The following is a 461,373-nucleotide window of genomic DNA, read 5'->3' as shown; positions in this document are numbered from 1 at the left end:
TGTCTGCAAAATCTTCCATATATTCTGTTGTGATTGACTGGCTGTAAACCGTGTGGTGCGCTCCTCCAGCTAAAATCCAAGCTGTTGCTGCAACTTCTAAATTTGGTTTACAATCCCATAAAACTCTAGCAACTGGAAGTTTTGGTAATTCTGCCATTGGTTTTATAGCTTCAACTTCGTTCACGATTAAACGGAAACGAGTTCCCATATCAACCAAAGAAACATTGATTGCATCTCCTGCAGGCGAATTAAAAACCAAACGAGCAGGATCTTCTTTTCCTCCAATTCCTAATGGATGAACTTCACATGAAGGTTTTCCGTCAGCAATAGATGGACAAATCTCTAACATATGAGATCCTAAAACATATGATTTTTGTGGTGTGAAATGGTATGTATAATCTTCCATGAAAGAAGTTCCGCCTTCTAAACCAATACACATTACTTTTAAAGCTCTAACCATTGCAGCTGTTTTCCAGTCTCCTTCTCCACCAAAACCATAACCATCGGCCATTAATCTTTGTGTGGCAATTCCTGGAAGTTGTTTCCAAGCTCCAAGGTTTTCGAATGTATCTGTAAAAGCACCGAATCCTCCTTCTTCAAGGAAAGCTCTTAATCCTAATTCGATTTTTGCTGCTTCAACCAAAGAACTTCTTTGTGCACCGCCTTCTTTTAATGAATCTGTTAAGTTGTATGATTGCTCGTAAACGGCTAATAAATCATTTAATTCTTTGTCAGTTACTTTTTCGATATGTTTGGTAACATCTGAAGAATCGTAACCGTTTACAGACATTCCGAAACGAATTTGAGCCTCCACTTTATCACCTTCTGTTACGGCAACTTCACGCATATTGTCTCCAATACGAGCAACTTTTAAGTTTTGAAGTTCGTCCCATCCTAAGACAACTCTTGACCAGATTCCTAATTGTTTCTGCACTCTTTGATCTTCCCAATGTCCAACAACAACTTTACGTTTTTTACGTAATCTAGACATGATAAAACCGAATTCACGATCTCCGTGAGCCGATTGGTTCAAGTTCATGAAATCCATGTCGATGCTTCCCCACGGAATTTCAGCATTATATTGTGTGTGTAAATGGCATAATGGTTTTTTAAGGATATTTAAACCGCCAATCCACATTTTTGCTGGAGAGAAAGTATGCATCCAAGCGATAATTCCGATACAGTTTTTAGTAGAATTCGCCGCCAAACATACATCTAAAATCTGCGATGGAGATTTCACCACATCTTTGTAAACCACTTTTACTGGAATTGAAGACGAAGCGTCTAATCCTTTTGCAATTATCTGAGAGTGTTCCGCTACTTTTCTAAGTGTTTCTTCACCGTATAATTCCTGGCTTCCTACTACAAACCATACTTCTTTTTGAGATATATCTATCATTTTGTTTAATCGTTTATTTGTTTAATCGTCAAATCGTTTTTCTTTATCTAAAATTCACGATTAACGAAAATCTTTACTCTTTGTTCTTTATTCTATTTTCTTTAATCTAAAATCTGCACTCTAAAATCTAAAATCACTACTGTCCGTAATACGAATCTTTTCCGTGTTTACGGTTGTAATGTTTCTTTATTAATGAATCTTTTAATCTTGGTGCGTTTGGATTTATTTGTAAAGTCAAGTAAGCCATTTCTGCCACAACTTCTAAGACTTTACTATTATAAACCGCTTTTGCTGCATTTTTTCCCCATGCAAACGGACCGTGATTTCCAATCAGAATCATTTCTACTTCTTCATAAGAAAGATTCTTTTCTTTGAAGCAATCTAGAATCTGAATTCCGGTATTGTGTTCGTAGTTTCCTTCAATTAAATGATCTGCCATCGGCGGCGCGCACGGAATATCTGCTGTTAAATGATCGGCATGCGTTGTTCCGAAAATTGGAATATCTTGTTGCGATTGTGCCCAAGCCACAGAATAAGTAGCGTGCGTATGAGCCACTCCGCCAATATTTGGCCAATGTTTGTATAAATAAGCATGCGTTTTAGTGTCAGATGACGGACGCATTGTACCTTCAATAATATTATTATCAAAATCGACAATTACGATATCTTCAGGTTTTAAATCTTCGTAAGGAACACCGCTTGGCTTAATGGCAAAAACACCATTTTTTCTATCCACGGCACTTACATTTCCAAAAGTATACACCACCAAATTCAATGCATTTAACTGCATATTGGCTTCGTAACATTCTTGTTTTAAATCTTTATATTGAGAGCTCATGTTGCGATATTTTAAGGTTTGGATCTGCAAAAGCACTTAATTTTTCGTATCCCAAAAGCAGTTTATGATACGCTTCAACTTGGTCTGTCTGAGGGAAATATTCACCATCAAAATCACTTCCGATTTTCTGGCTTGCTTCGATTACATTTGGATAAATTCCAGCTGCAACGGCTGCATAAATTGCCGCTCCTAAAGCTGGTGTTTGATCTGAAGCTGCAATTTTAATTGGCTTATTTAAAACATTAGCCAAAGTCTGCATGATGAAAGGAGATTTTCTAGCAACACCGCCAATTCCAATTACGCTGTCGATTTTTACACCTTCTTCTTCAAAACGATCTACAATTTTCTTTGCTCCAAAACAGATTGCGTTTACTAAAGCTTTAAAAATATGAGGTGCTTTTGTTCCTAAAGAAAGATTCGAAATCGCACTTTTTAATTCCTGATTAGCATCTGGAGTTCTGCGTCCGTTAATCCAATCTAAAGCAATTGGAAGACTTTCTGAAACGGGGATTTTCTCTGCTTCTTTCGTTAATTCTACAATTAATTTATCGCTGAATTCCTCTCTTAACTGCTCTTTTTGAGCCTCATTTAAAACAGAAGATGTTCCTAATAAATGTTCAGTTGGCCACATTAATAATTCTTTGTACCAAGCCAATAAATCTCCAAAAGCAGATTGTCCTGCTTCTAAACCAATAAAGCCCGGAATAACAGAACCGTCAACTTGTCCGCAGATTCCGCGAACCGTTTTTGTTCCCACCTCATCATAAGAACCAACAAGGATATCACAAGTTGAAGTTCCCATAACACGAACTAAAGTATTCTCTTCGATTTTAGCTCCAACCGCTCCAGAATGTGCATCAAAAGTTCCAACAGCCACAACAGTTTCTGTCGAAAGCCCTAAACGATCTGCCCATTCTTTGCTTAAATTTCCGGCAACTAAATCAGAGGTATAAGTTTCATCGTATAAATTACCGCGAAGCTGCGCTAAATACGGATGTAATTTTTCTAAGAATTCAACTGGCGGTAATCCGTTCCAGTCTGCGTGCCACATTGCTTTGTGACCTGCGGCGCAACGGCTTCTTTTGAAGGTTTTTAAATCTTTATCTTCAATTAACAAATACGTCATTAAATCGCAATGCTCCATCCAGGTGTGCGCTGCATTTCTAACCGCTTCGTCTTGTCTTGCAATATGAAGGATTTTTGCCCAAAACCATTCAGAAGAATAAATTCCGCCCACATATTTTGTAACATCTTCTCCACCCCAGCTTACTGCCAATTCGTTGATTTCGTTTGCTTCATTTATAGAAGTATGGTCTTTCCATAAAACCATCATCGCATTTGGGTTTTCTTCAAAACCTTTTGTCAAGGCCAAGGGCGTTCCGTCTTTTGTAACCGGCACCGGAGACGATCCAGTTGTATCAATACAAATTCCTTTTACTAACGAAGGATCTACTTTACTTTCTTTTACAACGTTTTGAATCGTCGTTTCCAATCCTTCAATATGATCCAAAGGATGCTGGCGAAATTGGTTTATAGAAGCGTCACAATATTGTTTGTTTTTCCATCTTTTGTAATGAGAAACATTCGATGCTAGCTCCTGCCCATTTTCTGTATCAATTAGCACCGCGCGAACAGAATCTGTTCCGTAGTCCAATCCTATTACATAATTTTTCATTCGTATTTTATTTTTAAAATATTGACAAATATAATTATAAATAATTTATAAGTGTATAAAAAACACTTAACAAAATTCTGTTCTTTAATTTTTACAAAAAATGCATCAAAACAAGGATTTATGATCAAAACAAAAAATAAATGTCAATGTTACATTTATAATGTTGCGATTATTTCATCTTAATTTTCAAAACAGCCACAGAATAAGCTGAAAAATCATACTGAACTTTACATCCGCTTACCAAAAACTGACTTTTTTTGAACTAATTTTGATTGGTACTGCAAATGATTTTTCGCCATTACCATTTGGCCTTTTTAGTTAAATTCGAATATTGGTCTACCGTTTTCATCAAACTTTAATTTCATCATTCTCGCATGACGATTAGGATCATATAATGGATCTGCAATAATTTCTTTCAACGGTCTTTTATCTGTTGCAGGCACCACTTTTGGATCACCAACAGCTTTTTCGTAATCCCTTGCATGATAAATTACTAATGGTTCTCCGTTTTCATCCACAGTGAATGAGTTATGTCCTGGCCCATAAATCTTTTTGGCTTCATTGGTTTTTAATACTGGATATCTAGATTTTTTCCAAGAATTTCTATCTAGTAAATCAGCATTTTCATCTGCTTCCATCATTCCCATACTGTAACAAGAACCAGTAGCACTTGCCGAAAAAGTAATGTAAATTTTCCCTTTGTTTTTAATAACCGCAGGACCTTCATTTACCCAAAAACCTACGCGTTCCCAATCATAATCGGGAGTCGTTAGCATGAATTGAACTGTTTTTAGTTTTACTGGCGATTCCATTTCGGCTAAATACAAATTGGAAGCAGCGAACTGTCCGCCTGTTTTTTCTGCCCAACAGAAATAGCGTTTATTTTTATGCTCAAATACAGTTCCGTCCAGAGAAAAATCGGTAAAGCTTTTCGGATCTGCATCAGCTGCCTGCATTTGCCCAAGTTCAATCCACTTGTCACGTAAAGGATCCTGACCTGTACATTGCAAAACATACGGTCTTAATTTCCAAATATCCTCTTCTTCACTTGCTGCAAAATACACGTACCATTTTCCATCTAAATAATGAATTTCAGGAGCCCACACATGACGACTCATTGGTCCGCTTTTATGTTTTTCCCATACTCTAAAGGTTTCAGCATTTTGAAGCTCAGCAATAGATTTTGCACGTCTTAACTCTATAGCGTCGTAGGTTGGTACCGATCCTGTAAAATAGTAGTACCCATCTGTATGCTTGTAAATAAAAGGATCTGCTCTTTGCAAGACTATAGGTTTATTAGTTAAAGTTGTTTTTGTAGTAGTCACTTCTTTAGACAGTTCTTTTTCTGCTTTTTTATCTGTACAGGAAGAAACACTTACAAAAACAATTGCTGAAAGTGCCCAATTTTTTAATAGGTTTGTTTGCATGTTATACTGGTTTGTTTGCATTTAATTTATTTGTGAGGAATTCAGTCTTTAAAATCAATCCACACTTTCATTTTCCCAACTCCACGATTTGACCAAGAATAATATGGAATGGCTTTGAATTTTGAATTTTCGATGACATTTACACCTTGCAATAAATTGGCTTCTTTTCTCACTTTGAAAGTATCTGAAGAAGAAATGTCGATTTTATCAAAGTTGTTTTTATTGTCGATTTCTTCAACAGCATATACTATCGGACCATATTCTAAAGACACTTTGTTTTTGTTTGTTTCAACTTTAGAATTAGTCTCTACTTCTTGAACTTCCATCGGGAAATTAAGCGCTATTTTGTCTCCTTTTTTCCAGCTTCTAGTCACATTGAAATAGCCATTTTCAGGCTGAATTGCTACTATTTCTCCGTTTACAGTAATGGTTGGTTTTTGAGTTGAAGCCTTCTTATACGTATACAAATCTCCTGGCAAAACTTCATTTCTTGCCCAGCCTGGAACTCTAAGTTTAATCGTGAATTGGCTTTCTTTTTTAGGATTAACCGAGATTCTAACTTTTCCGTTCCAAGGATAAGAAGTCTGTTGCGAAATCTGTAAATCGGTTTTTCCTAAGGTGAAAGAAGCATCGTTTGAAGCATATAAATTCACATACAAATCGTTCTTTGTTTTCGAATAAATCAATCCTGGAATTGACGGAATAAAACGAATTAAATTAGTTGGACAGCAAGAGCAGTCAAACCAAGCCTGACGCGTGCAAGAGCCTCTGTTTGATTTGTAAACACCATCGGCTTCTAAGGCATTTGGATAGAAAAATTGTTTTCCGTCAAGCGAAATACCCGAAATTAATCCATTATACATCGTTCTTTCTATGACATCAAAATATTGTGATTTCCCGTATAAATTATGCAGTCTATGATTCCAATATACATCGCCAATTGCCGCACAGGTTTCGTTGTAAGCCGTTAGATTTGGTAATTCATAATTGGCTCCAAAAGCTTCACCGTCGTGTCTTGAACCGATTCCGCCTGTGATGTACATTTTTTTATTGACCATATTATCCCATAAATTATTTACGGCATTTTCATAGGCTTTATCTTTGGTCATGGCAACAATATCGGTCATTCCTGCGTACATATAAACGGCACGAACCGCATGCCCCACAACTTCATTTTGCTGAATTACAGGAATATGATCCTGTGCATATTCTCCGTATAATTTATGATTGTTCGGATTTCCGCGATTGTCCAAATAGTATTTTGCCAATTTCAGATAATCTTCTTTTCCTGTAATCTGGTATAATTTTATCAAGCCCGTTTCTACAATCTGATGCCCCGGAACTCCTTTTACCTGTCCTGGATTATCTCCAAAAGTTCGCACCAGCATATCGGCAGCTTTTATCGCAATGTCAAGAAAATTGGTTTTTCCTGTGGCTTCATAATGCACGATTGCCGCTTCAATTAAATGTCCTGGATTATACAATTCGTGGCTAATCTGCAAAGATTCCCAACGTTTTCCTTCAATTACAGGAACCCAAGGTGCTGGTGGTTTTGCGGGATTTATCGTTCTCCAAGTGGTAATATATCCGTCTGGTTCCTGACCAATTTTTACAATGGCAATCATCGAATCTAAAACTCTTTCCAATTTCGGATTCGGAGCACTGATTAAAGTGTTGGATGCTCCTTCTATGATTTTGTAAACATCGGTATCATCAAAAGGCATATCGCCTCGCACTTTTCCAGTTTTCTGTTTTCCAGCGATTAAAAAGTTCTCAAAACGACCTTCTTCATCACATTTCTTAATCGCATATTCGATTGTTACTTCCTGCACTCTTTTGATAATTGGAAGCCAAAAAGAATCTGTCAGTTTTACATTTTGAATGTTAACCGGCTCTATTTCGTAACCTGCTTTTAAAACAGATGTTTTATGCTGCACCACATCATTCTTGGTCTCTTTGCAGGAAACCAAAATCAGAAGTGACATGAAAATCGTTAAAATGGGTAAGTTGTATTTCTTCATTATTGTTGTATTCTATTTTAAAACAGGCCACAAATCAGTATCCCATTGTATTTCTCTAATCACTAATCTTGATGTTCCGTTGCTTTTCTTTTCGTAACCGTGATAAAACATATAATCTTTTCCATCAAAAGTATAAGCACTGTTATGGCCTACGCCAAAGTAATTTTCATCCCCTTGAACTACTAAACTTCCTCCACCTTGATCGAGTTGTTTCCCTTCTTTATCCAAATAAGGTCCTGCTACATTTTTTGATCTTCCAACAACCACTTTGTAAGTGCTTTTTTCTCCGCGACAGCATAAATCCCAAGAAAGAAATTGATAATAGTATCCGTTTTTCTTAAAAATGAAAGGAGCTTCTAGCGCGCCATCTCCTGGATCTGAATCTGTTAATTCAAAAGATCTTTTACGTTTTGAAATCGTATGCCATTCCTGAGGTTGTGCAATTGATTTTAAATCGGGATTTAATTTTACCAATTTCAATCCTTCCCAAAAAGAACCGAAAGAAAGCCAAGGCGTGTTGTTTTCATCAAAAATTAGATTCGGATCAATAGCGTTCCACATATCTCTGTTTGGTTGTGATTGAATGACAATTCCGTGATCGACCCATTTGTAATTTTTATCTTTTGGATCTAAAGTTGTATTAGTCGCAACGCCAATCGCCGATGTGTTTTTGGCGAAAGCCGAAACTGAATAATACAGATAATAGGTATTGTTGTGAAATGAAATATCTGGCGCCCAAATATGATTTTTAAAATCGGCCGCAACGCCATCTGCCCAAACTGGTTTTTCTTTGAAAACTTGTGATTCTTTGTTCCATTTTTTTAAATCTTTCGAGCTAAAAACACTGATTCCGTTCCCTGTACAATACAAATAATAAGTGTCTTTTTGCTTAATAACAACAGGATCGTGCACGACAATTTCCTGCGCCATAATTACCGAAGTTGTCAGCATCAAAAAAATTGAAATTGTATATTTTATATTTTTGTAAACCATATAAGTGATTTAAGTAAGTTTAAGTTTTGGCTAAATGAGAACTGCTTTAGATAATATAAGTCAAACTGTAACTGAACACTGAACATTTATTACTGTATTCCTTCAGACGTCATTACGACACGTTTCATTGTTCCGTCTTTGTTATAAAATAATTTATCTACACAAACAGATCTTCTAAAACTTCCTCCATGTGGTTTTGATGCTCCGTTATGATAAATGAAATACGATTGTCCTTTAAAATCAATTATAGATTGATGATTGGTGTTACTGTTTCCTGCTAATTCATTCAGAATTCCTTTAAACTCCCAAGGTCCTGTAATGGATTTGCTCATGGCATAGGCAATTTTTTCAGGAAACTCATATGCGTATGACAAATAGTACCAGCCGTTATGCTTATGAATCCATGGTGCTTCAGTGAAATTTGGTAATTTTATGTGATAAATTTCTCCGTCTATTTCAGTCATATTTTCTTTTAATTTGGCGTAATGACAGGCTGTGTTTCCCCAAAACAGATAGGCTTGTCCGTCAGTATCAATAAAAACCGTCGGATCGATATCGTCCCAGCTTATATCGCTAAATTTGGTCATATCGTTGGTGATTAGTGCTTTTCCCAATGCATCTTTAAAAGGCCCAAGCGGATTATCTGCCACAGCAACTCCGATTGATTTCCCTGGAACAGTACCATGTTCAACTGTTACATACCAATAAAATTTTCCGTTTTTTTCTATTACCTGTGAAGCCCATGCATCACTTTTTGCCCATTTAAAATCGGTTACTTTCAATGGCACAGGATGTGATTCCCATTTTTTCATATCAGAAGAAGAATACACTAGCCATTCATTCATTTTATAAAAATTAAAATCGTTTGGCGCTTCATCATGACCTGCATACAAATACACTTTGTCTTGGTAAACCAATGCTGCGGGATCTCCTGTATATTTATCTGTAATAATGGGGTTGTTGAATTTTACCGATTGTGCTGTTCCCACAATCGATAAAAGCAAAACAGAAAGGTTTATAAATAGGTTTTTCATTTGTTACTTTTTTTTGCCACAGATTTCACAGATTAAATGGATTTATCTTTTAGTCTATAGTTTCTTTTTTTAACACATAGAATCATAGTATTACTTTGTCTGAAAAAGGCATTTCATTTATTTAAAATTCACATAGCAATCTATGTGTTCAAATCTAGATTTGTTTTGTACTCTTTTTACAGATCAAAAAAACCTATGTTTCTATGTGTTTAAATTTTTATTCTCTCGCAGATTTGGCAGATTTTTTTGAATCTTTTTAATCCTTTAATTTGTGGCTATTGTTTAATACTTGGAATTTGGCATTTAAAAAATTGGAATTTTCTAATTTACTTTTTTACCCCAAACTGCTAATCCCGCACTATTGATTCCGGTGTAACTTAAAGTCACTTTTCTGGTTGCCGATTCCCAATCCCAGGCATCAATTACGTTGCATTTCACTCCGTTTATGGTAGCAATTTTTTTTGCAGGATCGTAAGACCAAGTGCCTGTTATATCCCCACTTACTTTTTTGTCGGCAGTTAAATAAATCGTAACCGCTTTCTGCATGGTTTTGTACTGATAATTCATGGTAATTTGTTCCCATGTTCCAACCAGATTTCCTTCTGCAAAAGTCGTTGTGGGTACTCCAGCATAACGTTCTGGTTCTATTACAGGCCAGCCGTCTTCTGTCCATTGAATTCCATGCACATGTCCCATCATGACTGCATTTGAAACCGCAATTCCAGAAACTCCTTCTGGCAAACGTGCCTGCGAAGCATAAAACCATTGTTTTGTTTCTGGATTTTGAAAAACAGCGCAGTGCGCAAATCCAACCCAACCTGTATGATTTTTAAACTGATACGGATGCGTTACCAATGGAAAACATTCGGCACCGTTTGTAATACTCATTCCAGTGTTGGTTACGTAAGGACCAAGAATGTTTTTAGAACGCGCAACTCGTGTGTTATAAGCAACCGATAATTCGTCATAAGCCAGAAACAAATAATAATATTGCGTGTCTGGATTGTAGATAATTTCTGGTCCTTCAAGTGCTTGCCATCGATTTGAATTTACATTTCCACGACCCGCGATTCGAACTCCGTAATCGTCGATTGTTTTTAATTTATCTGGTTTTCCTGTTGTCGGATTTAGTTTTAAAGCTGCAATTCCAGAATGCCAAGAACCGTAAATTAAATATTGTTCACCTTCTGGGGTTTCAATAAAACTCGGATCAATGGCATTGAATTTAAAATAAGCATCCCAATCGTTTCCTCCATTTCTAACATAACTTTTTACGCCGTCAGGTTCTGAGCAGACTACCATTCCTTTATCAACCCAATTATTAGAAGCCAAATCTGTTGTTTCAGCCAAACCAATAAAAGCACGTTCTGTCCAAGAAGTATTGGTGTCTGTTCCAGTAATGGGATTGGTTACGACGATGCTGTAATACATTCTGAAAACATTACCTACTTTTCGAACGCACGGTGCCCAAAATCCGTAATTTGGATTTTCTATCGGAGGAAGAGCTGGACTCATTCTGGCTCTTTTATTATTTAAAGAATCTTTTACCCAAGCTGGAGCCTGAGCCATTGAAGATCCCATAAATTCCCAATTGATTAAATCTTTTGATCTTCTGTAAAAAAAATGTCCGTTACCCTCATGTGCGTTTCCGTACGAAGCATCGGTTTGGTACATATAATAGTATTCTCCCGATTTTTCGACTGACGGATCATGTACATTTGCCAGATTCCATTGTGATCTAGTGTTCCAACTTGCAAATGCAGTATAATTATCTGCATAAGTTGGCCCTGCAAATGTTGGCGTTACCACTGGAGGTGTCACCACAGGATCTGGATCTGGGGTTTCTACCGCTGGATCATCTTTGGAACAGCTTGCCATTAGAATTGCGGCTACAAAAAATCCGATGGGAGAAATGGTTTTCAAAATGAAGTTTTTCTTTTTCATCTGCTTCTATTTTATTTTCCTTCTAAAACCACAACTGAAAAAGGAGGAATAGTAATTTCCAATTTTCCTTTTTTGTTTTCGAAACCTTTAAAAGCTGCTGGAACAATTTTACTTGGGTTTTCAAATGAATTGTAATCTTGTAATTTAGCCGATGTTATAACCGTTCCTGTGAAGTTTTTCACACCTAAATCTTTTATATCAATTTCGATTTTGTTTTTGTTTTTTGCATCCACATTCACTAATGAAATATGAACTGCGCCATTTTTATCTTTTGATGCTGAAACCGAAACCGCAGGAAGTTTTTCTCCATTAAAAGTGTATGATGGTGATTCGAAATTTACTGGCAATAGCTTCGCATCTTGATGCACGCTGTACATTTTCATTACATGATACGTTGGCGTTACAATCATTTTAGCTTTGTCTGTAAGGATTACAGCTTGTAAAACGTTAACACATTGTGCTAGGTTTGCCATACGAACACGATCTGCATGGTTATTGAAAATGTTAAGAGTTGCTCCAGCTAAAACCGCATCACGCATGGTATTTTGCTGATACAAAAATCCTGGATTTGTTCCTTTTTCTACTTCGTACCAGCCTCCCCATTCGTCAACAATCATGGCTACTTTTTTCTCAGGATCGTACTTATCCATAATAGCAGAATGTTTCGTAACTAATTCTTCCATTTTTAGAGCCGACTGCATCGTTTTAAAATAGCCTTCTTCTGTAAAATTTCTATCATCTCCTTTTTTACCCCAGTCAATTACAGCATAATGATGAACTCCAACTCCGCCTAACATATTTAGCGGAATTCCTTTCATTAAAACTTCTGTCCAATTGTAATCTGCACTGTTTGATCCAGAAGCAATTCTTGTGATTCCTCCCGTATTTTCCCAGTCAGACATGAAAGTCGCATATTTACGGTATTCTCCTGCATAATATTCTGCCGTCATATTTCCTCCACATCCCCAAGCTTCATTTCCAATTCCCCAATACTTTACTTTCCAAGGTTCTTTTCTTCCATTTTTAGCACGTAAATCACTCATCGGACTTTTACCGCTGAAGTTCGTATACTGAACCCAGTCTGCTAATTCTTGAACCGTTCCGCTTCCTACATTTCCAGATAAATAAGGTTCTGCTCCAAGAAGTTCACACATGTTCAAGAAATCGTGTGTTCCAAAACTGTTATCTTCAGTAACTCCGCCCCACCATTTGTTTACAATATTTGGTCTTTGTTCTTGTGGCCCGATTCCATCTTTCCAATGGTAAGTATCAGCGAAACAGCCTCCTGGCCATCTTAAATTTGGGATTTTTAAATCTTTTAAAGCCGCAATAATATCATTTCTTACTCCTTTTGTATTTGGAATTTTCGAAGTATCTCCCACAAAAAATCCTCCGTAAATACAACGCCCTAAATGCTCTGCAAAATGACCGTAAATATTTTTGTCAATTGTTGGCGCATCGGCCGTATTTTTAATGGTGATTGTGGTTTGCGCAAAATTCAGCTGACTGCAAAACGAAATAAGAAATGTGATTAAAAGTGCTTTTTTCATAGTGGTTTTTATTGTAGAGGAAAGCCCGAAAACTTTCCTCTGAATTTTAATTTTTTAATAAGAAAGTGTCGGCCATCCTGATGACCAAGTAAAGTATACAATTTCGAGTTTTGGATTTCCGCTGTCGGCTCCGTCATAATAATGAACCGCTCCCTTTTGCGTTCCTGTAATTCTTGACAAATGCCCTGGACCGATATAATTTCCTTGTGAAGCCAGAACGGTTGTTCCGCCGCCGCTTTTTAGAGATACTCCGTTTTTATCCACAAAAGGCCCAAACGGACTTGTAGAACGCCCAACTACAATATAATAGGTGCTGTTAACTCCATTACAGCAAGTTCCTCGGTTTACAAATAAGTAATAATAGCTTCCTTCTTTAATTAAACAAGGAGCCTCCCAAGATGCACTGTTTCCGCCAGCAACAATGGTTCTGCTTCCTGTTGTTTTTCCTGTCGAAGGATTAATTTGAATTACACCAATACCAGCATGCCATGAACCGTAAGCCATATAGACATTGCTTCCATCTACTAAAATTGACGGATCGATTGCATTAACATCTGATGCTGATGAAGAAGAAACAACAACTCCTCTGTCTGTCCATGTTGTTCCCGCGCTTTGCGAAATGGCTGGTGTTGTAACCAGTCCGATTGCAGAAGTGGCTGAACCAAATGTAGAACAGGAATAGTACATATTCCATCTGTTATTAAACCAAGCAACATCTGGCGCCCAAAAGGTCTTAACGAACCCTGGAACATATCCTGTAATCCAACTTGGCGTTGATGAAAACACCGATGTTCCCCAAGCCCAGCTTGTTAGATTTGTTGAATAGGTAACTGGAATATTATCTCCTGTAGTAAAAACATAATAATTAACACCACTTTTTACAATCGTACTTGGATCATGTGATGGCACATTTCCGCTGACTGTTTTTGCTGTTAAATTGGTAACCTTTGAATCCTCTGCATTTACAACTGCTGTTGTTCCTTCTTGTGTTGGGACAATATCTTCATTTTGACAACTCCCAAATAATATCGCTAATAAAATCAAACTTGTAATTGTTTTCATTATTCTAATTTTAGTTACTGTTAAAAATTACTTCTCTTGTATTCCAAATTCTAAGGCATAATATTATAGTCTCAGTTTTCAGTTACAGTATACAGTGAGACTGTGACTGAAAACCGAGAGTGAAAACTTAATAACTGTCGTTTTGAACAGTTCCCGGGTTGTTATCCATTTCTAATTGTGGAATTGGGAAATATTCTCTTCCTGCTGTATAAGAATTAAACTCAGCATCTCTTGCTTTTAACCAAGCTAATTTAGCAGGGTCTTGAAGCCATCCCCAACGGCGGATATCGTCAAAACGGTGTCCTTCTAGAGGAAATTCTAAAAATCTTTCGTGACCAATCTGCTCTCTCATTTGCGCTTGAGACAATCCTGGTTTTGCAGTGGCTAAATCAGGAAGATTTACTCTGTCTCTCACCATTTGAATGTAAGTATAAGCTCCTTGAGTATCGCCTGTTTCATTTAAACATTCAGCATACATTAAAAGAACATCGGCATATCTTAATAAACGCTCATTGATTCCGGAACGCCAATCGTATTCGTCTGCAAATTGTCCGTCAGAGTTTTGGTATTTTCTGCAGAATAAATCATTTAAATCGGCTGGACTTGAAGCATAGAATGTGGCAAAATCTTTTCCGTACAATTGCATTCCGCCTGGTTTATTGTAGAAAATAGTAGCATCTAGACGAGGATCATCTTGTCCTGTTTTTGTTTTTTCTTCTTTAAATTCATTAAACAATGCCCAAGTTGGCTGAACGTCTGTCCATCCAAAAGCACGGGGTGCATAGGTAATGGCTCTTGCAGATGTTTTTCCCCATCCAGAAGCAGGAGCACCTCCCCAACCTAAATCGACACCTCCGGCATCACGGCTAAATTGCACTTCAAAAAGAGATTCTGAATTGTTTTCGTTTGCTGTGGTGAAGTTGTCACGGTAATTTGCTACCAAAGAGTAAACTCCTAAATCTATAACTTGCTTAAAAGTTGTTTTAGCATTTGTAAAATCTTTTGTAAACAAATAGGCTTTTCCTAAATATCCTAAGGCCGCACCTTTAGTTGCACGTCCTTTTTGTCCCCCATCTAATCCTGAAAGTCCAACATAAGAATTTGGAAGTAATTCTGCTGCTGCTTTAAAGTCTGCAATAACTTGCGCCCAGCCTTCATCTTGTGTTTTTTGAGGATAATAAACCGCTAATTCTGTTGGAAGAGGTACATTCTTAAACATGTTTACTGCATGAAAAAAGTACAATCCTCTTAAGAAATAAGCTTGTCCTATAATTCTGTTTTTTAAAGCTTCGTCTTCAAATTCAATTCCGGGTACATTTGTCAATACTTGATTGGCACGGTAAATACCTTGATAATAGGTTTCGTAAGCCCATCCATAAATCGCTGCATCTGCAACATTTGAATTGAAGTGCCCCACATTATACATTGATGCCCAAGGGCTGTTGGTACGAGAATCATCTGCTTTTGCATCTAATAATAATGGTGTGCTTCTCATGTAAGTTCCGTCTGTTAGTAAACTTCCGTAAGCAGCATTTACACCTTGCAATGCATCTTCATCTGTTTTCCAAAAGTTATCGACTGAATCATTATTTGGATCTAGTTGAGTCAAATCTTCGTTATCCACACAGCTTGTGGTTACCAAGGCTAGTGAAAGGAAAACGGTTATATAGCTAAAAAATTTAGATTTCATTTTAATACGTTTTAATGGTTAGACCTGGTTAGAAGCTCACTTCTACTCCTAAAGAAATTGTTCTTGGATTTGGAAAAGATCCTGCATCATATCCTCTTGAAAGTAATCCGTCACTGTTAAAGTCAGGATCATATCCTTTATATTTAGAGATAATCAACAGATTTTGACCATTTAGGTAAACCTTAGCTTTTTCAATAAATTTATCTTTTATCGGAATGTTATACCCGATTTCCATTGTTTGCAGTTTCACATAATCACCGCTTTCAATAAATCTGTTTGAATCTCTGCTGTTTCCATTTGGATCTCCAATAACTGGAGCTGGAATATTGGTATTGGTATTCGTTGGTGTCCAATAATTTAACTCATCTGTATGATGGTTTGTATATTGTCCGATCATCAAATTGCGGTACATTGCATTAAATACTTTGTTACCTCCCGCTCCTTGCCAAAACATAGAGAAATCAAAGTTTGAATAAGAAGCACTGAAATTGAATCCGAAGCCATATTTAGGAATTGTTACTCCCTGGAAAGTTCTATCTGCATCTGTAATTATTCCGTCGCCATTTACATCTCTAAATTTCACGTCTCCAGGAGCTGCACCCGTTTGAGTTGGAGAAGCCGCAACTTCAGCTGCATTTTGGAAAATTCCAACTGCTTCCCAAGCAAACATTTCTCCAACAGATCTTCCTACTTCAGTTTTAGAAACTGCTCCGTAGATTGGATTTCCGTTTACACCGATTTTAGTAACTTCATTTTTCAGTGTTCCAAAGTTTGCAGAAATATCATATTTAAATTTATTATGATGATTGCTGTAAGCTGCTGTAAACTCAACCCCTGAGTTTTTCATTGATCCTGCATTTGTGGTAACACTTGCTGGAAATGCCCCTGTAGAAAACGGAAGCGGAACGCCTAACAATAAATCATCTGATTTTTTTACAAAGTATTCTGCTGTAAACTGTAAATCATTGTTTAAAAAACCTAATTCGATACCTACGTTTGAGTTTGTAGATTTTTCCCATTTTACATTAGGGTCTAATGCCGCAACTACAGTTGTTCCTGGAGCAAGCTCATTATTAAAATCATAACCTGCAAAACTGTTTACAGTTGAAGCAAAGAAATATTGCGAAATAGTATTGTTTCCTAATGTCCCGTAACCTCCTCTAAGTTTAATATTGCTTATCCATTCTGGCAATGTCCAGAATTTTTCGTTGCTGATCTTCCATCCTCCTGAAAAAGAGTAAAAGTTTGCCGAATTATTTTTTTCACTAAAAAGAGACGTTTTATCTTGTCTAAAGTTAGCCTGCACTAAATATCTATCATCATAAGAATAATTTAATCTACTGATGTATGATATTCCAGTAATCGTAAATTTATATTCAGATGCATTTCTAGCATCAGCATATTGAAGCATCGGAATGTCGTTTGGAGTAAAACCTACACCTCTCATATTATATCTATGATAATCTCTTTTTTCCTGAATCCAACCTGCAAGAGCGTCAATTTTATGCTTCCCAAGAGTTACTTCATAAGTTAGCAAATTATTCAAAAACGTTCTTAATTCGTTTCCTGTTTCAACATCCAAAGATGATTCGTCATTTGTAGTAATGTAATACCATCCTAAATCACTTGGTGGAATAAATTTTCTATTTTCCCAATCTGTTCTATCATAACTTACATCCAGTTTGTATTTAAGACCTTTAACGATTTCTACTTCTCCCCAAACATCTCCAATAAAACGGTTTCTTTTTCCATTATTATCAATCAGATTATTGTATCCAATAGGGTTCATAGAAATTGCTCTCTGAGTCAGGTTGTCTGTACCTCCATAACCACCAAGTCTGTTTGCATCATAAACGGGCATAGTCGGAATAGCTCCTAAAATATCACTTACAACCGTTTGACCTGCATTGTATTCATTAAAAATTTCCTTATCAGATTGTGTATAAGCAATTTTTGCACCGTATTTAAATTTTCCTTTTTTACCATTTAAATTTAAATTGGTAGACAATCTCTCATAGTCCTGAGGTGTTTTAATGTAACTTGTATTTTTAAAATAGTCAACATTAAAGCTGTAAGCAATACTTTCTGCACCTCCTGTAAAGGTCAAGGCTTGATTTTGTACAACACCAGTCTGAAAAGATTCTTTCTGCCAATCTGTATCTACATTTGATATGTACGATGCACTATTTCGGTCATTTCCTGGAGCAATGCTTACTGGAACACCTGCTCTAATATCTCTGTTTCTTTCGGCCTCGCTAGTAATTTTTTGATAACCAACGCGATCTGTAACATCCCATTTTTTAGCAACATTTTGAAGACCTACAATAGACTTGAATTTAATGTCCATTTTGCCTTGTTTTCCTTTTTTAGTCGTAATAATTACAACACCATTTGCACCGCGAACACCATAAATAGCAGCCGATGATGCGTCTTTTAAAACCTGCATAGACTCTATTTCTCCTGGAGCAAAATCATAAGGTGAATCGACCATAATTCCGTCGATTACAAAAAGTGGATTATTGTTGCTAAATGAAGTTATACCTCTAATCTTTACGTTAACAAAACCTCCCGGTTCTCCTGAAGATTGTACAGTAACACCTGGTACTTGTCCTTGAAGCATTTTTGCGGCATCATACGTAACTACTTTTTTAGCCGATTCTAAATTTACAACACTTACAGAACCTGTTAAATCTGATTTCTTTTGAGTTCCGTAACCAATAACAACTACCTCATTAAGTTTATTAGTGTCTTCGCCCAACGCCACATCAATTTTAGACTGGCTTCCTACGACTATCTCTTTGTTCTGAAATCCTATAAATGAAAAAACTAAAACATCATTTGTGGATGCTTTAATCGAATACTCTCCATCAAATCCAGTTGTGGCAACTGTTTTGGTTCCTTTTATTATAATGTTTACACCCGGCAAAGGAAGATTGTCTTGCGCCGATGTAACAACCCCTGTAATCGTTTTGCCTTGAGCAGACATCTGATTAACAGAAAATAATAGCATTAAAACTGCTAAAATCCAATTTGTTTTTGGCAATAGAAAATTGCAATACAAAAGTAATTTTTGTTTTGTAATCATAATGGTTTAGTTAAGATTGGTTAGTGGTTTAGTTAATAAGTGTTAATCTTACATTTGTAAATTTAACTAAAAAAAAATCATGTAAACAAATTAATATCACAAAAAAAGAGCTCAAAAAAAACACATATCGCAAATTAAGTGTCAAATTAACATTTAAAAATTCAAGGTTTTTTCAAAAAAACTGCTGTTTTAATGATTTTAATTGTGTAAAAAATACACTTTTACTGAAAAAGTCGTTTTTTAATCAAAAAAAGAAGGGAATAAAAAAAAGTATAAATAATCTGTTTTTTAATGTTTTGAATTCAAAAAAAAGATGATTTTGTAGGTAAAAGATTGCTTATTTTTGAATGTTTTTGACTAAACAGAACCTATTTTTATAAAAAACTATCCTTGACTGTCCTGTTTTTTTCTTAAAAAAATCTTAAAAAGACAATTTGTATGTTATTTTTATGTAAAAAGTAGCTTTTTTAACTATACATTTGAGTAGTTAATTATGTAAGTGTGAAATCTACATTAATAAATTATGATACGTTTTAAGAAGTTCATATATTTACCCATCCAAATTAATAATATATGCTAAATAGTTATAGCTCTGCTGATAAAGTTTTACTGGCAGTAGACTGCATCATTTTCGGATTCGACAATGATGGTCTAAAAATCCTTTTAATACAAAGAGATTTTGAGCCAGAAAAAGGAAAATGGTCCTTAATTGGAGGTTTTCTAAAACGCGATGAAGTCTTAGATGCTGCCGCAACCAGAATCTTAAATACCTATACAGGTCTTAACGATATTTATATGGAGCAACTTCATGCTTACAGTGAAATTGATCGTGACCCTGTAGAAAGAACCATCTCGGTTTCGTATTTCGCTTTAATTAATATCGAAAACCACAATGCAGAATTGATCCAGAATTACCACGCTGAATGGTTCCCGATTAACGACGCTCCAAACTTAATTTTTGACCATAACGAAATGGTTCAAAATGCTATTAAGAGGCTTCGATATAAAACTTCGGTAAAACCAATTGGTTTTGAATTGCTTCCGGAGAAATTCACCATGCGTCAACTTTTAGAACTTTATGAAGCTATTTTGAGCAAAGAATTGGACAAAAGAAATTTCATCAGTAAAATAAACTCTCTAGAAATTCTAAATAAACTAGAAGAAAAAGACATGCAGTCTTCTCGAAAAGGTTCTTACTTATATACTTTCAACAAAGAGAAATATGAAGAAAAACTACTCAATAATTTTGTATTGAATTTATAAACTTTATTTATTCTCTCGCAGATTTAGGAGATTTGGCTGATTTAATAAAAAAAAATCCCCTGCATCTGCTAAATCTGCGGGAGAAATTTATAGCGAATTACGCAATATCAGAGCAGATCTATTTTCGATCTGCTCTTTTGTTCCTTTTAAAACCATATCGGCCAGAATTTTTCCCATCAATTCAAAATTGGTTGAAATGGTGGTAATTCCGTTTGCGGCAATTTTCTTCAATGGAGTTTCATTGTAGGATATAATTCCGAAATCTTCTCCCAATTTTAAATTTCTGCTCATTGCATTTTCTATAACCAAAAGCAAGTCACGATCATGCGGTATAATGTACAGATCTCCCAAAGCAATAGATTGATTGCCGAAATCTGAAATAATTTCATAATCAAAACCATAAGTCTGGCAAAACGACTCAAACCCTAATTTCATTCCTGGAGGTTCTCTAAAACCAGGGAAAATTAAAATCAGTTTCTTGTATTTTGATAATCGCGATTTGCCTTTCATCAAACCTTCAAAGATATCTTTTTGGTGATTTTGATAAATTGCGGGAAACATTTTTAAGTCCGGATTGGTCTGATCCAAAATAATTACGTCGCTTACTGGTAGGGTTTTTATAGAATCCACGATATCGTTTAAGTTCGTCGGCATAATAATGTATTTTGTATAATTTCCGTTGCTGTCATTTAACAGCTTTTTGAAAACTTGAACATTAAAATGGTGAAAAAAAATATCGACTTGAACATTTTTTCCAATGTTTTTTAAAAACGAATTATAAATATCTTCTTTAAAAATATTCAACTCATCAAAAAGCAAAAAAACCTTCTGAGTTATAGTGATTTCAACGCTTTTAACGTAATATCCCTTTCCTGGAATAGCATAAATGATTCCTCTTTTCTTCAATTCGTCATACGCCAATAAGACCGTATCGCGAGATAAAGAAAAAGCCAGACAGATTTTATTTACCGACGGAAGCCTATCGCCTTTAATCAAATTTCCTTCTTCAATCGCTTTTTCGATTGAAAGAATAATCTGCTTATATTTTGGCAGACCGATGTTATTGTGAATTGAAATAATGTTCATAATAAAAGTCATTTTGACTATAAATAGCAAAAACTGGTAGGTACTGGTATGCAAAAATAATAAATGTTTCTATTTTTGGATTTCATTTTTGGTAAAATTTTTATGGAAATAAAACACATATCGCATTTAAAAGAGACTCACAATTGCAAATTATTTGGTTTAATGCCCAATAAGGAAGAAATTTATTCTTTTGATTTGGTTAATAAAAATGGAATGAAAGTTCAGATCATCAATTATGGTGCAACTGTAACTTCAATCCAAATTCCGGTAAACGGAAAATTAACAGATGTTGTATTAGGGTTTGATAATTTAGAATCGTATTTAGAATCATACAATTTACCAAGTGCTCCATATTTCGGAACTACTGTGGGTCGTTATGCAGGTCGTATTCATAATGCAACTTTTAGCCTTGACGATAAAAAGTTTCAGCTAGACGGAAACAACAACGGCAACACGCTTCACGGAGGAGTAATGGGATTTGGAAGAAAAGCATGGAGTGTTGTTAATGCAACTTCTGGCGAAAATCCTTCTATTACTTTTGCCCTTTTGAGCGAGCATTTAGACGAAAATTTTCCTGGAGAAATGACGGTTTATTTGACTTATACTTTGACCGAAGAAAATGAATTGAAGTTAGAATACAAAGCAACCTCAACAGAAGATACTATTATCAATTTGACGCATCATAGTTATTTTAATCTGGATGGACATGACGGAAATGTTTTAGAACAGCAAATGTTTATCAAATCGGCTAAAATGCTGGAAACCAATTCTGATAATATTCCAACAGGAAATTTTACTGATTTAACCAATCATGAATTTGATTTTAGAAATCCAAAAAGCTGTCCGTTTCCAATTGACAATTCTTTTGTGGTGAATTCTAAAACTGAAATCGTAGCGCAGTTAATCAGCTTAAAAAATAACCTAAGAATGAATGTTTATACCGATCAGCCAAGTGTACATATATATGTAGGCGGAAATTGTTTCGAAAAACTGAAAGGAAAAGAAAACGTTGATTATAATGCGCAAAGCGGAATTTGTTTTGAAACTCAAAATTTCCCAGATGCGCCAAATCATGCTCATTTTCCAAATGCAGTTTTGAAAAAAGGCGAGGAATACACGCAAAAAACACTTTACAAATTTGAAAGTTTAAATTAATACAATTCCAAAAACCACAATACACTAACTATATAATGAATGATATTTTAATACAGAATACCGTTGCTTTTTTTGAGAAATCTTTCGGATCTTCTCCTCAAAAAACGGTACTTTCTCCAGGCAGAATCAACATCATTGGAGAACATATTGACTACAATGACGGTTATGTTTTGCCTGCTGCAATTGACAAAGTGATTTGCTTTGCTTTTGAAAAAAACAACACCAAAACTTCTAAAATAATTGCCATCGATTTGAATGAAGAATTCGAAATCGATTTGACTCAGGAAGTAAAACTGAGCGATGTGGTTTGGACCAATTACATTCGTGGCGTAATCAAACAATTGCAGGATAACGGATTTTCTTTTGAAGGTTTCAATTGTGTTTTCAGCAGTAATATTCCGGTTGGTTCTGGATTGTCTTCTTCTGCAGCTTTGGAATGCGGAATGATTTTCGGAATCAAATCGCTGTTTGATTTAAAAATTGAGAAAAAAGACATTTCATTATTAGGGCAAAAAGCAGAACATTGGGTTGGTATCAACTGCGGAATTATGGACCAATTTTCAAGCGTTCACGGTCTTGAAAATAAAGTGATCAAACTAGATTGCAACACTTTAGATTTTGAATATCACAATGCCGACTTCAAAGATTATTCTCTGATTTTATTTGATTCTAATGTAAAACATTCGCTTTTTACATCAGAATATAATACCAGAAGAATTGAATGTGAGGAAGGTTTATCTATCATAAAAAATCATTTCCCAGAAGTAAAAAGTTTCAGAGATTCTTCTGTAGAACAAGTTTTGAGCTTAAAGGATAAAATGACTGAAAAAGTTTTTGACCGAGTTCATTTTGTTGTAAAAGAAATCAACCGCGTTATCAAAGCTTGTGAAGCTTTAGACCAAGGAAACATTGAACTTTTAGGAGAACTGCTTTTTGAAACACATTATGGTTTATCTAAAGAATACGAGGTAAGCTGCGAAGAATTAGACATGCTTGTTGATACCGCAAAAGAAGATGATTCCATTATTGGTTCCCGACTTATGGGAGGTGGTTTTGGAGGATGCACTATAAATTTAGTTAAAAAAGGAAATGAAAATGAGGTAAAGCGTAAGTTCTCTAAACTTTATTTAGATACATTTGGAATTGAATTAAAATTCTATGATGTAAAAATCTCTAACGGAACAACGCTACTTTAAAACCACAACTGTACAATGAAAAATTTTGACATTAACGAAGATCCGCACAGACGCTTCAACCCATTAATTAACGAATGGGTCTTGGTTTCACCTCACCGTGCAAAACGCCCTTGGCAAGGACAAAATGAAACTATTTCAACTGAAGAACTTCCTAAATACGACCCAACTTGTTACTTGTGTCCAGGAAATGTTCGTGCCAACGGAATGAATAATCCGCAATACGAAAGCAGTTTTGTTTTTGAAAATGATTTTGCTGCTATGAAACAGGACGAAATCATTTTTGAAGATGATATTAAACATACTTTTTTTAAGGCAAAACCAGAACAAGGAATTTCGAGAGTGGTTTGCTTTTCGCCAAGACACGATCTGACTCTTCCAGAAATGGAAATTGCCGATATTGAAAACATCATTAGAACTTGGCAGAAAGAATATACCGATTTAGGAAACATTAAATTTATCAACCACGTTCAAATTTTTGAAAACAAAGGAAGTGTTATGGGCTGTAGTAACCCACACCCACACGGCCAAATTTGGGCACAATCTTCTCTACCAACTCAGGTTGAAAAAACACAAAACAGCTTAAAATCGTACTACGATAAAAATCAGACAACATTGTTAGAAGATTACGTAAAAGCCGAATTGAAAGCTGGCGATCGCATTGTAATCGAAAATGATCATTTTGTGGCATTGGTTCCGTTTTGGGCAATCTGGCCATACGAAACCATGATTATCAGCAAAAGAGCTGTAAACAAAATCACCAATTTTACTGCTGATGAAAGTACCGCTTTCGCGAAAATCCTAAAGCAACTTACAACGAAGTATGACAATTTATTTAATACTTCATTTCCATATTCGTCAGGAATTCACCAATCGCCAACAGATGGTTTAATACATCCTGAATGGCATTTTCACATGCATTTTTATCCGCCTTTGTTGAGATCTGCAACGGTAAAGAAATTCATGGTCGGATATGAAATGTTGGGCGAATCGCAACGTGATATTACACCTGAAAAAAGTGCTGAAATTTTGAGACAGCTTTCAGATGTACATTACAAAAGCCTAGTAAAAGCGTAACGGTTTGGTGTTGTACTTCATCCAAATCTAAAAATTTAACACAATTCTTGCTGGATAAATGTAAAAAACACATTTACTAATAGTTGATTTCTAAATTTTTATTTTACATTTGGCTTCTGCTTTATTTTCGCAAAAAAATAACAGAAATAAAACACATCTTGCATTTTTAACAAGATTTGACAACACAAAAACAGATTTAAAACCACATAAACAAACAACCCTATAATAATTATTTAAAATACTACTAACAATGAACCAAAACCTCGCTTTCGCAGACTATGCGGTTTTTATTATTTATTTCATCGTAGTCTCGGTCTACGGTTACACCGTTTACCGCAAACGTAAACAAGACGAACAAGACGCTAAAGCTTACTTTTTGGCTGAAGGAAATTTAACTTGGTGGGCAATTGGAGCTTCTCTTATTGCTTCTAATATCTCTGCAGAACAGTTCATCGGAATGAGCGGTGAAGGATTCTTTTTAGGAATCGCTGTTGCTGCGTACGAATGGCTTGCCGCTATTGCACTTATTATTGTTGCTGTGTGGTTTATTCCTGTTTATCTTAAAAACAAGATTTACACCATGCCACAATTCTTAAAAACACGTTACAACGAATCTACTGCTTTGATTATGGCGGTTTTCTGGTTGTTCTTGTACGTTTTTGTAAACTTAACTTCTATTCTTTATTTGGGAGCTGTTGCCATTAACGGTCTTGCTGGAGGTCAATATCTTCACGCGATCATGATCGGATTAGCTGTTTTTGCTCTATTTATTTCTCTTGGAGGAATGAAAGTGGTAGCTTATACAGACGTTATTCAGGTTGCCGTGTTAATTATTGGAGGTTTGGTAACTTCTTATATTGCATTGGTAACTGTTGGAGAAAAGTTAGGAATAAGCAGTAGTGCAATTGAAGGATTCAAAGTATTAATGACTGAGGCGCCGGAGCATTTTAAAATGATTATTCCAAAACCAACTGCAACATCTTCTCAGCTTGAAATCGATAAATATTTAACTTTCCCTGGATTGTTATCTTACGCTGCAGGCATCTGGATCATCAACTTAAATTACTGGGGATGTAACCAATACATTACACAAAGAGCACTTGGAGCAGATTTACAAACCGCTCGTACAGGAATTTTATTCGCTGGTATGTTAAAATTATTAATGCCGCTTATCGTAATGTTACCTGGTATTGCTGCTTACGTTTTATACACAAACGGACATTTACCACAATTAGTTGGAGGAAAAGATGGTGCTTATTCTGCCGTTTTAACATTCTTGCCAACTGGATTAAAAGGACTTTCTGTTGCCGCTTTAACTGCTGCAATCGTAGCTTCTTTAGCTGGAAAAGTAAACAGTATCTCTACAATTTATACATTAGATATTCATAAAAAATACATCCAGAAAGATGCTGGTGAAAAACAACAAGTAAACATTGGTAGACTTGCCGTTTTTGCTGCAATGCTTTTAGCTGTTTTATTTACTTGGAATGACGTTTTAGGAATTGGCGGTGTTGGAGGATTTACCTACATCCAAAAATACACTGGATTCATTAGCCCTGGGGTTTTCGCTATGTTCTTCTTAGGTATGTTTTGGAAAAGAACTACTGGAACAGCTGCAATCGTGGGTGTAATTTTAGGATTCTTATTATCTGTTTTATTCAACGAATATGCTCCAGCTATATTTGGAAACGACACACTTTTATATACCGCTTACAATAACGGAAAAGGAGCTTTTGAAATTCCTTTCCACATCTGTATGGGATTATCATTCTTATTCACAATGATTGCAATGATTTTGATAAGTTTCGCTGGTCCAAAAGTAAACCCAAAAGCATTCGAGACAGAACCTGGAATGTTCAAAGTACAGCCACAAACAACAGTTTTAATCGTAATTACATTACTGATTATCGTGGCTCTTTATGTTAAGTTCTGGTAATAAATTATCAGTTCTATTCTCTCTATCTTTACAGCTGTTGTTTGTCATGAACAACAGCTGTAAATTTTTAAGGTATATTCATTGAATAAAAAATATATCTGATTTTGTCAGGCTGAGCGGAGTCGAAGCCCACGTCCAATTGGAGCGCCCTTCGTCTCCACTCAGGGTGACAATCTAATTCATAAAACAAGAATTTTAAATTATAATATATAAATACCATGCAGTTATCATTAACCCAAAAAATCATTATCGTTACGGGAGGTGCAAAAGGAATCGGTTTAGGAATCGTTAAAGTTCTAGCCGAAGAAAATGCCATTCCGTTTATCGTTGGACGTAACGAAAATGATAACATCAAAGCCGTAGAAGAATTAAAAGCCATTGGAAAAGAAGCGCATCAAGTTGCCGCCGATTTGACAAAACCTGAAGACTGCAAAAAAGCCGTTGAAGCCGTAATCGCAAAATTCGGAAGAATTGACGGATTGGTAAACAATGCCGGCGTTAATGACGGTGTTGGATTAGAAAACGGAAATTATGAAGATTTCGCTGCTTCTCTTCACAAAAATTTAGTGCATTATTATTTGATGGCGCAGCACGCACTTCCGTATTTGAAAGAATCAAAAGGAGCAATTGTAAACATTGGTTCTAAAACGGCTGAAACAGGTCAAGGCGGAACCTCAGCGTATGCCGCTTCAAACGGCGGAAGAAATGCTTTAACCAGAGAATGGGCTGTTGAATTATTAAAATACAGCATCCGTGTAAACGCTGTAATCGTAGCAGAATGTTACACGCCGCTTTACGAAACGTGGATCAACACTTTTGAAAATAAAGAAGAAAAACTGGCTGCAATTACCAAAAATATTCCGCTAGAAAACAGAATGACAACAGCGGAGGAAATCGCGAATATGGTGGTTTTCTTATTGTCTGAAAAATCAAGTCATACCACTGGACAGATTATTTATGTTGATGGTGGTTATACGCATTTAGATCGTTCTATTTAATTTTTTTTTAGCCACGAATTCACGAATTATTTTTTGATAATCTTTGGGAATAAATTTATGAATTCGTGGTTTTCTTTTTTATCTCACTTAGATTTCACAAATTTTTAAATCAACTTAATTTGTGAAATTGTTAGCTAGTTTTTGATTCAGATTTTCACAGCTCTTTTGAATTGTTTTAATTCGTGAATTCGTGGCTATTTCTTTTCAAACAGATTTGTATCCTCTTTAATCTTTATAATCTGTGGCAAAACTAACCTTCGCATTATTTTTAAAATCAGATGGCGTAATTCCCTTAACTTTTTTGAAGAGTTTATTGAAGTTTGAAGCCGTTTTATAACCGCATTCATACGCAATTTCAGACATGCTTTTATCCGTTTCCAACAACAATTTACAAGCATTCGAAATTCGGATTTCATGCAGATAATCTACAAAATTCTTCTTCGTTTTTACCCTGAACATTCTACAAAAAGACGTTCTTGTCATATTTGCGACAGCCGCAATTTCTTCCAAGGAAATATTCTTTTTATAATTTTTGTTGACATATTGAAAAACCTCCGAAAGACGATCTACTTTCGAATCCTTCTGCATCAACGAATAAATTTCATCGTTGATGTAAATCGTATCCTGACTTTCGGAAAGAATAGATAAAATTTCAAAAAGTCCGACAATAACTTCGAAGTCTTTTTTAGCAACTAACTTCTCTAGTTTCTTTGCGATCTGTTTATTGGTTTTTCCGATAATCGAAATTCCTTTTCCTGCCTGAAAAAAAAGTTCGTTAATTTTTTGGGTTTCTTTTAATTCATAAAAAGTTGGACCAAAAATATCTTTATGAAAATATACAACAATTGAATTGGCTCTTAAATCTTCAATTCCATGATAGTATTTTTCATCATTTAACCAAACATGCGGAATATCAGAACCTAAAAAAACCATATCTCCCGGTTCAAACGGCATAACCGAATTTCCAATAATCCGCTTGCCGAAACTCTCTTTTACATACACCAATTCCAATTCCGGATGCGAATGAAAAGGCGCTTGAAAAAAAGGTTCAATACGATTCAGCACCGAAACCTTCGTGTTAAGATAAGATGCTATTTTGGTTTGTTCCAATTTCATACTGCAAAGATAATTAAAGATTAGATACGGATAATATTAGACCACTAAGCAATGTGTAAAAAAGCTAATTTTATTTTTCGTTAACTGCCAGAATTCTATACAAAATCAAGGGATTAAATTGTTATAAAACAAAAGCAGTGACATCAAAAAAAAGAAAAAAACAAACAACACAATGTCTGAGAATAACACAAAAAAACTGGTTGTAAAACTGCATCCAGACGATAATGTATTGGTTGCCTTAACCGATCTTCAAAAAGGCGAAACGATTCATTTTGAAAATGAAACTTACGTTTTACAAGACCTCATCAAAGCCAAACATAAATTCTACATGCAGGATATGAAGCAGGGAGAAGAAGTAAATATGTACGGTGTTTTGGTTGGAAAAGTGCAAAACGATTTGGCAAAAGGAAGTCTAATGACAACCGAGAATCTTAAACATGCCGCAGATCCTTATGCTTACAGAAATGCTTCTTACGAATGGAATGCACCAGATGTTTCTAAATTTGAAAACAGAACTTTTAAAGGTTATAAAAGAAAAGACGGACGCGTTGGAACGGCAAATTACTGGCTTTTTATCCCGACTGTTTTTTGTGAAAACAGAAATCTTGACGTAATCAAAGAAGCATTACACAAACAATTGGGCTATGCTGTAACGGACAAATACAACCAATTTACACACGAATTATTGGAAGGTTATTTGAGTGGAAATGACATTAACGATATCAATATTGAATTAAATCCGACTCCAAAAAACAAACGTGTTTTTGAAAATGTAGACGGAATTAAATTCTTAAATCACCAAGGCGGTTGCGGCGGAACACGTCAGGACGCTTCTACTTTGAGCGCTTTATTGGCTTCTTACGCGAATCACCCAAACGTGGGCGGAATCACGCTTTTGAGTTTAGGATGCCAGCATTTACAAGTTCAGGATTTTGTAAATGATGTAAAAAGACAAAATCCAGAGTTTGACAAACCGTTGTTTATTTTTGAACAGCAACAGACCGAAAGCGAAGAAGTTCTGATTACCAATGCCATCAAAAAAACTTTTGAAAGTTTAATCGAAATCAATAAATATGAAAGAACTGATGCGCCGTTAAGCGATTTATGTATTGGTGTAAAATGTGGCGGAAGCGATGGTTTCAGCGGTGTTTCTGCAAATCCTGCTGTGGGTTATACTTCAGATTTAGTCGTAGCTTTAGGCGGAAAAATTCTTTTGGCTGAATTCCCAGAATTATGCGGTGCAGAACAGAATTTAATCGACAGATGTATTACAGAAGATAAGGCGAAAAAATTCATAGATTTAATGGAGTCTTATGATGAACTGGCTCATAAAGTGGGTTCAGGTTTCCACATGAATCCGTCTCCAGGAAATATCAAAGATGGTTTAATTACCGATGCTATCAAAAGTGCTGGAGCAGCAAAAAAAGGCGGAACTTCTCCTGTTGTTGATGTTTTAGATTATACAGAACTAGTTACAAAACCTGGTTTAAGTTTGGTTTGTACACCCGGAAATGACGTTGAAGCGACAACTGGAAAAGCAGCTTCTGGAGCAACCTTAATTTTGTTTACAACTGGATTGGGAACTCCAACAGGAAATCCTGTTTGTCCTGTAATTAAAGTGGCAACAAATTCTGTTCTAGCAACCAGAATGAAAGATATTATTGATATTGACTGCGGACCAATTATCAGTGGTGAAAAATCTATTGAAGAAATGGGCGAAGAAATTTTGGAATACTGCATCAAAGCGGCAAGCGGTGAAATTATTCCGAAAGCTGTTCAATTAAACCAAGACGATTTTATTCCGTGGAAACGCGGCGTATCTTTGTAAAAGACTATTAAAAACAACTCATAAAAATTTATATCAAATGTTTTCATTACAAAATAAAAAAGCAATTATCACCGGCGGTGGAAGCGGAATTGGAAGAGCGATTTCGGTTTTATTTGCAAAACAAGGAGCTGAAGTTCACATTTTAGAATTGACTGAAGAAAGCGCAAAAGAAACAGTAGAAGAAATTAAATCCGCTGGCGGAAATGTTTTTGCTCATGCCTGCGACGTTTCAAACCACGAACAAGTAAATTCAACTTTCCAAAAAATCGGAAATATCAATATTCTAGTAAACAATGCTGGAATTGCTCACGTTGGAAAAGTAGACACCACTTCAGAATCTGATTTTGACAGAATTATGAATGTAAACGTAAAAGGAGTTTACAACTGTCTTCATGCTTCAATTCCGGCGCTGAGAAATTCTGGCGGAGGTGTAATTTTGAACTTAGCTTCAATCGCTTGCTGGGTTGGAATTCCAGATCGTTTTGCTTATTCTACAGCAAAAGGAGCGGTTATGGCCATGACTTTATCGGTTGCAAAAGATTATTTGAATGATAAAATCAGATGTAATTCTATATCTCCTGCGAGAGTTCACACGCCTTTTGTAGACGGATTTATTGCTAAAAATTATCCTGGAAAAGAAGAAGAAATTTTCGAAAAACTTTCACAATCACAGCCAATCGGCCGAATGGGAAAACCAGAAGAAATTGCAACTTTAGCGTTATTCTTATGCAGTGACGAGTCATCTTTTATCACAGGTTCAGATTACCCAATTGATGGTGGATTTATTAAATTAAATAACTAAAAATTTATTTAGCCACAGATTAAAAAGATTAAAAGGATTAAAAAAAATCTGCTCGATCTGCAAAATCTGCGTGCAAAAAAATAAGCCACGAATTTCACGAATTTCCACAAATTTTAATTCGAGAAAATTTGTGCAATTCGTGGCAAAAAAAATTAAGCACAGTTTTAAAAATCATTTTAATCCTTTTAATCTGTGGCAAAAAAAATACACATTACTAAAAAAATAAAAATATGAAACTTATTAGATTCGGAGAAGAAGGAAAGGAAAAACCAGGAGTTTTACTGAATGATAAAAGATATGACGTTTCGTCTATCGTAACAGATTACAACGAAACTTTTTTTGAAAATGACGGTTTAGCGAAATTAGAAGAAGCTTTAAAAAATAATCCTGCACTACCAGAAGTAAGCGATTCAGTACGTTTAGGTTCGCCAGTTGCGCGTCCTTCAAAAATTATCTGCATCGGATTAAATTATGTAGATCACTGTGAAGAAACTGGCGCTGCAATTCCAGAAGAACCAATTATTTTCTTTAAATCTACGACTTCTTTATGCGGACCAAATGACAATTTGATCATTCCAAAAAACAGTGAAAAAACAGACTGGGAAGTTGAATTGGCTTTTGTTGTAGGTAAAAAAGCAAGTTACGTTTCTGAAGAAGATGCGCCAAACTACATTGCTGGATATTGCCTTTTGAATGATTACAGCGAAAGAGCATTCCAAATCGAGCGTGGCGGACAATGGGCAAAAGGAAAAGGTTCTGATACCTTCGCTCCTCTTGGACCAATTATGGCAACTCCAGACGAAGTGGGAGATGTAAATAACCTAAAAATGTGGCTTACGGTAAACGGAAAAACATTCCAAAACAGTAATACTTCAAACTTGATTTTTAAAATTCCGTTCTTAGTTCATTATTTAAGCCAGTTTATGACCTTGCTTCCAGGCGATGTTATTAGTACAGGAACGCCTCCAGGAGTTGGATTAGGAATTAAACCAGATCCAATTTACATTAAAGCAGGCGACGTAATCGAATTAGGAATTGAAGGTTTAGGCACAAGCAAGCAAACTGCTGTAGCGTATCAACAAAAATAAAATTATGGCAACTCAAAAATTCTATCTGGCTTTAGACTTAAAAGACGACGCCAATTTAATTGCAGAATACAAAGAACTGCACGAAGATGTCTGGCCAGAAATTAAAAAAAGCATTCAAGATTCTGGAATTGAAGTTCTGGATATTTATTGCACAGGGAACCGATTGTTCATGATCATCGAAGCTGATGCCGATTTTTCTTTTGAGAAAAAAGACAAAGCTGATGCTGCAAACGAAAAAGTTCAGGAATGGGAAACTTTAATGTGGAAATTCCAACAAGCTTTGCCTTGGGCAAAACCGGGACAAAAATGGATTTTAATGGATAAAATATTTGGATTATAATTCAAAAAAAAGCCCTGATTATTCAGGGCTTTGTTCTTTTTGCATATTCAATAAATACGCCATATTAGCAATTACGTGATCATGCTTTTTGACAAACGAATTTTCTTCGTTCCAGACATAACCTGCTAAAACAGCACATATTTTTTCTTTTACTTCTGGATTTTCAGGCTGGTGGAAAAATAAAGTCTGAAGATTTCCTGTGTACCATTCTTGAACGTAAGTGGTGAAAACAGCAATTCCGCGTTTCATGTATTGAGTGAATTCCACTTCCCAATCAACAGGAATTCCTTGCGATTCTTTCAAATATAATTTTGCTGCCAGCATTCCAGACTCGGTTGCAAAAGCAACTCCCGAAGAAAAAACTGGATCTAAGAATTCAGAACTATTTCCCGTTAAGGCAAAACCGTCACCATACATTCTTTTTACGGCTCTTGAGTAGTTTTCTAATTTAACTGGCTCAAATAAAAATTCTGTTCCAGCAAATCTTTTAATATAATAATCCGATTTCTGAATGGCATTTCGCAAAGCCTCAGCATTATCTTTATTTTCAGAAAGCGAATTGATAAAATCTGTCGGACCCACAACGCCTAAACTTGTATTTCCGTTAGAAAACGGAATTACCCAAAGCCAAACTTGAGTTTCCAGAATGTCAAATGAAATCTGGGTTCCCTCTACTCCTTCTTCTCTATTAATATCTTTGACATGGGTAAAAATCGAAGAATGCGGATCTAGTTTTGATGGCGTATCCAAATTTAAAAGTCTTGGTAAAACGCGTCCGTAACCACTAGAGTCGATGATAAATTTAGCGTGAATTTCTTTTAAGTTTCCGTCCTTATCTTTTAAAATAGTTTTTGAATTTTTCCCTTCAAAAGAAACTTCCAAAACTTCGGTTTCAAATTCTAAGTCGATTCCTTTTCGTATGATTTCTTGAGCCATTGTATTGTCAAAATCAGCTCTCGGAACTTGCCAAGTCCAATCCCAACCTTCACCAAATTTTACACTAAAATCAAAATTGCAGATTTCTTCTCCTCTGATAAAACGAGCTCCCAATTTCTTTTCGAAGTTCATCGCGTCAAGGGCGTCAAACAATTCTGCCTCAGCAAAATGGTCCATCACTCGCGGAATAAGGCTTTCGCCTACTACAAGTCTCGGGAACTTCATTTTTTCTACAACTTTTACCTTTACGTTGTTTTTAAAAAGATACGATGCCGAAACACATCCAGACGGTCCTGCACCAATCACTAAAACATCAACAAACTCCTTTGTCATATTAGAATTATTATCATTAATTAACCTACATTTGCCATCATCAAAATAACTACATTTATTTTGATAAATAAAATTAAATTAGCGCAACCAAAAACGATTTGATGAATACAATAAATGAATATCTAAGTTTAGCAGAATTTGAAGCCATAATCTTTGGAAAAAACAAAGTTGCCATAAGCGATGTGGTTCAAAATCGAGTAAACGAAAGTTTTAATTTCTTAAAAGAATTCTCAGGAAACAAAGTAATCTACGGAGTAAATACTGGTTTTGGTCCGATGGCTCAATATAGAATTAAGGAGTCAGATCAAATTCAGTTACAATATAATTTAATCAGAAGCCATTCTTCTGGAACTGGAAAACCTTTAAATGCTGAGTGCGCAAAAGCAGCAATTTTAGCAAGATTAAATACCCTTTCTTTAGGAAATTCAGGAGTTCATTCTTCTGTTATTCATTTAATGGCAGAATTAATCAATAGAGATATTACGCCTTTAATTTTTGAGCACGGCGGTGTTGGTGCCAGCGGTGACTTAGTACAATTATCACACTTAGCTTTGGTTTTAATTGGCGAAGGAGAAGTTTTTTATAAAGGAGATAGACGCCCAACGGCAGAAGTTTTCGAAATTGAAGGTTTAAAACCAATTCAAGTAGAAATTAGAGAAGGTCTGGCATTAATCAACGGAACTTCTGTAATGACAGGAATTGGAGTGGTAAATGTTCATTATTCAAAAAAATTATTAGACTGGTCGTTAAAAGCTTCATGCGCAATTAACGAATTAGTTCAAGCTTACGATGATCACTTCTCTGAAGAATTAAATCAAACCAAACGCCATAAAGGACAGCAGGAAGTTGCTGAAAGAATGAGACAAAATCTTTCTGACAGTACTTTAATCCGTAAAAGAGAAGACCATTTATATTCTGGTGAAAACACCGAAGAAATCTTCAAAGAAAAAGTTCAGGAATATTATTCACTAAGATGTGTTCCTCAAATTTTAGGGCCTGTTTTAGAAACTATAAATAATGTCGCTTCTATTCTAGAAGACGAATTTAACTCGGCAAACGACAACCCAATTATAGACGTAAAAAACAAACATGTTTACCATGGCGGAAATTTCCACGGAGATTATATTTCGCTTGAAATGGATAAACTGAAAATCGTTATTACGAAATTAACGATGCTGGCAGAACGTCAATTGAATTATTTATTGAATTCAAAAATCAACGAAATACTTCCTCCATTCGTAAACTTAGGAACATTAGGATTTAATTTCGGAATGCAGGGCGTTCAGTTCGTAGCGACTTCAACAACTGCCGAAAGCCAAATGCTGTCTAACCCAATGTATGTGCACAGTATTCCAAACAACAATGACAATCAAGACATTGTAAGTATGGGAACCAATGCAGCGGTTATTACATCAAAAGTAATTGAGAATTCTTTTGAAGTGTTGGCTATCGAATTAATCACCATTGTGCAGGCAATTGATTATTTGAAACAAAAAGATCAAATTTCGTCTACAACTAAAAAATGGTACGACGATATCAGAAATATAATTCCAGAGTTTAAGGAAGATCAAGTAATGTATCCTTTTGTTCAAAAAGTAAAAGATTATTTGATCAACAGTTAAAAATCTTTATTTTACAGTATTAATATTGAATCTTAAAATCATGAAAAAGTCACTTGTTTTTTTATTGCTAAGCTGCATTCAATTTGTTAATAGTCAAGAATTAGCATTAGTTAAGAAAAATTCTAAAATTGGTTATATCACTAAAGATGGATCTTTTAAAATCGAACCTCAGTATAAATCTGCCAGAAGCTTTTCTGATGGATTAGCTGCCGTAGAAAACGGAGGAAAATGGGGTTTTATTGATTCAAAAGGAAGCTGGGTAATTCCAGCCGATTTTAAAGATGCTAAAGATTTTAACAGCGGAATCGCAGTTGTACAAAAAGACAAAGACTGGGTTTATATTAATACAAAAGGAGAAATTCAAAAAGGACCAACTACGGACAAAGTATTTGATTTTAACGACGGAGTTGCTTTCTTCAGACAAAACAATAAAGTGGGGTTAATCAACAACAAAATGAATGTTGTTTTAGAACCAAAATACGATCAAATTAAACCTTTTGAAAATGGTTACGCGAGAGTTGAACTGAACAAAAACTGGGGAATTATTGATACCAACGGAAAAGAATTGGTTGAACCTGTTTATGCCGAAGTTGGAAATTATTTTAAAGGAACAACTTGGGCTAAAAAAGATAAAACTTTCGGATTGGTAAACGGCGGAAAATTTATTCCGGTTGACGGAGCCGAAAAAATCTGGGATTTTGAAACTTATGATTTGACGTTTGCTAAAAAGAATGGAAAAATTGGTTATATCGATTTAAAAGGAAATTGGGCCATTCTTCCTATTTATGATAAAGGAAAAGCGTTCTCAAAAAATCTAGCTCCCGTTTTAGTAGGAAAAAAATGGGGATTCATTAATCCAGAAGGGAAATTTGTTATTGAACCAACTTACAGCGATGCAGAAGTTTTTAGTACAAACGGTCTGGCTCCTGTAAAAGAAAGCAATTGGGGATTTATCAATGAATCTGGAAAATTGGTTATCCCAACTCAATACGGTATCACTGCAAATGCGATAATTGCAATGTTTGTACAACAGGACAAAGGATTTATTGATGGCGTTGCCCGAGTAAAAAACGAAGGAAAATGGGGATTTCTTAAACCAGACGGAACCGTTTTAGCTAACCAATGGTTTGAAAACGCTGAATTGTTTTCTAAAAGCGCTGAAAAACCTCAGCCAGCTGCAGCTCCTATTTCTGCCGAAAAACCAAAACAAGAGACTAAGCCAGCAGCGAAACCAGCTGCAAAATCAGCACCTAAAAAAAAGAAATAATATTTATCTCCAAATAAATTAGACATTTGCATAAATGAAATCGCATTTTATAAAGCGGTTTCATTTTATGACGAATAAAAATAAACCCTACATAAATGAAGTGTGTATTAGTAACAGGCGGTTCAAGAGGAATTGGAAGTGCGATTTGTAAAAAACTGGCCGTAGAATCCGATTATCATATTCTGATTAATTATCATTCGAATAAAACAGCTGCCGAAGAGACATTACAAGAAGTACAAAAATTAGGCGCGACAGGAGAAATCTTAGGTTTTGATGTTTCTAATTTTGAAAACGTACAAAATGTTTTAACTGCTTGGCAGGAAGCAAATCCTGAAAAATTGGTTGAAGCAATTGTAAACAATGCCGGAATCACAAAAGATGGTCTTTTTATGTGGATGACACCAGAAGACTGGAACGGCGTTATGAATACAAGCGTAAATGGTTTCTTTAATGTTACACAATTTTTTATTCAAAAAATGTTACGCAATAAATATGGCCGAATCGTAAATATGGTTTCGGTTTCTGGAGTAAAAGGTACTGCAGGACAAACCAATTATTCGGCTGCAAAAGGTGCAATTGTAGCGGCAACCAAAGCTCTGGCTCAGGAAGTTGCAAAACGAAATATTACTGTAAATGCTGTCGCTCCAGGTTTTATTAGAACTGACATGACAAGCGATTTAGACGAAAAAGAATTATTAAAACTAATTCCGGTAAATCGTTTTGGCGAAGCCGAAGAAGTTGCAGATTTGGTAAGCTTTTTGATTTCTAAAAAAGCAAGCTATATTACAGGAGAAATTATCAATATTAACGGCGGAATATATTCTTAAAGAATACTATGTTTGCGAAGTTTATTTTTAAGTTTTTTACTTAACAAAAAAAATGCTCGCAAAGTCGCAGAGTCGCAAAGTTTTATTAAAAAAAGACTTTAAAAAATAACCTTTGCGACTCTGCGCCTTTGCGAGATTAAAAAATAAAAACTTTGTGCCTTTGTTTTAAAAATTACACTTTAAGGATAAAAAATTACTTTTGAAAGACGATGAATAGACGAGTTGTAATTACTGGAATGGGAATTTATTCTTGTATCGGAACTTCTTTAGACGAAGTAAAAGATTCGTTATACGAAGGAAAATCTGGTATTCAGTTTGATTCTGAACGTAAAGAATTTGGTTTCCAGTCGGCCTTAACAGGGATGGTTCCGAAAGCCGATCTTAAAAATTTATTGACGCGCAGACAACGTATGAGCATCGGTGAAGAAACCGAATATGCTTATATGGCAACTATAGAAGCATTAAAAAATGCAAACATTGATGATGCTTTTTTTGATGAACACGAAGTAGGTATTATGTACGGAAACGACAGCGTTTCTAAAGCAATCATTGACGCAACAGATATTGTTCGCGAGAAAAAAGACACCGCTCTTATTGGTTCTGGTGCTATTTTCAAATCGATGAATTCTACTGTAACGATGAATCTTTCTACGATTTTTAAACTGCGCGGCATCAATCTTACCGTTAGTGCGGCTTGTGCCAGCGGATCTCACTCTATTGGTTTGGCTTATTTTTTAATCAAAAGCGGTTTCCAAGATATTGTTATAACTGGCGGAGCACAGGAAATCAACAAATACGCCATGAGCAGTTTTGACGGTTTAGGTGTTTTTTCTAACCGAGAAGGGGATCCTACAAAAGCTTCAAGACCTTTTGATACTGGCCGCGACGGATTAATCCCAAGTGGTGGTGGTGCAACTTTAATTTTAGAAAGTTACGAATCTGCCATTGCACGTGGTGCCAATATTATTGCAGAAATTGGCGGTTACGGATTTTCATCAAACGGCGGGCATATTTCTACTCCAAACGTTGAAGGACCAGCCACAGCAATGAAACGTGCACTTGACGATGCAAAATTAGAAGCTTCAGATATTGAATATATAAATGCTCACGCAACCTCAACACCTGTTGGAGATGCTAATGAAGCCAAAGCCATTTTTGAAGTTTTTGGAGAAAAAAATCCTCCTGTAAGTTCTACAAAATCTATGACTGGCCACGAATGCTGGATGGCAGGAGCCAGCGAAATCATTTATTCTATCCTAATGATGCAGCACGATTTTATCGCGCCAAACATCAATTTGGAAACTCCAGATGAAGATGCGTCAAAATTAAATTTAGTTAAAACTACGTTAAACAAAAAATTTGACATATTTTTGTCCAATTCTTTCGGTTTCGGAGGAACCAACTCTGCGTTGGTGGTTAAAAAGTTTAAATTGAACAATGAATAAAGAAGAGATTATAGCAAAAATTAATGGTTTTTTAGTTGATGAATTTGAAGTAGACAATGACGACATTGAACCAAATGCTAATTTGAAAGATACACTTGGGTTAGACAGTCTGGATTATGTTGATTTAGTCGTTTCAATAGAGGCAAACTTTGGTGTAAAACTAGTAGAAGCAGATTTTGTTGGAATTTCTGATTTTCAAAGTTTTTATGACTTAATCGAAACTAAAATAAAAGCCAAATCAGCTTAAATGAGTCAATGGGATGGTAAATCCAAAGGAACTGTATTAGGTTATAAAATATTCGTTTTTTTAATTCAAAAAGCGGGTGTCAAAGCGGCTTATGTCTTACTTTATTTTGTTGCGTCTTATTATTTTTTATTTCTAAGAAAAAGCAACAAAGCCATTTTCTATTATTTTAAAGAAAGACTGCAATACTCCTATTTCAAATCCAAAAAAATGGTTTTCAAAAGCTATTATACTTTTGGACAGACTATTATTGATAAAGTTTCCATTTCGGCAGGAATGCGAAACAAATTTACTTATGAATTTGATGGAATAGAAACACTAAAAAAATTACTTGCCGAGAAAAAAGGCGGTGTTTTAATTAGTGCCCATGTCGGAAATTTTGAAATTGCCGAACATTTTTTGGGAGATATTGATCTTAATTTCCAAATCAATTTGGTTACAACAGATTTAGAGCATTCTGCCATTAAAAATTATCTCGAAAGCGTTTCTCAAAAACCAACTGTAAAATTTATTATCATCAAAGAAGATTTATCTCATATATTTGAGATCAATGCCGCTTTGGCCAATAATGAACTAATCTGCTTTACAGGCGATCGTTATTTTGAAGGAACAAAATCGCTTTCTGAAAACCTTTTGGGCAAAGAAGCCAATTTCCCTGCTGGCCCGTTTTTAATTGCTTCACGATTAAAAGTTCCTGTGGTTTTTGTTTATGTAATGAAAGAACCCAATCTTCATTATCATTTGTACGCAAGAGAGGCCGAAGTCAAACACCGAGACGAAAAAGCACTTTTGAAGGAATATGTAAAAAGTGTTGAAAGCATTCTGCACACATATCCTTTGCAATGGTTCAATTATTTTGATTTTTGGAACGATATAAAATCCTAGGTTTTACTGCGATATTTTTCCGCCACAAATTCACGAATTTTCACTAATCATTTGGAACGAAATTTTAGTTGTGAATTTCACCAATTTAATTAATCTGTTTTTCGTAAAATCATAACTTTTGCACGAATGATAATTCGTGAAATAAATGTCATTCATAATTTAAACAAAATCAATCATCACTGCAGTATTTTAAATAATTCGTGAATTCGGGGCTAATAAAAAACCATTGGTCGAAATAAGAAAATTCGTTTAAATAAATTTACTTATTTTTGCTGACCACCAAAGCCGAAAAACCTAAAATGAAAAATGTTCTCGTAATTTATTATACGCAATCTGGACAGCTGGAATCTATTGCAAAAAATATTGCAAAACCATTTCTAAATTCAGAAGAAATAAATCTCACATTTCATGAAATACAATTAGAGAAACCGTTTCCTTTTCCTTGGAACAAAGAATCGTTTTTTGATGCCTTTCCAGAATCGTTTTTACAGATTCCGACCGCATTAAAACCTGTTCCTGAGGAAATTTTAAACACAAAATTTGATTTAGTATTATTTCATTATCAGGTTTGGTATCTATCTCCTTCTATTCCAATCAATTCATTTTTGAAAAGTGAAGATGCCAAGAAAATTTTAAACAATACTCCTGTTATTACGATCAGCGGTTCAAGAAACATGTGGATTATGGCTCAGGAAAAAATCAAAGTTTTGCTAAGAAAGGCCAATGCCAATTTGGTTGGAAACGTAGCTTTGGTAGACCGTGTTGGAAATTTAATAAGTGTAATCACCATTGTAGAATGGATGTTCTCTGGAGTTAAGAAAAAATATTTAGGTATTTTTCCGCTTCCTGGAGTTTCAGAAAAAGACATACAAGAATCGAGTCAGTTTGGAGAAATCATGCTGGATTCTTTACAGCAAAATAATTTAGCGCAATTACAGCCCAAATTAGTCCATGCTGGTGCTGTAAAAATAAGTTCGTATTTGGTAACGGTTGATAAAACGGCTAACAAAATTTTTAATAAATGGTCAAATATCATTTATAAAAATCAAAAAAACCGAAAACAGCTGCTTAAAGTATTTAATGTTTATTTATTCCTTGCGATATGGTTAATCTCACCAATAGTGTATATATTGCACCTTATTACCTATCCGCTTAAGTTAAAATCTATAAAAAAGGAAACTCAATATTATCAGGGAGTTTAGAAGACGAAATTTAAATTATGTTTGAAGTATATATTACAAAAGCTGCAAAATATTTGCCAAACGAAGCCGTTTCAAATGACGAAATGGAAGCCTACTTGGGCCTTATCAATGATACTGCTTCTAAAGCAAGACGCATTATTTTGCGCAACAATAAAATTACAAGCCGATATTACGCTGTTGACAAAGAAGGAAAAAGCACACACAGCAATGCCGAATTAACCAAAAATGCCATTTTACCGTTATTCGACGAAAATTTTACGCCTCAAGATTTAGAAGTACTTTCATGTGGAACCTCGACTCCAGACATATTTCTGCCTTCGCACGCTGCGATGGTTCATGGTCTGCTAAAAAATAAATCGGTAGAATTAAACTCTTCAACAGGAGTTTGCTGTGCCGGAATGAACTCTCTTAAATTTGGTTTTCTTTCTATTAAATCTGGAAATTCAAAAAACGCAATCTGCACAGGATCAGAAAAAGTTTCTACCTGGCTAAATGCTCAAAAATACAATCACGAGGCCGATAATTTAAAAAGCCTTGAAGAACAGCCAATTATTGCATTCAAAAAAGATTTTCTTCGTTGGATGCTGTCAGATGGTGCTGGAGCTTTTCTTTTGGAAAATAAACCAAGAGGACCAATTTCGCTAAAAATCGAATGGATGGAAGCTTTTTCGTATGCGTACGAATTAGAAACCTGCATGTATGCCGGAGGTGATAAATTGGAAAATGGTGAAATTAAAGGCTGGAGCGATTATTCGCCAGAACAATGGCTGAACGAATCTGTTTTTTCAATAAAACAAGACGTTAAATTATTAGACGAATTTATCTTGGCAAAAGGTGCTCAAAGCATGAAAGACGCCATGGATAAAAACAATATTAAATCGGAAGATATTACTTATTTTATTCCTCATGTTTCTTCAAACTTTTTTGTTGAAGGGTTGAAAAAAGGATTAAACGAAAAAGGTATCGGAATGAGCGATGATAAATGGTTCATGAATCTTTCTCGAGTTGGAAATGTTGGCTCTGCCTCTATTTACTTGGCTCTTGAAGAATTGATGAGTTCAGGGAATTTGAAAAAAGGAGATAAAATTTTATTATCTGTTCCAGAAAGCGGAAGATTCTCTTTTGCGTATGCCTATTTAACGGTTTGTTAATGGAAACAATGCTTTTAGAAAAAGAAATGGTCGAAAATTTACTGCCTCAAAAGTTTCCTTTTGTGATGGTAGACGCTATGCATTCTTATTCTGAAACTTCGTTGGTTTCGGGTTTAGAAATTCAGCGCGAAAATATTTTTGTATCAAACGATATTTTTCTTGAAGCTGGATTAATAGAACATATGGCACAGTCTGTAGCATTGCATACGGGATATCAATATTTCTTGAAAAGCGAAATTGCTCCAACGGGCTATATTGGTTCTATTAAAGAAATTGAAATTAAGAAACTTCCAAAGCTGAGCGATACTATTCAATCTGAAGTTACGATTCTGCAGGAATTTGCCGGAATTACTTTAGTGGATATTGTTACGACTTTAAATAATGAAGAGATTGCCAGAGGACAAATGAAAACCGTTTTGGCAAAATAAAAGCAATCGATGAAAACTACTTCTGCTGTTGACATACAAAATTATTTACCACACCGAGCACCGATGCTTATGGTGGATTTGATTTTGGATATAGATTCCAACTTTGTAGAAACCATATTTTTGATAAAAGAAGACAATATTTTTATTCAGAATAATGTTTTTATCGAAGCGGGATTAATCGAAAATACGGCACAGACTTGTTCTGCAATCGTTGGAAAAAAATACTTTTTTGACGACAACGGAATCGAGAATGAAAACGTAAATGTAATTGGATTTATCAGCGCTTTAAAAAGTGTCAAAATTCATGCTCTGCCAAAAGTTGGCGACACCATTATAACTAAAGCCGATTTGGTTTCTAAATTTACTGGTGAGGATTATACTTTATGCACAATGAAATGCAAAAGCTTAGTAGAAGACCAGATTCTCTTAGAATGCGAAATTAATTTGTTCATTCAAAAAACAATCTCGGTTGGATAATCCAAAAAAAATCATTTTACATTTAGTTATCAGGATTGTCATTTTAATCTTATTAACAGTATTAGTTTTTTTATTTTGGTATCTAACAACCGATCGTCATAAACACTGTCATGGAGATGATCACAAACATTTTGATACTGGTTTGGGCTTTTTTATTATGCTCTTTATGGTAATACAAATCTTTTATCTCGGATTAGTTGTAGAAATGATTTATTTATTTGTAAAGAGAAAAAGCAATCTGGCTTTCGTAAATTTTGGATTTTTAATAATTAGTATATGTATAGTTTTCTATTATATGTTTCTAATAAATTAAATTAGTAATATGGAAAAAGATCAAGTACCTCAGGATCAAAGCAACTTAACTAAGAACAACGTAAAAGAGCTTTTGTACGCAACTGATGAAAACGGCAATTATACCACAACATTAAGTACGGGCTGGGAACCGAAAACAATTGCCCTTTCAAATTCTATTGATGAAATAAACGAGCGTATTGCCGATGCCAAACAACAGGTTTTAAACGGCGAAGCAAGTCCGATTGTGTATTTTATGGAAGTCAATAAAATGGATCTTAACATATTATCAAGTTATGTGGGATTTTGGAAATGGCGCGTAAAAAGACATTTTAAACCAAGTGTTTTTGCCAAACTAAACGATAAAATCCTGAAAAAATATGCTGATACTTTTGGAGTATCAATCGAAGAATTAAAAAACAGCATTACCAAATAAATGGAATTAACTTTCACACATCATCAGTCTGCTCATTGCGAGAATGGAGTAGCGTCAAATCTGCTAAAAAATAGCGGACTAAACATTAGTGAACCGATGGTTTTTGGTATTGGCTCTGGATTATTCTTTGTTTATCTGCCTTTTATAAAAGTGAATCATGCACCAGCAATTAGTTATAGAACTTTGCCAGGACAGATTTTCAATAAAGTTGCCACTCGTTTAAATTTAAAAATAAAAAGACAAAAATTTTCCTCTATTTCAAGTGCCAATAAAGCTTTAGACGAAAATTTAAAAAATAATATTCCAACAGGATTACAAGTTGGCGTTTACAATTTAAGTTATTTCCCAGACGAATATCGTTTTCATTTCAACGCGCACAATTTAGTTGTTTACGGAAAAACCGAAACCGAATATTTAGTGAGCGATCCAGTAATGGAAACCGTTACGACTTTAACTTACGAAGACATGAATAAAGTCCGTTTTGCCAAAGGAGCTTTTGCACCTCGCGGACAAATGTACTATCCGATTCAGATTCCAAAAGAAGTCGATTTAAAAAGCGCCATTATTAAAGGAATCAAAAATACGTGTCGAGATATGCTAGCGCCAATGCCAATTGTTGGTGTTCGCGGCATCAAAATGGTTTCTCGCCAGATTCGTAAATGGCCTAAAAAACATGGCGTTAGAAAAGCCAATCATTACCTGGCGCAAATGGTTCGTATGCAAGAAGAAATTGGAACCGGCGGCGGTGGTTTCCGTTTTATTTATGCCGCATTTTTGCAGGAAGCTTCAGTTATTTTAGCTAACGAAGAACTGAAAGAACTTTCTAAAGAAATGACACAAATTGGAGATTCATGGCGTGATTTTGCTGTTGAAGCTTCAAGAATTTACAAAAACAGAAGTGCTAAAGAAGACGCCTACAACACTATTGCCGATGAACTTTTGGACATTGCCAATAGAGAAGAAATCTTTTTCAAAAAACTAAAAAAAGCGATCAGCTAAAATCATATTTTGCAATCTATCATTCAAATAGAATCCCTTTCGAAAAAGTACAAAAATGCAGAAATGTATTCTTTGAACAACGTTTCGCTAAATATAAATGAAGGTCAGATTTTTGGTTTACTTGGCCCAAACGGTGCCGGAAAAACAACCTTAATCTCGATGCTCTGCGGATTGGTAAAACCAACTTCTGGACATTTTACAATTGATGGTTTAGACTATCAGCACCACGCTTCAAAAATTAAAAAAATCATAGGCGTTGTTCCACAAGAATATGCTTTGTATCCGACTTTGACCGCCAGAGAAAATCTGCTCTATTTTGGAAGTATGTACGGTTTAAAAGGTTCTGATTTAAAAGATAAAGTAATCGAAACTCTGGATCTTTTAGGTTTATTGAAATTTGCCGATAAACAAGTTCAGACTTTCTCAGGCGGAATGAAACGTCGTGTCAATCTGATTGCAGGAATTCTTCATAATCCGAAAGTTTTGTTTTTGGATGAACCAACAGTTGGTGTCGACGTGCATTCTAAAACTGCCATTATTGATTATTTGAAAGTGTTGAACCAAAACGGAACAACTATTATTTATACCTCGCATCATTTGGCTGAAGCCGAAGATTTCTGTTCGCAAATCGCGATTTTAGATCAAGGACAGATTTACGCACAAGCAACTCCCTCGGCATTAATTGAATCTACAAAAGACGCTCGAAATCTCGAAGATGTTTTTATTTCATTAACTGGTAAAGCGTTGAGAGATGATATATAAAATTTGGATGTCGGTAGTAAAAGAATTCCTTTTGCTAAAAAGAGATTTGGGCGGATTGATTATTTTATTTATCATGCCTTTGGTTTTGGTAATTGCCGTAACCTTAATTCAAGACAGCACTTTTAAAGCCGTAACCGATTCTAAACTTCAGATTCTTTTGGTCGATCAAGACAAAGGATCTGTATCAAAAACCGTTTTTGAAAATTTAGAAAAAAGCAAATATTTTACCGTTGTAACCCAACTTGACAATAAACCGATTACCGAAGAAATTGCCAAAGAAAATGTGTACAAAGGAAAATTTCAACTGGCAATTGTAATTCCAGAAAACCTAAGTTCTGATTTGCAGGAAAAAGTAAATCAGAATGTAGAGAAAATTGTGAGCAATTTAGGTTTGACTGATAGTACGACAGCTGCCGAACCTCAGCGCGTTATTAAAGAAAAAGAAGTAAAACTGTATTTTGATCCAGCGGTACAAATGAGTTTCAAAAATGCCGTAATGAGTTCGATAGACAAAATGATTTCGCAGATTGAAACCAAATCGATTTACAGCACTTTTCAAAAACAGTTAGGAGAAGAAACAATCGATTTTGAGCAAAAAAACTTTATTACTTTCAAAGAAATAATTCCGAGAATCAACAACAAAGAAGTTCGTCCGAATTCCGTTCAACACAACGTTCCAGCTTGGACTCTTTTTGCGATCTTTTTTATCGTGATTCCGTTATCTATCAATATTGTAAAAGAAAAATCGCAAGGAACTTTTGTACGATTAAGAACAAATCCGGTTTCTAATCTGGTTGTGATTATTGGAAAAACCATCACCTACTCGATCATTTGTATGATTCAGTTTTACATGATGGTTGCCGTTGCCGTATTCTTATTCCCGTCCATCGGATTGCCTTCTCTTAATATCGAAGGTCATTTCTTGCTGACAAGTGTTGTCGCATTATTTTCAGGTTTTGCAGCAATCGGGTTCGGAATTTTATTAGGAACTGTGGCAAGTACACAAGAACAATCTGCTCCTTTTGGCGCTACAAGTGTGATCATTTTAGCAGCAATTGGCGGTGTTTGGGTTCCTGTTTTTGCTATGCCAAAAATCATGCAATATATCGCAAAATCATCTCCAATGAACTGGGGATTAGAGGCTTTTTACGATGTATTGCTTAGAAACGTTTCTTTCGTTGAAATCATACCAAGAATAAGTTTATTATTTTTGTTTTTCATTATTACCACTTCCATCGCATTATTTTATGATAAAAAGAAAAGAGCAGTTTAAAGAAGCTACAGATCTAACCGTTTCGCACGAAATTAGGATTCGTTTTAACGAAACAGATCCGCTTGGAATTGTTTGGCACGGCAATTATATCACGTATTTTGAAGATGGACGCGAAGCATTTGGACGCCAACACGGACTTACTTATCTGGATATTGCCAAAACGGGTTATACCACGCCAATTGTAAAATCGACTTGCGAACACAAATTGTCTTTGCGTTATGGAGATGTGGTAACGATAGAAACAACAGTTGTTGACACTCCAGCCGCGAAAATGATTTACCGCTTTAAAATAATTGATGACAAAGGAGAAGTGGCGTGCACAGGCGAAACCACTCAGGTTTTTTTAGATGCAGCAGGAAATTTGATGTTGACCAATCCTCCTTTTTATGAGGATTGGAAACGAAAAGTTGGATTATTGAAATAAAATATTTTAACCAAAACATTATGAAACTAGCCTTCAAATTTATTTCCTTAATCTTACTTCTGTGTTTGATTAGCTGTAACAAAAACAACGTTGAAGATTCAACATTATATTATGGCAACAACAATTATTACATTCCTGCTTTAATAATAAACACAGACAAAGTTTTAGATAATGCAGAAATAGAAAAACTGATAAAAGGATATTACAAAGATGATCGCAGAATAGAAGGCAAAATTAAGGCCATATTAAAATACGACGAGAAGCCTTATAAAATTGTATATAGTGATAAAAAAATACTAGAAGGAAATATCGAAATTAATATTTTAAACTTTGATCAAGTCAAAAAAGAATTTGATGAGAAAATTGCAAAATTTAAATCTAAAAAAAGTTCGACTTCTTTAAAGGATCATAATGTTTATGGATATTATTTTAATCTTGGCAGCTGCGCACATTTGTCATATATAGATGATTTATACATTATTTCAAAAGATAAAAAGGAAACTTATTTTTTAACTTCTATATACAAAAATGAAGTATCAAGAAGTGATACCATTATTAGAAAGGGAAATAACTTTGAAAAAAATTATTTAGTTTGGCATGGGTTTGATGAACCCCAAACAAAATCAAAAGAAATTTTATACGAAACTAAAGATAAAGATATTATAGCGAAAGACCTTAATTATATGAGTGAAAGCGAGGAAAAATATGTTTATTTTTATTTTAAACTTGATAAATGATAAGAGAAATATACATTACAGAAACGAATTGTATCACGCCTTTAGGTTTTGATGTTGAATCTAATATCAGCGCCATTCTTCGTGGTGATTCTGGAATTCAGCTTCATAGTGATGTTTCTCTTATGCCGAATCCGTTTTATGCTTCGATTATTTCTGAGGAAAAAATAAACAGTGCTTTTTCAAAAATCAGCACTGAGACAAAATATTCCCGTTTAGAGAAAATGATGATTTTGGCTTTGGAGCCCATTATCAAAAATTCAAACATCGAATTAAATTCAAAAACTGCTTTTATACTTTCTACCACAAAAGGAAATATAACTGCTTTAGCAAATGATTCTGAAGAAAGCTTCAACAACGCACATTTAGATGTTTTAGCAAAAAACGTTGCCGATTTCTTCGGATTTCAAACACAACCCATTGTAGTTTCGAATGCCTGCGTTTCTGGAATTTTAGCCGTTTCTGTTGCTAAAAGAATGATTCAATCTGAACTTTACGACAATGTTTTTGTGGTAGCTGGAGACGAAGTTTCAGAATTTGTTTTGTCTGGTTTTAATGCTTTCCAAGCAATGAGCGAACTGCCTTGCAAACCATATTCTAAAAACAGAACTGGTGTAAGTTTAGGCGAAGCAACAGCAGCAATTTTAGTTTCGACAGAAGCCAGAAACGCCAAAATAAAAGTAATTGGCGACAGTTCGATAAACGATGCGAATCATATTTCGGGTCCGTCACGAACAGGTGAAGGTTTGTTTAGAAGCATTCAGAATGCCTTGAAAGAAGCACAAATTGAGGCGAACAAATTAGATTATATCTCAGCACACGGAACCGCAACGCCTTACAACGACGAAATGGAAGCGATTGCTTTAACTCGTTTAGATTTACAAAATGTTCCTGTTAATAGTTTAAAAGGATTTTACGGTCATACATTAGGCGCTTCGGGATTATTGGAAACCGTAATTGCCATAGAATCTGCCAATCAAAATAAACTTTTTGAATCGAAAGGTTTTGATGAAATTGGAGTTAGTGAAGCTATTAATGTTATTGAGAAAAATGAAGAAAAGAAAATTGATTATTTCCTGAAAACGGCTTCTGGATTTGGTGGTTGTAATACGGCTGTGGTTTTTGAAAAGATAAAATGAAAAGTTTAAGAAACTTAGATATTGAAAAAAGTATAGAAAAAAGTAAATTAGTTTATACTGAAAGCTGGGGTGAAAAATTTAATACAATAATGCTCTACTTATTTTTTGGTTTTGGAATTGTTTGTCCTTTTTTAGTTTATTACGATCCATATCGAGATCATTCTAAAACTGGAACCGAATATTATCTGCTATTTTTTGGAAGCCTCTTTTTTGCTTATGCAATTTATCGAAAGGTGACTGAAAAACATCTTACGAAAATTATAAGCAAATATGACGCTGAAAAAAATAGAACTATCATTAATGACTATTGCAAAAAACTAGAATTTCAAAAGGCTGTAAATTCAAAAGACTTAATCATTTATAACAAATCCGATACTTTTGCTATTAATAATTTATACCAATCAAGCAGGATATTTATTTTAGAGAAGAATGAAATTTATGTAACAATGATCAAGAATGGTCCTAAAACAAATTTTCCTGTTCTGTTTTCGCAATTATTTTTAAAGTCGGACATTAAAAAATTATGTTCTTAAAAAACAAAATGACTCAAAACAAAACCTACATACAATCCTACATCACTATCCAAAACAACGAAATTGTTTTGAACGGAACTTCTGTATTCAAAATTGAACCAACAGATTTTGCTGATTTCTCCAAACAAGCTTATCGCAATTTTGAAATGCAATATCCAAAGTTTTTCAAAATGGATGCTTTGAGCAAACTGGCTTTTTTAGGTTCAGAATTGCTTTTGAGTCCGATAACCTCAACGGAGCAGGAAAATAATATCGCTTTGGTTTTGGCCAATAAATCGTCAAGTTTAGATAACGATGTAAAATATCAGGAATCGATTTCAGACAAAGAAAACTATTTTCCAAGTCCGGCGGTTTTTGTTTACACGCTGCCAAATATTTGTCTGGGCGAAATAAGTATCCGCCATCAGCTTAAAAGTGAGAATTCTTTCTTTATATTTGATGCTTTCAATTCAGAGTTTTTGTGGAACTATTCGGAGATTTTGTTAAACACAAATAAAGCTGATTCTGTTTTGTGTGGCTGGGTAGAATTTTTTAATGACAATTATAAAGCTTTTCTTTGCCTTATCAACAAGGAAGAAAACGAGAAATATACAAACGAAACTATCAATACATTATATAATAAATAATCATGGAAGCATTAAAAGAAGAATTAAAAAATAAAATCATTACTACTTTAAACCTTGAAGATATCACAATCGCAGACATTGCTGATAACGATCCTTTGTTTGGAGACGGTTTAGGTTTAGACTCGATTGATGCACTTGAATTGATCGTGATTTTAGATAAAGATTACGGAATTAAATTAGTAGATCCGAAAGAAGGGAAATCTATTTTCCAGTCTATCGAAACTATGGCGGCGTATATCAGCGCAAATAGAACTAAATAGATTTCAGATTTTAGACTTTAGATTTTAGATTCCATCCTGAATCTAAAATTTTAAATGTTTAAAAATCCGTCAACTTTGTCAAAGTTTAAAACTTTGACAAAGTTCTAAGAATCTAAAATCATAAATCTAAAATCTAAAATGGCAAGAGGTGTTGCAATAACGGGAATGGGAATTATCTCTGCGATTGGTAATTCGGTTGAGGAAAATTATATTTCGCTGACCGAAAACAAAATCGGTATTTCTCGTATTCAAAATATTTCGACTGTTCACGCAGATGTTATCAAAGTTGGTGAGATCAAAAAAACCAACGAAGATCTTGTTGATGAACTGAAATTAAATGAGAATAATAATTTCTCCAGAACCGCTATGATTGGCACTTTGGCAGCGAAACAAGCTGTTGAAAATGCCGGCATTACCGATATAAATGAATTTAGAACGGGACTTATTTCGGCGACAAGTGTGGGCGGAATGGACATGACGGAAAGACATTATTACGATTATTTCGAAAAACCAGAATTGATCAAGTACATTACTTGCCACGATGGCGGCGATGTTGCCGAAAAAATTGCTGAAGAATTAGGTTTAAAAGGAATGGTAACGACCATTAGTACGGCTTGTTCTTCTGCAGCCAATTCGATTATGTTGGGCGCAAGATTAATCAAAACGGGAAAACTAGATCGAGTAATTGTGGGCGGAGCCGATGCTTTGGCAAAATTCACCATCAACGGATTTAAGACTCTTATGATTTTATCTGACGATTATAACAAACCTTTTGACAACACTAGAAAAGGATTAAATCTTGGAGAAGCGGCGGCATTTTTAGTTTTAGAATCGGATGAAATTGTTGAAAAGCAAAACAAAAAAGTCCTGGCAAGAGTTTCTGGTTATGGAAATGCCAACGACGCTTTTCACCAAACCGCTTCTTCAGAAAATGGAGAAGGCGCTTATTTGGCCATGAAAAAAGCGTTTGAAGTTTCGGGTTTAAAACCTTCTGAAATTGATTACATCAATGTTCATGGGACAGCAACACCAAACAACGATTTATCTGAAGGAAGAGCTTTGCTCCGAATTTATGAAAACGAAAAAGTTCCAGATTTCAGTTCTACAAAACCTTTTACCGGACATACTTTAGCAGCGGCGGCAGCAATTGAAGCTGTTTACAGTGTTTTGGCAATTCAGAATAATGTGGTTTACCCAAATTTGAATTTTGAAGTTCCGATGGAAGAATTTGACTTGAAACCACAGACTTCATTAAAAAATAAAAACATCGAACATGTTTTATCTAACTCTTTTGGTTTTGGAGGAAACTGTTCAACTCTTATATTTTCAAAAAGCTAATGACAAAAAAAACATATATAAATGGAGTAGGCTGTATTTCGACTCAAAAAACATTTGATACTGTTTTTTTGGAAGAAGCTGTTGTGAATCATGACGAAAATGTACTGGCAATTGTTCCGCCAGCATACAAAGAATATATTTCGCCTGCTGCCAGCCGACGTATGGCAAAAGGTGTAAAAAACGGAATCGTAGCTTCGGCATTAGCCATGAAAGATGCTAATATTGAAAATGTCGATGCGATTATTACCGGAACTGGTTTAGGCTGTATCGAAGATTCTGAAAAATTCCTGAAAAGTATTTTAGATAATAACGAAGAGTTTTTAACTCCGACTTCTTTCATTCAGTCTACTCACAATACAGTTGGAGCGCAGATTGCACTTTTACAGCAATGTAAAGGTTATAATTTTACTTACGTGAATGGCGCGGTCTCTTTTGAGTCGGCTCTTATTGATGCCAAAATGCAGATTGAAGAAGCAGAAGTCAATTCAATTTTAGTGGGCGGTGTTGACGAAAATGGCGATTACACTACTTCTCTTTTTAAACTAAACGGTCGCATTAAAGCAGATGATACTGCTCCCTATGACGTTTTAAATTCTACAACGAGCGGTGCTGTGTATGGTGAAGGTGCCAATTTTTTTGTTTTAGAAAACGAAAGAAAAGAAAACACTTATGCCGAACTTCTAGATGTTTCTATTGTAAATACGCTGGAAGAAAATGAAGTTGAAGCAGCAGTTATTTCGTTCTTAAAATCCAATCATTTACAAATTTCAGATGTAGATGCTCTTGTTTTAGGTTTTGACGGAAATGCTGATTTTGAGAATTATTATAGAAATCTTGCCGAAAATTCGTTTGCTCAAACTCCTATTTTATATTACAAACATTTGAGCGGAGAATACGATACGGCTTCGGCTTTTGCTTTTTGGATGGCTTCTAAAATTTTGAAAACTCAGGAAATTCCTGAAATTACAAAAGTAAATAATGTTGAAAAATCAGAGTACAAAACGATTTTATTATACAATCAATTAAACGGAAAAAACCATAGTTTTACGCTGCTGTCAAAATGATAACGCACAAAAACATATCGCTGTTTTTTATCTTTTTATTGCTTTTATTGTTTCTCCTGAATCTGTATAACGCAATTCATTTTCTGTGGTTTATTGTTATAATTCTCGTTTGGATCGGAATAAATGCTTTTGGATCTGCACGAATTTCTTCCAATTATCATGTAAAAGCTTTTTGCAGTAATCCGTTAGAAACCGAAAAAAAAATTGCGCTTACTTTTGACGACGGTCCAAGTATTTACACTTTGGAAGTTTTGGAACTTTTGAAAAAATACAATGCTAAAGCGACTTTTTTCTGCATTGGAAAAAACATCGAAATGCATCCTGAAATTCTCCAAAAAGTAATTGATGAAGGGCACTTGGTTGGAAATCATTCTTATTCACATTCTAAGTTTTTTGATTTTTATAATGCTAAAAAAATAACCGAAGAACTTCAGAAAACAGACGCGCTTCTGGAAAAATTCACTTCCAAAAAAATAAACTTCTTTCGTCCGCCCTATGGAGTTACGACACCTTCGATTAGAAGAGCTTTAGAAGTAACCGGACATAAAACAATAGGCTGGAATATTCGTTCGCTTGACGGAGGAACCCAAAATCAGGAATTAATTTTCAATCGGTTAATTCAACATATTTCTCCCGGTGGAATTGTACTTTTGCATGATACAGGCAAACATTCGGTTTTGGTACTGGAACAGTTTTTGCAATTTTTACAGCAAAATAATTATCAAGTCATTTCGATCGAAGAACTTTTGAATCTTAAAGCTTATGCAAACTAAAATATATCTTTTCTTATTTTTAATTATCAGCGGTTTCCATTTATCGGCGCAGGAACAAAAAATGACCGATGCCGAAATTGCTTCTTTTAAACAAGACGTAAATGTGGTGGCCAAAAAAATCAAGACTTTGACTACTGATTTTGTTCAGTATAAACATTTAGATTTTTTATCAAAAGACATTGAAACTTCAGGAAAAATGATTTTTAAAGAACCTGCTTTACTTCAATGGCAATATAAAAAACCGTACAATTATAGCATTACTTTCAAAAACGGAAAAATCCTGATTAACGATGAAGGAAAGAAAAGCGCGGTTGATATTGGAAACAGTAAAATCTTTGCCCGAATCAATAAATTGATTGTGGGAAGCGTAAGTGGCAATATGTTTGACGATAAGGAATTTACAATTTCGTATTTTAAATTGAAAGGTCAGAATCTAGCGAAATTTATTCCGAAAGATGCGACGCTTAAAAAATACATCAAACAAATTGAACTGACTTTTGACAAAGAAGAAGCGACTGTTGTTCAGGTAAAATTGTTAGAATCATCTGAAGATTATACCCGAATTGTACTTAAAAATAAAGTGATCAATGCAAAAATCGACGATTCAGTTTTTACTAATTAATTGCTTTCTGGCAATTGTATTAATTTCTTGTGGCTCGGTCACAAAAAATTATACGTCCAAAAAATTAGACAAAACGTCTTATACGGTTCCGTATTTTTCAGACTCAAAAACCGATTATGTTTATAAAACCAACATTAGTGTTTACGGAAATGAATTGTCTGGAATTTTTATTGCCAAGAAAATAAATGACACCACACACCGAATTGTTTTTACAACCGAATTCGGAAACAAATTAATGGATTTCGAAATTTCAGAAACCGATTTTAAAGTCAATTCTATCGTTTCAGAATTGGATCGAAAAATATTGATCAATACTTTAAAAGAAGATTTCCGATTGCTTTTAAAGAAAGAATATTCGATTCAGGAACAATTCGAAAACGAATCGGATGACATTTACAAATCGGCAGATGGCAAACGCGACAATTACATTTTTATCTCCAAAAAAGATCAGAAATTAGAAAAGATCGTCCATGCTTCTCAAACAAAAGAAAAATTTACACTGCTTTTCAGTTCAGAAAACAATATTTTTGCCGAAAGGATTCAGATAATCCATCAGAATATAAAATTGAAAATCGAACTGAATTATTTCAAATCAGAATAAAAACTTAAACTAATCCTAAACTTAAACCAAGCCCAAAATGAGAAAATTTGTTTTAATTGCATTTGTTTTATTAATCGGAATCCAAGCAGAAGCTCAAGTAAAAGTTAGTCCAGGACTAAGAGGTGGTTTGAATGTATCAACATTAACGAATATTGATGATAATAGCTCTAAAACTGATTTCTATGTTGGTGGATTGGTAAATATTAAATTCAATAAATTTTTCTCGGTTCAGCCAGAGATAAATTATTCCAGACAAGGTGATGAAGGAAGATATTTTGAAAACGGCCGTTATTATTCTGAAAAGTATGAGTTGAATTATATAACACTGGGAGCGGTTGCAAAATTTAACTTTGGAGGTGGAGGTTTTCATTTATTAGCAGGCCCTTCTTTAGATTTAAAAGTTAGTGATAATTATATAAATACTAACCCTGAAGATTTTGATCTTGCATTTGTTGGAGGTCTTGGTTATACTTTGCCAAATGGTTTAACTTTTGAAGCTCGACTTAAACAAGGATTAATTGATATTTATGGTTATAACGGATATGATTATGACAATAATGGATATTACTATAATGATGTAATCTTAAATCAAGTTTTCCAAATCGGAATTAGTTATACGTTTAAAACAAAATAAAAATGAATAAAAGAATATTCTTCTTTATTGCTGTTTTTTTCTCGCTTTTAAATATACAAGCGCAAGTATCAGTTAAACCAGGTTTAAGAGCTGGATTTAGTTTTTCTACTATTTCTGAAATGCACGCCGATTATAAAACTGATTTTTATGCTGGTGGTTTTACAGAAATTAAGATAACAAGAATTTATTCCCTTCAGCCTGAAATTAATTACAGCAGACAAGGTTCTAATAATGTTGCGCGAAATTATTTTGATGAAAATACACAGACCAATAAAATAGAACATTTAGATCTGGACATCAACTATTTGTCTCTTTCTATGATAAATAAGTTTACGCTGCCACAAGGAATTCAGTTTCAAGCAGGGCCAACATTAGATATTTTATTGAATGATAATCTTGCGGTTAGAAAAGCACAAAATGATCTTGGTTTGGTTTTAGGAGTTGCTTATGCCCTGCCTTCAGGTTTGACATTTGAAGCTCGATTTAAAAAAGGACTGCTGGATGTTTTAAGCAGCGATTATTATCAAAACGACTCCAATAACCATTATTTATTTGGAGATTATAACACAAACATTAATTTTCAGTTAGGAGTTTCCTATTCATTTGGAAAATAAAAAATATGATTTTACAAGATTTTTATAAAATACTATCAGAAGAAAAAGTATCTGATTCAAAATATACTGTTACAATTTTAGTCAACGAAAAACATGAGGTTTTTAAAGGGCATTTTCCTGGAAATCCAATTATGCCTGGTGTTTGTATGATTCAGATTATCAAAGAACTTACAGAATCTATTACCAAAAGTTCGCTGATGATCCAGTCTTTGGCAAATGTAAAATTCATGGCGCTGATTAATCCAGAGGTTACTCCAGAATTGCGATTGGAATTGGATGTTACAACAACTGAAGACGGTTTGGTAAAAGTGAAAAACACGACTTACTTTAACGACACAACTGCTCTTAAATTGAGCAATGTGTACAAAAAAATATAAATTATGAAACTATTACTGACCTTATTTTTATGGGTAGGTTTTGCTGGAACGCCAGATTTGGCTTCGATCCGCAAAATGTATTCTGATGTGGCAAAATCAGAAACCAACGCCAAAGAGTTTGTAGCCAAACTTGCAGGTGTTTCAAGCAATGATGATAAAATTTTAGTGGCTTATAAAGCGGCTTCTATTTTATTGGAATCTAAATTTGAAAAGAAATTAAGCCAGAAAATGGAACGTTTTAAAGAAGGCGCAAAATTGCTTGAAGCCACCATAAAAAGCGACCCAAGCAATATCGAAATGCGAATGATTAGACTTAGTGTTCAGGAAGATGTTCCTGGAATTACAGGCTACAAGAAAAACATTAAAGAAGATAAAAAATTCATAACCACGTATTATGCATCACAAGGTGCGGCTTTGAAAGATTATCTTAAAGACTTTGTTTTACAATCTAAAAGTTTCTCCGAAAAAGAGAAGCAATTTGTAAAGTAAGCTCAATAACACCTCATGAAATCACAGCAAGAATTACTTAGTTCGACCAACTTTTGCGTTATTGTGCCTACGTACAATAATCAGAAAACGCTGAAAAAAGTATTGGATTCTATTTTAGATTTCACCACAAATGTCATTATTGTCAATGACGGCTCAACTGATTCTACGAGCGAAATTCTAAAATCATATTCACAGCTTACTCAAATTCACCATCCTCAAAATTTAGGAAAGGGACGAGCGCTAAGAAACGGATTTAGAAAAGCGCTTGAATTGAATTTTGAATATGCCATAACAATCGATTCTGACGGACAGCATTTTGCAGCAGATATTCCTGTTTTCTTGGAAGCAATTCCAGATGAGCCAAACGCTCTCTTGATTGGAAGCCGAAATATGACACAGGAAAATGTTCCGAAGAAAAGCAGTTTTGGTAACAAGTTTTCTAATTTTTGGTTCAAGTTTGAAACAGGAATTAAACTAGACGACACACAATCTGGCTTTAGATTGTACCCACTTCGATTACTTCCAAAACGTTTTTATACCAATAAATTCGAATTTGAAATCGAAGTTATCGTGCGTGCTGCCTGGAAAGGAATTACAGTAAAAAATATTCCGATTCAGGTTTTGTATGATCCTGCAGAAAGAGTTTCACATTTTCGTCCGTTTCAAGATTTTACCCGAATCAGTATTTTGAATACGGTTTTGGTTACCAATGCTTTGCTGTACATAAAACCGAGAGATTTTTTTAGAAGAGCTAAAAAAAAAGGTTTTAAAAAATTCTTTCTAGAAGATATTTTAGAAAGCAACGATTCAAATTTTAAAAAATCGGCCGCCATTGCTTTAGGTATTTTTATCGGACTTTCGCCTTTTTGGGGATTTCAGACTATATTGCTTTTCACTTTTGCGGCCTTGTTCCGACTCAACAAAGTCATTGCTTATCTTACTTCAAATGTAAGTTTTCCGCCTTTTATTCCGTTTATTATTTTTGCTTCGCTACAAGTGGGGAGTGTTTTTGTGTCCAGCGATGCGCCACTGGTTTTGGATAGCTCGATTACGCTCGATGATATTCAAAAAAATGCTACGCAATATATCGTAGGAAGTCTTATTTTAGCAACCGTTTCAGCACTATCAGTTGGTCTCATAAGTTATTTGCTTTTAACGGCTTTTAGTTCTAAAAACAAACCGAATATTTAAGTTAAGTTTGCCACAGATTAAAAGGATTAAAATGATTTTTACATCTAGTTTGTCAGGCTGAGCGAAGTCGAAGCCCACGTCCAATTGGAACGCCCTTCGACTTCGCTCAGGGTGACAAACTAAAGTTAATCTTTTTATTCGTGGCGGAAAAAAAATAAAATTACCATGCATCAATACTTCTATGCCATTCATTTATTTGTAAACCGAAGAAAATCTCTTTCGGTTTTATTGGCTGTTCTGATGCTTTTGATTTTTGGATTTTTTGCTTCAAGACTAAAGTTTGAAGAAGATATAACCAAACTTATCCCAACCAACGACAAAACCGATGTTACTGCCAAAGTCTTAAAACAATTAAATTTTGCGGATAAAACAACCGTAATTTTTAGCTTGGATAAAAATGGTTCTGCCGAGGATTTAAAAGAAATGGCAACTGTATTTTCAGACAGCGTTTCTAAATCCTGCAAACCATACATAACCGGAATTCAAGGAAAAATTGACGAAGAAAACATTCAGGAAACTGTAGATTTTGTTTACAATAATTTGCCTCTTTTTCTAGATGATAATGATTATGCATCTATTGAAAAGAAACTCCAAAAAGATAGTATTGCGGCAACCGTTCAAGGAAATTACAAATCAATTATTTCTCCATCTGGATTTATAACTAAAGATTTTATTCTTCAAGATCCGTTTGGGATTTCTTTTATCGCTTTAAAAAAATTACAGCAATTAAATATTGGCGACGATTTTACACTCGAAAATGGTTTTGTAATGACGAAGGATAAAAAGAAATTATTGCTTTTTATCACCTCCAATATTCCGTCAAGCGAAACAGAAAAGAATACCATTTTTGCTGAAAAATTGAAATCGATTCAGGAAAATCTGAATACACAATTCAAAGGAAAAACATCTATCAGTTATTTTGGTTCTGCTTTAATTGCCGTTGCCAATGCCAATCAGATTAAAGGAGATATTATTTTGACAACATCAATCGCGATGTTTACTTTAATGCTCATTCTGATTTTATTTTATAGAAAAGTATTAATTCCACTGATTATATTTTTGCCAACCGTTTTTGGCGGTTTATTTGCTGTGGCATTTTTATATTTTGTGAGAGAACAGATTTCGGCAATTTCTTTAGGAATTGGTTCTATTTTATTGGGAATCACGATTGATTATTCTATTCATATTCTTACGCATTACAAACATAATAGCGATGTAAAAACGTTGTACAAAGACATTACAATGCCAGTCATCATGAGTAGTTCTACAACTGCGGTTGCGTTTTTATGTCTGCTTTTTGTAAAATCGGATGCCTTAAACGATCTCGGAATTTTCGCTGCTGTTATCGTTATGGCTTCAGCTATTTTCTCTCTTTTGATTATTCCTCATTTATATAAACCAAAAGAAAATCCGGCAGATCATAAAAAGAATGTGATTGATAAAATGGCTCATTTTTCTTTTCACAACAATAAAATCTTAATCGGGCTTTGCGTTATCATTACCATTATTTGCTTTTTTACTTATAATGATGTGGGTTTCAACAACGATTTATCGCAGCTGAATTTTATTCCGAAAGAAATTAAAGCCGCCGAAAAACAGTTGGAAGAAAGCACGAGTTTAACTTCCAAAACGATTTATGTTGCTTCGTATGGAAAAACGATGGAAGAAGCTTTACAGCATAATAGTAAACTTTTTGATGATTTATCTGCAGCAAAAAATCAGAATAAAATTTTAAATTTCAGCTCTGTTGGTGGAATTGTACTTTCGCAACAAGCTCAAATCGAAAAAATTAAGAAATGGAATTCGTTTTGGACTTCGCAGAAAAAACAATTTATAAAATCTGAATTAATTGCTGAAGGCGCTAAACTTGGTTTTAAACCTTCAACTTATAATTTATTTTTTGATCATTTAGATTCTGACTTCAAACCAGTTTCTGCAGCTGAATTTTTAAAAATAAAAGCACTTCAACTACAAGAATTCATAACCGAGAAAAATGGTTTTTACACGGTTTCAACTTTAGTAAAAGTAACGCCAGAACAGCGTGATGTTTTTGTAAAATCGGCTTCAGCAAAGGCAAACGTCATTGCAATCGATCGTCAGCAGATGAACGAAACGTTTTTCAGCACTTTAAAAACCGATTTCAATTCGCTTGTAAATTATTCTTTTGTAGCGGTAATTTTGATTCTGTTTTTCTTTTTCCGAAGAATCGAATTGGTCATTATCAGCTGTATTCCAATTGCTTTAACTGGAATTGTAACGGCAGGAATTATGGGGCTTTTTGGCATTCAAATGAACATTTTCAGTATGATTGTCTGCACTTTGATTTTTGGTCACGGAGTCGATTTTAGTATTTTCATGACCAGTGCCTTGCAAAAAGAATATACTAATGGAGTTAACGAAATTGCCATTTACAGAACCTCAATTATTCTGGCCGTTATCACGACAATCTTAGGAATTGGTGCCATGATTTTTGCCAAACATCCTGCGCTTACTTCCATTTCACTAGTTTCATTAATCGGGGTTTTTGCAGCACTGATTATAACGTTTATCTTCTATCCGATTTTATTCAAACTGTTTTTATCAAATCGTCCTAAAAAAGGAAATCCACCTTTTCAATTGCGAACTTTTGTTCATGGTGTAATTTCTTTTGCGTATTATGGTTTGGGCGGAATTGTAATGTCGGTTTTCAGTTTTACTATAATGCCAATTTTGCCTTTTAGTAAAAAATCAAAAATGAAAGCTTTCCGATATGTGATTTCAAAATTCATGAAATCGGTATTGTATTCGAATCCGTTTATTCGCAAAAAAGTCGTTAATAATTTCAATGAAACTTTTGAGAAACCAGCCGTAATTATTGCCAATCATTCTTCATTTCTAGATATTCTAGCAATCGGAATGCTAAGCCCGAAAATCATTTTCTTAGTGAGCGATTGGGTTTACAACTCTCCTATTTTTGGTGGTGTTGTGAGAAAAGCAGGTTTTTATCCCGTTTCTGAAGGTTTGGAAGGCGGTGTTGAACATTTACGCAAAAAAGTAGAACAAGGTTATTCTTTAATGGTTTTTCCAGAAGGAACTCGATCAGAAAATAATGTCGTGAAACGATTCCACAAAGGTGCTTTTTTCCTTGCCGAAGAATTTAAAATTGACATTATTCCGGTTGTTATTCATGGTGCTTCAGAGTTGATTCCGAAAGGCGATTTTGTCATTCACCACGGAAAATTGACGGTTACTATTTTAGAAAGAATTGCTCCAGATGATCTTTCTTTTGGAACTAATTATACCGAAAGAACTAAACAAATAAGTACTTTCTTTAAAGCAGAATATCGCAAAATAAGACAAGAACTTGAAGGTCCGGATTATTTCAAAACAATGCTAATCAACAGTTACGACTATAAAGAAATCGAGGTTGGAAATAGCGTGAAAAAAGATTTGAAACAGAATCTGGAAGTTTATTATAATTTAAACAAACACATTGCGCCAAAAGCAAAAATCCTGCATTTAGAAAATGATTACGGGCAATTGGATGTTTTGCTCGCTTTGCAAGAACCACAGCGAAAAATAGTTTCTTTTATAAATGATGAAGAAAAATTGCTGGTGGCCAAAACGAATTATATCGTTACAAAGAGAAAAATAGTTTATCTCGACAAACTTGAATCGGCACTTGAAAATCATTTGGATGTACTTTTAATTTCTGATGAAAGTTATAACGTTGAAATCGAAAAAGTAATTTCGAATGTTGCATTTATAATTTTAATCAATTGTTCTCGTTTGAAAAATCAATTTGAGAATTTTGAAATTGTTTCTGAAGAAAATGCTTTGCTAGTTTTAAAGAAAAAAGAATGAAAAAACAGTACGATGTAGTCATAATTGGCAGCGGTTTAGGCGGATTGGTTTCTGCGGTAATTCTGGCGAAAGAAGGCTACAGCGTTTGTGTACTTGAAAAAAACAATCAATATGGTGGAAATCTTCAGACTTTTGTAAGAGATAAAACCATTTTTGATACGGGAATTCATTACATCGGAGGTTTGGGCGAAGGCCAGAATCTTCATCAATATTTCAAATATATTGGAATAATGGATCATTTGAATCTAAAAAAACTAGACGAAAATTGTTTTGATATTATTTCTTTTGATGACGATCAAACCGAATATCCGCATGCGCAAGGTTTCGAAAATTTCATTCAGCAACTGACGAATTACTTTCCTGAAGAAAAAGAAAATCTCGAACAATATTGCCAGAAAATAAAAACGGTCTGCAAAGCATTTCCGCTTTACAATATAGAATCGGAAGGAAAATACGATGATGAAATCTTAGCGCTTAACGCGAAAGAAACCATTGATTCGTTTACTCAAAATGAAAAGCTGAAAGCGGTTTTGGCTGGATCTAATTTTCTTTATGCCGGAATTCCTGACAAATCGCCTTTTTACGTTCATGCGCTTGTAGTCAACTCGTATATCGAAAGTTCGTGGCGATGTGTAAATGGCGGAAGTCAGATCACCAAACAATTGCTGAAACAATTAAAAAAATATGGCGGTGAGTTTTTCAAACATAAAGAAGTCACCAAAATTGAAGTCGAAAACCAAAAGGTAAATTCGGCACAAATGAAAGACGGAACCGAGGTTTCGGGAACGTATTTTATTTCGAACATCGAACCAAAAACGACTTTGAAAATGGCGGGTCAAGAAAACTTTAGAAAACCGTTTTTCAATAGAATTCAAAATCTTGAAAGTGTACTTTCTGCTTTTAGTTTGTATATCGTTTTTAAACCTAAAACTTTCAAATACATCAATCATAATTATTACCATTTTAAAAGTGCTAATGATGTTTGGACCTCTTATGAATATGACGAAAATTCTTGGCCCAAAACCTTTATGGCTTCTATGAATCCGTCGAAAAAAGACGAAGAATGGGCAGACGGAATGACGTTTTTAACGTACATGAAATATGATGATCTCAAAGCTTGGGAAAACACTTTCAATACCACTTTTGAAGAAAATGATCGAGGAGAAAGTTATGAGGATTTCAAAGCTAAAAAAGCAGTCAAATTTTTAGAAGAAATCGAGAAAAAATTCCCCGGAATAAAAGATTGCATTCAATCGGTTCATACTTCTACTCCGCTTTCGTATCGTGATTATATTGGCGGAGATGGCGGAAATATGTACGGATATGTTAAAGATTCAAATAATCCGATGAAAACTATGATTCCGACTAAAACTAAGGTAGAAAATCTTTATCTTACAGGCCAAAGTATTAACATGCACGGTGTCTTGGGAGTTACGGTTGGAGCGGTCATAACCTGTTCTGAAATTGTAGGAAAAGAATATCTGCTGGGAAAAATTAAAAAAGCATCTGAATAATTGAATCATGAAAAGCCGAATTTTTTATTTCTTCCTTATCGGTTTTTTAAGCTTGATGACTTCCTGCGGTACTTCAAAATCAAAAAAACATATACCAGATATCACTGCTTTTAATTCGACAAAACCTGTTGTTGAAAAAATATCAGACAGTATTTTTCTCTCTGGAAAAAATTCACTTTTAAAAAACAAACAAGGTCTTTGGGAATTATACGTAGAAGGAGATCCGCTAGAAATTGGGCTTTCGACTGGCGCGCTGACTGATTCTCTTTTGCACAAACAGCAGCGTATTTTTTTCTCGAAAATAACCGATTTAATTCCGTCAAAATTCCAGCAGAAAATGCTTCGTCAGTTTTTAAAATGGTATAATCGAAAATTATACTTAAATGTTCCTGACGAATATCAAACCGAAATTTATGGCGTTTCGCAATATACTTCGAATGACTTTGATAATATCGCACCGCAATATCAGCGCAGTTTGTACTTACATGCCGCTCATGATATTGGACACGCGTTACAAGATTTAGCTTTAGTGGGCTGTTCTTCTTTTGCGGCTTGGAACGAAAAATCGGAAGATGGAAATTTAATTCTGGCGCGAAATTTTGATTTTTATGTCAATGACGCTTTCGCGGAAAATAAAATTGCGGCCTTTATCAAACCAAAAGAAGGATATCCGTTTATGATGGTAACCTGGCCAGGAATGATCGGAGCGGTTTCTGGAATGAATTATGAAGGATTGACTGTAACCATAAATGCTTCCAAATCTAAAATTCCGCTTAGTGCGAAAACTCCGATTTCGATCTTGACCCGCGAAATTTTGCAACATGCGAAAAATCTGGACGAAGCCATTGCTATTGCAAAAAAAAGAAAAGTCTTTGTTTCTGAATCGATTATGGTTGGAAGTGCCAATGATAACAAAGCCATTTTAATTGAAGTTTCGCCAAATAAAATGGATGTTTATGATGTTCCAAACAGCGATCAATTAATTTGTTCAAATCATTTTCAGGGTGACGCTTTTGCAAACGATAAACGAAATCTAGAACAAATTGCCAACAGCCATTCTGAATACCGTTATGAAAGAATGCAGGAATTGCTGTCTGAAAATCCGAAAGTAAATCCTGAGATTGCTTCTGAAATTCTTCGAGACAAAGAAGGCTTAAAAAATATTTCTTTAGGTTATGGAAATGAAAAAGCCTTGAACCAACTGTTGGCACATCACGGAATTATCTTTAAACCAAAAGAAAAATTAGTTTGGGTTTCGGCAAATCCGTTTCAATTGGGTGAATTTGTCTGTTATGATTTAAATCTGATTTTTGGTGAAAACCATAATGCAGCAAAATCTTTTCAAAAAGAAAATCTCAATATTGCCAAAGATCCTTTCTTGGAAACCACCGCTTTTCAGAGTTTTAAAAAATTTAAAATTGAAGATCATAAAATAGATTCTATTTTAGAAAAGAAAAAAAACGTTTCTCCCGAGTTTCTTCAGAATTATCAAGCGTTAAACCCTAATTATTGGGTTGTATATTATAAGGCAGGATTGTACTTTTACCAAAAAAAGGAATTTCTTCAGGCAAAGCTTAATTTTGAAAAAGCTTTAAGTCATGAAATCACTACAGTTCCTCAAAAAGAAGAGATTGAAAAATATTTAAAAAAAGTCAAAAGAAAATTACAATGATTCCAGCAATAGAAAAAGATTCTTTAGAAGAGATTAAAATTTTTCAAGAAAAAAAATTAGCCGAACTTTTATCTTATATCAGTGAGAATTCTCCTTTTTATAAAAGACTTTTTGCAGGACAGAATATTGATATTTCGAAAGTAAAAACGCTGGAAGATTTACAACATTTACCTGTTACAACCAAAGAAGATTTACAGCAATACAATGATGATTTTTTGTGTGTTCCGCAGCATAAAATTATTGATTATGCTTCAACATCAGGAACTTTAGGCGATCCCGTTACTTTCGGTCTAACCGATTCTGACTTAGATCGATTGGCTTATAATGAAGCGATTTCATTTGCCTGCGCTGGAATTGCAGAAGGCGATGTGGTACAGTTAATGACCACCATTGATAGAAAATTTATGGCTGGTTTGGCTTATTTTCTAGGACTTCGAAAACTGAAAGTGGGCGTAATTCGTGTTGGCGCTGGAATTCCAGAAATGCAGTGGGATTCTATTTTAAAATACAATCCGTCTTATTTGATTACGGTTCCTTCTTTCCTTTTAAAATTAATCGAATATGCTGAAATGCACGGAATCGATTATAACAATTCGAGCATAAAAGGTGCCATCTGCATTGGAGAATCTTTGAGAGAACAGGATTTTTCAATGAATATTCTATCGAAAAAAATCACCGATAAATGGAATATCAAGTTGTTTTCGACTTATGCTTCTACGGAAATGAGTACCGCTTTTACAGAATGTGAACACGGAAGAGGCGGACATCATCATCCAGAATTGATCATTGTTGAAGTTTTAGACGAAAACAATCAGCCAGTAAAAAATGGGGAAACCGGCGAATTGACTTTTACTACTTTAGGAATTGAAGCGATGCCTTTACTGCGTTTTAAAACGGGAGACATGGTTCAGTTTCACGACGAGCCTTGCGCTTGCGGAAGAAATACTTTACGTGTTGGTCCCGTTGTTGGCCGTAAAAAACAAATGATTAAATATAAAGGCACAACGCTTTATCCGCCAGCGATGAACGATGTTTTGAGCAGTTTTGACAATATCGAAAATCATTTGATTGAAATTTCAACTAATGATTTAGGTACTGATGAAATCTTGATTAAAATTGCGGTAAAAAATCAAAGCCCAGAATTTTTACAAGAAATAAAAGATCACTTTAGAGCCAAATTGAGAGTGACTCCAAAAATAGAATTTGCTTCAAAAGAAGTTTTAAATCCGTTGGTTTTTAATCCAATGAGCCGAAAACCAATTCGATTTTTTGATTACAGAAAAACTTCTGTTTAAGAAATATAAAAAAAGCCTAGTTTATTCAAACTAGGCTTTTTCTTTTTATTTAATAAGCTTCTTCTAACACACCAGTCGATTGAACTACTTGTGGTGCAGTTGAAAATGACTGGCCGTTGGCATCAACCACTCTTACGTATAAATTATAATAAGTAGATTTAATTGATGTTTTTGTCAATAAATATAACTCTGAACCTGTTCCAATTTGCAAGTAAAATGAATCCGGATCTTGTTGACGTTTAATCCACCAATAATAAGAATAAGGAGCGGTTCCTCCTGAAGCTGTTGCAGACCAAGATCCCATTGATGTTTTTGTTACATAAGTTGAACCTGTAAAACTTGCAGTGGGAATAGGTTCCGGAGTTCCTGTTAAATTAATTGTAACTTTTTTTGTTGCCTCTTTTTCAAATGAAACGCCATTAATTTTACCTCTTTGATGTTTTGCTTTTAATGTAAATGTATATGCCTTACTTGGAGCTTCACCTTTAAATTCAAAACTGCAACTAGATCCATTTCCAATCATTCGCAAATATTTATAATCAGCTGGGTCTGCATCCCAAGCATATTGAACATCTAAAATGCTTGTTGCATTATGTATTGCAGAAATTGTAAATGGCACTTTTCTAGTTGGGTTGGTTTCGTAAGGATTTAAAGCTAGATTTAAAGCATAGGTTCTATAATAGTGTGTACCTGCTAAATAAACATCATTGATACAGTTTTGAAATACTTCATTAGCTCCTTGTTTAGAATATACAATGTTATCGCCTTCTACAATAATTGCAGAATGGTCGACTCCAATAAAATTACGATTTTTATAATCCGTTAAATTATTCCAATAAATAACTTTTGTGGCGTTGCTGCTGCTATCTTCTACAAATATTCCATTTTGAATAAACCTAGTATAAACATCTCCTGGCAAATCTATTTTTTCTTTTGTTTCTAGATATTTTTCACTTAAAACAAATGAAAGTCCATGACAGTTATATAAATTATCTTCTGGTCCAACTTTCACTTTAGCAAAAGAACAGTTTTCTTGTGTTGATGTTTTTCTTGTACTTGCGATATTTGATACTGTGGCTGTTTCTGCAAGATTTTCATTTTTTAAAATATTTTCCTCAGAACAAGAAACAAATGTCAAAACAATGAATGATATTATCAGAAATTTTAATTTTTTCATGGGATTAATGTGGTATTTTGGGTTAATAACATAATCATCAAATATATATAAATTTAAGATAAATCCTATTTTATTAAATTATTTTTTGTGAACCAATACTTACAATATAAACTTTGAACCTTTGTCTCTCTGAACCTTTGAACCTCAATTTGGCACAAATTGAACTAAAAGTTGTAATTTTGCAAAAAATTACGAAGATGGTCAAGATTGGCAACATAGAATTACCTGAATTTCCTTTATTACTAGCTCCGATGGAAGATGTTAGTGATCCGCCGTTTCGCAGGTTATGCAAAACGCATGGAGCGGACATGATGTACTCTGAATTTATTTCGTCGGAAGGATTAATTCGTGACGCTATAAAAAGCCGCATGAAGCTGGATATTTTTGATTACGAACGTCCTGTTGGAATACAGATTTTTGGTGGTGATGAAGAAGCGATGGAAATGTCGTCTAAAATTGTTTCTACTGTAAAACCAGATTTAGTGGATATCAATTTTGGTTGTCCAGTAAAAAAAGTAGTTTGTCGTGGTGCTGGAGCAGGAGTTTTAAAAGATGTTGATTTGATGGTGCGTTTAACGAAAGCGGTTATCAAAGGAACTGATTTACCTGTTACAGTAAAAACGCGTTTAGGCTGGGATGAAAGCTCAATTAATATTGATGAAGTTGCAGAAAGGCTTCAGGATATTGGTGTTCAAGCTTTAACAATCCACGCAAGAACTCGTGCTCAAATGTACAAAGGTCATTCTGACTGGTCGCATATTGCACGAGTAAAAAACAACCCAAGAATTACAATGCCAATTTTCGGAAACGGTGATATCGACAGTCCGGAAAAAGCATTAAAATATAAAAACGAATACGGAATTGACGGAATCATGATTGGCCGTGCAGCAATTGGTTATCCGTGGATTTTTAACGAAATCAAACACTATTTCAAAACTGGCGAGCACTTACCTGCTCCAACGGTTATTGATCGTGTTGAAGCTGCAAGAAACCACTTAAAATGGTCTATGGATTGGAAAGGCGAGCGTTTAGGAATTGTAGAAATGCGTCGTCATTATACAAACTATTTCAAAGGAATTCATTCCTTCAAAGAATTCAAACAAAAATTAGTTACAACTGATGCTCCCGAAGATTTATTCGCGATTATGAAAGAAATTGAAGAGGTTTACGCGGGATATGAGTTTGTTTAAAAATCTCCATTCTCAATCTTTGTCGAGCTTCTCGTGGAGATTTCTCCTTCGTCGAAATGACAAAAATGTGTGAACTAGTTTCGAAAAGATACTGACACAAAAAAGCCCTTCAAGTTTTGAAGGGCTTTTGTTATTATTATACTTGAACTCGTTTCCATTTTCCTCTTTTATAGAAAAATATCCCAGCCAAAGTTATCGCAGTTTCAGCAACAGGAATAGCAATAAAAACTCCCGTTGGTCCCATATTGAAATGTTTTGCTAATACATAAGCCAGCGGAATTTGAAACAGCCAAAAACCAAAAAAGTTAATTCCGGTTGGTGTCCAGGTATCCCCTGCTCCATTGAAAGTATTGATTAAAACCATTCCGATTCCGTAGAAAATAAAACCGATGCTCATGATTTGCAATGCTTCAATTGCAATGGATTTTACTTGCTCGTCATTCGTGAAAAAAGAAATTATATATTGTCCAAAAACCAAAGTAATAATCATAATCGAAGCCATGAAAATTACATTATATCTGGCTGTTGTATAAACCGATTTTTCTGCGCGTTCAATTTGTTTGGCTCCTAAGTTCTGTCCAACCAAAGTCGCAGCGGCATTACTCAATCCCCAAGCTGGAAGTATGAAAAACATCATAATTCTTAAAGCTGTCTGATAACCTGCAGAACCATGATCACCGCCCGTTGTCGCGACTAATTGTGCTAAGAAAATCCAGCTACAAGAAGCAATCACGAACTGTAGAATTCCAGGTGCTGCAATTTTTACTAAAGCGCGTATCTGTTTAAAATCGGGAGCAAAATAAGGAATCTTAATTTTTAAAATGCCGTTTCCAAAAAACAAATGATAAACCTGATATAAAACCCCAATACTTCTTCCGATAGTGGTTGCCAAAGCTGCACCAACTAGTCCGAAAGCGGGTATTGGTCCGAAACCATTAATTAGAACTGGACATAAAATAATGTTACAAATGTTCGCAATCCAAAGACTTTTCATGGCAATAGCTGCATTTCCTGCTCCACGAAAGATTCCATTTATTAAGAACAAAAGCATAATGCACAAACTAGAGCCAATCATAATCTGAGTAAATCGGAAACCATGTTCGGCAGATTCTACAGAAGATCCCATCAAAATTAAAATCTCTTTGGCATAAATAACTCCAAAGATGCTCATCAAACTGTTAACTGCAAATGCAATTATGATGGCTTGCATTCCAGCTTTTGCCGCAGCGACAGGATCTTTTTCTCCAATTCTTCGTGCCACAACTGCTGTTGCTGCCATACTCATTCCGATTGCGAGAGAATAAATTACTGTCAATACAGATTCAGTCAAACCGACGGTCTGAATGGCAAAACTGCTATGTTCTAAATGCCCAACGAAATATAAATCGACTAAAGCAAAAACCGATTCCATCATCATTTCTAAAACCATCGGAATGGCTAGTAGAATTACTGCTTTTTTGATACTCCCAGAAGTATAATCAAAAGATTCGTCGCCTTTTAAGGCTTGTTTTAGTGTGGTAAAAATTTTAGAAAAGAAGCTTTTCTTTATAGATGTTTCTGTCATGATATTTTAGGATAAATAATAAAATTGGTCCAGATGTATCTTAATCTGAACTAAAAAAGTAAACGTAAGTATCCTAATTATCTAAAAAAATAAAATAGGATTAGGCAGAAACAATCATATGCTGTAGATTTTCAAGGCAGTAAATATAAGTAATATTTCTAAAGAAGAAATTAATCCAGTAATTTTTTACTTACTCGGCTGCTTGCAATTAATGAAGCAACAAACCCTAATGAAATAATGGTCGTCATTACTATTAGAACATTTTCTATTGTAAAAACAACAGGGTAAGCCAAAGTTGGCGTGATCATGATAAGTTCAAACTTCTGCTGTAATAGGACAAGGATTATACCTAAAGCAAGTCCGATTAAACCACCAAAAACACTCAATAAAGTGCCTTGAAGCAAAAATATTTTTCGAAGTCCAGTGATGTCTGTTCCTAAGTTGAACAGCGTTTTAAGATTTCCTTTCTTTTCTAAAATCATCATAATCAATGCGCCAATCAAATTAAAAAGAGCCACAATAATTACTAATGTAAAAATCAGATAAACTGCAATGTTTTCAGTATTTAGCATTCTATACAAAGACTCGTTCAGTTGTGCTCTATTTTTTAAAGTGATTTTTTCTTTAAAAATAGATTTGAGCTGTGTCTTTACTGCTCCCTCATCTGCATTTTCTTTTAATTTAAATTCAATTCCCGAGATTTGATTTGGTTTGTACATTAGTAATTCTTGTGTCAATCCTAAATCTGCAAATACATATTTTGAATCTAAATCTTCACTAATCGAATAAATTCCAACAGGCAAAACATCGGTTTTAGTGAACGCTTCTTCTGGATTTTCGATTGCGCCTTTTCCTGGTTTAGGAGCAAAAACCTGAAGTGGGTTTTCAAAATCAAGAATTCCCATTGAGAAATTTTGAGCCAATCCGTAACCAATTACAACCTGATAACTGTCTGGTTTGAGCCACTGTCCATTAAAAAGTTTTTTCTTAATATCGTTAACAACTGGATAAACACTATCAACTCCTTTTAGATAAGTAACTTGCTGTTTGTCTTTAAATAAAAACAAAACACGTTCTTCTATAATTTTGGTATAAGAAGCAACACCATTGATTTTCTTAATTTCGTTTTCCTGATCGGGAGTAAGTAAAAAAGACTTTCCATAGGTATTTGTCAATTTTAAGTCTGGATCAATTTCGTTTGTAAACGAAAGACTAAAAACCTTTAATCCGCTAAAAACAGATAAAACCACAAACAAAGCCATTGTTCCAACAATGATTCCCATGCTGGCAATACGATTGATGATATTGATAGCATTGTTTTTACTGCTACTAAAAATATAACGTTTGGCTATGTATAAGGGGAAATTCAAATTATGATTTTCTTCTTTTTTCTAAAAGATCTCTGTTTTCTATTGGGTTTTCTTTTCCTGCAAGTGCATTGTCGATTTTCTCGATGTAATCTAATGAATCGTCTATGAAGAATACTAAATTAGGAACACGGCGCAATTGCAAACGTACACGTTGTGATAAATCATGTTTGATTAAAGTGGTATTGGTTTTAATTGCCTCTAAAGTTTCTTTGGCTTTTTCTTGTGGAAAAATACTTAAATATACTGTCGCCACAGATAAATCTGTAGTTACACTCACTTTGGATACAGAAATTACCAAATTTGTAATTCCGTTTTTTCTCACTTCACCTTGCAAAATGTCAACCAGATCTTTCTGAATAACACCGCCTATTTTTTTCTGTCTATTTGTTTCCATACTGCAAAAATACTAAAATTTAGTCGTATTACATGCTCTTTTAATTGTTTTAAAAGCTGATAAAGGTCATGGCTTTTGAGGGAATTATTCTACATATTTGATATAAATATAAAACTAATCTATCATGAAAAAAAGAGAACCAATTAGTCATATTATGACTAAAACCGTAGTGACTGCAAACGAAAAAGATGATCTTAAAAAAGTAGTCGAAAAATTAAAAGCACATACAATACGTCACATTCCGATTGTAAAAGGTAAAGAAGTTGTTGGAATTATTAGCCGAACTGATATAAACCGATTAACTTTTGGAGCTTTATTTGAAGGTCAGGAAAATGCCGATGAAGCGATATTAGAAATGCTAACTATTTCTCAGGTTATGACTTCGAAACCGAAAACAGTATCATCTGATACCATAATAAGAGATTTAGCCGAAATTTTTGTGAAAGAAGAATTTCATGCTCTTCCAGTTGTTGACAATGGAGAATTGAAAGGAATTGTTACTACAACTGATGTCATGAAATATCTCTTAGAACAGTACGATTAACAAATATTCATCATACATACATTTATTCTTAAAAGTGGCAGAGCATTCTTTCTGCCACTTTTGTTTTTTACATAACACATATTTCAATAAATTATATAATTTTTTAAACATCACAACAAAAAATCAACACATATTTCATTATTAAATAATTTTATTATTGTTAAAATTTTACATTTTTTTTGATAAAAATAAAATTAGTACTACTAAACTTAAAAAGCAGTAAATCAGCGTTTCAAAGAAAAAAAGACTCAAGGATTCTTGTAAAAAGAACTTATTCAATTCAAAACTAACAGGATAGAACAGGATACTAAGGGTTTCTGTTATAAATAAGTTTAAACAACTTTAACTAACCGAAATCTATTCTTATGAAAAACAAAATTAGCCATTTGTTAATTTTGATCTTTTCCATTTTTGTGCATCTAACCACACTAGCACAAAACAAAATGGTAAGTGGATCAATCACGGATTCCAACGGAATTCCAATTCCCGGAGCGAATATTGTCGTAAAGGGTTCACAAATCAACACCATTTCCGACTTTGATGGAAAATATTCCATAAACGCCAATACGGGAAGCGTTTTAGTTTTTAGTTCTACTGGTTCTAAAACAATCGAAAAAACGGTTGAACAATCTTCCATTATAGATATCACATTAAGCGATGAAGTTGCCGAGCTCAAAGAAGTAGTTGTTGTGGGTTATGGAACTATGAAAAAAAGTGATTTAACGGGATCGATCGCACAAATTAAAGGAGATGTTCTTAATACCGTTACCAGTTCTAATCCATTAGAAGCTGTTCAAGGACGAGCTGCTGGTGTAGCTGTTTTAAACAACGATTCTTCTCCAGGTTCTTCTCCGAAAATAAGAATTCGCGGAAACGGATCTGTTAGTGCAGGCAATGATCCTTTAATTGTAGTTGATGGTTTTCCGCTGGTAAATAGTAACTTAAATGACATAAGTTCTAACGACATTGAATCTATGGAGATTCTTAAAGATGCATCTTCGGCTGCTATTTACGGATCGAGAGGGGCAAATGGTGTTATTTTGATTACAACAAAAAGAGGGAAAAAAGGACAAAACAATTTAGAAATCGTAGGCACTCAGGGAATCTCAACTCCTACCCGACTTCCTAAAACATTAAGTCGAGATAGTTTTATCAATTTTATAAATGACGCTTACACGTATTCTACAGGAAAACCTGTTTACTCTGCTACCAATCCTGCCCCAAATATTAATACAGACTGGCAGGATGAAATTATTCAGAATATGGCGCTTATGCAAAACTATTCTTTGTCTTTTAGCGGTGGAAAAGAAAACACAACTTATCTACTTTCCGGAAATATTTTTTCACAAGACGGAATTGTAGAAGCGTCTGGTTTTAAAAAACTGACTCTTAGAACCAATTTAAATCACGAGTACAAACCTTGGCTTACAGTTGGAACACATTTACAAGTGGGTCGTTCGCAAAGAGATATTCGAAACAATCCGACTGGAGACATTTTCAGATACGGCTGGCCAACAATACCTGTAAAAAATCCAGATGGAAGCTGGTATTATGCTACAGAAGATCCTGCGGTAAGTTCTTATTTTGAAGGAACTTGGAATCCTGTTTCGGAGGCATTTGAAATGACAAACGAAATTTCTACAGATCGTATTCTTGGCGATGTGTATGCGCATTTTAAACTTGCCAAAAATTTGACTTTTAAAACGAATTATGGCGTAGATATTTCTAATGAAAAACAATATGAATATTATACTTCAAAATCTACTGCTGGAATTGGATCTGGAAACACAGGAACTGGAGGACAATATTACAGAAGACAAAGCTCTCAGCTAACCGACAATATTTTAAGTTATGCTAATACTTGGAAAGATAAACATAGTCTTACTGCAACAGCGGTTTATTCATGGCAAGAATATGTTTATGAAGATTTGGGCGTAAAAGGCTCTGGTTTTCAAAATGATGCTACAGGAGCAAATGATATCACTTATGCAGATCGAGCAAGTATTACCAATTCTTCTAACAAATATTCGAGCAAATTAATTTCATGGACAGCTAGAACTTCTTATGCTTACAACGAAAAATATCTTATAACCTTAACTGGTCGTTATGATGGATCGTCTCGTTTTGGAAGCAACAACAAATGGGGATTTTTCCCTTCTGTGGGACTCGGCTGGAATGTTGACAAAGAAAATTTTCTTAAAGACAGTAATGTAATTTCTGCTTTAAAACTTAGAGCAAGTTATGGTGTCACAGGTAATCAGGAAATTGGTAATTATCAATCTTTGTCTAAACTTGTTAAAGCAAATTATGTGTACGATAACAATCCGATTTTTGGATTTGTGGAGACAATTGGAAATCCTGATTTGAAATGGGAACGCAACATTCAGTACAATGCTGGAGTCGATTTAAGCTTATGGAAAAGATTTGATTTGAACTTAGATTTTTATCAGAGACAAACTTCAGATCTTTTATACAACGTTCCTATTCCTACCACTTCTGGTTATTCTAGTATGCTTCAGAATATTGGCGAAGTCAAAAATATTGGTTTTGAAGTTACGGCAAGAGTAAAAGTAATAGACTCTAATTTTAAGTGGGATATAAGCGGTAATTTCTCTAAAAACAAAAACGAAATTGTGAGCCTTTATGGAGATGTTAGCCGCATAAATGTTGGAAGTTCTTCTGCTGGAATTGCTAAATATCTAATTGTTGGTCAGCCTGTAAATAGTGTTTGGGCTAGAGAATCTGCTGGTATTATTAAAACGCAGGAACAGCTGACTGCCTATCAGCAAATACGTCCAACAGCACAGCTTGGAGAAGAAATGTATGTGGACAAAAACAACGATAAAATCATTAATAATGACGATTACGTAAATATCGGAACAACTTCTCCTGATTTCTTTTACGGAATATCAACTAATCTAAGTTATAAGAATTTGACCTTAGACATTTACGGACAAGGCGCAACTGGTCTAGCTTCTGATGAAGATAGCAATTATATGATTTTTGGTGAAAACCAGATTCAGAACAGAAATTATATTCCGACTCAATATGCTTATGATAGAATGTGGAGTCCGACAAATCCGTCTGGAAATTTCCCAAGAGCAGGTGCTAAAGATGTGTATCTGTCTGATCGTACAAACGGAGATTGGAATTATTTTGTAGTTAAAAACATTAAACTAGCTTACAATTTATCTAACGTAATCAAAAGTGTTGATTGGGTAAAACAATTAAGCGTGTACGTGAATGCGCAGAACTTTATCAATATTGCCAACCACAGAGGATATAATCCAGAAAGTGGAAATGTAACTTCTCCTTATGTAAAAACAATGCTGATTGGTTTTACTGCGAAATTTTAATTTAAAAAACTATACAAATGAAAATTCAAAAATATATCTTTTCGGGTTGTGCATTACTGCTTTTTTCACAGTGCACCGATTTGGCTGAAGAACCATTTACTTTCCTATCGCCTGGTAATTACTATAAAAATGCAGATGAATTAAATACTGCTTTGGTAAGCGTTTACGATGGTTATCAAAACGGATTTAATGGCAATTACAAATATATTATGTATTTGGAAGTGTTAACCGAATTTGGTTCGCCTGCTTACGCAAAAGACGATGCCCAACTTTGGAACGTTTGGTCAGACATGAATAATGCTGATAAAATGGTGATTACCAATTGGGATGATGCCTACAACATTATCAACCGAGCAAATTTAGTTATTGGCAGAGGGGAAGATGTTGAAATGGACGAAACGCTTAAAAAAAGATATTTTGCCGAAGCAAGATTTCTGAGGGCGGCAACGTATTACAATTTAGTTCGTATGTATGGAGGTGTCCCAATTCCGGAAACTTTTACAGAAGGTTTAAAAAACTTGGCAATACCAAGAAAAACAACCGAAGAGACCTACGCTTACATTATTGCAGATCTTGAATATGCCGAAGAAAATTTACCTCAAAAATCGGGTTATCAAAGCGACAATATTTGGAGAGCTTCAAAAGGAGCTGCGCAAGCCCTGCTTGGAGATTTGTACCTTACAAGAGGAAGCATGACGGGAGACAAAACCTTTTTTCAAAAGTCTAAAGATTACACCGCAAAAGTTATTCAGTCTGGTCAATACGATTTACAATCCAACTTTAAAGATTTATGGTTTTGGTGGAACATCAACAATAAAAACGGAATAGAATCTGTTTTTGAATTGCAATATGGCAGTGTTGAAAATGAATATAATAATAACCATGTTATGTTTGGTGTAAATATAACTGAGACAACGCTGGGCTGTTATATGTATCACAGATTCGGTCCTTCAATTCAGCATTATCTTTCTTATAGCAATGATGATACAAGAAAAGAAGGTAGTTTTTTAACAAAAGTAAATGTCACTGAAAAAGGAAATTCAAGTCATATTTTGCAAACCATCGAATTTGTTCCAGCCGACAAAGGTTTCTTTCCCGGCTCTAAAGGATGGAAAACAGCCTCGCCAGGAAATCTGAAATTTTATGACAGAACCGAAAGTTCTGCTTCGCTAAAAAAACCTCAGGCAAATTCTTATGTCATTCGTTATGCCGATGTGTTGCTAGATTATGCCGAAGCAGAAAATGAAATCAACGGTCCTGCTGCCGCTTACGCGTATGTAAACAAAGTACGAAACAGAGCAAAACTGCCAGATTTAACTCCAGGCTTAAGCAAAGAGCAATTTGCAGATGCCATTTATAAAGAAAGAGGATGGGAATTTGTTGGAGAGGGATTATTGTTTTTTGATGAATTAAGAACCAATCGTATTGGAAAAAATGTTTCTGAACATGTCAAATACGGAAATGACAACGGAATCAACATGTACGTAAACAACCCTTTACAATTTATTCCTTCTAAAAATTTCTTATTTAAAATTCCGAGATACGATTTAGATTCTAATCCTGCATTAATTCAAAATCCTGATAATGTAAGTAATTAAAACAGAAAATCCTTTCCATCAGTTCGATGGAAAGGATTTTTTATAGGATAATCTTTTGGAAGAATTTTATCTACTTTGCAGCCATCCTTCTGGATTATTATTTGATGTATTTTGAAGAATCAAGAATTTAATAATTGTTTTTCCCGTATCTCCACTTGTTCTTACTTTTCCAATATTTTGCTTGATAGTCACTTTATCTCCTTGGCTAACCGAAACAGAGCTTAAATTTTGATATACCGTGAAAAAGTCTCCATGCTGAATCACGACTGCTTTATTCACAGGTGATAAAACGATTACTTTAGAAACTTCTCCAGCAAATACTGCTCTAGCGCTTGCCCCGTCTTCTGTTGTAATCTCAACTCCAGAATTGTGAACTGTAATTGAAGGATGCAATGGGTGTGGCTGATCTCCATATCCAAGAGAAATAAATCCTTTTTCAACTGGCCATGGTAATCTTCCTCTGTTGGCTTTAAAATCTGCAGCTAAAATTTTGTCTTCTGGTGTCAATGCAATTTTAGAAGAAGACACTGGTGCTTTTGCTTCGCTAGATCCTGGATTCGCTTTTGCTCTTTCTGCAGCTGCTTTTCTATTGGCTTCAGCAATGGCTTCACGAATTAAACGATCAATTTGTTTGTCAATTCTTTTCGCTTCACTTTGTTTTGATCTGATATCTGCAGCAATTTTATTCTTATCCTTTTTAAGGGCATTAACTAATTTCTGTTGTTCTTTTTTCTCTGCTTCCAACGTAACTTTCTCTTTCTGGTTTTCAGCAATTACCTTCTTTTTTATTTGTCTTTGACCATCCAATTTAGCATTAAAATCTACTAATTGAGCCGTTTTGGACTGAATTTCAAGACCTTGATTTTTTCTGAAAGCAGTATATTGTTTTAGGTATTGCGCTCTTTTATAAGCTTGTAAGAAACTTTCAGAAGATAAAATGAACATAGCACGACTCTGTTCAGAACGGCTTTTGTATGATTTTAAAATCATCTCGGCATAGTCTTCCTTTAGAACTTTCAATTCTTTTTTAAGTTTATTAACCTGAACCTGATTAATGTACATATCATTACTAATCAGTTTTTCTTGTTTTGCTGTAGTATTGATTAATTTCTCTTTTAGCTTGATTTTGTTTGCCTGAATTAAATATTCATTTACAGCAGATTTCTCTTTTTTTCGAACAGACTGTAGCATCTTTTCGTTATCTCTGATTTCCTGCTGAATTTGAGCTTTACGCTGCTCCAGTTTTTCTTGCTGAGAATCTTGCGCCCATACAAATGTAGTGGCACAAACTAAAACTAGACTTAGGAGAAATTTTGGCATCTTTCTATTTTTATTTTTGCAAATTTACTTAATTGTAACTTTTTTATAACCGCTTGGAACACTATACGGAAAAGAAAGTTCTTCATTAAATGAAATATTATTGTAATTCAAGTTAATACTTGTTTTGTCTTTTGGCTGCACTGCATTAATTTCGATGCTTGTTGGTAAGGCTCCTTGATCAAAATTTTTAGTGTCAGAATACGCAATTTGTAAAGTTCTGTTTTCTGATGGCTGCGAAATTTCTTCTTTCTGAATTAAATATTTCTCTCCGTCTAAGAAAAAGGTTTTTTTCAAATTGGCATCTTTTTCTTCGTCTAGCCTAAAAAGATTATCTACAATAGTTTGAGTATATTTTCCTTTTCTTAAATCATCAAATGCTTCTCCAATCAACAGATTCTGAACTTTAGAATAATCTAAATCTGTTCCTAACCATTTGCTTAAACTAGTAAAATCACCTTCGTAATATGTACTGTTTATTTTCTCATAATAACTTACTGCATCAGGTGTTATTAAAGCTTTTGCCATTGTTATTCCTAAGAAACGAATGCTTATTAAAATCTGTTTATCTTTTTCGATTCTAATCTCAGCAGTAACATTTTGGCTTTGTTTTTCATCAACATATTTTGCACTTGCTTTGATGTATAAAGTCGAAAAATCTAACTTATTATCATAATGTTTTTCGATTACTTTTTTGTCTTCTTTTGGTGCAATTGTCTGGCTTGTATTTCCCTGTACTGCTACTGCTTTCGATTTACATGAAATTACAGCAATAGACAATACTAGTATTGATATATATTTTTTCATCTGAATTCTCTTTTTTATTTTTTCTTCTTTAATAATTCATTTGCCTTCAAAAAGTATTCCTCTTTTTTCTTTGCATCTCCCAATCCATTGTATGCCTCTCCTAACTGAATATTAAAATTTGATTCTAATTTTACGTCATCCACCACATAATCAAGACCCATTTCTAAAACGGTTTTTGCATTTTTAAACTGTTTAAGCTGATTGCTTCCTAAACCTGCATAGTAATAAAATTGAGCCTGACTCGGATAAACTTCGATCAGCATCATGGCTCTTTTGGTCATTGGCTCGTATTGTTTTGCCTGGGCATATGCGTCCAGCAATAACATATTGGTTTCAAGATCAGTATCTGAATTTGCTTTTAAATCTTTTTCATAATATTTAATGGCATTTTCAAATTGTCCTTTGCTGTGATAAAACTTTCCAATTTCTTTGGCTACGTCAACATCTTTATCATTGTCAAAATAAGAAATGGCTTTTTCTAAATCGGCAGAATACTGTGGATTTTTATTTACATAAATCAAAAACTCATTCAAAGTTCTATGTTTGATTTTTGAATCAATTTTTGAGCTTGCTAAAATCACATTCATTGATTTTATAGCTTTATCGGCCTGATTGGCATCTAAATAAGTTTTAAATAAACTTACCTGCGCCCATTCAGAATTTGGTATCTCTTTTGCCAGCTGTTTTGCTACTTCAAGCGATTTCTCATTTTCATTATTTTTTGAATATAAAAGAATGAGATTCAAATAATTCGATTCTTCTTTTGGATCTTTTTTAATCTGTTGAATCAAATTATCAATTTCGGCATTCTGATATTTTCCTTGCGATAAAATCTGCGCTTTATAAATTTCGCGATCAGACGATTTTCCGAACTTATCGTTCATTTCGTTAATCGCTGTCAATGCCTTGTCATACTGATTGGTAATCATGTATAACGAAATCAAATCGTCTTTATATTCTTCGTCAAAAGCAATTATTTTTTGAATAATTTCAATTGCCAGCGGATAGTTTTTTGTCTCATAACTTACATCGTAAATTCCAAGCCAAAACCATTTGTTTTTAGGATCAAGCTGTGTTGCTTTTTCAAAAGCATCTTGCGCGTTTGGATATTGTTTAAGCGCCAGATAGTTTTTTCCTAATTCAAAATAAGCAACTGCATCATTGGGTTTCAGTTTGATACATTTCTCCAATGATACAATGGCTTTATCATAATTTTCAATTCCTTTTTGTTTTAAAGATTCATAAAACGAGTCTTGGTATTCGTCTGGTGCCATGGCAATATCTTCGGGTTCTGTCTGTGCAAAAACCGAAAATGATGCGCTGAAGAAAGCAAAAAACAAAACTGTAAAAACTCTTTTTTTTATCATTTGTAAAAATTACATTTTAAACAAAACGAAATTTTGCTAATTTTTATTTTATTCTAAAACAGCGTAATCTCCAATGCTGATGCTTGTAAATTTACCATCGTAACTTACATGGTTTCCAATCATTGCATTATCAAGATTAGCATTTTTAATTTTAGAATACGTTTGTACCAAACTGTTTTTGATAATACTGTCTGTTACGTGGCATCCATTTCCAAGAGAAACATTTGGTCCGATTGTCGTATTTTTCAAGACCACATTTTCTCCAATATAACAAGGCGGAATAATAGTTGAATTCTCTAACGTCACACCATAATCTACTAAATGCTCGCCATCATTGTGAAGAAAACCTAACATTCTAGTATTCGTTTCAACGGTAACATCTTTGTTTCCGCAATCCATCCACTCATCAACGCTTCCAGTTTTAAAAACTTTTCCGTTTGCCATCATCGCTTTGATACCATCATTTATCTGGTATTCTCCACCATTCTGAATGTTATTATCCAAAACATTTTGAAGTTCGTTTCTTAAAACTCCAACTTCTTTAAAATAATAAATTCCGATAACGGCTAAATCGCTTACAAACTCTTTTGGTTTTTCAACCAATTCTACAATTTCATTATTTTGGTTTAGTTTTACAACACCAAAAGCCTCTGGCTGATCTACTTGTTTTACCCAGATTACAGCATCTGCTTCTGGATCTAATTCAAAATCAGCTCTAATTAAAGTATCTGCGTAAGCAATTACAGCTGGTCCAGAAAGAGAATCCTTCGCACACATAATCGCATGTCCAGTTCCTAAAGGCTGATCCTGACGATAGATAGAAGCTTTAGCCCCTAATCCTTTTGCTAGATCTTCTAGACTTGCTACAACATCATCTCCAAAAAAAGCCTCGTCTCCTAAAATAAAAGCAACTTCTTCAATTGGTTCCTTTAAAATTTTTGCAATATCTTCTACTAAACGGTGAACGATAGATTTTCCTGCAACTGGAATTAATGGTTTTGGAACGGTTAATGTATGAGGCCTCAATCTTGATCCACGGCCCGCCATTGGCACAATTATCTTCATTTTCTTATTTGATTTTATGTGAAGATTTTATAAAAATCTTCATTGGGTTTGGTCTTTCTTTTTTATTATTTCACTCCAGTGCTTCCAAAGCCTCCTTCACCTCTTGATGTTTCAGTAAGTGTTTCAACTTCGATCCATTCTGCTCTTTCATGTTTAGCAATAATCAGCTGTGCAATTCGTTCTCCATTTTCGATTACAAAATCGTCATTAGATAAATTTACTAAAATTACTCCTATTTCTCCTCTGTAATCTGCATCAATAGTTCCTGGCGAATTTAAAACCGTTACGCCTTTTTTTGCAGCCAGACCGCTTCTTGGTCTTACTTGTGCTTCGTAACCAATTGGCAATTCGATAAAAAGTCCTGTTTTTACAATAGTTCTTTCTAAAGGCTTTAACGTAATTGGTTCTATAATATTGGCACGCAAGTCCATACCTGCAGAAGCAATCGTTTCGTAATTTGGTAAATCGTGCTGTGATTTATTGATAATTTGAATTTTCATTTTTAAATATAAAATTTTTAAAAGCGTCTTATTTTCTCTTCATTATTCCTTTAATAGTATCTTTTTCAAAATGGTAAACCATATACATAAAGACTAAAAGAAGCGGAATTCCAACATAATATTTTTCTCTAAATCCGTAAAAAGAGATAATTGAAAACAATATTGAAACGCCTAGATAAGCGCCAATTTTGTTCATGTCATAAGGAATCGGGTAATATTTATTTCCTAAAACATAAGAAATAAGCATCATACTACCATAAGCTGAAATGGTCGCAATTGCAGAACCATAATAGCTGTATTTCGGAATTAATAGATAATTTAAAATCAAGGTAACAATTGCTCCTACAATAGAAATGTAAGCTCCAATTTTTGTTTTATCCGTCAGTTTATACCAAACTGATAAATTGTTGTAAATCCCTAAAAAGAAATTTGCCAAAATAATTAATGGCACCACTTTCATGGCTTCCCAATACGATTTATTATCTAATAACAAATATTTCAAAACGTCGGCAAAAACAATTACACCTAATAAAATTAATGATCCCAGAATCACAAAATATTTAGTAATTACCGCATAAGTTTGCGGTGCATTTTCATTTTTAGCATGACTAAAAAAGAATGGCTCAATTCCTAATCTGAAAGCAGTTGCAAAAAGAACCATAAATAGTCCTAGTTTGTAACAAGCAGAATAAGCTCCAACTTCAGACTTTGCTAAATTTTCTGGAAGTAAATATCCTAATAGAATTTTATCGAAGTGTTCATTTACTGCAAACGCTAGTCCAGCCACTAAAATAGGCAATCCATACTTCATCATTTTCTTCCAAAGCACAGGATCGAATTTTCGTCCAAGCGAAAGATAATTTGGAGAGAGCACAATAAAAGTTGCCAAACTTGCCAAAAGGTTTGCAATGAAAATATAAGCAATTTGGAAATTTTGTACATATAAATTATCCCAAACAGAATTCGGATTTTCTGCCGCCAATTTTGGCAGATAAATCAAGAAAAATATATTCAGCAGTAAGTTTATAACAACATTTCCAATCTTGATCGCCGCATAAACCATCGGTCTCTGATTGGCTCTAAGTTTAGAAAACGGAATTAAAACCAGTGCATCTAAAACTAAAATCCATACGGTATAAGTAATGTATTGAACATCAACTTCGGCTAGATTTGCCAGTGTGTTTCTAAAAATTAACCCAACAAAAAGAAAGATTATTGAGGTCCAAAATATAGAAATAGTCGAAGTGGCTATTACATTTTTCTTATCTTCTTCGGCACTGTAAAATCTAAAAAACGCAGTTTCCATTCCGTAAGAAAGAACCACGTTAAAGAAAACCATCCAAGACAATACGATCGAAACTTCACCATACTCAGCCGTAGGCAAAATTCCTGTATATAATCTCACTAATAAAAAACTTAGCATTCTCGGTAAAACTGTCGCCAGTCCGTAAATTGCCGTTTGCTTGAATAGATTTTTATATAATCCCAAAATATAATTCTAATAATGTTTGTGAGACAAAAATAACCATTTCTTTTGTTTAATGGAGTTTTTGTTGATGCAATAAAGAAAACTTCTGGTCGTTTCTTAGACTGTCATTTTCTTTTCATCCAAAATTTTGACAAAATGAAAACCTTTTGGAGCATATCCTTGGTTATAATAGAATCTATGTGCTCCAAAATTTCCTGTAAAAGCATCCAAAACTATACTGCTGCAATTTAACTCAATTGCTTTTTTCTCTATATAATCGGTAAGCAATTTTCCAATTCCTTTAGATCGATGATCCGGATTAACAACAAAATTGTCAATTTCTAGATATTTTCCCGTCCAAAGTTTTGTAGCCGACCAGCAACCTGTTAGACCGAGACAAATATCATCTTCAAATATTGCAATCTGAATATAGTTATGCGGAACCATTTCAGAAAGAAATGATTGATATTTTTCTAGAGATATATTAGGATACAAAAATCGAATTGTACTTATTTGAGCAGCCATATCCTCAATGGTAGTTAGCTCTTTTATTTGTAAAGCCATCGTTTAAAAATGAAATAGAAGTCAAAAATACTCAAAATATAATCATCAAAGAATCTGTTTTCATCCATCTATCTCTTCTTCTTATAAATCTTTAACTAATTTATTGGACATTAATTTTATCTCAGAAAAATAAATTCGATTTTTTTACGTTTTTACATAAAAGCAATGCTTTGAAAACTTCTTGATAGCAGACTAACTGAGGAATGTCTGAGCAAAACTACAGAAACATTCGTAATGTTTCATCAATCTCCTTACTTACAGATAATTATACTGTTTTTTAACACAACATGTGAAATATATAAAATACACATGAAAATTATGTAACATTTTTTTTACACTGTTTTTTTAAATTTGTCTCAAAGGGAATGAGAAAGCTAGCAACAACCCTTCAAAAAAAAGAAAGCACTGGGACTAATAAAGCTTGTTTGTTCCCATAAAAGACAAAGCATAAGGGATTGATTCAGCTGTATTGTAACCCTAATAAAAACAGAGCACTGGGACTGATAAAGCTTGTTTGTTCCCACAAAAGACAAAGCATAAGGGATTGATTCTGCTGTATTGTAACCCTTAAAAAAACAGAGCATTGGGATTAATAAAGCTAGTTTGTTCCCATGAAAGACAAAGCACGCAGAGTTATCTGTCTATTTTTATAAAATGGTAGTGATTCTCAACTTAACTGTAATTTGAGAATCACCATTTTATAAAATTATTTTTAAAAAAGAATAAAACTTCCAATAAAAGAAAAGCCAGCATTAGCTGGCTTTTCTTTTTATATATAATAGGATAAATTATCCATTCAAAGCTTCTGCTCCACCAACGATTTCCAAAATCTCACTTGTAATCGCAGCCTGACGAGCTTTGTTGTAAGTTAATTTTAATTGGTTTCTTAATTCAGTTGCGTTATCTGTTGCTTTGTGCATTGCAGTCATACGTGCTCCATGCTCAGAAGCAAAAGAATCACGAATACCTTTGTATAATTGTGTTTTTAAAGACTTAGGAATTAAAGCTAATACAATTTCTTCTTTTCCTGGTTCAAAAATATAATCTCCAGAAACAGCAGCACCATCAGTATTAATAGGTGCCAACGGTAAAAACTGCTCTACTTGAACAATCTGAGTAGCAGCATTTTTAAACTGATTGTATACTAACTCAATTCTATCGTATTCTCCAGATAAGAATTTCTCAGTCAAATTATCTGCAATTCCAGCAACATTTTCAAATGTCAAATGATCAAAAATTGCATTATGATGACCGTGAATTTTATGTGTTTTAACTAAAGCATCACCACCTTTTTTACCAATGGCAAAAACGTCAACTTGCTTTCCAGCATAAAACTCAGTACGATTTTTAATCTCTTTAATAATATTTGAATTGAAAGCACCGCATAAACCTCTATTTGAAGTTACAGCAACTAACAATACTTTTTTTACTTCACGTTGTGTAGTGTAATCTCCTCCTATTTCACCTTCTAGTGTAGCAGAAAGATCTTGCAATAACTCCGTTAATTTCTCGGCATAAGGACGCATTGCAGTGATTGCATCTTGTGCTTTCTTCAGCTTTGCAGCAGAAACCATTTTCATAGCCGATGTAATCTGCATCGTCGATGAAACGGAAGTAATTCTATTACGGATTTCCTTTAAATTTGCCATCTATTAATTAGAAAATGCGACAATTTTAAAATTAGATAATTAGAATAATGATAGAACATTATCTAATTATCTAATTTACCAATTATCTAATTAGTTATATTTTGCTGAAACTTCTTTTGCCGCTTTTTCGATAACATCTGTAATAGCGTCATCTAATTTTCCAGCTTTCAAAGCGTTAAGTGTATCTTTATGTTTGCTGTTTAAGTAAGCTAAGAAATCTGCTTCGAATTCTTTTACTTTATTAACAGGAACATTTTTTAATAAGTTTTTAGAACCAGCGTAGATAATAGCTACTTGGTTTTCAACTGTATAAGGATCATTTAAACCTTGTTTCAAGATCTCAACGTTTCTTTTTCCTTTTTCGATTACGTTTAAAGTAACAGAATCTAAGTCAGAACCAAATTTAGCGAAAGCTTCTAATTCACGGAATTGAGCTTGATCTAATTTTAAAGTTCCAGAAACTTTTTTCATTGATTTAATTTGAGCATTACCTCCAACACGAGATACAGAGATACCTACGTTAATTGCAGGACGAACCCCAGAGTTGAACAAATCTCCATCAAGGAAAATCTGACCATCTGTAATAGAAATTACGTTTGTTGGGATATATGCAGAAACGTCACCAGCTTGAGTTTCGATAATTGGCAATGCAGTTAATGAACCACCACCTTTTACGATAGACTTAATAGAATCTGGTAAATCGTTCATGTTTTTAGCGATACCATCATCAGCGATTACTTTACAAGCACGCTCTAATAAACGAGAGTGTAAGTAGAAAACGTCTCCAGGGTAAGCCTCACGTCCCGGTGGTCTTCTTAATAAAAGAGAAACCTCACGGTAAGCAACAGCTTGTTTAGATAAATCATCATAAACAATAAGAGCTGGACGACCAGAATCTCTGAAGTATTCTCCAATTGCAGCACCAGCGAATGGAGCGTAAACTTGCATAGGAGCTGGGTCAGAAGCATTAGCAGCAACGATAACTGTATAAGCCATTGCTCCTTTTTCTTCTAACATTTTAGCGATTCCCGCTACAGTTGAAGCTTTTTGTCCAATTGCAACATATATACAGAATACAGGTTTTCCTGCATCGTAAAATTCTTTTTGATTTAAGATTGTATCGATACAAACAGTAGATTTACCTGTTTGACGGTCACCGATTACAAGCTCACGCTGTCCACGACCAACTGGAATCATAGCATCAACTGCTTTTACTCCTGTTTGTAATGGCTCAGTTACTGGCTGACGGAAGATAACTCCAGGTGCTTTTCTTTCTAAAGGCATTTCGTATAAGTCACCACCGATTGGTCCTTTTCCATCAATTGGAAAACCAAGAGTGTTAACTACACGTCCTACCATTTGCTCACCAACTTTAAGAGAAGCAATACGTTGAGTTCTTTTTGCTGTAGATCCTTCTTTAATTCCAGTTGATGGTCCTAATAATACAACCCCAACATTATCCTCCTCAAGATTCAATACGATACCTTCCATACCGTTATCAAATTCCACTAACTCACCATATTGAACATTAGATAGCCCGTAAACACGAGCAATACCGTCTCCAACTTGAAGTACTGATCCTACTTCCTCTAGCGTAGCACCAGATTCAAAACCTTCTACTTGCTTTCTTAATATTGCTGAAATTTCAGCAGGTTTGATTTCCGCCATCTTAATTTATAATTTAGACACTTTTTGTGTTATAAAACTAATTACTTAACTCTCTTTTTAATACTTGTAATCTGTTAGCAACTGAAGCGTTGTACTGATTATCTCCTATTCTCAAAATAAATCCACCAATAATTGAAGGATCTACTACATTTTCTATTGTAATTTTTTTATCTGATAAAGTTGCAACTTTTGCCAAAACTTTAGCTTCTAAAGCTGCATCCATTGGAATAGCTGTTGTAACTTTTGCTACTTCAACACCATTACTTTCATCAAATAATTTATTGTATTCTAATGCAATTGCATTTAGAATTTCGAATCTTTTGTTTTCAAATAATAAATGGAACAAACCTTTTGTTACTCCATTTACATCTGCAAAAACTTCCAAAAGAGCACCTTCTTTAACTTCAACAGTAGTTGTTGGGTTTTGGATAAATGTACTCAATTCTTGATTCGTCTCAATTGCATTTGCAATTGATTTCATATCGTTATTGACAGCTTCGGCAACACCTTTAGAGTTTGCTAAGTCTAGAATTGCTTTTGCATAACGAATTGCTGCTCTTGTACTTGCCATAATCTTAGTTTAACTTTACGTCACCTAATAATTTCTCTACCAGTTTAGTTTGAGATTCTTTATTAGATAGTTCTTCTTTCAATAATTTTTCAGCAATACTCAAAGATAGAGTTGAAACTTGAGATTTCAATTCTGCCATTGCAGCATTTTTTTCGCTTTCGATAGCCGCTTTAGCTTGATCAATCATTTTTTGACCAGCTTCTTGAGCTTCGTTTTTAGAATCAGCAATCATTTTCTCTTTCATTTCGCGAGCCTCTTTCAACATCGCGTCACGTTCTGCACGAGCTTCATTCAAAATTCTTTGATTGTCAGCTTGTAAATTTTCCATTTCTCTCTTTGCGTTTTCAGCAGAAAGCAATGCATTTTTAATACCTTCTTCTCTTGCAGTAATAGATTCCATAATTGGTTTCCAAGCAAATTTTACTAAAAGCAAAATTAATATTACCAAGATTAAAGCCTGCCAGAAGAATAATCCGAATGAAAAATCGTTAATTAACTTATCCATTTTATATAACTATATTAAATATTTAATTTCTTTTTTAAAAGTAACAACATCTTTAACCAACCGTTAAAGATGCTGTTATTTCTCTCTTTATTATTTTCCTAAGATCAAAGCAGCGAATGCTAAACCTTCTAATAAAGCCGCGATAATAATCATCGCAGTTTGAATTTTACCAGCAGCTTCTGGCTGACGAGCAATAGCGTCCATAGCAGATCCACCGATTTTACCTAAACCTAAACCTGCACCGATTACTACTAAACCAGCACCTACTAAAGTTGGAATTGTTCCCATAACTATTTATATATATAAAATTAAACTTCTAAATTAAATAATTGCTGTTTCGTCTTCATGGTGGTGAGCATGATCATGATCTTGAACTGCCATACCAATAAACAATGATGATAACATTGTAAAGATGAATGCCTGTAAAAATGCAACTAAAATTTCAATAACAGAGATAAATAATGTCAATCCTAATGAGATTGGCAAATCTGCTGCTAAATTTTTTCCAACAAAAATCATTGCGATCAAACTCATAATTACTACGTGACCTGCAGTAATGTTTGCGTACAAACGAATTAATAATGCGAATGGTTTTGTTAATGTTCCTAAAACCTCAATTGGAGCTAAGATAATTTTCATTGGAACTGGTACTCCTGGCATCCAGAAGATGTGTCCCCAATAATCTTTGTTTGCACTAAATTGAGTAATGATAAATGTAAAGGCTGCTAAACAAACTGTAATAGCAATATTTCCTGTAACGTTGATTCCTAGCGGAGTCATTCCTAATAAGTTCAAGATCCAAACAAAGAAAAATACAGTTAATAAGTAACCCATGTATTTACGGTATTTTTTCTCTCCAATATTTGGAACAGCAATTTCATCTCTGATGAAAATTACTAATGGTTCTAAAACTCTACCAAATCCTGTTGGGATTGGTCCTTTTTTATATGATCTTGCTAAACCAGTAAACATTACTAATAATAGTACTGATACGAAAAGCATTGAAACAACATTTTTAGTAATTGAAAAATCTAATGGTTTTTCATTTGATGGATGACCGTGCTCATCAAAGTTGATTGTTCCGGCAGCATCTGTTTTGTAGATTTTACCGTGAACTAATTTGTAGTAGCTACCGTCAACTTCTGCAACTTCTTCTCCGTGGTGTAATTTTGAAGAAGAGAAAACTTTTAAACCACCATCAATTAAAATAACTGGTAATGGAAAACCGTAGTGTTTATTTTCTTTTTCATCTGAAAAGAAAACAAAGTCATGAGAATCTTGTAAGTGGTGATCAATAAAAGCATCTACTTTAGCTTTTGGATCAAGAGCAACATGCTCCCCTTCTTCGTGAGCAGTATGTGAAACTACTTTCTCTTCGTGAGCTGTTTCAGTTTGAACATGCGTCGAATCATTCTCTTGATTTGCAAAACCCATAATAGGTAGAGAAGCTACAAAAGCTGCAAGAATAAAGCTGAGTGGTTTGTTTGAAATCACCATATCGTGGAAAATCTTATTTTTTTACGTTTCTAAAATTTGGTGCAAAGGTACATTTTTTATTAATATTCAAAAGGATATGAAAAATTATTTTTAAACCTTGTTTTAAAGAATTGTTATTTTAACGCTTTTCATTTAATAATCGGACAGTTAAAAGCGTCTGAAATAACAAAAACAGCACAAATGTTATAAAAAAACTGACTTTTTCAACATTGCTTTCTCCAGTTTTATTTTTTAAGATCGGCTGAAGAAATAAATAGGCTAATAACATTTGTGTAAAAGTTCCAAATAAAAACGCCATTCCGACAATTTCAAAATTCTTCTTTTTTACTATTAATAATATAAGGTATAATAAAGACGAAATTGCGAAGAAAGAAAAATACAGTAATTCTAAACTGTAATGAAACTTCTCCGTACTAATTTCACTAAATAAAAAAACGGCTTTATGAATACTGTAAGTTCCTAAAGCAAGACATAACAAATAAAAAACTGGTTTGTAATTTTTTGAAAGCATTTAAAATAATTTTTGTGCAAAGATGCAACTTTTATCTCAAGCCATTTTTATTTACAAACTACTTTGTTTTATTGATATCGTTTACTTGTCGGATTACATTGTACAATGCAACTCCAACACCGGCTAATACAAAAATGGTGTTATAATATACTTTTGGGCTTGGATGTTTCTCGTCGAGCCAGGTTCCGAAATAAGAGAATACGAAAATGATTACTCCCATTTGAAAGGGAATATTAATAAATGCCAACCATTTATTTCTCCTATTATTATTCGGCTCCTTTTCCATCTTCTAGCATTATTACTGTATTTGAATGCGCAAGCATAGTGCAGGTTGCTGTAAAGTCAGCTCCTGGTTCTATTGAAAGTTTTCCTACTGCTACTTCTCCATGAATTTGAGCAGTCGATTTAATATTAAGGGTTTCAAGAACTTTTATCTTTCCATGAAATTCTCCTTCGATGTCTGCATTGTTACAGATAATTTCTCCTTTTACAACTCCTTTTGCTCCTATCACAATTTTGCCCTGCGAAGTAAAATTTCCTATCAATTCACCGTCTAATCTAAAGTCGGCTTGAGAGACTATATCTCCTATTATTGATGTTCCTTCAACAATTCTATTAGTTTTTCCTAATTGTTCAGTTCCGTTTTTTTTTACTTTTTCAAACATGGCGGTTAAGATTTAAGGGGTTTTCGGGGTAAGGTATGCGTCTAGATTTTTTTTAATCTGAACAATTTTGTAATTATCATTTGATATAATTATTGCTTGATCTGGGATTTTATATTTCTTATCTTCTCTGAAAACTCCAGCAATATCATTTGCATAAGCTTCAGATTTTAAACCATGAATAACTACAAAACTTTCTGTTTTATTGTATTTATCTAGAGATGTTGTCAATCTTTCGTAGTTTTCAACTAATAAAAACACTCTAATTGCTTCTTCTATTCTTTTAACCGCTTTTGTATCGTTGTTTGCAACACGATATACTATTTTCCAATTTTTAGTATCTGTTGTTGTAAAGTTAAGTTTCTCCAAAACAGGAACTTGTTTTTCTAAGATCTCTCTTGCATTTTTACCTTCTTCACTATTTGGGTAATTATCTGCAACGTTCTCAAGTCCTTTTTTATAGGCTTCTAAACCATATACTTTTCCTGAAGTATTGGCTTTTAGCAATTCGTATTTTGAAACAATATCATCTCCAGAATATTGATTAATTAGATTATCAATATTCGCCAAGACTTCATCAAAATGTTCTTCTTCAAAAAGTTTATACCATTTTTGATATTCTTTGTCTGGACTAGAATTTGGATCGTCTTCTTTATTGTTTAAAATGTGAGCATATCTCGAATCTGGATATTTAGATGAAATCTCGGCTTTTATAGCTTCGGCTTTTGCCGGATTTGTAATTTGATAAATTTTGTACAAATTATACATTGATGGCAATACCAGTTTTTCTTCAGGATTGTTCTGAAGCAGCTGTTCTAGTTTGTCGCTAGCCAAATTATATTCTTTAAACTTCTCCTTATATATAAGTCCTAATTGATAGTATGAAAAATTACGCTCTTTGCCAATACTATCCATTGCAGTTTGAGAACTTGGAAGCTGTTTTACATAATAGGCTACAGTATATTTTTCTGGTACAATTGTGTCATTGAGCACATTGGCAACTTCTTTAGTAGAAATCGTATCATTCATAGCATCGCTATTTGCGCCTTTTATACCTGACAATCGCCAGTTTCCGCCCATAGTTCTACTACCCCACATTTTTTTAAACTGTAGTTTTCCGTAAGCAACTGTTGTTGGATTATAAAAATAGAATGAACTGGCATTATCATTTCCTCCAGGAGGCATTCCAACTCCTTCTGGTTCTACTGGTTTACCTAAAGAATTAGGATTAACAGCTCCATTTCCTGAAAAATCTGCTTGAGAATTTCGATCAATATTAGCTAATCGTTCTTTTTCCTTTTCTTCTAAAAGTTTTTTTGCTTCGTCCTTCTTTTTAAGTTCTGCAATATAATTTTCGAAATAAGCTTTCTTATCGTTTGGTGGCAGATTATATACTTTAATAATACTGTCATTGCGTTTTGCAATAGCTTCGTACTTAATTACGTCATCCAGATTTTTTCTGTTTTTTTCTATAAATGCAAATTCTCTTGTTTTAGGATCCAGTTTAACCAAAGTACTATCATAATACTTTGCCGCCATCGAATAATCTGTATTTTTAAAATACATGTTTCCAATGTTTCTATAAGCAGAAGCCATTAAATACGGATCTTTAGATTTTCTTCCTAAAGACTTATTGTAAAATGTTAATGCGTTTTCTTGATCTTTCTTTTTATCATAATAAACTCCCATTTCATAAAAAAGAACATCATAATAAGGACGATTTTCACGATCAGTCACCAATTTATTAAATGTTTTTAAGAAAATCGTATCATTATCTTTTCCATAATCAAACATCTGTGCTTTTTTCGCGTATGCGTGCATCATATATTTACGATCTGCTTTTCTGTTTAAATCAATAACCGCATCATAAAAATAAATGGCGCTGTCACGTTTTCCTTCCGCCTGATACATTTGGCCAAGTATAAAACGATATCTTGCGCGTTCTTCATTATTTCGAGTAAATTGTTCTGCAACTCTAAGTCTAGAAACAGCACTGTCTTTTTGTTCCAGATTTAGAAAGGCTTCTGCCAAAAGTGCGTTGGCATCTGCATAAGTTTGCTTATCTAAATCTGTTTTTTTAAGTAAAATTTTAATATTCTTAAGAGCAATCGCGTCATTACCTAAACGCATATTGGTTTTTTCACGCCAGATTTTTGCCGTATAAATATTATTGCTTTCTGGATACTTGTATAAAATATAGTTGAAGGCCTCAATTGCTGGAATAAAACGCTGATCGTAATATCTTGCTTTTCCAAGCATCAAATACGCTTCGTCAATCTGCCAGTTTCTTTCTCTTCCTCCAATATTCATGGAGTGTTTTTGAATGGCTTTTGTAGCTTTGGTTTCTGCTTTTTCAAAATCAGGGTTTTTAGCTTTTTCTCCTTCAGAAAAATTTTCATCAAACTGCATTTTTTCAATTGGCAGTTGTTTCCAGAAATTATCTTCGTTATTGGCCTGAATGGACTTTAAACCTTTGTCTAAACCAATTCCTCCATTGTAAAGAATGTTGTATTTTGTCCCGATCGAGTGAGAACTTCGAGCCAAAAAGGTATTTTTTTTGGTAGAACAAGCTATCAAAAAGAATAAAAAAACGAAAGTAAAACTATATTTAAGAGTATTCTTTTTCAATAGAAAAGAGTTTAAAACAGATAACTACTAAAAATTGGTTTTAGTATATTCATTTGTAAAAATACGCTTCTTTTTGAAATATAGAAATTCTTACACCGCAAAAAATAATTCTAGTTCTTGTAAGGTTTCTTCTGAGGTCTGAATATCTTTAACAATTTCGCCCTTATTAAGCGCCACAATACGATTGCAAACTTCTACAGTATGCTGTAAATCATGGCTTGAAACCAAAACAGTTACATTTGGATCGTCGGCTAATTCTTTGATAATTTTTTTTAATCGGCTCACTGTTGTAGGATCTAAATTTGCAAAAGGCTCATCTAAAATTACAACTTCAGGATTACCAATAAGTGTGGCAATAATACCCGCTTTTTTCTGGTTTCCTTTAGATAAATCGCGAAGGTATTTTTTGTTGTTCAAAATTTCTCCATTAAAAAACTCTTCGTGTTTTGCTAGCAATGCATCAATATCTGCCTTATTCTGATTGCGTAAATCACCAATAAAATAAAAGTATTCTTCCGGAGTTAAATATCCGATAAGGAAATTCTCATCTAAAAAAGATCCGGTAAAAGATTTCCAATTTTCGCTTGTATTTACCTGAATATCATTACTTTTTATATATCCTGTTGAAGGCTGGATTAGATCAAGAAGCAAACTGAAAAAAGTTGTTTTTCCTGCTCCGTTATTTCCCACCAAGCCAAAACTTTGTCCTTTTGGAATTTCTAGATTATTAATATTTAAAACTGTTGTTCCGTTATATGTTTTTGAAAGCTGATTTACTTGTATCATAATAATTTTAGATTGTTGATTTCAGATTTTAGATATAAAATGGAGATAATTATCTCATTTTCAAATTGACAATTTATCTAATTAACCCTTTTGTTTATAAGCACTTATTGTACTATACTTTTCTTTTTTGTACCTCTTTTCTATTGATGAAAATACTTTTTCTTTAAAGATAAAACCCAAAATTCCTGCTCCTGCAACCAAGCTTAATGCTACAGTTTTATCTGCAAAACGAAGTCCAAGCCAATACAATAATAAAGGAAGGAATATTTTTGGCAAAGACAGAAGCATCGAATTTATATTAAACGCTTTTTTATCTCCAAAGGCACCACCAGCACTGCTTAAATCAATTGGTGTTTTAGTAAAAGCACCTCCCAAAAGTACCAAATGAGAATTTACTCCAATATTGTAAATTGCACCAACTACAATAGTTAGATAAACTTCCCATCCGTAAAAAAGATAAAAAGATGCTAGAATTGTAGAAATAAAAGTAGCAATTACAATTAGCCACCATTTTGCGGTAATATAACCTCTATACGGAATATTCTGTGTCATCATTAATTGATAATATGAACTATCCCAGCTCGGTACAAACTGTCCGAAGACAAATAGAAATCCTCCTGAAACGAATATTCCAGCAAAAATTTGCATAGCAGGCGGTTGATGTGTATTTCCGAAAAAAATCAATCCGTAGAATAAAAAGATCACACTCATTACTATAGTAGTTTTTGATCTTTTATTTCTTTTGATGAGTCTAATGTCATTTTTAAGGAAAGTCCCCAAAGTACCAAACTGATTTAGCCAAGAAAGATTTTCTGTAGAGGCAACATCATGTTTTAAAGAAAGTCCTGCATCGAGATATAAATTCTTTTCGAAGTATTTAAATGTAAAATAATGCAACGCAATTAATACTAGAATCGGAATCAAGAACAATCCATCTATTTCATAAAAGTTTTGAAAAAATGGAGTTGTAAACTCCGTAATATCAAACAATTGATAATACTGCGAACCTCCTAGAACTACAATTAGCAGTAGAAAAAGAGCAAATAATCTATCAATATTGCTTAAAATAATATTCAGAAAATTGTTAATATAAATAATAGATATTACTCCCAAATGCCAAAAAATAATTTGGACAACATCATATCCGTTTAAAATTAGGACAACTGTAAATGGAATAAAAAATAAAGCGTGTATCCAGTTAAAAAAAGATAAAATGGTTTTGCCTAAAGAAAAATGAACAATGGTTGTTTTCTTTAAAGGAAGAGCTAGCAAAGGTTTGATGTTCAATACAGGAATTGACTGTAATAACAATCGAATTACTAAATCGCCTAGAAAATAATAAATTAGAAATTTGTTTAAAGTTGCCAGAGGTTCCAAATTCATTTCCTTAAGCATATAAAATGCCCCCACTCCCATAGCAATAAAAATTAATGAAAAATAGATCATCAAAAAACCTATTATTATTTTCATTGTTAGATTTTTACCGAAAGATGCAGACCGAATAAAGGCCTTCCATTCGAGATAAATAAACTTCTTAATCATGGTTTATGGTTTTAATATTTTTGTAGTAAGAGACCAAATGTAGGAAAACGTTACAAAAAAAGTTAAAAAAAATAATTTCGTGCTAAAATTTTAATAGTGGTTTGCTACTTTTGCATAAAAATTCTATCATGCCTTCATTCTTAAAACTTATAATTAAAGAGGTTAAACGCGAAACTGCAGATGCTGTTTCGATTCTTTTTAATGTTCCTGAAGAACTAAAATCTGACTATAAATTTACAGCAGGTCAATATATAAATTTAAAATTAACTCTTGATAACCAAGAAATTAGACGTGCGTATTCTATTTGCTCTGCACCAGACAGCGGCGAATTAAGAATTGCTGTAAAAGCAGTAAAAAATGGTCTTTTTTCTCAGTTTGCCAATACAACCTTAAAAGCAGGAGATGTTCTTGAAGTAGGCCAGCCAGAAGGTAAATTTACTTTTGAACCAGATGCTGAAAGGCAAAAAAACTATGCGGCTTTTGTTGCAGGAAGCGGAATTACTCCAGTTCTTTCTATCATAAAATCGGTTTTAAAAAATGAACCAAAAAGCTCATTTGTATTGGTTTACGGAAATAAAACTCCTGAAAGCACTATCTTTCATCAAGAGCTTCACGATTTGCAATTACAATATGTAGGCAGATTTTTTGTGCATTATGTGTACAGCCAAGCAAAAGCTGAAAATGCTTTATTTGGAAGAATTGAAAAATCGGCTGTGAATTTTGTTTTAAACAACAAACACAAGGAACTTCAATTTGATAAGTTTTTCCTTTGCGGACCAGAAGAAATGATTAACACCGTTTCTAATGTTTTGAAAGAGAAAAATGTAAAAGAATCTGCTATTAAATTTGAGTTGTTCACGTCTTCTTCTGAAGAACATGAAATTCAGGGTTCTCAAGAAGGGCATACAAAAATTACTGTTTTAGTAGACGATGAAGAAACTACTTTTGAAATGTCTAAAAAACAAACTATTCTTGATGCAGCTCTAAAACAAGGTGTTGACGCTCCTTATTCTTGTCAAGGCGGAATTTGCAGCAGCTGTTTAGGCCGTGTTACAAAAGGAAGCGCAGAAATGACTAAAAATTCTATTTTAACAGACGGTGAAATTGCCGAAGGTTTAATTTTAACTTGTCAGGCACATCCAACATCAGAGACCATTTATGTTGATTACGACGACGTTTAGTCTGTAAAATTCCAATATCAAAAATTCCAAATTCCAACTTTACCATTGGGGTTTGGAATTTTTTTTGTTTAATTGCGTTATTTCTAATCTTTGCCAAACTTTAAAACTTTGCCAAAGATCTGGCTTGGAATTTGGCATTTAAAAATTGAAATTTAATTGAATATGAAATCTGTACGAGAAATTTTTAGGAATAAAGAATATCTTTTGGAAGAGCCAGAAGTTATGAAGCTGGTTGATTACTGTGAAGAACTTCAGGATGAAATTGTTGAATTTAAATTTCAAAAAACCGACAATAAAGAACTTGCTTTACTTGACGTGATAAAAGAAGTTATAAAAGGATGTGATGCCATAGAAAGAGAACAAATGGAACATGAACGCTACGGTTATGACGCACCAAATTATCAGGAAACCATTGCAAATCTAAAAAGCTATATTATCGTTGGTGCCATGACGAGAAGATTTGGCTCTAAATTGAAATAAAAGCAAAATTTCATTAAAATATTGCCAAATTTTCATTAAATTAGAGGTGTAATTATGGTAATCTCAATCTCATTGTTTGAGAATTTGTAGAGCTAAATCTAATTTGTCAAACATTTAAACATTAAATATCATGACAGCTCACGTTCAACACTTTCATTTATACCTATTTATTATGCTGGTTGTAACTGCTTCACTATGCGTTCTGGCAGTTATTATAAAAATGAAAAACAAAAAAGGTCCGAAGTTGCTCGAAAGAGAAAAATACAATTCAACTTTGACCGAAAAAATGCTAGAAGTAAAAAAGACAGATTCGAATATTTTTAATATCTGGCCTTATGTAAGTAGACTTAAATCGGCTAAAATTTTATCTAAGAAAATTAAAGATCACGACTTAATTTATAAAATTTACAGAGATTCATCTAATAAATTCGAACATATCCTATTGTCAACTGAAGACAAAAATAACTTTGTCACCATTATAGTAAACAAAAAAAGAAAAAAAACCATCGGATATTCTTTTATCGATTCTGATGAGAGATACGATTTAAACAAAAATATTGCTTAAATATTATTTTTACCAGCAATACTCCAACCGGGAAAAACATTTATAGAAACAAATGAAAAAAGCTCCAAAGAAGCGACTATATTATAAAAAATATGTCGCTCCTCTGGAGCTTTAATATTGTAGACGTTATGCTTTGCTATAAATATTTCGCTTCTCCGAAGCTTAAAAAATAGCTATCCTTTTAGCTTAGTTTAAATCTCTTATGAGAGCTGTTCTATAACTTTGTCAACAACCTGTTGCGGTAAAATTGTCCTCATAGCATCCTCATATCCTTCAACAATTTTATTGCCATAAACTGAAGTTGGCAATTTTGGATATTGATTTCGGTCTGAAGTCAGTGCATTTTCTAAACTTTGATTGAAAGGCAAAAATCCTGCGTACGGATGTGTCGCTCCCCAAAGCGTAATGACCTTTACGCCCAACATTGCTGCAATATGAGCATTTCCAGAATCCATAGAAAGCATTACATCGAGATTACTGATCAATTGTAATTCTTGCTGAAATTTAATTTTTCCAGCCATATTAATTACATTTTCAAATGGTTGAGCAAGAGAATCTAAAATTTCGATTTCTTTTTTTCCTCCACCAAAAAGCAAAATCGTCTGATTTTTATTTTCAGCCAATTTTTCAATTACCTCTTTCATTAAGTCCAAAGGATAAACTTTAGAATCATATTGTGCAAAAGGCGCAATTCCAATAAGCTTTTGATTTTCATTTCCGATAATATCTAAAACATCAGAACTTAAAACTGCTTTTTCAGGAAATTGTGGTTTCGATAAATCTAAAGGAAAACCTAACTCTTCAAACACTTTTGCATGTCTTTCAAACATGGTTGGTAATTGTCTGAAAATCTTATTTTCATCACGCGTTAGTTCTTTTTTTCCTTCTCTTCCTTTATCAACGGTTGCTCTTTTTTTTCCGCTTAAAGCGAAAAGCAAACTCACAATCTTAGATCTCAAAACGTTATGAAGATCTGCAAAAGCATCAATTTTCAGTTTTTTTACATCTTTAAATAAACGTAAAAGTCCAGGAAATCCTTTGTGTCTTTCTTTTTCATCAAAAGCAAAAAACTCAAGATTAGGAATTCCGTCAAAAAAAGGTTTAAAAAATGGGCGAGAAATAACGGTTAGTTTTACCGTTGGATATTGTTTTACAAAAGCTCGTAAAACAGGAACCGTCATGGCGACATCTCCCATTGCGGATAGTCTCATGACGGCTATATGCTTAATTTTGCTAGACAAGTCTGCCAAATTATTATTTTTTATTTTGATATAAAACTGGGTTCAAATCATCGTCGTTGTACATTTTCATTTGTTTGTACACTTTCATGAATTTATCTCCGTTTTCGATATCTGTCAATAATTCTTCAATTGCTGTAGATAAATCTGTTCTTTGTTCTAAAAGAATATTTAATTTTTCCTGACATTTATCTCTGTGTTCCTGAGAAGCTTCAGCACGATTAGCTTCTTCGTTCATGTGATAAATTTTTAAAGCTAGAATAGACAATCTGTCAAAAGCCCAAGCTGGACTTTCAGAATTGATTTTCGCTCCGTCTTTTACTTTTACATCGCTATACTTTTGTAAAAAGTAGCTATCTATATATTCCACCATATCAGTACGTTCCTGATTTGATGCATCAATTCTTCTTTTTAAAGTTAATGCCGCAACTGGATCAATTTGCGGATCACGAATAATATCTTCAAAATGCCATTGAACGGTATCAATCCAGTTTTTTAGATATAACAAATGCTCGAACTTATCTTTTGGATAAGGATTATTGATCGGCTGATCTACATTATCAAACTGGTGATAATCTTTGATGCTTTGCTCGAAAACAGAATATGCTAATTTTGAAAACATGTTTTTATTTTTTTATAAAACAAAGATACTTTTTATACTTTTATACTTTGAAAAAAAACATTAATTTTTCAATTATTCTTAATAATCAATTGATCTTCTAAAAAAATAATATGAAAATCCATTATATCTCTGATAACAACAGCGTATTAAATCATTTTTTAGGTCAGATTCGAAATGTAAATGTTCAAAACGACAGTATGCGTTTTCGTAGAAATATTGAACGCATTGGAGAAATTATGGCTTATGAATTAAGCAAAATTTTGCCTTATAAAAAAGTTGAAATTCAGACGCCTCTAGGAATTAAGAACACTACAGAAATTGATGCCGATTTGGTATTATGTCCAATTTTAAGAGCTGGATTGCCTCTTCACAATGGGTTCTTAAATTATTTTGATCATGCCGAAAATAGTTTTGTTTCTGCCTGTAGATATCATCCAAATAATGATGACGAATTTGAAATTCGAGTTGAATATCAAGCCATTTCAGATTTAAATAATAAGACCGTTCTGCTTCTTGACCCAATGCTGGCAACTGGACAATCAATTGTCGCTGTTCATAAAAAATTAGTAGAAAATGCAACTCCAACAGAAATACATATTGTTGTTGTTATTGCTGCTCCAGAAGGAATTGCTTACCTCGAAAAAAATCTTCCAGAAAACTGCCACTTATGGGTTGCTTCTCTAGACGAAAAACTAAACGAAAAAAACTATATTGTTCCAGGACTTGGCGACGCTGGCGATCTTGCTTACGGAAGCAAATTATAACTGAGAGAAAAAAGTAAATAAACTACATACAATCAAGGTATAATATACAATTTCGTTGTTAAGTTTCTGCTGCACATATTCGACATGACTTGCTGCCATTATTGTTAATGGCGCAATACTGAACAATAATAAATCGTTACTTTTATTTGGCGAAATAATGTAAACAAAGACTGCTATAAAAAAACAAGCGACAACTTTCTTGTATGAAGAATGTACAATTTGTGGTCTGTTTGATAGTGTCATTAACATGGAAGTAACAAAAAATAGCGCTACAGCTGTGTATATAGAAAGTGCCGCGTTTTCATAATTATTCTTAAAATAATCTATTCTAAAATCGACTACAGCTCTTTCTTGAACGAACGTTACAGCATCGATATTTAAAATTAATGATGTCATGTAGAATAAAATTATTACGGCCAAAAGTGCTATAAAAGGTAAAACCCAGTTTCTATAATCTCTTGAAACGTGAAAAATAATAGAGATATAAACCAATATTATAAAGAGAATACTCCAAAATTGAAATAAAGAAGCTACAAAAATCCAAAATGCAGCATCAAATATTTTTTCTTTTGATGCTTTTAGAGATTGCAACGAAACTAATCTTCGAAGCGCCAATAAAATGAAAAAATTGGCATAGACAACATTTGAATCATTAAAGATCGTTGGAAAAAATAAAATAAACAACAAGTAGAAAAGTATCGCGTAACCGTTGTCTTTACTAAGCCCGTTCTTTTTTACGATAAAATTAATCATAAAAAAAGAAGCCAAAATAAAGCATAACAAACTCACTTTTTGAAAAGCCAAAAAATAAGAAGTAACCCAAGATGGGTCTTTAATTTGGAACATAAAAAAGAAAACCAGTATTAAAATTACAACCAATGAATAATTTAATGGTGTAGATTTTTTAAAAACACTTGTTATCATAAGGATATTTTATACTTTTGTGATTGTAAAGATAATACTTGTTTAAAAGGAAAAACCTAACAAGTTGAAAAAAGATTTGGTTTACCGAATTTTATCTTCAAGGCATTACACAACAATAAATAACATATAATTTTTAAAATTATGACAGCTTTTTTTGAAGGAATTCAATACCTATTTGTTAACATTTTGTTTGCTCCTCTTGACTTTTTACGTCATTTAGAATTAATTACGTGGTTTGGTGCAAACACTATTAACTGGATTTTTATGATCATCTGTGCATGCGCAATCGTTTATTGGATTAAACAATTACGTATTTTTGATGACGCTGGAACAGAAAACCAAGATACAACGGCTCATTCATTTTTAAAATAAAAAACCAAACCCTTTAATTAAAAAGGGCTTGTGAATTTATTTTTTAGATTAAATCAAAACCGATATCTTTTCTAAAATACATCTTATCAAAGCTTAGTTTATCTATGTTTTGGTAAGATTTTTTTATGGCCTCCTGGAAATTATCTCCATAAGAAGTTACAGCAATTACACGTCCTCCATTAGTAACGACATTTTCTCCATCTAATTTTGTTCCTGCGTGAAAAACTATAGAATCTGTAACATTTTCTAAACCAGAAATTACTTTTCCTTTTTCGAATTCTTCAGGATATCCGCCAGAGACTACCATTACAGTTGTTGCACTTCTTGGATCAACTTCTAAATTAAAGTCTCCTAATTTCTGATCTGCAACAGATAAGAATAATTCAACTAAGTCTGATTTTAATCTAGGAACCACAACTTCAGTTTCTGGATCTCCCATTCTAACATTGTACTCAATAACGATAGGTTCGTTTTTAACATTAATCAAACCAATAAAAACGAATCCTTTATATTCAATTCCGTCTTTTTGGAAACCTTCAATTGTTGGTTTTACAATGCGTGTTTCAATTTTTTCCATTAAAACAGCGTCAACATAAGGAACTGGAGAAACTGCTCCCATTCCGCCTGTGTTTAAACCTGTATCTCCTTCTCCAATTCTTTTGTAGTCTTTTGCCGTTGGAAGAATTTTATAGCTTTTTCCGTCAGTTAAAACGAAACAGCTTAATTCGATTCCGTCCAAGAATTCTTCAATAACAACTTTTGCACTTGCTGTTCCAAATTTTGCATGAACCAACATATTTCTCAATTCTGTTTTTGCTTCTTCAAGATCATGAATAATCAAAACACCTTTTCCAGCTGCTAATCCATCTGCTTTTAAAACATAAGGCGGCTGTAATGTTTCTAAAAACTCACATCCTTTTTCAACTGTTTCAGCAGTGAAACTATCATAAGCTGCAGTTGGAATATTATGTTTCATCAAGAATTCTTTTGCAAATTCTTTACTTCCTTCTAATTGAGCACCCAATTTTGATGGTCCAATAACCGGAATATGTTTTAAACTTTCGTCGTTTTTAAAATAATCGTAAACTCCTTTTACTAACGGATCTTCTGGTCCTACGACTACTAAACTTATATTTTCTTTAAGCACTAATGCTTTTACTGCTTCAAAATCAGTTGGAGATATCGCAACGTTTTCAGCAATTGCAGCAGTTCCTGCATTTCCAGGTACTACAAAAAGTTTTTCGCAAAGCGGACTCTGAGTCATTTTCCACGCAAATGCATGTTCTCTTCCGCCTGATCCCAATAGTAAAATTGTCATGGTGTAGTTGTATTTAGTTGTGCTGCAAAAATACTTGCTTTTATACGTAAAAAATAATTAAATCTTTAAAAAGTTGTTGAATCATTCCTAAACATTATTTTTGACGAAAATTATTCTAAAAAATGATTCGCCTTTTTGATATTTCACTTCAATTAAATGGTTTTCCTATAAAGAAAGCCAAAACCGAATTGGATAAAATTGTTCATTTTTCTGAAGAAGAATTTGATTCGTTTCTTCAAAACAAAAAAGCAGAAATTGTTGATTTTCATTTAAAAAACAACCCTTTTTACAGAGAGTTAGCAGGAAATACAACCGCACAAAATTGGGAAAATCTTCCTATTTTAAATAAACAGAATTTACAAAAACCTCTTGAAGAAAGACTTTCAAAAGGTTATTTTAAAAAATCTGTTTACCTCAATAAAACATCTGGGTCAAGCGGAACGCCTTTTGTTTTTGCTAAAGATAAATATTCACATGCTTTAACTTGGGCTTCCAACATTATGCGCTTTGGCTGGTTTGGAATTGATTTTAACCATTCGTATCAGGCACGTTTTTACGGAATTCCAATGGATTTTATTGGATATCAAAAAGAACGTTTCAAAGATTTTTTGAGCCATCGCTATCGTTTTCCCGTTTTTGATTTGTCTGACGAAGTGCTGGAAAAATTTCTGCAAAAATTCAAAACCAAAAAATTCGATTACCTCAACGGATATACCAGCTCTATTGTTTTGTTTGCCAAATATTTAGAAAATAAAAATATTGTTTTAAAAGATATTTCTCCAACTTTAAAAGCTTGTTTTGTAACTTCCGAAATGCTTTTTGAATCCGATAAAAAGTTATTGGAAAAACAATTTGGCATTCCGATCATTAGTGAATATGGCGCGTCTGAATTGGATTTGATTGCTTTTGAAAATCCAAAAGGCGAATGGCAAGTTAATGCCGAAACCCTTTTTGTCGAAATTTTGGATGAAAACAATAATTCTGTTCCACATGGAACAGAAGGAAAAATTGTGATTACTTCTTTATACAACAAAGCAAATCCTTTTATACGATACGAAATTGGCGACATTGGAATTTTGGACGAAAAAAGTACACCTCAAAAACCAATTCTTAAAAAATTAATTGGAAGAACGAATGATGTTGCCATTTTGCCAAGCGGTAAAAAATCTCCAGGTTTGACCTTTTATTATGTAACCAAAAGCATTATTGAAGATGATGGAAACGTGAAAGAATTCATTATCAAACAAACTAAATTAAACACTTTTGAAATTGAATATATTTCTGAAAATGAATTAGCTTCAGAACAAATTCAAAAAATAAAAGAAGCAATTGATTTGTATCTCGAGCCAAATCTAATCTTCACTTTCACCAGAAAAATAGTTTTAGAAAGAACCAATCGCGGGAAACTAAAACAATTTAAATCTTATTTATAAAAAATAAATAAAATCTTACATTTATTTTCTAATTAAAAACTTATGGAAGATCAATCTCTTCTTTCTGAAGAAACAATTTCAAATAAAATATATTTTATCCGCGGTCAAAAAGTGATGCTTGATCGGGATTTGGCTTTGCTTTATGAAATAGAAACTAAAGTTCTAAAACAATCTGTTAAAAGAAATTTATCCCGATTTCCGGAAGATTTTATGTTTGAACTTACTAAAAATAGAATATGATTCTCTAAGGTCACAAATTGTGACCTTAGAGAAAGGAAGAGGTAAATGTCAAAAATATCTGCCTTTTGTTTTTACAGAACATGGAATTTTAATGCTTTCAAGCATCTTAAAAAGCGACAAAGCCATTCAAACCAATATACAAATCATGCGTATTTTCACAAAAGTGAGACAAATGCTTTTAGATACTCAGATTCAGAAGAAGTTAGAAAATCACGATAAAAACATTGAATTGGTATTTTCTTATTTAGATGAATTAACTGAAAAGAAAGAAGATGAATCTGAAAGAGTAAAGATTGGCTATAAAAAATAATTCTTTAAGATCACAAATTGTGACCTTAGAAACTTTATGTCACAATTTGCGACCTCAAGTTTGTCATTTATATTACGGTTTGAAAAAATTGGAAGTCACAAATTGTGATCTCCAATTCTAAACTAAAATCTTTAAGGTCGCAAATTGCGACCTTAAAATTCGAAACGTATTATTTAAAAAAATTGGAGGTCGCAAATTGCGACCTCCAATTCTAAGCGAAATTCTTCAAGGTCACAATTTGTGACCTTGAAACTTGAAGTCGCTATTTGCGACTTCAAGTTGAATTTTAAATCTTCTTTATATATTTTGATTTGATTATCAATTGAGTAAACAAAAACCTTATCATCAATAAAATAGAAAACACAAAATTATATCCGTGAAATTCTCTGTAAACACCAAAATTATGTTTAATCAATTTAAATTTTGAAGAGGAAACAGAATCTTTTCTAATTCTGTAAAAAGCCAAAGATTCTGGAACTGGTTTTGCTATTTTAATTTGTTTTAAAATCGTAAGCCATATTCTCCAATCTTGTCTTTTTTGCGACGTCTCCAAGATAATTTTCCCAAAATAATCCGCGTCATAAATAGCAGTCAAATTGCCTACATAATTGCAGAAAAACAATTGTTTATAAGTTAACGGATTTGGTGATTCTACTTTTCTATTCAAATTATTTCCATCCTCATCAATAGAATCGTAAAAGCTGAAAGTAAAGTGTAAATTATTTGCTTTTAAAAACTGAATCTGTTTTTCTAATTTCTCAGGAAACCATAAATCATCAGCGTCTAAATAGGCAATATATTTTCCTGTGGCTTTTTCTAAAGCGGCGTTTCTGGCAAAACCATTTCCTCGATTTTCTGGTAGTTTGAAAAGCTTTATTCGACTGTCTTTTTTTACAAATTCTTCAATTATAGCAACCGTATTATCTGTAGAAGCATCATCAACCAAAATCATTTCCCAATTTGTATAGGTTTGGTTTTGAGCTGATTCTATTGTTGATCTAATGAACTTTTCAGTATTATATGTTGGAGTTAAAATAGATACTAAATCGTTCATTAGAATTGAATGTCTTTCAAAGTTGAATGTTATTTAATGTAGCTTGAAAAATCTTTATGTTCTTCTTTTGCAAGTTCTTCAGGAGATAATGATTTGAAATACTCATAGGTAATTTTCATTCCCTCTGCACGGTTTACTTTTGCTTCCCAACCTAACAATTCTTTTGCTTTTGTGGTATCTGGCTGACGTTGCAAAGGATCGTTTATTGGCAAAGGATGATAAACTACTTTCTGATTTGTTCCTGTCAGTTTTATAATTTCTTCTGCAAAATCTTTGATCGTGATTTCGTCTGGATTTCCAATGTTGACTGGATATACGTAATCTGAATGCAACAATCTGTAAATACCTTCAACTTGGTCATCAACATAACAGAAAGAACGTGTTTGCATTCCGTCACCAAAAATTGTTAAATCTTCTCCGCGAAGTGCTTGTCCGATAAAAGCAGGAATTACACGTCCGTCATTTAATCGCATTCTTGGTCCGTAAGTATTAAAAATACGAACGATTCTGGTTTCTACGCCATGAAAAGTATGGTACGCCATTGTTATAGATTCCTGAAAACGTTTTGCCTCGTCATAAACACCACGTGGACCAATTGTATTTACGTTTCCGTAATATTCTTCTGTTTGCGGATGTACCAAAGGATCTCCGTAAACTTCTGATGTTGATGCAATCAAAATTCTAGCCTTTTTTACTCTCGCCAATCCAAGTAGATTATGAGTTCCTAAAGATCCTACTTTCAAAGTCTGAATCGGAATTTTTAAATAATCAATTGGGCTTGCCGGCGAAGCAAAATGCAATATATAGTCTAAATCTCCAGGAACATGAACAAACTTAGTAATATCATGATGATAAAATTCAAAGTTTTCTAATTTGAATAAATGTTCAATATTTTTAAGATCTCCCGTAATCAGATTATCCATTCCGATTACAAAATAACCTTCTTTGATAAATCGGTCACATAAATGTGATCCTAAAAATCCTGCCGCTCCGGTAATAAGTATTCTTTTCATTTCAATATTTTCTGTTCATTACAATCGTTTACCAAATTAAGCATACAGTAAAAAATTATAAAGAAAATTATTCCTCTTTGTCGACTCAAAAAAGATTCGGTCAAAAATAAGACTATCATTGTTACCGCGAAAGCAATATGTACAAAATCTTTAGTAGCAATTCCTTTTCTAATGGTGGTAAACAACATCATTACAACTGTCAAAAAGCCAAATATTCCTAATTCTGAAAATATTTGAACATATTCGTTATGGAAATTAAACTCGCCATAATTGGGATATAAATTATGTTCTTTTACTTTTTCTTTTATTTTATTTTGAGAAGCATCTAATCCAAATCCCGTGAAAAAGATATTCTCTTCCACAAGCATTTCTTTAAAAATCCTAATTTGAAAAAGTCGAAAAGCTGTTCCTGGAAAAAAATCATTTTGTTGAAATTGATCTTGGTTCCAAGCTTGTTTTAGACTAATATTATAAATTGGCCCTTGATTTTTTGCTGTAGTTTCATTCAAAGATCCATCAACAAATACAGTTTCAAATTCAATCATAAATCGATCTCTAACGGGTTTAATAAAAAGTATAGAACTCACAGATAATATAATGACTGCCAACAATATTGCTTTCTTCGTTTTTCTAGAAACATCAGAAAAAAACGAGTAATATATTATTATCATTATTAAATCGACTATGATAATATTCTTCGATGATAATAAAAAAATAAAAACAATAAGGATCGTAAATGCTATTTTATCGATAATTGCCTTTTCTTTTTTAGCTAGAAAGAAAAACATGGCCAATGAAACAAAAACAGCCATATATATAGCATTCAATTCTAAAGTAACGAGTTCATGGTAGAAAAAGACTTCTTTATTTCCTGAATTTATAAATCTTACAATTGCCTTTAAAATATAGAAAACCGTAAAACCTACCATTGCAAAACTATACCAACTGAAAACCTTATTTACATCATTTCGATTTATTTTTGGCAAGCTGCAAAATGCTAGAGGAATTAATAAAAATAAAACTTCTTTCTGTAACCCCTTAATTGTTTGCTTACTTTCTATGGTCCAGATAAGTGATAAAAGCATTAAACCATACAATAGAATTGGAAATACTAAAACCTTTGGAATTGAAAAATTTGCTTTTTTTGATTGGACTAAAGAAACCAGTAAAAAAACAATACAGGTTAAACTTCCTATTGAATGTTTCAATGGAAGGGCAATCAACATTGCGGCTAAAAGAAAAATGAGCAATGTTTTATTCTGCCATAATTCATCAATTTTACTGAAGACTTTTTTCAAATAATCTGAGGTAGGATTCATTTATTTTATTCCAATTAAATTCTTGAATTATAGTATCGAAGTTATCCTGAACCATTTGGTCATGATCTGTTCTTTTTACCGTTTCTATGAGACGCTTAACATCTGTTGCATCCGAGAAGTAAAATGCATTTTCTGGTAAAATAGCACGGTTAAACTCATTGTTATGCGCTACAATTAATGCTTTTGCCGCCATCGCTTCTAGTAAAGACGGATTTGTCCCTCCTACTGAATGCCCATGAAAATATAGGTTAGAAAAATATCTCAAATTATCTAAATGTTCTTTATTATAAATTCCGCCTGTAAAACGTATATTTTGATAACTGTTAAATTTATTTTTAAGATGATTCCCAAAACTATTATTACTGTTTCCTACAACCAATACAACCTTATCATCTTTACTATCGACAATTCCGTCTAAAATTACTTCGATATTATTCTCAGGTTCAAAACGAGCGATTAATAGATTGTAGTTGTTTTTTTCTACATTATAGATTGAAAGTAATTCTTCATTTTGTTTAAGGAACGGCTCAGCTCCATACGCAATGTAAGTTGCTTCTACATTGTATTTCTCTTGCAAATATTGTTTAATTCCAAGTGAATCGGCAATCAGATAATTGCTGCTTTTCACTGCTTTTTGTTCTGCAAATTTTAAAAACTTTTGGGTGGTTTTAGAATATTTTGTTCTCTTCCATTCCAATCCATCCATATTGGTAATAATAGTCGATTTTTTAGGGAAAAGAAAAGACCAAATAGAACTGCTTGTGTATCCTAATTGCAAGATAATATCAAAATTCCTTTTTCTTGAATCTAGAATACAATTCAAATCATAAATAAATTGTCCTGCAGAACCCATTTTATCTTCGGGATCATATTGATGAATAATATGTACTCCCATATACTGTTTTTCTTGAAAAACATGATTATGTGAATTATATACATAAACTTCATGTTTTTGCTGCGCTAAATACACTGCAAAACATTCTGCAAATTGCTCAAATCCGCCATAATTGTTAGGGATTCCTCTAGTACCAAGAATGGCTATTTTCATCTATTTTTTTATCAATCAGAAGCCAAAAATAATGATTTTAAAAATTAAAATTTAGTTATAACAAATTCTATTTTAAATTATGAATACATAATTAAATTCCTATTTTTGTTTGAAAGCAGCTTATAGCAATATTTATGATAAATTTTGAATATCTCGAAAACCATTTAGATGATCTTCGCTTAAAGTATTTAACAGCAAACCCTTTTCCGCATTTAATAATTGATAACTTTTGTGAAGAAGAAAAATTACTCAAAGCTCATAAAAGTATTCCTGAACTCAACAACAAGAGTCGCGATTATTCTTTTGCAAATAATAAATTTGAAAAATCAAATTATAGAGAATTAGGCCCTGAACTTCATGAATTATATGATGACCTCTCATCTGAAAGATTCAATAAAATCATATCTTATATAACATCAAAATCAATTTTTGTTGACCCGAAAAATCACGGTGGAGGATTACATCAGGGCAAGAAAAATAGTTTTTTAGATATGCATTTAGATTTTAATTATCATCCTATAAACAAAGATTGGTATCGAGAATTGAATCTGCTTTTATATCTAAATAAAGATTGGAAACCAGAATATAAAGGAGGTTTAAAAATATGTGATTTAAGAACTCAAGAAGAAGCTGAACTTGATGTTCCTTTTAATCGATTAATTATCCAACAATGTGCTCCTTACACACTTCATGGATATGATATGACTTATTTTCCAGAAGGAAGTTATAGAACATCAATCGCAACGTACGCCTATCAAATTCATAAAAGACAAATTGAAAAACCGCGAACAACAGATTGGTTTCCAAAAGAAGATGCTTCTTTTTTAAAGAAACAATTTGCAAAAAATTATAACTTTTTAGTGCAAACGAAAAATAAGTTGTTTGGAAGCAATACTGCTAAAAATCAGTAATTAGATAATTTAATTACTGATTCTGTTTTATAAGACGGTATACTATTTCTGCTGATTTTTTCCAGCTATACTTTTCTTTAATCTTTTGTGCCATTATTTTAAAATCTGTGCCTAAGTTTTCTTTTAAGATTTTTTGAAGTTTATCATTAAAATCAATCTGATTATGAGGATCGAAATAATAGTCTTCAAAAAAGCTAAAATCTGACATAGCTGTTTTATCTGAGCAAATTGTCGGAATTTTTGCTGCTACTGATTCTAATGGAGGAATTCCAAAACCTTCAGCCATAGAAGGATAAACAGATGCATCTGCCCCTCTTAGTAGTAATAACATGGTATTAAAATCGGTGTTTTTTAAAGTAAATATCTTCTTTTTTATTTCAGAATCTACTTGGCTAAAAATTTCATTGTATTGAGGATTAGATAACGTATCATTTCCTAAAAAAAGAAGCTCGTATTCTTTATACAACTCCAAGTCTAAAAAAGCCTTTAAAACCATTTGGTGATTTTTTCTTGGCTCCCACCGGCTTACATAAATAATATATTTTTTTAATGAAAATTTTTGGGCTACTTCATTCTTAATTAACACTTTATCATAATCTTCAAAAAATACATTGTCAATTGCGTTTGGCGTTATTTCATAATTTGAAAAACCAAAATGCTGATGGATTTTTTGTTTAGAAAATTCTGAAACTGTCAATCTGATTTCTGACCATTTGGCACTTTGTTTATATAAAAACGTATTGATGGTTTTGCTAAAAAAAGAGAAATATTCTGGAAAATCAATAAACAATATATCATGTGTTGTAACAATGTATCTACACCTTTTAAACGGTGAAACGGTATATTGAAAATGAGCAAAATCTATTTTATGTTTTTTTATAATTTGCGGTATATCAATAAGCAATCTCAAATATTTGTTTTCGTATTTATATTTCAAATACGTAACATTTGAATGATTGCCAAAAATAGATGCTAAATTATCTGGATTAGAAGACACTAAAAAGAAATGAAGATCTCTTTTTATAATCAACTCAGAATATAAACCTTGTATATATGTTCTAGTTCCTTGAAAACCACTATCAAAAACATGACAGTCAACAAAAATACTGGTTGTGTTTTTAATATTCATCTTTTATTCTTTTTTGGCTATTATGCTCTCTAATCATTACTTCTCTAAGAGCAATCAAGAATCCAATTATTATCGATTTGTTGTCTAATTTTAAATACAATCCTAAAAATACCCAGTTTGAAACTATCAGAAAAACACTTGAGCCTATTAATAAATAATTTATTGTCTGCACGTTCTCTACATCAGATTTCTTTTGTCTGAATAAAACAATCAAAAAAATCAGTAGCAATGAAACACCTAATAATCCTGATTTTAAAAATACAGTCATATATCCGTTGTGTACAATTGGAATATACTGAACATATTCGTGGTCGTTTGTCCAAATTTTTCTACCCAAATTCAGAGTTGATCCTAAGCCTTCACCAAAAATTATAGCCCTATTTCCGTTAGCTGAAACTTGTTTTACAGTAATTATATTTTCAAATGATCTATAATTGTCATTAAAATCTTTCCAGTCATCCTTGTCTATTTTTGTTTTAAAAGCTTCCTGAGGAGCAATTTTTATTTTATACAAAAAAGCTTGAATTCCTTTTCCTTCTCTTTTTGGATTAATATAAACAATGGCTGTATAGCCTACAATTACAGCCACTAGAACCAATAAAATTACTTTTAAAGATCTTTTATTAAAAGTTAAATATCCTTTTAAACCAACATATAGAATTATAAATTGAATCAAATTGGTACGAGCCAAATATAAAAAGCTTGATAAACCAATTATGACTATTAAAAGCAATCTTTGATTCTTGGAAATTTCTAATTTCAGGTTTTTATAAAAAATAAGAATAATTAGTATATAGATTTCATAATCACTAAAATATCCTCCATGTTCTCTTAAAAGATTTACACTTAAAGTTCTAAATTCAATTACAGCAAAAAGTATCATTAACAAGTGCATAATAGCAATCGCTAATCCTGTATAAACCATGACTTTTAATCCTAGTTTACTACTAAATCTGCATAGTTGATAACCTACAAATAATCCTAAAATCGGTTTAACGAGATAAGTAAAATCTCTTATGAATAAAAATGGTGTTGTATTATTGAAAAAAGTAGAAACAATTGCAATTAAAAGTATTAGGAGAAAAATGGCATTGTATTGAATTATAGTAAAAGAGTATTTTCTTTTAACGGTTACCAATAAAGTTAAAGACCAAACTGCAAAAGTAAGTTCGTAATTAGCAAACAAGGAAACTACAATGCATAGCAAAAATAAAACTTGATACGGAAAACTTTTATAAATCTTGATATTCATTATTACTTGTTCAATCTAATTATTGGTTTTAAAACAGTACAATATAAAAGGATTACCATTATTTCGATAACAATTGTAGCCAAAAAAGCACCTTGGAGTCCAATGTTTTTTACGAACAAGTAAATTACGAACAAACTAAAAATAGAAGAGCCAATCGTAATATTTATGTACATTTTATTCTTGTCTAATGCAAAAAGTAATTGTTTTAAAGCAAAGGAAATTGCCATAAACAGAGGAATAATCAGACCTAGTCTGAAAAAGAATGCCATAGAATCTAATTCATTTGAAGAAATATTGAAATACATTAAAATCTGATCTGTCAATACAAATGCAACAACTACTAATAATAGGATAAACAAATAATTTAGACCATTATACTTCAACCAATTAGAAATTCCGTTTTTTAAACTCGTATGTATCTGCAGGCAAACATCAGCATAAATGAAATTAAAAAACATTTGCAAATAGGTTCTGAAAGTCATAACAATCTGCTCTATAATTCTATATTGTCCGGCCATATTATTTCCTCCTACATAACTAATGATCATTATTGGCAGATATTGATAAAATGAAAGAAACAACTGAGAAAAAGTCAGAGAAAATTCCTCTTTTAACAACAGCACCGCATCTTTAGTGACATTACGGTAGAATCTTAAATTGTATTTTTCGATCAGACTAATTAATCCTATCAAACTCGAAATAATTAATCCCAATCCTAAATAAGCATTGGCAAAAATGTAGTCTCCCTTTTTATTAATAAAAATAAAGATCCCAGCTACATATATTGCTTTAGAAATAATATTGATGAAGGAAATCCATTTATAATTTTCTAGACCCTGAAAAATCCAAGTGGGATTTATTAATTGACCAACCACATATAAAAAACTGAAAAAGAATACAGCCTGTTCTTTTTTAAAAAAGGGTATAAAATAAACCAGGAAAAGAGCTGTAAACAATAAAATTACAATCAAAAATAACTTCATTACATAAATTGAAACTATTTTCTTTCTTATAATTTCAGCGTTATTTCTGTTAATTGATATTTCTTTAGTTCCGTTAATATAAGAACCGTAATCGACCAAGACATTTAATACTAAAGCAAACGAAAATCCTACTCCAATCTTACCTAATCCTTCTTTTCCACAAATAGTTACCAAATATGGCATTACCAAAAGCGGACTCACCAGATTAACAATCTGACCAATTCCGTAAATAACAAAATTCCTGATTCGGCTATTTTGCAATATATTTTGGTAATTTAATTTAAACAAGATTACAGGATTTGTTTAGAAATTAGAATAAAGCTTTTGGTTAATTTTAAAAGCTACGAAATTCATTATAAAAAAGTTAAAAAATATTTTGTATCGAAACCAGATAAAAAGAGCCACAAAATGTGGCTCCTAAATATTTATAAAATATAGTTATTTTACGATTAATTGTATTTGATCATAAAGTGCTTTTTCTGAATAAAACAACGGATCATATTTTCCTTCCTTAGTTTTGAAGTTTTGTATAATAGCATTTTTCTTATCTACAATTTTTATACAATCATTTGGAATGAAATAGTTGAAAAATAAGGAATCTTTAGCTTCAAAACTTTTACTGTAATACTTCATTTTAAAATTTTTGATAATGATTTCTTTTTGGTCTTCATTTGTTCCAAAATCAATTCGGATATAATTCGGAATTGCATCTTCTGGAAGATTAAAAACAATGTCTTGCGGATTATCATTACCTTTTACAGCTGTCCAAACTGAATTTTCTTCTTTATAAGGAGCCTCATAAGCATCCTGGCTATAATACAACTGAAAATTATCGTCCGTTTTTACTGTTGCTGTTAAAGTCACTTGAAAATTATTATTTTTTGTTTCAACTTCAGCGGGTTTAACCTCTTCTTTACTAACTTCTTTCTTACATGAAGTAAATGTGACGAATAAAATCAAACTTGCAAAAAATAGTTTTGTTCTCATTTTAAATTTTTGGGCTAATTTAGTTTTTAAAGTTTAAAAATGCTTTATCTATATTAATATTTCTTCTATGCTATTTTATCTACAACTAATAACTTTTGCTTTCTATAAAAAGCCTTAAAAAATTGTAGCAAAATATAAATAAAAACAAATAAGAAAGGAAAAAACAGTTTCTTTTTTCCATAAAGGATACCTTCTTTTTCAATGTTTAATGTTGTACTAATATCTTTTATAATTTTATCGTAGCCTATTAATTCAATTCTATGATTTCCTTGTTCTCTAACTAAATCCCCTTTTGTTTTAATAACATCGTTAAGCTGATTGTTCTCATTATAATAAATTAGTTTATCACTTTTTTGAGAGTTATTTGCTTTATTAGAAAATTCATTCAATATGCCTTCAATCTGAGAAATTGTCGCATCATTTTGCTCCATTTTCGCTTTAACGTTAGCTAATTGCACGTCTTGAATTTTTTTATAAAAATCTGTTTTATTTAAAAAACTCAAAAATGGCTCTGTACCTTTTTTATCATCAAGTAATCCATCTGTCATAATAGAAATTCTGTGATATCGGTAATTTTTACTTGTCAGATTATCTTCTATAATTTTTTTGACATCGCCATTATCTGACATCAATTTTATTAATTCAAAATTTTCGGGTTTATTTTCAATTAATTTATAGATATCCGTTATAGGCTTTATTTCAATAGATTTAAGGTTTTTAGGATATTGAATTCCAACAGTATTTTTTAAAAAGAGTGTATCGCCTTCATTAATTTTAGAGTCAATTAAATTAATTTTTGAATATAAATAATCAGTACTCTCAAAATTTGGAGCTACAATAATTTCATGCGTATATTTTCTTTGAGTAATGTCTAGAAATAGTCCTAAACCAAACCCTAGCAAAACTAAAACCAAAACAATTACCCAATTTTTTATAAAAAACTGAATTCCTTTAAAAATAGAAGTATTAATTCTAGCAAAAAAATTACTAAACTTCTTTGATATCAGAACTAAATCAATCTCTTGATCTTCTGTATTCTGCGGTACTTTTGTACTCATTTAAAAGCGCTATTATAAATTGAAAATCTGTTCTAAAATTTTAATGGTAATCAAATAAGTTGGTTTTACACCTGTTGTCCCTAATCCGCCTGAAGCCAAAGTGCTTCCTGTTTCTAAAGGATTATCTGAAGCATAATACGCATAACGAACTTTAATATCGTGCGGTACACTTTTTCTAATTTTTGATGCCGACTGAATTGCTTTTTGGTAATAAGAACCTTCCATTTCTAGACCAATTACTCCCCAAGTCGATTCGTGGAAAAATTTCAATAAATCTCTATTTTGCAACGAAGTTCCCAAAACGGTAACCATCGCTCCTTCATAAATATCAATATCATTTCCTTCGAACATTGCGCCATTAAGTTCATTTTCAAAGAAATAATTATCAGCCGTTCCTTCGTTAATATGTGCAGACGGAATCATAATATCTCCTTTTCCACCTTCTAGAATTCCCGCTTTACCCATAATAGAAACTGATTTTACATTTAGTAAAGTTTCTTTTTTATATGGTTTTAAAAGTTCATCGATAGTCTCGTAGGCTTGTTCGCCAAAAGCATAATCCATTACGATAATTACTGGTTTATCTTCCCCAACATTAGCATGAGAAAATGCTGTTTTTGACCAGTCAATTTTAGCGGTATCAAAAATTTGAACATCGATATTCGTTCCTGAGCAATCTGGCAATGAAATCATTCCATTTTTTAAAGCCAAATCTTCTACTTGAGATCTAATTTCTTTTGAACCAGAACCGCTTAATTCTTCATAAATAAAGAAATCTGTTTTTCCTTTGTATTTTGTTTTTAACAATGGTGTTGCAAAAATCGAATTCATTACACTGTGCATGTTAGCACTAATTACGTGAATTGGTCTTTTCAGTAAATCATTTGCTTTAAGAACTTCTTTGATATTTGTTGCCCAAATTTCTCCGTGAATATGGTGTCCCAGACGCTCACGTAAAACTGGGCTAAAAGTAATTGTACGTTTATTATTTTCAACAATTTCTTCAATTGCTAATTTTCCTAACCAATAAATAACGTGCAAGAAACGATCTGGCGCAGTTTCTGAACCAAATGCGTCGTAAATGTCTAAAACCTCTTCAAAAGTTCTCGCCAAAATATTCGCAACATGAGAAATCGCTTTTTCTTTTTCTACCAAAGTAAGCTTTTTGGTCTGCATAACAGCTTGTTCCAGTTTCTGCCAATCGCGAGAAACCTCTCCTCCATCGTCTATTAAAACTCTATTTTTAATTTTATGAGATTCAATGAAAATGAAAGTCAAGTGGGTAAGAATATCGTAAATGTCTGAACGTCCACGCGTGATTTCGACATTCATTTGCTCTTCGTCGATTCTATAGCAGTTTCTTCTTCTTTTTGGAGGAACAATTGCTTGGAAATGCGATTTAGAATATCCTTCGTCTGAAGTTAAATTGATAAAACGGCATTGCTCAATTCCTATCGGAAGACGCTCAATAACATATAAAAGTCCGTTAAGTTCTACTTTTTCTTCGGCAATATTCCCGTAAATCTCAGGACGTAATGCTAATAATGATTCTCTTAAACTATCGCCCGAAACTCCCATTGGTTTGTAAAAACCACGGTTGAATAAATGGCGCATTGTAATGTACATTTTTTCTATCGCCGCAGAAGATTCCTGCGCTCTAGATCTTGATATATGTTTGGTTTCTTTCATGTCTTTTTATTTAAAAAATCAACTTTTATTTTTAAAGAAGATTCGAATATTTCGAAAGGCGAAAGTAGGAATTATATATATAACTTTAAAGAATTACCATTTAACAAATTGTTAGAAGGTTTTTTTGAAAAAGCTAAATTCTACTTTAAATTATCTGCAATATCTCTATTATTTGATAATCTAGGAAGTTTATTTTGCCCGCCCAGTTTTCCTTGCGATTTCATGTAATCGTGAAATCCATTTTTAGAAACTTTCGTGATCACTACTTTTCGTAAAACGTTTCCGGTAATTAAATCATCGTAATAAATATTCTGCTTACGCATTGAATTGTCAATCGTTTCTGCAAAAATTTCCATGTTTTCAGGCTCTTTTTCAAATTCTATTAGCCATTCATGATAAGGTAATCCGCTTGCAGGCGTTATTTGTGGTGCAACGGTAAATTCGTTAATTACAATATTAGTAGAATTTACGGCTTCTTTCATCGCATTTTCGACCTCATTGGCAATTACGTGTTCGCCAAAAGCCGAAATATAATGTTTAATACGTCCAGAAACTATAACACGATGCGGAGCCAAAGAGGTAAATAGAATAGTATCTCCAATATTATAACGCCAAAGTCCTGCATTGGTCGAAATAATCAAAACATAGTTTACTCCTACCTCAACTTCCCCAATTGTATATACTTTCGGATTTTCGTTAAAGAATTCGTCTGCTTTTATGAACTCGAAGAAAATTCCTGAATTCAACAATAAAAGCATTCCTTTTTCTTTCTGAGAATCTTGATAGGCAAAAAAACCTTCAGAAGCAGGAAACAATTCGATACTATCAACTTTTCGACCAATCATGTTTTCAAATTTGGCGCGATAAGGTTCGTAATTTACACCTCCGTAAATAAACAGATTAAAGTTTTTGAAGATCTCGCCAATCTTTTTTCCGCCGCTTTTTTGCTGTAAACGTTCAAAATACATCTGGACCCAAGACGGAATTCCAGAAATCACCGACATATTTTCTTTGATAGTTTCATCTGCAATAGCATTTACTTTGGTTTCCCAATCTTCAATACAATTGGTTTCCCAAGATGGCATTCTGTTTTTCTGTAAATATTTAGGAACAAAGTGTGCTACAATTCCAGAAAGTCTTCCGAATTTGATTCCGTATTTTTCGGTTAGAATTGGACTTCCCTGCAAAAAAATCATTTTTCCGTCAATAAAATCAGCATTTCCCGTTTCATGAATATAATGTAAAATCGCATTTCGAGCTGCTTCTATATGATAAGGCATCGATTCTTTGGTTAACGGAATAAATTTTGCTCCCGAAGTTGTCCCCGAAGTTTTAGCAAAATACAATGGTTTTCCTTTCCATAAAATATCCGATTCGCCTTTTACAACCTTTTCAACATAAGGTTTTAAATCTTCATAATCTCTTACAGGAACACGTTTCTGAAAATCCCCAAAGTTTTTTATCTGATCAAAATGATGATCTTTTCCAAATGCAGTACTTTTTGCATTATCTATCAAACCTTTAAAAACCTTTTGTTGGGTTTCAACTGGTTTTTCAGTCCATTTAAGCGTTTGTTTATATATTTTTCGGGCAAAAATTTTTGCCGCAATTGACTTAATTGACATTTTTTGTGGTATTATTTTTTGTCACTTTTCTTTTTGTCTTGAGATTTTGTCTTTAGCTCTTTTTCTGTTTCGGCTACGTCTTCTCTTAGCTTTATTTCTGCATCAGATGCTTTCATATTTAAATCTGAAGCATCTTCAACAGATTCTGCTAAGATAGAATCTTTATTAAATTTTGAATATTCTAATTCCCCTTTTAAAACTTTCTGAATCCCTTTTATATAAACTTCATTTTGTTTTAAAGCCGTTTCTAAAGAATCTGATTTAATAGCCAGTTTCGTAGCATTTCGTTTTAATTCTGTCGAAGAATATCCAGGAATAAATTCGCGAAGTGGGGTAAATGCAATAATGAAAGTTGTAACCAAAATTAGAAATATTCCGCCTAAAGTAAACGTTACAAACACATTCATTAAAGTAAGCTTAAAAGAAAAGATCTCTTCAAAAGTGTCTTCATTTAAAATTACTAATCGGTTTTTAATGAATAGTTTTTTCCTAAAATTCTTTTTCTTATTCTTAGTCATTCTACATCTTTATGCTAGCAAATATAGTAATTAATCGTCATGATATTTGTTCTAAAAATTTCATGAAGAGCTATAATTTACGATTTTATAAAATATTTAACGTGGTCTTATCGAAATATTTTAAACTAAAAATACTTCTATTTCGTATATTTCTATATACCTTTGCGGAATAATTAAGATAAACAATTTGCTTCGGCATTAAATATATTAGTCATGGGAAGATTAGGTCTTACAGAAATCCTTGTTATCGTAGGTATTGTGATATTACTTTTTGGAGGTAAAAAAATTCCAGAATTAATGAAAGGTTTAGGAAGTGGAATTAAGGAATTTAAAAACGCTGCTAAAGACGATCAACCTGCTGCTTCTAAAAAACAAGAAGAAGAAACGAAATAATAAATTCGAAAAACTTATTAAATCCCAAATTACAAATTGTAGTTTGGGATTTTTTTTATATCTAAAAAATCTTACTTTTAGGCACCCTAAATTTTTTAAATATGAAAAACCTATTTTTCGTGATCGCCTTTCTTCTAGCTATAGAAAGTCAATCGCAAACACAGCCTTTTCCCGCCAACAAGGTGTACGGAAATGGACTTATGGCTGTCCCCAGAAGCAGTCAGGATGCTCAAACCAATTATGATGTCTGGAAAAACAATTTTGTTGAATCCTGTTCTAATGGGCGCTACCGCGTAAAATTTGATAATTCGTCTGAAACGGTTTCTGAAGGAATCGCTTACGGCATGCTCCTTTCTGCTTACAAAGCAGATAAATTACTTTTCGATGGACTTTGGCTGTATTACAAAGACAACGTAAACGCTAACAAGGTTATGAACTGGAAAATCAGCGGATGCTCTGGAACTATTGGCTATAACGGCGCAACCGATGCCGAACTCGACGCAGCCTTTGCTCTTATTGTCGCCGATTACCAATGGGCAAGCACTGGAACTATTAATTACAAAAGTGAGGCAACAGCTTTAATTTCTGCCATTAAAAATTATGAAATCGAAGCCAATACTTACGTTTTAAAACCTGGAGACCAATTCGGCGGAAGCCAGATTACCAATCCTTCTTACTTCTCACCAGCTTATTATCGCGCTTTTGGAGTTTATACAAACGATGCTGTTTTTTGGAATCAGGTTGCGGCTAAAGCTTATACGGTTATCAACAACAATTTGACACAAAATAATGCTGTAGGCGGACTAGTTTCAGATTGGTGCCAAGCTTCTGGAGCGTATTCTTCTCAAGCTGGAAATTATGCAAACGCTGGAAAATTATATACTTATGACGCTGCAAGAACACCTTGGCGAATTGCGGTTGATTATTTATGGTATGGAAACGCTGATGCGAAAACTTACTCTAAAAAATCATCGGATTTTGTTCGTGTAAATCTTGGCGGATCTGCCAACATTAAAGACGGTTACAACCAAAACGGAACCGTAAGCGGACAGTGGCATAATGCTACTTTTGTAGGTGCATTTGCCTGCGCTGCAATGGCTGGAGAAAATCAGAATCATCTAGATGCATCTTATACTGATTTAAAAAACCTCAACGAGCCAAATAATTATTTTCATCAAACATTAAAAACATTATACTCCTTTTTACTAACAGGTAATTTCTATTTACCTATAAACGCCACATTGTCTAATGATACTTTCGATATTGAAAAATCTACAGTCACGCTTTACCCCAATCCGAGTGCTGATCGAATCACAGTTAACGCGCCTGGGCAATCTACTATCTCGATAATTTCTTCTTCTGGAAGTGTTATTAATCAGCAAAAAACAACTTCAGAATTGACAGAAATAAATTTAGCTAACCAATCAAGAGGTGTTTATTTTGTAAAAATATCTAATGAGAATTTTAAAAGCATTACTAAAAAAGTCATTTTGAAATAACTCTAAATCAAAAACTCCCAAATTACGATTGTAATTTGGGAGTTTTTTTATTTAATGATTCCAAATTTTTTGGGATTTAGAATTTTATAAATTGGGATTTTACAAGATCATCGTCAGCTGAATTCGCTTTCTATCTTCATCAACCTCAGTAACTTTTACATCAACATGCTGATGCAGTTTCACCACTTCATTTACATCGCTTACAAACCCCGCTTTTAACTGCGAAATATGAACCAATCCGCTTTCTTTAATTCCGATGTCAACAAAACAGCCAAAGTTGGTAATGTTATTAACAATTCCCGGAAGAATCATTCCAGTTTTCACATCTTTGATCGATTTTACGTTTGCGTCAAATTCAAAAACCTTAGCTGACTTTCTTGGATCCAATCCGGGCTTTTCAAGCTCTTTTATGATATCTTTCAGTGTAAGTAAACCAATTTCAGGAGTAACATACTTTTCGGCCTTAATAAGCGCTGTTTTCTCTTTATTTGCAATTAATTCATTTAAAGAAATATTCAAATCCTTTGCCATCTTTTCAACAACCGAATAAGCTTCTGGATGCACCGCCGAATTATCCAGCGGATTTTTAGCATTTGTAATTCTAATAAACGCTGCTCCTTGCTGATAGGCTTTATCTCCCAAACGAGGTACTTTTTTCAACTGTTTTCTATCTTCAAAAGGTCCGTTTTCAGAACGATACTGTACAATGTTTTCAGCCAGCTTCTCCCCGATTCCACTCACATAACTTAATAAGTGTTTACTTGCCGTATTGATGTTAATTCCAACCGAGTTTACGCAACGAATAACCGTATTATCTAATTCTTCTTTTAATTTAGTTTGGTCAACATCGTGCTGATACTGCCCTACTCCAATCGCTTTTGGATCAATTTTTACCAATTCGGCCAACGGATCTGAAAGTCTTCTTCCAATAGAAACCGATCCACGCACCGTTACATCGTAATTTGGAAATTCTTCTCTCGCAATTTTGGAAGCCGAATATACTGAAGCTCCAGCCTCAGAAACTATAAATACCTGAACTGGTTTGTCAAACGCAATTTTTTTGATGAAAAATTCAGTTTCTCTCGAAGCCGTTCCATTTCCAATAGAAATCGCATCAATTTGATACGCATTTACCATCGAACGAATTTTTTTTATTGCCATCGATTCCTCATTTTGAGGCGCGTGCGGATAAATGGTTTCGTTATATAACAAATCGCCTTTTTCATCCAGACAAACGACTTTACAACCGCTTCTAAATCCTGGGTCGATTGCCAAAATACGTTTTTCTCCCAACGGCGGAGCCAATAATAACTGTCCTAAATTGTTGGCAAAAACCTGAATTGAGTTGGCATCCGCTTTTGCTTTTGCTTCCTGCAGGGTTTCATTTCCAATTGCCGGATTCAATAAACGTTTATAACTATCTTCTATTGCTAATTGTAAATGAGCTGTCGAATTATTTTGTTTTTTAATGATGATTTCGTCAATAACATCGTACGCATCGTCGATATCAACATCTATTTTCATTTTGATAAAACCTTCATTTTCTGCACGAAGCATTGCCAATAAACGGTGTGCTGGAGCTTTTGTTAAAGGTTCTTCCCAATCAAAATATTGGTTGAATTTTTGTGCTCCTTCTTCTTCGGCTTTCTTTTTAACCACTTTTGTAGTAATCGACGCTTTTCGCTGAAATAATCTACGAAGCTGTTTACGAACATAGATATTCTCATTGATCCATTCGGCTACAATATCTCTTGCGCCTTGAATAGCGGCCTCTTCGTTAATAACATTTTCATTAATGTACTGTGTTGAAATAAAATCAATATCAGCATCACTTTCAGATATAATCAATTTCGCCAAAGGTTCTAAACCAAATTCGCGCGCAACATCGGCTTTTGTTTTTTTCTTCTTTTTGTACGGAAGGTAAAAATCTTCAATTTCTTGTAAATCAAAACTATCTTCAATTTTTTTCTTCAAATCTGGCGTAAGTGCTTTTTGCTCTTCAATAGATTTTAAAACGGCTTCTTTGCGTTTTATAAGTGTATCATAATCTTTTTGAAGTTTTGCAATCTGCTCAATTACAGTTTCATCAAGATTTCCGGTAGCATCTTTTCGGTAACGCGAAATAAACGGAATCGTACAGTCTTCTTCTAATAATTTTACTGTGTTTTGAATACTAACTGCTGGCGCCTGCACAGACTTGGCAATGAATTGAATATTAGTCATACTTTTAATGAAATGATTTTCTTATTTAAAATAGTGTAATTTACTTGTTAAAATGTTTCTGCAAAATAGTAAATCATTTGGCTAAAATAATATCTTTGTTTCTAATTTTAAACCAATGGAAGTTTTATTACTATATTTTTTATTTATAAATGTTCTGGTTTTTATTTTCGCTGGATATGACAAATCTCAAGCTCGAAAAAATAACCGAAGAATTCCTGAAAAAACCTTGTTTCTCATGGCTTTAGCTGGAGGCTCGCCAGGGTTATTAACAGCAATGTTACTATTTAGACATAAAACGAGTAAAACTTCTTTTATTGTGAAGTTTGTTTTGATTTTAATAATTCAAGCATTACTTATAATTGCCTTTATGAATTACAAAAAGTAGATATTAACATTGTTGATAACTCAAAAAACATTGATCTCATACAAGTTTAAATAATTGAATTATAAATACTTAAATAAAAAAACGGGCAAATTAAAAAATCGGCCCGGTGTGTTTATTACTAGGTGCGAAGCACCGAATTTTTTTTTGACTTTTTATGCACAAGCAATTTTATTCACTCTATTTTGGTGTCTACCACCTTCAAAAGCGGTATCAAGGAAAGTTTCAACGATTTCAACAGCTTGATGAATTGAGGTAAATCTTGCTGGAATACTCACAATATTTGCATCATTATGTAAACGAGTTAAATAGGCAATTTCTTTAGTCCAGCATAAACCAGCTCGTACTTTAGGGTGTTTATTAACAGTCATTGCAATTCCGTTTCCGCTTCCGCAGATTACGATTCCAAAATCAGCTTTTCCTTCAGATACATCATTTGCCACTGGATGTCCAAAATCAGGATAATCAACAGAAGCATCAGTATCTGTACCATAGTTAGTTACTTCATATCCTCTAGCTTTCAGCATTTCAACAATTGCTTTTTTATATTCTGGTCCTGCGTGGTCGTTTCCTATCGAAATTTTCATTTTTCTATACTATTAAGTTGTGTTATGCAAATTTACTCAATTAATAAATTGTTGCTACGAATTACACCAATTTTCACAAATTATTTTCTTTTTCAATACTATATAAACATTCTAATATAAGTTCGTACACATTCGTGTAATTCGTTTCAAAAAAACAAGAATCACAACTATCTTACTGTCAAAACCTTATAGGTTATTAACAATTTTAATAACTCTATAACTATCTCATAATCAATGAAGAATAAACAGAATATTTGTTAAAATTTTGAGGTGTTAATAGGAGTTTGTAATTACTTGATATTCAATTAACTTTAAGTTAACAGAAAATGTTAATAAGTTCGAAAAGAAAATTAGAAGTTTTTTTTGGTTGTTTCAAAAAAATGCCTAATCCAAAAGAGGAATTAAATATGCAAGAAAAGTTTCGTGAATTTTTAGAAAAGTTATCAATATCAAAAATACCATTTTCAACAGAAATCAACATATCAACTTATCTACAAAATCAAATCAAATTTGGTTGTCAACCGTTGTTAATTAAAATACAAAAAGTCTTATAAATTAATCATTTAACCAAAAATAACTATGTTGATAACTCACAATAACTAAGAGAAACTTGATTTCAATACTTTTAAAAATAAATTTATTCGACATATTAACACACTATAATAACCAACAAATTTTTTTAAATTTTTAAAAATCTTTTTTGTTGTATTTAATATATGTTGAAAACTAAAAAAGTTGAAAAGGAAAAAAATTTTTTGATGAATTGAATTTTGTTCTGTTTTGAGTTTTGTTTCAGACGATTTTCAACGGATTATTGAGATTGTCAAAATTGTCGGTGCTCTGTTCAAAATCTTTAAAATTGAGTTTCGAACTCTATTTCTTCAAATTGTTGATTTGAGAAAGAAATTTATTGCTTGTAGAAATATGTATATTTACCTGAAATATAAATTATTGATGTATGAAGAAAATTTTACTTTTTATTTTGTTTCCTATTTTATCTTTTGGACAAACTGAGATTGGAACCATAAATGGAAAAAATGATTATGATACAATGGGGCAATCTATTTCTTTAACTCCAGATGGATCAACGATTGCAATTGGTTCTGCATTTAATGCTGACAACGGTACAGGTGCAGGATTAATTAGAGTTTATCAAAGGATATCTAATGTCTGGAAGCAAGTTGGAAATGATATATATGGTGAAAAAAAGGAAGATTATCTTGGACGACATTTAACACTTTCTGGTGATGGAAAATTTTTGGTTTGCTGTGGTTATACTTCTTCAGGGGCTAATTATGTTAGAATGTATCGAAATGTTTCTGGAAGTTGGATAAAACAGACAAATAATCTTGATTTTTCAACACTTTCTAGACCAGATAAGGTTGTTATATCTAATGATGGTAATGTATTGGCTTTTGGCTTTTCGGAAGAAGATCATGCTGGTTTTGACTCAGGTACAGTTAAGATATTTCGAAATAATTCAAGCAATTGGCAACAAATAGGTGAAGATATTGATGGAGAAGCTTCAAATAGCAAGTTTGGAAAAAGTATTTCTCTAACTCCTGATGGCTCTAAAATTGCTATTGGAGGATACCAAAATAGTGGAAGTTTTTTAAATGCTGGATATGTAAGAGTTTTTAGTAACGTAGATAATAAATGGATTCAAATTGGAAGTGATATTGATGGAAAGGTAAAAAATGCTAATTGTGGTTTTTCAGTTTCTTTATCTTCAGATGGAAATACAGTAGTTGTGGGCGCACCTGGGATAGATCAAAGTATAAGTTATGGCTCTGTAAGCGTATATCAAAATGAAGGAGGTGTATGGAAACAAAAAGGAAATACATTTTCTGGAACTCAACAAAATAATCATATTGGTTATGATGTAGCTTTATCTTCTGATGGTTCTATAGTTGCTTTTAGTGATAATCAAAATAGTGATATAATATATAATGCGGGACAGACAAAAGTATATAAGTATGCTAATGGTAATTGGAACCAAATTGGAGATAATATTAATGGAACAGGTTATGATTTAAGCGGTACAAAAATTGCGATTTCTGCCGATGGTTCTATAGTTGCAATTAATGCTTCAATAAGTGCTGGAGGCGGAAAAAGTAGAGGAGAAATCAGAATATTTCAATTATTTGGAGAATTAAATACAAATAAATTTGTTCTAAATAATTCTAGAATTTTTCCTAATCCAGCTTCACAAGTTGTAACTATAGATCTTCAGGAAAATTTGAATTTACAAAAAGTAAATATTTACAATATTCTAGGACAATTAATTAGAACAGAAAATAATAAGGTTATCAATGTAAATTCTTTATCAAATGGAACCTATTTATTTGAAATTGTTACAGATAAAGGAAAAGCAACAAAAAAAATCTTGATTAATTAAAAAAATGATTAGAAAGGCTGCCAAATGGTGGCCTTTTTTTATCTATACAATTTTTAAAGGATTGTTGAGATTGTCCAGAATTTGTTGGACTTCTTCGAAATCGTTTGGATGAACTTTGAGTTTGATGCCACCGAGTGCGTTGGAGTAAAACGGCATGACAGAGAGTGTCATTTCGTTTTCAAAAAAGAATGGAATTCCTTCTTGTTCTAGTAAGTGTTTGAGAACTACGGTTTCGTGCAGATAATTGAATACGGCAATCGTTTTGAAGCTTTCCATTTTAGGTCTTTTTGTAAATGTACGAAAAGTTATATTTTTAATAATTCTATTTGCTAAAAAGTATTATCTGATATCTTATTTGTAATTTTAAGCCTTATTAGAAAAGATATATGAGTAAGAAAATTAGAAAGCCGATAAAAAAGGAGAAAGATTTCTCTGGAAAAATACTTAAGATTTTATCGCAAAATGCTAATAAACCTTTCAATTACAAACAAATAGGAGCTAAGCTAGAATTAGATGATACAAATAGTAGAAATCAGATTATAAAAGAACTAAAGATTCTTGCAGCTCAAAAGAAGATTATAGAAACAGAACCTGGAAAATACTTGATTAAAGCAATAAGCCAGGACTACTACGAAGGAACAATAGATATGACGAGCAGAAAAACGGCATATTTTATTTGTGATGAATTTGAAGAAGATGTTTTTATTCCGACCAATAATTTGAATCGTGCATTAGATAAAGACAAAGTAAAAGTTTACGTTTATAACCGTAGAAAAGGAAAAAGACCTGAAGGTGAAGTAATTGAAGTAGTCGAAAGAGATAAAACAGAATTTGTTGGTGTAATTGATATGCAGCCAAATTTTGCTTTTGTTTCTACTGCAAATCCTAAAATGTATACCGATATTTTTATTCCAAAAGATAAAATTGGTGAAGCAGAAAATGGTGATGTTGTTTTAGTTAAGATTGAAGACTGGCCAAAAAGAGCCGATAGTCCGTTTGGATCTGTAATTCGAGTACTTGGAAAACCTGGAGAACATAATACAGAAATTCATGCTATTCTAGCTGAATATGGCTTGCCAGCAGATTTTCCTGTTGAAGTAGAGGTGTTTGCACAAAAGCTGGACACTTCGATTCAGGAATCTGAAATTGCAAAACGTCGTGATATGCGTGATACACTTACGTTTACGATTGACCCAAAAGATGCAAAAGATTTTGATGATGCATTGTCTTTCAAAAAGTTAGAGAATGGAAACTTTGAAATTGGAATTCATATTGCCGATGTTTCGTATTATTTAGAAGAAGGAACAATCTTGGATGATGAAGCGTATCAAAGAGCTACTTCGGTTTATTTGGTCGATAGAGTAGTGCCAATGCTTCCAGAAGTATTGTCTAACTTTGCTTGTTCACTTCGTCCAAATGAAGAGAAATATACATTTTCTGCAGTATTTGAAATTTCACCAACTTCACAAGTTATTAACCAATGGTTTGGAAGAACAGTAATTTATTCTGATCAACGTTTTGCTTACGAAGAGGCTCAGCATATTATTGAAACGAAAGGAAATAATACCATTCCAGTTGATATTTCTATTACCGGAGAATCGTATATAGTTTCAGATGAAATTGTTGAAGCCACTTTAAAATTGGATGAATTAGCTAAGATTTTAAGAAAGAAAAGAATGCAGCAAGGCGCTATTTCTTTTGATAAAGTGGAAGTTAAATTTAATCTTAATGAAGAAGGAGAACCAGAAGGAGTGTACTTTAAAGTTTCAAAAGATGCCAATCATTTGATTGAAGAATTTATGCTTTTGGCTAACAGAAAAGTAGCAGAATACATTGGTAAACAAAAGAAAACCTTTGTTTACCGTATTCACGATGAACCAAATGAAGATAAACTGGTTGCCATGCAAACTGTAATTGCTAAGTTTGGTTATAAAATTGATTTTAGAACAAAAGGTGATATAGCGAAATCGATAAATGCTTTGATGGAAGAAGTAAATGGTAAGAAAGAACAAAATCTTATTGATACTCTTGCCATTAGAAGTATGAGCAAAGCCAAATACTCCACTGATAATATTGGTCATTATGGTTTAGCTTTTGATTATTATAGTCATTTTACATCGCCAATTCGTCGTTATCCAGACGTTATGGTACACCGTTTGTTACAATATTATTTGGACGGAGGAGCTTCTGTAGATGAAGAAACTTACGAAACCAAATGTCTGCATTGTTCAAACATGGAAAACTTAGCAACAAATGCTGAGCGAGATAGTATCAAATACATGCAGGTTAAATACATGCAGGATCATCAGGATGAAGAATTCCTTGGAGTTATTTCTGGTGTTACCGAATGGGGAATTTATGTTGAAATCGTTTCTAATAAATGTGAAGGAATGGTAAGAATCAGAGAAATAAAAGAGGATTACTATACTTTTGACGAAAGACAATATGCATTGGTTGGAGCAACTTCAAACCGTTTACTACAATTAGGAGACGAGATTTATGTGAAGGTAAAAAATGCCGATTTAGTTAAAAAACAACTGGATTTTCATTTTTTAAGAAGAGCAGAATAAATAATTAATTTAAAAATAAAAGTATGAGAAAGCTAATTATTGGAGCAGCAATTTTATTTGTACAAATGTCTTTTGGTCAGGTTACCAAAGATTTAGGTGATTTTGATACCGTAAAAGTATTTGATAAATTAAGTGTAAAATTAGTTCAGTCATCTGAAAATAAAATTATTATCAAAGGAGCAAGAGAAGCAGAGGTTGAAGCGGTTAATAAAAATGGTATTTTAAAATTAAGAATGCCTTTCCCAAAACTTTTGTCTGGAAATGATCTTGATATTACATTATACTACAAACATTTAGAACTTATTGATGTTAATGAAGGAGCAGAGGTAAAAAGCAGTGAAGCTATCAAAGCAACTTCTTTTAAAGTAAGCGCACAAGAAGGAGGTGTTATTAATGTTGATTTGAATGTTGATAAACTCAAAGTAAGCTCTGTTTCAGGAGGTTCTATCACTTTGACAGGAAAAGCAGAAAATCAAGTTGCAAGTTTAGGAGCAGGAGGTTATTTACTTGCTAGTAAATTAGAGACTTCTCAGACTACTGTAAGCGTTTCTGCGGGAGGAAAAGCAGATGTTAATGCTTCTACCCTTGTCGATGCAAAAGTGAGCGCAGGAGGCTCTATTTACATTTATGGAAAACCAAAGCAAATAAACCAAAAAACTGTTTTTGGCGGTAAAATAGAAGAAGTAAAATAACAAGTAGCAATTGATGATTAATGATATTCTAGCGGGACTTCCCTGGGGACTTGTTCTTAGTTTTATGGTAGGTCCTGTATTTTTTGTTTTATTAGAAACCAGTATTACAAAAGGATTCAGAGCTGCAATGGTTTTTGATCTTGGAGTAGTACTAGGTGATATTTTTTTTATTGCTATTGCTTATCTAGGAAGTTACCGTTTGATTTCGAGTTTAAAAGACGATCCAGCGCTTTTTATTTTTGGAGGAATAATTATGCTTTCCTACGGTATTATTTCGTTTGTAAAACTAAAGAAAGAGGAAAAAATAAACGATGAAGAAATTGATCGTGACATTCTGAAAAGAAACTATGGAAGTTTGTTTGTAAAAGGCTTTTTACTGAATGTTATTAACATCGGAGTTTTAGGCTTCTGGCTAGCAGTAATTATCTCTGTAGGACCAAAGTTAGATATGCAGACTTCAAGAATGATGACCTTTTTTGCTGCAGTAATTATCACTTATTTATTAATTGATTGTGCTAAGATTTTATTAGCCAAACAGTTAAAATCGAAAATGACGCCAACTAATATTCTTAAAATTAAAAAAGGAATTAGCATTGTTTTAATGGTTTTCGGATTTGCTTTAGTAATTCAAGGCTGGTTTCCAAAGGAAAAAGAAATGGTTAAAAATGCTTTCGAAAGAATAGAGAAAAAGTAGGTGTTAATAACTCAAAAATATAAAATCAAACCTCTGAATTTCAGAGGTTTTTTTGTGTTTATAACGTTCATTAAAGTTGACTCCAGTTTGTCATTCTGAGGAACGAAGAATCACACTAGGGACTCGACAAAGATTGGCGATATTGTTTACGAAATTTCTAGTGTGATTCTTCGTTCCTCAGAATGACAAGATTGTGAAAAAATTAAGCACAAAAAAAGAGATACATTTTAGACTGCACCCAAAAGTTTAGACAAATTAATAATTAAGTTTTATAATAATGAGCTCGATATTGTATCGGGCTCATTCCTTTTAGATTAAGTTTAATTCTGTCATTATTATAATAATTTATATACTCGATAATCTCTTTTTTCAATTGATTAATGGAAGTGTATTTTTTAAGATAAAACAACTCTGATTTTAATATTCCAAAGAAGTTTTCAATTATTGCATTATCAAGACAATTACCTTTTCTGGACATGCTTTGCATAATTCCTTTTTTCTTTAATAAATGCTGATATTGTGTCATTTGATACTGCCATCCTTGGTCAGAATGCAGAGTCAGATTAGTATTGTCCGGTATTTTTTTAAATGCTTTTTCAAGCATATTTAAAACTTGATTAAACACTGGTCTTTGCGATAAGTCATAGCTGATTATCTCTCCATTAAACAGATCGATTATCGGCGATAAGTATAATTTATTGCCAGAAACATTAAATTCAGTGACATCGGTTGCCCATTTCTGGTTAGGTATATCAGCCTTAAAATTGCGCTGTAGCAGATTAGGGGCTATCTTTCCCTGCTCTCCTTTATACGATCTGTACTTCTTGATTCTGATTAGACTTTTTAATCCTAAAAATTTCATCAATCGAAGCACTGTTTTGTGATTAATTAAAATCCCCTCTTTTTTGAGTAATAGAGTAATACGTCTATATCCTAATCTGCCCTTATGATAATTGTAAATCTGTTTAATTAAATCTTTTATCTCTTGATATTTATCGATTACCTGACCTTTCTTTTCATAGTAATAATACGTGCTTCTAACCATGTTCATACAATTTAGTAAAAGATCTAAATCATACTTATGCCTTAATTCCATTATGGTTTGAGCTTTTTGTTTTGATTGGCTTGCTCGGCTTGAACTAAGGCGTTGAACTTTTTTAGAATTTCGTTCTCAGCGCGCAGGTACTCTAACTCCTTTAAGAGTTCCTCTTCCCTGGTTAAAGGTTTGTCTGTTTTTCGTTGCTTTCTCTTAAAATTCATAACTGCTGGTCTGCCACGTGATTTAAGTTCTAAGCCTGCCAAATCATCTTTTGCATATTTTCTTTGCCAGCTTATTATGGTTGACTGCGCTGGAATTTTGAAAATCAAGCAGGCTTCATCCAAAGATAATGACTTATTTTGAATGGTTTGTATCACTTTTAATTTAAAGTCTACAGTATAAACTTTATTTTTCTGCCTTGGTAAAAGACCTTCAATTCCAAATTCATTATAGCGGCTAATCCAGCATGTAAGGTTGCTTTCAGCTATCTTGTTTGCTCTAGCTGTGCCTTTAACCGAGTTATGCCTTTTCATAACTTCTTCTACACAACGAAGTTTAAATTCACAATTGTACTTGACTTTTCTTTCCATAAAAATGCCCCCAAATAGTGTCTAACTTTTTGGGGGCAGTTCATTTCTGTATCTCTTTTTTGTATCGTTCAGATTCGAACATAAATCTTTATCTAATTTTTTCTAAAAATTAAACATAAAAAAACCTTCAAATTGCTTTGAAGGTTTTAAGGTATCGTCTGGATTCGAACCAATATATTTTAATTAATTTTTTCTAAAAATTAAACATAAAAAAAACCTTCAAATTGCTTTGAAGGTTTTAAGTTATCGTCTGGATTCGAACCAATATATTTTAATTAATTTTTTCTAAAAATTAAACATAAAAAAAACCTTCAAATTGCTTTGAAGGTTTTGAGGCATCGTCCGGATTCGAACCGGAGTAGGAGCTTTTGCAGAGCCCAGCCTAGCCGCTCGGCCACGACGCCATTACTTGAACGGTTGGCAAAAGTAACTAAAATCTTTAAATTTCAAAAGTTTCGAATGAACTATTTTAAAAAAATACAGATTTAATTACAGTGATTACTTTCTAATTTCCGTCATTTTTATAGTAACTGACTCAACATCACCACCAATAGGCGGATTTATTTTAGAAACCCAAACTGTAGTTTTTTCTACTGTTTCTATCTCTGCCAGCACACGAATATTGATTCTTTTGGCAACATGCTCTAATAAATGCGAACGAATTGCCATTTCTTCGGCTACAATTTTGTTCAAATGAACATAATCTACAGTGTCTAAAAGATGATCTGTTTCTGCTGATTTCTGTAAATTGGTTTTAATTTTTAGATCAACAGTATAATCAGATCCAATTTTTCCTTCTTCAATTAAACATCCGTGGTAAGAAAAAGTACGGATATTTTTCAGTTTTATAACTCCCATTTTTATATTGTTTCATGTTTAAAGTTTCAGGTTATGTGCCACTTAAATAACTTTAAACCTGAAACCTGAAACCTTTTTTTTATCTTTGCTAAAATTACTATAAAATAATGGCATCAGAAGAGAAATCACTCAATTTTATTGAACAAATCATAGAGGAAGACGTCAAATCAGGTCTTTCAAATACTAAACTTCGCTTTCGTTTTCCACCAGAACCTAATGGTTATTTACACATTGGGCACGCAAGTTCTATTGCGTTAAATTTTGGTTTAGGAATTGATTATCAATCTCCTGTGAATTTACGTTTTGATGATACAAACCCTGAAAAAGAAGAACAGGAATTTGTTGATGCTATTAAAAAAGATGTAGAATGGCTAGGATACAAATGGGCCGAAGAATGTTATGCATCAGATTATTTCCAACAATTATACGATTGGGCAGTTTTATTAATTAAAAAAGATAAAGCTTATGTTGACAGCCAATCTTCTGAAGAAATGGCGATCCAGAAAGGAACTCCAACAACTTCAGGAACGGATAGTCCATACAGAAATCGTTCTGTTGAAGAAAACTTAGATTTATTCGAAAGAATGAAAAACGGTGAATTTGAGGCTGGTACACATATTCTTCGTGCAAAAATTGACATGAAATCAACAAACATGTTAATGCGTGATCCTATCATGTACAGAATTTTACATAAAGAACATCACAGAACTGGAGATGCCTGGAAAATTTATCCAATGTACGATTGGGCACACGGACAAAGTGATTATTTAGAGCAGATTTCGCACTCATTTTGTACACTAGAATTCTTGCCTCATCGTGAATTATACGATTGGTTTTTAGATCAGATTTTAGATGAAAATAAACTGCGTCCAAAGCAAAGAGAATTTGCTAGACGTAACTTATCACATACCGTTGTTAGTAAAAGAAAATTACAGCAACTAGTTAAAGAAAAGCATGTTAACGGTTGGGATGATCCAAGAATGTCAACCATTTCTGGATTAAGAAGACGTGGTTATACAGCTGTATCTTTGCGTAATTTTGCTAATACAATTGGTATTGCAAAACGTGATAATCTGATTAATGTATCGGTTTTAGAATTCTGTATTCGTGAAGATTTGAACAAAATTGCACCTCGTGTAATGGCTGTTTTAGATCCGGTAAAACTGGTAATTACTAATTATCCAGAAGGAAAAGAGGAGTGGTTGGAAGCCGAAAACAATCAGGAAGATGAAAGTGCAGGTTTCAGAAAAGTGCCATTTTCTCGTGAGTTATACATTGAAAGAGAAGACTTTTTGGAAGAAGCTCCAGCTAAGTTTTTCCGTTTGACTTTAGGAAAAGAAGTTCGTCTTAAAAATGCTTATATTATTAAAGGTGAATCTGTTATAAAAGATGCTGAAGGTAATATTACAGAAATTCATGTAACGTATGATACCGATTCTTTAAGCGGAAGCGGAACTGAAGCAAGCCAAAGAAAAGTATCTGGAACATTGCATTGGGTTTCAATCCAGCATGCATTGGAAGCAGAAGTTCGTTTGTACGATCGTTTGTTTACAGATGAAGCTCCAGACAGTTATAAAGAGAAAAACTTCTTAGATTTTGTGAATCCAAATTCATTAGAAATTGTAACCGGATTTGTTGAACCAAGTTTATCAACAGCTCAAAATGAAGATAAATTTCAGTTTCAACGTTTAGGTTATTTTACTGTTGATAAAGACTCAACTGCTTCAAAACTAGTATTTAACAAAACTGTTGGATTGAAAGATGCTTGGGAAGAAAAGGGTAAAAAAGAAGAAAATAGCATCAATAATTCTTTGAAAGATATTAACAAATATTTTAAAGTTGAGACTAAACCCGAGCGTATTGCAATTGAAAGTGCGATAGGGGAGAACATCAAAAATATCTCTACTTTTTCACTTTTACAGAATTCTTTGAAGAAGAATATCAACAATAATAAGGCTTCGCTGTTATTTTCTCAATTTATTTTGAAGTATTCAAACTGGAAATCTACAGATTTTGAAGAAGAAGATATTAAGAAATTATATTCAATGTCTCTAAAAAGTGAATCGACTTATGTAAGGTCAAAAGCACTTTTAAATTTAAGGGATATTGAAAGTGAAAGTTTCAAAAATCAATATGATGATGAAATTTTGAAATTATATTCAAATCCACCAAAAAATGCTTCTGAAAGAGAAATTGAAATTCTTTCTGAAATGGTGAAGAAGTAATATCAACTAAATTTATGAAAAGCGCTTTTATAAGCGCTTTTTTTTATTATATAGATTAACTATTAAAATATATAAATTTATAATTTTTATAGATTAAAAGTGACTTTCATAAATTGATTTTAATAGAAAATAAAAATATGTTGGATAAGGAATTCATTTTTTAAGTTTTAGCTTATTTAGAGCCTTTATTTTAATTTTAGTCTTTTTTAAGTGCAGATTTTGATCTGAGAATAGTTATTATAAATTTATTTGATTAATATTTAATTTTTAATTCATTATATATATTATTTATAAAATCTATTATATTTTAATTTTTAATTTATTTTATAGATTAAAAAAAACTTTCATAAATTAATTTTAAGAGGAAATAAAAAATGGTTAAATAGAGAAGACCTTTTTTAAATTTTCATGTAACAAAACTCCTTATTTCATTTTTTTGCTTTTTTGACTCCAATTTTCTTCTCTAAATCTTAAAACTTCAGTTTTTTCCTAATTTTTAAAATTTTGACTTCAATTTTTAGTTTATAAGTTTTATTTATTGATATTTATTTAATTTAAGTATTTAATTATTATTTATTTAATTGATTGTAAAATTAAAAATAATAGTTTTTCTAGATTGATTTTAACCTTCATAAATTGATTTTAAGACGTTTTTAAAACTTGATTGATAGATAACTCATTTTTTAGATTATTGTTTATTTACGGTCTTTATTTAACTTTTTACTGTTATTTTAGTCAGTTTAACGGGTTGTTAACACACAATTGTTTATAAAACTGCTATTTTTAACTCAATACCAAAAGTCAGAGATGATTTTTGTAAAAAATTAAAATTTGCCGTAAAGAATCTAAGTTGAAATTTATTGTTTTTAGAAACTCGTAATTTTTATAACAATAGATTTTCAAAACTGATTTCCTAAAAAGACAATTTTATGTTCTGATTTTTATTATGATGTAATTTTGATAATATTTCCCGTAAAAGATATTTTTTCAAATTGTATCATAATGTACAAAATTCCATAATGTTGAATTTGAGTGAAAGTTTAGTTTTTAAATTTCAGGTCTGACAATTTTTAATTTAAATCTAATTATCATGAAAATTTTATATTTCGCAGTAGCGCTATTATTTGCAAACGTTGCAATTTCGCAAACACATCAAATTACAAAACACAATGGAGAACAACTTGATGTAAATTTTATTAAAAACGAAAATGGCTTTGTTTATTATTCTTTAAACGGAAGTTCTGAAGAAATCAAAATTAGTAAACATGCTGTTTCATCAATTACAAACAAACAGAGTAAACAAACTCAGAAAGTTTCTGATAAAATAGTAGTGGATTCAAAAGATGATTACAAAATGGTAACTGTTCTGCCACAAGAAAAAACAATAGGACTGAAACAAGTTGCTAGTTTTACTGGTGTCTCAACAAGGACAAAAGGGGAACCGCCAATTGCAAATCAGAACCAGACTGCTATGAGAATCAAATCTAAGTCGGCTTCAAATGGATATCCGTTTGTTAGCATTGTTGAAAAAGCAGATGGTAAGTATGAAGCTGTAGCTTATGTGTATTAATAATATTGTTAATTTTGTGTAAATTGCAATTAATCAAAGTTTTATCATTTTAAAAAAGAGTATCTTTATTAATAATTTTAAATTGTAACTATCATGTCTAAGAATTTAAATACAGCAGCAGCAATTTTAGCTGCAGCAGCTGCAGGAGCGGCAATTGGAATTTTATTTGCTCCAGATAAAGGATCAAAAACTAGAGCAAAAATTAAAGAAGGTATAGATGATGCCAAACATAATCTGAAAGATTCTTTTGATGCCAGCTCTGAAGTTCTTCGTGAAAAATTTACGAGTGCTACTCATAATCTTGACGGAACTTTGAATGAGTTACTTTCTAATGTCAGCCATAAAACAGAAGAAGTAATCACTTTTTTAGAAACTAAATTGGCTGATTTAAAAGCACAAAACGCTAAATTTCAGAAATAATAATTGTACAAAGCACATTACTTGCTTATTTTTATAAGAAAGTTTTGTGCTTTTTTTTATCTAAAATTTTAATTATGGCTTTTGAAGAATTAAAAGAAAGCACTGAAAAAGTTCAAGGTCAGGCTAAAGAATATATTGATAGTCATTTAGCTTATTACAAACTTTGGGGTTTTAAGGTTGCAATGAAATCGACAACTTTGATCTTTAAGTTTACCTTGATTTTATTGTGTTTCAGTATGGTTATGATTTTTGGATCTTTTGCCGCAGCGTATGCTTTTGGTTCTTTGTTTGAAAGTAATGCTCTCGGATTTTTGGCAGTAGGAGGGATCTATCTTTTCTTTACCATTTTACTTTTCTTTCTAAAGGATAAGTTTGTTGAAGGACCAATTTTGGAGAAATTTTCAGAAATCTTTTTTAATGATTAATTATGGAAAGAAAAAAATACTCTTCGTATGCTGAGATTGAAAGGGATCTGGAAATTCTAAAACTAGAAAAAGATATCAATTATCAAAAATTGGTTTTAAGTTTTCAGAAAACTAAGGAAAGCATAACACCGCAAAATATTGTAAATGGTTTTATTTCATCTTATACAGGTTATGTCAAAAAATCATTTCCAGAAATTTTACAATCTATTTTACCATTTGTGATCAATTGGTTTATAAATAAAAAAAGAGGCAATTAAGCCTCTTTTTTATTTTGTAAAATTATTATTGAACATCTGGTTGAATGTCATCTTCATAACCAGACTGTGGCTGAATTGGTTTTGGTTTCTCTACTTTTTTATTGTGTTTTTTCATCATTTCGCCAACTTGATTTGATGCTGTAAATGATGCAACCATATTATTTAACATGTCACTACCAGCTTGTGGAGAATTTGGAAGTAAAATTAAATTAGAATTAGCATCAGCTCCAATTGCTTGCAAAGTATCATAATGTTGTGTCACTACAATTAGGGCAGAAGCTTCTTGAGAATTAATTCCAACATTGTTCAAAACTTCAACACTTTCTACAAGACCTCTTGCAATTTCACGACGCTGATCTGCAATACCTTGTCCTTGTAAACGTTTACTTTCTGCTTCGGCTTTTGCTTTTGCAACGATTCTAATTCTTGAACTTTCAGCTTCAAATTCAGCAGCCGTTTTTTCTCTATCAGCAGCGTTGATTCTATTCATTGCATTTTTTACCTGAATGTCTGGATCAATATCAGTAACTAAAGTATTGATGATATCATATCCGTAAGTAGACATTGCTTCGTTCAATTCACGTTTTACTGCAACTGCAATATCATCCTTTCTTTCAAAAACATCATCCAGTTTTAGTTTAGGAACTTCGGCACGAACGACATCAAATACGTAAGAAGTAATTTGATCGTGTGGATATTCAAGTTTATAAAAAGCTTCATATACTTTTTCCTGAATTACTTTGAACTGAACTGAAACTTTCATTTTGATGAAAACGTTGTCTCTAGTTTTAGTTTCGATGATAACATCTAACTGCTGAATTTTAAGATTTACTCTTCCGGCCAATCTATCAACCAACGGAATTTTAAGTTGTAATCCTGAATTTCTAACACTCTGAAATTTTCCAAATCGTTCAATAATAACAGACGATTGCTGTTTTACAGTAAAGAAAGACGACATGAAAATGAAGAATGCCAATACTAAAAAGATAATAAATGCTGTACTCATGGTTATGTAATTTATATTTATGATTCTGGTAAATTACGAAAATTCTTCTAAATTAAAATTTTAAAACATTAAAAAAACGCTAAGAACATTTGTGACATGTTTCTTAGCGTTTCTATTTTTTAAGTTGATTCTAATTATAAAGTTTCAATCGCTTTCTGAATTCTCGAAATAGTTTCTTCTTTTCCAATGATTTCAACAATGTCAAATAGATGAGGACCTTTAAGCGCTCCAACCAAACTTAGACGGAAAGGTTGCATTACTTTACCCATTCCGATTTCATTTTTGGTTAACCAATCTTTTACGATTGTTTCAATATTTACAGAAGTAAAATCTTCAATATTTTCTAAAACAGAAATTAGTTCTTGCATTAAAGTAGGAGTTTCTTCTTTCCAATTTTTACTTGCTTTTTCATCGTATGATGTTGGAGCCTGAAAAAAGAAATCAGTTAGATCCCAAAATTCTGATACAAAGTTTGCTCTTTCTTTAATCAAAGAAACAATACGAGTTGTCACTTCAATTGGAGTAGAGAACCCTTTTTCTTCTAAAATAGGAGAGAAGGTTTTGGCCAAATCAGCATCATTTTGTTTTACTAAATATTGGTGATTGAACCATTTGTTTTTCTCTGGATCAAATTTTGCTCCAGCTTTGTGAACTCTGTTCAAGTCAAAAGATTGAGCTAATTCTTCTAAAGAAAATAATTCTTTATCTGTTCCGTCATTCCATCCTAACAAAGCAAGGAAGTTTACAACTGCTTCCGGGAAAAATCCTTTTTCTCTATAACCAGATGAAACGCCTTCTTCAGTTTTCCATTCTAATGGAAATACTGGGAATCCCATTTTGTCTCCATCTCTTTTTGATAATTTACCATTTCCAATTGGTTTCAAAATCAAAGGTAAATGCGCAAATTCTGGAGCTTCCCAACCAAAAGCTTTGTATAATAAAACGTGAAGTGGCATAGAAGGCAACCATTCTTCACCGCGAATTACATGTGAAGTTTCCATCAAATGATCATCAACAATATTGGCTAAATGGTAGGTTGGCATTCCGTCACTTTTAAATAAAACTTTATCATCCAAAAGATTAGTTTCAAACTTCACATCACCACGAATAATATCTTTCAAATGCAAAGTTTCATCAACTGGAGTTTTAAAACGAATTACATAATGTTCTCCATTTGCAATTCTTTTAGCAACTTCGTCAGCAGAAATTACAAGAGATGTATCTAGTTTTTCACGATTGGTGTGATTATAAATAAATGTTTTTCCTTCAGCTTCTTGTTCTTTTCTCAAAGTATCCAAAGATTCTGGAGTATCAAAAGCATAATATGCCCAACCAGAATTGATTAATTGATCTGCATATTGCTGGTATAAATCTTTACGTTCGCTTTGTCTGTATGGACCAAATTTTTCATTTTTTCCAACTGTTTCTTCGGGAGCAATTCCTAACCATTCAAGAGCTTCCATAATGTAAGCTTCTGCACCTGGAACAAAACGAGTCTGATCTGTATCTTCAATTCTCAGATAAAAAACACCATTATGTTTTTTTGCAAATAAATAATTAAATAGGGCAGTACGAACTCCGCCAATATGTAACGGTCCAGTCGGACTTGGTGCAAAACGCACACGAACTTGCTTTGACATTTGTTTAAATTTTGTTGCAAAGATACGTTTTATGATTTTAGATTTCAGAATGTTGATTTTAGATTTTGAAATCTTAGAACCTTAGCCTCTTAGTAACTTAGAATCTTAAAAAGGTATTATTATAATTACTACTTTTATAGGTTATAATTAAAACAGATTTATTTTGAAAACATCATCTGCGATATATCAAAAGCTAGAGGCTTTCATTAAGAAATATTATACCAACGAATTGATAAAAGGGATATTACTTTTTACTGGTTTTGGTTTACTATATTTTCTATTTACGCTTTTTGTAGAGTACTTTCTTTGGCTAAAACCTCTGGGAAGAACTTTTCTATTTTGGTTATTTGTTGGAGTTGAAGTTTTCCTTTTGGTCCGTTTAATTATTTTCCCTTTGTTTAAATTATTCAAACTTCAAAAGGGAATTGATTATACTCAAGCTTCAAAAATTATTGGAAATCATTTCACAGAAGTGAGTGATAAGCTGACGAACTTTTTGCAATTGTCTTCTGAAAATAATAATGAAAGTTCGGAATTGGTTTTAGCTTCAATCGAACAAAAAGCAAATTCTTTGCAACCAATTCCGTTTGGAAATGCAATCAATTTTAAAGCAAATAAAAAATATTTACCATTGGCTTTAGTTCCAATTTTACTTTTTGCGGTGTTTTATATTTCTGGAAATAGTAATATTATTTCGCAAAGTTTGAATAGAGTAGTGCATTTCAATTCTGCTTTTTTACCGCCAGCTCCTTTCAAATTTGTGGTTTTGAATTCGAATTTGCAAGCAGAGCAAAACAAAGATTTCGTGATCAAAATGGAATCTGTTGGGAATATAGTTCCAGAAAATGTAATGATTCATATTGGTGATGAAAGTTATTTTATGGAATCTTCTCAACCTGGAAAGTTTGAATTTAAAGTGGAGAAACCAGCAGAAGATATTCGTTTTTCTTTTGAAGGAAACTCGGTAGTTTCTGAAGAGTATGATTTGAAAGTTATCACTGTTCCATCAATTGCAAACTTCGAGATGGTTTTGAATTTTCCTTCTTATCTAAAGAAAAAATCAGAGACAATTCAAGGAACTGGAAACGCAATAGTACCTGAAGGAACAACTGTAACTTGGAAAATGAACACCAAATCTACGCAAGAAGTAGCGTGGAAAAGAGACAATGAAGTTTTTAAGTTTAATAAGGTAGAAAATGAGTTTAAATTGGCTAAAAATATTAGTCAAAATACAGAATATCAAATTCTTACGTCTAACGATAAGGTTAAAAACTACGAGAAATTGGACTATCAGCTGTCTGTGATAAAAGATCAGTTTCCAACCATCAATGTGGGGCCAGCGCCAGATAGTTTGAAGTTAGATAAGAACTATATTCTAGGTAGATTGGGTGATGATTATGGACTTTCGAAACTGCAAATTGTTTACTACGAACGTAACAAACCTCAGTCTGCTAAGCGTGGAAACATTCCTGTAAAGGCAGGAGTATTTGATCAGTTTGTTTTTAATTTCCCAAGCAATCTCCCAGTAGAAGAAGGAGTTTCCTATGAATACTATTTTGAAGTTTTTGATAACGATGCTCCACACGGATTTAAGTCTACAAAGTCTTCTACATTTTCAGATCGTGTAGCTACAACAGATGAAATTCAAGATCAGGAATTACAGCAACAAAATCAAAATATTAATAGTTTATCTAAATCTTTGAAGAACCAAACGAAGCAGATTTCAGAAATGGATAAGCTTCAGAATACCGGAAAAGAAAAAGATAATTTAGAGTTTAAAGATCAGCAGAAGATCAATGATTTTATCAAACGTCAGAAACAACAAGACGAAATGATGAAACAATTCTCTGAGAAAATGAATCAGAATCTAGATAAATTCAAAGATGATAAGAAAGATAAAACTGCTGAGGATTTGCAAAAGCGTTTAGATAATGCACAGAAAGATTTAGAAAAGAATCAGAAATTATTAGACGAATTAAAGAACTTGAACGATAAGTTAAACAGCGAAGAACTGTTTGATAAGATGGAAAAGTTCAAACAAATCAGTAAAAACCAATCTCGTAATTTAGAACAATTGGTGGAGTTGACCAAGCGTTTTTATGTTTCTAAGAAAGCAGAGCAAGTTGCTGAAAAACTAAACAAACTGTCAGAACAACAAGAACAGTTATCTAATAAAGAGAAAGAAAATACGAAAGAGAAGCAAGATGAAATCAATAAATCTTTTGATAAGATTCAGGAAGATTTAAAGGATTTGAAAGAAGAGAATAAGACTTTGAAGAAACCTTTGGATATTCCATCTGATGCTTCTAAAGAGAAAGATGTAGATAATGATCTTAATAAAGCTTCTGAAGAATTGAGCAAAAAGAATACTTCTGCGGCTAAGCCAAAGCAGAAAAGTGCAGCTAAGAAAATGAAGTCTATGGCTCAAGAAATGCAGAACGAAATGGAAGGTGGAGAACAAGAACAATTGGAAGAAGATGTAGCAATGCTTCGTCAGATTCTAGATAATCTTTTGGCTTATTCTTTATCACAAGAAGATGTGATGAAACAGTTCAAAGCAATGAAATTGGGTTCCTCTACATTTACAAAGAACATCAAGATTCAGCAGAATTTGAAACAGCAGTTTAGACATGTTGATGATAGTTTGTTTGCACTTTCATTACGTAATCCAAAGGTTGCAGAAGACGTAACTAAAGAAATTGGAAACGTACAATACAACATGGACAAGGCTATTGAAACTTTAACCGATGTTCAAATTCCTCGTGGAGTTTCACACCAACAATATGCAGTTTCATCTGCTAATAAGTTAGCCGATTTCTTGAGTGATTTATTGAATAATATGCAGATGTCTATGTCTAAACCGGGAGCGGGAAAACCTAAACCAGGAGACGGACAAGGAATGCAATTGCCAGATATTATTCAGAAACAAAAAGGACTTGCTGATAAGATGAAAGAAGGTATGAAACCTGGACAGCAATCTGGAGATAAACCTGGAGAAGGTAAAGATGGAAAGTCGGGACAAGGGCAAAATGGACAAGGGCAAAATGGACAAGGAAAAGAAGGTCAGGGTAAAGAAGGACAAGGTAACAAAAGTGGAGATAAAGGTTCTTCTGGTAAAGAGGGTAAGAGCGGAAAAGGAGAGAAGAATGGTAATGATGGTGAAGATGGAGAAGGAGGTGCAGAAGCTATTATGGAGATATACAAAGAGCAAGTTAAACTTAGAGAAGCATTGCAAAAGGAGTTAGCAAAGAAAGGTTTGGATGCTCAAGGAAAATCTATAATAGATCAAATGAAACAATCTGAAAAGCAGATTTTGAACAAAGGATTTAAGAATGAGAACCTGCAGCGTATACTAAATATACAACAAGAATTATGGAAATTAAACAACGCAGTTCAGCAACAAGGGCAAGATACACAAAGACAATCTGAAACTAATAAGGCTGAATTTAGTAATCGTTCAAATGCTTTGCCAAGTTCATTATTGGAATATTTAAACAGCGTTGAGATATTAAACAGACAATCACTACCTTTGCGCTCGAATTTTAATCAAAAAGTTCAAGAATACTTTAATACAAAATGATAAATTTTAATTACGAAACAGATTTTACTTTAGGAGACGAGCAGGCTTTTAGTGACTGGCTAAGTGCTGTAATTGTTTCTGAGAATAAGAATGAAGGAGAGATCAACTATATATTTTGTGATGATGAATATCTACATAAGATCAATGTTGAATATCTAGATCACGATACACTTACAGATATTATTAGTTTTGATTATACTGTTGGTAACGAGTTAAATGGAGATATTTTTGTTTCTGTAGAACGGGTTGCAGACAATGCAAAAGACTTCAATGTTTCATTTACTGAAGAACTAAAGAGAGTGCTATCTCATGGTATACTACATTACTGTGGATACAAAGATAAGTCAGAGAAGGAAGCTGAATTAATGAGACAGAAGGAAGAAGAGAAGATGAAGATGTTTCACGTGGAACGGTAATTAAATCTCTTTTAAGATGTATGTTCCACGTGAAACGTTCTGGTTTTTGATTTTCTTAAACGTTCCACGTGAAACATGTTTAAGAAAATAAAAGAGTTTTATAACGTTCCACGTGGAACGTTATAGTAAAGAATTCGAGTAGAAGATTAAATCGTTCCACGTGGAACGATTTTTAAGTTTGAATTTTAAAGAGAAAAAAAAGATGTTTCACGTGGAACATGGTTTGAAAATGTTCTTTGGGAGTTTAGAATGGAAGTTTAGAATGGAAGTTTAGAATGGAAGATTAGAATGAAAGTTTAGAATGGAAGTTTAGAATGGAAGTTTAGAATGGAAGTTTAGAATGTTTCACGTGAAACATTTCTTTTAGAAGCTCTGTGTGGAAGTTCTTTTTGGAAGTTCTTTTTGGAAGTTCTTTTTGGAAGTTCTTTTTGGAAGTTCTTTTTGGAAGTTTTGTTTGGAAGTTCTTTTTGGAAGTTCTTTTTGGAAGTTCTTTTTGGAAGTTCTTTTTGGAAGTTCTTTTTGGAAGTTTTGTTTGGAAGTTCTGTTTGGAAGTTCTGTTTGGAAGTTCTGTTTGGAAGTTCTGTTTGGAAGTTCTGTTTGGAAGTTCTGTTTGGAAGTTCTGTTTGGAAGTTCTGTTTGGAAGTTCTGTTTGGAAGTTCTGTTTGGAAGTTCTGTTTGGAAGTTCTGTTTGGAAGTTCTGTTTGGAAGTTCTGTTTGGAAGTTCTGTTTGGAAGTTCTGTTTGGAAGTTCTGTTTGGAAGTTCTGTTTGGAAGTTCTGTTTGGAAGTTCTGTTTGGAAGCTCTGTTTCGAAGCTCTGTTTCGAAGCTCTGTTTGGAAGTTCTGCTTTGAGAGTTCTGCTTTGAGAGTTCTGCTTTGAGAGTTCTGCTTTGAGAGTTCTGATTTGGAAGTTCTGATTTGAGAGTTCTGATTTGAGAGTTCTGATTTAAAAGTTCTGATTTAAAAGTTCTGATTTGAGAGTTTCGATTTGAGAGTTTCGATTTGAGAGTTTCGATTTGAGAGTTTCGATTTGAGAGTTTTGATTTGAGAGTTTTGATTTGAGAGTTTTGATTTGAGAGTTTTGATTTGAGAGTTTTGATTTGAGAGTTTTGATTTGAGAGTTTTGATTTGAATGAAGTAAAATGTTTCACGTGAAACATTTTTATTGATTTCAGAATTTAAGAATTCCAGTTGACCTGTTTCAGTTTGAACTTGAAACCTGAAATTTTAAAACTTGAAATGAAATATAAAGTTCCACGTGGAACAAGAAAGAAATAAATTTAATTCTAAAAACCGCGTTAGCGGTTTTTGGAGAATAATAAAACAAAATGTTTTTAGAAGAATACGATGTTATTGTGGTTGGTGCAGGCCATGCTGGTTCTGAAGCTGCGGCTGCGGCTGCAAATTTGGGATCGAAAACTTTATTGGTTACAATGAGTTTGCAAAACATAGCACAGATGTCTTGTAATCCTGCCATGGGTGGAATTGCAAAAGGACAGATTGTTCGTGAAATTGATGCGCTTGGTGGTTATTCAGGAATCGTTTCAGATAAAACTGCGATCCAGTTCAAGATGCTGAATAAATCAAAAGGACCTGCAATGTGGTCGCCAAGAGTTCAAAGTGATAGAATGCGTTTTGCAGAAGAATGGAGAATGATGTTGGAGGCAACTCCAAATCTTGATTTTTATCAAGAAATGGTAAAAGGATTAATTATTGAAGACGGAAAGATAAAAGGAATTAGAACTTCACTAGGAGTGGAGATTCGTTCCAAATCTGTGGTTTTGACAAATGGTACTTTTTTGAACGGTTTAATTCATATTGGAGAAAAACAATTTGGAGGAGGAAGAGCAGGAGAAAGTGCCGCAACCGGAATTACCGAAGATTTGATCAAAGTAGGTTTTGAAGCTGGAAGAATGAAAACAGGAACGCCACCTCGAGTAGATGGGCGTTCTTTAGATTATTCTAAAATGAATGAAGAAAAAGGAGATGCGAAGCCAGCTAAGTTTTCTTATTCAGATGTTACCGCTCCGTTAACGCATCAGCGTTCTTGTTACATGACATACACTTCGTTGAATGTTCATGATATTTTGAGAGAAGGTTTTGATCGTTCTCCAATGTTCAACGGAAGAATCAAAAGTTTAGGACCAAGATATTGTCCTTCTATCGAAGATAAAATAAATCGTTTTGCAGATAAAGAGCGTCACCAATTATTTGTTGAGCCAGAAGGCTGGAATACTTGCGAAGTTTATGTAAACGGATTTTCAACTTCGCTTCCAGAGGATATTCAATTTAAAGCGCTTCGTTCTGTTGCAGGTTTTGAAAATGTAAAATTCTTTAGACCTGGTTATGCTATCGAATATGATTTCTTTCCACCAACGCAATTGAAACATACTTTAGAAACGAAACTAGTTGAAGGATTATATTTCGCAGGACAGATTAATGGAACAACTGGATATGAAGAAGCAGCTTCTCAAGGTTTGATGGCTGGAATAAATGCGCATTTAAAAGTGCACGAAAAAGATCCATTAATTTTAAAACGTGATGAAGCATACATCGGAGTTCTAATTGACGACTTAATTACTAAAGGAACAGAAGAACCATATCGTATGTTTACATCGAGAGCAGAATATAGAACATTGTTGCGTCAAGATAATGCCGATTTCAGATTGACTCCAATGTCATACGAAATTGGTTTAGCTTCTGAAAATCGTTTACGAAGAATGGAAAAGAAACTAAACGAATCTGAAAAGATGGTTCAATTCTTCAAAGAAACAAGTGTTACGATTGCCGAAACAAATCCGATTTTAGAAGCGAAAGAATCGGCTCCAATTTCTCAAGGAGATAAAATGTTCAAGATTTTCTCTCGTCCACAAATTGAATTGGAGGATATGTTGAAATTTGAAAAGGTTTCAGCGTATGTTGAAGAAAATGATTTGGATGAAGAAATTGTAGAGCAAGCAGTAATTCAAGTTAAATATTCTGGTTATATCGAAAAAGAAAGAAATAATGCAGATAAATTGAATCGTTTGGAAGAAGTAAAAATTCCAGACAATTTCGATTATAATAAAATTAAATCCATGTCGATTGAAGCAAAACAGAAATTAAGCAAGATTCGTCCTGTAACTATTTCGCAAGCTTCAAGAATCAGCGGAGTATCACCGAGTGATATTTCGGTGCTTTTGATTTATATGGGAAGGTAAATAATTTTAGATTTTAGATTGCTGATTTCAGATTATTGTAATATTTTGAAAATGACTTGTTCCACGTGAAACTATTTTTCGGTTTTTTATTTTCAGAATCCATTATAAATCTAAAGTCAGAAATCTAAAATTGTTGCTGTTCCACGTGAAACCTTTTGAAAATTTAGTGAAAGAATATCTTATTAAAGCAACTTTACAGGTGTGCTGAATTATGAAAAGTGAAAGAAATCTACAGAAGAATTAAAAATAAAAAAGACAAAAAAATCCTAAAAGCGATATAATTTCGTTTTTAGGATTTGCTATAAATTAAACCCAATATCTATAAATTTAAAAAATGAACGTTTTAAATAAAAAACATTTTCTTACGGTAAAAGACCACTCTGTTTCAAAAGAAATTTTTGATTTGTATTATGATGAAGATTTAGATATGCTAATTACTTCTCCACAACCTGAACTTCAAAATTTAGGTAAATATTACGAAAGCGAAGATTATATTTCGCATACCGACAACAAACGTTCTTTATTTGAAAAAGCATATCACTTTGTGAAAAATATTGCTCTTAAGAATAAATTGAATTTAATTAATAACCAACAACCACAAAAAGGAAAACTTTTAGATATTGGAGCTGGAACTGGAGATTTTCTCTTGACAGCAAAAAATGACAGTTGGGAAACAATTGGAGTAGAGCCGAGCGATCGTGCTAAAAACATTGCAAAAGAAAAAGGAATTTCTTTTGTAGAAGAAATAAACACTTTAGAAAATCATTCTCTGGATGTGATTACTATGTGGCACGTTTTAGAACACGTTCCAGATTTAGAACTTCAGATCCAAGAATTGAAGCGTTTATTAAAACCAACTGGAACATTAATTATTGCGGTTCCGAACTACAAATCATTTGATGCAAACCATTATCAAACTTTTTGGGCTGCTTATGATGTTCCAATTCATTTTTGGCATTTTTCAAAAAAATCAATTCAATTGCTTTTTGAAAGAGTAGATATGAAATTGGAAAAAGTTCTTCCAATGAAGTTCGATTCGTTTTACGTAAGCCTTTTGTCTGAAAAATACAAAACGGGAAAGATGAATTATATTAAAGCTTTTTTGATTGGTTTGAAATCAAATTGGAAAGCGAAGAACTCAAAAGAATATTCATCGCATATTTATATTTTAAAAAATAAATAACACAAAAATACAGAAAGCCATTTTACCCTAAAAGGACAGAGTGGCTTTTTATGGTTGATATAAAAAAAGCAAAAAAGCATCTAAAATACTGCGATAGCGTTGGTTTATGGTGATATTTTTTTCGATAAATAAAAACAATATCATAAATTTTACGCATTTTTTAAACTTTATGTTGATGCTATTGATTTTTTTATATTTTTGTCTTCAATACTTAAAAAAATAGAATTAAAAAAAATGAAAAAAGCATTAGTTATTATCGCACTTTCAGTTTTCGCAGTTTCTTGTAACAAAACAGCAGAGGTAAAGGAAGTAAAAACAGCTTACGTGGATACTTCGGTTTTGATGAAAGAATACACTGAGGCAAAAGATTTAGAGGCAAAGTACAAAGCTCAAGCGGAAGAAAAAGGTAGACAATTACAAGCTGAGATTTCACGTTTTAAACAAGACGCTGCTAATTTTCAAAGCCAGGCACAAGCAAACGGTCAAGCTTGGGCACAGCAAAGAGGAGCTGAATTGCAAAAAAGAGAGCAGCAATTAGGTTATGCACAACAAGCATTAGCACAACAATTACAACAAGAAAGTGGTGTTGAAATGGATTCTCTTGTTAGTGGAGTTAAAAAATTCATTAAAGACTACGGAAAGAAAAACGGTTACTCTTACATCTACGGAACAGGAGATGCTGCTACAATTTTGTATGCTGAAGAGAAATACGATATTACAAAAGAAATTATCAAAGCTTTAAATGATAAATACAAAGCAGAGCCAAAAACAGATGCAAAACCAGCAGCTGAAACAAAAGAAGGCGAAGCTAAAAAATAAAACTACCAAACTAACTAAATTACTGAAAACCTAAATCCACTGCGATTTAGGTTTTTTCTTTTTATAAAAATGCGGTAATTTTATTTTTTTAATACAAGCCCAATGCAGGACGTTTCAGAAGCGGCAGCTTATACTTTGCAATTCATCAATCAGACCCAGAAATCTATTTTCCTTACGGGAAAAGCAGGTACGGGAAAAACTACGCTTTTACGCGAAATTATAGCCACAACGCATAAAAATACTGTGGTCGTTGCACCAACGGGAATCGCTGCTTTGAATGCGGGTGGCGTAACTATTCACTCCATGTTTCAACTTCCGTTTTCTGCGTTTATTCCATCGTATGATGTGAGCGCCCAATTTACAGAAACAGTAAAATTTGAAAACAAAGAATCACTTCGCCGCCATTTCAAAATGAATAACGTCAAGCGAAATGTAATTAAAAACATGGAGCTTCTTGTGATTGATGAAGTGAGTATGATGCGTGCCGATTTGTTGGATGCAGTCGATTTCATGATGCAGACTGTTCGAAGAAACACTCATCCGTTTGGTGGAGTTCAAGTTTTGTTTATTGGAGATTTGCTGCAATTGCCGCCAGTGATTCGCGATGAAGAATGGCGAACACTGAAAAACTACTACCGTGGGAAATTCTTTTTCCATTCTCATGTTCTCCAGACGTATCCGCCGATTTATATCGAATTGTCAAAAATTTACCGCCAGACCGATGATGCTTTTATCTCGGTTTTGAACAATTTAAGAAATAACCAGATCACTCCCGAGGACATAACTATTCTAAATCAATATGTTAAGCCAGATTTTGACTTCAAAGAGAACAAAGGCTATATCACGCTAACAACGCATAATGCTAAGGCTGATTCTATCAACTCGCAGTCAATCAATGATTTAGATGGTAAAGAATATATATATACGCCATTTGTGGTAGGAGATTTTCCAGAAAAGATATTTCCTGTTGAAGAAGAATTGAAATTGAAAGTGGGCGCGCAAATCATGTTCGTTAAAAATGACTTGTCTTTTGAAAAGAGATATTTCAACGGAAAGATGGGCGTAATCAAATCGCTTTCTGACGAAGAAATCTTTGTTCACTTTCCAAAAGAGAACATGACACTCGAAGTGGAGAAGTACGAATGGAAAAATATCCGCTACAAAGTCAACGAACAAACCAAAGATATCGAAGAAGAGGTTTTAGGAACTTTTGCGCATTATCCAATCAAGCTGGCATGGGCGATTACGGTGCACAAAAGCCAAGGTTTAACTTTTGACAAAGCAGCGCTCGATGTATCGCAAGTTTTTCTGCCTGGGCAGGCCTATGTAGCGCTTTCGCGTTTGCGTTCGTTAGACGGGCTTATTTTGCTTTCTCCGATGCAGATGAATGGCATTTCGAACGACCAAGATGTGATGGATTACGCTTTGAACCGAGCAACGGAAGAAACTTTGGAGAAAGCGCTTCACTTCGAAACCAAAAATTTTATTCACAACTATTTGATAAACAGTTTTAATTGGGGAGAATTGGCGCAAGAATGGCGAAATCATCGTTTCAGTTATAACGAAAACGCAGCAGGTTCCGAAAAAACGAAACATGCGGTTTGGGCGCATAAACGAATGGAAATTATAGAACAGCTTTTAGATCCTTCGCAGAAATTCATTTCGCAACTCAATAAAATCTTCATCAAAGAAACGGTCGATTTGTTTTTTGTGAAAGAAAGGGTAGATGCGGCCTACGATTATTTTTTCAAGCCAATGGACAAATTGGTTGATGATCTGATTTATAAAATGGCCGAAATTCAAAAATTTAAAAAAGTAAAAGAATTCTACGAAGAGCTTAACTTTTTGGAAGATCTTCAGACCAAGGCGGTTTTGAGATTGATGAAAGCCAAGTTATTGATCGAAGTGGTTGTGGCCGGCGAAGAAATCAGTAAAGAAAAGTTAACATCGCCAAATATTAAAAATTACAAAACGAACAAAGCAGAAAGGATTCGAGAAGAGCTGAAAACGACAAATACGGACATTTTTAGGACAGAAGAGCCCGTTGTTCGATACAAATCAACTAAGACGGAGAAAGGCGAGCTTAAAACGGCTAAAAAAACGACAGTCGAAGAAACGTACGATTTGTGGATGGATAAAAATTCGGTTGAAGATATTGCGAGAATGCGTAAATTAAATGTTCAAACGATCGAAGGCCATTTGATAAGACTTATTCAGTCGAAGAAAATCGAAATTACCGATGTTCTTCCGTATGATAAAATTTTGGCTTTGAGAGAAGCTTTTCAGTTTTATCAAGAAGAATCTTTGAGTCCTTTGAAAGAAAAATATGGAGATGAATTTACTTGGGACGAACTAAAAATGTTCAAAGCGAGCATCAATTAATTTTTTGAACGTCCCACGTGAAACACGGTTTTCTGTTTTTCAAAAATCTAATTTCTAACGCATTAAATTATTTTTGACATGAAAACATTTAAAATATTACTAACAATTCTGGTGTTTAATTCTTCGTTTTTGATTGCCCAGGATTTGAAACCAGAATATCAAAAGTTCATTTCGAAATTTATTCTCGAAGTAAAAAATGGCGATAAAGATGCAATTGCAAATCGTATAAAATTTCCATTCAAGCGAGATTATCCAATTCCTTCGGTGAAGGATAAAGCAGATTTTGTGAAAAGATATAACCAAATTTTTGATAAGGTTTTAATTGAAAAAATAACAAAATCGGATCCAAAAGATTGGTCAGAAGTGGGATGGCGCGGAATTATGCTAAATCGTGGAGACATGTGGATCGATATTGATGGAAGAATTATTAGCATCAATAATCAATCGGAGGAAGAATTGAAATTAAAAAATTCATTAATCGCAAAGCAGAAAAAAAGAGTAAATTCTTCACTTTCAAATTTTAAAGAACCTGTTGCAGTTCTTGAAACTTCGAAGTTCAGAATTAGAATCGATGATTTAGGAAATGATAATTATCGCTATGCTTCTTGGTCGATCAAACAGGAAATGACTGAAACTCCAGATCTCGTAATCGAAAAAGGAGTTTTTGTTGCAGATGGAACGGGAGGAAACCATTACTTCGATTTTAAAAAAGGCAATTTCAAATACCGATGCTATTTTATTGTTTTGGGACAAAAAGATTCGCCGCCAGCAATATTGACCGTTTATCAGTCTGGAAAAGAAATCCTATCTCAAGACGCAAAAATTGTTTCACGATAAACATTAAAAAAGCCTGATTCAGAACGAATCAGGCTTTTTTGTTTAGATATTTGATAGTACTTTTTCTAATTCTTTTTCTTGAGAAATTTGCGTAAGCTTCAATTTCTGAATTGTAACTTCATTCTCTTTGGTTTTAATTTTTTGCTTTTGAATCTCTTCGTCAGAAACTGATGTAGTCAATATTTTGTTTTCGATTTTCTGATTGGCCTTTTCCAACTTTTCAATTTTATCTCTAGTCGATTTTAACTGGTTTTCAGCCTTAACAAGAGTGTTCTTTTTGGTTTCCAATTCTTTCTGTTCTTTTTTGAGTACAGCAATTTTATCATCAAGCTTTTTATAATTTTCTTTAAGAACTTGCTGTGTTTGAGCTTCGTTCTTCTTTATTTGATTTTCTTGATCAGAATTGGTTTGTTGTGCAAAAATGGACTGAGAGCCTAGTAGTAATAAAAAAGCAAAGGTTTTAAAAATTGTCTTCATGATTGTATTAAATTTTATGAAGACGAATTTATTTGAATAGAGTTTAAGAAGTGTCCATTCAAAGATTTTAAAACAACAGAATAAGGCAAAAAAAATCCTGCTCTTTCGAACAGGATTAAAAGTATTTTATAGATTTTCGACCAGAATCCAGGCTTGTGGATTTTCGCCTTTTTGTATTTCTTTTTGAGCTTGTTCTGCTTCTTTCATTGTAGCATAACTTCCGTACAAAACAGGAAATAAACCGTGTTTGTTTTCTTTCAGCATTCTAGCTTTGAAACCATCTTTAATTAATTGGTTATAAGCTTTTCTAGCATTTTGCTCACTTCTAAAAGCACCTGCCATAATGTGGTAGGGCATTGTGGTTTCGACAGTTTCGACAGCAGCAGAATCTACAGAAAGAGTTACAGCTGGAAGTGGACTTTTGATAAAGAAAGTGGCTTCTTGAATTTTGTTTTGCACTTTTTTCTGAACCGCTTGTTCTACAACAAGTGTTTGGTTATCAATTTGATTTTGGTATAATGGATAACCAATGCTTCCTGTAATTCCTAGTCCTAAAACCAAAATCGCAGCATATCGCAAGAACGGATTCGAAGATTTGGTTTCTTCTTCACTTTCGTATATTAAAACAGCATCTTTTTCTTTTGCTGCAATCTTTTCGATTTTTTTCTCGAATGCCTCTTTTTTCACCATTGGAGAAACAAAAGGACTCAGTCCAAAAGAAGCAGATAAATAGTTGGTCTGATCGTTTGGCTTGAAAACAATATTGCTTTCAGAATTTAAACGTAGCTCTCCAATATTTTTTAAAAGAATTACGCCATCTTCTTCTAATGCTTTTTTCCAATTCAAAATTTCAAAAGCAATCGCGCTAACAGCAAAACCATAAGATGTTTTTTCTGCTTGTGCAATATGATTTGCCAACAATCCGTCATTATTTTTGATACGGCTGTTGAAAGAAATGGTTTTTTTTGGTGGAAAAAACGAATTAGTGCTTTCATTTAGCTGCGCCGAATGAGTTTCTGTTAAAAATGCACCAAACCCTGGAACCGTTACACACTGATAACGATACAATAACTGTGAGATATATACTTCGATTTTCATAGTAACAAAGTTAGACAACGCGTATAGTTATCAAAATTTTATTCACAATTTTTATTAACAATTCAGAATTATTTTTAGACAATTCGTTTTCAATTAATTAAGTGGTTGGTTTTTCTTATTTAAAAAGCACCGTAAGAATTATTTTCTAAATTTATTAAGAAATTACTTTGTTTTATAGATATTTGCGCCTCATAAAAAGTAGATTTATTTTTTCTATTTTACATAATGTTAAAAACAATGAACGATCAGGAATTATTTAATTTACTTGCCTTATTAAAGGTTGATGGAGTGGGAGATATAATGGGCAAAAAATTGCTTAATTCTTTTGGTGATGCCTCGGCTGTTTTTAAAGCTAAAAATTCGCAATTGGCAGCTGTTGACGGAATTGGAAGTGTTTTATTGAAAAATCTGAAAGATAAAAGTGTTTTTGAGAAAGCGGATAAAGAACTTTCGTTTATTAAAAATAACAATATTCAGATTTCTTTTTTTCAGGATGAAAACTATCCAGAACGGCTTAAGCATTGCATTGATGCACCCATTCTGATTTTTACCGCTGGAAATCTGGATTTCAAAAACAAAAGAATAATTAGCATTGTTGGTACGCGTCAGATTACTTCTTATGGAACCGATTTCTGTAAAAAATTGATAGAAGATATTGCTCCTCTGGATCCTGTAATTGTAAGCGGATTTGCTTATGGAGTCGACATCGTGGCGCATCAGGCAGCAATGGATTTTAATTTGCAAACGGTTGGCGTACTGGCTCATGGATTAAATCAAATTTACCCAAGAACTCATAAAAAGTACATGGCCAGAATGGAAAAGAAGGGTGGATTTATAACCGAGTTTTGGAGTGATTCGAATCCGGATAAGGAAAAGTTTGTTCGCAGAAATCGCATCGTGGCAGGAATGGCAGAAGCTACGATCGTGATAGAATCTGCTGATAAAGGCGGATCTTTAATAACGGCAAATATGGCTAATGATTATAATCGGGATGTTTTTGCAGTGCCAGGACGAGTGACCGATAAGTATAGCCAAGGCTGTAATAATTTAATTAAAACTCAGAAAGCAAATGTGTTAACAAGTGCTGCAGATTTGATTTATATGTTGAATTGGGATATTAAAGAAAATCCAAAAACGATTCAGAAACAGCTTTTTATAGAATTAGAACCCGTAGAACAAAAGGTTTATGATTTTCTCCAGAAAAACGGAAAGGAATTATTAGACACCATCGCAATTGAATGTGATATTCCAATCTTCAAACTATCTGGAATTCTGATTGGTATGGAATTAAAAGGCGTTATAAGACCACTTCCTGGAAAACTTTTTGAGTCAATTTAACGCAGAAAATCCTATATATTATTTTCTTATAAAGTGCTTGTACAATCGATATAAAATGTAAATCAGCAATAACCCAAAAACGATATTTAGAATTTGAAATACATACGGCGGAACATTGTAATCTTCAATATACTTATCCATCTTTTTTATTTTTAAGAGGTTAATATACTTGAAGTTACAAAAAATAATTGAAATGAATATTAAAAGAAAAACGCTGACCAGTTTTAAAATGATCAGCGTTTCTTTGAAAACATTTTTTAAATGGAATTACTTCCCAAATCCTAAAACCTCTCTAACCTTTGCCAAAACACCATCGGCAATAACCGAAGCTTTTGCAGCGCCTTTTTTCAACAAAGCGTCAACTTCTTCAAGGTTGTTGATATAGTAGTTATATTTTTCTCTTTCTGTTTTAAATTTTTCTGTAATCAATTCGAACAAAGCTTGTTTAGCATGTCCGTAACCGTAATTTCCTCCTAAATAGTTTGCTCTCATTTGTGCAGTTTGTTCTTCGTTTGCTAGCAAAGAATAGATCGCAAATGCATTACAAGTATCTGGATTTTTTGGAGCTTCAAGTGGAGTCGAATCAGTTTCAATACTCATTACTTGTTTGCGTAATGTTTTGTCATCCAAGAAAATATTGATGATATTGTTTGCAGATTTACTCATTTTTCCTCCGTTAGTTCCAGGAATCAGCATAATGTTTTCCTCAATTTTAGCTTCAGGAAGAACAAAAGTTTCACCCATCTGGTGATTGAAACGAGACGCAACATCACGAGTAATTTCTAAATGCTGCAACTGATCTTTTCCAACAGGAACAAATTCAGCATCATACAATAAAATATCGGCAGCCATTAGCATCGGATATGTGAAAAGTCCAGCGTTAACATCGTCTAAACGATCTGCTTTATCTTTGAAAGAGTGTGCTAATGTCAATCTTTGAAATGGAAAAAAACAACTCAAATACCAAGTCAATTCTGTAGTTTGAACCACATCAGATTGTCTGTAAAAAGTAACTTTGTCAGGATTTAAACCACACGCAAGCCAAGCCGCAGCTGTGCTATAGGTGTTTTCTCTTAAAGTTTTTCCGTCTTTAATCTGTGTGATGGAATGCAAATCGGCAATAAACAAATAAGATTCATTTGCTGGATCGTTTGATAATTCGATTGCCGGAATAATTGCGCCTAATAAATTTCCTAAATGCGGTGTTCCTGTACTTTGAACACCAGTAAGTATTTTTGCCATTCTAGTTTTTTCTTATACTTGATCTGCAAAGTTCGTTTTTTTAGCGCAGAGTTCACAGAGTTTTTCGCAGAGATTAGGAAGATTTTTTGAGTTTTTTGAAGATCACAGTATTTTAGATGTTTTTAAAAATTATTTATTACTCTCCTGATACCATTTTTTAAAAGCGCTTCATTAAAGTTTATTAGTAAACCAAGTTTGTAGTTTCCTAATCTCAAATATGTTAATGTTTGCGCTAAATGGTTTACCGTTAAAGTTTCAACTGCTTTAATTTCAATTATGAATTTGTTTTCAATCAGTAAATCGATACGATAGCCACAGTCTAGTTTTATTTGCTCAAAAATTAACGGCATTGGTTTTTCCTTTTCTACCATTAGACCTTTTTGCTTGAGTTTATAAAATAGACATTCTTGATAAACATTTTCTAACAAACCTGGTCCAAGTTTTCTGTGTATTTCGATTGCTAGACCAATAACACGAGTCGAGATTTCATTTTCATTCATTTTATATTTAATTTTAACGCAGAATTTCGTATAAAAATATAAAAATTTATTCAATGGATTTTGAAAAATTTGAGCTAAACTCAAAAGAATACGAATCTTTGAGAACTTTTACTTTAGTAAATCTCGAAAATTAAATTAAACTTCTTTACTCTGTGGAAAAACTCAGCGATCTCTGTGCTAGAAATAAAAGCAGTGAGGAGAATAAATTCTATATAGAAAATTCATTTCGGTTTTCTTACATTTGAAGCTATGAAAATATTTAAAATTACTTTTTGGATTCTTTGGAGAGTTTGGTTTTACGTTTTGATGGCCATTCCAATACTCATTATGTTACCTTTTCTGGTAGTTTCTATCCTTTCTGAGAAAGGATATCCATATTTCTTTAAAATGGCCCGCATTTGGGCTAAATTCATCCTTTTCGGAATGGGTTTCTTTTATACCGTAAAACGTGAACAGAAGCTCATTAAAGGCAAAAGTTACATGATCGTGGCCAATCACACCTCAATGACCGATATTATGCTTACGTTGGCTTTAATTAAAAATCCGTTTGTTTTTGTTGGGAAGAAAGAGCTGGTAAAGATTCCGCTTTTTGGATTTTTCTATAAAAGAACTTGTATTCTAGTTGACAGAAGTTCGTCTAAAAGTAAAAATGAAGTTTTTAAAAGAGCTCAAAATAGATTAAATCAAGGTTTAAGTATTTGCATTTTCCCAGAGGGAGGAGTTCCAGATGACGAAAGCATTTTGCTGGATGAGTTTAAAGACGGCGCATTTAGATTGGCTATCGATCATCAGATTCCGATTGTGCCAATTGTTTATCCAGATAGTAAGAAACGTTTTTCATATACTTTTTTGAGTGGAAGTCCAGGAAAAATGCGCGCGCGAATTTTACCTTTTGTAGAAACAAAAGGATTGACAAGCGACAACAGAAAAGAATTAAGAGATCAAGTTAGAAACATGATTTATAATGGTTTAATGGATTATCAAAAGGAATAACCATAAAAACATTATGTAAAATACAAAAGCCGATAGATTTAATTATCTACCGGCTTTTCTTTGAATTAAAAACCCCCTATTTTTATTCAAAAGTTATTATCTGTGAATTATCTTTTCTGAAATAAAACGCAATACTTTTTTAAATCTTAATTTGGTTTTTCTTCGGTTTTTACTGTACAACAATTCCATTTTTTCTTTCATGGTTAAAAATATTAATGGTTGATAATAAAGAGTTTAGTTAATAACTCAAGTTAATGTCACATTATTATAGATGTAGAAAAATTAAAAAGGTTGCGTCAAAATTTAAAAAATTTGATAAAACCCGTCAGATGAAGATGCCAACGGGTTTTTAATCAAATAACCAACCAACGTAAATTCTAAAAAAAACTCGAAATTGATATATGGCAGTACCAATTATAAACTGCTTTTTTATAGAGATGGAAGTTTTGTAAAAAGGTTGCGTGAAAATTTCATATTTATTTCAAAATAAAAATAGCCGAGTAATTTTTACATCACTCGGCTATTTAAAAGCGTCTTTTTTCGACTTATTTTTTAGGCATTTGCCAATTCTTTTATGTGTTCTTTAATTTTAATTTCCAGTTCTTCAGCAAGTTCTGGATTATCTTTAATTAAAGTTTTAACAGCGTCACGACCTTGACCTAATTTTGTATCGCCGTAGCTAAACCAAGATCCTGCTTTTTTAACGATATCAAATTCAACTGCTAAGTCTAAGATTTCACCCGTTTTAGAAACACCTTCTCCGTACATAATGTCAAATTCGGCAGTTTTAAATGGTGGTGCAACTTTGTTTTTAACGATTTTTACTTTAGTTCTGTTTCCGATTACATTTTCACCATCTTTAATTTGAGCAGAACGACGAATATCTAAACGAACAGAAGCGTAAAATTTAAGTGCGTTACCTCCAGTTGTAGTTTCTGGATTTCCGAACATAACACCAATTTTTTCACGAAGCTGGTTGATAAAGAAAACAGTACAGTTTGTTTTACTGATAGTTCCAGTAAGTTTTCTCAATGCTTGAGACATCAAACGTGCGTGAAGACCCATTTTAGAATCTCCCATTTCACCTTCAATTTCACTTTTTGGAGTTAAAGCCGCCACAGAGTCAATTACAACAATGTCTATAGCTCCAGAACGAATTAGGTTTTCGGCAATTTCTAAAGCTTGCTCTCCGTTGTCTGGTTGAGAAATAATTAAGTTCTCGATATCAACATTTAATTTCTCAGCATAGTTTCTATCAAATGCGTGCTCGGCATCGATAAAGGCAGCAATACCACCTGCTTTTTGAGCTTCTGCAATAGCGTGAAGCGTCAAAGTTGTTTTTCCAGAAGATTCTGGACCATATATTTCGATAATTCTTCCTTTAGGATATCCGTTTACTCCAAGAGCTAAGTCAACACCTAGTGAGCCAGAAGAAATCGTTTCTACTTCTACAATGGCTCTGTCGCCCATTTTCATTACGGTTCCTTTTCCGTAGGTTTTGTCAAGTTTGTCAAGCGTTAATTGTAGTGCTTTTAATTTGGCTTCTTTCTCTGAACTCATTTTTTTCTAATATCTAAATTATTGTTTTGTCTTTCTGGATAAAAATAAGAAAATTCTTCCGTAATCTTATTGATCTGTTTTATAATTTGTAAAATTACTTCTTTTTTTGAAGTTTGATTGTTCCAAATTGTCACAAAATCGTTCTATAAAAATAAAGCCTTTAATTCTGTAGCATCAGAAGGTTTTATTTTGCCAGCAAGCAATAAACTCAATTGTTTGCGACGAAGCGCTGCATCAAATCGCTGAATTTCTAGCTCGGTTTCTGGAATAATTGCTGGAACTTCAACTGGTCTTCCGGTATCGTCAACAGCAACAAAGGTGTAAATTGCTTCGTTGGCTTTGGTTCTGTTTCCAGATTCGCGGTCTTCTACCCATACGTCAATAAAAACTTCCATCGAACTTTTGAATGATCTTGAAACTTTTGCCTCTACGGTTACAACGCTTCCAAGCGAAATGGCTCTGTTGAAGGCAACGTGATTTACAGAAGCCGTTACTACAATTCGGCGCGAATGTCTGCGGGCTGCAATACTTGCGGCGCGATCCATTCTGGCTAATAATTCACCACCAAAAAGATTGTTTAAAGGATTTGTTTCGCTCGGTAAAACTAAATCAGTTAAAATAGTTAGGGATTCTGAAGGATGTTTTGGATTCATTTTTTTGATCTAAAAATTTAAAAATTGTATTGGTTAATTTAACCAATAAACAGCCATAACGGCTGGTATAAAATATATAACAATGGTTCTCGCACCATCGTAATCTTTTGCAAGTCTTTGTCCTAAAAGCATCATTAACAAACAGATACATGAAAAGATAGCTCCGTAAAAACCAAATTCTCTGCCATTATTTGTAAATAATTGAATTCCTCCAACAACACATAAAATTCCAGAAATTAATTCCAAAATTAGTAAATGTAAAAGAGCCAGCGGAACCTGATTTTTTAGTGGTGTTTTGGCAAAGTGTTCTTTTAGCCAAGCCACATTATCTTTCCAATAAAAAATTTTTTCGTAACCCGATTGTAAAAAAGTTAAAGCTAGAAAAGCTAAAAGTAAAATTGAGGCAACATTGTTCATTATGAATTATTTTTTATGAATTAAACGAGTCAATTTGATGGATAAATCGGTAAGGATTATTTTTGCATTTCCATTTCTTTCAATATGATACAAAGCATCTGAAAGCTCTTTGAATATTTCGTGAATGTTATTTCCGTTTACGAAAGGAGCAAAATTTTCTAATTTGAATTTATCGACCTTGGGCTCTATATAAACCAAACTTGGCGTCTGATAATTTAGCATTAGAGCTTGTCTAAACATTTCGATACAATACTGAATGAATTTTTTCTGACTTTCGCGTCCCAGTGCTGCAATTTGTTCGCTCCAAGAAATTAAATCTTGAATGGCCGCAGCATTTCCTTTTGCTCTAAAAGCGGCGCGTACCCAATTAACAAACCATTGTTCGAACGGAAGATCATCATCATCTTCTTTTAACAAATGCAATGCTTTACTAAAATTACCTTGCGCCTGATGTGCAATTTTTTTGGCTAAGCCGGCATCTATATTTTCTTGGGCAATTAAAGCATCGGCAATAACTTTTTCTGGCAATCCGTTAAAATGAATTACCTGGCAGCGCGAACGTATGGTTTGGATAATATCTTCTTCGTTTTCAGAAATCAGAATAAACATGGTTTTTTCTGAAGGTTCTTCCAGAAGTTTTAGAAGTTTGTTGGAAGCGGCGATATTCATTTTATCGGCCATCCAGATAATCATGATTTTGTATCCGCCTTCGTACGATTTTAGCGAAAGCGATTTTAAAACTTCCTGTGCATCTTCAACACGAATTTCTCCTTGTTTGTTTTGTACACCCAGAATTTTATACCAATCGAACAAACCTCCGTAAGGCATTTCTTGAATAAAGCTGCGCCAATCTTGAATAAAATCTAAACTCTTAGGTTTTGTTTTTACATCTTCGGTTGTAACGGTTGGATAAATAAAATGGAGATCGGGATGAGAGATGTTATCAAACTTTAGATTACAAGAATCGTTTCCGTTTAAATTTTCATCGCCGGTATTGCTACACAAAATATATTGAGCATAAGCAATGGCAGTTATTAATGTGCCACTTCCTTCTGGACCAACAAATAATTGTGCATGAGGAATTCTACCAGAAGCAGCACTTTTTATCAAGTGGCTTTTGATGTAATCTTGACCTAAAATTTGAGAAAATTGCATTGCGCAAAGATAGAAGAAAATGTGGAGGCAAAAATTTTCAGGATAAGATTATTTAGTAGTTCACAATTTTCAAATTCGGAGTCGAAGTGAGGAGATGATTTTTAAAAAATTCGGATCATTTTCGACAGAATTTTGTTAATAAATATCTTCAAGTGAGTAAATATCAAGATGTTTTTGTTAATATTTTTTTTCGAAATTCGACAAACGGAGGTTTTTTTTGGCTATTTATAGAGTTAATTTTTTATTTTTTATAGATAATCTCTTACGATTTTTTAATTAACATTTTTAACAAAAAGCCCGTTAAAACGCACATTTTCTCGACATAAGACTGGTTTTTAAGGTTTTTTTAAGGAAATTTTTTGAAAAAAAAATTCATTAGAGTTGTAATTTAAGTTAATTTCTATATTTTTGTTTTTATCAACAACCAATTATAAAATAAGAATCTATGAAAGGGAAAATTATTCTATTTAGTGCTTTTTTTATCTTAACTACTGCGGCTGTTTCAGCACAAGCTAAAAACGCACCGAGAAGTATTATTAGTACAACTGCTCTTATCCGAAAATACCATGATCAAAAAGAATTAAGTGGTATGCAAAAGGGTGAACTTTTGGAATTATACATCGAGCGTATCAAAGTATTAGTTAAAACTCTCCCTTACATTGCTTTGGTTACTAAACCTGGAGTTACTATGGCCGACCTTGGTATTCCAGACGATAGTGAACACAAAAAAGTTTTGGATGCTCAAGCAGTTGGTACAACAACATTTTTGGATACAACTGTAGAATTCCAAAGAAAAATGATGCCTTACTCTGATAAAGGAAATCTAATCGCGGCAATTTTGTTCTACGAAAGTACATTGAAATCATTACACGAGTTCAACGATTTGAACGAAATGTAATAAAGCATTTTTTTTGAAATTTTTTTCTGGAAAGTCTCAGTAAAATATTGCTTTGACATTCTTCGAAAACAAAATAAAAAAAACTCATTCTCGAGGGTTCTGTAAAATTCCAGAAAATTCGAGAGGAGTTTTTGCATTTGCGCATACCCAAATTTATTATTAACCGTAATACCCCCTTATCATGAAAAAAATTACTCAATTGATCTGCGTTCTTTTGACAGTTACGAGTATGAGTGCTCAACAAGAGAAAGGAATTATGGGCTACACTAATTGGTTAAACAACTGGACCGAGTTTAAGCCTAATAAAGTTGACTATGGAGAAGCAAACCAAATTTTAGCAGGAAACATTTCTGTTAATACTAAATTGCTAAAAAGAAATATCTACGTTCTACAAGGAAACGTTTATGTTACAAACAATGCTGTTTTAACTATCGAACCTGGAACTGTAATTATTGGTGACTTCGAAACAAAAGGAACATTGGTAATTACAAAAGGTGCACAATTAGTGGCTGATGGTTTAGAAACAGATCCAATTGTATTTACTTCAAACCGCAGCATGAAAAAAGCTGGAGATTGGGGTGGAATTGTAATCCTTGGAGATGCACCAATTAACAAATTCGGAAATGTTGGTTCTTATAACCTTGACCTAGATCCTACAATGACTACTTACGGTGGTGATAATGTAGCTTCAAACTCTGGAGTTTTAAGATTCGTTAGAATCGAGTTTGCTGGTAAAAAAGTAAAGGGTTCAGATACTTTCAACGGTTTGACTCTTGCAGCTGTTGGAAACAAAACTGTTCTTGAAAACATTATGGTAAGTTACGCTGGAGGAGATTCTTTCGGAGTCTTAGGTGGTGACTTAAATGCTACAAAATTCGTATCTTATAAATCAGTTAACGACGACTTTAAATTTTCTCAAGGAGTTCAATGTCGTTTCTTCAACTCTCTAGCAGTTAGATCTTCTTACTTCTCAAGTACTAAAGACGGATCTCGTTGTATGGAGGTTAAATCTTATGAGAAGAAAAGTGAAACAGACTTCACTAAAAAACAAACTTTAGTTGTTGCTAGTAATATTACAATGGTTAACGACAGCGAAAACATTAAAGCTGATATTCAAGCAGGTTTAGTAAAAGAGGCTGTTTATGTAGCAGAGAATGCTTCTCTTGAAATGAAAAGAAGTGTAATCTCTGGATTTAACCCTGCTGTATTATTAGATAGCAAAACTGAAATCAATGATGCCAACCTTAAAAAAATCAAATTTGAGGAAATGTACTTCAACTTATGTAATGGAAACATCTTTACAGAGTACAATTCTAACAATGAAGATCTAGAAAGTTGGTATGGAAACAGTGTTTTCTTTAACGTAATGTCACAAAGTGACAACAAAGAAACATTCATTGATATGTTCAATCCAAAAAAACCAGATTTTAGATTACAATTAGGAAAAATCACAGCTTCTAGCGGTAATAGATAAATAGTTTCGATTTTTATTTCCCACGCGTAAATTTTATTAATTAAGTCCCCAGACACAATTTATGTATCGTCTAAAGGGCCTAAATAAAGATCAAAACATAATGGTATCTACGAAAAAATATTTTTTATATATAATATTTTTGGTTTCGCCTATTTCGTTAACTCTATATGCACAGAATACAGCAGAACAACCTACAAAGGCTGCTGGTTCTGAGCACAGTTTAACTTTGGCTTGTAATAACCAAAAGAACAGTAATAATAGTGCTGTTATTGAAAACAGCAATTTTAATCAGTTTATAGTAGGGATGTCCAACCCCAAGGACAGCCTTACTATAGCGGCTGAGTCAAATGCATTATCTAACGATTGTGAAGAGAATTCTACACTTGCGGCTACTTCAGTTCTTGCAAAAGAAGTGATTGAAAACTACAAGTACGATTTCTCAGAAACATTCATAGATATCTTGTTTTTTGAGCGTATAGATCTAGCAAGAACACGCACTATATGATTCAAAAAATTACTTTATCTTTTTTTAAAGTTTTACTATTATTCAGCATAATCTTCTTTACTGGATCGAGTTCTTATGCGCAGTCAAAATCGATAAACCCTCAGGTTTTAGATTTTGATAGAATCTGTGCTGGACCTGGCGGTAACGAATATAATGCTACCTTTACATATAGCGGATTCCCTGCGGGAACAGTGTTTGAAGTCGAATTGTCAACTAACAATTTCGTTAATATTGTAAAAACAACTACTATTTCAGTATCAGATCCTGCCAGCAATCAAAAAAGAATAACGTTTGCTGTTCCAATAGATTTGGTAGGATCAGATACTTATAGTCTTCGAGTTTCTACAACTGGATTTTCTAGTGGTAAGTTCGTTTCATTTGGATTCAGTAATTCTTTCCCAATCTATTACAGAGCACATGATAGACAGTATACGATTAATAAATTTAATGGTAGTGCTGCTTTTTGTGCTGGAGGAAGTTTTACTTTATCTATTGATGATGTGGCTACTAATCCGGATTCACCTTTGCAATATCCTTCTTTATCATACAATTGGTTTAGAGATAATGGTGAAACTGCATTACCAACTCTTGTACAAGGCAATGGTGGAAAAGATTATAAAGTTACATCTCCAGGAGTTTACTATGCAGAAACTAATTACGGCACATGTACTTCGGGATCCTATTCAAACCGTGTTACCGTTACTTCTGCAGCTTCAGGTTCATCAGTTGTCATAGAGTCTAGTTTAGGAAATCCTTTTTGTGCTAGTGGCTCAGGAACTATTTTGACAGCTACTGCCGGAAATAGTTACGTATGGAAGAAAAATGGAACTGTAATAGTAGGAGCAACAAATCGTACGTATAGTACAAACGAATCTGGAGTTTATTCTGTTGATGTTGATTTTGGTGGATGTAAAGCAACTGGAACTATCGACTTGAAAAGTAATGGTTTTGAAGCAACTATTGATGCTCAAGATGGATACAAATTAAGCGAAGGAGAAACAGTAACGGTTACTATTACGACAGATGCTACAGATGCAACTTATGAATGGTATTTAAACGATAACTTAATTCAGAACGAAACAACAAGATCTTATGTTGTAGCTGTTAAAGGTAATTATAAAGCTAAGGTTTCTTTGGCATCTGGATGTGTTTCTAGCAAAGAATTTACATTTAGAATAAATGGAGAATCTGGCCCATCTAGTGTTATTCCAAACATTATCAAATTAAGTGGTATGAATCCGTACTGGAATATTCCAGACGAATATAAGAATGCAAATACAAAGGTAATGATCATTAGTTCAAACGGAGATATGGTTTTGGATGTAGTGAATTACCAAGGCGATTGGCCTCAAAACAATGTAGATTTTAAGAATGTAAATCCCGTTTATTACTATGTCATTCAATCCGACACAGGTGAAAAAAAAGGATCAATAACTGTTATAAAATAATATGAAGAAACTTTTACTATTCATCACGTTATTTTACGGTTTATCTAATGTACTCTATTCTCAAAACGCAAGTGAGGATGGAGTTGTTTCGTTTTCATTACCTATTAGAAATTCTTTGAAGTTCAATAGATATTTAATTAACCCGACATTCAGTTTTGTTAGAGAATCAAATCCATACGTAAGTTTCTATAACAAAAGACAATGGGTACAATTTGAGAATGCTCCGCAGACGTATTTAGCCAATTATTCAGGTCGTTTTAGAGAAAACGAAGCATTTGCAGTGGGGTTATTTCAACAAAATTACGGGCTTATGACTGTTTTTGGCGGAGTTGCCAATTTCGCTCATAACATCGTTCTTGAAGAAGATAGTAACTTAACTTTTGGTTTAAATGCGGGTATTTATCAAAGCGGACTAAATACAGGAAAAATCATATCTGATGATTCAACGATTTTAACTGGAGATTTTCCAAAAAGCACGCTTTTAACTGTAAATCCTGGGATTAATTATGGTACTGCTTTTTTAGATTTCGGATTGGCTATTAACAATTTAGTACTTTATAATTTCGGATCTGGAATGGTAAAAGAAGATCCAGAAAGAGCAATTCAATTGCACGCCATGTATACTGGATATATTGACAGTTATGGCTTTTTTGATAGAAGTAAATTCTCTGGATTGGTTAGAACAGAAATTAAAAAAGATAAAACAGTTATTTCAGGTCTAGGAATGCTTGCACTTCAACAAGGAGTTTGGGCACAAGTGGGCTATAATACATTATATGGAGTTTCTGCAGGACTTGGGGTTAATATTTCTCCAAGTATTGCTATAGAATATAATTACGAAAGAGGAATGGGTAATTTCTCTAATTTAGGTGGTTCTCATGAATTCGCTATTGCCTACAAATTCAAAAATAGAAATTACTATTACGGAGATGATGATGAAGGTTCGTTGATTGATCCTTCAAAACCAAAATCGGTACCAGCTAAACCAAAGTCAGAAGCAACTCAGGTTAACAGAACTGAAATTGCTGAAAAGAACAGATTAGCTGCAGAAGCAAAAGCAAAAGCAGATGCCGAAGCAAAACAAGCAAGACTAGCAGCAGCAGAAAAGGTTAGAGCCGACGCTGAAGCTGCAGCAAAAGCAAAATTAGAAGCAGACAATAAAGCTAAAGCAGATGCTGAAGCTGTTAAAATAAGATTAGCTGCAGAGGCAAAAGCAAAAGCAGATGCCGCAGCCGCAGCGAGAGCACAAACTGCAACAGCAAATAGAGCCGTCGCTACAACACAAAAAACACAAGCTCAATTAGCTGCTGATAAAGCAAGAGCAGATGCAGAAGAGCGTAGAATAAAATTAGCTGCAGATAACAAAGCTAGAGTAGATGCAGCAGCAGCAGCGAGAGCGCAAGCAGTAGCAAATAAACCGACTGCAACAGCTGCTCAAAAAACACAAGCTCAATTGGCTGCTGATAAAGCAAAAGCTGATGCAGAGGCTATGAAATTGAAATTGGCGGCAGATGCAAAAGCGAAAGCCGATGCAGAGGCAGCTGCTAAAGCAAAAGCCGAAACTGCAAAATCAGCTCAAGCAGAACAAAAAACAGCGGCACAATTAGCTGCTGACAAAGCTCAAGCCGATGCTGAAGCAATGAAATTGAAATTGGCTGCAGATGCAAAAGCGAAAGCAGATGCAGAAGCGGCGGCTAAGGCAAAAGCAGAAGCTGCAAAAACAGCTCCAGCGCCACAAAAAACAGCGGCACAATTGGCTGCTGATAAAGCAAGAGCAGATGCAGAAGCGGCAGCAAAAGCAAGATTAGCCGCAGCTGAAAAAGTAAAAGCAGATGCTGAGGCCGCAAGACAAGCTAGATTGGCAGCGGCAGAGAAAGCAAAAGCAGATGCTGAAACAGCAAGATTGAAATTAATTGCAGACAATAAAGCTAAAGCAGATGCTGCCGAAGCAAAACGTAAAGCAGATGCTAAAGCAAAAGCTGAAGCTGCAGACATGCAATCAATTTTAGCAGCAGATGCTAAAGCAAAAGCAGACTCAGATGCATTACAAGCAAGATTAGCTGCAGAAGCAAAAGCAAAAGCAGCTGCAGAGGCTAAAACTAAAGTTTCTATCGATGCAGCAAATAAAGCGAAACTGGCAGCTGATCAAAAAGCAAAAGCTGCTGAAGAAGCTGCACTTAAAGAAAAATTAGCTGCAGATGCAAAAGCAAAAGCAGATGAAGAAGCTAGACAAGCACTTATTGCCGCAGAAGCAAAAGCAAAAGCTGATGCAGAAGCGCTGAAAATAAAACAAGCTGAAGATGCACGCCAAGCACAATTGGCGGCAGAAGCAAAAGCGAAGGCCGATGCTGAAGCACTTCAGGCGAAACTTGTAGCAGATGCAAAAGCGAAAGCTGATGCCGAAGCTGCTGCAAAAGCGAAATTAGAAGCTGACGCAAAAGCAAAAGCCGATGCTGAAGCAGAAAAAGTAAGATTGGCTGCAGAAGCAAAAGCACAAGCTGACGCCGAAGCAGAGAAAGCAAGATTAGCAGCTGATGCAAAAGCTAAAGCAGATATGGAAGCTTTACAAGCTAAATTAATTGCAGATGCTAGAGTGAAAGCAGATGCCGAAGCAACGGCAAAAGCAAAAGCTGAAGCTGAAGCGAAAAAATTACAAGATGAAGAAAATGCTCGTCAAGCGAAATTAGCAGCAGATGCAAAAGCGAAAGCAGATGCAGAAGCTGAGAAAGCGAGATTGGCAGCAGAGGCAAAAGCAAAGGCTGACGCCGAAGCAGAAAAATCAAGATTAGCAGCCGAAGCAAAAGCGAAAGCCGATGCTGAAGCATTACAAGCTAAACAAGTAGCTGAAGAAAAAGCAAGAGTAGAAGAAGAAGCTCGTCAAGCAAAATTAGCCGCTGACGCAAAAGCAAAAGCGGATGCTGAAGCAGAGAAAGCAAGATTAGCAGCCGAAGCAAAAGCGAAAGCCGATGCCGAAGCATTACAAGCTAAACAAGTTGCTGAAGAAAAAGCTAGAGTAGAAGAAGAAGCTCGTCAAGCGAAATTGGCAGCAGATGCAAAAGCAAAAGCAGACGCAGAAGCGCTTCAAGCAAAATTGGCTGCAGATGCAAAAGCAAAAGCCGATATGGAAGCTCTTCAGGCAAAACTATTAGCTGATGCAAAAGTAAAAGCAGACGCAGAAGCAACGGCAAAAGCGAAAGCAGAAGCAGAAGCTAAAAAATTACAAGAAGAGGAAGAGGCACGTCAGGCGAAATTGGCTGCGGATGCAAAAGCGAAAGCCGATGCATTAAAAGCGCAACAAGTTGCAGAAGAAAAAGCTAGAGTTGAAGAACAAGCTCGCCAAGCGAAATTAGCAGCAGATGCTAAAGCAAAAGCAGACGCTGAAGCTCTTCAAGCAAAATTAGCTGCAGATGCGAAAGCAAAAGCGGATGCTGAGGCTCTTCAAGCGAAATTAGCTGCAGATGCAAAAGCAAAAGCAGATGCTGAAGCTCTTCAAGCAAAACTAGCTGCAGATGCGAAAGCAAAAGCAGATGCTGAGGCTCTTCAAGCAAAACTAGCTGCAGATGCGAAAGCAAAAGCTGATATGGAAGCTCTTCAAGCTAAACTTCTTGCAGATGCAAAAGCAAAAGCTGATGCAGAAGCAACAGAAAAATTGAAAGCGGAAGAAGAAACTAGACTGTTAAGAGAAGAAGAGGAGCGTCAGGCAAAATTAGCGGCGGACAAAGCTAAGGCAGATGCAGCAGCGGCGGCACTAGCAGCGAAAGCGAAAGATGATACTGGAAAAAGTATTGAAAACTTGACTCAGTCTGTAGAAAGTACAAGTAAAGTACAAACAGATTTATTAGATCAGTTTAAAGCAACTGTTGCGAATAAGCAAAAAGACTTAAATGATTTAAAAGAGGAGAATGATTTAAGTGAAAAAGGTATTTATAAAGAGCCAAAACCATTTAAGAGTGTAGCGGCAGAAAACAGTCAGATTGAAGCATTAAAAGTTCAGATTGCTGATGCAAACAACAGCATGAAAAATGAAATTGCGAAGTTGACAAATCTTTATAACGAAAGAAGTAAAAAGTTCCCTAAAGATGATCCTTTGAATAAAGCTTATCTTGAAAAGATAAACGAATTGAAAGCGGCTCAGTTAAAAATGGAACGAGAAGGTGCAGCATTAATTGCCGATTTGGAGCGTATTAAAACAGACACCGAAGTTGAGCGTAAACGTAGAATTAAGCGTGCAGCTTATGAGAATGATGAAGGACGATATGCGCAGGACGTTGCCGCTCTTAAACGAATAAAAGAGACAACAAAAGTAAGCAGCACACCACTGAAAGCAAATGATTTTGATTTTGGTGAAGAGCAGTCAAACATGCAGATTATTAAAAATATTAAAAACTCTGATAGTGGATATTACTTGATTCTTGCCGTACACAATAGTGTGCAGAAACGAGATGAGTTTTTAACGAAAGCAGTAGCTGCGGGACTTACAGATGTGAATTTCTTTTATAATGTGACAACAAGTAAATATTACATCTATTATGAAAAATACGACGGTTTACAAGAAGCTACAAAAGCTTTGGAAGCAAAAGGGAGCAAGCCATACAACGGTAGAATGGCTGTCGTAAAAATTGAGAATTAATAGAAATATATATAGATAAGATAGTCCTTCTGAGGTTCAGAAGGACATAAATAAAATGTTAAGAATGCTATGATTTATTTTTTAATGCCCCTTAAAAAATTAAAAAAAGGCCACAACAAAATGAAGACTATGAAAAAACCTACTATTTTTAAAGTATTTATTGCAGCTGTATTTCTCTTGCTCTGTGCTTCTTCCCATGCACAGGTAAGAAAAAAATTCGATCCTCGCAAAACTACTAGCCTCAATGGAGATATTTTGGTTATTGGAAACAATATCTTGAATAGGGACAATGACAAAAACAAAGAACGTCCTAACGATCCATATAACACTATTGGTCCTACTAGTAAAGTAAACGATGAACTAGTGATGAAGTATATTGACATCGATGGTGACAATAGTACTTTTAACTCAAGTTCTGCGAAATTAACAATTCCGCAAGCTAGCCAAACGTGCTATGAGATTGTTTATGCAGCGTTGTATTGGGGTGGAACTTATCAGGGTTCAAGCAGAACAGCCATTAATAAAGTCAAATTAAAAACTCCAGCAGCAAATGCCAAGTATAAAGAGGTAACAGGTACTTTAATTTGGGATGAAGGCGCTTCAGGTGTTCCAAACGCTTATGTATCTAAACCATATGCTTGTTTTGCAGATATTACAAGCGATGTTATTGCTGCTCAACAAGGATATTATACTGTTGCAGATATAACTACTTCTGAAGGAAAATTTGATGGAGGTAGAGGAGGTCAGTCTGGAGGATGGAGCATTTTTGTAATTTATAAAGACCCATTACTTCCAAATAAATATATTACAAGTTTTGATGGTTTTGGAATTATTAGAAATAGTGATGATCCATTAGATATCCCGATTTCTGGTTTTAGAACGAATCCTTTTGGGGATGTAAATGTAAAATTAGGTTTTAGTGCATTAGAAGGTGATAATAGATTAACTGGAGATGGACTTCAAATTAAAGGAGCAGGATCTACTAAATGGGGAAATATATCTTCTTTAACTAGACCTATTGCTTTATCTGGTTGGAACAATTCTATAGCTACACCGAACTTTTTTAATAGTAGTATTACAGACGGAGATGTTGTTATGATGGATCGTGAACCAAATAGTATAAATACTCTTGGTTATGATGCGGGTGTTGTAGAAGTTGACAATAACAATAATGAAATAATCAAAAACGATGAAACTAGTGCTACTCTTAGAATTAGTACTTCATCAGATTCGTATTATATGTTTTTCACTGCGATGTCAGTTGAAATTATTGCTCCTAAAATCGTATTAAAAAAGAATGCTTTAGATAAAAATGACAAGAATATTAATGGACAGCCAGTAAGTTTAAATCAGGATATTCAGTACGAAATTAACTTTAGAAATGAAGGAAATGATAATGCTAAAAATTTTACCATAACCGATGAACTTCCTAAAAATGTAATTTTTGGAGGCCTTTCGGGTATTACAATGGACTCAAGAATTACGGCAACTTATGATAATGTAACAAGAAAATTAGTATTTACAATACCCGATGCAATGGTAGTTGCAAATGGGCCGCTTACGCCATACTCAATTAAATTTAAAGTAAAAGTAGTAGATGATTGTAATGAGCTGATTGATGCTTGTGCAAACAGAATCGAAAATATTGCTTACTCTAAATATTATGGTGTAAAGAATACTACTCCAGAAGGATTTGGAGAAGGAAGTTACTCTTCGATCTCTCAGTGTAATGTTGGAGAACCAACAGCTACAAACTTTTTGGTAGGTATTCAAGATTGTTTATTTAGCAGAGATGTTTCAATATGTGGAACTGCTACATTAACTGCTGCTTTAGGATATAAAACTTATGTATGGAGAGATCCAAACGGAGTAATTTTTGGTGGAAACAATAGAACAGTTACTATTGACAAACCAGGAAAATATACAGTTAACAATAGTGGTGCAGAAAATTGCGAACCAATTCAGCAGACATTTAATGTCAAAGATTATCTTGCCGGAACAATTCAAAATCCTATTAAAGGAGATAATATTGATCCAGCAACGGGACTTGCTTTTGCCTGTGTGAGAGATAATAAACCCTTCCCGAAAATTTTCTTATGTGGACTTAACGATAAGAGGGAAATTGACACACAAATTACAGGAGCTACAAAAGTAACTTGGCAAGAGACAAAAGATGTTCCTCCAGCAAATCAACCTAATCCGGAAAGTTGTCCTTATGAAGGAGCAACGAACTGGACAACAGTTGTTGAAAACAGTACTAAATTTACTGCAGACAGAGCTGGTGTTTTCAGACTTGTTGTAAATTATGGTAATACTTGTGTGGTAACTCATTATTTTAATGTTTACCAAAACAACCTAGATCCTAAGGCTGAAAAACAAGATATAGTTTGTGACACTAAAGGAAGAATTACTGTAACTAATCCTCCTCAAAACACAGGATATGTTTATAGTTTGGATGGAACAAATTATCAGCCAGAAAGTACATTTAATAATGTACCTAAAGGAAGCTATAAAGTTCAAATTAGACAGTCTGTATTAATAGATGGTCAAATGTCAACATGTCCATTCTTTGTGGATGTAAATGTTGAAGAGCTTGTATTAACAACAGACGTTAAAGCAACTCACCCAATTTGTACAGGTGATCTAGGAACTATTAGTGCAAACATTAATGCTGTTCCTGGTCAATATAAATTTGTTCTTAGAAAAAAAGGTAGCACAGTAGAGATTCAGAACACTGGGTTAATTGATGACAACTTTACATTATTTAAAGGGGTTGAACCTGGATTGTATGAAGTTGTGATGACTACCGCTAAGAACGGATGTAGCCAAATTAAAGAAATCGAAGTATTCGATTATCGTTTGAGCGCTCAAGCAAAAGTGACTAAAAGTCTTTCTGCATGTAGCGATGGAGAGATTCAGATAACAGTTACTGGAGGAACTCCAAGACCTGGGCCACCAGCATATTATTTGTATTACATCAATGGCAGTACTGATTTTGTTACATCATCTACGCTTGTTGTAACTAAAGATAATATGCCTGCAGATGGTATTTTCAAGATTGTTGTTGTCGATTCTAAAGGATGTTCGGTTACGATACCTCCTATTACAATGACTCAAATTGCAAAACCAACAGTTACTATCAATACAAAAAACCTTACATGTTATAATGTTAACGAAGGTGAAATATCGATGACTGTTACACCAGCAAATTCTGGATATGCAGTTGCTTATAATGTAAATGGTGGTGCTTATACAACACTTCCAACAACCAATTTAAAAGCGGGTAAATACAAAGTTATCGTAAGATATACTTATGATGGTGTAGAATGTTTTGACCCTGAAAGAGAAGTAGTAATTACAGGTCCATCAGATCGATTGACGGCTTCTGGAGGTGTAGCAGAATTATCTGGTTGCGGACCAACAGATGAAAATCAAGGATTACTTAGAATAACAAATCCACAAGGAGGTGTGCCTTTCCCTGCACCAAACTTATATAGATATAGTTTCGATGATCAAAAAACTTGGATAACTAGTAACCAACAGTGGGTAGATCCTCGTGCAACACCATATACTTTATATATTAAAGATGCGGCGGGTTGTATTTTCTCTATTCCTGGTATTGTTTTAGAATCTAAACCTACAAAACCTGATTTTAAAGTTACTAATCCAGTTTACAACTGTAAAGGAGAGGGAACGTCTACAGTAACAGTAACTACTGACCCAAACACAACTTATACATATAAGTATTTTATTGGTAAACCAGATCCTGCAAACAGCGGAAGCTATATTTACACAGAAAATACAAATGTACCTTCTAATATCTTTAAAGATATTCCTGTTGGAGATTATAAAATTAAAGTTGAATATAATTTAGCTTCAGCTCCGACTTTTAGTAATTTATTGAGTGAGGATTTTGGAAACGGAGACGATACTACTTCACCTGGAATTAATAATGTTTACTGTTTTGAAAGGCAAGATGACATTGTTGATTGTAATAAATTTAATGTTTGGCACCCTTGGTTAATGAACGATGGGGAGTATACAGTTACAAAAGGTATTCTTCCTGATCACGGTCCAGATTTTGGATGGGTAATTCCAAAAGACCATACTAATGCGCCAGGCATAACAGATGGTAGATATTTGGCTATTAACATTGGTGGTGTAACAGAAGGTATTCCTGTTGGAACAATCATTTATAGTAAGCCAATTCATGATGTTATTCCAAATCAGGATGTTAAAGTTACGTTCTATGCTTTAAATTTATTAAAAAGCACAAATTTAAAAGCAGCGCCAGATTTAACAATCGAATTGAGTAAAAATGGAGTAGCAGTTCCTGGAGCTTCTATAAAAACAGCAAAAATTACTCAGAACGAGCAATGGAATAAAATAGAACTTGCAATTAATCCAGGTAATAATAAAGATCTTGATTTTGTAATTAAAACTAATATTGCAATTGTTGATGGTAGTGATTTGGCTATTGATGATATTTTAGTTTATCAATTACCAAAATCATGTTTATCTGCTGAAATTTTAAACTTAAAGGTAGATGCAGGAAAAGCATTCTCTGCAGAAGTTATAGGCGTTAACGGTATTAAATGTAAAGGAGATAAAAACGGTACTTTTAGTATAGTTGCTAAAAACTTTGATCCAGCAACTGGATTCTATTATACTTTAAATGGAAGCGCGACTAATCCAACATGGGTTAATTCAATGACTTCTCCTGTTGATTTTAATGATAAAGGTGAAGGAGTTTATGATATTAGAGTTCGTTATGCAAATGATGCGACTTCTTGTAACTTCACTATTCCAACTGAAATTAAATCACCACCAGCACTTGTAGTAACTGCAGCTGCAACAGCAGCAACGTGTAAAGGTGCGACAGTAACGGCAAACGTTGTTGGAGGAACTCCAGATTATGTTGTTACACTTAAAGATAAAAATTCACCATTCACCAAGACATTCCCAACAACTGACTGGAAATTAACAGAAATTCCAGCAGGGACTTATATTATTTCAGGTACTGATGCGAACGGATGTACTGATGACATGGATACAGAATTAGTTATTGATAAAGCTCCTTTACCAGTAGCAACCATAGTATCTAATGTAGGATTGTGTTTTGATGGTAGCAATGCTACAATTAGAGTTAATATTTCTGGAGGTCTTAAGCCTTACAGTTATCAAGTAAGTACAGACGGAGGTTTAACATATGGACCTTCAAGTGCTACTTTTGACGGACCTACTTTTGATTATATAGCAACTGCAACAGGAACATACCAATTCTTGATTACAGATGCTAATAGTTGTGGTGCTACTACAGCAAATCAAACAATCAATGATAAAATTACTGCCGACGCTGATATTACAAAAGCATTAAGCTGTCTTACAGGTAATGCAAATGCAACAATAGAAGTTGAAATTAAGGGAGGAACTAGTCCTTATACTTATACAGTAAAAAAGAAAGGAACTACTAACATTTTATATACTAGTGGCGCTATACCAGGACCTTTATTTACTTATTCTGCTTCAACTGCTGGAATTTATGTTTTTGATATTAAAGATGCAAATAACTGTCCGTTCTCTGTAGAAAAAGAAGTATTGTCACTTGTTCCAGTTACAGCTTCAGAGAAGGTAGAAAACGTAACTTGTTACGATGCTAAAAATGGATATGTTGACATTACACCATTAACAGGTGTTGCACCATTTTCATATGACTTTAACGGTGAAGGAGTATTTACAGATAAAACACATTATGATGGTTTGATTGGTTCTGTTGCAGGGACGACTTACAATTATATTGTAAAAGATGCTCAAGGTTGTACTGCAAATTATTCATTCAAAGTTTTCCAACCAGAAGACATTGATCTTAAAGCATCTATTACAACACCATATACTTGTATTGGAGGTGCAACAATTACTGCATCTGCAACAAAAGGAAACGGAGGTTTTACTTTCGTATTGAAAAATAAAACCACAAACACTACAATCGCTAGTAATACTACTGGATTATTCCCAGATTTAACTATTGCTGGTGATTATGAAGTAACAGTTACAGATAGTAAAAATTGTTCTAAAACAATTGCTGCAGGAACAATTACAGCATTGAATCCTCCGAAAGGAATGACAATTCAAAACTCTCTAGTAACTTGTCCAACAAATACGGCAACTGTAACAATTACTAATGTTGTTGATGCTTCTAATGTTGCAGTACCAACAGCAGGTTTAGAATATAGAATAAAAGCACCAACAGCAACTGCATTTCAGCCAAGCAATACATTTACTGGATTAGCTGCAGGTGTAATCTATACATTTGAAGTAAGAGATGCTAATAAATGTCTTTTTGAGAAATCTCACGAGATTAAAGCATTAGATGTCTTTACAGTTTCAGTAAAATCTAAAACGGATGTAACTTGTTCTGGAGCAATAAACGGTACAGCAATCTTTACTGTTTCTGGATTGGGTAACATTGTAAGATATAACTACAAAGTTGATGCTTTGGCACCAGTTACAGGGTTAATATCTCCTGCAGGAGGATCTTCATTTGATATTTCTGTAACAGGATTAAGTGCAGGAACTCATAAAATTATAGTAACTAATGTTGATACAGCTTGTTTTGAGGAACAAGATGTTATAATTGATGCACCAACGGCTCTATTAGAATTAAATCCAGAAGTTGTAACAGATGTTACTTGCGATAATAAAGGTACAGCAACAATCAATGCAATTGGAGGATGGGGAAGTTATGAATACACTATAACTCCAAAAGTACCAGCAGGACCTGCGATTACACAAAAAACAAATTTATTTTCTAATTTAAATGCTGGAACATATGATGTTTTAGTAAAAGATTTAAATGGTTGCGAAGTAACAGGTGACTTTGTTATCGGTACTGTATCGCCACCTACTGCATCAATTGATGCAACAACAGATTTATGTGCGGGCGGAACTGGAGCTACAATTGTTGTTTCTCCAAATGCTGCAACAAATTATACATATAGTCTAAATGGAGGTACACCTAAAAACACGGGAACTTTTACAGGATTAGTTCCTGGTGAATATATTGTTACAGTAAAAGATATTTCTACAGGTTGTTCAATAGACTTAACTAAACAAGTAGTTGCTGAACCAGTAGTAGTTACAGACCATAAAATCACTAAAAAATTAGACTGTAGCACAAGTGGAGATGCTGTGATAGAGGTTACAATTGGTAGCGGATATCCAGATTACAGATATAGAGTGAATGCTAATGGAGCAGGTTTCCCAGCGACTTATACAGCACTTGGAATCGGTGTAACAACATTCACATATCCTGCATCTGTTGCTGGTTCTTATGAGTTTGAAATTTTAGATAGCAAAGGTTGTAAAACAAGTTTTACGGAAAATGTTGCTACTAAAGTGACGCCTGATTTTACAACAGACATCATCGATGTTAAATGTTTTGGAGAATCTACAGGAAAAATTACTGTAACTGCAACTCCAGCTTCTGGAACTTATGAATACAGTAAAAATAATGGAGGTACTTGGCAGTCGTCTAACGAATTTACAGGATTAGCAGCGACTACTTACGATATCGTAGTTAGAGATATTAATACGAAATGTTTTGTTTCTAAACCAGTGACTGTTAATGGTCCAGCAGCTATATTTGAAGCTGATGCACAAGTTACAACAGATCTAAAATGTGGAACAAACAATGCTTCTCAAGCAGCTATTATAACAGTTACTGCTTCAGGAGGTACACCTTATACAAGTGCAAATAAATACAGATATACTTATGATACTGGAAATCCAGTGACATCAATAAGTTTAACAAATTCAAATACATTTACAATTAATGCTCCTGGTCTTGTAAATATTACTGTTACAGATGCAAATGGCTGTACAGTAGCAACATCGGCAACAGTTGCGCCATTAACTCCTCCAACAGCTATAGCTTTTTCAGCTCCAGCTATTACTTGTGAGGCAACTAAATTGACATCAGATTTATTAGTTACAGTTACTGGCGGTAAATTACCATTGAAATATGAAATTACTAGTTATGTTGCCGCAGTTGCGCCAGCAGTACAAGTAACAACTCAAAATTCTAATACTTATACTTTTGCAGGCTTAGTTTCTGGAACGTATAATTTCACTATTACAGATGATAACGGATGTACAAAAACCGGAACAGCAGTAATAGACCCTGTAACTCCAATTTTGGAATCAGGTAAAATTGATGCAAGCGTATCTTGTCATGATTTGTCTGATGGTAGACTTATTTTTACAGTTTCTGGAAATACTAACGGAACTACAGGTTATACTTATAGCTTAGTAGGAGTTACTAATGGTGCAATTACTACTGGTATTTCTAAATCAGGAGATGTAATTACCTATTCAGGATTAAAAGCAGATTCTTACACATTTAGTGTTACAAACAACCAGACAAAATGTGAGGCTCATGAAACGATCTTATTAGCAAACCCTGCTGCAGTTACAATTGTAAGCGCAACTGGACCTAAAGTATTTTGTGATAGAAATGATACAACTATAACTGTAACTGCTAGTGGAGGTACAGGTACATTGTATTATGCCGTAGTTAAGGCAGGTTCTACAGCGCCGACTTATCCAGCGGATTATACTACTTCTAAAACTTTCCCTAAAAACACTCTTGTTGACGGATTGGATTATGATGTGTATGTAAGAGATTCTAAAGGATGTCCAGCTCAAACGACTGCTCAGATTGTTAGAGATGTAAAACCAACAGTTAATCCAATAGCAGTAGCTCCTTGTTACTCAGGTAGTAATATTACAATTACCATCTCTGGAAGTGTTTTTGCAGGTTCAGGAATTTTTTATGGAATAGACGGTAATTATAGCACAAATGCAAACAAAACGATTACTGGTCCAGGTACATATAAATTAACGGTTAAAGATGATAACGGATGTATCTCTGATGCTTTTGATTTAGTTATTACAGATCAATTAAAGCTTACAGTTACACCAATTAAAGATGTAACATGTACTGTAATTCCTCCATTCACAAAAATCGATGCAAAAGTTACTTTGAATGCTGTAGGTGGAGATAATACTTATGTTTATGAATTTAAAGAAGGAACAACAGGAACTTATGCTGCTATAGTTCCAGCAGGAAATGTATTTGAAACTACGGCGCCTGGAAGTTATTATTTTAGAGTTACGTCTGCAGGATGTTCAGCAGAATCTACTGTTCCATTCGTAGTGACTAACCCTACAAAACCAACTGCAAATGCAGATATTACAAACCTAAGTTGTTTCCAATCTGCTGATGGTACTGTAACAATTGTTCCAACTTCTGGTGTAGCTCCGTTTAAATATAGTTTTAATGGAGGTCCATTAACAGATAATCCTACATTCTCAAATTTAGCGGCTTCTACAGGTCTAGGATATCCATATACTATAACTGATGCTAAAGGTTGTACTTCTGATGTAGCTTATGCTATTGTGACAGAACCAGGTCAAATACAGTTTTCATATACTACTGTTGACATGTTATGTCCTGGCCCATCTTTAGGTTCTATTACGGTTAGTACAGTTACTAATGGAGTTGGTCCTTTCACATATGAATTAAGAAATGCTGTTACAGGTAGTATTATTGTAACAGGTCAAAATGGAATTACACCATATACTTTCCAAAATTTAAGTTATGGAGATTTTGTATTGACAGTTTCTGATGTTAATGGTTGTAGTAATTTTAGAGATGATGTTAAAATTGTTGCTCCGCCAAATGAATTAGATATTGATTTAACAACACCAATTACAACTTGTGCAGATGGTGCAACAGTTATTGTTGAAGTTAAACCGCTAGTTATTCCGGCAACCCCACTTTATGAATTTGGTATTTATAATTTACCAGTGGCGCCATTTTCAACAGATTTGTTGCCTCCTGATCCAGGTTTCCCAATGAGACACACTTTCAAAGGATTAACACCTGGAGTTACTTATACTTTTGTGGTATATGATCCAACAACAAACTGTTATTATTTTGAAAAAGCAGCAGGCCCAATTGATCCGTTAACATCTTTAACAAGTGTTGCGACGACTATTCCTGTAGCTTGTAAAGGAACTAAAACAGGTGGTGTATCTATCAGTTTAAGTAATACAACAGCAACTCAGGTGAATTACGAAATATTTGTTGATCAATCTGATGTTACTACAGGAATTAGCGGTGTTATACCAATGCCGACTACAGTACCATTTAAAGTTTTAGGACTTTCTCCTGGTACATATTATGTTAAATTTACAGAGGTAGATGGTTCAACTTTAGGTTGTACATCATCATCACTTCCTTTTGTTGTAACAGAGTCAGCGGTTGATCTTACAGTAAGTGCAAGATCTCCAAAAAATGACAATTGTAAAAACGATGCAGGACAAGTAGTTGCAACTCCAAATGGAGGAACAGGTCCGTTCAAATATATTATTAATAAATCTGCTGTACCACCATTAGTAACTGATGCATGGGGTGCAGATAATGAGAATGTATTTAATGTAGAATCAGGTTCTTACTACGTTTGGGTTAAAGATGCTTACGACTGTATCAAATCTACGACTGTAAATGTTATTTTAGATCCAGCTCCAGCAATTGATAATTTGGCTATTGTAAACAAATGTGCTGCTGAAGGTGCGTTTGAAGTTACAGTTTCAATGACAACTAATGGTATTGCTCCTTATTACATTAGTGTAAATGGAGGTGATTGGACTGAAATTAAAGATGCAGTTCCTTTCCCTTACACAATTAAAGGATTAAGCTCTGGTCCAGTAAACGTGATTGTAAAAGATTTTAACGATTGTCAGGATGCAGATAATATTACCATTACAGAAACACCTATTGCAAGTGCGCAAGTAACAAAACAATTAGATTGTTCTGTATCCGGAAATGCTGTAGCTAATGCTACCATAACGGTGAAAATTGAAAAAGGTACTCTACCTTATGCTTCGTACGAAGTTAAGAAAGGCATAGCAGGTACATATACTGCATTTACGCCAACAATTAATACAGTAGCAGGAGTAACAACGTTTACTTACACTGTTACTGAAGCTAATGCTGATGTATATCAATTTAGAATTACAGATGCAAATGCTTGTCCGATAGAAACTACTTCGGTTACTGTTGAAGCAATTGTTCCAATCGATCCAGATTACGTGCCAATTGAGCCTTTATGTCATGGAGGAAATGGTACTATAGAAGTATCTGCAAAAGGAGGAAAAGGTCCTTATACATATAACTTTAATGGATTAGGATTCTCTAAAACAACATTATATACCGTTGCAGCAGGAACTTATTCATTCATTGTAAAAGATGATTTAGGATGTGAACAGGCTGGTACAGCAATTCTTGGTGAACCAGATGAAGTTGTTGCAGGAATTCCTAACGTTACGCCACTTTCTTGTGGAGTTGGAAATCTTCCTCAATCAGCGACAGTTATATTATCAGCTACTGGTGGATCAGGTAAATATACTTATAGTTTCAACAATGGTGATTTTACTCCAGATCCGAAATTTACAGTAGCAGACAAAAATGGAGCTGATCAGTTAGGTATTCCATTTGTTGTAATGGATGAAAATGGATGTAAGGATAGTGGTACAATAGATATTCACAAATTAACTCCTCCTACTGGTTTTGATTTTGATCCATATGCTGCAATTACTTGTGATGATGCTACTACAACTGTTACTATTTCAGGTGTTTTAGGTGGCTCAGGCGCATTAACATACCAAATCATTTCTCCAGCATTAGTTGAGAATTTTAATAGTCCAGTATTTGCAGGATTATTACCAGATGTTGAGTACGTGTTCCAAGTAACAGATGAAAACAAATGTACTGTTCAAAAAAATCTTAAGATTGCTAATGTTGTCAATATTGATATTGTAGAACAATCTAAAGAAGGAATTACTTGTGCTAGTGCAACTGATGGAAAAGCGACTTTCTATGTGTCTAAATATGATACAGGTGCAAAAACGTATCACTATGAAGTAGATGGTATAGCAGTTCCAGGTAATCATTCTAATCCTGTAATCAATCTTATTAATTTGACAGCAGGAGCACATACTATTGAAGTATTCGACAATGAAACGAAATGTCGCAAATTAATCAACTTTACTATCGCGGCTCCACCAGCAGCTTTAGTTTTAGCTGCACCTGTAGTTACACCATTAGGTTGTAAAACTTTTGGAGCAGTTACTCTAACAGCAAATGGCGGATGGGGTGATTATACATTTACGTTAACACAACCAGATAATACTACGATAACGAATAAAGATGGTGTTTTCAAAAACCTTATTCAACCAGGAACGTATGATATTGAGGTAAAAGATGCTAACAATTGTACAGATAAAGTAACAGATTCATTCGAATTGCTTGTTGCTCCTCAACCAACGTTAGATATTGCAACGACGTCTGATTACTGTTATTACAATACAGATTCAACTACTTTAGAAATTACTGCGTCGACTACATCGACTTTCCCAGTTACTTTTGAGTATTCTATTGATAACGGTGAAACTTGGCATGGAACAAATAAGTTCGAGAAATTAACTCCGAAAACTTATTTGATCAAGGTTAGAGACAACTATGGTTGTGAATCTGCTACGACAACTACTGTTATTAAACCACAGCTTTTTGCTTCGGTTAAAAACACGAAAGAAATTTTCTGTAATAATGTTGACGGATCAATTAGAATTAGCGCTATTGGCGGTTACCCAGATTATAGCTATACAGTAGCTATTAATGGAGGATTACCTTCTGCAAAAATTCCATTCGGATCAGGTTTCAACTATGCTGATTATGCGGTTGATTCAGCAACTCCAGGAAATTATATATTTACAGTATATGATGCACATGACTGTGCTTACCCAATTGAAGTAATCGAAATGACTGCTCCAACTCCGGTTGCATATACTGCAACACCAACTGCACCATATTGTGCAGGAGGTCAAGGAAATATGGCTAATGGAACAATCTTGTTTGAATTAGCTCCAAATAGCAATAATCCGAAGTATTACTATAGCATCCAGCTTACATCTGCTCCAGGTGGTCTATTAATTACACAAGAGACGCCTTTATTTACAGGTTTAGTTGCTGGTACTTATGCAGTAAATGTTACTTCTGGAAGAAATTGTGACGCTCCTGATACGGTTGTTATAAATAGCCCTTCATTAGTGGTTGCTACTGCTACACCGGGTAACTTTACTTGTGCAACTCCACAGAATACGTTAAATGCAACTGTAGTTACGGTTACAGGTGCAGGAGGTGCAGGTGATTACTTGTATAGCCAAGATGGGGTGAATTGGAGAAAATCGAATTTATTTGATGTGATTGACAACCAAACAGTACAAACTTTGACATACTATGTTAAAGATGCTAATGGATGTATTGATAGTGATCAGATCACGGTAAATCCATTCCCGAAATTACAGCCTCCAACGTTAACAAGAGTAACACAAATTGCTTGTAATAATGCTGGTGAAGTAATTAATGTTGTAATTAATGGTGGTTCAACTCCACATAATTTTGAATATCAGGTTTCTGTAGATGGTGGAGCATTTGGTCTTCCGACTATCCCAGTTACAGGTAATTCATTCCAGTATACAGCTCCGGCAGCGGGTCATTTCTATCAGTTCCAAATAACAGATAAAAATACGTTCTGTTCAATTATATCAGCTGCTTACGAAGTGCCAGTGTACAATATAGCGAAAGTGGTTGCAAATGCATCTGCAGATGTTACTTGTAACGGTCTAAGCAATGGTGAAATAACAATCAACATTGTTGATTACAAAGGACCTTATACTTATAAAGTATTTAATAATAATGTAGAGATTACTGCAGCAGCAGGATCTGCAGATTCTGCAACAGCAAACCCATTTGTAATTCCTTACGGATTCAATGCAAGTGATAAATACACTGTTGAAATTACAGAAACAGCTTATCCATTCTGTACAGTAACTTCAAATGAGTTTAAAATACTTCATCCACCAGTTCTTGATTTAAGCAATTTAATTGTTGCGGTGAAAAATCAAAATTGTAACAATAAAGGTGCTGAACTTACTATAGATGAAACTCAAATTGTTGGTGGTGTAGGAGGATATACTTATGCTTTTGTTCCAGCAGGAACTGTACCGACAGATGCTCAATACCAAACATTAAAAACTAAAGTGATTGCGACTACTAAAATAGCGCCATTGTTTGATGCGATTGATGTTTACGTAAAAGACAGAAACGGATGTCCTAAGTTTGTAACGGTACATATTTCTGTAGATCCGTTACCAACGATTACTAGAGTAGAAGTAGCAAGCCAATGTGCAAGCACTACAGGTTATAGAATTGATGTAGTTGCAAGTGGAATAGGTCAATTGAAATATAGTTTAGACGGAAAACAATTCCAGACTGATAATTACTTTATTGTAAATACACCTGGAGATTACACTGTTACTGTACAAGACGCAAACCAATGTACTACAACTGCAACAACGCCAGTTCATATTTTAGATCCTCTTACTTTAAGTGCGAAGATCACGACATTGTCAACTTGTTTTGATGCAAATGGAATAATTACCCTAACAGCTAAAGGAGGAACAGTATCGTCTCCAAGCTACTTGTATACAATGAACAATTGGGGCACTTCAACTACAGATCCAGTATTTAGAAATTTAGCACCTGGAAAGTATACTTTTAGAGTAAGAGATATTGCGACAGGATGTGAGGCAGAAGTAAAAGAGGAGATTTTTATCCCTACACTGATTAAAGATGTTGTTGCAACACCAACAAACGTATCTTGTAACGGTTATTCTGATGGTAGAATCACAGTAACAATTGGAGCATCAAACGATAATCCTATTTATAAATACAGCCTTACTGGTCCAGAAATTAGACCAGCTCAAGAATCTCCTATTTTCAATGATTTACCATATGGTGATTATGTTGTAACAGTAATTTCAGGAAGAGGATGTACTGAAACTGCTAGAGTAACTGTAGGTCAACCACCGGTTATTGTAGTTGATAAGCCAGTAGTTACGCAATACCTTTGTTCAGTAGGAACAAACAGTGCAGTTAATGCAACAATTACTGTAGCTCCGGGTTCTGTGCGTGGTGGTTCAGGGACTTACATTAGATATCAATTTATGAGAGATAATGTTCAAGTTCAAAACGATGATAGAAACACTTTTACTGAATATGATTATTTAGGTGGTGAGTATATCGTGAATGTATTTGATTCTAAGGGATGTCAAGGAGGTTATGCTAGCGTAACAGTTGATCCTTACATTGGTATTGCTGATCTTAAAATAGATGTAACACCAATTAACTGTAGAGATAAAGAAACTGTTCAAGTAACAGCAATTGCTACTACGGGAACATTGCCAACATTATCTTATACAATACAAGGTATTGATGGAACAGCATTCCCATTAACATCTAGTCCAACAGGATTATTTGCAGGATTGATAGTTGGTAATTATAAAATTATAGTAACCAATACAGTAACAGGATGTTCTGTTGAAAGATACCACAGAGTTAACGAACCAAATACATTTAAGTTTGTTGCTTCAAATATCAAGAACATCACTTGTTATGCAGATTCTGATGGTGAAATTACATTGACTTTAGTTGATAATATTATACCAGACGACGATGCAGGAATATTTACATATGTAATTACTCATGTTGACTCAGGAGATGTTATAACTGATGTGAGCACATCAACTAGTATAAACTTAAAAGGTCTGAAAAGAGGAGAATATACTGTTGTTGCTAATTTAAATGGTAGACCATTCTGTGAGGTTACTACTAAATTTACTATCCAAGGCCCTAATGCGGCATTAGAAATTGCAGTTTCAAAACAAGAAATTACTTGTGCGGCAGGATCTAAAGATGGTGAAATTATAGCTACTGCAACAGGCGGATGGGATGGTGAATATTTATACAAATTAGATGGGCCAGTTTCAGCGGTTTATTCTACTAATAATCACTTTACTGATCTAACTCCAGGAGTTTATACAGTAACTGTAAAAGATGTGAACAATTGTGAAGATTCTGATACTGTTACATTGTCAATTCCTACTCCAATTGCAATAAACATTAGCGCAACGCCAATGCTTACTTGTTTTGATAATGAAAATGGAGTTGTAACTATTAATACAGTTACAGGTGGTTCAGGAAATTACACTTATACACTTCACGGTGTATTAGCTGATGGTACAGTTATTACTGCACAATCTCAAGGAACTACACAATTTACAGATCTTAAAGCAGGAACATATTATGTGACTGCAAATGATACTTGGAATTGTACAAATGATTCTAATAAAGTAACGATTGATCAGCCAGAGATTGTGAATGCTACATTAGAAATCGAGACAACAGAAACTTGTGAGGTGCTTCCAGTTATTAAGTTGAGAGCGACAGGTGGTCAAGGACCGTACATGTACAGTGCTGATGGAATTAACTTCACAGGGCCTTTCGCTTCAGAAGTTTCAATTCAATTGCCAGCAACTACTGCAAGAACTGAATACAAGTATTTTGTAAAAGATGTTAATGGTTGTAGAAGTTTTGTATCTAACACTACAGAGTTCTTACCGGTTCCAGAATTAGGATTCGAGAAATCTAGTGAGATCGATATTAAATGTAAAGGTGGAGCAACAGGTTCTATTACGGTAGTAGCAAAAGGAGGTTTAGGTAACTATACTTACACTTTACAAGATGCTGCAGGAAATGATATTGTTCCAGCTCCAGCGCAAGTTATTCCTGGTGTCTTTACAGAATTGCCAATTGGTAAGTATATTGTAAAATTAACTAGTTCAGATTGTAAAACGGTATCAACATTGTTCGAGTTAACAGAGCCGGAAACATCATTAACAGCAGATGCAATTGCTACGCCTTTAACATGTAACGGTTATAACAATGGTAAAATCACTGTAAATGCTCAAGGAGGAGTAGGAAAATATAAATATGCAATTGAACCAGAATTTAAACAGTTCTTTGACAAAAATGTATTCGAAAACTTAAAACCTGGTTTCTATGATATCTTAGTTCAAGATGAAAACAATTGTTATGTATTCATTAAAGATGTAGAAGTAAAAGAACCAGACCCAATAGTAATCAGTGAGATTGTAGCTTCTAGAGAAGAAGAACATTGCGCAGGTGAAAAAGATGGAGTATTTGAAATCGAAGTTATCGGAGGAACAATGCCTTATAGCTATAGTTTAGATAATCAAAACGGACCGTTTACGTTAGGAGATCCTACGCAAACTAATTTTAGATTTAATAATCTTGAAGGTAAAACGCATGTAGTTTATATATTAGATGCTAACAAATGTTCTCAAGAAATTACGATCGATATGGCTCCGCCAGTAACACTTGATCCACGTGTAGAAGTAACTTATGATTGTGTGAACAATGCTCAAGCAAACATGGTTATAGTTACAATAGATCCGTCAAATACAGATCCAACACAAGTAACTTATTCTCTTGATAATAATGGAACATTCCAAACAAGTAATATATTTACAAATGTTTCGGCTGGACCTCATTTCATGGTAGTAAAACATTCAAATGGATGTGAATTGACAACTGACTTATTTGAGGTAGCAGCTGTTGATCCAGTAAGTTTAATTGACGTTACAAACCAAAGTAAAGACATCAACACAATTGTTGTAAAAGCTTCTGGAGGAGTTGCTCCTTACGAGTACAGCTTCAATGGTGAATCATTCTCATCATCTAATAGCTATAGAATCTACAAATCGGGTGATTATGTAGTGATCGTAAGAGACAAAAATGGTTGTGAGGCAACAATAACAGTTCAGGGTACATTCTATGACTTCTGTCTGCCAAACTACTTCACTCCAAACGGTGACGGACAAAATGATACTATTGGTCCAGATTGTGGTGCATTAGCATACAAAGAGTTAACTTTCGATATTTATGATAGATATGGTAGAGTAGTAGCGAAATACCACGTAGGTCAAAAATGGGATGGTAGATATCATGGAAACGAATTACCAACGGGTGATTACTGGTATGTTCTTAAATTAAATGATCCTAAAGATCCAAGAGAATTTGTCGGACATTTCACTTTATACAGATAACAAAATTATAGCCCCAATGATGTTATCTAAAAATATTAATACAATGAAAAAGCTTATTTTATCCTTAGTACTCATGGCTGTAACAACAAGTTACAGCCAAGAGTTAAACCTACCGGTGTTTACCCAGTATTTAGCTGATAACCCTTTTATTCTTTCTCCTGCTTATGCTGGTATTGGAGATAATCTCCGTATTAGAGCCAATGGTTTAACACAGTGGGTCGGAATTAAAGACGCACCAGATAACCAGTCATTGTATGCAGATTTTCGTGTTTTAGATCGTTCTGGAGTTGGTTTGTCATTGTATAATGATAGCAATGGTAATACAAGACAAACGGGAGCCAAAGTTTCATTTGCGCACCACTTGATTCTAGATTATCGTACAGAGCAATACCTTTCATTTGGTATTTCGTATAACATCAATACTTTTCGTTTAGAAACAAATAATTTTACGGGGACTGACGGAGGGATAACAGACGATCGTCGTACATCTAACAACAACTTTGATCTTAGTGCATTGTATCGTAACAGAGGATTTTATTTTAGTTTCAATGCCAATAACGTATTGAAAAAGAATATTAGTCTTGAGAGAGCAAATGAACCAGATCTTTTATCGAACTTTCAGGTATATTCTGGATTTACTTTTAAAGATGGAGAAAACAGACGTATCGAATACGAGCCATCGGTTTTCTTACAGTACTTTGCAAATGACCAACGTTCTACAACAGATTTTAACTTCAAATACAGACGTTACAATCGTTACGAAGATTACTACTGGATTGGAGTATCTTACCGTTTCTTAAATGACCAGTTCCCAAAACCTTTGGCAATGGGGCCAATGGCCGGTTTTATGAAATCTAAATTCTATTTTGCATACTCTTACCAGTTAATGTTTAATGGACTTGGAACGTATAACACAGGAACACATTCCATCACAATCGGATTCGATTTCTTACAATCTATCAGTAACTGTCCTTGTACACAAAGTCCAGTTCACGATTAGACAAGTAATTTTTATCATCTTTGAGAATTATTTTGTTTGTTTTCATAATTTACAACGTTTTCGTTTTTATTAATGGATTATTTTTGCTTTTTTGAAATTTAGAGTACTGTAAAAGTTCTATATTTGTTATTCTTTCAAAAAATTAAAAAAATTAGCAGATGAAAACTTTAAACGATTTCGATTTTAAAAATAAAAAAGCAATTATCCGTGTTGACTTCAACGTGCCATTGGATGAGAATTTTAATGTAACAGATACAACACGTATTGAAGCTGCAAAGCCAACAATTGATGCTATTTTAGCTCAAGGTGGAAGTGTGATTTTAATGTCGCACCTTGGAAGACCAAAAGGAGCAGAAGAGAAATACTCTCTAAAACATATCTTAAAAACAGCTTCTGATATTTTAGGAGTTCAAGTAAAATTTGCTGAAAACTGCGTTGGAGAACCAGCTCAAACTGCAGCAAAAGATTTAAAACCAGGCGAAGTTCTTTTATTAGAAAATTTACGTTTCCATGCTGAAGAAGAAGCAGGAGATGTAGCTTTCGCTAAAGAATTAGCTTCTCTTGGAGATATTTATGTAAACGATGCATTTGGTACAGCTCACAGAGCACACGCATCTACTACAATTATTGCACAATTCTTTGAAGACAAAAAATGTTTCGGAACATTATTGGCAAAAGAAATTGAAAGTTTAAATAAAGTTCTTAAAAACAGTGAAAAACCTGTAACTGCTGTTCTTGGAGGTTCTAAAGTATCTTCTAAAATCACTGTTATCGAAAATATCTTGGATAAAGTAGATCACATGATTATTGGAGGTGGAATGACTTTTACTTTCGTTAAAGCGCAAGGAGGAAAAATCGGAGAGTCTATCTGCGAAGATGACAAATTAGATTTGGCTCTAGAAATTTTAAGACTAGCAAAAGAAAAAGGAGTGCAGGTACATATTCCTGTTGATGTTGTTGCTGCAGACGATTTCTCAAACAATGCAAATACTCAGATTGTAGACGTAACTGCAATTCCTGACGGATGGCAAGGTTTAGATGCGGGTCCAAAATCTTTAGAGAACTTCAAAAAAGTTATTTTAGAGTCAAAAACAATTCTTTGGAATGGTCCATTAGGAGTTTTTGAAATGGAAACTTTCTCTAAAGGAACAATCGCATTAGGAGATTATATCGCTGAAGCTACAGAAAATGGAGCATTTTCTTTAGTAGGAGGTGGAGATTCTGTTGCAGCAGTAAAACAGTTCGGATTTGAAGACAAAATGAGCTATGTTTCTACTGGTGGTGGGGCAATGCTAGAAATGTTAGAAGGAAGAATTTTACCTGGAATCGCAGCGATTTTAGACTAAAATATCACAATTAACATTTTTTTAAACACTTTTCTTCAATAAAGGGCTTAGATTTGCAAAAATACAACTCTTGTAATAGATTGAATTACAGAATTTTAAAATAATGTTATATGATTGTAAAAAAATTATCATTAGTGGTTTCCGCTTTCTTTTCGTTAGCTGTCTGTGCACAGGAAACGGCAAAGGCAGATGTAGAACTGAAGCCAGAGGTTAAGCTTTCATATTTAGATTCTATTAAAAGCACATTCAAAAAAGATCATTTAGCTACAAAAGTAGATAGTCTTTGGATGAATGAATTAGTAAGTCTAGATATTTATGATGATCTGACCAAAGAAATTCAAACCATTAACAAAGATGTTACTGTTGATGAAGAACTTCCAACCGAACTGCTAAAACAGCGTTTGGCGGCGATGAATCAGAAATCACCTTTTGAGATAGAATACAATCAAGGTTTAGAAAATATAATAAAGTCATTTCTTAAGAACCGTAAAAAATCGTTTTCTCGATTAATGGCTTTATCAGAATATTATTTCCCAATGTTCGAGGATGCTTTTGCAAAACAAAACGTTCCTTTGGAAATAAAATATTTAGCCGTTGTAGAATCTGCTTTAAATCCTAAAGCAGTTTCTAAAATGGGCGCTACGGGACTTTGGCAGTTTATGTACGGAACCGGAAAACAATACGCTTTAAAAATCGATTCTTATATCGACGAAAGAAGTGATCCTCTTAAAGCTACGGCAGCGGCTTCAGAATATATGACCAAAATGTTCAATATTTTTGGCGACTGGGAACTGGTTTTAGCTTCTTACAACTCAGGTCCAGGAAATGTTACTAAAGCGATTCGTCGTTCTGGAGGAAAAACAAAATACTGGGACATTCGTAATTATCTTCCAAAAGAAACTCAAGGTTATGTACCCGCTTTCTTAGCAACAATGTACCTTTTTGAATACCACAAAGAACACGGAATCAATCCGGAAAGAGCTGTGGTTAAAAACTTTGAAACAGATACAGTAGCGATCAAAAATCAAATGTCTTTCAAACAAATTGCCGATTTGTTAGACATGCCACAATCACAGATTCAACTTTTAAATCCGTCATACAAAATGGGAGTTGTTCCGTTTTATCAGGGAGAACAGCATTTTATTAGACTTCCAAAAGATAAAGTAGCAACTTTTGTATCAAACGAAGAGCAAATTTATGCTTACGTAAAACATAATACAGAATTTAGATCGACATCTTCTCGATTAGCTGTAAAATACGCTCCAAAAGCAAAACCAGCAACAGTTAAACCTGCTGCTATTGATAATGGAGATTTCGAATTTTATAAAGTTAGAAAAGGAGATAATTTAGGTGCAATTGCTTCTAAATATAATGTAAGCATTGGCGAGATTAAAAAATGGAATAATTTAAAAACAAATGCCGTTGCAATAGGCAGAAGTTTAAAAATTAAACCAGAAGAGCCTTCACCTTCTGCTATTAAGGCAAATGCAATTGTAGATAAAAAAGAAGAAGCAATCGCATCTGCTGAAAATAAAGAGAAAACAGCTGTCGATATGGATTATGTTGTAGTGGCTGGAGACAATTTAGGTAGCATTGCAAAGAAATTCGGTACGACTATTGCGGAGTTAAAAGAACTTAACGATTTAACTTCAAATAACATTGGTTTAGGAAAAACACTTATTATTTCTAAAGCAGCGATAGTTATAGAAGAGCCGGCTTCAACAGCAATTGCATCAAACTCGGTTGATTCATTCAAGAAAAAAGCACCTTCTAAAAACGTTAGTGAAGATTATTACGTTAAAAAAGGAGATTCTTTATACAGCATTTCTAAAAAATATCCTGGAGTAACAATTTCAGATATTAAAAAATGGAATGGTATTAAAGATGAAGATATTAAACCGGGAATGAAACTTAAAATAAACGGATAATAGAAAAATCTTATTAAATTTGGGTTTTATTTCATAAATTAAAAAAATGAATAAAACCCATTTTTTATTGCTATTAGTTCCATTTTTCCTGACTTCTTGTTTCAAAAGTGAAAAACAAAGTGAAACAGTTTCTGGAAAAACCAATACCATTTCGGTCATTATTGATGATCAGTTGTGGTACGGAGAAGTAGGCGATAGTATTAGAAATAAATTTGCCTCACCGGTTCTTGGACTTACCCAAGAAGAACCTCTTTTTACCATTAATCAATATCCTGCGAGATTGCTTGAAGGTTTTGTTACCGACAGCCGAAGCATCATTGTAGTCAAAAAAACAAACGCAGAGAAATTCGAAATCATTCGAAGCACAACCCTTCCTCACAATACTTTTCGCATTTACGGAAAATCGGTAGACGATATAATATGCAGTCTTGAACTGAACGCACCGCAAATAATCAAAATTATTCACGATGCCGAAATTCAGAAAATTCAAGAAGATAATAGTGCTTCATTGCTAAATAAAGCAATTATTAAGAACAAATTTCACATCAATATTCAAATCCCGACAGGATATGAATACATGTTGCATAAAAAGAAATTCATATGGCTTAAGAAGGAAATTATAAGTGGTAATACCAGTTTATTAATTTATCAGATTCCGCTATATAATTTCAAGAAGAAAAAAGACGTTGTAAATGCTATTGTCAAAATGCGCGATTCAATTGGTAAATACATTCAGGGACGTGAACCTAATACACAAATGATTACCAGTGAAGCTTACGCACCCTATTTCTCAAAAATAATGTTGGACAATAAAGAAGCCTTCGAAACAAAAGGAACATGGGAATTGAAAAATGATTTCATGACTGGACCATTTATCAATTATGCCATTATAGACCCAACCTTTAATCGTGTTTTGGTTATTGAAGGATTCTCTTATTCACCCTCACACCAAGAACGCGATCTAATGCTAGAACTTGAAGCCATTATTAAAACAGTCAGAATAGACAAACGATAGGTGTTTCGGTTCATGTTTGAAGTTTGAAGTTTCTTTACGGTTCAATTCGTTCAGTTTGTCTACGTGAAACCTGAAACTTTAAACGTGAAACAAAAAATTTCGTACTTTTATTCATAACAAACATAAAAACAATTAGTTATGAAAAAATTAACCGCAACCTTAGCACTAATAACGCTGTGTTTTATTTCTTGTAAAAAAGAAGTGAAGGAAGAAGCCACACCTACAACAGCGACAGATTCTATTAAAACGGAAGAACCAGTTGCTGAAGCGCCATTAGATTCTGCAGCGCAGATGAAAGCTTGGCAAGAATATGCAACACCAGGAAATCCACATAAAATACTGGCTGATGAAGTTGGAACATGGAATTGTGATATGACATTTTGGTCGGATGCCAATGCAAAACCTGAAAAAGAAACTTGTATAGCCGAAATCAAAATGATCTTAGGCGGACGCTTTCAAGAAGCAACTTATAAAGGAACTATGATGGGACAGCCATTTGATGGTAAAGGAACAGTAGGCTATAATAACGCGAGCAAAGAATACGTCTCCACATTTATTGATAATATGGGAACCGGAATGATGATAGGTAGAGGAAAGTATAATGAAAGTACTAAGAGTATAGATTACGACGGAGAAATGGCCGATCCAGTAACAGCAAAAAATACCAAGTACAGAGAAGTTTACACCATCGTAGATGCTAAAACCCGAAAAATGGAAATGTACGATACAAAAAACGGAACTGAATATAAAAGCATGGAAATCGTAATGACGAAAAAGTAGTTTTCTAGTTAGTTACAAAGAAACAAAGGCGCAAAGACACAAAGGTTTATTCTACAAGATATAACTTTGTGTCTTTGTGATTTCTATAATAAACTTTAGCACAGCTAAAAAAATAATATAACTTAGCGCCTTTGTGTCTTCGTGGCAAAAAATTAAAAGAAGAATGGAATTAAAATGGAAAATAAAGCCTTTTGAGGCATTAACTGTTCATGAGTTATATGATTTGCTCAGATTACGAAGTGAAATCTTTGTAGTGGAACAAAATTGCGTTTATTTAGATCTTGATAGCAAAGACAAGAAAGCATTACATCTTATCGGTGAGTTTGAAGGTAAAATAGTAGCTTATTCGCGCTTATTTGATGCGGGGATTAGTTTCGATAACGCTTCCATCGGAAGAGTCGTTGTAGATCAATATTACAGAGACAGAAAATGGGGACACGAATTAATGCAAGAAGCCATAGCCCAAATTCAATCCAATTTTGGAAAAGATAAAATTACCATAGGAGCACAATTGTATTTGAAGAAATTCTATGAAAGCCACGGTTTTGTTCAAACTAGCGAAATGTATTTGGAAGATGATATTCCGCATATCGAGATGATTCGAGAATGATTAAAAATGAAGTAAATCCGCAAGGATTTTTAGCATAAGTAAAAAAAACTTAGAATCTTAGCACCTCAGTATCTTAGCATCTTAGAAAAACTAAATTTTAGTAATCACAAACTCCACCCGCCGATCGTAATTATCGCCGCGGCCTAAAGGATATCGATTGCCGCATCCAATATAGGTCATGCGGCTTTTGGATACTTTTTTGGACATTAGATAATGAAAAACAGTTTTGGCGCGATTCCAAGAAAGTCTCCTTTCTTTAGTGTCTTTATCAATTCCGTCGCTATAAATTTCGGGTGTACAGCAAACGTGTCCGCGTATTTCAAAATTTAAGTTTCGATGATCTTGAAGCGTTACCGCAATTTTATCCAGTTCTTTTTTAGAATTAGGAGTTAGTTTGGCGCTTCCAATATCAAATAAAATAGATTCCAGACAAACTTTATCGCCTACTTTTAATTTGTCTTTAAAAGAAGTGTGAATTCCTTTTCCGAAACTATTCTTTTTAACCACAATTAAGTCAACCCGCCGATTTCGGAGACGTGTTTCGTACAGATTTTCTATTGTATCTGCTTTTACGACAACACGCCCTTTTCCTTCCAGAATAACAATTTTACTTTGATTAAATCCTTTTTTAATCAACAGATCTTGAATCGTATTGGCTCGATTGTTTGACAATCTAAAGTTATACTCATCATTTCCGCGATCATCACAATAGCCATAAATCTGTATAGACTCCACTTTAGAAGTATCTATGCTCTTTATAAAATTAGAAACCACACTGATTTGTTTTTCTGTCAAATCATACTTGTCGAATTCAAAATAAATAGTCTCAACAGGTTTTTGTTGTGCATTTACTGTATAATATGAAAAAAGAATCAGGGCTAGAGTTATCTTCATTCACTACATTTTTAAAATCGTCTTATATTCTGTTTGGTTATTTAATACGCTAACTGCTCTTTTAATTTCAGAATTGTTTTTTAAGTAATACTGATACAAACCTTCCTGATATTGGTATCTTTTAATCAATTCTTCCAAAATCATGTTTTTAATCTCTTTTTGGTTTTTATCTAGTAAAGTAGTCTCGCTTTTTTCTAAAGCATTTAACAATTGTTGATATTCGGCAGTAATGGTCTCGTCTATTTTTTCTTTTTTAGCCGCAGCTAAAGTATTTTTCAAAGCCACTTCAGTTTCTGTGTCAAAAGTGATTTTGTTAGTTTTTAGATATTGTTTGAAAGCAGTATAGTCTGCATCGGTCAAAGTTGGAATCTTATCACCCAAATTTGGATTTTTATAATAATATGTTGTTGCATAATCAAAAACACCATCATTTTTGATTAAAGCAGTAGCAATCGAACTGGTTTTTGCTTCTTCCAATTCTATGTCTGGTAAAACTCCTCCTCCATCATAAACCGTTCTGCCTTTTCTAGTTTTAAAAGCGTTATAGTTTTTGGCATCCGTTTTTTGGGCTACACCATTTTTATCTTTATGTGCATAATCTAAAGCCTGAATACATCTTCCTGAAGGCGTATAATATCTTGAAATAGTTACTTTTAATTGTGTTCCATAAGTTAAATCGACAGAACGCTGTACCAAACCTTTACCAAAACTTCTGCTTCCTAAAATTACAGCGCGATCCAAATCTTGCAAAGCACCCGAAACAATTTCTGAAGCCGAAGCACTTCTTCCATTCACCAAAATCGCCAATGGAATTTCAGTATCAACTGGTTCTTTCTGTGTTTTGTATGTATTATTGTGTTTTTCAATTCTAGATTTTGTTGTTACAATAACTTCATTTTTCGGAACAAACAAATTACAGATATCAATGGCTTCGTTTAATAAACCTCCAGGATTTCCTCTCAAATCCAAAACAATTTGTTTGGCACCGTCGGCTTTTAGTTTTTCCAATGCATCTTTAACTTCTGCAGAAGCTTTTCTGCTAAAATGAGCTAAAACTATATAACCCGTTTTATCATCAATTTTTCCGTAAAAAGGAACCGATTTAATATCAACTTCATCCAAAACTAAAACGGTAGTAAATGGTTTTCCTTGACGAAGGTATTTGATGTTGATTTTCGTGTTTTTTGTTCCTTTCAATAATTGAGAGGCATCATCTTTAAAATCAGCAATCAGAACATCGCCAATCTGAATAATTTCGTCACCAGCTTTTAGTCCGGCTTTATCTGCGGGATAATTTTTGTATGGTTCACGAACAACCAAACGGTCTTTTTTTCTAGAAATCAGAGCGCCAATTCCAGTATATTCTCCCGTATTATTGATTTTAAAGTTAACAACATCTTGCTCGTTAAAATAAACCGTGTACGGATCTAGACTTCCCAGCATACTTTTAATCGCTTTGTCCATCAAATCTCCAGGATTGGTTTCGTCAACATAATTGGTGTTTACGGCTTTAAACAAAGTGGTGAAAATCTCAATTTGTTTGGCAATTTCAAAAAAATCTTCTTTAAAACTGGTTCCAACAAACAACATTCCCGCCGCAGCGACTGGTATAATAAATTTCTTTTTGAAATACGGATACATGATTATTCTTTTTTTCTTCTTTTTAATCTTCTTCTTATAAAATAGGCAAATACAACAAATAATATTACAAACGGCCAAGCACTTAATAGTGAAATCAATAAACCAGATAAAGTATAGAATCCAGATTTAACAGCGTTCCAAAGTTTTGAACCGTAAGATATTTTAACGCCTTCTTTTTCTGCCACCGTCTTATAAAAGTCTATAGTGACAGTGCTTTCAGAGACACGACTTTCTAAGTATTTCAGTTGCCCTTCTTTTGATTCTATTTCTTCGCGAATAGCTGAAATTTGTTTTTCAATTTCTAAAATCTCACTTACTTTAGTCGCTTTCTGTAAGATTTGCAGATAACGTTCTTCGAGTTTTTTCTTCGTATTTAATCTTGAAGTTAAATCAATAAATTGTTCTGTTATATCTTCTGCAGATATATTTTTAACTTCAAAATAAGAAACTCCTTTTGAAACATTATTTATAAAACGATCAAAATTCTGGCTTGGTACTTTTACAGTAAGACTTCTGTAAACACTGTTGTAATCTTTTCCTTCAGAATCATTTACGATTCTTGCCTTGTTGTCTAGAACCGCTTTTTGAATTTGATTGAAAGTGTTTTCAAGATTATCAGTTTGAAATCTTAGTGACCCCTGTTTAATTATTTTCTTAGGAATCTCAGATGAAGATTCGTTTAAATCTTGATCTTTTCTATTAGACTCGCTCGCTCCAGCAGGAGGAGGAGGAGGAACCATCACAGCGCTTACAGCAATATCTTTGCTGTCAGCTTCAGATTTACTACATCCAGAGAAAATTAAAACAATAAGGGATAAAAAGAAAAGTTGACGCATAAAATTTCAATTTAGAGCTAAAACTACGATTTTTTTGTCTAACTTGATTAATAATCTTACGTTTTGAAATTTACGCTTCTGTTTTCGTCTCAGAATCTTGAGGTTTGTTGATTTGCGCTGCAAATTTCTCAAACAATTGAATCATTTTGGTGTTGATTTCTTCGTAAGACAAACGGTCTTTGGTCTGGTAAAAAAGCATTATCGAATATGGTTGATCCAGATTGTCCAAAAGAAGATGTTTGTTTAATCGATAGGTTTCTCTCAAAACTCTTTTGAAGTAATTGCGGTCAACGGCTTTCTTGAAATATTTCTTAGAAACCGAAACGCCAATTTTGGTTTGTTTTTCTGAATTTTCTTCCGCTTGACGGTAAACCAAACGAAGCGGATATTTGGACACCGATTTTCCATTAGAAAACAGTAATCCAATTGTCGTTTTGCTTTTTAAACGCTCGTTTTTAGGGTAAGTAAAGTTCATTTAATTCAGAAAAAATTTGCAAATTCTAGTGCAAAGGTACAATTAAACCATAAAAACAGTTATTGTTTTCAATTTTAATAAGTCTAAAAATATATTTACTACTTTTGCGCATTAATTTTTGAAGCATGGAAAAAATTATTTCTTATCCCATATCGGTAATTTACTATTTATTATTTGGTTTGTGTTTGGCTGTTTTTCATCCAATTCAGTGGATTTGTTTAAATGTTTTTGGCTACCAGGCTCACAAAAAAAGTGTTGATTATTTAAATTTCTGTCTTTTAAAATGTACTAATCTTGTCGGGACAAGATATACAATTGAGGGCGTGGACACGGTTCCGAAGGGTGTGCCAATTATTTTTGTGGCAAATCACCAAAGTATGTATGATATCGTGGCAATGATTTGGTACTTTAGACGTTTTCATTGTAAATTTGTAAGTAAGAAGGAGTTAGGCAGCGGAATTCCAAGTGTTTCTTTCAATTTGAAATATGGAGGATCTGTCCTAATTGACCGTAAAGACCCTAAACAAGCGATACCCGTTATTAAAAGCTTGTCTGAATATATCGAAAAAAACACAAGATCTGCCGTTATTTTCCCAGAAGGGACAAGAAGTAAAACGGGAGTACCAAAAGAATTTGCGCAAAGCGGTTTAAAAATTTTATGCAAATATGCACCATCTGCGTATGTTGTACCGGTAAGCATCAATAATTCTTGGAAAATGGTAAAGTTTGGTTTTTTTCCTGTTGGTTTAGGAAATCACCTGAAGTTTACAGCTCATAAAGCTTTGGCTGTTAAAGATTACAAGTTTGAAGAGCTAATGGAGATAACTGAAAAAGCAGTTAAAGAAGGAATAAATGAATATAAACAAGTTTAAGTTTTAGTCCGAGCTAAAACGTACAACTCAAATCTATAATAAGTAATGTCTATAAAAAACATTAGATTAGAAGTAATGCAGTTTTTGGAAAAAAACGTGGATAGCTTCGTTGAACAGTATTTAATTCCAGTGGAAAAAATCTGGCAGCCGTCTGATTTCTTGCCTAATTCTGAAGGAGAAAATTTCTTTGAAGAGGTTAAAGAATTACGCGAGATTGCAAAAGAACTTCCATACGATTTCTGGGTTACGCTTGTTGGTGATACTATCACTGAGGAAGCATTGCCTACATATGAGTCATGGTTAATGGATGTAGAAGGGGTAAACCAAGTAGAAAATGGTGGAAACGGTTGGTCGAAATGGATCCGTCAATGGACTGGAGAAGAAAACCGCCACGGAGATCTTTTAAATAAATACTTGTATTTGTCTGGTCGTGTGAACATGCGTGAAATCGAAATGACGACACAGCATTTGATCAACGACGGTTTTGATATTGGAACTGGAAGTGACCCATACAAAAACTTTGTATACACTAGTTTTCAGGAATTAGCAACTTATGTTTCGCACAATAGAGTAGCGCAGATGGCTAAGAAATTTGGTGATAACAAGTTGTCTAAAATGTGCAAAATGATTGCGGGAGACGAAATGCGTCACCACCACGCTTATAGCGAATTTGTTACTAGAATTTTCCAAGTGGATCCAAGCGAGATGATGTTGGCTTTTCAATACATGATGAAGCAGAAAATTGTTATGCCTGCTCACTTTTTGAGAGAATCTGGTCAAAAAATAAGCACAGCTTTCGAACAGTTTTCAGATTCTGCGCAACGTATTGGGGTTTATACTGCAAACGATTATGTTGAAATCATGCAGAAATTAATCAACAAATGGGAAATTGATAAAATTTCTAATTTGACTGATGAAGCAGAAAAAGCTCGTGATTACTTAATGAAATTGCCAGGTCGTATGGCCAAAATATCTGAAAGAATTGTTATTCCACAAGAGTCACATATTTTCAAATGGGTTGAACCAGCGAGACTTTAAATTTTAGATTTTAGAATGTAGATTTTAGATTTTCGTGATGATTTTATAAAGCTTGTCCTCCTGAGCGAAGTCGAAGGATCTCACGCTAAATGTATTTCGAATGAGAATTTAAAAAATTTGAAACCTCAAAGAAACGCAACATTGTTGCTTTAAAATATATTTGTTGATTGTTAGAGATTCAAATCTTTGACAATCAACATTTTTTATTAACTGTAAAAACCTCTATATGAGCGATTCACAACTGATTATTAAAACTATTGCTTTTGTTAAAGAAAAACTAAATGATGCCGAAGGTGGACATGATTGGTTTCATATTGAACGAGTTTATAAGAATGCAATATTGATTGCCAGAGAAACAGAGTGTGATCTTACAGTTGTACAATTGGGTGCTTTATTGCATGATATTGCCGATAGTAAATTTCACAACGGAGACGAAACAATCGGGCCAAAAACAGCAAGAGCGTTTTTAGAGAAAGAAAATGTATCTGAGAACACTATTGCCCATGTTGTCAATATCATTGAAAATATCTCTTATAAAGGCGGAAATTTCGAAAGAAAGTTCTCTTCTGTCGAATTGGATATCGTTCAAGATGCTGATCGTCTTGACGCAATTGGTGCAATTGGTGTTGCAAGAGCATTTAACTATGGAGGATTTAAGAACAGAGCTTTATATAATCCAGAAATTGAGCCGATAACCAATATGACAAAAGAGGAGTATAAAAAGAATAGCGCTCCAACCATTAATCATTTCTACGAAAAGCTTTTACTGCTTAAGGACAAAATGAATACCGAAAAAGGAAAAGAAATTGCGACAGAAAGACATCGTTTTATGGAAACTTTTCTAGCTCAGTTTTATGCCGAATGGGAAGGGTTGAAATAGAAATTACATTCAGATTATAAACATAAAAAACGGCTCTAATCTAGAGCCGTTTTTTATTTTGTGATAAGGTATATCAGAAGCTTTAAAGGATTATAATCGGGATTTTAAAAAGCACATTATTACAAAAGCGCATAAAAAACCAATTGAAAACCATAGTATCCTAGTTATGTTGATATTTCGAATCATTTCCCTTTTTTCAAACCTTGTCATTTCAAATGTATTTTTAATAATTCAAAAATAATTTGACTTAAGGTATGATGGTGCCTTGAAAAGCTTTTAAACCATTATAATAAGACATTTTTTAATCTCAGTTCTCAGTCTCAATCAGAGTTACAGTCTATATTCTTTATTCTATATTCTTAATTAGATAAAATTGAGAAAAAACTAATGATGATGTTTCATTATCAAATAAGTGATTATTGTTGCACAGAAAAAACCTATTGCAAACCACAGTAATCGAGCAACTCTGTTGTCTCGTATTACTTCCATTCTGTCTTCTGGTGTCATTTTTTAATAAATTTAGAAGACAAAAATAGTTGTAGAAAATATACTAATAAGCTATTATAGGTTTTTAAAACAACAGAATAAGACATTTTTAACTCATAAAAAAAGCCATTCAAATGAACAGCTTTTTTTTACTTTGTACCTTTTTAAGAACATCCACAATCGGTTCCGCTACCGCAGTCTTTTTTCTTTTTGGATTTAAAGAAGAACTTTTTAATCAAAAAAGCAACGGCAATTCCTAATATGGCAAAGGCTATTATTTCCTGAAACATAACTTTTTATTTTAAAAGTTGATACGCAATTAATGCGGTAAAATAAGCGAGACCACTCATTAAAAACAGTTGCATTGCAGGCCATTTCCATGAATTGGTTTCTTTTTTGGTAATCGCCAATGTACTGGCGCATTGCATAGCAAAAGCATAAAATAGCAATAAAGAAATTCCGGTGGCAAAATCAAATATTTTTTTTCCGGTATTTGGCCAAACTTCTGCCTGCATTTTGCTTTTTATGGTCGACTCATTATCAGTATCTCCAACACTGTAAATGGTTGCCAGCGTTCCTACGAAAACTTCACGGGCAGCAAAAGAACTGATTAAAGCAATTCCGATTTTCCAATCGTAACCCAAAGGCTTAATTGCTGGTTCGATCGCGCGTCCCATTAATCCAATATAGGAATTCTCTAATTTTTGAGAATTAACTTCATTTTCAAACTGAGTTTCATCCAAAGCTGTATTGGCAAATCTTTCTTTTACGATAGTTTCGGCTTCGTTGAATTCTTTTCCAGGTCCGTATGAGGCCAAAAACCAAAGAATAACAGAGATCGCCAAGATAATTTTACCTGCTCCAACAACAAAAGCTTTTGTTTTTTCTACAACGTTGATTCCAACATTCTTTAAAAGAGGCATTTTATAACTTGGCATTTCCACAACGAAATACGTTTTAGAATCTAACTTTAATACTTTATTCAAGATATAGGCCGATAAAATAGCTGTAAAAAATCCTAAAACATAAAGCGCCATAAGCGTTAATCCCTGAAGATTTAAAACTCCAAAAAGGCGTTTGCTCGGAATTACAAGTGAAATAATAATGGCATAAACAGGTAACCTTGCCGAACAAGTGGTGAATGGCGTTACTAAGATCGTAATAAGGCGTTCTTTCCAGTTTTCGATATTTCGAGTCGCCATAATCGCGGGAATGGCACAGGCAGTTCCAGAAATTAAAGGCACAACGCTTTTTCCCGAAAGTCCAAACTTGCGCATGATTTTATCCATTAAGAATACAACACGGCTCATATAACCGCTTTCTTCTAAAATCGAAATGAATAAAAACAAGAAAGCAATCTGCGGAATGAAAATGATAACTCCTCCAATTCCTGGAATAATTCCTTGCGAAAGTAAATCGGTTAAAATACCGCTTGGCAGTTCTTCTGCAACCCAGCTGCTTAAAGAAGCAAAGGTGCTGTCAATGAAATCCATTGGAATAGTTGACCAGCTGAAAATCGATTGGAAAATCAAGAATAAAATGGCAAAGAAAATAAAGTAACCCCAAACTTTGTGTGTTAAAACGCGATCTAATTTTGCTCGGATATCTTTCGCCATCGAAGCATCAATCTTTAAACCTTCTTTTAAAACATCATTGATAAATTGATATCTTTTGATGGTTTCTTTCTGTTGTAAACGCTTTAATTCTGAATGCGATTTGGTAAAAGTGCTTCGGATTTCATTACGGTCTAAATTCAAGAAATTGACATCTTGCGTAATGACCAGCCACAATTTATACATCAATTGGTTTGGAAATGCTTTTTGTAATTTTTCAAAATATTCAGGATCAATTACAGAAGCATTCAAACAAGGTTCGTGTGGAAGTGTTTTATAAGAAACAATCAGTTCTTTTAATTCTTCAATTCCTAAACCTTTGCGAGAACTTACTAATGCAATTTTTGTTTTTAGTTTGTCTTCTAAATACGGAATATCCAAAGAAATTCCTTTACGCTCCATACGATCAGACATATTGATAACCAAAATCGTCGGAATTTCTAGATCTTTTATTTGGGTGTAGATGAGTAGATTTCGTTTCAGATTTTCAACATCTGTTACAACAACCGCTACATCTGGATATAATTTATCGTTTTTGTTTAGCAAAAGCTCGATTACTACACTTTCGTCCATCGAACTCGCATTCAAACTATACGTTCCAGGTAAATCTAGAATATTAGCTTTTACGTTATTAGGTAATTTGCAAAATCCTATTTTCTTCTCAACCGTTATTCCAGGATAATTTCCAACTTGTTGGTTCAGACCTGTTAATTGATTGAAAACAGAGGTTTTTCCGGTATTGGGATTTCCGATAAGGGCAACATTTATATTCTGAACACTCATTACAAATTGGTTTTGATAAGTTCAACTTCAATTTCACGAGCTGTTTCAATACGAATGGCAACATGAGAGCCATTAATATCTAAATATAAAGGATCGCCAAAAGGAGCAACCTGCAGCAATTCAACTAAGCTGCCAGGCAGACAACCCATTTCTAATAATTTAAGTGGAATAAGATCGATATCAAAATCTTTGATAATGGCTTTTTCGCCTTTTTTCAGAGTGTGTATTGTATTTTGCAAGCTTATTTAGATTGAATTTAGATTGCAAAAGTAGGCAATTATTCTTTATTTCAAGGCATTTAACACTTCCACAAATGCTAAATGTTTCTAAAAATAAGGGTTTTTACTCTTGAGAAAGAAATTCGATGTCTTCTAAAAGACGTTTTACATCTTCTTTATTTGTTCCGTCATAAAAACCTCTAACGCGGCGCTTTTGATCGACCAAAACAAAATTCTCCGTATGTACCATATCATAAAGCTGATCTGGTCTACCCAATTTCACAGCCAAATACGATTTTCTGGCCATAGTGTAGATTTCTTTTTTATCTCCAGTAACCAGATTCCATTTGCTGTCTACAACGCCATATTTAATGGCATAAGCTTTTAAAACGGAAACACTGTCAACTTCAGGAAAAACAGTATGAGAAAGCAGCATTACTTTAGGATTATTTAAAACTGCTTTTTGAACCTCAACAAGATTAGTTGACATTTTTGGGCAGATCGATCCGCAAGTGGTAAAGAAGAAATCGGCAACATAAATTTTCCCTTCGTAATTTTTTTGGGTAATGGTATCACCATTTTGATTGATAAATGAAAAATCGGCAATAGTGTGGTATTTGCTTTTATATTGAACTGTACTATCTACCAATTCAGGATTTACATCGGCTGGATTGTAAATCGGAAGCGTTTTTTTAGGTTTTAAAGCCGAGTAAAACAAGGATATCGTAACAACCGAAAATACTATTAGAACAATGAAGAATTTGCGGTATTTATATAAAAGCGATTTCATAAAAATAATTTGGCGCAAAAATACAAAAAGCAGATTCTAAAAACTTTACTGGATTATTTTTTTAACAGCCTTTTGTAACTTTTACCAGTATCTGTAGACATATACCTCAATGTTTAAGTTCTATTTGTGAAATTTATCCGTCTTTTTGATTGTACAGTTAGAATTTTAACATAATTTTTGAAATAATAACAATATGTTTGTATTTTCCCTTAAACTATAATTTTTTATGAAAAAACAATTTGCTAAACCTGTGTTTGGTGTGATATCTGCAATGTTTGCAATTACCGCAGCCCAAGCTCAAAATGCTCCAAAGGAACCAGGTATTAATGTTTCGTACATGAATACGAATATTAGCCCAAGTCAGGATTTTTTCAAATATGTAAACGGTACTTGGCTAGAAAAAACAGAAATCCCGAGTGATCGTACGACATGGGGAAGTTTTAATGAACTGATTAAGAAAACTGACAAAGATGTTATGGCAGTTTTGCAGGAGGCTGCAAAGAATCCAAAGTACAAATCAAATACAGATCAAGGAAAAGCGGTGAATCTGTATAATACTTACTTAGATTCTATTGGAAGAAATAAAAAAGGAATCGAACCATTAAAACCATATCTGAAAAAAATTGATGCAATTAAAAACATTGCCGATGTTCAGAAATATTTGGTTGAAATGGAAAAAGAAGGAAATGCTGGATTTTTCGGAATTTACATTGGAGCTGATGATAAAGACAGTTCTAAAAACTCTGTAAATTTAGGACCAAACCAATTAGGACTTCCTGATAAAGATTACTACACTTCTGAAGATAAAGATTCAAAAGAAAAACGTGTAAAATATGAATTGCATGTTGCGAGAATGCTTCAGTTTATTGGAGAATCTCCAGAAAAAGCAAAACAAAGTGCTGCTGAGGTTTTAGCTCTTGAAACAGAATTGTCAAAACCAAGATTAAACAGAGTAGAAAGAAGAGACAGTCGTTTGCAATACAACCCAATGACAGTTGCTGAACTTCAAAAATTGACTCCTGCTATTAAATGGAACGAATATTTTGCTGGTTTAGGAATTACTAATTTACAGAATGTAATTGTTTCTGAGCCTAAATATATGACTGCTTTAGAAACTGTTTTCAAAGAAAATAAAGTAGCACAATGGAAAGAATACCTAAAATGGGATTTGATTAACAGTGCTGCAGGTAAACTGACAACAGCAATTGATAATGCTAATTTCGATTTTTACAGCAAAACATTAAGAGGTGCAATTAAACAGCTTCCGTCTGAAGAAAGAGCACTGAATGTTGTTAATGGAAATGTTGGTGAAGCTCTTGGAAAACTTTATGTAGAGAAGGTTTTTCCAGCTGAGGCTAAAACTAAAGCGATTGATATGATTCATAATGTTATCACGGCTTACCAAAACCGTATTAACAATTTAACTTGGATGTCTAAAGATACTAAGGCAAAAGCAATCGAAAAGCTGAATAAAATAACGATTAAAGTTGGATATCCTGATAAATGGAAAGACTATTCGGCTTTGGAAATTAAAAGTATTGCAGAAGGAGGAAGCTATTTTGAGAATTCTAAAAACTTAGCGTTATGGAGATTTAAGAAAAGCGTCGATAAATTGTCTAAACCAGTTGATAAAACAGAATGGCATATGTCGCCTCAAACGGTAAATGCTTACTACAATCCATCTTATAACGAAATTGTATTTCCAGCTGCAATCTTACAACCGCCTTTCTATAATTACCAAGCTGACGAAGCGGTTAATTATGGTGGAATTGGTGCAGTAATTGGTCACGAGATTTCTCACGGATTTGATGATTCTGGTGCGCGTTACAATGCAGAAGGTAATTTGGTTGACTGGTGGACAGAAGATGATTTGAAACAATTCACTGCTCTTGGAACAGATTTGGCAAATCAGTACAGCGCTCTTGAGCCGTTGCCAGGAATTCATGTAGATGGTCATTTTACTTTAGGTGAAAACATTGGTGACTTAGGCGGAATCAACGCTGCTTATGATGGTTTGCAATTGTATTTGAAAGCTCATGGAAATCCAGGTTTAATCGACGGATTTACTCCAGAGCAACGTTTCTTTATTTCATGGGCTACAGTTTGGAGAACAAAATCTAGAGAAGAAGCAATCAAAAATCAAGTAAAAACAGATCCGCACTCACCGGGAATGTACAGAGCTTATGTTCCAATTCAGAATGTTGATGCTTTCTACAAAGCTTTCGATATTAAGAAAGGTGATAAAATGTATGTTGAACCAGAAAAACGAGTTAAAATCTGGTAATCAATTTTAATAATCATAAAAAGGGCGGTTTCGAATTTCGGAACCGCCCTTTTGCTTTATTATTTTTAGATAATCAGAAGATGTTCCTACGGAACACCATTGTGCTATTATTTCAAATGACTATAAATGTAAGCTTCAATTGCTTTTAATTCTTCGTCAGACATGGCCTGAGTAATAGCAAAATTGGTTTTCATAACCTCAAACTGACTTGGGTCAACAATTGGTTCTGCATTTCCTTTTAAGAAAGTAACGATATTGCCGTTTTTGTCTTTGTAGATTTTGGCAATTTCTTTAATGCTTGGGCCAATCACTTTTTGATCTGGCTGATGGCATGCAAAACAATTTCCGCTGCTTTCAAAAAGTTGTTTTCCTAGTTCTTCTGGACTTTTGGCTTTCGCCGATTCGCCTTCAGAAACCGATTCTGTTGCTGTATTTGTTGATTTAGCATTTTCTTTTTTACAAGAAGCAAAGGCTAAAACAGTAGCTAAAAATAAAATCTTTTTCATCTTATTTCTTTAAAAGTATTGCCGCTTCTTTAGCAAAATAAGTCGAAATAAGATTAGCACCCGAACGTTTAATGCACATTAATTGTTCCATCATAATCTTGTCGTGATCTAGCCAGCCTCTTTCAGATGCTGCTTTAACCATTGCGTATTCTCCAGAAACCTGATAAACGGTTACAGGAACATGCACTGTGTTTTTTATTTCGCGAACAATATCCAAATAAGCAATTCCAGGTTTTACCATAACCATATCTGCACCTTCTTCAACGTCAGACAACGCTTCTTTAATCGCTTCGATTCGGTTTGCATAATCCATTTGGTATGTTTTTTTGTCTTTTGGAACCACAACATCAGCTTCTTTTGGAGCCGAATCTAAAGCATCTCTAAACGGACCATAAAAAGCTGAAGCATATTTAGCAGAATAACTCATGATGCCAACATTCTGAAATCCAGCAGCATCTAAACCTTCGCGAAGGCGTAAAACACGTCCGTCCATCATATCACTTGGCGCAACAAAATCGGCACCAGCTTCTGCGTGAGAAACGGCCATTTTTACTAAAGCATCAACTGTGCTGTCGTTTTCTACATCTCCATTTTTTATAATTCCATCATGACCATAAATAGAATAAGGGTCTAATGCAACATCTGGCATAACGATCATTTCTGGACAAGCCGCTTTTATAGCACGAATAGCCTGCTGCATTAATCCGTTAGCATTCCAAGCCTCTTTTCCAGTATTGTCTTTTAGGTTTTCACTAACTTTTACATAAATATTTACGGCGCGAATTCCTAAATCATAAAGTTCTTTCACTTCTTCAACCGTTAAATCTATAGATCTTCTGAAAATTCCCGGCATTGACGGAATTTCGACTTTTACATTTTCGCCTTCAGCAATAAACATTGGAAACATAAAATCCGATGGACTTAAACTGGTTTCACGAACTAAAGAACGAATGGATTCATTTACTCTTAATCTTCTGCCTCTTTGTAATGGGAACATATAATTTTAGATTTTAGATTTTAGATTTTAGATTTTTAGTTGATTTTCTTTGAAACTCAGACTGAGAATCTATTTCTAAAACTGCAGTTGTTTTTATTTTTTTTGAAGTTTATCTCAATTTTTAATGAGTGGCGCAAAGTTAAAGAAAAAGGAACAAAATAAGGCGTTTAGCTTGCTGTAGAATGAGTTAATATTATCTAAAAATTTGAATTTTTTATTGTTTCAACCAAAGTATGGTTTTTCAGAATATTCCATCTAAATTTGCTAAATGAAGAAAATTCTCGCTTTATTTTGCTGTTTGCTCTTAACGAGTTGTTTTGAGATTACAGAAAGAATTAAACATCACGACGATCAAAGTGGTGAATATACTCTTATCATCGACTTTTCGCGATCATGGTTTAAAACCAAATCGGCTATTTGGCTAGAAGAAGTCGATGGCGTAAAAATTCCGAATGAACAGGAAATTACAGCAAAACTCAATGATTTTAAAGATAAGGCTTTAAAGATTAACGGAATTTCCAACGTTAGCACCAAAACAGATTTTCAGAATTACGTTTTCATTATCAAACTCAACTACGCCAATCTAAAAGCACTGAACGCCGTTGTAAATACAATCAACAATCAGCGCGATCAGATTCACTTTAGCGGAAGCGGCAAAACTTTTGAAAGAATTGCGTCATATCCCATTCCAGAAAAAGTAGTAAATGACCCAAAGAAAAAGAAAGATCTCGAAGAAGCCAGCATTATCTCTATTTATACTTTCGATAAAGATATTCTGTCTGCAGACAATGCAAACAGCAAAATTTCTAAAAACAAAAAGACGGTTTTTTTAAAACAAAGTATGTACAGCGTTTTTAAAAAATCGACACTAATGAATAATACCATCCAATTAACGCCTTGATTTTATGAAGCATTTTTACACACTCATTTTTTTATTCGCCACGTATTTCTCTTTTGGGCAGACCGTTCCAGAAAAATACGATTATTTTGTACAGTTTAACGGAAGTCAGCTTTCTAAAAAAGTTAGTATCGATGAGGTTTTAAATCATCCAATTTTGACCAAATACATCAGTAAAAAACCTGATTTTGATCTTCGTAAATATGCTGATATTATTAAATTGAATGAAAAAATTACCATTCACGGGAACTTCTTAGATTCTGTTCCGTTTTACCAAGTTACGATTCCGGTAAAAAGCAAAGAAGCGGTTAGAAAATATTTAATCGAAAAGCAGGGAGCAAACGGAACGAACAGTTCAATTGAAGATTTCGGAAAATACGAAGTTTATACACCAAATGGAGTAAAAAGATCGTTTGTCTGGAACGACAATTATTTGGTTGTTATAGAATTAACAAAACGACTTCCTTCTAAATTTTATGATGTTGCAGAAACTTCTGTAGCAACAGATTCTGTTTCCATATCTGAGCCTTATGAAGAGACTACTGTGATTGAAGAGCCAGTTTATCCGCCAGCGATTCCGGTACCTGCAGAAAGAAGTACCGACTCAATAATATTGGAAGAACCAGCAGAGAACGATTATCTGTATGATGGAAATCCGTATGAAGAATATACTGTTGAACAAGCAGAATTTGATAAAAAATTAGCTGAAAAACAGCGAGAAATCATAAAAGCATTATTCGAAAACGGATTTACAGCGCCGATTTCTCCAAAAATAAATGTTGCTGCCGATATTTCTTCTTGGGTAAATTATGGCGGAATGATGTCTAGTTTGTATTCCATGTATAATTATCCGCTTTCGTTATTTGGCGGTTACGATAAATATTTGCCAATGCAGAATAATTTTGGGAATTTTATAAAGGGCATCAATTTGGATTTTTATTTTGATAATGATAATGCCCGAATCGAAGAAGAGGTAGAATATTCTCCAGAGATTGCGAATGTTGTTAGTAAAATCAGCAATAGAAAAATCAATAAAAATATCTTTAATTATTTCCCTGCTCAGAAACCTTTAGGTTATATTTCGTATCATGCCAATACAAAAGCGGCGTTAGAAAACTTTCCTTCATTAATGACAGAATTATTTCAAAATCCGAAATTCTCCAAAGAAGATATTACACTTATTACAGATTTAATCTCGACTATTGTAGATGAAGAAGCTACAGCAAAGCTTTTTGATGGCGATTTAAGCGCGTTTTTATATGATGTGAAAGAAGTTGAGGTAATGACCAAAAAGTATGGCTACGATGAGAATTATGAAGAAAAAATAACGGAGGAGAAAGTAAAAAAAGAAATTCCGTTGTTTTCTGTAATTTTTACTTCTACGCATCCAACATTTGGAGATAAATTATTGCAATTGGGTGTTCGCAAAAAAGTATTGGTTCAAAATGGAAATTTCTACACGATTGCTGGAACTCAGGAATATGATAATATATTTATTCTGAAAGACAAAGACGTGGTAATTGTTGCCAATACAAAAGAGTATTTTGGTGCAGGAAACGGATCTTTTACAAAAGATACCAAGAAAGATTTGAGCAAAAACTATATTTCTGGAAAACTGAATATTGCGCAAACAGTTAAAACATTTGGTAAAAACGCAAAAGACTCCGAATTGGATCGAATGACTAAAATTTCTTCTCAGTTTTCGGATGTTGCTATAGAATCGCCTAAAAAGTTAATTGATAATAAATTGAAATTTGTTTTTAAACTGAATTCTTTCAAGTCTGATAAAAATATCATTTTACAGACTTTAGACATGGCCGCAGAAATGACTTCTAAATAATTGAAAAACAAAATCCCTGAAACTCTTCAGGGATTTTTTTATGATTTTATTGAATGGAAGCTTCGTAAATCTCTTTAATTGAATTTCCTAGTTGCGAATTAAATTCAGCCTCAGATTGCCCAGCGCTAAGCCCTTCTGATAAAGCTCTTGAAAAACTTGCAATCAATCCATGATTTTCTGCTAGTTTCTGATTGGCATCTTCTCGAGAATATCCGCCAGAAAGCGCTACAACACGAACCACATGAGGATCAGTCATTAAATCGCTGTAAAAATTATTTACAGTCGGGATAGAAAGTTTCAGCATAACTTTCACGTCTTGGTCTAAAGAATTTAGCTGTTTTTGAATTTCATCTTTCAAAATCTGTTCTGATTTTTCTTTATCAGTACTGTAAATATCAACTTCAGGTTCAATTATCGGAACAAGTCCTTTCTTAAATATCTGCAGACCAACTTCAAATTGCTGTTTCACCACTTCCTGAATTCCTTTTGAATTTGCTTCTTTTATAACAGAACGCATTTTGGTTCCAAAAATCTTTCGCTCTACAGCGCGATCAAGCAATTCTTTTAAATTAGAAATCGGTTTCATTAACTGAACGCCATTGGCAAGATCGGCAAGACCTTTGTCTACTTTTAGAAACGGAATAATATGTTTTTTCTCCCAAAGATAATCTGCTGTCCATTGTCCGTCAATTTTTCGATCCATTGTGTTTTCAAACAAAATAGCACCAAGAATATATTGGCTGTCAAAAACGGGACTTTTGATAATTCTGGTTCTCATTTCATGTACAAGAGTGTACATTTCTTCATCATTTGTGTATTGACTTTCTTCAACGCCATATTGCGATAATGCCATAGGTGTACTGCCGCCACTTTGATCTAATGCTGCAATAAAACCTTTTCCAGAATGCATGAGATTTAACTGTTCGCTGTTTATACCTTTCATAACAATGAATTTTAGTTTTTATAAATCTCTGTAATTTAAGCATTTTAATTGGGCTGTATGCTTATTTCGGGTTAAGATTTCTTACAAACCTATTTTTTTATTGACATTGTCGTAGACTTCTTTTACTTTTTTTGGAGGATCAAATCGGTAACCAACAGAAAGTTTTACCGTAGCAATATTGTCATTCAATCTTGGATCGACTTTTTCATCTTGTGCAAAACTTACGGTATTGAGACTGGCAAAACCAAAGAAACGATCTTTATTGTAGGCCAGTTTTAAATTGAAATCGGCTTGATATAAAGCTGAGGTTTCTTTATCAATAATATTTAACCCACCACCCAAAGCAAGTCCTGCGCCAATTAAAACCCGATCACTGATTACGAAATTGTAAAAATAGGCGGGAGCCAAAGTGAATACATAAAGATCCCCAGGTGACGAATCGGGAGTATTTAAATCGAGATTGGTGTAGTAAAAAGAAAATGAAGGGATAAAACTTCCAGAGCTTTTGGTTTGCCATTCGTTTTGGCTCACCAATGTTTTAAAAGAGAATTTATCGTTAAAAATGTAAGCTGTCGATCCGCCAATTTTTGTTGTTCGCATGTTTGGCAGCTGTGCAATGATATTATCATCACTAATGTAAAATCCCTTTTGGTTGATAAAAGTAAAAGACTGCATCCATTTTTTATAGTAAAAACGGGTGTTGAAATTAAAGTTTTTGGAATGAGAATCACCCTTGTTCTGACTTAAGAATTTGGGAGCAAAACCAATTGTAATATCAACGATTTTATAATTTAAAGTAAAACCAATCTGTTCTCTTCGATTCGGAATTAGATTCACATACGTTTGCGAATCCTGACCTGAAGCAATTTGAAAACTATTGGAAGTGTCTAAATAATAAACGCTGGCTGTGATTTTATCGTTATAAGATTTAAAATACGAATTGTGCAGGGAATCGTTTTGGGCAAAACATCCAAAAAAGCTGATAAAAAATGTGATGTAAATCAGTTTCAAACGCATAGAAACATAGTTTTAGATAATTTTAAAAGAAGTTTCATTCCGAACAATCAGACTATGTGAAAAAATATAATTTTCTAAAAATTAGCCCTAAGATAGGTCTTTAAATCTATGTTTCTATGTGTTAAATAAATTTTTAGATTAAGAAACCCACTCAATCGGGTTCTGCAATATATTTATCAATTTCTCCTCTTCGCTTCCCGCTTCTGGATGATGATCGTAAACCCATTGAACATGCGGAGGCAAACTCATTAAAATGCTTTCAATTCTTCCGTTGGTTTTTAATCCGAATAAAGTTCCTTTATCGTGTACTAGATTAAACTCCACATAACGACCGCGACGGATTTCCTGCCAGTTTCTGTTTTCTGGAGTATATTCTAAATTCTTTCTTCTTTCTACAATTGGTACATAAGCTTCCAAGAAACTATTTCCAACTTCGGTTACAAAATCGTACCAGTTTTCCATTGACATTGCTTCATTTGCTTTGCAATAATCAAAGAACAAACCGCCAAGTCCGCGGGCTTCATTTCGGTGCGCATTCCAGAAATATGAATCGCACTGTTTTTTATATTTTGGATAAAACTCTGGATTATGTTTATCGCAAGCGGTTTTACACGTTTGGTGAAAATGTTTTGCATCTTCTTCAAACAAATAATATGGTGTTAAATCCTGTCCGCCACCAAACCATTGTTCAATTACATTTCCGTTTTCGTCATACATTTCGAAATATCGCCAATTGGCGTGAACAGTAGGAACCATCGGGTTTTTCGGGTGAATGACCAAGCTTAATCCACAAGCAAAGAAATCGGCTTCGCCAACGCCAAACATTTTTTGCATCGTTTCAGGAAGTTTTCCATGAACAGCAGAAATGTTGACACCGCCTTTTTCAAAAACAGCACCGTTTTCTATAACGCGCGTTCTCCCGCCTCCGCCTTCAGGACGTTTCCATAAGTCTTCACGGAATTTTGTAGTTCCGTCAACAGCTTCTAATCCAGCACAGATTTGGTCTTGTAAATTTTGTATGTATGCGTAAAATTTGTCTTTCATGTCCTAATTTTCATTTTCTGGTATAGTATCATGATACTTGAATGCAGCATTCATATCAATTACTATTGTAGTATCTTTTTTAAAGATTTTTACAAATCTTGAATTTAATTTTTTAAATATCGAATCTCCTATTTCAGCTTTTTCCCAAAGAACAGGATAAACATATATTGGAGTCGAATCTCTCAGAATAAATTTTTGAGACATATGGTTATGTTTATCTAAAAATTTTTTCACAATTAACCCAGAAAAATTTTCATGAAACATTTCTTTATATGCGTCTTTACTAATTTTGGCTTCATTTGAAAAATAAGAACAAGTACTAGCAAATACCGCAAAAAACACCATTACAAAAAAACCTTGATATAATGGATTCAATTTTTCAAAATTAAAATCAGCAATATCGTTTAAAATTTTTTCTAGATAACTCATTTAAATTTTAAGAAAGCGATTTTATTGTTTATCCCAAAAGAAAAAACCTTGCTTTCCTGCTGAATATATTGATAAACTGCCAAAGCTTTAGCTGTAAAATTATGGTTTTCTTCTTTTGAGAATTCTATTAAAATATCACCAAATTGTTCTAATTGTTCCCAGTCAAAATGAAGACGGGCTAATAAGGTAATTAATTCTTCGTTGGAGTAATCGATTAATGTTTGGATATTTAGTCCAAACTCTTTTAAATGATTTTCGATATCTGATTTTTGTAAATGACTCAAAGGATAAGGCACAAAAATGAGTGTTCGCAATGTCTTTAGAACGTTATCAATTCTGATTTTTTCTTCGTCTCTTAAACCTTTGTTGAGCATGTTTTTGAGTTTTGAGTTTTAGTTTTCAGTCGCAGTAAAATCTAAAAACTGCGACTGAAAACTGAATACTAGTTTCCGTATTCCTTCACAGCGTCAATAAACGCTTTGGCGTGATCTACAGGTATATTTGGTAAAATTCCGTGACCTAAATTTACGATATATTTATCTTTTCCGAACTCATCGATCATTTCATGAACCATTTTCTTGATAGTCGGAATTGGAGAAAGTAATCTTGACGGATCAAAATTTCCTTGTAAAGTAATATTTCCACCAGACAAATAACGAGCATTTCTAGCCGAACAAGTCCAGTCAACTCCTAATGCAGAAGCTTTACTTTTACCCATTTCGCCAAGAGCAAACCAGCATCCTTTTCCGAAAACAATAACAGGAGTAATATCAGCTAAAGCGTCAACAATCTGGTTGATGTATTTCCATGAAAATTCCTGATAATCAACAGGAGAAAGCATTCCTCCCCAAGAATCAAAAATCTGAACGGCATTTACTCCCGACTTTACTTTTTCTTTTAAATATAAAATAGTCGTATCGGTAATTTTTTGCAATAAAGTATGTGCTGCAGCTGGGTTTGAGAAACAGAATCCTTTTGCAGTATCAAAACTTTTAGAACCTTTTCCTTCAACAGCGTAGCAGAAAATAGTCCAAGGCGAACCTGCGAAACCAATTAACGGAACTTCATCATTCAGCATTTCCTTAGTCAATTTCACAGCGTCAAAAACGTAGCCTAAAGTCTCATTTACATCTGGAACGTAAACTTTATGAACATCTGCTAGAGAACGAATCGGATTTGGAATAATTGGTCCCAAATTGTCTTTTAATTCTACATGAATTCCCATAGCACGTGGAACTACTAAAATATCCGAAAATAAAATCGCAGCATCTGGAGCGATTCTTCGGATAGGTTGAACTGTAATTTCAGCAGCTAATTCTGGAGTTTCACAACGCGTAAAAAAATCATATTTATCACGAAGTTCTCTAAATTCAGGTAAATATCTTCCTGCCTGACGCATCATCCATACCGGCGGACGTTGCACAGTTTCTCCTTTTAATGCTCTTAAAAATAGGTCGTTTTTTAACATTTTTTCTTGCTTTAGGCTTTAAGCTTTAGGCTTTAAGCTTGTTTTTAACTATGATTTTTTTGCTTACGGCTTACTGCCTAAAGCTTATTGCTTTAATTTATTTGTATTCGTGAATTACATCTTCAATCACGTCTTCAATTGTGGGCTGATCTGCGATGATGATATTCTTTGTGATTTTTGATAAAGCTTCTGCGGTAGTATCACCAATGCAAAAGCAGATTTGTTTATTGATGGTATTATGTTTCAGATAACTTTTGACTCCAGACGGACTAAAAAACAAAATCGCTTCAGGATTTGCTTTTATTTTCTGTGGCTGAAGTGTGGTTTCGTAAACCTGAATTTCATTGAATTTAATTCCGTTTTCTTTGAAAGCTTCAGGCAAAGTGTCTCTTCTAAGATTTCCGCTAAAAAAAGTGTAGCTTTCATTCGCATAAATCAAAGTGATAATTTCTGCTAAATCTGATGCATAGCCGGTATAAGCCACTACATTAAAACCATTATCGCTTAAAAGCGTTTTGGTCTTAAGACCCACGCAGTACACGTTTTTCTTTTTTAGTTCTTCGGATTTTGGGTCTGATAGAACACTATGAACAGCATTCTGACTTGTAAAAATCAGGCTTTCGTTAATGTCTTTTAATTCGAAGGGTTTGTTTTCGGTTTTAATGAAATCGGCTTCTATTAATTCTACGCCATATTTCATCAGCTCTTGTTTATGAAGAGGAGATAATATTTTAGTAGATAGTATTTGAACTGCGTTTGCCATTATTTCTTCAAAGATTCTTTAATTTTCTGCATTAATTCTGTTCCACCATTATTCAAAATCTCCTGAGCAGAATTGAAACCTAATTTTTTCCATTCTGAAATATCAACCGTTTTGTTGATTTCTAGTTTTTGTTTTCCGTCAATAGAAAGTAAAACACCTTGAAAATGCAAAGTATCTTCATCTTCATTATATGTTACTAGAGCTCCAATTGGGGCAGTACATCCACCTTCAAGCGTTCTCAAAAACTGACGTTCGATATAGGTGCAAATTTCAGTTTCGATATCATTTAACTGCGAAAGGGCATCCAGTGTATAATTGTCATTTTCCATTCCCACGACAAGCATTGCGCCTTGTGCTGGAGCAGGAATCATCCAATCTAAATTGATATAATTTTCAGGTTTTAAGTTGATGCGCTCTAAACCTGCAGCTGCAAAAACAGCTCCATCCCAATTATTGTCCTGAAGTTTTTGCATACGCGTATTTACGTTCCCACGTAAATCTACAACAGTATGATTTGGGTATTTATTGAACCATTGTGCCTGGCGACGCAAACTTCCAGTTGCAATGGTACTTGGATTTGTAAAGTCAGGATTTCCTTTATGAACTAAAATGTCCAGAACATTGGCTCTTGATAAAACAGCACCTTGAACGATACCTTTTGGTAAAGCCGTTGGAACATCTTTCATAGAATGCACTGCAATATCAACATCGCCATTGATCATAGCAATATCAAGCGTTTTGGTAAAAATTCCAGTAATCCCTAATTCGTAAAGAGGTTTATCCAGAATAATATCGCCTTGAGATTTAACCGCAACAATCGAGGTTTTATAACCTAAGTCGTTTAGTTTTTTCTCGACAGTATGTGCTTGCCAAAGTGCTAATTCGCTGTCACGCGTTCCAATTCTGATTGTTTTTTCAGCCATGTTTTGTTTTTTAAACCATATAAGTTATATAAGTAAATTTAAGCGGTTTGAGTAAAACACAGTTTAAATAGTGTGATATAACTTTTTGTTTTTTTAAACTATATAAGTTATATAAGTAAATTTAAGCGGTTTGGGTAAAACACAGTTTTTAAATGAACTTAGATAACTTATCTGGTTTAAACTGTATTTAAGATGCTTTTATTTTGAAGACTTTCTCGATCCATTCGATGCTTTCATCAACCATGGTATCGTCGTCTTTTAAATGATTTGCGAAATGTGTAGTGATTTTTTGAATGATTCTGTTACTGATGATTTCAGCTTGCTCTTCATTAAAATCGGCAATTTTTTTGCTTTGAAAATCTAGTTCTGAAGCTTTAATAGCGTTTAATTTTTCTTTTAAAGCATTGATTGTTGGAGCAAATTTTCTGCCTTTCATCCAAGTAACAAATTCTTCTTTGATTTCTTCGATGATTGCTTCAGCTGCTGGAATGTGTAATTTTCTGTTTTCCAAAGTTTCATCTGTCAATTGAGACAGATAATCCATGTGGATTAAAGTTACGCCTTCTAATTCTTCTACGTTTTCATTTACGTTTTTCGGAATCGACAAATCCAGAATCAACAAAGGTTTTTTAAGATTCAAAATGGCTTTGTCAACCGTTGGGTTTTGAGCGCCAGTTGCAACAACCACAACATCGGCTTTTTGAAGTTCTAAATGTAATTCAGAGTAATCTTTAACAATCAGATTTAATTTTCCAGCCAATTTCTCAGCTTTGTCTTTCGTTCTGTTGATTAAAGTAATGTGTTCGTTTTTAGTATGTTTTACTAAATTCTCACACGTATTTCTTCCAATTTTACCAGTTCCAAAAAGTAAAATGTTTTTGTTACTGATATCTTCAACATTCTTCAAAATATATTGTACAGATGCAAAAGAAACCGAAGTAGCACCAGAACTAATTTCTGTTTCTGTTTTAATTCTTTTGCTTGCCTGAATTACCGCATTGACCAATCTTTCCATAAAAGCATTGGCTAATCCCATTGATTTTGAATGTGTAAAACTGGTTTTTATTTGAGATATAATTTCAAAATCGCCTAAGATCTGACTGTCTAAACCAGTTCCTACGCGAAACATATGATTAATTGCTTCCTGATTTTTGTAAACGAAACCAACTTTTTGAAAAGCATCAACAGAACCGTTGCTGTTGTCGCAGATAAGTTTTATTAATTGAAATGGGTGTTCGGCAAAACCGTAGATTTCGGTTCTGTTGCAAGTTGAAGTAACCAGTAAACTTTCTATTCCATCGTTTTTAGCTTGTTCCAGTAAACGTGTTTTCGCAACGGCATCCAAACTAAATTGACCTCTAACCTCAGCATCAGCTTTTTTATAACTCAGACCAACTGAGTAAAAATAAAGGTGTTTCGGTACGTTATTGTTTTCCATAAATTCACTTTCATAAAAGTGCAACAAAATTATTACTATACCATCGATAAAAATAACGCTAAAAGTACTTTTTATGTCGCTGTATGTTTTTTTGAACCTAAATAGGTGTTTTTGAGTAAAAAGGACTACTTTTGTAGCAAAATCAACTCCTTTGAAGTGATTAGTTTAGAGTCGTTCTAAATAACATTTTGAGTTTGTTTCGATTTTTGTTTCAAAAAAATATCGCTATGGGTTCTCAAGAAATTATAAAAATTGAAGACGACTTTACGCTGATCCGTTTTCAAAATGACGGTCTAGAGCCATTTTATGCACAGCATGAAATAATAGGTACTGGCCTGATACAGTTTCACTTCGGGATAAAAGGAAATGCAAAATTCTTATTCAATCAAGGCAATTATGCTTTAGAATTGAAAGAAGAAAAATCGCTACTTTTATACAATCCGCAGAAAGAATTACCGCTAAATTTAGAATTGGCTCCAAACTCTTGGGCGATTTCGGTAATTGTATCGATTAAAAAATTTCACGCGTTGTTTTCTGCCGAAGCCGATTATATTACTTTTTTGAGTCCAGACAATAAGGATAAAAAGTATTATAACGAAGGAAATATCAGTCCGTCAATGGCGATTGTGCTGAGTCAGTTGTTTCATTACAATCTTCATCCGTCTATAAAAAACCTTTATTATAAAGGAAAAGGATACGAATTATTGAGTTTGTATTTCAACAGAACTGAAGATCCGAACGCAGAACAATGTCCGTTTTTAATTGATGAAGATAACGTTCTGAAAATCAGAAAAGCTAAAGAAATTATTATCGCTAATATGGCCGAACCGCCAGGATTGCAAGAATTGGCAGACGAAATTGGTTTGAATTTGAAGAAACTTAAAATGGGTTTCAAACAAATTTACGGCGACACGGTATACGGTTTTCTTTTCGATTACAAAATGGATTTCGCCCGAAAACTTTTAGACAGCGGTTCCTATAATGTAAATGAAGTTGGTTTGAAAATCGGTTACAGTACAGGAAGTCATTTCATCGCGGCATTCAAGAAAAAATTTGCGACAACTCCAAAGAAGTATTTAATGTCGATTAATGCGAATGTGTAAGTTTTTGTTCGCCACTAATTCACGAATTGGCACAAAATAAATAGTTGCTAAATTTCCCGAATCTGCGAGAGAAATCAATTTTATAAATAAAGACATAATTAAAAAGTAATAATTATCATATTTCTAAAAAGTAGCAAGTTCTACTTTTGACGAAATTTTTAAAAACAAATAAAAGCTTAAAGCCTAATGCTTAAAGCCTAATGCAAAAAAACAATAATGAAAGGCGTATTATTAGTAAATCTTGGATCTCCAGAAAGTCCAACTCCAAAAGATGTTAAACCTTATTTAGATGAATTTTTAATGGATAAATACGTGATCGATGTTCCGTATTTATTAAGAGCATTATTAGTTCGCGGTATTATTTTAAGAAAAAGACCAGAAGAATCTGCGCATGCTTATGCAAAAATTTGGTGGGAAGAAGGTTCTCCATTAGTTGTTCTTTCAGAAAGAATGCAGAAAAAGGTTCAGCCTCTTGTAAATGTTCCTGTTTCTTTAGCAATGCGTTACGGAAGTATGACAATCGAAAAAGGACTTCAAGAATTGAGCGATAAAGGAGTTACAGATGTAATGCTTTTTCCTTTATATCCACAATATGCAATGGCTTCAACTTTGACTATTTTAGTAAAAGCAGAGGAAATCCGTAAGAAGAAATTCCCACACATGAAGTTTACAGATGTTCCGGCATTTTACAATAAACCTGATTATATCAAGAATTTAGCCGATTCAATTCAGAAACATTTAGTTGGTTTTGATTACGATCATTTATTGTTTTCTTACCACGGAATTCCAGAGCGTCATATTCGCAAAACGGATGTAACTAAATCGCATTGTAAAATTGACGGTTCTTGTTGCAATACGCCTTCACCAGCGCACGAGTTTTGTTATCGTTACCAATGTTACGAAACAACAAGACAAGTTGTAAAATTATTAGGGCTTCCTGAAGATAAATACAGTCTGACATTTCAATCACGTTTAGCGGGAGATAAATGGTTGGAACCTTATACCGATGTTGAAATTGATAACATGCCAGCAAAAGGAATCAAGAAATTGGCAGTTGTTACACCGGCTTTCGTTTCAGATTGTTTAGAAACTTTAGAAGAAATTGCCATGCGCGCCAAAGAGGATTTTGAAGCAAATGGAGGAGAAGAGTTCTTAGCAATTCCTTGTTTGAATGACGATGACGAATGGTGTAAGACGGTTTCTAACTGGATTAATGATTGGGCGAAATAATATTTAGTTTCAAGTTTCAGGTTTCAAGTTTTTCTCAAAGTTGATAACTTGAAACTTTAAACCTGAAACTTTAAACCGAAAATAATGGAATACTATAATTACTTAAAATCACTGCATCTTATTTTTGTAATTACTTGGTTTGCGGGTTTGTTTTATATTGTGCGTTTGTTTGTTTATCAAATTGAAGCCAATGAAAAACCTTCGCCAGAAAAAGAAATTCTGCAGGCGCAATACAAAATAATGGCCTATCGTTTGTGGTACATTATTACTTGGCCATCGGCGGTTTTGGCGAGTATTTTTGCTTTTTGGATGTTGTTTTTTACAGATGCGGGAAGTGTTTGGATCAAAATGCCATGGATGCACGTAAAATTATGTTTCGTTTTTCTTTTATATTTATATCACGGAAAATGTCATCAGATTTTTAAACAACTGCAAAACGATGAGGTAAAATATACCAATAATTTTATGCGTTTATGGAATGAAGGCGCAACCATTATTCTATTTGCGGTTGTCTTTTTAGTAGTTTTAAAAAGTGCCATCAACTGGATTTTCGGCGTAATCGGAATTATTTTATTCTCCGTTTTAATTATGCTGGGTTTCCGTTTTTATAAAAGAATAAGAGAAAAAAGTAATTAGTAAAAAGTGATTAGTAATTAGTTTCAAGCTTTTACTATTCACTAATTACTATTCACTAATCACTAAAAACATGCTAAACTTCAAAATGACAATGCTATCACTTCGAACTAGGATTTTCCTATCGATGATTGTATTGATTGTTGTGGCATCTTTTTTATTGGCTTCGATTTCGATTATTCAGTTTAAAACTGAGGCCAAAGAATACCATCAGGAACGTTTAGAACGAAAAGAAAATGCGGTAAAAGAACATATTAATTATGTTCTGGCAACTACAACTTATCCGCTAAAAACTCAGAATTTAGATTTAATCTTTAAAGATAAAATTCACGAGTTAGCGCAGATTCATAAAATTGAAATCAACATTTACAGTTTGGATGGAAAACTTTTAAAGTCATCCAAAGAATCTTTCGCTGTAGATAAAATTGCACCTCCAATTCCAGAATATATTCTTAAACTGGTTCGTTCTTCCATCGAAAAACGTTTTGTGGATATTAAAACTATCGATGGAGTCAAAAACCGCTCTTCATACAGTTTAATTAAAGACGAAAAATTTAAACCGCTTGGAATCCTGAATCTTCCTTATTTAGAAGACGATGGTTATTATGATAACGAGTTGAATACTTTCCTAATTCGTCTGAGTCAGGTTTATTCTTTTATGCTGATTGTTGCTTTTGCATTGGCGTATTTCCTTTCAACGTATATCACGAAATCATTAAAAACGATTTCAGAGCGACTAGAAGAGACTAATCTGGATCAGAAGAACGAAAAAATTGTTCTGGAAGCCAACAGTAAAGAAGTTAATTTCTTGATTAGAGCTTACAACGGAATGGTAGACAAATTGGAAACCAGTGCTATCAAACTAGCGCAAAGCGAACGTGAAGAAGCTTGGCGTGAAATGGCGAAACAGGTCGCGCACGAAATTAAAAATCCGCTTACGCCGATGCGTTTGACGGTTCAGAGTTTCCAAAGAAAATTCGATCCTGCTGCTCCAGATGTGAAGCAGAAAATGAATGATTACTCCGAAACTTTAATTCAACAGATAGATACAATGACAGCTGTTGCTTCCGCATTTTCAAACTTTGCTTCGATGCCAGCACAGCAAAACGAAACGCTGAATGTAGTTGAGGTTGTCGAATTGGCTTTGGATATCTTCAACGAAGATTATATTTCTTTTGAAAAAGAAGAAGAAGAAATCATTTCCAAAATGGATCGTACGCAATTGATTCGTGTGATTACCAACTTGGTTAAAAATGCCACTCAGGCTATTCCAGAAAGTCAATTTCAGAAATCGATAGTAGTTTCGGTAAAAAGGCGAAATAACGATGTTGAAATTGCCGTAAAAGACAACGGAATCGGTATTCAGAAACAAGATATCGGAAGAATTTTCGAACCAAAATTTACTACCAAAACCAGCGGTATGGGACTTGGACTCGGAATTATCAAAAACATTATCGAAAATTACAAAGGAACAATTACCTTTGAGTCAACTTACGGAAAAGGAACAACATTTACGGTTTCTCTCCCTATCACCAACTCATAAAATATAGCGTCATGGATTACGAAAATATCTTAATTTCAATTGTAGAAAAAGCTGCTACCATCACTATTAACAGACCAACTAAATTAAATGCTTTAAACAAAGCAACCATTAGTGATCTGAGTAATGCTATTCTATCATTATCTAAAAATGATGATGTTCGTGTTATTATTTTAACCGGAAGCGGAGAGAAAGCCTTTGTTGCTGGAGCAGATATTTCGGAATTTGCAAATTATACCACTGTTGAAGGCGCACAACTAGCTGCTGAAGGACAGGAGTCTTTATTTGATTTTATTGAAAACCTTAAAAAGCCAGTTATTGCAGCCGTTAATGGTTTTGCTCTTGGTGGCGGATTAGAATTGGCAATGGCATGTCATTTTAGAGTTGCTTCGGACAATGCAAAAATGGGACTTCCAGAAGTAACTTTAGGATTAATTCCTGGTTATGGTGGAACACAGCGTTTACCGCAATTAGTTGGAAAAGGACGTGCAATGGAAATGATCATGACCGCTGCAATGATTACTGCTGAACAAGCAAAAGATTACGGTTTGGTAAATCATGTTGTGCCTCAAGAAGAACTTTTGTCATTTACAAACGTAATCGCTCAGAAAATTATCAAAAATGCGCCATTCGCAATTGGAAAAGCAATCAAAGCAATCAATGCCAACTTTAAAGACGGTAAAAATGGTTTTGATACTGAAATAAAATCATTCGGAGAATGTTTTGGAACCGAGGATTTTAAAGAAGGAACCACAGCATTCTTAGAAAAACGTAAAGCTGAATTTACAGGAAAGTAATTTTTTCTTAACCGCAAAGGTCGCAAGGGATTACGAAAAGCACACAAGGAAAATTAAAAAACTTTGCGAACCTTGCGTAAATCTTTGCGACCTTTGCGGTTAAATAAACACAATAATATGTCTTACGAACCAATATTTGCCCTTTTTTGTGAACGAGTTAAAGAAAGCATCCAAAAAGGAACTTTCGCCAAACTGACTTTGGCCAAAACCATGGGAGATACCGAACTTAAAAATGTTTATTTCCGATTGGTTCTCAATGAAGATAATACATTCTCAATTTCGCTGACTTTTCGATATAAAACAGAAGAAATAGAAAGCATTCATACTTTAGATGCAGCCTTGTTGGTTTTAGGCTCACATATCAAAAATCCTTTTTTGACGGCACTTTTATTTACAACTGATGATGATGTGACTTTCAAAGTAAATAAAAAGAATGCAGGAAGTATTATTGAGCAACCTCCAACTTTTAAAAATGCTTCGCCAGTTATGCTGGAAATGATTGAGAAGGGGATTGTTTAAAGAATAATTTAAGTGGCTATGGTCGCTATAGAACTTATTTGTCAGGCTGAGCGAAGTCGAAGCCTACGTTTGCAGAATCACTTTGCGGGGGCTTCGACTTCGCTCAGCCTGACAGAAAAAACCTTGTTCAAACTCTTAAGGGTGTCTCTGTGAACTTCTTTGTGAATCTCTCCGAAATAACCTTTAAACCAGCTTCACAAACAAATTAGAAGCAATTTTATTAGAAATAGACAATTCTCTATCATTCACTTTAATTTTAACCGATAGATCGAAGGATTCTTTAGAAAGCAATTCAATTTTTGATCCTAAAGCGATTCTTTGTTTATCCAGATATTTTAAAAATTCTGACGAAGTATCTTTTACGCCGACACAAACTCCGATTTGATTCTCTTCAAGCTCTGATAAAAGGTGTTTCTCGATTTTAATGATTCGTCCATTTGCATCCGGAATTGGATCGCCGTGCGGATCTTCGGTTGGATTTCCAAGAAAATCGTCCAGACGGTTAATCAATTGCTCCGATTTGATGTGTTCCAACTGTTCCGCAATATCGTGGACTTCATCCCAGCTAAAGTTTAGTTTCTCCACCAAAAATACTTCCCAAAGACGATGTTTTCTCACAATCATTTTTGCAGCCAGTTTTCCGTTTTCGGTTAAAGAAACTCCTTGATATTTTTTATAATTTACTAAATCTTTCTCTGCCAACTTTTTAAGCATATCGGTCACAGAGGAAGCTTTCGTTTCCATAATTTCTGCAATAGCATTGGTGCTCACTTCAGTTTCTAAAGCCGCTGTTAGATGGTATATCGATTTTAAGTAATTTTCTTCTGAAAAGGTCATTTTTTTTAAGCTTCTAAGTTTCTAAGATGCTGAGATTCTAAGTTTTCTTTTCAGGCTTTTTAATAAAAACCTTAGAGTTTTAGTAGCTTAGCATCTTAGAAACTTTATTTAACAATCAACAAAGGTATTGAAATTTTATGTCTCAATTTATCTACTGTTGTGCCGAAAAGAATATCTTTTAATCCAGTGTGGCCGTGGGTTCCCATGACGAGAATGTCAAAATTTCCTTCGTTTATAATTTTCGGAATTACTTTGTTTGGTTTTCCAAAACCAAGTTCTGTTTTGATCTTGAATCCTTTGTCTGAAAGCATGTCCTTGTATTTCAGCAATAATTTCTCATCGATTGTGGTTTCGTGATCGTGAACATGAACGCCATACATTAAGGCTCCGACCGTTTCTACAATGTGAATGAGGGTATATTCTGTGTCAATGCCACCCAATTCAAAGGCTTTGTTCAAAGCAGCTTCATCGGCATGTGAGAAATCGACAGAAACTGCAATGTTTTTGATGCTTTGGCTTTCTCTTGGCGAAAACTTCAATTTAAGATTATGAGGCGAATGATTTATGTTTTTGTTTTTTGCTTTTGCAATAAAAGGATTGAAAATGATGTAGAGCAATAAACCTAAAAAACCGAATGCTAAAGGAACTACTGTAAACCAAAGAATCATCGGATGGTTTGAGTTTGCTAGCCAAGAAGTGATTTCGTCATAAACCAATTTGGCATTTAAAGAAACAATAATCGCTGCGATAATCCAAGATACGACTTGAGTAGTTCTCGAAATGTGAAAACCTTTCATTTTCGACTTATCACTCACAAAATGTATAAGCGGGATAATCGCAAAACCCAATTGCAAACTCAAAATGACTTGACTTAGAATTAACAGTTTTCCAGTCACGCTTTCTCCATAAATCAAAATCACGATTACAGCTGGTATAATAGCAATTAAACGTGTTATAATTCTACGTACCCAAGGCTGAATTCTAAAATGAAGATAACCTTCCATTACGATTTGCCCAGCGAGCGTTCCCGTTACAGTCGAACTTTGTCCAGCGGCGATTAGCGCAATAGCAAATAAAGCTGGGGCCCATTTTGTTCCCAGTAGTGGTTCTAAAAATTTGTGCGCGTCTTGAATTTCGGCCACTTCATACATTCCGTTTTTATGGAAAGTGGCTGCTGCCAGAATTAAAATAGCCGCATTTACAAAGAAAGCAAGATTTAAGGCGATAGTAGAATCTATAAAGTTATATTTTAAAGCTTGTTTGATTCCCGCTGGAGTTCTATCAAATTTTCGGGTTTGCACTAAAGACGAATGCAAGTACAAGTTGTGTGGCATTACAGTGGCACCGATAATTCCGATAGCAATATATAAAGCTGCTGAATTTGGAATCGAAGGAATAAGTCCTTGTAAAACTTTGCCCATTTCTGGCTCGGCAAAAATCATTTCGAAAATGAAAGAGAAGCCAATTATGGCAACCAAAGCAATAATGAAGGCTTCCATCTTGCGAATTCCTTTATTGATCAAGAAAAGCAATAAAAAGGTGTCTAAAACGGTAATTAGAACGGCTTCAAGCAACGGAATTCCGAAAAGCAGATTAATTCCGATTGCCATTCCAAGAACTTCTGCCAGATCGCAGGCCGCAATGGCAATTTCGGCGAGAAAATATAAAATGTAGTTGATGTATTTGGAATAGGTTTCTCGAGAGGCTTGTGCGAGGTCGCGCTGCGTTACAATTCCGAGGCGCGCACTTAAGCTCTGTAAAAGCAACGCCATTAAATTGCTCATTAATAAAACCCAAACCAAAGTGTATCCAAATTGGCTTCCGCCGGCAATGTCAGTCGCCCAGTTTCCTGGATCCATATAGCCAACGCTTACTAAATATGCAGGGCCTAAGAAGGCTAAAATTTTTCTAAAACCTTTTTTTTTGTTTTCTGTAGAAACCGATTCGTGGACTTCTTCTAAAGATTTGGTCATTGTAAAAGTATTGTTTTCACAAATATAGAGAAAAATTATATTCGCGAAACAATATTTTTAGACGAGTCTAAAAGTTAAATGTTAGAATTTAAACAATTCGGACATAATCCTGATAACGTAAAATTGATTTCGTTCACTTTATAATTGTGCGGCATAATGTAACTCGGCTTTACTGTTTCAAGACAAGTAATCTCATGGCAATTCTCGCAACTAAAGTGAGCATGATTATGAATGTGCACACGCTGATGCGAATGATTGCATTTGGCATACTTTACCGTCCCGTCCAAATTTGAAATTTTATGAATTACATCTTCATTAATCAAACGATCCAAAATTCTGTAAATGGTTACGCGATCGCACAAATCATTTAATTGTTTGTGAATTTCGGTATGCGAAAGAGCCGTTTTAGATTTCTCAAACACCTCTAAAACAGCCGTCTTTGCTGCGGTATTACGTGTAGTCTTCATTTTTTACGGAATTAAAATTTAAACGCAACAATGTTGCAATTGATAAAATTGTATATATTTGCAACAAAATTGCATTAAGCAAAAGTACACATAATGAAGAAAATAAGCACATCCTTTTACGATATTTTAGGAATTTCGAGCGCGACCATTTGTCTGGTGCATTGTTTGATTTTTCCTCTTTTAACGATTCTCCCTTTAGGCTTGAGTCACAACCCAATTATAGATTTACTATTTGCTTCGATAGGTTTATTTGCAATTCTCAAAATTATAAAAAAATCAGCTCTCTTGGTATCGTCAATTTTGGTTGTTTCAATGGCGCTGATTTGGATTAGTATTTTGACAGAACTCTTTTTCGAAATTCATCTTGATCTGATTTATTTTGGAGGAATTGGAATGATCATCGGGCATTTAATCAATTACAAATTACATAGAAAACAAAATCATTAAAAATAGAAATATGGAACAGAAGCATTTTGAAGTGATTATCATTGGCGGCAGTTACAGCGGATTATCTGCCGCAATGAGTTTAGGACGTTCATTACGTCAGGTTTTGGTTATCGACAGCGGTTTGCCTTGCAACAGACAGACACCGCATTCTCATAATTTTATTACTCAAGATGGCGAGAAGCCAGCAGTTATTTCGGCGAAAGCCAAATTACAAGTCGACATTTATAAAACTGTTCAATTTTTTAATGGATTTGCGATAAAAGCACTTAAAACAGAAGGCGGTTTCGAAATTGAAATGGAGTCGGGAGTTATTTTTACTTCGAAAAAAGTATTGTTTGCGACGGGAGTTAAAGATTTGCTTCCTGAAATTGAAGGTTTTGCAGCTTGTTGGGGAATTTCTGTTTTGCATTGTCCGTATTGTCATGGCTATGAAGTAAAAAATGAAAAAACTGCTATTATTGCCAATGGTGAAATGGGATTTGAATTTGCTAAATTAATCTCCAATTGGACAAAAGACTTGAGATTATGCACCAACGGAAAATCGGAATTGAGTTTAGAGCAAACACAAATTCTTAAAAATCATGGTGTTCAGATTTTCGAAGAAGAAATAGATTCTTTTGAGCATAATGAGGGTTATATTAAAAAGATCATTTTTAATAACGGAGAAAAAGTGAAGGTAAAAGCTATTTATGCCCGACCGCCTTTTGAACAGCATTGTCCAATTCCTGAAACTTTGGGATGCGATAGTAGCGAACAAGGTTTGTTAAAAGTAGATGGCATGCAGAAAACAAATATTGCTGGAATTTTTGCTAGCGGAGATTGCACAACACAAATGCGATCTGTGGCTATTGCGGTTTCTACCGGTTCTTTTGCTGGCGCCGTAATTAATAAAGAACTTATTGACGAAGATTTTTAGTCAATAGAAAAGAGTAGTTAAGCCATATAAGTTATATAAGTCCATTTTAGCACAAACTTAAATTATCTTATATAACTTATATGGTTTTAAAAAAATATAACATCTTGATTTCAATCAGTTTGAAATTTTTGTTTTAAGAATGATTGTTTGTCGAATTTAATTTTTAGTTTTGTCTAAATTTAATTTTACAACAATGAAATATTTATTTTTGACAATATTAATAATTTCAACACAAAGCATTTTCTCTCAAAATATTACTGGAAAAGTAGAAAGTATACTTCCTATTGGTCAGGAAATTACCATTCGTTTATTAAATACAAACTTTAGAACACAAACTGATTCTTTAGGACTTTATAAATTAGAAAATATTCCTAGCGGAACATATAAAATAAATGTAACCTCAACAGGATTCAAACCCATAACGCAAAGAATTTCAGTTTTAGAAAATGAAAATCTGAACTTGGATTTTGAATTAGAAGAAGATCAAAATGAATTGAACGAAGTGGTAGTTTCAGGAACTCTAAAACCTGTAAAACGATTAGAAAGTGCCGTTCCCGTTGAGGTATATTCTCCAACTTTCTTTAAGAAAAACCCAACCCCAAGTATTTACGATGCGCTTCAGAACATAAATGGTGTCCGCCCGCAGTTGAATTGTGGCGTTTGTAATACGGGAGACATTCACATAAACGGATTGGAAGGGCCATACACTTTGGTTATGATAGACGGAATGCCAATTGTAAGCAGTCTTTCGACAGTTTATGGTTTGTCTGGAATTCCGAATTCTTTGGTGGAACGAATCGAGATTGTAAAAGGTCCAGCGTCGTCTCTTTATGGGAGTGAAGCCGTTGGTGGTTTGATTAATATTATCACTAAAAATCCAACGAATGCACCAACTTTTTCTGCTGATTATTTTACAACTTCCTATTTTGAAAGCAATCTTGATTTAGGAACGAAATTTAATGTTGGAAAAAAAGCGACTTCGCTTATCGGAATTAATTACTTCAACTACGATCAAGTTATAGATAAAGACAAAGATAATTTTACCGATGTTACGCTTTCTGAACGTATTTCGGTTTTTAATAAATGGAGTTTTAAACGAAATCATAATCGATTATTTACCATTGCAGCGCGCGGAATGTATGAAGATCGTTGGGGCGGAGACATTCGTTGGGAAAAAAAATACCGTGGAGGCGATGAAATTTATGGGGAAAGTATTTATACCAAAAGAGCCGAATTAATTGGAAGTTACCAATTGCCGTTTGAAGAAAAATTGATGCTTTCTTTCTCTGGAAATGTTCATTATCAGGACAGCCGTTATGGAACAACTTCGTATATCGCCAATCAGAAAATTGGATTTTTGCAATTGACTTGGGATAAAAAAATTGGACGAAACGATTTGCTGGCAGGAATCGCAAGCCGATATACCTATTATGACGATAACACGACTGCAACCAAAGAAGCTGAAAATACTTGGCTTCCAGGAATTTTTGTTCAGGACGAAATTACATTTTCTCCAAAAAGTCAGGTTTTGTTGGGAATGCGTTATGATTATAACTCTATTCACGGATCTATTTTTACACCAAGATTTGCCTATAGATTTAAGGCAAGCGAAAACACCATTTTTAGATTAAATGCTGGAACGGGTTTTAGAGTTGTGAATTTGTTTACCGAAGATCATGCGGCGTTGACGGGTTCAAGAGACGTTATTATTAAAAATGATTTGAAACCCGAACAATCTGTAAATGTTAATTTGAATTACATTCAGAAAATCAATTTCGGAAACGGAACGTTTATGGGAATTGAAATGACTGCTTTCTATACGAGATTCAGTAATAAGATTATTTCAGATTACGAAACTAATCCAAACGAAATTATCTACGACAATATTGATGGTTATGCAATAAGCCAAGGAATCAGTACAAATGTCGATCTTAATTTTCCTTCTGGATTAAAATTTATTGTTGGAGCAACGGTTTTAGACAACAAAAATGTTGAAAACGGAATTTCGGAAAGACCCTTTTTGACTGAGAATTTCACCGGAACTTGGAGTGTTTCATACAAAATTCAACCTTGGAATTTATCCATGGATTATACAGGAAATGTTTACAGTCCGATGAAATTGCCTTTGTTGAGCGAAACTGACCCAAGAAGTCCAAATTCGCCTTGGTATAGCATTCAGAACATTCAGTTTACGTATTCAGGATGGAAAGATTTTGAAGTTTATGGAGGAATTAAAAACTTGCTGAACTTTACACCAAAACAAAATAATCCGTTTTTGATTTCGAGAACGAATGATCCTTTCGATAAAAATGTACAATATGATTCGGCAGGAAAAGTATTAGTAACGCCAGATAATCCATACGGTTTGACATTTGATACCACTTATGTTTATGGGCAGAACCAAACTATTCGCGGATTTTTGGGATTACGATATACTTTTAGGTAAATTTATAGTCCACAGATTACACGGATTAAAAAGATTTTTAGTCTGTCAGGCTGAGCGAAGTTGAAGCCCTTTCCAATTGGAGTGCCCTTCGACTTCGCTCAGGGAGAAAAAAGATTTTCTAATCCTTTTAATCTGTGGCAAACAAAACAAAAAAATGAAAAAGCTATTTCTATTTATTTTCTTCTTCGGGATAACTTCAACAGGATTTTGCCAATTAAAAAGCAGAACTTTTGAAGAAATAGATAGCTTGCAACAAATTCAAAAACGAAAAATCATTGTTTTCATCCATACCGATTGGTGTCAGTTTTGCCAAAGAATGAAAGCGACAACTTTCAATAATCACGAGATTATAGAAAAACTAAATACCGATTTCTATTTTATTGATTTCAATGCAGAGGAAAAACGAGATATTAGATTTAATAATCACACTTTTAAATTTCAACCTTCGGGGAATAATGTTGGTGTTCATGAATTGGCTTTGGAGCTTGGAACGATAAACAATCAAATAGCATATCCTATTTTATGTGTTTTGAACGATAAGAATGAAATTATCTTTCAATACAACAATTATATGGCGCTAAAAGATTTTAAAGCACTATTAGAAAATCTGGAAAAGTAAATTTTCTTATTTTTGAGAATGAATTCTTCACAAATCCCACATTTCGACTACATATTTACAGGAACAGGACTAGCATCTTTGATGACGGTTTACAAAATGGTTTTGTCTGGAAAATTCTCCGATAAGTCGATTTTATTGCTAGATAAGAATTCAAAGAAAACCAATGACAGAACTTGGTGTTTTTGGGAGAAAGAAGAAAGTGTTTGGAATTCGGTTATTTCAAAAAAATGGGATTCGGCCTTATTTGCCAATGAGAATTTCAAACGCGATTTGGATCTTAGACCTTATTCATATAATAAAATCAAGGGTTTAGATTTTTATGATTTTGTTTTCAAAACCATCTCAAAACAACCGAATATTACTTTTTTAAACGAAAAAGTGACCGATATCAACGAATTGGAAACGCACGTTTTTGTCGGAACAGAAGAGAATCGATATACTTGCGATTATCTTTTCAATAGCATTTATACTAAGGCTTTCGCCGAAAGGCAAAACAAATATCCCGTTTTGCAACAGCATTTTGTGGGTTGGTTTGTGAAAACGAAAGAGGAAGTTTTCAATCCAGAAGAAGTCACTTTCATGGATTTTTCTGTTGAACAAAAAGGAAATACGCGATTTATGTATGTTTTGCCAACTTCAAAAACGGAGGCTTTGGTTGAATATACTTTATTTTCCGAAAAACTCCTTCCGCAAAAAGAATACGAAAAAGCCATTGAGCTTTATCTGAAAAAATTAGGGACAGAAAACTACGAAATTCTCGAAAAAGAGGAGGGAAGTATCCCAATGACTTGCTATCCTTTTTGGAAAAAAAACACCAAACGGGTTTTGAATATTGGTACGGCTGGTGGCTGGACAAAAGCCAGTACAGGTTATACTTTTAAAAACGCAGATAAAAAATCTTCAGATTTGGTGGAGTTTATTCAAGAGAAAGATTTCGAAATGAAAAGTTTTCATAAAAAGTCTAAGTTTTGGTTTTACGATTTATTGCTTTTGGATATTCTCTATCGTCATAACGAACTGGGAAGTTCTATTTTCTCCTCCTTATTTCGAAAAGGAAATCCAAAATTGATTTTTAAATTTTTAGATGAAGAAACGAGTTTTTTTGAAGATGTTAAAGTTATTTTAAAGTGTCCAAAAATACCATTTATTAAAGCGTTATTTAGAGTGATTTTTCTTTCAAATAAATCTAACTAAAAAACGTAACCATTGAAAAACATTATTCTAGGATTCAGTTTATTTTTTACTCTTTTATCGTTTGGACAAGTGTCTAAAAACAAAGCGCAAGATGAGATTGTTACTCAATATCTCGACAGTTGTGCTTATAAGCATAATTATGTTTTTGAAATGTCTGAATGGCAAAATTGTATTGACGAAGGTTTGAAAAAAGACAGTACAATTGCCTATTTATGGCAACAGAAAGCAATGCCGTATTTTAAATGCAAAAAGTATGAAGTTGGCATGCCTTATTTAGATAAAGCAGTGTTCTATGATAAAGAACGCTGGCTTTCTTATCGTGCCTTTATGAAATGCATTTTTTCACATAATTACAAAGCGGCCATTGTTGATTTTGATGAAGCTATAAAATTATACGGAAACAGCTATGTTATGGACCATTCGTTTAATTTTTATAAAGCGCTATGCTATCTTCAGTTAAATGAATACGAAAAAGCAGAAAAGCTTTTAGATGATTATGTGAATGATATTTATAAAAACAGGCAGCAGCTGGAGCATCCTACGGCTTATTTTTATCAAGGAATTGCAAAGTATGAACTTAAAAAATGGGATGAAGCAATTGCTATTTTTGATAAAGCATTAAAAATATATCCAGAATTCTCAGATGCTAAATATTATAAAGCGATTTGCTGGCTCAAGCAAGGTAAATCTCGAGATGAAGTTATCGCATTGGTTGGCATAGCAAGAGAAGATGCCGCAAAAGGATTTTCGATAAACGAAGACAATACTATTTATGAGACGTATCCGTATCAAAAGAAATTTGGCAAGTAGTATTTTATAATCGTAAAAAATAGTTGATAGCCCAAAGTACGTGGTTTTTAGTATGGCAAAATAGAAGCTGGCGCGAATAATTTGTCTTATTCTTTTACTTTAACGACTTTCAGGGGTAGTTATAGATTTGCATTGTACTTAGATTTGTTTATTGTCTAAAGACATAATATGTCGCTTATGATAGACAATTAACGATGAAAGAATTTGTAAATCAATAAGAATGGCCAAGCCTCTAAAATTTGATGAAGAAACAGAAGTAATAGCTGAAATTTGTAAAGCACTCGGACATCCGACGAGAGTTCAGATTATGACTCTTCTGTGGAAAAGAGATCAAAGAACTTGTGGTGAAATAGTGGAATTAATTCCACTAGCGCAATCAACGATATCCAAGCATTTGTTAGAGCTAAAAAAGGCAAATCTGGTTCAGATACAATATGAAGGCAAGAAGACCATTTATTCTGTTGGAGTAGATAATATTAATGCCCTAAAAAATATTGTAGCAGTTATCTTTCGACAATTGAAATTTCTGAAGACAATAAAGAAACAGTTTTAACTACTAAGCATAAAGTAAGAGGCAAGAATAGTCATTTGAAGAAATATAATTACCAGTTTTCGCATAAAAAATCAAAAGAAGAAAGCGAAGTTATTGCTGAAAAATTGGAGTAAGGAGGGTGAACACATACTATATTAAATTTAATATTAAACTATAACAAAACTTTATACTTGAAAGTAACTAGTTGCGAGTAAACTTTGTAACTTTGCAGTTCAAAAAGTACAATTTAAAACAAAAGAATATGTATCCACTAGATATGGTAAAACCAATGGAGGCTGAATTAACAGCAGCTGGTTTTCAAGATTTACATAGTGCTGAAGCTGTAGAGAATGCTATCAAAGCTGAAGGTACCACTTTAGTTGTTGTAAACTCTGTTTGTGGGTGTGCTGCAAGAAATGCACGTCCGGGAGCAAAAATGAGTTTGGATAATGCTAAAAAACCAGATCATCTAATTACTGTTTTCGCAGGTGTAGACAAAGAAGCTGTTGATGCTGCGAGACAACATATGTTTCCATTTCCTCCATCTTCGCCATCTATGGCTTTGTTTAAAAACGGAGAATTGGTTCACATGTTAGAGCGTCACCACATCGAAGGACGCCCAGCTGAATTAATCGCTGAGAATTTACAGGATGCGTTTAACGAGTTTTGTTAATTTTTAAGGTACTAAGGTTCTGAGTTGCTGAGGCTCTAAGGTTTTAGATACAAAGTGACAGAGTAACATAGGCACAAAGCATAAAAACAAAAAGCACTATTAAAATAGTGCTTTTTTTTATGCTTTTCGGGTCAAAAAACTTAGAGCCTCAGCAACTCAGAATCTCAGAACCTTAAAGATTCCATCCCCCTCCAAGTGCTTTGTACAATTCAATCATGGAACTTAATTGTCTTTCAGATAATTGTGCTAGACTTAATTGTGCATTAAAAAGATTCGTTTCTACGTCTAAAACTTCTAAGTAAGAAACGTAACCGCTATCATATCTTTCATGAGAGAGTTTGAAATTTATTAAAGCCGCCTGAACTTGTCTGTTGCGGGCTTTCCATTCTTCTTGATAAGTTCTAACGTTTTGTATCGATTGTTCTACTTCAGAAACGGCACCGATATAGGTTTGTTGATAAAGAAACTTAAACTGTTCTGCTTGTTGTCTGTTTATTTCAACTCTTCTTTTGTTTTTCCCGAAGGCAAATATTGGCCCTGCAATTCCACCAGAAGCATTTTGCATATACGAACTTCCTAGAAACAGATTGCTCAAATCGGCACTGGCAAATCCAGCAATGGCCGCTAGATTAATAGACGGGAAACGCATGGCTTGAGCTACGCCAATTCTTTCGTTTGCTGCCGCATATCTTAATTCGGCCGCTTTGACATCAGGTCTGTTTTCTAATAGAGCAGACGGAATTGACAATGGAATCTTACTGACGATCTGCAACTCGGTATTGCTTTTTCCTCTAGGAATTTCAGAAGGAAGCTGACCGGTAAGCAAAGCAATTGCATTTTCTTGATACGTTATTTGTCTTTCAATGTTAGGAATTGCTGCTTCGGCAATGGCAACCTGCTGTTCAATCTGTACTTTGTCTACTTCAGAGATATATCCTTTTTCGAATCTTTCGGTTATAATCTGATAGTACTTCTCTCTTGTTTCAAGGGTATGTTTGGTTATTTCCAGCTGATCATCAAAATTCCGCATCTGAAAGTACGCTATTGCAATATTGGCAACAATATCAGACAATATTACTTTACGAGCTTCCTCTGTGGCAAGAAGTTCATTTTTAACAGCATTGTTTTCATGACGATATTTTCCCCAGAAATCAAGTTCCCAAGACATAGTCGCACCCGCGGTCGATGGAGTAATATATTTCTTGTTGCTGTTTATCGTAGCTCCATATTGAAAAGACGGAAATAAATCGGCTTTAGTATAACCCAATTCAGCACGAAACTGCTCAATTCTCGAAACCGCAATTTTTAAATCATAATTATTCTCAAGACCTTTTTGTATAAGACCTTTTAAAACATCATCATTAAACAGATCAAACCATTTTAAATTGGTTACCGAAGCGAGACTGTCTAAATTTCTTTCGTTTCTATAAGAATCTGATTTTAACTGCTCAGGTTTTTTATATTTTGGCCCGACCATACATCCTACAGGAAATAAGGAAAGAACCAATACAATAACGATTATCTTATATTTCTTACTCATGGTCTGTAGTATTTGATTCTACATTGTTTTCTCCTGTTGTGATTGTTTCTTCTTTCTTGTGTCCAATTTTTTCAATCATAACAAATAGACCTGGTACAATTAATACACCCAAAACGGTGGCGATCAACATGCCGCTAAACACGGCCATTCCCATTACAATACGAGCTTGTGAACCCGCACCTGTAGCGGTCAGTAACGGAACTACTCCAAGGATGAAAGCAAAAGCAGTCATCAGGATCGGTCGAAAACGAAGTCTCGCGGCATACATTGCCGATTCGTAAAGCGGTTTCCCTTTCTCATATTCTTCTTTCGCAAATTCAACGATAAGAATGGCATTTTTTGCCACTAATCCGATAAGTAAAACGAGTCCGATTTGAGCAAAAACGTTATTGACGTAAGCATCACTTCCAAATCTTGCCAAAAGCAGTCCTAAAAATGCTCCAAATACGGCGAAAGGAGCTCCAAGGAGTACACTAAATGGCAGTTTCCAGCTTTCGTATTGTGCGGCTAGGATTAAGAATACAAAAACTAATGCCATAATAAATACGGAAGATCCTCCAGGCGAATGTTTTTCCTGATAAGACAAGTTGATGTAATCGTAACTCATATCTGCTGGCAAGGTCTGTTTGGCCACTTCTTCTAATGCAGTTAAAGCTTGTGCACTACTGTAACCATCATTTGGGCTACCTCCAATTTCAGCAGATCGGAATAAATTTAAACGATTCGTAAAATCAGGTCCAGATACTTTGGTTGCTGTAACCAATGTGGAGACTGGGAGCATGTCGCCTTTATTGTTCTTCACATAAATCATGTTTAGATCTTCTGGTTTGACACGATTGACAGCTTCTCCTTGCACATAAACTTTATATTGACGTCCAAAACGGTTAAAGTCATTTACATAACTTCCTCCTAAAAATGCCCCAAGTGCTTCGGTGACTTTAGAAACGGGTATTCCTAATTTCATCGCTTTGTCATTGTCGATATCCAGTTTAATTTGTGGAGTACCCGCATTAAAAGTGGTGTAAATTCGTTTTATTTCAGGACGTTGTTGTGCTGCGGCAATAAAATTTTGTGTCTGTTCTGCTAAATATTGAGGCGTATTTCCTCCTCGGTCTTGTAACATTAAACTAAATCCTGCAGAGGCGCCAAGACCTTGAATTGCGGGTGGGCCAAATGAAAAACAAGTCGCAGTTGTAATTTGAGTGGCCAGTTTTTTATTGAATCTGTCTACAAACTGTTTAGCCGTTTCAGCTCTGTCTTCCCAAGGTTTTAGGGAAATAAAAATGAAAGCGTTGTTGGGCTGATAAGAGTTGGTAAGCATACTAAATCCGTTTATCGTAGTATAAGATAAAATAGATTTTTCTTCTTTAAGGAAACTATCAACTTTTTTCGATATTTCATCGGTGCGCTGTAAAGATGATGCAGGAGGTAAAGCAATATTTACCAAAACATAACCTTGATCTTCTTCTGGAATAAATCCTAACGGAATCTTTTTGCCTAAAAGGACAATTGAAACCAGTATGACAGCTAGCAAAACAACAATACGAATTGCTTTTTTGGCAAAAAATGTTGCTCCACCAATATATTTTCCTGTAACATTTTCGAAAACCCTATTAAACCAAGAAAAGAATTTAGCAAGCCATCCTTTTTGCTGATCTACAGGTTTTGTTGGTTTTAAAAGCATGGCACAAAGTGCGGGACTTAAAGACAAAGCACTAAATGCCGAAAAGGCGACCGAGACGGCAATGGTTATGGCAAACTGTTGATAAAAACGTCCCGTAATTCCGGGTGTCATAGCAACGGGGATAAATACGGCGCAGAGGATTAATGCAATTGCAATTACGGGTCCAGAAACGTCTTTCATGGCCTGAATAGTCGCTTCTCGCGGATTTTTCCCATGTTCGATATGATGTATTACGGCTTCTACAACCACAATAGCATCATCGACCACGATACCAATCGCTAATACTAATCCTAAAAGCGAAAGTGTATTGATCGAAAAACCTAACATTGGAAAAACGGCAATGGTACCAATTAAAGAAACAGGAACGGTAATTAACGGAATTAAAGTGGCGCGCCAGTTTTGAAGGAATATAAAAACCACCAAAATAACTAGTATAATAGCTTCAAAAAGAGTGTGCACAATATCATCAACTCCTGCAGTAATAGCCAATGTTGTATCTAAAGATTCTTGATAAACAATGTCTTGTGGAAATCTTTCAGACAATTGTTTCATGGTTGTTTTTGCCATTTCTGCCACATCAAGAGCATTACTTCCAGGCATTTGATATAAGGCAATAACCGCACTTGGAGAACTGTTTCTTCTGGCTGTTGAGCTGTAATTTTCGGTTCCTAATTCAATTCGGGCAATATCGGCCAATAAAACCTGAGCTCCATCTTCTTTGCTTCGAACTACGATATTTCCAAATTCTTGTTCGGTTACTAATCGGTCTTGGAGTGTTACACCATATGTAAATTCGGTATTTGGAGGTGCGGGTTCAGCTCCAAATTTTCCTCCTGGGCTAATCATGTTTTGGGCATTCAATGCATTTTTAACATCTTCAACCGTTACGCCGAGTTTATTCATTATATCTGCCTTTAGCCAAATACGCATAGAATAATCGCTTCCTCCAAAAAGAGCAACCTCTCCAACTCCTTTTATACGAGCAAGCTGGTCAACAACATTGATACTGGCGTAGTTATTTAAAAACTTGGCATCATATTTTGGATTATTGGATGTAATGGTAAATAACATCATAGGGAATGAAAGGGACTTTTTTACCACCACACCCTGCTGTTTTACGCTTGAAGGCATAAACGGAGCAGACTGGTTTTGTCTGTTTTGCGTTAGCATATTGGCATTGTCCAAATTTGTACCTACGTCAAAAGTTACCTCAATGGTACAAGCACCATCAGAAGTATTAACTGATTTCATGTACAACATGTTTTCAACACCATTCACTTTTTGCTCGATAGGAGTAGCAACTGCCTGTTCTACATTGAGCGCATTTGCTCCTGTAAAAGAAGTAGTGATTTTTACAACTGGCGGATTGATATCCGGATATTGCGAAATAGGTGTTTTTTGCAGTGCCAGTAATCCAAGTATCACAATAATAATACTAATTACAATGGCAACAATTGGTCTTCGGACGAAAAATTCTCCCATAATAGTATGTGATTTAGATTACTTTGTAGCTACAGTTTCTGGATCGCCCAATTGCCATTGAACAATTTTAGGAGTAATAACACTTCCGTTTTTCAACAAAGAAGTACCTCCCATGGCTATCTTATCACCTGGTTTTAATCCTTCTTCAATAATATAACCGTTTTTAACAGAAGGACCTGGTTTTACAATCTGCATTTGAACTTTATTATCATTGCCCACTACATAAACCTGATAGATTCCTTGAACTTCGATAACAGCTCGTTGCGGAATTACAATGGCTTCTTTGCGAATATCGGTAAGCAAAGAGACTTTTACATATTGACCCGGACGAAGTAATTTATCAGGATTAGGAAATGCTGCTTCAAATGTGATAGCTCCCGTAGAAGGGTCGATTTGTCTGTCGGCAAAACTTACTTTTCCTTTTTCTGGATAGGCAGAACCGTCAGATAATTTTATAGTGACAATCGCGCCAGAGCCTTTTAAGGCAGAATTTGGTTTGCTAAATTCTCTAAAAAGGCGCAGAAATTCCTGTTCGCTTATAGTAAAGCGTACTCTTACGTCGCCAAGATCAGAAATGGTGTTTAAAATAGACATAGCACCAGGTCTTACATAATCACCAACGCGGACTTTAGAAATACCGATTAATCCTGAAATTGGGGCTAAAATTTGGCAATAACCCAATTCGATTTTAGCATTTTGTACAGAAGCATCGGAAGCTTTTATTTGAGCTAATGAAGCAGAATATGCTGATTTTGCCGAAACTAATTCGCGCTGGCTGACCGCATTCATTTTGGCCAGCGGAGTAATCATGTCCAAATCTGATTTGGTTTTAGATAATCTTGCCTGCGACTCTGCCGCAATTCCTTGCGCTTCGTTAAGTTTTGCTTTATATGGCAAAGGATCAATTGTATAAAGGACTTGTCCTTTCTTAACAAAACTTCCTTCTTTGAAATTCATACTTTCAATAATACCATCAACTCGTGGGTTAATTTGTATATCCGATTGACCAAAAGTCTGCCCCGTATATTCAGATTCTAAATTTACATCTTGCTGTAAAACTGTTGTAACTGAAATTTCTAATGGTTTGGGGCTTGGTGGTGTTTCTTTTTTGCAAGAAAACATCAAAAGACTTAGTAAGATTGCTGAGGAGTAGATTTTGTTCATTGTTAAATTCTTTTAGATAAAATTCATTAAATACAACTAATTAAAAACCAGTAAAGTGCATTAGCTAAGTTAGCGTTTTTTTGGTTAGGTGGTTAAATATTGTGCGAATTTTGTTAATTTTAGTTAAAATTACATCTATCTGTTTATCAGTTAATAATGCAAAGTCGGATGAAAGGCCATTTATTGCCGATAAACTGCATTTTTGTAAGAATAGATTATTCAATGAACAAGAAATAATAATTCAAAAACTTTTGTAATCATGTCAAAAAATAACAAGAAAAAACATCAAAAAGAAGATGATGATGATTTGAAAAAATTAAATAAAAAGGAATTATTACATCGGGCAAAAAAATTTTCTGAGCAATATTGTGTTGGAGATGATAAGAACTTCACATTAGAGGACAAACCAACTTCTTACTCTATGGAAGGAGATAAAACACAGGTTAGAAAAATATTAAAAATGGGAGTCAAAGCACTAGCTGCCATGCAGGATATTTTGTACGCACAAGATAAATGGTCGGTTCTTATTATTTTTCAAGCCATGGATGCAGCCGGAAAAGATGGCGCGATCAAACATGTCATGTCGGGTATAAATCCGCAAGGCTGTCAGGTTTCTTCTTTTAAAGGACCAAGCTCAGAAGAATTAGACCATGATTATTTATGGCGCTGCCAGAAACATCTTCCAGAAAGAGGCCGAATAGGAATTTTTAATCGCTCTTATTATGAAGAAGTATTAGTAGTTCGTGTTCATGAACAGATATTGAGAAGTCAAAAGATTCCTGAAAAATTGATTACTAAAGACATCTGGGAAGATCGTTTTGAAGATATTCGAAACTTTGAAAAATACCTTAATAGAAACGGAACGGTTGTTATTAAATTTTTTCTAAACCTTTCTAAAGAAGAACAAAAGAAAAGATTTATTGAAAGGGTTGACAATCCTGATAAAAATTGGAAATTTAGTGCAGCCGATGCCAAAGAAAGAGGCTATTGGAATGATTATATGCATGCGTATGAGGAATTAATTAAAAATACATCTACCAAAAAATCACCTTGGTACGTAATTCCTGCTGATGATAAATCGTATGCTCGAATTGCAATTGCTTCTGCAATAATTCATGCGTTAGACGAAATGGATTTGGAATATCCTAAAGTAAGTGCAGAAAAAATTGCTGAACTTAATGAGGTTAAAAAAGCATTGCTAGAAGAGAAAGAATAAGCTTTTGAATATGATTTCTAAACTTTTGCCCGCTGAAGACTGGATTAAAAATTATAAAAAGCAGGATCTCAAAAGAGATTTTATGGCAGGCGTAACTCTTGCTGCTTACGGAATTCCTGTATCTCTTGCCTATGCCACTCTTGCGGGATTGCCTCCTCAATATGGAGTTTATGGTTATCTCATTGGTGGAATATTTTATGCTTTGTTTGGAACCAGCCGACAGCTTGCCATAGGTCCAACATCTGCAATTTCTTTATTAGTAGGCACAACTATTGCAAGTATGGCAAATGGGAATGTAGAACGTTGGGCTGAGATTGCTTCTCTTACTGCATTAGTATTTTCAGGAATGGCGATTGTTGCCTATCTGTTGAGGTTAAGCGGGATCATTAATTTTATTAGCGAAACGGTTTTGGTTGGTTTCAAAGCAGGTGCGGCTATTACTATCGGTTTAACACAATTGCCGAAATTGTTTGGAGTTAAAGGAGGAGGAGATAATTTTTTAGAACGAATTGTCACTCTATTTCATCAAATTCCTGATATGAATACTACTGTTTTTATTTTTGGAATAATCGCTATTTCAATATTAATCATAGGAGAAAAGATAGCGCCGCAGTTTCCTGTTGCAATATTGATTGTCATTTTATCTATTATCCTTATTTCGGTTACCTCACTAAAATATGCCGAGTTTAATACGGTTGGAATTATTCCGACTGGGCTTCCTGAGTTTCATCTGCCTTCGCTCCGAATTCGAGATGTTGAAGGAGTTTTGCCGCTCGCGATGGCTTGTTTCTTATTGTCTTACATAGAAAGTGTTTCTGCTGGCCGGACATTGGCACAAAAATACGGGTATGTTATAGATCCGCGTCAGGAACTTCTGGCACTTGGAGTTGCTAATGCTGCTGTTTCATTGGGGCACGGTTATCCTGTTGCAGGAGGTTTGTCACAATCAGCTGTAAATGATGCTGCAGGCGCCAAAACACCGTTGTCGCTTTTATTTGCTTCAGGTGCAATTGCCTGCTGTCTTTTGTTTTTAACAGGATATCTTCAGAATCTTCCAACCGTAATTCTGGCTGCTATCGTTTTAGTTGCCATTAGAGGACTTTTTGATTGGAAAGAAATGAAACATCTCTATAAAATAAACAAACAAGAATTTGCTGTAGTAATGGTTGCACTTGCGGGAGTGCTTATTTGGGGAATCCTTGCAGGAGTTTTGTTAGCTACAATCGTGACCTTGCTGTTATTACTGAAAGCTGCATCAAAACCGCACGTAGCTTTTTTGGGCAGAATTCCAGGAACAAGAATTTACACCGATTTAAAGAGACATCCTGACAATGAGATAATAGAAAACATATTGATTGTTAGAGTTGAATCTTCCATATTTTATTTCAATGCAGAATATATAAAAGAACGAATCTTGGAAAAAATCTACAGCGAACAGGATTCTTTAAAAATAGTAATATTAGATCTCAATTCGTCTCCACGTATTGATATTGCTGGCGCACGTTTCTTAAAGAATTTATTTGTCGATTTACAAAAAAAGAATATTACCCTAAAAATTGCCGAAGCCCGCTCTGACGTTCGCGACAGTCTTCGGGCAGAAAATCTCGAAATTCTGTTTGGGCACATTAGCCGTTCTGTATCTGTAGACGATTTAGTGCAGCATGCTATACAGGATAATAGAAAATAAAAAGAAAGATTGTTGGGAGCAGAATTCTGTTTTTGATGTTAAAAAAATCAGATAATTAGGGCAAGATCATTTTTAATCTCAAAATAAACCCTAAATTTGCCGCAGATTTAGAGAAAAATCTAAAAACACATATATTCTTAACTTAAAACTGTTTATAGCATGCAACTGTATAACACTTTGAGCGCAGAAGAAAGAGCCATCATGATCGATGATGCAGGTAAACAACGACTAACGTTGTCTTTCTATGCGTATGCCAAAATTCAAGATCCACAAAAATTTCGTAATGACTTATTCGTAGCCTGGAATGCCCTAGATGCATTAGGACGAATTTATGTTGCCAATGAAGGGATAAATGCTCAAATGAGTATTCCTGCCGAAAATTTGGAGGCTTTTAGAACAACTCTTGAAGTTTATGATTTCATGAAAGGCATTCGTTTGAATGAAGCTGTAGAACATGATGACCATTCGTTTTTAAAATTGACAATCAAAGTGCGTCACAAAATCGTTGCAGACGGCTTAAACGACGACACTTTTGATGTTACCAATATAGGCGTTCACTTGAAAGCCAAAGAATTCAATGAGATTTTAGATGATCCGAACACGATTGTGGTTGATTTTAGAAATCATTACGAAAGTGAAGTAGGGCATTTTAAAAACGCCATCACTCCAGATGTTGAAACTTTTAGAGAGAGTTTGCCAATTATCAACGATCAGCTTAAAGATCACAAAGACGATAAAAATCTGGTAATGTACTGTACGGGAGGTATTCGTTGCGAAAAAGCAAGTGCTTACTTTAAACATCAAGGTTTCAAAAATGTTTATCAGTTAGAAGGCGGAATTATTAATTACGCTAAACAATTGAAAGAGGAAGGTTTAGAAAGTAAATTCATTGGTAAAAACTTTGTATTTGATAATCGTCTAGGCGAAAGAATTACAGATGATATCATTTCACAATGCCACCAATGCGGAAAACCTTGTGATAACCACACCAATTGCGAAAATGATGGTTGTCATTTATTGTTTATTCAATGTGATGATTGTAAAGCAGCAATGGAAAACTGCTGTTCAACAGAATGCTTGGATATCATACATATGCCTTTGGTTGACCAAGTTCGTCTAAGAACTGGAAAACAAGTTGGGAACAAAGTATTCAGAAAAGGTAAATCTGAAAACTTGAAATTCAAACATTCAGGAGAATTGCCAGAGACTGCTTTGGCAACGGCGCAAAAACCAGCTGATATCCGTCAGAAAGTAAAAGTAAAAAAAGTACTTCTTGGAAAAGCAGAACATTATTATGTAAAAGCACAAGTTGGACAATTCACTATAGAAAATCAAGAATTAAACAGTGGTGATAAAATCCTTATTTCTGGTCCAACTACAGGAGATCAGGAATTGGTTTTGAATAGGATCATTGTTAATGGAGCAGAAACTCAATCTGCTAAAATTGGTGATAAGGTAACTTTTGAGGTTCCTTTCCGTATTCGTTTATCAGATAAATTGTATAAAATTTTAAATTAGCGATTTTTAAAATCCTAATTTAAAATGTCGGAGCCGTATTTTTACCAAATTATAGATTCGTGCCATTTGGGCAACCAAAAATCAATATTAAATATAGCCCACGGTTTCAATCGTGGGTTATATTCATCTGTTACGAATAATTTTTAAAACATAGACTATGATATAAATCATAGGAATCTAATCTATACCCGCATTATTTTTGTCATTTGAATAATAAATCAAAAATGACGATTAACAATACAATTGAACTCATGGCTCCCGCTGGGAACTTTGAGTCGCTTCAAGCTGCTTTAGACAATGGATGTGATTCTGTATATTTTGGTGTTGAACAACTCAACATGCGTGCAAGATCGACCGTTAATTTTACTATTGAAGATTTAAAAGAAATAGCTAATCGATGTGAAGAAAAAAATGTTCGAAGCTATCTTACTTTAAACACCATTATTTACGATCACGATCTATCTGTCGTAAAAACATTATTGACAAAAGCTAAAGATGCTAATATTACTGCTGTAATTGCATCAGACCAAGCTGTAATTGCTATGGCAAGATCGATCGGAATGGAAGTTCATATTTCGACCCAATTGAATGTAACGAACATCGAAACCATTAGATTCTATAGTTTATTTGCAGATACGATGGTTTTAAGTCGTGAATTGAGTTTACGTCAAGTAAAGAAAATCACAGACCAAATTGAGAAAGAACAAATCAAAGGGCCGAACGGAAATTTAGTAGAAATCGAAATTTTTGGTCACGGAGCTTTGTGTATGGCAGTTTCAGGAAAATGTTATTTGAGTTTACATTCACATAATTCCTCTGCCAATCGTGGTGCCTGCAAACAAAATTGCCGAAAAAAATATACAGTTATCGATCAAGAAACAGGTTTCGAAATCGAATTGGATAACGAATACATGATGTCGCCAAAAGATTTATGTACTTTGGATTTCTTAGATCAAGTAATTGATTCTGGAATTCAGGTTTTAAAAATCGAAGGTCGAGGTCGTGCGCCAGAATATGTGGCAACGGTCATTAAAACCTATCGTGAAGCGATCGATGCGTATTACGAGGGCACTTTCTCAAAAGAGAAAACGGCAGTTTGGATGGAAGCTTTGAATACCGTTTACAATCGCGGTTTTTGGTCAGGATATTATTTGGGACAAGAATTAGGAGAATGGAGCGATATTCCTGGATCTGCGGCAACTCAAAAGAAAGTTTATGTTGGAAAAGGAACGCATTATTTCCCAAAAGCCGAAGTTGGACAATTCAAAATTGAAGCTTACGATATTAAAGTTGGAGATAAAATCTTGGTAACAGGACCAAGTACAGGAGCTCAGGAAATGATTATCGATGAAATGTTTGTGAATGATCTTACAGCAGAAAAAGCAACAAAAGGAGACGATTGTACTTTCAAGCTTCCGTTTAGAATCAGAATGTCAGACAAGCTATATAAAATCGTTGAGGCATAATGGTTATTATTACTTTACAGAGAGACAAATGCATTGGTTGTAATTATTGCGTCGAAATGGATCCAGTTCATTTTCAGATGTCGAAAAAAGACGGAAAATCGGTATTGCTTCATTCGCAGAATGCAAAAGGATTTTTCACTTTAAAATCTCCAAATCATGCCATTGTAGAAAGTTGTGAACTCGCTGCAAAAGCTTGTCCAGTGAAGATTATTACGGTTAAAGAAACATAGAATATATAAAAAAGAAAGAGCTGCAAAATAGACTGCACCCAAAAGTTTAGACAAATTAATAATTAAGTTTTATAATAATGAGCTCGATATTGTATCGGGCTCATTCCTTTTAGATTAAGTTTAATTCTGTCATTATTATAATAATTTATATACTCGATAATCTCTTTTTTCAATTGATTAATGGAAGTGTATTTTTTAAGATAAAACAACTCTGATTTTAATATTCCAAAGAAGTTTTCAATTATTGCATTATCAAGACAATTACCTTTTCTGGACATGCTTTGCATAATTCCTTTTTTCTTTAATAAATGCTGATATTGTGTCATTTGATACTGCCATCCTTGGTCAGAATGCAGAGTCAGATTAGTATTGTCCGGTATTTTTTTAAATGCTTTTTCAAGCATATTTAAAACTTGATTAAACACTGGTCTTTGCGATAAGTCATAGCTGATTATCTCTCCATTAAACAGATCGATTATCGGCGATAAGTATAATTTATTGCCAGAAACATTAAATTCAGTGACATCGGTTGCCCATTTCTGGTTAGGTATATCAGCCTTAAAATTGCGCTGTAGCAGATTAGGGGCTATCTTTCCCTGCTCTCCTTTATACGATCTGTACTTCTTGATTCTGATTAGACTTTTTAATCCTAAAAATTTCATCAATCGAAGCACTGTTTTGTGATTAATTAAAATCCCCTCTTTTTTGAGTAATAGAGTAATACGTCTATATCCTAATCTGCCCTTATGATAATTGTAAATCTGTTTAATTAAATCTTTTATCTCTTGATATTTATCGATTACCTGACCTTTCTTTTCATAGTAATAATACGTGCTTCTAACCATGTTCATACAATTTAGTAAAAGATCTAAATCATACTTATGCCTTAATTCCATTATGGTTTGAGCTTTTTGTTTTGATTGGCTTGCTCGGCTTGAACTAAGGCGTTGAACTTTTTTAGAATTTCGTTCTCAGCGCGCAGGTACTCTAACTCCTTTAAGAGTTCCTCTTCCCTGGTTAAAGGTTTGTCTGTTTTTCGTTGCTTTCTCTTAAAATTCATAACTGCTGGTCTGCCACGTGATTTAAGTTCTAAGCCTGCCAAATCATCTTTTGCATATTTTCTTTGCCAGCTTATTATGGTTGACTGCGCTGGAATTTTGAAAATCAAGCAGGCTTCATCCAAAGATAATGACTTATTTTGAATGGTTTGTATCACTTTTAATTTAAAGTCTACAGTATAAACTTTATTTTTCTGCCTTGGTAAAAGACCTTCAATTCCAAATTCATTATAGCGGCTAATCCAGCATGTAAGGTTGCTTTCAGCTATCTTGTTTGCTCTAGCTGTGCCTTTAACCGAGTTATGCCTTTTCATAACTTCTTCTACACAACGAAGTTTAAATTCACAATTGTACTTGACTTTTCTTTCCATAAAAATGCCCCCAAATAGTGTCTAACTTTTTGGGGGCAGTTCAAAACGCAGCTCTTTTTTATTAAAGCAATTTTATTCTTTAACCATATTTTTGAAAGTACTGTTTGATAAGACAGACAAGCTTCCTTCTTTAGAAGTTCCCTGCCAATCAGATAGTTTTCCGTTTACGTAAATTTTGATTCCAATGTCTGTGGCTCTTTCATAAATTATATATTTTATATTCCCACTATTAAATTCCAATTCGTAAACTGTATTTTGTTTTCGAAGTTTAAACCCTGCTTTATCTGCTTTTTCAGGAGTTGATGGGTGGGCAAACGAAACAAATTTATATTCATCATTTTGGCGAAATGCGTAATACAAAATACCGTTATGTTTAAATAAAATTATGCGCCCCTTACCATTTTTAGTATCAAAAGAAACTACTTTCTCTAGGTTAGGCTCGTATACAGATAAAGTAGAAAAAGAGATGAAATCACCACCTTTTCGCTTTTTGCCAGTTATTTTTAGAAACGGAAAAGAATATCCATCTTCCTCAAAAGTGCATTCTTCTTTAGCTTCCAAACCAGAAACGCTATAATAGGAACAAACATGAAGGGCTGCACCGCCGCTGCTTGAGGTTATAAGACGTTTGTTTTTAGCATCAATTTCAAATCCTCCACCTCTTACACAAAAGGAATTGTAATACAAGTCGCTAATACTATTGCTTAACACAAAAGAATTTGACATATTAATAAATATATACGCTGTTGCTTGCGGTGTATAACAACCTTCGTCGTCATTTTTCTCGTTGTTAAAAAGGATAACGTCGGTACGTCCGTCAAAGTTGACATCTCCTAAAACGCGAATATTACATTCAGGAATACTTTTGAATGTCGTGATTTTGGCTGTTTTGCTTAGTTCCGATTTAGAAAGTTGCTTAGAACCATATTCGAGTACCGTTTTCTTTGTTTGATTCTCTGTAAGCCTATAATATTCTTCTGTTTTCGAATTCTTAGTTTGTTTGGCAAAATACAAAGTATGGCCTTTCAAGAAATCATTAACGACATAAGCTTTTTGAGCATTTAAAATATAGGTTTGCGCAATTAGAAAAAAGACGAAGTAAAACTTTATTTTCATATTGTATTCAGAATAAGGTTCGTGAAATTATTCATCAAAAAGATGAAGTTCATCAAAATCTTTAATTTCAGATAATTTAAGAAGTTTTGTTCTTTTAATTTTACTTTCGCTTTTTTCAAAAACTTCATCCTCATCATAATTGTTTTCATTGATGTTATGATTTACAATCTTTTTTCGAGTCAGAAAATTGATGCTGGTTTCTGTAAGAACAATTGGTCCTCGATTACTGCTGGCATCATAACCAATTAGTTCAAAATCTGAATTTTGATATCTAAAAGTATACTGCCAATAACCGTATCTTCCATGAGCATAGTTTATGTATAATTTTCCGTCTTTTATTTCAAAGTCAAGTTCGGGAGCATAATAAACACCTCCTTCTTCATTTTCAGAAGAAAAGCTGTCATAGTTTTTAGCAGCCAGTACGTAGCCATTATTTTTGTTTAATAGAGCAATAATTCCTCTGCGGTTTCGGTCTAGTTCTCCACGATATTCGTGCTGAATGATTTTACTTTTATCAGTTCCTTTAATGATCAGAATATAATCTTCCAGTCCGTCTTTATTAAAATCTCCCTTAATAGTATCAAAAGGAACATATCCTTTCGGAATAAAATCTTCAGGTTTTTTCTTTATTTCGATTGAAGCTGTATCTTTTTCAAAAACTTCTGGAACAGTTGGAATTTCTGTAACCTGAGAAGATGCTGTTTTTTCTTTGGTTTTGTTGCAACTTGAAAATCCAGTAAATAGTAAAATAAGGACTGTAATAAGTAAATTTCTAATCATAATAGTTTTTTAGATTTCATAAGAAAAACACTCTTGTATCGTTCAAAATGTTTTGTAATCTTATCTTTTGTAATTTGGTTCGCTTAGCAAAATCGGTGTCGTATTGGCAAGAACCCATTTAGTTGCGAGTTCGCATAAAAAATTAAGTTCGTCGATTTCCCCGTCTCCATTTTTTCGAACATCTTTTATAATTAAAGCTGCTTTTGCCAATTCGTTATCAGACAATGAATTATTTGAGGACAAATGGATAAAAAAGGCATCTAACATTTTTTTAAAATCAATATTCCAATTCCCGCCGCCATTTCTATATATTTCATCGCGCACTTTTCCTGATATGCGCACGACTTCGCCTTGTATGGTTTTTGAACTGCCCTTTGACGGTATTAAAAGTTCCCATAGTTCTTCGAATTGTTTTTCCCAGGTTGTGCCACTTACAGAAATGGGAGACACGCCGTCGTGTAGAATACGTCTTTTTACAGGCGGAACATGAAACATTTCATAAAGTTGCTTTAATGCATGGTCTGTCTCTTCCAAATAATCTTTGTTGAAATTTTCCCTATGAAATTCAAAATCTTCTCCCCTTCGAACAACAGCATCTTTCATGGTTTGAGTTATTTCGACATCAGATTTTAAAAGTATTTTTGATATTTCGGCCAAGTTTTTAAGGTCGATGTTATTTGCTCTAACCAAAGCACGTTCCAAAGGAGTTTGTTTGTAGGTATTCAATGCATTGGTATCTGCTCCAGATGCTATCAGTTTTTGGACAGCATCAACATTAAAGCCACTTCCACTTGCAAAATGCAAAGGCGTATCTCCATAATTATCTCTTGCATGTATATTGGCACCGAGTGCTAATAAAGTTGAAACCTTACCAGTTCGTATCATCGCGTTTTGATGCAATGCAGTACGGTTATAAGTATCAACCGCTTCTATATCTGCGCCATTTTCTACTAGCCAGACTATAAGCTCATCGGGAATACCCCAAAAGCTTAACGCGGTTGTTTTTCCGTAACCGCCTCTTGCGTCCAATTCGCAGGTGTCAAATACAGCTTTCAAACCTTCAATGTCTTTCTTCTCGATTAATTCATTAAAATTTTTCGGAAGCGTTTTCTTTTTCTTTCCCATTCTTTTTGTTCCTTTTTAAAATCATTTGTCAAGAGATTTGATTTCAGACCCCAATTTTAGCATTAATGTTATGCTTTTCAACATATGCTTTTGCTGCATTCATCAGTTTTGTAAATTTTGCATCAATTTCACTTTGAGTTGAGGTGTCAAAATCTGAGATTGCTTTTTGTATTTGCTCTGGCGAAGCTTTTTCGTCTTTTAGTTTAGCAATCGGCAAATAACCTTCTTTTTGTTTGGCGATTGCATAAGAAAATAAATCTTTTGAAGCCTGAAGAAGTTCTTTGTTATCATCGTCTTCAGCAATATCTTTAATAGTTTGAAAACGTATTTCTAGATTGGTAATATCATATTTAAAAGCATCGTAGTAAGAAGAAGGAACCATCTTTTTTTGACTCTCATCATAAACTTGTGCTTCCGATTGCAGTTTTTCATTGATTTCTTTGCTTCCAAAACGAGACAATAAATTCGAATTTAAAGCAGCAATTTCAAAGGTTTTTTCTGGCGAAAGGTTGGTGCAAGATGTAGAAACTATGCTCGAGGCAATTAATACTAAAAATAGAGTCGTGGCATTTAAGATTTTTTTCATTTGTGAGTTTATTTATTATTTATCCTTTTAAAATTTTACTTTTTTCAATATCAAATTCTTCCGAAGTTAAAATTCCAGCATCTAAAAGTTCTTTTAAGTCTAATAATGCTTTTTTCTTTGTTTCCATCGAATTTGAAGTATCCGCTTTTGGAGCTTCGGTCTGCGGTGCAGTGTTTATTGGATTTACAGTAGTTCCAGAAGGAGCATATTTCAAAATCAACTCCGTAATTTCATTGAAACCTTTTACATTCGAATAGTCAATTGCTTTTTGTTCTTTTACATTTACGATTGAAGCATCGGCTTTGTTGTCCAATAGATATTTTACAACATCTTTCTTTCCGTTTGCAGCGCTGTAGTGAAGTGGCGTATTTCCAGATTCGTCTTGAATATTGATGTTTGCACCAGCTTCAATGAGGAGTTTTACCATACTCAGATTGCCTTTTTTGGTTGCAACATGTAGAAGACTTTCTCCTCCGTAAGTATAAGAGTTATTTAAGGTGAAACTAGATTCGTTAGAAATATTGGTTGCACTGACAATCCAATCTAGATAATCATTCATTGAAGAAGTATCACTGGTGACTGGTTTGCTGTAATTCACATCGACGCCATTTTCTAAAAACAATGCGACAATCTCCTTTTGATTATTCGCGCAAGCGTACCAAATAGGAGAGTGTCCATTATTACTTGAAGTAAATACGTCTGATCCTCTTTCAATCAATAATTTAGCCAACATTCTATTGGTTTCGTAGCATGCAATTAATAGCGCATTTTCCCCAGAATGATTCGTATGATTGATAGCCGCGCCATTGTCCAAGAGTAAAGTTACTATTGGCAATGACTTTCTATAACATGCGTAAAGTAATGGCGTATTACCTTGTTTATCGGTCACATTAATGTCGGCACCTTTATCTAAAAGCAATTGGATAATCTCACGGTTTAGTTTTGCAGAAGCCAATAATAGTGGAGTTTCTCCATTGTTATTCAATAAATTAACATCAATTCCTGCTTCAAGCAACTTTGTTGCGATATCGACCTGAGCAGTTTGTACGGTCAAGTGTAACAAGCTGTTACCGTTTTTATCGTTGATTTCAATTTTGGCGCCATTCTCCAACAAAAACAAAGCGGTCTGTTTTTGCTTTTGCAGACAAGCAAAGAATAAAGGCGTTTCTCCTGCATGATCTTCATAATCGATATCGGCTCCATCTTCAACTAATAGCTTCACAATATCCAGATATCCTCTGTGTGCGGCATAATGCAAGGCTGTTCTTCCTTTTTCGTCGGTATATTTTACCTCTACTTCTTTATTTTGAAGCAGTAATTCAGCTATTTTTCGATTGCCGTTTTCACAGGCAATTATAAATGACATTGACATAGAATTGTGATTTTAAATTTAGGCTTTCATTAAAAGCTCAACAGTTTTAACTTTCAAATTGTCTGTAGAAGCAAGCGCAAGAGCAGTTTCGTCTTTATCGTTTGTAATCTCTTTATCTGCGCCATTTTCAAGAAGCAATTTTACTTTCCTGTAAATTTCTTTTGCCGCTTCGGCATCATAATTCACATTATAGGCACAGACTTTATGCAAAATGGTATTGCCTTGATTGTCTTGTTCGTTAACATCAATTGCTCCGCTGTCTAGTGCTGATTTTAAAATACCCGATTTTTTCTCCGCTATATAATCGATGCCGGATTTCGGATTTCCATAATATTGAGCGCAGTGATTTAAGTCGGCACCATCAGATAATAACCTTTGGAAAGAATTGAGATCATTCTCCGAATCAGACATCATTCGGATAAACTCAGTCAGTAAAGTTCTTCCGTCTTTATTGATGCTGCTGAAATCTGCTGAAGAGGATTCGGCTAAAAGTTCGTACATCGGAATAGAAAACTGCTCACCAACAGCATAATAAAAAGAACTGTTTTCCTGATTGTCTTTTTCGTTAGGATCTGCTCCGTTTTCTAATAAGGTCGGAATGTATTCTTTTTTGTTTCTTTTTACAGCGTACATAAGCGGTGTTGTACCAACGACATTTTTCTCGTTGATATCAACCCCATTTTCAAGAAGTATTTTAATATATTCTTTGCCTTTTTCAGCATTTAAAGAATAATTGTTTACGATTTTATGAATTAGATTTTCCTGAGCGTTGTTTTGGTATTGCGCATTGCATCCAAAATCTTCAATTAAGCTTTTAATGACTTCTGGAACCGCTTCTTTTTCTATAAAATATCCCAATAAAGTCTGATCGCTGATTTCGTCATTAAAATTGTCGACTTTTGACATTATCTCTTTGAAGAAAGAAAGAGATTCTTCGTCATTTTTTATATTTCGAGAAAGTGGGTTGAATATCGATTTGTCAAAACTGTCCAATTCGTAAATATCGGTTTCAATAAAGTTGGCTTTTATTAGCCGTTCGATGAAATCAATTTCTTTAGCTTCAATAATTTTGGCAGCTATTTGAGAGAAATTGTTTTTAAGATACTGATCGTTAAAGTTTTCTCCGTTATTTAGGCATTCTCTGGCCTCGTCAAATTTTCCCTGAAAAAGGAAATTTTCAATCTGGTTTTGTGTTTGCATTCGAAATATATTTAAAATATGATTATAAGTTTTATTCGCAATTTTGGCTTGTAATTAGTGGCTTCACAAACATTGCTGTAAGATAAAACATAAAAATGAGAAATATATTTCAGGATAAAAATTAAAAACGGCTTTTTATGTTAAGAAATAGACCAAATAGAAATTTTAAGCTTTTTTTTCTTCTGATTTTTTGAAGAAAGTGAAAACGAGCTTAATAAATCATAAAACAAACACAATAAGTCTTTTATTTAGAGAAGAATAAAATATTTTGAGCAGAGAATTTTAAAAGGATTATTTTAAAAAATAGGGTCATTTTTTATTTAACAACCCTTTAGAACTAATCTATAAATAGCCAAATAAAAAAAATACTATCTTTACCGATCAAACGTTTATGAACTTAAGCTGCATTCTGGCAGCACTACATATATAATTATGGCATGTACAAGTTGTTCAACCTCAGATGGTGGCGCACCAAAAGGTTGTAAAAATAATGGGACTTGCGGCACCGATAGCTGCAATAAATTGACGGTTTTTGACTGGCTTTCGAACATGAGTCCGTCTAATGGAGAGGCGATTTTTGATTGTGTTGAGGTTCGTTTTAAAAACGGACGTAAGGAATTTTTTAGAAATTCAGAGAAATTAACTTTAAGTATTGGCGATATTGTAGCAACTGTTGCTTCGCCAGGACATGATATTGGAATTGTGACTCTTACAGGAGAATTGGTAAAGATTCAAATGAAGAAAAAAGGAGTGAATTACGAAAGTAATGAGGTTCCAAAAATTTATAGAAAAGCATCTCAAAAAGATATCGATATCTGGTCTGTAGCGCGTGATCGTGAGGAACCAATGAAGGTTCGTGCACGAGAATTGGCGATTCAGCACAAACTGGAAATGAAAATTTCGGATATTGAATTTCAAGGCGACGGATCAAAAGCGACTTTTTACTACACAGCAAACGATCGTGTCGATTTTAGAATGCTGATTAAGGATTTTGCTAAAGAATTCAGCACTAGAGTGGAGATGAAACAAGTTGGTTTCCGTCAGGAAGCGGCTCGTTTAGGAGGAGTTGGATCTTGCGGACGCGAACTTTGCTGTTCGACTTGGTTAACCGATTTCAGAAGTGTGAATACTTCTGCGGCTCGTTATCAGCAATTATCGTTGAATCCACAAAAATTAGCGGGACAATGTGGTAAATTAAAATGCTGTCTGAACTATGAGTTAGACACTTACATGGACGCATTAAAAGATTTTCCGGATTACGATACCAAACTAATCACAGAAAAAGGAGATGCTGTTTGCCAAAAACAAGATATTTTTAAAGGATTAATGTGGTTTGCGTATACAAACAACTTCGCAAACTGGCATGTTTTAAAAATTGATCAGGTAAAAGAAATCATTGCAGAAAATAAACAGAAAAACAAAGTTTCTTCTTTAGAAGATTTTGCTGTTGAAGTAGTTGCAGAGCCAGAAAAAGATTTCAATAATGCAATGGGTCAAGAAAGTTTAACTCGTTTTGATCAGCCAAAAAGAAAGAAAAAACCAAATCGCAAACGCAAGCAAAATGCAGAGACGGCTGCCGTTGCGACTCCAGCAAAACCACAGCAGGAGAAAAATGTAAACCACGCTAAACCAGCAGGAAATACTAATCCTAACAATGGTAATGCAAACAATGGCAACGCAAACAAACCAAACAATCAAAACAATCCAAATAAGCAAAATCATAAGAAAAAGCATAATTCGAATAAGAACAATCCGAATAAGCAAAATTCTAATGAAAACAAACCTGCTGAACCTAGAAAACCAATAACGAATACTAAAAATGAGAATAAAAAATAGCGGAATTCTTCTTTTGGTAGCTATACTTCTTTTTTCTTGTGATAAAAAAAGAGTATTTGATCAGTATAAATCTGTTGGAAGTGCTTGGCACAAAGACAGTATTGTAAGCTTTGATCTGCCAGTTTTAGATTCTACAAAAAAGTTCAACCTCTTTGTAAACATACGAGACAATAATAATTATCCGTTTAATAATTTATTTTTAATTGTTGCTCTTGAAACACCAAGCGGTTTTACAAAAGTGGATACATTAGAATACCAAATGGCAGAGCCAGATGGAACGTTGTTAGGAAATGGATTTTCTGACATAAAAGAAAGTAAACTTTATTACAAAGAAGATGTGAAGTTTACAGGGAAATACAAAGTTCACATCAAACAAGCGGTTAGACAATCGGGTAAAATCCCAGGTGTTGAAGCTTTGCAAGGAATTACAGACGTTGGTTTTAGAATAGAACAAAAAGATTAGATAAATAGTTATGGCTGCTAAAAAAAACAATCAATCCAAAAGCGTTAAGGATATTAATTATTACAAAAAGAAATTTTGGCGGGTTTTTGCCTACTCTTTATTAGGAGTTTTAGCCTTCTTCTTATTTGCTTCTTGGGGTTTATTTGGTTCTATGCCTTCATTTGAAGATTTAGAAAATCCAGATTCAAACCTTGCTACCGAAATTATCTCTTCTGATGGAGTTGTGATTGGTAAATATTTCAAAACCAATAGATCGCAACTTAAATATTCTGATTTGCCTAAAAATTTAGTTGAAGCACTTGTTGCAACTGAAGATGCACGTTTTTACGACCACTCAGGAATTGATGGGCGTGGAACTTTAAGAGCTGTTTTTAGTTTAGGAACAAATGGGGGTGCGAGTACATTGACACAACAGCTTGCAAAACAGTTGTTTCATGGTGAAGGATCGAAATTTTTGCCTTTTAGAGTTGTACAAAAAATAAAAGAATGGATTATTGCCATTCGTCTGGAAAGACAATATACAAAGAACGAAATCTTAGCGATGTATTGCAACGTTTATGATTTCGGAAATTATTCTGTTGGAGTAAGTTCTGCCGCTCAGACTTATTTCTCAAAAGAGCCAAAAGACTTGACAATTGACGAATCTGCTATTTTGGTCGGAATGTTCAAAAATTCAGGTTTGTACAATCCGGTAAGAAATCCGCAGGGCGTAAAAAACCGTCGTAATGTGGTTTTGTCGCAAATGGCAAAAGCAAAAATGATTTCGGAAGCTGAAAAAGAAAGACTTCAAGCGCTTCCAATTACGCTGAAATTTAAATTGGAAAGCCACCGTGAAGGTATCGCTACTTATTTCAGAGAATATCTTCGCGATTACATGAAAAAATGGGTTGCTGAAAACAAAAAGCCTGATGGATCTGATTACGATATTTACAAAGATGGTCTTAAGATTTATACTACTATAGATTCTAGAATGCAAACCTACGCTGAAGAAGCGGTTGCTGCGCACATGCAAAACCTTCAACAGCAGTTTTTTATTGATCAAAAAAACAATAAAAATGCTCCTTTCGTAAATATTACACAAGCTGAGACAGATAGAATCATCATGCAAGCCATGAAAAATTCTGTTCGTTGGGCTCAGATGAAAGATATGGATAAAAGCGAGGAAGATATCATTGCATCATTCAAAGTAAAAACTAAAATGCGTGTCTTTACTTGGAAAGGTGAAAGAGATACCACTATGACACCACTGGATTCTATTCGTTACTACAAGCACTTTTTGCAATCTGGTTTAATGTCTATGGAACCTCAAACAGGAGCAATTAAAGCTTGGGTTGGAGGAATCAATTACAAATATTTCCAATACGATCACGTAGGGCAGGGAGCAAGACAGGTAGGTTCTACTTTCAAGCCTTTTGTTTATGCAACGGCAATCGAAGAATTAAATATGTCGCCATGTGATTCTATTCTTGATGGACCTTTCATGATCCATAAAGGACGTCACCACGTAACAGAAGACTGGGAACCAAGAAACTCAGATTACAGATACCGCGGAATGGTAACTTTAAAACAAGCCTTGGCAGCTTCTATCAATACAGTTTCGGCTAAATTAATTGATAGAACAAGTCCAGAAGCAGTTGTAGAATTAACTAAAAAATTAGGAGTAAAAACAGAAATTCCAGTTCAGCCTTCAATTGCACTAGGTGCGGTAGATATTACAGTTGAAGATATGGTTGCGGCGTATAGTACATTTGCGAACCAAGGAGTTTATGTAAAACCACAGTTTTTAAGCAGAATTGAAAACAAAAGCGGAGAGGTTATTTACGAACCAATTCCAGAGTCTCACGACGTTTTAAATAAAGATATTGCCTTTGCGGTAATCAAATTGCTTCAAGGGGTTACAGAAAGTGGTTCTGGTGTGCGTTTACGTACTCAGGGCGGCGGAAGTGGAGATAATCGTTGGACAGGATATCCATACATGTTTACAAACCCAATTGCAGGTAAAACAGGAACAACGCAAAACCAGTCTGATGGTTGGTTTATGGGAATGGTTCCGAACTTGGTAACTGGAGTTTGGGTTGGATGTGAAGATCGTTCAGCACGTTTCAAAAGTTTGACTTACGGACAAGGAGCAACTGCAGCTTTGCCTGTTTGGGGGTATTACATGAAAAAGTGTTATGCTGATAAAAGCCTTCAGGTTTCTAAAGGCGAGTTTGAACGTCCAGCAAACCTTTCTATAAAAGTAGACTGTTACGCTAGGCCAGTTATAGTGAAAGATACCACACAGACCGAACAAAATACAGATGAATTTGAATTGTAACATTGTTGCAATAAATCTTATCTAATTATATATCAATCCCTTTACCAGTCTTGTAGAAGATTTGTAAAGGGATTTTTCTTTTCGTTTTATTTTTACGAAATCGTTATAATTTCACCTAAAAATCTTATTTTTATCAAAAATATTCAGCAATAAAGATAGTTTGTTATGATAACAAAAAAAGTAAATAGCGTTCATGAAGCTATTGAAGGAATCGATAGCGGTATGACCATTATGTTTGGTGGTTTCGGATTATGTGGTATTCCTGAAAATACAATTGCAGCTTTGGTAAATACATCCATTTCAGATTTAACCTGTATTTCCAACAATGCTGGTGTAGACGATTTTGGTTTAGGATTGTTGTTGCAGAAAAAGCAGATCAAAAAAATGATTTCTTCTTATGTGGGAGAAAACGCCGAATTCGAACGTCAGATGCTTTCGGGAGAATTAGAAGTTGAATTGACGCCTCAAGGAACTTTGGCAGAACGCTGTCGTGCGGCTCAGGCTGGAATTCCTGCTTTCTTTACACCAGCAGGTTACGGAACTGAAGTTGCTGAAGGAAAAGAAGCACGCGAGTTTAATGGAAAAATGCATATTATGGAAGAAGCTTTTAAAGCCGATTTTTCTATTGTAAAAGCTTGGAAAGGCGATGAAGCCGGAAATCTGATTTTCAAAGGAACAGCCAAAAACTTCAATGCTTGTATGGCGGGTGCAGGAAAGATCACAATTGCAGAAGTAGAAGAGTTGGTTCCTGTTGGCACATTAGACCCCAATCAAATTCATATTCCTGGAATTATGGTACAGCGTATCTTTCAAGGAGAAAAATTTGAAAAGAGAATTGAGCAACGCACAGTAAGAGCTAGAAATTAGATAATTAGAAAATGAGGTAATTAGATAATTAATTTAGATTGTGTATAGAATTATCTTATTATCAAATTGACTAATTGACACATTAAAAAGATACATTAAAACTATGGCACTTAGTAAAGAAGATATAGCAAAGCGAATTGCAAAAGAAGTAAAAGACCGTTATTTCGTAAATCTTGGAATTGGGATTCCGACTTTGGTCGCAAATTATGTTCGAGAGGATATAGCGGTTGAATTCCAAAGTGAAAATGGAGTTCTCGGAATGGGGCCTTTTCCTTTTGAAGGAGAAGAAGATGCGGATGTGATCAATGCAGGAAAACAAACCATTACAACACTTCCGGGTGCAAGTTTCTTTGATTCAGCTTTCAGTTTTGGAATGATTCGTAGCCAAAAAGTAGATTTGACAATCTTAGGAGCAATGGAGGTTTCTGAAAACGGAGACATCGCAAACTGGAAAATTCCAGGTAAAATGGTAAAAGGAATGGGAGGCGCAATGGATTTGGTGGCTTCTGCCGAAAATATCATCGTTGCCATGATGCACGTAAACAAAGCAGGAGAGTCAAAAATCTTAAAAAGATGTACTTTGCCATTAACTGGTGTAGGATGCGTTAAAAAGGTTGTAACTGAGCTTGCGGTTCTAGAAGTAACTGAAAAAGGTTTTAAGCTCTTAGAACGAGCGCCAGGTGTCTCAGTCGAGCACATCATCGCCTCAACCGAAGCCGATTTGATTATTGAAGGAGAAATTCCTGAGATGGATATCAGCTAAAAAAATTTTTTTTTCTAAAAAACCGATCAAGGCCAGCTTTTAAAAGAGCTGGCCTTTTTTGTAGGAATTAATTAAAGGATTTACAGTTATTGATTTTAATAAACTATAGTAGATTCAAAACTTATTTTTAAATATAAACAACTACTAATCAGTCAAATAATTGTTTTTTGAGCTATTTTCTTACGAAATCAATATGGTTTGTTACATAAAAATGGAATTAATGTAAAAAATGTTGCTTTTAATCGATTAAAGACATATTTAATCGATTATATAACATAAATAAAATATTTTTACACAAAAATAAAGTATTTACCTACATTAAATATTTTGTTTGTAATCCATTTAACCAAAATTAAATACCACATTATTATGGAAAGAAAATTACCTAAGATTATGGCGTCAGCCGTTATTATTCTTACATTTTCAGCACCTGTATTTGCTCAGAATACAGACAAGCGGATAAATCAGAAAAATTTATCAGAAAATGGACAACCGAGTCTAATCACTTTTAGTGATAAATCTACTTACAAGGGAACAGATTACAATACTGTTTTTAAAGAGCAACTTGGACTAAAGGATAACCAATCTTTTTTGAAAGTTAAAACCGAATCAGACAGAGAGGGGTTTACTCATGAAAAGTTTCAGTTGTATGAACAAGGAATTAAAGTAGAATTTGCCAATTATACGTTACATTCTAAAGAAGGCAAATTAGTTTCTATGAATGGTGAGTTTTATGCTTTTAAAAATGTAAAAACTACTCCGAAATTATCAAGTCAGGATGCATTTGCTAAAGCGATTGCTTACACGGGAGCAAAAGAATACTTATGGGAAAAACCCAAAGATGCTGCTGCAATGGATTATGAAAAACCAAAAGGGGAGTTGGTTTTATTACCAGATATGGAAGAACAAGGGCAGGATAGAAAATCAGACAAAGTTCGATTGGCTTATAAGTTTGATATCTATGCTACGAATCCGTTGAGCAGAGGTGATCTCTATATCGACGCTGAAACTGGAAAAGTTTTGTTTTATAATGCTACAATAAAACACCTTGGAGAATATAGTCACGGAGGGAAATTGGAATCTGCGAAAGCAAAGCAAAAGGAAATATCTAATGCAAAAGCTGTAATTGTTTCGGCAAATGCAGCAACACGTTACAGCGGAACTCAGACCATTCAGACTACTCTAAGTGGATCTTCTTATATTTTATCTGATGGAACTCGCGGAAATGGAATTCAAACTTATAATTCTGCCAGAACAGCGACATACCCAACAACCAATTTCACAGATGCTGACAATAACTGGACAGCTGCTGAGTATAATAATACAAATAAAGATAATGGAGCATTAGATGCACATTGGGGTGCTGAAATGACATATGATTATTGGTCTGCTGTTCATGGAAGAAACAGTTATGACAATGCTGGAGCAAAAATTAGAAGTTATGTTCACTACAATTTAGTAGCTGCTGGATATCCAAATAACAATAATGCATTCTGGAACGGAAGCGTTATGACCTATGGTGACGGAACAGGAACTGGAGGATTTGATATCTTGACGTCAATAGATGTTGCTGGACATGAAATTGGACATGCGGTTTGTACTTATACAGCAAATCTTGCTTATCAAAAAGAATCAGGAGCAATGAATGAGGGTTTCTCTGATATTTGGGGAGCTTGTATCGAATATCGTGCTGCACCAACAAAATCGACATGGTTAGTGGGAGAAGATATTGAAAGAAGATCAGGGCATCTTGCTTTGCGTTCTATGAGTAATCCAAAATCTGAAGGGCAGCCAGATACTTATGGAGGAACTAATTGGGTGAGCCAAAGCTGTACACCCACTAGTAGTAATGATTATTGTGGCGTTCATACCAATTCGGGAGTTCTGAATCATTGGTTTTATATTTTATCAGTTGGTAAATCAGGAACAAATGATATTGGAAGCACCTATAATGTGACTGGTATAACTATCGATAAAGCGGCAAAAATTGCCTATCGTTTAGAAAGTGTGTATTTAACCGCAAATTCTACTTATGCAAATGCAAGGACATCAGGAATACAATCTGCAATAGATTTGTATGGTGCAGGTTCGGCTGAAGTTATAGCAACAACCAATGCTTTTTATGCAGTAGGTATTGGCCCAGCTTATGTAGGATCTAGTGATACTGTTGCGCCTACAGCTCCAACAAGTCTTGCAGCTTCGGGTACTACGGGAACAACAACTAATTTATCGTGGACAGCCTCAACAGATAATGTAGCTGTTACAGGGTATGATATTTACCAAGGAACAACATTAAAAGGTTCGTCTGCAACAACAAGTTATACCGTAACTGGTTTAACAGCATTAACAGCTTATAGTTTTAGTGTAAAAGCTAAAGATGCAGCAGGAAATGTTTCGACAGCGAGTAATACAGTAAATGTTACAACTACTTCTGCGGGATTAACATATTGTACATCTCAGGGTAATAGTACGGCAGACGAAAGAATTGGTAAAGTTGTATTTGGAACAATCAATAATACATCTACAGGAACAGCGGGTTATGAAAATTACACCTCAATTTCGACAAATGCAACAAGAGGAACTGCATATACAATTGCGATCACACCGAGCTGGACATCTACAGTTTACAGTGAAGGATATGCTGTATTTATAGATTATAATCAAGATGGTGATTTTGCCGATTCTGGTGAAACGGTTTGGACAAAAGCGACATCAACAGCAACTTCGGCATCTGGAACTATTACAATTCCAGCAACGGCAACTCTTGGGACAACAAGACTTAGAGTTTCTATGAAATACAATGGAGTTCCAACATCTTGCGAAAGTTTTTCTTATGGACAAGTTGAAGATTATTCGATAAACATAACAGCTTCAGGAGCAATTGTGAATGAAGAACTTGTTGCGGGATTGATAGAGACTAATGAAAATTCTGAATTTGTATTATATCCAAATCCTGTTACAAATGAGCTAAATGTCTCATTCTTAAATAATAAAGGATATACATTTAGAATTACAAATGTTTTAGGTCAACAAATTAGTAAAGGTGAACTTTCTGAAAGCCCTATAGATGTAAGTCTATTAAGTACAGGAGTTTACATTATAGAATTGAACAACGGTACAAAAAGAATCGTTAAGAAATTCGCTAAAAAATAAAATAATAACTATAAAAAAGTAAAAAACCGCCTACTTGGGCGGTTTTTCTTTTTTCAAAATCTTAGAAACTTTAAAAACTATAAATTAAATGAAGCTCCTAAACTAAAAGTAGCTTGATTATTCAAATGATAAAAAGGATCATTGTTTGAACCGTATTTTGCAATTGGGAATCCGATTTCTGTGAAAACACCAAATCCATCTGTAAAGAAATATCGACCACCAACGTGTCCGCCGAAATTATGTAAACCTAAGCTTAATCCAGGGTAAACGTCCAATTCTTTTACACCAATTACGCTAGATAAGTTAGCATTGATTCTTGCTTTTGCATCAAAACGATCTGAGAAATCTGGCTCAGCATCACGGTAAGGATTTGTGCTGCCGTGGTAGAAACCGTTAAAATTATCAAACCCTAGTATGTAGTTAGCAACAAAACCAAAAGAGAAATTTTCTCCTAAACCAAAATCAACAGAACCTTGAATTCCAGAACCACCATCTTGTAAATTAGCTCCTACGTTTACTTTAATATCTCCCTTTCCTTTAAAAGCTTCTTGAGCATTAACAAATCCGAATGTAACTAAAAATACAAGTGTAATAACCTTTTTCATAAAAATTTAATATTAATTATTTGGGCAGCAAATGTAAAATTTAAATAAATTAATTCCTACCTTTTTCGTTAAAATAGAGTTCGTTCAGTGGTTCACTTTGCCAGTATTCCTTAGTATCAACATCTAAAATCGTAAGCGGACCTCTAAATGCTGCGCCTGTATCTACATTCCAGACACAAGCTCTGTTTACAGGAACCGTTTCTCCAATTCGGGTAACGGGTGTGTGACCAATATAAACTTCCTTATAAACGGTAAATCTTTTCGGATAGTGTAAATCGTCTTCTTTTAATTTTGGGTCTAATGAAAGTGCTGTTTCCCAAAGGGTTCTATCCCAGTAAAATAGTTTAGAAAAATATTCCCATTTTACACCATTCAAATTAGTGAAGCCTGCATGAACAAACAAACGATTGTGATCGTCAAGATAAAAATCCTGAAGATTTTCTAGAAATTCGATATGCGCTTTCTTTTTCTCTTCAGAAATTTTAGCATAACCTTCAACCGTAGCTTTTCCGCCATGTTTGTACCACATTTCTTCATCAAAATCATCATGTCTGTTTTCGAGCCAGTCCAAAGCCAGCTGATCATGATTTCCTCGTATGCAGATGCAGTTTTGTTTGCTTTTTAAATCAATCAAATAGTCGATTACTTCAACAGACTGACTCCAGCCGTCAACATAATCGCCCAAAAAAATTAGAGTATCTTCTGTGGTAACGTTGGCTCTCTCTAGTACTTGTTCAAGTGCAAGTAATCCGCCATGAATGTCACCTATAACAAATGTTCGCATTATTTAATTTTTCGAGTAGAAGAACAAAAATAGAAAGAATAATTGGTTTGAACTCATTGAATTCAGATTCTTTAAAAATTGATATGATTTATAACTACTTACAATACTTTTTTATTATTTTTCCTCAGTAAATTTGCAAAATGTCTGAAACACCAAAATATCGCAAAATTATCCATATTGATATGGATGCATTTTACGCATCGGTAGAACAGATGGACAATCCGGAATTAAGAGGCAAACCGGTAGCAGTTGGGGGTTCTGAAAATCGAGGTGTAGTTTCAGCCGCAAGTTACGAAGCCAGAAAATTTGGCGTTCGTAGTGCCATAAGCGGGGTTTTAGCAAAAAAATACTGCCCGGACATTATCTTCGTCAGACCCAGATTTGATCGTTACAAGGAAATTTCATCCAAGATTCATAAGATCTTTCATGATTATACTGATTTAGTCGAGCCTCTTTCGCTTGACGAAGCTTACTTGGACGTTACCAAAAACAAAAAAGGAAATCCTAGCGCAAGTCTTTTGGCACAGGAAATTAGGCAAAGAATTTTTAATGAAGTAGGGTTGACGGCTTCGGCGGGAATTTCGGTCAATAAATTTGTGGCTAAAATTGCCAGCGATTATAACAAACCAAACGGACAAAAAACGGTAAATCCCGACGAGGTAGAAGCTTTTCTGGAGGATCTTCCCATTCGTAAATTTTACGGAGTTGGAAAAGTAACTACAGAAAAAATGTATCAGCTCGGAATTTTTACAGGAACCGATTTGAAAAGCAAATCTCTAGAGTTTTTAGAAAAGCACTTCGGAAAATCGGGAACATTTTATTACCATGTGGTTCGAGGCATTCATAATAGCGAAGTAAAATCTTCACGAATTACCAAATCTGTTGCTGCAGAACATACTTTTGATGTGAATTTGTCTTCGGAGATTTTTATGATGCAACAGTTGGAGCGTATTGCAACTTCGCTAGAGAAACGTCTTCAAAGGCATAACATTTCTGGAAAAACGATTACGCTCAAAATCAAATACAGCGATTTTTCGCAGCAGACGAGGAGTAAAACGCTTCCCTATTTTATTTCTGATAAAAGTCTGATTATGGAAAACGTTGAGGAATTATTGTACCAGGAAAAAATGAAAGATTCAGTACGATTGCTCGGAATTTCGTTGAGCAATTTAAATAACGAGGTAAAAAAAGCGGTGGTAGTACAGCTTAAATTTACTTTTTAATAACAATTTTGAAAAGTTTAAAATAAGGCTAGGTTATGAATAACAAGATTTTTCTGCTATCTTTGAGTAAAAAGATATATCTGTCTTCTGAATTGATTTTGTATGAAAAATAGAAATTCCGACGATCCGTTACAGCGAAATTCAGTTCCAATTCTTTCTTGGGATTTTCATTACGAATATCTAAACGAGCTAAAAGCATTAAGTACTGATTTAAAAAGGGTAAGCGAAATCTCAGATGAGTTTATCTGGGATGAAAAAACGCTCAATATTCAGGAACGAATCAAAAATGAAGTGGTTTTAATAACCGATTTAGATTTGAAAATAGTTTTCGCGTCAAGCGGAATAAAAAAAATGACGGGTTACAAAGAAGAAGAAGTCTTAGGAAAAACCCCTAAGATGTTTCAAGGCCCAGCAACTTCACAAAAAGATTTAAAGGAAATTAGAGATGCGGTAAAAAAGAAGATTCCTTTTGCCAAAACCCTCGAAAATTATAGAAAAAACGGTCAAACCTATAAATGTAAAATCGATGCCTCGCCAGTTTATAACCTGAAAGGTGAGATATCTCATTTTATAGCCTTCGAAAAACAAGACATAAGCGCTTAGTTATTTTGCCGCAAAGGCACTAAGACACAAAGATGTTTTTTAAAGAGAAAAAAATAAAGCTATCCGTTAGGGATAGCTTTATTTTTATAAAAAACTTTGCGTCTTAGTGCCTTTGTGGCAAAACATCTTTATAAATTAGCAAAGAAATCATTTCCTTTATCGTCGGTGATAATAAACGCAGGGAAATCTTTGACGGTGATTTTACGAACAGCTTCCATTCCTAATTCTTCAAAATCAACAACTTCCACTTTTAAGATATTATCTTGAGCCAAAATAGCAGCAGGCCCACCGATAGACCCCAAATAGAATCCGCCGTATTTGTTGCAGGCATCAGTAACTTGTTTGGTACGGTTTCCTTTTGCCAGCATAATCATACTTCCGCCATTTTTCTGGAATTCATCCACATAAACGTCCATACGTCCAGCAGTTGTTGGTCCGAAACTTCCTGAAGCCATTCCATCTGGAGTTTTTGCAGGACCAGCGTAATATACTGGGTGATTTTTGAAATACTCTGGCATTGGTTTTCCAGCGTCTAATAATTCTTTGATTTTTGCGTGAGCAATATCTCGGGCAACAATTACAGTTCCGTTTAGTTTTAAACGAGTTTTAACTGGATATTGAGATAATTTAGCCAAAATATCTGCCATAGGCTGATCTAAATCAATTTCTACAGGAGCTTCTAAATGTGGAGCTGTTTCTGGTAAAAATTGCTTTGGATTTACTTCTAACTGCTCGACAAAGATTCCGTCTTTAGTAATTTTTCCTTTGATATTTCTATCTGCCGAGCAAGAAACTCCAAGTCCTACCGGGCAAGAAGCTGCATGACGAGGCAAACGGATTACACGAACATCGTGCGTGAAATATTTTCCTCCAAATTGCGCTCCAATAGCACTTTCTTGGCAGATTTTCTGAACTCTTTCTTCCCATTCAAAATCACGGAAAGCTTGGCCCGCCATGTTTCCAGAAGTTGGAAGGTGGTCATAATATCCAGCAGAAGCTTTTTTAACAGCGCTTAAGTTTGCTTCAGCAGAAGTTCCGCCAATTACCAAAGCTAAATGGTATGGAGGACAAGCAGAAGTTCCTAAATCTTTAATTTTTGTGCGAATGAATTCATCTAATGATTTTTCATTCAACAAAGACTTAGTTTGTTGGTATAAGTATGTTTTGTTTGCAGATCCTCCACCTTTTGCCATGAACAAAAAGTCGTAAGAAGTTCCTTTTTTAGCATAAATATCAATTTGTGCCGGAAGATTTGATCCTGAATTTTTCTCTTCAAACATCGAAATCGGAACAATCTGAGAATAACGTAAATTTCTTTTTTGATACGTATTAAAAATACCACGGCTTAACCACTCTGCGTCATCAACACCAGTAAAAATGCTTTCGCCTTTTTTAGCCATTACAATCGCAGTTCCAGTATCTTGACAGCTTGGCAACTGACCTTCAGCAGCGACAGAAGCATTTTGAAGCAAGTTGTAAGCTACAAATCGATCATTGTCTGTTGCTTCTGGATCGTCAAGAATTTTTCTTAGTTTCTGTAAATGCGTTGTTCGTAGCATAAACGAAACATCTGTCAAAGCTTCTTCAGCCAATAATTCTAAACCTTTTGGATCAACGGTTAAAACTTCACGTTCTCCAAATTGTTCTACTTTCACAAAATCAGAAGTGATTTTGCGATACTGCGTATCATCCTTTAAGATCGGATAAGGATCTTGGTATATAAAATCGATCATTGTTTTGTTTTTTTACAAATTTAGAAATTATTTACCTAAGAAAGAATTTGAATTAGGACTCTTCTGCAGATGTTTTTTACTCTGCAGCGTTAAATTGATCAAACGTCATCTTTTTTTCAAAGTACGGTTTGTCTTTGGCAGAGAGTAACATTTTTTTCCATTTATTATCTTTTAATTCGAAAGCTATTGAGTCTGAGTGCTTAAGGATGCCCATGTCCATGTTTTCATCTTCGTCCGCAGGTATAAACGCAACAGTTTTGCAATAAAAGGATTTTGGATCAGATTTAGTAGAAGTATTTACAATTTCAACCCAGCTTCCCCAGCCGCTGTCGGTCATAGAGCTCCATTGGTGAACCAATTGTAATTCGCTGTTTTTTATATAATACAAGTAGTTGTCATGCGCATAGCCACAAGCAGGAAATCCAACGGTGATTTGTATGAATGGCGAATTTTTAGAAGTTTCAGATGTTAATCCGTAAGAAGCTGTCCACTCAGAACCTTTCTCAAAACCTTTTATAGCAACTTTAGAAGATGCTGTTTTGGTTTTATTTTGATAAAAGTCTAATCGGTATTTTACCGTAACGATACTGTCCTTATCTGCTTGCTGATCTACCAAATGCGCCAGGATAAAATCTGTAGAAGATTCTGTTCCGTCCGTGTAAATGGCTACAGTATCGGTTTTAATAATCTTTTCATCAGCAGAAACCTCTAATGTCTCTTGTGGTTCAATTATCTCGGCTATAGGTGGCGCAGCATCTGTAGGTTTTGTTTTTTGACATCCGATAAAAATAAGTAGGGAGAAAAATAGAGTGTGGATTTTCATCTTTGGGGAGATATTTTAATTGTTTTTTTAATTCTAGCGAAACCTCTAAAGTATAAAATTATGAGATTTTTTTGAAGAAAAAAGAAAAAGAAGCACATGAAAAATAAGTTTAATTACTTTCAAGGCTTCTTTTAAAACTTTAATTAATTAGTCTTTATTCTTTGTAATAAAGGTATTTAGAGTGGCTTTTTTAAGGAGAAAAAAATGTTCTTAATTTTTTAAAAAAACCAAGTCGCTACAAAAATGGCTGTAATTACACAGATTAAATCTACCAATAGCATTGTACCCAAAGCGTAACGAGTGTTTTTGATGTTTACAGATCCAAAATAAACCGCAATTACGTAGAAAGTACTCTCGGCGCTGCATTGGAAAATACTGCTTAGTCTTGCAGTTAAAGAATCGGCTCCAAAAGTATTCATGGAATCAATTAGGAAACCTCTTGAACCTGCAGAACTAAATGGACGAAGCATCGCAACTGGCAGCGCATTAGTAATTTCTTTGCTTACACCTAAATTCGAAAAGACAAATCCGATTGCATCGCTGATAATTTCGAATAAACCGCTGTTTCTGAATAGTGAGATTGCAACCAGCATTCCTAAAACATAAGGAAAAATCGTAACTCCAGTTTTAACTCCGTTATTGGCGCCAACTACAAAAGTGTCGAAAACAGTGGTTTCTGCCTCTTTGAATTTCTTTTCATGTATGAATGAGAAAATTAGAGTAAATGCAATAATGGCAATTAAGATTAATCCAGAAAGGTTAGAAGTAAAATAGTTTTTTCCGATTAAGTCCAAATGATTCACATACATCAGCAAACTTACAATTGCAGCAATTAGAACCATCAAACCAATAAGAAGCGAAGCACTTTTAAAATTGATTTTTTGTTTGATTCCAACAATCAGGAAAGCCGCAATGGTTCCAATGAAAGATGTTATAATACAAGGCAGCATAACATCGGCAGGATTACTGGCATTTGCCGCAGCACGGTAACCAATAATTGAAGTTGCAATTAAAGTCAAACCAGAAGCATGAAGGCACATAAACATGATTTGCGCATCACTCGCTTTGTCTTTTTCGGGATTTATTTCCTGTAAACTTTCCATGGCTTTCAATCCGAATGGCGTTGCAGCAGAATCTAATCCCAAGAAATTGGCAGCAAAATTCAAAGTCATGTAAGATATCGAAGGGTGATTTTTAGGAATACTCGGGAAAACTTTCACAAAAACCGGACTCAAAGCTTTGGCCAATTTTCCTGAAGCTCCAGAAACGATTAAAAGTTCCATCAAACCACAGAAAAAAGCTAAATAAGCAATAAGAGGCAAAATTAGATCGACCAAAGTGCTTTTACAAGTTGGCAATAAACCATCAGATTTTTGAAGTCCGCTGTAAATTTTTACGGTTTTGTTTTTGTAAACGTAAGTAGTGTCGGCATTAAGCGTATCACGATTGATAATCATGGTCTGATCTGGCGCTTTTTTAATGCTGTCTTTTAAGAAAGCAGGAAGTTCTTCGACGTATTTTTCAGAAACCAAAATTGGATCGTCTTTCTTTCCATTCAAAATAGAATCAATGGTATACGTGTTGGCAGTAAACAAACTGACTACAATAAAAACAATCGAAGAAATAAAAATCGCTAACCAAAATCTGCTTAATACCATAATTGTAATTTTTTGTAAATGTAATTATTTAGCAATAATAAGCATAAAGATTTTATGTAATGAGACGGTAATTTGAGTTTATATGTCGCCCAGCTGGGGCTTTTTGAAATAGGAAATTTCATTCGCTATTAATATATCGCTCTTCCAGAGCTCTTTTTGAATTTTAGTTAGGTGAAATAGCTCTGGAAGAGCGAAATATTTATAGAAATCGATTAGACAATAATTAAAAAGCCTCAGCGGGGCAAAATCTAATTTATCTATTTTTTTAAATGGACTATTCAATCACAACTTTGGTTTCCAAATAGGTTTCAAAAGCTTTAATTCCTTCAAACAAAATTTCCTTTTTCGAACTTTCGGTTTCATTAAAAAATTCCGTTTCAATTTTAGCGTGATCTTTTTTTATGGTTCGTTTCCAGATTCCAATTACTTTTCCGTTTTCTAAAATTATGGGTTTAAAAATGCCATTATTGGTAAAAACTTTTGATTGATGTTCGGTATTAAAAGAAACATCGCGTGTTTTATACGAAATTAAAATTTCATCAAAAGCGGGAAGAAAATGTAAGCTTTCGCGAAAATTTTCCTCGTCTCTTAGCCCTTGTTTAAACCAATATTGTTGACTATCAATAGTAATGTTTTCTAATTGCAACTTTATTGCGTTAATTGTTTTCTTGCATATTGTAGCAGGAAATCCTGACCACCAGGAAAAATCATACACTGTTGCTGGGCCATGACTTTCAAAATAGCGTAAGGCAAGTTTGGCTAATGCTTCTTCTGTTGACAATTTGGTTTTTGGTTTAGAAACTCTTTCTTCCAGTAGCGCATAAGTAATTTGTTTGCCTTTCATTTTACCATTGCAAACTAAACCATCCAATTCGGCATTCATCATTACAATAACAGGGGATAAATCTCCAGTTTTTTTCTGAATGTTAAGTTCCTGCATGATTTCCTCTCGTGTTAAATGATTATTTCCTGCTAGAAGTTTTTCTATGGCGGCATTGACCTGATCGAATTTCTTTTCGTCAAAACCATGCTGTTTAGCCATTGTAGCAAAAAGGCGCTTTACTTGTGGCGAAGAAAGCTCGAGCATCCAATAAATATCATCAGGAGAAACAAAATGCCAAGTTGGACGCAGAATATGAGTTCGAATAATTTGAGCTGAATTTATGGCTTCTTCTATTTCTTTTTCGCTTGAACTACAACGAGAACCAATTGCCCATTTTGCCATAGCATAATCCTGAGCTTGCATAGCACCGAAATGCTTTACAATTTCTTGAGGAGAACATTGATTTTCCTGATAAAGCTTCTGAGAAGCCATACGATAATGTGAAATTTCCGAATGATTCATTTCTAGCAATTAATTTAAACCATAAAAGTTATATAAGTTCAGATGAAGTGATCTTAGAATCTTAGCAACTCAGAACCTTAGCATCTAAAAAGAAGCTATACATGAATAATCTCTTCATCAATCAATAAATCTTCGCGGCGCAAGCGAAGAAAAACCTGCGCAACTGCAATGGTGTCTTTTTCGCAATACGTAATAATTCGATCAATGTCTTTTTCGACATAATAGACGTGAGCAACCTGGCTTCCGTCAATATCGCCTTTTGGCGAAGGAACTCCCAAAATCTTGGTTAGCAATTTTAGCGAAGTAAAATGCTTATAATCGCCAAATTTCCATAATTCGAGAGTATCAAGATGCGGAATTTCCCAAGGTTTTTTACCGAACAAATTCAATTTGTCGGGAATGGGCATTTGGTTGATGATCATTCTTCGGGCAATAAACGGAATATCAAATTCTTTCGAATTATGTCCGCAAAGCAAATGCTGAGGCTGATTAAAATGATTGTTAACCAGATTTGAAAAATCTTTTAAGATTTTCTTTTCTTCACCAAAAAACGAAGTCACCCTAAAATTACGAACATCTCCTTTGATGGTAAAAAAGCCAACAGAGATGCAGATTATCTTTCCGAACTCGGCCCAAATTCCCGCACGTTCGTAAAATTCTTCAGGTGTAAACTCCTCTTTTCGCTGATATTGTGTTTTCAAATCCCAAAGCGATTGCATTTCCGCATCAAGCGAATTGAAGCTTTCTTCTTCGGGAACGGTTTCTATATCAAGAAATAAAATGTTATTGAGGTTTATTTTTTCAATCATTTTTAAGACTTCTTAGATATTAGATAATTAGACTTGTATTTTTATGTTTTACAAATATGCGTAAAATTCTTACTATTTAAAAATCGTTAGAATAAACTTTGTTGTGCAGACGGACATTCGTGTTCCAAAAGCCATTTTTTGCGTGACAATCCGCCAGCATATCCAGTTAAAGACCCATTTGTTCCAATAACGCGGTGACAGGGAACCACAATCCAAAGCGGATTTTTGCCATTTGCTGATGCTACAGCGCGAATTGCTTTTACATCGCCCAATTTCTTGGTCTGGTCCATATAACTAACCGTTTTTCCGTAAGGAATTTCTAAAAGAGATTTCCAGACTTTCTGCTGAAATTCGGTTCCTTGTGGATTTAGTTTAAGATCAAAATCGGTTCTTTTTCCTTCAAAATATTCATTCAATTGCGAAACGGCTTCTTGCAAAACGGCTGGAATTTCCTTAGAAACTTCATTTGTTCCAACATCGGAAACAGAAATTACCGAAATACCGTTTTCATCTCCAATGATTTTGGTGATTCCGAGAGGCGAATTGATGAAAACTGTTTCCATGATTTTTGAGTTATAACCGTATAGAAGCAAAGGTCAATCGCAAAGTTCGCAAAGTTTTTTTAAATCATGTAAGTAATTTAAGTTTTTGTATAACGCTTTAAACGATTGTCACCCTGAGCGAGTCTAAGGCTTGTGAAAAATAGTATATCCCTGACTTTGTTAAGTCTAGAAGCATAAAGAATCAATTAAAAAGTCATTAATAGTCCACAGTTTGATTCTTTGGCTTCTTCGTAAATCTCAATTAATTCTTCATAAGCTTGGATAACTTCTTTGTCTAAGCTCTCAGTCTCGAAGATATTTATGAAGTTTTGTTTTAAACTTATTAGTTCTTTATGAATGCTAGAAATTTGCTGAGAGTCAATAAAACCAAGTCCCATTCTGCCTGGGTCTAAAGTAAAGTTTTCAGAATCTAATGATTTGCCAAGTATATAATATTCATTATTAAACTTAAGGTCTAATTCATCAAATGATTCTAATAATAATTCCCAGCTATAAGATAACCCTAATTCTTCATCAGGATTATAATATTTTGTCATTGCAAAATCTGCTAGTTCTTGAATATCTTCGGTTTCTAACTCTTCTACCCATTCAGATGTAAGTTCTTGTCCTGAATAAGGTGACTTTAAATCGTTTAAATTTTGGTTTATAAAAGTAATTAACAATTTTTCGTTATCTGTTTCTCCAGCAGTAAGAATGATTTCTGATAATTCTTTTGTGAATGCTGACGTATTAAACAAAAATGATTTGTGTTCCATTGACATGATTTTCGCTTTAAAATTTTTTGCAAAAATGTTTTATGGATGTGTTTTTAATAGCCTCAATAAGATGTATTTGTATCACTTTAAGTTTAAATAAGGATTTTAACTTTACCAAGCCGGATATCTTAGAGTTTAATAATTATCTAAACAGAATTTATAGTTCAAATAGTTTTCAATCTTTTCGCTAGAAACCACTTTTTTAATATTTGATTTTTCAGAACTGAATTTTGGTTCTGGCAAATTCATTTCAATCGCTTTTTGAGTGTAATAGTCTTCTCTTGTTGGATGAAAAGGCGCAACTGCATTAAAAACTTCATTCCATTTCGATTGATTTATGATTTCGTCAATAATGCCAATACAATCGTTTTGATGAATTAAATTGATTGGAGCATCAGGATTGTCTATGTTTGCTTTTCCAGCTAAAAACTTTATAGGATGACGATCTGCACCAATTAATCCGCCGAAACGCAAAATTGTAGTGTCGAAGTTTTGATTTTCTTGAAGAAGCTTTTCAGCTAAAACTAACTGTTTACCACTTTCATTATCTGGATTTGGACTCGTTTCTTCTGTTACCAAACCATTTTCATCTCCATAAACCGATGTTGAACTTACAAAAAGGACTTTCTTAACCGTTGATTTTGCTATAAACGGAATCAAATTCTTGATTTTTTCTACAAAAGCTTTCTTCTCAGAATTAGGATCGACGGTTCTTAATTTTGGAGGAATGTCTATGATTAAGATTTCGCTTTCCGCTAAAAAATTAGTTGTATTTTCAGAAACACTTTCGCTTTCAACAGTTACTAAAAACGAATTTATTCCTGCATCTTTTAAAACTGAAAGTTTATTTTCTGAAGTTGTTGACCCGTTTACTGCATTACCTTTTGCAATTAAGTTTTTTGCTAAAGGAAGTCCTAGCCAACCACAGCCAAGTATACTAATTTTTGTCATTTTTTCTTTTTAAGTTGCAAAGTTACAAAGTTACAAAGTTGCAAAGAAAATTAAACTTAGCGTCTTGGCGACTTTGCAAGATTAAAAGTCACAGAGAGATTCTTTGGTTACAAAGTTAAAGTAAATCGGACTTTGTCTTTTCCTTTTGCGCCCATTCTGTTATAAAATTTAATAGCTCTTGTATTGAATTCTGGAGTTTGCCATTGTATGTTGACACAATTGTTTTGTTTTCCGATTTCTTTTAATTTCTCTATTAAGATTTCGCCAATTCCAAAACCTCTCGTTTCTTCTTCCAAAAACAAACAATCCATGTAAAGAAAGTTCTGTGCATTCCAGGTTGAAAAATCAAAAGTGTAAGAGGCATAACCGACAATGGTTTCTTCTGTAGCCACAACCAAACAATATAGTTTTGGGTTTGGACCAAATAAAGCATTTTTTAAACCTTTTTCTTTTCCTTCAGGAGAAAATTCGGCTTTTTCAAATTCGGCATGTTTCTGAATTAAAACCAATAGTTTAGGCAAGTCTGTGATTTCGCAGTTTCTTATTGAATATTCCATTGCAAGTTGATTTCGTTTTGTAAAAAGCTGATAAAATGATAAAAATAATCGGGATAACTTTCATTGGCGCGTGTTGCAATGAAGTGCTTTCTTTTTAAACCATTTTTTCCAACTTTTACTGCTTTTAGCGAAGTGGTTTTTAAATATGGCGTAAATGCCCATTTTGCCATCGACATGACTCCCATATCGGCTTTTACCATTTCTAGAGAAGCTTCGGTTAATGGCATCGGAGTTATTTTCTTCGGACTTACTTTGGCTGGAGCCAAAAGAAACTGATGAATAGTAACGGTTTCTAACGGAAGCGAATGAATTATAAAATGCTCGTTAATAAAATCTTCTGCAACGACATATTTTTTATCTGCCCAAGCATGATTTTCAGAAACGACCATTACCACCTCGTCCTGAAAAAGCTCTTGATATTTTATATTGCTGTCTTTTATCTGATCACTTACAATGGCAATGTCAATTGTGTTTTCTAGAAGTTTTTGCAACGGGATATGAGTCGCTTCGGCTACTATTTTCAATTCGACATTTGGGTATAAAAGATGAAATTGCTTTAAAACGGAAGGAAGCCAATGGTAACTTGAGAAACATTCAGTACTGATTCGGATTTCGCCATGTTCGCCAAAGACCATTTGTTTGATTTGAGTTTCGGCTTCGGCAAGTTTGTTCAGGATTTCATTGGCCAGTTCGTAGATTTTTTCGCCTGCTTTTGTAAGTACTAGTTTTTTATTTGTTCTTAAAAAAATGGCTGTTCCCAATTGATATTCGGCTTCTTTAAGCTGATGACTCAAAGCCGATTGTGTCAAATGAAGTTTGTCGATCGCTTTTGTGATGCTTCCTTCTTCGACAATTGCTTTTATCAATTTTAAGTGGCGTATTTCCATTTTTTGAAGAATTAATACGCAAAGTAACAAAATTTTAAACTGGCTTTTGCATGAAAAAAAGTAATGCTTTTGATGAATTCTTTTCGTTTTTATGATGTTTGATGTTCGGCTACTTTTGGAAAAGTAAAACATCAAAACGCAAACAACATGGAAGCACAAATTAAACATTATGAAAACAAACTAGCTTTTGAAATGGATCCGTCTGATTTATTTGAAGCTTTAAACAATGGCGAGAAAATAATTGTAATCGATGCCAGAAGAGCTTTTGGATACGATGAAGAACATATTCCGAATGCAGTTAATATTCCGCATCGCGAAATGAATTTAGAAACTACAAGTCATTTAGATAAAGATATTCTATATGTGACATATTGCATCGGAATTGGCTGTAATGCTTCGACAAAAGGAGCTTTGAATATGACGAAATTAGGTTTTAAAGTAAAAGAACTAATTGGCGGACTTGAATGGTGGAAAATCGACGGATATGCAACCGAAGGGACAAAAGGCGAAAAGCAAGGATTGAAAATAGAATGCGCTTGTTAAACTGAAAAAAGGCAGACTTTAGAAAATTATAAGTCTGCCTTTTTTATTTAAGTTTTATTCTATTTTAATGTTGTTTTTCTCTGCAATTTTTTTGAATAAATCCTCTTTGTTTTCCGATTTCATTTTTTGGTAAAGAGCACCAATAAGCTGTTCCGAATCTTTTGCATATTCAGAATTTTCATTGGTATAAATGATATGGGCCAAAAAAAGATTATCCAATGCTTTTTCATCATCTTTCAGCATAAAATAGTTTTTTCCAGCACCAAAATAGCCTTCAGCATTGTCTGGATGATATTGAATTAGCTTTTCATAATAACTTATCGCAGTTTGATAATCAGATTTAAAAGTATAGGCAACACCAATATTCATCAAGGCAAAATTTCCTTCTGGATAAATTTCGAGCGATTTTTTGTAATATTTAATGGCATTATCATAATCGTTTAACTGTCTGTAAGAAACCGCCATATCATCAAGAGCAAGAACAAAATTTGGATCTTCTTTTAGAGCTAGCTGAAAACTTTCGATAGCCATTTTATAGTTGCTCTGGCGCATAAAATCTTTTGCAATTACATAAGAATTCTGCGCGTTTTTGTTCTTCGATTCGCTATAAAAAACATCGTCTTTGTTTTCCATTAATTCAGGAACCAGATTCGGACATTTTTTTGAAATGACACCTTGAACTTTCAAAATCATTCCCTGAATGCCTTCAACTGTGTTTATTGATTCTCTAACTTTAGGATCTTTATCTGTCAAGATCACTTCGCTCATTGGTTTAGTTAGACAATCTCTATAAACATCTTCGGTAATTTTCGAACTTTTTTCTAAACACTCGCATGCTTTTGTGGCGATTTTTTCTTCAACGGTTTGTGCGTGTAGTGCTAAAAAGCCACTAAAAGTTAAAAATAACGAGAAGTTTTTTTTCATTTTAAATGATTAAGGTTAGAGTGATTTTCTTATTCTGGTTTAACAACTGCCGGTTTCAAAGTGTCTTTACTTATCGCCAAACTATCTACTGGCACAACAGGCTCAATAGGTTTTACTGGAGGCACATATCTTTTGATTTTCTGCTGTATTAAAATGGCATCATTTAAAACAAATGGTGTTGGCATCATCCAATCATTTCTTGGTTTAACATTCAATAACGGATTGCTCATTAAATCAAATGAACTTTCGATTAAATCCATATCAAAAATAGACGATTTATTGATGTAGAATTCCATTTCAAGGGGTTCATTCCCTACAACATAATAACATAAAATTTTGCTGTCTTCTCTTTGCAGGCGATTTCCTTTTTCGCCAGAAGTTGCCACTCCGTTTGCTTTAAAGTTAAAGAACGTCATTTTCGGATTAGCATAAATGTCATAACGGTTTACTTTTCTGTTTGGAGTAATTTTGATTTTTAGATATCTATTATTTCCAATTACACTGTCTCTTAAAAATTGAATTGTTGGTTTCGGAACTTCAACAACCGGAGCAATAGCGCTATAGGTAAATGTTGTATTGTATTTGCTTGCCAGTGGAAGCGTATTTAATCCAACTGCTTTCTGATTGCTTTCGCCTAGATAAGATTTCGTCCATTCGTCCAAATTAGTGTCGTATGTTGTCCAAACAGCCGAATTGTTGTCTGCATTGTAAACATATAATAAACTATTCGATTTTGCTTTACCATATTCGTAACCAGAATTGTAACCTGCGTAAATGAAAAATGCGATAGAAGACAGGAAGAAAACAACGATCCAAGCTCCTTTTTTTGCAAATGCACCAAATATCGGAAGTAATAATCCGAACAAAAGAACGGTTAGAACAGCACTTCCGTACAATATTTTAAGACCTAAACCAACTGGGAACATTACAATGAAAGGCGCAACAATTGCTAGGGCAGGAATAGAAAATATTAAATTCATTCCTAAACTGTAATGTTGTGTAAAGACAAAGATTCCGAATAATAAGATTCCGAAATAAACCGGAATAATTAAGAAACCTGCACCTGTTAAGCTATTTGCTAAAAAGGCATTGATGATGATCCAAACTAGTAAGGGCGCCACAAAATGGTTCATCGTAGTTTTTGCCTCAGAAAAATGATGGTAAAAAGCAAAACAGATTGCAATACTTAACGTAACAAAAGCACCAATGTAAGCATGACCGTTATAAGTAAATCCGTTTAGAAGATCAGAATACTGCGGGTAGATTTCAAGAACAAGTTTCCATCCTAAAAACGTTACCAATCCTGCAATTATAAGTGATCCAAGAAGTGGAACAAAACCTTTAAAAATTTCTGTGAAAGTAATGATTCGTTTTACTTTTCCAACGAAAATGAAAATAACCAATAAGCCAAAAGCAATAAGTGTCATTGGCATTACCCAAGTAAACGGATAACTGATGAAAGTAAAAGGAGCATTGAAATAAACATCGTCTTCTGTAGACTCGGTTTGGTTTAAATCAATATTAGAGAAGTATTTTATCAAAGGCATAATGTAAGTGCCTTGATGTGCCAATGTATTTTTGTTTAGATGCTGAACATCATCCTGTTGCGTATGATAGTTAAAATGCCCATCTATAAATGCAAAATTAAAACCTTGAATATTTCCTTGTTCTCTAAAAACAGTTAAATCGGTATCGTTAGGAAGCATTTTGTAAATACTATACATCAACGAATTTGAAACGGGATGTGAAGGTTTTGCTTTGGTAAATTCCTTAATCAGAGCTTGATTTCCTTTATTGGTTTCCATCAGCATGTAGCTTGGTCCAGAAGTTCCTCTTGCTTCAAAGTTTAAAACCAAACCAACGTCTTTTGCCCAAGGATGTTTGTTTACGAATAAAGCAGCGCCGTTTAATCCCAATTCTTCTGCATCAGAGAATAATATGATAATATCGTTTTTTTGAGGATGTTTGGAGTACAAAAAGGCGCGAACACCTTCTAAAATGGTAGCGACTCCAGAAGCATCGTCGCTTGCGCCTTTAGAGAACGAGTGTGGTGCACTATCATAATGAGAAAGAAGTAAAAGTGCTTTTGTATTGTTAGTTCCTTTAATTCGAGCCAAAATATTTTTTGACTTTACCAAAAGACCTTTATCGTTTAGAGTAAAACCTTCTTGGACACTCGTTTCTAAACCAATTCGGTTTAATTCTAGTTTTAAATAGTTGGCCACAAGTTCGTGATTGGTTGACCCTACATAGTGCGGTTTCTGTGCAATAATTTCGACCTGATTTAAGGCTCTTTCGGTCGAAAATTCTGCAAGAGCTTCGTCATCTTTTGAGATTCCTTGCGGCATCATCGTGGCGTATATAATGCCAAGTAAGGCTAAAACGCAGACTATGGCTAGAATTGAGGTGGGGTTTTTTCTCATGGTAATAAATACTAACTATATTTCTTTTTTAACAAGCATAAAATAATCATTGTCCAAGGAACGATAGCCTTGATCGTACAAGAAATAATATGTATTTCCTGTCTTGGTCTGTAAAATGTTTGTAAAGAACTCAAAATCAAAACCTTTTGTTAGTAATTTATCTCTCGAAGCTTTCGATTTTCCGTCTACATTTAACTCTGCCAAAATACGGTAATTTTTGCGTAACTTGTTGTTTATATTTCGCATGAAATTCGTACTATCTTTATTTATTTTGTTATTGTAGGCATTTCGACAACTGTCTGAGCAGAATTTCTTGTCTTCTCTGCCAACAATTTTGGCTGAGCATTCGAGGCATGTTTTCATGAATTCAATTTTTTAATTTCATAAAGATCGGATCTTCTGTCTTTTAATGTTTTTACGCTTCCATGTTCATGAAGTTCTTTTAGTAAGTTTAAATCAACATCTACAATTAGGGTCATTTCTGTATTTGGCGTAGCTTCTGCTTTGATTCCGTTACTTGGAAAAGCAAAATCGGATGGCGTAAATACAGAAGACTGCGCATATTGAATATCCATATTATTTACTTTCGGAAGATTTCCAACGCAACCTGCTATGGCTACATAACACTCATTTTCGATGGCGCGTGCCTGCGAACAATGTTTTACGCGAGTGTACCCGTTTTGAGTATCTGTTAAAAATGGTACAAACAAAATATTCATTCCCTCATCTGCTAAAAGTCTAGAAAGTTCTGGAAACTCAACATCATAGCAGATTAAAATTCCGATTTTACCGCAATCGGTATCAAAGGTTTTAAACTGAGATCCGCCTTTCATTCCCCAATGGATAACTTCGTTTGGCGTGATATGAATTTTGGTATACATTTCTGATGTTCCATCTCTTTTGCATAAGAAACCAACATTATAGAGATTTCCGCCTTCGAGATAAGGCATACTTCCAGTAATAATGTTGATATTGTATGAAATGGCAAATTCCTGAAACTTTTTTCTAATAGGATCAGAGTGACGAGCCAGTTCACGAATGGCTTCTGCTTCAGACAAATGATTGTAATCGGCCATTAAAGGCGCAATAAACAACTCTGGGAATAAAGCAAAATCAGAACCATAACCCGAAACGGCGTCAATAAAAAATTCGGCTTGTTCAAAAAGCGCTTCAACATTATTAAGTGGACGCATCTGCCACTGAATTAATCCTAAGCGAATAATATTTTTCTTCAAATTAATCAGCTTCGGACTATCATCATAGTAAATATTATTCCATTCCAATAGAACCGCAAATTCTTTCGATTCTTCATCTCCTTCCAAATAATTTTTGATGACTCTCAAAACGTGAAAATCGTTACTTAACTGAAAAGAAAGAACCGGATCGTACAATTCTTTGGTACGCACCTTTTCGATATAAGCTTTTGGAGACATCTTTTTGGCATGTTCTCTATAGTTCGGAATTCTTCCTGCAAAAACAATCGCCTTAAGGTTCAATTGTTCGCAAAGTTCTTTTCTTGCATCGTACAAACGACGTCCTAAACGCAAGCCTCTATAATTTGGATGAATAAAAACATCTATTCCGTATAAAATTTCAGCATTCGGATTGTGGGTCGAAAAGGTATAATCGCCACTAATCTGCTGATAATTATGTCTTTTTTCTACTAATTTTTCATCAACAATAAGAGATAGGGCAGAGCCAACAACTTTTCCATCAACCAAAATTACCAGCTGTCCTTCTGGAAAAATAGAAAGAAGTCTTTCTATATCCTCAGATCTCCAATAAGAATCGGCCATTTCTGGATACGATTCGATCATCGATTTCTTTAATTGTTTATAGTCTTCTATTTCAAGATTTCGTAACTCTACTTTTTTAATTTTTGCCTGCATATCGTAAGATTTATCTCAAATATACAAAAAACAATTTCCATTTACAAACGCTTACAAATAGTTACAGTCGATAGTAAATAGTTAATAACCGACTGTCTCGTCTGAGCTTTCGCATCTTTGCCATGTTGAATTTGATAAACGATTCAATTTAATAGTAACATTAAAATAGTATACGCCATGAGTGCAATTAGAAACAAAGTACAATTAATCGGGAATGTAGGGAATGATCCAGAAATTAAAACATTAGAAAGCGGTAGAAAACTAGCACACCTTACGATCGCAACAAATGAGATTTATAGAAATGATAAAGGCGAGAAAGTAGAACAAACAGAGTGGCATCGAATAACTGCTTGGGGGAAAACCGCAGAACTTATAGAAAAGTATGTTGTAAAAGGTAAAGAAATCGCTGTTGAAGGAAAACTGACACACAGAAGCTATGATGATAAAAACGGAGAGAAACGTTATATAACCGAGGTTGTAATAAATGAAATTTTACTGTTGAGTAAATAGCGTTTTTTTTTCGAGATAGTTAAACCCGACAGGATCCAAAACCTGTCGGGTTTGTTGTTTTTATAAATGAATTAAAGTATCGAAACGCCATTAGCATCAGTTGTAAGAACTTCGCTCATATAATCAAAAAAAGGTCTCATGTTTTTGAAAGCATCCAATGCCAGTTCTAAAAACTGCGGACTCAAGACTTCTTCATCTGTAAAACGCTTAATGACCAAAAATTGTTTGAAACGAAGCAAATCAATGGCAGGATGATCAACATCAAAACCTTTTGGCTTTGTTTTGAGCTGTTCTCCTTGCAAAGTGCCAAAATTGCTTTTGAAAGAATCTGAATTCAATATTTCTTGAAAGGTTTCTGGATCTTGAGCAAATTCGTTTCTTATTCGTTTTAAATCTGCGGCATTTGGTCCCCAGAAACCACCAGCAAAAAAGCTGTTTCCTTTTTCCAGATGAAAATAATAACCGCCACGTCTTGCTGCAGTTGCTCGTGTGTAACTTCCTCCCCAATAATGCTTAAAAGGGGTTTTATCTTTAGAAAAACGAATGTCTCGATAAATTCTGTAAACGCTTTTCTTGCCCGAAGCATTTTCTAAAACATCAGTTTTGGAAAGTTCCTTCAGTAAAGCGCCTGCAAAATTTTCAATATGATTGAGCTCTATTAAATATTGTGGTTTATGCTCTTCAAACCAAGGTTTATTGTTGTTCTTTTTCAGTTCAACTAAAAAGTCAAGACTAGATTTGGGAATTGTAACAGTGTTTTCCATAATTGAATTTAAAAATCGAAAGTGACTGCAATTTAAAACTAAAAAACCCACCAGAGAAATCTGATGGGTTTTTCTATATTGTATTAAGCAGTTTTTTTGAATAAGTCAAACATAGGACAGCGTGAGCAGCGTTTCTTTTCGCTCTTTTTATATTTCTCACAGCAAGAAGATTTACAGTTTTCAATCTTCTTAATTTTATCAAGGATATCTTTGTTTTTCTTTTTCTTTTTATCCTTTTTTTTGTCCTTGTCTTTTTCTTTCTTGCTCACTTTTTCCTCTGAATTTTAAAAACAGAGACAAATATAAACCAAAAAAGTTATTTTTAAATGTTCTAAATAAACTTTAACTTTTTTATTTAGGATTGATAGCGATTGAACTCGTAACTGTTAATTGCTGAATATCACGATCAAACAAATAAAGTCCACCTTTATCATCACCAATTAAGTTGATTTTATCTAAGATCGATTTAGCTGTAGCTTCCTCTTCAATTTGTTCAGAAACGTACCATTGCAAGAAATTGTGCGTAGCATAATCTCTTTCTTCAAAAGTAATGTGCACTAATTCGTTGATAGATTGCGAAACAAAAAGTTCGTGATTGTAAAGCTCCTCAAACATCTCTTTAAAAGTAGTATAAGTTGTTTTTGGCGCTTTAAGATCTGTTACCTGAGCGTGTCCTCCGCGTTCGTTTACATACTTAACTAGTTTAAGCATATGTGCGCGCTCTTCATCTGACTGTGTGTACATAAATTGAGCGATTCCCTCTAATCCTTGTACTTCAGCCCAACAAGCCATAGAAAGATAAGTTTGCGAAGATTCTGCTTCTATGCGGATTTGCTTGTTTAAAGCTGATTCAATATTTTTTGCTAACATAATAAGTGTCTTTTTTGTAAAATTAAGCAAAATTATTCATTTCATTTTTCTAAAGCTCGAAAACATTAGACTCTTTGATTAACTGTAAGTAGAATAATAGTAAGAAGTTAGGCTTTAGGTGTGTAGCATAAAAAAAGCCCCTAAGAAAAAATCTTAAGGACTTTCGAATCAAGTATTAAAAAGAAATTATTTTACAATAAAAGTAACTCGTCTAGCTAATCTTCTAGCTTCCTCAGAATCTTTTTGAATTGATGTATCTGCACCATTTGCAACAACATTTAAACGAGAAGAAGCAATTCCAGCTTTTTCGAAAATTGTTTTTACGTTAGTAGCTCTAGTATAAGATAATTTTTCATTATACTCAGCTTTTCCAACTTGGTCAGCATAACCAACAAGGTCTAGAGATGCAGAAGGGTTTTTTCTTAAGTAATTTAACACAACGTCAATCGCAGCTGTTGAGTTCTCGATTGGAGTTGTTTTATTGAAATCAAAATAAACACTGTAATATTTATCATTAATCATTCTTCTGATTAATTCGTTATCAGTTGCCTGAGGAGTGTTTATTTGTTTTTCAACAACTACTTCTTTTTGTGCAGGTATTTTCTTGATTTGTGCTTCAAGATCTGCTACTTTGCTTTCTAAACCAGAAATATCCACATTGTTACCTTCGCTTGAAGTTACAGTCCAGTCTGCATGTTTTGCATTTTTTCCTAAGTACACATTTAAACCAATTGTACCATTAAAAATCAAACCTGAGAAACCTCTGTTTTGAGCTACATAAGCTCCATCAAAGGTATGATCTTGTGATGCATTCAAAATAGTAGAGAAATCACCAGTTAAAGCAACTCTGTTTGATAATTTTATTTGTCCAGTTACACCGGCAATAAAGTTACCCACTTCATCTGCTCCTTTAAAGTTATCACTTCTTAATTGACCATAACCAAAACCAGCATGTCCTAATAAACCAACAGTGTTTGTCCATGTTTCAAAATTCATGATACGACCTAAGTTAGCAACAGCCTGTAAATCTACTCTGTAGTTTTTTGAATCAAAATCAATAGAGTTGCTTTTTGAAGTAAAACTGTTGTATCCAAAATCGGCCTTTAAACCAAATTTGTTGTTGAACATATAACGAACCCCTACTTCGCCAACCCAAGGGCTTGGAGTACTTGTTGAGTAACCTGCTGAAAATGATCGTTGTGGCTTAGTTAGTCCGCCAGCTAGTTCAACAGACCACTTATTATAGCTGCTATTGTTTTCTGTTTGCGCATGTACTCCTGTTAAAGCCAGGGCAAATGCAAGAGTCATTACAATTTTTTTCATTGTTTCTTAATTTTAAATATTGTCCAAAACAACAACAAATTGTAAGTAAAAACTTTCCCTTAAAGACAAAAAAGTATTAAAATAGGGTAATTGGCAAAAATCTAAGCGATAAAAAATAAGGAAAATAAGAGCAAATAGGTTTTATCAACGAATGGGTTTAATTAAATCCGTCAGCAAATTTGCGAAGAACAAGCTGTTTCGCAACCATATCGTAATAAGTTAAAATGGTGTAATTACTTAGTTTAACAGAATTAGGAAGAACTGCTTCTCGATGAGAATCTAAAAAGTAGAAGATTTTATCGGTAGCAAAAGGCTCGTGTGTTTCTTGTGTTGGTTCTAGTTTTTTGGTCCATATACTTTCAAAAAAAACAGAATAATTGGTCTCAACATTGTAATAATTGTTTGAAGGAAAATCTCCAAAAGGATCGCTAAAATTAAAACCATTAATAGATACCGTATGGAAATCTCTTCCGCTTCCTCCTAATGTGATAAAGAGATTTTTCTCGTTTTTATAAACCGAAACTCCGGCGTCAAGGGAAGATAAAGCTTTTAAAAATTTCGCTGTATTCTTTAATTTTCTGGGCTCACGATCTTCAATTTGCATTAGTAATGGGGAATTACTAAAACGAATGGTGTCTTTTTTTGAAACCGCAAAAGACTTTATCGATTCACCAGATCCATAATCTTTGATGTCAAGCAAAAGCTCATCGGCATTAAGATTAATTTGATATAATTTATTTTCGTGATAATAAGAATTAGATGTTTTTGGGTTTTTATCTCCAACCGGTTTTAAAAATGTCTTTTCTTTTATTTCTAGATTTTCTAAATCAATATCAAACAATTGCGTTTTTCTAAAGTTTTGATCTAAAGTTAGAATCAAGCGATTAGGAAGGGTATAAATTTTACTTTTGGCAGTAACCTTATACAACGGATTGTATTCGCCAGATCCCATCAGTTCTATTGGATTTTCAAACAAAATTTGATGAAATGTTTTAGGCTGGTTTTTCTGATCTATAAATTTGAAAGCGCTAAAATCTAAAAACTTTTGTTCGGCCATTCCGTTTTTAAAAATAAAAGCAATCAAAGCCTCTTTTGTTCGATCTTTCATTAACAAATAGAAGTTGTTGTCTCTCTGATAATTTGTTATTAGCGAATTCTCTTCAAGCGGAATCTGAAATTTTAATGCTCTAGAGGTTTTGTTTTCCAGATAATATTTAATTAAAATAATTGATTTGTCTTCTTTCGAAAACCAATATAAAGTAGGATTTCCATCTTCGCTAAAACTGTAACCCATTAAAGATCTGTTTTGAGTATACTGACGATTTGTAACAAATTTATCTCTAAGAAATAAAGCACTATTGTACTTTAATATCGAAAGGCTATCTGCACTGGCAGCAAAAAGAAAAACATCATGAGTAATGGTGTTTTCACCAATCATAATTTCAGATTGGCCAATTTGGTTTTTTAAATCTATTGCATAAGAAGTTAGTACTGTTTGACTTAACAAAACAGAACTAGAGATAAAAAACAAAAAAAGAAAAATTCGCTTCATATGTTTTTGGGCGCAAAAATCATTCCGATTATTTTACTGATTCATAAGCTCTTGAAAAAGATCTACAAACTGACCAACGTGCATTCCGTCCATTAAACCATGATGAACATAAACGGCCATTGACATGGTTCTTTTTCCAGTTTCGGAAACCATCATTTTACCAAACGAAATTTTTGGACAGCTGTCTGGATACGTAAAACTGCGTGCATGAGTTATCGAACTAAAATTCAACCACGGAATTGCCGAAAAATGAATCAGATTATCATCATCAAAAGATCTGGTAAAAAGTCCGTTTGTGTTTTGAATTCGTTCGATTTCGGTTAATGCAATTTGTTCGAATGTTTTAAAATCAGGATGATATTCAATTAAAGAAAATCCGAAAGTGCCATCTTCACGACCTATTGTTGCCGACGCATCAATCTGATCGTTAATGTATATTTTGTCTTCTGAAATTCGATATTTAAAATTATCAATGGCGTTTACTGCAGCCAAAGTTTTATGCAAATAGAAAATGAAAAAAGAAGCGTTTATACTTTTTGCGGTTTGATACGCTTTGGTGCAGTCAATTTCTACGGTGACTCCAAAAAACGGTTCTTCCATTTGTTTGAAATGGGCAAAATGCTCTTTTCTATTCCAATTTTCTAGGTCTAAAAGTGTTTTCATTATAATAAATTCGGAACCACTTCTGCAATAGTTTCAAATGAACTAAAATGCTCGTGTTCTATAGTATGATTAATTTTTTCGTGTTCCCAAGTAGTATGAAATGGAATATGAACAGCATAACCGCCAATTCCTAAAACAGGAAGAACATCTGATTTTAATGAATTACCAATCATCAAAAATTCGTGTGGCTCAATATCTAAACGGCCTAAAAGTTTCTGATAATCGATTTCTTGTTTGTCTGACATTACTTCGATATGATGAAAATAATGCCCCAAACCAGAACGATGCAATTTGCTGTGCTGATCTTTTAGATCGCCTTTTGTAGCAACGACCAATTTGTATTTTCCTTTTAAAGCTTCAAGAGTTTCTTCAATTCCGTCTAACAATTCGATTGGTTTTTCCAATAATTCTTTTCCATATTGAATGATTTTTTCAATGACTTCAATCGGAATGGTATTGTTAGAAATATTCATCGCGGCTTCAATCATCGAAAGAATGTATCCTTTGATTCCATATCCATACAAAGGCAGATTGGCAATTTCTATTTTGAATAATTCCTGCGAAATGCCTTGATGTGAAAGGTAATCTTCCATCAAAGCGCAAAATTTATGTTCGGTTTCCTCGAAATAAGGTTCGTTTACAAACAAAGTATCATCGGCATCAAAAGCGATTACTTTTAAGTTTGGTATTTTAGTTTTATGTAACATAATGTTTTTTGTTTCAAGTTATGTTTGTTTCAGGTTTCAGGTTTTTCGCCACAGATCATTGAGATTAAAATGATTTTTAAAATCTGCTCAATCTGCCGAATCTGCGTGAAACTATAATATCAATTTTTAGAAAAAAGCCCTTTCAAAGAAATCGTTTTATCGTAAAACGTAATTCGTATTCCGAAAAGCAGAATGATTCCACCCAAAACCATCTGTAAAGTTATTTGTTCTTCTAAAAAATAACTAATTAATCTTTTGAATAGTGATTAAAAATTTGAATCATATTTTGTTTTACCTAGTTTTATAAAATATAATTCAATGTATTTGTATGTTAAATGAGAAATTAATATTGTGAAAAAAGCACCTCCAAATAGAATTGATACTGAGTAAGTGAAAACTGAATCAATTTTTAGTTTTTGTAAAATATTAACTAAAACTATTAAAACTATCATATGTATGCAATATACCGAATAAGATATTTTTCCTAAAAACTGAATTATTCTGCTTCCAAAAAGAATATCAAAAAAACTGTTTTTATATTTTTGAAAATATAAAGTGATTCCCCAAATCAGTATTAAACAAGTAATCATCCAATTTTTGAAACAATAGATTAAAGCAATAGAACCTAAGAATATAAAAAGATATTTATTATTTGAAGATTCAAATTTTTTAAAGAGTGGCATCGAAAAATAGCCTACTAAGAAAAAAGCAATCATATTTGGTAAAAAAGAAGGCTGTGTTATATGATTTTTTGAAAACAACATTGTGAGAATAAATAGCATTATTATTAAACCATTTTGGATGACGTTTTTTTTATTTAGAAAATAATATAAGAAAGGGATTAGAATATAAAACTGCCATTCTAAGGTTAAACTCCATGATTGGCCCATTATTGTATAAGTAAAAGGGAATCTACTTTCAGGAAATAAACCGTGTGATAAAGTTAAATGACTAAGTATGTTTAATATTTTATTAGAATTATAATAGGTTTCAATTAATTTAATTCGGCTATATATTTTAGAACCTTCAAAAGGTATTTGCTCTAGTGTATGTAAAGAAAATTTTAATAGAAATAGTGAAATCAGCAAACAAATTAAATAAATTGGAAACAGTCTTAAGGCTCTTCTTTTTAAATAAAAAAAATAAGTTTCATTTTTTTGAAGTAGTAAATGTGTTACAAAACCACTAAGTATAATAAAAATAATGACTGGAAGAGAACCATCAAAAAAAAAGCTTAAAAATTTATTTTGTGTTTTTGCCTGAGGAAGAAAACCAGAGGCATGATAAAAAAATACCCATAATGCCATATAACCTCTTAAACCTTCTAAGTAATTGTATCTCATTATTTATATTTGATTTTTAGAAAAAAGCCTTTTTAAAGAAATCGTTTTATCGTAAAACGTAATTCGGATTCCGAAAAGCAGAATGATTCCGCCCAAAACCATCTGTAAAGTTATTTGTTCTTCCAAAAACAACCAAGCTAAAATTGAGGTAATTACAGCTTGACTCAATAAACTTAACGAAACTCTTGTCGCACGCATGTGTTGTGTGGCATAACTAATCGAAAGCCAAGCACACAATTGACAAATTACGGCTTGTAAAACCAAAACAAACCAGCCCATATCTGTGAATCCTGTGAAAGGTTCGTTTAATGAATAACATAAAATTCCCAAATAAATACTTGAAGCCATTAAACTAATCGTCATAAACGAAAGAACATCGACTTCTGAAAGGACATTTTTGCTTACCAAAAGGTAAATGGAATATAGAATGCCAGATAAAACGGCAAATAGAAATGCTTTATCGAAGTTTAAATCGATAAAAAATTCAAAACCGACCAAAGTGACCATTCCGAATAAAGCGACCAATGTTCCGATCCAGAAATTTGTTGCAGGTTTTGCTTTCAGAAAAAAGAAAGAACCAACACCAACCCAAACTGGAGATAAATTGGTTAAAAGTGAAGCCTGAGTCGCGCTTGATTCCTGAATAGCGATATTCCAAACCGCAACATCAGACGAAAATAAAACACCGCAAAGTATTGCCAAAAGTGCAAATTTTAGTTTTGGAAGTTTAAAGTTTCCACTAAAAAGTACATAAGGCAGTAACAGCACCACAGCAAAGAACATTCGGTAAAAAGCCGAAATTAATCCTGGTGTTAAACGTAATTTTACCAATATCGGGAAAATAGATATGCAGAGTATACCGCAGATTAGGGCTAATCTTGGTTTTGTGAGTTTCATTAGATGTATTTTATTCTTGTATTATTTTTCAAAGATAACTTAGAAAGCAACTATTTTGAAAGGAAAAAGCGCGAATTGATTAATTTTAACCAATTAACGCTTTTGCTTGAAATTAAGTAAATTCAATTATACATTCATATTTTGAATCTAATGAATATTGTTTATACATTTCAAGAAGTTCCACTAGAAAGGTGTATGATTCTTTGTTTTTTTCTAATAAGAACTTACTTTTTTCGATAATAAATTTACAATTTCCTTGTGAAATTTGGTTGTAAAAAAAATCATTGATTATGTGCATATTAATTGATCTTTCTGATAAAATCATGCATTCTGATATTTCATTAATCAAAGATTGGTTGCCACTACATTTACTGGCATTAATTGTAACGGTGTAGAATTTTTTATCATTGATATATTCATATTTACTGTAGCCCATAATTTCTTATTGATCTAAAGATTATAAAATGCATAATTGTAAAAACGCATGATCTTAATTAAAATTTCATGCGCTTTTTTGTTGTTTTAAGCAGCTAAAAATTTACTGCAAGCTTTCTGAATTTGTTTATCCGAAAACGGTTCGAGTGTTTCGGCAAGCATTTCACTGGTTTTGATGCATTCCATCATTTTTGATCTTAGCTCTTTGTCATCTCCCAATTCTGTTTCAAGAATTCGCTTGAAAATTTCAGACAGATAATTGGGCTGTTCTCTAAAATCTCCTTCAAACCAAAGGTCTGAAAGGAATTTTGCCATCGATGGCATTACATCTTGATGTGTCGGTTTTTGATTTTCTCTTTGCATAATCGAAAATATTAGACGCACGAAACCCTCGCTTTAGATGTGCAAAAATACCCAGAAGGATAGATTTCCCGAGTTTCCATAGGGACATCATGGCGAGGGTTCGCTTATTTTTAACTTTTAATAAAGTTCAGAATTACTTCTGGTATTTTTGCAGAACAAACTTACAATTATAAACTTATATAAAAGTAAAAAACATGAGAAATTTCTCATGTTTTATATTTCGATTCTTAAAAAGAACTTTTAGTTTACCGTAGCTCCGTTCGGCGCATCAGCATCTGGATTTACAAAAACCAGTTTTCCTTCTGCATTTGTTGTCATCAAGATCATTCCTTGACTTTCAACTCCGCGTAAAGCTCTTGGCGCTAAGTTTGCTAATACAGAAACACGTTTTCCGATGATTTCTTCTGGCGAAAAACTCTCCGCAATTCCTGAAACAATCGTACGAATATCGATTCCGGTATCCACTTTAAGAACCAGAAGTTTGTTTGCTTTTGGCATTTTTTCAGCCTCCAAAATAGTTCCGATACGAATATCCATTTTCGCAAAATCATCAAACTGAATTAAATCTTTTTGTGGTTCTGCTTGTTTGTTTTCAGCAATATTTGCGGTTTTTGTCGCTTCCAATTTATCTACTTGTTTTTGTATTTCTTCGTCTTCAATTTTAGCAAAAAGCAATTCTGCCTCGCCAATTTTATGTCCTGCTGGAATTAAATCTGAATTTTCAGAAATGTCATTCCAACCTAAAGTTTTCTCAATAAAGATGTCTTTTGCATCGCGATCTTTCTCTTTTAAGAATTTACTGAAACCTGCAAAATGCTCTTTAAGGTCAGCCAAATTCAAGATTTTAGAAAGTTTCGCAGCAGTAAAAGGTAAAAACGGTTCAGCTAAAACGCTTAAAGCAGCAGCAATTTGCAATGCCACATACATTTGAGTTTTTACACGCTCTGGATTGTCTTTCATTACTTTCCAAGGCTCTTCGTCTGCAAGGTATTTATTTCCTAAACGTGCCACATTCATTAATTCGCCTAAAGCTTCACGGAATCTGTAACGTTCCACCGAACTTGCAATTACAGCTGGATATGCTTTTAATTCGTTTAAAGTTTGTTCATCAACTTCTGAGAATTCGTTTGGAGTTGGAATAACGCCATCGTAGTATTTATTAGTTAAAACTACAACACGATTCACGAAGTTTCCGAAAACGGCAACTAATTCATTGTTATTTCTAGCTTGGAAATCTTTCCAAGTAAAGTCGTTATCTTTTGTTTCAGGAGCGTTTGATGTTAAAGCGTAACGCAAAACATCTTGCTTATCTGGAAACTCTTCTAAATATTCGTGCAACCAAACGGCCCAGTTTTTAGAAGTCGAAAGTTTGTTTCCTTCCAAATTCAAAAACTCATTTGCAGGAACATTGTCTGGTAAAATATAACTTCCTTCAGCTTTTAACATCGCTGGGAAAATGATACAATGGAAAACAATATTGTCTTTTCCGATAAAGTGAACCAATTTAGTTTCTTCATCTTTCCAATACGGTTGCCAATCTTTTCCTTCGCGCGCTGCCCATTCTTTTGTAGAAGAAATGTATCCAATTGGCGCATCAAACCAAACATATAATTTTTTGCCTTCGGCACCTTCAACAGGAACATCAATTCCCCAATCTAAATCACGTGTTACGGCGCGAGGCTCTAATCCTGCGTCGATCCAAGATTTTACTTGTCCGTAAACATTCGTTTTCCAATCGTTTTTATGTCCGACTAAAATCCATTCTGTTAGAAAATCAGAATATCTGTCTAAAGGTAAAAACCAGTGTTTTGTTTCTTTAAGAATTGGAGTTTCTCCAGTAATGGTCGATTTTGGATTAATTAAATCCGTAGCGTTTAAAGTAGATCCGCAATTTTCACACTGATCTCCGTAAGCTCCATCATTACCACATTTTGGACAAGTTCCCACAACAAAACGATCTGCTAAAAACTGATTTGCTTTTGCATCGTATAATTGTTCGGTAACTTCTTCAATAAAATCTCCTTTATCATATAATGTTCTAAAGAATTCCGAAGCCGTATCATGATGAATTTTAGCCGAAGTTCTTGAATAGTTGTTGAATGAAATCCCGAAATCTTCAAACGATTTGCGGATAATCCCGTCATATTTATCAATAACTTGCTGTGGTGTAATTCCTTCTTTTTTGGCTTTCATAGAGATTGCAACTCCATGTTCATCGCTTCCGCAAATAAATGCTACATCTTTTCCTTGCAATCTTAAATATCTCGAATATATATCTGCAGGCACATAAACTCCCGCCAAGTGACCAATATGAATAGGTCCGTTGGTGTAAGGCAATGCCGCCGTGATCGTATATCTCTTTGGATCTTGTATCATAATTCAATTTTATTGAGTGCAAAAATAAGCAATAGATTTGAGATTTTAATATTACACGGAGATTCGCTTTTATTTTCGAAGAGATTCAAAGAGAATTCCACAAAGATTCACTGAGTTCTTCCTCAATATTGTCATTTCGACGGAGGAGAAATCTTCGCAAGTAGCTCGACAAAGATTGGCGCTTTTAGGAGCGGAGTTACTCGCGAAGATTTCTCCTCCGTCGAAATTGTAAAAGTCACTTATTTCGGTAACGGATTTATCATTTCGATTGGCTTTTTTCCATCAATTCCCTGATGTGGCCTTTCGTGATTATAGTAATATAAATATTGTAATAATTCTTCTTTTAGCTCTTCCAAAGAATCAAAATCAGTTTCTCTAAGCAGATCATCTTCAAGAGTTCTCCAGAAGCGTTCAACCTTTCCGTTTGTCTGTGGTCTGTAAGGTTTGGTGTGTCTATGGATAATCCCTAATTCCATAAGCATTCTCTCAAAAGGATGGTTATATTTCTGCTGGCTGGTTTTGATTCCAAATTCAGGCCCATTGTCAGATAAAATCTCTTCAAATTTTATTTCATAATGATCACTTAAGATGTTTAAGCATTTTAATGCTGCAAACATAACTGTTAAACTAGTAATGTCGGGAATTAATTCCGCCCAGGCAATCCTACTGTAATCATCAATTATGCACACTAGGTACAATCTTCGATTCTCTCCTTTTATGATGCTCTTGCTTAAGTGATGACAATCAATGTGACCAAGCTGACCCATTCTTTCCTTGATTATTTTTTGATGATTCTTTTTAATCTTCGGAGTTAGCCTATTTATATTATTGCGTTTTAAAATATTATAAACTCCAGAATATGAAGGAGTGCTCCTTCCTAATTTGGGCTTTAAGATACTAACAATTTCATATTTGTTGTTTCCTTTTTCTCTTAATTCAATTACTTTTCGCTCTATAAATGGCACAGGACGTCTTGTCTTGTATTTTGGACCTCGCTTTTGAGGCAGTAGATCTAAAGACTTACCGCTCTGCTTATAGCGGTTATAATACTTTAAGAAACTTTTTCTGCAGGTGTCATTTGCCTTATAAAATTCCATAGCCTTTTTATGCACTGGATGCGTCTTGTTTTTTACCTGCTCATATTCTTTTATCAAAAAACGATACTTCTCTAAATAGTTTCTTTCTAGTGTTGAATCATGACTGTTATTTCTCATCGCAACAAAATTTATTAAAGGTAAATTTTGTTACCGAAATATCTAACCTTTACAGAAATGACAAGAAAACCATGAAAAACTTTGCGCCTCTGCGACTTTGCGAGGTTGTTTTACTTCAACTAAATAATGTGCTTTGTGAGGACTTCGACTTCGTTCAATTTGACAAACGCTTGAAAAATCTTCTTTATTATGTGGTATATTTTACTTATAGTCTTTTTGACTATATTTGAAAAAAAAATATCAAAATATGAATAAAATATATCTAACCTTTTTAGTACTGTTTTCGTATTACGGTTATTCTCAATCACAACCAGAAAAAAGTCCAAAACAAAACCAATATTCTAATCCGATTTTTGCGGGTGATTATCCCGATCCGAGTTTATTGCGCGACGGAAAAGAGTATTATGTTGTGCATTCTTCATTCGATTATTATCCAGGACTTTTAATTTGGCATTCTACCGATTTAATGAATTGGGAACCGGTAACCAATGCGCTTCACAAATATGTTGGCGCAGTTTGGGCACCCGATTTAATCAAGTACAACAATAAATATTATATCTATTTTCCTGCGAATAATACCAACTTCGTAGTTTCAGCCGATTCTATTAACGGACCTTGGAGTGAACCTGTCGATTTAAAAATCGGAAATATTGATCCTGGACACGTAACAGATGATAAAGGGAATAGATATTTATATTTTAGTAACGGAGGTTATGTGGCTTTATCCAAAGATGGCCTTTCAGTAACAAGCGAATTAAAACATGTTTACGACGGATGGAAAATTCCGCGTGAATGGAGTATTGAATGTTTTTGTATGGAAGGGCCAAAATTATTCAAGCGTGGAGAATATTATTATTTAACGGTTGCCGAAGGTGGAACAGCTGGACCCGCCACAAGTCATATGGTCATTTCGGCAAGATCAAAATCGCCATTAGGTCCCTGGGAAAACTCGCCTCATAATCCGATTGTGAGAACCAATAGCAGTTCTGAAACGTGGTGGTCAAAAGGACATAGCACCGTTTTTGAAGATGCAAACGGAAAATGGTGGATGATTTTTCATGGTTACGAAAAGGATTATTACAATTTAGGGCGTCAGACTTTATTGCAGCCTGTTGAATGGACAAAAGACGGCTGGTATAAAATTCCAGATAATATCGAGACCGATAAACCAATTGCAAAACCAGAAGGAAAAACGCTTCCTGAATTTTCTTTGAGTGACAATTTTGGAGGTTCGGCTCTTAAACCGCAATGGAAGTTTTATAGTGGAGTAGAAGCTTCAAGATTTAAAGTTGCCAATAACACGTTGACTATTGAAGGAAAAGGCGACGGAGTAGGAAACAGTTCGCCTCTAGTAGTTGTTCCAGGCGGACATTCGTATACAGCTGAAGTTGAAATGGAAATTGAAGGCAACGCAACAGGCGGATTAACGCTTTTTTACGATAATAAATATTACTCCGGAATACTAGCCGATCAAAACAACATTTTGGCAAACTTGAGAGGATGGCAGTTTCCAACAGAAAAAAATACACATAATAGAAAAGTCTTTCTTCGTTTAAAGAATATCAAAAACACAGTAGATATGTTTTACAGTTTAGACGGAAAAGACTGGAAGAAAATCGAAAATTCAGTAGAAGTTTCAGGATACAATCATAATGTCTTAAGCGGATTTTTGGGATTAAGAATCGGTCTTTGTTCTATTGGAAAGGGAAGTGTGAAATTTAAGAATTTTGTTTATAAAACTTTAGAGTAAGTTAAGCTCATCTTTGCGGGACTTCGACTTCGTTCAGTCTGACAAAAGAATAAAAAACTTTTGTGACTCTGCGTCTTTGCGAGATTAGTTCCTCAAAATAAGTTAAAATCTTTGCGAATCTCTGTGTGAAATCTTCGTGTTTCTCTGCGGAATTCCAAATAAAATAGAACCAGTTTAAACTACGTTTCTCGCTTATAAATGAGAATATATTTCGCAATCTTTGCACTCGAAAAAAACAAACTTATGAGCAAGACTAAATTAATCATCAATAAAAATGGGTCAATCAAAATCGAAGGTGATTTTGAAATTATGGATCCAGAAGGAGCACTTTACGGTTTACAAGGAAGATCTGCATTAGGTCTTTGTCGTTGCGGACATTCTGCAAACAAACCATTTTGCGATGGAGCGCATAGAAACAACTTCGAACATGATTCAAAGGCTTTCGATTTGCCACCAATGAAAACGAACTAAGAAGAATTATCTAGTTTTAAATAGTTAAACCGCATTCTGCCAGATGCGGTTTTTTTTTATGAAGTTTTTATAAAAGTAAGGTATTACTTAGAAAAACAATATTACATTTACTGCAACATTAATTTCCTAAAAATGAAAAAACTAATAATACCACTACTATTTTTATTTTTTAGCATGAGTCAGGCTCAAACTGTAAAAACAGTTTCTACAGATTGGACCTCTATATCTCAGACCATTGCTGTTCAGACTTCTGTTAAGAAAAAATTTAAAGTTACTGCTTATGTAAAAGTCGAAACTACAGAACCAAAATCATGGGCAGGAGTTTGGGCTCGTGTTGATACCAAAAATGACGAAGATGGTTTTTTTGACAATATGAGAGACAGACCTGTAAAATCTAAAGAATGGAATTCGTACACTGTTGAAGGTACTATCGATAAGAATAGTAAATCTTTAAGCTTTGGAGGTTTATGTCTATTTGATGGGAAGTTTTACTTTGATAAATTTGAACTTTTTATCGAAAATGATAAAGGTGTTTACGAACCTGTGACTGTTTTAAATTCAAGTTTTGAAAGTCCGATAAGTAATGGAGATGTTCCAAAATGGATTCAAGGAATAAGTAACGACGCTATTGTTAAAGTAAAAGAATATAAAATTACTTCGAACAAATCTAGTGTTGATGGAAAAAGCAGTTTGCTTATAGAAGGAAAAGGAATAAAACCAAGATTAGAAGCAAAAATTGGAAATGTAGAAGGAGCATCTCCTAAAATTGCAGATATGATTTCTATGCTTGAAGATTTAAAAGCTCGCGTTGAGAGAACAGTAAAAAACATGAGCCAATATGAAATTGATTATCTTCATGATGCAGAAGCAAACCGAATAGGAGCTTTGGTAATGCATTTGGCTGCAGCCGAAAAATATTATCAGGTTTTTACTTTTGAAAATAGAGATTTTAATGAAGAAGAAAAGAAAATATGGGGTCCAGCATTAGATCTTGATCAGGCAGGAAGAGAAATAAAAGGTCATGATATTCAGTATTATTTGGATATTTATGACCAAGTAAGAGCAAAAACAATTGAAGAATTAAAGAAAAGAGATGATGCTTGGTTTGCAGAAGTGCAAACAAGATACGATTGGACAAACCAATATTGCTGGTTTCACGTTATGGAGCATCAATCGAGTCACTTAGGTCAGATTTTGTTTCTAAAAAAACGAATTCCGCCAGAACAGAAACAAAAATTTGAGCAAGAGCTTAAAAAATAAAATAAAAAACGCATTCTGCCAGATGCGGTTTTTTTTATATAATCTTAATTTTAAAATATTCGTTAATAAATGATAATGCAATCAAGAAAAGAGAACACAATAAAAAGCTTATTAGATTAAACTTCAAACCAAAATGATGCTTTTTAGAACTTTTGTAAATCAAAAAGAAAAGAAAACTACAAACTATAAATGAAATCGTAAGAAGTCCAATACCAAAAGAAAGTCCAAGTCTTCCTTCGTCATTTGGTCCTAATAAATTTGCTAATCCAGCCCAAAAACGCATTACAAGTGTAAAAAGCAAAAAGGGGTATAATTCTTTTTTTGGATATTTATTTAATAGAATATAGGTTACAATTGCTTGCAAAATGGTAAACAAAGGTCCAGCTGCAGTTACGACGTTTCTATTCCATTCGTTTTTATATTCCCCAGAAACTAAATTTACAGAGTTTAAGGATGCTGTCATTTTATTTCCAAGGATTTCTCCCGTACACCAATGTGCTAATTCGTGAAATAATGTGCTAAGAAAAACTACTATTAGGATAATTAAAATATATTTTAAGTCTATTTTATTGTGCGTAACATCTTTAGCCATTAGCTATACAGGTATTTGAATGATTAGTAAACAATTTATTTTTGAGCAGTAAATAAACAAATAATAATTGTAATACTATTCTTTCTACAAGTAAAGTTCGCCTTTCATAGAAACAACTTCGAACACGATTCTAAGGCTTTCGATTTGCTACCAATGAAAACGAACTAAGAAGAGTTATCTAGTTTTAAATAGTTAAACCGCATTCTGCCAGATGCGATTTTTTTATATTCGTTTCAACTGTGGTTTTACCTTTTCAAAAAAAGCTTTGTAATCATTTTTGTTTTCTGGATTTGTTATTCGTGGAAAGCCACAATTCTCAAAACAAATCCTTAAATAATCAATGAAAGTTGTATTATGTTCTTCATACAAAAATTGAGAATCAATACTTTGTTTACTGGTAATTTGTAATGAATATGGAGCACCTCCGCTAATATTGTCTTTGTGGAAATAATCTGGTGAAAGTTCTAGAGAAATAAAACCCTCATCTTCATAATATTCTTGAAAAGTTTCGAGGGCATATTCATCTGTAGCTATTGAAACAAGATCATCTAAACTTATAACTTGAATTGGATCTGCACATTCCCAAATAAAATCTTCATTTTTATCATAGTCCCAACCAAAATTACAAGCGCCAACAATTTTATAAAACATTTTTAAAGATAATGGGACAAAGCCAAATGGTTTAACTGATTCATCAAGTTCTTTCAGTAAAGAATCTGTGTTTGGTAGAGGATTCACTAAAGGACGATCAAAGTTGAATTGAAATTCAGTCTTAAAAAGATAATCAATGTTGACTAATTCTTTGTAAATAATGTTGAGATTATAAGCAACTCTCTCAAAGGTTTCTGTTAATACTTGCTCAATGTCATTAATATTATTAGATAGAAAAGCGTCTTTCCCTAGTTTAGAAATATCATCATAAACTTCTTTTGTTTCTCCATTTAAATATCTTTGATAAAATGTCATATTTGATATATTTTGTAGTTTTAAAGCTACAAATATATTAAGTATAAAGTTCCCCTTTCATAGTAATAATCGAAGAACCGCCCACAAGAATATCTTCGTCACGATTCATGACTTCAATCATTGAGGGCTGCTTTAATTTAACTCCTTGAAGAATTTTATACTCTTTATCTGGTTTAGTAAATTTCTTTTGCGTTAAAAAACCAATTAAAGGGCCAGCGGCTGTTCCCGTTGCAGGGTCTTCATTTATTCCGATGATAGGATTGAAAAATCTTGTTTCGACTATATGTTCCTGACCTTCTTCTGCTGGAGCGAAACAATAAAAACCTTCAAAATTATATTCTTTTGAGATCTGAATTAAAAGCTGGTTGTCTGGAATAAAACTGTTCAATATTTGGCTGTTTTTTATAGGAACCATTGTATGCGCAACTTCTGTTTTAACTATTGTTGGAACAAAAGAATTTACATCCAAATCTTCAATCTTTAAGCCCAGTGCCACCGCAATTCTATAAGTTGGAATTTCGCTTTTTATAACCGCCGATTTTTGATGCATTTGAACAACTGGTGAATAATTATCCAAATCGAAACTTACTGATACTGGAATTGCCGAATGGTTCATAATTACAAACGGTTCGCTTTCATTTTGCTCCTCAAAAATGGGTATTCCTTTTAGAAGAGCTCCGCAGACTGCACCCAATAAATTGTGCCCTGCGCCATCGATTTCAATTCCGGTTGGCGTAAATGAACGAACAACAAGTGCTTTTTCTCTTGTAGAATAATAGACAAATGAGGTTTCAGAATAGCGAAATTCTCTAGAGATATCCTGATAAGTTTCTAATTTTAAATTTCCATCTGTAAAAACAACCGAAAGTGGATTTCCTTTGTAGCTTTCGTTTGAGAATACGTCTAAAACGTAATATTCTAATGCTTTTCTTCCGCTCATATTTTCCTATTTTGAATCTAAAACGATTCTTAATGGAATAAAATTACGGTTTATTCTTGTATTTCATAGACACGTTTCGTTTTTCATGGTTATTTTAGCATTACTTTTTGATTAATAATTTGCTTTCGAGATCAAAAAAAAAAAGGAGAAAAGTTAAAAAAATACTAGGCAAGGATTTCATTTTGAATTAATTCAGTTAATTTTAAACCTTCAAAATAATGTTGTCGTTTTTATGATGTTTAAAAAGCTTTCGATAGGATTCTTTTTTCTTTTTCTAATAAATGATGGGATGGCTCAAAATAAGATTAATCTTTTTTCTGAGATTAACTATAATTCTATTCCTGCAGTCAATTTAAATGAATACAAATCGGTTCAAGATCGCGACAACCGAATCCAAAATCCTAATATTGCTTTGGGAGTTGCTATTTCTGGCGGCGGATCTAGAGCGCAGTTTTTTAGCATGGGTATTCTTTTGGGATTGGAAGAAATTCAAGAAGACAATTCGAGTCGTAACTTTCTAAATGAAATCGATTATTTTTCGACTGTTTCTGGCGGATGTTATTCAGCAGGATATTATTTGACAATTCTGAAAAATAGATTGCAATATGATAATTGTTCCTTCAACGAATTTTATTTTTCAAAAGCCGATGCTTTTAAATCGGATGTCAATAAATCGGCTACTATTTTTTCTCTTTTAAATAATGGCAGAAACGAAAAAGGAGAAAAAGTCTCGATGGCGCAGCGTCTCGATTTGGAAGTTTTGCAATACGATAGCGCCAATCCAGAAAATCAGAATAAGTTTAAGACTCAAATGCTTTTGTCGGATTTCTTTATTCCGAAAGACAGCAAACTTAATCCGCAGTTGCCTATTATGGTGGCCAACGGAACGGCTTATAACAATGGAGAACGCTTTCCGTTTATGCCGCATATTATTCGTGCCTTAAAAATCAATTCGTCTTTGGCTCCAAATAAAGCTTCACTTTCGCTTGACGAAAATTATATTAATAATGGGTACGATTTTCCACTGACTTATGCAATTACGGCTAGTTCGGCTTTTCCTGGAGTTCTTCCTAAAACGAAATTCGGAATCAAAAATCAAGATAAAATTTTATGTGTGATTGATGGTGGCGCTTCGGATAATATGGGGTACGAAACTTTGATAGAACTGCTTCACAATGATTCTAAAGTAAAAGACAAAAACAAAAAAGCACTTTTTATCGATTGTTTAGGACAAGGAAAGAAAGCGCCTTTTATAAACGATGGTAAAATCGGATTGCTTTCTTTGTTGGAAACCGCTTCCTTATATACGGTTCAAACCAGATACATGACTTTTGAGAAAGATGTCGAAAATGTGCTGGAAAAATATAAAATTCCAACTTCAAATTATCAAGTTATTGGTTTTACGACTTTGCGTGATTATTTACTAACCTTAAAAAAAGATCAAGCTTACGAAGATTTAGTCGCACAATTGAAAGAAACCGACGATGACGCCGGAAATTGGCTGAAACTTCATGATAGTTTTAAAGCAGAATTGATTGCAAAATTTGGTTTAGATAGTTTTAAGAAAGATAAATACGGCGAACCTATTCTTTCTAGCTTGGATAAGGAAAAATTTAAAGATTTTGATGCAGGCAAACTTTTAATGCTTTATGAATATGCTTCGCATGTTGAAACCAAACTAAAAACAACTCCAGAAGAAAAAGAAATGTTATTGCTATCTGGACGTTTTGCTGCTTATTTAAAAACCAATGAATTGAAAGATTTGCTGGTAGAGAATAAGGGAGTTTATTAAAGATTATTGCTCAAAAATAACCTTTTTGTCTGTCTTATCTGTTTTGATAATGTCGTACGGTCTTGATAGTTTTAAAGTGCTATTGCCGCTTTTTAGTCTTTCTACTTTTACAATTATCGTATTTCGATTTTCGGTAATTTCAACAATATCGATCGAATGGCCTTCTGTATTTTGAGTTTTATCTATAACAGCAATAACTTGATATTTGCTAAAATCAATATTAATTTCTTTAAAATCTTTAGACAAATTGGTAGAAACATTCATTTCTGCAATTAATTTATCCCAAGCTTTTTGGTCTTTAATAATCAAATGTATTGGTGCAAGACTTTCATCATTTGGAAAAGAATCTCCTTTAGCAATTAACGAATATTGCACGTCAGAATTTGGTAAGTCATCATTCTCGCAACTCGTTAAAGCTAGCAATATGCTAAATATTAGGATAATCCTTTTCATGGTTTTGGTTTTGGTTGCAAAGACTTTTTGTATTAAGCCTTCTCTATATAAACAGATGCATTTATGTTCAAATAGTTGCGTAAAAGGTGTTTAGTTTTATCTGCATCTTTTATTAGATAAAGATAACGCTAATTTTGAAGAAAGATTGTGCTCAATAGCAAATAAATATGATGCAAAAGGTTTTATTTTACTTCATACCGTTCTCATCATATTAGCATTTGTTCTCTTATATAAGTTTGAAACGACTTATTTGTGTAATAAAGTTCTCCGCTTTCATGCCAAAATTCAACGACTTTGCCATCATTCTGATCCAAGTTTATCGCCATAAATTTTAGTTTTCAAGTTCTTTCCAGCAAATATCTATTTCGCGTTGTACTTCATTTTTCAATTTTGGTAATTCGTTGGTAATCCAATCTTGGCTTTCTTTGCTGAGGTAGTTTTGATTTTCGTTTAGCTTGTACTTCATAGAGCCATTAATCATGTCTATCATTTCTTCGACTTCCGATGTGCCATTTGCAAAGTTTGGACCGATTAAATATTTTAAAATTTCTTTTTCGGACATAGGTTTGTAATACAAAATATGACTGACCAGAGGAAAATAGAAGTAAAAATTATTAGTGGTGTTAGAAGCAAATTGTATTTTATGTAATGCTGTTATTAAAGCTTCTGATTCTGAATTTGAAGTTTGAAAATTCAACTTTTTTAAAAGATCGAAACAAATTTTGGAGTGAGGCAGTATTTTTCCAACTTCTTCCAAATAAGTAAATGTTTTTTCAAAATTAGTACGGTCATTATTTTCAAAAGAACTAATAAGAGTCGGTATTATCTTTTTCATTTTAATCTATGGAGCATTTTAACAATACATTTTTGAGATGTATTTATTTGGAAGTTTTTAATTGGCAGAAGAGTTTCAGATAGTGCTAAAATACAGTTTTTCTATTTAGGAATGACGAAATTAAAGTTTGATGAGCTAGGAAACATGCAAAAAAATGTAATTTATATTATTATTTCTCCCAACTTTGCATCACAATCTTTTAAACAAAAACTCAAATGGAATTCGGTAAAATCATAATTTCAGAAACTGCAGCGAATAGTGAAAATCCGCAAGACGTTGTCAATTCGAATATTTCAGTAATCAATTTAATGCGTGAAGAAAAGATAGACGACGACTTGATTCACGAAGATGCTTTAATGAGTTACTATTTAGATTTTTACGCTTCAAAGTATGCGGAAGGAAATTTCTCGAAGTTCGTGTATGATTCTGGATGGAATAAAGAATTGAACGAATTAATTGAAGAAGGTTTGGCTTTAATTGGCGCAGAAAAGCATTTGGAATTGTTTAAAGAGCAATGCCGCAAGCTGCGTTTGCAGAGTACAATCAAATTAGGGAAATTTCTAAAAGAGAAATACGATGCTCCAAACGCTTTCAAAGATTTGCTAAACAACAATGCTTATTTTGAATTGGATGAAAATTTGGCCGAATTGAATGCTGCATTCTTAAAATCGCATCCCGATACAGAAGTGCTTTCGGTAGAAGAAATGTTTGCTACACTAGAAGAGTTTATAGGACACGAAATTAAGAGAGATTAAGTTTTTGTTTTTTTTGCTGTGGTTTGTAAGAAAATTATATATTTGGAATGCCCTAAAATTTCTAACAAATCGAAACCTATGAAAAAAACGATTCTTTTAAGCAGCGTTTTGATGTTTTTGTTTTCCTGCGGGAAAAATGAAAAGGTTCCAAACGATGCCGAAGTTCAGTATCAGGAACTGCTTTCGGAAACACAAGCACATCTTGCTCTTAATAAAAAACCAATAAAAAAACTCATTTTTAAAAATCTGGATGAGATCGAAGATTCTAAAGAAATGAATCTGCAGCTACTTTCCATAGTGGCATCAAACTTAAAAATCAAATATTCAGATATTAAAATTGCCGAATCAAGTTCTATCGATTACGATAATCAAACCACTTTTTTTGTTCTGACAACTGTTGCGCACGATAAAAAAGTATTGAAATCTCGAGATGACGAAGAAATGGGAAATTATTTCCAACGTAAATACTTGTTTGTAAATCGGGAAGATGGAAGCATAATTGCCGAAGAATTTGATGAAAATCTAGGTTATTACGATAATGAAGCCATTCAGTTTTCAAAATCGCATATTTTGAAAGATCTGTTTTTTTTAAACGAAAATACTCCCGCAATTGCCTTTTATACAGAAGCAAGCGCAAGCAGTAGAATTGTTTTGTATTCTGAGAAGAAATTTACACTGATTACTTTGGCTGACAATGAAATTAAAAAGGTCTTATACGAATATCCAATTCGATTAACGAATGGCGATTCTAACGGAAGCGGAACTTTTCAAGTAGAAACTTTAGAAACCGGCATGAGCTTTTCGGATCATAAAACAAACGGTTATTTTGATTTGATCATAACCAAAAAATTTTCTTATGAAGAAGCGTTCGAAAGTGATGCTGAAAACGGAATTGAAGAAAAAAGTGACCTTAAAATTAAAAAAGAATTAGAAAAAATCAAGTATAACGGCAGAGAATACGCTTTTCATAGAGACGACAGGCATCGTTTTCTGGAGTAAAATTCAAAAAAAGCGAAATAACATCAAGGGCACTTTTACGGTGCTTTTGGTGTTTATAGGAGATTTCGGTTTTACTGCAAAACTTTGACCTATTGTTAACAAACATTTCCTTAAATTTGCTTCCGTTATAAAAAATACAATAGTTATAAAAATCAAGCTATGTTACAAATTGCATTTATTAGAGAAAATCAAGAGAAAGTAATCAAAGCTTTAGCAAAACGAAATATCGATGCTAAAAGCGTTGTTGAAGAGGTGGTTCAATTAGACGAAAATCGTCGTGCTGCACAGGTGGAATTAGACAATACTTTATCAGAATCTAATAAATTGTCCAAAGATATTGGTGAATTGATGAAAGCTGGAGAGAAAGCGAAAGCCGCAATCTTAAAAGAAAAAACAGTTTCGCTAAAAGAAAAAAGCAAAGAACTGAGCGAAAAAGCAGAAGCTTTGGCTGTTGAGTTGACGAATAAATTATACACATTACCAAACCTTCCAGCAGATATTGTTCCTGAAGGAAAAACGCCAGATGATAATTTGAATGTTTTCCAAGAAGGAGATATTCCGACTTTGCATGAAGGCGCACAGCCACACTGGGAATTGGTAAAGAAATACGATATCATCGATTTTGAATTGGGTGTAAAAATTACTGGGGCAGGATTTCCTGTTTATAAAGGGAAAGGAGCAAAGCTTCAACGTGCTTTGATTAACTATTTCTTAGACAAAAATACTGCTGCAGGATATAACGAAGTTCAGGTTCCGCATTTGGTAAACGAAGCTTCAGGTTTTGGAACTGGACAATTACCAGACAAAGAAGGACAAATGTATCATTCTACAATTGATGATTTATATTTGATTCCAACTGCTGAGGTTCCAGTTACGAATTTGTTCCGCGATGTTATTTTAAACGAAAGCGAATTGCCAGTTTTGCATACGGCCTATACACCATGTTTCCGTCGTGAAGCAGGTTCTTACGGAGCACACGTTCGCGGTTTAAACCGTTTGCACCAATTTGATAAAGTTGAAATTGTGCGTGTTGAGCATCCTGATAATTCTTACGCAGCATTAGATGGAATGGTAGAACATGTAAAAGACATTTTAAAAGAATTAAAATTACCTTACAGAGTTTTACGTCTTTGCGGTGGCGATATGGGATTCACATCTGCTTTGACTTACGATTTTGAAGTGTTTTCTACAGCACAAGACCGCTGGTTAGAAATCAGTTCTGTTTCTAACTTTGAAACTTTCCAGGCAAATCGTTTGAAATTACGTTTCAAAGACAAAGACGGAAAAAATCAATTGGCGCATACACTTAACGGAAGTTCATTAGCGCTTCCTAGAGTTTTGGCAGGAATTATAGAAAATTACCAAACTCCAGAAGGAATCGTAATCCCAGAAGTTTTACGTCCTTACTGCGGATTTGATATTATAAACTAAAAAAAGATAGTTTTTAAGATACAAACCTAACAGGTTTTAAAACCTGTTAGGTTTTCTTAATTTATAGAAATTAAAAAACGGAGCATGATGAATGGAATTTTAAACTGGAACGTAGATCCTGTTATTTTCTGGATTACAGATAGTTTTCCTTTAAAATATTACGGAGCTCTTTTTGCCTGCGGAATTCTTTTAGGTTTCTACATTGTTAGAAATATTTATAAGAAAGAAAATCTTTCGCTAGATAATCTCGATACTTTATTGATTTATGTAATTGTCGGAACCGTTTTAGGCGCTAGACTTGGACATTGTTTCTTTTACGAACCGGAGTATTTCTTGAAACATCCGATAGAAATTCTTTTACCGATTCAGAAAATAAAAGGAGTTTATCAATTTGTGGGTTACCAAGGTTTGGCAAGTCACGGAGGATCGATCGGAGTTATAACGGCAATGATTTTGTATTGCCGAAAATATAAAGTTCAGTTTTTAGGACTTTTAGATAAAATGGCAGTTGCAGTTCCTGTAACGGGTACTTTTATCAGAATGGGGAATTTTATGAATTCTGAAATCTATGGAAAACCAACCAACGGAAATTGGGGAGTTGTTTTCCAAAAAGACGATTTAATTCCTCGACATCCAACACAATTATATGAAGCTTTTGCTTATTTGTTGATTTTTGGAATTCTGTTTTATATGTACAAATCAGAAAAAATCAGAAGTGCACAAGGATTAATCTTTGGAACTTTCTTAACTTTATTATTTACAGCTCGTTTTATAATTGAATTTTTCAAGGAAAATCAAGAAGCTTTTGAAAACAATATGCTAATTAATATGGGACAGATTCTAAGTATCCCATTTATTTTAATTGGTTTAGGATTGATTTTTTGGAAAACTAAGAAAGTCTCAGTTTACAGTAACTAGAAAAGTCTCAGTTTACAGTTACTAAAAACTAAAAAAGTCTCAGTTTGCTGTTGAAGTATGATCGAAAACTGCGATTGCGACTGCAACTAAAAACTGCGACTGAAAACTAAAAAAAGGCTGAAAACTAAATAAAAAAGGCAGTATGAAAAACATATTGATTGGAATCGTTTTATTATGTTCTGGTTTGGCGTTTGGTCAAAACGAGCAGCTGGCGCAATATTATTACGATAAAGGTGATTTTAATAAAGCTAAGATCAGTTATGAAGAGCTTTTAAGAAGTGCGCCATCCAATACGCAGTATTTTTTACGAACTGTAGATTGCTATCAGCAATTACAGCAGTTTGCCAATGCCGAAAAAGCTATTCAAGAGCGTTACAATCGTTACAAACAAGGTGTTTTCTTGGTTGAATTAGGATATAATTTTCAGTTGCAGAAAAACGATTCGAAAGCTAAAAATTACTACGAACAGGCAATCGAAAAAATAAAGGTAAATCCAAACGATGTGTATGGAGTTGCGAGTTCGTTTGAGAAAAAAGTATTATTAGAATATGCTTTAAAAGCGTATCAGACTGCAATGCAGATTCAGCCAAACTTCAATTTCAATTTTCAGATCGGAATGTTGTATGGACAGTTAGGTAAAACCGATTTGATGATAGATTTGTTATTGACAGAATCTTTTACAAATCCGCAGAATACCAATTTGATTCAGACGCAACTGTCGCGATTCATGAATGGAGAAACCGATAATACGACTTTTAAAGATGCAATGCGAAAAGCCTTAATCTTGAAAACCCAGAAAGATCAGGACGTTTTTTGGAATCATTATTTGAGCTGGTTTTATGTGCAGCAAAAAGAATTCGGAAAAGCCTTTATTCAGGAAAAAGCCATTTACAAACGCGAACCAGAATCGTTAATGAGTATTGTCAATTTGAGTCAGTTTGCGATGAATGAAGGAGACACCGATACGGCTGAGGAAATTCTGAATTTTATTCTTCAAAACACAAAAGATCGTGATTTACTGATTCAGTGTAATGCCTATTTAATGCAAATCAAGATTGATAAAGCGCAGGAAAAAGATTATCCAGCTATCAATCAAGAATTGCAGCAATTATTGGCAACTTACGAAATCAGTCCTTTTACCTTATCTTTGCAAATCATTCAAGCCCATTTTCTGGCCTTTAATTTGAAAAAGACAGAAGAAGGAAAGGCAGTTGTCAAAAAAGCTTTAGAATTAAATTTAAATGAATATCAAAAAGCCGATGCCAAAATGGAGCTGGCTGATATTCTGCTTTTAGAAGAAAAGTACAATCAGGCACTTATTTACTATTCGCAGATTCAATTGGATTTAAAGAATGATGTAATGGCGCACGAAGCGAGTTTGAAAGCGGCTAAAACCAGTTATTATAAAGGCGATTTCGAATGGGCGAATAAACAGTTTAAAGAATTAAAAGCAGCCAATACGCAGTTAATCGCCAACGATGCTTTAGAATATTTTCTTTTAATTAATGATAATACCGCCGCCGATTCAACTCAAGTGGCGCTGAAACAATTTGCGAAAGGAGATTTTTTAATTTATCAGAATAAAAAACAAGAAGCGATTGCACAGTTTCAGAATATTTTAAAAACCTACAAAGGACAAGAAATAGAAGCCGTAACATTATTGCGTTTAGGAAAAGTTTACGAAAGCCAGAAAGATTTTGCTTCGGCTTTAAGTCAATACCAGCAGATTATAGACAATCACAGCGACGGAATTTATGTTGATGAAGCGCTGTTTTTCTCAGCCGAAATTTATAACGACGAACTAAAAGATCCAGAAAAGGCAAAGCCTTTATATGAAAAGGTAATTTTTAATCATCAAGACAGTATTTATTTTGTCGATGCTAGAAAAAAATACCGTGAGTTAAGAGGGGATAAGAATTTATAAATTTCAATATTTTAAATTCCAAATTCCAAGAATAAAAATTAGTAAAATGATGATTTGAAAAGATTTAAGAGGCAAGAGGAAAAACTCAGAACCTTAGAATCTTAGCATCTCAGAACCTTAGAAAAAATGATTATTTACAACGTTACCACAAACATACACGAAAGCGTTCATGACCAATGGTTAAAATGGATGCAAGAAAAGCACATACCAGAAATTCTGGCCACTAATAAATTCTCTTCGGCGCGAATTGTAAAAGTTTTGGTTGAAGAAGAAATGGGCGGAATTACGTATTCTGTGCAATACATAACAGACAGCAAGGAAACTCTAGAGAAGTTTTATATCGAAGACGAACCAGAGTTTCATAGAGAAGCATTAGGTTTATTTGCAGATAAAATGCTTTCTTTTAGAACAGAATTAGAGGTTGTTTCTGAGCATTAATATTTAGTGTTCAGTTTTCAGTAATTAGTATTCAGTCAAAAGAAATTAAATCTTTGTGTCTTTGTCCCGATAGCTATCGGGATTGTGGCAAAAAAAGAATACTTTTGCAGCCTCGTGGCAAACAAGAAATGAAATGGAAAAAGTAAAAGCCAAAAAACATTTAGGACAGCACTTTCTTAAAGACGAAAGCGTAGCAAAAGCTATTGCAGACACTTTAAGTCTGAAAGGGTACGATGAGGTTTTAGAAATAGGACCAGGGATGGGTGTGCTTACTAAGTATTTGCTTGAAAAGCCAATTACTACACATGTTATAGAAATCGATACCGAATCTGTAGCATATTTGGATGCACATTATCCAAAATTAAAAGACAAGATTATTTCTCAGGATTTCCTGAAATATAATATAAATGAAGTTTACCAAGACAAACAGTTTGCCATAATTGGAAACTTTCCGTACAATATTTCTTCTCAGATTGTTTTTAGGACATTAGATCTTAAACATCAGATTCCTGAATTTTCAGGAATGTTCCAGAAAGAAGTAGCCGAGCGCATCTGCGAAAAGAAAGGCTCGAAAACCTACGGAATACTATCCGTTTTAGCTCAGGCTTTCTATACTACAGAGTATCTGTTTACGGTTGATGAAAACGTTTTTATTCCTCCGCCCAAGGTGAAATCGGGTGTGATGAGAATGACCCGAAAGGAAGATTACAGTCTTCCTTGCAGCGAAAAGTTATTTTTTACAGTTGTAAAAACCGCTTTTCAGCAGAGACGAAAAACATTACGTAACAGTTTGAAAACATTAAATTTATCAGACCATTTGCGAGAAGACACTATCTTTGATAAACGTCCGGAGCAGCTTAGCGTCGATGAATTTATTGAACTAACTCTAAAAATAGAAACCGATGGAGTTCAAAGTTAGTAAAGAATTTATACACCAGCTTGAGGAGCTGATCAATAAGAAAAACGACAGTGAACTGGAAGTTTTACTTAATGATCTCCACCATGCTGATATTGCCGAAATTTTAGACGAATTAGATTTCGACGAGGCAACTTATATCTTTAAGGTTTTAGATAGTGATAAAACAGCCGAGATTCTTCTTGAATTGGAAGAGGATCTGCGTGAAAATATCTTAAGCCGACTTTCACCAAAGGAAATCGCAGAAGAGCTTGACGAGCTTGAAACCAATGACGCTGCCGATATTATCGCAGAACTTTCGCAGGAAATCAAAGCGGAAGTAATCTCTGAAATATTAGACGTTGAACACGCCAAAGATATTGTTGATCTTTTGCGTTACGACGAAAACACTGCAGGTGGTTTGATGGGTAAAGAGCTTGTAAAAGTGAATGAAAATTGGAACGTTTTGACCTGCGTTAAAGAAATGAGAATTCAGGCTGAAAATGTATCTCGAGTACATTCTATTTACGTAGTCGATGATGAAAACCGTTTAAAAGGAAGATTATCTCTTAAAGATTTACTGACTTCTTCTACCAAAACTCAGATTGGTGAAGTCTATATCCGAAAATTAAATTTTGTAAATGTTGATACAGAAGACGTAGAGGTCGCTCGTATCATGCAGAAATACGACTTAGAGGCAATTCCGGTTGTTGACGAATTAGGTCGTTTGGTGGGAAGAATTACTATTGACGATATCGTAGACGTAATCAAGGAAGAAGCCGATAAAGATTACCAGTTAGCTGCCGGTATTACCCAAGACGTTGAATCGAATGACAGCGTTTACGAATTAACCAAAGCGCGTCTGCCTTGGCTTTTAATCGGGATGGTGATCGAAATTGTAGCGTCTTTTGTTTTAAAAGGCAATGAAGCAACGTTTCAGAAATATTCTACACTAATTATTTTTGTTCCTTTGCTTTCGGCAACTGCTGGAAATATCGGAGTTCAGGCTTCGGCAATCGTGGTGCAAGGTTTGGCAAACGGAACGCTTAAAGATTTCAGCCGTGCTTATTTTACTAAAGAAATTACCGTTTCAATGATTTCCGGAAGTATCATTTCGTTTCTTTTGTTATGCTATCATTCTATCATGTATCAGCAGTATTTAGTAGGATTTGCGATTTCAATTTCAATGATTGTTGTGATTTTGTTTGCGGCGACTTTAGGAACTTTGGTCCCTCTTTTCTTAAATAAAAATAAAATTGATCCCGCAATTGCGACTGGTCCGTTTATCACAACGACCAACGACGTATTCGGAATTATGCTCTACTTTGGAGTAGCAAACTTAATTCTTGGATTTTAGATTTTTGCCACAAATTAGTAGATTACAGTGATTTAAGATCTCTAAAATCTACGTAATTTACAGGCGGAAAAAACGCTGTTTATCAGCTACAAATAATTAAAGCCAACCAGAATGAAAGTACACATTATTGGAGGAGGAAACCTTGGGGTTTCTATTGCCTTGGGAATTGCTAAATTCTCGAAAAACAACCAAGTTACTGTCACAAGAAGGAACATAGCAAGCATTCAATATTTATCTGAATATGGAATTGCTGTTTCTAACGATAATAAACACAACATCCAAGAAGCCGATGTTGTAATTCTAACTATAAAACCGTATCAGGTAGATACTGTTTTGGCCGAAATTTTGCCCGTTATTCAAAACAAAACAATTGCTTCAGCAGTAAGCGGATTGTCTTTGGATGTGCTTCAAACCAAAACAAACTACGAATATCCAGTTGTTCGCATTATGCCAAATATTGCAGCACAGTTTGGAGAGTCGGCAACTTGTATTTCTTTCCCAGAAAAATATGCAGCAAACGCTTCGCCAATTGTTGATTTATTCCAAGATTTAGGAACTGCTCCTGTAATCGACGAAAAATTGATGGATGCGGCAACCGTTTTAGGTGCTTGTGGAACTGCGTATGCATTGCGTTATATTCGCGCGTCTATGCAGGCAGGAATCGAAATTGGTTTTGATTCTAATACCGCTTTAGCAATTGCGGCGCAAACCGTTAAAGGAGCGGCAAAAATGCTTTTAGAAGAACGAGTACACCCAGAACAATTAATCGACCGTGTAACAACACCCCAAGGTTGTACAATCGTAGGTTTAAATGAAATGGAGCATAATGGTTTCAGTTCGTCATTAATAAAAGGAATCAAGACTTCTTTGAAACAAATTAAAGGTTAGGTTTTTAAAGAAATTCCAAATATTAAAAATCCCAAATTCCAATTTTCAAACTGGACTTTGGGATTTTTTTGTTTTGAAGTTCAATATCGTACTCTTGAACAATAATCAATTAAGTCAGAAAGATTTTCTTCATTGAGAACATCTTTAAATGTCATTCTGTGATAATCAATTCCAAACTTTTTAATTTTCAAACTGTCAATTTTATGGTTTTTCCTTAACATCCATTCGACAAAAACCAACGAGTCTAAATTTCTAAGTGCAGGTCCTGTACTCTTGGCGTCTAGTTTGTGACAAGCTGCACAATTGGAATTAAAAATCTCTTTTCCTTTGTAAGCATCTCCTGTTAATTCAAAAGCTTGAGTTCCGCAAAACGAAACGGGTATTTGAGGATTTAAGTTAGGGTTTGGTGGATTATATTTTATTTGATAAATAATAATACCAACAAGGAATATTATTAGTGATATTGATATCGCAAGTATTTGCCTAATTCTTTTCATTTAGCAAGCGTAAGGAAATTGGATTTTTATTTCAATCTGTTTAGCGTGTATTTCAAATAAACAAATCCCATAAGTCCCGCTAAGAAAGAAGCAATTAGAATCGCTATTTTAGAAAAAACAATAATTTCAGGATTTTTAAAAGCAAGAACGGTAATGAAAATCGACATTGTAAAACCGATTCCGCCGAGCATTCCTGCACCTAAGATATGCGCCCATTTTAAATTTTTCGGCAAAGTGCACAAACCTGCAGTTACACCAACAGAAGAGAAAAGTAAAATTCCAAGTGGTTTTCCGACTACTAGTCCGAGAATGATTCCGTAAGTATTGGCATGATTTAAGCCTTCATGCCAGTTTTCGGTAATCGTTAGAGCAGTATTGGCAATGGCAAACAAAGGCAAAATAAAAAAAGCGACAGGTTGGTGCAAAAAATGCTGTAACCTGTATGAAGATGTTTTCTCGCCACCATCTCCAAACGGAATAACAAATGCTAAGATTACACCCGTTATTGTAGCATGAACACCAGAATTAAGCATAAAATACCACATTATAACTCCTCCAATGAGATACGGAATGAGATTGTGAATTTTCATTCGGTTTAAAACAAAAAGAAGACACCAAATTCCAAGTGCAATTCCGAGGTTTAAAAATGAAATCGAAGTGGTATAAAAAATCGCAATCACGATAATGGCACCCAAATCATCAATGACGGCCAAAGCCGTTAAAAATACTTTTAGAGAAGCAGGAACTTTGTTTCCTAGAAGCGATAAAATTCCGATAGCAAAAGCAATATCAGTCGCCATCGGAATTCCAGCTCCGTTTTTTGTAGTTGTTCCGTAATTTAAAACCAAAAAGATTGCGGCAGGAACCAGCATTCCGCCAAAAGCAGCCATTATAGGCAATGAAGCATTCTTAATATTGGATAATTCACCATGATAAATCTCGCGTTCCAGTTCCAAACCGATCAAAAGAAAGAAGATGGTCATCAATCCGTCATTAATCCAATCGGTTACAGAATGTCCTGAAAATTCTTTTTCCCAAAAAGAAACATACGGAATTTGAATCGAAGAGTTAGCGAGAAAAAGAGATAAAATCGTGACCACGAGCAAGATAATTCCTCCCGATTTTTCGTTTTCAAAAAAGGCTTTAAAAGTCTTGGTTAATTTCATTGGGAAGATTTTCTGAAGATTTATATGATGGATTGCAAAATCCTTATTCTTTCAAAGTTAAAAAAAAATCTGACCAATAAAAAGTTTAGGAGCAAAGGCGCAAAGATTCAGAGGTTCAAAGTTTATTGTAATAGGAAAAACTTTGGGGCTTTGTGACTTCACGAGATCAAATTAACCGTATTTTTGTTTTTTATAAAATTTAGAAAAAAATGAGTATAAAAATTCTTCATATCGACAGCAATAATCCAATTTTATGGAATCAATTGGAAGAAGCGGGTTTCGAAAATCACGCCGATTTTAAATCTTCAAAAGAAGAAATTGAAGCGAAAATTCAAGACTATAATGGAATCGTAATTCGCAGCCGTTTCAAGATTGATAAGACTTTTTTAGACGCTGCAACAAAGTTGCAATTTATTGCGAGAGTGGGTGCAGGTCTGGAAAGTATTGATTGTGAGTATGCTTCTGCGAAAGGAATTCATCTTATTGCTGCTCCCGAAGGAAACCGCAACGCTGTTGCAGAACATTCGCTTGGCGTAATTTTATCTTTATTTAATAATTTAAACCAAGCTGATGCAGAAGTAAAAGCCGGACATTGGAATCGCGAAAGCAATCGCGGCCATGAATTGGATTTAAAAACAGTCGGGATTATCGGTTACGGAAATATGGGTAAAGCTTTTGCTAAAAAACTGAGAGGTTTTGATACAGAAGTTTTATGTTATGATATTTTGGACAACGTTGGCGATGAAAATGCCAAACAAGTTTCGTTGGAAGAATTACGCGAAAAAACAGACGTTTTAAGTCTTCACCTTCCTTGGACACCAGAAACAGATAAAATGGTGAATAGCGACTTTATAAATGCGTTTAAAAAGCCTTTTTGGATCATTAATACTTCACGTGGTAAAAATATTGTTACAGCAGATTTGGTTGAAGCCCTGAAGTCTAAAAAAATTCTCGGTGCTGGATTGGATGTTCTGGAATATGAAAAGCTTTCGTTTGAAACTTTATTCCAAGAAAATAATACACCAGAAGCACTTCAATATCTTATGGAGGCAAAAAATGTATTGCTAACGCCTCATATTGCCGGTTGGACTTTTGAAAGTCACGAACGTTTGGCTCAGGTAATTGTCGATAAAATCAAAGCAGTTTACGGTAAAAAATAGCCCACAGCCTTTAGATTTTAATAACGAGTTTTTTCCTGTAAATTTTATTTGGCAAGATTAGTTTTATTTGTTAATTTTTAATAATATTGTTTCCGAATTTAAAAGAATGAGTCTAAATAGATTCTTTTTTTTTAAGTTCGGAGAAAACCGAAAATCCCAAGAGTAGGCCCAAAAACAAATTATCCTAAGTATGATTGAATGGTATAAAATTGCCATGTTCCAGAACTATTCAAATTTTAGCGGAAGAGCTAGAAGAAGTGAATATTGGTATTTTCGTCTGGCAACAGCAGTAATCTTTTTTGTGTTTATTGCTTTAGCTATAATAGTATCAGTAATTGGCGGAGGATTTTTAGGTTTTCCAGTTGCAATAGGATTAATTGCTTTGTATTCTCTTATTGCTTTAATCCCATCTTTGGCTGTAACAGTTAGAAGGATGCACGACTTGGGTAAAAGCGGTTGGAATGTTTTAATTTCTTTTATTCCGTTGGTTGGTCCTATCTGGTTTCTTGTTTTATTAGCAACAGAAGGAGAACACGGAGAAAACTATTACGGTCCAGATCCTAAAAGTACTATTGAAGAAATTGATGAAATCGGAATTAATAATTAACTAAATAATATAAAAATGGAAACTACAAAACCAGAAAGCTGGAATACACCATCTCAACCTAGACAAGAGAATAAAAAAGTATTAGCAGGAATTATGGGAATTATTTTTGGATACTTAGGTATTCATAAATTTATCTTAGGATACACTCAAGAAGGAATCATCCAAATTGTAATTACAATCGTAACTTGCGGAGTTGGTAGTATAATTGGATTCATTGAAGGAATCATCTACTTAACAAAATCAGATGAAGATTTTTACCAAACGTACCAAGTTGGTAAAAAAGGCTGGTTTTAAGAGAAAAATGCATATAATACTAAAAATCCCATTCAGAACTGAATGGGATTTTTTTATGTCTAAAAATGTCTTTTCGTGATATTTTAAAAACTTTTAATGGCTCTAGAAGATTTTCAAAGTGAGTAATCTTGCACTCTGATAGAAGAGAGTAATGGAGTAACTGAAAATCCATAAAGAGTAGGGAATTATAAAGATTTTTATTATGTTAGAAATGTACAAAAAAGTAGTTCTTGAGAACTATACAAATTTTGATGGAAGAGCAAGAAGAAAAGAATATTGGATGTTTTTCTTGGTAAGTACCATCATATCTGTAGTGTTGAACGTTATAGATGCTACTACTGGTTTAACTTTTGGACCTGGAAAAACGGGTATATTAGGTTTGATATATTCTTTATTGGTTTTAATTCCATCATTGGCTGTTGCGGTTAGAAGAATGCATGATGTCGCAAAAAGTGGGTGGTATGTACTTATTCCAATTTATAATTTGATTTTAGCTTGTACAGAAGGTGAAAAAGGGCCAAATCAGTATGGTGCAGATCCTAAGAATCAGTTAGAGGAAATCAATGAAATTGGGAAAGAATAACTTTTCTGGTTTTAAAAAATGTAATTAGAAGTAAATCCCATTTCATGTATTAAATGAAAATGGGATTTTTTTTTTGAATTTTCTCGCGAAGAAATGATTTTAACTTAAGACACGAGAATAAAAATTTTATTTTACTAAATAAAAAACGTTACTTCATTGTAATTAAATTTTGATGTAAAATATGGGATTATTTAGTAGAAACAATAAGATTGAAAAGCCCGAAGTTCTTCTTGAACTTCGAAGTCCAAGTTGTCCAATAACAGCTGTTGTAGAGCAAGACAATAGAACAGCTTATTTTTATTTGTTTGGTGATAATGAAGATTTTGGTATGAAAAGCTGCTGGATTCGAAATTTAACTGAAGCACCAGAAAAAATAGAAACAAAATTGATGGAAAAAGGTGTTCCTCCTATGTTAACCAAAGAGTTTTGCAAATTCCCAAAAGGTCAAGAGGCACTTAGTTCTGATAATTTGGAAATTGTTTGGTTGGAAGAAGGAGATGGAGCAGCATTATTGGAAAATGGAGAGATTTTATGCGTAATTCCTAGTTGGGGAGGTGATGGAGGATTTTATGGGTATTCGCGTGATTGCAACGGTGCTGGCGATTTTGCATGGGAACTTTCAGCAGACAATGAAATGCGCAAACGTATTGAAAGCGCCATTGATTTTTTGGAAGCATGGGATAAAGAACCTAATCCTTTTCAATTGGTACAGCCTGAAATCTTAAATTACTACGATGAAATATTCGGTAAAAGTGAAAAATATTTTGCAATTGATGGACCAGAAGGACCTCCAAAAGGTTTGTATGTGTTTGAAGGAAAAGAAAAGACTGTTTTTGCAACTGTAGCAGTATCATTACGTCCACAGCCAAAAGTAGAAATGTATTGTGAAAATCCTAATGAAGTGAATAGGATTGAACTTGGAGTTATTTTAAAGTCAGGAATGACAAATGAGCAAATAAATGACGTTGCGGGTTTGGTAAGCGGAATTACAATGATACCATGGGACTATATTACATTTTTAGCAGAAGGACATACGGTAGAATTTCAAACAAGTATTAGCGAAAAATTTAAGTATGCGGTACTTACTAATAAATTAAAAGTTTTGCCTCAAATGAACTTAACTAGTTATGCCAAATCAAATATATCTTTTTTATGGATTGTGCCAGTTTCGGAAAGAGAATTGGAGGTAATGAAAGAATCTGGCTCACAAGCTGTACTAAGTAAACTTGACAGTATAGGAGAGGAAATATTCAATTTAGAGCGAAATGAAGTGGTTTAAGGATTAGTATGAAAAAAAGAAAACTCGATAGCACTGATTTGAAATCCGAGCCCTTTTCAAATAGAAAAAATTATAATATCAATAAAGTACAAAGCAACGACAGCAGAGGTTGTAAAGTAAAAGATTTAGATTATGAGTTTTGAATATAATGTTGTTACGGATAAGAAAATTGATTTTGCTCTTTTGCAAAAATTGTGCGACTATCTAAAGAAAAACCGAAGTTTTGAAGATATTAAGGTGAAAGAAAATGGTTTGTTTATTTCTGATAAGACATCTAATTGGGAGTTAGTAGATATAAATTTGATTTCTATTGGGCTCTTTGTCAGTGTAAACCTTAATGCAACTCAAAGAAATGAATTACTACTACTAATTCAGAATTTTATGCAAGATCAAGGATTGGGTGTGGTGATAGATGAAATATAAAAATCGCATTTCAATAGGAAAGAATATTTATGCCAACAAAGTTAAAAGCAATCATAGCTGATTAGTCTTAGAAAATGAATTGAATTTTGTTGTATAGATTTATTGTCATACTCTTTTGGGGCACAGATTTTAAATCCTTGCGATCTGGTCTCCTTATCAAACATTCATACGAAGCGTATGATTGAAATTAAAATTTAATCCTACTAGCAACGAGACATTTATAGGGAATGAATTGTTTTTTAGGATAAGACAGTGAATAAGAAAGCCTCATTTGTATATTTCAAATGAGGCTTTCTCTATGTTTTAAAAGATAAACTTAATCTTCTTTCTCAGATAATTTCTTTTCCAATTCAATCTGAAACTCTTCAATTACAGGTTTCATGGTGCTTTCTGGAATATCTGCAATTCTAATATACATTAAACCGTCGATTGCATTGTTGAATAATGGGTCAACATTAAAAGCAACTACTCTTGCGTTTTGTTTGATGTATTTCTTAATTAAAACAGGCAAACGTAAGTTTCCTGGTTCTAATTCATCAATGATTTTATCAAACTTATTCAAGTCAGATTCTGCTTCGTCAAAAATGAAATCTTTATCGGCGTCTTTTAGTTTTACTTTGTACGCTTTTTTCGGGTGAATGTATTGCGCGATATACGGATCGTAATAGTTCGACTTCATAAACTCAATCATCAATGATTTAGAGAAATCTGAAAACTGATTACTGATACTTACACCTCCAACTAAATATTTATGTTCTGGATGGCGCAAAGTGGTATGAATAATACCTTTCCATAATAAGAACAAAGGCATTGGTTTTTGCTGATACTCTTTTACGATAAATGCACGACCCATTTCAATCGATTTGTGCATCATATCATGAAGTTCTGGTTCAAATCTGAAAAGATCCGTTAAGTAGAAACCTTCAATTCCATATTTTGGATAGATTTCAGAACCTAATCCCATACGGTAAGCACCAGCGATTTTTTTGGTTTCGTCATCCCATAAAAACATATGGTGATAATATTGGTCGTATTCGTCTAAATCGATAGATTCATTCGTTCCTTCTCCAACTTCACGGAAAGTGATTTCGCGTAAACGGCCGATTTCGTGCAAAATGTTCGGAATCTCTTTTGCGCTTGCAAAGAAAACCTCGTAGTTTTTGCTTTGTAAAAACCTGCTGTCACTATCACGTAATGCCTGAACTTCATCAATCAATTTTGATTCGCTTGCAGCTGTTACGATTTTTTTAGGTGCTTTCGGTATTTTAAGACTTGCTGTATCGATCAGTTTGGTGTCTTTCTCAAACGGATTAGCTAGCATATAGGTTTTCTTTCTCAAGAATTCTGAATATTCTTCAAAAGATTCAATTTCGTTTTGTTCACTTACAGAAATTGGTTTTCCGATACGAACTTTAATTACACGATCTTTTTGCGTAAGCAATTCAGAAGGTAATTTGGCGGTACGCAAAGTATCATCAATTTTAGAAAGCCAGTAGAATAATTTACTGTTTTTGGCATGAAAGTAAATTGGAACTACAGGAACTTTTGCTTTTCTGATTAATTTCAGCGCACCTTCTTCCCAAGGTTTATCCACTACTAATTTGCCATCTTTATAAGTTGAAACTTCACCAGCAGGAAAAATACCCAAAGGTTTTCCGTCGCTTAAATGGCGTAACGTTTCTTTAATGCCAATTACGCTCGATTTTGCATCCTTATGGTTTTCAAAAGGATTAACCGGCATAATGTATTTCTTCATCGGAACAATTCTGTGTAACAAGAAATTGGCAATGATTTTGAAATTTGGCTCTCTTTCAAGCATTAATTTCAAAAGCAAAATTCCGTCAATTCCGCCAAGCGGATGATTTGAAATGGTAATATACGCACCATCTTTTGGTAGACGTTTTAAATCTTCTTCTGGGATTTCGAACTTAATTTCCATTTCATCCAAAATTCCATTCAAAAAGTCAAGGTCTTCCAAATGTTTATTACGATCGTAAATTTTATTAAGGGTCGAGATCTTAAGAACCTTCATAAGAATCCAGCCAGAAAAGGTACCGAAAACTCCGTACTTTTCAACATTTATTGCCTTTGCAACTTCTTTCGCGGTAACTAACCCCATGTACTACTTTTAATTTATTAGAACAGCGAACAAAGATAACAAAAAAGTCTACTTTTCGTTGTTTCCAAGACAAACTTTGCACTTTTTTATTACATTTGAAATCCTAAAAAAATCACTGATGAAAATTATTTCTTATAATGTAAACGGAATTAGAGCGGCAATAAACAAAGGGTTTATCGAGTGGCTGCAACAAGCAAATCCTGATGTAATATGCCTTCAGGAAATAAAAGCAACACAAGATCAAATTCCGGTAGATGATATAACAGCAGCGGGTTATCCGTTTCAATACTACTATCCTGCAACCAAAAAAGGATACAGTGGAGTAGCTATTCTTTCTAAAACTAAACCAAACAATATTGTTTACGGTACGGGAATTCATCATATGGATTTTGAGGGTAGAAATCTTCGTGCAGATTTTGATGATGTTTCTGTAATGAGCTTGTATCTTCCATCTGGAACAAACATTGAAAGGCTGGATCATAAGTTTATGTTTATGGATGATTTTCAGAATTATGTCAACGAATTGAAACTTACGGTTCCGAACCTTATTATTTGTGGTGATTATAATATTTGTCACGAAGCAATTGATATTCACGATCCGGTTCGTAACAAAACAGTTTCTGGATTTCTTCCGGCAGAGCGCGCATGGTTAGATGCCTTTATGAAATCTGGATTTATAGATAGTTTCCGTCATTTCAATAAAGAGCCACATCATTATTCTTGGTGGAGTTACCGTGCAGGAGCGAGAGGAAATAACAAAGGCTGGCGTATCGATTATAATCTGGTAAGCAATGCGCTAGAAAAGAGATTAAAAAGAGCGGTTATACTACCAGATGCTATGCATTCAGACCATTGTCCGATTTTAGTCGAGATTGACTAATTTTTGGTATTGTTCTTGTTGAATGAATTTTGGTCTTAAAATTCAGATTGCAATTGGCATTGAATTTTGACATTAAAAAATTATTAAACGCCCCAGAATAAAAACGAATTAAAGAAGATGATTAAAAAAGCCTCCATCGGATTACTAGCATTAGCTTTGTCCACAACGTCGTGTGTTTCTAAGAAAATTTACAATGATCTAGAAACAAAATATTCAGATTTGAAAAAAGAAAATCGTTCTATTGCTGATGAAAATGAAAATTTGAAGAAAGCAAAGAATCAATTGGAAACCGATCGTGATAAACTGGTTAAAGATTTAGCAACTGCTAATGATGATTTGGCAAAACAAAAAGCAGATTTAGCGGCGGCTCAAAATAAATACAAAGTTTTACAAGATTCGTATAATGCATTGGAGAAAAACAGCAATGATGCACTAGAGAAAAACATGGCTAAAAACCGCGAATTGTTAGCGCAATTGGAAGCAAAGGGTAAAGCTCTTGCAGAGGAACAGGCTCGTTTGGACAAAACGGCAAATCGTCTAAAAGAATTGGAAGATATGATTGCTGCGAAAGAAGAAGCAATGCGTAAGCTTAAAGAAACTTTATCTAAAGCATTAACTGGTTTTGAAGGTAAAGGTTTGACAGTAGAACATAAAAACGGAAAAGTTTATGTTTCTATGGAAAACAAATTACTTTTCAACTCAGGAAGTTGGGCTGTTGGAACAGAAGGTAGAAAAGCGGTTGTCGAACTTGGAAAAGTTTTAGGTGATAATCCAGATCTTTCTGTTTTAATTGAAGGACATACAGACGATGATCCGTATGCTGGTTCGGGGCCAATCGCAAACAATTGGGATTTATCGACTAAAAGAGCAACAGCAATCGTAGCGATTTTAACCGAAAATCCAAAAATCAATAAACAAAAACTAACAGCAGCAGGAAGAAGCGAGTTTTCTCCTTTGGCAAGCAACGCAACTCCAGAAGGAAAAGCGAAAAACCGTAGAATCGAAATTATCTTAACTCCAAGATTAGATGAGATTGCGGAGATGTTGAATAGTATTAATTAAAGATGCTAAGGTTCTGAGATACTAAGTTTTTAAGATTTTAAAAAGGTTCAAAGTTTTACTTTGAACCTTTTTTATTGATTGGAATTTAAACTTAGAACCTTAGCTCCTCAGTACCTTAGCCTCTCAAAATAAATCTTGTACTTTTTTTAACCTTTCTCATTTTTAGATTTGAAAAATCGGTTCGTATCTTTGAAGACTTATTATTAAAAAAGGGAAAAAACTTAGAACCTTAGAATTTTAGCAACTCAGTATCTTTAAAAAAAATGAAATACACTACTTTACCCAACACCGATATAAAAGTTAGTAAAATATGCCTTGGAACAATGACTTTCGGGCAGCAGAATACAGAAGCAGAAGGGCACGAACAAATGGATTATGCTCTTGAAAGAGGAGTTAATTTCTTTGATACTGCCGAAATGTACTCGGTTCCTGCGAGTGAAGCGACTTACGGAAGCACAGAAAAAATTATTGGCACTTGGTTTAAAAAATCAGGAAATAGAGACAAAGTGGTTTTAGCATCTAAAATTGCGGGTCCGAATCCGAATTTTGGATACATGCGTGAGAAACTGGATTTTTCTCCAGCAAGTATTAAGTATGCAGTTGAAAACAGTTTGAAAAGACTACAGACTGATTATATCGATTTGTACCAAATGCACTGGCCAGAAAGAAAAACGAATAATTTCGGACAGCGCGCTTTTCACGGACATGATGATGTTTGGGAGGATAACTTTAGAGAAATTCTTGAAACTTTTGACGGATTAATCAAAGAAGGGAAAATCAAACATATTGGAGTTTCTAATGAAAATGCTTGGGGAATGATGCGTCTTTTGGAAGAAAGCAAATACAACAATCTTCCAAGAATTAAAACAGTTCAAAATCCATATTCTTTATTGAACCGTTTATTTGAAGTGAATTCTGCAGAAGTTTCGAAATATGAAAATGTTGGTTTGTTAGGATATTCGCCTTTAGCCTTCGGAGTTTTGACTGGAAAATTCTTAACTGGAGAAAGTCACCCGAAAGCAAGAATTAATCTTTTTCCGCAGTACAAACGTTACAATAGTGACCAATGTACTGAAGCGACTAAATTGTATCTGGAAATCGCTAAAAAACATGGTTTAACGTTAACGCAATTGGCAATGGGATTTGTTTTGCAACAGCCTTTTTTAACAAGTTCTATTATCGGAGCGACAACTATGGAACAATTAAAAGAAAACATCGACACAATTGATGTGGTTCTTTCTAAACAAATCTTAGCAGAAATTGATGCGGTTCAGGCTATAATTCCAGATCCTGCGCCTTAAAGTATATTTAACCGCGAAGAGCGCAAAGATTTACGCAAAGTTCGCAATGTTTTAATCAATAAAATAATAGAAAAGCACGCAAAGATTTTCCTTTTAAAAGTTAAAAAATCTTTGCGTGCTTTGCGTAAATCTTAGCGAACCTTGCGGTTAAACTTCTCTTAATTACAAATCAAATTCATCATCAACAGCCAAAGAATCTTTTTTGATTGCTGTAGAATCTGGAACTTTAATTTTGATTAGAGAACGCGCATTTCCTGAAATGTAAACAGGCAATAATCCGATTGTGTCTTCTGGAACTAAAAGGCCTCTTCTAAACATTAAATTCTTTAGGAATTTTTGGTTTTTAATAGCGTAATCTTTCAAGTTACCTTGATCGTTAAACTGATACATGAATTTTCTTGGTTTCGGAATAATAGTTGCCAAATACAAACATTCGTCAACATTTAAAGCCGAAGGGCTTTTTTGAAAATAGAAATGACTTGCTTCTCCAATTCCGTACACATTTGGTCCCCATTCAATAATATTGAAATACACTTCTAACATTCTTTCCTTGCTTACAATTCGGTTGTTTTCTAAAATGTAAACCAGAAGAATTTCTTCAAGCTTTCGCGAAAGCGTCTTTTCACGAGTTAAAAAGACATTCTTAATTAACTGCATGCTGATTGTGCTGGCACCGCGAGAGAATTTCTTAGTTCGAATGTTTTTAAGAATCGATTGTTTGAAGGCTTCGTTTATGAATCCGCGATGCGAGAAGAAAGAAGGATCTTCGGTTGTTAAAACACATTTTCTTAAATAAGGAGAAATTTGGTCCAAAGGCGTATAATTCGGATTTGCATTTCCGACCAAAACAGGTCGTTGCAACACATTCTGAATAATGGCACGATACACAAACTCGCCGTTTAGTTTATTTAAATCGGCTTCACCATATTTAGTGATTCGTAAATCTTCTTTGTTAAGCTTACTGTCAAAAACAAGCGTATTGGGTTTGTTTTTATTGAATTTGAAATCCAATTTGTAATCGAAATTTCCAGTTGCCTGCATTCCTTGAAAATGCGTGAATAAACCGTCGGGAAGCGAAACGATAAAATCTTGCGCTTTCATTTTTGGAATGTCCATTTTCAAAGTATAAATCGTGTCTTTTTCAGTATCATAAGAAATGTAAGGACGAACCTTGATTTTATTTAACTGCATGGTTGATGTACTGTCAATAGAAATAAAGCTATCGCCTAATAAAAATCGGTAATCAAAACGCGCATTTTTTATAACGACATCTTTGCTCGCGATTTTTGGATGATTGATTTTAAGATTTGCAATAGAAGTGTAACCGTCTATATGGAGTTCGCTGCCGCTTTTGTCTATGTTTTGAACATTCAAACGGATAGAATCGAAACTTGCCTTTAAGTTATAACGCTGATCTAAATACGGAACGCGAATAGCGCCAGTATCTAAATTGAAAAAACGAATGTCTGCTTTTTTGTTTCTCGGATCAGCAAATCCTTTAATGTTCCAACGCTGATCAAAATCTTTTGCTTGAACATGAAGATTGGTTTCGAGCTGTTTGTTGCTTAAAACGAGTTTATCTACAGCAATATTGGTTTGTTTTCCGTTATCGTCAATTTTGAATTTGAAGTTTTTCAAATCCATATCGGTCGGAACCAAATTCAATACTTTCGAAATGATTCTGTAAGCAAAAGCAGCGTATTTACGTTTTTCATTTGAATCGGTTTCTTCTCGATCTCTTTTTAGAAAAGCATCAAAATTTCGTTTTTTGCCTTTTTTTACTAATTGAATATATCCATTGTCTACTTTTAAAGTTCCAACTTGAATATCTCCAATTAATAAATTACTTAAACTGATGCTGGTTTCGACATTTTTTATTTTGACAAGGGTATCAGCATTTATTGGAGCTAAAACTACATCTGTCAATTTTATAGTCGATAAACCATCAAATGAAGCCGATTGTACAGAAAAGTTACTTTGGTATTGAACGGCCATTTTATGGGTAACTTTTGCAATGGCTTGTTTTAAAAGGGAATCACGAAAATAGTAAAGTCCGATGCAAAGCACGATTATTACTATTCCTAGTATTTTTAGTGCTTTGTATATTTTTTGTTTTGGAAAATTCATAGGAGGAGTGGTATTTGAAATCAGCCAAAAAGTATGCTGGCAACATCTTCAATTTTTGCTACAAGCTCAATCTTAATTCCGGTATTTTTTAAAGCAATTTTGTTGTATTTAGAAACAAAAATAGTATCGAAACCTAGTTTTTCAGCTTCCTGAATGCGTTGATCTACACGGTTTACAGGACGAATTTCGCCAGAAAGTCCGACCTCGCCAGCAAAACAGAATCCTTTTCCAACCGGAATATCTTCATTTGATGATAAAATTGCGGCAACAACCGCCAAGTCAATTGCAGGATCATCAACAGAAATTCCGCCAGTTACATTCAAGAAAACGTCTTTTGCGCCTAAGCGAAATCCAGCTCTTTTTTCTAAAACAGCCAAAATCATGTTTAGCCTTTTTGCGTTGTAACCTGTTGTACTTCTTTGCGGTGTTCCATAAACAGCTGTACTCACTAAAGATTGTATTTCGATCATCAACGGACGCATACCTTCTAAAGTTGTCGCAATTGCAGTTCCCGATAATTCTTCGTCTTTATGAGAAATCAGGATTTCAGAAGGATTGCTAACTTCTCGTAATCCGCTCCCCAACATTTCATAAATTCCTAGTTCTGATGTAGATCCAAAACGGTTTTTAAGCGAACGCAAAATTCGATAAATATGATTTCTGTCGCCTTCAAATTGGAGCACAGTATCGACCATATGTTCTAGAATTTTTGGTCCAGCGATATTTCCGTCTTTTGTAATGTGCCCAATCAAGATTACGGGGATATTACTTTCTTTAGCAAATTTTATCAATTCTGCTGTGGTTTCACGAATCTGAGAAATACTTCCCGCAGTCGATTCGATATAATCGGTATGTAAAGTCTGAATCGAGTCGATTATGACCACTTCAGGCTGAATGGTTTCAATTTGTTTAAATATATTCTGCGTTTTGGTTTCAGTAAGAATATAACAGTTGTCGCTGTTTGGAGTTATTCTTTCTGCGCGCATTTTAATTTGTTTCTGACTTTCTTCTCCAGAAACATATAATGTTTTATAAGGTAACTTTAATGATACTTGAAGTAAAAGTGTACTTTTTCCGATGCCGGGCTCACCGCCCAAAAGAGTCAAAGATCCAGGAACAAGTCCGCCGCCTAAAACACGATTCAATTCGCTATCAGTAGTGTCCATTCGGACTTCCTGTGTAGAATCAATTTCGTTAATTTTTAAAGGTTTTGGTGCTTTGCTTGTTGGAGTAGGTTCACTCTTCCAAGCGACCTTATCTTGTTTTTGAATGATTTCTTCGGCAATCGTATTCCATTCTTTGCACGCGTTGCATTGCCCTTGCCATTTGGCATATTGGGTTCCGCAGTTTTGGCAGAAAAAGGAAGTTTTAACTTTTGACATTATTTACTTTTTTTAGCAAGTGTATTCATTTCGTCAATTTTCTCATACATCAAGTCTTTGTTCAAATCACCAATTGGCTCCATTTGTGAAGCGTTTTGGTATTTTTTCGAAGCATGTTTAGGATCGCCCATTTTTTCGTACATCAAACCTAATTCATATTCTCCCAACATGGCTTTAGGATAATTTACATTTCCAATTTCAGCCATTTTTCCTAACTCATCGTAGGCATTTCTTTTTAGAATAAGGTTTTCCATTACTTTAAAATCGCTCATTCGAACTGGAATTTGAACTCCTAAAACTTCAGACATTGTAGCATATTTTTTTTCTAAATATTCTGCATAACCTGTTTGAAGAACCGCAATTTTGTCGTTGTATTCGGCAGAATTTATAGGACGGTATACTTCAAAAATCTGATATAATGCACTTGGTATAGAATGCAATACTTCTGTATAATGTGTTGCGCCTTTAAATACATCATATTTATAATTCACTAACGGATTATTGGCGATTTTAATATTGCTGTTTAATTTTTCTATTGGCTCTTTAATTTTTTTAATATCACCTTCTCCTGCAGAAAGGTAATAGAAGACAGGGCTTTTTATTTTAGCAAATTTCTCTGCAATACGCACTTCCATTTTTGGAGCAAGTTCTGGACTTAAACAGATATAGGCGTTAAAAAGCGGAATTTCTTTATATAAATAAAAATTAGCAAAACTTGCTGTTAAATCGTGACCTGCAATAAGTCTAAAAGGCGAAGTGCGGTATTTTTTTTCGATATATGGTACTAATTCAGCTCCGATAAATTCGAAAAATTTTGCGCCTTTTTCAAAAGGAAGTCCTTCATTTTGGTCGATTGTTGTGTCATCAAAACGTTCTCCATCTTTATTTTGATGAATTCCAATGATAATCATTTCTGGAATATCATCCCAATAAGTTCCGTAGCTTACAGCTCCAGAAAAAGGATCAAATAAATAATCGCCATCCAATAAATAAAGAACAGGATATTTTTTGTCTTTGTTGGCTTCGTAAGAAGCAGGAAGTCCGATTGTAATTCTACGCTCTTCTCCGAGTTTTTCCGATTTAATGTTGTCGAACGTTTTTTGGGCAAACGACGAAAACGAAATTAATAAAAATAGTAGGTAAACTTTTTTCATGATTTGTGGCATTTCAGTAAATTAAAAAGTATTGAAAATAGTGTAGCAATATACTATTTTATTTGCTTCTTTGTTAAAGAGGTTAAAATTTGAAGCACAGTATTTTAGCGTCAAAATCACTTTAGATTAAGACAAAAGAAACTTTCTTTGTGCAAAATTGACTTTTGACAAAGTAGGGGAATTCGGTAAGAAAAAGAAAATCTTAGGTTAAAGAATTGTCGTTTTCATTCGGGAAAATAATCCATGGTTTGAAGGTTTTTGCTTCTTCAAAATCCAAAGTAGCATAAGAAATGATAATGATGATATCATCTTTTTGCACTTTTCTAGCTGCAGGACCATTTAAAGTAATTTCTCCTGAATTTTTTTCACCTTTAATAGCGTAAGTCTCAAAACGCTCGCCATTATTAATGTTAACAATAGATACTTTTTCGCCTTCAATAATATTTGAAGCCTCTAGTAGAGTTTCATCAATAGTAATACTTCCAATGTAATTTAAATCGGCTCCAGTTACTTTAACTCGATGAATTTTTGATTTTATAACTTGAATTTGCATGCTGCAAAGTTAGATTAATTTAATGAAATGGTGTCAATCAGTCTTATAGAATTAACAAATACCGCTATAAATGCGCGATATTTTTTATCATTCTCTTTCTTATCGATAGACAAAAGTGTAGATTCGTCAGCAATAACAAAATACTCCAGTTCGAACTCTTTGTTGTCTTTGAAGGAATTTTCTACAAATTCGATTGTTTCTTGCGGAGAGTGAGTTTGGAAAATCTCTTTTGCCTCGGTTAAAACTTTGTAGATAATAGAAGCATCTTTTCTTTCTTGCGAAGTTAGACGTTCGTTTCTTGAGCTCATTGCAAGTTCATTTTCTTCTCTAAAAATAGGACAACCGACAACGTTTACTGGTAAATCAGTTTTTTCAACTAATTTTTTTACAATTTGAAGCTGCTGAAAATCTTTTTCTCCAAAATAGGCATTTGTTGGAGTTACGATTTCAAAAAGACGTTTTACAATTGTTCCGACACCATTAAAATGACCAGGTCTGAATTTTCCTTCCATCTGGTTTTCCAATCCGTCAAAATCAAAAGTCTGCGAAACGGTATTTCCTTCATAAATATCTTCGACTGAAGGTGCGTATAAAATAATTTTATCGCTTAATGTACGCATTTTCTTAACATCTTCTTCTAGTGTCCTAGGATATTTTGCTAAATCTTCGGCGTTGTTAAATTGAGTTGGGTTGACAAAAATACTTACTACTGTATCGTTGTTTTCTTTTAACGAACGTTGCATTAAAGCCAAATGTCCTTGGTGTAAAGCGCCCATTGTGGGTACAAATCCGATAGTAGAATTTGCGGTTTTGATAGTTTTAAGATAAGCTATCAACGCTGCTTTACTGTAGAAAATATGCATTGAGGTATTATTAAAATTTATGCAAACATAATATATTAGTTATAAACTGCATAAATTTTTGTAATTTTGCGACGTTTTTATTACCAAAATTAAGTAAAATACTATTATGAAAGATAAGAGGATATTATATGTATCATCTGAAGTCGTGCCTTACTTGGCTGAAAATGAGGTTTCTTTAATGTCTTATGACGTTCCGAAAATGATTAATGACCAAGGCGGTCAGATAAGAATTTTCATGCCAAGATATGGAAATATCAATGAGAGAAGACACCAATTGCATGAAGTGATTAGACTTTCAGGGATGAATTTGGTAGTGAATGACTTAGATATGCCGTTGATTATTAAAGTAGCTTCCATTCCGAAAGAAAGAATCCAGGTTTATTTTATTGATAACGATGAATATTTCAAACGTAAAGCCACTTTTACAGATGAAGAGGGCGCTTTATATCCAGATAATGACGAAAGAGCAATTTTCTTTGCAAAAGGCGTTGTGGAGACTGTGAAAAAATTAAACTGGGTTCCAGATATTATACACGTTCACGGTTGGCTTGCGGCAATGCTACCCATTTATATGAAGCATTATTATAAACACGAAGCACTATTTTCTGAAACGAAAATTATTACTTCTGTTTATGGCCAGTCATTTGATGAGAACCTAGATTTAGAAATGATAAATAAAGTTAAATTTGACGGTGTTCCTCATGAAGCAGTGTCAGATTTGGAAGTGCCAAATTATGAGAATGTTTTAAAAGCTAGTATTTTACATTCTGATGGTGTGATCATTGCATCAGAGAATGTTTCTCCAAGTTTAACAAAATTTATAGAATCTTCAGGAAAACCTTTTTTACCTTTCGCCACGAAAGATGCATTTGCTGACGCTTATACAAATTTCTATAGAACATTTGGACTTTAAATTTTAATTTTATTTTTTGACATGTATAAAACTTCTTTTATTAAGAAAGCTCTTTTGGCTGTAATGGCTGTTTTTCTATATTCTTGTGACAAAGATTTTAATGCGATTGGTGATGGTTTGATTGGAGATGATCATTTTGGACTTGAAGCTGAAAAATACGATGTTGTAGCATTTAATCAAGAAGTTACCCCTATTCAATCAAATACCATGACACCAAATGCTCTTGGTATTTTAGACAATCCGCTTTTTGCAAGCACTACGGCAAATTTTGTAACTCAGGTAGGACTTTCTAGCTATCCTATAAAAGTTGGGGATTCTCCAGTAATTCAAAGTGTTGTGCTTGAAATTCCATATTTCAACCATGCAACAACTACAGATAATGAAGGGAATACCACTTATGTATTGGATTCTATTTATGGAGACAAAAATGGAAAAATAAAATTAAGTGTTTATGAGTCTGGAATCCAGATGAGAAGCAGTTATTTAAGTGGAGGTACCCAGTTGCCGCAGTTTTATTATACAGATCAAAACAGTGAATTTGACAGTAAAAAAGTGGGCTCAAGATTGAATGATGGAGATGTTTTGCAAAATGATGAATTCTTTTTTGATGCAAAAGAAATTGTAATAAAAACAACAGATCCTACTACTAAAGTAGAAACAACTACAAGAAAAGCGCCTCAAATGACGCTGCAGCTTAACAAGCAGTTTTTTCAAGATAGGATATTAAATGCAGATGCTTCAAAGCTTGCTGCAGAAGATGTTTTTCAAGAATATTTTAGAGGTTTGTATTTTAATGTTGAGAAATCTGGATCTAATCCGAGTAATTTGGCGCTGATGGATTTTTCTAAAGGGGTTATTACAATTAAATACAAAGCAAAAACTAGTTCAACTACAGATGATCCAGAAGCTACCGAAGACAAGGAGATTCTTTTGAACTTGAAAGGTACTTTTACAACTACGGCTAATTTTCTACAAGATACTAGAAATGCAGACTATGAAAGTGCTATAACAACAAACGTAAATAAAACAGATGGAGATGAAAGGCTTTATTTAAAAGGTGGAGTAGGCTCTTTGGCGGTTATAAAACTTTTTAATCCAACAGATGTTTTAAGTTATGATTCTAATGGTGCGGTAGTAAATGGAGCAAATGGAGTTCCTGACCAATTGGATGAAATTAGAAGTAATGTCGCTATTAAGAATTGGAAAGTAAACGAAGCTAATTTAGTTTTCTATATCGATGCTGATAAAATGACTGGTACACAAGAACCGAATAGAGTGTATTTGTATAATTTAACAGATAATGCCATTTTAGCAGATTACTCTACAGATGCTGTATCTGCTTATGGTGGAGTAATTAGTAAAGGTACTGATAAAAGAGGTAAAAGCTATAAAATTAGAATAACGAGCCATATTCGTAATTTAGTAAAAGATGCGACAGTTAAAAATGTTGATTTAGGCTTGGTTGTTTCTCTAAGCCCAACTACAGTTGCGTTTAATGCGCTTAAGGATAAAAATGCTATTACTCCAGTAGTGCCTAGAACATCATTATTAAATCCGCTTGGGACAATTATATATGGAGGAAAAGTCTCTACTTCTACTCCAGAAGATAAAAGATTGAAACTTGAGGTGTACTATACGAAACCAAATTAATAAATATATATGTGTGGAATTGTTGGATATATCGGTCATCGAGATGCTTATCCTATTGTAATAAAGGGATTAAAGCGTCTGGAGTACAGAGGATATGATAGTGCCGGCGTTATGTTGTATGACAACGAGTCGGGCATTAAAGTTTGCAAAACAAAAGGTAAAGTTTCAGATCTTGAAGCTAAAGCCGATGAAGGTTTTTCAATAAACGGTAATATTGGAATTGGACACACACGTTGGGCAACTCACGGGGTTCCAAATGATGTGAATTCGCACCCTCATCTTTCTAATTCTGGAGATTTAGCAATTATTCATAACGGAATTATCGAGAATTATGCGCCTTTAAAAGAGGAGCTTATCAAAAGAGGTTATAATTTTAAGTCGGATACAGATACTGAAGTTTTAGTTAATTTAATAGAAGAAGTTCAAAAGAAAGAAAATCTTAAATTAGGTAAAGCTGTACAAGTTGCATTGAACCAAGTTGTTGGTGCCTATGCAATTGCTGTTTTTGATAAAAAAAATCCGAATGAACTTGTTGCGGCTAGATTAGGAAGTCCGTTAGCAATTGGTGTTGGAGAAGGAGAATATTTTATTGCTTCTGATGCTTCACCATTTATTGAATATACTTCTAATGCAGTTTATTTAGAAGATGGCGAAATGGCAAATATTAGATTGCATAAGCCAATTAAAATTAGAAAAATCCAAGATGACTCTTTAGTGGATCCTTATATTCAAGAACTTCAAATGAATTTGGAGCAGATTGAAAAAGGAGGGTATGATCATTTCATGCTTAAAGAAATCTATGAGCAACCAAGTGTAATTAAAGACACTTATAGAGGAAGACTTCATGCTAATGAAGGAATTGTTCAGATGGCAGGTGTTGAGGATAATCTGGAGAAATTCTTAAATGCAAAACGAATCCTGATTGTTGCTTGTGGAACTTCTTGGCACGCAGGTTTAGTAGCAGAATATATCTTTGAGGAATTTACCCGTATTCCTGTAGAGGTAGAATATGCTTCTGAGTTTAGATACAGAAATCCGATTATTAATAAAGATGACGTAGTTATTGCAATCTCACAATCTGGTGAAACTGCAGATACTATGGCGGCTATTAAATTGGCTAAAGAAAACGGAGCATTTGTCTTTGGAGTTTGTAACGTAGTGGGTTCTTCTATTTCTAGAGAAAGCCATGCAGGTGCTTACACGCACGCAGGTCCAGAGATTGGAGTAGCTTCAACAAAAGCATTTACTACTCAGATTACAGTTTTAACGATGATTGCTTTACGTTTAGGAAAAGCAAAAGGAACGTTATCAAATACAGATTTCCATACTTATCTTCAAGAATTAGAAATTATTCCTGAGAAAGTGTCTGAGGCATTAGAAACTGATGGTAGAGCTAAAGAAATTGCTGCTGCTTTTAAAGATGCGCCAAACTGTCTTTATTTAGGTAGAGGATACAATTTCCCTGTAGCTTTAGAAGGTGCATTGAAATTAAAAGAGATTTCATACATCCACGCAGAAGGATATCCGGCTGCAGAGATGAAGCACGGCCCTATTGCTTTAATTGATGAATTTATGCCGGTTATTGTAATTGCTCCAAAACAAGGGCATTATGATAAAATTGTAAGTAATATTCAGGAAATTAAATCAAGAAGTGGTAAAATTATTGCTGTAGTTACAAAAGGAGATACTCAAGTACGCGAATTGGCAGATTATGTAATCGAAATTCCAGAAACTTCAGATGCATTATCGCCATTGGTTACAACAATTCCGTTGCAACTACTTTCTTATTACATTGCAGTAATGAGAGGTTGTAATGTTGACCAGCCTCGTAACCTAGCGAAGTCGGTTACAGTAGAGTAAAAATTCTATTAAGTATTAATATGTTAAAAAAGCGAGATTTAGGTCTCGCTTTTTTTTATTGTCAATAATTTTTTTTGACACATGTATTTTTATGAAATTTTCAGTTTTTTGATTAAAATTTATATGTATGCATAGTATATTGGTTTTTCTTATCATTTTATTTGTTTTTATTATAATAAATTGAATTAATAAATAGTTAAAATATTGTATATTTTGATGGTAAATATTGATTTTATTTAACGTTTTTTTATGCATATTAAAATATTTTCTTATTTTGGCTATATATACTAACGAAAAACTAACCCAAAATGAGAGTCTACTTGCTAATTATGTTGTTATTCAGCGGAGTGTCCTTTGCGCAGAATACAATTACAGGTTCGGTTACAGATGCTAATAAGCAATCTATCCCTGGTGCTAATGTTGTTGTTGTCGGAGAAAATAGTGGTGCTTCTACTGATTTCGACGGATCGTTTAAATTAACTACTAATGCTAAACCGCCTTTTTCTTTAAAAGTTTCGGCAGTAGGATTTGAAACTAAAACGATAAACGTAACAGCTGCAAATCAAAAAGTGAATGTGATTTTAAAGGATGAAGAAACAAAATTGGATGAAATTGTAGTTTCTGCATCAAGAACGCCAGAAAGAATTCTGGAGTCTCCTGTAACCATTGAGAGAATGGGGGCTCAGGAAATCAAAAAAACGGCTTCCCCTTCTTTTTATGATGGTTTAGAGAATATGAAAGAAGTGCAGATGAATACTAGTAGTATGTCGTTCAAGTCGATAAACACTAGGGGGTTTGCTACTGTCGCGAATACTCGTTTTATGCAACTGGTAGATGGAATGGATAATTCGTCTCCGTTATTGAATTTTGTTTTAGGAAACATGATTGGAGTGTCAGAAATTGATGTTCAAAGTGTGGAATTACTTCCGGGGGCATCGTCTGCTCTATATGGGGCTAATGCTTTTAATGGTATTTTGTTTATGACTAGTAAAAGCCCGTTTGTAGATCAAGGGGTTTCGGCTTATTTAAAGTATGGGGTAACTTCTCAAGAGGCTGCAGGCACAAATGGCTATTATGATTTTGGTGTTCGATTTGCTCGTGCTTTTAATAAATATATTGCGGCTAAAGCAAACATTACTTACATGCAGGCTACTGATTGGTATGCTACAAATTATAATGACAAGACTAGGGCAGGTGTTGATAGAACGAATCCTAATTATGATGGAATTAACGTGTATGGAGATGAAGCAGCTACAAATATTAAGGGTGTTGGTCAGAAGTTGGAAGCAATGGGTTTGATTCCGGCAGGGGCATCTAATCTTTTGCCGAATTCTATGGTTAGTAGAACAGGGTATAATGAAATTGATTTGACAGATAATAAAGCTGCGAATATGAAAGTTGATTTCTCTTTGCATGCAAGACCTTTTGGAGATGAAAGATTGGAAGTTATTTGGCAGAGTAAAATTGGTACTGGAAATGCTGTTTATCAAGGGGCAAACAGGTATTATTTGAATAACTTTTTTATGTATCAGAATAAATTAGAGCTTAAAGGGAAAAACTTTTTTGTAAGAGGTTACATGACTGGAGAGGATGGAGGAAATTCTTATGATATGATTTTTACCGGTATTAATGTAAATAGAAAATGGAAAGACGATAATACTTGGTTTGGTCAATATGCTGGGGCTTTCATACAAGGGACTTTGGCAGGAATGAATCCGCAACAAGCACATGCAGCGGCTAGATCTACAGCAGATACAGGTCGTTTTTTACCAGGAACGCCTCAGTTTAACAATGCGTTCAATCAGGTTATAAATGATCCGGATGTTTTAACTGGATCAAGATTGGTGGATAATTCAAAAATGTATCACTCAGATGCAAATTATAATTTCAGAGATGTAATAAAATTTGCTGAAATTCAAGTTGGAGGATCTTTTAGAGCCTATGAGTTAAATTCTCATGGAAGAATTTATACGGATGCTAATAGTCAGATAAATTACAATGAATATGGTGCATATGCGCAATTGATGAAAAAATTTATGGACGACAGATTGAAGTTTACAGGATCTCTTCGTTATGATAAATCTAAAAACTTTGATGGTAATTTCTCTCCACGTTTATCTCTTGTGTATTCTGCAGGTGAAAAAAGAAATCATAATTTCAGAGGATCTTTCCAAACAGGTTTTAGAAATCCTACAACTCAAGATCAGTACATAGGATTTAATATCGGAAATGCAGTATTATTGGGTTCTGCTCCTGATAACTTAACTAGATTTAATGAAACATTCAATTTAAGTGCAGAAGGCCAACTTTATACAGGAAGTCCAACAAAAGTTATGAATGGTAACGATGCTTATGGGAATTCTTATATAGCAAGTTCAGTAACTGCATTTTCTGCAATGGCAGGAACAGACCCAGTTGGTGCTGCTGCGCTATTGAAAAAATCTAGAGCTAATTATGTAAAGCCAGAAGAAGTAAAAGCTTTTGAGTTAGGATACCGTTCTGTTTTTGAAGGGACGTCAATAGATATTAATGGATACTACAATATTTACAACAATTTTATTGGTAACTTAAATGTAGTTTCTCCTTTCTACGGAACTGCTCAAGATAATCCAAACATTGCTGCAGGAACTTCTGATCCAGGTGTTCAGTCAATTAGAGCGCTTCAAAACGGAGAGTATAGAACGTATCAATTGTATACAAATTCAGATGTAGAAATAAATTCATTGGGATTTGGAGTTGGACTTTCTAGAAAAATTATTTCAAACTTTGAGTTGGGAGTGAACTACAACTATGCTCAGTTTGATTTTGATCAAGCAAAAGACCCAAGTTTTGAGCCTGGATTTAATACGCCAAAACATAGAATTAAAATGTCAATTGGAAATGATAAGCTGTTTAAGAATTTCGGATTTAATGTTAGCGGAAGATGGAATAGTGAATATTTATGGCAGGCTGGTTTTGCTGATGGTATAATTAAAGAGGCAACAGTAATAGATGCTCAGATAAATTATGGAATTCCGAAATTGAAATCGGTAGTAAAATTAGGAGCTGCTAATATTGGCGGTAAAGAATACTATCAAGTAATTGGAGCTGGATTAATCGGACAGCAGTATTTTGCTTCTTGGACTATTAATCCATAATTGATTGTTTAACTCTTAGTCAAATTCATTATTTATGTTTCTCGATGCAGATTTGGAAGCAGATAATTATAAAAAATTATAAATTATGATAAAAAATTTCAAATGGCTTTTATTGGTTTCGTTAACCTTTATGGCTTGTAATAGTGATGATGATGTGACTCCTGCAGTGGAGTCGTCTGATGGTAAGCCTTTGACCTCTGGATCTGCTGATTTTGCCAAATATGTTGCTTTAGGAGATTCTTTTGCGGCAGGATTTAGTGATAATGCTTTGTTTATTAAAGGTCAAGAAGGAGCCTATCCAAATATTTTAGCGCAACAATTTGCTCTAGTGGGCGGGGGCGAATTCAAAACGCCTTTTGCAAATGATAATATCGGCGGTTTGCTTTTAGGAGGAAATGTTGTTGCTGGTCCGCGTTTGTATTTTAATGGAACACCTGTGCCGGTTACAGGAGTGCCAACAACTGAGGTTACAGCTCATTTGTCAGGAACATTTAATAATTTAGGGGTTCCTGGAGCAAAAAGTTTTCATTTACTTGCTCCTGGTTATGGTAATGTTGCAGGTGTTACTACAGGAATGGCAAATCCTTATTTTGCTCGTTTTGCATCTAGCGCGACAACAACTGTTTTGGCCGATGCTTTAAGTCAAAACCCTACTTTCTTTTCTTTATGGATTGGAGGGAATGATGAGTTAGGATATGCTACTGCAGGTGGAGATCCAACAGTAAATCCGTTAACGCCTCCTGCGACTTTTGAGGCGGCTTACAAAGGTTTAGTGGCTCAGCTTGTTGCAGGCGGAAGAAAAGGAGTTATAGCTAATTTGCCAAATATTACCACTCTTCCTCATTTTCATGTGATAACATACAATCAGCTTACTCAGGCTAATTTAACAGTTGGAGGAGCGAGTATGGTTGGTACTTTAAATGCGCAATTGTATGGGCCATTGAGTAATGCATTGAAATTTTTAGGGCAAGGGGATAGAATTAAACTTTTATCTGCAACAGGGAATAATCCGTTGCTAATAGTAGATGAAACGTTGCCGGATTTGTCGGCCAATTTAAAAGCAGTGCTAATGGGTGGCGGATTAGATGTTAATACTGCTACGGCAATGGGAATGATTTTTGGAAGAGCAAGACAAGCGCTTCCTACAGATTTAATTGTTTTAGGAGCTTCATCAAGAATTGGAAAAGTTCCATCGGTAGCTGCTGACGGAATTGCTTCTCCTTCGGCTTCACTCTCTCAATTAGGAATTACTTTTCCGTTGCCAGACAGATATGTTTTATTGCCTTCTGAAGTGGCAGAGATTGAAGTGGCGACTACGGCATATAATTCTGTAATTAAAGCAGCGGCTGAAGCAAATGGCTTGGCAATGGTTGATGCTAAAACAATTATGGATGATCTAAACAAACCAAGCGGAGTTACAATGAACAGCTTTACATTAAAAGCGACATTTGTTACTGGCGGTATGTTTTCTTTAGATGGTGTTCATCCATCTCCAAGAGGATATGCTTTTATTGCTAATAAATTTATCCAAGCGATTAATGCTAAGTATGGTTCTAACTTAAAAGGTGTAGATATTGGTAATTATCAAGTTCTATTTCCAGCTACATTATAATGTATAACTATTTTTAACCTTAAAACCGCTCATTTTTACCAATGAAGCGGTTTTTTTATTTAATAAAAAAATGCTGTTTTTGTTATTTTTTAGCCAAGTTTTATGAATCAAACAAAATCATGCTATTTTTTATGAAAAAAAAATTGATTTTATATTTTAAAAAATTATCTTTGCGCTCTGAAAAAAGAGGTATTTTCGATAAACCTAAATAGCTATTTAATAAATACATAAGTAATGTCAAAAGTAATAGGAAAAGTTGCTCAAATCATTGGACCAGTAGTTGACGTAGTTTTCAACGGTAAGGATGTTGAACTTCCAAAAATTTATGATTCACTAGAAGTCACTAAAAAAGACGGAACTATCTTAGTTCTAGAAGTACAATCTCACATTGGAGAAAACACTGTTCGTACTATATCTATGGACTCTACAGACGGTTTGTCTAGAGGATATGAAGTAGTTGGAACAGGAAATCCAATCCAAATGCCAATCGGTCCAGACGTATATGGAAGATTATTTAATGTAATTGGAGATGCAATTGATGGTTTAGGAAACTTGCCAAAAACAGGAGAAAACGGTTTGTCTATTCACAGACAAGCTCCTAAATTTGAAGATTTGTCAACTTCATCTGAAGTTTTATTCACAGGTATTAAAGTAATCGATTTGATTGAGCCTTATGCAAAAGGAGGTAAAATTGGATTGTTCGGTGGTGCTGGTGTTGGTAAAACAGTATTGATTCAGGAGTTGATCAACAATATCGCAAAAGGTCACGGTGGACTTTCTGTATTCGCTGGAGTAGGTGAAAGAACACGTGAAGGAAATGACTTGCTTCGTGAGATGTTGGAGTCAGGAATTATTAAATACGGTGATGATTTCATGCACTCTATGGAAAATGGAGGATGGGATTTATCTAAAGTAGATATGCCAGGAATGAGAGAGTCTAAAGCTACTTTCGTTTTCGGACAAATGAATGAGCCACCTGGAGCTCGTGCACGTGTGGCACTTTCAGGATTATCTATCGCTGAGTATTTCCGTGATGGAGCTGGATCTGATCAAGGTAAAGATGTATTATTCTTCGTTGATAATATCTTCCGTTTTACTCAAGCAGGTTCTGAGGTATCGGCACTTTTAGGTCGTATGCCATCTGCAGTAGGTTACCAACCAACTTTGGCAACAGAGATGGGTGCTATGCAAGAGCGTATTACATCTACAAACAAAGGATCTATTACATCTGTACAAGCGGTTTACGTTCCTGCGGATGACTTAACTGACCCGGCGCCAGCTACAACTTTCGCCCACTTAGATGCAACAACTGTATTGTCACGTAAAATTGCTGAGTTAGGTATCTACCCTGCGGTTGACCCGTTAGATTCTACTTCTAGAATCTTAACTCCTCAAATTTTAGGAAACGAGCACTACGACTGTGCACAAAGAGTTAAAGAAATTCTTCAAAAATACAAACAATTACAAGATATCATTGCTATCCTTGGTATGGAGGAGTTATCTGAAGAGGATAAACTTTCAGTAGCAAGAGCACGTCGTGTACAACGTTTCTTGTCTCAGCCATTCCACGTAGCAGAGCAATTTACAGGTATCCCAGGTGTATTAGTTGATATTAAAGATACTATCAAAGGATTTAACATGATCATCGATGGTGAGTTAGATCACCTTCCAGAAGCAGCATTCAACTTGAAAGGTTCTATTCAAGATGCAATCGAAGCTGGAGAGAAAATGTTAGCTGAAGCATAATAATCAAGCAGAGCTTGATAAAATCAAAAAAATAAAAATTCCAAATTCCAAGATTGGGATTTGGAATTTTATAATTTGGAATTTTAAAAAACGGTTATGATTTTAGAAATAGTATCACCAGAAGCGAAATTATTTTCAGGAGAGGTAACATCGGTTACTTTGCCAGGAGTTAATGGAAGTTTTCAGATTTTAAATCATCACGCGCCAATTGTTTCTATCTTAGAAGAGGGAACAATTAAAATTGCAGCTCCAAGCTTCAATTTTTCTAAAGAGGCTGCTGATAAATTTACGAGAGTTAATGACCAAACTTATACTTTAGAGATTAAGTCAGGAACAATCGAAATGAAAAACAATAAGATAATTGTTTTAGTTGACTAAGACAATTTCAAAATAAGCAGGAAAGCCAGACAGTATTGTCTGGCTTTTTTTATTTTATTACTTTTGAACTATTAAAATCTCTTTATAAAATATTCGATCAATAGTAAAAGCTTAGTAAGCTTTTGCAGTTTTGCTTCATAATTAGACAATGAAGCAACATTCTTATGTCAAATTTTATAAAGAATATATATGAAAAATATATCAAAAGTTGCTGTTCTTGGCGGCGGCGGAAGAACTGGAAAGTATCTTGTACAACAGTTATTAGAAAACGGATTTAGCGTAAAACTTCTATTGAGAAATCCCGACGATTTTACCATTCAAAACTCAAAAATAGAAATCATTAAAGGTGATGCTATTAATGAAGAATCGATAAACTTATTACTTAAAGATTGTCAGGCAGTGGTCAGTACTATTGGTCAGCGGCCAGGCGAGCCTATGGTTGCCAGTCAGGCAACGAAGAATGTTTTGAATGCCATGAAACGTTACGGAATTGAGCGGTATGTTTTATTGGCGGGTTTAAATATAGGCACCCCATTTGATAAGAAGAGTCCGAAGACGATTATGGCAACCGATTGGATGAAAACGAATTTTCCTGAAATTCAAAAAGACCGACAGTTCACCTATGATCTTTTGGTTGATAGCAAAATAGATTGGACGCAAGTCCGGGTTCCTTTAATTGTTTTTTCTGATGAAAGCTCTGAAATCACTGTAAATCTTGAAGATTGTTTGGGCGAAAAAATTTCGGCTTTTGATATTTCGAAGTTTATGGTAAAAGAAATGATCGAGTCAAACTATAGTAGACAATCTCCTTTTATTAGTGCCATTTAAATTTAGAAAAACGGCGGATTTCATATAATCCGCTGTTTTGTTAATTCTAAAATGAATTGCCTAACTTTGGTTTTATGAAGCTGCCAGAAAATCTTAATCGTAAATTAGAAAGTTGTAAACAGGAAAATAGTTTTCGAAAACTTCCTGTGTTTAATAATCTAATTGATTTTTCTTCTAATGATTACATCGGATTTTCTAAATCGGAAACTTTATTCAAACACACTCATGCTTATTTGCTAGAAAATGAGATTTTTCAGAATGGAGCAACGGGTTCTAGATTAACTTCAGGAAACCATTCTCTTTATCCAATTGCAGAAAGCTTTATAACTCAATTTCATGAAGCAGAAGCGGCTTTAATTTTCAATTCGGGATACAATGCCAATTTAGGATTTTTTAGCGCTGTACCGCAAGAAAATGATGTTGTTTTGTATGATGAATTGTGTCACGCTTCTATAAAAGATGGCATCGCGATGTCTCGAGCAAATTCGCATCATTATATTCACAATGATGTTGAAGATTTAGAAAAACACATTCTTAAATTTCCAGATAGCACAATTTATATTGTAACCGAAACTGTTTTTTCTATGGACGGAGATAGTCCAAATTTAGAAGAGTTGATACAGCTTTCAGAAAAATACAATTGTTATTTAATTGTTGACGAAGCTCACGCTTTGGGCGTTTTTGGAGAAAAAGGAGAGGGACTTACTCAGTATCTGAAACTTCACGATAAAATTTTTGCCCGAATCGTAACTTTTGGAAAAGGTTTAGGATCTCAAGGAGCGGCAATTTTAGGAAGTATTGAACTTAGAGAATATTTAATCAATTTTGCACACAGTTTTATTTTTACAACCGCTTTGTCGCCTCATGCTGTAGCAACAATTTTTATGGCTTATCAGCAGTTGGAAATCGAAAAAGGGGCGATTGAAAAGCTTCGCCAGAATATTGTATTCTTTAATCAGCAGAAAAATTTGCTGGGTTTAAAACCAATGTTCGTTCACAGTAAATCTCCAATTCATTCTGCAATTGTTCCAGGCAATGAAAATGTCAAAAAATTGGCAGAAGAACTTCAGAATAAAGGATTCGATGTGCAGGCAATTGTTTCGCCAATTGTTCCAGAAAATCAGGAACGACTTCGTTTTTGCATTCACAGTTATAATTCGCAGCAAGAAATTAATCAGGTTTTGGAATTAGTTAGAGATTTTGTTTTTTAGATTCTGATTTTTCAAGACTTAAATTTGAAAAAAGAGTAAAGTTTTTTGTAACGTTTTGTTTTTTCGATTACTTACACACTGTAATCAAATAAACGATATTAAATCATGAAAACCAGATTTCAATTTATAGCAACTTTACTTATATTCTTCTTTTTTGTTTGTAATGACATTTCAGCTCAAAGCAAAACTTCAAAACTGGAAAATTCTCTTCTTTGGGAGGTTTCAGGAAAAGGGCTTCAGAAATCTTCTTATTTATACGGAACGATTCACATGATCTGTTCAAAAGACTATTTCTTATCTGAAAAAGCCAAAAATGCTTTTGAGAAATCGGATAAATTGTTTTTAGAAATCAACTTTACCGATCCGAACGAAATGAGCCAAATGCAGCAATTGGCAATGGGAAAAGAACCTTTGAGTAAAAAGCTAACACCAGAACAACTTACAAAATTAGATTCTATTTTAAAAAAGAGCACCGGAATGTCGGTACAGCAAGTAGACAGTTTTAGTCTTGTGACAGTTTTGAGCCTGATTTCTATGAAGAGTTTTGGTTGTACAGATTTGAAGTTTTATGAAATGAAATTTTCTGATGCTGCCAAAAAAAGAAATGTTTCTATTACGGGATTAGAGTCTGTTAAAGCTCAATTCGAAATTCTTGAAAAGGCTTATTCTAATGATGAAATGCTGGCACTTCTAGAAGAATCGACTCCTGAAGAAACGGTGGAATTGGTAGATGCCTACAAAAAAGAAAACATTGAAGCGATGTATGCATTTAGTACAGATAAACGATTTACAAGTGAAAAAACTAAAAAGCAGATTCTTGATGATAGAAATCTAAACTGGGTAAAACAAATGCCGGAGTTACTAAAGCAAAATGGTATTTTCATAGCTATTGGCGCAGCGCATTTAGGTGGTGAGTATGGAGTTATTAATTTATTGAGAAAAGAAGGATATACTGTAAAACCTGTAATGAACTAAATCTGCTTTGAGAGAGAAGGAACAAGAGTTTTTAAATCGAATAGAAAGCCATAAAGGAATTTTGTATAAAGTTTCTAAGATGTATATGGATAATTCTGATGATCAGCAGGATTTGTTCCAGGAGATTGTATGCCAACTCTGGAAATCATATGAATCTTTTCGGAATGAAAGCCAGTTTTCGACATGGATGTATAGAGTTGCAGTAAATACGGCAATTGTCTTTTTGAAGAAAGAAAAACGGAAGGTGGACAGATATGAAATCGCTTCAGAAAATGTCAAAGAGGATGAAGGAGATTCTCATATAAAAGAAAGCCAGTTGGATCATTTTTACAAAGCGGTACAGAAACTAGAAAAAATAGATAAGGCTATCATTTTCTATCAACTAGAAGGATTCTCTCATAAAGAAATAGGAGATAATCTTGGAATATCTGAAGGGAATGCTAGAGTGAAACTGAATAGAGCCAAAGAAAAATTAAAAGAAATTATTAAAAAACAAGGATATGGATTTTAACGACATACAAAATGCATGGAATAACGAAAAACCTGAAAATGTTGTTCTGCCGTCAAACCTAGAAAAGATTCAGTCTGCTAATACACCATTAGACAAAATCAGAACAAATCTAAAAAATGAATTTATCTATCAAATATTGTCCATAATTTCTATGGCAGCAATTCCGATAATTTGTCATTTTAATGCACAGATGATTTTCTTGTATTATTTAATCTATAGCTTGTTTTTGGCTGTTTGCGTTTACTACTTATTAAAATTATATTTCTTTTTTAAAAGATTGAATGCAATAACATTGAAAACAAAAGACAGTTTGTATGAGACGTATTTTGATATTAGACTGAATATGGAATTGTATAAAACATTTGGTTTCTCTCTGACTCCTTTTATCGTTGTGTACTTATTGGGCTTTTATTTTTACGGCCTTTCTGAAAAATCAGGTTTATTAAATCACGAATTTACTAACGGACAGTTATTTGGTTTTTTTGCTATCATTGTTTTTACGATACTTTCTATGGGAATTTCTTTAGAATGGTGGGTTCAAAAGTTTTATGGAAAATACGCCAAAGAGATCAAAAAAGTAATAGACGAGTTAAAAGAAGAATAAAAACAAGAAACCCATCATTACGATGGGTTTCTTGTTTTTTAATTAAATATGATTTTCTTCGTGACTACATGACCATTTTCTAGAATTACTTTTACTAGTAAAACTTGATTGCTAGAATGTAAATTTGTAATCTGTATTTGTTTTGCTTCGATTTTGCTTTTGTTGTAAAGCAATTGTCCGCCTATAGTATAAATCTGTACTTCTTTAATGTTTTCAGATCCGCTAACTGCATTTATTACTTTTGATTTTATCGAAACTAAAACTCCATCTTCTACATTTTCAAAATCATCTGTACCTAATGTTTTATTGGTATAGCGTAATACAAAACGCTCTGTAAAAGTTCCTGCAGCTGTTTGGAAAGTATAATTTGAAGCACGAAGATCTGTTATTATCCCTGTTGTTTTATCTTCAAGATAAACGGCTTGTTTATTAAAAAATCCATCTGCATGATCTATCGAGATTGTAAGTTCGCTGCTAACAGTTGTTTTATAACCAAGTGGAACAGTATCTGTATTATCAAAAGGTAAAGCTCTTGCTTGAACAGTAAGTTTTTTAGCTTCATTTATGGTGTAAAAATCGATAAAAGAATTACCTGCCATTGTAGTTGCATCATAGTTATGATCATAACTGTTTGATGCTCCTTCTGCATAACCCACTAGAAGTTGTTTAAAGGCGTCTTCGGTATTACTTAAATTTAACCACAAACGATTTACTTCAACTTCAGTTTCTTTAGCCGTCGTTTTATAAAATTGTGTGTTTTGTGCTTTTACACGTTGCTCATTAGTAAAAGTTACCGAAGTAACTCTTGGTTTAATAAAGAAACCTTGTCCTACTCCAATATATCCTGAAGGCTCTTCTCCTCCAGTTGTCGCTTTTGTTGATCCAAGTAATGTTAGTACTGCATAATCTGGACTGCTGTAGGTGTAAGTATTGCTGCCATTCTCTTTTTTTGGAGGCGAAATATGTGTCCAAAAGTATAAAGGTCCAACTTCTCCGTTATCTCTAATGAATTTTCGAGCATCAATAGCAGATGGGTAAGGGTTTCCAACAAAATGGTATTTATCAGGCGTAATCGGAATCAAAATATTTCCATTGTTTGGTTTTCCATAGAATTTTCCAGTAAAGTTAGAAGGATTTTGAGTATCAAAAGATTGTGGTCCTCTAATGCTGTATCCTTTTCCAGGTTCCATTGTCTTTTTCCCGTACAAATCCGTTGCCCATTTGAAATCAGAAGTCCAATAGAAAAATTTATCAAATAAAGTTTCAGGAGACAAAGTACTCATTTTAAAATCTGGATTGTCTACAGGTGATGACCAATACGTTAAATCAAAACGACGAATTTCAGTTATTCTTTGAATTTCAAAAGCTTTATCGCTTCCGGTAAACATATTTTTACTTGTAGAAGTTTGAAGAAATGATCCTCCGTCTAAAATTAAAAGCTTTCCTCCTGTACCAACGTTTACATTTTCATCAACAGTTAAAGTAACATCTTTTGGAACTGTTAATGTGATATTCGGATTTATGGTACAAGAACAAACTGTAATATCTGACTTTAGTTCTGTATTTGCACTTATCACTAAAGAGCTACCATTTGGAATAGTGCCAGTTCCATTGTATATAATATCCGTTTTGGTAAAATTAATTCCAAGATTAGCATCACCACCATCTTCTCTTAAACGTATTTCTACTCTAGATTCGCTGTTTAAAGGGTAAAGGTCTCCTCCGTTAATTAAATAAGTGGTATTGTCCCACCCATCTCTAGAAAAGATTAATTTATCATCGATATAAAGCTCAACAGCATCATCATGATTCATATGTTTTAATTGATATAATCCACAATCGAAACCTTTACGTTTGTAAACAACAGTAAAATTGTTGTCTGGTATTTGAGAGCCTTGCCAAATGGTTGCAGATGAAGGCGATTTGTCTTTTGTCCAATAATTTGTTGAATCAGGATTTAAATGAGGGTCAACATAATAACCAGCATATCTAACATTTTGTAAGGTTATATCGTTGTTAACATAACCATAAACATTCCATACTCTGTCTCCGTATTCAGAAGGATTTCCTTTTTGTATACCAGTGAAAAAAGAAACTCTCGAATCACCACCATCTTCATAATACTCTAGAACAAATTTATGTTGGCCTAAAGTTAAATTTTGTGTAGCGTAATCCATAGTAAAACCATGACCATTCCATCTTGTTATAATTGGAACAGCTGCATCATCGATGTAAAGTCTTACTCCATCGTCGCTTCCAATATCAAAACTGTATAGACCGGCTTCGGTAATCTCAGCAAGCATTTTATATCGTACAAAGAATCGGTCAGAAGGAGCAGCTTCGCAAGCAAAATTTGAAGTTTGTCCAGTAACAGAACCTCCTCCAATATTTCTATCAAAGTTTTTGTTTTCAGTTACAATTCCTATGTACGTTGCAATACTAGTATTTGGTAAAGCTGGATAAGAAATGTTTGGAGGCAGAGCAGCATTATTTGCCATTTTATAAACATATCCAATCCATGTATTAGGCCCAAAGTCAGTTTGATCTCCAGTTGGAGTACATGGAGCAGCGGTTACATCAACACTTACTGTTGCTGATGAATATATGGTTCCATTAAAAATACTATAAGTGAAATTTGACGTGCCTACAAATCCTGGTGTTGGAGTAAAGGTAATGTCAGTTGTGCCATTTACCACTACTGTTCCGCCTGAAGTTGGCTGAGTAACAGTAATATTTTGTACAGGAGTATTTCCAACGACATCATTAGCTAAAACTGGAATTGAAATACTCTTGTTAGATGGTGTAGTGGCAAAATCACTATATGCGATAAATACATTAGAATCTTTTATGTTTCCTGCAATGTTTACTTTTGTTCTAAAATGAAATTCTTCGTTTGAATTATAAACATAAAGACGAATAAAAATGGCTTTTCCAGGTGTCAGAGAATTTAAATCTGAAGCAAAAGGAGCGCTAATGCTTCTCCAAGTTCCACTAGTACTTGTTTCTGCTAACAAGGTTTTTACATTGGTAGTAAACGTGGCATCGTCAGAATAGTTAATTTTAAATTTTTGACCGCTTCCTCCCTGATTTCTAAACATGAAGTTGAAAGTGGTTAAGTTTACGCGATACGTGTTGTCGGCTTTTATTGTAAATTCTAAATATTTGCTATTATCTGCTGCACCAGACGGCCAGCTGCCAGTATGAAAAAATGGATTTTTTTTGTCTTCGTTTATATCATACCATAAATAGGTGTTCGGGTATAAAATGTTGCCTGAAGTTATATAAGGTGATAGCGGAGTTGCCTCAAGTCTGTTAGATTCATTTCGCCCATACCAGATTACCAAAGGTTCTGGTGTTTCTTCTGCTACTGTTATCTTTACGGTTGCTTCTGATGAATTATTTGCCGCGTCTTTTATTGTGTATTTGAATGATGTTGTGCCTGTAAAATTATTGGCAGGGATGAAGCTAACAGTATTATCTGGATGAAGTATTGCCGTTCCCGCAGATGCTGGTGGTGGAGAAGAAATTGCCATCGAAGTAACATTTTCTTTTTTAATATCATTGTTTAATGGTGAGATATTTACTTCTACGTTTTTTATAGCTTTAACAAAATCATTGATTGCTAAAATTTTGTTTGGATCAAAGCTAGAAACAGCCCCTGTAATGGTTGTTGAAGTATTAACATTTCCAGTTTTGATATGGAAATTATTGTACGAATTATAAACATATAAACGTATGTACACAACTTGTCCTGGTAAAACAGGATTAATTTCTTCTGAAAAAGGAGGGTCTATTGAGGTCCAAGTGTTAACACTTGCTCTTTCGGGAACTAATACTTTTACGTCTTTTTTGAATTCAGAATCTTTGGAATATAATATTGTGAATTTCTCTGACTCGCCACCACCTTGACTTCTAAATGTCATTTTAAAAAGAGTCAAGTCTAATTTTTTGCCAGAATCGGGAGTTACTTTAAATTCTACGTATTTTGCAAGATTGATGTCGCCCTCATTTTGTTCGCCGTTTGGCCAGTCTTTGCATAAAAAAAACGGTTCTTCTTCCCACCCGCTAGTGTATTCCACGTTTACTTTTGACGGGTCATTAGAAGAAGATAGGTAAGACAATGGTAGAACAGTCGCGTTAACAGCTGGATTAACAGTTGGTTTTTTTGGATCGCTTGGTGTTTCAGCTCTCCATTTAATTAAATCTACATTTTGTGCAAACGTTAAAAAAGGCAATAAAAAGAATAAAAGTAAAGTTTTTTTCATGTTAAATGTTTTCTATCAATTTGTTATGCTGGCATAAGACTTTTCGAACCGCGCAAAGATATACACATCTACGAGCTACAATTTGATAGGGTTTTGGGAACCCTCATTTAATCGATGAATTGTTAAAATAGTCGATGAACTACATTAAAAATTTTAATGTTCGGCAAATATTCTTATAAAACAATGAAAAATATTATAGGAATATTCGTAAAATATGAAGCTTTTAAAGACTGTTTTTTGAGTTTTTAGACTAAAAAACGTCAGATTTGCGATAAATTCTTCAAAAACGGAATAATTTATAACTAAAGAGAATATGGTTTTTAAGCCTTTCAAAAGGGGTAGGGAAATTTTAAGAATTTTAAGAAAGTTGCAAATATTCTTTTTTTTGTAGTGCTGAAAATGAACTTAGTTCTCTTCTAATTCTTTTGCTTTTTCGTAAACTAAATTACTTTCATAACCTCTTCGGAGCATATAGTCGCAAAATTTTTTGCGTTTTTTGAGAAGATTGGTTTCGGAAATAGAATTCCAACATCTTTCTGCAAGATTTTCAAAAGTTTCAAAATATTCTTCAGAAGAAATTTCTTTCAGGGCTAAAGTAATATTGGTTGAAGAAATATTTCTTGCTTTCAATTCATTGGTAATTCTGATTTTTCCCCAATGTTTAATTCTGTGTTTGCCTCTTGCGAAACTGCAAGCAAAGCGAGTTTCGTTCAAAAAATTCCCTTCAATTAGCTGTACCACAACAGTATCAATCTCATCACGAGTCATTTTTAGGCTGTATAATTTAGCCACAACTTCATCATGACAGCGCTCTTGGTAAGCACAAAAGTGCTCTAACTTTTGTAAAGCTTCCTTGATGGTGAAAGTGCTGTTCGTCGGGTTTTTCATGCGTTTTAACGTTTAAATTCAGTTTTGCTCAATTAGTTATAAAATAATTCTGAAATTTGTTAATATTTTATAAAAAGAAATAAATTATAACCTTGCGTATTAGGCTAATTTAAATATTTTTGTACGGAATTTTAACATTTTAAGTTTCGGTCTAAAATGCCAGAATTTAACATTTTAGGGTTCAGCTGATTACCTAAAGAACATTGTTCTTTTTGAAAGAAATGCCTTTTTTGCTTTCTAAGCAACCAAAAACAAATTTACAAACAAATACCTACTGTTATATGATGAGAAAATTACTTTACTCGTTTTTATTTTTCATTTCTTCTAAATCTTTTTTCAAAAGATTGTGTAAACCAAGTTTAGGATTACTTTGTGTTGGAATGTTTTTTTGGGTAAATTTTGCTAATGCTCAAGTGACTACTAGTACATGGGCTTTAACAGGAAATGCAAATGCTGTCGTTACTGGAAATGTAAGTGCATCGCCAATAGCTATTGGCTCAGGTTTAAATAGTCTTAGTTTTACAACTAACGGAGCAACTACGGGGAGTTGGTCAGATGATGCATCTAGCTTGCGAGGAACTGAGTATTATGAGTTTAAAGTTACACCTGCGACTGGTTATACATTAAACGTTACAAATATTAATTTTCAGCATAGTGTAAGCAGTGGAAATTGGCAGGTACAAGCTTATTATTCTACAGATAATTTTGCTACTTCGACGCAAATTTCTAATGCATTTTCTTCAAATAGTAGTACACCAACAAACAGAAATACAGCAATTTCTATACCTGCAATTACTACTTCTATAACAATTCGTATTTATGGATGGGAATCCGATGGAAGTGGTCGTTCTCTAAGAATTAGAAATTTTGCTGTTACTGGTAATACTTGTCCTCCAGCGCCAACTACTACAAATGCCGAAATATGTCAAGGTGGGTCTGGAGCTTTAAGTGCAACATTAAGTGGAGCTACTACCACATCAACTACATTTTCTGGATCTTGGGATGCCTCAGTAGATCTTACTGCAAATATGCCTGTGGGAGGTATGGTTATTGGCGGTCCTTGTGATTTTAATTCATCAGTTAAAAGAAATTATACTGCAGTAAATTTTACTGTAAGTCAAACAGGATCATATACTTTTAAAATGACTGATGATACTGCTTTTGATGGGATGGCATATATCTATACAGGAGCATTTACTCCAGGATCTTGTGGATCTGGAACATGGATAGTCGGTGCCGATGATGATGTACAAGCTGATAGAGAGCCAAGATTGGTTGCAAATTTGACTGTAGGTACTGTTTATACATTAATTTCTACAACTTGGGCAAATAATACGGGAACATATTCTGGTAATTATACATGGACAGTTACTCCTCCATCAAGTGGTCAATTAACTTTATCGACTGTAAATTGGTATACCACGCCTGCGGGAGGAAATCCAATATGGAATAGTTCAGTATTTAATCCTGTTGGAGTTACTGGGTCAGGAATAAGTAGTACACCTGCACCAGGACCATATACTTTTTATGCCTCATCTGGAGGAGCGTCTTGTTCTAGAACAGCTGCTACCTTTACAGTAAATGCTACGCCTACTTTAACAGGAGTTACGCAATCTGCTTCAGTTTGTGCAGGATCTGTAGCTACAATAAATTTAACAGGTTTAGTAGCAAACAGCACGTCTACTATTTCATATACAATAAATGGTATTGCCCAGCCTAATGCTACTTCTGTTGTAGCAACTGGAGGAGGAGAAGCGAATTTTACTACGTCTGCATTGACAGTAGCCAATAATGGACAGACATTACAGATAACGGGAATAACCACAAGTTCAAATTGTAGTCAGTCATTTAATCGTAATACAACACTTTCAGTTAACGCACGTCCTACAGCAGGGTTAACCAGCAGTGATTCAGATAACATTTTCTGTGTGGGAACGTCTGTTACTTTTACGGCATCAGGTGGAACGAGCTATGTGTTTAAAGTAGGCTCAACAACAGTTCAATCGGGAACCAATTCAACTTATACCACTTCGTCTTTAACAAACGGACAGGTCGTGACAGTGGATGTTACAAATGCTTCAGGCTGTACAGCCACTAGTGCTGGAATTACTAATACAGTAAATCCAGTACACACTATTTCTGCAGGAGCAAATCGAAGCGTTTGTCAAAATAGTACAATGACACCAATAGTATTGACATTGGGTGGTGGCGCAACAGATGCAGTTGTCACTGGTCTTCCTTCTGGAGTAACAAGTTCAGTTACTGGAAATACTTTGACAATTAGCGGAAATCCAACTGCAATAGGCGTATTCAACTATAATATAACTACAACAGGTAATTCTTGTACAATAGCAACCACAACTGGAACCATAACTGTTGGAATAGGCAATAACATCATAACATACAATAATGGTAATTCTAATTTGGTTTGTGTGGCTGTAGATGAAAATCAAACAGCCATCTTTACAGCTCCTGCTGGAACTTATTTTAACACAGTAAGTTTTGCGAGTTATGGTTCTCCGACCGGATCTTGTGGGGCATTTCAAATTAATTATGTATGTCACTCTGCTGTAAAAAGTCAGTCTTACACAGAAAGTAGTCTTTTAGGAAATACAGGAACCATTAATGTTGTAGCTAATAACGAGAATTTTGACGATCCATGTGTTAGTACTTTTAAAGCTTACAAAGCTGTTGCGAGATATTCAGAGCCAATTTGTGCTGGTACAATACCGGGACAAATTTCAGGAAGTGCACCTACAGGAGGCGGAGCTTATGCTTATTTATGGGAGATTAGCACAACAAGTTCGACTTCAGGATTTAGTGCAGCTCCAGGAACAAATAATACTCAGAATTATATTCCAACAGTTCAAGTGACTAGAGATACTTGGTTTAGAAGAACGGTAACTTCAGGTGGTACATGCCCGAATGTTTCTGCGGTTGTTTTGATAAAAGTTAATCCTTCACCAACATTGACAGGTGCATCTCAATCAGCTTCAGTTTGTTCAGGATCTGCAGCAACAATAAATTTGACTGGATTATTGGCAGGAAGCACATCAACAATCTCATATTCGATAAATAGTGTAGCACAAACTCCAATTACTTCTCTTGTAGCAACCTCTGGAGGAACGGCTAGTTTTACTACACCTGTATTGACAGAAGTCAATAATGGACAGATTTTACAGATAACAGGAGTAACAACAACAAGTTCAACTCCAAACTGTAGCTTATCATTCTCAACAAATGTGACATTAGCAGTTAATTCTACACCAACATTAACAGGGGCTAGTCAACCACTTTCAGTGTGTACAGGGTCTGCGGCAACAATTAATTTGACTGGATTATTGGCAGGAAGTACATCAACAATCTCATATTCGATAAATAGTGTAGCGCAAACTCCAATTACTTCTGTTGTAGCAACTGCTGGCGGAACGGCTAGCTTTACCACACCAGCATTGACTTATGCGAATAATGGGCAAACTTTACGCATAACTCAGATTACAACAACAAGTTCGACTCCAAATTGTAGCTCAGCATTTACAAGTGATGTAACATTGTCAGTTAATGCAACACCTACAACTCCAACAATTACAAAAAACAACGATGCTGCATGTAATACTTTAGGAAGTATAACCCTAAGTGGTTTGCCAGCAGACTGGACAATTACTCGTACAGGAGTGACTACTTCAACTCATCCATACACTGGTACGACATCTACTCTCCCTATTCAAGATTTAGCAGCAGACACATATAGTTTTACTGTTACAAATAATGCGACAGGTTGTACTTCAAGTCCTGCAACTGTTACGATAACAGATACAAGCTCTAATACAGAATGGAATGGCTCTGCATGGTCAAATGATGAACCAGATGGAAGCAAAAGTGTTACCATTTCTTCAGTTGTGCCAAACCAGCCTTTTACAATTGCCAAACCAAATATACAGGCATGTTCTTTAACTATTACCGCGACATCAGATGTAATTATTCCGAATGGAGTAACTCTGACAATCACAAATAAAGTGACAAGTAACGGTAAATTAGTGTTTGAAAGTGGTTCAAGTCTATTACAGACTACTAATGTGAAAAATGATGGTGATATTGTTTATAAAAGAACAACTAAAATAAACCGTTTCGATTTGACTTACTGGTCAAGTCCAGTTACTGGAGAACCAGATACTTTTAAAATGAAGGATTTGTCATCGGAAACTCTTTTCGATAAGTTCTTCACTTACAGCCCTACTGGAGGCTGGGCAACTAATATGTACGGAATGGCGGAAATGGAACCTGGAAAAGGATATAGCATTAGAGGACCACAGTCTTTTGACAGTCAAACCGCTGCTAACTTTACTGGAGAATTTAAAGGAAGACCAAACAATGGTGATATAACGGTACCATCAGTGGTTCCAGATAAATGGTTTTTATTAGGAAATCCTTATCCATCTGCGATCGATGTAGATGCATTGTGGGATGCTAATGCTGATCAATTAGGTGCACTTTATTTCTGGACTCACGTTGCTCCTCCAACTAAAGCACCAGGGGAGAATACCTATCGTTATACAAGTAATGATTATGTAGTTTATACTGCTTCAGGAGGTACTGTTGTTAGTGGAACAAAATCATTTGACGGATTTATAGCTGCGGGTCAGGGATTTTTTGCTAGACCAAAAACGACTGAAATACATTTTAACAATGATATGCGTAGAGGTTCATCAGTTAATGGTAGCTTCTTTAAAGTAGCTAGTAAAAGTAAAAGCATTGAAAGAAACCGTATTTGGTTAAATATGGTAAATAACGAAGGTGCTTTTAAACAAATATTGGTTGGTTATATTGAGGGCGCTACTAATAACGTAGATTTTAATTATGACGCTCCTACAATTGCAGGTAACTCTTATCTTGATTTTTATAGTTTAAACGAAACAAAGAAATTAACTATTCAAGGACGTGCTCTGCCTTTTGAAAATACCGACTTAGTTCCGTTAGGATATAAAACTACTGTTGCAGGCGATTTTACGATCGGAATAGATCATGGGGATGGATTCTTTGGTAAACAAGAAGTTTACCTAGAAGATAAAACTACTGGAAAGACAATTAATTTGCGAAATGAAAACTATACATTTAGTACATTAGTTGGAACTTTTACCGATCGTTTTGTCCTTCGCTATACAGGTAAAACATTAGGTACAGATGATCTAGAAAATCTTGAAAACAGTGTCTTAATTTCTGTAAAAAACAAAATAGTTACTATTACTTGTTCTAAAGAAACCATCAAAGATGTTACTATTTTCAACCTTGGCGCTCAGTTAATATACAGCAAAAACAAAGTGAATTCATCAGAATTGCAGATTACAAATTTACAGTCTAGTGATCAGGTTTTATTAGTTAAAGTAACTTTAGAAAATGGTTCTACTATTACTAAAAAAGTGATTTTTTCTAATTTGTAATAAAAAATAATATTTCTTCAAATGCCCATTCTTTAATAAAAGAATGGGCATTTTTTATTTAGAAAAATCCCTAAATCTTGGTATTGTGTTTTTAATTATGACTTTATAATTTAGTTTAATTCTTACAATTTTAAACTTTAATTGCGCCGTTTTGATTAAAAATATATTTTATTCGTTAATGCTAATTTTGATGTCAGCTCAAACACTTTTCTCGCAGCAAGGTAAAGTTGACAGTTCATTTAACGTTCTAGATAATGGCCAAAATGGAGATGGATTTAATAATACTGTTCGAACGCTTCTCCTTCAAAAAGAAGGTGCTTTGCTGGTAGGGGGAGATTATTTGAGTTTAAACGGCACAGTCGTCTCGTACCTGACTCGATTAAATCCAAACGGATCTATAGATGAAAGTTTCAATACAGGTACAGGTTTTAATGGTAAAATTTATGTCTCTTGTCTACAAGCCGATGGAAAAATTATTGTGGGAGGAAATTTTACAAGTTATAACGGAATAAAAGCGGGAAGATTAATTCGTTTAAATGAAGACGGTTCTTATGATGCTACTTTTGATACCACAATTGGAGCAGCTACAGGAATTGTATATGATATTGCTTTACAGGCAGATGGTAAAATAATTATAGTTGGCAGCTTTACAAAATATAATAATAGTACAGTAAACAGAGTAGTACGTTTATTGCCAAACGGAACAATCGATTCTACGTTTCTTACCGGTTCTGGATCCTCATTAAATGTTACACAAGTAAAAGTTTTATCAGACCAGAGAATCATCCTTACAGGTAATTTTACCACTTTTAATGGCATTTCTGCCAACAGAATAATTCGTTTAAACTCTAATGGGACCTTTGATTCCAGTTTTAATACTGGCGCTGGATTCAATGATGATGTTAATGCCATTGCCTTACAGTCTGATGGTAAAATGATTTTAGGAGGTAATTTTACTTTTTTTGATAATGTTGAAGCGAATAGAATTATTCGCTTAAATGAAGACGGAACTAAAGATGAAAGCTTCTCAACTGGTTCAGGTTTCAGCAAAGAGGGAGTTCAGACAATCAGAATTAATAAGAATGGCGATATTATGCTAGGCGGTTCTTTTACCGGATATTATAATAAAACCGAAGTGATAAGATTAATTTTTCTACAATCTGATGGTAGCGTAAAACCTAATTTTGATATCGGTGCAGGACCTGCCTCTGCCTCAGTTCTGGCTTTAGAATTTGATGAAGAAGATTCTTGGTTTGTCGGAGGTTCTTTCGCTGTTTTTAACGGCCAAAATCAAGGAAGGTTAGCAAAAATTAATAGTGAAGGAGAACACGATATTTCCTATTTGGCTTCTGGAGTAGGATTTGATAATTCTGTTTTTAGTATTCTACCCCTTCCAAGTAGAAAGATAATAGTTGGCGGAAATTTTAAAACTTTTAACGGGCTTGCTGCTCCCAAAATGGTCTGCTTATTAGAAAACGGAGCAATTGACCCCACTTTTAATACCACAAATTCTGGAAGTAATAATCTAATCAAAACTACTGTACTTCAAAATGACGGAAAGATTGTTTTAGGAGGGAATTTTACAAAGTACAATGATCTTACTCATAATCGTATTGTTAGAATATTAGCCAATGGGGAAATTGATAATTCATTTAACACTGGCGACGGATTTAATGCGCAAGTGTATACCATGGCAATTCAGTCCGATCAAAAAATAATTGTGGCAGGATCATTTACTAAATACAATACTGTTAGTGCTAATAGAATTGTCCGAATTCTTCCAGACGGAATAAAAGATCCAACTTTTAATATTGGTTTAGGTGCAGACAGTGTAATAGAAAGTCTAGTCGTGCAAGAAGATGGAAAGATACTGGTTGGAGGTCATTTTAAAACCTTCAACGATATGCCTTTTGCAGGTTTGGTAAGGCTAAATCAAGATGGAAGTATTGATGCTAGCTTTAATATAAAAGAGGGTTTCGATAAATATGTTTATGCAATTGCACTTCAGTCCGATCATAAGATTATTGTGGGAGGTTCTTTTTTGACTTTTAATAAGGTTTCAGAAAAACGCATTCTTCGATTAAATAGTGATGGAAGTCTCGATACTACATTCCAATCAGGCGCTGGCTTTAGTAAAGGAGATATTCGTGCTATTTTAGTGCAGCCAGACGATAGAATTTTGTTGGGAGGAAGTTTTTCGGGGACATATAATACTATTGTTTCTTCTCGATTGATTCGTTTATTGCCTTCGGGATCGTATGATAATTCTTTTGTGGCACCATCAAATAATACGCTGTTTGCAATGAAATTCGATGAAGATTATAGATTGATGATTGGTGGTAATTTTAACTCTGTTTCGGGTATTTCAAAACATAGAATTGCCCGCTTAAAACTTTGCGTTAATACCACAACTTGGGATGGAGTTTCGTGGTCGAATGGTTATCCTTCTGCGGGAAAAGACGTTTACTTTAAAGAAAGTTTTCCAAACTTGAAAACAGCTAATATATGCGGATGCAATATTGAACAAGATAAAACGGTTACGTTACTTGAAAAAAATACATTAGGAATTGAGTTTGCTTACACCGGTAAAGGAATACTTGTTTTAGAAGATTCTGCTAGTTTATATCAAGAAGATGATGATATAGTTAACACAGGAATTGTTCATTTAAAAAGAAAAACAAAACCAGTAATTCGATTTGACCTTACCTATTGGTCTTCACCAGTAGCCGATATGACATTGCATGATTTTTCATCCGAAACACTTTTTGATAAATATTTCTGGCACGATTCCACTTTAGGATGGAAAACAAACCTTTACGGAAGCATGACTATGACTTCTGGTCGTGGCTACAGTATTAGAGCTCCGCAAAGTTTTTCTACTACAGAGCGAGCAATATTTGAAGGTGTTTTCAAAGGAATTCCAAACAATGGTAAAATAGAAGTTGAGTTGATTGCCGCAGATCGGTTTTATTTGGTAGGTAATCCATATCCATGCGCCATAAGTGCAGATGATTTCTTAACAGAAAATGAGCCGAAAACAAAGGGTGCATTATACTTCTGGACGCATAACACTCCGCCTAGAATTACAATTTCAGGAACTAATACCTATCGATATACTAATGATGATTATGCAGTTTACAATTTATTAGGAGGTGTTGGCACAAGCTCAGCTTTAAGTTCTGGAGTTAGTAATGATGCGCCAGATGGTATAATTGCGTCGGGGCAAGCCTTTTTTGTAAAAAGCAATCTAACAGGCACTTTAGAATTTAGAAATAGTATGAAAGTTCGAGATAGAAATACTTCTTTTTTTCGACCAGTTCCAAACTCACAAGCAAAATCTGTTACCCAAAAGCATCGGTTTTGGCTAAACATTAAAAACAGCGAAAATGAATTCAAACAGATTTTAGTAGGATACGCATCAGGCGCTTCAAATTCTTTAGATCTGAATTATGATGCAGAATATTTAAGTTCAGGAATGCCATTGGATTTTTATAGTATAATAGAAAATAAAAAATTAGTAATCCAAGGCCGCGAATTGCCTTTTTTAGAAAGCGATTCAATAGCTATAGGTTATAAAACTGCAGTTAGTGATAATTTAAAAATTGAGATAGATCATAAAGATGATTTTTTTAATGATAGACCTATTTTTTTAGTCGATAAAAAATTAAATAAAACACATAATATTTCTGGAAGTTCCTATCAGTTTGATTCTGAAGCAGGAACCTTTAATGATCGTTTTTCTATAATTTACTGTAATACAACTTTACGAAACAATATTTCTGATAACCTCTCGAAGGATATTTTAGTGTCTGTTAAAAATCACAATATACATATTGAATCTCTAGCTGAACTAATGAAAGAGGTACTAATATTTGATGTTTTAGGAAATCTACTGTATAGAATAGATCAGCTTGAAACCCAAAAAGTCTCGATCGAAAACTTGTTCTCTTCTCATCAGGTTTTATTAGTAAAAGTCATTTTCGAAAATGGCAAATCGGCTTCAAAAAAAGTCATTTTTTAAAGACCGAATAGAAATCGTATCTAATTGCTTTTTTTTTTTTTTTTTGGTTAATATCTTGAAAGGCAATGTCTTGTTTTTAAATTAACAGTTTTTTCTTATTTTTTATGTTTTTTGAGTTTTTAGTGTTAAAATTATGGGTTTAATACTACATTAGGAATTTATGCGTAAATAAAATCGTACCTTGTAGTTGGTTTTTGTCGATGAAATGCTTTTTTTATCGATTAAATACTTTTCTATAAGCCAATGATTTGATTTTTTTTCTTCAAAAAGCACAGTTTCAAAAACGGTGTTTTATCTGCCTTAAGTTGATTGTAAAATTGGAGCGCTTCATTAATTCTATATAAAGACTCAGTCTTGTTGGTATGGCCTTAAAGAATTTCTCTTTTTCATTTTGCAATTAATGATGTTTTGAGTTTGAATTTATTTTTCAATTACTAAAATGCCACAAGATGAGAAAAGATTTACTTACTATGCTGAGTTTCTTCAGCCTTTTATCTTTAGTAACTTATATTGAGAAACCATTAAAATCAAGTGGGAGATTGAGAATCCTTCTAATTTTAGTTTTATCAATCTTCTATACTACGTCAAAAGCACAAATTACACATTCAGTTCCTGCTAGTAATCCTTCTTTTCCTCTTCCTGCGGGTATTACTGAAGTTACTGTTGAAGCTTGGGGTGCAGGAGGAGCTGGAGGTGCAGCTCAAGGTGGTAGCGGATGGGGAAGAGGTGCTCCTGGAGGAGGAGGAGGTGCATATGCTTTAGGAAAAATTACAGGAATAACAGCATCAACTTTGAATGTCATTGTTGGTCTTCCAGGCGCAGGAGGAACAGGAAATGGAACCGGTGGGGGAGCATCTTATATAACCGGTTTTCAAGGAGTTTTTTTCGCGCCAGGGGGTGCAGGAGGTACGGCTAATCTTCCAACTACAGGAGATACTCCGCCTGGTGCGACACCTGCAACTACTGGTACTATAGGAAGTATAACGATGACAAATGGAGGAGCTTCGGGAATAGGATATAATAGTTTACTAAATTTAGCGCTTTCCTCTGGAAATGGTGGTAATGCCGCCAATCAAGGACCACAAAAAGGAGGAGCAGGAGGACTTGGTTATGCTAGTCTTTTGGGAGCAAATGGTGCAGGAAAGCCTGGACAGGAATTTGGAGGAGGGGGTTCTGGAGCGGCTAGTTCCTTAAATTTATTAACTCCATCAACTTTATATAATGGAGGAAGTGGTGCCAGAGGTCAAGTTAACATTACATATACTTGTAAACAATATAGTTTAACTGGAATATCAGCGCCAAATGTTTGTACAGGAACAACCACACAAGTACAATTAACGGGGTCAGCGGCTAGTCTGCCGGCTGGTACATACACAGTAACGTACAATAGAAGTCTACCCAATGCGGCAGGACTAACAGAAACAATGGTAGTTGGGGCTGCCGGATCTGGAAGTTTTACCGCAAGGGGATTGACTACTCCAGGGAATAGTACTATTAGAGTTACTTCTTTAACTTCAGTAGATTGTATTTCTCCTATTAGTCTGAATAATGCTGTGGATATCGTAGTTAGTGCTCAGCCAACAATAACTTTAGGGGCAACTACAGCCGTATGTGCGAGCGCTAGTCTGCAAAATGTAACATTGCCTTATTCGGCAGTTACGAGTGCGCCAACAAATTACAGTATAACATGGAATGCAAGTCCTGCAAATAGCTTCGCCCCTGTTACAAATGCAGTTTTACCAGCAAATTCAATAAGTATTGCGGTTCCTGCTGGAACTGCTGGTGGGACATATACAGGATCGCTAACGGTTCGCAATGCGGCTGGGTGCGTGTCTGCCGCTCCAACAAATTTTACTATAACTGTAAACCCGTTACCCACAATAACTTTAGGAGCCACTACCGCGGTATGCACAAGTTCGAGCGCACAGAGCACAACGTTATCTTATACTGCTGTCACAAATGCACCAACGACCTACAGCATTACGTGGAATGCAAGTCCGACAAATACCTTCGCAGCAGTTACAAATGCGGCCTTGCCAGCAAATTCAATCAATATCCCGATACCTGCAAATACGGCGGGGGGAACATACACAGGAACCTTAACGGTTAGAAATGCAAATGGATGCGTATCATCAGCAAACAATTTTACCGTTACCGTAAATCCATTGCCGACAATAACACTAGGAGCTACTACCGCGGTATGTGCAAGTACAAGTGCACAAAGCACTACTTTGCCTTATAGTGCTGTTACAAATGCACCAACGACTTACAGCATTACGTGGAATGCCAGTCCGACGAATACTTTCGCACCAGTTACAAATGCTACATTGCCAGCAGGTTCAATTAATATTCCGATACCTGCAAATACCGCCGCAGGCACATATGCTGGTACATTGACTGTTAAAAATGCAGTTGGATCTGGATGTACGTCTTTGGCAAATAATTTTACGATAACAGTTAATTCAGTTCCAACAATTACAACATCCGGAAATTTAATTCCAATTTGTCAAAATGCACTAGAGCAGATAGCTTCTCTACCATATTCTGCTGTAACGGGTTCTTCAGTTAGCTATTCTATAGACTGGGCATTATTGAATGATCAAGTAACTACTGCTTTTTCTTTCGATTCGGGAGGAGGAAATATCAATAATATTATTGTTCCAGCAAATACAGCAGCCGGAAATTACAGTGGAGTAATGACAATTTTTACGTCAAATGGATGTTTGGCAACTCAAGCCGTTTCTTTAACGATTAATGCCGTTCCAACAATAAGTACTGCAGGGGTTTTTACTCCAGTTTGTCAAAGTTCATCAGTGCAGACTACTACTTTACGTTACAATTCTACTACAGGCTCTCCAGTTAGTTATGAAATCGACTGGATTGCATTGACAGATCAAGGAGCTACACCATTTCCTTTTAGTTCTGGATCAGGAGATATTATAAATGTGAATGTTCCAGCAAATGCTACAGCAGGTACTTACAATGGTATAATGACCATTACAACATCAAATGGCTGTCCGTCTACTCAAAATGTTTCTTTAACTGTAAATGCAATTTCAGCTGCGCCAACTGCTTCAGTAACTCAACAGCCAAGCTGTATCAATAATACGGGTGTTATCATGGTCACTTCGCCTGCATCTGGAACAGGATATACGTATAGTGTTGATGGAGTAGATTTTAGTAATACTTCGGGAATATTTACAGGTTTGTCTTCTGGAGGTTACAATGTGCAAGTGAGAAATAGTACATCGGGTTGCGAATCAGAAGTAACACCAATTACAATAAATGCTTTTGTTACTAAAGTATGGAATGGAAATGTTAGCGCCAATTGGGGTGATCCTGCAAATTGGACGCCAGTAGGGGTTCCTATTGCTTCTGACTGTATAGACATTCCAGATGTAGGTGTTGATCCTATTATTTCTGGAACCAATGGTAGTTTTTTTGCGAGTAGATTAACGATTGAAAATAATGGATCATTAATTGTAGAAGAAACAAATTCTTTAACGGTGACAAATGAAGTCAGTGTATTGGGTAATGGGGTTTTGATTTTTGAAAATAACTCAAGTTTGGTTCAGGTTGCCGATGTCAATAATACTGGAAATATAACTTACAGAAGAAAAACATCTGTAAGACGATTTGATCTTACCTATTGGTCTTCTCCCGTTGCAGATATTACAATGAATGAATTTTCTTCAGAAACGCTATTCGATAAGTATTTTTATTGGACTTCCGATTTTAAATGGGCAACCAATTTGTACGGTACAATGACAATGGAACCAGGAAGAGGTTATAGCATTAGAGGTCCGCAGTCTTTTCAGACGGGAACGCCAAGTGTTTTTACAGGCGAATTTGTTGGGGTGCCAAATAATGGAACAATCCAAGGTCCTGTAGCGGGTCCCGAAAAGTTTTGTTTTTTTGGAAATCCATATCCATCGGCAATTTATGCAGATGAGTTTATTCATGATAATGCTGCTAATTTTTATGGAACGCTATTTTTTTGGACACATAATACACCTCCAAAAATAACTGTGCCAGGAGGTAATACCTATACTTATACAAACGATGATTATGCCATTTATAATTTATCGGGAGATACTACAGTTGGCAATTTAACTGGTATTGGTGCGCCATCGCCTGGAAATCAAGAGCCATTAAAAGGTTACATTGCTGCTGGGCAAGGGTTTTTTGCAAAAGCAAGAACAGGACAAAGAGGTGTTTTTACAAATTCGATGAGAGTTCCTAATTCTAATAGTCAGTTTTATAAATCTGCGAAAACAGAGGTTGTAGAAAAACATCGTGTCTGGTTAAATTTTACAAATACAGAAGGAGCTTTTAAACAATTGCTTGTCGGATACATAACGGGAGCAACAAACTTATTTGATTTTAATTACGATGCTGTAACAATGAATGCAAATCCTTATGTTGATTTTTATAGTATCAATGACGGTAAAAAATTAGTTATTCAAGGGCGAGCGGTACCTTTTGTGGTAACCGATACAATTCCGTTAGGATATAAATCGACTATTAAAGAAGGTGCTTTTACAATTGCTATAGATCATACAGATGGAGATTTGGCCAATAACGATATATTTTTGCACGATAAGGTAACAAACACGGTACATAACCTTAAATCTGGAGGATATACCTTTATCTCTGCGCCAGGAACTTTTCTAGACCGATTTGTATTGCGTTATACAAATCCAAATGGTGGCAAACCTTTAGGAAACGAAGATTTTGAAAATCAAGATAAGAGGGTTTTTGTTTCGGTTAAAGATAAAAACATCAGATTGCAATCTATGCCTGAGCAGGAAAATCTTGACGAAGTCGCTATTTATGATGTAGGAGGCAAATTGTTATATCGCAAAAAACAAATTGAAAGTAAAGAATGGCTCATACCAAATTTTCAATCGGGTCCTCAAGTATTATTGGTTAAAATCACTTTAGATAATGGAAATACAGTGACAAGAAAAATAGTCTTTAGATAAATAAAAAAGCGGTTGGGTTTAAATTCTCAACCGCTTTTTACATTTATTAGGCAGTACGCCGTAAATTTTGATGCGTATTGGTAATCGCTTTTTCGTTTTTATAGTCAATCCATTTTTGGCCTTGAATTTTTCGCATCATAATATCAAAATGACGCATAATAAAAACATTGTATGCCGCTTTCGATAAATTGACAATATTTTTTGGAAACGATCTCAAACTCATAGAAAATCCAGGCGTTAGATATTTCATATAATGCCAATATCCTTCGGGCATGTAAAGCATCTCTCCATGTTTTAGATTGGTAATATAGCCTTCGGCATTTTTGAGCGCTGGAAATTTTTCATAATCTGGATGGTCAAAATCTATATCTTCTCTCGAAATTAATGCATGAGGAACTTTATACATAAATTTTGATTGGCTAGGAGGGAAAATCATACATTGTTTTTCTCCGTGAAAATGAAAATGAAGAATATTCGAATAGTCAATATCATAATGCATAAACACTTTCGAATTTTCACCGCCAAAAAACAACATCGGCATTTGCTTGACTAATTTTAAACCAATTTCTGGCCATAAAAAGTCGTTTTTTAACGAAGGAACCTGTTTCATTAAGTTGTAAAGAAAAATACGATAATTGGTAGGCTTTTCTTGTAATAACTCGATGTAATCGCTCATTTTCATTGTGGTATGCGCCTCGTTGAATCCGTCTTCGTGATTTACAGGTCTGTCGTCGTATAAAGGAACGACCAAATCTCCTGCGATTTCTTTCATATAAGATAATTTCCATTTGTTATAAGCTGGCCAGTCTTCGGTCAATTCTTCGATAACAACAGGAATTTGTTTTTTTACATATTGGGAAATAAACTCTTCTTTTGAGATTTTTTTTACCCTTTCAATTTGTTTTAATTTCATTTTTATAAATAAAAAAATTGCTTATAACTCTCTGCTACAAGCAATTTAAAAATATTTATTGAGAATTAAGATCTCTATTGACTAAAATTTTTAATCTAATCGATGCTCAAAAGAGGCATTTATAAAAAGTGATTTCCGTAAAAATTTTGCAGCAGTTTCAGATTAATCGGCTGCATATTTGTTGTTCCAATACAGCATCATCATTAAAGTAACAATTACAGAAGAAGCGATTCCTTCAAATAATAAACAAATACAATAAGTTGGTACTGATGGATTTCCTCCAAACATGAAAGTTTCAGACAAAGTTCTTACGTAAGCATCTCCGCCTCGAGCGTAACTATAAACTAATAAGCCAAATACACTCATAGATACACCAACCACAGAAGTGGTCATTGCAGAAATAGCATTCGATAGAAAATTGGTTTCTCCTTCCTGTAGGTTCATCTGCATTGTCCTGTTAACCCCCCAGAATATAAAGAAAACGTTGAGTGTTCTCAAATAAAACAAATGCGCTAAACCTAATACATTCATTAATAAAAAATAAATGCCAATTCCGAGGAAAATCAAAAAACCGTTGGTAATTTCTTTAGGTAATTTCATAGTGGTTATATTTTAGAAGTTAATAGTAAATATTTGAAAAACAGTGTTCTATCAAATTTACTAAAAAAATAACTACGATGATTTAAAAACGCTAAAAACTATACAGTCTGATTTTTTAGAGAAGAATCTATAAAAGCCAAAGATTCCATTTTATCCTGATGAAGCTGTGCTTTTAAGGCATCTACCGAACTAAATTTCTGCTCATCGCGAATGTAATGAAGCAAAGAAACTTCGATGTTTTGATCGTAAATGTCTTTATCAAAATTAAACAAGTGAACTTCGATAGTTTGTTTTTCGCCATTAACCGTTGGATTAAATCCAATATTCATCATACCAAAAAGACTTTCGTTATTTATGGTCGCTTTTACAACATAGACACCGATTTTTGGTATTAGTTTGTAATCTTCTTCAATGTTAATGTTAGCTGTAGGAAATCCAATTGTTCGTCCCAATTGTTTTCCTTTCACAATAGTTCCGTTCAAGAAATAGTTATAGCCTAAATACTCGTTGGCCAAAGCCATGTTTCCTTCATTTAAAGCCTTTCTAATTTTGGTCGAACTTACCGAAACATCTTGGATTTCTTCTGCAGAAATTTGTTCTACTTCAAATCCGTATTCAATTCCAAAAGCAATTAAATCATCAATGTTGGCAGTTCTATTACGGCCAAAACGGTGATCATGCCCAATAATAATTTTTTGAATCTGAAATTTCTCAACCAAAATAGTGCGAACAAATTCTTCGGCTGTTAGTCTTGAAAAACTTTCGTTAAAAGGATGAACAACTAAGTTTTCAATACCTGTTGCTTTCAAAAGTTTTATTTTTTCGCCAATCGTATTCAGTAATCTAATTTCAGATTTTTCTTGAAGAACCATTCGCGGATGCGGAAAAAAGGTAAGAACCAGGCTTTCATATTTCCCGTTTTCAGTATTCTCAGTAATTCGTTCTAGAATTTTTTTATGACCAATATGCACACCATCAAAGGTACCAAGAGTTAAGATAGTTTTCTTGGTTGACTGAAAATCGTTTATAGAATGAAAGAGCTTCAAAACAAATTATTTAAGATGCTGCAAATTTATACTATTCTGTTTTAAATTTAATGCTATGCCAAATCGAATTTTAACGCATAATCTATCTTTTTGTAAAAAAATGCCAACTCGTCGACGAAAAAGCAATAATTGTCGGATAGATAATATGATTTCAAATTAATTAAAGTAATTTTGATATTCGATATTTTGAGGGTATGAAAAAACAACTACTTTATATATTTTTAATTTTTTGTTTTGCCACTGCTAATGCACAAGATGCTTTATGGCAAAAAGTAACTTCTTCATCGCTTTCAAGAAAGGCAGATGGGGCGAGTTCTAATAAATTATATTATAAGCTAAATGCCAATCTTCTAAGTTCTAAACTGGTTTCGGCATCGAGCAAAACGGCAAAAAATACAACATCAGAAATTACAATTCCAAATACTGATGGAAATCTAGAACGTTTTGCAGTTTGGGAATCATCTAATTTTGATCCAGAATTACAGGCGAAATATCCACAAATTAGATCTTATGAAGGTCGCGGATTAGATGATAAAAGTGCAAAAATCTATTTTAGTGTTGCTCCAATCGGTATGCAGACAATGGTTTTTAGAACTGAAAAACCAACTGAATATATTGAACAAAATCCTGATAACAAATCAGAATATGTTTTGTTTAAGTCGGCAGACAATGCAGATTCAAGAGCGCTTTTGAATTGTAAAACAATCCATTCGATTTCGGATGATAAATCTACGACTACTGCAAAAACAACTTCTAGCGCCAAACAATTTAAAACACTTCGATTGGCATTATCTTGTACAGGTGAGTACGCAGCCTATTTTGGCGGTACAAAAGAAGGCGCTTTAGCGGGAATGAATGCTACTTTAACTCGCGTAAATGGCGTTTTTAATAGAGACCTTGCTGTAGAACTAATTTTAGTTGCTAATAATGATGCTGTTGTTTATACAGATGCTGCTGCAGATCCTTATTCTATTCCGAAAATAGGTGCTGATCTCAATAATCCTACTTGGCCGAAAGAAGTTCAGACAACATTAACTAGCGTTATTGGTGAGGCTAATTACGATATTGGCCATTTGTTTGGAGGTTCTGGAGGAGGCGGACTTGCCAGTTGTATTGGCTGTGTATGCGATAGTCCAACTCCTAGCAATTCTGTTGGAAAGGGTAGTGCTTATACCTCTCCAGCAGATGGAAAACCAGAAGGAGATAATTTTGATATTGATTTTGTTGCTCACGAAATGGGGCACCAACTTGGGGCAACGCATACTTTTTCATATGCAAATGAAGGACTGGGGGCATGCTACGAACCGGGAAGTGGCTCTACGATTATGGGATACGCTGGTGTAACAGATGGCTATAATGTTCAGGATCATTCTGATTCTTACTTTTCTTATGCAAGCATCAATCAGATACAGAATAATTTGGCTGGAAAAACGTGCCCAGTTTCAACACCTATAGTAGATAATAATCCGCCTGTTATAAATGCTGGGCCAGATTACACTATTCCAATTAGTACGCCATTTATTTTAACCGGAACGGGTTCTGATCCTGAAGGTAATACGATAACCTACACTTGGGAGCAATATGATAGTGCCACAACGGCTTTTGGAAATAGTAGTTTCCCTTCTCCAACAAAACGAGATGGGCCAATGTTTAGATCGTTTACGCCAACAACATCGCCAGTCCGTTATATGCCTGCTCTTAATTCAGTACTAAATAATCAGCTTACTACAACTTGGGAATCTGTTTCTTCTATTGGAAAAACAATGAATTTTACCCTTACGGGTAGAGACAATGCGGTACAAGGAAAAGGACAAACCTATACAGATGCGATGGTTGTAACGGTAACTGCTGCAGCTGGGCCATTTGCCGTAACTTCACAAAAAGAAGGCGATATGGCATGGGCAAAAGAATCTGCACAAACCATAACTTGGAGCGTAAATAACACTAATACACTTCCAGGATCGTCAAATGTGAATATAAAATTATCTCTAGATGGCGGATCAACATTCCCAATTGTTTTAGCAGGCAATACTCCAAATGATGGAACAGAAACTATCTTAGTTCCGTCAGAAATTGAAGCTTCTACAAATTGCCGACTTTTAATAGAGCCAGTTGGTAATATTTATTATGCTGTTAACAATACTCCTTTTGCTGTAGGATACACCGTTTCTACATCTTGCGCGTCTTATAATTTTGGAGGCGGATATTCAACAGGAGATAATGTTTATGTGAATAGAACGGTTTCTGTGCCCACTTCTTCTGGATCTATTTCAAATGTCAACGTTTCGGTAAATGTAACACATGATAGATTTTCAGATTTGACTATGGAAATCGTAAGCCCGAAAGGAACAGTTGTAACTTTATTCAATAAGAATTGCGCTAACACAAAATCAACTTTTGCTTTACAGTTTGATGATAGCGGATCTGCATTAAACTGTGGTACAACGACAAGTCAAATCGTGATTCCATCAAGTTTATTAAGTGCTTTTAACGGAGAAAATTCGCAAGGTACATGGACTTTTAGAGTTATTGACGATAAGGTGGGAATGACAGGAACGATTAATTCTGCTTCGGTAAATATTTGTAATAGAACTTATACTTTAGGAAACGATGACTTTGAGAATGTTGACTTTGTTGCATATCCAAATCCAAATAAAGGAAGTTTCACAGTACAATTTAGTAGAGATTCAATAAGTGAGATTAAAGTCTATGTTAATGATATTGTAGGGAAATATGTTTACGAGAGAACTTTTCAAGGTTCAGGATATTTTATTCAAGACATTCAATTGCCAAATGTACCTTCAGGTCTTTATTTCTTGACGGTTACAGATGGGGAAAGAAAAGTAGTGAAGAAGATATTAGTAAACTAAATTTTTGGAAATGGCTTAATGGGCCATCGCCATACAAATCATACTGATTTTTACGCCAGGAATTTTCGATAAAGCTAGCGAACAGGCTTCAATTGTTGCTCCGGTTGTGAGTACGTCATCAACAATTAAGAAATGTTTGTTGTAATCGGCTTCAGTAAATTCAACATCAAAAATGTTTTCGATATTTTCCGATCTTCCCAAAAGATTCTTTTTGGATTGTGTTTTAGAATATATCTTTCGAATTAAAATATTTTCTTCAAAAGGAATTTCAAAACCAGATGCTATTGCTTTTCCAAAAGTAGTAACCTGATTGTAGCCACGTTCCTTAAACTTTTTTTTATGAAGTGGTACAGGAACTACAGCATCAAAAGGAATTTCAAATTGAAGTTCTTTTAAATCTTCAACATACCAGCTTCCTAATTCAGTGCCAATTTCTTGATGGCCTTTGTATTTTAAATTATGAATTAATTCTTGAACGATCCCTTTTTTATTAAAATACAAAAATGTAGCAGCAAATTGAATATCGATCTTGCCATAAAATTTTTTCATGGCTTCGTTTTTTGGATCTAAATGATATTGAGTAAGAGGCATTTCATGTCGGCAAATCGTACAGAAAACCGTTTCATTTTGAAGTAAAAGCGCACGGCATCCGCTACAGACTTTAGGGAAAAAGAGATTAATAAGATAATGAAACACAGTTGGATGGTTTAGTTTTAAAAAAGAAATAATTTTAGTGTAGTGAGAGTTTTGTTAAAGCGATAAAATACTACCGACTTTTGAATAAATATAATTGAAATAATAATTTTAATCAAAATATTTTTACAATAAAAAGTTTTTTTAGTTTTTAAAGACTTAAGCAATTTAATTTTAAAGGCACTGAATCAATACTTTATATGAAAAATAGCTGTCAAACTCGCTGTGTGATTTTAACTATAATCATTTTTTTAATTTTTGAAACTCACACAATTGCTCAAAAAAAAGGAACAGTAAACAAAACTTATTTTAAAAATGGACTAGTTGCGAGAGAGTTTTATTTGGGAGCAGATCAAATGCTGGATAGTATTAAAACCTATCATATTGTTGGAGGACTGGATGAAAGATTTTATTTTGATGAAAACAGTCAGATGAATGGTCTTTGTCAAAAGTTTTCAAGCGATGGAAAGTTAAAAACCACATGGCTTTTTAAAAAAGGAATTTTGATTAAAAGAACTGATTTCTTTAAAGAGGATAATCTCAAAAATAAAGTGAAAGTCGAAGAAAACTATGCTATTATTGTCAAAAATAATGAATTATTAAAATCAGATCCTAATAATTACGGACTACTTTATGGTAGAGCAGCAAGCCGTACTTATCTTGAGGATAATGTATTGGCAGAGTTTGATTTTTTAGGATTTAAAGCGCATCTAGAAAATCTTAAAGCAAGTCCAAATGCTGCACAATTCCCCAGATTAAATCAGGATTTGGCTGAAATTTACAGTAGACTTTCTACCATTTACTCCAGATTTGAAAACGATAATCTTAGTGTTGATTACAGACTAAAGGCAATTCAGATTGATCCGGAAGAAACAAGACATTATTTTAATCTAGGAGCTTATCTAGCAACAGAAGTTCATGATTATCGATTGGCAATTTATTATTTGGACGAAGTGGAGCGCAGATTTTCAAATCATAATTTTGCGCACTGGGTTTTAGGCTATACATATTTGGAATTGGAGCAGTATGATAAAGCAGTAGAAAATGTAGATATTGCTTTTAAAAATGAAGCGAATCTATATGAAAACGGATACGGAACAGAAGAGAGTGATTTAAGAACAATAAGAGGTCTTGCCTATCATAAATTAGGAAAGACCGATTTGGGAATTGCGGATTTGAATGAAGCTTTACGAATTAATGAAAAAAACTCTGTAGCAAATAAATATCTTGGAATACTATATGATGATCTAGGGAAGTCGCAAAAAGCTTGCGATTATTTTCAGAAAGCACGGGATTTGGGCTATGAAAAAAAATACTTTAACAAAGAACTAGAAAGCTTCATAAAGAAAGCATGCAATGAGGATCAAAATAGAATTGCCAATATTGCACCAAAAGACTTGCCCTACATAGCGCCTAATCCTGCAGAAAATAAGATTGAGGTATTTAATTATCCCTATCCAAATTTTACTTATGAAATATATGATGTACAATCTCGAAAATTACGCCATGGAATTTCAAACAATAGAACAATAGAAGTTTTAGGATTGTCAGCGGGTTTGTATATTCTTACTATTAGCAACCAAGATAAATCAGAAACTTTTAAACTGATTAAAAAATAGGGTTTTAGATAGAAAAGGGAAGTAATTATCGTTCTAGTCTATAGAATAAAACATGATTTTCTATTTTCAGATAGAAAATCGGGCAATCTTCGGCTATTTTTCTTTTTTTTAAATTCACTTTTCATATTTTTGCATCACTATGGCAAAACAAGAAGATATATTTAAGAATGTGGTTTCGCACGCAAAAGAGTACGGATTTATTTTTCCGTCAAGCGAAGTTTACGATGGTTTAAGTGCTGTATATGATTACGCACAAAACGGTGTCGAATTAAAAAAGAATATCCGTGAATATTGGTGGAAATCAATGGTTCAGATGAATGAAAATATTGTCGGCCTTGATGCTGCAATATTGATGCATCCAACAACTTGGAAAGCTTCTGGCCACGTTGATGCATTCAATGATCCATTAATTGATAATAAAGATTCTAAAAAGAGATATAGAGCTGACGTTTTGGTTGAAGACCACGCTGAAAAAATTCACCAAAAAGCGCAAAAAGAAATTGACAAGGCAAAAGCTCGTTTTGGCGATGCATTCAACGAACAAGAGTTTGTAACTACAAACGCTCGTGTAATCGAATATTTGGCTAAAGAAAAAGAAATTAGAGAGCGTTTAGGTCGTTCTTTAGGAAACGGAGATTTGGCTGATGTTAAAGCTTTGATCGAAGAACTTGAAATTGCGGATCCTGAAACGGGTTCTAAAAACTGGACAGAGGTAAAACAATTTAACTTGATGTTCGGAACAAAATTAGGAGCTTCTGCAGAAAATGCAATGGATTTATACCTTCGTCCAGAAACGGCTCAAGGTATTTTTGTGAACTTCTTAAATGTGCAGAAATCGGGTCGTATGAAAGTTCCTTTTGGAATTGCTCAAACGGGTAAAGCATTTAGAAATGAAATTGTAGCAAGACAATTTATTTTCCGTATGCGTGAGTTCGAACAAATGGAAATGCAATTTTTTGTGCGTCCAGGAGAAGAAATGAAATCATACGAGTACTGGAAAGAAACTCGTCTAAAATGGCATTTATCTTTAGGATTAGGAAAAGAAAATTACCGTTTTCACGATCACGAAAAATTAGCGCACTACGCAAATGCAGCTGCTGATATCGAATTTAATTTCCCATTTGGATTTAAAGAATTAGAAGGAATTCATTCTCGTACCGATTTCGATTTGAAAGCGCACGAAGAATATTCTGGAAGAAAATTACAATATTTTGATCCTGAATTAAACGAAAACTATGTTCCTTACGTAGTAGAAACTTCTGTTGGTTTAGATCGTATGTTCTTGGCTGTTTTTGCCACTTCATTAAAAGAAGAAACATTAGAAGACGGTTCTACAAGAACAGTTTTAAAATTGCCAGCCGTTTTAGCGCCAACTAAAGCAGCGGTATTGCCATTGGTTAAAAAAGATGGTTTGCCAGAAATTTCAAGAAAAATCATCGAAGATTTGAAATGGGATTTTAATGTGGCTTATGATGAAAAAGATGCTGTAGGACGTCGTTACAGAAGACAAGATGCTTTAGGAACGCCTTTCTGTATTACAGTAGATCATCAAACTCTTGAAGACGAAACAGTAACAATTCGTCATAGAGATACAATGAAACAAGATCGTGTAAAAATTACTGAATTAAGAGGTATTATCGAAAACGAAGTTTCGATGAAAAACTGGTTAATGAAAATGTAATCTTTACAGTTTAGTATAGAAATCCCAAATTCCCTAACGGAGTTTGGGATTTTTGATTTTAGAAAGCAGGTATTTTATCGGCTTTTTTTGCATTTCATCTTTATGTATTAACATTTGGGTTTAATGTGTTAACAATGAATTGTTTAAGATGTTTAAATCCGTAATTTTAAATTTGTAATACCGTCAAGAGCAATTTTTTTCTTCATTACATCAAATAAAAGCGATTTTTTGATTATGATTGCGTAGTGAGAAAACCAACAAAAACCGAAATTGAAAAAGTATTCGTATATTATAATTGATGATGACGCTGAGAGTATTTTGAAGACTCAAACAACCGCTTCAGGTTTTTCAGAATTATCTTTTATGGCATCGGCATCCAATTTTAAAGACGGTTTAAATTTGGTTTTAGAGCACCAACCGGCTTTGATTTTTCTCGAGATCGAGCCCCAAAATGCTGCGAGTCATTTGTCTTTGACTTTTATTAGCGAGCTTCATCGTTTTTTGCAGCAGATTCCCAAAATTATTATCACCACAAAACAAAAAGACAAAGCTTTTGATGCTATACAATATGGCGTTTTTGATTATCTCTTAAAGCCAATTCTATCAAACGATCTTTTAAAAACAATTTTAAAACTCAATAGAGCCAATTTAGAGACGCAAATTGCTCCGTTTAGGGAAGAACCTTCTTCTATTGTTATAGATCAAATAACGATTCCGCAAAACATTCAAAAACCATTAACGATTTGTATAAAATCATATGGCGATTATCGATATTTAAATGCAGAAGATATTTGTTATTTTCAAGCCGATAATAACTCGACAGATATTTATTTAAACACTGGCGAAATGATTACGGCGTTTAAAACTTTAAAGCATTTTGAAAGTGTTTTGACATACCCTTTTATTCGTATTCATAACAGTTATGTAATTAATCGAAATTACATTTCAAGGATTCATAGCGGAAACTCAATCTGTTACATAAAAAACTCCACAAAGAAGATTCCTTTTTCTAAAACCTATCGAGGAAATGTAGAGCAGATTATTGCCGATTTTGCAGCAGGAAATTATCTAGAAGTCTAAAAATTAGACGATTACATTAATTTGCTATCCATTGACTATCAATTGGGTACGATCTACCACAAACTCATTTTTTCGTATAAATTTTTTTCGACCTCAGTATTAGTTTTACACTCTGATTCTGCCATAAACAGCAAATCATCTCCAAAAAAATAATACAAAACATTAAAACCTCAGGTCATGAAAAAAACAGCTTTAACATTCGGATTATTCTCATTAGTAATAGTTGCAACCTCTTTTGCAAACCCAACAGCTTCTGCTCGTCCAAGTGAAACATTAAGTATTATTACTCCAATTGATGGAGGACAAAAAACAACTCCAGACAGAAAACGTGATAGCTTTCAACCTATAGATGGAGGACAAAAAACAGTTCCAGATAGAAAATCAGATTTTGCAAATATTGGTGGAGTTAATTCTGACTCTCAATTATCTACTTTAAATAGAAAACTTGACTAAAAGTTAAAAAAATAAAAATATAAGAAAAGGCTATCAACAATTGATAGCCTTTTTTTGTATCTATACTTTTGTTATTTTTGATGAAAATCAAAATCTTTTGAAAAAATATAACCAAATAGTATTGCTTCTATTCTTAATTTTATTTGGTTGTACCAAGAAAGATGACCTTTATAAAAATTTAAATCCTTCTAAAGACAGTCTGTCTATTTATCTCTCCTTGGCAAACGATATTGATTTATCTCGTAAGCTTAAAGAGGATTATAATGAAAAAGCATTGGCAATTATCTTAAGTGAAAAAGATGATTCTTTAAATAAAGTAAATTTATTTAAAGTGGCCAATAGATACTATAATATGAACGATTTACAGTCGTATGGCCGTATTTCTAAATTAATTGTGACAAGATCCCTAAACAGTCGCGATTCGATAAATTTAGCAAAAGCGTATACTTATCTTGGAGATTATTATAGTCGAAAGTCAGTTTCAGATAGCGCTTTTTTAGTTTACTTCAAGGCAGAAAAAATATACAAGCAAATTGATGATAAAATTAATTTAGCTAAAACCTATTTTAGTAAAGCCGATCTTCAGTTTAAAGAAAGTGACTTGTTTGAAAGTGAAATTACCATTTTTAAAGCGCTGAAAATACTTAAGGACCAGAAAAATGTAAGTGATCTGCTCTATCAATGTTATAATCTGTTGGGAATATTGTATAATGAGCGTGAAGAATATAATAAAGCTTTAGAGTTTCATAATAAAGCATTGGCTATTTTAAAAGATCCTTCGATTCCGTCAGATTTTCAGCTTAAGGCAACTTCACTTAATAATATTGGTTTTGTGTATTTAAGTATGAAGAATTATAAAAATGCAAAACAAAATTTTTCTGAAGGTCTCAAACAAAAGAATTTATTTCAAGAAAGCACATCGTTGTATGCCATGTTGTTAGATAATCTAGCATACTCAAAAATTAAAATGAATGAATTTGAAGATATTCCAAAACAATTTTATGTATCGCTGAAGATTAGAGACAGCTTAAATTTGACATCGGGAATAATTTTAAACAAAATACATCTGTCTGAATTTTATGCAATTAAAAAAGACACTTCTCAGGCAATTAAACTCTCTCAGGAAGCTTTAAATCTTTCAAAAACATCCAATAAACTAAGAAACACGCTTGAGGCCTTAAAACAATTGGCTGTTGTTGATCCTAAAAATGCATCGGAATATTCGAAAGAATATATTCAGTTGAACGACAAATTGTTGAAAGCAGAACGAAGAATGGGAGAGAAGTTCTCTCGCATTGAATACGAAACCAACGAAATTAAAGACCAAAATTCTAACCTTCAGGAAAAAAATAAAACTTTGGTTTATGTATTTAGTATTTGTACATTGCTCGGACTGTTTTTTTATGTTTACAAAACGCAGCAAGCCAGAAATCGAGAATTGCTTTTTAAACAGCAGCAGCAGATTGCAAATGAAGATATTTACAATTTAATGATTTCGCAGCAAAATGAAATTGAGCTTACGCGAATAAAAGAAAAGAAAAGAGTTGCACAAGAGCTGCACGATGGAGTTTTAGGACGAATGTTTGGTATTCGAATAAGTTTGGATAGTTTGGATAAACTAGACGAAGAAGAAGCAGTTTTTAAAAGAAAAAAGTATCTTACAGAACTAAAAAATGTAGAGCAGGATATTAGAGAAATTTCGCATGACCTAAATAGAGAAAAATCCGAATTAATTAATAATTTTGTCTCTATTTTAGGAAAACTGTTTGAAGATCAAAGAAATACGTACAGTTCGAAGCTGATTACTACTTTTGATCCCGATATTAAATGGGATTCGATAAGTAATATTGAAAAAATCAATTTGTATCGAATTGTTCAGGAAGGACTCCAAAATTGTAATAAATATGCCAATGCTGATATTATAAAAGTGGAGTTTAAAAACGAAAACAATAATTTGGTTTTAACCATTGAAGATGACGGAATTGGATTTAATACCGATAAGACCAAAAACGGAATTGGTTTGCATAATATAGAATATCGTGCAAAAGAGTGTAAGGGTACAGTTACGATAAAGTCTGCCAAAGGAGAAGGAACAATTCTCACGATAAAAGTCCCAATAGAGCCAAATAATAACCTGCATAATGACATTTGATTTAACAGCCTCAGTTCCACAATTAGTTAGAAAGAATATTTTAATAGTAGATGACCATCCATTTATTATTGAAGGCTATAAAAATGCTATAACTCGTTATAATCCAAAACAATATGAGTTTTTAATTTCGCAGGCGCATGACTGCAGATCTGGTTATGATATAATTGAAAATAATAGCACGCCAGAGTTTGATATTGCTTTTTTGGATATCAGTATGCCTCCTTACGAAGAAAAAGAGATATTTTCGGGTGAAGATCTGGCAAAATTACTTTTGAAAAAAATGCCTTCGTGCAAGATTATTCTTTTGACGATGTATACGGAATTGCTGAAAATAAAAACCATTATCAGAACAATTCAGCCAAACGGATTGATCATTAAAAATGACCTTACTTTTGACGAATTACTCCTGGCTTTTGATAAAGTAATGAAAAATGAAAAATATTATAGCCAGTCCGTTGTAAAAATGCTGAATCAATCTACGCATAATGCAATAGAGATCGATCAATACGATAAACAGATATTAATTCATTTAGAAAAAGGAACTTCAATTCAAGAAATGCTTCAAGTTATTCCGATTTCATTAAACGCCATAGAAAAACGAAAAAAGCATTTAATGGAATTGCTAAAAATAAGAAGCGGCTCTGATCAAGATTTGATCAAAGAAGCAAAAAGCAAAGGACTTTTTTAAAAGTCAAATTCAAATAATGAAATTCCAAATTCCAAAAAAAGCGAAATAGAAAACCCAAATTCCAATGTTCAAGTCATTATTGGAATTTGGATTTTTTTTAATATTGGAATTTTCTAAAAATTATTCACTCAAAGCATCCCATCCGCGTGCTTTTAAAGCGATTTTTGTGTTGGCGCGGGTTACAAGGTGTATTCCTTCATTTTCTTCCGCCATATGTCCGATAACAGAGAAATTCGGATTTCCTTTTATTTTGTCAAAATCATTAATATCAATCGTAAATAAAAGTTCATAATCTTCACCGCCATTTATAGCAACTGTGGTACTGTCAATATTGAATTCTTCGCAAGTAGAAATAAACTGCGGATCTAATGGAAGTTTATCTTCATATAAATTACAACCCACTTTAGATTGTTTACAGATATGAATAATTTCAGAAGATAATCCGTCTGAAATATCAATCATTGCCGTTGGTTTTATGTCTAAAGCATGAAGTAGCGTGCGAACATCTTTTCGTGCTTCAGGTTTCAATTGGCGCTCTACCAAATAACTATAAGGATCCAAGTCGGGCTGATTGTTTGGATTAACCTGAAAAACTTGTTTTTCGCGTTCCAAAACCTGCAATCCCATATAAGCTGCACCAAGATCTCCCGTTACAACCAATAAATCTGTTTTTTGAGCCCCGTTTCTGTAAACCAGTTCGTTTTCGTCAGCTTCACCAATTGCAGTAATGCTGATAATTAATCCTTTTTGAGATGAGGTAGTATCTCCGCCAATAACATCAACTTTATACTCTTTAGCGGCATGTGTAATTCCTGCAAACAATTCCTCTAAAGCTTCAAGTGGAAAACGATTAGAAACAGCAACCGAAACCGTAATTTGGGTTGGCTTTGCATTCATCGCACAAATATCAGATACATTTACCACAACGGCTTTGTATCCTAAATGCTTCAATGGCATATAAGCCAAATCAAAATGAACTCCTTCAATTAATAAATCGGTAGAAACTACTACTTTTTTGTCTTTAAAATCAAGAACAGCAGCATCATCGCCAATACTTTTTAAAGTAGATTCTTGAGTAACGTCAAAGTTTTTGGTTAAATGGTCAATTAAACCGAATTCGCCTAATTGCGCTATACTAGTTCTCTGCTGATTTTTATCTTCTATCATTTCTGTTAAGTTCCAAAGTTATTAAGGTGCAAAGGTACAAAGGATTTTTTTTAAAGAGGCTAAGATTCTTAGATACTAAAGTTCTAAGTTTTTTTCTAGCAGATTTATACTGATGTCTAAAAAATCAATTGCTTCCTACTTTAGCCGGAGGTCATCTTAATGTGAATGTAAAAAGGCTTTAGCCGAACATTAAAATTTTGGATAAAGTCTTTTTTAATAATCATTTTCCCCAGCTAAAGCTGGAGGCAATTCAAAAAAACAAATTAACACAGTATCTCTATGGTGGTGCATTTTTACTACAACAAAAAATATTTTTAAATTTATTTTTTGCTGCTGACAAACTGTTGTCACCAGCCCATTTTACTTTTGAAGTATTAAAAATATTTAAACTTTAAAACCATGAAAACATTAGAAGCACAAGTTATTACTTCAGAAGATTTATTAAAACACTGGCAAGGGCACAGAGCACTTACACGTCGTTTGATTGAGATTTTTCCAGAGAAAGATTTTTTCGAATTTTCAATTGGCGGAATGCGACCTTTCGCTAAATTGGTAGATGAACTTTTGGCTATTGCAGTTCCAGGTTTAAAAGGAATTGTGACTAAACAAACTGAAGCATTTTCAGAAGGAAAAGACAATTTGATTTTCAAAGCGCAATATTTGGAAAAATGGGATGAAGCTACAGAAGAAATCAATAAATATTGGGAACAATTATCGGTTGAGGATTTTAGCGAGACCTTTAATCTTTTTGGACAATATGAATTTCCTGTAATTCAGAATATCTTATATTTTATTGATAATGAAGTACATCATCGCGGACAAGCTTACGTTTATTTAAGAGCTTTAAATATCGAGCCACCGTTTTTCTGGGAGAGATAATTAATGATTTTTTACTAACTTAATATCAGAAATCTAAAACTAAGATTATGAGTTTAAAGAAGATAATGTCAAATTACGCAGATTATAATTTGTGGGTAAATCAACAATTTGTGAATTGGCTTTCGCCAAAATCAGATGAATTGCTTTATGCTGAAGTGCCGTCGAGCTTTTCTACTATTATGAAAACACTTGATCATATCTGGTCTACTGAAGAATATTGGTTTTCTATTATTTCCGAATCTTCATTATCAGAAAAGAAAGTAGAAAGTGATTTATCAAAAGAGGAAATATTTGCCGGATTATTAAATTCGTCTACAAAATTGAAACATCTTATTAACTCATTATCTGAAGAAGATTTAATGAAAGAAGTTAAAATCGTAAATCCGTGGTTTGAGTGCGAATTACCAATTTCCGAATATTTAATTCAAGTTATCAATCATGGAACGTATCATCGCGGTCAGATTGTGACAATAGGGCGAAATGCCGGAATTACAGACGCTTCAAACACCGATTATAATTTCTATAATGTTGTCAAACAGAAATAAATGAAAAAAACTCCTGAGATGATATTCTCAGGAGTTTTTTTATAAAAGTCTCTGTCTGTTGATTTCCAATAATTCCAGGACGTTGGTTTTTAATATTTCAGGTTCGAGAATTTCTGCATAATCCCCATACATAAGAAACCATCTCGGAAAAGCGTTATTAATATCTCTAGACATAAAGGTCATTTCGATTTTTTCCCCTACGTCTTTTTGCGAAATAAAGCCATGATATTTTCTCTCGGTTGCCAAATATCGTGCTATTTTACGGTCAATTAAAATACGAACTTTTGTTGTTGGGCAGGTTTCTGTTTTAGTTAAATAGGTTTCTAAAGCATCGTGTTCGATCGTAAAATCTACATCGGTTTTTTTTATTTCCTGAATTCTATCGGTTCGAAATTGTCTATAATCTTTTCGAAGATGACAATAGCCCAGAAAATACCAGTTATTATTATCATGAAAAACGCCTATTGGCTCAAGATTACGCTGCGTTGTTTCGTCTTTATCAAAAGTTTTGTAGGTTAAAAGAATTTGCTTTTTCTCTGCAATTCCTTCAAAAAGAACGGACAAAGTGTTGGGCGAATTATCATTAAACATTGGTTCTGCATCCTGCATTACAATTCTCGATTCGATGCTCGAAAGATAATCTTTGTCGTTACTTCTTAAAACCGATTTCAGTTTGTACATCGCCGACGCGTAATGCGTTCCCAAAGAAGGATCGGTAAATTTCTGCATCAATTTTTCGGCTGCAATAAAACTGCTTACTTCTTCGCGCGTAAACATAACTGGCGGTAGCCGATAACCATCCATCAATGCATAGCCAACTCCCGCTTCACTATAAATAGGAACGCCAGAAGCTTCCAAAGTTCTAATATCTCTATAAATCGTCCTCAAACTACATTCAAAACGATCGGCCAATTCTTGGGCTTTTACAACCTTTTTAGATTGCAATTGAATAAGAATAGCTACAATTCGGTCAAATCGTTTTGGAGTTTCGTCAAGCATTTTTTTTAAGATTCTAAGGTTCTGAGTTGCTGAGACTCTAAGTCTTTTGCTAATTCAAAGATACAAATGTAAAAAGTAAAGAGAATAAAAAAAGCTGTTCTAAACTAGAACAGCTTTTACTTTATAAGTCAAATGAATTTAAACATTTTTTTGCATCTTTACAGAATTATAGTATTAAATCTTAGCGTAAAAAATGAAGTTTCCTTTTGAGCCGGTTATTTTTGGTTATGAAATCAGTATCCATTTAGTTTTAGAATATCTGGCATTTTTTTTAGGATATCGTTATTATGTTTTTTTGAGAAAAAGAACCAATGATACTATTGTTTCTTCCAATAGATTATCTATTATATTGGGAGCTGCAATTGGAGCTTTTTTGGGTTCTAGAATTATGGGTTTTCTAGAAAATCCTGTTTTTCATCTTGATGCAAGATCAATTTTAGAACTCTTCAATGCGAAGACCATTATGGGAGGATTGTTTGGCGGACTTTTAGGCGTTGAAATTGCTAAGAAGATTATAGGAGAAAAAGAGTCATCGGGTGATTTATTTACCTTTCCGATTATTCTAGGAATTTTTATAGGAAGAATAGGCTGTTTTTTATCTGGAACCAATGAGTTTACATATGGAAAAGAAACAAACTTTTTTACTGGGATGAATCTTGGCGACAATATTATGAGGCATCCAATTGCCTTGTACGAATTAATTTTTCTGATCATTTTGTTTTTTGTTCTCAAGAAATTAAAAAGCAGAAATATAAAAAACGGACTTATATTTCAGTATTTTATGATTGCCTATTTTGCATTTCGCTTTTTTGTAGAATTTCTGAAACCCAATTATTTCCTGATTTTTGGAATAAGTTCGATTCAGATTTTATGTTTGATTTGTCTGCTCTATTATAACAAAACAATTTTAAATTTATTTGTAAAAAATGCCAGTTAGAAAATATACTTATTATGACTTTACATTAAGCCTTTGTCCAAAATGCTTAAAGAGAATTGATGCTAAAATTGTTTTTGAAGACGAGAATGTCTACATGCTTAAAAGATGCCCGGAACACGGAAGCTCTAAGGTTTTGATTGCGGACGATATTCAGTATTACAAGAATATCCGAAACTACAATAAACCATCTGAGATGCCGTATACTTTTAATACAAAAACGCATTATGGTTGTCCGTACGATTGTGGTTTGTGTCCAGATCATGAACAGCATTCTTGCCTCACAGTTGTTGAAGTTACAGATCGCTGCAATCTGACATGTCCGACTTGTTATGCCGGTTCATCACCTAGTTATGGTAGACACAGAACTCTCGAAGAAATAAAAGCAATGCTCGATACGGTTGTTAAAAACGAAAAAGAACCCGATGTAGTGCAGATTAGCGGAGGAGAACCAACCATACATCCTGAATTTTTTGAAATTTTGGATTATGCAAAATCAATTCCGATAAAGCATTTAATGCTAAACACAAACGGAATTAAAATTGCAAAAGACAAAGAATTCGTTCAGAGGCTAAAAAGCTATGCTCCAGATTTTGAAATCTATCTTCAGTTTGATTCTTTTGAAGATAGTGTATTGCAGGAATTGCGTGGAGCCGATTTAAGTGAAATAAGAAAACAGGCTTTAGAAAATCTAAATGAAGTTAATTTATCTACCACTTTGGTTGTTACGCTTCAAAAAGGATTAAACGATCATGAAATTGGTAAAATTGTTGAGTTTGCACTAAAGCAAAAATGCGTTCGAGGGGTTACATTTCAGCCGACTCAAATAGCGGGTAGATTGGAGAACTTTAACCTAGAAACCGATCGCATGACATTAACAGAAGTAAGAAGAAAAATCCTGGAGCAAACGACTGTTTTTAATTCTGATGATTTACTTCCTGTTCCCTGTAATCCTGATGCTTTAGTAATGGGTTATGCGTTGAAGTTAGGAGACGAAGTTTTCCCGTTAACGAGATATATTAATCCAAATGATTTATTGGACAATAGTAAAAATACTATTATTTATGAGCAGGATGAAGTGCTTCGAGGTAAAATGATAGATTTGTTTAGCACAGGAAATTCTGTAGAAGTAGCACAAGAAAACTTGAAATCGATATTATGCTGCCTTCCTAATATTGATGCACCAGAATTAGGATATGACAATCTGTTTAGAATTATTATCATGCAGTTTATTGATGCCTATAATTTTGATGTGAGAGCAATAAAAAAATCATGCGTACATATTGTCAATAAGGATAATAAAATAATTCCTTTTGAAACCATGAATTTGTTTTACAGAGACGATAAAGTAAAAAGATTAGAAGAATTAAGAACTAACATATAAAGAATATGACAGCACTAGAAGTAGGTAATTTAAGTGGTTTGGTCGCAATTTTTGTAGCGATTATGGTTGGCCCACCAATTTTAATGACCATTATCGGTTTTGCAGTTAAGAAAAATAGTCCCAATGGAGCAAAAGTTTGTTTTATTATTGGAGCATTATATCTCATTATTGGATTAGGAATATGCGGAACACTTCTGTCATAAGAAAAATCCAAAACCAATAGAATTAATTGGCAATAAAAAAAGCTGTTCCAAATTGAAACAGCTTTCCGATTGTTAAATCGCAAAAAAAAAATTAAAATCTATACAAAACTCCAAATTGAGGTTGATCGAAAATGTTTTCAAATAAATTGATATTTAATTGAAAAGTATCAGACGACGGACCATTTTCTGGAGAAACGCTATTGTAAGCCAAAACATTTGCAAGAACGAAAGTAACAGCAATGTTTTTGGTTACAAAGTAATTTAAACCAACATTAATATCAGCTGTTAAACTGTTGTCGGTATCGCTGCCCACTTGCGGTATATCAGTTTTGTTTCTTCCGTAACCCAAACCAACTTCAGCGTAAGTTTTAAAGCGTTTTTTGTCTAATTCTAAGAAATAGTAACGAGCAAAAGCACCAATCCCAAATACATTTGTTTCTACTTGAGTGGTTTCTACTTTGTTACTTGAGTAATTTAATTTAGCTCCAACAGCAAATTTATCATTTAACAAATAGCCAAACTTTGGGCTAAAGCCATAATAGTCTGCGTCTCCGCCGGTACTAATTTTGATAGATCCTTCTAAAAACATATCACCCTTTTGAAAAGTGACGCCTTTCGCAGAATTCATTTCTGCATCAACCTGGTCTTGTTGAGCGTTTGCAAAGCAGAATGCGAATAGTGCTAAAATAACAGAAAATTTGGTTTTCATAGTCTTGTAATGTTAAAGTTGTAAGATTAAAAATACATTTTCTGTCATGAAATGGCCTTGAGTTTACTCGAATGGGTTAAAAAAGGATTTTTAGAGTTAATATTTCAATGTTTTTGTAGGGAATGACTTTGTAATTTTGCTAACAAAAAGCCAACAAAAAACCCGACAACTTTCGTCATCGGGCTAGTCTATTGTCTGTATCAAATAGGTTTTCTTATCCGCCATTTACACCAAATTTTCTAAATGCTTGTACTGTTTGATAAATTCCAAAAGAAATAAATATTTTGCCGAACATAAAAAATAGAAAAGGTAAAAAGTAATTTTCAGAATCTTCAATTGGAGCTTTTAGAAAAGAGAATGGATTTAGAAATTTCAAATAATTGACTAAAAAAGTATCAATTTTTGGGATGCAATTGATATCAGTAACATAATATGAATATGAGATGATGTAAAAAATGTAAAAAAGATAACTCCATTGAAAAATAAAAAAAAGTCCTTTTGTCCAATCTAACCCAAAATTATTGGATTCTTCATTAAAATATAAAATTAGAGCATCCTTCCTGTTTAGATTGTTTTTGTCTACTTCGCTCTTATATGCTTTTAGTTCATAGGCTTTAAATCTTAGATAATCAATTTGATTATGAGAACTAGCTAATTCCCTCTTTATTATTCTAAGCGTTTTTCTATCACAATTATAAAATTGATTGATTTGAATTCCGTCGAACCAAACTGTTTTTTCGAAAATACTTCTTTCAATTTTAATGATATCAAAATTAGATTCTTGAAAGGAAACTTTATCTGAGAATGTTGTATCTTCAAGTCTAAGTGAATGAACATGATAGTTATTGAATTTTGTTAATTTTAAAAAGTTACACGACTCAAAATTTAGAAATGATAAGTTTGAATTTGAGTAACTTATAAAATTGGTAAGACTTGAAAAAGTACATTCTCGAAATTGCGCGTTATTGTAAAGAGAATCGCATCTAAATTCGTTGGAAAAATTACAATTATAAAACACTATTTGGTCTAGTGAAATAGAATCAAAATAAAATCCATCATTAAAATTAACACTACTTATATCAAAAGATGCACCTTTTATAAATTGAACATTTTTTAGCCAAAATATAGAATTGAAATTACAATTATAGATATTGAAGTTTCCTTTTTTGAAAATATTTGGCTTAATGTTGGGAAAAGCAAATTCATCATTTGTAAACTCTAAAACATTAATATTTGATTTACTTATGTGAAATTTATCGCAATTAAAAGTGTTAGATATAAATGAAAGATCATCAAAGGAGCTTTCTATAAATACGTTTGATTCAAATAAACACTTTTCAAATCTAAATCGGTGTATGCATTCTTTTTTGTGATTATTAAAATGTATGTTTTTTCCTTTGAACTCTAGGTTTGAAAAAGTAATAAATAAGTCGACTTTTTCTAAATCAATATTTAAAGGAGTGCTACTTTCTACGATAAAACTAGAAATTGTATTCTCGACATTTGAGTAAAGCATTGTTTGAAATTCTTCACCACTAATTACTTCCATAAATACTTTTTAATCAAAAATAAACAAAAAACCCAACAACTTTCGTCATTGGGTTCTATCTTAATACTTAGTACTAAAATCTTAATACTAAAGTCTAATCATTCAATTTCAAAACAGCCATAAACGCTTCTTGCGGAATCTCTACGTTTCCTACCTGACGCATACGTTTTTTACCTTTTTTCTGTTTTTCAAGAAGTTTACGCTTACGCGAAATATCTCCACCATAACATTTTGCAGTAACGTCTTTACGAAGTGCCTTAATCGTTTCACGAGCGATAATTTTGGCTCCAATTGCAGCCTGAATCGGAATGTCGAATTGCTGTCTTGGGATAAGTTCACGTAATTTCTCGGTCATTTTTTTACCGATATTGTAAGCGTTGTCTTCGTGAATCAATGCAGAAAGTGCATCAACTGTCTGAGCATTCAAAAGAACGTCCAATTTAACTAATTTCGAAGTTCTCATTCCAATTGGAGAGTAATCGAAAGAAGCATAACCTTTAGAAACCGTTTTTAAACGATCGTAAAAATCGAATACAATTTCTGCCAAAGGCATATCAAAATTCAATTCAACACGTTCTGTTGTTAAATAAGTTTGGTTGGTAATTAAACCACGTTTTTCGATACATAAACTCATTACGTTTCCAACAAAGTCAGATTTTGTAATAATAGTAGCTTTAATATATGGCTCTTCAACTCTATCCAGTTTTGAAGGCTCTGGTAAATCTGAAGGATTGTTTACAATTAACGCTGTTTCGGGATGTTTTTTGGTGTAAGCCAAATACGAAACGTTAGGAACTGTTGTAATTACAGTCATGTCGAACTCACGCTCTAAACGTTCCTGGATAATTTCCATGTGAAGCATTCCTAAGAATCCGCAACGGAAACCAAATCCTAATGCCGCAGAACTTTCAGGAGTAAAAACTAATGAAGCGTCATTCAATTGTAATTTTTCCATTGAAGAACGTAAATCTTCGTAATCTTCTGTATCAACAGGATAAATACCAGCAAATACCATTGGTTTTACATCCTCAAAACCAGTAATCATATTGGTAGTTGGTACCTTTGCATCTGTAATCGTATCACCAACTTTTACTTCACGAGCTTCTTTAATTCCAGAAATCAAATAACCAACATCTCCTGCCGAAACTACATTTTTAGGAACCTGATTTAATTTTAAAGTTCCAATTTCGTCAGCAAAATATTCGTTATCAGTAGCCATGAATTTAATTTTCTGGCCTTTTTTGATTTCACCATTTACAACTCTAAAGATTACCTCAATTCCGCGGAACGGATTGTAAACCGAGTCAAAAATTAAAGCTTGTAATGGTTCTTCTGGATTTCCTTTTGGAGCAGGAATTTTTTCGATAATAGCGGCAAGAATGTTCTCAACACCAAAACCAGTTTTTCCAGATGCGTGAATAATATCTTCCAATTTACAACCTAGTAAATCGATAATATCATCACTAACTTCTTCTGGATTAGCACTTGGCAAATCGACCTTGTTTAAAACTGGGATAATTTCTAAGTCGTTTTCAAGAGCTAAGTATAAGTTTGAAATCGTTTGTGCTTGAATACTTTGAGCTGCATCAACAATCAAAAGCGCACCTTCGCAGGCAGCGATTGATCTTGAAACTTCGTATGAAAAGTCAACGTGCCCAGGAGTATCAATTAAGTTTAAGATATATTCTTCACCCTTGTATTTGTATTCCATCTGGATGGCATGACTCTTAATGGTAATTCCACGCTCGCGCTCCAGATCCATGTTGTCAAGCAATTGTGCTTTTTCTTCACGAGCTGTAACGGTTTGTGTTGCGCCTAGTAATCTGTCTGCCAATGTACTTTTACCGTGGTCAATGTGTGCAATAATGCAAAAGTTACGTATCTTCTTCATTTTATATATCAGTTCTCTATAACGAGTTTTAGTATTTTTTGGGTGTAAAACAGCCTAAAGCAATTGCTTTAAAGCATGTTATTAAGGCGCAAAGATAGCGCAAAGTTTTGGATTCTGGAATCTTGATGTTGGATAGTTGATTGGAAAGAATCAAAAATGATATTAAAATTCAAAATTGAATCCTTTTTCTGTTAATTTCTTATACATTTCGGGATCAAATTTATAAAGTTTGGCAGCTCTGTGCGAAACGTCTTTTTGCTTTTCATCCAATGCAGTCAAAAGTTTCATGTGAAGCACTTTTCGTCTAAAATTAGATTTATCCAATTCGATTCCAAGAATTTCTTCGTACAAATGCATTAATTGCAATAAAGTAAATTTTTCTGGAAGAAGGTTAAAACCAATTGGAGCCTGACGAACTCTATTTCGCAATTGCAATAAACTGAAATCAAGAATTTCGTTATGGTCAAAAATCAGCTCAGGAATTTCGTTTATTTTGAACCACTTTGCTTCAAAAACCTTTAAACTGGCTTTAATATTATAATCTTCTCTATTGACCAAAGTATAATAACCAATGGTAACCACACGTCTTTCCAGAACACGCTGCGGATTTGTAAAGGCTTTTAATTGTTCCAAATAGATGTTTTCGAGACCAGTAAGTTCTTGTAAAATTCGTTGGGCAGCATTATCTGCACTTTCGTCTATTTGAAGCCATCCGCCAAGAAGTCCCCATTTGCCTTTACTTTCTCCTTCTGCATGCTGCACCAAGAGCACTTCGAGACTCTCTTTGTTAAATCCGAAGAAAACACAGTCAATCGTGATTCCGTCTACTGCTGGTTTGTGTTGGTTAGTAGTTATTTCAGTCAATTTGTTGTTGTGGTGTTAGTATTGTGTATTGAAAATTAGAATTCAAAATTGAATCCTTTTTCAGTGAGTTTTTCATAGATTTCTGGATCAAACTTGTACAGTTGAGCTGCTCTGTGCGATACATCCTGCTGCTTTTCGTCTAATGCAACCAGCAGTTTCATATGAAGAATTTTTCTTCTAAAGTTGGGTTTGTCCATTTCGATTCCTAAAATTTCTCCATACAAATGCATCAATTGTAATAAAGTGAATTTTTCGGGTAATAGATTAAAACCAATCGGTGTCTGGCGCACTTTATTTCTAAGATGTTTTATGCTGTAATCAAGAATTTCGTTGTGGTCATAAATCAAATCTGGAATTTCATTGATTTTATACCATTTCGCATCAGAAGCTGTAAAACCTGCTTTAATGTTATAATCTTCTCTTTTTACAAGAGCATAATACCCAATCGTAATAACGCGTCGCAGCGGAAAACGATCTGGATCTCCAAATGCTTTCAATTGTTCCAGATAAATATTGTCAAGACCCGTAAGCTCATTCAATAACCGATGAGCGGCATTGTCGGTGCTTTCTTTTTTATAAATCCATCCACCTGGAAGTCCCCATTTCCCTTTACTGATACCTTCGGCGTGTTGTACCAAAAGTACTTCAAGACTGCCTTTGTCAAATCCAAAAATGACACAGTCAATTGTGATGGCATTCATCGCACTGTTTTCATTTTTTGAAGCAGTTTTGTCGTCTACATTTTCAACCATATATGAGATAAATTTTGACAAATTAAATAAATAAAATCATTAGTAACCTTTTTGAAAGCCTTATATTTTTTTTAACGAAACAAAATTTTGATAATCAGTCGTTTAAGAATGTGCTAAAAAAGCGTTCTTTTTAAATTAATTCTTAAACGACTGATTGTCAATTTTATAAAACGTTGATTTTTTTATATTTTTTATTTCAATTCTTGTTCAGATTTTACAACATTAATAAAAATGGATTAGGATTAATCAGAATCGAAAAAAAATAACCCTAATATTTTGTTAATATAGAAAATTTGTTTTACACTTGTAGTCAAATTTACCATAAGATAAATTCAAATTGACTATAAGTAAAAAAGAACAAAACTACACTTAACTTAAACTTACCACAAATGTTTTTTTTAGAAATTGATTTAAATCGCTTTTTGATGAGATTACCATCATCAGATTTTGCCCAAAGAATCGATTTTAAAGTTGTTTATAGTCTGCAAGTACTAAATGTTGGAAAAGAGATTCAGGCCCTCTTTTTTGGCATGACCTGCTTGGGAAGTTTTTCCGGATTTCTCCTAGGGTAAAAAAACACTAACTATAACTTAAACTTAATCAATTCTTATTATGAAAAGCAAAAATTGTATTAAAACAACAAAGCTTCCATATTTTATGGCGGTGCTGCTTAGCGTATTTATGATGCAGTTTGGATTTGCTCAAGAATCCAAAACTGTAAGTGGGACAATTACCTCTTCCGAAGACGGATTTGGCGTTCCAGGAGCAACTGTACAAGTACAGGGAACAAAATCGAGTACTGTTACCGATTTTGATGGAAAATATAAAGTGGAGGCTAAAACAGGAGATGTTTTGGTAATCACTTTTGTAGGTTTCAAATCGCAGAATATCACGGTTGGAACTCAAAAAGTTATCAATGTCATTTTGAATCCAGAAACTTCAGAACTTAAAGAAATTGTAGTAATCGGTTACGGTACTCAAAAGAAGAAAGTAAATACTGCGGCAACTTCTTTGGTGTCTGGAAAAGACATTCAGCAGGTTGCGAGTCTTGATGTTGTAAATGCTTTACAAGGTCAAGCTTCTGGGGTTTCGGTAACTTCATCTTCTGGACAGCCAGGTGCGAATATGGTGGTAAATATTCGTGGAGCAGGTACAGCAGGAAACAGTGATCCGCTTTATGTGGTTGATGGTGTAGTAGTGGATAACGGAATTGGATACCTTGATCCTTCGGTAATTGAAAGGGTTGACGTTTTGAAAGATGCTTCTGCAGCTTCTATCTACGGAGCAAGAGCCGCAAACGGAGTTATCTTGGTTACAACAAAAAAAGGAAAAGATGGTAAAATGAATGTGTCTTTCAGTTCTTATACAGGTTTTCAGCAGATTGCTAAAAAACTGGATTTGATGAATACACAAGAGTATACAACAATAATGAATGAGGCTCGTGTAAATTCTGGATATGCGCCATTATATACTAAAGAGCAAATTGCTGCATTTCCTGATCATGATTGGCAGAAAGATTTATTTAACGAAGGCGCAATGAAACAAAATCACTCCCTTTTGATTACGGGAGGTGACGAAAAATCTACCATTGCAACTGGTTTATCTTACTACGGACAAGAAGGTATGATTGGAGGATCTACTAACCAATCTCAATACGATCGCGTTACTTTTTCAGTAAACTCGACTTCTGAAGTTATTAAAGGATATTTGAAAATTGGTGAAAACTTCACTTTATCAAATATCAAATCTAGTGGTGTTGCAGATGATGGTATTTACAGCAACGCAATTAGATCTTTCTTAAATGCTGCTCCAATTGATCAGGCTTATGACGAAAATGGAGATTTTGCACGTTCTATTATTTCTCAAGATATCAGCAACCCAGTTGGATCTTTATACTACAACAACTTTAATCAGACTAAAACAAATCGTTATGTAGGTAACATTTTTGCGGAATTAAAATTTGCAAAAAACTTTACTTTCAGAACTAGTTATGGTGTTGATATGACAGATAGCAATTACCGTTCTTTTAGACCAGTTTATTCGCTTTCTTCAAATGATAATAATACAGTTTCTAGCGTAACTCAAAGCGCGACAAAATCGTTAGGATGGATTTTTGAAAACACACTTCAATACAAATTCAACATTGCTGATTCTCATAATTTTGATGTGTTAGTGGGTACTTCTGCTAAAAAGAATACTTCTGATTATATGGAAGGGCAAGGAAGAAACTTAATTTTTGATGATTTCGAGCACGCTTATTTAGATAATGCAAAAGATCCGACATCAAATGTGGTAAAAGGAAATCGTAAAGATTATGCGATTCAGTCTTACTTCGGACGTTTATTGTACGATTACAATAACAAGTACTTATTCTCTGCAACAGTTCGTCGTGACGGTTCATCAGAATTTGGTCCAGATAACAAATATGCTATTTTCCCATCGTTCTCTGCAGGATGGAATTTAGATAAAGAAGCTTTCTTCAAAGAAAACAAAGTTTTAAATACATTCAAATTAAGAGCAAGCTGGGGACAAAATGGTAACGATCAATTTGCTAGAAGATTTGCTTATATGTCTACTGTAAATTCAACAGATAAAACATATCATTTCGGAACTGGTGACGAAACTCTTTTAGTAGGTTCAAGCCCAGACCAATTAGCAAACCGTAACTTAAAATGGGAAACTTCTGAGCAGTTAGACTTAGGTTTTGATGCTACTTTGTTCACCAACTTTACTTTAACTTTTGATTACTACGACAAGAAAACTAAAGATTGGTTAGTATTGGCCTCTATTCCAACTTATGCTGGAGCAACTGCACCATATATTAATGGTGGAGATGTAAGCAATAAAGGTTTTGAAATTGGTTTATCTTACCGTACACGTTTTGGAAAAGATTGGAATTTTGCTATCAATGCAAACCTTTCTCGTAACCAAAACGAAGTGTTGAAAATTGCTAACAACGAAGGAATCATTCATGGAGAATCAAACGTATTATTTCAAGGTTTAGACGAGATGAACCGTGTTGAGGTTGGAAAACCAATGGGCTATTTCTACGGATTAAAAACAGACGGAATTTTCCAAAATGCTACTGAAGTTGCAGCAGGTGTTCAGCCAAATGCACAGCCAGGAGACGTTCGTTTCGTAGACTTAAACGGTGACGGAAAAATCGATGCAAACGATAAAACTCAAATTGGTGATCCAAATCCAGATATTAATTACGGGGTTAACTTAGAATTATCATACAAAGCTTTTGATTTCTCTATTAATACTTACGGTATCGCTGGAGGACAAAACGTTTTTGGAGTTCACGATTATACTCGTGCGTACACAAACAACACAACAGAGGTGTTAGGAAGATGGACAACTGAAGGAACTTCTAACCGAATTCCGAGAGTTACATACGGAACAGATGATAATGGTAACTATACTAAATTCTCTGATTTGTATATTCAGGACTCAGATTTCTTCAGAATTAAAAATGCTACAATCGGATGTGATTTAACAAAGCTGACAACAAAACTTAGTTTCTTCAGCAAATTCAGATTGTATGTTGCAGGAAATAACATTTATACATTCACAAAGTACAAAGGAATGGATCCAGAAATTGGTTTCGGAAACGTAAATCAGTCTTGGGCTAAAGGTATTGATGTTGGATATTATCCTCAGCCAAGAACCTATTTAATGGGTCTGAATGTTAACTTTTAATTTTTGAAAACGATGAAAACATATATAAAATTATTTGCTCTTTCAAGCTTACTTGTTTTAGGCTCTTGCTCGGAAGATTTTTTAGAAAACGAACCATATACAGATAAAGTAACGGAGAATTTCTATAAAACTCCATCTGATGCTTTTGAAGGTTTAGTAGCAGTTTATGACGTATTGCAAAGAGAAGCTTATGGTACACAATTGATCGTAAGTGAGCAGGCATCTGACAACTGTTTTGGAGGATTCGGTATTGCAGATCCAACAGTAGATTTGCAATGGGACCGCTTTCAATATACTACAGATAAAGATATGAACGCTCTAACATGGACAAACTCTTATCTTGGTATTTACAGAGCTAACGTTTTATTAGAAAACTTAGACAAAGTAAACTGGGGATCTAATACCGCTTTGAAAACACGTTACGAAGCAGAAGCTCGTTTCTTAAGAGCACACTTTCATTTCCAAGCGGCAAAAATGTTTGGAGATATTGTTCCGCTAGACCATACCGTAACAACAAGCGAATTTGAATTGCCAAGACAAGCTCCAGAAGTTACTTATGCTTTAATTGCAAACGATTTAAAATTTGCAGCAGACAACTTAGGTCCTGAAAATTACTCGCAAGCAGGAAATGCAAACTACGGACGTATTACAAAATGGGCAGCAGAAGCGTATTTGGCTAGAACATTTTTGTTTTACACAGGAGCTTATAGCAAAACAGATTTAGCAGGTGTAGTTACCAAAGCACAAGCTGTAACATATATCAATGATGCTGTAAATAACAGTGGCCACGGACTAGTTGCCGATTTTGCTAATCTTTGGTTAGCCGCTTCTTTCGAAAACTTTGCTGGAGAAGATAATACAGAAATGGTTTGGGCTGTTCGTTTTAATGGTTCAGGTAAAGGAAATTGGGATCTTCACGAAGGAAACCGTTTTCAAGTAAACATTGCACCACGTGGAGGTTCAATTGGAAAATATGCAACAGGATGGGGAGGAGCAACAGTGAATCCAAAATTGGTTCAAGCATATGAATCTGGCGATAGTAGAAAAGCAGCATCATTTATTGATTATGTTGGTGAAGGTTTAAATTTTGATCCACAAGCTAGAGAACAACGTCAATACACAGGATATTCTTGGAAAAAATACTGTCCAATTACTAATGCGGCAGGAACAGCAGTTGTTGAAGCAAATGGAGGAAACTTCCAAATTGATAACTATCAGGATTATGCTATTATTCGTTTTGCCGATGTTTTATTAATGGCTGCCGAATTAAATTTGGAAGGAAATGCAGCTTTAGCACAAGCAGATTTAGACCGAGTTCGTGATCGTGCTTTCAAGAGTACTACGCATAGAATTCCTGTAACTAAAGCGGTTATTATGGAAGAGCGTCGTTTAGAATTGGCATTAGAAGGATTACGTTATTTTGATTTAATCAGACAAGGTATGCCAGCAATGAAATCCGCTATTGATAACACGACTGGAGATTCTCAATTTGCAGTTACTTTTAGACCAGAAACTCTAGGTTGGTTCGCATTGCCACAGTCGCAAATAGTACTTTCAAATGGTACTATTCAACAAAATCCAGGTTGGAATTAACATTTAAACAAATTGATTATGAAACGTATATTATATATAATATTAGCGGCTGTAACTATCAGTTCGTTTTTATTTTCTTGTGAAGCAACTGAGGATCGTGAAAGCCTTCCGGCAGTAACGCTTACGCCAGAAACACTTGAGTTCTCGATAACTCAAAATGCAGCAAAAAAGAATGAAGTAGTTTTAAAGAATGATGATCCAACTGTAATTCCATTTTGGAGATATGTTGACGGAAACGGAAATGAACTTGGGCATTCTAACAAAAGTGACGATAAAGTAAATTTCCCTTTTGCAGGAAAGTATACTATTTACTACACAGCATTTGTTAGAGGTGGATCTGTAGAAGCTGCGCCAGTAACTGTAGACGTTCCAGAGAATGATGATGCTTTCTTTAGTGATCCAAGATGGGAAAAATTGACCAACGGACAAGCTGGAAAAACTTGGGTTTTGTATATGACTGCTCCATTGGAATTTATTGGAAACACTCCTAGTTATGTAAACAGAGAAGTAAGTGGACCAGGTTGGTGGCCAAATCTATCTGATATTTCTTGGGCTGGTCTAGAAAATAAAGATTGGGGAGAAATTACATTTGATCTTAATGGAGGTTATAATGTTTCAGTAACACAAACCAACCCAACTTTAGGAAACACACAAAAAACAACCAAAGTAGGAACATTCAATTTTAGTCTTACAACTGGCGAAACAAATGATAGAATTTCGTTTAACGGAGGAACAGAAATGCTTCATCCAAATGAACCAAGTTACTTTAGTCCATCATTTAGTTTTACCAATGTAAAAATTGTTGAACTTACCGATACAAGTTTATGTTTTATAGCTATTAGAGCAGATAATGATTATTTGATCTATCATTTAGTTCCAAAATCATAAGTTAGTTAGTTTTGAAGTCTCAGTTTTAAATACATTTATAATGTGCTTTAAGACTGAGACTTAAATTATTTTGGGTAGGAATAAATGAAATCGATTTTTATTTCTATCTTCAAATTCCAAAAAACAAAAAAGTACCCATGCATATTATTAAAAACATAAAAAACATAAGTTTATGGGCAGTTGCAGCCGGAGTTCTTTTCTTGAATTCTTGTGCAAAAAAAGAAGATGCATTTGTAAACCGAAAAGTTTCTTTTAATGCAGATTGGAGTTTTCATCTTAATGACAGTATTGCTGATAAAGACACTATTGGAACTTCGACAAAATGGAGAACTTTAGACGTCCCTCACGATTGGAGCATCGAAGGAAAATTTGATGAAAAAAGTCCTGGCGGTTATGGTGGAGGATCTCTAAATGGCGGTTTGGGCTGGTACAAAAAAACATTCAAAGTAGCTGCAGAAAACAGCACAAAAATTACTTCAATCACTTTTGACGGTGTTTACAGAAACAGCGAAGTCTGGATAAACGGTCATTATTTAGGAAAACGTCCAAACGGATATATTGGTTTTCAATATGACATGTCACCTTATTTAAATTACGGAGACAAAAACAACGAAATCATTGTTAAGGTTGACAATTCAAAACAACCCAATTCACGCTGGTATTCGGGTTCAGGAATTTTTAGAAATGTCTGGATCGAAACCACAGATAAACTTCATGTGGGACAATGGGGAACGTATATTACAACTCCAAAAGTTACGGCCGAAAAAGCTTCTGTAAGTATTGAAACGACAATTAAAAATCAATATGCAGCAAGTAAAAAAGCAACGGTAACAACCACTATTTTTAAAGAAGACAAAAAAGTAACATCCGTTACTCAAGATATAACAATCAACGCCAACGAAAACCAAACGCTGAATCAATCGACAGAAGTTGAAAATCCGATTTTATGGTCAGATGAAAACCCAGAACTATACACAGCAGTTACCGAAATTTCGCTTGACGATAAAATCATCGATCAATACAAAACCACTTTCGGAATCAGAGATTTTAAATTCGATTTGAACAAAGGTTTTATTTTGAATGGAAAACAAGTCAAAATAAAAGGGGTTTGTATGCATCATGATTTAGGACCGTTGGGGTCTGCGATCAACACGCGTGCCATCGAACGTCAGTTGGAGATTTTGAAAGAAATGGGCGTAAACGGAATCAGAACTTCTCATAATCCGCCTGCTACAGAACTTTTAGAACTTTGCGATAAAATGGGTTTCATTGTCATGGATGAAGCTTTTGATATGTGGAAACAAACCAAAACCAAATACGATTACGGAAACGATTGGGATAAATGGCACAAACAAGATCTAATCGATCAATTGTTACGCGACCGAAATCATGCTAGCATTTTTATGTGGAGTATCGGAAATGAAATTCCAGAACAATGGAGTGAAACAGGTGTTGAAATTGCTAAAGAATTGGCCGCAATTACGCGTCAATACGATAAAACACGTCCTTTGACTGCAGGAATGAATCCGCCAGTAAACATGAATATTGATGCCGTGACTTTACAATTTGAGAAAAAAGAGGTATCGATTAATCCGCTTGCAGGATCTGGAGTTTTAGATTTAATCGGATACAATTATGCACATCAAACATTCGAACATCATTTGAAGAACTTCCCAAATACTCCTTTCATTGCAACTGAAACCACTTCAGGTTTACAGACAAGAGGATATTACGATGCCGTTTCAGATACTATCAAAAAATGGCCAGTAAGATGGGATCTTAAATTTACAGAAGGAAACCCTGGAAATACTGTTTCAGCTTACGATCAGGTGCAAACGCCTTGGGGATCTACGCATGAAGCGACTTGGAAAATTATTAAAAAACATGATTTCTTGGCAGGAATGTACGTTTGGACAGGTTTCGATTATATTGGAGAACCAACACCTTACGAATGGCCATCGGTAAGTTCCTATTTCGGAATTGTTGATTTAGCCGGTTTCCCGAAAGACGTGTATTATATGTACCAAAGCGAATGGACAGACAAAACGGTTTTGCACATTTTTCCGCATTGGAACTGGAAACCAGGACAAACTGTTGATGTTTGGGCATACTACAATAAAGCCGATGAGGTTGAACTTTTTGTAAACGGAAAATCAGTTGGAAAAAGAAGTAAAAAAGGAGACGATTTACACGTAATGTGGAGAATTCCTTTTGAAGCTGGAACTTTAAAAGCCATTTCTCGTAAAGACGGAAAAGTGGTTTTAGAAAAAGAAATTAAAACCGCTGGAAATCCATCTCAATTGAAACTGACTGCGGATAGAAGTACCATTAAAGCAGATAAAAACGATTTATCATTTATTACAGTTGATATTTTAGATGATAAAGGAACGATTGCACCAAATGCGAATAACGAAATTAATTTCTCTTTAAAAGGAAATGGAAAAATCGTTGGGGTTTGTAGCGGAGATCCAGTTAGCCACGAATCGTATAAAGGAAATAAACACACCGCTTTGGCTGGAAAATGTTTGGTTATTGTACAATCTGGCGATCAATCTGGAAGATTAGAATTAACCGCAAAAGCGAATGGCTTAAAACAAGCTACAATTGTAATTACAACAGAATAAGAAGTCAAGTTCCTGCAAGGTTTTCAAAACCTTGTAGGTATATATAATATTTTAAATAAGTAAAAAAAGTAAAGACCTACAAGGTTTTGAAAACCTTGTAGGAGAACTAACATCTACATTATTAACCAATGAAAAACTCAAAACTAACCGCATTATTTTCTGCTCTTATGTTTGGATTTTTGGCAGTTCCAAATGCTAATGCTCAAATCCAAAATGCAGATGTATTAAATGCTCCAATAGATATAAGTAAAGATTTTCAGAACTATCTGAATACTTTTTATTTCGCAGACGAATTGGCTTCTTTTGATCCCGCAACGGGAAAAGGAACCATCAAATATTTGAGATACAATTATAAAACACGTCAGGCTTTCAACAACATGATGATGAAACCAGATGTGGAAAAAGCAAACGAATTTCCAACAACAGAATATGCAGAATCTCCTGTTTTGCCATTCGAAATTCAGTTTGTTTCAGATCGAACAGTTCGTATCAAAACAACTTCTGGCCCGCAATTTCATCCGCAGAAGGAATCTCTAATGCTGATTGACGGCGTTGCACCAAATCACCCAGAATTATGGAAATATGCTAAAATTGAAGGTGGTCACAGTTATACAAGCAAACACGGAAGAGTTGAAATCTTGACAAAACCTTGGCACGTAAAAATCTACGATGAAAAAGGAAAACTGCTGACAAGCACACTTCACGATACTGATTTTAAAAACACATACACACCAACGCTTCCGTTTTCTTACGTTCGCAGAAATAGTGATTATTCAAGAAGTATGGGCGCGGCGTTCAGTTTAGAACCAGACGAAAAAATATTTGGTTGCGGTGAATCATTCACACAATTCAACAAACGAGGACAAAAAGTAGTTTTATGGACGGATGACGCTAACGGAATCCAAAATGAAACGATGTACAAACCGATTCCGTTTTACATGAGCAGCCGTGGTTACGGAGTTTTCATGCATCATTCAACGCCAATTACAGTGGACTTTGGAAAGTATTTTTCAAGTGCCAACGAAATGTACATTGGAGACGACGAAGCCGATTTGTTTTTCTTCATCGGAGAACCAAAAGAGATATTAGATCAATACACTAATTTGACAGGAAAGGCTGCAATGCCACCGCTTTGGTCTTTCGGTTTTTGGATGAGTAGAATCACTTATTTCTCAGAAAAAGAAGGAAGAGAAGTAGCCAGAGATTTACGTAAATACAAAATCCCAACCGATGTTATTCACTTTGATACAGGCTGGTTTGATGTAGATTGGAGAAACAATTATGAGTTTGCAAAATCTCGTTTCCCAGATGCCACAAAAATGATGTCTGATTTAAAGAAAGACGGTTTCCAAGTTTGTCTTTGGCAGTTGCCTTATTTCACGCCAAAGAATACTTTGTTCCCTGAAATCATGGATAAAAACTTAGCCGTAAGAGACAGAAAAGGAAATCTTCCGTACGAAGATGCCGTTTTAGATTTCTCAAATCCAGAAACGGTAACTTGGTATCAAGGAAAATTGAAAAAATTATTTGATGAAGGCGTAGCAGTTTTCAAAGTAGATTTTGGAGAAGCAGCTCCGCCAGACGGAATTTATCATTCTGGAAGAACAGGTTTCTACGAGCATAATTTATATCCATTACGTTACAATAAAGCGGTTGCAGAAATCACTCAAAAAGAAAAAGGATATACTTTAATCTGGGCAAGAAGTACTTGGGCAGGATCACAACGTTATCCTTTGCATTGGGGAGGAGATTCTGAAACGACAAACGGTGCTATGTCTGCAGAATTACGCGGCGGACTTTCTTTAGGTCTTAGCGGATTCAGTTTTTGGAGTCATGATGTTGGAGGATTTGCTACAAAATCTCCTGAAAATATTTATAGAAGATGGACACCATTCGGAATGCTGACTTCACACGTAAGAAGCCACGGAGAACCGCCTCGCGAACCTTGGTTGTATAGTAAAGATTTCTTGGAAGGATTTAGAAAAGCAGATAATATGCGTTACGAATTAATGCCATATATCTACGCTCAAGCAAAAGAAAGTTCTCAAAAAGGATTGCCAATGATGCGTGCTCTTTTTGTAGAATATCCAAACGATCCGGGGGCTTGGTTGGTAGATAATCAATATTTATTTGGTTCAAGCATGTTGGTTGCACCACTTTTTGAAGAAGTTGAAGAAAGAGACGTTTATCTTCCAGAAGGAACGTGGATTGATTACCAAACTAAAAAAGTGTACCAATCGGGCTGGCATAAAATTAAAGCGGGCGAAGTGCCAATCGTAGTTTTAATTAAAGACGGAACTGCAATTCCACACATTGGTTTAGCGCAGTCTACAAAAGATATGGATTGGAGCAAATTGACTTTAAAAGTATTTGCAAGCGATAAAATGACTTCGGCTACAGCCAAAGTATTTTTACCAGAAGGCGATGCAGTACAAGAAATAAAAGTGAATAAAACTGGAAACAATTTTGAAGTAGCAGCAAATCCACTAAACGGAAAAACCACTTTTAAAACGGAGTGGGCAAAATAAAAAAGTTAGCCACGAATTACACGAATTTGCACAGATTTAATTCGTGGAAATTGGTGCAATTCGTGGCAAAAAAATAGCCACAGATTGCAGAGATTAAAGAGATTATTACTCGCGCAGATTTAGCAGATCATGCAGATTTTTTTTAATTTTTTAAAATCAGCTCACTCAAGCGATAGCGAACAGGCGAAGCAATCTGCCAAATCTGCGAGAGAAAAATAAAAATCCTTTAAGTCAGCGGCAAGAAAAATATAATACCAAAAAACATGAAAAACTACCTAATTCTCCCAGCCGTACTGTTTTCAATAGCAGTTGGCTACAGTCAAAAAGCGAAAAACGCTTACGAATTGGCATCGCCAAACGGAAAGAATACCATCAAATTTGAGTTAGTAAAAAATGCTCCAAAATACGCCGTTTCTCACGGAAAATCAGAAGTGATTTCTCCGTCTGATATGGGATTTGTATTGAAAGGAAATGAAGACTTAAGTTCAAATTTTGAAATTAAAGGAGCCAAAACTTCTACGTTTGACGAAACTTGGGAACAAGTTTGGGGAGAAAAGAAAAATATTAGAAATCACTACAATCAATTGGTAGTCGATTTACAGCAAAAAACAGGAAACAAAAGAAAGTTACAAATTCAGTTTCGTGCTTTTGATGACGGAGTGGCTTTTAGATATGTTTATCCAAAACAAAATGTAAAAGACAGTATTTTTATTACGGACGAAAAAACAACTTTTAACTTAAAAGAAGACGGAAAAGCATGGTGGATTCCAGCAAACAGAGAAAACCGCGACGAATATCTTTTCAAAGATGCGCCGGTAAGTACTTTGGACACCGTTTTAACTCCATTAACAATTGAAAGTAAAAGCGGATTGGCTTTAAGTTTTCACGAAGCAAATCTAATTGATTTTGCAAGTATGACTTTGGTTAACACAAAAGGAACCGAATTAAAATCGGATTTAGTGCCGTGGCCTGACGGAGTAAAAGTTCGCGTAAAAGATACGTTTACTTCATCTTGGAGAACACTTCAAATTGGAGAAAATCCAGGAGAATTGATTACTTCTTATTTGGTTCTAAACCTAAACGAACCAAACAAATTAAAAAATACCGCAAGTTATTTCAAACCTTATAAATATTTAGGAATTTGGTGGGGAATGCACATCGGGAAATATACTTTCTGGGAAAGTGACAAACAAGGAGCTACAACCAAAAATGCAGAAACGTATATTGATTTTACAGCAAAAGAAGGTTTCAATCATTTATTGATCGAAGGATGGAACAAAGGATGGACGCCGGGCTGGTATGAAAACCGTATGCACATGTTCAGCTTCACGAAAAGCGCTGACAATTTCGACCTTGAAAAAGTAGTGGAATACGGAAAGAAAAAGAACATTGAATTAATAGGATACCACGAAACAGGTTCGAACTTAATTAACTACTTAAAAGAAGTTGATGAAGGTTTTGCTTTATATAAAAAACTAGGAATTCATACGGTAAAAATTGGTCACGTGGGTTCTAAATTGAATATGAAACAAATGCACTTCGGACAATTTGGAGTGAATTATTTCAGATACATTTTAGAAAAAGCAGCACAATACGATCTAGCCGTTTTATACCACGAATCAATCAAAGATACAGGAGAAAGAAGAACTTTCCCAAACATGGTTTCAAGAGAAGCAGCGCGTGGACAAGAATATAACGCATGGAGTGAAGGAAATCCGCCAAACCATTTAAGTATTATTCCATTTACAAGATTACTTTCTGGACCAATGGATTTTACACCTGGAATATTTGATGTTGAGGTAAAACAAGGTTATCCAGGAAAAAGAATTCAAGGAACCGTTGGGCAGCAATTGGCATTGTATGTAACAATTTATTCTCCAATTCAAATGCTGGCCGATCTTCCAGAAAATTACGAAGGAAAACCAGCTTTACAATTCTTAAAAGACGTTCCAACAGATTGGGAAGACACTAAAATCTTAGAAGGAAAAATTGGCGAATACATTACAACAGCAAGAAAAGACAGAAACAGCGCTGATTGGTATTTAGGAACTTTGACCAATGAAAAACCAAGAAATGTTGAGGTTTCATTATCATTCTTAGATCCAAATGCAACTTACGAAGCACAGATTTATGTAGATGCTGAAGGAACAGATCAAACGCATAATCCAGAAGCAGTAGCAATTTCTAAGAAAACAGTAAAAGCTTCAGATAAATTACAATTGAAATTAGGCGGAGCTGGCGGTGGAGCAGTAAGATTTAAAAAGCTATAATTATTAATTTCCCAAACCCGACAGGTTTTTAAAACCTGTCGGGTTTACTAAACGCAACGATTTTGTTCCAGTGATCAAATAAATATTTATTATCAAATGAAAAAAATTTCAGCAATACTATTTATTTCATTAATTCTAAACAACAGCATTTTGTTTGGACAAAACAATAATGCTGAAAATCGAATCATAAAAGTAGATTTCAATAAAACTGCTGGAAAATTAAACACCATGTTTAAAGAATGCATCGGCGCAGGAAGAGCAAACGAAGGACTACGTGCAGATTGGCAGCAGCAATTGGCATTGGTAAAAAAAGAATGCGATTTTAAATACATTCGTTTTCATGGTTTATTGTCTGATGATATGGCTGTTTATCGCGAAGACGAAAAAGGAAATCCAGAATACAATTACCAATATGTTGATGTTTTATTCGATTATATTGTTAGTCTGAAAATGAAACCGTTTGTAGAATTAGGTTTTATGCCTAATGCATTGGCAAGCGGAAAAGAAACTATTTTTTGGTGGAAAGGAAATGTAACGCCTCCAAAAGATTATAAAAAATGGGAAGATTTAGTTCGAAACCTAACTCAACATTTTGCAGCACGTTACGGAGATGAAGAAGTAAAAACTTGGTATTTTGAAGTTTGGAACGAACCGAATTTATCCCCAGGTTTTTGGACAGGGACGCAGGCAGATTATTTTAAATTATACGATTACGCAACTCGTGGCATAAAAGCCGTAAATCCTGCATACAAAGTTGGCGGCCCAGCAACAGCAGGAGCAGCATGGGTTCCGGAAACAATTGATTTTTGTGCAAAAAATAATGTTCCAATGGATTTTGTTTCGACACATACTTACGGAGTGAAACACGGATATCTGGACGAATTTGGAACTTCGGGAACTATCTTAAGTCAGGATGAATTCGGCGTAAGCGGCGATATTTTAAATTCGAGAAAACAAATTGCAGCTTCAGTAAAACCAAATTTGGAATTGCATTATACGGAATGGAGCACATCGTATACGCCAGCAGATCCAATTCACGACAGTTATCATTCTGCAGCGTATATTCTGCAAAAAATAAAACAAGTTGGTAGTGCGGCAAACTCCATGTCATATTGGGTTTTTACCGATATTTTTGAAGAACCAGGACCAAGATTTACCCCTTTTCACGGCGGTTTCGGATTATTGAATACGCAGGGAATTAAAAAGCCAGCTTATTTCTCTTATTATTTAATGAATAAATTGGGAGAAACGGAACTTCAAAATTCAGATAAAGCTTCTTGGACTTCTAAAAATGAAAAAGGTGATGTTCAGGTTTTATTATGGGATTTTACCAATACACATCCCGGCGATAAAGAATTGAATCAAACCTATTACATAAAAGACCTTCCATCAAAAGAAAAAGGAAAAATAAAAGTGGAGATTGATGGAATGCAGAAAGGAAAATATCTTTTAGAAATTTATAAAGTGGGTTACAAAGTAAATGACGCTTACGCGGATTATCTGGCAATGAATAAACCGAGTCAGTTAACAAGAGAGCAGGTAAATTCCATAAAAGAAAAAAATAACGGTGCACCACTTTCAACAGAAAAAATTACAATTGACGGAAAAGGCACTTTCGGCAGAGAATTCAAAATCAACGAAAATGATGTTGTAATGCTGAATTTGATCAAACAATAATTTAGAGAAAACCACAAACATAAAAAATAGTATTAACGTTATTTAAAGATGATGCGTGAGGAATCAAAAATCTTTAAATCAAAAAACACCTAACTATCTATGAAAAACAAAATGATATTCCTTTCATCAGCTCTACTTTTTGCATTCTTTACTTCATGTAAAAATGATGCCCAAACAACAGCTTCAAATTCGGCACAAACCGAAGAATACGTTGGAAAAGAAATAAGCACAGATCATGATGCCGAAATCGACAAGTTGATTTCGCAAATGACATTAGAAGAAAAAATCGGAATGCTTCACGGGAACAGTATGTTTGCTAACGCAGGCGTAAAACGTTTAGGAATTCCAGAATTAAAAATGGCAGACGGTCCGTTGGGAGTTCGTGAAGAAATCTCACGCGACAATTGGGCTCCAGCAGGATGGACAAACGATTTCGCGACTTATTATCCTGCAGGTGGTGCTTTGGCAGCAACTTGGAACACAGAAATGGCACATACTTTCGGAACCAGTTTAGGAGAAGAATTACGTGCAAGAGACAAAGATATGTTGCTTTCGCCAGCCATCAATATGGTAAGAACGCCGCTTGGAGGAAGAACATACGAATACATGTCTGAAGATCCGTTTTTGAATAAAAAAATTGCAGTGCCTTTGGTTGTTGGTTTACAAGAAAAAGATGTAATGGCGTGCGTAAAACACTACGCGGCAAACAATCAGGAAACAAATCGTGATTTTGTAGATGTGCAAATTGATGAGCGTACACTTCGCGAAATTTATCTTCCGGCTTTTGAAGCTACTGTAAAAGAAGCAAAAGCATACAGTATTATGGGAGCTTACAATAAATTTAGAGGCGAATATTTATGTGAGAATGATTATATGCTGAATAAAATCCTTCGTGACGAATGGGGATTTAAAGGTATTGTAGTTTCTGACTGGGCTGCGGTGCATTCTACAGCAAAAGCATTGAAAAATGGTTTAGATATTGAAATGGGAACACCAAAACCTTTCAACGAATTTTTCTTAGCCGATAAATTAATCGCAGCAGTTAAATCTGGAGAAGTTTCTGAGAAAGAAATTGATTTGCACGTAAAACGTATTTTAAGAGTTTTATTCCAAGTGAAAGCAATGGGCGGAGGCGAGCGTGCAAAAGGAAGCATCGCAACCGAAGCACATTACCAAGACGCTTACAAAATTGCCACTGAAGCAATTGTATTGTTGAAAAACGAAAACAATGCATTGCCTTTAAAACTAGACGGAGTAAAATCTATTGCTGTAATTGGAAACAATGCAACAAAGAAAAATGCTCTTGGCGGATTTGGAGCTGGAGTAAAAACAAAAAGAGAAGTTACACCTCTTGAAGGTCTTAAAAACAGACTTCCTTCATCAATCAAAATCAATTACGCAGAAGGATATTTAGAGCGTTACGATGAGAAAAACAAAGGGAACTTAGGAAATATTACGGCTAATGGTCCAGTTACAATTGATGCTTTAGATCCTGCAAAAGTTCAGGAAGCAGTTGATGCAGCTAAAAATTCAGATGTTGCCATCATTTTTGCGGGATCCAACCGTGATTATGAAACAGAAGCTTCTGACCGTAGAGATTTACACTTGCCTTTTGGACAAGAAGAATTAATTAGAAAAGTAACAGCTGCAAACCCTAAAACTATTGTCGTAATGATTGCTGGGGCTCCTTTTGATATTAATGAAGTTAGCCAGAAATCTTCTGCTTTAGTTTGGAGCTGGTTCAACGGTTCTGAAGGTGGAAATGCTTTGGCTGATGTTATTTTAGGGAAAGTAAATCCGTCAGGAAAATTACCTTGGACAATGCCTAAACAATTGAAAGATTCTCCTGCGCACGCTACAAACAGTTTCCCTGGAGACAAAGCGGTAAATTATGCTGAAGGAATTTTAATTGGATACCGTTGGTTTGATACTAAAAATGTTACGCCATTATATCCTTTTGGTTACGGATTATCATACACGACTTTCGCGCTTGATAATGCAAAAGCAAATAAAGATTCGTACGCTCAAAACGACGTAATCGAAGTTACGGTTGACGTTAAAAACACAGGAAAAGTAGACGGAAAAGAAGTAGTTCAATTGTATACTTCAAAATCTGATTCTAAAATCACTCGTGCAGCGCAAGAATTAAAAGGATTCAAAAAAGCGGATGTAAAAGCTGGAAGTTCAGAAAAAGTGACGATCAAAGTGCCGGTAAAAGAATTGGCTTACTACGATGTTGCTGCTAAAAAATGGACAGTTGAACCAGGAAAATATACTATTAAGTTAGGAACTTCTTCAAGAGATATCAAAAAAGAAATTCAGGTAACAGTTAAATAAATTGTTATTGCTATAAAATAACCAAACTCTCAACGCCAGCCCATTAAAAGCTGGCGTTGATTTTAAAAACTTATACATTTATACTATTAGTCTAACCCATTCTGGTATAATGCTGATATAGTATGAAAATAGTCTAATTTTTATTAGACTATATTGAATACATAATCGGTATTACACTTAACTTAAACCAAACCAAATGAAAAAAACAATCAAAGATTACTTCTTGTCTTTTATTCTATGTTTTGCTTTCTTAGGAGTTTTAGCTTGCAGTTCAGATAAAGAAGAAGCTCCAGTAAGTATAAAAACGCTTACTGCGAGTACTAGTAAAATCGATTTTGAAAATAAAGAAAATACAATTGAAGTAACGATTAATTCCAATGGGGTTACTTGGACATTGAGTAATCCTGTAAGCTGGATAAAAGTAAGTCAGACTACAGGAACTTCAGGAAGTATTGTGGTAAAAATTACCGCTTTAGAAAACACGACTATAGCTTTGCGAAATGCTGTGATTACTTTGACAAGCACCGAAGTGCCTTCTACAACAATTTCGGTTTCTCAGGCAGCAGGAAGCTTATATCCAAGTTACAATACCAATCCAATTGCGGCAGATGCCCCAGGAATGGGAAGTTCTGCTGTTGAATTGGCAGCAAAAATCAAATTGGGATGGAATATCGGAAATACTTTGGAAGCAACTGGAGGAGAAACCGCTTGGGGAAATCCAAAAGTGACTAAAGCTCTAATTGATGCTGTAAAAGCAAACGGATTTAATGCGATCAGAATTCCATGTTCTTGGAATCAGAATTTGGAAAATGCAACAACAGCAAAAATTAAAATAGATTGGTTGAACCGAGTGAAAGAAGTGGTTCAATATTGCGTTGATAATGATATGTATGTTGTCGTAAACATTCACTGGGACGGCGGCTGGCTGGAAAACAATATTGCTGAAGCTAAAAAAGTAGAAAACAATGCGAAACAAAAAGCGTTTTGGGAACAAATTGCAACACATTTACGAGGTTTTGACGAACATTTACTTTTTGCAAGCGCCAACGAACCAGCGGTTGAAGATGCTACTCAAATGGCAGTTTTAAATTCGTACCATCAAACTTTTATCGATGCAGTTCGTTCAACAGGAGGAAAAAACGCAACTCGTGTTTTGGTAGTTCAAGGTCCAACGACAGATATCGAAAAAACAAATAAATTAATGACTACATTGCCAACAGATAAAGTTTCTGGCAGAATGATGGTCGAAGTGCATTATTATGCTCCGTGGAATTTCGCAGGTTTAACCAAAGACGAAACTTGGGGTAAAATGTTCTATTATTGGGGTTCAGGTTTTCATTCTACAACCGATACAGAACGAAATGCAACTTGGGGCGAAGAAGCCGATTTAGAAAAGAATTTTAAATTGATGAAAACCCAATTTGTAGACAAAGGAATTCCGGTTTTATTGGGAGAGTTTGGAGCAATTAGAAGAACAACTTTAACAGGAGACGCGCTGACTTTGCATTTAAACTCAAGAGCCTATTATTTAAAAACGGTAGTCAAAACAGCAAAAGCAAACGGATTATTACCTTTTTATTGGGACGAAGGAAGTCTAGGAAACAACGGTTTCGGAATCATGAATAGAACCGATAATACCGTCTTCGATACACAAGCTTTAAACGCTTTAATAGACGGATTAAAGTAAAAAAAACAGGTTAAAACCATATAAGTGATATAAGTAAATTTAAGCGCAATGCTAAATAAAAATTCAAATTATCTTATATCACTTATGTGGTTAAAAAAATATTTAAATTGAAAAAATGAAAAAGAGTGTAATATTTATTTTTCTGTTAATTAGTGTTTTAACTAATGCTAATGTGAGAATGCCTTTAATATTCTCTGACGGAATGGTGCTTCAAAGAGACAAACAAATTCCGATTTGGGGTTTTGCTGATGCGAATGAAAGTGTAGAAATTCATTTCAATAAACAAATTAAGAAAACGCAAGCCGATAAAAACGGAAAATGGACGGTAAATTTAAATGCTGAAAAAGCCGGAGGACCTTTCGAATTGACAATTATCGGAAAAAATAAAATCACCATCAAAAATGTTTTGGTTGGAGAAGTTTGGATTTGCAGCGGACAATCGAATATGGAATTTCAGGTTTTCAAAACGATGAATTCTGAAAAAGAAATCAGTAGTGCAGATTATCCAATGATTCGTCATTTTGGTGTTGCTCAAGATTTAAGTGGTACTCCAAAAGACGATTTAAAACAAGGGAAATGGGAAGTAGCAAATAAAGAAAATGTAGGTAATTTTACAGCAGTTGGCTATTATTTTGCTAGAAAACTATATTCAGAATTAAAAATCCCAATCGGAATCATCAATACTTCTTGGGGCGGAACCAATGTTGAAACTTGGACAAGCCGTGAAGCTTTCGAAAACAGTCCCGATTTTAAAGCGATGATTGCCGATGTTCCAACCGTAGATATCAATGCCATTTTTGAAACCTATAAAAAATCGGTTTTAGATAATCTGAAAAAAGTACAAGGTTTTGATGTTTCGATGGAAAACGAAGATCAATTTAAAAATCCAAACTTTCAAGATAAAAACTGGCCTGAAATAAAATTGCCTTCACTTTGGGAAAACCAGCAAATCGGCAATATCGACGGAATTGTCTGGATGCGAAAAACCATTGTTTTAACCGCAGAACAAGCCAAAAAAGAAGCCACTTTGCATTTAGCAAAAGTCGATGACGAAGACAAAACGTATGTAAACGGAGTTGAAGTTGGAACCAATAACCTTTGGGATGCTAAAAGAGTTTACAAAATTCCGGCAAACGTTTTAAAAGAAGGAACAAACGTAATAGCCGTAAGAATTACAGATTACAGTGGCGGCGGTGGAATTTACGGTGATCCAACAGATTTAAAAATCGATTTTAAAGATTCAAATCTTCCGCTTGACGGACTTTGGAAATTCAATGTCATAAAAGTGAGAATCGAAGTTTCACCAAACAGTTATCCATCGTTATTGTACAATGCCATGGTAAATCCGTTAGTGCCTTATGCAATGCAAGGCGTTTTATGGTATCAGGGTGAAGCTAATGTTTGGAGAGCGGCAGAATACAAAAAATCATTTCCGTTAATGATCAACGATTGGAGAACAAAATTCAAACAAGGAAACTTCCCTTTTTATTTCGTTCAATTGTCCACTTTTGATGAATTCGGAGGCAACAGTCAAAAAGGAAGCCGTTGGGCAGAACTTCGCGAAGCGCAATCGGAAACTTTAAAATTACCAAACACAGGAATGGCTGTTACAACCGATATTGGAAATGCAAAAGACATTCACCCAACCAATAAACAAGATATTGGTTTGCGTTTGGCAGCTATTGCGATGAACAATATTTACGGCAAAAAACAAGTTCACAGCGGACCAACGTATAAATCTCAAACAATAAAAGGAAACGAAATTATCCTTACTTTCGATAACATCGGCAGCGGATTATCAACACCTAATAATGTTGAATTAAAAGGATTCGAAATTGCAGGTGCAGACAAAGTTTTTCATTCCGCGAAAGCGATAATCAAAGACAACAAAATAATTGTTTCGAGCGATAAAGTTCGGAATCCCGTAGCAGTTCATTACGGCTGGGCAGATGATGATACGGCAATTAATCTTTTCAATAAAGAAAAATTTCCCGCATCGCCATTCAGAACAGATAATTGGGAAATGCTAACGGCGAATGAAAAGTATAAAGTGAGTAAATAGTTTTTGAGTACTTAGTGATTAGTCCCTAGTAAAGAGCTAAATAATACGTAACGATAGATGTTCCGCTAGGAACATTTCGTCGGTAGAAATTTCATCGGTGGCAATGGAAATCCGTTGAATAAAATGGATATAACAAAAAATGTTCCGTAGGAACATCTGATTTGGTACCGTTTTTTATCCTAACAGGTTTTAAAAACCTGTTAGGTATGACTAGATTTTTTTATTAGTTTAGATAAAAAATAAATACCTAACAGGTTTTTAAAACCTGTTAGGATAAGATAACACAATATGATAAAAAAAACATTTTTCATCTTACTTCTCACGTCTTGCTACACAAACATTTCGGCGCAATCCAAGAATGTTTTATGGTACAAACAACCCGCAGAATTCTTTGAAGAAAGCTTGGTTTTAGGAAACGGAAAAATGGGAGCAACGGTTTTTGGAGGCGCCAATTCAGACAAAATTTATTTGAATGACATTACGCTTTGGTCAGGCGAACCTGTAAATGCCAATATGAGTCCGGAAGCTTACAAAAATATTCCCGCAATTCGAGAAGCATTAAAAAACGAAAACTACAAACTGGCCGAAGAACTGAATAAAAAAGTCGAGGGAAAAAATTCCGAATCGTATGCGCCTTTAGGAACATTAGAAATCAATAATTCCGAAAAAGGGAAGGCAGTAAATTATCATCGTGAACTGGATCTTTCAAATGCTATTTCTAAAGTTAGTTACGAAATGGCGGGTATCAAATATACGCGAGAATATTTCGTATCGGCTCCAGATAAAGTTATGATTATCAAACTGACAGCCGATCAAAAAGGAGCTTTAAACTTTGATATCAATCTAAAAAGCCTTTTAAAATCAAATGTTGAAGTGCGAAACAATATTTTGGTTCTAAAAGGTTCTGCGCCAATTCATGAAAACGTAGGGTATAATGTTTCTCCAAAATATTTGGGCTTAAAAGAAAGAGGAACACGATTTACAGGTTTAGTCCAAATCAAAAAAACAGACGGAAAAATTACAAGTTCTCGAGAAGCTTTAACGCTAACAGATGCAACCGAAGCGATTATTTACGTTTCTGTGGCAACAAGCTTTAACGGTTTTGACAAAAATCCAGCATCAGAAGGATTAGACGAGGTATCGATCGCTTTGCAAAACCTGAACAATGCCTACGCAAAAGCATTCGACAAACTAAAAGAATCTCACATTGCCGATTATCAAAAATTCTTCAATCGGGTCGATTTAGATTTAGGAAAAACAACCGCTCCAGATTTGCCGACAGACGAACGTTTATTGCGTTATGCTGACGGAAAAGAAGATAAAAATCTAGAAATTCTATATTTCAATTTTGGACGTTATTTATTAATCAGTTCATCAAGAACTTTGGGCGTTCCAGCCAATTTACAAGGACTTTGGAATCCGCATTTGAGTCCGCCTTGGAGTAGCAATTATACAATGAATATCAATCTGGAAGAAAATTACTGGCTGGCAGAAAACACCAATCTATCCGAAATGCATTCGTCACTTTTGAGTTTCATTAAAAATCTTTCGGTAACAGGAAAAGTTACAGCCAAAACTTTTTATGGTGTAGATAAAGGTTGGGCTGCAGCGCATAATTCAGATATTTGGGCAATGACTAATCCCGTTGGACAGTTTGGAAAAGAAGATCCGATGTGGGCGTGCTGGCCAATGGCGCAGGCGTGGCTGAGTACACACATTTGGGAACATTATACTTTTACCCAAGATATAGCTTATTTGAAAAAAGAAGGTTATCCTTTGATGAAAGGCGCAGCCGAATTTTGTTTAGGTTGGATGGTTACTGATAAAAATGGAAATTTAATTACATCGCCTTCGACTTCGCCAGAAAATCAATATAAACTGGCAGATGGTTTTGTAGGTGCGACATTGTACGGAGGAACTGCCGATTTAGCCATGATTCGCGAATGTTTTGATAAAACCATAAAAGCTTCGAAAGTGCTGAATATGGATGCTGATTTCAGAAAAAAACTAGAGACAGCACTTTCAAAATTGCATCCGTATCAAATTGGAAAAAAAGGAAATCTTCAGGAATGGTATTTTGATTGGGAAGATAATGATCCGAAACACCGTCATCAATCGCACTTATTCGGACTTTTCCCTGGCGATCATATTACGCCATTAAAAACTCCAGATTTAGCGGAAGCTTCGAAGAAAACTTTGGAAATAAAAGGTGATGAAACCACAGGCTGGTCAAAAGGCTGGCGAATTAATCTTTGGGCAAGACTTTGGGACGGGAATCGTGCCTATAAAATGTATCGTGAATTACTTCGTTACGTAGATCCCGACGGAAAGAAAACAGAAAAACCAAGAAGAGGAGGAGGAACGTATCCGAATTTATTCGATGCGCATCCGCCATTTCAAATTGATGGTAATTTTGGAGGAGCAGCTGCCGTTGCCGAAATGTTGGTGCAGTCAAATGAAAATGAAATTCGATTACTTCCTGCTTTACCAGACGCTTGGTCAGAAGGTTTTGTAAAAGGAATCTGTGCAAGAGGCGGATTTGAAATTGAAATGACGTGGAATGATAAAAAACCTGAAAAAGTGATTATTTCCTCTAAAAATGGAGGAAAAACAACTTTGATTTTCGGCGATAAAAAACAAGAAATTGTTTTGAAAAAAGGAGAAAGTATAGAAATCAAGTTTTAGAAAAGCTTCGGAGAAGCGAAATATTTATAGAAATTTAATAATCAAACCAAAAAGAGCTCCAGGGGAGCGACATATAAATTATTTAAAATCTAAATATGTCGCTCCCCTGGAGCTCTTTTATATCTTGAACGCTTGTTTTTTTTCTATAAATATTTCGCTTCTCCGAAGCTTTTTTATATCTTGAACGCTTGTTTTTTTTCTATAAATATTTCGCTTCTCCGAAGCTTTTTTATATTTGAATTTATTTTTTTTCAGATTCAGAAGTTTCTTTTTCTTCATCTTTTTGAGTATGTTCTTTTTTAAAAGTCTCGTACCATTTTTCAATCGACGGATAAACAAAAGCAGCAACTTTCTTCACTGGATTATAAAAAATATAACTATCTAAAGTTTCCTTTTTAGCGAATGTATTATTGAAATTTATCTTTTCGAACAAAGCAATAAAAATACTTAAGATCAGAATGGTTTTTAAAACCCTAAAGAATCCGCCTCCGAGTTTGTTCATCCAGCCTAACATGGCAAGATCGGCAATTCCAGTTAAGATTTTGGCTAAAAAATAAACTCCAATTACAACTAAGATAAAAGTCAGGATAAAAGCCGTAATTTGAATATTGGTCGGATTCCAAGAAACGTGTTTTGAAATCATTCCCGTCATTAACGAAGAAAATTTAATCGCAAGATAAATTCCTAACAGCAAAGAAATGAAAGAGGCAACTTCTACAAAAAGTCCATTTTTAATGCCTTTGTACAAACTGTATCCTAAAAGCGCGGCTACAATAATATCAAAAAAACTCATGTTTTACAGGTGTTTAATAAAGGCGCAAAGATATGTTTTTTTAAGGTTCAGAGGTGCAGAGAGACAAAGGTTCATGGGGTTTATGGCAGATGTAATTTTATGTGTTTAATTTTTTTAGGCACATTGCGTTCGAACTCTGTATCTTTGCAAATCAAATTTAGAGTACAGATTGTAATTCTGCCCCCTTCAGAATTGAATTTTTGAGCAATCTAATATCTAAAATCAACAATCTAAAATCATATAATGTCTAGAGATACACAATTAAAAGAGCGCTGGGAAAAGCTCGTTGATATACTTTCCAATCAATTTTCGCAAGGCGAAGATTTAGATTTGGATGCCATAATTTACCTAATCGGAGTTCAAGAATACGGAAAAGTGCACCGCGAATACAAAAAAGACGAAAAACTGAATTTGATGCACATTGCAATCTGCCGATTGCTAGAACCATACGGATTTTATGAATTCGAATATTTCGATGAAGAAGGCTGGCCTCATTATAAAGTAAAAGAAAATCTGCCGCCGTTAAAAGCCGGTGAACAATCGGTTTTAATGAAAGAAGCGATTGTAAGTTATTTTTTGGAAAGAAAACTTATTGAATAGATTTTTTTTAGTGTTCAGTATTCAGTTGCTTAGTGTTCAGCGCTGTAAACGGAATATTGACCACTAAAAACCTGACCACTGACCACTAAAAAAATGTGCAGATACGCAATGACATCTTATAAGCCTCATTATGCTTGTTTTAATTGTCGAAAGACCTTTAAAAGAAGACTGATGGTTGATGTGAAAAAAGGAGAAACATCGGTTTTTGAAGCCAAATGTCCGCAATGCGGAGAATTTATGGCGAATATGGGATTAGATTTTGAATCGCCTAAGAAAGACGATGTCAAAAAGTGGGAACATATTAAAAGTTTATTTTCTGTAGGCATTACGTTTCACTCCTGCGGTTGTAGCGGGCCGGGCTATATTCCGAATTCAAAAGAAAAATTAGTAGAGTATTTTGAAGGGATAAAAAAAAGATATCTTGAAAATATTGGCTTTTGGCGCACTAGAATCGAACCAACAAATAAACAAGAAAGAGAACGGGATTTAAATAAAAACTGGCATAAACTAAGCAGTATTTCTCCTAATTACAAAAAGGAAATAGTAACCAATCAGGAAGGTTTAGATTATTGGCATGTAAAGATTAAACAAGTTGAAGAAAAGTTAAATCTGATAAAATAATTTACGGAAAACCTAAAACTGCGACTGTGACCGCACACTTTCAACTAAAAACACTAAATTTGTACTCTCAATTATCGAAGGAAAATGATAGATAAGATAAAACAACATATAGAGGAAGCTAAAGCCTTTAATGAGAAAAATAAAGAATCGTTAGAACAATTCCGTATTAAATATTTAGGAAGTAAAGGTTTGCTGAAAGAACTTTTTACTGAATTTAAAAATATACCAAATGACCAGAAAAAGGATTTTGGGCAGGTAATCAATACTTTAAAAGCGGTTGCTGAAGAAAAAGTAAGAGTTATTCAGGAAGAGCTTGAAAGCAAAGAAGAGTCTAAAGGAATTTTTGGAGATTTAACACGTGCGGCAGAACCTGTAATTATTGGTTCTCGCCATCCGATTTCTATCGTTAAAAATCAGATTATAGATATTTTTGCTAATATCGGATTCAACGTTTCTGAAGGGCCAGAAATTGAAGACGACTGGCATAACTTTACAGCATTGAACTTGCCAGAATACCATCCGGCGCGTGATATGCAGGATACGTTTTTTATCCAAACTAATCCTGATGTGTTGTTGCGTACGCATACATCATCGGTTCAGGTGCGTTACATGGAAAATCATAAACCGCCAATTCGTACGATTTCTCCAGGACGCGTTTTCCGTAACGAAGCGATTTCATCTCGTTCGCACTGTATTTTCCATCAAGTAGAAGGATTGTACATTGACAAAGATGTGTCTTTTGCCGATTTGAAACAGACGTTACTTTATTTTACAAAAGAAATGTTTGGAAAATCTAAGATCCGTCTTCGTCCATCTTATTTTCCATTTACAGAGCCAAGCGCTGAGATTGATATCTATTGGGGATTAAAAACAGAAACGGATTACAGAATCACAAAAGGAACGGGTTGGTTAGAAATTGGAGGTTGCGGAATGGTAGATCCAAACGTTTTGAAAAACTGTGATATTAATCCAGATGAATACAACGGATTTGCTTTCGGAATGGGAGTAGAGCGTATTGCTATGCTTTTATACCAAATTGGAGATATCCGTATGTTCTATGAAAACGATGTTCGTTTCTTAGAGCAGTTCAAATCAAATATTTAGGAGCTATTTCCTGCTGTCCGCTGTATCTTTTGTTTTTTAAAGAAAAAAACAAAAGGATGCCGCTTCCATCAGGGCTATGGCTTTACGTTATAATTTACCTTTACAATAAACAAACCTTTGTTGAAGCTTCAGGCTTTGACAAAGGTTTTTAAAATTTAATAGATGAAAAAAGATATAATAATTCCAGAAGTTGAAAATGTATTTCTTGCTGCAGTGCAGGAATGGAGCGACGATTTTATGGAAAAAGTGTGGTACGCTTATTTGGTTAATGACAGTGATTTTAATTTAGACAGCGTAATGGTAGTTTCAAAAGCATTTGGAACTATTGATGGCGAAATGAAAAAGACTTCAATCTTGCGTCATGCATTCGTTGAGGTTCCTTCGGTTTCTGTTGTAAAAATAGAATTAGTCGAAAAAAGCCTTTTACCGCTTAATAATGAGTTTATGGTAACTTTCTTCATCGGAAATACTTTATACGATAAGAAATTCATTTTTAAAGCCAATTCGCTTGACGAAAACAATACGGAAGAAGTGCCTATTTTGTTTGTTGAGGGGATAATGGTCAAATAGTATTCAGTGGTCAGTTTTTAGTGGTCAGTTTTACGATAAAAAAAAAGTCAGATAAATAATTCATTCTGACTTTTTTTATTTAATACCTAAACTCAAAACTATGACGGTGACTGATTACTTAAAAAACAGTATGAAATCACGATCATTTATGGTCGTGATTTTTTATTTAAAAAAAATAGTTGTCAATTTTTCGGTTGCAGAAGGTTTTCTCCTAAAAGTACTTTTGTCAAAACTAAAAGAGTAAAATATGACAACAAGATTTGAAGAATTCAGAAAACTGCACTATAATGAAAGTCCGCTATTACTTGGCAATGTTTGGAATGTTCAAAGTACATTGCAATATGAAAAATTAGGATTTAAAGCACTTGGAACTTCAAGTGCAGCCATTGCTTCTGATTTAGGTTATGAAGATGGGGAAAATATGCCTTTTGAGGATTATTTTTTTATGATTCGAAAAATAAAATCGGCTGTAAAAATTCCTTTAAGTGTTGATTTAGAAGCTGGTTATGGTGATACTGTTGAGGAAATAGTTGCAAATATTTCAAGATTATATGAAATTGGAATAGTCGGAATTAATATTGAAGATTCGGTTGTTATCAACTCAAAAAGAGAAATAACAGAAACAAAATCTTTTGCAGCAAAATTGAAAGCAATCGTAGAAAACTTAAAAAAGAAAAACATTGATATGTTTATAAATGTGCGTTCTGATGTATTTCTTCTAGATTTACCGAACAAAATGGAAGAATCTAAATACAGATTAAAACAATATGAAAAGGCTGGGGTTGATGGTGTTTTTCTTCCGTGTATTACAAATGAAAATGATATAAAAGAAATTGCCGCAATAATAAAACTTCCTCTTAATGTGATGTGCATGCCTAATCTTTCTAATTTTGAAAAGTTAAAAGAATTGGGAGTAAAGCGCATTAGTATGGGGAATTTTGCAAATGATTTTCTAAACAAACAATTAGAAAAAGTTACTTTACAGATACTTGAAAGAAATAGTTTTTCTCCCATTTTTGAATAATCGGTTATGGAACTTACAGACGATATAATGTATCAGGCAGCAGTAAATAAAGACACTTCTTTTGAAGGAGTGTTTTTTACTGCGGTTAAAACAACTGGAATATTTTGCCGACCAACTTGTACAGCTAGAAAACCAAAAAGAGAAAATGTAGAATTTTTTACCAGTTCAAAGGAGGCTATTTTAAAAGGATATCGGCCATGTAAAGTTTGTTTTCCTTTGGAAAAATATAATGAAACGCCTGATTTTATAAAGGAGATTTTAAAAGAGCTTTCAGAAAATCCAGCTCTAAAATTCAAAGATGCAGATTTAATACAACGCGGAATTGAACCGAGTAAAATGCGACGATGGTTTTTAAAAAATCATAAGATTACATTTCAGGCTTATCAAAGAATGTTTCGTATTAATAGCGCTTTCAAAAAGATAAAAGAAGGAGAAAGTGTTACTTCAACAGCTTTTGATATTGGTTATGAATCTTTGAGTGGTTTTAATGATTCTTTTAAATCGATATTTGGAGTTTCTCCTAAAAATAGTAAAGCACAAAATATAATTGATCTTAAAAGAATAGAAACTCCGCTCGGAACGATGTATGTCTGTGCAGTAAAAGAAGGAATTTGTTTGCTCGAATTTACAGACAGAAAAATGCTGGAGACAGAATTTAAGGCATTGGCAAAAACATTCAATGCTTCAATTATTCAGGGAGATAATATCCATTTTGAAATTTTAGAAGAGCAATTAAAAGAATATTTCGAAGGAAAAAGAAAGAAATTTACAGTTCAGATTTGCTCTCCAGGATCTGATTTTCAAAATAAAGTTTGGACAACGCTACAAAATATACCTTATGGAGCTGTGAGAACTTATAAAGAGCAGTCTATTGCCATTAATAAACCAGAAGCAATTAGAGCTGTAGCTAATGCAAATGGAGCAAACAGAATTTCAATACTTATTCCGTGTCATCGTGTTATAGGTTCAAATGGAGAACTGACAGGATATGGAGGCGGATTATGGCGAAAGAAATGGCTGTTGGAACTGGAGAAAAAGAATGCTAAAGGTTAGAAGAAAGGAGAAAGAGACAAGAAACAAGAGTAAAGACTTTTATTTCTAGATAAAAAAAGAGCCAAACTGAATTAGTCTTGGCTCTTTATTCTATATTCTTTAATAAGGTCTTTCCTCTTGCTTCTTGTCTCTTTTCACTAAAAAAACTTAATCCAAAGATTCCGTTAATTTCCTGAAAACCGTTTTAGCGTCTTTTCCTTCGTATAAAACAGCATAAACAGCGTCTATAATTGGCGTTTTCGCACCGTAGCCTTGATTTAGTTTATAAGCACTTTTTGTTGCATAGTAACCTTCGGCAACCATGCTCATTTCCATCATAGCACTTTTTACAGTGTATCCTTTTCCGATCATATTTCCGAACATTCTATTTCTAGAGAAAACAGAATATCCTGTAACCAACAAATCGCCTAGATAAGCAGAATCGTTAATGTTACGTTTCATACGGTGTACTTTTCTAATGAATTTCTTCATTTCGCGAATCGCATTACTCATAAGAACCGATTGGAAGTTGTCGCCATAACCTAAACCATGCGCAATTCCGGCAGCAATGGAGTAAATGTTTTTTAGCATTGCTGCATATTCAGTTCCGATGATGTCATCTGAAATTTTAGCTTTAATATAATTTCCAGAAAGTGTTTTGGCTACAATTTTAGCTTTATCCGGATCGCCGCAAGCAATTGTCAAGTACGAAAGCCTTTCTAAAGCTACTTCTTCTGCGTGGCAAGGTCCTGTAATAACGCCAATATTGTAATATGGAATGTCGTATTCAATGTGGAAATGTTCGCCGACAATTAAACTCGTTTCTGGAACAATTCCTTTAATAGCAGAAAAAATGATCTTATCTGATAAAGAAACCGTCATGTTTTTTAACTCTGCATCTAAGAAAGCAGATGGAATGGCAAAAATAATGTAATCTGCATATTCTATCGCTTCATTTATATTGTTGGTTAATTTGAGTTTTTTAGTATCAAATTCAACAGAACTTAAGTAGTTCGGATTGTGCTTGAATTTCTCGATATGCTCAATAGCAGCTTCATTGCGCATGTACCACGAAATTTCAGAAAGATTTACACATAACATTTTTGCAATTGCCGTTGCCCAGCTTCCTCCACCAATCACTGCAAATTTTAAGTTTTCGCTCATTATTTTAATAATTTAAAACAAAAGTACTTAATAATGTGCTAATAAAGCAAAATCTGGTTTAAGAAATTTTGAAAACAAGCTTTAATTGCAATGACTTTCAAGAAGTTTAAGAACAAAATATTTTTTTTTAATGCCCAAACAATAAAACTATCTGACTTGCGTTATAACAAATTATAAATTAGAATTTTAATGAATTTAAAAAAAATTGAGTTAGTTAGTTTTGTTTTAGTATTTTGAAAAGGCGTTCCTAAACTTGTTAAGAACGCCTTTTTTAATGAAATTCCAAATTTTAAAAAAATCCCAATAAAAAAATTCCAAATTCCAATATACTAAGATTGGAATTTGGAATTTTAAAAATTTGGAATTTATCCCTTAATAACTAAGTTCCACAATAGATTTTACTTTATCTAAAGTTACCAGTTGGTTTTCTCCTAAACCTTTCCAGCCTCTTTCTTCAAAACGATTTACGATAAAATCGGCAGTTTTAGAATAGTCTTCTGTATATTGAGAAAGTTTAGTGTCCATTCCCATTTTATGGAAAAATTCAACCGTTTTGTTGATGGCTTCTTTTGCAACTTCTTCGTCAGAACCAGTCAAGTTGAAGATTCTTCTTCCGTATTGTGCTAATTTTGCTTTTTTAGTTTCAAACATTACATGGTACAAACTTGGGCCAATTATCGCCAAAGTTCTAGCATGATCAATTTCGTAAAGTGCTGTCAATTCGTGACCAATCATATGCGTTGCCCAATCGCTTGGAACACCTTTCTGAATTAATCCGTTTAAAGCCATTGTACAGCTCCACATAAAATTAGAAGCCAAAGTATAATCAGTTGGGTTTGCTACGATTCCAGGACCAACTTCAATTAAAGTCTGAAGAACACCTTCTGCAATTCTATCCTGAAGAAATGCATCTGTTGGATACGTTAAATATTGTTCCATAACGTGCGTGTACGCATCTACAACACCATTTTCGATTTGTCTTTTTGGTAAAGATGAAATTACTGTAGGATCACAGATTGAAAATTGAGGAAATAAAGCACTTCCGCCAGAAGATAATTTTTCTTGAGTAGCCTCAATTGTTACCACATATCCAGAATTCATTTCGCTTCCTGTTGCCGGTAGCGTTAAAACTGTTCCAAATGGCATTGCATTTTCTTTAATTAAAATTCTTTTTTGAAGAATGTCAATCGGATTTCCTTCAAAATTAACTGCGCCTGAAATAAACTTCACGCCATCAATTACAGATCCGCCACCAACAGCCAAAATAAAATCGATTTTTTCTGCTTTGATCACATCAACAGCTTTCATCAAAGTTTCAAATCTCGGATTTGGTTCAATTCCGCCAAATTCTACAATTTCAAAACCTTTAAGGTTGTTGATTACTTGATCGTAAATTCCGTTTTTAAAAATACTTCCACCGCCATAGGCCAAAAGCACTTTTGCACCTTTTGGAACTAAAGTAGAAAGTTTTTCAATTTGTCCTTTTCCGAAAACTAAATTCGTCGGATTGTATAATTCAAAGTTGAGCATTTTTTTTAGAGTTTCTAAGATGTTAGGTTTCTGAGTTTCTAAGTTTTTTGCTTTAGAACATAAATTCTCAGAAACTTAACATTGTGATTTATTAATTTTTATTTTCCCATTTAGTGAATAAGAGATTGAGTTTTTAGATTTCTAAAGAAAACCTTAGAATCTTAGAGCCTCAGCCCCTTAGACCCTTTATTTTAACTCTTGTAACAATTTTGCAGCTACCAATTTAGATGAAGCTGGGTTTTGTCCGGTTATCAAAAGTCCGTCTGCAACTGCATATGGTTGCCAGTTTGGACCTTTAGAAAAAATTGCTCCGTTGGATGATAAAGCATCTTCTAATAAAAACGGAACTACTTTTGTTAATCCAACAGCTTCTTCTTCCTCATTGGTAAATCCGGTTACTTTTTTGCCTTTTACTAGATATTCACCTTTTACTTTTACATTTTTCAAAACAGCAGGCGCGTGACATACAAATGCGACTGGTTTATTGTGCATGTAAAAAGATTCGATTAAAGCAATTGAACTTCTATCTTCAACCAAATCCCAAAGCGGACCGTGACCTCCTGGATAAAATACAGCGTCGTAATCTTTTTGGTTAACTGTAGAAAGCTTTAAAGTGTTTTTTAATTTTTCCTGTAAAACTTTATCAGCGTCAAAACGTTTGGTGTCTTCCGTTGCGGAAGCTGGATCGGCACTTTTTGGATCAATTGGCGGTTGTCCTCCAAGTGGAGACGCAATTGTAATTTCAACACCTTGATCTAATAATTCGTAGTAAGGAGCAGCAAATTCTTCAGACCAGAACCCTGTTTTTTCTCCTGTATTGCCCAGTTTATCATTGCTGGTTACAACAAATAATACTTTTTTCATACTTTTCTTGTTTGATTTTTGAGCTTCTGCAGAAATGCTTACAGCTGTAAATGCAGTTATTGCGAATAGTGCTATTTTCTTCATAATATTAAATTTTGAACAAATTTACGGCGAAAGTGATATCAGTAAAAATAAAATAAACTATGTTTGTTATTATTAAATTTATATCATGGTAAATCTAGAATGGTACAGAACATTTAAAGCGGTTTATAAAAATGGTAATTTTTCGATCGCTGCAAAAGAGTTGTTTATGAGTCAGCCTGCCGTTAGTCAGCAGATTTCAATGCTTGAAGCACATGTGGGGAATAAATTGTTTAATCGGAAATCGAAAGGAGTTGAACCAACCGAATATGCTAAGTTACTGAATAATTTGATTATAGACGCTCTTGACAGGCTTGAAAGTGTCGAAACTAGTTTCCGGGCTAAAGCAGAAGATGCTAATCGATTAATTTCTGTTGGAATCTCTAAACATCTTTTTGACTGTGTTGGTAATCTTTTAATTTCAAAGTTTGATTTAATCGATTTTACTTTTGCAGAAAACGACGAACTTTTTGCTTTAGTAGACGCTAAAAAACTTGACTTTGCCATTACAACAAAAAGATTTGACACTTTTGATACCACTTATGAAATTGTTGGAAAAATCAAACTGATTTTAGTTGCTCCAACAAGTTTGGATATAACAGAGTTCCGTCAGAAATTAAAATCAGATAATTTTACTGAGATAGAGCAATGGCTCAATGCCCAAAAATGGTACAGTCACGATGCTAGAATTCCGCATATAAAATTATTCTGGTTGCATGCTTTCAATAAAAAGAGACCGTCGATGGTTCCAAATTACATTATACCTTCAGAATCAGAAATGCTAAGGCTTTTGGCTAAAAATGAAGGAATCGCAGCAACTTGGAATTGTAATGCCAGAAATTATATTAAGGAGAATAAATTGCAGTTAGTTTGGAATAGCTTTCATGTTCCAGAAGAATTTGTGTATTTACTGATGCCTAAAAACAATAATTTGAAATCGTTTTTTGATATTATTGAGAAAGAATTAAAGCTGTTTTTTGGAAATCGATTGTGATTTCAATCCTGTGTTCCTGTACTTTAAAAGTGTAATTTTGATAAGTAAACCATTAAAATTTTCAAAAATGAAAAAGATTGCAACCCTATTATTTCTTATTGCAACTGTACTTATAAGTAATTCGTGCAGTAAACATGACGACGAAGTGATAGTAGATTGTTTAGCGGAATCAATTTTTGTTAAAATACATAATTCAACTGATGCTACTAATCCGAAGTTGATGAATTACTCAGCTGAGTATACAGGAACAGGAACTTTGGTTTCTGTAAAATGGACTTTTGGTGACGGATCTACAGGAACTGGTACGGCGGTAACACATACTTATGCGGCTGCAGGTACATATGAAGCTAAGGCTGAAGTTACGGTTAAAAAAGATGGTGCAGAATGTACTTCTATACCTAAAAGAACTGTTACAGTTAACTAAGAAAAGTTAAGAGATATTGATGAGAGTCAATTTTATAGTTTAATGCAAGAGCATAGATTATAAAGTTGACTCTCATTCGTTATATTTGTTTGATATGATTTAGGAATATGGAAAAGTTACAAAATATTAGAATTGCGGTTGATGCGATTGTTTTTGGTTATAAAAACAATGGTTTATATGTTTTATTGATTGAACAAAAGTTTGGTTCTGCAGATAAATATTGGGCACTACCTGGTGGTTTAGTCCAAAACGACGAATCTTTGAGTGATGCTGTTATTCGTGAATTGCATGAAGAAACCAATGTGCAATTAACGTTTATGGAACAATTGTACACTTTTGGCGATGATATTTACAGAGATTCCAGAAACCGTGTTATTTCGGTTGCTTATTACGCTTTGGTTGATGCTTCCAACTTAGAAATTAAAGCAGATACAGATGCTGAAAAAGTGCAATGGTTTAAAATTGATGAAATTCCGTCTTTGGCTTTCGATCACAATTTGATTTTAAAGAAAGGAATAGAAAGATTAAAAGCCAAACTAACTTACGAACCAATTGGTTTCGATTTACTTCCCGAGGAATTCTTATTCTCAGACCTCGAAAATCTTTATTGCACGATTTTAGAAAAAGAAATAGATCGCCGAAACTTCCGAAAAAAAATACTGAGCTATGGCTTTTTAGAAGAAACCGATAATTTTTCTCCAATAAGAAGCGGAAGACCAGCAAAATTATTTAAGTTCAATAAGCTTAAATACAATGAGTTAATTGATAAAGGCTTTCACTTCGAAATAAAGTTTGCGTAATTTTTACACAAAATAAATTGTTTATTTAAAATTAAATTCTACATTTGCGTATAATTAACGCAAACTACAACACTATGATACTAAATCTCGACCCAAAATTCGCTCCATTTCAAAATCAGGAAGAAATCAAATTTCAAAGTTTTACTTTCTCAGGAGGAGAACCACACATCAAAATCGCTCCAGATTTTGATCCAAATAGAAAAGTTACCATTACACATCGATTGAATTCATTCAACGATTTAGGTTTGTTATGCGTTACAGTTGATGCGCTAAGAAGAATGGATGTTAAAATCATTGATCTTTTTATTCCCTATTTCCCAGCTGCGAGACAAGATCGTGTTATGATTCCTGGCGAACCATTATCTGTAAAAGTATACGCCGATATTATTAATGCAATGCAATTGAACAAAGTTTTTGTTTTTGATGCGCATTCAGAAGTAACTCCAGCTTTGTTGAATAATAGTACCGTAATTCCGAATTACACTTTTATCAAAGAAGTTTTAAATAGAATTGGCGAAAACGTAAAACTGATTTCTCCAGACGGTGGCGCTTTGAAAAAAATCTACAAAGTATCTGAATTTTTAGGTGGTGTTGAGGTTGTAGAATGCAGTAAAAGCCGCGATGTAAAAACGGGGAAATTATCTGGTTTTAAAGTTTACAATGAGGATTTGCAAGGAATGGATTGCTTAATTGTAGATGATATCTGCGACGGAGGAGGGACTTTTGTAGGATTAGCCGAAGAACTAAAAAAGAAAAACGCAGGAAAACTGTACTTAGCAGTAAGCCACGGAATTTTCAATAAAGGTTTTGAAGTTTTAAACTGCTTTGATGGCATTTTTACAACCAATTCTTTTAAAGATTTTGAAGGCGAAAGCGTTCAAGTGATTGGATTAGATCAATTAATTTAACTTTTGAATCGTAAAAAATGATACTAGAAGCAGCAATAGGAGACGCTTACGGAGCAGGATTTGAATTTCAGGAGTTAGATTATATCATTAAAAATAATCATTTAACGCAATATCATAAACATGGTCTGTATACAGAAATCTATAAAAGATATACTGACGATACACAAATGGCCATTGCAATAACAGAACTTTTATTGGAAGATGACAATTGGAATGAAGTTAAAGTTGCCGATAAGTTTGTTGAAGTTTTTCATAGAGATAAAAGAAGAGGCTATTCAGATAGAGTTTATAACGCATTAGACGCTAGTAAAAACGGAACTGATTTTCTAAAAATTATCGATAATAGAAGCAGCGGAAATGGATCGGCCATGCGAGCTTACTCAATTGGACTTATAAAAGATGTTAATCAGTTATTGGATTTTTGTGAAATTCAGGCAAAAACATCTCATTTTACTGCAGAAGGAATTAGCTGTGCTAAAAGAATAGCTTTAGCAGTCCATTTTTACAAATATAAATTGGGAGACAAAAGCTCTTTGATAGATTTTGTAAATGATACTTTAAAAGAAAAAGAAGTATACAAAGTAACATCGCCAATTGACATGCACGGGTATTTTACAACTCAAGCTGTTATCAAAATGGTTTCTGAAGCAGATTCTATGCAGGATTGTTTAAAAAGAGGAATCGATTATGGTGGAGATACAGATACCGTTGCAGCTTTGTGCATGGCGATTTTGAGTCAGAAAGAGAATTGCGAAAAAACACTGCCAAAGTTTTTATATGATGAATTAGAAAACGGCACATACGGAAAAGATTTTCTAATCAGTTTAGATCTTAAATTGAAAGAAAAGTTTCATTGAGATTAGAAGTTTCACGTTTCAAGTTGTTGTTGCGAGTGTGAAGCATGAAAAAAAAAATACTATTAACTTTTTCAAGTTTAAAACCAAATTTCAGGCCCAGCATACAACCTGAAACTTTAAACCTGAAGTAAAAACAACCAAAATATTATGAGCGACGATTTAAAACCAAGATTTATTGAATCTTTAAAAAGAAACAATGATCAGATAAGAGAAGACAGAGCCAAAGTAATTGGTGAGGATTCAGAATTAATATACAGAAGAAGAGTCGAAGATATCGAATTAAAAATCAAAAGACTCGAAAGAGAACAAGAAGGACTGATCGATATTAGTCCATTGGATAAAAACAGTTTGACTTTTGCCGATTTTCAGCCAGAAGCCTTTGTTCAGAAAGACATGGAGCTTTCGTTGACGATTAGAAATTTAAACATCCAGTTTGAGGTTACAAAAAAGAGATTTGAATATTTATTTGGTAAAAAATATTAGTCATGGGAGGTACAAGATATGATTTCGGTGCTCGTGAAGACAGAGCAAAAAAAGTAGGTTATGCTAGTAAATCAGCTAGCGAGATTTTTACACAGAATGCATTACGAATGGCTCATGAATCGATGAACCCAAACGGAGTGATTTTTAGAGAAGCAAGAGATTCAGATGTGCATCCCAATACAGTTCCGATTATTTTAGGATTGGACGTTACAGGAAGTATGGGACATATTCCACATGAATTGATAAAAGAAGGACTTCCGAAATTAATGGGAGGAATTATTCAGGGTGGCGTTCCAGATCCAGCGCTTTTATTCTTAGGAATTGGCGATCACGAATGCGACAGATATCCGCTTCAAGTTGGACAGTTTGAATCTGGCGATGAAGAATTGGACATGTGGTTGACAAGAACCTACATTGAAGGCGGAGGAGGAGGAAACGCTGGTGAAAGTTATCTTTTAGCATGGTATTTTGCAGCTTTTCACACCAAAACCGATGCTTTTGAAAAAAGAGGGCAAAAAGGATTGTTGTTTACTGTTGGTGATGAGCCAGGTTTAAAAACACTTCCAGCTTCAGCAATTAAAGAAATTATGGGGCAGGGACAACAGACTTATACGCATCTTGAATTATTAGCAGAAGCGCAAAAAAAATACGATGTCTATCATATTAGTGTATTGCATTCAGGACAAGCTATCAATGCTGATGTAGAATGGAAAGAATTACTGGGACAAAACTGTTTGTCTATAGAAGATCACAGAGAAATTCCAAACGTAATTAAAAAGATCATTTGCGATAAACATAAAAGTTCTGGCTTAGGAACGATACCCGTTTCTGATGCAAGTGATAGCAGTTTGGATGCTATAGAAATGCTTTAAATATTTTAAACACATAGAATCATAGATTTCTTTTTTTGAATTTGAGAGATTGAAAAAAGAAACTAGTTTCTAACACATAGCAACTATGTGAATTGAAATAAGTGAAACGCCTTTTAAAGTTTCCAAAAATCTATGTCTCTATGTGTTTAAATCAATAACAACAAAATGAAAACAGCGAAAATAGTTATAGGTTTAGGATTTGGTGATGAAGGAAAAGGCATAACCACAGATTTTCTGGCGAAACAAAATCCTGAATCAATAGTTATTCGGTTTTCGGGAGGACAGCAGGCCGCTCATACCGTCATGATTGGCAATAGAAAACACGTTCATTCAAGCTTTGCAAGCGGAGCACTTCGCGGTCTTCCGTCTTATTACAGCGAACACTGTACGATTCATCCGCTTTTTTTATACAACGAAACAGAAGAATTGAAAGAAAAAGAGGCTAATCTGGATTTGTACATTCATCCTTTAGCAAAAGTCACCACTCCTTTTGATGTATGGCATAACAGGGGAAATGCTAGGAATATTGACCACGGAACCTGCGGAAAAGGCATTGGATCAACAATGAAAAGAAACGAAGGTCCGTATAAATTATTTGCTATAGATTTGATTGCGCCTCGAGAAATGCTTTTAGAAAAACTAAACCAAATCGCCTATTACTATGGTTTTTTAAACGAAAGCGAAATCGACGAAGAAGTCAATCAATATCTGGAAGCAATCGATAAATTGAAATGGAATATTGTTGATTATACGTTTCTTTCAAAATACGAAAATCTCATTTTTGAAGGCAGTCAAGGAATTTTGCTTGATATGGATCACGGTGTTTTTCCGAATGTAACCTATGCCAATACCACTTCAAAAAATGCAATTGAAATTTGTAATAAACTAAAGATTGAAGATGTAGCCATTTATTACGTAACCCGAAGTTATTCAACCCGCCACGGACACGGCTGGATGGCTAATGAAGGAGAAATTAAATTAAAAAATAACGAAGAAGAAACTTGTGTTTTTAACGAATACCAAAAACATTTACGTTTTGGAAAGTTGAATTACGAACTTCTGAATTATGCTCTAAAACTCGATGCCGCTTACAGCCCAATGGCAAAACGAAATTTGGTTGTAACCTGTATGGATCAGTTGGAGCAGGATTATGAGTTTGAAAGTCTCACAATAACGTTCAATGAAATTTATGGATCATTTTCACCCGATTCAAAAGATTTTAAAAACATTACTTCTTTGTTTCAATAAAATAGAAAAAATGAAATATAATATAGATACCATAGCTCCAGAAAGTAAGTTTGTATTTTTCTGGGGTCATCAACCGAGTAAAGACGGAAAAATTCTCAAAACCTGTTTCAGCCAATGGTGGTTGAGTTCTTTTAAAGTAGATAAAGTAACTTATAAAACTGCAGAACATTGGATGATGGCCAAGAAAGCAGAATTATTTAACGATCAAGAAATTTTAGAAAAAATCCTTGAAGCTGATTCTCCTGCCGAAGCTAAAAAGTTGGGTAGAGAAGTTAAAAATTATGTAGATACGATTTGGCTAGAAAATCGATACGAAATTGTAAAACAAGGAAACTTTCACAAATTCAGCCAAAATGTCGATTTGAAAACGTTCTTACTAAATACGAAAGAACGCGTTATAGTAGAAGCAAGTCCAGTTGATCCAATTTGGGGAATCGGAATGGCAGAAGATCACAAAGATGTCCTAAAACCAGAAGCTTGGAAAGGATTGAATCTTTTAGGTTTTGCTTTGATGGAAGTTAGGGATGAATTAAAATAATTAGAAATTATAAAAAAAAAGATGTTCCGTAGGAACATATCATAGGTAATGAATGAAAATATAGCAAAAAGCGTCAGCAAGTTTTTAAGTCTGGTGCTTAGACATTCGCCAGAAAAAATCGGATTAAAATTAGATGAAAACGGTTGGGCAGATGTTGAAGAATTAATTACAAAATGTAATAAAAAAGGACAACGCATGGACGCAGAACTTTTAGATTACGTTGTAGAAAATAACGATAAAAAACGTTTTGCTTACAATGAAGATAAAACCAAAATTCGTGCAAGTCAGGGGCATTCAATTTCGGTTGAATTAGATCTGGCAGAAACAGAACCTTTGGAATATTTGTACCACGGAACGGTTGGGAAGTTTATGGAAAACATTCGTGCAGAAGGTTTGAAAAAAATGAGTCGTCAACACGTACATTTAAGCAAAGACAAAGAAACGGCAACAAAAGTAGGAAGCCGAAGAGGAGTGCCACAAATTTTAACCGTTAGAAGCGGCGCGATGCATAGAGACGGATTCAAATTTTATTTATCCGAAAACAATGTTTGGTTGACCGATGAGGTTCCGGCGAAGTACATTGAGTTTGCATCATAATATAAAGATTGCTTTAGAGATCAGACTTTTCAAGAAACAATTTTAGTAATTCCTAAATACATAATCATGCTGAATATTATTAATGAAGAAAAAGAAATTTACACAATCGATAATTTTCTTACTGTTGAGGAGTGTAATGAGTTAATAGAGAGAAGCGAACAAATTGGCTTTGAAGAAGCTGAAGTAAATGTTGATGGCGCACAAAAAATGATGAAAATGGTGCGCAATAACGAGCGTATCATGTATCAGGATGATGAATACGCCTCTTTATTATGGCAGAAACTGGAACAATATGTTAGACCAGAAGTAGGAAATAGTACAGCTATTGGATTAAATGAAATGTTCAGGTTTTATAAGTATAATCCAAGTCAGCGTTTTAAAATGCATATTGACGGAAGTTATAAACGCAATGAATCTGAATCTAGCTATTATACATTTCTTATTTATCTGAATGATAGTTATGAAGGTGGAGAAACAAAATTTGCTTCGGGTGAAATTATTGAACCCAAAACAGGATCAGCTCTTATTTTTGAACATAAACAGCGTCATGAAGGAGCATCTGTGATCTCGGGAATAAAATATGTTTTAAGAACTGATATTATGTATAAAAGTAAAGGCAATATTTAATTAATGAGAAGAACACTAGTTTTTGGAGATATTCACGGAGGATTAAACGCATTGGTTCAGTTACTGGAAAGAGTCTCGATATCTAAAAATGACAGATTAATTTTTTTAGGAGATTATGTAGATGGATGGAGCGAATCGGCACAGGTTATTGATTTTCTGATTGATTTATCCAAAAAGCGCGAATGTATTTTTATAAAAGGAAATCATGATGCTTGGTGTCAAGAATGGTTAATGAAAGATGTTATAAATGATATTTGGTTTCTTCATGGAGGAAAATCGACAATAGAAAGTTATCAGAATTTTGGTCTTTCAGAAAAGAAAAAGCATCAGGAATTCTTTAATCAAATGAAAGATTATTTCGTAGATGAAAACAAGAATCTTTTTATTCACGCTGGATTCTCGTCTATGCATGGACCAGAAAAAGAGCATTACCAAACCAATTTTTCTTGGGACAGAACATTATGGGAAATGGCGCTGACAATGGACAAGCGAATCAAAAAAGATTCGATTTTATATCCAAAAAGATTATTGCTTTTTAATGAAATCTACATAGGCCATACGCCAACGCTTCATTACGATGTAGAAATCCCAATGCAAGGTTGTAATGTTTGGAATATTGATACGGGAGCAGGTTTTTACGGAAAACTTTCTTGTATTGATATAGAATCAAAAGAATTCTGGCAGAGTGATGTCGTGCAAACCTTGTATCCTAACGAGAAGGGAAGAAATAAATAAAATGAAAAATACAATAGAATCTGGTTTATTTGGCCTGGCTGTTGGTGATGCTTTGGGAGTTCCTGTTGAATTTCAATCAAGAGCTTATTTAAAACAAAATCTGGTTACAGAAATGTTTGGTTTTGGAACACATCATCAGCCAATTGGAACTTGGAGTGATGACAGTTCACTAGCTTTTTGTTTGGCGGAGAGTTTATGTTCGGGCTATGATTTGAATGATATTGCTAGGAATTTTATAAAATGGTATAGTGCAGAATTGTGGACACCACACGGACAAGTTTTTGATATAGGAATAGCAACCAGAAATGCAATTCTAAATATTGCAAAAGGACATCAGCCCGATTTATGCGGAGGATTTTCTGAAAGCGATAACGGAAATGGTTCCTTAATGCGTATTTTGCCATTGGCTTTTTATCTTCAAAAAGAAAACAATATTGAAGTTATTTATCAAAAAGTAAAAGAAGTTTCATCAATAACACACGCGCATTTCAGATCTGTATTTGCTTGTTTTATTTACATGGTTTATTGTTTGGAAATTTTAAAAGATAAAGATAAATTCGAAGCTTATAAAAATACCCAACTTGTTCTTTCTAAATTTCTGGAAGATAAAAGTTTTAATCCTGTTGAAATCGGATTATTTGATAGAATTTTGAAAAATGATATTTCAAAATACAATGAAAACGAAATTCATTCTTCGGGTTATGTGCTTCATAGTTTAGAAGCGAGCATCTGGTGTTTTCTAAATTCGAATTCTTATGAAGAAACTGTTTTAAAAGCAGTCAATTTAGGGCAAGATACAGATACAACCGGTGCAATTGCAGGAGGATTGGCAGGAATTTATTATGGAATCGAGAATATTCCGCAAAAATGGATTGAGAATTTAGTAAGAACAAACGATATAAAAGAGTTAGCACAACACTTATCAAATAAAATATAAATAACTTATATATGAACCCACTACTATTAACTGACGGTTACAAAGTTGACCACAGAAGACAATACCCAGACGGAACCACAATCGTATATTCTAACTGGACACCAAGAAAATCAAGAATTGAAACAGTTGATGAGGTAATCTTTTTTGGATTGCAATATTTCATTAAAAAATATATCATTCATGACTTCGAAGAGGATTTCTTCAAAAAGCCAAAAGAAGAAGTGATTAAAAAATATTCTCGCAGAATCAATAATTATTTAGGCGAAAATTTAGTTGGAACTAAACATATAGAAGATTTACACGATTTAGGATATATTCCGATGGTATTCAAAGCTTTGCCAGAAGGCGCAAGCGTTCCGCTAAGAGTTCCAATGTTTACGATGTATAATACGATTCCAGAATTTTTCTGGTTGACGAATTATTTCGAAACCTTACTTTCTGCAGTAGTTTGGTTGCCTTGTAACTCAGCTACCATTGCAAAAGAATACAGAAAAGTATTAGACAAATATGCAGCAGAAACGTCTTCTGTTCCAGAATTTGTAGATTGGCAGGCGCATGATTTCTCAATGAGAGGAATGGGCGGAATAGAAGCTGCTCTAACTTCTGCAGCTGGACATTTATTGAGTTTTACAGGATCTGACACGATTCCAGCAATTGATTTCTTAGAAGAATATTACAATGCCAATTCAGATCAAGAATTGGTTGCAGGTTCAGTAGCAGCAACAGAACATTCTGTTATGTGTATGGGAACAACAGAAGGCGAGTACGAGACATTCAAAAGATTAATTACAGAAGTTTATCCAAAAGGAATTGTTTCTATCGTTTCAGATACTTGGGATTTATGGAAAGTTTTAACGGATTATCTTCCAAGATTAAAAGAAGAAATCGTTTCAAGAGAAGGTAAAGTCGTAATTCGTCCTGACAGCGGTGATCCAGTTGATATAATCTGCGGAAATCCGAACGGAAAAACAGAACAAGAGAAAAAAGGCGTTATCGAATTGCTTTGGGATGTTTTTGGAGGAACAACAAATGCTAAAGGATTCAAAGAATTGGTTCCGCAAATTGGTGCTATTTACGGAGACAGTATTACAGTAGCAAGAGCAACTCAAATCTGCGAAAGATTAAAAGAAAAAGGATTTGCTTCTACGAATGTTGTTTTAGGAATTGGATCTTTCACTTATCAATACAACACCAGAGATACGTTCGGATTTGCAATGAAAGCAACTTACGGAGAAGTAAACGGAGAAGGGAGAGCCATCTTCAAAGATCCGATTACAGATGACGGAACTAAAAAATCGGCTAAAGGATTAATGAAAATCGATTTAATCGATGGCAAGTATCATTTAACAGATAATGTTTCTTGGGAAGAAGAAAAACAAGGTGAATTGAAAGAAGTTTTTAGAGATGGAAAACTTTTGGTTGATCAATCGCTGAGTGAAATCAGAACGAGAGTAAAAAGTGAAGTGAGTATCGAAGCTTAATTATAAATAGAAAGCCTGAATTTTAAATTCAGGCTTTTTTGTGATTTGAATTTTTTACGTTCTGTTTGTCATTTCGACGAAGGAGAAATCTTCGCAAGTAGCTCCATACAGCAAATCGCCAATCTTTGTAGAGTTTCTAACGAAGATTTCTCCTTCGTCGAAATGACAATATTGTGGTATAATTTGTTTGTCTACTTCTTATAAAAATTATTATGATCAATATATTCCCAAACCTTTGGAGGCAATAAAGGCTGAATGTTTTTACCTTCTTTAATACTGTTTCGAATAAAAGTCGAAGAAATCTCTACAATTGGCGCATCAATAACATGAATTTTTGGATGCGATTTTAACTCAACATTTTCAGGTTCATCAGAAATTCTTGGGTAGACATAAATATCATGATTTTCCAGTATCACTTCATAGTTTCTCCATTTATGAAGCGTTTTCAGATTGTCTTCGCCCATAATTAAGGAAAACTCATGGGTTGGATATTTCTCTTGTAAATGAGCGAGCGTGATAACAGTATAACTCGGCTGAGGTAATTTAAACTCAATATCAGACGGTTTTATCTTTGTATAATCTTCTGTAGCCAGAAAAACCATTTGCAGACGCTGTTGGTCGTCTAATAAAGTCGATTTCTTTTTTAACGGATTGTGAGGTGTGACAACCATCCAAATCTGATCTAAATCTGCAAACTCGGCCATGTGATTCGCAATGATTAAATGACCAACATGTATAGGGTTGTATGTTCCGAAGTAAAGACCTATTTTCATAGTTGTAGTAACTAGTGCTTAGTAAAGAGTGATTAGTCTTTGAGTGTTTTTGAAAAGGCATTAATCATTTTTGATTCTTCCTCAATTTGATTTAAAATTTCTGCATAAAGACTTTGATTGGTTATAAAACCAAGGTCATTAGCAATTAATAATTGAGTTTCGATTTCAAACAAAGAACCTCTCGATATGTTTAAAAAATGACTAAAAGATTTATCAGTATTCCGGCCATAACCTTCTGCTATATTTGAAGGAATTGAAACGGAAGCTCTTTTTAACTGACTTGTTAAAGCGTATAATTCTTCTTGAGGAAATGATTTTACTAACTGATAAATTAAAGAAACTATTTTAACTCCTTTTTGCCAAACCAATAAATCTTTGTAGGACTTGATCATACTTATTTTTTAAGCTAATGACTAATTGCTATTCACTAATCACTTTTTAGAAATGAAATCTTTTACCAGTTGATGTGCTTCTTCAAGAGCAACTGATAAATCATAGTTTTTGATAATCACGTCGAACTGAGGCGCTGTTGCCAATTCTACAGAAGCTTTTGCGATACGCATATTGATTTTATCTTCGCTTTCTGTAGAACGTTGTTTTAATCGACGTTTTAATTCGTCAACACTTGGAGGTTTAACAAAAACAGCTAAAGTTTCTTCTGGAAATTTGTGTTTAATACGAAGGCCGCCAACCACGTCAATATCAAAAATGACATTTTTTCCTAAAGCCCAGATTCTTTCAATTTCCGATTTTAAAGTTCCGTAGAAGTTGTCGCGATACACTTCTTCCCATTCTAAGAAATCTTCAGCTTTAATGTGCTTTTTGAATTCTTCCAACGAAATAAAATAATAATCCTTTCCGTCTACTTCTTCACCACGTGGCGCACGTGACGCGGCCGAAATCGAAAATTCAAGATTTAAATCTTCCTGATCTAATAAATGTTTTACGATAGTTGTTTTTCCTGATCCAGACGGTGCCGAAAAAACAATTAATTTTCCTTTGTTCATTGTGTATGCTTTAGGCTTTAAGCAATATGCTCTAAGCTTGATATTTGTGTGGTATTTATGCTCTAAGCTTTAAAGCACATTCAAGACCTGCTCTTTAATCTTCTCCAATTCATCCTTCATCATCACAACCAATTTCTGCATTTGAGCATGATTGGATTTAGATCCCATTGTGTTGATTTCGCGTCCCATTTCCTGAGTGATAAAACCAAGTTTTCGTCCATTAGCTTCAGTTCCATTAAGGGTTTCTATAAAGTAATCCAAATGATTACCTAAACGAACTTTTTCTTCGGTAATATCCAGTTTCTCTAAATAATAGATTAATTCCTGCTCAAAACGGTTTTCATCAACATTAACCTGTAATTCTGAAATTGCAGTCTGCAAACGATCTTTAATTGCTTGTACACGTTCTGGATCAAGTGCCAAAGTATCATTCATGAATTGACGAATGTTTCCAATTCTTAAATTGAATTCTTTTTCAAGAGATTCACCTTCGTCTTTACGGAAGTTTAAAATGTTTTGAAGTGCCTCATCAATAATAACCTGAATCTGCTCCCAGTCATTCTCATCAATTTCTTCTCGTTCTGTTTTTAATGTGTCAGGCATACGAACCGCCATTTTCATTAATTCAGTCTCATCAGCATCTGGATTTACTTCTTTTAACTGCGCAATATAATTTTTTACGACAGGCACATTTACTTTAGTTGAAGTTTGTTCTGCAGTGCTTTCTACATAGATTGCAAAATCAATTTTTCCTCTTTCCAATTTAGTCGAAATAAGAGTTCGCAATCCAAGTTCCATCTCACGGTAAACCGATGGCATTCTTACATTTAAATCTAAACCTTTAGAGTTTAGAGATTTTACTTCAACGGTGATTTTTTTTGTAGGCAATTGCAAAGAAGCTTTGCCAAACCCTGTCATAGATTGTATCATATAATTGAGTATAAAGGCGCAAAGATAAATAAAAGTTTGATGTGTTACGTTGTAAATTGTGAATCAGTTTTATAGATCAAAATTTACGGTTATTCTTACGTTAGTGCGTTTATAACTTCAGCTACATTTTTTTGGCTGTTGCCGATGTAAATTTTTCCGTCAATAATAAAAACCGGACGGCTTAAGAAAGTATAATGCTCTAAAATGTATTTTTTAAAATCGGCTTCAGTTAAAGATTTTTCTTTTAACCCCATTGACTTATACAATTGAGCCTTTTTGCTAAATAACGCTTCATAACTTCCGGAAAGTTTATACATTTCTTCCAGTTGTTCTTCTGTAATGGGATCTTGTCTAATGTCTTGAAAAACTAGATTGTTTTCTGGAAGACTTTTAATGATTTTACGACAAGTATCACAGGATGCTAAGTAATATATTTTGTTCATTATTTATGAATTTGTTAGAATGCAAAGAAAATCCATTTGAAGCTTAAAAATGATTAATTTTAGAAAAAAAATAAAATTATGAGTTCAGTTTTTGATGTACAGAAAACGATTAGAGAAATTCTCTTGAAGATTTTAGACAGTCATTCGTTAGAACAATTAAACAAAGTTCCAGATGGTTTTAGCAACAATATTATTTGGAATATAGGGCATTGTATTTCGTCGCAGCAGGTTTTGGTTTATAAATTATCGGGCCTTCCGACAATGGTTTCTGAAGATTTCATTAACAAATACAGAAAAGGAACTAAACCAGAAGGGGATGTTTCTCAAGCTGAAGTTGATGAGATTCGAACATTGCTTTCTACAACATTAGAAAAAACAAAAAATGATTTTGAGAGCGGACTTTTTGTTGATTACCACGAATATACTACAAGTATCGGTTTCACGCTTCGTCATGTTCAAGGAGCCTTAGATTTTAATAATTACCACGAAGGGCTTCATAGTGGAATTGCAATGGCGATAAGAAAATTGGTTTAAAAAAAGTCCCGCTTAAAGCGGGACTTTTTTTATTCAATTATGGTTTCAATGGTAACCTTCATGGCTCCGGCACCTTTGTGTTTTGTAATGTCCATAAAAGCTCGTTTAGACAAATCGATTTCGCGGGTTTTTACAAAAGGTCCGCGATCTGTAATTTTTACAATAACGAATTTGCCATTGGCTTCATTGGTTACTTTAACTCTTGTTCCAAAAGGAAGTTTTTTGTGAGCTGCAGTATAACTGTTGTTGTTGAATCTACTTCCATTAGCGGTTCTTTTTCCGTTAAAACGATCTGCATAGTAGGAGGCATGAGCGTTTTTCTTGTATGGTCTCAGTTTTAAACCTTTGTCAGTAAAAACAGAATCCGGCAACGGAATAATAGCTGGTTTTACATTTTTAACAGTATCTTGAATGATTTTAGGTTCTGTTGTAGGTTTGGTTTGGCTTATGACATACGTAAAGCCGCTAATTAAGGTTAAAGCGATTGTGGCGAATAAAATGTTCTTTTTATTTCTCATGGGTTATTCTTTTTCAGACTTGGGGGGAGTTTGTACAAATAATATGCCGAGATAAAAAAAGCCCTGATTAAGGGCTTTTAATTGGTATTTTTTAGAACCAAAGGTTCCATGGAATTCTACTTAAAATAAGCAATAATCCTAATCCGTAAAAAATAGCAAAGGTTTTAAATTTAGCTTCGCTATTGATTAATTTTTTATGTTTAGACCATCCGATAGTTATCAAGATGATAGCAATAATATTAATTAGAGGGTGTTCTAATGATGTTAATCTTAATTCTGCATTTGACATTTGACCTAATACAGCAAAGCCTCTCGCAGAAACAAAATATAAGATTAAACCAATCAATAATTGAGTGTGTGTGCCAATTAAAGCAAATAAAGCGATTTTACGATCCTTACCAGTAAATTCTTTTTTTGAAGTTACTCCGATGATAGCGTTAACAACTGCAATTACTAAAAGAAGCAATGCTAAGTACGCCCAGCCAGAGTGAAATTTTTGTAGAAAATTATACATAAACTGTGTTTTTTGTTCAAAAACAAATATAACAAAAAAGGCTATAAAAAAACGGCATTAAACTTAAAAGTCAATGCCGTTTTTATTATTTATTTAGATTCTAAATTCTTAGAAATCGTAACGTAATGCGAAGTTCCAAGTTCTACCGAAACCAAAGTATACTTGGTTTGTAGTAGCAATTCCTTTGTAAGTTGTAACAGTAGGAACATCAGCAGCAAATATATTTGTTTTTGCTTCAGCAATGTAAGTGTAATCAAAAAGGTTATTTACATTTAATCTGAAACCTACTGAGTTGCTTTTGTTTCTGCCTACTAACAATTTGTATGATAAACCAGCATCAGCAGTACCGTAAGATGGTAATTGTAATGCACCTCTGTTATCTTCTTTAGTAAAGTTTCCTGGAGAGATAGCAGCATACAATTTGTCAACATAGTTGTAGTTTGCATCTACAGTAAAACGAGGTAAGATTTCATAAGTTGCTCCTAAAGCAGCAGTTGTTTGAGCAGCATCACCAACTCTTACACCGTCAAGGAATAATGTTGAACCAGTTCCAATTTGATTGTTAGCTGAATCGTAACGGTTACTTGTACTTGTTCCTTCATATTTCCAATCTCCAAGAGATAGCATACCTGTAATAGTAAGTTTGTCAAGAACTTTAGCAGTACCATCAATCTCAATACCTGAGTGGATTTCTGTAATTCCAGCGAAATCAAAGTAACCACCTGGATTATCAGCAGCACCATCATTAGATCTTTGGTATCTGTCTTTCCAAGAAGTTCTGTATAAGTTAACATTTGCAGTAAATTTACTTGTACGTAAACCATATCCAGCTTCAACAGCAAAGATTTTTTCGTTTGTTAAGTTACCAGCTACAATTGAACTGTTGTTTGGGTAAACTGCATTAAAGAATGGTTGTTTTGAGTAGTATCCTGAGTTAACAAAAACATTATGGTGCTCGTTGATGTTGTAGTTAACACCACCTTTTACGTTACCACCTAAGATGTTTTCGTAATCTGTACTTGCTAATGGAGTTCCAGCTGCATATTTGAAATAGTCAACTCTTTTGAATCCTTGTTGAGAAAGTGCACCTTGAACGAATGCAGTAAATTTATCAGAAGTATACTCTAATTGAGTAAATCCTCCATACCATCTTACGTCACCGTCATTGTTGAAGTTGATTTTTTCTTCTTTGTCAGTGCTTTTGAATACATTCCAAGCTGGGTATGTAGAATATGTACCGTATAAAACTCTATTAGGGTTGTTTACATCAAAATTGTCAGCGAATGCATCTGCTCCTAGAAGGTTGTTTACGTTTTGGTAGTGAAGACCTTTGTATCCTCTTACATCAACTCCTAAATCCCAAGTTAAATTTTCTGTGAATTTTTTGTTGAAGTTAACAATTGCACCATACCAGTTGTGAGAGTTAACAGATGAAATTTGAGAAATACCATTTGTAGTATTGTTTCCAGTAAGTGAAGTATTTTGGTATTGACCAGTCGTACCTGTTGTTGTACGAGTAGAAGCAGCTCCATTGATCATTACCGTTTCACCTGAGTTGTAAGCTACGATTTTATCATAATCCACTAAACCATCTGCTGTTCTAAATGCAGCGTTAGCATAATTTAATCCTTTAATAAATCCAGTTCCTCTAGATCCTCCTCCACGTCCGAAAGAAGCGTAAGCAACAGCAGATAATTTAGATGTTTCATTAATTTGGAAATCATAGTTTAATGAAGTAACAGGTTTGTGGTAGTAGTTTCTTACCATGTTGAAAGCCTGACCATCTTTGTATCCCCAATCAGAGTTATATCTAATGTTTGGATCAGATACTGAACCATATTGTTGATACTGTGCTATAGTGATGAATGTAGATCTTTGATCGTGCCATTGTGGAGCACCAGTAACTGTAAATTGGAAATCGTGCTTGTTGTTTTTTGTAGTATAACCAAGAGCTACATAGTAGTTATCTCCGTTAAATTGAGTTCCATCTACATATCCGTCACCTTGAGTGTGGCTGTATAATACAGAAGCAGAGAATCCGCTATCTAATTTTCCTGTGTTGTAAGCAACGTTAGATTTGAAGAAATTATCGTTACCAAAAGAAGTACCAACTGTACCACCTTGTTTTAAATCTGAAGCTTTAGTTACGTAGTTCATAGTACCTCCAACAGAAGCAATAGCTAATTTAGAAGAACCTAAACCTCTTTGTACTTGAATGAAAGAAGTAACGTCAGATAAACCTGCCCAGTTACTCCAGTAAACAGCACCATTTTCCATGTCGTTAACTGGCATACCGTTAACCATTACCGCAACGTTGTTTTGGCTAAATCCACGAATTGTGATTCTAGAATCTCCAAATCCACCACCAGATTTAGTTACATAAACAGATGGAGTGCTTTTTAACATTTCAGGAAGTTCTTGGTTTCCTAGTTTTGCCTGAATTTCAGAAGCTTTAATTGTTGATACTGCAACAGGAGTTTTTCTGTCTTTTGCAATATCTACTGTGCTACTTTTAACTACAATCTCGCTCAATTCGTTTGAGTTAGAAACCAAAGTGATAGTTCCTAAGTTTGTAGTTGCGCCGTTAGACACATTAAATTTCACAGTTTGGTTGTCATAACCTAAGAAAGAGATAACAATCTCTCCTGTGCTTGATGTTGAAGTAAGAGTAAATTTACCATCAAAATCTGTTGAAGTTGCTGTAGTAGATCCTTTGATCACTACATTTGCTCCTGGTAATCCACCTGTTCCGTCGGTAATTTTACCAGTAACTTTTCCTTGAGAAAATACGGTTGAAACTATCATAAAGAATAGTCCGGTCAGTAACCAATTTTTCATTTTCTTCATTTTGTTATTGAGTTTATTGTTTTTGGCAAAATTATAACAAATAACTCAGATAATGTTATCGAAATGTTAAGAAAAACAAGTTTTGCTTTTTGTGCTGCGCATTAAAATGAATTTTTCTCTTTTTATTAGAAAAAATATTGATTTATTGAATTTATGCAATGTTTTTTTGTTAAAACTGTAATTATTTTCATAGTCAAGCAATGTTAAAAATGTAAATTAGCGGATTTTTCTGTCTTTTGTCGGAATTTTATACAAAAAACGTCCTAATTTTACTAGTAATTAGGACGTTTCAAAAGTTATAGAAATTTTAAGACAATGTTTCTATTTGTTTTTTAAGAAATGATTTAACAAAAATGAAGTCGAACTGTCGTGATTTTTAACGGTCTTAGAATTGATCTCGTCTAAGATTGAGTTTGCTAATTGCTTACCTAATTCAACTCCCCATTGATCAAAACTAAAAATATTCCAGATTACACCTTGAACAAAAATCTTGTGTTCGTATAATGCAATTAAAGATCCTAAGCTTTTTGGAGTAAGTTTTTGAATTAAAATTGTATTGGTTGGTTTGTTTCCTGTAAAAACTTTAAATGGTAATAAGTAAGATGCTTTTTCAGCGGCAAGTCCTTGTTTGTCAAATTCTGCTTGAACTTGAGCCGAAGTTTTACCATTCATTAAAGCTTCAGTCTGTGCAAAGAAATTAGACATCAATTTATCGTGGTGATCTTCATTGCCATAAAGTGGTTTTACGAATCCGATAAAGTCTGTTGGAATTCTTTTTGTTCCTTGGTGAATTAATTGGAAAAAAGCGTGTTGAGAATTTGTTCCTGGCTCTCCCCAAATGATTGTTCCAGTTTGATAGTTAACAGGTTTTCCATCACGACCAACACTTTTTCCATTGCTTTCCATAAAAGCTTGCTGTAAATAAGGAGCAAGTTTGTGTAAATATTGTGTGTATGGAATCAAAGCTTCGCTTTCAGCACCATAAAAATTATTGTACCACACGCTTAATAAAGCCAAAATAACCGGAATGTTTTCGTCGAATTCTGCCGATTTGAAATGCTCGTCCATTTCATTTGCTCCAACTAACAATTGATTGTAGTTTTCAAAACCAATTGCTAAAGCGATGCTCAAACCAACTGCGCTCCAAAGAGAAAATCTTCCTCCAACCCAATCCCACATTGGAAAAACGTTGTCAGGATTAATTCCGAATTCTGTTACATTTTTAATGTTTGTAGAAACCGCTGCAAAGTGTTTCGCAATATCTTCCTGAGTAGCCGATTTTAAAAACCATTCTTTAATAGTTTCTGAATTCGAAAGCGTTTCTTGCGTTGTAAATGTTTTAGAAACAATCACGAAAAGTGTCGTTTCAGGATTTAGTTTTTTGATAACTTCATTTACGTGGTCACCGTCAACATTTGAAACGAAATGTGTGTTTAGGTGATTTTTATAAAATTGTAAAGCTTCAACCGCCATTACTGGACCAAGGTCTGAACCACCAATACCAATATTTACAACATCAGTAAAAGCTTTTCCTGTATATCCTTTTCTTTGCCCAGAGATTACTTCTTCTGTAAAGTTTTTGATTTTATTTTTTACTTCGTAAACTTCTGGAATTACATTTTCTCCGTCAACCTTAATAACTGCTGATTCTGGAGCACGTAATGCCGTATGTAAAACAGCACGATTTTCTGTCTGATTGATTAATTCTCCTCCAAAATATTGTGCGATCGCATCTTTCAGTCCGATTGAGTTTGCCAACTCTAACAAAAGAGAAACAGTTTCCTGACTAATATTGTTCTTTGAGTAATCTACTAAAAAATCATTCCATTGTAAATTGAATTTTTCAGCACGGGCACTATCTTGTTGAAACAATTCTTGTATTGTGGTTTCGTGAATTGCGTTATAGTGGTTTTGTAGATTTTTCCACGCTTCAGTCCCAGTTGGGTTTGTTGTGTTTAAAGCCATTTTATCTATAATTGAGTTTGTTTTCTGAAACACAAAAATACTGAAATAACTTTTAAAAGGGGAACGGTTTGCGATTATATAGCAATTAGTTACGAAAACGTTTTATGAATTATCACTTTTGATTTTTGGAAGTTATAATGATTGCTCCATCATTTTCCTTTTCGTTATAAATTATACGGCTGCTGTTTTTGTTTATAAAGTCTAAAGTAATAATGTCAAGTTTTTTAAGTGGTAAGAAGATGGTGTCTTGTTTTTTATTGTATTTAAATGGAATTCCGTTTATTACAATCAATGGCGATTCTCCAATCAAATCTTTTTCGAAGGCAGTGCCAACTAGTTGCTGTACAAAATATTTGCTTTCTTCTTTTTCATTTAAAATAAAAACTTTTGGATTGGAGCATCCTACGGCTAATAGTGATAAAAGTATCAGAAAGGATTTTTGCATGAATAAATAAGAGTTTAAGAAAAAAAATTTTACCAGAATTTCCACCAAGGTTTTTTGTTAATTTCTATAATTTTCTTCGAAACATCAACATCAATTCTTTTTGGAGATTCGATTTTAATTTTAGAATCGTCAAAAAATAATTGTCCGCTTTCGTCCATTCCGAGAGGAGATTTTGTTCTTTCTTTCCATTCTTCGGTTTGCAATTCTGAAACGAAAGGTAAATCGATTTTTTCGCGAAAGCGTTTTTGAGCTTTTTCTATAATTTCTTCCTCTAAGTTTGAAGATGAATTTTTGAAAAGCGAAATTGAATTGTCTGGAATATTCAAAAGAAAAATTTGAGTTTTATCTCCAATCTTCTGAATGTCTAATACTTTAAAATAGGTAATTGAATCTAATAGAAAATGACCAATTTTTGATGAGTCAGGATTGAATTTCGACAAGTCTTTTGCATGCGAACTGGCAATCAAATATCTAAGGTTGCTCGAAAGTCCTCCGCCAATCGAACTCATATCAGTAAAAGCTTTTTCCTGAATAATCTGTCCGACTTTATAATTTAAAATTAGACTTTCAGGAAGATTTGTATCTCTGTAAAATAATTTTAAACCAGAAAAAGTTTCATGATACATGGTTTTAAGGCGTTCATTTTTCATCGCTTTAAATCAAAAAGATTATAAAATGGGTTATTAAAGATTCCCAATACTATCTAATTCTCTTTTTAGAGGTTCAATCTGTTTCATGAAACGAGTTCTGTCGTTTCCTGTCAAAGATTCTCCAGTCGGTAAATTTAAACGAAGGGCATCGACTTGTATTCCATTTTTCCAAAAACGGTAACAAACGTGAGGGCCAGAAGCTAGGCCGGTGCTTCCTACCAAACCAATTGTCTGACCTTGAGTAACGCGCTGTCCGCGGCGAACCAAGATTTTAGACATATGTAAATATTGAGTAGAGTAGGTTCCGTTGTGTTTTACTTTTACAAAGTTTCCGTTTCCTGCAGTATATCCTGTAGCTTCAACAACACCAGAAGCGGTTGTAGAAATTGGCGTTCCTGTTGGAGCGGCGTAATCTGTTCCTTTATGCGCTTTCCAGGTGTGCTGTACCGGATGATATCTATTCATAGTGAATCTTGAAGTGATTCGGCTGAATTTAATTGGAGTTTTTAAGAAGAAGTTTTTAAGTGTTTTTCCTTCATCATCATAATATTCAACTTTACCAGAAGTGGTGTCTCTTGCAAAAGGGAAGGCGTAAATTATTTTGCCTTTATATTCAAAAAATGCGGCCTCAAGATCTTCAACGCCATCATATGTTTTTCCGTTGATAAATCTTTCAGTGAAAATTAATCCGTAGCGATCTCCTTTTTTAAGTTTAAAAAAGTCAATAGACCAAGAAAATACTTTTGTGATTCTGCTGGCCAAAGCTGTTTCAACACTTTCGTTTCCTAAAGTTTCAGATAATGAACTTTTAAGAACGCCACCAATCATTTTTCTTTTGAGAGAAACAGGTTTTATTTTTTTATATGCTTTTGCAATGCTATCTCTTAAATCAATAACATAATAACTTAAGGCGTCTGGCTGATAAACAAAAACTTGAAGATTATTCGTTTTGTTTTTAGAACGAAGTAAAGTAAAGGGTTTGCCATAACGAATGCTTCTGACATTGAACGAATCTTTTACCTGTTCTACAATATCATGTACTTTTTTATCTCCAATATTTTGACTTTGGAGTATGGAGCCAAAAGAATCTCCTTTTGAAATAGTATCATTAACAACATTAAAATCTGCGTAATTAAAACCGAATTCTATTTTTTTGGTTGCTGGTTTAGTAATTTTTGTTTCTACTTTTTCTTCTGCTTTTTTACATGAAAAAATAGAAAACAAGACAATTAAAATTACGACTGCTTTTTTCAAACTTTTAATATTTTTTTGTGGTGAAATTAAACTTCGGTTTCATTTCCCCAATTGGACAATTCTTCTTCGGTCCACAATTTAGGAAAAAAGATGCGTCTTTGGTATTTTGGGTGCATATATTTTTGCCAATCACTTCCTCCAGTAGCTTCTCCGTTACCTTTTCCGCTCTCCAAAATGTATTTTCTAGCCGTATTAAGGTGCTGCATTACCCAAGTAATGTTTACCGTTTTGTCGTAATGGCGCATTGCTGCAATTAGTTCTGTATTTTGTTGGTCTTTAATAGGTAATTGAATGAATTTTTGCCAAAGGTTTTTGGTTTTAAAAGAAGCCATTTGTCTTAAAAACTGCTCTTTGTACTTTTTTTCAAACTCATTTAGCAAATATGATTTTTCGCCAGTATGATAATCTTTTCCGGCAGCTTGCCAATAAAGATGTTCAAAGCTAGTTTCTAAATCGGTATTTTCGTCAAAGTTTGCTTTGTATCTGCGGTCTGTCAAATTGATCACGTCAGTCGAAGCAAATTCGATCATTCTATATTGAGCGCTTTGGAATCCGCTTGCAGGAGTAAGCGTATTTCTAAATTTCATGTATTGATCTACTTCCATACCATTTTCCATAATACTGAAAGAGTTGGTAAGCATGTCAAAATATCTTGTGATTCTTGATAGTCTTTCGCTAAAAAAATCAACTTGAATGTTTTCTGTTTCGGCAATCTGATCAATTTCCCACAGAATCATTTTAAAAATCAATTCGTTTACCTGATGGTACATTATAAATACCATTTCGTCAGGAAGTGTAGTACGCTGAATTTGCAGATTCAAAAGAGCATCGGTCTGAATATAATCCCAATATGTGATAGGTTTAGCCCAAAGCAATCCTTCTAATTGAACATCAGTTTTTTGATTTATGGCTTGAAATTTAAGATCAATTTCTTTTAAAAGTGCTTCAGAATTATCTGTAGGGTTCATTATTTTTTTACTTTAAGTGGACTTTTTAATCCTTTATAATCATCAAGATCTGCCTTAAGCGATCCGACGGCCAAATCTGCTTTAATTCTTATGGGAACTTTGTTTACATCATCTGTTATCCAGAGTGTTAAGCTCTCTTTTTCTTTAAATACTCTACCTGTCTGTACCAATGGCTTAAAGACCATCGTAGAAACGGTTCCAAATTTAGTCGTAATATCTTGACGGCCTACAAATTTTAACTTAAATTTTGTGATTTCTTCATCAAAAAACATGTCGATTGTAATGGCTTCGCCAGATTTAAGTTTATCGATATTGGGATGGTTTCTCAAAAAGTAAAATGCCGAAACAATATCTTGCACATCTTCTGATACTAGAATCGTTTTCTCTGATTTTCTTTTATAGTCTTTTACCAAAACTCTATTTTCTGCTTGATTGAAAAAACCTTCTTGATTTTTGGTATAGCCACCTTCGTCAATTTTTCTAACATAACGATAGGGTTTTCCTGTTTCTTTGTCAAAATAACTTTCGTATAAATCTTCTACTTTAAAGAAAAATTTAGACATTCCAGTTGTGTAACCTTTTCCAATAGAGTGGTATACCTTTTTGTTGTTTATCGTAGCATCTTTAATTTCAAGTGTAGCATAGCCGGCATTTACAATTCCGTAATGTATTCTAAATTTGAAATATTCTCCAGTATCGAAGGCATCTTCTTTTTGAGGCGCAAATGAGAGTGTTGTTAGTGCTAATATAGTGAGGATGAGCTTTTTCATAGTACATTCTTTACATTTTATTATAAAGATAGACAAATGCAAATTTTATTCCAAATGTACCAAAACAAAAAAACTCAGTCAAAAATGACTGAGTTTTTATGCTATTAACTAACCAAAAAACTATAAATTATGAAATTTATATCAATTCGGAAGGAAACCACCCCTTCCTGATTTGCGGTGCAAAGATAGATAGAAAGTTCAAAAATAAAATAGCAAAAGTCAAGTTTAACATAACATTTGCAAAAAAAGCATCGTTTTTTGGCGAATTATGTGATTTTATGCATTAAAATTAACATTTTACAGCGTTCCTCTCAATTCTTGCTCTCTTTCGATAGACTCAAAAAGGGCTTTAAAGTTACCTGCACCGAACCCTTTTGCCCCCATTCTTTGAATAATTTCGAAGAAAAGCGTCGGTCTGTCTTGAACGGGCTTTGTAAAAATCTGTAAAAGGTAACCGTCTTCGTCGGCATCGACCATGATCGCTAATTTTTCGATTTCGCTCAAATCCTCTTTCATCATGTCCATATGAACACCCAATCTTTCAGGAATTGCTTCGTAATATGCGTGTGGAGGAGCCGATAAAAATTCAACACCACGTGCTCTAAGTTGTGATACCGTTTTAATAATATCGTCTGTAGCAATGGCAATGTGCTGAATTCCAGGTCCGCCGTAAAAATCTAAATATTCTTCAATTTGAGATTTTTTCTTTCCTTCTGCAGGTTCGTTGATTGGAAATTTAATCCTTCCGTTTCCGTTAGACATTACTTTACTCATCAAAGCAGAATACTCTGTAGTAATTTGTTTGTCATCAAAAGATAGGAAATTTACAAATCCCATAACTTCTTCGTAGAATTTTACCCAAGTATTCATTTCGTTCCAACCTACATTTCCAACCATATGGTCGATGTATTTTAATCCAGTTGATTCTGGGTTAAAGTCAGATTTCCATTCTTTATAACCTGGCAAGAAAACACCATTGTAATTTTTTCTTTCTACAAAAATGTGAACTGTCTCTCCGTAAGTGTAGATTCCAGAACGAACCACTTGTCCAAATTCATCTTCTTCAACCGTTGGTTCCATAAAAGAACGCGCACCACGCTTCATGGTTTCTTCGTACGATTTTGTAGCGTCTTCAACCCAAAGTGCAGCCACTTTTACTCCGTCGCCGTGTTTTTTCAAATGTTCGTTTATTGGAGAATCTGCTGTTAATGGCGTTGTCAAAACAATTCTAATTTTATCTTGTTTTAAAACATAAGATGCTCTATCTCTTACTCCAGTTTCCAATCCGGCATAAGCCAAAGATTGATATCCAAATGCAGATTTATAATAATGTGCAGCTTGTTTGGCATTCCCCACATAAAATTCTACATAATCTGTTCCTAATAATGGAAGGAAATCTTGTGCTCCTTCAAATATTTTCTCTAATCCGTATTCTACTGATTTTACTTCTTTTGACATGATGTTTATTTGTTTAATCGGTTAATCATTTAACTGATTTTTCCGAAATGTTGTGTTTGAAATTTGTTTTTTTAACGCAAAGAGCGCTAAGTAAATCGCAAGGTCCGCAAAGTTTTTATAGCGATCTTTGCGTAAAATCCTTGCGAACTTTGCGGTTAGATCGAAAGTGAGATTTATTCACACCAAGATTTATAGTACTGTCCATCATCAAGACCCATAGCCTCTTCAGTAACCATTAATGGACGGAACGTATCCACCATTACAGCTAATTCCTGAGTTTCTTTATGACCAATACTTCGTTCCATTGCGCCTGGCGCTGGTCCGTGCGGAATTCCTTTTGGGTGTAAAGTAATATGGCCTTGCTCAATATTATTACGGCTCATAAAATCGCCGTCTACATAATATAGAACTTCGTCAGAATCAATATTGCTGTGATTATATGGCGCCGGAATGGCTTTCGGATGATAATCGTAAAGTCTTGGGCAGAATGAACAAACGACAAAAGTTGCCGTTTCAAAAGTTTGATGTACCGGAGGCGGTTGGTGAACACGCCCGGTTATAGGTTCGAAATTATGAATTGAAAATCCGTATGGGAAATTGTAGCCGTCCCAGCCTACAACGTCAAACGGATGTGTGGCATAAACCACTTCGTGAATCATTCCTTCCTTTTTGATTTTAATTAAAAAATCGCCTTTTTCGTCATGAGTTTCCAATTCGCTAGGCAAAATAAAATCACGCTCACAAAATGGAGAATGTTCTAAATGCTGTCCAGATTGGTTTTTATAACGTTTTGGAGTGTAAAAAGGAGAATAAGATTCTACATAAAATAATCGGTTGTCTTCTGTTTCGAAATCGATCTGATAAATAATACCGCGCGGAATAATTAAATAGTCGCCATATTCAAACGGAATATTTCCTAACATGGTTCTTAACTTTCCTTTTCCTCTATGAATGAAAAGCATTTCATCGGCATCGGCATTTTTATAAAAATAATTACGAAGCGATTCTTTCGGCGCAGCCAAACCAATAATACAGTCTTTATTGACAAGCATTGCTTTTCGGCTGTCCAGAAAATCATTTTCGGGTTTTAATTCAAAACCTTTAAAAAGAAGTGATTTTATATTTTTTCCGATTGCAATTTTAGGTTCAACCGAATGAGAGTTTAAAATTTCTTTAACCTGAGTTGGTCTGTGTACGTGATAAGATAGCGACGAATGCCCGTGAAAACCTTCGGTTCCGAACAATTGTTCATAGTAAAAACCTCCGTTTGGTTTTTCAAATTGGGTGTGTCGCTTTTGCGGAAATTCTCCGAGTTTGTGATATAATGGCATGGCTTTTCAATTAGATAATTAGTAAATTAGATAATTCGAAAATTTGAATTGCAGAGTGAATAATCAGTTCAATTTTTTCAATTGACTAACTATCTCAATTCGATAGAAGCATTATTCTGGATTTCTCTTAATAAGAAATTGAAGATACTCTAATAAACCTGTCCAATTTGTTTTCATTATAACAAATGTCGTAATTTTTTCGGAGTAAAAATAAAAATTATATTATTTATAACTATAAAATAACTTAGTTTTTTTGATTTAATTTTTATGATGTAAAAAAATACACTGTTTTTATTGAAGTATTCTCGGTTATAATACTAAAATTGAAACCCGATACTAAACCACGTAAAGCTTTTTGACATTTCTGGAGACCAAGATTGTTTTACTTCGATAGGTCCAATTATGGTTTCTAAACCATAACCAATGGCATATCCTGTATACTTTGGCATAGAAACCCAATCTACAGAAGAAAAAATATCATCTCCTAAGTTGGCAAAATTTGCTGATACATTGATGTGATTTTTTTTGAAGATTTCGTAATCAATATTAATATCAGTTTTAATATAACTGTTACCGGCAATGCTTAGAAAATCGTATCCGTAGAAATAATTGAAATTGTTTATTTTGTTGTAGCCATAACCACCAAATATAAAATCAAAAAACGGAACACTGTCGCTGCCAATATTAAACCCAGCATCGGCTCCAAATTTTATAGTTGCTTTTCTAAATAGCGGTCTAATAACTGATATTTCGGCTTTCGCAATCGAAAAAGGTTTAAATTGCTTTGTATAATCTGATGATGCCATATAGGTTTGCAGATCTGTAGAAAAATATAATCCAGAACTTGGGTAATATTTTTCATCTAACGAATCGTATTTTAAATAGGCAAAGGCACTAAAATAATTGCTTTTTTCAATTATGTTATCTTCATTGGTAAGTGTTGGGGAGTTAATTTTTAGATACTTATATTCTAATCCACCGCCCATTAAAAATTTCTGGACAAAAATAGTCTGAAAATAAGCCTGATTGGTTATATCCATGAAGTCAACATTAATAAGGTTGACATTTGGATTCTCTTTAAGAACGCCACTCAAACTAGTCGTTACATTTCGATTAAATTGATTCAGTCTTGAACGGAAGCCAAAACTGATGTTAAAACCATTTTCGACATAATAGTTAAAATCATATCTAAAATTATCACCCAAAATGATATCTAAAGAAGTAACGTCGTTTTTTAAAAAAGTCTTTTTATGAGTTAGGTTTAATAAAACCGCACTTTTGTAAAGACCATCATAATGAAGTCCAAGTTTTAGATAAGTTTGCGTTGGATTTTCTCTTAAAACCAAATCCAAATCGTCCTTATCGCCATCTGGCTGAAGGCAATAGGAGATAGTGCTAAAGTTTTGTGTTGCATTTAAGTTGTTTATCCCAGCTTTAAGTCCGTCATAGGTTATGGTGCTTCCTGGTTTAAAACGTAGCTTACCGCGAATATATTCTTTGGTGTAATTTTCTAATTTATCAGTATTTATGTCTTGAATATGAAGTGTGTCTGTTTCAACTTTTAATTTTGGCTTTTTGTAAAAGTGGTTTTCATCACTCAAAGTTTTGATTTTTTCATAAACCGCAAAAGCGGCTTCTTCTCCTTTTCTAATGATTTCTTCTCCTCGGTCAAACGAGATAACTCCAAAATCACGAATATCGGGTCTGATGTAAACATCTGTATCCTTTATTTTGCTTTTCATTTTTTCGATGGATTGCAGATTGGTAATCTGAACCAAGATTCGTGTGGCGTTTTTCAGGTTTTTTCTTTTCAGCAAATCGTCTTGAACATCTACACCAATAATAATATCTGCGCCGAGATTGCGAACTTCTTGTATAGGATAATTATTTACAACGCCACCATCAACCAATAGATTTCCGTCAATTTCAACTGGTGTAAATAGGGAAGGGAAAGCCGAACTCGCCATCATGGCCTGAACCAGATTTCCTTTGTTTAGCAAAACTTCTTCGCCTGTTTCAATATTAGTTCCA

The 461,373-nt window shown here is 34.0% G+C and carries 386 protein-coding genes, 1 tRNA gene and 2 pseudogenes (2 of these 389 only partly in view); 209 read left to right on the top strand and 180 right to left on the bottom strand.

What is annotated here, in order from left to right:
• The 12 genes from araA to QLQ95_RS08840 form a co-directional block, all read right to left on the bottom strand.
• Window positions 1-1,399, bottom strand: partial view of an L-arabinose isomerase gene (gene araA / locus QLQ95_RS08895; RefSeq protein ID WP_482503468.1) — the 5' portion only. 110 nt of this gene lie to the left of the window's left edge; only the first 1,399 of its 1,509 coding nucleotides appear in the window; the start codon lies at window positions 1,397-1,399; its stop codon lies off the left edge, out of view.
• Between the two features lie 136 nt (window positions 1,400-1,535).
• A complete protein-coding gene (locus QLQ95_RS08890) occupies window positions 1,536-2,237 on the bottom strand; it encodes an L-ribulose-5-phosphate 4-epimerase (protein WP_320494387.1) in 702 nt (233 codons plus the stop codon).
• Window positions 2,221-3,912 (bottom strand): ribulokinase, encoded by a 1,692-nt coding sequence (locus QLQ95_RS08885; RefSeq protein WP_320494386.1) that lies wholly within the window; start codon window positions 3,910-3,912, stop codon window positions 2,221-2,223. The genes QLQ95_RS08890 and QLQ95_RS08885 overlap by 17 nt, the downstream gene beginning before the upstream one ends.
• Before the next feature lie 314 nt (window positions 3,913-4,226).
• Window positions 4,227-5,339: a glycoside hydrolase family 43 protein gene (locus QLQ95_RS08880; RefSeq protein ID WP_482503466.1), complete on the bottom strand. Its 1,113-nt coding sequence runs from the start codon at window positions 5,337-5,339 to the stop codon at window positions 4,227-4,229.
• A gap of 41 nt (window positions 5,340-5,380) precedes the next feature.
• The gene (locus tag QLQ95_RS08875) at window positions 5,381-7,360 is read right to left on the bottom strand and encodes a glycoside hydrolase family 127 protein (RefSeq protein WP_482503464.1); all 1,980 of its coding nucleotides are present in this window, start codon (window positions 7,358-7,360) and stop codon (window positions 5,381-5,383) included.
• Window positions 7,361-7,372: 12 nt separating this feature from the next.
• Window positions 7,373-8,353, bottom strand: coding sequence for a family 43 glycosylhydrolase (locus QLQ95_RS08870; RefSeq protein WP_482503462.1), 981 nt, complete (start codon window positions 8,351-8,353; stop codon window positions 7,373-7,375).
• A gap of 89 nt (window positions 8,354-8,442) precedes the next feature.
• A complete protein-coding gene (locus tag QLQ95_RS08865) occupies window positions 8,443-9,387 on the bottom strand; it encodes a glycoside hydrolase family 43 protein (protein WP_482503460.1) in 945 nt (314 codons plus the stop codon).
• A 321-nt stretch (window positions 9,388-9,708) separates the two neighbouring features.
• Window positions 9,709-11,331, bottom strand: coding sequence for an arabinan endo-1,5-alpha-L-arabinosidase (locus QLQ95_RS08860; protein WP_482503458.1), 1,623 nt, complete (start codon window positions 11,329-11,331; stop codon window positions 9,709-9,711).
• Window positions 11,332-11,342: 11 nt separating this feature from the next.
• Window positions 11,343-12,881, bottom strand: coding sequence for an alpha-N-arabinofuranosidase (locus QLQ95_RS08855; protein ID WP_482503456.1), 1,539 nt, complete (start codon window positions 12,879-12,881; stop codon window positions 11,343-11,345).
• A gap of 54 nt (window positions 12,882-12,935) precedes the next feature.
• Complete coding sequence (locus tag QLQ95_RS08850) at window positions 12,936-13,943, bottom strand: arabinan endo-1,5-alpha-L-arabinosidase (RefSeq protein ID WP_095930667.1); 1,008 nt, start codon at window positions 13,941-13,943, stop codon at window positions 12,936-12,938.
• Between the two features lie 127 nt (window positions 13,944-14,070).
• A complete protein-coding gene (locus QLQ95_RS08845; protein WP_095930666.1) occupies window positions 14,071-15,633 on the bottom strand; it encodes a RagB/SusD family nutrient uptake outer membrane protein in 1,563 nt (520 codons plus the stop codon).
• A 28-nt stretch (window positions 15,634-15,661) separates the two neighbouring features.
• Window positions 15,662-18,718: a SusC/RagA family TonB-linked outer membrane protein gene (locus QLQ95_RS08840; protein WP_482503454.1), complete on the bottom strand. Its 3,057-nt coding sequence runs from the start codon at window positions 18,716-18,718 to the stop codon at window positions 15,662-15,664.
• A 573-nt stretch (window positions 18,719-19,291) separates the two neighbouring features.
• On the opposite strand from QLQ95_RS08840, the gene QLQ95_RS08835 reads away from it, so the two are divergent.
• A complete protein-coding gene (locus QLQ95_RS08835; protein ID WP_095930664.1) occupies window positions 19,292-19,981 on the top strand; it encodes an NUDIX hydrolase in 690 nt (229 codons plus the stop codon).
• Between the two features lie 87 nt (window positions 19,982-20,068).
• Here QLQ95_RS08835 and QLQ95_RS08830 read toward each other — a convergent pair whose 3' ends face one another.
• A complete protein-coding gene (locus tag QLQ95_RS08830) occupies window positions 20,069-21,067 on the bottom strand; it encodes a GntR family transcriptional regulator (protein WP_482503452.1) in 999 nt (332 codons plus the stop codon).
• Window positions 21,068-21,169: 102 nt separating this feature from the next.
• Here QLQ95_RS08830 and QLQ95_RS08825 point away from each other — a divergent pair, with 102 nt between their 5' ends.
• From QLQ95_RS08825 to QLQ95_RS08805, 5 genes are all read left to right on the top strand, one after another.
• Window positions 21,170-22,222, top strand: coding sequence for an aldose epimerase family protein (locus QLQ95_RS08825; protein WP_482503450.1), 1,053 nt, complete (start codon window positions 21,170-21,172; stop codon window positions 22,220-22,222).
• A gap of 35 nt (window positions 22,223-22,257) precedes the next feature.
• Complete coding sequence (gene galK / locus QLQ95_RS08820) at window positions 22,258-23,418, top strand: galactokinase (RefSeq protein ID WP_095930662.1); 1,161 nt, start codon at window positions 22,258-22,260, stop codon at window positions 23,416-23,418.
• A gap of 15 nt (window positions 23,419-23,433) precedes the next feature.
• Window positions 23,434-24,492 (top strand): UDP-glucose--hexose-1-phosphate uridylyltransferase, encoded by a 1,059-nt coding sequence (locus QLQ95_RS08815; protein ID WP_095930661.1) that lies wholly within the window; start codon window positions 23,434-23,436, stop codon window positions 24,490-24,492.
• Between the two features lie 250 nt (window positions 24,493-24,742).
• A complete protein-coding gene (locus tag QLQ95_RS08810; protein WP_320494373.1) occupies window positions 24,743-26,428 on the top strand; it encodes a sodium/sugar symporter in 1,686 nt (561 codons plus the stop codon).
• Window positions 26,429-26,646: 218 nt separating this feature from the next.
• The gene (locus QLQ95_RS08805) at window positions 26,647-27,426 is read left to right on the top strand and encodes an L-fucose dehydrogenase (protein ID WP_057115557.1); all 780 of its coding nucleotides are present in this window, start codon (window positions 26,647-26,649) and stop codon (window positions 27,424-27,426) included.
• A gap of 225 nt (window positions 27,427-27,651) precedes the next feature.
• On the opposite strand, the gene QLQ95_RS08800 is transcribed toward QLQ95_RS08805, so the two are convergent.
• The gene (locus tag QLQ95_RS08800; protein ID WP_320494368.1) at window positions 27,652-28,542 is read right to left on the bottom strand and encodes an AraC family transcriptional regulator; all 891 of its coding nucleotides are present in this window, start codon (window positions 28,540-28,542) and stop codon (window positions 27,652-27,654) included.
• Window positions 28,543-28,714: 172 nt separating this feature from the next.
• Here QLQ95_RS08800 and QLQ95_RS08795 point away from each other — a divergent pair, with 172 nt between their 5' ends.
• The 4 genes from QLQ95_RS08795 to QLQ95_RS08780 all read left to right on the top strand — a co-directional run bounded on the left by QLQ95_RS08795 (window position 28,715) and on the right by QLQ95_RS08780 (window position 32,600).
• Window positions 28,715-30,370: a UxaA family hydrolase gene (locus tag QLQ95_RS08795; protein WP_428237520.1), complete on the top strand. Its 1,656-nt coding sequence runs from the start codon at window positions 28,715-28,717 to the stop codon at window positions 30,368-30,370.
• 37 nt (window positions 30,371-30,407) lie between these two features.
• Window positions 30,408-31,172, top strand: a complete 765-nt coding sequence (locus QLQ95_RS08790; protein ID WP_095930657.1) for an SDR family NAD(P)-dependent oxidoreductase — start codon at window positions 30,408-30,410, stop codon at window positions 31,170-31,172.
• Between the two features lie 230 nt (window positions 31,173-31,402).
• A complete protein-coding gene (locus QLQ95_RS08785) occupies window positions 31,403-32,260 on the top strand; it encodes a fumarylacetoacetate hydrolase family protein (RefSeq protein WP_320494365.1) in 858 nt (285 codons plus the stop codon).
• Between the two features lie 4 nt (window positions 32,261-32,264).
• Complete coding sequence (locus QLQ95_RS08780) at window positions 32,265-32,600, top strand: L-rhamnose mutarotase (protein ID WP_482503447.1); 336 nt, start codon at window positions 32,265-32,267, stop codon at window positions 32,598-32,600.
• Between the two features lie 18 nt (window positions 32,601-32,618).
• Here QLQ95_RS08780 and QLQ95_RS08775 read toward each other — a convergent pair whose 3' ends face one another.
• Complete coding sequence (locus QLQ95_RS08775) at window positions 32,619-33,869, bottom strand: NAD(P)/FAD-dependent oxidoreductase (protein ID WP_482503445.1); 1,251 nt, start codon at window positions 33,867-33,869, stop codon at window positions 32,619-32,621.
• A 101-nt stretch (window positions 33,870-33,970) separates the two neighbouring features.
• On the opposite strand from QLQ95_RS08775, the gene flxA reads away from it, so the two are divergent.
• From flxA to flxY, 34 genes are all read left to right on the top strand, one after another.
• Window positions 33,971-35,491: a flexirubin biosynthesis tyrosine ammonia-lyase FlxA gene (gene flxA, locus QLQ95_RS08770; protein WP_320494361.1), complete on the top strand. Its 1,521-nt coding sequence runs from the start codon at window positions 33,971-33,973 to the stop codon at window positions 35,489-35,491.
• 40 nt (window positions 35,492-35,531) lie between these two features.
• The gene (locus QLQ95_RS08765) at window positions 35,532-36,758 is read left to right on the top strand and encodes a WG repeat-containing protein (protein WP_482503444.1); all 1,227 of its coding nucleotides are present in this window, start codon (window positions 35,532-35,534) and stop codon (window positions 36,756-36,758) included.
• A 95-nt stretch (window positions 36,759-36,853) separates the two neighbouring features.
• Window positions 36,854-37,585: a flexirubin biosynthesis SDR family reductase FlxB gene (flxB, locus tag QLQ95_RS08760; RefSeq protein ID WP_095930651.1), complete on the top strand. Its 732-nt coding sequence runs from the start codon at window positions 36,854-36,856 to the stop codon at window positions 37,583-37,585.
• A 209-nt stretch (window positions 37,586-37,794) separates the two neighbouring features.
• A complete protein-coding gene (locus tag QLQ95_RS08755; protein ID WP_095930650.1) occupies window positions 37,795-39,030 on the top strand; it encodes a beta-ketoacyl-[acyl-carrier-protein] synthase family protein in 1,236 nt (411 codons plus the stop codon).
• The gene (locus QLQ95_RS08750; RefSeq protein ID WP_008465907.1) at window positions 39,023-39,277 is read left to right on the top strand and encodes an acyl carrier protein; all 255 of its coding nucleotides are present in this window, start codon (window positions 39,023-39,025) and stop codon (window positions 39,275-39,277) included. Before QLQ95_RS08755 ends, QLQ95_RS08750 begins: the two co-directional genes overlap by 8 nt.
• Window positions 39,278-40,159 carry an LpxL/LpxP family acyltransferase gene (locus QLQ95_RS08745; protein WP_095930649.1) on the top strand — a complete coding sequence of 294 codons (882 nt, stop codon included), beginning with the start codon at window positions 39,278-39,280 and terminating at the stop codon, window positions 40,157-40,159.
• Window positions 40,160-40,458: 299 nt separating this feature from the next.
• Window positions 40,459-41,361, top strand: a complete 903-nt coding sequence (locus tag QLQ95_RS08740) for an NADPH-dependent FMN reductase family protein (RefSeq protein WP_095930648.1) — start codon at window positions 40,459-40,461, stop codon at window positions 41,359-41,361.
• 17 nt (window positions 41,362-41,378) lie between these two features.
• Window positions 41,379-42,512 carry a dialkylresorcinol biosynthesis protein DarB gene (darB, locus tag QLQ95_RS08735; RefSeq protein ID WP_095930647.1) on the top strand — a complete coding sequence of 378 codons (1,134 nt, stop codon included), beginning with the start codon at window positions 41,379-41,381 and terminating at the stop codon, window positions 42,510-42,512.
• Window positions 42,512-42,940 carry a hotdog family protein gene (locus QLQ95_RS08730; RefSeq protein ID WP_095930646.1) on the top strand — a complete coding sequence of 143 codons (429 nt, stop codon included), beginning with the start codon at window positions 42,512-42,514 and terminating at the stop codon, window positions 42,938-42,940. The genes darB and QLQ95_RS08730 overlap by 1 nt, the downstream gene beginning before the upstream one ends.
• Window positions 42,941-42,949: 9 nt before the next feature.
• Window positions 42,950-43,417, top strand: a complete 468-nt coding sequence (locus tag QLQ95_RS08725) for a hotdog family protein (protein ID WP_482503440.1) — start codon at window positions 42,950-42,952, stop codon at window positions 43,415-43,417.
• Between the two features lie 322 nt (window positions 43,418-43,739).
• Entirely contained in the window at window positions 43,740-44,144 is a 405-nt protein-coding gene (gene DarG, locus QLQ95_RS08720; protein WP_095930643.1) for a flexirubin biosynthesis protein DarG, read from the top strand.
• Window positions 44,145-45,143, top strand: a complete 999-nt coding sequence (gene darH, locus QLQ95_RS08715) for a BtrH-related acyltransferase DarH (RefSeq protein ID WP_095930642.1) — start codon at window positions 44,145-44,147, stop codon at window positions 45,141-45,143.
• Between the two features lie 63 nt (window positions 45,144-45,206).
• Complete coding sequence (locus tag QLQ95_RS08710) at window positions 45,207-45,905, top strand: ABC transporter ATP-binding protein (protein ID WP_008465897.1); 699 nt, start codon at window positions 45,207-45,209, stop codon at window positions 45,903-45,905.
• Window positions 45,895-47,178, top strand: a complete 1,284-nt coding sequence (locus tag QLQ95_RS08705) for an ABC transporter permease (protein WP_428237532.1) — start codon at window positions 45,895-45,897, stop codon at window positions 47,176-47,178. Before QLQ95_RS08710 ends, QLQ95_RS08705 begins: the two co-directional genes overlap by 11 nt.
• The gene (locus tag QLQ95_RS08700; protein ID WP_095930641.1) at window positions 47,153-47,602 is read left to right on the top strand and encodes an acyl-CoA thioesterase; all 450 of its coding nucleotides are present in this window, start codon (window positions 47,153-47,155) and stop codon (window positions 47,600-47,602) included. The genes QLQ95_RS08705 and QLQ95_RS08700 overlap by 26 nt, the downstream gene beginning before the upstream one ends.
• A 20-nt stretch (window positions 47,603-47,622) precedes the next feature.
• The gene (locus tag QLQ95_RS08695; RefSeq protein ID WP_141248158.1) at window positions 47,623-48,339 is read left to right on the top strand and encodes a hypothetical protein; all 717 of its coding nucleotides are present in this window, start codon (window positions 47,623-47,625) and stop codon (window positions 48,337-48,339) included.
• Entirely contained in the window at window positions 48,336-49,475 is a 1,140-nt protein-coding gene (locus QLQ95_RS08690) for a beta-ketoacyl synthase N-terminal-like domain-containing protein (protein ID WP_482503437.1), read from the top strand. Before QLQ95_RS08695 ends, QLQ95_RS08690 begins: the two co-directional genes overlap by 4 nt.
• Complete coding sequence (locus QLQ95_RS08685) at window positions 49,472-50,008, top strand: hypothetical protein (RefSeq protein ID WP_482503435.1); 537 nt, start codon at window positions 49,472-49,474, stop codon at window positions 50,006-50,008. Before QLQ95_RS08690 ends, QLQ95_RS08685 begins: the two co-directional genes overlap by 4 nt.
• A gap of 8 nt (window positions 50,009-50,016) precedes the next feature.
• Window positions 50,017-50,634: a 3-oxoacyl-ACP synthase gene (locus QLQ95_RS08680; protein ID WP_482503433.1), complete on the top strand. Its 618-nt coding sequence runs from the start codon at window positions 50,017-50,019 to the stop codon at window positions 50,632-50,634.
• A gap of 2 nt (window positions 50,635-50,636) precedes the next feature.
• Window positions 50,637-50,894 (top strand): phosphopantetheine-binding protein, encoded by a 258-nt coding sequence (locus QLQ95_RS08675; protein WP_095930636.1) that lies wholly within the window; start codon window positions 50,637-50,639, stop codon window positions 50,892-50,894.
• 138 nt (window positions 50,895-51,032) lie between these two features.
• Window positions 51,033-52,232: a beta-ketoacyl-[acyl-carrier-protein] synthase family protein gene (locus QLQ95_RS08670; RefSeq protein WP_482503431.1), complete on the top strand. Its 1,200-nt coding sequence runs from the start codon at window positions 51,033-51,035 to the stop codon at window positions 52,230-52,232.
• Entirely contained in the window at window positions 52,232-53,296 is a 1,065-nt protein-coding gene (locus tag QLQ95_RS08665; RefSeq protein ID WP_482503429.1) for a beta-ketoacyl synthase N-terminal-like domain-containing protein, read from the top strand. Before QLQ95_RS08670 ends, QLQ95_RS08665 begins: the two co-directional genes overlap by 1 nt.
• Entirely contained in the window at window positions 53,293-54,069 is a 777-nt protein-coding gene (locus tag QLQ95_RS08660) for a polysaccharide deacetylase family protein (protein ID WP_482503427.1), read from the top strand. Before QLQ95_RS08665 ends, QLQ95_RS08660 begins: the two co-directional genes overlap by 4 nt.
• A complete protein-coding gene (lolA2, locus tag QLQ95_RS08655) occupies window positions 54,059-54,691 on the top strand; it encodes a flexirubin biosynthesis/transport protein LolA2 (RefSeq protein WP_428237538.1) in 633 nt (210 codons plus the stop codon). The genes QLQ95_RS08660 and lolA2 overlap by 11 nt, the downstream gene beginning before the upstream one ends.
• Window positions 54,657-55,292, top strand: a complete 636-nt coding sequence (gene lolB2, locus QLQ95_RS08650) for a flexirubin biosynthesis protein LolB2 (RefSeq protein ID WP_250834587.1) — start codon at window positions 54,657-54,659, stop codon at window positions 55,290-55,292. Before lolA2 ends, lolB2 begins: the two co-directional genes overlap by 35 nt.
• Before the next feature lie 37 nt (window positions 55,293-55,329).
• Complete coding sequence (locus tag QLQ95_RS08645; protein WP_095930630.1) at window positions 55,330-55,926, top strand: porin family protein; 597 nt, start codon at window positions 55,330-55,332, stop codon at window positions 55,924-55,926.
• 2 nt (window positions 55,927-55,928) lie between these two features.
• Complete coding sequence (locus QLQ95_RS08640; RefSeq protein ID WP_482503424.1) at window positions 55,929-56,540, top strand: outer membrane beta-barrel protein; 612 nt, start codon at window positions 55,929-55,931, stop codon at window positions 56,538-56,540.
• Window positions 56,541-56,545: 5 nt separating this feature from the next.
• A complete protein-coding gene (locus QLQ95_RS08635; RefSeq protein WP_201999172.1) occupies window positions 56,546-56,917 on the top strand; it encodes an ApeI family dehydratase in 372 nt (123 codons plus the stop codon).
• Between the two features lie 3 nt (window positions 56,918-56,920).
• Window positions 56,921-57,406 (top strand): hypothetical protein, encoded by a 486-nt coding sequence (locus tag QLQ95_RS08630; protein ID WP_095930627.1) that lies wholly within the window; start codon window positions 56,921-56,923, stop codon window positions 57,404-57,406.
• Between the two features lie 15 nt (window positions 57,407-57,421).
• The gene (locus tag QLQ95_RS08625; protein WP_482503422.1) at window positions 57,422-58,597 is read left to right on the top strand and encodes a DUF2062 domain-containing protein; all 1,176 of its coding nucleotides are present in this window, start codon (window positions 57,422-57,424) and stop codon (window positions 58,595-58,597) included.
• Window positions 58,598-58,762: 165 nt separating this feature from the next.
• Window positions 58,763-62,440 (top strand): 1-acyl-sn-glycerol-3-phosphate acyltransferase, encoded by a 3,678-nt coding sequence (locus QLQ95_RS08620; protein WP_482503421.1) that lies wholly within the window; start codon window positions 58,763-58,765, stop codon window positions 62,438-62,440.
• Window positions 62,437-63,954: a phytoene desaturase family protein gene (locus QLQ95_RS08615; RefSeq protein ID WP_482503419.1), complete on the top strand. Its 1,518-nt coding sequence runs from the start codon at window positions 62,437-62,439 to the stop codon at window positions 63,952-63,954. Before QLQ95_RS08620 ends, QLQ95_RS08615 begins: the two co-directional genes overlap by 4 nt.
• A gap of 7 nt (window positions 63,955-63,961) precedes the next feature.
• The gene (locus QLQ95_RS08610) at window positions 63,962-65,626 is read left to right on the top strand and encodes a C45 family peptidase (protein WP_320494332.1); all 1,665 of its coding nucleotides are present in this window, start codon (window positions 63,962-63,964) and stop codon (window positions 65,624-65,626) included.
• A complete protein-coding gene (gene flxY, locus QLQ95_RS08605; protein WP_320494331.1) occupies window positions 65,623-66,921 on the top strand; it encodes a flexirubin biosynthesis putative acyl-CoA ligase FlxY in 1,299 nt (432 codons plus the stop codon). The genes QLQ95_RS08610 and flxY overlap by 4 nt, the downstream gene beginning before the upstream one ends.
• Before the next feature lie 49 nt (window positions 66,922-66,970).
• On the opposite strand, the gene QLQ95_RS08600 is transcribed toward flxY, so the two are convergent.
• Window positions 66,971-68,098 (bottom strand): hypothetical protein, encoded by a 1,128-nt coding sequence (locus QLQ95_RS08600; protein WP_320494330.1) that lies wholly within the window; start codon window positions 68,096-68,098, stop codon window positions 66,971-66,973.
• Between the two features lie 197 nt (window positions 68,099-68,295).
• Between QLQ95_RS08600 and dusB the strand changes: the two genes are divergently transcribed.
• Window positions 68,296-69,288, top strand: a complete 993-nt coding sequence (gene dusB / locus QLQ95_RS08595; protein WP_095930621.1) for a tRNA dihydrouridine synthase DusB — start codon at window positions 68,296-68,298, stop codon at window positions 69,286-69,288.
• Between the two features lie 136 nt (window positions 69,289-69,424).
• On the opposite strand, the gene QLQ95_RS08590 is transcribed toward dusB, so the two are convergent.
• The 3 genes from QLQ95_RS08590 to rbfA all read right to left on the bottom strand — a co-directional run bounded on the left by QLQ95_RS08590 (window position 69,425) and on the right by rbfA (window position 72,616).
• The gene (locus QLQ95_RS08590) at window positions 69,425-70,852 is read right to left on the bottom strand and encodes an MATE family efflux transporter (RefSeq protein ID WP_428237545.1); all 1,428 of its coding nucleotides are present in this window, start codon (window positions 70,850-70,852) and stop codon (window positions 69,425-69,427) included.
• A 170-nt stretch (window positions 70,853-71,022) separates the two neighbouring features.
• Window positions 71,023-72,222, bottom strand: a complete 1,200-nt coding sequence (locus tag QLQ95_RS08585) for an ABC transporter permease (RefSeq protein WP_428237546.1) — start codon at window positions 72,220-72,222, stop codon at window positions 71,023-71,025.
• A gap of 1 nt (window position 72,223) precedes the next feature.
• On the bottom strand, window positions 72,224-72,616 hold the full coding sequence (gene rbfA, locus QLQ95_RS08580; protein ID WP_095930618.1) for a 30S ribosome-binding factor RbfA: 393 nt from the start codon (window positions 72,614-72,616) through the stop codon (window positions 72,224-72,226).
• Window positions 72,617-72,740: 124 nt separating this feature from the next.
• Here rbfA and QLQ95_RS08575 point away from each other — a divergent pair, with 124 nt between their 5' ends.
• From QLQ95_RS08575 to QLQ95_RS08565, 3 genes are all read left to right on the top strand, one after another.
• On the top strand, window positions 72,741-73,160 hold the full coding sequence (locus QLQ95_RS08575) for a CBS domain-containing protein (RefSeq protein WP_095930617.1): 420 nt from the start codon (window positions 72,741-72,743) through the stop codon (window positions 73,158-73,160).
• Between the two features lie 365 nt (window positions 73,161-73,525).
• Window positions 73,526-76,516 carry a SusC/RagA family TonB-linked outer membrane protein gene (locus tag QLQ95_RS08570; RefSeq protein ID WP_482503416.1) on the top strand — a complete coding sequence of 997 codons (2,991 nt, stop codon included), beginning with the start codon at window positions 73,526-73,528 and terminating at the stop codon, window positions 76,514-76,516.
• A gap of 17 nt (window positions 76,517-76,533) precedes the next feature.
• Window positions 76,534-78,114 carry a RagB/SusD family nutrient uptake outer membrane protein gene (locus QLQ95_RS08565; RefSeq protein ID WP_482503414.1) on the top strand — a complete coding sequence of 527 codons (1,581 nt, stop codon included), beginning with the start codon at window positions 76,534-76,536 and terminating at the stop codon, window positions 78,112-78,114.
• Window positions 78,115-78,180: 66 nt separating this feature from the next.
• Here the strand turns inward: QLQ95_RS08565 and QLQ95_RS08560 are convergent, their stop codons facing one another.
• The 19 genes from QLQ95_RS08560 to QLQ95_RS08470 all read right to left on the bottom strand — a co-directional run bounded on the left by QLQ95_RS08560 (window position 78,181) and on the right by QLQ95_RS08470 (window position 97,221).
• The gene (locus QLQ95_RS08560; protein WP_320495303.1) at window positions 78,181-79,434 is read right to left on the bottom strand and encodes a murein hydrolase activator EnvC family protein; all 1,254 of its coding nucleotides are present in this window, start codon (window positions 79,432-79,434) and stop codon (window positions 78,181-78,183) included.
• 24 nt (window positions 79,435-79,458) lie between these two features.
• On the bottom strand, window positions 79,459-80,238 hold the full coding sequence (gene lolB1 / locus QLQ95_RS08555) for a lipoprotein insertase outer membrane protein LolB1 (RefSeq protein WP_482503412.1): 780 nt from the start codon (window positions 80,236-80,238) through the stop codon (window positions 79,459-79,461).
• A gap of 14 nt (window positions 80,239-80,252) precedes the next feature.
• Window positions 80,253-81,605, bottom strand: coding sequence for a tetratricopeptide repeat protein (locus QLQ95_RS08550; RefSeq protein WP_320495307.1), 1,353 nt, complete (start codon window positions 81,603-81,605; stop codon window positions 80,253-80,255).
• 48 nt (window positions 81,606-81,653) lie between these two features.
• Window positions 81,654-82,670, bottom strand: a complete 1,017-nt coding sequence (locus tag QLQ95_RS08545) for a sugar phosphate nucleotidyltransferase (protein WP_320495309.1) — start codon at window positions 82,668-82,670, stop codon at window positions 81,654-81,656.
• Between the two features lie 65 nt (window positions 82,671-82,735).
• Window positions 82,736-83,170, bottom strand: a complete 435-nt coding sequence (gene dut / locus QLQ95_RS08540) for a dUTP diphosphatase (RefSeq protein ID WP_198855027.1) — start codon at window positions 83,168-83,170, stop codon at window positions 82,736-82,738.
• A gap of 28 nt (window positions 83,171-83,198) precedes the next feature.
• Entirely contained in the window at window positions 83,199-84,659 is a 1,461-nt protein-coding gene (locus tag QLQ95_RS08535) for a lipopolysaccharide biosynthesis protein (RefSeq protein WP_095930609.1), read from the bottom strand.
• Between the two features lie 96 nt (window positions 84,660-84,755).
• Window positions 84,756-85,202 carry a GNAT family N-acetyltransferase gene (locus QLQ95_RS08530; RefSeq protein ID WP_095930608.1) on the bottom strand — a complete coding sequence of 149 codons (447 nt, stop codon included), beginning with the start codon at window positions 85,200-85,202 and terminating at the stop codon, window positions 84,756-84,758.
• A 788-nt stretch (window positions 85,203-85,990) separates the two neighbouring features.
• Entirely contained in the window at window positions 85,991-86,851 is an 861-nt protein-coding gene (gene atpG / locus QLQ95_RS08525; protein ID WP_320495311.1) for an ATP synthase F1 subunit gamma, read from the bottom strand.
• 90 nt (window positions 86,852-86,941) lie between these two features.
• Window positions 86,942-88,519, bottom strand: a complete 1,578-nt coding sequence (atpA, locus tag QLQ95_RS08520) for a F0F1 ATP synthase subunit alpha (RefSeq protein WP_095930606.1) — start codon at window positions 88,517-88,519, stop codon at window positions 86,942-86,944.
• Between the two features lie 37 nt (window positions 88,520-88,556).
• The gene (gene atpH, locus QLQ95_RS08515; protein ID WP_095930605.1) at window positions 88,557-89,090 is read right to left on the bottom strand and encodes an ATP synthase F1 subunit delta; all 534 of its coding nucleotides are present in this window, start codon (window positions 89,088-89,090) and stop codon (window positions 88,557-88,559) included.
• A 4-nt stretch (window positions 89,091-89,094) separates the two neighbouring features.
• A complete protein-coding gene (locus QLQ95_RS08510; protein WP_095930604.1) occupies window positions 89,095-89,595 on the bottom strand; it encodes a F0F1 ATP synthase subunit B in 501 nt (166 codons plus the stop codon).
• 90 nt (window positions 89,596-89,685) lie between these two features.
• Entirely contained in the window at window positions 89,686-89,883 is a 198-nt protein-coding gene (gene atpE, locus QLQ95_RS08505; protein ID WP_008465835.1) for an ATP synthase F0 subunit C, read from the bottom strand.
• 33 nt (window positions 89,884-89,916) lie between these two features.
• Window positions 89,917-91,092: a F0F1 ATP synthase subunit A gene (atpB, locus tag QLQ95_RS08500; RefSeq protein ID WP_095930603.1), complete on the bottom strand. Its 1,176-nt coding sequence runs from the start codon at window positions 91,090-91,092 to the stop codon at window positions 89,917-89,919.
• Between the two features lie 118 nt (window positions 91,093-91,210).
• On the bottom strand, window positions 91,211-91,603 hold the full coding sequence (locus tag QLQ95_RS08495; RefSeq protein WP_482503408.1) for a hypothetical protein: 393 nt from the start codon (window positions 91,601-91,603) through the stop codon (window positions 91,211-91,213).
• Window positions 91,604-91,661: 58 nt separating this feature from the next.
• On the bottom strand, window positions 91,662-91,889 hold the full coding sequence (locus QLQ95_RS08490; protein WP_095930601.1) for an AtpZ/AtpI family protein: 228 nt from the start codon (window positions 91,887-91,889) through the stop codon (window positions 91,662-91,664).
• Window positions 91,870-92,268: a bactofilin family protein gene (locus QLQ95_RS08485; protein WP_095930600.1), complete on the bottom strand. Its 399-nt coding sequence runs from the start codon at window positions 92,266-92,268 to the stop codon at window positions 91,870-91,872. The genes QLQ95_RS08490 and QLQ95_RS08485 overlap by 20 nt, the downstream gene beginning before the upstream one ends.
• A gap of 12 nt (window positions 92,269-92,280) precedes the next feature.
• On the bottom strand, window positions 92,281-94,842 hold the full coding sequence (gene porW, locus QLQ95_RS08480) for a type IX secretion system periplasmic lipoprotein PorW/SprE (protein WP_482504057.1): 2,562 nt from the start codon (window positions 94,840-94,842) through the stop codon (window positions 92,281-92,283).
• Between the two features lie 141 nt (window positions 94,843-94,983).
• On the bottom strand, window positions 94,984-95,679 hold the full coding sequence (locus QLQ95_RS08475; RefSeq protein WP_095930598.1) for an ABC transporter ATP-binding protein: 696 nt from the start codon (window positions 95,677-95,679) through the stop codon (window positions 94,984-94,986).
• Between the two features lie 81 nt (window positions 95,680-95,760).
• Window positions 95,761-97,221, bottom strand: coding sequence for a DUF5687 family protein (locus tag QLQ95_RS08470; RefSeq protein WP_482503405.1), 1,461 nt, complete (start codon window positions 97,219-97,221; stop codon window positions 95,761-95,763).
• A gap of 128 nt (window positions 97,222-97,349) precedes the next feature.
• Between QLQ95_RS08470 and QLQ95_RS08465 the strand changes: the two genes are divergently transcribed.
• The 3 genes from QLQ95_RS08465 (at window position 97,350) to QLQ95_RS08455 (ending at window position 99,447) form a co-directional block, all read left to right on the top strand.
• On the top strand, window positions 97,350-98,402 hold the full coding sequence (locus QLQ95_RS08465; protein WP_482503403.1) for a 2Fe-2S iron-sulfur cluster-binding protein: 1,053 nt from the start codon (window positions 97,350-97,352) through the stop codon (window positions 98,400-98,402).
• A gap of 162 nt (window positions 98,403-98,564) precedes the next feature.
• Complete coding sequence (locus tag QLQ95_RS08460) at window positions 98,565-98,882, top strand: hypothetical protein (RefSeq protein WP_482503402.1); 318 nt, start codon at window positions 98,565-98,567, stop codon at window positions 98,880-98,882.
• Between the two features lie 130 nt (window positions 98,883-99,012).
• Window positions 99,013-99,447 carry a hypothetical protein gene (locus QLQ95_RS08455; RefSeq protein ID WP_482503400.1) on the top strand — a complete coding sequence of 145 codons (435 nt, stop codon included), beginning with the start codon at window positions 99,013-99,015 and terminating at the stop codon, window positions 99,445-99,447.
• A gap of 200 nt (window positions 99,448-99,647) precedes the next feature.
• Here the strand turns inward: QLQ95_RS08455 and QLQ95_RS08450 are convergent, their stop codons facing one another.
• Together QLQ95_RS08450 and QLQ95_RS08445 are read right to left on the bottom strand one after the other, a co-directional pair.
• Entirely contained in the window at window positions 99,648-100,658 is a 1,011-nt protein-coding gene (locus tag QLQ95_RS08450; RefSeq protein WP_428237551.1) for a glycosyltransferase family 9 protein, read from the bottom strand.
• A gap of 43 nt (window positions 100,659-100,701) precedes the next feature.
• Window positions 100,702-101,307, bottom strand: coding sequence for a DUF4254 domain-containing protein (locus tag QLQ95_RS08445; protein WP_250834620.1), 606 nt, complete (start codon window positions 101,305-101,307; stop codon window positions 100,702-100,704).
• Window positions 101,308-101,417: 110 nt separating this feature from the next.
• On the opposite strand from QLQ95_RS08445, the gene upp reads away from it, so the two are divergent.
• Window positions 101,418-102,071 carry a uracil phosphoribosyltransferase gene (gene upp, locus QLQ95_RS08440; RefSeq protein ID WP_428237552.1) on the top strand — a complete coding sequence of 218 codons (654 nt, stop codon included), beginning with the start codon at window positions 101,418-101,420 and terminating at the stop codon, window positions 102,069-102,071.
• Here the strand turns inward: upp and QLQ95_RS08435 are convergent.
• The gene (locus tag QLQ95_RS08435; RefSeq protein ID WP_428237553.1) at window positions 102,066-102,995 is read right to left on the bottom strand and encodes a DUF6427 family protein; all 930 of its coding nucleotides are present in this window, start codon (window positions 102,993-102,995) and stop codon (window positions 102,066-102,068) included. The two genes, upp and QLQ95_RS08435, sit on opposite strands and share 6 nt — an antisense overlap.
• A gap of 141 nt (window positions 102,996-103,136) precedes the next feature.
• Between QLQ95_RS08435 and QLQ95_RS08430 the strand changes: the two genes are divergently transcribed.
• The gene (locus QLQ95_RS08430; RefSeq protein ID WP_041519835.1) at window positions 103,137-103,367 is read left to right on the top strand and encodes a DUF6341 family protein; all 231 of its coding nucleotides are present in this window, start codon (window positions 103,137-103,139) and stop codon (window positions 103,365-103,367) included.
• 43 nt (window positions 103,368-103,410) lie between these two features.
• On the opposite strand, the gene purD is transcribed toward QLQ95_RS08430, so the two are convergent.
• Window positions 103,411-104,685 (bottom strand): phosphoribosylamine--glycine ligase, encoded by a 1,275-nt coding sequence (gene purD / locus QLQ95_RS08425; protein WP_482503398.1) that lies wholly within the window; start codon window positions 104,683-104,685, stop codon window positions 103,411-103,413.
• Between the two features lie 122 nt (window positions 104,686-104,807).
• Here purD and QLQ95_RS08420 point away from each other — a divergent pair, with 122 nt between their 5' ends.
• Genes QLQ95_RS08420 through QLQ95_RS08410 form a run of 3 tightly spaced genes read left to right on the top strand, consistent with a single transcriptional unit; the run spans window position 104,808 to window position 106,668 of the window.
• Entirely contained in the window at window positions 104,808-106,118 is a 1,311-nt protein-coding gene (locus QLQ95_RS08420) for a phenylacetate--CoA ligase family protein (RefSeq protein ID WP_320495333.1), read from the top strand.
• A gap of 42 nt (window positions 106,119-106,160) precedes the next feature.
• On the top strand, window positions 106,161-106,358 hold the full coding sequence (locus tag QLQ95_RS08415) for an ORF6N domain-containing protein (RefSeq protein WP_320495334.1): 198 nt from the start codon (window positions 106,161-106,163) through the stop codon (window positions 106,356-106,358).
• A 19-nt stretch (window positions 106,359-106,377) separates the two neighbouring features.
• On the top strand, window positions 106,378-106,668 hold the full coding sequence (locus tag QLQ95_RS08410; RefSeq protein WP_320495336.1) for an ORF6N domain-containing protein: 291 nt from the start codon (window positions 106,378-106,380) through the stop codon (window positions 106,666-106,668).
• 286 nt (window positions 106,669-106,954) lie between these two features.
• Here QLQ95_RS08410 and QLQ95_RS08405 read toward each other — a convergent pair whose 3' ends face one another.
• The 4 genes from QLQ95_RS08405 to QLQ95_RS08390 form a co-directional block, all read right to left on the bottom strand.
• Window positions 106,955-107,722 carry a glycosyltransferase family 2 protein gene (locus tag QLQ95_RS08405; protein ID WP_095930587.1) on the bottom strand — a complete coding sequence of 256 codons (768 nt, stop codon included), beginning with the start codon at window positions 107,720-107,722 and terminating at the stop codon, window positions 106,955-106,957.
• Window positions 107,723-107,751: 29 nt separating this feature from the next.
• Entirely contained in the window at window positions 107,752-108,735 is a 984-nt protein-coding gene (locus QLQ95_RS08400; protein WP_177211503.1) for a UDP-glucuronic acid decarboxylase family protein, read from the bottom strand.
• Entirely contained in the window at window positions 108,732-109,832 is a 1,101-nt protein-coding gene (locus tag QLQ95_RS08395) for an O-antigen ligase family protein (protein ID WP_482503395.1), read from the bottom strand. Before QLQ95_RS08395 ends, QLQ95_RS08400 begins: the two co-directional genes overlap by 4 nt.
• 181 nt (window positions 109,833-110,013) lie before the next feature.
• Window positions 110,014-111,102 (bottom strand): DUF1972 domain-containing protein, encoded by a 1,089-nt coding sequence (locus QLQ95_RS08390; RefSeq protein WP_320495340.1) that lies wholly within the window; start codon window positions 111,100-111,102, stop codon window positions 110,014-110,016.
• Window positions 111,103-111,236: 134 nt separating this feature from the next.
• On the opposite strand from QLQ95_RS08390, the gene QLQ95_RS08385 reads away from it, so the two are divergent.
• The gene (locus QLQ95_RS08385) at window positions 111,237-112,013 is read left to right on the top strand and encodes a 2OG-Fe(II) oxygenase (protein ID WP_095930583.1); all 777 of its coding nucleotides are present in this window, start codon (window positions 111,237-111,239) and stop codon (window positions 112,011-112,013) included.
• Window positions 112,014-112,026: 13 nt separating this feature from the next.
• Here the strand turns inward: QLQ95_RS08385 and QLQ95_RS08380 are convergent, their stop codons facing one another.
• The 8 genes from QLQ95_RS08380 to QLQ95_RS08345 all read right to left on the bottom strand — a co-directional run bounded on the left by QLQ95_RS08380 (window position 112,027) and on the right by QLQ95_RS08345 (window position 121,254).
• Window positions 112,027-113,142 (bottom strand): glycosyltransferase family 4 protein, encoded by a 1,116-nt coding sequence (locus QLQ95_RS08380; RefSeq protein ID WP_095930582.1) that lies wholly within the window; start codon window positions 113,140-113,142, stop codon window positions 112,027-112,029.
• Entirely contained in the window at window positions 113,132-114,394 is a 1,263-nt protein-coding gene (locus tag QLQ95_RS08375; RefSeq protein WP_095930581.1) for a hypothetical protein, read from the bottom strand. The genes QLQ95_RS08380 and QLQ95_RS08375 overlap by 11 nt, the downstream gene beginning before the upstream one ends.
• A gap of 2 nt (window positions 114,395-114,396) precedes the next feature.
• Entirely contained in the window at window positions 114,397-115,665 is a 1,269-nt protein-coding gene (locus tag QLQ95_RS08370; protein ID WP_482503393.1) for an oligosaccharide flippase family protein, read from the bottom strand.
• 150 nt (window positions 115,666-115,815) lie between these two features.
• On the bottom strand, window positions 115,816-116,364 hold the full coding sequence (locus tag QLQ95_RS08365; RefSeq protein ID WP_482503391.1) for a hypothetical protein: 549 nt from the start codon (window positions 116,362-116,364) through the stop codon (window positions 115,816-115,818).
• A 65-nt stretch (window positions 116,365-116,429) separates the two neighbouring features.
• Complete coding sequence (locus QLQ95_RS08360; protein WP_320495347.1) at window positions 116,430-117,422, bottom strand: hypothetical protein; 993 nt, start codon at window positions 117,420-117,422, stop codon at window positions 116,430-116,432.
• Window positions 117,423-117,434: 12 nt separating this feature from the next.
• On the bottom strand, window positions 117,435-119,111 hold the full coding sequence (locus tag QLQ95_RS08355; protein WP_428237559.1) for a DUF6909 family protein: 1,677 nt from the start codon (window positions 119,109-119,111) through the stop codon (window positions 117,435-117,437).
• A gap of 140 nt (window positions 119,112-119,251) precedes the next feature.
• A complete protein-coding gene (locus QLQ95_RS08350) occupies window positions 119,252-120,736 on the bottom strand; it encodes a GH3 auxin-responsive promoter family protein (RefSeq protein ID WP_482503389.1) in 1,485 nt (494 codons plus the stop codon).
• An 11-nt stretch (window positions 120,737-120,747) separates the two neighbouring features.
• Window positions 120,748-121,254, bottom strand: coding sequence for a peptidase (locus tag QLQ95_RS08345; protein WP_095930575.1), 507 nt, complete (start codon window positions 121,252-121,254; stop codon window positions 120,748-120,750).
• 213 nt (window positions 121,255-121,467) lie between these two features.
• Here QLQ95_RS08345 and QLQ95_RS08340 point away from each other — a divergent pair, with 213 nt between their 5' ends.
• Window positions 121,468-121,647 (top strand): Sec-independent protein translocase subunit TatA/TatB, encoded by a 180-nt coding sequence (locus tag QLQ95_RS08340; protein WP_008465789.1) that lies wholly within the window; start codon window positions 121,468-121,470, stop codon window positions 121,645-121,647.
• 101 nt (window positions 121,648-121,748) lie between these two features.
• On the top strand, window positions 121,749-123,146 hold the full coding sequence (locus QLQ95_RS08335; protein ID WP_428237561.1) for a glycosyl hydrolase family 8: 1,398 nt from the start codon (window positions 121,749-121,751) through the stop codon (window positions 123,144-123,146).
• 99 nt (window positions 123,147-123,245) lie between these two features.
• Here the strand turns inward: QLQ95_RS08335 and QLQ95_RS08330 are convergent, their stop codons facing one another.
• Entirely contained in the window at window positions 123,246-125,369 is a 2,124-nt protein-coding gene (locus tag QLQ95_RS08330) for a Tex family protein (RefSeq protein WP_095930573.1), read from the bottom strand.
• A 115-nt stretch (window positions 125,370-125,484) separates the two neighbouring features.
• Here QLQ95_RS08330 and QLQ95_RS08325 point away from each other — a divergent pair, with 115 nt between their 5' ends.
• Entirely contained in the window at window positions 125,485-125,754 is a 270-nt protein-coding gene (locus QLQ95_RS08325) for a DUF1294 domain-containing protein (protein WP_095930572.1), read from the top strand.
• Window positions 125,755-125,906: 152 nt separating this feature from the next.
• On the opposite strand, the gene rpiB is transcribed toward QLQ95_RS08325, so the two are convergent.
• Window positions 125,907-126,338, bottom strand: a complete 432-nt coding sequence (rpiB, locus tag QLQ95_RS08320; protein ID WP_008465784.1) for a ribose 5-phosphate isomerase B — start codon at window positions 126,336-126,338, stop codon at window positions 125,907-125,909.
• A gap of 380 nt (window positions 126,339-126,718) precedes the next feature.
• Between rpiB and QLQ95_RS08315 the strand changes: the two genes are divergently transcribed.
• A complete protein-coding gene (locus tag QLQ95_RS08315; protein ID WP_482503386.1) occupies window positions 126,719-126,892 on the top strand; it encodes a hypothetical protein in 174 nt (57 codons plus the stop codon).
• Window positions 126,893-127,296: 404 nt separating this feature from the next.
• Entirely contained in the window at window positions 127,297-128,736 is a 1,440-nt protein-coding gene (locus QLQ95_RS08310) for a T9SS type A sorting domain-containing protein (RefSeq protein WP_095930571.1), read from the top strand.
• A 42-nt stretch (window positions 128,737-128,778) separates the two neighbouring features.
• On the opposite strand, the gene QLQ95_RS08305 is transcribed toward QLQ95_RS08310, so the two are convergent.
• Window positions 128,779-129,012, bottom strand: coding sequence for a putative signal transducing protein (locus QLQ95_RS08305; RefSeq protein ID WP_095930570.1), 234 nt, complete (start codon window positions 129,010-129,012; stop codon window positions 128,779-128,781).
• A 110-nt stretch (window positions 129,013-129,122) separates the two neighbouring features.
• On the opposite strand from QLQ95_RS08305, the gene rnr reads away from it, so the two are divergent.
• From rnr to QLQ95_RS08290, 3 genes are read left to right on the top strand one after another with little or no spacing between them, the layout of a single operon-like run.
• Window positions 129,123-131,306, top strand: coding sequence for a ribonuclease R (rnr, locus tag QLQ95_RS08300; protein WP_320495366.1), 2,184 nt, complete (start codon window positions 129,123-129,125; stop codon window positions 131,304-131,306).
• 23 nt (window positions 131,307-131,329) lie between these two features.
• Entirely contained in the window at window positions 131,330-131,998 is a 669-nt protein-coding gene (locus tag QLQ95_RS08295) for a head GIN domain-containing protein (protein WP_095930568.1), read from the top strand.
• 13 nt (window positions 131,999-132,011) lie between these two features.
• A complete protein-coding gene (locus QLQ95_RS08290; RefSeq protein ID WP_095930567.1) occupies window positions 132,012-132,692 on the top strand; it encodes a LysE family translocator in 681 nt (226 codons plus the stop codon).
• 262 nt (window positions 132,693-132,954) lie between these two features.
• Here QLQ95_RS08290 and QLQ95_RS08285 read toward each other — a convergent pair.
• From QLQ95_RS08285 to folB, 3 genes are all read right to left on the bottom strand, one after another.
• A protein-coding gene (locus QLQ95_RS08285) for an IS3 family transposase (RefSeq protein ID WP_414655674.1) occupies window positions 132,955-134,321 on the bottom strand; the annotation gives its coding sequence in 2 pieces (ribosomal slippage) (window positions 132,955-133,853 and window positions 133,853-134,321; 1,368 coding nt in all).
• Window positions 134,322-134,654: 333 nt separating this feature from the next.
• A tRNA-Cys gene (locus tag QLQ95_RS08280) sits at window positions 134,655-134,725 on the bottom strand.
• Between the two features lie 94 nt (window positions 134,726-134,819).
• Window positions 134,820-135,179: a dihydroneopterin aldolase gene (gene folB / locus QLQ95_RS08275; protein ID WP_095930566.1), complete on the bottom strand. Its 360-nt coding sequence runs from the start codon at window positions 135,177-135,179 to the stop codon at window positions 134,820-134,822.
• A 107-nt stretch (window positions 135,180-135,286) separates the two neighbouring features.
• Between folB and QLQ95_RS08270 the strand changes: the two genes are divergently transcribed.
• From QLQ95_RS08270 to QLQ95_RS08250, 5 genes are all read left to right on the top strand, one after another.
• Window positions 135,287-137,404 (top strand): glutamine--tRNA ligase/YqeY domain fusion protein, encoded by a 2,118-nt coding sequence (locus QLQ95_RS08270; RefSeq protein ID WP_482503382.1) that lies wholly within the window; start codon window positions 135,287-135,289, stop codon window positions 137,402-137,404.
• A 1,090-nt stretch (window positions 137,405-138,494) separates the two neighbouring features.
• Window positions 138,495-138,974: a hypothetical protein gene (locus tag QLQ95_RS08265; RefSeq protein WP_095930163.1), complete on the top strand. Its 480-nt coding sequence runs from the start codon at window positions 138,495-138,497 to the stop codon at window positions 138,972-138,974.
• Between the two features lie 93 nt (window positions 138,975-139,067).
• Complete coding sequence (locus QLQ95_RS08260; RefSeq protein WP_095930164.1) at window positions 139,068-139,394, top strand: YtxH domain-containing protein; 327 nt, start codon at window positions 139,068-139,070, stop codon at window positions 139,392-139,394.
• 74 nt (window positions 139,395-139,468) lie between these two features.
• Complete coding sequence (locus QLQ95_RS08255) at window positions 139,469-139,819, top strand: competence protein (protein WP_095930165.1); 351 nt, start codon at window positions 139,469-139,471, stop codon at window positions 139,817-139,819.
• A gap of 2 nt (window positions 139,820-139,821) precedes the next feature.
• Entirely contained in the window at window positions 139,822-140,076 is a 255-nt protein-coding gene (locus tag QLQ95_RS08250) for a DUF6327 family protein (protein ID WP_095930166.1), read from the top strand.
• Window positions 140,077-140,101: 25 nt separating this feature from the next.
• Here the strand turns inward: QLQ95_RS08250 and QLQ95_RS08245 are convergent, their stop codons facing one another.
• Both QLQ95_RS08245 and gltX read right to left on the bottom strand, forming a co-directional pair.
• Window positions 140,102-141,082 (bottom strand): SPFH domain-containing protein, encoded by a 981-nt coding sequence (locus QLQ95_RS08245; RefSeq protein WP_095930167.1) that lies wholly within the window; start codon window positions 141,080-141,082, stop codon window positions 140,102-140,104.
• Between the two features lie 134 nt (window positions 141,083-141,216).
• A complete protein-coding gene (gltX, locus tag QLQ95_RS08240) occupies window positions 141,217-142,722 on the bottom strand; it encodes a glutamate--tRNA ligase (protein WP_320495372.1) in 1,506 nt (501 codons plus the stop codon).
• Window positions 142,723-142,885: 163 nt separating this feature from the next.
• Here gltX and QLQ95_RS08235 point away from each other — a divergent pair, with 163 nt between their 5' ends.
• Both QLQ95_RS08235 and ybeY read left to right on the top strand, forming a co-directional pair.
• Window positions 142,886-146,302 carry a coiled-coil domain-containing protein gene (locus QLQ95_RS08235; RefSeq protein WP_320495373.1) on the top strand — a complete coding sequence of 1,139 codons (3,417 nt, stop codon included), beginning with the start codon at window positions 142,886-142,888 and terminating at the stop codon, window positions 146,300-146,302.
• Window positions 146,299-146,718 carry an rRNA maturation RNase YbeY gene (gene ybeY, locus QLQ95_RS08230; RefSeq protein ID WP_320495374.1) on the top strand — a complete coding sequence of 140 codons (420 nt, stop codon included), beginning with the start codon at window positions 146,299-146,301 and terminating at the stop codon, window positions 146,716-146,718. Before QLQ95_RS08235 ends, ybeY begins: the two co-directional genes overlap by 4 nt.
• Window positions 146,719-147,053: 335 nt before the next feature.
• Here ybeY and QLQ95_RS08225 read toward each other — a convergent pair whose 3' ends face one another.
• Window positions 147,054-147,875 (bottom strand): hypothetical protein, encoded by an 822-nt coding sequence (locus QLQ95_RS08225; RefSeq protein ID WP_482503379.1) that lies wholly within the window; start codon window positions 147,873-147,875, stop codon window positions 147,054-147,056.
• 168 nt (window positions 147,876-148,043) lie between these two features.
• On the opposite strand from QLQ95_RS08225, the gene mnmG reads away from it, so the two are divergent.
• The 5 genes from mnmG to QLQ95_RS08200 all read left to right on the top strand — a co-directional run bounded on the left by mnmG (window position 148,044) and on the right by QLQ95_RS08200 (window position 155,136).
• Window positions 148,044-149,915, top strand: coding sequence for a tRNA uridine-5-carboxymethylaminomethyl(34) synthesis enzyme MnmG (gene mnmG / locus QLQ95_RS08220; protein WP_320495377.1), 1,872 nt, complete (start codon window positions 148,044-148,046; stop codon window positions 149,913-149,915).
• A 334-nt stretch (window positions 149,916-150,249) separates the two neighbouring features.
• Window positions 150,250-151,098, top strand: a complete 849-nt coding sequence (locus QLQ95_RS08215; RefSeq protein ID WP_482503377.1) for a class I SAM-dependent methyltransferase — start codon at window positions 150,250-150,252, stop codon at window positions 151,096-151,098.
• Window positions 151,099-151,332: 234 nt separating this feature from the next.
• Window positions 151,333-151,917: an OmpH/Skp family outer membrane protein gene (locus tag QLQ95_RS08210; protein WP_095930173.1), complete on the top strand. Its 585-nt coding sequence runs from the start codon at window positions 151,333-151,335 to the stop codon at window positions 151,915-151,917.
• Between the two features lie 102 nt (window positions 151,918-152,019).
• Window positions 152,020-154,299: a helix-turn-helix domain-containing protein gene (locus tag QLQ95_RS08205; protein ID WP_482503375.1), complete on the top strand. Its 2,280-nt coding sequence runs from the start codon at window positions 152,020-152,022 to the stop codon at window positions 154,297-154,299.
• Window positions 154,300-154,377: 78 nt separating this feature from the next.
• Window positions 154,378-155,136: a hypothetical protein gene (locus QLQ95_RS08200; protein ID WP_320495381.1), complete on the top strand. Its 759-nt coding sequence runs from the start codon at window positions 154,378-154,380 to the stop codon at window positions 155,134-155,136.
• Between the two features lie 42 nt (window positions 155,137-155,178).
• On the opposite strand, the gene QLQ95_RS08195 is transcribed toward QLQ95_RS08200, so the two are convergent.
• A complete protein-coding gene (locus QLQ95_RS08195) occupies window positions 155,179-155,613 on the bottom strand; it encodes a hypothetical protein (protein WP_428237570.1) in 435 nt (144 codons plus the stop codon).
• 126 nt (window positions 155,614-155,739) lie between these two features.
• Entirely contained in the window at window positions 155,740-156,711 is a 972-nt protein-coding gene (locus QLQ95_RS08190) for an HU domain-containing protein (protein WP_250834664.1), read from the bottom strand.
• A gap of 237 nt (window positions 156,712-156,948) precedes the next feature.
• Here QLQ95_RS08190 and dprA point away from each other — a divergent pair, with 237 nt between their 5' ends.
• Complete coding sequence (gene dprA / locus QLQ95_RS08185; protein WP_482503372.1) at window positions 156,949-158,049, top strand: DNA-processing protein DprA; 1,101 nt, start codon at window positions 156,949-156,951, stop codon at window positions 158,047-158,049.
• Window positions 158,050-158,067: 18 nt separating this feature from the next.
• Here dprA and QLQ95_RS08180 read toward each other — a convergent pair whose 3' ends face one another.
• From QLQ95_RS08180 to QLQ95_RS08170, 3 genes are all read right to left on the bottom strand, one after another.
• Complete coding sequence (locus QLQ95_RS08180; RefSeq protein ID WP_256385528.1) at window positions 158,068-158,190, bottom strand: hypothetical protein; 123 nt, start codon at window positions 158,188-158,190, stop codon at window positions 158,068-158,070.
• 126 nt (window positions 158,191-158,316) lie between these two features.
• On the bottom strand, window positions 158,317-159,291 hold the full coding sequence (gene trpS, locus QLQ95_RS08175) for a tryptophan--tRNA ligase (protein ID WP_482503370.1): 975 nt from the start codon (window positions 159,289-159,291) through the stop codon (window positions 158,317-158,319).
• A gap of 122 nt (window positions 159,292-159,413) precedes the next feature.
• Window positions 159,414-159,791 carry a GxxExxY protein gene (locus QLQ95_RS08170; protein WP_482503368.1) on the bottom strand — a complete coding sequence of 126 codons (378 nt, stop codon included), beginning with the start codon at window positions 159,789-159,791 and terminating at the stop codon, window positions 159,414-159,416.
• 249 nt (window positions 159,792-160,040) lie between these two features.
• On the opposite strand from QLQ95_RS08170, the gene QLQ95_RS08165 reads away from it, so the two are divergent.
• The gene (locus QLQ95_RS08165; RefSeq protein WP_320495390.1) at window positions 160,041-160,784 is read left to right on the top strand and encodes a lysophospholipid acyltransferase family protein; all 744 of its coding nucleotides are present in this window, start codon (window positions 160,041-160,043) and stop codon (window positions 160,782-160,784) included.
• A gap of 552 nt (window positions 160,785-161,336) precedes the next feature.
• Here the strand turns inward: QLQ95_RS08165 and recA are convergent.
• The 4 genes from recA to QLQ95_RS08145 form a co-directional block, all read right to left on the bottom strand.
• Window positions 161,337-162,344: a recombinase RecA gene (recA, locus tag QLQ95_RS08160; protein ID WP_095930180.1), complete on the bottom strand. Its 1,008-nt coding sequence runs from the start codon at window positions 162,342-162,344 to the stop codon at window positions 161,337-161,339.
• A 143-nt stretch (window positions 162,345-162,487) separates the two neighbouring features.
• Window positions 162,488-162,997, bottom strand: a complete 510-nt coding sequence (locus QLQ95_RS08155) for an acyl-CoA thioesterase (protein ID WP_095930181.1) — start codon at window positions 162,995-162,997, stop codon at window positions 162,488-162,490.
• A gap of 33 nt (window positions 162,998-163,030) precedes the next feature.
• Window positions 163,031-163,414 (bottom strand): DoxX family protein, encoded by a 384-nt coding sequence (locus QLQ95_RS08150; RefSeq protein ID WP_428237573.1) that lies wholly within the window; start codon window positions 163,412-163,414, stop codon window positions 163,031-163,033.
• 6 nt (window positions 163,415-163,420) lie between these two features.
• The gene (locus tag QLQ95_RS08145) at window positions 163,421-164,569 is read right to left on the bottom strand and encodes a DNA polymerase III subunit (protein ID WP_095930183.1); all 1,149 of its coding nucleotides are present in this window, start codon (window positions 164,567-164,569) and stop codon (window positions 163,421-163,423) included.
• A 445-nt stretch (window positions 164,570-165,014) separates the two neighbouring features.
• Here QLQ95_RS08145 and QLQ95_RS08140 point away from each other — a divergent pair, with 445 nt between their 5' ends.
• The 12 genes from QLQ95_RS08140 (at window position 165,015) to QLQ95_RS08085 (ending at window position 198,293) form a co-directional block, all read left to right on the top strand.
• Entirely contained in the window at window positions 165,015-165,467 is a 453-nt protein-coding gene (locus tag QLQ95_RS08140; RefSeq protein WP_095930184.1) for a hypothetical protein, read from the top strand.
• A gap of 181 nt (window positions 165,468-165,648) precedes the next feature.
• Window positions 165,649-166,941: a hypothetical protein gene (locus QLQ95_RS08135; protein WP_482503364.1), complete on the top strand. Its 1,293-nt coding sequence runs from the start codon at window positions 165,649-165,651 to the stop codon at window positions 166,939-166,941.
• A gap of 100 nt (window positions 166,942-167,041) precedes the next feature.
• Window positions 167,042-167,446, top strand: a complete 405-nt coding sequence (locus QLQ95_RS08130) for a hypothetical protein (protein ID WP_253251832.1) — start codon at window positions 167,042-167,044, stop codon at window positions 167,444-167,446.
• Window positions 167,443-168,894: a gliding motility protein SprC gene (gene sprC, locus QLQ95_RS08125; protein WP_482503362.1), complete on the top strand. Its 1,452-nt coding sequence runs from the start codon at window positions 167,443-167,445 to the stop codon at window positions 168,892-168,894. Before QLQ95_RS08130 ends, sprC begins: the two co-directional genes overlap by 4 nt.
• Window position 168,895: 1 nt before the next feature.
• Window positions 168,896-173,524: a PorP/SprF family type IX secretion system membrane protein gene (locus tag QLQ95_RS08120; RefSeq protein ID WP_482503360.1), complete on the top strand. Its 4,629-nt coding sequence runs from the start codon at window positions 168,896-168,898 to the stop codon at window positions 173,522-173,524.
• Between the two features lie 129 nt (window positions 173,525-173,653).
• Window positions 173,654-191,614 (top strand): T9SS type B sorting domain-containing protein, encoded by a 17,961-nt coding sequence (locus tag QLQ95_RS08115; protein WP_482503358.1) that lies wholly within the window; start codon window positions 173,654-173,656, stop codon window positions 191,612-191,614.
• Between the two features lie 43 nt (window positions 191,615-191,657).
• Window positions 191,658-192,614 carry a PorP/SprF family type IX secretion system membrane protein gene (locus QLQ95_RS08110; protein WP_250834677.1) on the top strand — a complete coding sequence of 319 codons (957 nt, stop codon included), beginning with the start codon at window positions 191,658-191,660 and terminating at the stop codon, window positions 192,612-192,614.
• A gap of 158 nt (window positions 192,615-192,772) precedes the next feature.
• The gene (locus QLQ95_RS08105) at window positions 192,773-193,960 is read left to right on the top strand and encodes a phosphoglycerate kinase (RefSeq protein WP_482503356.1); all 1,188 of its coding nucleotides are present in this window, start codon (window positions 192,773-192,775) and stop codon (window positions 193,958-193,960) included.
• Window positions 193,961-194,070: 110 nt separating this feature from the next.
• Window positions 194,071-195,888 (top strand): LysM peptidoglycan-binding domain-containing protein, encoded by a 1,818-nt coding sequence (locus tag QLQ95_RS08100; RefSeq protein WP_320495398.1) that lies wholly within the window; start codon window positions 194,071-194,073, stop codon window positions 195,886-195,888.
• Between the two features lie 46 nt (window positions 195,889-195,934).
• Window positions 195,935-196,903, top strand: a complete 969-nt coding sequence (locus QLQ95_RS08095) for a DUF4837 family protein (RefSeq protein WP_320495399.1) — start codon at window positions 195,935-195,937, stop codon at window positions 196,901-196,903.
• A gap of 138 nt (window positions 196,904-197,041) precedes the next feature.
• Entirely contained in the window at window positions 197,042-197,683 is a 642-nt protein-coding gene (locus QLQ95_RS08090; protein WP_482503353.1) for a DUF1579 domain-containing protein, read from the top strand.
• Window positions 197,684-197,846: 163 nt separating this feature from the next.
• A complete protein-coding gene (locus tag QLQ95_RS08085) occupies window positions 197,847-198,293 on the top strand; it encodes a GNAT family N-acetyltransferase (RefSeq protein WP_482503351.1) in 447 nt (148 codons plus the stop codon).
• 90 nt (window positions 198,294-198,383) lie between these two features.
• Here the strand turns inward: QLQ95_RS08085 and QLQ95_RS08080 are convergent, their stop codons facing one another.
• The 4 genes from QLQ95_RS08080 to rnpA all read right to left on the bottom strand — a co-directional run bounded on the left by QLQ95_RS08080 (window position 198,384) and on the right by rnpA (window position 202,139).
• Entirely contained in the window at window positions 198,384-199,187 is an 804-nt protein-coding gene (locus tag QLQ95_RS08080; RefSeq protein WP_482503349.1) for an OmpA family protein, read from the bottom strand.
• A 3-nt stretch (window positions 199,188-199,190) separates the two neighbouring features.
• Window positions 199,191-200,828 carry a S41 family peptidase gene (locus QLQ95_RS08075; protein WP_482503348.1) on the bottom strand — a complete coding sequence of 546 codons (1,638 nt, stop codon included), beginning with the start codon at window positions 200,826-200,828 and terminating at the stop codon, window positions 199,191-199,193.
• A 2-nt stretch (window positions 200,829-200,830) separates the two neighbouring features.
• The gene (locus QLQ95_RS08070) at window positions 200,831-201,664 is read right to left on the bottom strand and encodes a DUF4349 domain-containing protein (RefSeq protein WP_482503347.1); all 834 of its coding nucleotides are present in this window, start codon (window positions 201,662-201,664) and stop codon (window positions 200,831-200,833) included.
• Window positions 201,665-201,734: 70 nt separating this feature from the next.
• Entirely contained in the window at window positions 201,735-202,139 is a 405-nt protein-coding gene (rnpA, locus tag QLQ95_RS08065) for a ribonuclease P protein component (protein ID WP_428238789.1), read from the bottom strand.
• Window positions 202,140-202,264: 125 nt separating this feature from the next.
• Here rnpA and QLQ95_RS08060 point away from each other — a divergent pair, with 125 nt between their 5' ends.
• From QLQ95_RS08060 to QLQ95_RS08050, 3 genes are all read left to right on the top strand, one after another.
• Window positions 202,265-203,011: a lysophospholipid acyltransferase family protein gene (locus QLQ95_RS08060; RefSeq protein WP_320495407.1), complete on the top strand. Its 747-nt coding sequence runs from the start codon at window positions 202,265-202,267 to the stop codon at window positions 203,009-203,011.
• 45 nt (window positions 203,012-203,056) lie between these two features.
• Window positions 203,057-204,049: an acyl-ACP desaturase gene (locus QLQ95_RS08055; protein ID WP_320495409.1), complete on the top strand. Its 993-nt coding sequence runs from the start codon at window positions 203,057-203,059 to the stop codon at window positions 204,047-204,049.
• 226 nt (window positions 204,050-204,275) lie between these two features.
• Window positions 204,276-204,929, top strand: coding sequence for an HD domain-containing protein (locus QLQ95_RS08050; protein WP_482503345.1), 654 nt, complete (start codon window positions 204,276-204,278; stop codon window positions 204,927-204,929).
• 650 nt (window positions 204,930-205,579) lie between these two features.
• On the opposite strand, the gene QLQ95_RS08045 is transcribed toward QLQ95_RS08050, so the two are convergent.
• From QLQ95_RS08045 to QLQ95_RS08030, 4 genes are all read right to left on the bottom strand, one after another.
• Complete coding sequence (locus QLQ95_RS08045) at window positions 205,580-205,705, bottom strand: FeoB-associated Cys-rich membrane protein (RefSeq protein ID WP_095930202.1); 126 nt, start codon at window positions 205,703-205,705, stop codon at window positions 205,580-205,582.
• 6 nt (window positions 205,706-205,711) lie between these two features.
• Window positions 205,712-207,811 (bottom strand): ferrous iron transport protein B, encoded by a 2,100-nt coding sequence (feoB, locus tag QLQ95_RS08040; RefSeq protein ID WP_482503343.1) that lies wholly within the window; start codon window positions 207,809-207,811, stop codon window positions 205,712-205,714.
• Complete coding sequence (locus tag QLQ95_RS08035) at window positions 207,811-208,050, bottom strand: FeoA family protein (RefSeq protein ID WP_008465698.1); 240 nt, start codon at window positions 208,048-208,050, stop codon at window positions 207,811-207,813. The genes feoB and QLQ95_RS08035 overlap by 1 nt, the downstream gene beginning before the upstream one ends.
• 103 nt (window positions 208,051-208,153) lie before the next feature.
• The gene (locus tag QLQ95_RS08030; protein WP_095930204.1) at window positions 208,154-208,819 is read right to left on the bottom strand and encodes an SCO family protein; all 666 of its coding nucleotides are present in this window, start codon (window positions 208,817-208,819) and stop codon (window positions 208,154-208,156) included.
• Window positions 208,820-209,045: 226 nt separating this feature from the next.
• Between QLQ95_RS08030 and QLQ95_RS08025 the strand changes: the two genes are divergently transcribed.
• Window positions 209,046-211,103, top strand: coding sequence for a M13 family metallopeptidase (locus QLQ95_RS08025; protein ID WP_428238785.1), 2,058 nt, complete (start codon window positions 209,046-209,048; stop codon window positions 211,101-211,103).
• Between the two features lie 107 nt (window positions 211,104-211,210).
• Here QLQ95_RS08025 and QLQ95_RS08020 read toward each other — a convergent pair whose 3' ends face one another.
• Together QLQ95_RS08020 and hemB are read right to left on the bottom strand one after the other, a co-directional pair.
• Entirely contained in the window at window positions 211,211-211,609 is a 399-nt protein-coding gene (locus tag QLQ95_RS08020; RefSeq protein WP_428238784.1) for a c-type cytochrome, read from the bottom strand.
• A gap of 1 nt (window position 211,610) precedes the next feature.
• Window positions 211,611-212,606, bottom strand: coding sequence for a porphobilinogen synthase (gene hemB, locus QLQ95_RS08015; RefSeq protein ID WP_482503342.1), 996 nt, complete (start codon window positions 212,604-212,606; stop codon window positions 211,611-211,613).
• A 268-nt stretch (window positions 212,607-212,874) separates the two neighbouring features.
• Between hemB and QLQ95_RS08010 the strand changes: the two genes are divergently transcribed.
• Window positions 212,875-213,507, top strand: a complete 633-nt coding sequence (locus QLQ95_RS08010) for a hypothetical protein (protein ID WP_482503341.1) — start codon at window positions 212,875-212,877, stop codon at window positions 213,505-213,507.
• A gap of 4 nt (window positions 213,508-213,511) precedes the next feature.
• Window positions 213,512-215,344 (top strand): hypothetical protein, encoded by a 1,833-nt coding sequence (locus tag QLQ95_RS08005; RefSeq protein ID WP_482503340.1) that lies wholly within the window; start codon window positions 213,512-213,514, stop codon window positions 215,342-215,344.
• Window positions 215,345-215,390: 46 nt separating this feature from the next.
• On the opposite strand, the gene QLQ95_RS08000 is transcribed toward QLQ95_RS08005, so the two are convergent.
• The 9 genes from QLQ95_RS08000 to hemA form a co-directional block, all read right to left on the bottom strand.
• Window positions 215,391-216,278 carry a fructose bisphosphate aldolase gene (locus QLQ95_RS08000; protein WP_482504056.1) on the bottom strand — a complete coding sequence of 296 codons (888 nt, stop codon included), beginning with the start codon at window positions 216,276-216,278 and terminating at the stop codon, window positions 215,391-215,393.
• Window positions 216,279-216,368: 90 nt separating this feature from the next.
• The gene (locus QLQ95_RS07995; protein WP_482503339.1) at window positions 216,369-217,304 is read right to left on the bottom strand and encodes a DUF4421 family protein; all 936 of its coding nucleotides are present in this window, start codon (window positions 217,302-217,304) and stop codon (window positions 216,369-216,371) included.
• A 138-nt stretch (window positions 217,305-217,442) separates the two neighbouring features.
• Window positions 217,443-218,348 carry an oxygen-dependent coproporphyrinogen oxidase gene (gene hemF, locus QLQ95_RS07990; protein ID WP_482503337.1) on the bottom strand — a complete coding sequence of 302 codons (906 nt, stop codon included), beginning with the start codon at window positions 218,346-218,348 and terminating at the stop codon, window positions 217,443-217,445.
• Between the two features lie 3 nt (window positions 218,349-218,351).
• Window positions 218,352-218,777, bottom strand: coding sequence for a hypothetical protein (locus QLQ95_RS07985; RefSeq protein ID WP_095930214.1), 426 nt, complete (start codon window positions 218,775-218,777; stop codon window positions 218,352-218,354).
• A complete protein-coding gene (locus QLQ95_RS07980; RefSeq protein WP_482503335.1) occupies window positions 218,774-219,151 on the bottom strand; it encodes a hypothetical protein in 378 nt (125 codons plus the stop codon). The genes QLQ95_RS07985 and QLQ95_RS07980 overlap by 4 nt, the downstream gene beginning before the upstream one ends.
• A 68-nt stretch (window positions 219,152-219,219) precedes the next feature.
• Window positions 219,220-220,245, bottom strand: coding sequence for a uroporphyrinogen decarboxylase (gene hemE, locus QLQ95_RS07975; protein ID WP_111377708.1), 1,026 nt, complete (start codon window positions 220,243-220,245; stop codon window positions 219,220-219,222).
• Between the two features lie 97 nt (window positions 220,246-220,342).
• Complete coding sequence (locus QLQ95_RS07970) at window positions 220,343-221,008, bottom strand: uroporphyrinogen-III synthase (RefSeq protein ID WP_095930217.1); 666 nt, start codon at window positions 221,006-221,008, stop codon at window positions 220,343-220,345.
• The gene (gene hemC / locus QLQ95_RS07965; protein WP_095930218.1) at window positions 221,008-221,931 is read right to left on the bottom strand and encodes a hydroxymethylbilane synthase; all 924 of its coding nucleotides are present in this window, start codon (window positions 221,929-221,931) and stop codon (window positions 221,008-221,010) included. The genes QLQ95_RS07970 and hemC overlap by 1 nt, the downstream gene beginning before the upstream one ends.
• Before the next feature lie 187 nt (window positions 221,932-222,118).
• The gene (hemA, locus tag QLQ95_RS07960) at window positions 222,119-223,369 is read right to left on the bottom strand and encodes a glutamyl-tRNA reductase (RefSeq protein ID WP_012023029.1); all 1,251 of its coding nucleotides are present in this window, start codon (window positions 223,367-223,369) and stop codon (window positions 222,119-222,121) included.
• A 227-nt stretch (window positions 223,370-223,596) separates the two neighbouring features.
• Between hemA and QLQ95_RS07955 the strand changes: the two genes are divergently transcribed.
• From QLQ95_RS07955 to QLQ95_RS07930, 6 genes are all read left to right on the top strand, one after another.
• Window positions 223,597-224,472 (top strand): helix-turn-helix domain-containing protein, encoded by an 876-nt coding sequence (locus tag QLQ95_RS07955; protein WP_095930219.1) that lies wholly within the window; start codon window positions 223,597-223,599, stop codon window positions 224,470-224,472.
• A gap of 216 nt (window positions 224,473-224,688) precedes the next feature.
• Window positions 224,689-225,702: a ferrochelatase gene (hemH, locus tag QLQ95_RS07950; protein WP_482503332.1), complete on the top strand. Its 1,014-nt coding sequence runs from the start codon at window positions 224,689-224,691 to the stop codon at window positions 225,700-225,702.
• A gap of 84 nt (window positions 225,703-225,786) precedes the next feature.
• Entirely contained in the window at window positions 225,787-226,338 is a 552-nt protein-coding gene (locus QLQ95_RS07945) for a CopD family protein (RefSeq protein WP_482503331.1), read from the top strand.
• Between the two features lie 124 nt (window positions 226,339-226,462).
• Window positions 226,463-227,878 carry a sensor histidine kinase gene (locus QLQ95_RS07940; RefSeq protein WP_095930222.1) on the top strand — a complete coding sequence of 472 codons (1,416 nt, stop codon included), beginning with the start codon at window positions 226,463-226,465 and terminating at the stop codon, window positions 227,876-227,878.
• Window positions 227,879-227,889: 11 nt separating this feature from the next.
• Entirely contained in the window at window positions 227,890-228,672 is a 783-nt protein-coding gene (locus tag QLQ95_RS07935; RefSeq protein WP_482503329.1) for an enoyl-CoA hydratase/isomerase family protein, read from the top strand.
• A gap of 117 nt (window positions 228,673-228,789) precedes the next feature.
• The gene (locus QLQ95_RS07930; RefSeq protein WP_482503328.1) at window positions 228,790-229,191 is read left to right on the top strand and encodes a hypothetical protein; all 402 of its coding nucleotides are present in this window, start codon (window positions 228,790-228,792) and stop codon (window positions 229,189-229,191) included.
• 183 nt (window positions 229,192-229,374) lie between these two features.
• On the opposite strand, the gene QLQ95_RS07925 is transcribed toward QLQ95_RS07930, so the two are convergent.
• The 3 genes from QLQ95_RS07925 to QLQ95_RS07915 form a co-directional block, all read right to left on the bottom strand.
• On the bottom strand, window positions 229,375-230,028 hold the full coding sequence (locus QLQ95_RS07925) for a metal-dependent transcriptional regulator (RefSeq protein WP_320495441.1): 654 nt from the start codon (window positions 230,026-230,028) through the stop codon (window positions 229,375-229,377).
• Window positions 230,029-230,132: 104 nt separating this feature from the next.
• Window positions 230,133-232,001, bottom strand: a complete 1,869-nt coding sequence (locus tag QLQ95_RS07920) for an Nramp family divalent metal transporter (RefSeq protein WP_095930226.1) — start codon at window positions 231,999-232,001, stop codon at window positions 230,133-230,135.
• A 74-nt stretch (window positions 232,002-232,075) separates the two neighbouring features.
• Window positions 232,076-232,468 carry a Fur family transcriptional regulator gene (locus QLQ95_RS07915; RefSeq protein WP_095930227.1) on the bottom strand — a complete coding sequence of 131 codons (393 nt, stop codon included), beginning with the start codon at window positions 232,466-232,468 and terminating at the stop codon, window positions 232,076-232,078.
• A gap of 93 nt (window positions 232,469-232,561) precedes the next feature.
• Here QLQ95_RS07915 and QLQ95_RS07910 point away from each other — a divergent pair, with 93 nt between their 5' ends.
• The 8 genes from QLQ95_RS07910 to QLQ95_RS07875 all read left to right on the top strand — a co-directional run bounded on the left by QLQ95_RS07910 (window position 232,562) and on the right by QLQ95_RS07875 (window position 240,105).
• Entirely contained in the window at window positions 232,562-232,915 is a 354-nt protein-coding gene (locus tag QLQ95_RS07910; RefSeq protein ID WP_095930228.1) for a MerC domain-containing protein, read from the top strand.
• A 10-nt stretch (window positions 232,916-232,925) separates the two neighbouring features.
• The gene (locus tag QLQ95_RS07905) at window positions 232,926-233,831 is read left to right on the top strand and encodes an NAD(P)/FAD-dependent oxidoreductase (protein ID WP_482503326.1); all 906 of its coding nucleotides are present in this window, start codon (window positions 232,926-232,928) and stop codon (window positions 233,829-233,831) included.
• A 193-nt stretch (window positions 233,832-234,024) separates the two neighbouring features.
• Window positions 234,025-236,277 carry a TonB-dependent receptor gene (locus QLQ95_RS07900; protein WP_482503325.1) on the top strand — a complete coding sequence of 751 codons (2,253 nt, stop codon included), beginning with the start codon at window positions 234,025-234,027 and terminating at the stop codon, window positions 236,275-236,277.
• 154 nt (window positions 236,278-236,431) lie between these two features.
• Window positions 236,432-236,896 carry a thioredoxin family protein gene (locus QLQ95_RS07895; protein ID WP_482503324.1) on the top strand — a complete coding sequence of 155 codons (465 nt, stop codon included), beginning with the start codon at window positions 236,432-236,434 and terminating at the stop codon, window positions 236,894-236,896.
• 18 nt (window positions 236,897-236,914) lie between these two features.
• Window positions 236,915-238,090: a lycopene cyclase family protein gene (locus QLQ95_RS07890; protein ID WP_482503323.1), complete on the top strand. Its 1,176-nt coding sequence runs from the start codon at window positions 236,915-236,917 to the stop codon at window positions 238,088-238,090.
• 12 nt (window positions 238,091-238,102) lie between these two features.
• Window positions 238,103-238,900 (top strand): tetratricopeptide repeat protein, encoded by a 798-nt coding sequence (locus QLQ95_RS07885; protein WP_095930233.1) that lies wholly within the window; start codon window positions 238,103-238,105, stop codon window positions 238,898-238,900.
• A 220-nt stretch (window positions 238,901-239,120) separates the two neighbouring features.
• Entirely contained in the window at window positions 239,121-239,453 is a 333-nt protein-coding gene (locus tag QLQ95_RS07880) for an ArsR/SmtB family transcription factor (protein WP_482503321.1), read from the top strand.
• 241 nt (window positions 239,454-239,694) lie between these two features.
• On the top strand, window positions 239,695-240,105 hold the full coding sequence (locus tag QLQ95_RS07875) for a BrxA/BrxB family bacilliredoxin (RefSeq protein WP_111284876.1): 411 nt from the start codon (window positions 239,695-239,697) through the stop codon (window positions 240,103-240,105).
• A gap of 172 nt (window positions 240,106-240,277) precedes the next feature.
• Here the strand turns inward: QLQ95_RS07875 and QLQ95_RS07870 are convergent, their stop codons facing one another.
• Genes QLQ95_RS07870 through QLQ95_RS07860 form a run of 3 tightly spaced genes read right to left on the bottom strand, consistent with a single transcriptional unit; the run spans window position 240,278 to window position 245,975 of the window.
• Window positions 240,278-241,645, bottom strand: a complete 1,368-nt coding sequence (locus tag QLQ95_RS07870) for an efflux transporter outer membrane subunit (RefSeq protein WP_095930236.1) — start codon at window positions 241,643-241,645, stop codon at window positions 240,278-240,280.
• On the bottom strand, window positions 241,638-244,811 hold the full coding sequence (locus tag QLQ95_RS07865; protein ID WP_095930237.1) for an efflux RND transporter permease subunit: 3,174 nt from the start codon (window positions 244,809-244,811) through the stop codon (window positions 241,638-241,640). The genes QLQ95_RS07870 and QLQ95_RS07865 overlap by 8 nt, the downstream gene beginning before the upstream one ends.
• Before the next feature lie 18 nt (window positions 244,812-244,829).
• Window positions 244,830-245,975: an efflux RND transporter periplasmic adaptor subunit gene (locus QLQ95_RS07860; protein WP_482503318.1), complete on the bottom strand. Its 1,146-nt coding sequence runs from the start codon at window positions 245,973-245,975 to the stop codon at window positions 244,830-244,832.
• Between the two features lie 259 nt (window positions 245,976-246,234).
• Between QLQ95_RS07860 and QLQ95_RS07855 the strand changes: the two genes are divergently transcribed.
• From QLQ95_RS07855 to QLQ95_RS07835, 5 genes are all read left to right on the top strand, one after another.
• Window positions 246,235-247,191 carry a polyphosphate kinase 2 family protein gene (locus QLQ95_RS07855; protein ID WP_172426913.1) on the top strand — a complete coding sequence of 319 codons (957 nt, stop codon included), beginning with the start codon at window positions 246,235-246,237 and terminating at the stop codon, window positions 247,189-247,191.
• Between the two features lie 10 nt (window positions 247,192-247,201).
• Complete coding sequence (locus QLQ95_RS07850) at window positions 247,202-248,878, top strand: SulP family inorganic anion transporter (RefSeq protein WP_482503316.1); 1,677 nt, start codon at window positions 247,202-247,204, stop codon at window positions 248,876-248,878.
• 159 nt (window positions 248,879-249,037) lie between these two features.
• Window positions 249,038-250,396 carry an oxygen-dependent tRNA uridine(34) hydroxylase TrhO gene (gene trhO / locus QLQ95_RS07845; RefSeq protein WP_482503314.1) on the top strand — a complete coding sequence of 453 codons (1,359 nt, stop codon included), beginning with the start codon at window positions 249,038-249,040 and terminating at the stop codon, window positions 250,394-250,396.
• 224 nt (window positions 250,397-250,620) lie between these two features.
• Entirely contained in the window at window positions 250,621-251,862 is a 1,242-nt protein-coding gene (locus tag QLQ95_RS07840; protein WP_482503312.1) for a peptidase U32 family protein, read from the top strand.
• On the top strand, window positions 251,862-252,092 hold the full coding sequence (locus QLQ95_RS07835; RefSeq protein WP_039118414.1) for a ferredoxin: 231 nt from the start codon (window positions 251,862-251,864) through the stop codon (window positions 252,090-252,092). Before QLQ95_RS07840 ends, QLQ95_RS07835 begins: the two co-directional genes overlap by 1 nt.
• A 62-nt stretch (window positions 252,093-252,154) precedes the next feature.
• Here the strand turns inward: QLQ95_RS07835 and QLQ95_RS07830 are convergent.
• From QLQ95_RS07830 to QLQ95_RS07800, 7 genes are all read right to left on the bottom strand, one after another.
• A protein-coding gene (locus QLQ95_RS07830; RefSeq protein ID WP_414655674.1) for an IS3 family transposase occupies window positions 252,155-253,521 on the bottom strand; the annotation gives its coding sequence in 2 pieces (ribosomal slippage) (window positions 252,155-253,053 and window positions 253,053-253,521; 1,368 coding nt in all).
• A 72-nt stretch (window positions 253,522-253,593) separates the two neighbouring features.
• Entirely contained in the window at window positions 253,594-254,637 is a 1,044-nt protein-coding gene (locus QLQ95_RS07825) for an XAC2610-related protein (protein ID WP_482503310.1), read from the bottom strand.
• A gap of 27 nt (window positions 254,638-254,664) precedes the next feature.
• A complete protein-coding gene (locus QLQ95_RS07820) occupies window positions 254,665-255,417 on the bottom strand; it encodes a hypothetical protein (protein ID WP_482503308.1) in 753 nt (250 codons plus the stop codon).
• 60 nt (window positions 255,418-255,477) lie between these two features.
• Window positions 255,478-256,542, bottom strand: coding sequence for an ankyrin repeat domain-containing protein (locus tag QLQ95_RS07815; protein WP_095930244.1), 1,065 nt, complete (start codon window positions 256,540-256,542; stop codon window positions 255,478-255,480).
• Between the two features lie 43 nt (window positions 256,543-256,585).
• Window positions 256,586-257,128, bottom strand: a complete 543-nt coding sequence (locus QLQ95_RS07810) for a hypothetical protein (protein WP_095930245.1) — start codon at window positions 257,126-257,128, stop codon at window positions 256,586-256,588.
• A 19-nt stretch (window positions 257,129-257,147) separates the two neighbouring features.
• The gene (locus tag QLQ95_RS07805; RefSeq protein ID WP_320493520.1) at window positions 257,148-258,494 is read right to left on the bottom strand and encodes an ankyrin repeat domain-containing protein; all 1,347 of its coding nucleotides are present in this window, start codon (window positions 258,492-258,494) and stop codon (window positions 257,148-257,150) included.
• Window positions 258,495-258,518: 24 nt separating this feature from the next.
• A complete protein-coding gene (locus QLQ95_RS07800) occupies window positions 258,519-259,700 on the bottom strand; it encodes an ankyrin repeat domain-containing protein (protein ID WP_482503305.1) in 1,182 nt (393 codons plus the stop codon).
• A 432-nt stretch (window positions 259,701-260,132) separates the two neighbouring features.
• On the opposite strand from QLQ95_RS07800, the gene QLQ95_RS07795 reads away from it, so the two are divergent.
• The 6 genes from QLQ95_RS07795 (at window position 260,133) to QLQ95_RS07770 (ending at window position 269,099) form a co-directional block, all read left to right on the top strand.
• The gene (locus QLQ95_RS07795) at window positions 260,133-261,536 is read left to right on the top strand and encodes a PSP1 domain-containing protein (RefSeq protein ID WP_482503304.1); all 1,404 of its coding nucleotides are present in this window, start codon (window positions 260,133-260,135) and stop codon (window positions 261,534-261,536) included.
• The gene (locus QLQ95_RS07790) at window positions 261,520-261,999 is read left to right on the top strand and encodes a gliding motility lipoprotein GldH (protein WP_095930250.1); all 480 of its coding nucleotides are present in this window, start codon (window positions 261,520-261,522) and stop codon (window positions 261,997-261,999) included. The genes QLQ95_RS07795 and QLQ95_RS07790 overlap by 17 nt, the downstream gene beginning before the upstream one ends.
• 10 nt (window positions 262,000-262,009) lie before the next feature.
• The gene (locus QLQ95_RS07785; protein WP_482503301.1) at window positions 262,010-264,316 is read left to right on the top strand and encodes a penicillin-binding protein 1A; all 2,307 of its coding nucleotides are present in this window, start codon (window positions 262,010-262,012) and stop codon (window positions 264,314-264,316) included.
• A gap of 165 nt (window positions 264,317-264,481) precedes the next feature.
• Window positions 264,482-265,183 (top strand): CoA transferase subunit A, encoded by a 702-nt coding sequence (locus QLQ95_RS07780; protein WP_482503300.1) that lies wholly within the window; start codon window positions 264,482-264,484, stop codon window positions 265,181-265,183.
• A 103-nt stretch (window positions 265,184-265,286) separates the two neighbouring features.
• A complete protein-coding gene (locus tag QLQ95_RS07775; protein ID WP_320493515.1) occupies window positions 265,287-265,946 on the top strand; it encodes a CoA transferase subunit B in 660 nt (219 codons plus the stop codon).
• Between the two features lie 369 nt (window positions 265,947-266,315).
• Complete coding sequence (locus QLQ95_RS07770) at window positions 266,316-269,099, top strand: M4 family metallopeptidase (protein WP_482503298.1); 2,784 nt, start codon at window positions 266,316-266,318, stop codon at window positions 269,097-269,099.
• A gap of 77 nt (window positions 269,100-269,176) precedes the next feature.
• On the opposite strand, the gene QLQ95_RS07765 is transcribed toward QLQ95_RS07770, so the two are convergent.
• The gene (locus QLQ95_RS07765; RefSeq protein WP_250834747.1) at window positions 269,177-269,704 is read right to left on the bottom strand and encodes a DUF6646 family protein; all 528 of its coding nucleotides are present in this window, start codon (window positions 269,702-269,704) and stop codon (window positions 269,177-269,179) included.
• A gap of 49 nt (window positions 269,705-269,753) precedes the next feature.
• Window positions 269,754-270,488, bottom strand: coding sequence for a metallophosphoesterase family protein (locus QLQ95_RS07760; protein WP_095930257.1), 735 nt, complete (start codon window positions 270,486-270,488; stop codon window positions 269,754-269,756).
• Between the two features lie 140 nt (window positions 270,489-270,628).
• On the opposite strand from QLQ95_RS07760, the gene dinB reads away from it, so the two are divergent.
• Both dinB and QLQ95_RS07750 read left to right on the top strand, forming a co-directional pair.
• Window positions 270,629-271,711 (top strand): DNA polymerase IV, encoded by a 1,083-nt coding sequence (dinB, locus tag QLQ95_RS07755; RefSeq protein WP_482503296.1) that lies wholly within the window; start codon window positions 270,629-270,631, stop codon window positions 271,709-271,711.
• Window positions 271,712-271,813: 102 nt separating this feature from the next.
• Window positions 271,814-272,314, top strand: coding sequence for a PAS domain-containing protein (locus QLQ95_RS07750; protein ID WP_095930259.1), 501 nt, complete (start codon window positions 271,814-271,816; stop codon window positions 272,312-272,314).
• A gap of 128 nt (window positions 272,315-272,442) precedes the next feature.
• On the opposite strand, the gene QLQ95_RS07745 is transcribed toward QLQ95_RS07750, so the two are convergent.
• From QLQ95_RS07745 to QLQ95_RS07700, 10 genes are all read right to left on the bottom strand, one after another.
• Window positions 272,443-274,047 carry a fumarate hydratase gene (locus QLQ95_RS07745; RefSeq protein ID WP_095930260.1) on the bottom strand — a complete coding sequence of 535 codons (1,605 nt, stop codon included), beginning with the start codon at window positions 274,045-274,047 and terminating at the stop codon, window positions 272,443-272,445.
• A 76-nt stretch (window positions 274,048-274,123) separates the two neighbouring features.
• Window positions 274,124-274,870: a hypothetical protein gene (locus QLQ95_RS07740; protein ID WP_482503293.1), complete on the bottom strand. Its 747-nt coding sequence runs from the start codon at window positions 274,868-274,870 to the stop codon at window positions 274,124-274,126.
• 218 nt (window positions 274,871-275,088) lie between these two features.
• The gene (locus tag QLQ95_RS07735) at window positions 275,089-276,528 is read right to left on the bottom strand and encodes a nucleoside recognition domain-containing protein (RefSeq protein ID WP_250834753.1); all 1,440 of its coding nucleotides are present in this window, start codon (window positions 276,526-276,528) and stop codon (window positions 275,089-275,091) included.
• A 274-nt stretch (window positions 276,529-276,802) separates the two neighbouring features.
• A complete protein-coding gene (locus QLQ95_RS07730; protein WP_482503291.1) occupies window positions 276,803-277,873 on the bottom strand; it encodes a winged helix DNA-binding domain-containing protein in 1,071 nt (356 codons plus the stop codon).
• 95 nt (window positions 277,874-277,968) lie between these two features.
• The gene (locus tag QLQ95_RS07725; RefSeq protein WP_320493510.1) at window positions 277,969-278,682 is read right to left on the bottom strand and encodes a 3'-5' exonuclease; all 714 of its coding nucleotides are present in this window, start codon (window positions 278,680-278,682) and stop codon (window positions 277,969-277,971) included.
• Between the two features lie 86 nt (window positions 278,683-278,768).
• Entirely contained in the window at window positions 278,769-279,245 is a 477-nt protein-coding gene (locus QLQ95_RS07720) for a methylated-DNA--[protein]-cysteine S-methyltransferase (protein ID WP_095930265.1), read from the bottom strand.
• 185 nt (window positions 279,246-279,430) lie between these two features.
• Window positions 279,431-280,000 (bottom strand): hypothetical protein, encoded by a 570-nt coding sequence (locus QLQ95_RS07715; protein ID WP_482503288.1) that lies wholly within the window; start codon window positions 279,998-280,000, stop codon window positions 279,431-279,433.
• Window positions 280,001-280,135: 135 nt separating this feature from the next.
• On the bottom strand, window positions 280,136-280,951 hold the full coding sequence (locus QLQ95_RS07710) for an SDR family oxidoreductase (protein ID WP_482503286.1): 816 nt from the start codon (window positions 280,949-280,951) through the stop codon (window positions 280,136-280,138).
• A 107-nt stretch (window positions 280,952-281,058) separates the two neighbouring features.
• Entirely contained in the window at window positions 281,059-281,508 is a 450-nt protein-coding gene (locus tag QLQ95_RS07705; protein ID WP_482503284.1) for a GNAT family N-acetyltransferase, read from the bottom strand.
• The gene (locus QLQ95_RS07700; RefSeq protein ID WP_320493506.1) at window positions 281,493-282,395 is read right to left on the bottom strand and encodes a LysR family transcriptional regulator; all 903 of its coding nucleotides are present in this window, start codon (window positions 282,393-282,395) and stop codon (window positions 281,493-281,495) included. The genes QLQ95_RS07705 and QLQ95_RS07700 overlap by 16 nt, the downstream gene beginning before the upstream one ends.
• A gap of 147 nt (window positions 282,396-282,542) precedes the next feature.
• Between QLQ95_RS07700 and QLQ95_RS07695 the strand changes: the two genes are divergently transcribed.
• Window positions 282,543-282,938, top strand: a complete 396-nt coding sequence (locus QLQ95_RS07695) for a rhodanese-like domain-containing protein (RefSeq protein ID WP_482503282.1) — start codon at window positions 282,543-282,545, stop codon at window positions 282,936-282,938.
• Between the two features lie 54 nt (window positions 282,939-282,992).
• On the opposite strand, the gene QLQ95_RS07690 is transcribed toward QLQ95_RS07695, so the two are convergent.
• Genes QLQ95_RS07690 through QLQ95_RS07675 form a run of 4 tightly spaced genes read right to left on the bottom strand, consistent with a single transcriptional unit; the run spans window position 282,993 to window position 288,174 of the window.
• Window positions 282,993-283,862 carry a tetratricopeptide repeat protein gene (locus tag QLQ95_RS07690; protein ID WP_482503280.1) on the bottom strand — a complete coding sequence of 290 codons (870 nt, stop codon included), beginning with the start codon at window positions 283,860-283,862 and terminating at the stop codon, window positions 282,993-282,995.
• 29 nt (window positions 283,863-283,891) lie between these two features.
• Window positions 283,892-286,285, bottom strand: coding sequence for a M28 family peptidase (locus tag QLQ95_RS07685; protein WP_482503278.1), 2,394 nt, complete (start codon window positions 286,283-286,285; stop codon window positions 283,892-283,894).
• A gap of 15 nt (window positions 286,286-286,300) precedes the next feature.
• The gene (locus QLQ95_RS07680) at window positions 286,301-286,648 is read right to left on the bottom strand and encodes a hypothetical protein (RefSeq protein ID WP_057115356.1); all 348 of its coding nucleotides are present in this window, start codon (window positions 286,646-286,648) and stop codon (window positions 286,301-286,303) included.
• Window positions 286,645-288,174, bottom strand: coding sequence for a bifunctional GNAT family N-acetyltransferase/carbon-nitrogen hydrolase family protein (locus QLQ95_RS07675; RefSeq protein WP_320493502.1), 1,530 nt, complete (start codon window positions 288,172-288,174; stop codon window positions 286,645-286,647). Before QLQ95_RS07675 ends, QLQ95_RS07680 begins: the two co-directional genes overlap by 4 nt.
• Before the next feature lie 177 nt (window positions 288,175-288,351).
• On the opposite strand from QLQ95_RS07675, the gene QLQ95_RS07670 reads away from it, so the two are divergent.
• Window positions 288,352-288,684: a single-stranded DNA-binding protein gene (locus QLQ95_RS07670; RefSeq protein ID WP_095930275.1), complete on the top strand. Its 333-nt coding sequence runs from the start codon at window positions 288,352-288,354 to the stop codon at window positions 288,682-288,684.
• A gap of 71 nt (window positions 288,685-288,755) precedes the next feature.
• On the opposite strand, the gene QLQ95_RS07665 is transcribed toward QLQ95_RS07670, so the two are convergent.
• The 13 genes and pseudogenes from QLQ95_RS07665 to QLQ95_RS07605 all read right to left on the bottom strand — a co-directional run bounded on the left by QLQ95_RS07665 (window position 288,756) and on the right by QLQ95_RS07605 (window position 301,191).
• Window positions 288,756-289,448: a DUF2461 domain-containing protein gene (locus QLQ95_RS07665; RefSeq protein ID WP_320493501.1), complete on the bottom strand. Its 693-nt coding sequence runs from the start codon at window positions 289,446-289,448 to the stop codon at window positions 288,756-288,758.
• Window positions 289,449-289,531: 83 nt separating this feature from the next.
• Window positions 289,532-289,717: a hypothetical protein gene (locus QLQ95_RS07660; protein ID WP_029271150.1), complete on the bottom strand. Its 186-nt coding sequence runs from the start codon at window positions 289,715-289,717 to the stop codon at window positions 289,532-289,534.
• Window positions 289,718-289,799: 82 nt separating this feature from the next.
• On the bottom strand, window positions 289,800-290,318 hold the full coding sequence (locus QLQ95_RS07655) for a ferritin (RefSeq protein ID WP_095930276.1): 519 nt from the start codon (window positions 290,316-290,318) through the stop codon (window positions 289,800-289,802).
• Between the two features lie 186 nt (window positions 290,319-290,504).
• Window positions 290,505-291,641, bottom strand: a complete 1,137-nt coding sequence (locus tag QLQ95_RS07650; protein ID WP_482503275.1) for an OmpA family protein — start codon at window positions 291,639-291,641, stop codon at window positions 290,505-290,507.
• Between the two features lie 157 nt (window positions 291,642-291,798).
• Window positions 291,799-293,193: a hypothetical protein gene (locus QLQ95_RS07645; RefSeq protein WP_482503273.1), complete on the bottom strand. Its 1,395-nt coding sequence runs from the start codon at window positions 293,191-293,193 to the stop codon at window positions 291,799-291,801.
• 33 nt (window positions 293,194-293,226) lie between these two features.
• Window positions 293,227-293,856: a CatA-like O-acetyltransferase gene (locus tag QLQ95_RS07640; protein ID WP_482503271.1), complete on the bottom strand. Its 630-nt coding sequence runs from the start codon at window positions 293,854-293,856 to the stop codon at window positions 293,227-293,229.
• Window positions 293,856-294,563 (bottom strand): HAD family hydrolase, encoded by a 708-nt coding sequence (locus QLQ95_RS07635; protein WP_095930280.1) that lies wholly within the window; start codon window positions 294,561-294,563, stop codon window positions 293,856-293,858. Before QLQ95_RS07635 ends, QLQ95_RS07640 begins: the two co-directional genes overlap by 1 nt.
• A gap of 119 nt (window positions 294,564-294,682) precedes the next feature.
• Window positions 294,683-294,802 (bottom strand): annotated as a pseudogene (locus tag QLQ95_RS07630) (DMT family transporter); the annotation flags it as partial.
• A 27-nt stretch (window positions 294,803-294,829) separates the two neighbouring features.
• Entirely contained in the window at window positions 294,830-295,906 is a 1,077-nt protein-coding gene (locus QLQ95_RS07625; protein ID WP_482503269.1) for an acyltransferase family protein, read from the bottom strand.
• A 3-nt stretch (window positions 295,907-295,909) separates the two neighbouring features.
• Window positions 295,910-296,803, bottom strand: a complete 894-nt coding sequence (locus tag QLQ95_RS07620) for a DMT family transporter (RefSeq protein WP_482503267.1) — start codon at window positions 296,801-296,803, stop codon at window positions 295,910-295,912.
• 522 nt (window positions 296,804-297,325) lie between these two features.
• Window positions 297,326-297,601, bottom strand: coding sequence for a hypothetical protein (locus tag QLQ95_RS07615; RefSeq protein ID WP_320493496.1), 276 nt, complete (start codon window positions 297,599-297,601; stop codon window positions 297,326-297,328).
• Between the two features lie 240 nt (window positions 297,602-297,841).
• A complete protein-coding gene (metG, locus tag QLQ95_RS07610) occupies window positions 297,842-299,977 on the bottom strand; it encodes a methionine--tRNA ligase (protein WP_320493495.1) in 2,136 nt (711 codons plus the stop codon).
• A gap of 239 nt (window positions 299,978-300,216) precedes the next feature.
• On the bottom strand, window positions 300,217-301,191 hold the full coding sequence (locus tag QLQ95_RS07605; protein WP_320493490.1) for an integrase core domain-containing protein: 975 nt from the start codon (window positions 301,189-301,191) through the stop codon (window positions 300,217-300,219).
• A gap of 247 nt (window positions 301,192-301,438) precedes the next feature.
• Here QLQ95_RS07605 and QLQ95_RS07600 point away from each other — a divergent pair, with 247 nt between their 5' ends.
• The 3 genes from QLQ95_RS07600 to QLQ95_RS07590 all read left to right on the top strand — a co-directional run bounded on the left by QLQ95_RS07600 (window position 301,439) and on the right by QLQ95_RS07590 (window position 304,672).
• Complete coding sequence (locus tag QLQ95_RS07600) at window positions 301,439-302,941, top strand: family 43 glycosylhydrolase (RefSeq protein ID WP_482503265.1); 1,503 nt, start codon at window positions 301,439-301,441, stop codon at window positions 302,939-302,941.
• Window positions 302,942-303,184: 243 nt separating this feature from the next.
• Window positions 303,185-303,412, top strand: a complete 228-nt coding sequence (locus QLQ95_RS07595; RefSeq protein WP_306153757.1) for a CDGSH iron-sulfur domain-containing protein — start codon at window positions 303,185-303,187, stop codon at window positions 303,410-303,412.
• Between the two features lie 132 nt (window positions 303,413-303,544).
• Window positions 303,545-304,672, top strand: coding sequence for a DinB family protein (locus tag QLQ95_RS07590; protein WP_320495770.1), 1,128 nt, complete (start codon window positions 303,545-303,547; stop codon window positions 304,670-304,672).
• 34 nt (window positions 304,673-304,706) lie between these two features.
• Here the strand turns inward: QLQ95_RS07590 and QLQ95_RS07585 are convergent, their stop codons facing one another.
• The 3 genes from QLQ95_RS07585 to QLQ95_RS07575 all read right to left on the bottom strand — a co-directional run bounded on the left by QLQ95_RS07585 (window position 304,707) and on the right by QLQ95_RS07575 (window position 307,170).
• Complete coding sequence (locus QLQ95_RS07585; RefSeq protein ID WP_320495768.1) at window positions 304,707-305,264, bottom strand: hypothetical protein; 558 nt, start codon at window positions 305,262-305,264, stop codon at window positions 304,707-304,709.
• A 222-nt stretch (window positions 305,265-305,486) separates the two neighbouring features.
• Window positions 305,487-306,230, bottom strand: coding sequence for a hypothetical protein (locus tag QLQ95_RS07580; RefSeq protein WP_482503262.1), 744 nt, complete (start codon window positions 306,228-306,230; stop codon window positions 305,487-305,489).
• Window positions 306,231-306,267: 37 nt separating this feature from the next.
• Window positions 306,268-307,170, bottom strand: coding sequence for a PhzF family phenazine biosynthesis protein (locus QLQ95_RS07575; RefSeq protein ID WP_482503261.1), 903 nt, complete (start codon window positions 307,168-307,170; stop codon window positions 306,268-306,270).
• A 289-nt stretch (window positions 307,171-307,459) separates the two neighbouring features.
• On the opposite strand from QLQ95_RS07575, the gene QLQ95_RS07570 reads away from it, so the two are divergent.
• Entirely contained in the window at window positions 307,460-308,962 is a 1,503-nt protein-coding gene (locus QLQ95_RS07570; protein ID WP_172426915.1) for a patatin-like phospholipase family protein, read from the top strand.
• A 3-nt stretch (window positions 308,963-308,965) separates the two neighbouring features.
• Here QLQ95_RS07570 and QLQ95_RS07565 read toward each other — a convergent pair whose 3' ends face one another.
• Both QLQ95_RS07565 and QLQ95_RS07560 read right to left on the bottom strand, forming a co-directional pair.
• Window positions 308,966-309,415, bottom strand: coding sequence for a protease complex subunit PrcB family protein (locus QLQ95_RS07565; protein WP_095930289.1), 450 nt, complete (start codon window positions 309,413-309,415; stop codon window positions 308,966-308,968).
• Window positions 309,416-309,746: 331 nt separating this feature from the next.
• Complete coding sequence (locus QLQ95_RS07560) at window positions 309,747-310,250, bottom strand: hypothetical protein (protein ID WP_428238900.1); 504 nt, start codon at window positions 310,248-310,250, stop codon at window positions 309,747-309,749.
• Window positions 310,251-310,465: 215 nt separating this feature from the next.
• Here QLQ95_RS07560 and QLQ95_RS07555 point away from each other — a divergent pair, with 215 nt between their 5' ends.
• The 9 genes from QLQ95_RS07555 (at window position 310,466) to proC (ending at window position 319,855) form a co-directional block, all read left to right on the top strand.
• Window positions 310,466-311,005 carry a DMP19 family protein gene (locus QLQ95_RS07555; RefSeq protein ID WP_095930290.1) on the top strand — a complete coding sequence of 180 codons (540 nt, stop codon included), beginning with the start codon at window positions 310,466-310,468 and terminating at the stop codon, window positions 311,003-311,005.
• 78 nt (window positions 311,006-311,083) lie between these two features.
• Entirely contained in the window at window positions 311,084-312,004 is a 921-nt protein-coding gene (locus tag QLQ95_RS07550; protein ID WP_428238899.1) for a hypothetical protein, read from the top strand.
• Window positions 312,005-312,163: 159 nt separating this feature from the next.
• Complete coding sequence (gene serS, locus QLQ95_RS07545; protein WP_095930292.1) at window positions 312,164-313,435, top strand: serine--tRNA ligase; 1,272 nt, start codon at window positions 312,164-312,166, stop codon at window positions 313,433-313,435.
• Between the two features lie 84 nt (window positions 313,436-313,519).
• Window positions 313,520-314,353 carry a prolipoprotein diacylglyceryl transferase gene (gene lgt, locus QLQ95_RS07540; protein WP_095930293.1) on the top strand — a complete coding sequence of 278 codons (834 nt, stop codon included), beginning with the start codon at window positions 313,520-313,522 and terminating at the stop codon, window positions 314,351-314,353.
• Between the two features lie 142 nt (window positions 314,354-314,495).
• The gene (locus QLQ95_RS07535) at window positions 314,496-316,277 is read left to right on the top strand and encodes a tetratricopeptide repeat protein (protein WP_428238898.1); all 1,782 of its coding nucleotides are present in this window, start codon (window positions 314,496-314,498) and stop codon (window positions 316,275-316,277) included.
• A 126-nt stretch (window positions 316,278-316,403) separates the two neighbouring features.
• Entirely contained in the window at window positions 316,404-316,715 is a 312-nt protein-coding gene (locus QLQ95_RS07530; RefSeq protein WP_095930295.1) for a DUF4286 family protein, read from the top strand.
• A gap of 133 nt (window positions 316,716-316,848) precedes the next feature.
• Window positions 316,849-317,634 (top strand): 16S rRNA (adenine(1518)-N(6)/adenine(1519)-N(6))-dimethyltransferase RsmA, encoded by a 786-nt coding sequence (gene rsmA, locus QLQ95_RS07525; protein ID WP_095930325.1) that lies wholly within the window; start codon window positions 316,849-316,851, stop codon window positions 317,632-317,634.
• Window positions 317,618-318,967 carry a magnesium transporter gene (gene mgtE / locus QLQ95_RS07520; RefSeq protein ID WP_095930296.1) on the top strand — a complete coding sequence of 450 codons (1,350 nt, stop codon included), beginning with the start codon at window positions 317,618-317,620 and terminating at the stop codon, window positions 318,965-318,967. The genes rsmA and mgtE overlap by 17 nt, the downstream gene beginning before the upstream one ends.
• A gap of 111 nt (window positions 318,968-319,078) precedes the next feature.
• Window positions 319,079-319,855: a pyrroline-5-carboxylate reductase gene (proC, locus tag QLQ95_RS07515; RefSeq protein WP_095930297.1), complete on the top strand. Its 777-nt coding sequence runs from the start codon at window positions 319,079-319,081 to the stop codon at window positions 319,853-319,855.
• A gap of 80 nt (window positions 319,856-319,935) precedes the next feature.
• Here the strand turns inward: proC and QLQ95_RS07510 are convergent.
• Window positions 319,936-320,196: pseudogene (locus QLQ95_RS07510) on the bottom strand (c-type cytochrome); the annotation flags it as partial.
• A gap of 182 nt (window positions 320,197-320,378) precedes the next feature.
• Window positions 320,379-321,518: a Na+/H+ antiporter NhaA gene (gene nhaA, locus QLQ95_RS07505; protein WP_482503259.1), complete on the bottom strand. Its 1,140-nt coding sequence runs from the start codon at window positions 321,516-321,518 to the stop codon at window positions 320,379-320,381.
• Window positions 321,519-321,727: 209 nt separating this feature from the next.
• On the opposite strand from nhaA, the gene QLQ95_RS07500 reads away from it, so the two are divergent.
• The 6 genes from QLQ95_RS07500 to QLQ95_RS07475 all read left to right on the top strand — a co-directional run bounded on the left by QLQ95_RS07500 (window position 321,728) and on the right by QLQ95_RS07475 (window position 325,864).
• Window positions 321,728-322,678 carry a 2-hydroxyacid dehydrogenase gene (locus QLQ95_RS07500; protein WP_482503257.1) on the top strand — a complete coding sequence of 317 codons (951 nt, stop codon included), beginning with the start codon at window positions 321,728-321,730 and terminating at the stop codon, window positions 322,676-322,678.
• Between the two features lie 190 nt (window positions 322,679-322,868).
• Complete coding sequence (locus tag QLQ95_RS07495) at window positions 322,869-323,285, top strand: DUF805 domain-containing protein (RefSeq protein ID WP_095930300.1); 417 nt, start codon at window positions 322,869-322,871, stop codon at window positions 323,283-323,285.
• Window positions 323,286-323,300: 15 nt separating this feature from the next.
• On the top strand, window positions 323,301-323,579 hold the full coding sequence (locus QLQ95_RS07490) for a TM2 domain-containing protein (protein ID WP_095930301.1): 279 nt from the start codon (window positions 323,301-323,303) through the stop codon (window positions 323,577-323,579).
• A 202-nt stretch (window positions 323,580-323,781) separates the two neighbouring features.
• Window positions 323,782-324,162 carry a DUF805 domain-containing protein gene (locus tag QLQ95_RS07485; protein ID WP_482503255.1) on the top strand — a complete coding sequence of 127 codons (381 nt, stop codon included), beginning with the start codon at window positions 323,782-323,784 and terminating at the stop codon, window positions 324,160-324,162.
• A gap of 181 nt (window positions 324,163-324,343) precedes the next feature.
• A complete protein-coding gene (locus QLQ95_RS07480; protein ID WP_095930303.1) occupies window positions 324,344-325,441 on the top strand; it encodes a suppressor of fused domain protein in 1,098 nt (365 codons plus the stop codon).
• 132 nt (window positions 325,442-325,573) lie between these two features.
• Window positions 325,574-325,864 carry a hypothetical protein gene (locus QLQ95_RS07475; RefSeq protein WP_095930304.1) on the top strand — a complete coding sequence of 97 codons (291 nt, stop codon included), beginning with the start codon at window positions 325,574-325,576 and terminating at the stop codon, window positions 325,862-325,864.
• A gap of 316 nt (window positions 325,865-326,180) precedes the next feature.
• Here the strand turns inward: QLQ95_RS07475 and QLQ95_RS07470 are convergent, their stop codons facing one another.
• Window positions 326,181-327,983, bottom strand: coding sequence for a GNAT family N-acyltransferase (locus tag QLQ95_RS07470; protein ID WP_095930306.1), 1,803 nt, complete (start codon window positions 327,981-327,983; stop codon window positions 326,181-326,183).
• Window positions 327,984-328,101: 118 nt separating this feature from the next.
• Between QLQ95_RS07470 and QLQ95_RS07465 the strand changes: the two genes are divergently transcribed.
• The 3 genes from QLQ95_RS07465 (at window position 328,102) to QLQ95_RS07455 (ending at window position 331,226) form a co-directional block, all read left to right on the top strand.
• Complete coding sequence (locus QLQ95_RS07465; protein WP_095930307.1) at window positions 328,102-328,863, top strand: exodeoxyribonuclease III; 762 nt, start codon at window positions 328,102-328,104, stop codon at window positions 328,861-328,863.
• 117 nt (window positions 328,864-328,980) lie between these two features.
• Window positions 328,981-329,925: an OmpA/MotB family protein gene (locus QLQ95_RS07460; RefSeq protein ID WP_095930308.1), complete on the top strand. Its 945-nt coding sequence runs from the start codon at window positions 328,981-328,983 to the stop codon at window positions 329,923-329,925.
• Window positions 329,926-330,188: 263 nt separating this feature from the next.
• Window positions 330,189-331,226: an aldo/keto reductase gene (locus QLQ95_RS07455; protein ID WP_320495739.1), complete on the top strand. Its 1,038-nt coding sequence runs from the start codon at window positions 330,189-330,191 to the stop codon at window positions 331,224-331,226.
• Between the two features lie 162 nt (window positions 331,227-331,388).
• On the opposite strand, the gene QLQ95_RS07450 is transcribed toward QLQ95_RS07455, so the two are convergent.
• The 5 genes from QLQ95_RS07450 to panC all read right to left on the bottom strand — a co-directional run bounded on the left by QLQ95_RS07450 (window position 331,389) and on the right by panC (window position 337,305).
• The gene (locus QLQ95_RS07450; RefSeq protein ID WP_482503252.1) at window positions 331,389-333,353 is read right to left on the bottom strand and encodes a transglycosylase domain-containing protein; all 1,965 of its coding nucleotides are present in this window, start codon (window positions 333,351-333,353) and stop codon (window positions 331,389-331,391) included.
• A 20-nt stretch (window positions 333,354-333,373) separates the two neighbouring features.
• Window positions 333,374-334,735 (bottom strand): DNA repair protein RadA, encoded by a 1,362-nt coding sequence (gene radA / locus QLQ95_RS07445; RefSeq protein ID WP_095930311.1) that lies wholly within the window; start codon window positions 334,733-334,735, stop codon window positions 333,374-333,376.
• Window positions 334,735-335,889, bottom strand: a complete 1,155-nt coding sequence (locus QLQ95_RS07440) for an alpha/beta hydrolase (protein ID WP_482503250.1) — start codon at window positions 335,887-335,889, stop codon at window positions 334,735-334,737. Before QLQ95_RS07440 ends, radA begins: the two co-directional genes overlap by 1 nt.
• Window positions 335,890-336,091: 202 nt before the next feature.
• Complete coding sequence (gene panD, locus QLQ95_RS07435; RefSeq protein WP_008465481.1) at window positions 336,092-336,442, bottom strand: aspartate 1-decarboxylase; 351 nt, start codon at window positions 336,440-336,442, stop codon at window positions 336,092-336,094.
• A gap of 14 nt (window positions 336,443-336,456) precedes the next feature.
• Window positions 336,457-337,305, bottom strand: a complete 849-nt coding sequence (panC, locus tag QLQ95_RS07430; protein ID WP_320495728.1) for a pantoate--beta-alanine ligase — start codon at window positions 337,303-337,305, stop codon at window positions 336,457-336,459.
• 106 nt (window positions 337,306-337,411) lie between these two features.
• Between panC and QLQ95_RS07425 the strand changes: the two genes are divergently transcribed.
• The 12 genes from QLQ95_RS07425 to QLQ95_RS07370 all read left to right on the top strand — a co-directional run bounded on the left by QLQ95_RS07425 (window position 337,412) and on the right by QLQ95_RS07370 (window position 352,730).
• Window positions 337,412-338,218, top strand: a complete 807-nt coding sequence (locus tag QLQ95_RS07425) for a glycogen/starch synthase (protein ID WP_095930313.1) — start codon at window positions 337,412-337,414, stop codon at window positions 338,216-338,218.
• A gap of 21 nt (window positions 338,219-338,239) precedes the next feature.
• Window positions 338,240-339,868: a BamH family beta-barrel-assembly machinery protein gene (bamH, locus tag QLQ95_RS07420; RefSeq protein WP_482503246.1), complete on the top strand. Its 1,629-nt coding sequence runs from the start codon at window positions 338,240-338,242 to the stop codon at window positions 339,866-339,868.
• Between the two features lie 9 nt (window positions 339,869-339,877).
• Window positions 339,878-341,728 carry a glutamine--fructose-6-phosphate transaminase (isomerizing) gene (gene glmS, locus QLQ95_RS07415; protein ID WP_482503244.1) on the top strand — a complete coding sequence of 617 codons (1,851 nt, stop codon included), beginning with the start codon at window positions 339,878-339,880 and terminating at the stop codon, window positions 341,726-341,728.
• 308 nt (window positions 341,729-342,036) lie between these two features.
• Window positions 342,037-344,865: a TonB-dependent receptor gene (locus tag QLQ95_RS07410; protein WP_482503243.1), complete on the top strand. Its 2,829-nt coding sequence runs from the start codon at window positions 342,037-342,039 to the stop codon at window positions 344,863-344,865.
• A gap of 85 nt (window positions 344,866-344,950) precedes the next feature.
• Window positions 344,951-346,477 (top strand): SGNH/GDSL hydrolase family protein, encoded by a 1,527-nt coding sequence (locus QLQ95_RS07405; RefSeq protein WP_482503241.1) that lies wholly within the window; start codon window positions 344,951-344,953, stop codon window positions 346,475-346,477.
• Window positions 346,478-346,711: 234 nt separating this feature from the next.
• A complete protein-coding gene (gene atpD / locus QLQ95_RS07400) occupies window positions 346,712-348,223 on the top strand; it encodes a F0F1 ATP synthase subunit beta (RefSeq protein WP_095928501.1) in 1,512 nt (503 codons plus the stop codon).
• A gap of 96 nt (window positions 348,224-348,319) precedes the next feature.
• Entirely contained in the window at window positions 348,320-348,601 is a 282-nt protein-coding gene (locus QLQ95_RS07395) for a FoF1 ATP synthase subunit delta/epsilon (RefSeq protein WP_095928500.1), read from the top strand.
• Between the two features lie 189 nt (window positions 348,602-348,790).
• Window positions 348,791-349,429 carry an NAD(P)-dependent oxidoreductase gene (locus QLQ95_RS07390; protein ID WP_428238331.1) on the top strand — a complete coding sequence of 213 codons (639 nt, stop codon included), beginning with the start codon at window positions 348,791-348,793 and terminating at the stop codon, window positions 349,427-349,429.
• 74 nt (window positions 349,430-349,503) lie between these two features.
• Window positions 349,504-350,640 carry an aminotransferase class I/II-fold pyridoxal phosphate-dependent enzyme gene (locus tag QLQ95_RS07385; protein ID WP_482503238.1) on the top strand — a complete coding sequence of 379 codons (1,137 nt, stop codon included), beginning with the start codon at window positions 349,504-349,506 and terminating at the stop codon, window positions 350,638-350,640.
• A gap of 105 nt (window positions 350,641-350,745) precedes the next feature.
• Window positions 350,746-351,615 (top strand): TraB/GumN family protein, encoded by an 870-nt coding sequence (locus QLQ95_RS07380; protein ID WP_482503236.1) that lies wholly within the window; start codon window positions 350,746-350,748, stop codon window positions 351,613-351,615.
• A 7-nt stretch (window positions 351,616-351,622) separates the two neighbouring features.
• Complete coding sequence (locus QLQ95_RS07375) at window positions 351,623-352,126, top strand: RNA polymerase sigma factor (RefSeq protein WP_482503234.1); 504 nt, start codon at window positions 351,623-351,625, stop codon at window positions 352,124-352,126.
• Window positions 352,116-352,730 carry a hypothetical protein gene (locus QLQ95_RS07370; protein WP_095928495.1) on the top strand — a complete coding sequence of 205 codons (615 nt, stop codon included), beginning with the start codon at window positions 352,116-352,118 and terminating at the stop codon, window positions 352,728-352,730. Before QLQ95_RS07375 ends, QLQ95_RS07370 begins: the two co-directional genes overlap by 11 nt.
• Window positions 352,731-352,768: 38 nt before the next feature.
• On the opposite strand, the gene QLQ95_RS07365 is transcribed toward QLQ95_RS07370, so the two are convergent.
• Window positions 352,769-356,995, bottom strand: a complete 4,227-nt coding sequence (locus QLQ95_RS07365) for an Ig-like domain-containing protein (RefSeq protein ID WP_482503232.1) — start codon at window positions 356,993-356,995, stop codon at window positions 352,769-352,771.
• A gap of 405 nt (window positions 356,996-357,400) precedes the next feature.
• Window positions 357,401-357,883, bottom strand: a complete 483-nt coding sequence (locus QLQ95_RS07360; RefSeq protein ID WP_482503231.1) for a regulatory protein RecX — start codon at window positions 357,881-357,883, stop codon at window positions 357,401-357,403.
• A gap of 281 nt (window positions 357,884-358,164) precedes the next feature.
• Between QLQ95_RS07360 and QLQ95_RS07355 the strand changes: the two genes are divergently transcribed.
• The 3 genes from QLQ95_RS07355 (at window position 358,165) to QLQ95_RS07345 (ending at window position 372,327) form a co-directional block, all read left to right on the top strand.
• A complete protein-coding gene (locus QLQ95_RS07355) occupies window positions 358,165-363,321 on the top strand; it encodes a T9SS sorting signal type C domain-containing protein (RefSeq protein ID WP_482503229.1) in 5,157 nt (1,718 codons plus the stop codon).
• Between the two features lie 190 nt (window positions 363,322-363,511).
• Complete coding sequence (locus QLQ95_RS07350; RefSeq protein WP_482503228.1) at window positions 363,512-367,342, top strand: T9SS sorting signal type C domain-containing protein; 3,831 nt, start codon at window positions 363,512-363,514, stop codon at window positions 367,340-367,342.
• Window positions 367,343-367,791: 449 nt separating this feature from the next.
• On the top strand, window positions 367,792-372,327 hold the full coding sequence (locus QLQ95_RS07345; RefSeq protein WP_482503226.1) for a T9SS sorting signal type C domain-containing protein: 4,536 nt from the start codon (window positions 367,792-367,794) through the stop codon (window positions 372,325-372,327).
• Between the two features lie 46 nt (window positions 372,328-372,373).
• Here QLQ95_RS07345 and QLQ95_RS07340 read toward each other — a convergent pair whose 3' ends face one another.
• The 3 genes from QLQ95_RS07340 to QLQ95_RS07330 form a co-directional block, all read right to left on the bottom strand.
• Window positions 372,374-373,240 (bottom strand): cupin-like domain-containing protein, encoded by an 867-nt coding sequence (locus QLQ95_RS07340; protein WP_482503225.1) that lies wholly within the window; start codon window positions 373,238-373,240, stop codon window positions 372,374-372,376.
• Window positions 373,241-373,402: 162 nt separating this feature from the next.
• Window positions 373,403-373,840 (bottom strand): hypothetical protein, encoded by a 438-nt coding sequence (locus QLQ95_RS07335; RefSeq protein ID WP_095928488.1) that lies wholly within the window; start codon window positions 373,838-373,840, stop codon window positions 373,403-373,405.
• A gap of 98 nt (window positions 373,841-373,938) precedes the next feature.
• On the bottom strand, window positions 373,939-374,886 hold the full coding sequence (locus QLQ95_RS07330; protein WP_095928487.1) for a bifunctional riboflavin kinase/FAD synthetase: 948 nt from the start codon (window positions 374,884-374,886) through the stop codon (window positions 373,939-373,941).
• 194 nt (window positions 374,887-375,080) lie between these two features.
• Between QLQ95_RS07330 and QLQ95_RS07325 the strand changes: the two genes are divergently transcribed.
• Window positions 375,081-377,756 (top strand): zinc-dependent metalloprotease, encoded by a 2,676-nt coding sequence (locus QLQ95_RS07325; protein ID WP_482503224.1) that lies wholly within the window; start codon window positions 375,081-375,083, stop codon window positions 377,754-377,756.
• 15 nt (window positions 377,757-377,771) lie between these two features.
• Here the strand turns inward: QLQ95_RS07325 and QLQ95_RS07320 are convergent, their stop codons facing one another.
• Window positions 377,772-378,452 (bottom strand): ComF family protein, encoded by a 681-nt coding sequence (locus QLQ95_RS07320; protein ID WP_482503223.1) that lies wholly within the window; start codon window positions 378,450-378,452, stop codon window positions 377,772-377,774.
• A gap of 197 nt (window positions 378,453-378,649) precedes the next feature.
• On the opposite strand from QLQ95_RS07320, the gene QLQ95_RS07315 reads away from it, so the two are divergent.
• The 6 genes from QLQ95_RS07315 to QLQ95_RS07290 all read left to right on the top strand — a co-directional run bounded on the left by QLQ95_RS07315 (window position 378,650) and on the right by QLQ95_RS07290 (window position 386,122).
• The gene (locus QLQ95_RS07315) at window positions 378,650-380,068 is read left to right on the top strand and encodes a T9SS type A sorting domain-containing protein (RefSeq protein ID WP_482503222.1); all 1,419 of its coding nucleotides are present in this window, start codon (window positions 378,650-378,652) and stop codon (window positions 380,066-380,068) included.
• Window positions 380,069-380,207: 139 nt separating this feature from the next.
• A complete protein-coding gene (locus QLQ95_RS07310; protein WP_095928483.1) occupies window positions 380,208-381,749 on the top strand; it encodes a glycine--tRNA ligase in 1,542 nt (513 codons plus the stop codon).
• Between the two features lie 270 nt (window positions 381,750-382,019).
• Complete coding sequence (locus QLQ95_RS07305) at window positions 382,020-382,829, top strand: LytR/AlgR family response regulator transcription factor (protein ID WP_320495569.1); 810 nt, start codon at window positions 382,020-382,022, stop codon at window positions 382,827-382,829.
• A 177-nt stretch (window positions 382,830-383,006) separates the two neighbouring features.
• The gene (locus QLQ95_RS07300; protein ID WP_095928481.1) at window positions 383,007-383,282 is read left to right on the top strand and encodes a hypothetical protein; all 276 of its coding nucleotides are present in this window, start codon (window positions 383,007-383,009) and stop codon (window positions 383,280-383,282) included.
• Window positions 383,283-383,379: 97 nt separating this feature from the next.
• Window positions 383,380-385,434, top strand: coding sequence for an ATP-binding protein (locus tag QLQ95_RS07295; RefSeq protein ID WP_482503220.1), 2,055 nt, complete (start codon window positions 383,380-383,382; stop codon window positions 385,432-385,434).
• Window positions 385,424-386,122: a response regulator gene (locus tag QLQ95_RS07290; RefSeq protein ID WP_320495571.1), complete on the top strand. Its 699-nt coding sequence runs from the start codon at window positions 385,424-385,426 to the stop codon at window positions 386,120-386,122. The genes QLQ95_RS07295 and QLQ95_RS07290 overlap by 11 nt, the downstream gene beginning before the upstream one ends.
• Window positions 386,123-386,242: 120 nt before the next feature.
• On the opposite strand, the gene thiL is transcribed toward QLQ95_RS07290, so the two are convergent.
• The gene (thiL, locus tag QLQ95_RS07285) at window positions 386,243-387,289 is read right to left on the bottom strand and encodes a thiamine-phosphate kinase (RefSeq protein WP_320495572.1); all 1,047 of its coding nucleotides are present in this window, start codon (window positions 387,287-387,289) and stop codon (window positions 386,243-386,245) included.
• A 197-nt stretch (window positions 387,290-387,486) separates the two neighbouring features.
• Between thiL and QLQ95_RS07280 the strand changes: the two genes are divergently transcribed.
• Genes QLQ95_RS07280 through QLQ95_RS07270 form a run of 3 tightly spaced genes read left to right on the top strand, consistent with a single transcriptional unit; the run spans window position 387,487 to window position 388,713 of the window.
• Complete coding sequence (locus QLQ95_RS07280) at window positions 387,487-387,684, top strand: hypothetical protein (protein WP_320495573.1); 198 nt, start codon at window positions 387,487-387,489, stop codon at window positions 387,682-387,684.
• Between the two features lie 4 nt (window positions 387,685-387,688).
• Complete coding sequence (locus QLQ95_RS07275) at window positions 387,689-388,168, top strand: DinB family protein (RefSeq protein ID WP_095928477.1); 480 nt, start codon at window positions 387,689-387,691, stop codon at window positions 388,166-388,168.
• Window positions 388,169-388,215: 47 nt separating this feature from the next.
• Complete coding sequence (locus tag QLQ95_RS07270; RefSeq protein ID WP_482503217.1) at window positions 388,216-388,713, top strand: DinB family protein; 498 nt, start codon at window positions 388,216-388,218, stop codon at window positions 388,711-388,713.
• Between the two features lie 39 nt (window positions 388,714-388,752).
• Here QLQ95_RS07270 and QLQ95_RS07265 read toward each other — a convergent pair whose 3' ends face one another.
• Window positions 388,753-389,712: a helix-turn-helix transcriptional regulator gene (locus QLQ95_RS07265; RefSeq protein WP_320495575.1), complete on the bottom strand. Its 960-nt coding sequence runs from the start codon at window positions 389,710-389,712 to the stop codon at window positions 388,753-388,755.
• A gap of 193 nt (window positions 389,713-389,905) precedes the next feature.
• On the opposite strand from QLQ95_RS07265, the gene QLQ95_RS07260 reads away from it, so the two are divergent.
• Genes QLQ95_RS07260 through QLQ95_RS07250 form a run of 3 tightly spaced genes read left to right on the top strand, consistent with a single transcriptional unit; the run spans window position 389,906 to window position 392,233 of the window.
• Window positions 389,906-390,649: a prolipoprotein diacylglyceryl transferase gene (locus QLQ95_RS07260; RefSeq protein WP_095928474.1), complete on the top strand. Its 744-nt coding sequence runs from the start codon at window positions 389,906-389,908 to the stop codon at window positions 390,647-390,649.
• Entirely contained in the window at window positions 390,639-392,030 is a 1,392-nt protein-coding gene (locus QLQ95_RS07255) for a radical SAM protein (RefSeq protein ID WP_482503214.1), read from the top strand. The genes QLQ95_RS07260 and QLQ95_RS07255 overlap by 11 nt, the downstream gene beginning before the upstream one ends.
• Window positions 392,031-392,035: 5 nt before the next feature.
• The gene (locus QLQ95_RS07250; protein ID WP_095928472.1) at window positions 392,036-392,233 is read left to right on the top strand and encodes a hypothetical protein; all 198 of its coding nucleotides are present in this window, start codon (window positions 392,036-392,038) and stop codon (window positions 392,231-392,233) included.
• Between the two features lie 91 nt (window positions 392,234-392,324).
• On the opposite strand, the gene QLQ95_RS07245 is transcribed toward QLQ95_RS07250, so the two are convergent.
• From QLQ95_RS07245 to QLQ95_RS07225, 5 genes are all read right to left on the bottom strand, one after another.
• On the bottom strand, window positions 392,325-392,942 hold the full coding sequence (locus tag QLQ95_RS07245; protein WP_095928471.1) for an outer membrane beta-barrel protein: 618 nt from the start codon (window positions 392,940-392,942) through the stop codon (window positions 392,325-392,327).
• Window positions 392,943-393,156: 214 nt separating this feature from the next.
• Window positions 393,157-394,491 carry a hypothetical protein gene (locus QLQ95_RS07240; RefSeq protein ID WP_320495577.1) on the bottom strand — a complete coding sequence of 445 codons (1,335 nt, stop codon included), beginning with the start codon at window positions 394,489-394,491 and terminating at the stop codon, window positions 393,157-393,159.
• A 94-nt stretch (window positions 394,492-394,585) separates the two neighbouring features.
• Window positions 394,586-396,382, bottom strand: a complete 1,797-nt coding sequence (lepA, locus tag QLQ95_RS07235) for a translation elongation factor 4 (RefSeq protein ID WP_095928470.1) — start codon at window positions 396,380-396,382, stop codon at window positions 394,586-394,588.
• 162 nt (window positions 396,383-396,544) lie between these two features.
• A complete protein-coding gene (locus QLQ95_RS07230) occupies window positions 396,545-397,246 on the bottom strand; it encodes an NUDIX hydrolase (protein WP_095928469.1) in 702 nt (233 codons plus the stop codon).
• A gap of 35 nt (window positions 397,247-397,281) precedes the next feature.
• Window positions 397,282-397,998, bottom strand: a complete 717-nt coding sequence (locus QLQ95_RS07225) for an NUDIX hydrolase (RefSeq protein WP_095928468.1) — start codon at window positions 397,996-397,998, stop codon at window positions 397,282-397,284.
• Window positions 397,999-398,387: 389 nt separating this feature from the next.
• On the opposite strand from QLQ95_RS07225, the gene QLQ95_RS07220 reads away from it, so the two are divergent.
• The 12 genes from QLQ95_RS07220 (at window position 398,388) to QLQ95_RS07165 (ending at window position 422,051) form a co-directional block, all read left to right on the top strand.
• Window positions 398,388-398,570: a hypothetical protein gene (locus QLQ95_RS07220; protein ID WP_320495579.1), complete on the top strand. Its 183-nt coding sequence runs from the start codon at window positions 398,388-398,390 to the stop codon at window positions 398,568-398,570.
• 40 nt (window positions 398,571-398,610) lie between these two features.
• Window positions 398,611-401,700 (top strand): SusC/RagA family TonB-linked outer membrane protein, encoded by a 3,090-nt coding sequence (locus tag QLQ95_RS07215; RefSeq protein ID WP_482503210.1) that lies wholly within the window; start codon window positions 398,611-398,613, stop codon window positions 401,698-401,700.
• Window positions 401,701-401,712: 12 nt separating this feature from the next.
• Window positions 401,713-403,293, top strand: a complete 1,581-nt coding sequence (locus QLQ95_RS07210; RefSeq protein WP_320495581.1) for a RagB/SusD family nutrient uptake outer membrane protein — start codon at window positions 401,713-401,715, stop codon at window positions 403,291-403,293.
• A gap of 18 nt (window positions 403,294-403,311) precedes the next feature.
• Complete coding sequence (locus QLQ95_RS07205; protein ID WP_253251759.1) at window positions 403,312-404,181, top strand: hypothetical protein; 870 nt, start codon at window positions 403,312-403,314, stop codon at window positions 404,179-404,181.
• A 137-nt stretch (window positions 404,182-404,318) separates the two neighbouring features.
• On the top strand, window positions 404,319-406,805 hold the full coding sequence (locus QLQ95_RS07200; RefSeq protein WP_095928464.1) for a glycoside hydrolase family 2 TIM barrel-domain containing protein: 2,487 nt from the start codon (window positions 404,319-404,321) through the stop codon (window positions 406,803-406,805).
• 128 nt (window positions 406,806-406,933) lie between these two features.
• Complete coding sequence (locus tag QLQ95_RS07195) at window positions 406,934-409,333, top strand: glycoside hydrolase family 31 protein (protein ID WP_095928463.1); 2,400 nt, start codon at window positions 406,934-406,936, stop codon at window positions 409,331-409,333.
• 263 nt (window positions 409,334-409,596) lie between these two features.
• Window positions 409,597-411,603 carry a glycoside hydrolase family 97 protein gene (locus QLQ95_RS07190; protein WP_482503207.1) on the top strand — a complete coding sequence of 669 codons (2,007 nt, stop codon included), beginning with the start codon at window positions 409,597-409,599 and terminating at the stop codon, window positions 411,601-411,603.
• A 96-nt stretch (window positions 411,604-411,699) separates the two neighbouring features.
• Window positions 411,700-413,280 carry a GH39 family glycosyl hydrolase gene (locus QLQ95_RS07185; protein ID WP_482503205.1) on the top strand — a complete coding sequence of 527 codons (1,581 nt, stop codon included), beginning with the start codon at window positions 411,700-411,702 and terminating at the stop codon, window positions 413,278-413,280.
• A 99-nt stretch (window positions 413,281-413,379) separates the two neighbouring features.
• Window positions 413,380-415,617, top strand: coding sequence for a glycoside hydrolase family 3 C-terminal domain-containing protein (locus QLQ95_RS07180; protein ID WP_482503203.1), 2,238 nt, complete (start codon window positions 413,380-413,382; stop codon window positions 415,615-415,617).
• Window positions 415,618-415,813: 196 nt separating this feature from the next.
• Entirely contained in the window at window positions 415,814-417,304 is a 1,491-nt protein-coding gene (locus QLQ95_RS07175; RefSeq protein ID WP_482503202.1) for a cellulase family glycosylhydrolase, read from the top strand.
• Window positions 417,305-417,419: 115 nt separating this feature from the next.
• Window positions 417,420-419,366, top strand: coding sequence for a sialate O-acetylesterase (locus QLQ95_RS07170; RefSeq protein ID WP_482503200.1), 1,947 nt, complete (start codon window positions 417,420-417,422; stop codon window positions 419,364-419,366).
• Between the two features lie 288 nt (window positions 419,367-419,654).
• Entirely contained in the window at window positions 419,655-422,051 is a 2,397-nt protein-coding gene (locus QLQ95_RS07165; RefSeq protein WP_482503198.1) for a glycoside hydrolase family 95 protein, read from the top strand.
• A gap of 241 nt (window positions 422,052-422,292) precedes the next feature.
• On the opposite strand, the gene QLQ95_RS07160 is transcribed toward QLQ95_RS07165, so the two are convergent.
• Window positions 422,293-422,844 (bottom strand): CvpA family protein, encoded by a 552-nt coding sequence (locus QLQ95_RS07160; RefSeq protein ID WP_095928458.1) that lies wholly within the window; start codon window positions 422,842-422,844, stop codon window positions 422,293-422,295.
• A gap of 243 nt (window positions 422,845-423,087) precedes the next feature.
• Here QLQ95_RS07160 and QLQ95_RS07155 point away from each other — a divergent pair, with 243 nt between their 5' ends.
• From QLQ95_RS07155 to QLQ95_RS07130, 6 genes are all read left to right on the top strand, one after another.
• A complete protein-coding gene (locus QLQ95_RS07155) occupies window positions 423,088-423,444 on the top strand; it encodes a hypothetical protein (RefSeq protein ID WP_095928457.1) in 357 nt (118 codons plus the stop codon).
• A gap of 171 nt (window positions 423,445-423,615) precedes the next feature.
• Window positions 423,616-424,065, top strand: a complete 450-nt coding sequence (locus QLQ95_RS07150) for a hypothetical protein (protein ID WP_482503195.1) — start codon at window positions 423,616-423,618, stop codon at window positions 424,063-424,065.
• 84 nt (window positions 424,066-424,149) lie between these two features.
• Window positions 424,150-425,169, top strand: a complete 1,020-nt coding sequence (locus tag QLQ95_RS07145) for a phenylalanine--tRNA ligase subunit alpha (protein ID WP_248728619.1) — start codon at window positions 424,150-424,152, stop codon at window positions 425,167-425,169.
• Window positions 425,170-425,331: 162 nt separating this feature from the next.
• The gene (locus tag QLQ95_RS07140; protein ID WP_320495590.1) at window positions 425,332-425,739 is read left to right on the top strand and encodes a hypothetical protein; all 408 of its coding nucleotides are present in this window, start codon (window positions 425,332-425,334) and stop codon (window positions 425,737-425,739) included.
• A 247-nt stretch (window positions 425,740-425,986) separates the two neighbouring features.
• Window positions 425,987-426,763: an isocitrate lyase/PEP mutase family protein gene (locus QLQ95_RS07135; protein WP_482503193.1), complete on the top strand. Its 777-nt coding sequence runs from the start codon at window positions 425,987-425,989 to the stop codon at window positions 426,761-426,763.
• A 6-nt stretch (window positions 426,764-426,769) separates the two neighbouring features.
• The gene (locus QLQ95_RS07130) at window positions 426,770-427,816 is read left to right on the top strand and encodes a bifunctional transcriptional activator/DNA repair enzyme AdaA (protein ID WP_482503192.1); all 1,047 of its coding nucleotides are present in this window, start codon (window positions 426,770-426,772) and stop codon (window positions 427,814-427,816) included.
• Window positions 427,817-427,963: 147 nt separating this feature from the next.
• On the opposite strand, the gene QLQ95_RS07125 is transcribed toward QLQ95_RS07130, so the two are convergent.
• The 3 genes from QLQ95_RS07125 to QLQ95_RS07115 form a co-directional block, all read right to left on the bottom strand.
• Entirely contained in the window at window positions 427,964-428,959 is a 996-nt protein-coding gene (locus tag QLQ95_RS07125; protein ID WP_482503190.1) for an NAD(P)H-dependent glycerol-3-phosphate dehydrogenase, read from the bottom strand.
• 372 nt (window positions 428,960-429,331) lie between these two features.
• Complete coding sequence (locus QLQ95_RS07120) at window positions 429,332-430,489, bottom strand: iron-containing alcohol dehydrogenase (RefSeq protein WP_482503188.1); 1,158 nt, start codon at window positions 430,487-430,489, stop codon at window positions 429,332-429,334.
• A 186-nt stretch (window positions 430,490-430,675) separates the two neighbouring features.
• Window positions 430,676-431,437 carry a type 1 glutamine amidotransferase domain-containing protein gene (locus tag QLQ95_RS07115; protein WP_320495594.1) on the bottom strand — a complete coding sequence of 254 codons (762 nt, stop codon included), beginning with the start codon at window positions 431,435-431,437 and terminating at the stop codon, window positions 430,676-430,678.
• Window positions 431,438-431,522: 85 nt separating this feature from the next.
• Here QLQ95_RS07115 and QLQ95_RS07110 point away from each other — a divergent pair, with 85 nt between their 5' ends.
• From QLQ95_RS07110 to QLQ95_RS07045, 14 genes are all read left to right on the top strand, one after another.
• Complete coding sequence (locus QLQ95_RS07110) at window positions 431,523-432,428, top strand: LysR family transcriptional regulator (RefSeq protein WP_379798475.1); 906 nt, start codon at window positions 431,523-431,525, stop codon at window positions 432,426-432,428.
• Between the two features lie 67 nt (window positions 432,429-432,495).
• Window positions 432,496-432,852 carry a PKD domain-containing protein gene (locus QLQ95_RS07105; protein WP_482503185.1) on the top strand — a complete coding sequence of 119 codons (357 nt, stop codon included), beginning with the start codon at window positions 432,496-432,498 and terminating at the stop codon, window positions 432,850-432,852.
• Between the two features lie 107 nt (window positions 432,853-432,959).
• A complete protein-coding gene (locus QLQ95_RS07100) occupies window positions 432,960-433,652 on the top strand; it encodes an NUDIX hydrolase (RefSeq protein WP_482503183.1) in 693 nt (230 codons plus the stop codon).
• Window positions 433,653-433,726: 74 nt separating this feature from the next.
• Window positions 433,727-434,560 (top strand): ribose-phosphate diphosphokinase, encoded by an 834-nt coding sequence (gene prs, locus QLQ95_RS07095; RefSeq protein ID WP_095928448.1) that lies wholly within the window; start codon window positions 433,727-433,729, stop codon window positions 434,558-434,560.
• Window positions 434,561-434,577: 17 nt separating this feature from the next.
• Window positions 434,578-435,417, top strand: coding sequence for an ADP-ribosylglycohydrolase family protein (locus QLQ95_RS07090; protein WP_095928447.1), 840 nt, complete (start codon window positions 434,578-434,580; stop codon window positions 435,415-435,417).
• A gap of 147 nt (window positions 435,418-435,564) precedes the next feature.
• Complete coding sequence (locus tag QLQ95_RS07085) at window positions 435,565-435,900, top strand: hypothetical protein (RefSeq protein ID WP_095928446.1); 336 nt, start codon at window positions 435,565-435,567, stop codon at window positions 435,898-435,900.
• A 2-nt stretch (window positions 435,901-435,902) separates the two neighbouring features.
• Window positions 435,903-436,772: a hypothetical protein gene (locus tag QLQ95_RS07080; RefSeq protein WP_320495598.1), complete on the top strand. Its 870-nt coding sequence runs from the start codon at window positions 435,903-435,905 to the stop codon at window positions 436,770-436,772.
• Between the two features lie 165 nt (window positions 436,773-436,937).
• Complete coding sequence (locus tag QLQ95_RS07075; RefSeq protein ID WP_320495599.1) at window positions 436,938-438,020, top strand: adenylosuccinate synthetase; 1,083 nt, start codon at window positions 436,938-436,940, stop codon at window positions 438,018-438,020.
• A 10-nt stretch (window positions 438,021-438,030) separates the two neighbouring features.
• Complete coding sequence (locus QLQ95_RS07070; protein WP_095928518.1) at window positions 438,031-438,558, top strand: NADAR family protein; 528 nt, start codon at window positions 438,031-438,033, stop codon at window positions 438,556-438,558.
• Window positions 438,559-438,606: 48 nt separating this feature from the next.
• The gene (locus QLQ95_RS07065; RefSeq protein ID WP_095928443.1) at window positions 438,607-439,155 is read left to right on the top strand and encodes an RNA 2'-phosphotransferase; all 549 of its coding nucleotides are present in this window, start codon (window positions 438,607-438,609) and stop codon (window positions 439,153-439,155) included.
• Between the two features lie 66 nt (window positions 439,156-439,221).
• The gene (locus QLQ95_RS07060; RefSeq protein WP_482503180.1) at window positions 439,222-439,782 is read left to right on the top strand and encodes a prolyl hydroxylase family protein; all 561 of its coding nucleotides are present in this window, start codon (window positions 439,222-439,224) and stop codon (window positions 439,780-439,782) included.
• 3 nt (window positions 439,783-439,785) lie between these two features.
• Window positions 439,786-440,517 (top strand): metallophosphoesterase family protein, encoded by a 732-nt coding sequence (locus QLQ95_RS07055; protein ID WP_482503179.1) that lies wholly within the window; start codon window positions 439,786-439,788, stop codon window positions 440,515-440,517.
• Window position 440,518: 1 nt separating this feature from the next.
• Window positions 440,519-441,454 carry an ADP-ribosylglycohydrolase family protein gene (locus QLQ95_RS07050; RefSeq protein WP_482503177.1) on the top strand — a complete coding sequence of 312 codons (936 nt, stop codon included), beginning with the start codon at window positions 440,519-440,521 and terminating at the stop codon, window positions 441,452-441,454.
• A gap of 11 nt (window positions 441,455-441,465) precedes the next feature.
• Window positions 441,466-442,935 (top strand): nicotinate phosphoribosyltransferase, encoded by a 1,470-nt coding sequence (locus QLQ95_RS07045; protein WP_320495607.1) that lies wholly within the window; start codon window positions 441,466-441,468, stop codon window positions 442,933-442,935.
• A 191-nt stretch (window positions 442,936-443,126) separates the two neighbouring features.
• Here QLQ95_RS07045 and nadD read toward each other — a convergent pair whose 3' ends face one another.
• From nadD to QLQ95_RS07020, 5 genes are all read right to left on the bottom strand, one after another.
• Window positions 443,127-443,708: a nicotinate (nicotinamide) nucleotide adenylyltransferase gene (gene nadD, locus QLQ95_RS07040; RefSeq protein WP_095928438.1), complete on the bottom strand. Its 582-nt coding sequence runs from the start codon at window positions 443,706-443,708 to the stop codon at window positions 443,127-443,129.
• Window positions 443,709-443,740: 32 nt separating this feature from the next.
• Entirely contained in the window at window positions 443,741-444,100 is a 360-nt protein-coding gene (locus QLQ95_RS07035) for a four helix bundle protein (RefSeq protein WP_253251758.1), read from the bottom strand.
• Between the two features lie 39 nt (window positions 444,101-444,139).
• Window positions 444,140-444,715 (bottom strand): guanylate kinase, encoded by a 576-nt coding sequence (gene gmk, locus QLQ95_RS07030; RefSeq protein ID WP_482503174.1) that lies wholly within the window; start codon window positions 444,713-444,715, stop codon window positions 444,140-444,142.
• A 69-nt stretch (window positions 444,716-444,784) separates the two neighbouring features.
• The gene (locus QLQ95_RS07025) at window positions 444,785-445,645 is read right to left on the bottom strand and encodes a YicC/YloC family endoribonuclease (protein WP_111425235.1); all 861 of its coding nucleotides are present in this window, start codon (window positions 445,643-445,645) and stop codon (window positions 444,785-444,787) included.
• 95 nt (window positions 445,646-445,740) lie between these two features.
• Window positions 445,741-446,088 (bottom strand): arsenate reductase family protein, encoded by a 348-nt coding sequence (locus QLQ95_RS07020; protein ID WP_095928433.1) that lies wholly within the window; start codon window positions 446,086-446,088, stop codon window positions 445,741-445,743.
• Between the two features lie 78 nt (window positions 446,089-446,166).
• Between QLQ95_RS07020 and QLQ95_RS07015 the strand changes: the two genes are divergently transcribed.
• Complete coding sequence (locus QLQ95_RS07015; RefSeq protein WP_250834882.1) at window positions 446,167-446,622, top strand: DinB family protein; 456 nt, start codon at window positions 446,167-446,169, stop codon at window positions 446,620-446,622.
• A 29-nt stretch (window positions 446,623-446,651) separates the two neighbouring features.
• Here QLQ95_RS07015 and QLQ95_RS07010 read toward each other — a convergent pair whose 3' ends face one another.
• From QLQ95_RS07010 to QLQ95_RS06955, 12 genes are all read right to left on the bottom strand, one after another.
• Window positions 446,652-447,140: a septal ring lytic transglycosylase RlpA family protein gene (locus tag QLQ95_RS07010; RefSeq protein WP_250834883.1), complete on the bottom strand. Its 489-nt coding sequence runs from the start codon at window positions 447,138-447,140 to the stop codon at window positions 446,652-446,654.
• Window positions 447,141-447,231: 91 nt separating this feature from the next.
• The gene (locus QLQ95_RS07005) at window positions 447,232-447,654 is read right to left on the bottom strand and encodes a hypothetical protein (RefSeq protein WP_095928431.1); all 423 of its coding nucleotides are present in this window, start codon (window positions 447,652-447,654) and stop codon (window positions 447,232-447,234) included.
• Between the two features lie 108 nt (window positions 447,655-447,762).
• Complete coding sequence (locus tag QLQ95_RS07000) at window positions 447,763-450,501, bottom strand: TonB-dependent receptor (RefSeq protein ID WP_320494316.1); 2,739 nt, start codon at window positions 450,499-450,501, stop codon at window positions 447,763-447,765.
• A 321-nt stretch (window positions 450,502-450,822) separates the two neighbouring features.
• On the bottom strand, window positions 450,823-452,466 hold the full coding sequence (gene pgi / locus QLQ95_RS06995) for a glucose-6-phosphate isomerase (protein ID WP_482503171.1): 1,644 nt from the start codon (window positions 452,464-452,466) through the stop codon (window positions 450,823-450,825).
• 112 nt (window positions 452,467-452,578) lie between these two features.
• Window positions 452,579-452,911, bottom strand: coding sequence for a hypothetical protein (locus QLQ95_RS06990; protein WP_320494314.1), 333 nt, complete (start codon window positions 452,909-452,911; stop codon window positions 452,579-452,581).
• A gap of 29 nt (window positions 452,912-452,940) precedes the next feature.
• Entirely contained in the window at window positions 452,941-453,561 is a 621-nt protein-coding gene (locus QLQ95_RS06985; protein WP_320494312.1) for a hypothetical protein, read from the bottom strand.
• A 33-nt stretch (window positions 453,562-453,594) separates the two neighbouring features.
• A complete protein-coding gene (locus tag QLQ95_RS06980) occupies window positions 453,595-454,815 on the bottom strand; it encodes a peptidoglycan DD-metalloendopeptidase family protein (protein WP_095928426.1) in 1,221 nt (406 codons plus the stop codon).
• Window positions 454,816-454,841: 26 nt separating this feature from the next.
• Complete coding sequence (locus QLQ95_RS06975; protein ID WP_320494310.1) at window positions 454,842-455,783, bottom strand: tryptophan 2,3-dioxygenase family protein; 942 nt, start codon at window positions 455,781-455,783, stop codon at window positions 454,842-454,844.
• Entirely contained in the window at window positions 455,783-456,553 is a 771-nt protein-coding gene (locus tag QLQ95_RS06970) for a DUF3108 domain-containing protein (protein ID WP_095928424.1), read from the bottom strand. The genes QLQ95_RS06975 and QLQ95_RS06970 overlap by 1 nt, the downstream gene beginning before the upstream one ends.
• 297 nt (window positions 456,554-456,850) lie before the next feature.
• Window positions 456,851-458,011 carry a 4-hydroxyphenylpyruvate dioxygenase gene (gene hppD, locus QLQ95_RS06965; protein ID WP_428237676.1) on the bottom strand — a complete coding sequence of 387 codons (1,161 nt, stop codon included), beginning with the start codon at window positions 458,009-458,011 and terminating at the stop codon, window positions 456,851-456,853.
• 173 nt (window positions 458,012-458,184) lie between these two features.
• Window positions 458,185-459,342 (bottom strand): homogentisate 1,2-dioxygenase, encoded by a 1,158-nt coding sequence (locus tag QLQ95_RS06960; RefSeq protein WP_482503169.1) that lies wholly within the window; start codon window positions 459,340-459,342, stop codon window positions 458,185-458,187.
• A 317-nt stretch (window positions 459,343-459,659) separates the two neighbouring features.
• On the bottom strand, window positions 459,660-461,373 hold the 3' portion of the coding sequence (locus tag QLQ95_RS06955; RefSeq protein ID WP_482503168.1) for a patatin-like phospholipase family protein. It continues 557 nt past the right edge of the window; 1,714 of the gene's 2,271 nt are visible here — the last part of the coding sequence; its start codon lies off the right edge, out of view; its stop codon occupies window positions 459,660-459,662.

The organism is Flavobacterium sp. B330r, from assembly GCF_056824325.1.
This window is presented reverse-complemented; position numbering and strand designations above follow the sequence as displayed.

Coding starts and splice junctions, on each gene's coding strand:
- QLQ95_RS08890 (WP_320494387.1), bottom strand. CDS start 2,237: ATGAGCTCTCAATATAAAGATTTAAAACAAGAATGTTACGAAGCCAAT.
- QLQ95_RS08885 (WP_320494386.1), bottom strand. CDS start 3,912: ATGAAAAATTATGTAATAGGATTGGACTACGGAACAGATTCTGTTCGC.
- QLQ95_RS08880 (WP_482503466.1), bottom strand. CDS start 5,339: ATGCAAACAAACCTATTAAAAAATTGGGCACTTTCAGCAATTGTTTTT.
- QLQ95_RS08875 (WP_482503464.1), bottom strand. CDS start 7,360: ATGAAGAAATACAACTTACCCATTTTAACGATTTTCATGTCACTTCTG.
- QLQ95_RS08870 (WP_482503462.1), bottom strand. CDS start 8,353: ATGGTTTACAAAAATATAAAATATACAATTTCAATTTTTTTGATGCTG.
- QLQ95_RS08865 (WP_482503460.1), bottom strand. CDS start 9,387: ATGAAAAACCTATTTATAAACCTTTCTGTTTTGCTTTTATCGATTGTG.
- QLQ95_RS08860 (WP_482503458.1), bottom strand. CDS start 11,331: ATGAAAAAGAAAAACTTCATTTTGAAAACCATTTCTCCCATCGGATTT.
- QLQ95_RS08855 (WP_482503456.1), bottom strand. CDS start 12,881: ATGAAAAAAGCACTTTTAATCACATTTCTTATTTCGTTTTGCAGTCAG.
- QLQ95_RS08850 (WP_095930667.1), bottom strand. CDS start 13,943: ATGAAAACAATTACAAGTTTGATTTTATTAGCGATATTATTTGGGAGT.
- QLQ95_RS08845 (WP_095930666.1), bottom strand. CDS start 15,633: ATGAAATCTAAATTTTTTAGCTATATAACCGTTTTCCTTTCACTAGCC.
- QLQ95_RS08840 (WP_482503454.1), bottom strand. CDS start 18,718: ATGATTACAAAACAAAAATTACTTTTGTATTGCAATTTTCTATTGCCA.
- QLQ95_RS08835 (WP_095930664.1), top strand. CDS start 19,292: ATGCTAAATAGTTATAGCTCTGCTGATAAAGTTTTACTGGCAGTAGAC.
- QLQ95_RS08830 (WP_482503452.1), bottom strand. CDS start 21,067: ATGAACATTATTTCAATTCACAATAACATCGGTCTGCCAAAATATAAG.
- QLQ95_RS08825 (WP_482503450.1), top strand. CDS start 21,170: ATGGAAATAAAACACATATCGCATTTAAAAGAGACTCACAATTGCAAA.
- galK (WP_095930662.1), top strand. CDS start 22,258: ATGAATGATATTTTAATACAGAATACCGTTGCTTTTTTTGAGAAATCT.
- QLQ95_RS08815 (WP_095930661.1), top strand. CDS start 23,434: ATGAAAAATTTTGACATTAACGAAGATCCGCACAGACGCTTCAACCCA.
- QLQ95_RS08810 (WP_320494373.1), top strand. CDS start 24,743: ATGAACCAAAACCTCGCTTTCGCAGACTATGCGGTTTTTATTATTTAT.
- QLQ95_RS08805 (WP_057115557.1), top strand. CDS start 26,647: ATGCAGTTATCATTAACCCAAAAAATCATTATCGTTACGGGAGGTGCA.
- QLQ95_RS08800 (WP_320494368.1), bottom strand. CDS start 28,542: ATGAAATTGGAACAAACCAAAATAGCATCTTATCTTAACACGAAGGTT.
- QLQ95_RS08795 (WP_428237520.1), top strand. CDS start 28,715: ATGTCTGAGAATAACACAAAAAAACTGGTTGTAAAACTGCATCCAGAC.
- QLQ95_RS08790 (WP_095930657.1), top strand. CDS start 30,408: ATGTTTTCATTACAAAATAAAAAAGCAATTATCACCGGCGGTGGAAGC.
- QLQ95_RS08785 (WP_320494365.1), top strand. CDS start 31,403: ATGAAACTTATTAGATTCGGAGAAGAAGGAAAGGAAAAACCAGGAGTT.
- QLQ95_RS08780 (WP_482503447.1), top strand. CDS start 32,265: ATGGCAACTCAAAAATTCTATCTGGCTTTAGACTTAAAAGACGACGCC.
- QLQ95_RS08775 (WP_482503445.1), bottom strand. CDS start 33,869: ATGACAAAGGAGTTTGTTGATGTTTTAGTGATTGGTGCAGGACCGTCT.
- flxA (WP_320494361.1), top strand. CDS start 33,971: ATGAATACAATAAATGAATATCTAAGTTTAGCAGAATTTGAAGCCATA.
- QLQ95_RS08765 (WP_482503444.1), top strand. CDS start 35,532: ATGAAAAAGTCACTTGTTTTTTTATTGCTAAGCTGCATTCAATTTGTT.
- flxB (WP_095930651.1), top strand. CDS start 36,854: ATGAAGTGTGTATTAGTAACAGGCGGTTCAAGAGGAATTGGAAGTGCG.
- QLQ95_RS08755 (WP_095930650.1), top strand. CDS start 37,795: ATGAATAGACGAGTTGTAATTACTGGAATGGGAATTTATTCTTGTATC.
- QLQ95_RS08750 (WP_008465907.1), top strand. CDS start 39,023: ATGAATAAAGAAGAGATTATAGCAAAAATTAATGGTTTTTTAGTTGAT.
- QLQ95_RS08745 (WP_095930649.1), top strand. CDS start 39,278: ATGAGTCAATGGGATGGTAAATCCAAAGGAACTGTATTAGGTTATAAA.
- QLQ95_RS08740 (WP_095930648.1), top strand. CDS start 40,459: ATGAAAAATGTTCTCGTAATTTATTATACGCAATCTGGACAGCTGGAA.
- darB (WP_095930647.1), top strand. CDS start 41,379: ATGTTTGAAGTATATATTACAAAAGCTGCAAAATATTTGCCAAACGAA.
- QLQ95_RS08730 (WP_095930646.1), top strand. CDS start 42,512: ATGGAAACAATGCTTTTAGAAAAAGAAATGGTCGAAAATTTACTGCCT.
- QLQ95_RS08725 (WP_482503440.1), top strand. CDS start 42,950: ATGAAAACTACTTCTGCTGTTGACATACAAAATTATTTACCACACCGA.
- DarG (WP_095930643.1), top strand. CDS start 43,740: ATGGAAAAAGATCAAGTACCTCAGGATCAAAGCAACTTAACTAAGAAC.
- darH (WP_095930642.1), top strand. CDS start 44,145: ATGGAATTAACTTTCACACATCATCAGTCTGCTCATTGCGAGAATGGA.
- QLQ95_RS08710 (WP_008465897.1), top strand. CDS start 45,207: ATGTATTCTTTGAACAACGTTTCGCTAAATATAAATGAAGGTCAGATT.
- QLQ95_RS08705 (WP_428237532.1), top strand. CDS start 45,895: ATGATATATAAAATTTGGATGTCGGTAGTAAAAGAATTCCTTTTGCTA.
- QLQ95_RS08700 (WP_095930641.1), top strand. CDS start 47,153: ATGATAAAAAGAAAAGAGCAGTTTAAAGAAGCTACAGATCTAACCGTT.
- QLQ95_RS08695 (WP_141248158.1), top strand. CDS start 47,623: ATGAAACTAGCCTTCAAATTTATTTCCTTAATCTTACTTCTGTGTTTG.
- QLQ95_RS08690 (WP_482503437.1), top strand. CDS start 48,336: ATGATAAGAGAAATATACATTACAGAAACGAATTGTATCACGCCTTTA.
- QLQ95_RS08685 (WP_482503435.1), top strand. CDS start 49,472: ATGAAAAGTTTAAGAAACTTAGATATTGAAAAAAGTATAGAAAAAAGT.
- QLQ95_RS08680 (WP_482503433.1), top strand. CDS start 50,017: ATGACTCAAAACAAAACCTACATACAATCCTACATCACTATCCAAAAC.
- QLQ95_RS08675 (WP_095930636.1), top strand. CDS start 50,637: ATGGAAGCATTAAAAGAAGAATTAAAAAATAAAATCATTACTACTTTA.
- QLQ95_RS08670 (WP_482503431.1), top strand. CDS start 51,033: ATGGCAAGAGGTGTTGCAATAACGGGAATGGGAATTATCTCTGCGATT.
- QLQ95_RS08665 (WP_482503429.1), top strand. CDS start 52,232: ATGACAAAAAAAACATATATAAATGGAGTAGGCTGTATTTCGACTCAA.
- QLQ95_RS08660 (WP_482503427.1), top strand. CDS start 53,293: ATGATAACGCACAAAAACATATCGCTGTTTTTTATCTTTTTATTGCTT.
- lolA2 (WP_428237538.1), top strand. CDS start 54,059: ATGCAAACTAAAATATATCTTTTCTTATTTTTAATTATCAGCGGTTTC.
- lolB2 (WP_250834587.1), top strand. CDS start 54,657: ATGCAAAAATCGACGATTCAGTTTTTACTAATTAATTGCTTTCTGGCA.
- QLQ95_RS08645 (WP_095930630.1), top strand. CDS start 55,330: ATGAGAAAATTTGTTTTAATTGCATTTGTTTTATTAATCGGAATCCAA.
- QLQ95_RS08640 (WP_482503424.1), top strand. CDS start 55,929: ATGAATAAAAGAATATTCTTCTTTATTGCTGTTTTTTTCTCGCTTTTA.
- QLQ95_RS08635 (WP_201999172.1), top strand. CDS start 56,546: ATGATTTTACAAGATTTTTATAAAATACTATCAGAAGAAAAAGTATCT.
- QLQ95_RS08630 (WP_095930627.1), top strand. CDS start 56,921: ATGAAACTATTACTGACCTTATTTTTATGGGTAGGTTTTGCTGGAACG.
- QLQ95_RS08625 (WP_482503422.1), top strand. CDS start 57,422: ATGAAATCACAGCAAGAATTACTTAGTTCGACCAACTTTTGCGTTATT.
- QLQ95_RS08620 (WP_482503421.1), top strand. CDS start 58,763: ATGCATCAATACTTCTATGCCATTCATTTATTTGTAAACCGAAGAAAA.
- QLQ95_RS08615 (WP_482503419.1), top strand. CDS start 62,437: ATGAAAAAACAGTACGATGTAGTCATAATTGGCAGCGGTTTAGGCGGA.
- QLQ95_RS08610 (WP_320494332.1), top strand. CDS start 63,962: ATGAAAAGCCGAATTTTTTATTTCTTCCTTATCGGTTTTTTAAGCTTG.
- flxY (WP_320494331.1), top strand. CDS start 65,623: ATGATTCCAGCAATAGAAAAAGATTCTTTAGAAGAGATTAAAATTTTT.
- QLQ95_RS08600 (WP_320494330.1), bottom strand. CDS start 68,098: ATGAAAAAATTAAAATTTCTGATAATATCATTCATTGTTTTGACATTT.
- dusB (WP_095930621.1), top strand. CDS start 68,296: ATGGTCAAGATTGGCAACATAGAATTACCTGAATTTCCTTTATTACTA.
- QLQ95_RS08590 (WP_428237545.1), bottom strand. CDS start 70,852: ATGACAGAAACATCTATAAAGAAAAGCTTCTTTTCTAAAATTTTTACC.
- rbfA (WP_095930618.1), bottom strand. CDS start 72,616: ATGGAAACAAATAGACAGAAAAAAATAGGCGGTGTTATTCAGAAAGAT.
- QLQ95_RS08575 (WP_095930617.1), top strand. CDS start 72,741: ATGAAAAAAAGAGAACCAATTAGTCATATTATGACTAAAACCGTAGTG.
- QLQ95_RS08570 (WP_482503416.1), top strand. CDS start 73,526: ATGAAAAACAAAATTAGCCATTTGTTAATTTTGATCTTTTCCATTTTT.
- QLQ95_RS08565 (WP_482503414.1), top strand. CDS start 76,534: ATGAAAATTCAAAAATATATCTTTTCGGGTTGTGCATTACTGCTTTTT.
- QLQ95_RS08560 (WP_320495303.1), bottom strand. CDS start 79,434: ATGCCAAAATTTCTCCTAAGTCTAGTTTTAGTTTGTGCCACTACATTT.
- lolB1 (WP_482503412.1), bottom strand. CDS start 80,238: ATGAAAAAATATATATCAATACTAGTATTGTCTATTGCTGTAATTTCA.
- QLQ95_RS08550 (WP_320495307.1), bottom strand. CDS start 81,605: ATGATAAAAAAAAGAGTTTTTACAGTTTTGTTTTTTGCTTTCTTCAGC.
- QLQ95_RS08545 (WP_320495309.1), bottom strand. CDS start 82,670: ATGAAGATAATTGTGCCAATGGCGGGCCGTGGATCAAGATTGAGGCCT.
- dut (WP_198855027.1), bottom strand. CDS start 83,170: ATGAAAATTCAAATTATCAATAAATCACAGCACGATTTACCAAATTAC.
- QLQ95_RS08530 (WP_095930608.1), bottom strand. CDS start 85,202: ATGGCTTTACAAATAAAAGAGCTAACTACCATTGAGGATATGGCTGCT.
- atpG (WP_320495311.1), bottom strand. CDS start 86,851: ATGGCAAATTTAAAGGAAATCCGTAATAGAATTACTTCCGTTTCATCG.
- atpA (WP_095930606.1), bottom strand. CDS start 88,519: ATGGCGGAAATCAAACCTGCTGAAATTTCAGCAATATTAAGAAAGCAA.
- atpH (WP_095930605.1), bottom strand. CDS start 89,090: ATGGCAAGTACAAGAGCAGCAATTCGTTATGCAAAAGCAATTCTAGAC.
- QLQ95_RS08510 (WP_095930604.1), bottom strand. CDS start 89,595: ATGGATAAGTTAATTAACGATTTTTCATTCGGATTATTCTTCTGGCAG.
- atpE (WP_008465835.1), bottom strand. CDS start 89,883: ATGGGAACAATTCCAACTTTAGTAGGTGCTGGTTTAGTAGTAATCGGT.
- atpB (WP_095930603.1), bottom strand. CDS start 91,092: ATGGTGATTTCAAACAAACCACTCAGCTTTATTCTTGCAGCTTTTGTA.
- QLQ95_RS08495 (WP_482503408.1), bottom strand. CDS start 91,603: ATGCTTTCAAAAAATTACAAACCAGTTTTTTATTTGTTATGTCTTGCT.
- QLQ95_RS08490 (WP_095930601.1), bottom strand. CDS start 91,889: ATGGAAAAGGAGCCGAATAATAATAGGAGAAATAAATGGTTGGCATTT.
- QLQ95_RS08485 (WP_095930600.1), bottom strand. CDS start 92,268: ATGTTTGAAAAAGTAAAAAAAAACGGAACTGAACAATTAGGAAAAACT.
- QLQ95_RS08475 (WP_095930598.1), bottom strand. CDS start 95,679: ATGATACAAGTAAATCAGCTTTCAAAAACATATAACGGAACAACAGTT.
- QLQ95_RS08470 (WP_482503405.1), bottom strand. CDS start 97,221: ATGATTAAGAAGTTTATTTATCTCGAATGGAAGGCCTTTATTCGGTCT.
- QLQ95_RS08465 (WP_482503403.1), top strand. CDS start 97,350: ATGCCTTCATTCTTAAAACTTATAATTAAAGAGGTTAAACGCGAAACT.
- QLQ95_RS08460 (WP_482503402.1), top strand. CDS start 98,565: ATGAAATCTGTACGAGAAATTTTTAGGAATAAAGAATATCTTTTGGAA.
- QLQ95_RS08455 (WP_482503400.1), top strand. CDS start 99,013: ATGACAGCTCACGTTCAACACTTTCATTTATACCTATTTATTATGCTG.
- QLQ95_RS08450 (WP_428237551.1), bottom strand. CDS start 100,658: ATGAGACTATCCGCAATGGGAGATGTCGCCATGACGGTTCCTGTTTTA.
- QLQ95_RS08445 (WP_250834620.1), bottom strand. CDS start 101,307: ATGTTTTCAAAATTAGCATATTCTGTTTTCGAGCAAAGCATCAAAGAT.
- upp (WP_428237552.1), top strand. CDS start 101,418: ATGAAAATCCATTATATCTCTGATAACAACAGCGTATTAAATCATTTT.
- QLQ95_RS08435 (WP_428237553.1), bottom strand. CDS start 102,995: ATGATAACAAGTGTTTTTAAAAAATCTACACCATTAAATTATTCATTG.
- QLQ95_RS08430 (WP_041519835.1), top strand. CDS start 103,137: ATGACAGCTTTTTTTGAAGGAATTCAATACCTATTTGTTAACATTTTG.
- purD (WP_482503398.1), bottom strand. CDS start 104,685: ATGACAATTTTACTATTGGGATCAGGCGGAAGAGAACATGCATTTGCG.
- QLQ95_RS08420 (WP_320495333.1), top strand. CDS start 104,808: ATGATTCGCCTTTTTGATATTTCACTTCAATTAAATGGTTTTCCTATA.
- QLQ95_RS08415 (WP_320495334.1), top strand. CDS start 106,161: ATGGAAGATCAATCTCTTCTTTCTGAAGAAACAATTTCAAATAAAATA.
- QLQ95_RS08405 (WP_095930587.1), bottom strand. CDS start 107,722: ATGAACGATTTAGTATCTATTTTAACTCCAACATATAATACTGAAAAG.
- QLQ95_RS08400 (WP_177211503.1), bottom strand. CDS start 108,735: ATGAAAAGAATACTTATTACCGGAGCGGCAGGATTTTTAGGATCACAT.
- QLQ95_RS08390 (WP_320495340.1), bottom strand. CDS start 111,102: ATGAAAATAGCCATTCTTGGTACTAGAGGAATCCCTAACAATTATGGC.
- QLQ95_RS08385 (WP_095930583.1), top strand. CDS start 111,237: ATGATAAATTTTGAATATCTCGAAAACCATTTAGATGATCTTCGCTTA.
- QLQ95_RS08380 (WP_095930582.1), bottom strand. CDS start 113,142: ATGAATATTAAAAACACAACCAGTATTTTTGTTGACTGTCATGTTTTT.
- QLQ95_RS08375 (WP_095930581.1), bottom strand. CDS start 114,394: ATGAATATCAAGATTTATAAAAGTTTTCCGTATCAAGTTTTATTTTTG.
- QLQ95_RS08365 (WP_482503391.1), bottom strand. CDS start 116,364: ATGAGAACAAAACTATTTTTTGCAAGTTTGATTTTATTCGTCACATTT.
- QLQ95_RS08360 (WP_320495347.1), bottom strand. CDS start 117,422: ATGAGTACAAAAGTACCGCAGAATACAGAAGATCAAGAGATTGATTTA.
- QLQ95_RS08355 (WP_428237559.1), bottom strand. CDS start 119,111: ATGAAAGAAACCAAACATATATCAAGATCTAGAGCGCAGGAATCTTCT.
- QLQ95_RS08350 (WP_482503389.1), bottom strand. CDS start 120,736: ATGTCAATTAAGTCAATTGCGGCAAAAATTTTTGCCCGAAAAATATAT.
- QLQ95_RS08345 (WP_095930575.1), bottom strand. CDS start 121,254: ATGACTAAGAATAAGAAAAAGAATTTTAGGAAAAAACTATTCATTAAA.
- QLQ95_RS08340 (WP_008465789.1), top strand. CDS start 121,468: ATGGGAAGATTAGGTCTTACAGAAATCCTTGTTATCGTAGGTATTGTG.
- QLQ95_RS08335 (WP_428237561.1), top strand. CDS start 121,749: ATGAAAAACCTATTTTTCGTGATCGCCTTTCTTCTAGCTATAGAAAGT.
- QLQ95_RS08330 (WP_095930573.1), bottom strand. CDS start 125,369: ATGACTAATATTCAATTCATTGCCAAGTCTGTGCAGGCGCCAGCAGTT.
- QLQ95_RS08325 (WP_095930572.1), top strand. CDS start 125,485: ATGGAAGTTTTATTACTATATTTTTTATTTATAAATGTTCTGGTTTTT.
- rpiB (WP_008465784.1), bottom strand. CDS start 126,338: ATGAAAATTTCGATAGGAAACGACCACGCAGGACCAGAATATAAAAAA.
- QLQ95_RS08315 (WP_482503386.1), top strand. CDS start 126,719: ATGCCTAATCCAAAAGAGGAATTAAATATGCAAGAAAAGTTTCGTGAA.
- QLQ95_RS08310 (WP_095930571.1), top strand. CDS start 127,297: ATGAAGAAAATTTTACTTTTTATTTTGTTTCCTATTTTATCTTTTGGA.
- QLQ95_RS08305 (WP_095930570.1), bottom strand. CDS start 129,012: ATGGAAAGCTTCAAAACGATTGCCGTATTCAATTATCTGCACGAAACC.
- rnr (WP_320495366.1), top strand. CDS start 129,123: ATGAGTAAGAAAATTAGAAAGCCGATAAAAAAGGAGAAAGATTTCTCT.
- QLQ95_RS08295 (WP_095930568.1), top strand. CDS start 131,330: ATGAGAAAGCTAATTATTGGAGCAGCAATTTTATTTGTACAAATGTCT.
- QLQ95_RS08290 (WP_095930567.1), top strand. CDS start 132,012: ATGATTAATGATATTCTAGCGGGACTTCCCTGGGGACTTGTTCTTAGT.
- folB (WP_095930566.1), bottom strand. CDS start 135,179: ATGGGAGTTATAAAACTGAAAAATATCCGTACTTTTTCTTACCACGGA.
- QLQ95_RS08270 (WP_482503382.1), top strand. CDS start 135,287: ATGGCATCAGAAGAGAAATCACTCAATTTTATTGAACAAATCATAGAG.
- QLQ95_RS08265 (WP_095930163.1), top strand. CDS start 138,495: ATGAAAATTTTATATTTCGCAGTAGCGCTATTATTTGCAAACGTTGCA.
- QLQ95_RS08260 (WP_095930164.1), top strand. CDS start 139,068: ATGTCTAAGAATTTAAATACAGCAGCAGCAATTTTAGCTGCAGCAGCT.
- QLQ95_RS08255 (WP_095930165.1), top strand. CDS start 139,469: ATGGCTTTTGAAGAATTAAAAGAAAGCACTGAAAAAGTTCAAGGTCAG.
- QLQ95_RS08250 (WP_095930166.1), top strand. CDS start 139,822: ATGGAAAGAAAAAAATACTCTTCGTATGCTGAGATTGAAAGGGATCTG.
- QLQ95_RS08245 (WP_095930167.1), bottom strand. CDS start 141,082: ATGAGTACAGCATTTATTATCTTTTTAGTATTGGCATTCTTCATTTTC.
- gltX (WP_320495372.1), bottom strand. CDS start 142,722: ATGTCAAAGCAAGTTCGTGTGCGTTTTGCACCAAGTCCGACTGGACCG.
- ybeY (WP_320495374.1), top strand. CDS start 146,299: ATGATAAATTTTAATTACGAAACAGATTTTACTTTAGGAGACGAGCAG.
- QLQ95_RS08225 (WP_482503379.1), bottom strand. CDS start 147,875: ATGTTTCACGTGAAACATTTTACTTCATTCAAATCAAAACTCTCAAAT.
- mnmG (WP_320495377.1), top strand. CDS start 148,044: ATGTTTTTAGAAGAATACGATGTTATTGTGGTTGGTGCAGGCCATGCT.
- QLQ95_RS08215 (WP_482503377.1), top strand. CDS start 150,250: ATGAACGTTTTAAATAAAAAACATTTTCTTACGGTAAAAGACCACTCT.
- QLQ95_RS08210 (WP_095930173.1), top strand. CDS start 151,333: ATGAAAAAAGCATTAGTTATTATCGCACTTTCAGTTTTCGCAGTTTCT.
- QLQ95_RS08205 (WP_482503375.1), top strand. CDS start 152,020: ATGCAGGACGTTTCAGAAGCGGCAGCTTATACTTTGCAATTCATCAAT.
- QLQ95_RS08200 (WP_320495381.1), top strand. CDS start 154,378: ATGAAAACATTTAAAATATTACTAACAATTCTGGTGTTTAATTCTTCG.
- QLQ95_RS08195 (WP_428237570.1), bottom strand. CDS start 155,613: ATGAAGACAATTTTTAAAACCTTTGCTTTTTTATTACTACTAGGCTCT.
- QLQ95_RS08190 (WP_250834664.1), bottom strand. CDS start 156,711: ATGAAAATCGAAGTATATATCTCACAGTTATTGTATCGTTATCAGTGT.
- dprA (WP_482503372.1), top strand. CDS start 156,949: ATGAACGATCAGGAATTATTTAATTTACTTGCCTTATTAAAGGTTGAT.
- QLQ95_RS08180 (WP_256385528.1), bottom strand. CDS start 158,190: ATGGATAAGTATATTGAAGATTACAATGTTCCGCCGTATGTATTTCAA.
- trpS (WP_482503370.1), bottom strand. CDS start 159,291: ATGGCAAAAATACTTACTGGTGTTCAAAGTACAGGAACACCGCATTTA.
- QLQ95_RS08170 (WP_482503368.1), bottom strand. CDS start 159,791: ATGAATGAAAATGAAATCTCGACTCGTGTTATTGGTCTAGCAATCGAA.
- QLQ95_RS08165 (WP_320495390.1), top strand. CDS start 160,041: ATGAAAATATTTAAAATTACTTTTTGGATTCTTTGGAGAGTTTGGTTT.
- recA (WP_095930180.1), bottom strand. CDS start 162,344: ATGAGTTCAGAGAAAGAAGCCAAATTAAAAGCACTACAATTAACGCTT.
- QLQ95_RS08155 (WP_095930181.1), bottom strand. CDS start 162,997: ATGAATCCAAAACATCCTTCAGAATCCCTAACTATTTTAACTGATTTA.
- QLQ95_RS08150 (WP_428237573.1), bottom strand. CDS start 163,414: ATGAACAATGTTGCCTCAATTTTACTTTTAGCTTTTCTAGCTTTAACT.
- QLQ95_RS08145 (WP_095930183.1), bottom strand. CDS start 164,569: ATGCAATTTTCTCAAATTTTAGGTCAAGATTACATCAAAAGCCACTTG.
- QLQ95_RS08140 (WP_095930184.1), top strand. CDS start 165,015: ATGAAAGGGAAAATTATTCTATTTAGTGCTTTTTTTATCTTAACTACT.
- QLQ95_RS08135 (WP_482503364.1), top strand. CDS start 165,649: ATGAAAAAAATTACTCAATTGATCTGCGTTCTTTTGACAGTTACGAGT.
- QLQ95_RS08130 (WP_253251832.1), top strand. CDS start 167,042: ATGGTATCTACGAAAAAATATTTTTTATATATAATATTTTTGGTTTCG.
- sprC (WP_482503362.1), top strand. CDS start 167,443: ATGATTCAAAAAATTACTTTATCTTTTTTTAAAGTTTTACTATTATTC.
- QLQ95_RS08120 (WP_482503360.1), top strand. CDS start 168,896: ATGAAGAAACTTTTACTATTCATCACGTTATTTTACGGTTTATCTAAT.
- QLQ95_RS08115 (WP_482503358.1), top strand. CDS start 173,654: ATGAAAAAACCTACTATTTTTAAAGTATTTATTGCAGCTGTATTTCTC.
- QLQ95_RS08110 (WP_250834677.1), top strand. CDS start 191,658: ATGAAAAAGCTTATTTTATCCTTAGTACTCATGGCTGTAACAACAAGT.
- QLQ95_RS08105 (WP_482503356.1), top strand. CDS start 192,773: ATGAAAACTTTAAACGATTTCGATTTTAAAAATAAAAAAGCAATTATC.
- QLQ95_RS08100 (WP_320495398.1), top strand. CDS start 194,071: ATGATTGTAAAAAAATTATCATTAGTGGTTTCCGCTTTCTTTTCGTTA.
- QLQ95_RS08095 (WP_320495399.1), top strand. CDS start 195,935: ATGAATAAAACCCATTTTTTATTGCTATTAGTTCCATTTTTCCTGACT.
- QLQ95_RS08090 (WP_482503353.1), top strand. CDS start 197,042: ATGAAAAAATTAACCGCAACCTTAGCACTAATAACGCTGTGTTTTATT.
- QLQ95_RS08085 (WP_482503351.1), top strand. CDS start 197,847: ATGGAATTAAAATGGAAAATAAAGCCTTTTGAGGCATTAACTGTTCAT.
- QLQ95_RS08080 (WP_482503349.1), bottom strand. CDS start 199,187: ATGAAGATAACTCTAGCCCTGATTCTTTTTTCATATTATACAGTAAAT.
- QLQ95_RS08075 (WP_482503348.1), bottom strand. CDS start 200,828: ATGTATCCGTATTTCAAAAAGAAATTTATTATACCAGTCGCTGCGGCG.
- QLQ95_RS08070 (WP_482503347.1), bottom strand. CDS start 201,664: ATGCGTCAACTTTTCTTTTTATCCCTTATTGTTTTAATTTTCTCTGGA.
- rnpA (WP_428238789.1), bottom strand. CDS start 202,139: ATGAACTTTACTTACCCTAAAAACGAGCGTTTAAAAAGCAAAACGACA.
- QLQ95_RS08060 (WP_320495407.1), top strand. CDS start 202,265: ATGGAAAAAATTATTTCTTATCCCATATCGGTAATTTACTATTTATTA.
- QLQ95_RS08055 (WP_320495409.1), top strand. CDS start 203,057: ATGTCTATAAAAAACATTAGATTAGAAGTAATGCAGTTTTTGGAAAAA.
- QLQ95_RS08050 (WP_482503345.1), top strand. CDS start 204,276: ATGAGCGATTCACAACTGATTATTAAAACTATTGCTTTTGTTAAAGAA.
- QLQ95_RS08045 (WP_095930202.1), bottom strand. CDS start 205,705: ATGTTTCAGGAAATAATAGCCTTTGCCATATTAGGAATTGCCGTTGCT.
- feoB (WP_482503343.1), bottom strand. CDS start 207,811: ATGAGTGTTCAGAATATAAATGTTGCCCTTATCGGAAATCCCAATACC.
- QLQ95_RS08030 (WP_095930204.1), bottom strand. CDS start 208,819: ATGAAATCGCTTTTATATAAATACCGCAAATTCTTCATTGTTCTAATA.
- QLQ95_RS08025 (WP_428238785.1), top strand. CDS start 209,046: ATGAAAAAACAATTTGCTAAACCTGTGTTTGGTGTGATATCTGCAATG.
- QLQ95_RS08020 (WP_428238784.1), bottom strand. CDS start 211,609: ATGAAAAAGATTTTATTTTTAGCTACTGTTTTAGCCTTTGCTTCTTGT.
- hemB (WP_482503342.1), bottom strand. CDS start 212,606: ATGTTCCCATTACAAAGAGGCAGAAGATTAAGAGTAAATGAATCCATT.
- QLQ95_RS08010 (WP_482503341.1), top strand. CDS start 212,875: ATGAAGAAAATTCTCGCTTTATTTTGCTGTTTGCTCTTAACGAGTTGT.
- QLQ95_RS08005 (WP_482503340.1), top strand. CDS start 213,512: ATGAAGCATTTTTACACACTCATTTTTTTATTCGCCACGTATTTCTCT.
- QLQ95_RS07995 (WP_482503339.1), bottom strand. CDS start 217,304: ATGCGTTTGAAACTGATTTACATCACATTTTTTATCAGCTTTTTTGGA.
- hemF (WP_482503337.1), bottom strand. CDS start 218,348: ATGAAAGACAAATTTTACGCATACATACAAAATTTACAAGACCAAATC.
- QLQ95_RS07985 (WP_095930214.1), bottom strand. CDS start 218,777: ATGAGTTATCTAGAAAAAATTTTAAACGATATTGCTGATTTTAATTTT.
- QLQ95_RS07980 (WP_482503335.1), bottom strand. CDS start 219,151: ATGCTCAACAAAGGTTTAAGAGACGAAGAAAAAATCAGAATTGATAAC.
- hemE (WP_111377708.1), bottom strand. CDS start 220,245: ATGTTAAAAAACGACCTATTTTTAAGAGCATTAAAAGGAGAAACTGTG.
- QLQ95_RS07970 (WP_095930217.1), bottom strand. CDS start 221,008: ATGGCAAACGCAGTTCAAATACTATCTACTAAAATATTATCTCCTCTT.
- hemC (WP_095930218.1), bottom strand. CDS start 221,931: ATGGCTGAAAAAACAATCAGAATTGGAACGCGTGACAGCGAATTAGCA.
- hemA (WP_012023029.1), bottom strand. CDS start 223,369: ATGGAAAACAATAACGTACCGAAACACCTTTATTTTTACTCAGTTGGT.
- QLQ95_RS07955 (WP_095930219.1), top strand. CDS start 223,597: ATGGGTTCTCAAGAAATTATAAAAATTGAAGACGACTTTACGCTGATC.
- hemH (WP_482503332.1), top strand. CDS start 224,689: ATGAAAGGCGTATTATTAGTAAATCTTGGATCTCCAGAAAGTCCAACT.
- QLQ95_RS07945 (WP_482503331.1), top strand. CDS start 225,787: ATGGAATACTATAATTACTTAAAATCACTGCATCTTATTTTTGTAATT.
- QLQ95_RS07940 (WP_095930222.1), top strand. CDS start 226,463: ATGATTGTATTGATTGTTGTGGCATCTTTTTTATTGGCTTCGATTTCG.
- QLQ95_RS07935 (WP_482503329.1), top strand. CDS start 227,890: ATGGATTACGAAAATATCTTAATTTCAATTGTAGAAAAAGCTGCTACC.
- QLQ95_RS07930 (WP_482503328.1), top strand. CDS start 228,790: ATGTCTTACGAACCAATATTTGCCCTTTTTTGTGAACGAGTTAAAGAA.
- QLQ95_RS07925 (WP_320495441.1), bottom strand. CDS start 230,028: ATGACCTTTTCAGAAGAAAATTACTTAAAATCGATATACCATCTAACA.
- QLQ95_RS07920 (WP_095930226.1), bottom strand. CDS start 232,001: ATGACCAAATCTTTAGAAGAAGTCCACGAATCGGTTTCTACAGAAAAC.
- QLQ95_RS07915 (WP_095930227.1), bottom strand. CDS start 232,468: ATGAAGACTACACGTAATACCGCAGCAAAGACGGCTGTTTTAGAGGTG.
- QLQ95_RS07910 (WP_095930228.1), top strand. CDS start 232,562: ATGAAGAAAATAAGCACATCCTTTTACGATATTTTAGGAATTTCGAGC.
- QLQ95_RS07905 (WP_482503326.1), top strand. CDS start 232,926: ATGGAACAGAAGCATTTTGAAGTGATTATCATTGGCGGCAGTTACAGC.
- QLQ95_RS07900 (WP_482503325.1), top strand. CDS start 234,025: ATGAAATATTTATTTTTGACAATATTAATAATTTCAACACAAAGCATT.
- QLQ95_RS07895 (WP_482503324.1), top strand. CDS start 236,432: ATGAAAAAGCTATTTCTATTTATTTTCTTCTTCGGGATAACTTCAACA.
- QLQ95_RS07890 (WP_482503323.1), top strand. CDS start 236,915: ATGAATTCTTCACAAATCCCACATTTCGACTACATATTTACAGGAACA.
- QLQ95_RS07880 (WP_482503321.1), top strand. CDS start 239,121: ATGGCCAAGCCTCTAAAATTTGATGAAGAAACAGAAGTAATAGCTGAA.
- QLQ95_RS07875 (WP_111284876.1), top strand. CDS start 239,695: ATGTATCCACTAGATATGGTAAAACCAATGGAGGCTGAATTAACAGCA.
- QLQ95_RS07870 (WP_095930236.1), bottom strand. CDS start 241,645: ATGAGTAAGAAATATAAGATAATCGTTATTGTATTGGTTCTTTCCTTA.
- QLQ95_RS07865 (WP_095930237.1), bottom strand. CDS start 244,811: ATGGGAGAATTTTTCGTCCGAAGACCAATTGTTGCCATTGTAATTAGT.
- QLQ95_RS07860 (WP_482503318.1), bottom strand. CDS start 245,975: ATGAACAAAATCTACTCCTCAGCAATCTTACTAAGTCTTTTGATGTTT.
- QLQ95_RS07855 (WP_172426913.1), top strand. CDS start 246,235: ATGTCAAAAAATAACAAGAAAAAACATCAAAAAGAAGATGATGATGAT.
- QLQ95_RS07850 (WP_482503316.1), top strand. CDS start 247,202: ATGATTTCTAAACTTTTGCCCGCTGAAGACTGGATTAAAAATTATAAA.
- trhO (WP_482503314.1), top strand. CDS start 249,038: ATGCAACTGTATAACACTTTGAGCGCAGAAGAAAGAGCCATCATGATC.
- QLQ95_RS07840 (WP_482503312.1), top strand. CDS start 250,621: ATGACGATTAACAATACAATTGAACTCATGGCTCCCGCTGGGAACTTT.
- QLQ95_RS07835 (WP_039118414.1), top strand. CDS start 251,862: ATGGTTATTATTACTTTACAGAGAGACAAATGCATTGGTTGTAATTAT.
- QLQ95_RS07825 (WP_482503310.1), bottom strand. CDS start 254,637: ATGAAAATAAAGTTTTACTTCGTCTTTTTTCTAATTGCGCAAACCTAT.
- QLQ95_RS07820 (WP_482503308.1), bottom strand. CDS start 255,417: ATGATTAGAAATTTACTTATTACAGTCCTTATTTTACTATTTACTGGA.
- QLQ95_RS07815 (WP_095930244.1), bottom strand. CDS start 256,542: ATGGGAAAGAAAAAGAAAACGCTTCCGAAAAATTTTAATGAATTAATC.
- QLQ95_RS07810 (WP_095930245.1), bottom strand. CDS start 257,128: ATGAAAAAAATCTTAAATGCCACGACTCTATTTTTAGTATTAATTGCC.
- QLQ95_RS07805 (WP_320493520.1), bottom strand. CDS start 258,494: ATGTCATTTATAATTGCCTGTGAAAACGGCAATCGAAAAATAGCTGAA.
- QLQ95_RS07800 (WP_482503305.1), bottom strand. CDS start 259,700: ATGCAAACACAAAACCAGATTGAAAATTTCCTTTTTCAGGGAAAATTT.
- QLQ95_RS07795 (WP_482503304.1), top strand. CDS start 260,133: ATGGCATGTACAAGTTGTTCAACCTCAGATGGTGGCGCACCAAAAGGT.
- QLQ95_RS07790 (WP_095930250.1), top strand. CDS start 261,520: ATGAGAATAAAAAATAGCGGAATTCTTCTTTTGGTAGCTATACTTCTT.
- QLQ95_RS07785 (WP_482503301.1), top strand. CDS start 262,010: ATGGCTGCTAAAAAAAACAATCAATCCAAAAGCGTTAAGGATATTAAT.
- QLQ95_RS07780 (WP_482503300.1), top strand. CDS start 264,482: ATGATAACAAAAAAAGTAAATAGCGTTCATGAAGCTATTGAAGGAATC.
- QLQ95_RS07775 (WP_320493515.1), top strand. CDS start 265,287: ATGGCACTTAGTAAAGAAGATATAGCAAAGCGAATTGCAAAAGAAGTA.
- QLQ95_RS07770 (WP_482503298.1), top strand. CDS start 266,316: ATGGAAAGAAAATTACCTAAGATTATGGCGTCAGCCGTTATTATTCTT.
- QLQ95_RS07765 (WP_250834747.1), bottom strand. CDS start 269,704: ATGAAAAAGGTTATTACACTTGTATTTTTAGTTACATTCGGATTTGTT.
- QLQ95_RS07760 (WP_095930257.1), bottom strand. CDS start 270,488: ATGCGAACATTTGTTATAGGTGACATTCATGGCGGATTACTTGCACTT.
- dinB (WP_482503296.1), top strand. CDS start 270,629: ATGTCTGAAACACCAAAATATCGCAAAATTATCCATATTGATATGGAT.
- QLQ95_RS07750 (WP_095930259.1), top strand. CDS start 271,814: ATGAAAAATAGAAATTCCGACGATCCGTTACAGCGAAATTCAGTTCCA.
- QLQ95_RS07745 (WP_095930260.1), bottom strand. CDS start 274,047: ATGATCGATTTTATATACCAAGATCCTTATCCGATCTTAAAGGATGAT.
- QLQ95_RS07740 (WP_482503293.1), bottom strand. CDS start 274,870: ATGAAAATCCACACTCTATTTTTCTCCCTACTTATTTTTATCGGATGT.
- QLQ95_RS07735 (WP_250834753.1), bottom strand. CDS start 276,528: ATGGTATTAAGCAGATTTTGGTTAGCGATTTTTATTTCTTCGATTGTT.
- QLQ95_RS07730 (WP_482503291.1), bottom strand. CDS start 277,873: ATGAATCATTCGGAAATTTCACATTATCGTATGGCTTCTCAGAAGCTT.
- QLQ95_RS07725 (WP_320493510.1), bottom strand. CDS start 278,682: ATGATTGAAAAAATAAACCTCAATAACATTTTATTTCTTGATATAGAA.
- QLQ95_RS07720 (WP_095930265.1), bottom strand. CDS start 279,245: ATGGAAACAGTTTTCATCAATTCGCCTCTCGGAATCACCAAAATCATT.
- QLQ95_RS07715 (WP_482503288.1), bottom strand. CDS start 280,000: ATGGAACACAAATCATTTTTGTTTAATACGTCAGCATTCACAAAAGAA.
- QLQ95_RS07710 (WP_482503286.1), bottom strand. CDS start 280,951: ATGACAAAAATTAGTATACTTGGCTGTGGTTGGCTAGGACTTCCTTTA.
- QLQ95_RS07705 (WP_482503284.1), bottom strand. CDS start 281,508: ATGGAATATTCAATAAGAAACTGCGAAATCACAGACTTGCCTAAACTA.
- QLQ95_RS07700 (WP_320493506.1), bottom strand. CDS start 282,395: ATGGAAATACGCCACTTAAAATTGATAAAAGCAATTGTCGAAGAAGGA.
- QLQ95_RS07695 (WP_482503282.1), top strand. CDS start 282,543: ATGGAAGCACAAATTAAACATTATGAAAACAAACTAGCTTTTGAAATG.
- QLQ95_RS07690 (WP_482503280.1), bottom strand. CDS start 283,862: ATGAAAAAAAACTTCTCGTTATTTTTAACTTTTAGTGGCTTTTTAGCA.
- QLQ95_RS07685 (WP_482503278.1), bottom strand. CDS start 286,285: ATGAGAAAAAACCCCACCTCAATTCTAGCCATAGTCTGCGTTTTAGCC.
- QLQ95_RS07680 (WP_057115356.1), bottom strand. CDS start 286,648: ATGAAAACATGCCTCGAATGCTCAGCCAAAATTGTTGGCAGAGAAGAC.
- QLQ95_RS07675 (WP_320493502.1), bottom strand. CDS start 288,174: ATGCAGGCAAAAATTAAAAAAGTAGAGTTACGAAATCTTGAAATAGAA.
- QLQ95_RS07670 (WP_095930275.1), top strand. CDS start 288,352: ATGAGTGCAATTAGAAACAAAGTACAATTAATCGGGAATGTAGGGAAT.
- QLQ95_RS07665 (WP_320493501.1), bottom strand. CDS start 289,448: ATGGAAAACACTGTTACAATTCCCAAATCTAGTCTTGACTTTTTAGTT.
- QLQ95_RS07655 (WP_095930276.1), bottom strand. CDS start 290,318: ATGTTAGCAAAAAATATTGAATCAGCTTTAAACAAGCAAATCCGCATA.
- QLQ95_RS07650 (WP_482503275.1), bottom strand. CDS start 291,641: ATGAAAAAAATTGTAATGACTCTTGCATTTGCCCTGGCTTTAACAGGA.
- QLQ95_RS07645 (WP_482503273.1), bottom strand. CDS start 293,193: ATGAAGCGAATTTTTCTTTTTTTGTTTTTTATCTCTAGTTCTGTTTTG.
- QLQ95_RS07640 (WP_482503271.1), bottom strand. CDS start 293,856: ATGAAAACACTTTTAGACCTAGAAAATTGGAATAGAAAAGAGCATTTT.
- QLQ95_RS07635 (WP_095930280.1), bottom strand. CDS start 294,563: ATGTTACATAAAACTAAAATACCAAACTTAAAAGTAATCGCTTTTGAT.
- QLQ95_RS07625 (WP_482503269.1), bottom strand. CDS start 295,906: ATGAGATACAATTACTTAGAAGGTTTAAGAGGTTATATGGCATTATGG.
- QLQ95_RS07620 (WP_482503267.1), bottom strand. CDS start 296,803: ATGAAACTCACAAAACCAAGATTAGCCCTAATCTGCGGTATACTCTGC.
- QLQ95_RS07615 (WP_320493496.1), bottom strand. CDS start 297,601: ATGCAAAGAGAAAATCAAAAACCGACACATCAAGATGTAATGCCATCG.
- metG (WP_320493495.1), bottom strand. CDS start 299,977: ATGATACAAGATCCAAAGAGATATACGATCACGGCGGCATTGCCTTAC.
- QLQ95_RS07605 (WP_320493490.1), bottom strand. CDS start 301,191: ATGAGAAATAACAGTCATGATTCAACACTAGAAAGAAACTATTTAGAG.
- QLQ95_RS07600 (WP_482503265.1), top strand. CDS start 301,439: ATGAATAAAATATATCTAACCTTTTTAGTACTGTTTTCGTATTACGGT.
- QLQ95_RS07595 (WP_306153757.1), top strand. CDS start 303,185: ATGAGCAAGACTAAATTAATCATCAATAAAAATGGGTCAATCAAAATC.
- QLQ95_RS07590 (WP_320495770.1), top strand. CDS start 303,545: ATGAAAAAACTAATAATACCACTACTATTTTTATTTTTTAGCATGAGT.
- QLQ95_RS07585 (WP_320495768.1), bottom strand. CDS start 305,264: ATGGCTAAAGATGTTACGCACAATAAAATAGACTTAAAATATATTTTA.
- QLQ95_RS07580 (WP_482503262.1), bottom strand. CDS start 306,230: ATGACATTTTATCAAAGATATTTAAATGGAGAAACAAAAGAAGTTTAT.
- QLQ95_RS07575 (WP_482503261.1), bottom strand. CDS start 307,170: ATGAGCGGAAGAAAAGCATTAGAATATTACGTTTTAGACGTATTCTCA.
- QLQ95_RS07570 (WP_172426915.1), top strand. CDS start 307,460: ATGGCTCAAAATAAGATTAATCTTTTTTCTGAGATTAACTATAATTCT.
- QLQ95_RS07565 (WP_095930289.1), bottom strand. CDS start 309,415: ATGAAAAGGATTATCCTAATATTTAGCATATTGCTAGCTTTAACGAGT.
- QLQ95_RS07560 (WP_428238900.1), bottom strand. CDS start 310,250: ATGAAAAAGATAATACCGACTCTTATTAGTTCTTTTGAAAATAATGAC.
- QLQ95_RS07555 (WP_095930290.1), top strand. CDS start 310,466: ATGGAATTCGGTAAAATCATAATTTCAGAAACTGCAGCGAATAGTGAA.
- QLQ95_RS07550 (WP_428238899.1), top strand. CDS start 311,084: ATGAAAAAAACGATTCTTTTAAGCAGCGTTTTGATGTTTTTGTTTTCC.
- serS (WP_095930292.1), top strand. CDS start 312,164: ATGTTACAAATTGCATTTATTAGAGAAAATCAAGAGAAAGTAATCAAA.
- lgt (WP_095930293.1), top strand. CDS start 313,520: ATGATGAATGGAATTTTAAACTGGAACGTAGATCCTGTTATTTTCTGG.
- QLQ95_RS07535 (WP_428238898.1), top strand. CDS start 314,496: ATGAAAAACATATTGATTGGAATCGTTTTATTATGTTCTGGTTTGGCG.
- QLQ95_RS07530 (WP_095930295.1), top strand. CDS start 316,404: ATGATTATTTACAACGTTACCACAAACATACACGAAAGCGTTCATGAC.
- rsmA (WP_095930325.1), top strand. CDS start 316,849: ATGGAAAAAGTAAAAGCCAAAAAACATTTAGGACAGCACTTTCTTAAA.
- mgtE (WP_095930296.1), top strand. CDS start 317,618: ATGGAGTTCAAAGTTAGTAAAGAATTTATACACCAGCTTGAGGAGCTG.
- proC (WP_095930297.1), top strand. CDS start 319,079: ATGAAAGTACACATTATTGGAGGAGGAAACCTTGGGGTTTCTATTGCC.
- nhaA (WP_482503259.1), bottom strand. CDS start 321,518: ATGAAATTAACCAAGACTTTTAAAGCCTTTTTTGAAAACGAAAAATCG.
- QLQ95_RS07500 (WP_482503257.1), top strand. CDS start 321,728: ATGAGTATAAAAATTCTTCATATCGACAGCAATAATCCAATTTTATGG.
- QLQ95_RS07495 (WP_095930300.1), top strand. CDS start 322,869: ATGATTGAATGGTATAAAATTGCCATGTTCCAGAACTATTCAAATTTT.
- QLQ95_RS07490 (WP_095930301.1), top strand. CDS start 323,301: ATGGAAACTACAAAACCAGAAAGCTGGAATACACCATCTCAACCTAGA.
- QLQ95_RS07485 (WP_482503255.1), top strand. CDS start 323,782: ATGTTAGAAATGTACAAAAAAGTAGTTCTTGAGAACTATACAAATTTT.
- QLQ95_RS07480 (WP_095930303.1), top strand. CDS start 324,344: ATGGGATTATTTAGTAGAAACAATAAGATTGAAAAGCCCGAAGTTCTT.
- QLQ95_RS07475 (WP_095930304.1), top strand. CDS start 325,574: ATGAGTTTTGAATATAATGTTGTTACGGATAAGAAAATTGATTTTGCT.
- QLQ95_RS07470 (WP_095930306.1), bottom strand. CDS start 327,983: ATGGGGTTAGTTACCGCGAAAGAAGTTGCAAAGGCAATAAATGTTGAA.
- QLQ95_RS07465 (WP_095930307.1), top strand. CDS start 328,102: ATGAAAATTATTTCTTATAATGTAAACGGAATTAGAGCGGCAATAAAC.
- QLQ95_RS07460 (WP_095930308.1), top strand. CDS start 328,981: ATGATTAAAAAAGCCTCCATCGGATTACTAGCATTAGCTTTGTCCACA.
- QLQ95_RS07455 (WP_320495739.1), top strand. CDS start 330,189: ATGAAATACACTACTTTACCCAACACCGATATAAAAGTTAGTAAAATA.
- QLQ95_RS07450 (WP_482503252.1), bottom strand. CDS start 333,353: ATGAATTTTCCAAAACAAAAAATATACAAAGCACTAAAAATACTAGGA.
- radA (WP_095930311.1), bottom strand. CDS start 334,735: ATGTCAAAAGTTAAAACTTCCTTTTTCTGCCAAAACTGCGGAACCCAA.
- QLQ95_RS07440 (WP_482503250.1), bottom strand. CDS start 335,889: ATGAAAAAAGTTTACCTACTATTTTTATTAATTTCGTTTTCGTCGTTT.
- panD (WP_008465481.1), bottom strand. CDS start 336,442: ATGCAAATTCAAGTTATAAAATCAAAAATTCATCGAGTTAAAGTAACT.
- panC (WP_320495728.1), bottom strand. CDS start 337,305: ATGCATATTTTCTACAGTAAAGCAGCGTTGATAGCTTATCTTAAAACT.
- QLQ95_RS07425 (WP_095930313.1), top strand. CDS start 337,412: ATGAAAGATAAGAGGATATTATATGTATCATCTGAAGTCGTGCCTTAC.
- bamH (WP_482503246.1), top strand. CDS start 338,240: ATGTATAAAACTTCTTTTATTAAGAAAGCTCTTTTGGCTGTAATGGCT.
- glmS (WP_482503244.1), top strand. CDS start 339,878: ATGTGTGGAATTGTTGGATATATCGGTCATCGAGATGCTTATCCTATT.
- QLQ95_RS07410 (WP_482503243.1), top strand. CDS start 342,037: ATGAGAGTCTACTTGCTAATTATGTTGTTATTCAGCGGAGTGTCCTTT.
- QLQ95_RS07405 (WP_482503241.1), top strand. CDS start 344,951: ATGATAAAAAATTTCAAATGGCTTTTATTGGTTTCGTTAACCTTTATG.
- atpD (WP_095928501.1), top strand. CDS start 346,712: ATGTCAAAAGTAATAGGAAAAGTTGCTCAAATCATTGGACCAGTAGTT.
- QLQ95_RS07395 (WP_095928500.1), top strand. CDS start 348,320: ATGATTTTAGAAATAGTATCACCAGAAGCGAAATTATTTTCAGGAGAG.
- QLQ95_RS07390 (WP_428238331.1), top strand. CDS start 348,791: ATGAAAAATATATCAAAAGTTGCTGTTCTTGGCGGCGGCGGAAGAACT.
- QLQ95_RS07385 (WP_482503238.1), top strand. CDS start 349,504: ATGAAGCTGCCAGAAAATCTTAATCGTAAATTAGAAAGTTGTAAACAG.
- QLQ95_RS07380 (WP_482503236.1), top strand. CDS start 350,746: ATGAAAACCAGATTTCAATTTATAGCAACTTTACTTATATTCTTCTTT.
- QLQ95_RS07370 (WP_095928495.1), top strand. CDS start 352,116: ATGGATTTTAACGACATACAAAATGCATGGAATAACGAAAAACCTGAA.
- QLQ95_RS07365 (WP_482503232.1), bottom strand. CDS start 356,995: ATGAAAAAAACTTTACTTTTATTCTTTTTATTGCCTTTTTTAACGTTT.
- QLQ95_RS07360 (WP_482503231.1), bottom strand. CDS start 357,883: ATGAAAAACCCGACGAACAGCACTTTCACCATCAAGGAAGCTTTACAA.
- QLQ95_RS07355 (WP_482503229.1), top strand. CDS start 358,165: ATGATGAGAAAATTACTTTACTCGTTTTTATTTTTCATTTCTTCTAAA.
- QLQ95_RS07350 (WP_482503228.1), top strand. CDS start 363,512: ATGTCAGCTCAAACACTTTTCTCGCAGCAAGGTAAAGTTGACAGTTCA.
- QLQ95_RS07345 (WP_482503226.1), top strand. CDS start 367,792: ATGAGAAAAGATTTACTTACTATGCTGAGTTTCTTCAGCCTTTTATCT.
- QLQ95_RS07340 (WP_482503225.1), bottom strand. CDS start 373,240: ATGAAATTAAAACAAATTGAAAGGGTAAAAAAAATCTCAAAAGAAGAG.
- QLQ95_RS07335 (WP_095928488.1), bottom strand. CDS start 373,840: ATGAAATTACCTAAAGAAATTACCAACGGTTTTTTGATTTTCCTCGGA.
- QLQ95_RS07325 (WP_482503224.1), top strand. CDS start 375,081: ATGAAAAAACAACTACTTTATATATTTTTAATTTTTTGTTTTGCCACT.
- QLQ95_RS07315 (WP_482503222.1), top strand. CDS start 378,650: ATGAAAAATAGCTGTCAAACTCGCTGTGTGATTTTAACTATAATCATT.
- QLQ95_RS07310 (WP_095928483.1), top strand. CDS start 380,208: ATGGCAAAACAAGAAGATATATTTAAGAATGTGGTTTCGCACGCAAAA.
- QLQ95_RS07300 (WP_095928481.1), top strand. CDS start 383,007: ATGAAAAAAACAGCTTTAACATTCGGATTATTCTCATTAGTAATAGTT.
- QLQ95_RS07290 (WP_320495571.1), top strand. CDS start 385,424: ATGACATTTGATTTAACAGCCTCAGTTCCACAATTAGTTAGAAAGAAT.
- thiL (WP_320495572.1), bottom strand. CDS start 387,289: ATGATAGAAGATAAAAATCAGCAGAGAACTAGTATAGCGCAATTAGGC.
- QLQ95_RS07275 (WP_095928477.1), top strand. CDS start 387,689: ATGAAAACATTAGAAGCACAAGTTATTACTTCAGAAGATTTATTAAAA.
- QLQ95_RS07270 (WP_482503217.1), top strand. CDS start 388,216: ATGAGTTTAAAGAAGATAATGTCAAATTACGCAGATTATAATTTGTGG.
- QLQ95_RS07265 (WP_320495575.1), bottom strand. CDS start 389,712: ATGCTTGACGAAACTCCAAAACGATTTGACCGAATTGTAGCTATTCTT.
- QLQ95_RS07260 (WP_095928474.1), top strand. CDS start 389,906: ATGAAGTTTCCTTTTGAGCCGGTTATTTTTGGTTATGAAATCAGTATC.
- QLQ95_RS07255 (WP_482503214.1), top strand. CDS start 390,639: ATGCCAGTTAGAAAATATACTTATTATGACTTTACATTAAGCCTTTGT.
- QLQ95_RS07250 (WP_095928472.1), top strand. CDS start 392,036: ATGACAGCACTAGAAGTAGGTAATTTAAGTGGTTTGGTCGCAATTTTT.
- QLQ95_RS07245 (WP_095928471.1), bottom strand. CDS start 392,942: ATGAAAACCAAATTTTCTGTTATTTTAGCACTATTCGCATTCTGCTTT.
- QLQ95_RS07240 (WP_320495577.1), bottom strand. CDS start 394,491: ATGGAAGTAATTAGTGGTGAAGAATTTCAAACAATGCTTTACTCAAAT.
- lepA (WP_095928470.1), bottom strand. CDS start 396,382: ATGAAGAAGATACGTAACTTTTGCATTATTGCACACATTGACCACGGT.
- QLQ95_RS07225 (WP_095928468.1), bottom strand. CDS start 397,998: ATGGTTGAAAATGTAGACGACAAAACTGCTTCAAAAAATGAAAACAGT.
- QLQ95_RS07220 (WP_320495579.1), top strand. CDS start 398,388: ATGTTTTTTTTAGAAATTGATTTAAATCGCTTTTTGATGAGATTACCA.
- QLQ95_RS07215 (WP_482503210.1), top strand. CDS start 398,611: ATGAAAAGCAAAAATTGTATTAAAACAACAAAGCTTCCATATTTTATG.
- QLQ95_RS07210 (WP_320495581.1), top strand. CDS start 401,713: ATGAAAACATATATAAAATTATTTGCTCTTTCAAGCTTACTTGTTTTA.
- QLQ95_RS07205 (WP_253251759.1), top strand. CDS start 403,312: ATGAAACGTATATTATATATAATATTAGCGGCTGTAACTATCAGTTCG.
- QLQ95_RS07200 (WP_095928464.1), top strand. CDS start 404,319: ATGCATATTATTAAAAACATAAAAAACATAAGTTTATGGGCAGTTGCA.
- QLQ95_RS07195 (WP_095928463.1), top strand. CDS start 406,934: ATGAAAAACTCAAAACTAACCGCATTATTTTCTGCTCTTATGTTTGGA.
- QLQ95_RS07190 (WP_482503207.1), top strand. CDS start 409,597: ATGAAAAACTACCTAATTCTCCCAGCCGTACTGTTTTCAATAGCAGTT.
- QLQ95_RS07185 (WP_482503205.1), top strand. CDS start 411,700: ATGAAAAAAATTTCAGCAATACTATTTATTTCATTAATTCTAAACAAC.
- QLQ95_RS07180 (WP_482503203.1), top strand. CDS start 413,380: ATGAAAAACAAAATGATATTCCTTTCATCAGCTCTACTTTTTGCATTC.
- QLQ95_RS07175 (WP_482503202.1), top strand. CDS start 415,814: ATGAAAAAAACAATCAAAGATTACTTCTTGTCTTTTATTCTATGTTTT.
- QLQ95_RS07170 (WP_482503200.1), top strand. CDS start 417,420: ATGAAAAAGAGTGTAATATTTATTTTTCTGTTAATTAGTGTTTTAACT.
- QLQ95_RS07165 (WP_482503198.1), top strand. CDS start 419,655: ATGATAAAAAAAACATTTTTCATCTTACTTCTCACGTCTTGCTACACA.
- QLQ95_RS07160 (WP_095928458.1), bottom strand. CDS start 422,844: ATGAGTTTTTTTGATATTATTGTAGCCGCGCTTTTAGGATACAGTTTG.
- QLQ95_RS07155 (WP_095928457.1), top strand. CDS start 423,088: ATGTCTAGAGATACACAATTAAAAGAGCGCTGGGAAAAGCTCGTTGAT.
- QLQ95_RS07150 (WP_482503195.1), top strand. CDS start 423,616: ATGGTTGATGTGAAAAAAGGAGAAACATCGGTTTTTGAAGCCAAATGT.
- QLQ95_RS07145 (WP_248728619.1), top strand. CDS start 424,150: ATGATAGATAAGATAAAACAACATATAGAGGAAGCTAAAGCCTTTAAT.
- QLQ95_RS07140 (WP_320495590.1), top strand. CDS start 425,332: ATGAAAAAAGATATAATAATTCCAGAAGTTGAAAATGTATTTCTTGCT.
- QLQ95_RS07135 (WP_482503193.1), top strand. CDS start 425,987: ATGACAACAAGATTTGAAGAATTCAGAAAACTGCACTATAATGAAAGT.
- QLQ95_RS07130 (WP_482503192.1), top strand. CDS start 426,770: ATGGAACTTACAGACGATATAATGTATCAGGCAGCAGTAAATAAAGAC.
- QLQ95_RS07125 (WP_482503190.1), bottom strand. CDS start 428,959: ATGAGCGAAAACTTAAAATTTGCAGTGATTGGTGGAGGAAGCTGGGCA.
- QLQ95_RS07120 (WP_482503188.1), bottom strand. CDS start 430,489: ATGCTCAACTTTGAATTATACAATCCGACGAATTTAGTTTTCGGAAAA.
- QLQ95_RS07115 (WP_320495594.1), bottom strand. CDS start 431,437: ATGAAGAAAATAGCACTATTCGCAATAACTGCATTTACAGCTGTAAGC.
- QLQ95_RS07110 (WP_379798475.1), top strand. CDS start 431,523: ATGGTAAATCTAGAATGGTACAGAACATTTAAAGCGGTTTATAAAAAT.
- QLQ95_RS07105 (WP_482503185.1), top strand. CDS start 432,496: ATGAAAAAGATTGCAACCCTATTATTTCTTATTGCAACTGTACTTATA.
- QLQ95_RS07100 (WP_482503183.1), top strand. CDS start 432,960: ATGGAAAAGTTACAAAATATTAGAATTGCGGTTGATGCGATTGTTTTT.
- prs (WP_095928448.1), top strand. CDS start 433,727: ATGATACTAAATCTCGACCCAAAATTCGCTCCATTTCAAAATCAGGAA.
- QLQ95_RS07090 (WP_095928447.1), top strand. CDS start 434,578: ATGATACTAGAAGCAGCAATAGGAGACGCTTACGGAGCAGGATTTGAA.
- QLQ95_RS07085 (WP_095928446.1), top strand. CDS start 435,565: ATGAGCGACGATTTAAAACCAAGATTTATTGAATCTTTAAAAAGAAAC.
- QLQ95_RS07080 (WP_320495598.1), top strand. CDS start 435,903: ATGGGAGGTACAAGATATGATTTCGGTGCTCGTGAAGACAGAGCAAAA.
- QLQ95_RS07075 (WP_320495599.1), top strand. CDS start 436,938: ATGAAAACAGCGAAAATAGTTATAGGTTTAGGATTTGGTGATGAAGGA.
- QLQ95_RS07070 (WP_095928518.1), top strand. CDS start 438,031: ATGAAATATAATATAGATACCATAGCTCCAGAAAGTAAGTTTGTATTT.
- QLQ95_RS07065 (WP_095928443.1), top strand. CDS start 438,607: ATGAATGAAAATATAGCAAAAAGCGTCAGCAAGTTTTTAAGTCTGGTG.
- QLQ95_RS07060 (WP_482503180.1), top strand. CDS start 439,222: ATGCTGAATATTATTAATGAAGAAAAAGAAATTTACACAATCGATAAT.
- QLQ95_RS07055 (WP_482503179.1), top strand. CDS start 439,786: ATGAGAAGAACACTAGTTTTTGGAGATATTCACGGAGGATTAAACGCA.
- QLQ95_RS07050 (WP_482503177.1), top strand. CDS start 440,519: ATGAAAAATACAATAGAATCTGGTTTATTTGGCCTGGCTGTTGGTGAT.
- QLQ95_RS07045 (WP_320495607.1), top strand. CDS start 441,466: ATGAACCCACTACTATTAACTGACGGTTACAAAGTTGACCACAGAAGA.
- nadD (WP_095928438.1), bottom strand. CDS start 443,708: ATGAAAATAGGTCTTTACTTCGGAACATACAACCCTATACATGTTGGT.
- QLQ95_RS07035 (WP_253251758.1), bottom strand. CDS start 444,100: ATGATCAAGTCCTACAAAGATTTATTGGTTTGGCAAAAAGGAGTTAAA.
- gmk (WP_482503174.1), bottom strand. CDS start 444,715: ATGAACAAAGGAAAATTAATTGTTTTTTCGGCACCGTCTGGATCAGGA.
- QLQ95_RS07025 (WP_111425235.1), bottom strand. CDS start 445,645: ATGATACAATCTATGACAGGGTTTGGCAAAGCTTCTTTGCAATTGCCT.
- QLQ95_RS07020 (WP_095928433.1), bottom strand. CDS start 446,088: ATGAACAAAATATATTACTTAGCATCCTGTGATACTTGTCGTAAAATC.
- QLQ95_RS07015 (WP_250834882.1), top strand. CDS start 446,167: ATGAGTTCAGTTTTTGATGTACAGAAAACGATTAGAGAAATTCTCTTG.
- QLQ95_RS07010 (WP_250834883.1), bottom strand. CDS start 447,140: ATGAGAAATAAAAAGAACATTTTATTCGCCACAATCGCTTTAACCTTA.
- QLQ95_RS07005 (WP_095928431.1), bottom strand. CDS start 447,654: ATGTATAATTTTCTACAAAAATTTCACTCTGGCTGGGCGTACTTAGCA.
- QLQ95_RS07000 (WP_320494316.1), bottom strand. CDS start 450,501: ATGAAGAAAATGAAAAATTGGTTACTGACCGGACTATTCTTTATGATA.
- pgi (WP_482503171.1), bottom strand. CDS start 452,466: ATGGCTTTAAACACAACAAACCCAACTGGGACTGAAGCGTGGAAAAAT.
- QLQ95_RS06990 (WP_320494314.1), bottom strand. CDS start 452,911: ATGCAAAAATCCTTTCTGATACTTTTATCACTATTAGCCGTAGGATGC.
- QLQ95_RS06985 (WP_320494312.1), bottom strand. CDS start 453,561: ATGAAAAATGAACGCCTTAAAACCATGTATCATGAAACTTTTTCTGGT.
- QLQ95_RS06975 (WP_320494310.1), bottom strand. CDS start 455,783: ATGAACCCTACAGATAATTCTGAAGCACTTTTAAAAGAAATTGATCTT.
- QLQ95_RS06970 (WP_095928424.1), bottom strand. CDS start 456,553: ATGAAAAAGCTCATCCTCACTATATTAGCACTAACAACACTCTCATTT.
- hppD (WP_428237676.1), bottom strand. CDS start 458,011: ATGTCAAAAGAAGTAAAATCAGTAGAATACGGATTAGAGAAAATATTT.
- QLQ95_RS06960 (WP_482503169.1), bottom strand. CDS start 459,342: ATGCCATTATATCACAAACTCGGAGAATTTCCGCAAAAGCGACACACC.